Source organism: Streptomyces stoeckheimensis, assembly GCF_045822005.1.
GTDB lineage: Bacteria > Actinomycetota > Actinomycetes > Streptomycetales > Streptomycetaceae > Streptomyces > Streptomyces stoeckheimensis.
Map to the genome: position 1 here is coordinate 3,011,691 of NZ_CP169550.1, position 454,291 is coordinate 3,465,981.

Here is a 454,291-nt window from a genome sequence, read left to right on the forward strand (position 1 = left end):
CCGAGTTGCCGGATTCCTCAGCCTTCGAAAGACTTCCGGAATCCGGCAACTCGGTTACTGCGGTACTGCTGCTCGCGGCGGCCGGCGGTCCTTACCGGACGGCCGGCCCGCGGCTCCCGGTCAGACGAGACCGAGGCGGACGGCGGCGGCCTCGGCGTCGACCGGAATGGTGATCGGCTGCGGAGCGCCGGCGACCGCCCAGTCGGGGTCCTTCAGGCCGTTGCCGGTGACGGTGCACACGATCTTCTGGCCGGGGTCGACCAGGCCGAGGTCGACGGCCTTGAGGAGACCGGCCACGGACGCGGCCGAGGCGGGCTCGACGAAGACGCCCTCCTGGGCGGCCAACAGGCGGTAGGCGGACAGGATCTGGCGGTCCGTCACCTCGTCGATGAAGCCGCCCGACTCGTCCCGGGCCTGCAGGGCGTAGTCCCACGAGGCCGGGTTGCCGATGCGGATCGCGGTGGCGATGGTGTGCGGCTCCTTGACGATCTCCCCGCGCACGATGGGCGCGGAACCGGAGGCCTGGAAACCCCACACACGGGGCGTACGGGAGGCCAGGCCATCGGCCTTGTACTCCTTGAAGCCCTTCCAGTACGCGGTAATGTTGCCGGCGTTGCCGACGGGCAGCACGTGGATGTCGGGGGCGTCGCCGAGCGCGTCCACGATCTCGAAGGCCGCCGTCTTCTGGCCCTCGATGCGTACCGGGTTGACCGAATTGACCAACGCCACCGGGTAGTTGTCGGACAGCGCGCGGGCCAGGTCCAGGCAGTCGTCGAAGTTGCCGTCGACCTGAAGGATCTTGGCGCCGTGGATCAGGGCCTGGCCCATCTTGCCGAGCGCGATCTTGCCGCGGGGCACGAGGACGGCGGAGACCATCCCGGCGCGCACCGCGTAGGCGGCGGCGGAGGCCGAGGTGTTGCCCGTGGAGGCGCAGATGACGGCCTTGGCGCCGTCCTCCTTGGCCTTGGTGATCGCCATGGTCATGCCGCGGTCCTTGAAGGACCCGGTGGGGTTGGCCCCCTCGACCTTGAGGTGTACCTCGCAGCCGGTGCGCTCGGAGAGCACCTGGGCGGGGACGAGGGGAGTGCCGCCCTCGCGGAGCGTGACCACCGGAGTCGTGGCCGTGACCGGCAGGCGGTCCCGGTACTCCTCGATGATGCCGCGCCACTGGTGGGTGCGATTGCTGCTCATGGGTCCTTACTCCCCTTCAACGCGCATGATGCTGGCGACACCGCGGACGGTGTCCAGCTTCCGCAGCGCCTCGACGGTCCCGGAGAGGGCGGCGTCGGGCGCACGGTGAGTGACGACGACGAGGGAGGCCTCGCCGTCCTTTCCCTGCTGACGGACGGTGTCGATCGACACTCCGTGCTCCGCGAAGGTGGTCGCCACCTGGGCGAGGACGCCCGGCTTGTCCGCCACATCGAGGCTGATGTGGTAGCGGGTGACGACATCCCCCATGGGGCTGACCGGCAGCTGGGTGTACGCCGACTCGCCCGGCCCCTTTGCCTCGGCGAGCTTGTTGCGGCAGACGGCGACGAGGTCGCCGAGGACCGCGGACGCGGTCGGCGCGCCGCCCGCGCCGGGCCCGTAGAACATGAGCCGCCCGGCGGCCTCCGCCTCGACGAACACCGCGTTGTACGCCTCGCGGACGGAGGCGAGCGGGTGGGTCAGCGGGATCATCGCCGGGTGGACGCGGGCCGTGACGGACTCGCCGTCGGCGGCGCGCTCCAGGATGGCGAGGAGCTTGATGGTGCAGCCCATGCGCTTGGCGGACGCGAAGTCCGCGGCGCTGACCTCCGTCATGCCCTCGCGGTAGACGTCGTCGAGGCGGACCCGGGTGTGGAAGGCGATGCCGGCCAGGATCGCGGCCTTGGCGGCGGCGTCGTAGCCCTCCACGTCGGCGGTGGGGTCGGCCTCGGCGTACCCGAGGGCGGTGGCCTCGTCGAGGGCCTCCTGGTACCCGGCGCCGGTGGAGTCCATCTTGTCGAGGATGAAGTTCGTCGTGCCGTTGACGATGCCCATCACCCGGTTGATCTTGTCGCCGGCGAGGGACTCGCGCATGGGACGGACCAGCGGGATGGCGCCGGCGACGGCGGCCTCGTAGTACAGGTCCAGCCCGGCCGCCTCGGCCGCGGCGTGCAGCGCGGCGCCGTCCTGGGCGAGCAGCGCCTTGTTCGCCGAGACGACGGAGATGCCGTGCTCGAAGGCGGTGGTGATCAGGGTGCGGGCCGGCTCGATGCCGCCGATGACCTCGATCGCGACGTCGATGTCGCCGCGTTTGAGCAGCGCGGTCGCATCGGTGGTGACCAGCGCCGGGTCGATGCCGTCGCGCACCTTGGAGGGACGGCGCACGGCCACGCCCGCGAGCTCGACGGGCGCGCCGATCCTGGCCGTCAGGTCGTCGGCGTGCGTCGTCATGATGCGGGCAACTTCCGAGCCGACCACTCCACAGCCCAGCAGCGCCACCTTCAGCGGACGCGTACGCATCATTCGACCTACGCCTTTCGATCTTCACATCAGTACCTGTTGCGCGGTTTGCACCCCAGGTGTGAACCAGTCTCACTCAATGGACAACAGTTTCCACCCTCGGTCCATTGAGTGAGACACCTATTCCGAGGTCCCGGGGGGTGTCCCCCAGAAGAATGCGTATCAGCCGACGTCGAGACGCAGGAGATCTTCCTCCGTCTCCCGGCGGACGATGACACGCGCCTCTCCGTCACGCACGGCGACGACCGGCGGGCGGAGCACGTGGTTGTAGTTGCTCGCCATCGAACGGCAGTACGCGCCCGTGGCCGGGACCGCGAGGAGGTCCCCGGGGGCGATGTCGGCGGGCAGGAACGCGTCCTTGACCACGATGTCGCCGCTCTCGCAGTGCTTGCCCACGACGCGCACGAGCATGGGCTCGGCGTCGGAGGTCCGGGAGACGAGGCTGACCGAGTACTCGGCGTCGTAGAGGGCCGTCCGGATGTTGTCGGACATCCCGCCGTCGACGGAGACGTACGTCCGCAGGCCCTCCAGCGGCTTGACCGTGCCCACCTCGTACAGGGTGAAGGCGGTCGGGCCCACGATCGCCCGTCCGGGTTCCACGGAGATCCGCGGGGCGCGCAGGCCGGCCGCCTCGCACTCGCGGGCGACGATCTCGTGCAGGGCCTTGGCGATCTCGTGCGGCTCGCGCGGGTCGTCGGCGGAGGTGTAGGCGATGCCCAGTCCGCCGCCGAGGTCGATCTCGGGCAGCTCCACCCCGTGCTCGTCGCGCACGGCGGCGAGGAGCCGTACGACGCGCTTGGCGGAGACCTCGAAGCCGGCCATGTCGAAGATCTGCGAGCCGATGTGGGAGTGGACGCCGAGCAGCTCCAGGCTGTCGTGCCCCAGCGCGCGCCGTACGGCCTCGGCGGCCGACCCGTCGGCGACGGCGATCCCGAACTTCTGGTCCTCGTGCGCGGTGGCGATGAACTCGTGGGTGTGCGCCTCCACGCCCACGGTGACGCGGATCTGCACGGGCTGGCGCACGCCGAGCTCGCGGGCGATGTGCGCGACGCGGGCGATCTCCTGGAAGGAGTCGAGCACGATCCGGCCAACGCCTGCCTCGATGGCGCGGGTGATCTCGCTCGTCGACTTGTTGTTGCCGTGGAAGGCGATCCTGGCAGCCGGCATCTCCGCGGCGAGCGCGGTGGCGAGCTCCCCGCCGGAACACACGTCGAGGTTGAGCCCCTCCTCCTTGAGCCACTTCACGACGGCCTTGGAGAGGAACGCCTTGCCGGCGTAGAAGACGTCGGCGTCCGGACCGAAGGCGTGCGCCCAGGCGCGGCAGCGCGCCCGGAAGTCCTCCTCGTCCAGGAAGTAGGCGGGCGTCCCGAACTCCTCTGCGAGACGGGTCACTTCGATCCCGCCGACGGTGGCGACTCCCTCGGCGTTCCGGCCGACCGTCCGGGCCCAGACCTTCTCGTCGAGGACGTTGAGGTCGGCGGCCGGCGGGGAGTAGTGGCCCTCGGGCAGGACGTCGGCGTGGCGGGGCCCTGCGGGGTGTGCGGAACGGCTCATCTCAGCATTCTCTCTTCGCAAATCATCCGGATCGCAGGCGAATCACATCGGATCACATCGGATCACACGCGTTTCGCGGGCTTCACAGGTAGTGGTCGGGCGCGTCTATACCGAGCAGGGCCAGGCCGCCGGCCAGCACCGTCCCGGCGGCTTCGGCAAGGGCCAGCCGGGCGCGGTGGGCGGCCGAGGGTTTCTCGTCCCCCTGGGGCAGGACGTGGTACTGGAAGTCGAGCAGGGCGTCGGCGAGCACGACGAGCTGCCGGACGAGCCGCTCGGGCGCACGGTGGTGCGCGGCGGCTTCGAGTACGAGGGGGTGGTCGCGGAGCGCGCCGAGCAGCGCACCGGCGCCGTGCACCTCGCGCAGCTCCCCGGGCTCGCCCCGGAACCCCAACTGCCCGGCGTTGCGGGTCAGGGCCCGCGCCCTGTCGTGGGCGTACCGCACCCGGAAGAACTCGCTCGACTCGTCCTGGACGAGCAGCCACGCGGGAAACACGGGGGTCTCGTGCCCGGGAACGCAGAGCATCGCCCAGGCGGCGCCGTCGACCCCGTACCGGGCGCGGACATCCCCGTCCCGCTTGGCCACGGGGGCGATGCGGGCGGCGGCGACTCCCGTTCCCTCCACCCCTTGGCTGCTCACGATCCGCTGCACGGCGGCGTGCACGACGCGCTCGCGCAGGGCCGCGAGGGGCACGTCGAGGAACGCGTCGGCCCCGGGGGTTTCGCGCGCTCCGGGGGCGAACCCGTACGCCGTCCCGCGGGCGCGAATGCCCCGTACGACCTCTCCGGCCGAGCTCTCGGCGAGTACGAAGTTCAGGAACCCGGCGCCGGTGATCTCCACGCGCTCGATCCCGGCCAGACCGGCAAGCCGCGGGGCCAGCACCTCGGCCACTCCACGGGGCGCGACTCCGGCCCCCTTCGCCACCCCGAACGCGACGGGCGAGGCGTAGTCCCCCACTCCCCCGGGCCGGGTCCGCTCGACGACGACCCGCTCGGGTACGACCACACCGACGGGCAGCTCCCCGTCCTCGACGGCGCGGCGCAGGGCGCGCACGACGGAGCGGGAGAGGTCGACGGGGGTCACGTGTCCAGCCTAGGGGAGAAGCCCCGAGGTCACGCGAAGGGTTTCGCCATGTGAACAGCGGCCGCCACGGGGAGCCCCAACAAGGCCGCCAGGGGCAAGACGGAACGGGTCAGCGCACCCCAGCCGAGCCCAGCTCACCCCACCCCACCCGGCTCAGGGATTCATCCCCTGCCTCTACCCGCGGGAGCGCCCTTCCGCTCTCTCCGGTCGCGGCGCTCGATGAGCCGACGCACGACCCGCACCAGCTCCGCGGGCTCGAAGGGCTTGGCGAGGAAGGCGTCCACGCCGGCGGCGATCGCGGCCTCGACCTCGTTCTGCGTACAGGCACTCACGATCGCAACGGGCAGATGCCGCGTCCTCGGATCGGCCCGCAACTGCGCGGCGGCCCCGAACCCGTCCAGGCGAGGCATGACCACATCAAGGGTGATCACATCGGGCAGCACGTGATGGACGACGTCCAGGCACTCGGCACCATCGTTCGCGGTCACGACCTCGAAGCCCTCCAGCTCGAGATTGACCTTGATCAGCTGCCGGATGACCTTGTTGTCGTCGACAACAAGCACCCGGCCCGAGGCGCCCGACACAACTCGAGAGTAGGTCGACCCCGGCCCCCGCGTCCGGGTTTTTGCCACTTCCACCCCCTCCGGGCGACGCACGCCCCGCTCCCCCGGAATCCGTTCCTGATCACCGTCCGGAAGCTGGTAGTGTTCAACCCGTCGCCGCAACACCAGCGACAGCGCCCCCGTAGCTCAGGGGATAGAGCAACGGCCTCCGGAGCCGTGTGCGCAGGTTCGAATCCTGCCGGGGGCACTTCGCAGGAAGTGCCCAAAGACCCCGCCATCAGCGAGTTCGCTGAGACGGGGTCTTCGCGTTTGTGCAGCCAACTGCCGCCCTGCGCACCCGTATGTCAGACCCTGTGGACTGTTCGTGGACAGGATCTTGACCCATCGCCCCAGGTCGGCTCCTGCCGACCGTCGAGGCACTTCGCGTACCGACTGAGCAGCACCTCCACGCTGTTGCCCGCCCGCTCGGCGCCCTCGGTGGGGTCGACGCCGGCATTGAGCCACGTGGAGAGAGCCGAGTGCCTCAGGTCGTAGGGCCGGTGGGCGAGCGGCGAGGCGGCGACGGCCGGCGGTAGGGCCAGCGGCCTGACTTCCTGCCACCCCCGGTAGCCAGGCCGGGGAGGAGACCGCTCCCCCACCCTCACTCCGGAGCGTGGGGTGCTTCGGGAATTCCTGGAGGAGACCGGGATCCGCGTCGAGGTGGACCTCATGCACGAAGCCACGACGGGCGTCAACTCCTGCCGGTGCGGCGAGAGTTTCCCTACTTCATCAAGGGCGCTTCCGCCGGGTTGCAGGATTAGTTGCACAGCCGTTGAATGGGAAGAGGTAGATCCTCATACGCGCCCAGGTCAAGGCCGCGGCGTGTTCGGCATGATCTTCACAGGCGATCCCATTCCAGCGCCGAGCGCATCCGCTCGGCTGAGATCTCAGCCTGCCGCAGACGGGTCTCGGATATGGAATTCTTCCCGATAGTGACGCTCGTCATTGCAACGTTTCTCCTGCTCATCGGAATTGTTGGGCGTGGAGCAAGCATGGGGTCGTCCCAGTTCCATATCACCTTGGAAGGAAGCATTGGGCGTCTCCCAAGGGTTGCCATTCTGGCAGTCAGTGTCGCGACTTACGCGCTGGCCATCTTCGGGTTCTTTTATGTGGCGGAATCGAAGTCGAATTCAGGATCATCGCCGACAACCGCGACTTCGACAGAGGCGCAGTATTCCACCATTTCGGTGCATGTCAGCAGCACCCTGACGGACGGAGCCACCAGCGAGCATGACGAGATCACCCTCGCTGGAGCCGGCCCTCTCACTCTCGACATGGACACCAGCAATCGAAATGCATCCGGCAGCTTTGAATTGAGTGGTCGACTCTCCGGCCTGACGGTCAACTACTCCATCAAGGTTGTTATCACAAATTCAAACGGAGAAGAAGAGGAATTTTCCGGAGAAGGAGAAGTGCTTGTGGGTAGCGATTTGGCATACGTTGTCACGTTTGACGAGAACGGCGTGCTCATCTTGTCGTGAGCCTCAAGAGTCTCCAGCGGCCGGGGGCACTTCGCAGGAAGTGCCCGAAGACCCCGCCATCAGCGAGTTCGCTGATGGCGGGGTCTTCGCGCATGCGCAGCCGACTGTCGCCCTGGGGGCAGGGGCAGGAGGCCCGGATGGTGGTGGGTCAGCCGCGGAGGGCGTCGGCCGGTTGTACGGAGGCGGCGCGCCGGGCGGGGTAGATCCCGGCCACGACGCCGGTTGCCAGGCCGATGAGCGGGGCGGTGGCCAGGGTCACCGGGTGCATGACCGGTGTCCAGTCCCTGACCAGCGCGACCACCAGGACGGCCAGCGTGCCGAGGGACGTGCCGATGAGTCCGCCGAACGCGCCCAGCGTGCCCGACTCGGCGAGGAACTGGGCGGTGACGTGGCGCTTCTGGGCGCCGAGGGCGCGGCGCAGGCCGATCTCCCCTGTGCGTTCCAGGACCGCCACGAGGGTGGTGTTGGCGATTCCGACCGCTCCGATGACCAGGCACACTCCGGCGAGCAGCAGGAAGAGCTGTTCGAGGTCGGAGGTCACCGAGGTGCGCAGGCTCTTCGGGTCGGGCGGCGGAACCGCCTTGAGGTACTCCGGGTGGTCCGGGCGCAGTGCCGTGGGGGCTTCCGCCGCCACCTGACGGGCGGCGCCCAGGTCGGTGGCGATGAGCATCCTCGCGCCCTCGGCGGGCCGCCCCCACATCTCGACCGCGGTGGTCTGCGGTACGAGGACCGAGAGCAGTACGTCCGGCTGGCGCTGGACGTCCTCGACGATGCCGATGACCGTGAACGGCTGCCCCCCGATGAAGATCGCCGGTTCGGTCTCCAGCGTGGTGATCCCCAGACGGGCGGCGATGCCCGAACTGATCACGGTGACGCGCTGGCGGGCACCGGCGTGGAAGTCGTCGTAGAGCCTGCCCTGGGAGAGCCGGGGTTCGGCCGCGCGCAGGGCGGCCGGAGCGGCGGCCACCACGCTGAGGGCTTCCCCTCCGGCGCCGCCCACCGGGGCCGCGGTGACGGCGAGTTCGGCGGCGCTGCGCCGGGGCTTGACCATCCACAGCACACCGGCGTGCCGCACCCCGTTGAGCCGCTCGACACGGTCCGTGGCGTCGTCCGGGAACCCCTCGCCCGCGAACTTGTCCTGTTCGTGGGCGACGTCCTCGACCGTCACCTCGGTCGCGGAGAGCACGTTGAAGCGGTCGTCGATCTGCGAGGAGGCGGTGGCGGTCAGGCCGAGCACCGCGACGAAGGCTCCGACGCCCAGGACCGTGCCGAGCATGGTGAGCGCGGAACGCGCGGGGCGCTGCAGCATCCCGGCCAGTGCCTCGGCCAGCAGGTCCCGTGGCGCGAACAGGGAGCGTCCGATGTCGGCCTGGGGGAAGGCGTCGTCCGGTGCGTCGTCCGGTGCTCTTCGGAGCCGGCTCAGCATGCGGCCACCTGCTCGTTCTCGCTCATCGTGCCGTCCCGGATGGTGATGGTCCGCCGTCCACGGGCGGCCACGGCCAGGTCGTGGGTGATGAGGACGACCGTGATGCCCTCGGCGTTGAGGGTTTCCAGGAGCTGGAGCACCGCCTCGGCGTTGCCGGAGTCGAGGTTTCCCGTCGGCTCGTCGCACAGGAGCAACGAGGGCCGGGCGGCCAGGGCCCGTGCGATGGCCACGCGCTGGCGTTCGCCGCCGGACATCCGGGTGGGCAGCGCGTCCGTCCGGTGGCCGAGGCGGACCCGGGCCAGCGCTTCGCGGGCCCTCTCGGGGCGCTCGCGGCGCGGGACATCGCCGTAGACCATGGCGAGTTCGACGTTCTCACGGGCGCTGCGGTGCGGCAGCAGGTGGAACGCCTGGAAGACGAATCCGATGCGGCGGCCGCGCAACGTGGTGCGCTGGGTGTCCTTGAGCCGGCCGGTGTCGATGCCGTCGAGCAGGAAGCTGCCCGTGGTGGGGGTGTCAAGCAGTCCGGCGATGTTCAGGAAGGTGGACTTGCCCGATCCGGAGGGGCCGACGACGGTGATGAACTCGCCCTTGCGGACCACGAGGTCGCCGGGGCGGAACGCCTCCACGGGCGGCGGCCCCGGATAGGTGAGGCCGACCTGCCGGAATTCGATGACGGGCGGCACGGACGGGGACGGGGACGGAGCCAGGTCCGGAGACGGGGCCGGAGACGCGGTCATCCGGCGCCTCCCGGTGCGGCGTCGCCGGCCCGGACCCCGGTCACCACCCGGGCGCCCTCGCGGAGGGCCTCTCCGTCCAAGGGGGTGACCTCGACATGGCCGTCGCCGGTGGTGCCGGGCTTCACCCGGACCCGGCGCTGCTTGCCGTCGTCCTCGAGCACGGTCACCACGGTGGCACCGTCGGCGCCCGCCGACACCGCCGAGACGGGGACGACGAGGACCTTGCCGCCGGTCGTGGCGGCCAGGACGGTCAGGCGGACGTTCTGCCCGGTCCATTGGGCCTCCAGCGGCCGGCCGGGTGTCACCACCATCAGATAGCCGTCCGCGTCGGCCTGCCCACCGGCCTGCCCGGCCGCCGGCTGCCCGTTCTGCGCGCCGGCATCGGTACGCGGCGTCGTGCGTGCGGTCGCGATGGACCGTACGGAGGCGTCGGTGGTGGCCCCGTCGGCCTCCGAGAGGAGCTCCGCCTTCTGGTCCGCCCTGATCAGGCCCTTCTGGTGGTCGGGCACATAGGCGTGCACCACCAGGGGGCCTGCGGCGACGGTCATCACGGCTCCCTGCACCTTCCCGCCGAGTCGCACGGGAAGGTCCTGCACCCGGGCGGGGAAGCTCTCCAGGAACGTCACCTCGCCGGACGGGACCATGGGGCCGGAGGCCGCCTTCGCGGCGACGAGACCCTCGCGCGCGGTGGCCAGGTCCTCCCGGGCGCGGGCGACCGACTTGCGCAACGGCGCCAGATCGCGAGCACCGGCATCGGCCTTCCCGGACGTTCCGGTGGCCGAGCCCGTACGGGAGTCCGAGCCGGAGCCCGATCCGGAGCCGGAGCCGGAGCCGGAGCCCGAGCCCGACTCTGCGGACTTCAGTGCGTCCTTGGCGTCGTCCAGGGCCCGTTCGGAGGAGGTCACCTGTGCCTCGGCCGCGATGACGGCGGCCGAGCCCTCGGCGCCGCCGACCGGGACGGGTTCGTACCCGGCCGCCTCGTACAGCTTGGTGACCGCCGCCTTCGTGCCCTCGCCGAAACGTCCGCGGTTGTCGGGGGAGGTGGAGTGGCCGAGCTGCTGGAGCGCGTCCTGGAGCTGGCCCACATCGCTGCCCTGGGCGCCGGGCTTGAGGTCGCGGTAGAGCGGAACGGTGCCCTGGAGCGCGATCACCGGACGGCCGGAGACCTCGACCAGCAGCCGGCCCGCGCGTACCTCGTCCCCTGCCTTCAGCGGCAGCTTGGAGACCGTGGGACTGCCTCCATCGGCCGAGCCCCCACCGGGGGTGATCTCCACGCTCTGGCCGGCGACCACGGTGCCGCGGAGGACCAACGAGGAGGCCAGCGCCCGGTACTCGACCGGAGTGGTGATCACGGACGGCGCGGGAGGCCGGGAGTCCGCCGCTGCCTGGGCGGGCGACTTGATCAGCAGGGAGGCTCCGAAGCCCGCACCGGTGAGCGCGACCGCGCCCACCGCGATCAGGGCGAGCGAGCGGCGCCGGATCCGTACGCCGTCACCGCCGTTGCCCGTGCTGCCGTGGGCCGCGTCGGCCGCGTCGGCCGCGTCGGCCGCGTCGGCCGCGTCGACGGAAGGTTGTTCGTCGTTCTGCATTCAGTTCGCCAATGCCTCGTTCGCCGACTTGATGACCGCGCCCTGATCCCTCTTGATTTCGGCGAAACCGGCGGCATTCTGCTCGATGTACTCGCTCTGGATCTTCGTTTCGGCGCGGACCAGGACGGTGGCGAGCTTCGTTTCCTGCTTGCACTTCACATCGGCCGTGGCCACGGCCTTCTCCTCCGGTGATGCGGAGGTCCCCTGGGCCGCGTACTTCTCGGCGGGCTGGAGGAAAGTGGTGTGCTGATAGCCGGACTTCTTCATGCAGGCCACCCATTCGTCCTGCGCCTTCTTGAACTCCGGCGTCGCCTGGGCCTTCCCGAAGGAGGAGTAGTCGATGCTGAGCAGTCCGATCTTGCCCTTCGCGGGGTCCTGCACCTTGTCGAGCCCCAGCTTGCGGCTCGCCTCTCCGATGCAGCCGCCCGGGGGGATGTCCTTGCCTTCGTAACTGCCGCCCGCGCCGGCCTTGCCGCCCTTGGCGCCGTAGACCATGTAGGCCTCGGGCGGGAGCTTGGCCCCGCTGGGCGCCGCGCCTTCGGCGTGCTCCTTGTCGCCCGGCAACGGGATCACGTGATAGCCGTGCTCGGCGGCGATCTTCTCGCCGACCACTCCGTACCGACGGCTCACGACCTTGGTCGGCTCGGCCCTTCTGACGGGCCAGTCGAAACCGAACCGCTTCATGCAGTCGGAAGCCAGGGTGGAATGAGCAGTGTCGACCTGCGCCTGCTGCTCGGGGGTGAAGAGGTAGGCCGACACCGGGAGGACGATGTCTGCCTCCGTGACGACATCCCGGACAGCGGAACCGCCACCGCCGGCGCCGCCTCGTTCCTGGCTGCCCTCCGAGCAGCCGGTAAGCAGCAGCGTGCCGACCCCGGCGGCGATAACGAGACGCGTGTAACGCAAGGGAACCCCTGGATAGAGTGGATGTGCGCGGTGGGGCGGAATTGGCCTCCGCCCCACCGTGGTCATGAGCAGGCGATCAGAAGTTGTACGTGGCGCCGTTGCACCAGTCACCGAACCTGTGCGAGTTCATGACGTCGTTGGCGTTCTTGCCGTTGCTGAGGGTGATGCCACTCATATCGCTCACCCACCCGTAGGCGGCGACCCTGAAGCAGGGGCCGGCGTATCCGGAGTTGTAGTAGACCGAGACCTTGGTGTCCGGGTCCCAGTTGTCGATGGTGCTGACGTTCGAAATGACGTTGTCACCGCGGTAGAGCGGGAGGCTGGTTCCGTCGTAGGTGATGTTGGCCCAGCTGGTACGGGAGTTGAAGTCGTCCCGCTTCTCTCCCTTGAAGCCGCCGTCCGACCAGAGGCAGACGTTCTCGGGGGTGCAGACGTCGGCCTGCGCGGGCGCGGCCATGACGATCCCCGTGCCGAACAGGGAGGCCGCGGCCAGCAGCATCGCCGAAGTGCGTCGAATCATGAGCTGTTTCCTCGTTATCGTTCCGTGCCGAACAAACGGCACATCTCATGTGCGGTGGGGCGGAATTGGCCTCCGCCCCACCGCGGTCACGGGCGGCGGTCAGAAGTTGTACGTGGTGCCCGCGCAATTGTTGGTGAAGTTGTGCGAGTTCATGTTGTCGTTGGCGGTCTTGCCGGAGCTGAGGGTGATGCTCGCCATGTTGCTCACGCTGCCGTACGCAGCGACCTTGAAGCAGGGGCCTGCGAATCCGGAGTTGTAGTAGACCGAGACCCTGGTGTCCGGGTCCCAGTTGTCGATGGAGCTGACGTTGGCGGGGACGCCGTCGCCCGCGTAGAGCCGCCAGCCGGCGTATTCGTACGAGATGATGGACCAGTTGTCACGGGACTGGTAGTCGTCCCGCAGGTATCCGGTGTAGCCGCTGTCCGACCAGAGACAAACGTTGTCCTCGGTGCATTCCGCTGCCTGTGCGGGCGCAGCCATGGCAACTACCGCGCCGAACAGGGATGCCGTGGCGAGCAGCATCGCCGAAGTGCGTCGAATCATGAGCTTCTCCTCGTCTTGGATTCATGCCGAAAGAGCGGCCGATGCATATCGGCAGCAGGTCGATCAGAAGATGTTGTACGTGTTCCCCGCGCAGTTGTTGCTGAAGTTGTGCGAGTTCATCCGGTCGTTGGCGGTCGAACCGGAACTGAGGGTGATCTTCGCGAAGTCGTCCACCAGGCCGTAAGCCGCGACCTTGAAGCAGGGGCCGGCGTATCCGGAGTTGTAGTAGATCGAGATCTTGGTGTCCGGGTCCATGCTGTTGATGGAGCTGACGTTGTCGACGACGCCGTCGCCCGCGTAGAGCTTCCTGGTCGGGGCGTAGTCGTAGGTGAGGGTGGACCAGTTGGGACGGGAGCTGTAGTCGTCCCGCTCGAATCCCGTGAAGTACGCGTCCGAATAGAGACAGGCGTTGTCGGGGGTGCAGGCCGGGACGGCCTGAGCGGGGGCGCCCATGGCGAATCCCGCGCCGACCAGGGATGCCGTGGCAAGCAGCATTGCCGAAGTGCGTCGAAGCATGGGTGGTTCCTCGAATTCGATCCGTGCCGAGCGAGCGGCCGATAAGGGCGAGAGGCGTCGGGAAAGGCGGCGCCGAGGCGCCCTCCGCATGCGCATACGCATATGGCTCTCGTCAGAGGCGAGTTGCACAGCGGCCGATCTCCCTGACACCCAGCCGGTGCCAACGTCGCACCTGCTCGGAGCCCGTGAATTGTGTTCGCCCGGGCCCGTGTCGCCGGAGGTGAATCTAGGCCGGAGCGGCGTGCGGTGGTGTGCGCTGAGTGCCGCGTTTGTGTGCTCTCAGTGCCCCGGGGCGGCCGGGGCGGCCGGGGCGAGCGCGCGGTGTTCGGTGGGGGTGATGCCATAGGTCTCGCGGAATGCCCGGCTGAACGCGGTGGCGGTGGGGAAGCCCCAGCGAGCGGCGATCGCCTGGACCGGCCGGCCCCTCAGTTCCCGGCACACGAGGTCGGTGCGGGCGCGCTCCAGGCGGCGTTGGCGAATGTGTGCCGCGACGGTCAGGGGCTGGTCGCCGAAGAGGGCGTGGAGACGGCGCAGGGAGAGGTTGTGCCGATCGGCGACCGTCCGGAGAGTCAGGTCCGGGTCGCCGAGATTGTTCTCGATGAAGCGGTAGATCCGCTGCAGGATCTCCTGCGCACGGGCCTCGGCAGGCGCCTGGCCGGGGTCACCGAGCTGCCGCGCGAGGAACGCGGTGGTCAAGTCCAGGGTGACGGCCCCCATCGCCCGCAGCTCCTCGGGGTGACAGTGCGGGGCGCGTGCGACCAGCGTCTTGAGGAAGTCGGCGAGGATCGCCCCGGACCCCACGTCTGCGGCCAAGGGCCGTGCCAGGAGGCGGTCCACCCGGTCCGATCCCAGCGCCAGGGATTGACGGGGGATCTGCAGGACGACCGTCCCGGTCTGCTCGCCTATGCATGCGCCCTCACTCGGCCGTGAGGTGTCCGTGAGCATGAGACCCCCCGCGACCAGGGATTCGTTGCTTCGCTGCGAGATCCTGACGGTGCCCTGTGTGATGAGCGCCAGCTGCAGGTGTTCGGGATCGCCGCGCCGGACGTGGGCCGAGGTGCGCCGCGAGGTAACCGGCGAGCAGGTCAGGGAGGACAGGTGCGCAACGCCGAGGTCCACGTACATGAGGCTCGCCCGGAAGTCGGCCCGGTGCCGGCTGTCGAGCGTGACGGGCATCACATCGCTGGACACCGTCTCGCAGAACCAATCAAACCTGTCCTCGCGCTCGAGAGCGTCCGACGTAACCAGCGGCACCATGCGATCCCTCATCTCAACGTGACGGCGATCCAGTCCCCTGCCGGTTGCCGCACAGCTGCACTCCACCCCCCGCCGCCACATGATCGGTCATCAGGCACGGGCCGTGCGGCGGTGCGGCGATGGTGGTCCGTACGAAGGACGTGGGGGTGGGTCTGTGGGTTTTGGGGGGTGAGGGGCGGGGGTTGGCGTGCGTAGGTTGGGAGCGAGGCCACTTTGTGTCGTCGACCTGGTGCTCTGTGGCGTGCTCTGACGGTGAGGATGGGGCGGCGCAGATGCGTGACTTGGTGGAGACGGCGCGGCAGTGGGTGGCCGAGGGGCGGGTCGGGTTTCTGGCGCGGCCCGTGACCGAGCAGGGGTTCGGGCCCCGGGATCCGGCCGGGGCCGTGCTCGTGGATGTGAAGGGCGAGTGCGTCGGGGCCCTGTACCGGGGGGTGTTCGACGCCGAGCTCGTGGCGGAGGCCGCCTCCATGGGGGCCGGGGAGACCGCACGGGTGTGCGAGGTCTCGGTCGGCGGCGGCGAGGCCGTCGAGGCGAAGCTGACGTGTGGCGGGCAGGCCGAGGTGCTGTTGCAGCCGCTGGCCGCGATTCCCCGCGAGTGGTGGGAGCTGCTCGGGCAGGGGGTCGGCGTCGCGCTCGTGACCCAGCTGAACGAGCGGGCGGATCAGGCCGTCAGTGTCGTCGTACGGGGGGCCGACCAGCCGTCCGGCGACGCCGAGCGGCGGGCCGGGGAGCTGCTGAGGACGCGGCGGCCGGGCCGGGACGCGCTGTACGCCGGGTCCGGGCTGGTGCTCGTGGAGGCGTACCCGTCGGCTCCGTACGTGGTGATCGGCGGGGCCGGGGAGCTGGCCGAGGTCATCGAGGCGCAGGCCCGGCTCCTCGGGTGGGAGGTCAGCGTCGTCACCGCCGTCGGTGAGGCCGAGAAGCTGCTCGACGTGCGGCGGGACGCCGCCTGTCTGGCGATGCTGAGCCATGATCCGGACTTCGACGTGCCGACGCTGCGGACCGCGCTCGCGCTCGGGATTCCGTACGTCGGTGCGCTCGGCTCCCGCAAGACCACCGCGCGGCGCCGCGAGGGGCTGCTCGCGGCGGGGGTGAGCGAGGAGCGGCTGCGGACGGTGCACGGGCCGATCGGGCTGGACCTGGGCGGGCAGACCCCGGCGGAGACGGCGCTGGCCATCTGCGCGGAGATCCTGGCGGTGCTCGGGGGCCGGGAGGTCCGTGGGGTGCGGGACGCGGAAGGGCCGCTCAAGGGCTGAGCCGGTCCGCGGGCCGTACCGGGCCGTACCGGGCCGTCGGGTGGAAAAGTCACCGATGCGGGAAAATGGGTTGTATGGACACGACTCTGACGTTCCTCGCGGTGGACAGGACACTGACCAACATCGCGTGGTTCCTGGTCGTCGGGCTCATCGTGGTCGGCTTCCTGCTCGGCGGCTTCTTGCTGGGCAAGCGGGTCCGGGCACAAGAACCCGCACCCCCCACTCCCGAGAGCCAGCCGCACCTGCCCGACGGCGGTGCGGTGTACGAGGTGCGCGAGGAGCGGGACTACGTGGAATTCCCCGAGAACGGACTGCGCCCGCACGAGATGCAGGGGTACGGGAACTTCGGCTCCACCACCTCGCTCCACCCGGAAGAGGTCAGGGCCCGGCGGGAAGCGGCCCACCAGCACGTCGAAGGGCCGGGCCCGCACCCGCAGCCCGGTTCTCCGCCCAACTCGGGGCGGGGCGCGCACGACTGATCCGCTGCCCCACCGACGCACTGACCCACTGATCCACTGATCCACTGCCCCCCCTGACCCACTGACCCCCTGATCCGGCAGCCGGCCCTCTGCGCCGCCCGTGACCCGGGGCGGACCCCGCCCCGGGTCACAGGTCTGTGCGCAGGCGCAGGACCTCCGGTGGCGGGTGGCGGGTCGAGGTGTGGCGGACCTCGGCCGTCAGCGGCGGGTCCAGGGGGTGGAAGGGGACCTCGCCGAGGCCGATGGCCGTGATGGTGGCGCCCCGGGACGTGCGCGGGGCTCCCCCGGCCGCCTCCGGGTCGCGGGCGGCCACCGCAGCCGCCACCTCCGCGCGGAGCGGCGCCGTCAGGGGGCTCGAGACCAGCGGGGTCTCGTCTCCGACCGGGAGGACCAGGACGAGGGCGAGCGGGCGGCGAGCGGTGCCCGTGTAGCCGACCACCGCCGCGTCGCGGACGTTGGTGTGCCGGAGCTTTTGCCAGCCGCGCCGGCCGGCGGGGTAGGGCTGGTCCATCCGCTTGACGACCAGTCCCTCGATGCCGCTGGCGGGCAGGGTCTCGTACCAGGTCTCCGCCAGCTCCGGGTCCGTGGTCATGGGCACCGGCTGGAGCGGTGGGCCCAGGGGCAGGAGGAGGTCGACGAGGAGGGCGCGCCGGCGTTCGTAGGGGCGGGCGCGCAGGTCCAGGCCGGCGAGTTCCAGTACGTCGAAGGCCGCGTACGAGGCCGGCAGCGTCTGGGCCAGCACGGCGGCCCGGGCGGCCGAGGCGGCGGCCGCCCGGCGCTGTACGAGCGCGAAGTCGGTGCGGCCCGCGTGCCAGACCACCACCTCCCCGTCGAGGACGGTCCCGGCGGGGAGGTGGTGGGCGGCCGCCGCGAGGTCGGGGAAGGCCGCGGTGACGATGCGGCCGGAGCGGGCCTGGAGGACCACCCCGTCAACGGCGCGGTCGGTGCGGATGATGACGAGGCGGTGGCCGTCGAACTTGGGCTCGTACGCGAGACCGGGCGCGCGCGGCAGGGTCCGTACGGCCACGGCGAGCGCGACGGTGATCACGGGAGCCGTCCGGCCAGGGCGGGGTCGAGGAGGGGGGCGAAGAGGTCTCCGTCACGGGCCAGCCGCGGGGCGATGTCGTCGGCGAGGAACACCAGGTCGGAGAGGGTCCGGCAGGCCTCGACCTCCGCCCAGGAGACGGGTGCGGAGACGGTGGGCAGGGTGCGGGCCCGCAGGGTGTAGGGGGCCGCCGTGGTCTTGGCGGCGGCGTTCTGGCTGTGGTCGACGAAGACCTTCCCGGGGCGCAGTGCCTTGGTCATCCGGTGCACGACGAGGTCCGGGAGCTCGCGCTCGGCCTCCTGGGCGAGGGCCTTCGCGTACGCCGACACGTGCTCGGAGGGGGTCGGTTCGAGGGGTACCGCCAGGTGGAGGCCCTTGGAGCCGGAGGTCTTCGCGCAGGCGTGGAGGCCGTCCGCGGTGAGGCGGTCGCGGAGCCACAGGGCGGCGGCCGCGCATTCGACGACGGTGGCCGGGGAACCGGGGTCGAGGTCGAGGATCAGGCGGTCGGCGAGGGCGGGGGCGCCGGCCGGCCACTGGGGGGTGTGGAACTCGACGACGAGGTTGGCGGCCCACATGAGGGTGGGCAGGTCGGCGATGACCACCTGTTCGGCCCGGAGGTCCTCGGAACGCGGGACCGGGGTGGTCTTCACCCAGCCGGGGGTACCGGGCGGCGGGTTCTTCGTGAAGAAGAGCTGTCCGTCCGGGCCGTCGGGATAGCGCAGGAAGGACACCGGGCGGTCGTGGATGTGGGCGAGCAGGTGGCCCGCGACCGTGGCGTAGTAGTGGAGGACCTCGCCCTTGGTGAAGCCGGTCTCCGGGTAGAGGACCTTGTCGAGGTTGCTGAGCGAAATGCGACGGCCCTCCACCAGGGTGATCGGCGTCATACGATGAGACTGCCACGAAACAGGAGGAACCGTGCGATCCATATGGAACGGGGCGATCTCCTTCGGCTTGGTCAGCATTCCGATCAAGCTCGTGAACGCCACCGAGAGCCACTCGATCTCCTTCCGCCAGATCCACATCGGCGACGGCGGGCGCGTCCGCTACCGCAAGGTCTGCGAGCTGGACGGGGAGGAGGTGCCGACCGCCGAGATCGGCAAGGGCTACGAGGAGGCGGACGGGTCGATCATTCCGATTACGGACGAGGATCTGGCGCAGCTGCCGATCGCCACCGCCAAGACGATCGAGATCGTTTCGTTTGTTCCCGCTGATCAGATCGATCCGCTGCAGATGGACGCGGCGTATTACCTCGCGGCGAGCGGGGCTACGGCGGCCAAGCCGTACACGCTGCTGCGGGAGGCGCTGAAGCGGAGCCGGAAGGTCGCGATCGCGAAGTACGCGCTGCGGGGGCGGGAGCGGCTGGGCATGCTGCGGGTCGTCGACGACGTGATCGCGATGCACGGGCTGCTGTGGCCGGACGAGATCCGGGTTCCGGAAGGGGTGGCGCCCGAGGGTGCGGTGTCGGTGCGGGAGGCCGAGCTGGACCTGGCGGACGCGCTGATGGCGACGTTGGGGGAGGTGGAGATGGACTCGCTGCGCGACGACTACCGGGAGGCGGTCGAGGCGATGATCGCGGCGAAGGCGGACGGGGGTGAACCGGCGGTGGCGGCGGGGCCGCCGGTGGAGGGGGCCGGTGGGCAGGTCATCGACCTGATGGCGGCGTTGGAGAACAGTGTGCGGGCGGCGAAGGCGTCGCGGGCGGGGGCGGGGGCGCCTGCGGCGGAGGGGGCGGAGGCGGAGGTTACGCCGATTCGGCGGAAGAAGGCTGCGGGGGCGGCTGCGCCGAAGGCGGTGGGCGGGAAGAAGTCGACTGCGTCGGCGGGTGGTGGTGGTGGTGCTGCCGGTGCCGGTGCTGCGAAGAAGTCGACTGCTGCCGCTGCTGCGAAGAAGAAGGCCGCTGCTGCGGCTGTGAAGAAGACGGCCTCGGCCAAGGCTGCGGAGGCGAAGCCTGCGCGGGGTGCCGCGAAGAAGGCGGTGACGCCGCGCAAGCGGAGCTCCGCTTGAGGGGTACCGGGCCTGGGATCCGGGCCCTGCGGGGCGGAGTCCCCTACCCGCCCTTCCACCGTTCCCCGGGCGCTGCCCGGACCCGCGCCTCAAACGCCGGCGGGGCTGGAGGGGGCCCCGGGCGCTACCCGGACCCTGTCCTCAGGCGCCGGACGGCTGAGGGTGCCAGGTTCGGCGGTCTCTGGCTGTGGTGTAGAGGGCTTCTACGTCCGGGGGTTTGAGGGTGGTGGGGGTGTTGGTCAGGAAGGTCGATGTGGTGGCGGGGGTGAGGGTGCGGACGTCGCGGAGGGTGGGGGCGATCTCCAGGCGGGTCGCGTCGACCACGGCCAGGACCGGGGTCACCGGGGTGGAGAGGACGCGGGTCGCGAGGCCCGCCGCGCGGCGGGCCGCACGGGGGTCCGGGGTGGGGTCGGTGCGGCCCACCGTGAGGAGGAGGTCGCCGATCACCACGCGCTGGCGGCGGCCCTGGACCGTGCGGATGCAGAAGACGCCGGGCGGCCCGATGAGGAGGTGGTCCGCGACACCGTGGATCGAGTGCAGGACCTGCCAGTCCTCCGTCTCCGCCAGGGCGTCCAGCACCTCGCCCATCCGCTGCCTCACGGTGAGCTCCTGACGGAGCCGGTGCCGGGCGCGGGTGCCCGCGGTGCCGTACGTGAGAGCTCCGAGCAGGGCCTCGCCCGGGCGGTTCGGGGCCAGGTCCTCGTCGGGCGGGAGGGACAGGCGGAGCAGGTCCCCGGCCGTGGGGACGGGGGGCGGGCCGATGGCCACGGTTCCGGTGAGGTAGGGGCGTAACGCCGTCAGGATCTCCTCGCGGCGCTCGTCCGCCAGCACGCTGATCCGGTTGGCCCGCCGGTCGTACCAGGCCACGGCCCTGCCGTCGGGCAGGTTCACATACAGCCGGCCGCGGCCGGGCCGGCCGCTCGGCAGTACCTTCAGGCCCCTCGAACCCATCGAAGACATGCCCTCACCCCCGGCGTCCATGGGAGCAGCCCCGGCGCCCCGCGGCAATCCCCCGGTCGGGTCCGGCCTGCGGCGTGCGTCGTGCGGCCCGTGGCGTGTAACGACTCCGCCGGGTCGCTGAGGCATGGCTGTTACAGAAGCAACGGGTTACCGCAACGGCCGGTGCATACGTTTATCCCACCTGGACAGACCAGGGCCCGACCTGCACCGAAGGACGTCCCGTGAACACCGTGAGCCGCAGCCGCCGCAGTCTCGTAAGCGCCGCCGCCGTGGCTGTGGGTGCCGGCACCCTGCTGGCGTTCCCCGCGGCCGCCGCGTTCGCCGACGGGGTGCCGTCGGCTTCCTCCGCGCAGGGCGTGACCGCCCCGCGGACCCTGGTCAAGACCGTGTCGCTCGCCGACGGCGTCTCCACGGCGCACGTGTACCGCGTGGCCAAGGGCGCCTATCAGGCCGATGTCCTCAACCCCGACGGCTCCACCGCCGTCACCCTGACCAGCCGTGACGGCAGCACCGGCTTCGGTGCCGCCGGGGAGATGCACCTCGCGCTGCGGTCCGACGGCCGGCTCAGTTCCTGGGCCGGGCCCGGCAGCGATGCGCAGGCCGCAGACGGCGCTTCCGGCGCCGGAAGCACGGACGGGCACAAGACCGCGAGCCGCGACGGCCGGGTCGTCCCCGTCTCCGCGCCCCCGCGCTCGGGTACGGGGACGGGGACCGTCGAGGCTTTGGGCCTGCACACACTGGCCGACGGCCCGGGTGACGGCATGCTGCTGCTCGCCGCGGGCGGCGGCATCGCGGCGATCGGCGCCGCCGGGCTGGGCTTCGCGATGCTGCGCCGCGGGCGTACGGAAGCGTAGGACGCCGCTTCCCCGCCCCGCGGGTGCCGCGGCCGGCCCGTCGGTCCTCCGGCCCGGGCTCACGGGCAGAAACGATGCGGCTCTGCCTACTGTGGACAGGCACATGCTCATGGGAGAGGAGGGTCGACGGGTGATCGGATCCGGATCCGTTCCCTCCCCCGGTCCCGGACACCGGGGCCGGCGCCGGCGTGTCCGGGCCGGTCTGCTGACCGCCCTGCTGCTGCCGCTGGCGAGCGCCTGCGATGACACCGGCGGGCTGGCCGGTGCCGGGGCGACCCCGACCGCGAGCGGGCCCGTACATCTGTGGCCCGGGCGCGCGGGGGCCGTCGTACCGCCCGCCGATCCGGGGGGCGCGCCGCCCGAGTACGTACCCGGGATCGCGCCCGTGCAGGACCAGAACGTGCACGTGATCGACCCGGCGACCCTGGTGCAGGCCGAGCTGCGGGCTCACCCGAACGCGCGGACCGGCCCCGACGGGATGCCGCCCGAGACCGTCGCCGCGATCGAGGAGTGCGGGGCGGACGGGGCCGATCCGAAGAAGTGTCCGGTGCTGACGCCGTACTACCGGGACCTCACCGGCAACGGCAAGGACGAGCTGATCGTCGGCATCGAGTACCCGGATCAGCAGATGTCCGTACGCGTGTACACGGCGGACGCGGAGGGCCGGCTCAACCGGATCATGGCCACGACCGACACCGTCATCAGCGTGGAGCTCGCCGGACGGGACGTGATCCTGCGCGTCCCCAGCGGCAACGCCGGCTACGAGGTGAACACCACCTGGTCCTGGGACGAGACGCAGCGCTCGATGCTGCCGGCCTGGGAGCAGATCGTCCGGGTGCCCGGCAGCACCGGCCCGGGCCGGACCCCGGGCACGTCCCCCTCCCCGAGCCCCGGCTCGGCGGGAGCGTCGCGGTGAGGCTCCGGCTGCCCTCGTGGACGGCGACGCTGACCTGGAAGTCGGCGTGCTTCATCGTGCTGATGTGCTGCTCGCTCGCGGCGGTGCTGGGTGTGCTCGTACACGTGGAGGTGACCCGGCAGACCGTCGCGACGGCCCGCGAGAAGGCCCTCGGCAAGCTGACCGAGGCCTCGCGCGCCTACGAGGCCGGCGAGATGCTGCCGCCGGAGACCGGGCTGGACCCGCCCGGGCTGCCGGACCGGCTGCGCGCGCTGGCCCTCTCCGGACAGCGGGGGACGCTCGTGGCGCAGGACGGGGGCCGGCAGCTGATGTGGGCGGCGGCCCCGGCGGACGGCAAGGCGCTGGCCACGGCCGTCGACTACGGGCAGAGCGCGCGCACGATCACCGGGCTGGACAACGCGATCATCGGCTCGTCGGTGCTGGCCATCGGCGGGACGCTGCTGGTGGGCGCCTTCGCCGTGACGCGGGTGACGCGGCGGCTGCACCAGACGGCGACGGTGGCCCGCAGGATCACCCAGGGCGACCTGGACGCACGGGTCGGGGATCCACGGACGAAGGACCCCTCGCGGCACCAGGACGAGGTGGCGACCGTGGCGGCGGCCCTGGACACGATGGCGGGCAGTCTGCAGACGAAGCTCCAGCGGGAGCAGCGGTTCACGGCGGACGTCGCGCACGAGCTGCGGACCCCGCTGACCGGTCTGCAGGCGGCGTCGGAGCTGCTGCCCGAGGGGCGGGCGACGGAGCTGGTGCAGGAGCGGGTGCGCACGATGCGGCAGCTGACGGAGGACCTGCTGGAGATCTCCCGGCTCGACTCGGGCAGCGAGGTGGTGGAGACGGACCTGCACCAGCTCGGGCGCCTCGCGCGGCGGGTGGTGCGGGCGTCGGGGACCGACACCGAGGTCGTCGTGGTGCGGGACGCGCACGTGGAGACGGACCGGCGGCGGCTGGAGCGGGTGCTGGGGAACCTGGTCGCCAATGCCCACAAGCACGGGCGGGCGCCGGTGGTGGTGACGGTGGACGGGCCGGTGGTGACCGTACGGGACCACGGAGACGGCTATCCCGAGTACCTCGTGTCCCACGGGCCCCAGCGGTTCCGTACCGGGGGCGGGAGCAAGGGGCACGGGCTGGGGCTGACGATCGCGGTGGGACAGGCGGAGGTCATCGGGGCCGATCTGGTGTTCCGGCAGGCGGGCCCCGACGAGGACGGGGCGGGCGGGGCGGAGGCCGTACTGACCCTGGTCGAGGCCCGGCTATCGTCGGGCGACGGCACCCTCCCGTGAGGTGACGGCCGCCTGCCGTGAGGTGACCCCGGCCGTCACTCCCCCGGCGGGGCCGGCGGGGTCGGCTTCGTCCAGGGCCAGCGGAGCTTCGGCTTCTGGCCGCCCGGGGCGTAGACGTACTTCCAGCCCCGCTGGAGGCCGAGGCGCTTGGAGTACCCCGCCGGGACCCTCTCGTAGAGCAGCACCGTGGGGGCGCCGCCGTCCGGGGCCGGGACCGGGATCTCGTACCACCTCGACGGGTGGCCGGTCGGGCCGAGGAGGATCGGGAGGGTCCGGCCGTCCATCGGGCCGCCCTCGAAGGGGGTGGGTTGGCTTCTCACCCCTCCAGTCTCACAGCAATCCGGAAATCACAGCCGTTCAGGGGTCACAGCCGTTCAGGGGTCACAGCAGGTGCGCCGCCTCGGAGACCACGGGGATCACCCGGCGGGCCAGTACCCCCACCGGTCCGTCCGCCGATTCGAGCGCGAGCGCGGCGCGGGCCGCCGCGGCCGTCTCCGGGTCGGTCGCGGCCGTGGCCGTGAGGAGGGCGATGAACTGGTCCACCAGCCAGTCCCGGAGCGAGTCGATCTCCGGCTGCTTGCCCTCGTCGATCCAGATCAGCGAGGCGGCCTCGACCGCCGTGATCCAGGTGCGCACCATCATGCGCAGGCGCGGGCCGGGGGCCGGCACCCCGAGGTGGAAGAGGATCGCCTCGGCGGCCGCCCGGCGGATGCCGTCGACGGTCGCGGTGGTGCGGGAGGTTTCGACCACGCTGCCGCCCTGGAGGAGGGCGGAGAAGCCGGCGTCGTGTTCGTCGACGAAGGCGAGGTACCGGTCCAGGGCCCGGGAGAGCCGCTGGGTCAGGGGGCCGGCCTGGGGTTCGGCGAAGCAGAGCCGCAGGACGTCGGCGGCGGAGCGCAGGGCGGCCTCGTAGAGCTGCTGTTTCCCGCCGGGGAAGTAGCGGTAGACGAGGGGGCGCGAGACACCGGCGGCCTCGGCCACGTCGTCCAGCGAGACCTCCTCCGGCGCCCGGTGTGCGAACAACGTCAGGGCCGCGTCGAGGAGCTGGGCCCGGCGCTCCTCGACGCTCATCCTGCGGTACGCCCGTACGGCTGTCATGTCCGCAGGGTAGCCGCACCCCGTGGCCCTGGGGCCTGTCGTCAAACTCCCGTCGTCGCCCGAAGTCGCGAGGCAGGCGCGAGTTTGACGACAGGCCCCGAGGTGAGGAGTGTTCAGGCGAGGAGCCCCGAGCTCTTCCAGAGCTTGCGGCCGACTCCGCGCATCACGCCTATGTCGTCCAGGAAGTCGGTGAGCCGCTTGGCTCCGGTCTGCATGACCTCCCGGCGGTGGCCGCTCGCCTTGACCTGGGCGAGCGCCTCGCGCCGGTCGAGGCCGATGTTGTCGTAGACCTGGGGGTTCACGAAGGCCTGCGAGAAGACGCGGGCGGCCTGGCCGCAGCTCACGCGGGTGAGTTCCTGCTCCCAGCGCGGGGCGGTGAGCATCTGGCGGCGCAGTTCCTCGCGGGCGTAGCGGACGTGGCGCGCCTCTTCGATGACGTGGATGCGGGTGACGCCGCGGACGAGGGGCTGGATGCGCTCGTCCGGGAAGGTCAGGCGCTGCATCCAGTCGAGGACCTCCTCGCCGAGCAGGGTGCAGGCGAAGGATCCGGGGGTGGTGGAGACCGTCTTCAGGACGCGGGCGAGGTTGTGGTTGGCGCGGGAGACCGGGTACTCGGGGGCGCCGCCCGTTTTGATCATGCGGGCGAACATCATCGAGTGCCGGCACTCGTCGGCGATCTCGGTGAGCGCGTACCGGACGTGGTTGCTGGTCAGGGACTTGTCGTAGACGTGCCGGACCAGGAGCTGCATGAGGATGATCTCGAACCAGATGCCGAGCGAGCCGAGCGCCGCCGCCTCGTGGCGGGAGAGTTCGATGCGCTGCTCCTCGCCCATCTTCTTCCAGAGCGGGGTGTCGAAGAGGGAGAGCAGCTCGGGCGGCCAGTAGTACTTGCCGTCGATGGGCGGGGCGTCCCAGTCGAGTTCCTTGTCCGGGTCGAAGGAGTGCTTCGCCGAGGATTCGAGCAGCCGCTCGGCGATCTGCTCGCGGTCCTTGAGCAGGCCGAGGGCGTCGCGCAGCTCGGCTCGTTCGGTCACGGTGGTCATGGCTTCGGACACCTCTGCGTCGAGTTACCGGCGGTCACTTCTTATGAGACTGCCTGTCAGCAAGACCGTCAATCCCTCGCGCACGACTTGTTGACCGCGCGTCTACCAACGTGTGACGCTGCCAACTGTCCGGCCCTGTACGGAAGTACGCGGCTACGTGAGGCGAGGGGGCGTCAGTGTCGACGCACGAGCTCTACACCAACGATCCGGGCGAGACCGTCTGGCCGGTCCCCGCATCCGGGAATGCCCGTTTCAGCTGGGAGTACGACGGCGGCCGCGAGCGGCTGCTGGCCCTGTACCAGAAGGGCAAGGACAAACAGTGGGACGGCGCCAAGCGCATCGACTGGGACATCGAGGTGGATCCGTACGATCCCCTGGGCACCCCGGACGAGGCGCTTCCGCTGCACGGCACCCGGCACTGGGCCAAGCTCACGGAACGGGACCGGGGCGAGCTGCGCCGGCACTACAGCGCATGGAACTTCAGCCAGTTCCTGCACGGCGAGCAGGGCGCGATGGTGTGCGCGGCGCGCATCGTCGAGTCGGTGCCGGACCTCGACGCGAAGTTCTACTCCGCCACGCAGACCATGGACGAGGCCCGGCACGCGGAGATCTTCGGACGGTTCCTGCACGAGAAGATCGGGATGCTCTACCCGATCAACGACAGCCTTCAAGGGCTGCTCGGCGACACCCTGCGCGACTCCCGCTGGGACATGCCCTACCTGGGCATGCAGGTGCTCATCGAGGGGCTGGCGCTGGCCGCCTTCGGGATGATCCGCGACACCACGAACAAGCCGCTGCCCAAGCAGATCCTGGCCTACGTGATGCAGGACGAGGCCCGGCACGTGGCCTTCGGGCGGATGGCCCTGCGCGACTACTACAAGCAGTTGTCGGACGCCGAGCTGCGCGAGCGCGAGGAGTTCGTGATCGAGGGCTGCTACCTGATGCGGGACCGGCTGCGCGGGGTGGAGGTGCTGGAGAACTTCGGCATCTCGCGCGTCGAGGCGGAGGAGTTCAGCGAGCGGTCGGAGTTCCTGGCGCTCTTCCGCAAGCTGCTCTTCAGCCGGATCGTGCCGTGCGTGAAGGACATCGGGCTGTGGGGCGAGCGGCTGCAGAAGGCGTACCTGGACATGGGCGTCTTCGAGATGGGGAACTCCAACCTGGACCTGCTGATGAGCCAGGACGAGGAGATCGCCGAGGCCCTCGACCGGGAGCGGTTCGCGGCCGAGGAGGAGCAGCGGGTGGCGGAGGTCGCGGAGGCCATCACGGAGGGCGCGGGCGCGTAGGGGGTGTCCGGAACCGCTCGGGCGGGATCCCGTCGGGCGGGAGCGCCGGCCCGGGCGGCGCGGCTCCCGCGATGCGGCTCCTACGACGCGCCCTCCGGCGGGAATCCCGTGCGCAGGGTGAACGTCATCGGGCCGACAGTGCCGCCTCCATCACCGCCCGGGCGATCGGCGCGGCCGCGCCGTTGCCGCTGATGTCCCCGCGGACGGCCGACGCGTCCTCGACGACCACCGCGACCGCCACGGCCGGCGGCCGTCCGCCCTCCGGCTTGGCCCAGGAGATGAACCAGGCGTACGGGGTACCCGCGTTGCCGACGCCGTGCTGGGCCGTGCCGGTCTTGCCGCCCACCACGGCGCCGGGGATCGCAGCGTTGCGGCCGGTGCCGTGCTCCACCACCTTCACCATGAGCTCCTGCATCCGCATCGCGGTCAGCGGGGTCATGGCCCGGCCCAGACTGCGCTGGTCGGCGCGGCGGACCGGGTCGCCGTCGTCCTGGGTCGTGCGGTCCACCAGATAGGGGGCCTTGAGCTCCCCGCCGTTGGCGACGGCCGCCGCCACCATCGCCATCTGCAGCGGGGTGGCCTTGGTGTTGAACTGGCCGATCGAGGACAGGGCCAGCTGGTCGGGGCTCATGTCGGTGTCGAAGTTGGACCGCGACACCCAGGCCGGCACCCGCAGCCCCGCGTCGTTGAAGCCGAACCGCCGCGCCGCCTCCGTCATCCCGCGCAGCCCGACCTGTACGCCGATCTTCGCCATCACCGTGTTGCACGACCACTGCACCGCGTCCGCCATCGAGGCGTCGGCGCAGCCCGTGCCGGCGTTCGGCAGCAGGGTGCTGGTGCCCGGCAGCGGGTACGGGTCCGGGGTCTCGGTCGGCGCGTCCACGTCGGTGACCACTCCCGCGTCGAGGGCGGCGGCCGCCGTCACGATCTTGAACGTGGAGCCGGGCGGGTACGTCTCGCGCAGTGCGCGGTTGAGCATCGGCTTGGCGGGGTCCGCATTGAGCTTCTCCCAGGCCTCCTTGACCTTCGGCCCGGTGCCGGAGAGCACCGCCGGGTCGTAGGAGGGGCTGCTGACCAGCGCGAGGATCTTGCCCGTGGCCGGCTCCACGGCGGCGACCGCGCCCCGCTTGCCCGCGAGCCCGGTGTACGCGGCCAGCTGCATGTTCGCCCGGATGGTGGTGGCGGCGTCGCCGCCGCCGGGGCGGCCGCGCGAGAGCTCGTACCAGAGCGGGAAGGCGGACAGCCCGGGGTCGGTGCCGGAGAGGACCGGGTCCTCGGCGCGTTCCAGGAAGCTGGTCCCGTAGGTCTGCGAGGCGAAGCCGGTGACGGGCGCGTAGAGCGGTCCGTTCTTGTACGTGCGCTCGTAGCGCAGCAGTTGGCGGCTGTCCCGGGAGCCGGTGACGGGACGGCCGTCGACGGTGATGTCCCCGCGCGGTTCCGCGTACCGCTCGATGGCGGGGCGTTTGTTGGCCGGGTTCGCGCCGTAGCCCGCGGCCTCCCAGACCTGTACGCGGCCGACGTTGACCAGCAGGGCGACGAGCAGCAGGGCGCAGAAGTACGCGCACCAGCGGATGTAGCGGATCACGCGTCGGCCTCCTCGGCCGGTCCGGGCCTGCGGGCGCTGTCGCTGAGCCGGATGAGCAGGGCGACGATGATCCAGTTGGTGACCACGGAGGAACCGCCCTGGGCGAGGAAGGGCATGGCCATGCCGGTCAGCGGGATCAGGCCGGTGACTCCGCCGGCGATGACGAACACCTGGAGCGCGACGATCGAGGCGAGTCCGGTGGCGAGGAGCCGCCCGAAGGGGTCGCGCAGCGCCAGCCCGGCGCGGAAACCGCGGGCGACGAGGAGTCCGTAGAGGAGCAGGATCGCGGTGAGGCCGACGAGGCCGAGCTCCTCCCCGGCGGTGGCGAGGATGAAGTCGGATTTGGCGGCGAAGCCGATGAGGAAGGACTGGCCGTGGCCGAGCCCGGCGCCGAGCAGCCCACCGGCCCCGAAGGCGAAGAGCGACTGGGCGAGCTGGCCGGGGCCGTCGCCGCGCTCGATGGAGGCGAAAGGATTCAGCCAGTCGTCCACACGGCTGTTCACGTGCGGCTCGAACGTCCCGACGGCGTACGCACCCACGGCCGCGAGCAGCAGCCCGATGGCGATCCAGCCGATCCGGCCGGTGGCCGTGAACAGCATGATCACGAAGAGGCCGAAGAACAGCAGCGAGGTCCCGAGGTCACGCTCCAGGACGAGCACGCCGACCGAGAGCAGCCAGATGGCCAGGATCGGGCCGAGGACCCGGCCGGGAAGCAGCCTCAGCTTCCAGAAGAGGGTGCGCCCGGTGAGGGCCAGGGCGGTGCGGTTCGCGGCGAGGTAGGAGGCGAAGAACACGGCGAGCAGGATCTTGGCGAACTCCCCCGGCTGGAAGGAGAGCCCGGCGAACCGGATCCAGATGTGCGCACCGTTCACGGCCGGGAAGAAGACGGGCACCAGCATCAGGGCGAGGGCGACGGCGACGGACAGGTAGGCGTACTTCTGCAGCACCCGGTGGTCGCGCAGCAGCGCGACGGCGAGCACGAAGAGCACCACCCCGAGGGCTGACCAGCGCAGTTGCTCACCGGCGGTGGCACGGCCGGGGGTGGTGACGTCGAGGCGCTGGATGAGGACGAGGCCGAGGCCGTTGAGCAGGACGGCGATCGGGAGCAGCAGCGGATCGGCGTACGGGGCGAACAGGCGGACGGCGAGGTGGGCGACGAGCGCGGCCACGGCGAGGCCGGCGGCGTAGTGGGCGGCGGGTGCGGGGATGTGGCCGGTGGTGGCGAGCCCCACGTAGAGGTGGCCGAGGACGGCGATCAGGACGGCGCCGAAGAGCAGCGACAGCTCGACTCCACGACGCTTGGGCGCACGGGCGTCGGGTGGCGGTGGCGGGGCGGGTTCCGTCACCTTCGCCGTCAGAGCGGTCATACGGGGAAACGTAGCAAGGAGCAGGGCCGTATGTCCGCTTATGTCATAGTGTGCCGAAGAGTCGTCAGAACCGGTCGGAAGCGAAGTAGCGCATCAGCGGATCAGGAGTCTCCTTCCATGGGACCTGCGGAGTTCATCGTCCTGGCCTTTCCGGAAGAACAGCTGCGGGTCGCGGCGGTCGAGGCGGTGATGGGGCTGCGCAAGGCCGGGGTCGTGCGGCTCATCGACGGGCTGGTGGCCACCAAGACCGCCGGTGGCGAGGTGCTGTCGGCGGAGTTCGACGAGTTCGTCGAACTCCGGGGCCTGCTCGCCCACCGGGAGGCGGCCCCGCTGATCGGCCCCGAGGACGTCAGGGAATCGGCCGAACTGATGGACCGCGGCAGCTGCGCCCTCCTGCTGGTCGTCGAGCACGTATGGGCCGAGGATGCCGCCATCGCCGTCCGCGCGGCGGGCGGCCGGATCGCGGGAGCCGTCCGCCTCCCGGCCGACCGGCTGGGGGCGGCCTGATGTTCATCCGCCCCATCGGCTCCGTCGTGAACCCCTCCCAGCGCCCCTCGGGCCACCCCCTGCTGCGCGGAATCCTGGCGCGCGGGGCCTACGTCTGGGACGCGGCCCAGCACCCGGCGGCGGTTGCGGCCCCCCAGCCCCAGGACGGCACGGCCCCGTCCGCAGCCCCGGCCACGTCCACCGACGCGACCCCGACCACGCGTCCCGGCCAGGCCCCCTCGCCCCCGGCGGCCCCCTCCGCCCGCCGGGAGCCCGCAGCCGACCGCCCCGCTCCGCACGCCGGCCCGGCGGCCCCCGGACCGGTCTCCCCCGGAGCCGATCTGACGGACCGCCTGACCCAGCTGGCCGCCCTGGCCCGCGAAGGCCTGCTGACCCCGGAGGAGTTCTCGGCGGCCAAGGCCCGCCTGCTGGCCGGCTGACCCGGACCGGGAGCCGCCCCTGTCTGCTACTTCGCGGAGTCCGCGTTCGCCCCCGTCCGGGTGTCGCCCTCCTCCCAGCTCCATGTCATCGGCGGCCCTTGAGGTACGACGACGGGTCCGGTCGGGGCCTCCTCATCACCGCCGGGGTACATGGCTATGCAGGACGGCACCCGCTCCGGGGCTATCGAGGCGGCGCTCACCCACTTGAGGAGGGGCTTGATGGGTTTCATGAGCAGAACGACGTGCCCTGCGGGGAGCGTCCTCTCATTGACCGTCAGCACGAGCTCCCCGTCCCTGGTGAAGCCGAAGAGCTGCTCGTCGGATACGGACACGGTCACGCCGTTCTCGTCAACGACGTGACCCACTGGCCCATCGGCTCCACCGCCCGGCTCGGAGCACTCCGCCACCGGCTTCTGGGGAACCACCGCGACGGGAACGCCCAACTCACGGAGTTCCCGCTCCACACCACTGATTCCCTCGGGGTTGAACAGACGGACGACGATGGTGCCGTCATCGCTCTTGCTCAGCGCGTACGCGGCGGACGTGCCTCCCTGGTCCCCCACCACCGGGAGGGCGATCAGGCCGGCGGCCGCCGTCGCCGCCAGCCCGATGGCGAGGGGTATCCGCAACCGCCGGGCAGGCGAGCGGACGGCGAAGTCGGCGCGGCCGTCGAGCTGTGCCCGGTCGGCGGCTATCGCCACGAGCTCCGCCTTCAGGCGCTCCTCGAACGCGGTCGGTCTGGTGCTCATCGCGCTACCTCCAACTGCTGCGCCGGGGCGGGGACGGAAGCGGCGGAATCCGCCGGGGTCCGCAGCGCGCGCCGGGCGCGGTGCAGGCGGACCCGGATGGTGGCCTGGGTGACTCCGAGGGCCTGGGCGGCCTCGGCCGGGGTGAGGCCGTCGACCACCACCAGGTCGAGCGCGGCCCGCAGCGGCTCCGACAGGGCGGCATGCCGCTCGGCCAGGTCGCGGAAGGCCCGCTGTGCGTCTATCCGCTCCTCCAGGGCCGCCACGTCCTGGTCGTCGAGCAGCCTCCGGCCGCTGAGCCGCTGCAGCGCTCCGCGCTCGCGGGCGCCCGCACGGGCGTGGCTCGCCAGAACGTTGCGGGCGATGCCGTAGAGCCAGGCGATCGGCACTCCCCTGTCGGGCCGATAGCCGGCCGCGTCCTTCAGCGCGGCGAGGAAGATGTCGGCCGTGAGGTCCGCCGCCACGTGCGGGTCGGTGACCCGCCGTGTGACGAACCCGAGCACGGCGTCGATGTGCTCCTCGTAGAACGCGCCGAACCCCTCCGGCGTCCGGAGGTCCGGTGGCCCGGCCCCCGCCCATCCGGAGTCCTTCCCCCTGCTCCCCGCCCGCGCGCCGCGCGCCCCCGCGCCGTCCTCGTGTGCGCTGTTCACCCCGGTCCCTCCCCTGGTAGGCGGGGCCCCGTCGGCCCCTCACCCCGTACTTGGCGAAAGCCGCATCAAGCGTTTCATCGGGTCCGGCCGGCGGACGTACGCCGACCGGGTGAGCGGAGCGGCACGGCCGCCCCGGGTGGGCGATTTGTCATACCGCACATGGCAGCATCGGCCGCCAGGAGGTGACCCCATGTCACGACGACGCAGACGTCGGCTGCTTCGCGCCGCATGCCTCGCCGCAGCCCTCGTCACGGCCGGCCCGCTCCCCGTCACCCACGCCGAGCCCGCCGCCCCCGCAGCACCGGAGACACCCGCGGCGCCGGACGCCCCCGCGGCCCCCACGGCCCCCGGCACCCCCGGCACCCCCGCCGCCCCCACCGAACCCGTCGGTGTCCTCCTCACCCGCCTCCAGGGCCTCTACCAGCGCGCCGAGCAGGCCACCGAGGCCTACAACGCCGCCGAGGCCGCCCTCACCGCCCGGAAGCGCGAGGAGAGCCGGCTCAGCACCGAGCTCGGCAGGGCCCGTACCGCCGTCACCGACGCCCAGACCACCACGGGCCGGCTGGCGCGCGAGCAGTACAAGGGGGGCCGCGGGTTCTCCCCGTACGCCCGGATGCTGTTCGCCGGGGACCCCCAAGGGGCCCTGGAGCAGCGCCGGGTCGCGGAGCGCGAGGGTGCCCGGCGGGCCGCCGCGCTGGAGCGGCTCGCCCGGGGCGAGAAGCACGCCGACAGCCTCGCCACCGCCGCCCGCAAGGCCCTGGACTCCGAGCTGAAGCTCGCCGCCGACACCAAGGAGCGCAAGGAGGAGGCCGCCACTCAGCTCAAGGAGGTCGAGCGGCTGCTGGCCTCGCTCAGCCCCGCCCAGCTCACCGAGCTCGATGCGCGGGAAGCCGAGGACACCGCCACGGCGCAGCGGGAGCTGATCGGTTCGGGGAAGCTGGGGAGCCCCGGCGCGCAGCTCCGCAACCCCACCGCGGCCGGCGGCACGGCCCTCACGTACGCGGCCGCCCAGATCGGGAAGCCGTACGTGTGGGGCGCCGAGGGTCCGGCCTCCTTCGACTGCTCCGGGCTGACCTCGCAGGCCTGGGCGCACGCGGGCCGCGAGATCCCCCGGACCAGCCAGGAGCAGTGGGCCCGGCTGCCCCGGGTGCCGCTCGACGAACTGCGCCCGGGCGACCTGGTGGTGTACTTCCCGACCGCCACCCACGTGGCCCTGTACGTCGGCGACGGCAAGGTCATCCAGGCGCCCCGCCCGGGCGCGAAGGTGAAGGTCTCGCCGATCGCCGCGAATCCGCTGCTCGGCGCGGTACGGCCGGACCCCGACGGGGCGCCGCTGCGCGCCTTCGCCCCGCCGCCGCTGCCCGAGGCCGCGTCGGCGGGGGACGATGCGGGTTACTCGGAGGCCGAGGCTCCCGCCACGTCCGCCAGGTAGTCCGCCGCGTCCTCGGGGTCGTAGAAGTACGCGTCGAAGTCGGCCGGGTTGTCGAAGCCGTTGGCGAATCGATCCGCCACCGGCTGGAGCTGCCCGGCCGCACCGATCAGGTTCAGCACGTGCTCCGGCGGGACGCCGAGCATGGCGTTCGTCCACTGGGTCGCGGGCTTGCCGCTGGTGAACCAGTACTTGTCGAAGGTCGCCTTCATCCACGCCTCGTCGAACGGGTTGTCCCCGTGCATGAGGATCGAGGAGAGGTACGAGGCCGCGCACTTGGCCGCCGAGTTGGAACCCTGCCCGGTGATCGGGTCGTTGGCGACGACCACGTCCGCCACGCCCAGCACCAGCCCGCCGCCGGGCAGCCGGCCGATGGGGTTGCGGACCACGGGGGCGTACCGCCCGGCGAGCGTGGCGCCCGCGTCCGTGAGCTCCACCTTCGTCGCCCGCGCGTACTCCCAGGGAGTGAACTTCTCCATCAGCTCCAGCGTCAGGGCGAGGTGGTCCGCCGGGTCCTTCACCCCGCCGAAGACGTCCAGCGGTCCGCCCGGGATCCCCTCCCAGAACAGGATGTCGGCCCGCCCGGAGGTGGTCAGCGTCGGCATCACGAACAGCTCGCCGGCACCCGGGACCAGGTTGCAGCGCACGGCCTCCGTCTCCGGGTGCTCGGGGCGCGGCGCCAGCCCGTGGACGTACGACACGGCGAGCGCGCGCTGCGGGGCGTCGTACGGGGAACGGGCCGCGTCCCGACCGAACAGCGAGACCAGCTCGCCCTTGCCGGCCGCGACCAGCACCAGGTCGTACGTGCGGGAGAAGAAGTCCAGGTCGGAGACGGACGCGCCGTGGATGACCAGCTGCCCGCCGCGCTGCGCGAAGGTGTCGAGCCAGCCGGCCATCTTCACGCGCTGGTCGACGGACTGGGCGAAGCCCTTGAGCTTGCCGAGCCAGTCGACGGCGCGGCTGCCGTCGGGGGCGGAGACCGAGACGCCCAGGCCCTCGATCTTCGGCGCCTGCTGCTCCCAGAAGTTCAGCTGGAGGTCCCGCTCGTACTGGAGCGCCGTGTCGAACATGCACTGGGTGGACATGACCCGCCCGGTGCGGATCTCGTCCGCCGTCCGGTTGGACATGAGGGTGACCTCGTACCCCTTCGCCTGGAGTCCGAGGGCGAGCTGGAGACCGGACTGGCCGGCGCCGACGACGAGTATCTTGCGCATCTGGACGTTCTCTATTCGGGGGTCGTGTCGAGGGCGTGGCCCACGAGGGTCATCAGGGATTCCAGTACCGTCACCCGGCGCCGCGCGTCCATGATCACGACGGGTACCTGCGCCGGTATGGTCAGCGCCTCCCGCACGTCCTCCGGTTCGTACGAAGGCGTGCCCTCGAAGTGGTTGACGGCCACGGCGTACGGCAGCCCGCAGCTCTCGAAGTAGTCGAGGGCGGGGAAGCAGTCGCGCAGCCGCCGCGTGTCCGCGAGGACGATCCCGCCGACGGCGCCGCGCACCAGGTCGTCCCACATGAACCAGAAGCGTTCCTGGCCGGGGGTCCCGTACACGTACAGGACGAGGTCGTCGTCGAGCGTGACGCGCCCGAAGTCCATGGCGACGGTGGTGGTGTGCTTGTCCGGGGTCCCGGACAGGTCGTCGGTCGGAGCGGCGGCCTCGGTCATCACCGCTTCGGTGCGCAGCGGCCGGATCTCGGAGACGGAACCGACGAAGGTGGTCTTGCCCACCCCAAAACCGCCCGCCACCAGCACCTTCACGGCGACGGGGGCGCGCGAGCGGTCGTACTGCCAGGGCTGTACGGGCTCGTCCGGATCGGCGTCCGGGTTCGCGGAGGAGGAGAAGAGGCCGGTTTCAGAGACGGCGGAGCCCACTGAGCACCCTTTCGAGCAGAGCGCGGTCGGGACGGCCGCTGCCGTGGCCGGTCCCGTAGACACGGATCCTGCCCTGGTCGGCGAGGTCGCTGACCAGGACGCGGACCACGCCGAGCGGCAGCTTCAGCAATGCGGCGATCTCGGCGATCGTCCGCATGCGGCGGCAGACCTCGACGATCGCCGGCATCTCCGGCATCCGGTCGGGCTTGCGCGGCTCGGACACCTTGGTGTCCAGGGCCGCGACGAAGGTCTCGACGTGCAGGATCTGGGTGAAGCGGGTGCGGCCGCCCGTCAGGGAGTACGGGCGTACACGGGCGGGACGGCGGTCGGCGCCGCGTATCGGCAGCCGGTCGGAGGCCGGACTCCTCACGGGGTGTTCTCCATCGACTGGCGCAGCTCACTGCGGACTTCGGGGGTCAGGACGTGGCCGGCGCGGCCCACGAACAAGGCCATGTGGTAGGCGACGACGCTCATGTCGCAGTCCGGCGTGGCGTGCACGCCGAGGAGCGATCCGTCGCTGATGGACATGACGAACACGGAACCGTGCTCCATGGCCACCATCGTCTGCTTGACCGAGCCGCCGTCCATCAGGGCGGCGGCGCCCGTGGTGAGCGAGCCGAGGCCGGAGACGATGGTCGCGAGATCGGCGGACGCGCCGCGGGGGCCGCGGGGGCGGGCGGGGGCGGCGGCCGGTGTGTCGGGCGCCACCGGATCGGAGGACAGCAGGAGGAGCCCGTCCGAGGACACGACGGCCACCGAGTTGACCCCGGGCACCTCCTCGACGAGGTCGGTCAGCAGCCACTGAAGGTTGCGGGCCTGGGAGCTCAGTCCGTACGTACTGGACGCGTTCATGTGCGTGCCTCCTGTGCGGTGTCCCCCCGGTCGGTCTGCCCCTGGTCCTGCGGCGGGCCCTGTCGGGGGTCCAGCCGGGGATCCTGCGCGAGCTCGGCCTCCACGACGCGTCGCCCGTCCTGGGCTCCGCGGTAGAACCCGCCGAGCCGGCGGCGCAGCTCGTCGGCGTCCACCCGGCCCGGCGCCGGGCGCACCTCTTCCTCGCGACCGGCGCTCACCACGCGGGGGCTCCGCTTGGGAAGCCCCTTGTCGGTGAGGACCTCCTCCGGCTCGGCCTCGTACGCGGCGGGCGCCTCGGCCTGCGGCGGTACGCGGAACACCTGCTCGGCGGGCACGTCCGCGGGAGCCTCCGGCTGCTCTACGGGCACCTCGGCGGCGGCCTGGGCGTGCGGCCGTACGCGGAACACCTGCTCGGCGGGCACCTCGACCGGCGCCGGGACCCGGAACACCTGCTCCGTGGGCGGCAGCTGCCCGGCCGGAGGCGCGAACCCCGCCGGAGCGGGCTCCGGAGCCACCCGCGCGGGCGGCTCCGCGGCGGAGGCCTGCGCGGTCTCGTGCGCGGGCTCCGGCTCGGGGAAGGCCGCGGGGGCGGGCTCGAAGGCGGGCTCCGGCTCCGGGAAGGACTCCGGGGCGGGCGCGGCCTGGGCCTGGGCCTCCGGCTCCGGGAACGACGCGGGTTCCGGGTCCACGGCCGGTGCCGCGGCCGCGGCCTGGGGCTCGGGCGCCGCCGGAGCCTCGGGAACGGCCGGCTCTCCGGGCTCCGCCGGGGCCTCGGGCGGGAGGGCGGCAAGGCCCCGTACGCGCGCGGGGAGGGTGTTCTCGTTGGCCTCCGCGATCACCCCGGGCAGGTGCAGCGCGGGTGCGCCCGGTGCGCCCGGTGCGCCCAGGGTGTGGACCGGCGAGGCCGGCGGGGTGGCGGGCAGCAGCGCCGCCGGTACGACGACCAGCGCCTCCGTACCGCCGTGCCGCTGCGTGCGCAGCTCCGCGCTCACTCCGTGCCGGGCCGCGAGCCGGCCGGCCACGTACAGGCCGAGGCCCAGGCCGTGTTCCGACTCGGGCTCCTCGTCGTAGGCGTCCGGCGTGGCCAGCCGCTCGTTCAGGGTCGTCAGCCGGTCCCCGGTGATCCCGATGCCCTCGTCGACGACGGAGAGCACCACGTCGCCGGAGTCCAGCAGCCAGCCGGACACCTTGACCTTGGCGTCGGGCGGCGAGAAGGTCGTCGCGTTCTCCAGCAACTCGGCCAGTACGTGCGAGATGTCGTCGGCGGCGTGCCCGGCGACCTGCGTGTACGAGGGCAGCACCCCGAGGTCGACGCGCTCGTAGCGCTCGATCTCGCTGACCGCCGCCCGCATGACGTCGACCAGCGGCACCGGCAGGCCCTGCCCGTGGCCGTGTTCCTGGCCGGCGAGGACGAGCAGGTTCTCGTTGTGGCGGCGCATCACGGTCGCCAGGTGGTCGAGCTTGAAGAGGGTGGAGAGGCGGTCCGGATCCGGCTCCTCGGACTCCAGCTCCTCGATGACGGCGAGTTGGCGCTCGACGAGCCCCAGGGTCCGCAGGGACAGGGACACGGACGTGGTCGACATGATGCGGCGGTGCTCTTCCAGCCCCGCCCGCAGCTGCGCGAGCTCTTCCTCCAGCGCCTCCCGGCCGGCCGAGAGCGCCTCGTTGCGGCCGATGAGGCGGCGCCGGTCGGCGTCGAGTCCGGCGATCCGGGTGTGCAGGGAGACCGTCTGGTCGCGTACCGCGTTGAGGTGGCGCACCACCTCGGCGAACTCGTCGTTGCGGCCCGTGAACCGGACCGGTTCCACCGAGCCCTCCGGCGTGGCCAGCCGCGCCGCGCCGCGCCGCAGGACCGACAGCGGCCGGGTGAGGGAGCGCGCGATGGCGGTGGAGATGCCGACGGTGAGCAGGAAGAGGACGCCGAGGAAGGCGACCATGACCTCCAGCGCGGTCACGTCGTCGTCGCGCAGCGCGGCGAGCGCGGTGGCGCGCTGGCCGGCGAGGGTGGCCTCGACCGAGCGCATCCGGTCGACGCGGGCGGTGAGGGCCGGTCCGACGGTGCCGGGGTCGAGCTTGCGGTCGGCGGGCGACAGGGCGGGCCGGTCGGTGAGCCGCTTGAGGTAGTCGTCGGCCGTCTTGACCTCGGGTCCCGTGACGGTGGCGGTGAGGCTCTGGCGCACGTCGGGACGCGCGGCCCGGGCGAAGTCGTCGAGCGCGCCCTGCTCCCGTACGCGGGCCCGCTGGGCGGCGGCGGTGAGTTCGTCCACGAAGGCGGTGCCCGGCTGCTTGTCGCCGCCGGGCACGGACAGCGCGGCGAGGAGCAGTCCGCGGGTGGCGGAGGCCTGCTCCACGGCCTGGCCGAGGGCGGCAAGGGGCCGGGCGGTGACGAGGGCGTCGGCGGCCCGCGGCGGGGTCAGCTCGGCGAGCCGGCCGCTCGGTGCGAGGAGTTCCGCGATGACGCCGGAGTAGGCCTGGTGGGCGGCGAGGGCGCTGCCCTTGCCCTCGATGGCCTCGGTGCGGACGGCGCCCACCCGGCCGAGGGCCTGGGCGAGTTCCTCGTCCGCGTCGGCCTGGACCTCGGCGAGCTGGCGGTCGGTGCCCGCGGTGCGTTCCTGGACCGCGGCGGCCTGCGCGCCCCGCGCGCCGCCGGGGCGGCCCTTGGCCACGTACGCGGTGACGGCGTCGCGCTCGTCCCCGAGCAGGTGGGCGAGGGTGAGGGTCTGCCGGCTCTGGTCGGCGAGGGTGACCAGTTCCTGGGAGTCCTTCAGGTCCGCCGAGGCGGACAGGACGGCGGGCGCTCCCGCCACGAGCACGGCGAGCCCGGCCACGGCGACCCCGATGACCAGCCGACGGCGCACGCGGACGCGGCGCCCTGCGGGTGCGGTCGCGGCGACCGGGCCGTCGGGGGCTCGTCGGTCGGGTGCGGTGCCGTCGGGTGCGGTGCCGTTCGCGACGGTGCCGTTCTTCCGAGGCCGCTTCTTCTGCACCGGTGCTCGCAATCCTGTTTACGTGTGCTGCTCGTGCTCGTTGTCTGGTGCCTGGTACGTGCTGCTCGGTACGCGCCGCTTGCGCGCGCCTGCCGCCGTACCGCCTCAGACCCTCGCAGTGAGTTGGGAAGAGGGCCGCACATCGCCCGCCCGGCCACACGAAGGAGTGAACAGCACGGAGGAGTTGGCGACCAACTCGGCGATCGGCTGTCAGGGCCCCGCCGTGGACGGGTGGTTGAAAGATCGATGCGGCTTTTGGCAGGATGCCCGCCCACATCGCCGAGAGCCACCCCGCGGACCCCAGGAGTCCCTTCCCTACCCACCCGCCCCACTTTGGTCCGGACCTTCCGCGGCTCCTCCAGCCCGTTCGGAGCCCCGCGCGGGCAGAATGTCCGCATGCGCATCGATCTCTCCTCCGCACCCGGCAACCCGGAACGCCCCAACGAGGACTGGCTGTCGGCCGCGATCCCCGCCTCGGGAGGCGGAGTTCTGGTGGCCCTCGACGGGGTCACCCCGCCTCCGGGCGAGGTCGGATGCGCGCACGGAGTGCCGTGGTTCGCGGCCAGGCTGGGCGGCCGATTGACCGAACTGTCCGGATCGCGCCGGGACATGCCCCTCGACCAGGTCCTGGCGGAGGCCATCCGCGTCACCGCGGACGCCCACCGCGACACCTGTGACCTTTCTCACGTCCGGACGCCTCAGGCGACGGTGGTCGTGGTCCGCTGGGACGCGTCCTGCGTCGAACACCTGGTGCTCTCGGATTCCGTACTCCTCCTCCAGGCGCCGGGAGGAGAGGTGCGCGCGGTCCTCGACGACCGGCTGGACCGGATCCCGCGCGAGCGGCTGCGCACGGAGGCCTCCGCCGACGAGCTGCGCAACGCGGAGGGCGGCTTCTTCACCGCCGCCGCCGACCCGGAGGTGGCGGCCCGGGCGGTGACCGGGCGGACGCCGCGCGCGCAGGTGCGGGCGGTGGCGGCGCTCACGGACGGGGCCAGCCGGTGGACGGACACGTTCGGGGAGGGCGACTGGGCCGAATGCCTGGCGGTGCTGCGCAAGGAGGGCGCGCAGTCGCTGATCGACCGGGTGCGCGCGCTGGAATCGGACCCGGGCCGGGCGCACCGCCGCGACAAGCGCCACGACGACGCTTCGGCGGCTTACGTGGAGCTGTAGGGACACGGGGCCCGGAGGCCCGGAGGCCCGGGCGGCACCGCCGGACCACAGGCGGGCCCGCGCCCGGTCCCCGCTGTTACTCCCCGCCCGCGTTCAACTGGTTCAGGAGCCGCGCCAGTTCCGCCACTTCTCCGCGGTCCCAGTCCGCGAGCTTGCGCATGTACTGCTCGCGCCGGGCGCCCCGGACCCGCAGGAACCGCTCCCGGCCCTCCTCCGTGAGCCCGACCAGGAAGGCCCGCCCGTCCGCCGGGTCCGGCTCGCGGGCCAGCAGGCCCAGCACCTCCAGGGCCCGCAGCTGCCGGCTCATGGTGGCCTTGCCGACCCCGAAGTACGCGGCGAGCTCGGTCGCCCGCTGCCGCCCGGCGGCCTCCAGCCGTACGAGGAGCCCGTACGCGGCCGGTTCCAGCTCGGGGTGCAGCTCGCGCGCCATCTCCCCGGAGGAGGCGCGGGCCCGTCGGAGGAAGACGGACAGCTCCCGCTCCAGGGCAAGGAACTCCTGGTCTTCGGTCCCGTGCACGGCCCGCTCCTTCGCTGGTGTGTGGGCCACCAGTATTTCGCAGCGGGTGCGCCGGGGGCCCGGGGCCCCGCCGGAGCGGGGAACCCCGGGCCCCCGGCCCGGCCGGACGACCAGCGGCCGGCTGCCCGGCCGCCCGGCTGCCCGGATCACGCCGCCGCGGCCACCGCGACCTCGTCCGCGGCCAGGGCCAGCTCCAGGACCTGCCGTACGTCCGTCACCGGGTGCACCGACAGCCCTGCCAGCACCTCGGCGGGAACGTCGTCCAGGTCGGCCTCGTTCCGCTTCGGGATGATGACGGTGGTCAGCCCGGCCCGGTGCGCGGCCAGCAGCTTCTGCTTGACCCCGCCGATCGGCAGCACCCGCCCGGTCAGCGAGACCTCGCCGGTCATGGCCACGTCCGTGCGGACCTGCCGGCCCGACAGCAGCGAGGCCAGCGCCGTCGTCATCGTGACGCCCGCGCTCGGACCGTCCTTGGGCACCGCGCCCGCCGGGAAGTGGATGTGCACGCCCCGGTCCTTCAGGTCGGCGACCGGGAGTTCCAGCTCGGCGCCGTGCGAGCGCAGGAAGCTGAGCGCGATCTGCGCCGACTCCTTCATGACGTCTCCGAGCTGGCCCGTCAGCGTGAGCCCGGCCGCGCCCGTCTCGGGATCGGCCAGCGAGGCCTCGACGAACAGGACGTCACCGCCCGCCCCGGTCACGGCGAGGCCGGTGGCCACGCCCGGTACCGCGGTGCGCCGCTCGGCCGGGTCCTGCGCGGACTCCGGTACGTGGTGCGGCCGCCCGATGAGCGCGCGCAGGTCGTCGGCGCCGATCCGCAGCGGCAGCTCCCGCTCCCCCAGCTCGTGCTGGGAGGCCACCTTGCGCAGCAGCCGGGCGAGGGAACGCTCCAGGGTGCGCACGCCCGCCTCGCGGGTGTACTCCCCCGCCAGCTTGCGCAGGGCGTCCTCCTCCAGGACCACTTCCTCCTCGGCCAGGCCGGCGCGCTCCAGCTGCCGGGGCAGCAGGTGGTCGCGGGCGATGACGACCTTCTCGTCCTCGGTGTAGCCGTCGAGGCGGACCAGTTCCATGCGGTCGGCGAGGGCCTCGGGAATGGCCTCCAGGACGTTGGCGGTGGCCAGGAACACGACGTCGCTCAGGTCCAGTTCCACCTCCAGGTAGTGGTCCCGGAAGGTGTGGTTCTGGGCGGGGTCGAGGACTTCGAGCAGCGCCGCCGCCGGGTCTCCCCGGAAGTCGGAGCCGACCTTGTCGATCTCGTCGAGCAGGACGACCGGGTTCATGGACCCGGCTTCCTTGATCGCCCGTACGATCCGGCCGGGCAGCGCGCCCACGTACGTACGCCGGTGCCCGCGGATCTCGGTCTCGTCGCGGACTCCGCCGAGGGCCACGCGGACGAACTTGCGGCCCATGGCGTGGGCCACGGACTCGCCGAGGGAGGTCTTTCCGACGCCGGGAGGGCCCACGAGCGCCAGCACGGCCCCGCCCCTGCGCCCGCCGACGACGCCCATCCCGCGCTCGGAGCGGCGCTTGCGCACCGCCAGGTATTCGGTGATCCGGTCCTTCACGTCGCTCAGCCCGGCGTGCTCCGCGTCCAGGACGGCGCGGGCTCCCCGGATGTCGTACTCGTCCTCGGTCCGCTCGTTCCAGGGCAGTTCGAGCACGGTGTCCAGCCAGGTGCGGATCCAGGACCCTTCCGGGGACTGGTCGCTGGAGCGCTCCAGCTTGTCGACTTCCTTGAGCGCGGCCTCCCGTACCTTCTCGGGCAGGTCGGCGGCCTCGACGCGGGCCCGGTAGTCGTCGGACTCCTCGCCCTCCTTCTCCCCGCTGAGCTCGCGCAGTTCCTTGCGCACGGCGTCGAGCTGCCGCTTGAGCAGGAACTCGCGCTGGACCTTGTCGACGCCGTCCTGGACGTCCTTGGCGATGGACTCGGCGACGTCCTGCTCGGCGAGGTGGTCGCTGAGGGCCTTGACGGCGAGCCGCAGCCGGGCGACGGGGTCGGCCGTCTCCAGCAGCTCCACCTTCTGCTCGACGGTCAGGAACGGGGAGTAGCCGGAGTTGTCCGCGAGGGCCCCGACCCCCTCGATCTGCTGCACCCGGTCCACGACCTGCCAGGCCCCGCGCTTCTTGAGCCAGCTCGTGGCGAGCGCCTTGTACTCCTTGACGAGCTCGGCGACGGCGCCGGGCAGCGGATCGGGGACGGCCTCGTCCACCGTCTCGCCCTCGACCCAGAGCGCGGCCCCCGGCCCCGTGGTCCCGGCCCCGATACGGACCCGGCCGCGCCCGCGGATCAGCGCCCCGGGATCTCCGTCGGACAGCCGCCCCACCTGCTCCACGGTCCCGAGCACCCCGGTGCCGGTGTACTTCCCGTCGACCCGGGGCACGAGCAGCACCTTCGGCTTGCCACCTGCGGCAGCAGCCTGCGCGGCCTCGACGGCACCCCTCACCTCGGCGTCGGACAGGTCCAGCGGGACGACCATCCCGGGCAGCACGACCTCGTCGTCGAGCGGCAGCACGGGCAGGGTGAGCGTTACGGACGTCGAAGCCATGATGTTCCCTCCGGCAGTGAAGTTGAGCTATGCCGACTCAATGCACGTGAGGGTCCCAATGTTCCCCAACGCCCGTTCGCCCGGGGCGAACAGGGTCGGGCGCATCCCCGCCCAGGCAGTGCCATCGCTGGAAATACCCAGGTCGTCACGGTGAGGGCGAGGCGTGGCTCAGGCCGCCGAGATGTGGATGTCGCCCGAGGAGGTCGTCACCGCGAGGCGGGCGGCGGCGGAGGGGGTCGCGGGGAGGGTGATGTCGCGTGCGCCGGAGTCGGTGGCGACGTCGAGTGCGTACGGGGCCGCGGGGACCTTCAGCTTCGCCTCGCCCGAGCTGGTCCGCACGGCGATCGAGGCCGGGGCCGTCGTGAAGGCGAGGCGGACGTCGCCGGAGTCGGAACGGGCCTCCGCGCCCGTTCCGGACAGTTCCCCGGCGGTGATCGAGCCCGAGGACGTACGGACCTTCAGCGGGCCGGCGATCCGGTCCGCCCGGACCGGGCCGGAGGCGGTACCGACCTCCAGCGCGCCGGCGATCCGGTCCACGCGCACCCCGCCCGAGGACGTCACGACTTTGGCGGCGGCCACCCCCGACACCGCGACGCGGCCGCTGCTGCTCTTGGCCCGGACCGTGGCGGAGGCCGGTACCTCCAGCCGGTAGTCGACGGAACAGCGCCCGGAGCAATCTCCGTTGGTGAGGGTCAGCACTCCGCCGGAGAGCCGCTGGGCGGGCTCGGGCACGGTGTCGCCGTGGTAGTGGACGGTGCGGCCGACGACGACGCCGGGGCCGGATCCGACGACCACCTCGATGGATCCGCTTCCGGAGTCCGACACCTCGACCGCGGTGACGGCCTCGGCCACCGTGGCGTCCGCGCTCCCCGACTTCTCCGGTCCGCCGCGGGAGACGAGCGAGCCGAAGGAACAGCCGGTGAGCAGCAGCCCGGCGGCGAGCGCCGTGGCGGTGAGGGTGACGGTGGCCTTGGTGCCGCGCGGGCGCGTCTTCGTGGTCATGGTGTCGATCGTGCCCGCGCGGTGGCCGCGGGGGCATGGTGCGTGTGCCCGGATCCGGGGTGGGGTTAACCCCCGGGGCCCGAGCTCCCAGCCGGTTGACGGGATGCGGAAGGGGGGCGGAAAGGGGTCGGGCTAACTCCCCTGCACGACCGGCCGGTCCGGGGACGGCACGCCCCACTCGCTCCAGGAGCCGTCGTACACCGCGAGGTCCTCGTACCCGGCGAGGTCGGCGCCGAGGGCGAGCACGCAGGCGGTGACCCCCGATCCGCAGCTGAAGTACAGCCGCTCCCGCTCTCCGACCGCCGCCCCGAAGGCCGCGCGGAGCTCCGTGGCGGGGCGCATCAGGCCGTCGGGGCGCTGCAGTTCGCCGAAGGGGAGGCTGACGGCGCCCGGCATGTGGCCCCCGCGCAGGCCCGGGCGGGGTTCGGGGGCGGTCCCGGCGAAGCGTTCGCGGGTCCGGGCGTCGAGCACGGCGGCGGCCGGATCGGCCAGGGCCGCCGAGACGGTTCCGGCGTCCACCAGCAGTCCGGCGCGGGGCCGGGCCGTGAAGGAGCCGCGCGGGCCCTCGTAACCCGGCCGGCGCTCCTCCACCGGCCGCCCGGCGGCGACCCACGCGGGCAGCCCGCCGTCGAGGACGGCGACCCGGTCGAAGCCCATGCTGCGCAGCATCCACCAGGCGCGGGCGCTGGAGTAGATGCCGGCGCCGTCGTACACGACGACCGTGCTGCCGTCGTCCACGCCCAGGGCGCGCATCTCCTCGGCGAAGGCGGCGGGGCCGGGCATGGTGTGCGGGGCGGCGGCGGTGTGATCGGACAGCGCGCCGTCGAGGTCGAAGGGACGGGCTCCCGCGATCCGCCGATCCGTGTCGCGGTGCGCCCCGACCGAGGCGTCGAAGACGACGAGTCCGGGTGCACCGAGCCGCTCCGCGAGCCAGTCCCCGCCGACGAGCGGACCGGGCGGCACGAGGGAGTGGGGGCGAGTTGTGTCTGCGTCCATAAGGCACCTCCGACGGATTCCAACGGGCCCCGGCACGGTGGGCGCCCCACGGCCCATCCTGCCTCCTCCCCTCCGGCCCCAGGCCTTTCGGGTCCGGGCCGGCCCGTGGAACGGTGCGGCCGGGCGACCCGCCCGCCGGACCGGGGGGCGGGCGCGACCGGTAGGGCACAGGTCCCCCGGGGGCCGGACGGTGGGCCGGGAGCGGCCCGCAGACCCACCGGGAGCTACGGGCAGCCGCCCGGCCTGGCGAAGAGGGCCACGCGGGCACCGCGCACGTCCGTCACGGAGCACAGGTCGAAGTGGGAGACCAGCGTCTGGCGTTTCACCGCCTCCTCCGGATAGCCGTCCAACGGCTGCCCCACCGGGTCCAGCAGGGCGATCACCCGGTCCACCGCCGGGTCCAGCAGGGCCGCCCGGATCTCCTCCGGAGTCCGCTCCACGCCCTGGAGGCTCCGCGAAGCCGCCGGGGTGCGGGACAGGGCGAGGTCGCGCAGGGAACCGTAGGCCTCCGGCGAGGACAGCAGCCATTCGCGCCGCCGCGCAGGGAGGAACAGCACCGCGTCGCCCGGGCGCGCGAGTTCCCGTACGGCCGCCGCCACGGCCCGCGCGTCGTCCTTGCGGCTCTCGGGAGTGCGCAGCCACGCGGACCAGAGCCCGACGGGGACGAGCAGGACCCCGACCAGCGGCCACACCCACCACCCCCGCGCCGTGGCGAGCCGCGCCCCCGCGAGGAGGGCGAGGCCGGCGAGCGCGTAGAGGACGTACCGGTCCACGTACCAGGGGTGCACCAGCGAGACCGCGAGCAGCAGTCCGGGCGGCAGCAACGCCAGCGGCAGGGCGACCCGTACGAGTTCCCGCGCGGCCCCCCGGGCCAGGAGCAGCGAGGCGGCCGCGAGGACCCCGTACGCCGCCCAGTCCTGCCAGCTCGGCCGCCCGAGCCAGCCCAGTTGCTGCTGCGCCTGCCGCGCGCTGATCAGCGCGAGCGGCAGCAGCGCGGCCGGCACGGCCCCGGCGGCGAGCCGCCAGCCGCGCGAGCGCCGGGCGGCGAACGCGTGCGCCGGCAGCGCCAGTACGGCGAACTCGTGCAGCCAGCACCCGAGCACCATCACCACGGCGTAGGCGACCCACCGCTCGCGCAGCATCAGGTACGTGGCCCAGACGACGGCCGCGGCGACGAGCGCGTACGAGCGCCCCTCCTGGGCGTACATCTGCACGGGCGGCAGCAGCGCGTACCCGACCCCGGCCAACAGGGCGGCCCGTCCCGCGAGGTCGCCCCGCCCACCCTGACCGGGCTCCCGGCCGGGCCGCGCACCCGCCAGGTGGTGGGCCACCGCGGCCACGCCCGCCGCGGCGAGCGCGGTGGCCGCCACCGAAGGGAGGCGCAGGATCCAGAGGCCGGAGTCGCCAGTGGCGGTGGCGGTGGTGCCCGTCGCCGCGAAGACCGCGTGCATCAGGAGGTAGTAGAGGCCGTGGACGGCGTCCACCTGGCCGAGCAGTTCCCAGAGCTGCCCGAGCGGGCGGTGCGCGACCTGCCACGTGACGGACTCGTCGCGCCACAGGGAGCCGCCGCGCGAGAGGCCCCAGAGGCCGAGTGCGACGGCGGTGAGCGGCGGCAGCCAGCGCCAAAGGGCGAAGCGGCGGATGTCGGCCTCCGAGTGCTATCCGTGCGGGTGGTGCTGACTCCATACTCGGGGTTCGAGCCGGATACCTGCGGGGGTGGGGCGTGCGAGCACGTGGTGGGCGAGTGGGCTTGGCGACGGCGGCCGTGGCGCTGGCCGTGATGGCGGCCTTGGGCGGGTGCTCCTCCGGCGACTCCGAGGACGGGGCCTCACCGAAGCCGAACGCGAGCACGGGCACGGGCACCGGCCCCGCCACGAGCGCTCCGTCCGGGACGGCGACGGACGCTTCGGGGACGCCGTCCCCCGGTCAGAGCGCCGGCCAGAGCCCGGACCCGGGCACCGGTACGACCGGTCCCGCCCCGCAGCCCGCGCCGAGCACCTCCGCCCCCGCACCCGGTGCCTCGCCGCCCGGCGCCGACGAGACGCTCGTCGCGGTCACCCGCAGCGGCGGAATCAGCGGAAAGACCAGCACCTTGATCATCAAGGGGGACGGATCGTTCCTCCGGCTCAACGCGAAGGCCGAGACGGTCGACCACGACAAGCTCTCGGCGGCCGCCCTCGCGAAACTGCGCACCGCGCTCCAGGAGGCGGACTTCCCCCGCCTGCCCCGGATCTCGATGCCCAAGGAGCCGGTCTTCGACGCGTTCACGTACGCCTTCCGGCACGGAGGCTACGAGGTCGCCGCCGCCCAGACCGCGCTGCCCCGGCCCCTGGAGGGGGTCCTGGGGGCCCTGCCGGCCTTCGAGCCGCGCTGAGGAGAAGCAGGGGAGCCAGGAGGCCAAAGGAGTCAGGGGAGTCGGCGGAGCCAGGGCGCCGCCGCTGTCGGCCGGCCCCTCACAGTCCCGTTCCCGCCACCGTGATCTCCCGCAGCCGCCGGTCCAGGTACGCGCGGAGCAGGAGCGCCATGTCCACGCCCTGCGGGTCCAGCACCCACTGGATCTGGAACCCGTCCATCACCGCGATGATCTCGCGGCCGACGGCCTCGCAGTCCGCGTCCGGCCGCATCTCGCCGCGCGCGACGCCCGCCCGGAGCAGGTCGACGGTGTAGCCGAGGACCCGGTCGTAGCGCTGCCGGAAGTAGGCGTGCGCGGGGTGGCCCGGGTTCCCGGACTCGCCGACCAGCGTGTTGTACATCCGTACGAGCCCGGGCCTGCGGGCGTTCTCCTCGGCGAGGGCGACCACGGCGGCGAAGTGCGCGGCGACCGAGGGGACCTCCTCCGCGGGCCCGCTGAAGAGCCGTTCGACGTCGTGCTGCTCGCTCTGCGCCAGCACGGACAGCAGCAGGTCCTCCTTGCCGCGGAAGTGGTGGAGCAGGCCGCCCTGGGTGATCCCGCAGTCGTTGGCGATCCGGGCGAGCGAGGAGGCGTGGAAACCCCACTGCGCGAAGTGCTCGACGGCGGTGTCGAGGATCTTCTGGCGACGGGCGTCGCCCACCGCGTAGCCGCCCCGGGCGGTCGCCGCCTTGGGGGCCGCTTTGGGGGCCGCCTTGGGGGCCGTTCGGCCCTTGTCCTGTGCCATGCGGACCACCCTAAACCGGACCGTTTCCGGCCACTCCGAGGGAGTGATCCAGCTCACTCCACGAAAACCTAGTGGGTGCATGGTTTTCGCGCCTACGGTGAAACCGCCCGGTCGGCGACGAGGCCGACGCGGAGACGCTGGAGCCCTCATGCCGCTCACGCAGGACCCCGGAAGTGCCCTCGCCGCCACCGACCGACCCGATCCGGCCACCCCGGCCGACGCCCCGGCCGACGCCCCCGCCAAGCTGATCTTCGGCCTGGTCGCCGCCCAGCTCGGCGTCTGCATCGCCGTCTTCACCCCGATCGTGGTGACCCTGGCCCTGCGCGTGGCCCAGATCGTCCCGGAGGCCGAGCGCGGCGCCGCCCTCGGCAAGGTGCTCTCCGTCGGAGCGCTCCTCGCCCTCGTCGGCAACCCGCTCTTCGGCGCCCTCTCCGACCGCACGACCAGCCGGTTCGGCCGCCGCCGCCCCTGGCTCGTGGGCGGCATGGCGGTCGCCGCCGTCGGCCTGACCGTCGTCGGCCTCGGCTCCAGCGTCACCACGCTGCTCGTCGGCTGGGCCATCGCGCAGCTCGGCTGCAACGCGGCCCTGTGCATGGTCACCGCCTGCATCCCGGACCTGATCCCGGAGCACCAGCGCGGCCGCGTCTCCGGCATGGTCGGCATGATGCTGTCCGTCTCGATGGTGGCGGGCAGCTTCCTCGCGCAGCTGTTCACGGAGAACATGGCGCTGGCGTTCGTCGTCCCGGCCGTCGTCGGCGTCCTCGGGGTGTGCGTGCTGGCCGCCGTGATGCCCGACCGGCCGGCCCGCGCCGAGTCCGTGGCCTCGTACGGCCTGCGGGAGTTCCTGCACAGCTTCTGGGTGAATCCGCGCAAGAACCCCGATTACTCGTGGAACTTCGCGAGCCGCTTCCTGGTCTTCATCGGCATCGCCTGCGTGACCAGCTACCAGGTGTACTTCCTGATGGACCGCCTCGGCGTCGCCGAGGGCGAGGTCGCCTCGAAGATGTTCACCACCACCCTCGTCACCGTCGGCGGCGTCGTGGTCGGCTCCCTCGCCGGCGGCTGGCTGTCCGACGCCACCGGCCGCCGCAAGCCCTTCGTGCTCGCGTCCGCCTTCGTCATCGGCATCGGACTGCTGCTGATCGCCACCGCGGGCACCTTCGGGATGTTCCTCTTCGCCGTGGCCGTCTTCGGCTTCGGCGAGGGCCTCTACCTCGCGGTCGACGTGGCGCTCGCCGCCGCCGTCCTGCCGGATCCGGAGACCGCCGCGAAGGACATGGGCGTGCTGAACATCGCCAACGCCCTCCCGCAGTCCCTGGTCCCGATGCTCGCGCCGTTCGTCCTCGCCATCGGCGGAGGGGGCAACTACGGCGCCCTCTTCCTCGTCGGCGGCATCGCGGCGGCCGTCGGCGCCGCCCTCGTCCAGTTGATCCGCTCGGTCAGGTGACGGCCCGCCCGACCGTGCCCGCCACCGCCCAAGCACCCGGCCCTGACGACCCCGGCCCCGGCCCCGGCCAGCCGTCCGGCCCCACACCCGCCCCGACGCACGCCCCCACGCACGCTCCCGCTCCCGCACCCGCCTCCGCGACCTCCCGCGCGACCGACCTCCTCAGGAGCCCCGCCATGAACGCCACCCCGACGCCCCCGACCAACCCCGCCACCCCCCTCCCCTACCGCGACGCCTCCCTCCCCGTGGACCGGCGCGTCGAGGACCTGCTCTCCCGCATGACCCTGGAGGAGAAGGCCGGCCAGCTCTTCCACTCGATGCTGATGATGAACGCGGACGGCACCCCGGTCACCGAGACCGACGGCTCGATCCTCCCGTTCACCACCCCCGAGCTGATCGAGGGCCGCCACCTCACGCACTTCAACCTCCTCGGCAGCTACGGCGCCCGCGCGATGGCGACCTGGCAGAACGCCGTCCAGGAAATGGCCGCCGGCACCCGCCTCGGCATCCCGGTGACCCTGTCGACCGACCCCCGGCACTCCTTCACCGACAACGTCGGCGCCTCCTTCAACGCCGGCGCCTTCTCCGCCTGGCCCGAGGCCATCGGCCTGGCCGCGATCGGCGACCCGGAGCTGGTCTTCGAGTTCGCCGACATCATGCGGCGCGAGTACCTCTCCGTCGGTTTCCGCGTCGCCCTGCACCCGCAGATCGACCTGGCCACGGAGCCGCGCTGGGCCCGCCAGTCGGGCACCTTCGGCTCGGACGCGAAGCTGACGGGCGAGCTCGTCCAGGCGTACGTACGCGGCCTGCAGGGCGAGACCCTCGGCGCGGCCTCGGTCTCCGCGATGGTCAAGCACTTCCCCGGCGGCGGCCCGCAGAAGGACGGCGAGGACCCGCACTTCGCGCACGGCAAGGAACAGATCTACCCGGGCGGGATGCGCGAGCACCACCTGGAGCCGTTCAAGGCGGCCATCGCGGCCGGCTGCTCGCAGATGATGCCGTACTACGGCCAGCCCATCGGCACCGACTGGGATGAGGTCGGCTTCGGCTTCAACAAGGGCGTCGTCACCGGCCTGCTCCGCGAGCAGCTCGGCTTCCAGGGCATCGTCTGCACCGACTGGGGCCTGATCACGGACTCGGTGATCTTCGGCGAGCCGCACCCGGCCCGCGCCTGGGGCGTGGAGCACCTGAGCGTCGCCGAGCGGGCGGCCCTGGCGCTGGAGGCGGGCTCGGACCAGTTCGGCGGCGAGCAGTGCCCCGAAGTCGTCGTGGAGCTGGTCCGCTCGGGCCGGATCTCCGAGGCCCGGATCGACGCGTCCGTGCGCCGGCTGCTGCGCGAGAAGTTCGTCCTCGGCCTCTTCGAGAACCCGTACGTGGACCCGGACGCGGCGGCCGAGACCGTCGGCCGCGCCGACTTCGCGGCGGCCGGCGCCGCGGCCCAGCGGCGCTCCCTGACGGTGCTCACCAACACCGGGAAGACCCTGCCGGTCTCCGGCCGGCCGAAGCTGTACGTCAAGGACGTGGACGCGGACGTCGCGGCGGCGTACGGCGAACTCGTGTCCGACCCGGCCGAGGCGGACCTGGCGGTGCTGCGGCTGCGCACCCCGCACGAGCCCCGCACGAACATCTTCGAGTCCTTCTTCCACTCGGGTTCGCTGGCCTTCCCCGAGCCGGAGCTCACCGGGATCCTGTCCTTCCTGGACGCCGTCCCGACCCTGGTCTGCATCAACCTGGAGCGGGCCGCGGTGATCCCCGAGATCGCGGAGCGGGCGGCCGCACTGATCGCGGACTACGGGGCTTCGGACGCCGCCCTCCTGGACGTGGCCTTCGGCCGGGCGGCCGCCGGGGGGCGGCTGCCCTTCGAACTCCCGCGCTCCATGGAGGCGGTGGCCGCCTCCCGCCCGGACGTCCCGAACGACACCGAGAACCCGGTGTTCCCGCACGGCCACGGCCTGACCCTGTAGCCCTGCGGGGCCCGCAGGCCCCTGGGGCTCCGCCCCAGACCCCGCGCCTCAAACGCCGGCGAGGCTGGATTTTCCAGCCCGCCGGCGTTCTCATGCGGGCCGGCGCCGGCCAAATCCAGTCCGCCCGGCGTTTGAACCGCAGGTCCGGGGGCAGAGGCCCCGGCAACGAACCCGCGCAGCGAACCCGTCATAGCCGGAGCTCAGCCGCTCCTCTACGCTGCACCCCTACCACGCGGGATCTTCAGGGGCGGGACATGGAACAGACGCACACCACCACCCACAACGGCGCCGCGGCCACCCCCGGCGCGCAGCGGCGGGTACTCGTCGTCGAGGACGACCACACCATCGCGGAGGCCATCGCGGCCCGGCTCCGCGCCGAGGGCTTCCAGGTCCAGACGGCCGCGGACGGGCCGGCGGCCGTGGCCGCGGCCGAGGGCTGGCTGCCGGACCTCCTGGTCCTGGACGTCATGCTGCCGGGCTTCGACGGCCTGGAGGTCTGCCGCCGGGTCCAGGCCCAGCGGCCCGTCCCGGTGCTCATGCTCACCGCCCGGGACGACGAGACCGACATGCTCGTCGGCCTCGGGGTCGGCGCCGACGACTACATGACGAAGCCCTTCTCGATGCGCGAGCTGGCCGCGCGGGTCCACGTACTCCTGCGGCGGGTGGAGCGGGCCAACGTGGCCGCGCACGCCCCGCGCGGAGCCACCCTGCGCCTCGGCGATCTGGAGATCGACCACGCGCAGCGCCGGGTCCGCGTGCACACCGAGGACGTGCACCTGACGCCGACGGAGTTCGACCTGCTGGTGTGCCTGGCCGGGACCCCGCGGGCGGTGCTCTCGCGGGAGCAGCTGCTCGCCGAGGTGTGGGACTGGGCCGACGCGTCCGGGACCCGTACGGTCGACAGCCACATCAAGGCGCTGCGCCGGAAGATCGGCGCCGAGCGGATCCGTACGGTCCACGGCGTCGGGTACGCCCTGGAGACCCCGGCGCAGCCGTGAGCGGCTACCGGCCGCCGGGGCAGCGGCCGACCGGGGGGCTGCGGCCCTTCTCACCGTTCTCGATCAAGACCAAGCTGGGCACGCTCGTGGTGGTGTCGGTCTTCATCACCACGGGCCTGCTGATGGTGGCCTTGCGCACGGCCACCGAGGTGCGCTTCATCACGGTGTTCTCGGTGATCGCCTCGATGCTGATCACCCAGTTCGTGGCGCACAGCCTGACGGCGCCGCTGGACGACATGACCACCGTGGCCCGGGCGATATCCCACGGGGACTACACGCGCCGGGTGCGCGGGGCGGGCCGCCGCGACGAGCTGGGCGACCTGGCCTCCACCATCAATCTGATGGCGGACGACCTGGAGGCGGTGGACCGGCACCGCAAGGAGCTCGTCGCCAACGTCTCGCACGAGCTGCGCACCCCGATCGCGGCCCTGCGGGCGGTACTGGAGAACGTGGTGGACGGGGTCTCCGCCGCCGACCCCGAGACCATGCGCACGGCCCTGAAGCAGACCGAGCGGCTCGGCCGGCTGGTGGAGACCCTGCTGGACCTCTCCCGCGTGGACAACGGGGTGGTGCCGCTGCGGGCCCGCCGCTTCGAGGTGTGGCCCTACCTGTCGGGGGTGCTGAAGGAGTCGGGCCTGGCGGCCGCCGGCCGGCCGGGGCTGTCCTCCGGCTCGGGCGGGCACACCCGCAACGACGTCCACCTCCACCTGGACGTGTCCCCGCCGGACCTGACGGCGTACGCGGACGCCGAGCGGCTGCACCAGGTGGTGGCGAACCTGATCGACAACGCGGTCAAGCACAGCCCGCCGCACGGCCGGGTCACGGTCCACGCCCGGGCGGGCGACGCGCCCGGAGGTCTGGTGCTCGAAGTCCGGGACGAAGGTCCCGGAATTCCGGAGGCGGAGCGCCACCGGGTCTTCGAGCGGTTCAACCGGGGCAGCGCGAGGGGCGGCGACGGCGGCACGGGCCTGGGCCTGGCCATCGCCCGCTGGGCGGTCGGCCTGCACGGGGGCGACATCGGAGTGGCCGAATCGTCACGGGGCTGCCGGATCCTTGTCACACTTCCGGGCAGCTCGCAGGCATCGAGTTGACGTAGGGTTCGAGTGGGAAGGACATGATCTCGGCCACACAAGCCGGGGTCCGTCAGGGGTGCGAAGCCAGGGGGCCGCAACCGCGGTGCCTCCTGCCCGAACCACGCTTGTTTCCCGCCATTCCTGGTGGTGAAACCCGCCGTTCGATGTGACCTACGCGACGTAAGTCCCGCCCGGTCTGCATCTCACGGCCCGGGAGGCGTAGCCTTTATTCCCGCTGTCCATACCTTGTGAAGCGGAAGAGGGCGGTTGCCGCCGTGTCGCCACAGTCCCCCAGTAACTCGAGCACCACGACCGAAGCAGGAGAAGGCGGGAAGAACCCCGCCCCAGGCTTCGGCGCGAATGAGTGGCTCGTCGACGAGATCTATCAGCAGTACCTCCAGGACCCGAACTCGGTCGACCGGGCCTGGTGGGACTTCTTCGCCGACTACAAGCCGGGGGGCGCTGTCGCTCCGGTGAAGGCGGATAAGCCCACGGACCGGCCCGCTCCCCCCGCCGCGACGACGACGGACGGCGCCTCCGCACAGGCCGCCCCCGTCACCGCCGCGACTCCGCAGGCTTCCGACGCCGCCGCCACAGGGACGGCGAGCCTCGCGCCCGCCACCCCGGTCGCCGCGCCCACGACGCCCGTGTCAGCACCTGCCCCTGTACCTGCCACCCCCTCTGGTGCCCCTGCTGTGACTGTCACCTCCCAGGCCCCGGCCGCCGCCGCACCGGCTGCCGCTGCCCCTCAGGCCCCGGCTCCCGCCGCCGCCCCCGCCTCCGTAGCCCCCCAGAAGGCCGCGCCCGCCACCGAGGCCCCTGCCGGCCCCGAACTGGTGACGCTCCGCGGCCCGGCGGCTGCCGTGGTCAAGAACATGAACGCCTCCCTGGAAGTGCCGACGGCCACGTCCGTCCGAGCCGTCCCGGTGAAGCTGCTGTTCGACAACCGCATCGTCATCAACAACCACCTGAAGCGCGCCCGGGGCGGGAAGATCTCCTTCACCCACCTCATCGGCTACGCGATGGTGCAGGCCATCAAGGCCATGCCGTCGATGAACTACTCCTTCGCGGAGAAGGACGGCAAGCCGACCCTGGTCAAGCCGGAGCACATCAACTTCGGCCTCGCGATCGACCTGGTGAAGCCCAACGGCGACCGCCAGCTCGTCGTCGCCGGCATCAAGAAGGCCGAGACCCTCAACTTCTTCGAGTTCTGGCAGGCCTACGAGGACATCGTCCGCCGGGCCCGCATCGGCAAGCTGACGATGGACGACTTCACCGGGGTGACGGTCTCCCTCACCAACCCCGGCGGCCTGGGCACCGTCCATTCCGTGCCCCGCCTGATGCCCGGACAGTCGGTCATCATGGGCGTCGGCTCCATGGACTACCCCGCCGAGTTCCAGGGCACCTCGCAGGACACCCTGAACAAGCTGGGCATCTCCAAGGTCATGACCCTGACCTCGACCTACGACCACCGGGTCATCCAGGGCGCGGCCTCCGGCGAGTTCCTGCGCATCGTCGCGAACATGCTGCTCGGCGAGAGCGGCTTCTACGACGACGTCTTCGAGGCGCTGCGCATCCCGTACGAGCCGGTCCGCTGGCTCCGGGACATCGACGCCTCGCACGACGACGACGTCACGAAGGCCGCCCGCGTCTTCGAGCTGATCCACTCCTACCGGGTCCGCGGCCACGTCATGGCCGACACCGACCCGCTGGAGTACAAGCAGCGCAAGCACCCCGACCTCGACATCACCGAGCACGGCCTCACCCTGTGGGACCTGGAGCGCGAGTTCGCGGTCGGCGGCTTCTCCGGCAAGTCGATGATGAAGCTCCGCGACATCCTCGGCGTGCTGCGCGACTCGTACTGCCGCACCACCGGCGTCGAGTTCATGCACATCCAGGACCCGAAGCAGCGCCGCTGGATCCAGGACCGCATCGAGCGCCCGCACTCCAAGCCGGAGCGCGAGGAGCAGCTGCGGATCCTGCGCCGGCTGAACGCGGCGGAGGCCTTCGAGACCTTCCTGCAGACGAAGTACGTCGGCCAGAAGCGCTTCTCCCTGGAGGGCGGCGAGTCCGTCATCCCGCTGCTCGACGCCGTCATCGACTCGGCCGCCGAGGCCCGCCTCGAAGAGGTCGCGATCGGCATGGCCCACCGCGGCCGCCTGAACGTCCTGGCGAACATCGTCGGCAAGTCGTACGCGCAGATCTTCCGCGAGTTCGAGGGCAACCTCGACCCGAAGTCCATGCACGGCTCCGGCGACGTCAAGTACCACCTGGGCGCCAACGGCACCTTCACGGGCCTGGACGGGGAGCAGATCAAGGTCTCGCTCGTCGCCAACCCCTCGCACCTGGAGGCGGTGGACCCGGTCCTGGAGGGCGTGGTCCGCGCCAAGCAGGACATCATCAACAAGGGCGGCACGGACTTCACGGTCCTGCCCGTCGCCCTGCACGGCGACGCGGCCTTCGCGGGCCAGGGCGTCGTCGCCGAGACGCTGAACATGTCGCAGCTGCGCGGTTACCGCACCGGCGGCACCGTGCACGTGGTCATCAACAACCAGGTCGGCTTCACCGCCGCCCCGGAGTCCTCGCGTTCCTCGATGTACGCGACCGACGTGGCCCGCATGATCGAGGCGCCGATCTTCCACGTGAACGGCGACGACCCGGAGGCGGTGGTCCGCATCGCGCGGCTCGCCTTCGAGTTCCGTCAGGCGTTCAACAAGGACGTGGTCATCGACCTCATCTGCTACCGCCGCCGCGGTCACAACGAGTCGGACAACCCGGCGTTCACGCAGCCGCTGATGTACGACCTGATCGACAAGAAGCGCTCGGTGCGCAAGCTGTACACCGAGTCCCTCATCGGTCGCGGCGACATCACCCTGGAAGAGGCGGAGCAGGCGCTCCAGGACTTCCAGGGCCAGCTGGAGAAGGTCTTCGCGGAGGTCCGCGAGGCCGCCACGCAGCCCGCGGTCACCACGGTGGCGCCCGCCCAGGTCGCGCAGGAGTTCCCGGTCGCCGTGAACACCGCGATCTCCCAGGAGGTCGTCAAGCGGATCGCCGAGGCCCAGGTCAACATCCCCGACGGCCACACGGTCCACCCGCGCCTGCTGCCGCAGCTGCAGCGCCGCGCGGCGATGATCGACGACGGCACCATCGACTGGGGCATGGGCGAGACCCTGGCCTTCGGCTCGCTGCTGATGGAGGGCACCCCGGTCCGGCTGTCCGGCCAGGACTCCCGCCGCGGCACCTTCGGTCAGCGCCACGCGGTCCTCATCGACCGGGAGACGGGCGAGGACTACACCCCGCTGCTCTACCTGTCGGACGACCAGGCCCGCTACAACGTCTACGACTCGCTGCTCTCCGAGTACGCGGCCATGGGCTTCGAGTACGGCTACTCGCTGGCCCGCCCGGACGCGCTGGTCCTCTGGGAGGCCCAGTTCGGCGACTTCGTCAACGGCGCGCAGACCGTCGTCGACGAGTTCATCTCCTCCGCCGAGCAGAAGTGGGGCCAGACGTCCGGCGTCACGCTCCTCCTGCCGCACGGCTACGAGGGCCAGGGCCCGGACCACTCGTCCGCCCGCCCGGAGCGCTTCCTGCAGATGTGCGCGCAGGACAACATGACGGTGGCCATGCCCACGCTCCCGTCGAACTACTTCCACCTGCTGCGCTGGCAGGTCCACAACCCGCACCACAAGCCGCTCATCGTCTTCACCCCGAAGTCGATGCTGCGTCTGAAGGCGGCGGCGTCGAAGGCGGAGGAGTTCACGACCGGTTCGTTCCGTCCGGTCATCGGCGACACCCGGATCTCCTCCGGAGCGGGTGACCCGAACGAGATCCGCAAGGTCGTCTTCTGCGCGGGCAAGGTCTACTACGACCTGGAGGCCGAGCGCGAGAAGCGCGGCATCACCGACACGGCGATCATCCGCATCGAGCGCCTCTACCCCCTCCCGGGTGCCGAACTCCAGGCAGAGATCGCCAAGTTCCCGAACGCGGCGAAGTACATCTGGGCCCAGGAGGAGCCGGCGAACCAGGGCGCGTGGCCCTTCATCGCGCTCAACCTGATCGACCACCTCGACCTGGCGGTCGGCGCGGACGTCCCGGCCGGCGAGCGCCTGCGCCGCATCTCCCGCCCGCACGGCTCGTCCCCGGCGGTCGGCTCGGCCAAGCGCCACCAGGCGGAGCAGCAGCTCCTCCTCAACGAGGTCTTCGAGGCGTAAGCCTCACACCTCCCGGAAGGCCCGGCCCCCCTGCGGGGGCCGGGCCTTCCGGCGCTTCCAGCCCGTCCGGCGTTCGCGGACCGGGTCCGGGCAGAGCCCGGGGAACGGTGGAAGGGCGGGTAGGGGACGGCCCCGCGCAGCGGCCCACCCCGTCAGCCGGACGCGTACGGGGCCAGGTTCGGGTGCGCCTCGCACCAGGCGGCCCGGTCCCGCTCCACCACCCCGCGGGCCACCGCGTACCGAGACCCCGGCGCCGGCACCCCGTCCATGGCCCGCTCCGCAGCAGCCATCGCCTCGGCGAACACCCGACCCCCCGGGGTGAGTTCCGGGCACGACACCAGAACGGGCAGCACCGCCGCCACCTGCGCCCGCACCCGCGCGTGCTGCGCCCACGCCCCCCTGGCCCCGTAGAGCGCCGCGCGCTGCCAGTAGCCCGCCAGTCCGAGATGCGCGTACGCGCCCCGCAGGAGCCCCTCCAGCGGCCGCGGATCGGTCCTCCAGGGTGCCCAGTACCGTGCGGCACGGTCGGCGGTGTGCAGCGGGAGCACCTCCGCGAGGGCCGCCAGCTTCCCGTGCTGCACTTCGAACACGAGGGTCGCGGCCAGCGCGGGCGGCGGCTGGGCCCGCGCCAGGACGGAGCCCGCCGCGGCGGGCAGGGTCGCGCCGTAGGACCGGGAGCTGCCGGACAGCGGGACCAGGCAGCGCAGCAGCCTGCCGGCCTCCTCCGCGCGGGCGGTGTCGTAGCGCCGCAGCAGGCTGAGGGCCCCGGACCACTGGGTGTCCCAGCGCTTGTGCCCCTTGGGGGTGAGCCGCCGGGCGGCGGGCACCGTCCCGGGGGCGCGGTACGGGTCCAGGTCGTCCAGGGCGGTCCGCCCGTCGGGCAGCGCGTGCAGGGCCAGCGCCTCCGGGTTGCCGGGGTCCCAGGAGCCCTCGGTGAGGGCGAGCGGGCCCGGCCGGTCCGGGCGCAGCAGTCCGAGGGTGGGCAGGGCGAGGCGTCCGTGCGCGGGCCGCAGCGTGATCTTGAAGCCGATCCCGGCGCGCAGCGCCGCGGCGGCGGCGAGCGCCCCGAGGTGTCCGAGGTCCGCGGGCGGCCCGTGCCGCGTGCGCAGCCGGCGCAGCGTCTCCTCGGCCCACACCCCGGTGGCCGGATAGTGCACCACGTCGGCCACCGCGCCGGGGTCGCGGCGCCCGGCCTCCGCCAGCAGGGCCCAGCGCTCGGCGGCCTCCCCGGCGCGGGCGCCGGGCAGTTCCCCGAGCTCGCGCAGCAGCCGCAGCCGCCGGGCCCGCCGTACGCCGCACACCAGCGCGGTCCCCTCGGCGGACGGCTCGGTGGAACCGAGGGCCCGCAGCACGCCGTCGCTCGGCTCGGGGTGATCCATGCATACCTCCCGCCGCGGACCCTTCATCCCTGCCCTGGGGAGGGGCTCCGCGAACGGCGGAAAGCGGTCAGGTCCGGGCCCGGCGGGGCGGCGGATTATCCTGACGGGACACACCCGAACACCCGACCACCGCACGGAGCCCGACTTGTACTTCACCGATCGCGGCATCGAGGAGCTGGAGAAGCGGCGCGGCGAGGAGGAGGTCACCTTCGAGTGGCTCGCCGAGCAGCTGCGCACCTTCGTCGACCTGAACCCGGACTTCGAGGTCCCGGTGGAACGCCTCGCCACCTGGCTGGCCCGCCTGGACGACGAGGACGAGGACGAGGACTAGAGCGAGTAGCCGGCAGCACGACGAACGGCATGACGAAGGGGCCCGACCGCAGTGCGGTCGGGCCCCTTCGTCATCGTCCTCGGGACAAGGCCGATCAGGCGCGGAGCCTGATCAGGCGGCCTTGGTCTCCCAGAAGATGCGGTCGATCTCGGCGATGAGCTCCAGCGCCTTGGCGCCGGTCGCCGGGTCGTTCGACGCCTTGGCGGCCGAGAGGGCCTTCAGGGTGTCGTTGACCAGGGTGTGCAGCTGCGGGTACTTCTCGAAGTGCGGCGGCTTGAAGTAGTCGCTCCACAGCACGGAGACGTGGTGCTTCGCGAGCTCGGCGCGCTGCTCCTTGATGGTGATGGCGCGCGCGCGGAAGTCGGCGTCGTCGTTGGCCTGGTACTTCTCCTGCACGGCCTTGACGGACTCGGCCTCGATGCGGGCCTGGGCAGGGTCGTACACGCCGCACGGAAGATCGCAGTGGGCGGAGACCTTCGCCTTGGGGGCGAAGAGGCGGGAAAGCATGGAGTTTGTCCTCCTCGTGATCGTCTTCTCAAGGGGGAGATTACTCCGTGAGAAAGACGATTTCGCGGCCGCCCCCGTGGGGTTGGGACAAAAGTCCAGGGGTGTGCCCGGGCCGGTGACCGAATGTACGGAAGAGTGCGGCAGCATGCGGGGGGCACGAAGAGTGGACCAGAGCGGTTACGGAGGTCACGGATGACGGGGAGCACGCGCTCGCGCGGCCGGTCGCGGGAGTGGGAGTCGCCGTTGAAAAGGATCGGGACCGTGGAGGTGAGCGGCCCCTCGATGGCGCCGACCCTGGAGAACGGGGACCAGCTGCTGGTCCGCTACGGGGCCCCCGTGCGGCCGGGCCACGTGGTGGTGCTGCGCCACCCGTTCCAGCAGGACCTGCTGGTCGTGAAGCGGGCGGCGGAGCGGCGGCCGGGCGGCTGGTGGGTGCTGGGCGACAACCCGTACAACGAGACGGGCGACAGCACGGACTACGGCGCGGTCCCCGACGAGCTGGTGCTGGCGACGGCGGTGGTCCGCTTCCGGCCGCGCCCCCGGCCGGAACACGCGGCGGAGGGTCAGCGCTCGCTGAGGGCGTGGCTCTCCTGGGCTTCCTCGGCGCTGCGCCCGCTGTGGGCGGACTCCTCGGCCTCCAGCCGCTTGCGGGCGCGATAGGCGGCGACGTTGGCGCGCGTGGCGCACCGGTCGGAGCAGTACCGCCGGGAGCGGTTGGTGGAGGTGTCGAGGTAGGCGTTGCGGCAGGGCGGGGCCTGGCAGAGGCCGAGCCGGTCCGGGCCGTGCTCGGTGAGGTGGAAGGCCAGCCCGAAGCACGCGATCGCGGCGTAGCCGGCGGAGGCGTTGGAGGGGTGGTCGGCCAGGTGGATGTGCCAGTTCGGGCCGCCGTGCTCGCCGATCGTCTCGTGCCCCGAGACCTGCGGGCTGACCGGGAACTCCATGAGCAGTGAGTTCAGCAGGTCGACGGCGAGGACGTGGTCCCCGCCGTCGGCGGCCTCGAAGACGGTGCGCAGCCGGCCGCGGACGTTGCGGAAGCGGGTGACGTCACCGTCCGTGACCCGGCGGGCCATCTGGACGCTGGCACCGAAGAGCGCACGGACGGCGTCCACGGAGGTCAGCGAGTCCTTGTTGCGGGCCGGCTCCTCGGTGTTGACCAGGCGCACGGCGTAGTCCGAGTAATGGGCCAGTTCCACTTGTAGTCCTTACGGCTGCAGATTAGTGTCTCCGGTAACGGCTGAGACATGTTCGAGGGTATTACGCGTGGAGGATTTCGTGGCGGATACGGCACGCTTCGATACGGCAGCACCGACCGACTGGCAGGCCTGGCAGGACAGCTGGGACCGGCAGCAGGAGTGGTACATGCCGGACCGCGAGGAGCGGTTCCGGGTGATGCTGGACATGGTGGAGGCTCTGGTCGGCACAGCCCCCCGGGTGCTCGATCTCGCGTGCGGTACGGGAAGTATCACGGACCGCGTCTTCAAGAGGTTCCCGGAATCCACCAGTACGGGAGTCGATCTCGACCCCGCGCTGTTGACGATCGCCCGCGGCCACTTCGCCGGCGACCCCCGCGTCACTTTCGTGACCGCCGACCTCAAGGACCCCGACTGGCGCGCGGCCCTCCCCCACGGCTCCTACGACGCCATCCTGACGGCCACCGCCCTGCACTGGCTGCCCAGCGAGGACCTCGCCGTCCTCTACGGGCAGCTCGCGCCCCTGCTGCGCACCGGCGGGGTGTTCATGAACGCCGACCACATGCCCGACCCCGCCACCCCCCGGATCAACGCCGCCGAGCGCGCACACCGGCACGGCGGAATGGACCGGGCGAAGGCGGCCGGGGCGCTGGACTGGCGCGAGTGGTGGGAGCTCGCGGCCGCCGACCCCGTGCTCGCCGAGCCGACGAAGGCCCGTTTCGAGATCTACGGCGAGCACGCCGACGGGGACACCCCGCCGGAGTCCTGGCACGCGGCCACGCTGCGCGACGCCGGCTTCTCGGAGGCCCGTACGGTCTGGCGCTCGCCCTCCGACGGGCTGGTGCTGGCCCTGAAGTAGGCCCCGGCCCGCAGTGCGGGCCGGACGTGCCTGAGGGGCGGTACGGATGTCCGTACCGCCCCTCACGCGTGGAACGCCGCCGGCCTACAGGACCTTCGAGAGGAAGGCCTTCGTCCGGTCGTGCTGCGGGTTGCCCAGGACCTCGCGGGGGTGGCCGGATTCGACCACCACACCGCCGTCCATGAAGACGAGGTTGTCGCCGACCTCGCGGGCGAAACCCATCTCGTGGGTGACCACGATCATGGTCATGCCCGACTCGGCCAGGTCCCGCATGACGTCGAGGACGTCACCGACGAGCTCCGGGTCGAGCGCCGAGGTGGGCTCGTCGAAGAGCATCAGCTTCGGCTCCATCGCCAGCGCACGGGCGATCGCCACACGCTGCTGCTGACCACCGGAGAGCTGGGTGGGATAGTTCCCGCCCTTGTCGCCGAGACCGACCCGGTCCAGGAGCTTGACCGCACGCGCCCGCGCGACGGCCTTGCTCTCGCCCTTGACCATGACCGGGGCTTCCATGACGTTCTCTATGGCCGTCATGTGCGGGAAGAGGTTGAACCGCTGGAAGACCATGCCGATGTCCCGGCGCTGCGCCGCGACCTCGCTGTCCTTCAGCTCGTAGAGCTTCCCGGCCTTCTCCTTGTAGCCGACCAGCTGGCCGTCCACCGAGAGCCGCCCGGCATTGATGCGCTCCAGGTGGTTGATGCAGCGCAGGAACGTCGACTTGCCGGAGCCCGACGGGCCGACCAGGCAGAACACCTCGCGGGGAGCGACTTCGAGGTCGATGCCCCGCAGGATGTGGGCGGCGCCGTACGACTTGTGGACGGCCTCGGCCTTGACCATCGGCTGGGCGGTCACTTCGCCACCTCCGTACGGCGGAACATGTTCAGGTTGGCCTTGAGCCGCTGGAGCGGCGTGGGCGGCAGGGAACGCAGCGAACCACGCGCGTAACGGCGCTCCAGGTAGTACTGCCCGACGCTGAACACACTGGTCAGAGCCAGGTACCAGATGGAGGCGACGAACAGCATCTCCATGATCGCACCGGCCGTGGACCCGATGTTCGACGAGGCCCGCAAAAGCTCGGTGTACTGCACCGCCGACACCAGGGACGAGGTCTTCAGCATGTTGATGAACTCGTTGCCCGACGGCGGGATGATCACGCGCATCGCCTGCGGGAGGACCACACGGCGCATGGTCTGCGTCTGGGTCATGCCCAGCGCGTGCGAGGCCTCGCCCTGGCCCTCGTCGACGGACTGGATGCCCGCACGGACGATCTCCGCCATGTACGCGCCCTCGTTCAGGCCCAGCCCCAGCAGGGCGACCATGAACGGGGTCATCAGCTCGACGGTCTCCTGCTTGTAGATCGGGCCGAGGTTCACGTACTGGAAGATCAACGACAGGTTGAACCACACCAGCAGCTGCACGTAGACCGGAGTACCGCGGAAGAACCAGATGTAGAGCCAGGCGACCGTGTTGGTCACCGGGTTCTTCGAAAGCCGCATGACCGCGAAGAGGATGCCGAGCACCAGGCCCAGCGCCATCGCGGACACACTGATGATCACGGTGTTGCCGAGGCCGGCGATGATCGAGGGATCGAAGAGCTTGTCCCCGACCGTCTTCCAGATCACATTGCCCTGCGAGAAGGCGTAGACCAGCCAGCCCAGCAGGACGATGACCACGACACCGCTGACCCAGCGGCCGTAATGCCGCACGGGGATTGCCTTGATGGCCTCGTACGGGGTACCCGAGGCGCCGGGCCCGGCCGGCGGGGTCGCCGCCGGATCCTTGTCGATCTTGTCAGTCACAACGACTGCCCTTCAGTGGAGCTCAGGAACCAGGGTCCGGGGGCGCGGGCGCCCCCGGACCGCACGGGTCACTTGCCTGCGTTGACCGTCGCGGACTGAACGGCGCTGTCCTTGACGTTCCACTTCTCCAGGACCTTGGCGTAGGAGCCGTCCTTGATGATCGCGTCGAGGGCCTGCTTCAGCGCGTCGCGCAGCTGGGTGTTTTCCTTGCTGACGCCGATGCCGAAGAGGCCGACGTCGGCCTGCGCGCCGCCGACCTCGAAGTCGTTGCCGCCGCCCGAGGTCTTCGCGATGTACGCGGCGACCGGGAAGTCGTTCAGGTCGGCCACGGCGCCGCCGGCCTTGACGCGGGTCTGGGCCTCGGCGTCGGTGTCGAAGGCCTCGATGGTGAGCTTCTTGTCACCGCACTTCGTGGCCTGCGCCTTGAAGGTGTCCTCGTAGATCGTGCCGCGCTGGACGGCGACGGTCTTGCCGCAGAGGTCGTCCAGGGACTTGATGTTCTGCGGGTTGCCCTTCTTGACGAGGAGCGAGACGCCGGAGGAGAAGTAGTCGACGAAGTCGATCCCCTTGCCGATCTGCTTGCCCTCGTCGTCGAGGCCCTTCTGGCGCTTCTCGTTGTCCGTGACCGAGGACATGATCACGTCCTGGCGGCCGGAGTAGATCGAGGTGATCAGACCGTCGAAGCTGCCCGAGGTGAACTCGAACTTCACGCCGAGCTGCTTGCCCAGGGCCTCGGCGATGTCGGGGTCGACACCGACGATCTTGCCGCCCTCGGTGAACTCCATCGGCGCGTACGCCGCGTCCGTGCCGACCTTGATGACACCCGCGTCCTGGATCTTCTTCGGCAGGGCGGAGAAGAGGGGGGCGGAGTTGGACTTCGTCGCGTCCCCGGACCCCTTCTTCTCGGTCTGGTCTCCACAGCCGGTGAGGATCAGGGCGCCGGCGACCGCGATCGCGCCGACCGCGGCGATCCGGGACCGGGCGGCGGTCGTACGGCGGGTGGTGCTAGCGGTCATGAGCTGGTTCCTCCGGCAGGTGGAAAGCATCGAAAAGCGGTCGGGCACGCCCCATCGAGTGTCGCGACCTTGTGTGATTAGGGGCATCTTGCCATTCGGACTGAGTCATTCAGGCAGCCCGTCAGGTCAAAATCGGATAACGGCAGCCGCTTCGTACCCAACAGGACTGCGGACAAGGGGCCTCAGAACCGCACGAACGGCCGTGACCTGGTCCTTTTGCCGCACTATTTGCGGCGCGTCTCGCCCATCGGACAGAGAGGTTTGGACTTTTCGCCAAAACCGGGACAAGGAGCTTATGGTCGAGCGGGAATCGACTCGTCTGGGTGAGCGTTCTTCGGGTAGAACAGATCCTTACACCCCTCATCCGGGGCTCAGGGCGCGCGTGCGGCGCGCCCGCGCGTACGAACCTCCCCTCCGCGGAGACGGACCCAAACCCGTCGACGCGGAGACGGACGCGGTGCCCGCCCACCCCTTAACCAGGAGTGGCCACCCTCAACGATTCAAAGACTTAAGGGGTTAAGACAGTGGCAGCGGAGATCGTCAATCCTCGCAGCGACAGCGTGACGGACAACAACCCGGATGCGGTGTTCGCGCTGCACCGGGGCGGAAAGATGGCCATCGTGGCCACCGTGCCCGTCAACGACAAGGACGACCTGTCCCTGGCGTACACGCCCGGCGTTGCGAAGGTGTGCAGCGCCATTGCCGAGCAGCCCGAGCTCGTGAACGAGTACACCTGGAAGTCCAACGTGGTCGCCGTCGTCACCGACGGTACGGCCGTGCTCGGACTCGGTGACATCGGGCCCGAGGCCTCCCTCCCCGTGATGGAGGGCAAGGCCATTCTCTTCAAGCAGTTCGGTGGTGTCGACGCGGTTCCGATCGCGCTCGCCACCAAGGACACGGACGAGATCATCGAGACCGTGATCCGCCTCGCGCCGTCCTTCGGCGGGGTGAACCTGGAGGACATCTCGGCGCCCCGCTGCTTCGAGATCGAGCGCCGCCTCCAGGAGGCGCTGGACATCCCGATCTTCCACGACGACCAGCACGGCACGGCCATCGTGACGCTGGCCGCCATGCGCAACGCCGCGAAGCTCACGGGTCGCACCCTCGCCGACCTGCGCGCCGTGATCTCGGGCGCCGGTGCCGCCGGCATCGCGATCGCCAAGATCCTCGTGGACGCGGGCATCGGCGACGTCTGCGTCACCGACCGCAAGGGCGTCGTCTCCGCCGACCGCTCCGACCTGACGGACGTCAAGGCGGAGATCGCGGGCCTGACGAACAAGACCGGCCAGACCGGTTCCCTGGAGTCCGCCCTCGCGGGCGCGGACGTCTTCATCGGCGTCTCCGGCGGTACGGTCCCCGAGGCCGCGGTGGCGACGATGGCGAAGGACTGCTTCGTCTTCGCCATGGCCAACCCGAACCCGGAGGTCCACCCCGACGTCGCGCACAAGTACGCGGCGGTCGTGGCCACGGGCCGCTCGGACTTCCCGAACCAGATCAACAACGTGCTCGCGTTCCCGGGCATCTTCGCGGGTGCGCTGAAGGTCCGCGCGACCCGGATCACCGAGGGCATGAAGATCGCCGCCGCCGACGCCATCGCCGGCGTCGTGGGTGACGAGCTCGCCGCCGACTACGTGATCCCCTCACCGTTCGACACCCGCGTCGCCGAGGCCGTCACGGCCGCGGTCGCCGCGGCGGCGAAGGCCGACGGCGTGGCCCGCCTGGTCTGAGCACTGCGCCGAGCTGCACGAAGCGGGGCCCGTCCGATCGATTCGGACGGGCCCCGTCGTGCGTTTCCGGCCCACCGACGTGCACGTGCCGACCGACGCCGGCCACATCCAGCCCCGCCGGCGTTTGAGGCGCGGGTCTGGGAGGAGCCCAGGGAACGGTGGAAGGGCGGGTAGGGGACAGCCCCGCAGGGCCCGGGCACACACGGCCGACCGCCCGGCGGCAGGGCAGGCCCTGGATCCCCGGGCTACCGACCGGTAGCCTCGCGGCCATGTTCGCTGCCTACGCTGCCCGAATCGACCGTGCCCAGCCGCTGAGCGGCCTCGAGCTGGGCGACCGCCCCGCCCCGCAGGCCCGCCCCGGCTGGGTGACCGTGAACGTCAAGGCCGCCTCCCTCAACCACCACGACCTCTGGTCGCTGCGCGGGGTCGGCCTGTCCGGGGACAAGCTCCCCATGATCCTCGGCTGTGACGCCGCCGGGATCGACCAGGACGGCAACGAGGTCGTCCTGCACTCCGTCATCGGCCAGACCGGCCACGGGGTCGGCCCCGACGAGCCCCGCTCGATCCTGACCGAGCGCTACCAGGGCACCTTCGCCGAGCAGGTCACCGTCCCCGCCTGGAACGTGCTGCGCAAGCCCGCCGAGCTCTCCTTCGAAGAGGCCGCCTGCCTGCCCACGGCGTGGCTGACCGCGTACCGCATGCTCTTCACCAACGCCGGCGTCCGCCCGGGCGACTCGGTCCTGGTCCAGGGCGCGGGCGGCGGGGTCGCCACCGCCGCCATCGCCCTCGGCAAGGCGGCCGGACTGCGGGTCTTCGCCACCAGCCGCGACGAGGCCAAGCGCAAGCGCGCGGTCGAGCTGGGCGCCGTGGAGGCCTACGAACCCGGCGCGCGGCTCCCCCAGCGGGTCGACGCGGTCATCGAAACGGTCGGTGCCGCCACCTGGTCGCACTCGGTCAAATCACTGCGCCCCGGCGGCACCCTGGTCATCTCGGGAGCCACGAGCGGGGACCGCCCGGCGCACGCCGAGCTGACCCGGATCTTCTTCCTGGAGCTCAAGGTGGTCGGCTCGACGATGGGCTCGAAGGACGAGCTGGAGGACCTGCTGTCCTTCTGCGCGGCGACCGGCGTCCGCCCGGTGATCGACGAGACCCTGCCGCTGGACCGGGCCCGCGAGGGCTTCGAGAAGCTGGAGTCGGGCGACGTGTTCGGCAAGATCGTCCTCACCGTCTAGCCACCGCCCCGCCCCCGCCCCCGGAGCCCCGGCACCACCCGCGGGCGTCAATGTGGGTTGACACCCTCCCGCGCGTCAACCTACATTGACACCCATGACGGAAGCTACCGATCTGGCCGAGCGCGCCGGTGACCGTGACCCTCGGGTGGGCCTGCGCGCCGTGGCCGCCCTCCGGCGACTGCTGGAGCAGCTGGAGGCCGTACAGGTGCGCGGGGCCCGCGCGCAGGGCTGGTCCTGGCAGGAGATCGCGGCCGAGCTGGGCGTCAGCCGGCAGGCCGTACACAAGAAGCACGGGAGGCTCTGATGTTCGAACGATTCACCCAGGACGCCCGCTCCACCGTGACGGGCGCGGTCGCCGAGGCCGAGCGGACCGGGGCGCAGCGGGTCGGCGAGGAGCACCTGCTCCTCGCCCTGCTCACCCTGGGCGCCCTCGACCCGCTGGCCGTGGACCGGGCCGCGATCTCCGCCGACCTTGCGGCGGCCCGTCGCCGGGGCGGCATGTCCAAGGCGGACGAGGAAGCCCTCGCGGGCCTCGGCATCGACCTCACGGAGATCGTCTCCCGCATCGAGGAGACCCACGGCGAGGGCGCCCTGTCGGACCCCGCTCCGCGCGGCCGCTCCGGCCGCACCCGGTTCACCCCGGGCGCCAAGAAGGTCCTGGAGCAGTCCCTGCGCATCGCCCTGGGCCGCAAGGATCGCCACATCTCCACCCTCCACCTGCTCCTCGCCCTCCTCTCCCGCCCGGGCACGTCCGCCGAGGTCCTCAACGACCACGGGGTCACCTACGCGGGAGCCGAGGCGGCCCTGACGGGCTGAACAGCGATCACGCCCCCCTTCACTTTCTTTGCTGTCGCGTACAACCATCTGTGCGGCCGGTGGGTCTTCTCCTGCGAAAGAACGTTCTCTCCTGGGGGTTTTGCCGTGAAGTTGTCCCGGATCGCCGTGGCGGTCACCGTTTCCGCGCTGGCCCCAGCCGTGTTCCTCTCGTCCCCGGCCTTCGCCACCGGCGAGGAAACCGGTGCGCCCGCCAGTCCCACGGCTCCGACCGCGCCCGACCGTCCCGCGGCCGAGCAGCCGGGCGACAGCCAGGCCGAGCAGGACCGCAAGACGATCCTCGCGATCATCGCCGACCCGATGGCCAGCGAGCACATGAAGGAAGCGGGCCGCAAGGCCATCGCCGACGGCCCTGCGGCCATGCGCAAGTTCATCGAGACCGACCAGCACAAGATCCGCATCGACGACTACCGGATCCTGATCCTCCGCCTCCTGAACGGTGCCGGCCCCGGCCTGAAGGAGGGCATCAACGCGGTCCTCAGCAACGACGGTTCGAACATCGAGAAGCTGCGCCACTTCTACGAGGTCACCCAGCACGAGCTGCGCGACCAGGACAACCGGGTCGACATCGCCCGACTGATCGGTACCGGCGGACCCGTACTGCGCGAAGAGGGCAAGAAGGCCCTGCAGGGGACGCCCGCCGACCGCATCGAGTTCCTGAAGACGGGGCGGTACCTCGCTCAGGCCGAAGACGACCGGGTCGAGCTGGCCCGCATCGACCAGGGCTGGGACGGCCCCATCCTGAGCGAGGCGATCGGCAAGCTCCTGAACGGTTCCCCGACCCCGGCCGAGCTGCGCCACTTCCTCGAAGTGACCCAGTACGAGCTGCGCGATCAGGACAACCGGGTCTCGATCGCGAAGATCATCGACGCGGGGGGCCCGGAGGTGGTCAAGGCCGGCCGCACCGCGCTGGCGGGTACCGCTGCCGACCGCACCGAGTTCCTGAAGACGGGCCAGCACGAGGCCCGCGCCAAGGACAAGAAGGCCCAGGAGGAGAAGGAAAAGGAGAAGGGGCAGAAGGGGGAGCAGCAGAAGCCGACCCCGGCCCCCTCCACTCCCGGCTCCGGCAGCAGCTCCGGGAACACCGCCGTCACCCCCCAGGGCGGCAACAACAGCGGCCCCCTCGCCACCACCGGCGCCGGTGACACCGCCTGGATCGCGGGCGGCGCGGGCACCGCGCTCGTCGCCGGCGCGGGGCTCCTGCTCGCCGCGCGGATGCGTCGCGCGGGCTCCGGACGCTGAACCGCCTCGCCGCGGCCGTACAGGGGTCGGCCGCGGCGAACACCCGCAAGAGACTGCCTAAGGGCTGTCCCGTAACTGTGGTCGCGGACAGCCGCAGCCATGTCAGGCGGTCGGCTTCCTCCAGAGATGCCGCTCGTCGAGGGTCCCGAACCGTACGTCTCCGCGATCAAGGTCGACGAGGATGGGCCAGCAGTCCAGCAGCATGTGCCTGTCGTTCCGCGATGCCAGGTACTGCACGGAGTTGTAGGGAACGATCAGCAGCCGGCCACTCTCGCGGACTCGCTCTGGGTCGACGGCAAGGGGCGGCTCGTCATCCCGCTGGCTGCGCGCGAGGAACGCCACAGCGAGTTGCAGGGCTTCGTCCTGCTGCATCATGCATCTCCAGTTCGTTGACTCAATGAAACGCACCCTATTGGTCCTGGGATGATCTTCGCGTGGCTTGTGTGATCACGGCGTCGGAGCCGTCCTGGATAGCCCCGTTCACCGGGCTGAGCCCGCGGCAGTTCGGGCAGCTGGTGACCGTCCTGCGGCGCGAGGGTGCCGACACGGTCCGCAAGGGCCGGCCGTGGAGTCTTTCGCTGGAGGACCGGGCCCTGCTGGTCGCGGCGTACTGGCGCACAAATCTCACGATGCGGCAGATCGCTCCGCTGTTCGGTGTCTCGAAGTCCGCTGCCGACCGCATCATCGACCACCTCGGGCCGATGCTCGCGCTCCAGCCACGCAAGCGGTTCGCCAAGGACACCGTCCTCATCGTGGACGGCACCCTCGTGCCCACCCGCGACCACGCCATCGCCGCGCAATCGAAGAACTACCGGTACTCCACCAACCACCAGGTCATCATCGACGCCGACACCCGTCTGGTCGTTGTGGTCGGCCGGCCACTGCCCGGGAACCGCAACGACTGCAAGGCGTGGGAGGAGTCCGGCGCCAAGGCCGCCGTCGGCAAGACCCGGACGATCGCCGACGGCGGCTACCCGGGCACTGGACTCGTGATGCCGCACCGCCGACGCAGGGGCGAAGACCTGCCTGAGTGGAAGGAGGCGCACAACAAGTCCCACAAGCAGGTCCGAGCCCGAGTCGAGCATGCCTTCGCCCGCATGAAGACCTGGAAGATCCTCCGCGACTGCCGCCTCCGAGGCGACGGAGTCCACCACGCCATGCTCGGCATCGCCCGCCTGCACAACCTCGCCCTCGCCGGATAGACGACCGGACCCGACCACGACCGCCCGGCCCCCGGCGACTCAGAGATCATTTACGGGACAAGCCTTAGTCCTGCGGACCCAGGGCCGAAGCGATGCGGGCGGCCGCGTCCGCCAGGTGGGTACGGGCCTGCGCCAGCTGGTCGTCGCTGATCCCCCGGTCGCGGGCCGCGTCGCGGATGTCGTCGCGGAAGCGGTCCAGCAGCCGGTCCAGGTCGCGGGCCGGGTCCCCCGTCGACGGCACGTCACGCGCCCAGTCCGCGTCGGCACCGGGTGCCGGGGCGGCCGGGCGGGCGGAGGACTCAGAGCGCTCGGAGGGCTCGGAGGGCGCGGACTGCGCCGTCGTCGCGCCGGAGCCGCCGAGCCAGGCTCCCGCCAGGCTGCCCAGGACTCCGCCCGACTTCGCGAACTGCTCCTGCAGCTGACCCGCGATGCGCTGGACCTCCTCACGCGCCCGCTCCTGCGCCTCCTTGGCCTGCCGGCGCGCCTGCTGGGCCTCCTCGCGGGCCCGGCGGCTCTCGTCCTTCGCGCGGCGCGCCTGTTCCTTCCACTCGGCCTTCGCCTTGCGGAGCTCCTCCTTGGCCGCCTTCCAGGACTCGTCCTCCACCTGCGTGGCCGACGCGCTGGCCGCGGCCCGCAGTTCGCGCCGCAGATCACCCGCCGCGCCGCTCACGTCGGCGCGGATCTCGGCGGCCAGCTCGGAGACCGAGTCGCGGATCTCCAGTTCCAGGTCGGCCAGTTCACCGCCGCGGTCGGCCAGTTCGGCGCGGCCCGCGTCGGTGATCGAGTACACCTTGCGCCCGCCTTCGGTCGCGTGCGTGACCAGACCCTCGGTCTCCAGCTTGGCCAGGCGGGGGTACACCGTGCCCGCGGAGGGCGCGTACAGCCCCTGGAAACGCTCCTCCAGCAGCCGGATCACCTCGTACCCGTGGCGCGGGGCCTCGTCGAGCAGCTTGAGGAGGTAGAGGCGGAGGCGGCCGTGGGCGAAGACGGGCGGCATGTCAGAGCACCTTCTTGTCGAGCGCGAGCGGGGTGGCCGGGGCGCCCGGCCCGGTCGGTTCAGTCGGGGGAGTTGCGGGCGGGCGGCGCAGCAGCGCGATGGAGCCGGAAACGGTGGTGGCGCGGAGGGTTCCGGTGCCGGCGCCCAGGGTGCCGGTGATCCTCTTGGCGCCCATCTGGCCCGAGACCCGCAGGTCCTCGAAGGCGTTGGAGACGCCGCCGGTGGCGGTGTTGGCCTCGACCCGGGCGTCGGCCGGGTGCGGGAGGCGGATGGCCACCTGCCCGGAAACGGAGTTGAGGGAGATGTCGACCGGCCGGGGCGCGGGCGGCTCCTCGAGGGCCAGGTCGATCAGCATGTCGCCGCTGACCGAGTCGGCCCGTACGCTGCCCACCGCGCCGTCGACGACCGTCAGGCCGCCGGACACGGAGTGGAATCCGAGCTCGCCGGTCACGGACTGGGCCTCGACCCCGCCGGAGACCGTGTGCGCCTTGACCCGGCCGGACAGGCCGACGAGCGTGGTGTCGCCGGAGACTCCGTGGATGTCGGTGCCGCCGTCGATGCCGGAGACGAAGACGGTGGCGCTGACGGTGGCCAGCTGCACCCGGGTGGCGGCCGGGACCGTGAGGGTCACGGTCGCGCTGCGCTCCCAGGCCTTGCGGCCGGAGTCGGAGGCGGACCAGGCCTTCCAGGGCTTGCTCTCGAACCACTGCTTGAGCCCCTGGGAACCGTTCCAGGGAAGGTCCTCGTAGGAAACGGTGAGGGTCCCGCCCTCCTGCACCACGTGCAGGGGCGGCCCGTCCACCTCGGACACCTCGAGGCGGGCCAGGCCCCCCTCGGCGTCGTCGGCGACGACGTTGACCGTGCCGCCGGCCATCCGGACGCGGACCTCGGTCACCGGCTCCTCGAAGGCGAGCTTCTGCGGTGCGGCGACCGACCATACCTTCGGCGGACTCTGCGGATTCCGCGCTGCCTCTGCCATGGTGCTGATCCTCCTCGGCGTACGTGCACGCAACATATCGCGTCTTCTGGCTAACACGATATATCGCGGTTGCCGGAAGTCAAGCGCGTCAGGATGATCCAAAATCATCATTTTGGGCCGTTTTGGCTTAGCGTGTGGGCATGCCGATCTCCCAGACCACGGCGGGCGGACTGCTGCTCTGCCGCGCCGAGCCCCTCGCCGCCCGACCGGCCGCGCACATCCTGCGCGAACGCCTGCTCCTGGCCCCCGCCGGCGAGTGGAGCGTGCTGGTGCCCGAGGCCGAGCCCTGGCTCGCTGGCGCGGAATCCGTGGCCGAAGTCCTGGCGGGCTGGGGTGCCGCGGTCGCGCTGAGCTCCAACTGGCCGGTGCTGAGCCTGTGGTGGGAGGAGGGCCGGACCGGCTTCGTGCTGTCCTCCGGGTTCCGCCGGTCCGCGGCCTACGAGTGGGACGCGGCGGGCCGTCCGCACGGCGAGCGGGACGCCCCATACGCCGCGGACACGGACGCCATGCGGGTGCTGGCGGCGCGGCTCGGCCTGGACCCGGTCCTGGACCTGGAGGAACTGGAGCGCCTCACCCGCCCCGACGAGGCGGCGGACGGCGCGTCCCGACTGCTCGGCGTCATCGCGCTGCTGGCCCGCGCGGGGCTGGCGCTCCCGGCGGGCCTGAACCCGGGCGAACCGGCCGACCGGCTGCGGGAGGCGGCCCGGGTCGCACCGGGGGCGGAGCGGGTGGAGTGGGCGGGCTGGCGCGACACGGTGCGGGCGGAGCTCGCGGTGGTCGAGGACAGCCCCCTGGGCCCGTGGCTCCGGGGCCCCAAGGCCCGCCTGGCGGGTGCGGCCCAACTGGCCGCCGGAGCCCCCCTGATGATGTGGGCGGCCCGCCGCCGCAGCCCGGGCTGGCTGGCCGCGGGCACGGTCCTGGTGACCCACGGCGCGGCCGCCCTGGCCTACGACCGGGCCCGCCGCCGCGCCTAGGGCCTGCCTTCCGCCCCCCTACGCCGCCAGCAGCGGGCTCGCGTTGCGGCGCAGCCAGGCCCGGTAGGGCGGAGTCTCCAGCGCGGCTTCGCGGTAGGCCGCGCGGAGGTCCTCGTACACCCCGTCGAACACCTGCGCGTGCACCCCGGGGCGCGTCGCGAGGAGGAGGCGTACGGCGAGCGGATCGCCGGAGAGCGGCCTGATCGCCATGTCCTCGCGCAGTCCGGAGGTGGGCTGGCAGGGGGCGACGGCCTCGCCGGAGGCGATCAGCGAGGCGGCCGTGTGGTAGTCGGCGTGCAGCAGGGGCGGGTCGAGGCCGGCGCCCGCGAGGACCCGGCGCAGGCCGTCCCATTCGCCGTCCACCGACGGGTCCACGGTCCACCGGTCGGCGGCGAGGTCGCGCAGCTCCACCACGGCCCGCGCCGCCGCAGGATGGTCCCGGGACATGGACACGAACTGCGGTTCCCGCTCCACCAGCACCCGTAGCTCCAGCCCGGCCGGCACGCGCAGCGGGCTGCCCTCCACCTCGTGCACGAACGCCACGTCGAGCCGGCCCGAAGCCGTCATCCGCAGCAGCGCGTTGGCGGACACGTCGACCATCAGGTCGGTCTCGGTGTCGGGCAGCCGCCGGTGCAGCCGCCGCAGCCAGCCGGGCAGGGCGCGGCTGGCCGTCGAGCCGATCCGCAGCCGGGGCCCCTGCGACAGCGCCCGGGCCTCCGCGACGAGGGCGGCCATCTCGGCCAGGAGCGGTCGCGCCCGCCCGAGGATGGTGCGCCCGAAGGGAGTCGGCCGGCATCCGGTGCGCTCGCGCAGGAACAGCTCCCCGTCCAGGGCGCGTTCGATGCGGCGCAACTGGGTCGTCAGGGAGGGCTGGCTCACGCCGAGTTGCCGGGCGGCCTTGTGCAGGCTGCCGGCGTCGGCGATGGCGCACAGGGCGCGCAGGTGCCTGACCTCAAGCTCCATGCCCCGAGAGTAGGCCGGGCCGAGCCGACCGCACCAGTAACCGGTATCCCCTCGAATCCCGCCATTCTCACGGGAGTTGGGCTTCCGAAACCCTCCCGATAGCCCGGCGCTATCGGGGTCTGACATCATCCGCCGGCCCCTCCCGCTCCCGCAGACTCCGGTACCGAACGCCCCCCCCACCGCACCGGATGAGCAGGAGTCCCCCACATGCGCCACTCCCGCAAGACCACTCTGTCCGCCGTCGGCCTCGGCATCGCCGCCGTCCTCGGCGCCGTCGTCCCGGGCGCCACCGCCTCGGCCTCCCCGGGCGCCGGCAGCCCGGCCACGTACGCCGCGTACGAGCAGTCGAAGGAGAACCAGGCCGCCAACCGCGCCTTCTTCGAGGCCGTACAGCGCGCGGTGGCCGAACAGCGCGCCGCGGCCCCGGGCCTGGCGGCCGTCACCGTCACGTACAACACCCGCAACGCGCCGAGCTTCCGCACCCAGATATCCCGCTCCACGCAGATCTGGAACAGCTCGGTGACCAACGTCAAACTGCAGGAGGTGTCCTCGGGCGGGAACTTCTCGTACTACGAGGGCAACGACTCGCGCGGTTCCTACGCGAGCACGGACGGCCACGGCCGGGGCTACATCTTCCTGGACTACCGGCAGAACCAGCAGTACAACTCCACCCGCGTGACCGCGCACGAGACCGGCCACGTGCTCGGTCTGCCGGACCACTACTCGGGTCCGTGCAGCGAGCTGATGTCCGGCGGCGGCCCCGGCACCTCCTGCACGAACGCCACCCCGAACTCCGCCGAGCGTTCGCGCGTCAACCAGCTGTGGGCGAACGGGCTCGTCGCGTCCGGCCTGGACGCGAAGGGCTAAGCCCCTCCGGCCCCGGGCTCCTCCGGCCCGGGCACCTCCGGCCTGGGCTCCCCGGGCCCCTGCTCCTCGGGCCCGGGCTCCTCGTACCCCGGCTCGTACGCCGTGCACTCCCGGTTCCGACAGGGACCGGGGGTCCACTCCGGGACGAAGATCCCCAGCGATTTGCGCCGTCCGACCATCGTGTCGACGGGGCTCCCGCAGACCGGGCACGACTGCTGGTCGTGCCCGGCCCGCGGGGCGACCGTCCCGTGTGCCTGCTGTTCCCGCTGTTGACCGGCCATACCTCCACGGTAGGCCGGTTTCGCCGCTTCGGCGGGTCAGCGCTTGACGGCGTACGAGGTGATGACCTGACCGCCGCCGAGCGCCTGGAAGCCGGTCAGCTCCAGGGGGCGCGCCCCGAACCCGGCGCGCGACATCGGCATGCCGGTGCCGACGAAGACCGGGTACGTCTTGACGACGAACGCGTCGATCTCGTCGATCAGCTGCCCCGCGAGGTCCGCTCCGCCGCACAGCCAGATGCCGAGCCCGTCCCGGGCCTTCAGCTCACGGACCGCTCCCACCAGGTCGCCCTCGATCAGCCGGACCGCCGGGTCCGGCGCCTCGGTGAGCGAGCGCGAGACCACGTACTGCTCGCGCATGTGCCCGTACGGGCTGGTCAGGCCCTGCTTGAGGCCGGGCTCGTACGTACCGCGTCCCATGAGCACCGTGTCGAAGTGCTTGGGTGCGGCGTCCGCGATCCCGAGCTGGGCGCGCCCCGGGGTGGAGATGGTCTCCGGGTACTCGGCCTTGAGGTGCTCGATGAACTCGCCGTCGAGGTAGTCGTAGATGAAATCGGCGTCGCCGTCCGGGGCTCCGATGAAGCCGTCGACCGTCGTGGCGATGAAGTACGTGAGCTTGCGCAAGCGATTCTCTTCCGTTCGACAGTGCACCCCCATCGAGGCACGTCGATCAAAGTACTTCAGCCGAAGTGGTCTCGCAAGGGATTACTGCGGCTTGCGCCACATCGGCCACATCAGCGGCCCGTCGGGCAGCCGCACCGCCTCGCCCGTGAACTGCCAGCCCAGCCGCTCGTACAGCCCCTTGCTGCGCTCGCTGCTCGCCTCCAGGTACGCCGGCACGCCCTCGCGGTCGCAGCGCTCCAGCACCGGCCGGATCAGCTCCGTGCCCAGCCCCTCGCCCTGCCGCCCGGGGGCGACCGCGATCATCAGCAGGTACTCGTGCTCCTCCGCCGTCGGGTGCACCGCGCCCGTGAGCCGGCCCACCAGCTCGCACCGCTCGTTGTCCGGGTCGGCCACGGCCCGCATCTTCGCCGGGATCTCGTCCTCGACGTGCTCGCCCTCCGGATCGGCCGCCGGGATCCGCAGCCACAGCGCCGCCGCCGAACCGTCCACCGCGTAGTCGATCCGGCCCTCGGCCAGCGCCACGTCCACGAAGACGCCCAGGAACTTCCCGTGCACCGCGGCCCGGTGCTCCGGGTCCGGGAACACCCAACTGCTCACGGGATCGGTACGGAAGGCCTCGTCGAGCAGCCGCGCCACGGCATCCCGGTCCGACGGCCCGGCTTGACGTATCTCCAGCCCCATGGGTCACACCCTTCACATCACTCACGCGTCAACAACCGTCAGTGATCCTAGAGTTGACCCACCGGTGCAGAAAGGCCCGTTCCGGCACCGTGCGGTGCCGGAACAGGCCTCCGGGGGTCCTGCGGGGGTCCCCCTCGCCCCTACGCGGTCACTTCGTACGCCGTGTCACGAACTCCGCCAGCGCCAGCAGCCCGCCCGCCGCACCGAGGTCCGGGACGGCCCGCGACAGCTGCTGCACCGCCCGCCCCATCCGGTCGGCGGCATGGGCCTGCGCCCAGTCCCGCCCGCCGGCCCGCTCCACCGCCGCGGCAGCCCTGCCCACGTCGTCCCCGTTCATGGGACCCGCGTACAGCGCGGCCAGCTCCTCCCCCGCCGCGGTGCCCGAGGTGAGGGCGGCCACGACCGGGAGGGACTTCTTGCGGGCCAGCAGATCGGCCCCGGCGGGCTTGCCCGTGTGGCCGGGGTCCCCCCAGATGCCGATCAGGTCGTCGATGAGCTGGAAGGCCAGCCCGGCCTCCCTGCCAAAGGCGTCCATGGCGTCGACCTCGTCCGGGCCGGCCCCCGCGTACAGCGCGCCGAGCGCGCACGCGCAGCCCAGCAGGGCTCCGGTCTTGGCCGTCGCCATGGTCAGGCACTCGTCGAGGGAGACGCTGGGGCGCTGCTCGAAGGCGCAGTCCGCCTGCTGGCCCGCGCACAGCTCGACGATGCAGGCGGCGAGCCGCGCCGAAGCCGCCGCCGAGGCCGGATGCGGGTCCTCGGCGAGCAGCCGCAGCGCGAGCGCCATCATGGCGTCGCCCGTGATGATCGCGTCCGGCGTGCCGAAGACCGTCCAGGCCGTCGGCCGGCCGCGCCTGCGCACGTCCTTGTCGATGACGTCGTCGTGCAGCAGCGTGAAGTTGTGCGCCAGCTCCACGGCCACCGCCGCCCGTACGGCGTCCCCGGCCGCCCCTTCACCGGCCACTCCGTCCCGGGCCGCCCCGTCCCCGCGCAGGGCCTGCGCGGCGGCGAGCACCAGGGCGGGCCGGATGGCCTTGCCGGTGCTGCCCGCCGCCGGGGAGCCGTCCTCGCGCTCCCAGCCGAAGTGGTACATCGCCACGCGCCGCATCGAGCCGGGCAGGCTCTCCACGGCCCGCCGCAGTTCGGGGTGGACCGTTTCTCTCGTCCGCTCCAGCAGGACGGCGGCTTCCTGCCCCTCGCTGGTGGTCATCGCCTCAGTGGTCGACATGGCGTGTGCGCTCCGTCCCGTCCGGTCCCGTCCTGCCTCGTGGCCCTCGCTCCCGCGCCGGCCGGGTCAGCGCCAGCGGGCGATCTCCACGTTCTCCAGGACACCGAGCGCGTCCGGCACCAGCACCGCGGCGGAGAAGTAGGTGGTGACCAGGTACGAGATGATCGCCTGCTCGCTGATCCCCATGAACCGCACGGAGGTGCTCGGCTCGATCTCGTCCGGGATCCCGGGCTGGTGCAGGCCGATCACGCCCGACTCCTCCTCGCCGGTGCGCATGCAGAGGATGGAGGTCGTGCGGGCGTCGCTGATCGGGATCTTGTTGGACGGGAACATCGGGACCCCGCGCCAGGCCGGCACCCGGTGCCCGCCGATCTCGACCGACTCCGGGTACAGGCCGCGCTTGTTGCACTCGCGCCCGAAGGCGGCGATGGCCTTGGGGTGGGCCAGGAAGAACTTGGATCCGCGCCGCATGCTGAGCAGCTGGTCCATGTCGTCGGGGCTGGGCGCTCCGTCGTGGGACTGGATGCGCTGGTCGTAGTCGGCGTTGTGCAGGAGGCCGAAGTCGCGGTTGTTGAGCATCTCGTGCTCCTGGCGCTCGCGCAGCGCCTCGACCGTGAGCCGCAACTGCTGCTCGGTCTGGTTCATCGGCTGGTTGTACAGGTCGGCGACGCGGGTGTGCACGCGCAGGACCGTTTGCGCAATGGAGAGTTCGTACTCGCGCGGGCGGGCCTCGTAGTCCACGAAGGTGCCCGGCAGCACGGCTTCGCCCTGGTGGCCGGCGGAGAGGTCGATCGCGGCCTCGCCGAACTTGTTGGTGCGCTGCTCGGGCAGGTCCCGTACGGAGTCCAGGTGGGCCCGCAGCGAGTCGACGCGGTCGGCGAGGATCTGGAAGTCCTGGCGGGAGAGGGCGAGCACGGTGCCGGCGGTGGCCGCGCGGGCGGTGTACTCCCAGATGGCCTCCTCGTCGACGAGGGAGTCCTCGCCGAAGAAGGCCCCGTCTGCGACGGTCTGCAGGACGGCGTCGTCACCGTAGGGGCCGGGGCCGATCTGGTCGATGCGTCCGTGGGCGAGCAGGAACACCTTGTCGGCGGGGCTGCCGAAGGAGGTCAGCTCCTGGCCCGGCTCGAAGTCGATCTGGTGGCAGCGGGCGGCGAGTTCGGCCAGCGCGTCGGGGTCGTCGTAGTCGCGCAGCACGGGGAGCTCCCCCAGCTCCGCAGGAATCACCTGCACCTGCGTGCCGGTCTTGATGAACTCCACGACGCCGTTGCCGACCGAGTAGCTCAGCCGCCGGTTGACCCGGTACGTGCCGCCCTGGACGGACACCCAGGGGAGCATCTTCAGGAGCCACCGCGAGGTGATCTCCTGCATCTGCGGAGCGGACTTGGTCGTGGTTGCCAAGTTCCGCGCGGCCGATGTTCCCAGACTGCGCTGCGGTGCCTGGGTCTCGGATTCGGAACCTGCCTGGACCGACATGAATTTCCCCTTCGATCACTCCATGAATCTGCGGGAGGAGCTTGTCAGCACGCAGCGTGGTGGGACCATTACACAAAAGGGTGGGACTACTCCGTTCGTGGCTGGGCACCCTGTTGAGTTCAACTCCCGACCCATGAGCCACGTGGACCCCATCCGTTTCAGCCATCTCACGCGATGACCCCTCGTTAATTTGCACGGTGGATGCAAGTTTTCTACGCTGGACCCATGCGGCTGACCCGATTCACCGACCTCGCCCTGCGCGTCCTGATGCGCCTGGCCGTCGCGGAGGAGGACCTCCCCACCACCCGCGACGTGGCGGCGACGATGGAGGTCCCCTACACCCACACCGCCAAAGTGGTCGCCAAGCTGCAGCATCTCGGCCTGATCGAGGCCCGCCGCGGACGCGGCGGCGGCCTCACCCTGACCCCCGCCGGGCGCGCCGCCTCGGTGGGCGGGGTGGTCCGCGAGCTGGAGGGCGCTGGCGACGTCGTGGACTGCGACGGCACCGTCGCGTGTCCGCTGCGGAGCGCGTGCATCCTGCGCGGGGCGCTGCGCCGGGCCCAGGAGGCCTTCTTCGCCTCCCTGGACCCACTGACGGTGAACGACCTGGTCGCAGCCCCGACCGGTCCGCTCCTGCTGGGCATTTCGGGCGGATCGACAGGGGCCGGAAGACCCTGACAACGGGGGCCGAATGGCTGATTCACACCGGCACCGGCCCCGCATAGCCTGATGTCCGCCGACGCTTCGAACAGAGATCCGTATCACCGTAGACGCCCGCACCGCTTTGTCCATTAATACGCATCTCACATTCCAGTTCTGCGATCCATCCCCGACTCGAGGAGTCACCCGATGCTTTCCGAGAAGTCCACCGCGACCGTACGAGCCACCCTGCCCGCCGTGGGCGCGGCCATCGGCGACATCACGGAGCTCTTCTACGGGAAGCTCTTCGCGGCCCACCCCGAGCTGATCCGCGACCTGTTCAACCGCGGCAACCAGAACGCCGGGCTCCAGAAGCAGGCCCTCGCCGGCTCCATCGCCGCCTTCGCCACGCACCTGGTCGAGCACCCGGACGTCCGCCCCGACGTGATGCTGAACCGCATAGCCCACAAGCACGCCTCCCTCGGCGTCACCCGCGAGCAGTACCCGATCGTCCACCAGCACCTCTTCGAAGCGATCGCGGAGATCCTCGGCGAGGCCGTCACCCCCGAGGTCGCCGAGGCCTGGGACGAGGTCTACTGGCTCATGGCGAACGCCCTCATCACCATCGAGGAGCGCCTCTACGCCGAGCAGCAGGTCCTCGCCGGCGACGTCTGGCGCGACTGGACGGTCGCCGCCCGCGTCGAGGAGACCGCGGACTGCACCACCTTCCACCTGACCCTGGCCGACGGCTCCCCGGCGCCCGGGTTCAAGCCCGGCCAGTACGTCTCCGTCCAGGTCGAACTCCCCGACGGCGCCCGCCAGATCCGCCAGTACAGCCTCTCCAGCGCCCCTGGCTCCCCGGTCCGCTCGATCACCGTCAAGCGGGTCCACGGCCCGGCCGCCTCCGGCCCCGACGGCGAGGTCTCCAACCACCTGCACGCCGAGGTGCGCACCGGCGACACCCTGCGCATCTCGGCCCCCTACGGCGACCTGGTCCTCCGGGACTCCGCCGCGCCGGTGATCCTGGCCTCGGCCGGCATCGGCTGCACCCCGATGCTCTCGATGCTGGAGCACCTGGCCGACACCGCGCACACGGCCCCGGTCACCGTCCTGCACGCCGACCGCTCCCCCGCCGACCACGCCCTGCGCACCGACCACCGGGCGCTGACCGGCAAGCTCCCCGACGCCTCGGCGCACTTCTGGTACGAGGCCGACGCCGAGCCCGGCGACCACGCGGGCCGCCTCGACCTCACCGCCGTCCCGGTCCCCCCGGGCACGCAGGCCTACCTCTGCGGCCCGCTCCCCTTCATGCGGGCGGCGCGCGAGCAGCTGATCGCCAAGGGCGTGGCCCCCGCGGACATCGCCTACGAGGTCTTCGGCCCCGACCTGTGGCTCGCCTCGGCGTGATCCGTGCGCCGGGTGCGCGCCCTTGCGGCGGAATGACCGCCTCCACTAAGCGTTGAGTAATCACCCGACTACTCAACGCAAAGGAGGCGGTCATGTCCGTACCCCTGTCCGCAGACCGGTTCATCGGCGTCCTGCGAGCCGAGGGCCTGACGGTCGTCGAAGTCGGCGACTGGCGCACCCACAACCGCAACCACAAGGGCCCCTGGGGGCCGGTGCACGGGGTGATGCTCCACCACACCGTCACCCACGGGACCGCGTACACCGTCCAGCTCTGCCGCGACGGCCACGCGGATCTGCCCGGCCCGCTCTGCCACGGCGTGATCACCAAGGACGGCCGGGTCCACCTGGTCGGCCACGGCCGCGCCAACCACGCCGGCGCGGGCGACTCCGACGTCCTGGCGGCGGTGATCGCGGAGAAGCGCCTCCCGCCCGACCAGCACGCGAACACCGACGGCAACCGCCACTTCTACGGATTCGAGTGCGAGAACCTCGGCGACGGCGAGGACCCCTGGCCGGCCGCCCAACTCGATGCGATGGCCCGCGCGTCGGCCGCCCTGTGCCGCGCTCACGGCTGGTCCGCCCGCTCGGTCGTCGGCCACCTGGAATGGCGCCCGGGCAAGGTCGACCCGAAGGGCTTCACCATGGCCTCGATGCGCACCCGCGTCGAGGAGCGCCTGAAGTAGCCGCCTGGGCGGCCGTCCGGGGCGGACCCGCTCTGACGTGCGACGGAACGGGCGGGTGCGGCACACAATGGGCGGGTGGAACGTTCAGTCGACCCCGCCCCCGACCCCGACCCCGACCTGATCCTGCGCCCCCGCCCGGCCTCGCCGCTGCGGGAGGTCCGTGACGAGCGGTTCGCCGCGCACGGGGTGCGCCTGCTGCTCAAGCGGGACGACCTGGTCCACCCGGAGCTGCCCGGCAACAAGTGGCGCAAGCTCGCGCCGAACCTGCGGGCCGCCGTCGCGGGCGGGTACCCGGAGCTCGTGACCTTCGGTGGGGCCTACTCCAACCACCTGCGGGCCACCGCCGCGGCCGGCCGGCTGCTGGGGCTGGCGACGGTCGGGATCGTACGGGGGGACGAGCTCGCGGGGCGGCCGCTGAACGACTCGCTGGCCCGGTGCGCGGCGGACGGCATGAGGCTGCACTTCGTGACCCGGTCGGCCTACCGGGACAAGGCCGGGCTGCCCGCACTGGCGGGCGCCGAGGGGGCCTACGTGATCCCCGAGGGCGGCAGCAACGCACTCGCACTGCACGGCTGCGCCGAGCTGGGCCGCGAGCTGAGCGGCGCCTGCGACGTGGCCGCCGTGGCCTGCGGGACCGGGGGCACCCTGGCCGGGCTGGCGGCGGGACTCGGCGCGGGCCAGCGGGCGGTGGGGGTGCCGGTGGTCGGGGGCGGCTTCCTGGAGGCGGAGATACGTTCCCTCCAGACGGCCGCTTTCGGCGGCCCGGCGGGCGACTGGTCGCTGGCCGAGGGCTACGCCCACGGGGGCTACGCCCGGGTCCCCGCCGAGCTGGCGCGGTTCGCGGCGGACTTCGAGTCCCGCCACGGCCTGCCGGTGGAGCGGATCTACGTGGCGAAGCTCCTGTGGGCCCTGCTCGACCTGACCCGCGGGGGCGCCTTCCCTCGCGGCACCACCCTGGCAGCGGTCGTCACGGGCCGCCCGTAGCCGGGGGGCCGCCCCGCGGGGCGGCCCCCTACCCGCCCTTCCACCGTTCCCCGGGCGCTGCCCGGACCCGCAGAGACCCTGGGGCTCCGCCCCAGACCCCGCGCCTCAAAGGCCGACGAGGCTGAATTCGCTACGCCGACTCCTCCCGGTACGCCGCCGCCTCCTCCAGGTCCAGGCGGCGCAGCAGGGCGCGGAGCATTTCGTCGTCGATGCGGCGGGCGTCGCGCAGGGAGACGAAGACCTCGCGTTCCGCTTCGATCATCTCCCCCGCCAGGCGGCGGTAGACGTCGTCCGCGGACTCGCCCGTCACCGCGTTGACCTCGCCCAGCCGCTCCCACACCGCGTTGCGGCGCCGCTCCAGGACCGTGCGCAGCCGGTCCGCCAGCGGGGTGGGGAGGGCGTTCGCCGGGGAGGCCAGGAGTTCCGTCAGGCGGTCCTCCGCCGCCCGCGAGGCCTCGCTCTGGGCCTGGGCCTCCGCGAGGGTCTCGGCGTGGGTGTCCTTGGGCGGCAGCCGCAGCAACCGGATCAGCGGCGGCAGGGTCAGGCCCTGGACCACCAGCGTGCCGATCACCGTCGTGAAGGTCAGGAACAGGATCAGGTTCCGGTGCGGCACGCTCATGGGCACGGAGAAGGCGATCGCCAGCGAGACCACGCCGCGCATGCCCGCCCAGCCCACGATGACCGGAGCCTTCCAGGTCGTCTCCGGCTCGCGCGCCCGGATCCGCTGCGAGAGCCTCGGCAGGAACGTCGCCGGGAAGACCCACGCGAAGCGGGCCGCCACCACGACGAGGAACACCACCACCGCGTAGCCCGCCGCGGCCGCGCCCTCGTACTCCCCCAGCCCCTTCAGCACGACCGGCAGCTGGAGCCCGATCAGCGCGAAGACCACCGATTCGAGGATGAAGGCGACCATCTTCCAGACCGCCTCTTCCTGGAGCCGGGTCGCGAAGTCGACCTGCCAGTTGCGGTGCCCGAGGTACAGCGCGACCACCACCACCGCCAGTACTCCTGACGCGTGCACCCGCTCGGCGGCCGCGTAGGCCACGAAGGGGATCAGCAGCGACAGGGTGTTCTGCAGGAGCGGTTCGCGCATCTTCTTGCGCAGGACGTGGATCGGGACCATCAGCAGCAGGCCGACCGCGACCCCGCCCACCGAGGCCAGCAGGAACTCCCGGATCCCGTCCGTCCAGCCGGCGCTCGTCCCGACCGCCGCCGCCAGCGCGACCTTGAACGCGGTGATCGCGGTGGCGTCGTTGACCAGGGACTCACCCTGGAGGATGGTCGTGATCCGGTTCGGCAGCCCGAGCTTGCGCGCGATGGCCGTCGCCGCGACCGCGTCGGGCGGGGCGATGACCGCCCCCAGCACCAGCGCCACCGGCAGCGAGAGCCCGGGCACCAGCAGGTACGCGACGTACCCGACGGCGACGGTCGCGAAGAGCACGTACCCCACCGAGAGCAGCGCCACGGGCCTGATGTTCGCCCGCAGGTCCAGGTACGAACTGTCCACCGCGGCCGTGTAGAGCAGCGGCGGGAGCAGCAGCGGCAGCACGATGTGCGGATCCAGGTCGTACTCGGGCACGCCCGGCACGTAGGCCGCGGCCAGTCCGGCCGCGACCAGCAGCAGCGGCGCCGGCACCGGTGTGCGGCGGGCCAGGCCCGCGACGACCGCACAGCCGGCGACCAGCGCCACCAGCGGCAATACCTCCATCGAAGATCATCCTCGCTTGAGTCATGTCATCCCGGCGCCCGCACCTCAGTACGCTGGCCATCATGAGCGAGTGCACCCACGTTCCCGAACTGCCGCGCCCCGAGCCGGTCCCGCTTGCCCAGACCTGCACCGAATGTCTGGCGCTCGGCAGCCATCCCGTCCAGCTCCGGCTGTGCCTGGGGTGCGGGCACGTCGGCTGCTGCGACTCCTCGCCCCACCGGCACGCCACGGCGCACCACCGGGAGACCGGACATCCCGTGATGCGCAGCTTCGAACCGGGCGAGACCTGGCGATGGTGTTTTGTCGACGGTTCGATCGTCTGAACCGGGGTAGATCAACCCTCCGCCGGTTCCCCTGATTTGGGCCCGCAGACCCCTAGCCACTGTGCGTCCCCATGGGCTTACCATCAGTCACTGGTCGCAGGTACGGCCTCTCGGCCGGCTATGTGCAGCTAAGTTCAAAGGGGTTCTGCACCCTCCGACAGGGGTGCCGCGACACGATCGCCCGGATCGCGATAGCGTCACCGGCGAACAGAGCTCGTACCACCTTGGAGGTGAGGGTGTCCCAGATCGCAGGCGAGCCCGGGACCCAGGACTTCGTGGAAGTCCGGCTGCCCGCTGCGGGTGCCTACCTGTCTGTGCTGCGGACGGCCACGGCCGGCCTCGCGGCACGTTTGGACTTCACCCTCGACGAGATCGAGGACCTCCGCATCGCGGTGGACGAGGCCTGCGCGATCCTGCTCCAGCAGGCCGTGCCCGGCTCCGTCCTCAGCTGCGTCTTCCGGTTGGTGGACGATTCGCTGGAGGTGACCGTCTCCGCCCCGACCACCGACGGCCGGGCGCCGGAGCGCGACACGTTCGCGTGGACGGTCCTCTCGGCTCTCGCCGGGAAGGTCGAGGCCACGGTCGAGGAGAACAAGACGGTGAGCATCAGCCTCTACAAACAGCGCGGCGCGGGACCAGGCCCGGCGTGAGCGGCGGGGAGGTCCCGGTGCGGGGCGGGGATCGGCCCCGGGTAGGACACGAGGTCGACGGCGGCATTCCGGAGCAGCAGCACGCCCGGCCGCACCCGGCTGACACGGATGCGGAAAACGGCTTTTTGGACTCGGCGGAGCGACGGGCGGGCCCTGTGAGCGAGAACCAGCACGACCAAACACTGCCGGTCCAGCCACCGGGGGCCGCTGCCACGGCCCCGCCGGCGGCCCCGGCCGCGGACGCGACGACGGCCGCGGACGCCACCGGAGCCCTCGTGGCTCCGGTGTTCACGGCGCCGGTACCCCTGCCGGATCCGCGCGACCGCAGCGGCGCGCGGGCCCTCTTCATCGAGCTCCGGGCGCTGCCCGACGGCTCGCCGGAGAAGGCGGAGCTGCGCAACCGGCTCGTACGGATGCACCTGCCGCTGGTCGAACACCTGGCCCGGCGCTTCCGCAACCGCGGCGAGCCGCTGGACGACCTGACCCAGGTCGCCACCATCGGCCTGATCAAGTCGGTGGACCGCTTCGACCCGGACCGCGGGGTCGAGTTCTCCACGTACGCCACGCCCACGGTGGTCGGCGAGATCAAGCGCCACTTCCGCGACAAGGGCTGGGCGGTACGGGTTCCCCGGCGCCTGCAGGAGCTGCGGCTCTCGCTGACCACGGCGACGGCGGAACTGTCCCAGCAGCACGGCCGCTCCCCCACGGTGCACGAACTGGCCGAACGGCTGGGGATCTCCGAGGAGGAGGTGCTGGAGGGCCTGGAATCGGCCAACGCCTACAGCACGCTCTCGCTGGACGTCCCGGACACCGACGACGAGTCGCCGGCGGTCGCGGACACCCTGGGCTCGGAGGACGAGGCGCTGGAGGGCGTCGAGTACCGCGAGTCCCTCAAGCCGCTGCTCGAAGGGCTGCCGCCGCGGGAGAAGCGGATCCTCCTCCTGCGGTTCTTCGGGAACATGACCCAGTCGCAGATCGCCCAGGAGGTCGGCATCTCCCAGATGCACGTCTCCCGGCTGCTGGCCCGCACCCTGGCCCAGCTCCGCGAAAAGCTCCTGGTCGAGGAGTAGGAGAAAGAGCCGGTCGTACGGGCTATCGGGCCTGTTCCGCAGGCCCGATACCCAGTGCCCCGGTGGCCTTCTGGTTCACCAGGAGGGCCGTGACGGCCACCGCGGCCAGGGCCAGCGCCACGCCGGCGGCCTTCATCGCCCCGCCCGCGGTCCACAGCATCCAGGCGACCGGCAGCGACATCAGCTGGGTGATCAGCGCCGGGCCACGGCTCCAGCGGCGGCCCAGGAGCAGCCCGCGCGCCGCGACCAGCGGCAGCGCGGCCAGGACGAGCAGGGTGACCCCGCCGGTCGCGGCCTGCAGGGAGTCGCCGTCGCCGAAGACGGCCGTGTAGAGGTCGGCGACGCCTGGCCCGGCCACGGCCAGCCCCTCCAGCGCGGTCAGCGCTGCGGCCGCGGTCAGCCGGCGGGGCAGCGGGACGGGGACGGCGGACTCGGTGGGGGTGGGCTTCGTACTCACCCCAGCAGGGTAGCCGCGCCCCTCCCGCACCCGGAGGGGACGGCCAGTATGGGCGGCGCCGGAAGGGGTCGGTAGGCTGACGCCCATGCGTGCACTCCTCGTGGCCAACCCAGCAGCGACGACCACCAGTGCGCGCACGCGCGACGTCCTGACCCACGCGCTCGCCAGCGAGATGAAGCTGGAGGCGGTCACCACCGAATACCGCGGCCACGCCCGGGACCTGGGCCGCAGGGCGGCCGAGACCGGCATGGACCTGGTGGTGGCCCTGGGCGGTGACGGCACCGTCAACGAAGTGGTCAACGGACTGCTGCACGAGGGACCCGATCCGGACCGGCTGCCCGGACTCGCGGTGGTCCCCGGCGGCTCCACCAACGTCTTCGCCCGCGCACTCGGCCTGCCCAACGACGCGGTCGAGGCGACCGGCGCCCTGCTGGACGCACTGCGGGAGCGGCGCGAACGAACGGTCGGCCTGGGGCTCGCCGCCGGCACCCCGGGCACGGAGGACGAGTCGGTTCCGGCGCGCTGGTTCACCTTCTGCGCGGGCTTCGGCTTCGACGCGGGCGTGGTGGGCCGCGTCGAACAGCAGCGGGAACGGGGCAAGCGTTCGACCCATGCCCTGTACGTGCGACAGCTGATGCGCCAGTTCTGGGAAGAGCCCAACCGCCGGCACGGCACGGTGACGCTCGAACGGCCCGGCGCGGATCCGGTGACGGACCTGGTGCTGTCGATAGTGTGCAACACGTCACCCTGGACATACCTGGGCAACCGGCCGCTCTACGCCTCCCCGGAGGCGTCGTTCGATACTGCGCTTGACGTATTGGCACTGGACCGTTTGTCAACTCCGGCGGTCGCCCGCTACGCGACACAGCTCCTGACCTCGACTCCTGAGCGCGGTCCGCACGGCAAGCACGCGGTGTCTCTGCACGATCTGACGGACTTCACCTTGCATTCGAAGGTGCCGCTTCCGTTCCAGATGGACGGAGACCACCTCGGGTTGCGCACCAGCGTTCGGTTCACAGGCGTACGCCGGGCACTGCGTGTGATTGTGTGAGTGGAAGGGCCGAAAGTCCTTCCACTCGAACGTTTACACGCCGGTCCACCCCTAGGAAGTAGGGCTGTGACCTAGTAGACACCGACGAATCAAAAAAAACTTTCCGGAAGGGGTTGTATCCCCGTCCGAGGTTTGCGAATCTCTACATGGCGATCGGGACAGCCCGCAGAACCCGGCACCCACACAGACCGCCAGAACCCCTCCACGAATCTCCGGCAGCCCAGGGCGAGTTTTTCCCCAAACTGGGCGGTCTCCCTTCCCTCACGAAGGGATTCGTGAAAGCGTTCACATTCACAAGCAACCTGCCCGCAATACAAGGAGATGGAGCAGCCATGGACTGGCGTCACAACGCCGTTTGCCGCGAGGAAGACCCGGAACTCTTCTTCCCCATCGGCAACACCGGTCCTGCGCTGCTGCAGATCGAGGAAGCCAAGGCCGTCTGCCGCCGTTGCCCCGTCATGGAGCAGTGCCTGCAGTGGGCGCTCGAGTCCGGTCAGGACTCCGGTGTCTGGGGCGGTCTCAGCGAGGACGAGCGCCGCGCGATGAAGCGCCGCGCCGCTCGCAATCGGGCGCGCAACGCAACCGCCTGACATCGACTTTCGAGCCTCGAGCCGCAGCGCGTAGTACCCATATAAGCGCTCAGCAACGTGCTCTTGAACCCCGTACCGAAAACCATTCGGTCCGGGGTTCAGTGCTGTCCGGAGCCTGCGAGCAGCCCCTGACGTCACCCTGAGTGACCGGCACGCTGCGCTACTTCTGCGGGCTGGCCGGTATGTCGAGGACGACCTTGGTGCCGCGCGGCTCGGACGCGACCATGTCGAAGGTGCCGCCGAGCTCGCCCTCCACCAGGGTCCGTACGATCTGCAGCCCGAGGTTGCCGGCCCGCTGGGGGTCGAACCCCTCGGGCAGACCGCAGCCGTCGTCGACCACCGAGATCAGCAGCCGGGCGTCGTCGCGGCCGCTGCCCGAGCGGGCCGCGGAGACCTCCACGGTGCCGCCCTCCCCCTGGGTGAAGGCGTGCTCCAGGGCGTTCTGGAGGATCTCCGTCAGCACCATCGACAGCGGGGTGGCGACCTCCGCGTCCAGGATTCCGAAGCGGCCGGTGCGCCGGCAGGCGACCTTGCCCGGGGAGATCTCGGAGACCATCGCGATCACGCGGTCCGCGATCTCGTCGAACTCGACCCGCTCGTCCAGGTTCTGAGAGAGCGTCTCGTGCACGATCGCGATCGAACCGACGCGGCGGACGGCTTCGTTCAGCGCCTCGCGCCCCTGCGGCGAATCCATGCGACGGGCCTGCAGCCGCAAGAGCGCGGCCACCGTCTGGAGGTTGTTCTTGACCCGGTGGTGGATCTCCCGGATGGTCGCGTCCTTGGTGATCAATTCACGTTCGCGACGGCGCAGTTCCGTGACGTCGCGGCACAGGACGAGCGAGCCGATCCGGGTGCCCTTGGGCTTGAGCGGGATGGCCCGCAGCTGGATGACCCCGCCGCTGCCCTCGGCCTCGGTCTCGCGCGGGGCCCAGCCGCTCGCGAGTTTGACCAGGGCCTCGTCCACCGGGCCGCGGGAGGGCGCGAGTTCGGAGGTGATGCTGCCCAGGTGCTGGCCGACCAGGTCGGAGGCGAGGCCGAGCCGGTGGTAGGCGGAGAGCGCGTTCGGGGACGCGTACGTCACCACGCCCTCGGCGTCGAGCCGGATCAGGCCGTCGCCGACGCGCGGGGAGGCGTCCATGTCGACCTGCTGGCCGGGGAACGGGAAGGAGCCCGCCGCGATCATCTGGGCCAGGTCGGAGGCGGACTGGAGGTAGGTGAGCTCCAGCCGGCTGGGTGTACGCACAGTGAGCAGGTTGGTATTGCGTGCGATCACGCCGAGGACCCGGCCCTCGCGGCGCACGGGGATCGACTCGACCCGGACCGGCACCTCCTCGCGCCACTCCGGGTCCCCCTCGCGCACGATGCGGCCCTCGTCGAGCGCGGCGTCGAGCAGCGGGCGCCGGCCGCGCGGGACCAGGTGGCCGACCATGTCGTCCTGGTACGAGGTGGGGCCGGTGTTCGGGCGCATCTGCGCGACCGAGACGTACCGGCTGCCGTCGAGCGTGGGAACCCACAGCACCAGGTCGGCGAAGGAGAGGTCGGAGAGCAGCTGCCACTCCGAGACCAGCAGATGGAGCCACTCCAGGTCGGTTTCACTGAGAGCGGTGTGCTGGCGTACGAGGTCGTTCATGGAGGGCACCCGGCGAGCGTACCCCGGGTACGGGCCATGACTTTCCTCAGCGCGATACTCCGGAGTATCCAGGAGACCCCGCTTCCGCGTAGGGTTGGAGGAAGTGACGGTAATCAGGGTTCCGTCATTGGATGGACAGAACAGATTGGTCTAGTCCACAATTACATCAAGCTTCCGCCCTCCCCGCACAGGAGGACGGATCGAGGTAAGCCGCGCGATCTGCCCTGACCGCGCGTCACCTCCCACCGGCTGTCGGGCACCGCACACCCGTCGGCCGTAAGTACTCCGGGCTACGGTGCCGGGCGGGCTGAGGGTCCCGTTCGGCACCGTGGCCCAGAGGAATCGGGCCCAGCGGAATCGGGCCCAGCGGAACGTGCCCCCGAGCGACAGACTCGACCCCTCCCCCTACTGCGGCCAGGCCCCCATGGCCAGCTCCGCCACCGCCTCCAGCTCCTCCCGGCCCGCGCCGTCGCGCGACTGCTGGGACATCCCCTGCAGCACCGCCCCCGCGTAGCGCGCCAGCGCCCACGTGTCCGTGCCGGCCGGCAGGATCCCCGCGGCGACATCGGCCCGGATGCGGCTCTCGAACGCCACCAGATTGGCCTCGCGCCGCACGCGCAGCGCCTCCGCGACCTCGTCCGAGGTGGTGTTGACCGCCGCACTGATCACCATGCAGCCCGGCGGGTGGGCGGGGTCGGTGTAGACCTCCGCCGCCTCGTGCAGGACGCGCCCCACCGCCGCGCGGGCGGTGGGCTCCTCGGCGAGGGCCACGGCCGCGAAGTCCCCGTAGCGGCCGCCGTAGACCACCACCACCTCGTCGAAGAGCTTGCGCTTGTCGCCGAAGGCCGCGTACAGGCTCGGGGCGCTGATCCCGAGCGAGGCCGTCAGGTCGGAGATCGACGTCGCCTCGTAGCCGCGCTCCCAGAAGGCGAGCATCGCCTTGTCGAGGGCCTCGTCGCGGTCGAAGGAGCGGGGCCTGCCACGTTGTCCGGTCACCATGAACTCATTCTATAGCGGGCGCTACGGAATCTGATACGGTCCTTTCTGTAGCGACCGTTATCGAAAGGGGGGCGCGCCGTGGGCGTACTCAAGGGGAAGACGGCACTGGTCACGGGCGGCAGCCGGGGCATCGGGCGGGCCGTCGCGGAGCGCCTCGCCCGCGACGGGGCGCTGGTCGCGGTGGCCTACGGGCACAACGAGGCGGCGGCCAAGGAGACCGTGGGGGCCATCGAGGCGGCCGGGGGTCGCGCCTTCGCGGTCGGGGCCGAGCTCGGGGTCCCGGGCGGCGCGGAGGCCCTCTGGGCGGCGTACGCGGCCCATCCGCTGGCCACCGAGGGGGTGGACGTACTGGTGAACAACGCGGGCGCCGCCTCCCGCTCCGTCTTCGGCCGGCTCGGCACCCCGCAGGAGGTCGCGGACGTGGTCGCCTTCCTCGCCTCCCCGGACTCCCGCTGGGTCACGGGCCAGCACCTCGCCGTGACGGGCGGGCTCCAGCTCTCGCTGCTCTGAGGGGCGTCTCCCGGATCGGGCGGGGCCCGATCCGGGAGGCCGGAGCGGCGGATCCGGCCCACCATGGAGTGTGCGCGAAGACCCGACAACGGGGCATCGCCTCTGCTAGATTGGTCTATACCACATTCGCCACACTCCAGATCGGCAGGCCCCGCGTGGAAGTTGTCATCGTCCCGGACGCCAAGGCAGGCGGCGAGCTCATCGCGGAGGCCATGGCCGCCCTGGTCCGCCGCAAGCCCGACGCCCTGCTCGGCGTGGCGACCGGCTCTACCCCGCTGCCCATCTATGAGGCGCTCGCCGCCAAGGTCAAGGCCGGACTGGTCGACGCCTCCAAGGCCCGCGTCTGCCAGCTCGACGAGTACGTCGGCCTGCCGGCCGGGCACCCGGAGTCCTACCGCGCCGTCGTCCTGCGCGAGGTCGTGGAGCCGCTGGGCCTGTCCGAGGCCTCCTTCATGGGCCCGGACGGCTCGGCCGAGGACATCGTCGCTGCCTGCGACGCCTACGACCGCGCCCTCGCCGCGGCCGGCGGAGTGGACCTCCAGCTCCTCGGAATCGGCACGGACGGGCACATCGGCTTCAACGAGCCCTGCTCCTCGCTCGCCTCCCGCACCCGCATCAAGACGCTGACGGAGCAGACCCGCGTGGACAACGCGCGCTTCTTCGACAACGACATAGAGCAGGTGCCCCACCACGTCATCACCCAGGGCATCGGCACCATCCTCGACGCCCGCCACCTGGTCCTGCTGGCCACCGGCGAGGGCAAGGCGGAGGCCGTCGCGCAGACCGTCGAGGGCCCGCTGTCCGCCCTCGTGCCGGCCTCCGCGCTCCAGCTGCACCGCCACGCCACGGTGATCGTGGACGAGGCCGCCGCCTCCAAGCTGAAGCTCGCGGACTACTTCCGCCACACCTACGCCAACAAGCCCGCCTGGCAGGGTCTGTAAGCCGTAGGTACGGCGAAGGCCGGGTCCTCCCCCAGGGGAAGGCCCGGCCTTCGCCGTATCCGCGTACCCGGCGGCAGCACCGGGCGGACCGGACGCCCGGCCCGGACGCGGCGGAGCCGGGCACCCCCGTGACGGGTGCCCGGCTCCGGTCCGTGTCCTGCGCTAGACGCCCGCGATGATCTCCGCGGCGGCCCGCCCGCAGACCCGGGCGGCGCCGTGCGTCGCGATGTGCAGCGCGCCGCGCGGCTCGGCCTGCGGGACGCCCATCTCGACCACGATCGTCTCCGGCCGCGCCGCGACGAGCGCGTCCAGGGCCTCGGTCATCCACGGGTGGCGGTGCGCGTCGCGGACCACCGCGACGACGGTGCGGTTCCCCGCGGCGGCCAGGACGTCAGCGGCCGTCGACCCCTCCGGGTACACGCCCGAGTCGGTGCCCGGGACCAGCGCGGACACTTCCGCGGCCACGCCCCACGGGGTCTCGTCGCCGACCGCGAAGTTCGCCACCGGGGTGAGCGTGGCGATGTACGGGGCGTTGACCGGGGCCGCCGCCTTGGGCGAACCCGTCACGACCACCGCACGCCGGGCCGCCGCCAGTCCGATGCCGGGCGCGCTGCTCCCCTCCGGCCGCGCGCCCCTGCGGACCTGGCGGGTCCACTCCGCCAGCGAACGGACCCGGGCGGCGGCCTCGGCGAGGCGCTCCTCCGGAAGCGCACCCTCGCGCACGGCCGAGACCAGCGCGTCGCGCAGCCTCAGCACGGTGCCCTCGTCGGCGAGCCCGCCGCCGACGCAGATGGCGTCGGCGCCGGCCGCGATGGCCAGCACCGAGCCGCGCTCGATGCCGTACGTCCCGGCGATGGCCTTCATCTCCATGCCGTCGGTGACGATGAGGCCCTCGTAGCCGAGCTCCTTGCGCAGCAGACCGGTCAGGATCTGCGGGCTGAGCGTGGCCGGGCGGGTCGGGTCCAGGGCCGGCACCAGGATGTGGGCGCTCATGACGGCCTTGGTGCCGGCCTCGATGGCGGCCCGGAACGGTACGAGTTCCCGCACGGCCAGGGTCTCGAGGTCCACGTCGATGCGCGGCAGCGCGTGGTGCGAGTCGACGTTGGTGTCGCCGTGGCCCGGGAAGTGCTTGGTGCAGGCGGCGACGCCGGCGGCCTGCAGGCCTTCGACGTACGCGGCGGTGTGCCGGGCGGTGAGGTGGGTGTCGGCGCCGAAGGACCGTACGCCGATGACCGGGTTGTCCGGGTTGGAGTTGACGTCGGCGGACGGGGCCCAGTTGAGGTTGACCCCGCACTCGGCGAGCCGGCGGCCCAGCTCGCGGGCGACGTCGCGGGTCAGGTCCACGTCGTCCACGGCGCCGAGGGCCAGGTTGCCCGGGAAGGAGGAGCCGCCCCGGACCTCCAGGCGGGTGACGTCGCCACCCTCCTCGTCGATGGCGACGAGGACGTCGTCCCGCTCGGTACGAAGCTGCGCGGTCAGCGCGGCGAGCTGCTCGGGCGAGGTGATGTTGCGGCCGAAGAGACCGACGGCGGTGAGGCCTTCGGCGACCTGGCGCAGCAGCCAGGCGGGCGCGGTGGTGCCCTCGAAGCCGGGCTGCAGGACCGCCAGGGCGTCCCGGGTCACCCCATCATTCGAATCAGGCGCAGTCGTGCGGTGCGCAAGGACAGTCATGGGCCGTTATCCCTTCACGGCGCCGGCGGTCATGCCGCCGACGGCCTTGCGCTGGAGGAAGACGAAGATGAGCAGCACCGGGACCGCGAAGAGCGAGGAAGCGGCCATGGTGGCGCCCCAGTCGTTGCCGAAGGCGGTCTGGAACTGGGTCAGCCACAGCGGCAGGGTCTGCGCGGTCTTGTCCTTGTTCAGGATCAGGACCATCGCGAACTCGTTCCAGGCCGTGATGAAGCCGAAGAGCGAGGTGGACATCAGGCCGGGGGCGAGCAGCGGGAAGATCACCTTGCGGAAGGCCTGGCCGCGGGTGCAGCCGTCGATCTGGGCGGCTTCCTCCAGCGTCACCGGGACGGCGGCGATGAAGCCGCGCAGGGTCCAGATGGTGAAGGGGAGGACCATCACGAAGTAGATCGCGGTGAGCAGCGGGAGGCTGTTCAGCATCTCGGAGTCGCGGGCGATCATGTACATCGCGATGACCATGACCTCCCAGGGCGCCATCTGGGCCATCATCACCGCGAGGACCAGGCCCTTGCGGCCCTTGAACTTCATGCGGGCGATGGCGAAGCTCGCGGCGAGGGCGACGAGCAGGGCCAGGCCGACGGCGCCGACGGTGACGATGAAGCTGTTCGTGACGTAGGTCCAGAACAGGTCGACACCGGTGGCCTTGGTGAAGTTCTCCGTCGTCGGGGTGAAGACGAAGACGGGGTCCTTGGAGAGGATCTCGCTGGACGGCTTCAGGGCCGAGGAGAACATCCAGTAGACCGGGAAGACGAAGAGGACGGCCAGCAGCAGGGCGCCGACGTTCTTGGCGACCGCTGCGGGACGGATCGGCCGGCGGTTGCGCAGCTGCTGGGGCTTCGCGGACGGCGCGGACGGCGCGGGCTTCGGGGCGGTGGTGGTGCTCACTGCTCCTCCTCCTGCTTCAGGATCAGACGGAAGTAGAAGGACATGACGATCACGAGCATCACGATCGTCAGGACGGAGATCGCGGCGGCCAGGCCGTAGTGGCCCTGGCTCTGGCCCTCCACGTACGCGTAGATCGTCAGGGTCTCCGAGGCGCGGTCGGGGCCGCCCTTGTTCATCGCGTAGACCTGGGTGAAGGCCTTGAAGACCCAGATGACCTCGAGGAAGGTCGTGACCAGGAAGAACGACTTGAGGTTCGGGAAGACGACCTGCCAGAAGGTCTGCCAGCCGTTGGCGCCGTCCATGCGGGCGGCCTCGTACATCTCGGTACTGACCGTGGTCAGGGCCGCGTACATGTTGAGGGCGACGAACGGGATCGAGCCCCAGGCCACCAGCACGGTGATGATCACCATGGTGGACAGGCCGGTCTCGAACCAGTTGTGCTGCTCGTAGCCGCTGAAGCCGAGCGTGCGCATCAGCCAGTTCATGACGCCGTACTGCTCGTCGAACAGCCACTGGAAGACGGTCACGGAGGCGACGATCGGCATGGCCCAGGCCATCACCAGCGCCATCGACAGGACCAGGCGCATCCACTTGCCGAGCCGGTTCAGCAGGAGCCCGATGAGGCTGCCGAGCACCATGATCAGGAAGACGTTGCCCGCGGTGAAGAGGAAGCTGCGGACGACCACGGTCCAGAACTGCGAGTCGCCCAGCAGCTCGGTGTAGTTGTCCACGCCGTTGAACGGCGCCTTCCGCTGGATGAACTCGATCTTGTCGACCTTCTGGAACGACAGGATGATGTTCTTGATCAGCGGGTAGAGCAGCAGGGTCGCCATGCTGAGCACGGCGGGCCCGATCAGGAGGTACGGCAACCACCCTGAGGGGAGCGACTTTCTGCCCCCGCGAGGAGACTGGGACGCTGCCTTGGCTCCGGTGGGCGGCGGCGTCTGGGCCGGCCCCGCGGACTCGTGTGGTGCGTCCTGTGGAGCGGCAGTGGCCGCTCCCTGGGAGTGCACGGTCATGTCTGGGCTTCCTCGCGGTTGACTGTGGCGACTGGCACCCGCTTCCCCGCTCGGAGCAGGCGGCGCTTACGTCTGTCAATGCGCGACCGGGGGCGCGGTGGGCGCTCTGGGCGCCCACCGCGCCCCCGGTGCGTTCAGTACGGGTACTTCGGGGTGTTACTTGTTGATGCGGCTCGCGATTTCCTTGTCCGCGTCCGCGCCCGCCTTGGCGGCGTCGTCACCCTTCAGGACCTTCGTCATGAACTCCTTGATGGGGTTCGGCTCGGTCTCGACGTTCGCCCAGCCCGGGGTCACCGGGGTGATGTTGCCGTTGACGCCGGCCTTGGCCATCGCCTCGGCGAAGGAGCCCGCGGCCGGGGTGAAGTTCGCGCCGGCCTGGTTCGGGAGCAGCGCGCCCTTGGTCTCGGCGGCGTACTTGGTCATCTGGTCCTTGCCTGCGGCGAGGGCCAGCCACTCCTTGGCGAGGTCCTTGTTCTTGGAGCGCTCGGCGATCGCCAGGTTCGAGCCACCGAGGAAGACGGTGCCCGGCTTGTCGGCGGTCTTGCCCGGGATCGGGAAGTAACCGAAGTCGGCTTCCTTGCCCGCGTCCTTCAGCGCCTTCTCGGCACCGCCGGCCTCCCAGCCGAGACCGATCCAGGAGGCGACGCCACCCTTGGGAACGACGTCGGTGGACTGCTGCGGGTTCGCCTCGTCCTTGTCCTTCGGGGCGGTGGAGAAGGACTGGAGCTTCTTGTAGAACTCCATCGCGGAAGCGGCCTGGGGGGTGCCGAGACCACCCTTCCACTTGTCGCCGTCCTTGACGGCGAGGTCGCCGCCCTCGTCCCAGATGAGACCGGCGAGGACGTACCAGCTCTGGCCGGGCAGGTAGATCGGCTGCGAGGCCGGGTCGGCCGCCTTCAGCTTCTCCAGGCCGGCGACCCACTCGTCGCGGGTCTTGGGCGCCGTGACGCCCGCCTTCTCGAAGGCCTTCTTGTCGTAGATCACGACGCGGTTGGCCGCGTACCACGGAGCGGAGTAGAGCTTGCCGTCGATCTCGGCCGAGGCCAGACCGCTCTTCGCCCAGGCGTCCGCGCCGAGCTTCGCCTTGTCCTTGGTCAGGTCGGCGAGGCCACCGGTGACCGCGTAACCGGCGGTCTGGGTGTTGCCGAGCTCCAGGACGTCCGGCGGGGTGTTCTCGGAGAGGGCCGTGGTGACCTTCTCCTGGATGCCCTTCCAGGGCTGAACCTCTACCTTGACCGTGACACCGGGGTGCTTGGCGGAGAACTCCGCGTTGACCGCGTCGATCCAGGTCTTCGGTGCGGAGCCGTCCATCACCCAGACGGTGATCTCCTTGGCGCCACCCGCGTCGGCCTTCGGCTTGTCGTCGCCGCCGTTGCCGCACGCCGCGACTCCGACCATCATGCCCGCGACACTGACCGCCGCGATGAGCTTGCGCTTCACGCCACCCTCCTCAGGGATGCTGCCTGCAACTTCCCTTGCCCGCCGCGGTGACTCAAAAAGCACCAAGTACTGCCCGTGGGGCCGGGATCTGATCCATATTGGTGTAGACCAGTAGCTGGAGCTTGGCCTAGACCTTTAGGGGTGTCAAGGGTCTAATGAGCGGGTGCTCGGTCCGTTATCGGACCGACACCTGGGGGAGGGAGGAGGCCCGCCCTCCCTCCCGTGTCACGATGTGACCGCACATATCGGAGGAGCCGGTGACGGCAACGAAACTGGAGTCGGGAAGGCGGGCGGCGATGGCCACCGAAGGGGCGATCACGGAGCCGGACAGCGGGGCGGCCACCCGCACGGCACGCGTGCCCAAGTACTACCGACTCAAGCGCCACTTGCTCGATATGACCGAAACCCTTCCACCGGGCACCCCCGTGCCGCCCGAGCGCACGCTCGCGGCCGAGTTCGACACCTCCCGCACCACGGTGCGACAGGCCCTCCAGGAGCTCGTCGTCGAGGGGCGCCTCGAGCGGATCCAGGGGAAGGGCACCTTCGTCGCCAAGCCGAAGGTCTCCCAGCCGCTCCAACTCTCCTCGTACACCGAGGACATGAGGGCCCAGGGTCTGGAACCCACCTCCCAGCTCCTGGACATCGGCTACGTGACGGCCGACGACACCCTGGCCGGCCTCCTCAAGATCGCCACCGGCGGGCGGGTCCTGCGCATCGAACGACTCCGCCTGGCCAGCGGCGAACCGATGGCGATCGAGACCACGCACCTGTCGGCCAAGCGCTTCCCCGCGCTGCGCCGATCGCTGGTCAAGTACACCTCCCTCTACACCGCCCTCGCCGAGGTGTACGACGTGCGCCTCGCCGAAGCGGAGGAGACCATCGAGACCTCGCTGGCCACCCCGCGGGAGGCCGGACTGCTCGGCACCGACGTCGGACTGCCGATGCTGATGCTTTCCCGCCATTCGCTGGACGCCGACGGGGAGCCCGTCGAGTGGGTGCGTTCCGTATACCGCGGCGATCGTTACAAGTTCGTCGCCCGACTCCAGCGTCCCGCCGTCTGATTCGTAGTTGACTCTCGTTCCGCTATACGGACGGGGGCTTACGTCTAGCGGGCGGTCCCCCGTAGATTCCCTGCGCTTACGCAGATGATCGACGAGGGGACGACGGATCATGACGGAACCAGGCCCGGAAGCAACACGGGCGGCACGGGACGCGGCGAGTCCGGGCACCACGCCGGACTCGCCTCCTCCATCAGGCGCCATGTCCCCCAAGGCAGTGGCCCTGTGGGTGCTGGTCGGCCTCGTGGGGGCCATCGGCTGGGGCGTACTGGCGCTCTCGCGCGGCGAGGAGATCTCGGCCGCCTGGCTGCTCGCCGCCGCGCTCGGCTCGTACGCGATCGGCTACCGCTTCTACGCGCGTTTCGTCGCGAACCGCGTACTGAAGGTGGACAAGACCCGCGCCACCCCCGCCGAACGCCTTGACAACGGTGTCGACTTCCACCCGACCGACCGACGGGTGCTTTTCGGCCACCACTTCGCCGCCATCGCCGGCGCCGGACCGCTCGTGGGTCCCGTACTCGCCTCGCAGATGGGCTACCTGCCCGGCACCATCTGGATCGTCGTGGGCGTGATCTTCGCGGGCGCCGTCCAGGACATGGTCACGCTCTTCTTCTCCACCCGGCGCAACGGCCGGTCGCTCGGCCAGATGGCCCGGGACGAGATCGGCCCGGTCGGCGGCGCCGCCGCGCTGATCGGCGTCTTCGCCATCATGATCATCCTGCTGGCCGTGCTGGCCCTGGTCATCGTCAACGCGCTGGCGCACTCCCCGTGGGGCGTCTTCTCCATCGGCATGACCATCCCGATCGCCCTCTTCATGGGCTTCTACCTGCGCGTCCTGCGCCCGGGCCGGGTCACCGAGGTCTCCGTCGTCGGTGTGGCGCTGCTGCTGCTCGCCATCGTCGCGGGCGGCTGGGTCGCCGAGTCCTCGCTGGCGGACACCTTCACGCTGGAGAAGGAGACGCTGGTCCTCTGGATGGTCGCCTACGGGTTCGTGGCGTCCGTCCTGCCGGTGTGGATGCTGCTCGCCCCGCGCGACTACCTCTCCACCTTCATGAAGGTGGGCACCATCGGGCTGCTCGCCGCGGGCGTGGTCATCGCCATGCCGACGCTGAAGATGCCCGCGGTCACCGACTTCGCCTCGCGCGGAGACGGCCCGGTATTCGCCGGCTCGATGTTCCCGTTCGTCTTCATCACCATCGCCTGCGGAGCCCTGTCCGGCTTCCACTCGCTGGTCTCCTCGGGCACCACCCCGAAGATGATCCAGAAGGAGACCCAGGTCAGGGTCATCGGCTACGGCGCGATGCTGACCGAGTCCTTCGTCGCCATCATGGCGATCATCACGGCCTGCATCATCGACCCGGGCCTGTACTTCGCCATCAACTCCCCCGCCGGGGTCGTCGGCGCCACCGTCGAGACGGCCTCGCAGGCCGTGACGAACTTCGGCTTCGCCATCTCCCCCGCGGACCTCGCGCGCGCCGCGCAGGACGTCGAGGAGACCAGCCTGCTGTCCCGTACGGGCGGCGCTCCGACCTTCGCACTCGGAATGTCGGAGATCTTCTCGGCCGTGATCGGCGGCGCCTCGATGAAGGCGTTCTGGTACCACTTCGCGATCATGTTCGAGGCCCTGTTCATCCTGACGACCGTGGACGCCGGCACCCGCGTGGGCCGCTTCATGCTCCAGGACACCCTCGGCAACGTGCACAAGTCCTTCAAGGACGTCAGCTGGAAGCCGGGCGTCTGGTTCGCCAGCGCGGTCGTCGTCGGCGGCTGGGGCTACTTCCTGTGGGTCGGCGTCAAGGACCCGCTGGGCGGCATCAACCAGCTCTTCCCGCTGTTCGGCATCGCGAACCAGCTGCTCGCGGCGGTCGCCCTGGCCGTCTGCACCACCCTGCTGATCAAGTCCGGCCGGCTCAAGTGGGCCTGGGTGACGGGCGTTCCGCTGGCCTGGGACCTGGCCGTCACGCTCACCGCCAGCTACCAGAAGATCTTCTCTGACAACCCGAAGATCGGCTTCTTCGCGCAGCGGGACGTCTACCAGGACGGGATCGAGGCGGGCAAGGTCCTCAAGCCCGCCAAGAACATGGACGAGATGCACACCGTGGTCACCAACGCCACGGTGGACGGCGTCCTGTCGGTGTTCTTCGCCCTGCTGATCATCATCGTGCTCGTGGACGCCGCCCGCACCTGCCTGGCGGCCATCCGCAAGCCCGAGTCGGTCACGCTCGTCGAGATCCCGTGGACCGAGTCCAAGCTCGTCGCCCCGGCCGGTCTGATCCCGACCGCCGAGGAGCGGGCGGAACTCGCCGCCGCCGGCCTCGACTCGGGCGGCGGCCGCGTGAAGGACTCCGTGCGGGAACCCGCGTGACGCGCCTGCGCCACGCGCTGGGCCGGGCCCGGTACTTCGTAAGGGAGTTCTCGGGCGAGGCGGCCTACGACCGCTACGTGGCCCACGCCCGTACGCACGACCCGGACGCGGTGGTCCAGTCGCGCCGGGCCTTCGAACGGGCCCGCACGGACGCCCGCGAGGGAGACCCGCGCGAAGGGTTCCGCTGCTGCTGAACCGGCGGGATCCCCAGAGGCCGCCGCTGCTCCGTCCACCCGACGGAAACGCGGCGGCCTCTTTCCTTGCCCTGGCGCACACTCGATGCCATGGACATCATCATCCGGACGGCGGCGGCCGCCGAATACGAAGAGCTCGGCGAGATCACCGCAAGGGCGTACCTCGACGACGGACTGCTCGACTTCGCCGAGGACGACCCCTACCTGAGCCGGCTGCGCGACGTCGCCGGCCGGGCACCCGACGGCGAGGTGCTCGTCGCGGAGTACGAGGGCACGCTGCTCGGCGGTGTGACCTTCGCCCCTCCCGGCAGCCCGCTGTGCGACATCGCGGGCCCCGGCGAGGCGGAGTTCCGGATGCTGGCCGTCTCCCCGGCGGCCCGCGGACGCGGCGCGGGCGAGGCCCTCGTACGGGCCTGCGTGAACCGCGCCCGGGAGCTGGAGGGCGTGGGCCACCTGGTGCTGTCGACCACGGAGAAGATGCTCGGGGCGCACCGGATCTACGACCGGCTGGGCTTCGTACGGACGCCCGAGCGGGACTGGTACCCGGTTCCGGGGCTGCCCCTGCTCACCTACCGCCTGGAGCTCTAGCGGCGCACCGTCCGCAAGGAGCGACACAACATGTGGGGGCTACCGCAAGCACCGGCCCCCACATGTATGCTCATGCTCGCTGTCGTCGCAGGGGAATCCGGTGAGAATCCGGAACTGTCCCGCAACGGTATGAAATGCACCGACCCGCTCGGTGCATCCGCAAGTCCGAGGACCTGTCGACAGTGCGCCCGGCTCGACCGAACCGGGTGCAGACACGTCCGGGCCTCGCGGTTGGGCCGGTGGACGCCACGTGGCGCACGCGCATTGCCCTGCCAAGCATGCGCTCCCCCACGTGCGCCCCCTCGCGCCCCGCACCAACGGTGACCCCGGAGCCGAGCGAGGGAGAGCTCCCCCCGTGACCATCGCGCCTTCCGCACCGCGCGCCGAGTCCGACCCGTCCGCCTATGAGGGTCCGGGGGCCGCGCTCCTGCGCACGCTCACCGAGCTGACCGCCGACCTGCCCGACACCGACCCCGGCCGGGTCGCCGCCGCCGCGCTGCGCGGCCGCAGCGCCGCCGCCGACGAGGCGGAGCTCCGTACGCTCGCCACCGAGGCGGCCGCCGGGCTGATCTCCGAGGACCCGGCGTACTCCCGGCTCGCCGCCCGCCTGCTGACGCTGGCCGTCCGCGACGAGGCCGCCGGCCAGGGCTCCACCTCCTTCTCCGGCTCCGTCGAGGTCGGCCACCGCGAGGGGCTCATCGCCGACCGCACCGCAGACTTCGTACGCCTGCACGCGAACCGGCTCGACGCGCTGGTCGAGCACGCGCTCGCCGAGGGCGCCGACGACCGCTTCGGCTTCTTCGGCCTGCGCACCCTGCACAGCCGCTACCTGCTGCGGCACCCGATCACCCGCCAGGTCATCGAGACCCCCCAGTACTTCATGCTGCGCGTGGCCTGCGGCCTCGCGGAGAACGAGTCCGTCCAGGCCGTCGAGGAAGTCGCCTCCCTCTACCGGCTGATGAGCCGCCTGGACTACCTGCCGTCCTCGCCCACGCTCTTCAACTCCGGCACCCGCCACCCGCAGATGTCCTCCTGCTACCTCCTGGACTCCCCGCTGGACGAGCTGGACTCGATCTACGACCGCTACCACCAGGTCGCGCGCCTCTCCAAGCACGCCGGCGGCATCGGCCTCTCGTACTCCCGCATCCGCGCCCGCGGTTCGCTGATCCGCGGTACGAACGGCCACTCCAACGGCATCGTGCCGTTCCTGAAGACGCTGGACGCCTCCGTCGCCGCCGTGAACCAGGGCGGTCGCCGCAAGGGCGCCGCCGCGGTCTACCTGGAGACCTGGCACGCGGACATCGAGGAGTTCCTGGAGCTCCGCGACAACACCGGCGAGGACCAGCGCCGCACCCACAACCTGAACCTGGCCCACTGGGTGCCGGACGAGTTCATGCGCCGCGTGAACGCCGACGCCGACTGGTCGCTGTTCTCCCCCGCCGACGTCCCCGAGCTGGTCGACCTGTGGGGCGACGAGTTCGACGCCGCCTACCGCAAGGCCGAGGAGTCGGGCCTGGCCCGCAAGAGCATGCCCGCCCGCGACCTGTACGGCCGGATGATGCGCACCCTCGCGCAGACCGGCCAGGGCTGGATGACCTTCAAGGACGCCTCCAACCGCACGGCGAACCAGACCGCCGAGCCGGGCACCGTCGTCCACTCCTCGAACCTCTGCACCGAGATCATCGAGGTCACCAACGACGGCGAGACGGCCGTCTGCAACCTCGGCTCGGTCAACCTCGGTGCCTTCGTCCTGGCCGGGACGGGCGACGTCACCGGCGACATCGACTGGGAGCGCCTGGACGAGACCGTCCGCACCGCGGTCACCTTCCTCGACCGCGTCGTGGACATCAACTTCTACCCGACCGAGCAGGCCGGCCGCTCCAACGCCCGCTGGCGTCCGGTGGGCCTGGGCGCGATGGGCCTCCAGGACGTCTTCTTCCAGCTGAAGCTGCCCTTCGACTCCCCCGAGGCGAAGGCCCTGTCCACGAAGCTCTCCGAGCGCATCATGCTCGCGGCGTACGAGGCCTCCTGCGACCTGGCCGAGCGCAACGGCCCGCTCCCCGCGTGGGAGCAGACCCGCACGGCCCGCGGCGTCCTGCACCCGGATCACTACGACAGCGCTGTCGTCGAGCTGAACTGGCCGGAGCGCTGGGACGCACTGCGCGCCCGCGTCGCGAAGTCCGGGATGCGCAACTCGCTCCTCCTGGCCATCGCCCCGACGGCGACCATCGCCTCCATCGCGGGCGTGTACGAGTGCATCGAGCCGCAGGTCTCCAACCTCTTCAAGCGCGAGACCCTGAGCGGGGAGTTCCTCCAGGTCAACGGCTACCTGGTGCAGGAGCTCAAGCGGCTCGGCGTCTGGGACGCCCAGACCCGCGAGGCGCTGCGCGAATCCTCCGGCTCGGTCCAGGGCTTCGGCTGGATCCCGGCGGAGGTGCGCGACCTGTACCGCACGGCGTGGGAGATCCCGCAGCGCGGCCTGATCGACATGGCGGCGGCGCGCACCCCGTTCCTCGACCAGTCCCAGTCGCTGAACCTGTTCCTGGAGACGCCCACCATCGGCAAGCTCAGCTCGATGTACGCGTACGCCTGGAAGCAGGGCCTGAAGACCACGTACTACCTGCGCTCGCGCCCGGCGACGAAGATCGCCCGCGCCGCGTCCGGCTCCGCCGTCCCGGCCGCAGCCACCCCGCTCCCGCAGGCCGTCGACGCCGACGCGCTGGCCTGCTCCCTTGAGAACCCCGAGTCCTGCGAGGCCTGCCAGTAATGAGCACCACCGACACCACGAAGAACCTCCTCGACCCGGGCTTCGAACTGACCCTGCGCCCCATGCGCTACCCGGACTTCTACGAGCGCTACCGGGACGCGATCAAGAACACCTGGACCGTCGAGGAGGTCGACCTCCACTCGGACGTCGCGGACCTCGCGAAGCTGACGCCCTCCGAGCAGCACATGATCGGCCGTCTGGTCGCGTTCTTCGCGACGGGCGACTCGATCGTCTCGAACAACCTCGTGCTGACCCTGTACAAGCACATCAACTCCCCGGAGGCGCGCCTGTACCTGTCGCGCCAGCTCTTCGAGGAGGCCGTGCACGTCCAGTTCTACCTGACGCTGCTCGACACCTACCTGCCCGACCCGGACGACCGCGCGGCCGCCTTCGACGCGGTCGAGGAGATCCCGTCGATCCGCGAGAAGGCGCAGTTCTGCTTCCGCTGGATGGACTCGGTGGAGAAGATCGACCGCCTGGAGACGGCCGCCGACCGCCGCCGCTTCCTGCTGAACCTGATCTGCTTCGCCGCGTGCATCGAGGGCCTGTTCTTCTACGGCGCCTTCGCGTACGTGTACTGGTTCCGCTCCCGCGGCCTGCTCCACGGCCTGGCGACGGGCACCAACTGGGTGTTCCGGGACGAGACCTGTCACATGAACTTCGCGTTCGAGGTCGTGGACACGGTCCGCAAGGAGGAGCCGGAGCTCTTCGACGACGCCCTCCAGCAGCAGGTCGTCGACATGCTGAAGGAGGCCGTGGAGGCGGAGCTGCAGTTCGGCCGCGACCTGTGCGGTGACGGCCTGCCGGGCATGAACACCGAGTCGATGCGCGAGTACCTGGAGTGCGTCGCGGACCAGCGTCTGGTCCGCCTCGGCTTCGCGCCCGTCTACGGCTCGCAGAACCCGTTCACCTTCATGGAGCTCCAGGGTGTCCAGGAGCTGACGAACTTCTTCGAGCGCCGCCCGTCGGCCTACCAGGTCGCGGTCGAGGGCACGGTCGACCTGGACGAGGACTTCTAAGCCCGGGGCGATCCGCACCCCTTCACGCGCCCGGCCGGGTCACCGGCCGGGCGCGTGGCGTACGGCGACGCGGGGTGCGCGGGAGCGGGTCCGCTCGGGGCGGGTCCGGGTCCGGGTCCGCGGGGTGCCGGGCTGCCGCTGGGCCGCCCGGATCTGCCGGTCGGTGCGGTGCTCCCGCAGGGCGCCGTGGAGGGCGGGGCCCGCCAGGAGGGCTGCGACGGCGAGGACGAGGAGGTAGTCGAGGAACGTGTTCATGACTCCACTCTCGCCAGTGCGGCAGAAACCGGACAGTGGCAGGACTGTCATGAAAGAGCGAATTACTGCCACACTGGGGTCATGCTGAAGCCTTCCCCCCTCAAGAACGTGGCCGTGGCCGTCGTGAACGGCGTCACCCCCTTCGAGATGGGCATCTTCTGCGAGGTCTTCGGGATCGACCGGAGCGCGATGGGGCTGCCCACCTACGACTTCGCCGTCTGCGCGATGGAGGGGAACCCGGTCACCGTCGGAGACGGCCATTACAGCCTCACCCTCCCCTACGGACCCGACCGACTGGAGGAGGCGGACCTGATCTGCCTGCCCGCCGACCGCCAGGCACCGACCCGCGAGTATCCGGAGCCGCTGCTCGAGGCGTTGCGGCGGGCCGTGGACCGGGGTGCGCGGGTGCTGAGCGTGTGCAGCGGGGCCTTCATGCTCGGCGCGGCCGGGCTGCTGGACGACCGCCGCTGCACCACGCACTGGATGCACGCCCCGGCCCTGGCCCGCCGCTTCCCGCGGGCCAAGGTCGACCCGGACGTGCTCTACGTGGACGAGGGCCGGGTGATCACCTCGGCCGGCACCGCCTCCGGGATCGATGCCTGCCTGCACCTGGTCCGGCAGGAGCAGGGCGCCGAGGTGGCCAACACCATCGCCCGGCGGATGGTCGTACCGCCGCACCGGGACGGCGGGCAGGCGCAGTACATCCAGCGTCCGCTGCCCCGCACCTCCTGCGACACGGTGGGCGAGGTGATCGGCTGGATGGGCCGCCACCTGGAGGAGGAGATCACGGTCGAGCAGCTCGCGGAGCGGGCGCACATGTCCCCGCGGACCTTCGCCCGGCGCTTCCTCCAGGAGACCGGGACCACCCCGTACCAGTGGGTGCTGCGCCAGCGGGTCCTGCTGGCCCAGGAGCTGCTGGAGGCCACCGACGAGACGGTGGACGCGATCGCGGGCCGCAGCGGCTTCGGTACCGCGGCCGCCCTGCGCCACCACTTCCTGCGGACGCTGAACACCACTCCGAACGCCTTCCGCCGCACGTTCCGGGGCCCGTCCGCGGCCTGATCTCCGGCCGGCTCCGTCAGCTGATCGAGAACTTCCCCCGTCTTGATCGTTTTCGCCCCTACGGTTTGGTGGTCCACATACGACAGGGGGTTCCCATGACTCGCACCATCCGGACCGTCGACCTCGGCTGGGACTAGGCCGCGCCGTGCCAAGCGATAGGCGCCCCGCTCCTGACCGGAGCGGGGCGCCTATCGCGTACGGGAGGGTGCGGCTACGCGTTCGGAACCGTCTCGTAGCGCGGGGTGCCCTCTTCCATCTGCCGCAGCGCGTCCTTGCGGTCCCGCTTCGAGAGCCGGTCGATGTACAGGTAGCCGTACAGGTGGTCGGTCTCGTGCTGGAGGCAGCGCGCGAAGTAGCCGGTGCCCCGCACCTTGATCGGGTTGCCCTGCGCGTCCTGGCCGGTCACCTCGGCGTAGTCCGGGCGGGCCAGCGAGGCGTAGGCGGTCGGGACCGACAGGCAGCCCTCGTTCGAGTCGTCCAGGACGCGGGCGCCGGCCGGCAGCTCGACGAGCTTCGGGTTGATCACCACGCCCGTGTGACGGTTGCCGTCGTCGTCCGGGCAGTCGTAGACGAAGACCTTGGCGTCCACGCCGATCTGGTTCGCGGCGAGGCCCACGCCCTCGGCGGCCTTCTGGCTGGCGAACATGTCGTCGATCAGCTGCGCCAGCTCGTCGCCGAACTCGGTGACGTCCTTGCACTCCCGGTGCAGGACCGGGTTGCCGACCACCGTGATCGGGCGGGCGGTGCCGCGCTCGCGGTGGGCGAGCTCGCGCGCCTCACAGTCCTCGGTGTCGACGACGTACCCGTCGTTCACGCTCTCGACAACGTCGTTCTCCTGCTGCGCCATGTCCGCCGTACGCCTTCCGTAAAGTCCACCAGTCACCGATGTGCCGGTACAGACTACGGCCCCGGCTCAGCAGACCTCTTCGAGATCCCGCCACTCCCGGCTGTCCGGACTGTCCGCGACCCAGCCGTCGAGCAGCCCGCGCACCAGGCCCGCCGGCGCCGCGATCCCGCACTCCCGCTCGGGCACCCAGAGGGATCCGGAGCCGGCCGTACGGTGGCCCAGCGGGCCGGGGTGGCCCGGTTCGCTGTGGTCGTGCGGGTCCAGGTGCTCGCCGTCGCCCTCGCCGCTCGGCATGGCGCTCTCCGAGCAGGTCCGGCACAGCAGCCGCACCGAGGAGGACCAGTCCTCGGCGGCGAAGCCGGCATCGGAGGCCAGCTGCTCCAGGGCGTTGCGGTCGGCCTCGGTGGCCGCTTCCAGGAGCACCACCCAGGTCGGCACCGGGGAGGGCGCCCACAGCTCGATCTCGTCGAAGACGGGGTACGAGGGCCCGGCCGCGGTGATGCGCTCGCCGTGCGGGACCCCGTCGTGCAGGACGACCTCGCCCCAGCGCCGCCCCGAGGAGGGCAGCGGGATCGACAGGACCTCCATGCGGGCCGGGTCCAGCCGGCGGCCCCAGACCACCTCGGCCTCTCCCTCGGGCGACAGCCGCACGGCCGCGCTCCCGAGCTCCATGCCGACCGGTTCGCCGTGGGCCTGACCGCTCCCGCTCACGGCGTGCGGGTCTCCGGGCACCTTCAGCCCGTACGCCTGCCAGGCGCGGCGGGCCAGCGGCCAGTCCTGCAGGGCGGTCGCGGCGATGCCGACGTTCCACCAGTCCGGGGCGCCGGTCTCCCGGTCGAGCAGGGCCACGGCGCGCAGCCCGGCGGCCCGCGCCTGCTCCCAGTCGTGGCGGAACTTGTGGAGCAGCGCCAGGTTGAACCAGGACTCGGACAGCCAGGGTTCCAGGTCCGCCGCTCTGGTCAGCAGCGCGCCCGCGTCCTCGTACCGACCGTCGCCGATCAGCGTGAACGCGCGGTCGGTGGCCTGCCGCCACGAGGCGGAGGGCCGATGCCGTACCTTCCCGAAGATCCTCACGATTCCCGCCTGCCGGACACTCTTGCTCGGGACACTCCTGCTGCGAACACTCCTGCTGGGAACACTCTCACTGGCATCCAACCATGCCCACTCCGACGGCCGCTCATTACCCATGGGTTACCCAGGCGGGACGGGTACGACTCTGGCACGTCCGCCCCGGGCGAGCACCCTGGCGAGACACTCCACGACTTCCGGCTGGTAGTCGTGCCCGGTCCCCAGGCGCAGCCGCTCCAGGGCCTCCAATGAGCCGCCCGGGTGACGGGCCCCGCCGGCGAGATCGTCGTACGCGTTGACCGCGCGCACGATCCGGGCGGCGACGGGCTGGTCGCGGTACGGATCCGCCTGCAGCTCCACGACCACCGCGACCTCGTGCGGGACCCCCGTCTGGCGGGCCACCTCGCCGCCGAGCCCGGCGATCCGGCGGGCCTCGGCCTCGGGCAGCTCGGCGGTGGCCCCGTCCGGGACCGGGTCGACGAGGGAGAGCTGCCCGATGTCGTGCATGAGGGCGGCGTACTCCAGCACCGTGATCTCCCGCTCCGAGAGGCCCAGCTCCCGGCCCACGGCGCAGCTGAGCGCGGCGACCCGGCGGGAGTGGCCGGGCCGGGTGTAGCCGGCGATCTCGGTGGCGCGGGCGAGGGAGGTGATGGTCTGGCGGTAGGTGGTGCGGATGGCGGTGATCCGGTGGAAGGACATCTGGGTCAGGAGCAGCGGCACGCTGAAGACGGGCACCGCCCACAGGCCGGCGACGGCGACCCCGAGGGCCATGACCACACCCGTGGCACAGATCGCGGAGCCGATGCCCAGCTGGGCGCGGAGCTCGTCGCGGAGCAGCGGGGCGAACGGCCAGCCGGTCCGTGCCCCGGCGAGGGCGGCGCCGAGGACCGCGTCGCACAGGGCCGTGAGCCCGAGGAGGCAGATCAGGAAGAGCACGAGGTACGGGCCCTGGCCGACCCAGTGCTCCAGTTGCCCGGAGTTGTAGAGCGGCTGGAAGCAGACGGCGGCGAAGGTGACGGTGAGGACGCGGCGGGCCAGGTGGTCGAGGGCGGGTCCGCGGCCCCGGGCGATGTGCGGGACGATCCCGAGGAGCGCGGCCGTGACCACCACGGCGACGATCTGCAGGACCCCGTGGTGGGTGGGGGCTCCGGCGTTCTGCCCGAGCAGGGCGTACGCGAGCGCCCCGGCCGATCCGAGCGGCGCGGGCCGCTGACGGGCGGCGTCGCCGCTGTCCCGGCGGGCGAGCTCGCCGATGGTGATCAGGGCGCCGAAGGCGAGGGCGATGCCCGGCTCGGTCAGGCCGGTCCAGACGGTGTGCCCGAGCGCGGCCACGGTCAGCACCCCGGCGGCCCCGCGGACGACGCCGACGGCCCAGCCCCTCACGCGTTGGCTCCCGCGGCGGGGGCGGACGGGGAGCCGGGGGTTCCCGGTGCCTCCGTGGCGGCCGCTCCGGGCTCGGCGGCGGGCCCCGGCACGCAGTGGCAGGGGTCCCCGGCCTCGGCGCCCTGGAGCGGGCCGCTCCCGGCCGCGCGGGCCTGGGACGCGGATCCGGCCGGGGCGGCCTGGGCGGGCAGTCCGGTCAGCGGGGCGCCGGCGGGCACGGCCTCGCGCACCGCCCCCTGCGCCCCGGCGGCGGCCCCCTCCCGGAGCTGTGGCTCGCCGGCGCCGGCCGGGATCACCTGGAGGTCGTCGTCCGAGGTCACCTTCGGATGCCAGCCCTGCCGGTCGATGGCGTCGACCAGCGCCCGCACCATGTCCGGGTCGAACTGGGCCCCCGCGCAGCGTTCCAGCTCGGCGAGGGCGACCCGGACCGGCCGGGCCCTGCTGTACGACCGGGTCGAGGTCATCGCGTCGAAGGCGTCGGCGACCGCCACGACCCGGGCGAGCACCGGGATCTGTTCCCCGGTCAGCCCGTACGGGTAGCCGGAGCCGTCCACCCGCTCGTGGTGGTGCAGGATCGCCGCCCGGGCCTCTCCCAGGAAGCCGATGCCGCGCACCATCTCGTGTCCGTATTCGGGGTGAAGTTCGATGATCCTGCGCTCTTCGGGAGTCAGTGGGCCGTCCTTGCGCAGCAGCCGGGTCGGGACGCCGAGCTTGCCCACGTCGTGGAGGATGCCGGCGATGCGGACGACTTCGAGTCGTTCCTCGCCCATGCCCAGCTCGCGGGCGATCATCGCCGAGGCCTGCCCGACCCGCTCGCTGTGGCCGCGCGTGTAGCGGTCCTTGATGTCGACGGCCTGGACCAGCGCCCTGATGGTGGCCTGGTGGGCGGCGCGCTCGCGGTGGTACTGGGCGAAGACCCAGCAGGAGATGTACATCGGCAGCATGACGAGCAGTGCGGCCGGGAGTCCGTACGGGCTGCGCCACATGACGGCCATCATCAGTCCGGCGAGCCCGTGCACGCAGTGCGGGGCGAGGGACCGGGTCGCGAGGCCCCGCCAGGCGGTGGTGGCGGGGCGGCGTTCGGCGGCGGCCAGGATGCAGCCGTCGAGGGCGGTCAGCACCAGGCAGAAGGCGACGGCCGCTGCGGCGGCGGGGAGCATCACGTACGGGAAGTCGGCGACCCAGGCGGCCGGGCCCACCGGGCCCGCGGGCGCTTCCGGGCCGGACGGCCCGGTCCCGCCGAAGGAGCCCGTGCCCAGCGCCCCCGGCCCGCCCAGCAGCCCGTAGACCTGCCCGGCGGTCCAGGCGGCTATGGACTGCTGCGCCCCGTGCCAGATGCGCCGCACCCGTGCGGGCCGCGCCGTCACGGTCCCGGCGAGTCCGCCGGGCAGTGCGACGAGGGCGGCGGCGGCCGGCGGCAGGAGGAACACGGCGGCCAGCACCACCGGGAAGAAGGAGCCGAGGCCCTCGGGCACCCGGCGGCCCACGAGCGGGCACACCTTGACGAGTTCGCAGCCGAGGTAGAGCACGGAGAGCAGGCCGATGGAGGGCCACGGGGTGGCGGAACCGGTGACGGCCGGGGCGACGCACGCGAGGGCGGCCAGGACGGCGCACAGGACGTAGGCGCGCGCCAACGGCGGAAGTACCCGCATGGCGCTCTCCTCCCCCTGAGCCGTGCAAGTCAGGTACGAATCAAACCAGTACCGAATGGGGAGAATAAGTGGGCCCGGGAGCGAGGTGGGCCACATTTTCGCATTGCGCCATGCGGACGCCCCCGGATTACCACCTTCGAGTGAAGGAAGTGCCCTTCCGGGGGCGGCTGTTCGGGATTGTTCAATCGGGCACTACTTCACCGGCGAACATGGCCGGTTTTCAACTTTTTCAGCCCGCCGCTGATCCCGGCATCGGCTCGACGACGGCCGGTTCGGGCGGGGCGGCCGTAATGTCATGATCCGGCACGGCCTGCCCCGAACGGATGAGCTCGATCCGTCCCATCACCTTCGAGCGCAGGTCGGTCGGCACGTCGTCCGATCCGCAGCAGCGCTTGACCAGCTTCTTCACGGCCTGTTCCAGGCCGTACTTCTCCAGACAGGGATTGCACTCGCCGAAGTGCGCCTCGAACTTCGTGCAGTCACTGTCGGGCATCTCCTGGTCCAGGAACTCATAAAGGTGGTCCAGGACCTCGGAGCACTCCGTCTCGTGCGCATCTCCGCAGCTCATGAGCCCGAGCCTTTCAGGTCGTTCGACTCTCCCGCGCCGGCCGGGACGAGCCCGCGCTCACGGGCGTAGTCCTCAAGCATTCCACGGAGTTGACGGCGGCCACGGTGCAGTCGCGACATGACCGTACCGATGGGTGTACCCATGATGTCCGCGATCTCCTTGTACGCAAAGCCCTCTACGTCGGCAAGATAGACCGCGATGCGGAACTCTTCCGGAATGGCCTGGAGCGCTTCCTTCACGTCGGAATCGGGCAGGTGATCGAGAGCCTGCGACTCGGCGGAACGCAAGCCCGTCGACATGTGCGACTCGGCGCGCGCAAGCTGCCAGTCCTCGATCTCCTCCGCCGCACTGCGCTGGGGTTCGCGCTGCTTCTTGCGGTACGAGTTGATGAAGGTGTTGGTCAGAATGCGGTACAGCCACGCCTTCAGGTTGGTGCCCTCGCGGAACTGGTGGAAGGACGCGTATGCCTTCGCGTACGTCTCCTGGACCAGGTCCTCGGCGTCGGCCGGATTGCGCGTCATGCGCAGGGCGGCCGAGTACATCTGGTCGAGGTAGCCGAGGGCGTCCCTCTCGAAGCGCGCATTGCGCTCCGGGGTCGTCTCCTCCGCGTGGCCTTCGTCGGTCCCGGCGACAGGACCCACCTCCTCCGACTGCGTGGCGACTCCGAAAGCGGACCCGCTCGAATCGGAGAATAGTCGACCATCCCGGTCGCCCGCCGCCCGAACCGAGCCGCGCTTGGGCGCGGGCAGCACTGTCCAGTCCAGGTCAGCGGCCTGCGGACGGTTCTGGCTGATGACCTGGGTCATGCGTTGCCTCTCCTCCGACGTGTTCCTGTGCGTACCGACATCCGGGACAACAGACGGCCTGGGTGACGCATTCCCCGGCAGGGCGCGGTTTCCGGACCAAAGTCACCCCGGGACCCGGTCGTACGTCACACCGCGAGCCGCCCGAGCCACTCGGCCACCGCCCCGGTGATCACCGCCAGGGCCTCCTCCTGCGTGGGACCGGCCTTCTTCGGAACGGCGAAGCCGTGGTCCCCGCCCTCCACTTCCACCAGCTCGTACGAGGCTGCGCGCGCTCCCCGCGCCGGGAACTCCTCCGGCCGCCCGAAGGCGTCGCGTCCCCCCTGGACCACCAGCGCCGGCCGCCCGGCGCCCAGCAGCTCCTCGGCCCGGGACTTCTCCGGCCGGCCCGGCGGGTGCAGCGGGAAGGCCAGCGCGAGCACCCCGGCGGCGCCCAGCTCCGCGGCGGTCCGGCAGGCCACCCGGGCCCCGGCGCTGCGGCCGCCCGCGACGACGGGCAGCCCGGGCTCCGCGAAGGCGGGCCACAGGGCGTTCCAGCCCACGTCCAGCACCTTGGGCGCGGCGGCGACCTTCTTCCCGGCGACCCGCCAGGGCTGTTCGGCGAGCGCCACGGTGATCCCCAGGGCGGGCAGGGCCGCGGCCAGGGCCTGGAGGTCCCGGGCGTCGATCCCGCCGCCGGCTCCGTGGCCCAGGGCGAGCACCAGACGGGCCTTGCCCGCCGGGGCCGGGTGCCAGGTGATGCGGGCCTCGCCCGCCGGGGTGTCGATCATCTCGGTGCGCTCGGTGCGCGTGCTGCTCATGCCCCGATCATGCCGTCGGCGGCGGCCGTAGGAGTGACGCCGGGGCCGTGCGGAGCGCCGGGGCCGTACGGAACGCCGGGCCCGTCAGAAGAGCGTGCCCTCCTCCGGCCCCTCCAGTTCCTCCAGCAGTTCGGGCCCGTTGTTGCGGACGTTGCTCGCGGCCGTGGACACCGGATAGGCGCGCATCAGCCCGCCGGGCGGAGGGGCCAGCAGGGCCTGGAGCTCGTCGGGGTCGGTCCGCGCCGGGTCCAGCCAGGCGTCCCACCGGTCCGGGGTGAGCATCAGAGGCATCCGGGGGTGGATGTCGGCGAGCGAGCGCGGACCCTCGGCGGGGGCGACGCCGAGCGGGCCGGTCTCCGCCTCGGCGGTGATCACCGAGCAGGTCGCCCACCAGGCGAGCGGGTGCTCGTCGGGCAGGGTCCGGTCGCGCCAGAACTCGTATATCCCGGCCATGGCGAAGACGGAGCCGTCGGAGGGGAGGACGAAGTAGGGCTGCTTGCGCGTCCGCTTCTTCTTGCCCTCGACCTCGAGCTGCCGCTCGTCGTGGGCGGTGACCCACTCGTAGTAACCGTCCGCCGGGATGATGCAGCGGCGCTGCGCGAAGGGGCGGCGGAAGGACGGCTTCTCGGCGATGGTCTCGGACCGGGCGTTGATCATCCGGGCGGCGCCGTCGGGGTTCTGGGCCCAGGACGGGACGAGCCCCCATTTCAGGACCCTCAGCTGGCGAACCGGACGCCGGCTCGGAGCGTCTTTCAGGGGACGGTCGAGGACGACGTGGACCTCTTTCGTCGGAGCCACGTTCCAGTCGGGCGCCAGCGTCTCCTCAGGCTCCCACCGCTCCACCCCGAAGACCTCGGCCAGCTCCTCCGGCCCCCGACTCGCTGCATACCTTCCGCACATGGCTGCCACACTGCCATGTCACCCGATCGCCACCACAAGGAGTCCGCCACCTCATGAACACCAGCACCACGGCCGGCCTGTGGGACCGGCTCACCGGCATACAGGCGGCGCCCGACCAGTGGCTGGTGATCGCGACGGGGCTGGCGGCGCTCGTCGCGGTGGGCCCCCGGCCGGTGTGGCGGCTGTCGCGCAACGCGATCACCATCGCGCACGAGGGCGGTCACGGACTGCTGGCGCTGCTGACGGGCCGCAGCCTGGACGGGATCCGGCTGCACTCGGACACCAGCGGGGTCACCGTCAGCCGCGGCAAGCCCACCGGCCTCGGCATGGTCCTCACCGCCGCCGCCGGGTACACGGCGCCCTCCCTGCTCGGCCTCGGCGGGGCGGCCCTGCTGTCGGCGCACCGGATCACCCTGCTGCTGTGGGTGGCGACCGCCCTGCTGCTGGCGGTCCTGGTGATGATCCGCAACGCGTACGGGCTGCTGACGGTGCTGGTCACGGGCGCCACCTTCGTCCTGGTCTCCTGGCTGGCCCCGGCAGACGTGCAGGCGGTCTTCGCGTACGCCGTGGTGTGGTTCCTGCTCCTCGGCGGTGTCCGGCCGGTCTTCGAGCTGGGAGCGAAGCGCCGTGGCGGCGGGGCGCCCGACTCCGACGCGGACCAGCTCGGACGGCTCACCCATGTGCACCCGGTGGTGTGGCTGCTGCTCTTCCACGTGGTGGCGCTGTGCTCGCTCATCGGCGGCGGCCGCTGGCTGCTGGTCCTCTGATCCGATCCGGGCCGGCGCGCGTCCGCCCGCCGAGACGCCCCCCGTGATCAAGATCTGCGGCCGTGGGAAGCCACTAAAGTGGTGGCCATGACCGAGACCCCCGCGCTCCCCGCCCTCTGGCCCGCCCCGCTCGCCGACACCGCCGTCCAGGCCACCGTCACCGTGCCCGGGTCGAAGTCGGTCACCAACCGCGCCCTCGTGCTCGCCGCGCTCGCCTCCGAGCCGGGCTGGGTGCGCCGCCCGCTGCGTTCGCGCGACTCGCAGCTGATGTCCGACGCGCTGCGCGCCCTGGGCGTCGGCATCGAGGAGACGGTCTCCTCCAGCTCCGCAGGCGACGGCCAGGCCGGCGAGGCCTGGCGGATCATCCCGACCGCGCTGCACGGCCCGGCCACGGTCGACGTCGGCAATGCGGGCACGGTCATGCGCTTCCTGCCGCCCGTCGCCACCCTCGCCTCCGGCGACATCCGCTTCGACGGGGACCCGCGCTCCTACGAGCGCCCCCTGGGCCAGGTCATCACGGCGCTGCGCACGCTCGGCGCCCGCATCGACGACGACGGCCGCGGGGCGCTGCCGCTGACCGTCCAGGGCGGCGGGGCCCTGGAGGGCGGGACCGTGGAGATCGACGCGAGCAACTCCTCGCAGTTCGTCTCCGCGCTGCTGCTCTCCGCCCCGCGCTTCAACCAGGGCGTCGAGGTCCGGCACGTGGGCACCAACCTGCCGTCCATGCCGCACATCCGGATGACGGTGGAGATGCTGCGCGCGGCGGGCGCGCAGGTCGACACCCCCGAGTCCGGCGGCGAGAAGAACGTCTGGCGGGTCGCCCCCGGCGCCCTCCTCGGCCGCGACCTGGTCGTGGAGCCGGACCTCTCCAACGCGCAGCCCTTCATGGCGGCCGCCCTGATCACCGGCGGCACGGTCACCATCCCGGACTGGCCGCGCCGCACCACGCAGCCCGGTGACGCGCTGCGCCGGATCTTCACCGAGATGGGCGGCTCCTGCGAGCTGACCGACGCGGGCCTGGTCTTCACCGGCACCGGCAAGATCCACGGCATCGACGTGGACCTGCGCGAGGTCGGCGAGCTCACCCCGGGCATCGCGGCGGTCGCGGCCCTGGCCGACTCGGAGTCCGTGCTGCGCGGGGTCGCGCACCTGCGGCTGCACGAGACGGACCGGCTGGCGGCGCTCACCAAGGAGATCAACGGCCTGGGCGGCGATGTCACGGAGACCGCGGACGGTCTGCGGATCCGGCCGCGCGCCCTGCACGGCGGCACGTTCCACACGTACGACGACCACCGGATGGCCACGGCCGGCGCGGTGATCGGCCTGGCGGTGGAGGGCGTGCTCATCGAGAACGTGGCGACGACCGCGAAGACCCTGCCGGACTTCCCGAAGATGTGGGCGGACATGCTCGCCCGGGCCGAAGCGGCTCCGGCAGGCGTGGGAGCGTAGGGCCGGCCATGCGCAGGTACGGGAAGCACACCGACGAGGACGACATCCGCCAGCGGCCCAACCCCAAGGGCAACCGGCCGCGTACGACCATCCGCCCCAAGCACGAGGACGCGGCCGAGGGCTTCGTCCTCACCGTGGACCGCGGCCGGCTCACCTGCCTGGTCGAGGACCGGCCCGTGCACGCGATGAAGGCCCGCGAGCTGGGCCGCAAGGCGGCGGTGGTCGGGGACCGGGTCTGGATCGTCGGTGACCTGTCCGGCAAGAAGGACACCCTGGCCCGCATCGTGCGGATCGAGGCGCGCAAGTCCGTCCTGCGGCGCACCGCCGACGACGACGACCCGTACGAGCGCGTCGTCGTCGCCAACGCCGACCAGCTCGCCATCGTGACGGCGCTGGCCGATCCGGAACCGCGCCCCCGGATGATCGACCGCTGCCTGGTGGCCGCGTACGACGCCGGGCTGGAACCGCTGCTGGTCCTCACGAAGTCCGACCTGACCTCCGCGGACAAGATCCTGGAGATCTACTCGACCTTCGGCCTGAACTACGTGGTCACCAACCGCGAGGAGCTGGCGACGGGCGACGCGGCCGACCGGGTGCGCGAGCACCTGAACGGCCGGATCACCGCCTTCGTAGGCCACTCGGGCGTCGGCAAGACCACCCTGGTGAACTCGCTGGTCGCCGAGGACCGCCAGCGCGCGACCGGCGTGGTCAACGCGGTGACCGGCCGGGGCCGGCACACCACCACCTCGGCGCTGGCGCTGCCGCTGCCCGGCGGGGACGGCTGGGTCATCGACACCCCGGGCGTACGGTCCTTCGGCCTGCACCACGTCGACCCGTCCCGGGTCATCCTGGCCTTCCCGGAGCTGGTGCCGGGGACGGAGGGGTGCCCGCGCGCGTGCAGCCACGACGAGCCGGACTGCGCGCTCGACAAGTGGGTGGAGGACGGCCACGCGGATCCGGCGCGGCTGTACTCGCTGCGACGGCTGCTGCAGACGCGGGAGCGCCGCGAGGGCGACTGATCGGGCGGGCAACTGATCGAAGGGTGAAGGACCGGCGGGGTTTGCCGTCCCCGATGTCTGGTAAATGCATAATCGCACCAAGTGACGCCCGGGCCGGGCCCGTGAGCGCGCCACATGACGCGGGGAGGCATACGCCATGGCGTGGCTGCTGGTCGTGGTCGCCGGGATCCTGGAAACGGGGTTCGCGGTCTGCCTCAAGCTGTCCCACGGCTTCACCCGGCTGTGGCCGACCATCGCCTTCGCGTGCTTCGCGCTCGGCAGCTTCGGTCTGCTGACGCTGGCCCTGAAGAAGCTGGACGTGGGACCGGCCTACGCGGTGTGGACCGGCATCGGGGCGGCCGGTACCGCGATCTACGGAATGGTCTTCCTCGGGGATCTGGTCTCCACCCTCAAGCTCGTCTCGATCTCGCTGGTGATCCTCGGCGTCATCGGGCTCCAGCTCTCGGGCTCGTCCCACTGAGCAGCCCGAGCAGCCCGGCCCGGCCGGACCCCGGCGGCTCGGCCGGGGCGACCAGGTAGGACAGCGCGAGCCGCACGGCGAGCTCGCACCGCTGCGCCCCCTCCTGCGCCCCGAACGCGGCGTGGGCCCGCTCGCGGACGGCGCGGATCAGCTCGGCGGGCCCCAGCGCGGGCAGCCCCGGCCGGACCCCGCGGCCGGCCGGGACGGGTAAGTTGCCGTTCCAGCACCCCGTCAGCAGGGCCCGTACGAGGGCGCGCTCACGGCCCGCGCGGACGGTCCACTCCACGACCGCCGCCAGCCGCTCGGCGGGAGCGCCCGAGGAGGACAGGGCCCGGTCCACCCCGTCGAGGTACCAGGCCGCGTCGCGCCGGACCAGCGCGTGGCCCAGGCCCGTCTTGCCCGCGAACTCGTTGTAGAGGGTCTGCCGCGAGACTCCGGCGGCGGCCGCCACGTCGATCATCCGCACGGCCGGCCACGGGCGCGCCGCGAGCGCCGCTCCCGCCGCTTCGAGCAAGGACTCCCGGGCCGTGGGCACCGTCGCCTCCCCTTCGACGCCTCCGGTCGACGTCTCCGCCAGAGTTGACGGACCGACAGATCCTGTCAAGGGTGCCCGTGCCGGACCGTGGACGCCCGACCCGTCGGCCCGGCCGTCTCGGTAGGGTTCTGGCATGCCCGAGTATGACGATGACCTGCGCCTTGCCCTCGAACTCGCCGACGCGGCGGACGCCGCCACGATGGAGCGGTTCCGCGCCCTCGACCTCAAGGTCGAGACCAAGCCCGACATGACCCCGGTGAGCGAGGCCGACACCGCCACCGAGGAGATCATCCGGGCCGGGATCTCCGCCGCGCGGCCCGACGACGCCATCCTGGGCGAGGAGTACGGACTCAAGGGCGACGGCCCGCGCCGCTGGGTCGTGGACCCGATCGACGGTACGAAGAACTACGTGCGCGGCGTTCCGGTGTGGGCGACGCTGATCTCGCTCATGGAGGAGCAGGCCGACGGCGCCTTCCGTCCCGTCGTCGGCGTGGTGTCGGCGCCGGCCCTGGGCCGCCGCTGGTGGGCGGCGCGCGGTCGGGGTGCCTACACGGGGGGCGCGCTCGGCGGGACCACCGCGCTCGGCGTCTCCAAGGTCGCGACCCTGGGCGACGCCTCCTTCGCGTACTCCTCGCTGAGCGGCTGGGAGGAGCAGGGGCGGCTGCCCGGCTTCCTGGATCTGACCCGCGCGTGCTGGCGTACGCGGGGCTACGGCGATTTCTGGCCGTACATGATGGTGGCCGAGGGCTCGCTCGACCTGTGCGCCGAGCCGGAGCTGAACCTGTGGGACATGGCGGCCCTGGCGGTCGTGGTGGAGGAGGCCGGAGGCCGTTTCACCGGCCTGGACGGGGTGGACGGCGTACACGGCGGCAATGCGGCGGCCTCTAACGGGCTGCTGCACGCGGAGATGCTGGACCTGCTGCGCCCGCGCGACTGACGCCCGCGGGACGGGCGCGCGCCGCCACTGCGGTGGCCTGCGCCCGTGGGTGCCGAATGTGCCCCTTACGCGCCTCCTTGCTGACACTCCGCGTGCGTGGGAATCTGAAACTCCTCCGCTTGTGCGCTTGTGAAGGGTTTCTCTAAGTGCGGCCGTTCACGCGCACCTCACCCAAGCGGAGGGACTCACCAGGAGGTGGCTCTCTTCATGCTCGTCCGCGACGCCATGAGCACCGTGATCCTCACCCTCGGACCCACTCACACCCTGCGCCAGGCGGCCTGCCTGATGTCCGGCCGGCGCGTGGGCGCCGCCGTCGTCCTCGACCCCGAACACAGCGGCATCGGCATCCTGACCGAGCGCGACATCCTCAACTCGATCGGCGCGGGCCACGATCCCGACCGGGAGTCCGTGGGCGCGCACACCACCAACAACGTGGTCTTCTGCACCCCGGACGCCACCGTGCAGGAAGCCGCCGAGGCGATGGCCCACGGCGGCTTCCGTCATCTGATCGTCCTGGAACACGGCGGCCCGGTGGGCATCGTGTCCGTGCGCGACGTGATCCGCTGCTGGGCCCCGGCGCGGCGCACCACCGTGCCCGCCTCCGTCCCCGCGTAGGAACGGCCGACGGGCCGGCGCCCCCTCGCGGGGAGCACCGGCCCGTCGGCCTGCTACGACAAGGTCCCGATCAGGCGCGGAGGGCCTGGACCGCGGCCTCGAGACGCTTGCCGAAGTCACCGTCCGCCTGACGGAAGTTGTTGATCGCACGCTCGACGATGTCGTCGCGGGAGACCTTGGCGATGAAGCCGGAGAGGTTCTCGACCAGGCGGGTCTTCTCGTCCTCCGAGTACAGGCGGTAGAGGTTGCCCGCCTGGACGAAGTCGTTGTCCTCGGAGTGCGAGGGCGCGGCGTGGTTGCCCGTGCCGCCGGTGACGGCGGAGGAGACCCACAGCGGACGGTCCGTCTGGTGCGGGCCGCCGAAGCTGTTCGGCTCGTAGTTCTTCGCACCCTTGTGGCGGCCGTCGTACAGGTAGCCGTCGCGGGAGTTGGTGCGCGCCTCGGTGGCGTGCGGGCGGTTCACCGGCAGGTGGTCGGCGTTGATGCCGACGCGGTAGCGGTGGGCGTCGCCGTAGCCGAAGAGACGGCCCTGGAGCATCTTGTCCGGGGACGGACCGATGCCGGGGACGAAGTGCGCCGGGGAGAAGATCGACTGCTCGACCTCGGCGAAGACGTTCTCCGGGTTGCGGTTGAGCTCCAGCTTGCCGATCTCGATCGGCGGGTAGTCCTCGTGCGGCCACACCTTGGTGAGGTCGAACGGGTTGAAGCGGTACTCGGCCGCCTCGGCCGCCGGCATGATCTGGACCTGCACGGTCCAGGACGGGAACTCGCCGCGCTCGATGGACTCGCGCAGGTCGCGCTGGTGCGAGTCGGGGTCCTCACCGGCGAGCTGGTTGGCCTCGGCCTGGGTGAGGTTCTTGATGCCCTGGTCGGTCTTGAAGTGGTACTTGACCCAGAAGACCTCGCCGGCCTCGTTGTTCCACTGGAACGTGTGCGAGCCGTAGCCGTTCATGTGGCGGTAGGTCGCGGGGATGCCGCGGTCACCGAACAGCCAGGTCACCTGGTGGGTGGACTCGGGCGACAGACCCCAGAAGTCCCAGACGTTGTCCGCCTCCTGCGAGCCCGTGTACGGGTCGCGCTTCTGGGTGTGGATGAAGTCGGGGAACTTGATGGCGTCCTTGATGAAGAACACCGGGGTGTTGTTGCCGACGAGGTCGTAGTTGCCCTCTTCGGTGTAGAACTTCAGCGCCCAGCCGCGGGGGTCGCGCACGGCGTCGGCGGAGCCGAGGTTGCCGGCGACGGTGGAGAAGCGCAGGAAGGTCTCGGTCTCCTTGCCGACCTCGGACAGGAACTTCGCCCGGGTCCACTGCGAGACGTCACGGGTCAGCGTGAACGTGCCGTAGGCACCGGCGCCACGGGCGTGCACCACGCGCTCCGGGATGCGCTCGCGGTTGAAGTGGGCGAGCTTCTCCAGCAGCAGCTGGTCCTGAACCAGAACGGGGCCGCCGATGCCGGCGGTCTCGCTGTTCTGGTTGTCAGCGACCGGAGCTCCGGCCTCCGTGGTGAGCGGTCCCTGCGTCACGTGCGCCTCCTGCGTAAATTTGCTGCAAACCTGTCCTGCGCCCTAACGTAACCGATCCTACGATGGACTTTGTCTAAGTCAAGTAAGCATCCAAGTCGACACTCATTCGGGAGTTACACCGAATCCCCTCGCTGTTAGGCTGGCGGTATGAGTGACCTGCTGGAACGACTTCGCGGACGCGGATGGCGCATGACCGCACAGCGGCGCGTCGTGGCCGAGGTGCTCGACGGTGACCACGTTCACCTGACGGCCGACGAGGTGCACGCGCGTGCCGTGGACAGGCTGCCGGAGATCTCCCGCGCGACCGTCTACAACACCCTGGGCGAGCTCGTCACCCTGGGCGAGGTCCTGGAAGTGTCCACGGACCGGCGCGCCAAGCGGTACGACCCGAACGCCCACCGCCCCCACCAGCACCTGGTGTGCGCCCAGTGCGGGGCGATCCGCGACGTGCACCCGGCGGGCAACCCGCTGGCCGACCTGCCGGACACCGAACGCTTCGGCTTCGTGGTGTCGGCGGTCGAGGTCACGTACCGCGGGGTGTGCCCGAACTGCGCCGGAGCCTGACGGACCGAGGCAAGGGAGGAGGCCGGGAGCTCATCGAGCTCCCGGCCTCCTCCGTTCCCGGCCCCCGGCGTTTCCCGTTCGCCTTCAGGAACGACCGAAGGCCCGGATCCAGGGGATCCGGGCCTTCGGTTCTTCAGTAGCGGGGACAGGATTTGAACCTGCGACCTCTGGGTTATGAGCCCAGCGAGCTACCGAGCTGCTCCACCCCGCGTCGGTAAACCTGACTGTACGCGAGCGTGGCGAGCACATGCAAATCGGTTAACCGACGGGGTCCCGCGGGCCCCGGAGGCCGCTCCCTGGCGGCGGCCACCAGCTCCGGATCCCCCGGGAGCTCCCGGGGGATCCGGCGGCCCGGTGGGCGCCGGGCAGGGCGCGTCGATGGCCCTGCCGCCCCTGTTCCTCCGCTACGCGCACCCCCGCGCGACGGCATGGCTGTACGAGCCCCACGGCCTGAGCCGCGAAGCCGCCGGGGGCCGCGGGGGCGGCCAGGCCGTCGGGGTCGGCGGCGGGCCCGGCGGTGCGGGTCAGACCGAGAGCTCCTCCGCCAGCGCGTCGCGCAGTCGGGCAGCCCGTTCGGAGACCTCCGCGGGGCCCAGTTCCATGGCGCGCACGCACCATTTCTGGCCCTCCGTCAGGTCTCCCTGCCGGGCCGCGAGCAGTCCCAGCCGCAGCGCCGCCCGCCCGTGTCCGGCCACCGCCGCCCGGGTCCACCACAGCGCCGCCTCGGGCTCGTTGCCCTCGCGCGCCAGCAGCAGACCCAGGTTGAAGGCGCCGTTGCGGGAGCCGGCCTCCGCCGCCTCCCGGTACCACCGCGCCGCGGCCCCCAGCTCTCCCCGCGCGGCGGCCAGCATGCCGACCCGGACCTGCGCACGCCGGTGCCCCAGCTCTGCGGCCCGCTCGTACCACTCCTCGCTCTCGGTGCGCGCGGCTCCGCCCACCGGCTCGCCCAGCGCCACCGGCTCCGGCGGCGGGGCCAGCGACTCCAGCAGCGCGGCCAGCCGGAAGGCTGCCTCCGCGCTGCCGCCGCCGGCCGCGCAGCGCAGGTGCCGTTCCGCCGCCCGCTCCTCGCCGTCGCGGACCAGCGCGATGCCGACCTGGAGCGCGGCGTCGGTGTGACCCGCCGAGGCCGCCCGCTCGTACCACTTCAGGGCCGTGCGGTCCTCGTCCCGGCTGGCGAAGAGAATGCCGAGGTTGAAGGCGGCGTCCACGCTTCCCGCCTCCGCCGCCTTCGAGAACCACGGCTCCGCGCCCTCCGCGTCACCGCCCTGGAGCAGCAGGATCGCCAGTGCGTTGGCCGCCTCGCGGTGTCCCGCGTACGCGGCGCGGCGGTACCACTGCTCGGCCGGTCCGGTCCGCTCCTGCGCGGCGCAGAGCAGCGCGAGGTTGTACGCCCCGTTCTGGTCGCCCGCGTCCATCGCGGCCCGGTACCACTTCTCCGCCGTCTGGGTCTCGCCGCGCGCGGCGTGCAGTGCTCCGAGCGCGTTCGCCGCGTTGCCGTCGCCGTCCTGCGCGGCGCGCAGCCACCAGGTGGCCGCGTTCTCCTCGTCGCCGGCGTCGCGCAGCAGGAAGCCGAGGGCGCAGGCCGCCCGCGCCTCGCCCTGCTTGGCGGAGGTGAGGTACCAGCGCCCGGCCTCCTTCAGCTCCCCGCGCGCCTCCAGCAGCGCGCCCAGGTGCAGCCCGGCGCGCCGGTGGCCGCGCGCGGCGGCCTGCCGGTACCACTGCTCGGCCTCGGTCGGGTCGCCCTTGCGCAGGTGCCGGGCCAGCCGGTACGCGGCCTCGCGGTGCCCCTGCTCCGCGGCAGCGCGGAACCACCGCTCGACACCCTTGTCCCCGCGGTGCTCCAGCAGGTCGGCGAGGCCGTAGGCCCCCAGGGCATGGCCGGATTCCGCCGCCTGGCGCATCCAGTACTCGGCGGCGGGCTCGTCGCCGCGCTCGCGGTAGTGGCGGCCCAGGGCGTGCGCGGCGGGAGCGGATCCGGCCACGGCGGCCACGCGCCACCAGCCGGCGGCCTCCTCGGGGTAGCCGCGCTGGTGCAGCAGGACGCCCAGGTTGTTCGCGGCCGCGCGGTCGCCCTCCCCGGTCGCTCCGCGCAGGTAGGGCTCGGCTCCCGCGAGGTCGCCGCGGCGCAGCAGGAGGGCGCCCAGTACGCTCATCGCGCCCGGGTCCCCCCTGTCGGCGGCGACCCGGTGCCGGGCCTCCAGCGCGGCGTCGCTGGCCGCGTCGGTCAGCGCGAAGACCGCGTCGTCGAACAACTCGTCGACTGACACGTCTGATACGTCCGACACGACCGAAACGTCCGGCGTGGTCGGCGCCGCGGCCGTGGTCCGTACCGCCCGCGTGGTCATCGCGGTCCGCACGTCAACGGCCTGAGCCGCCCCATCGGCCTCCGCATCCGATTCGGAGTCCGCCCTCACAAACCGCCCTGTCTCCAGCAGAGTTGACCTGTCCCCCATAAATCCCATCGTCGCATCACCTGCTACCCGCGTACACCTGGTATGTCGCAGTCAGTGAGGTCACTACAGCGTTTTGTCGACATGCCCACAGAGAGACAAGTCAAACACGCTCACACCCCAACTCACCCACCTCAGTGACCCCGCGTCGGCGAAAAACTCGATGGGGCATGACGAAGGCCCGGATCCATCGGATCCGGGCCTTCGTCTTCAGTAGCGGGGACAGGATTTGAACCTGCGACCTCTGGGTTATGAGCCCAGCGAGCTACCGAGCTGCTCCACCCCGCGTCGGTAAACCAACAGTAGCACGACGCGGGGTGGAACCATTACCGCTATCCGCTGGGCGTCGGCGTGGGCGTCGCGGTGGCCGTCGCCGTGGGCGTCGTCACCTTCGCCTCGGCTTCGATCGCCCGCTTCAGCGCGGCCTGCAGATCGCTCTGGGCCTTGCCGTACGCCGCCCAGTCGCCGGCCTTGAGCGCCTTGTCGGCGTCGTCGACCGCCTTCTGCGCATCGGCCAGGGCCGCCTTGACCGTCGGGTCCTGGCTGGTCGGCGGCGGGGTGGTGGTCCCGTCGCCCGGCGGGGTGGTGGTCCCGTCACCCGGGGGCGGGGTCGCCGACTCTGCACCGAACACCACGTTCAGCGCCTTCTCCAGCGTGTCCTCGAAGGCCGTCTGGTCCCCGTAGGTCACCAGGACCTTCTTCAGCAGCGGGTACTTGAGGCCGCCGCCGCGCACGTACACCGGCTCGACGTAGAGCATTCCCTTGTCGAGCGGGACCGTGAGCAGGTTGCCGTACTCCACCTGGGAATCGCCCCGGCTCAGGATGTTGATCTCCTGGGCGATCTCCGGCTTGGAGTTGAATCTCGCCTGGACGAGCTTCGGTCCGTCCACCGGGTTCTGGGTGGGCAGCTTCAGCAGCTGGATCTTCCCGTAGTCCGCGGTGGTGGGATCGGCGTTGACCGCCATGAAGGCGCTCAGGTTGTCCCTGCCGTTCGGCGTGAGCGTCGTGGTGAGCGAGAAGGCCTGGTTGGGGTCCTTCTGGCCCGGCATCTTCATGGAGAGGTAGTACGGCGGGACCGCCGTCCCCGCCTTGGTGGTCGGGTCGTCCGGCACCGCCCAGACCTCGCTGCCGCTGAGGAAGGTCTGCGGGTCCGTGACGTGGTAGCGGGTCAGCAGCTCACGCTGGACCTTGAAGAGGTCCTGCGGGTAGCGCAGGTGCTCCATCAGGGTCGGCGAGATCTCCTTCTTGGCCTTCACCGTGCCGGGGAAGGCCTTCATCCACGTCTTGAGGACCGGGTCCTTGGTGTCCCACTGGTACAGCTTCACCGTGCCGTCGTAGGCGTCGACGGTGGCCTTCACCGAGTTCCGGATGTAGTTGACCTGGTTCTCCTGCGCGACCACGGCGCGCTGGGAGTTGGTCAGCGAGTCCGCCGTCGTGTCCCCGAGCTGGGTGCGGGACGCGTAGGGGTAGCCGTTGGTGGTGGTGTAGGCGTCCACGATCCACTGGACCCGGCCGTCGATCACCGCCGGGTAGACGGCTCCGTCGATCGTCAGCCACGGGGCGACCGCCTCGACCCGGGCCTTGGGGGTCCGGTTGTAGAGGATCTTCGACTTGTCGTCGATGGCCCCCGAGTAGAGGATCTGCGGCTCGCTGAAGGCCAGGGCGTACGCGGCGCGGTTCACCGGGTTGCCCAGGCTCACCCCGCTGTCGCCCTGGTAGGTGGTCTCCTTCTCGCCCGCGTCGTTGGCGTAGTCGAGCTCCTTCTGCGGTCCGCCGACGATCGAGTACTGCTTCGTCTGCTCGCCGTAGTAGATCCGCTGCTCGTACTCGCCGAGGTCGCCCCGCGCGGGCAGGCCCGACTCGGTGAACACCGGCTCTCCGTTGGCGGTCACCTCGGTGCCCTTGGCCGCGACCACGCCGTATCCGTGGGTGTAACGGAAGTGGTCGTTGATCCAGTTGTTCTTCGGGATGCCCGCGAGGTTGATCTCACGGAGCCCGATGACCGTGTCCTGGCCCTTGTACCGGTCGACCGCCAGCGTGGCCGGGAAACCGTAGTAGCCCTTGTTCTGCTGGAGCTGCTGGAAGGCCGGGGACACGATGTTCGGGTCGAGCAGGCGGATGCTCGCCGTGGTGTTGGCGTCCTGGCGGAGCTTCTTCTTGTCCGCCTTGGGGTCCGGCAGGCCCGCGTAGTCCGTGACCGAGGCATCGGCGACGCCGTAGGCGTCGCGCGTCGCCTTGATGTTCTTCTGGACGTACGGGGATTCCTTGGCCTGCTCGTTCGGCTGGACCTGGAACTTCTGCACGATCGCCGGGTACAGCCCGCCGATCAGGATCGCCGAGAGCACCATCAGACCGAAGCCGATGACCGGGAGCTGCCAGGTGCGGCGCCACAGCGTCGCGAAGAACAGCACCGCGCAGATCGCCGCGATGGCGACGAGGATCGTCTTGGCCGGCAGGTACGCGTTGGCGTCGACGTAGCGCAGGCCGGTCCAGTTGTCCGCGGCCTTGAAGTCGCTGGACTTCACGGCGAGGCCGTACCGGTCGAGCCAGTACGCGACCGCCTTGAGCGTGACGAAGAGGCCGAGCAGCACCGACAGGTGGCCGGTGGCCGCTGCGGTGGCCCGAGCACCGGGGCTGGTGACGCGCAGTCCCCCGTACAGGTAGTGCACGACGGCGGCGGCGATCACCGAGAGCACGACGGCGGCGAAGCCGAAGCCGAGCAGGAAGCGGTACCAGGGCAGGTCGAAGGTGTAGAACGACACGTCCAGGTTGAACTGGGGGTCCTTCGTGCCGAAGGGCACCCCGTTCACGTACATCAGCCAGGTCTTCCACTGGCCCGCCGCCGAGGCGCCCGCGATCAGGCCGACCAGTGCGGAGATGCCGAGCAGTAGCCACTTGCGGTACGGCGCGACGGTCATCCGGTAGCGGTCGAGGCTCTGCTGCTCCATCGACATCGCGCTGAGCGGCGGCCGCAGCCGGTGGGCCAGCCAGATGTTCAGCCCGACGGCACCGGCCATCACGAGGCCGAAGACGGCGAAGAGGCCGACCTTGGTCCACAGGGTGGTGGTGAAGACGGTGGAGTAGTCGACGGAACGGAACCAGAGCCAGTCCGTCCAGAAGCCGGCGAACATGATGAACGCCATGGCCAGCACGGCCAGCACGCCCAAGGTCATCAGAAGAGTCCGGGCGCGCCGGGACGGGCGGCCGACTCTCATCCGTGGCCCGGAGGGGCCTCCGCCGCGGTCCGGCATCTGGAAAGCCAAGGTGCGCACCTCGAAAGTCGCTGTGTGTAAGTGATGCTGAGATTTTTCAAAGCATGGGCCCCCGATCGTAGAGCCCACTCATGCAACTTACTGAGGCTTTAGTCAGTTCCCGGTATCCGGTGGAAAGGAGGCAGGATGTTGCCCATGTCCAACCTTTCGCCGTCCCCCGGCACCCCTATGGCGGCAAGCCCGCTGACCCGTGCCGTCCTCGAAATCGACGAGTACGCCTCCACCCTCGGCTGGGACAAGCCCGCCCGGCTCTTCGCCCTGGTCGACACGGCCAGGCTGCGCAAGGAGGCTCCGGGCGTCGCCCGCCAGCTCGGCCTCGACCAGGACGACACGGGCAAGAACCAGCTCACCCCGATCGAGCAGGACGAAGTACCGGCCGGAACCCCGCTGGACAAGTTCCTGGGAACCATCGCCTGGCCCGCCTCGATCCTCGGCTGCGCACTGACCGTGGAGCGGCTGATGCTGCCGCCGTCCGCCGAGTCCTCCGTACCGGAGGGGCTCACCGACAAGCAGCTCACCAAGTGGGTCGCCACCCACCCGGAGCGCCAGGAGGTACGGCTGACCGTGGGCGTCCTGCGCGACGGGTCGCGGGAGTCGGCCGTACGGCTGCGGGACAAGGACTCGGCGAACGAGGTGCTGACCGGCGCGACGCTGGTGCCGGGGCTCGCCGAGGCGCTGGCCGCGACCTTCCTCGACTAGCCGGCGACGGGCTCGGGCGGCGGGGCCACCGCGGACACGGTCAGGACTTGGCGCACTGCGTCAGCCCGGCCGTGTCCCCCTTGCTGATCTTCTCCAGCGCCTTCACGGCGTCGTCGATGGTGGAGACCTTCACGAGCGTCAGCCCGTCGGGCACGTCGCCCGCGGCGGCGGCGCAGTTCTCGGCGGGCGTCAGGAAGTACTGGGCACCGGCCTGGCGGGCGCCGATGGTCTTCATCTGGATGCCGCCGATCGGGCCGACCTTGCCCGCGTCGTCGATGGTGCCGGTGCCGGCGATGAACTTGCCGCCGGTCAGGTTCTCCGGGGTGAGCTTGTCGACGATGCCGAGCGCGAACATCAGCCCGGCGCTGGGGCCGCCGACGTCGGCGAGCTTGATGTCGATGGTGAACGGGAACGTGTGGTCGGTACCGGCCCGGATGCCGACGACGGCGTGACCGTCGCCCTCCGCCTTGCCCGCGATGATCGAGACCTTCGTCGTGCCGGTGGGCTCGCGGTGCGCCTTCTCGGCCTCGGCGGCCTCGGCCGCGGGCACGATGGTGAACTCGACCGGCTCGCCGGGCTTGTGCTTGGTGACCAGCTTGGCCACGTCCTCGGGAGCGTTGACGGGCGTCCCGTCCACGGCCTTGATGACGTCTCCGGCATGCAGCTTGCCCTCGGAGGGGCTGCCCTTGACCACGGAGGCGACGATCACGCGGGCGGCGACCGGGATGCCGAGCTGCTTGAGGGCGGCCACCTTGGCGCTCTCCTGCGACTGGCTGAACTCCTCGGCGTTCTCCTGCGTGGACTCCTGCTCCGTCTTGCCGTCCGGGTACAGGTTCTCGTGCGGGACGACGATGTTGTCGCCCGCCGCCCAGCCGTAGACGGCCTCCAGCAGGTTCATGTCGTAGTCCGCGCCGGTGACGCGGACCGTCGTCATGTTCAGGTGCCCTGTGGTCGGGTACGTCTTGTGCCCCGAGATGTTCAGGACGGGCTCGCCGTGCGAGTCCCCGAGCGTGTTCACGGTCGGGCCCGGGCTCATCTCGGAGTACGGGGCCTTCATGAACACTCCCGCACAGAGCAGCGCGAACAGCATGAGGGTGGAGGCGAGCATCGTCGCAGTGCGGCGTGGCATGGATCGACAGTACGTGACGGCCCTGACGAGCGGCCCCCGGGGCCGGTCCGTACGGGGGCCCGGCGCCGCGTCAGACGGAGTCCACGGTGTCCTTCTTGCGCTGCGCGTCCGCGTCCGCCTTCGCCGCGCCCGGTTCGCTCTGGCCCATGGCCTCACGGAACCGCGCGTAGCCCGCGAGCTCGGATATGTCACCGGTCGTGCGGTCGCGTGCCGCCCAGCTGCCCCATATCGCCGCTCCGATCGCGGCGAACAGCGGAATCAGCAACCACGCCAAAGACGCCATGGGCGTGTCTCCCTACCCCGAAGTACGTGTTGTTGGTGGCTTCAACGCTGCTGCCCGGGAGGGGGTTACGCAAATCGAGGGCGTGTTGCGCGTCCGAACGGGGCAACCGGCGGCCCCCGGCCCCTGCCTCAGCAGGCGCCGACCCACTCTTCCGTGCCATCGGAGAAGGTCTGGTGCTTCCAGATCGGGACCTCGTGCTTGAGGTCGTCGATCAGCATGCGGGCGGCCTCGAAGGCCTCGCCGCGGTGCGGGCAGGAGACGGCGACGATCACCGCGAGGTCGCCGACGGCCAGGTCGCCGATGCGGTGGACGGCCGCGAGGGCGCGGACCGGGTACTTCTCCACGACGCGCTCGGCGACGCGGCGCATCTCCGCCTCCGCCGAGGGGTGGCAGGAGTAGCCGAGCTGGTCGACGTCCGCCCCGCTGTCGTGGTTGCGCACCGTGCCGACGAAGAGCGTCGTACCGCCCGTCGCATCGTCGCCGACGGCCTGGAAGACCTCGTCGATCGAGAGCGGGGTCTCACGGATCTCGAGCAGCCGGATCGGGTCCGGAGCGGCGTTCTCGCCGGGGTGGTCGAAGTGCGGTGCCATACCTTCCATCGTGCCCTAGCCGCCGACCCGGCGGAATAGCAGTTTCACCAGGGCCCCACCGGCCCCCTTGGGAGCCTCCTACAGAAACGGCCTGGTGGCGGGGCAGGCCGGGCCTGCCCCGCCCGGGGTCAGATGCCCCGGCGGCGGCGCGCGGCGCGGATCGCGGCGGCGGCGCCGAGCAGTGCGACCGTCGCGCCCGCGGCCCCCGCCGCCGTGGCGTCCTTGCGGCCCAGCCGGCGCCCCGCGACGGTGTGCCGGCCCGCGACCTCCTGGAGGAGCTCCGCCAGCACCTCCTCGTTGGTCCAGCGCGGCCGCCACCCGGCCGCGTGCAGCCTGCTGACGCTGACCACCCACGGGTGCATCGTGTACGCGAGGTCCCCGGCCGGGGACGGCGTGAGGCCGATCCGGTGCAGCCGGGCCGCCGCGCCCAGGGCCACGGCCGAAGGGAGCTCCATGCGGCGGATGCCGCTCAGCTCCTCGACCTCCTCCTGTTCGAGCCAGCCCTCGCAGCCGACCGCGAGCTCTCCTTCGACCTTCTCCAGGGCCGCGTACTCCAGCGCGCTGACGAGGTCCTCGACGTGGCAGAACTGCCACGTCGGGCGGGAGCCGGCCACCACCAGCAGGCGGGGGGACTCGAAGTACCGGGTCAGCGCGGTGTCCGTGCCGCCGACCAGTACGGCCGGGCGGACCACGGTGACGTTCAGGCCGGGGTGCGCGCGCGGAGCCCGGCGGCCCAGCCGCTCGATCTCCAGCAGGTCGCCGACCCCGGTCGCCTCGGCGGTGGCCCGCAGCTCGGCGTCCTCGGAGAGCGGGATGTCGTTGTCCGGCAGGGCCCCGTAGACCATCGTCGAGGTGCAGAGCACGACCCGGTGCACTCCGGCCGCCGCGGCGGCGGTGAGCACGGTCTGGGTCCCGCGCACGTTGTACGCCGTACGGGCCGCCGGGTCCGTTTCCAGGTCGAGGTCGAGGGCCAGGTGCACCACGACGTCCGTGCCGCGCAGCTTCTCGGCGATCGCCGGGTCCCGTACGTCCAGGAGGTGCCACTGCGCGTCCGCGCACTCCCCGCGCCGCTCGTCGATGGCGACGACCTGCTTGACCTCCTCGGACGCGGCCAGCCTGGCCACCAGGGCCGCCCCCACCCCCGAGGCGGCGCCGGTCACGGCGATCACGGGGCCTCGGCGCGCGGAACCGCCCGGGTTTCGCGTCCGGCGAACGCCCTGGGCGTCCTCGCCGTGCTCAGGGCGGTTTTCCGGGCCCTGCTCGTCCAAAGCGTGCGGATCTGGGGAACTCACCAGGCGTCTCCAGCGGTTGTCTTCAGTAGGGACGCACCGTGACGCGCACCCACCAGTCGATGTCCATCCTGCCGCAGCCCAGGAGTCAGCGGAGCACCGAGCCCGGAAGCGGGTCTGGTGTCTACGCTGGGTGGTGTTGTCGAACCCAATGCCCGTCGGCTCCCGCCGGCGGCCCTACGAGCCGAGGAAACCCGTGAGCGACACCCCATTCGGATTCGGCCTTCCGCCCGAGGAGCCGGACAACGGCGACGAGGGCAAGAAGAAGGGCAACCAGGGCGGTCAGAGCGGCCCGACTCCGTTCGGGTTCGGCACGGGCCTGCCCGGCGGCTCCGGCGGGCCGGGCGACGCCGACAACCCCTTCGCGGCCATGTTCGGTTCCATGAACCCGAACGACCTCGGCGCCGCCTTTCAGCAGATCGGCCAGATGCTGAGCTACGAGGGCGGTCCGGTCAACTGGGACATGGCCAAGGACATCGCCCGCCAGACCGTGGCCCAGGGCACCCCGGACGGGGTCAAGGACGCCAGCGTGGGCCTCGCCGAGAAGTCGGCGGTCGAGGAGGCCGTGCGCCTCGCCGACCACTGGCTCGACGGCGTCACCTCGCTGCCGTCGGGTGCCGCCACGGCCGTGGCGTGGAGCCGCGCCGAATGGGTCGAGGCGACCCTGCCGGTGTGGAAGGAGCTCGTGGACCCGGTCGCCGAGCGCGTCGGCGCGGCCATGGGCGGCGTCCTGCCCGAGGAGATGCAGGCCATGGCGGGCCCGCTGCTCGGCATGATGCGTTCCATGGGCGGGGCCATGTTCGGCCAGCAGATCGGCCAGGCGGTGGGCACCCTCGCGGGCGAGGTCGTGGGCTCGACCGACGTCGGGCTCCCGCTGGGCCCGGCCGGCAAGGCCGCCCTGCTGCCGCTGAACATCGAGAGCTTCGGCAAGGACCTGGGCGTCTCCTCCGACGAGGTCCGGCTGTACCTGGCGCTGCGCGAGGCCGCCCACGCGCGGCTCTTCGCGCACGTGCCGTGGCTGCGCTCGCACCTCTTCGGCGCGGTCGAGGGGTACGCGCGGGGCATCAAGGTCGACACCTCGAAGCTGGAGGACGTGGTCGGCCAGCTCGACCCGACGAACCCGGAGCAGCTGCAGGAAGCCCTCCAGGGCGGCATGTTCCAGCCGCAGGACACCCCCGAGCAGAAGGCCGCGCTGGCCCGTCTGGAGACGGCGCTCGCGCTGGTCGAGGGCTGGGTGGACGCGGTCGTGCACGAGGCCGCCAAGCCGCGGCTGACCTCGGCGGACGCCATGCGCGAGACCATGCGCCGGCGGCGCGCCTCGGGCGGTCCGGCGGAGCAGACCTTCGCGACGCTGATCGGGCTGGAGCTGCGGCCGCGCCGGCTGCGCGACGCCTCGCGGCTGTGGGCCTCGCTCACCGACGCGCGCGGCGTGGACGGGCGCGACGGGCTCTGGGAGCACCCGGACATGCTGCCGACCGCTTCCGACCTGGACGACCCGGACGGGTTCGTGCACCGCGAGCAGCTGGACTTCTCCGAGATCGACAAGATGCTGGGCGAGGCCGCCCAGAAGCGCGAGCAGGACGGCGACGACACCAAGTGAGCTTGCACGAAGACGCCGTCCTGGTCCTCAAGGGCTACGAGGGCCAGCCGGAACTGCGCGACGTCTACCTGGAGCACCTCGCGGCCCATCCCGACGGGGTCTACAAGCCCTGCCAGGCGGGCCACGTCACCGGCAGCGCGCTGGTGATCGACCCGGAGCGCGAGCGCGTCCTGCTGACCCTGCACAAGAAGCTGGGCATGTGGCTCCAGATGGGCGGCCACTGCGAGCCGGGTGATGCCACCCTGGCCGACGCCGCCCTGCGCGAGGCCCGCGAGGAGTCCGGCATCGGCTCGGGGCTGACCCTGCTGCCCGGCGGTCCGGTGCGCCTGGACCGGCATCCGATCCCGGCTCCGTGCAACTGGCACCTGGACGTGCAGTACGCGGTGATGGCGCCCTCGGGGGCGGTCGAAGCGATCAGCGACGAATCGCTGGACCTGCGCTGGTTCTCGTACGCCGAGGTGGCGGAGGTGGCCGACACCTCGGTGGTGCGGCTGCTGGAGGCGACGCTGGCGCGGCTCTGAGCCGGCAGGAACAGCAGGAAGGGGCGGCCCCGCCGATGCGGGGCCGCCCCTTCCGTCCGTCGTCCGTCCGTGTCCGGATCAGTTCCAGGCGTTGTTCTGGTTCTGCGCGTGGGCGCCGTGCTGGCCCATGCCGAACTGCGCGGCCGCGCCCTGCCCGATCTGGGCGTTCTGCGGCGGGAGCGCCTCGCTGGGCTGGACCAGGGCGAAGCCGGTGCCGAGGAAGCTCAGCTCCCAGCCCTCGCCGGTGTTGCCGCGCCGCCGCCAGACGCCGGTGGAGTGCGTCTGGGCCTGCATCTGCACGCGCAGCGAGGTGGACCAGGCGACGATGGCGTCCGCGTCGGCGTTGACGTACTTGTCGGGCGTGACCTGCATCATCAGCGGCTGCCCGGAGGTCATCAGCGCGACCTTGCCGCGGCCGGTGATGTTGAGCTGGTACTTGCCGGAGCCGGAGATCCCGTACTGGCTGTCCACCGCGATGGCCTCGGTGTGCAGGGTGGAGTCCAGGGCCAGCACGTAGCTGCTGTCGACCGTGAGGCCGTCCTGGTCCACGTCCACGACGTGGACGTACTGCGCCAGGTTGGCCAGGTAGACCGTGCCCTGTCCGGAGCAGCGCATCAGGTCGAGGCCCTCGCCGGTGCGGGCGCGGGCATTGCGCTGGGTGGTGCTCTGGTACTCGCCGTCGAAGTCGATGATCCCCTGGTAGGCGACCATCGCGCCCTTGCGGGCGAGCACGTCGTCGGAGCCGCTCAGCGATACCCGCAGAAGCTGCGGGTTCTGGACGGCGTACCGCTCCTGGGTCTGCGCCTCGGCGTGGGCGAAAAGTGAGCTCTGCATGGTGTGTCTTCTCCCCCTCAGCCCCGGGCCCGGAGCCGGTCGGTGCTGTCCTCGCTGGGCTGTACGACGACGATGCCCTGGCCGGAGAAGGCCATCTGGTAGGCCTCCCCGCTGCCCCGGCCGATCATCGACGAGGCCTTGAAGCTGCGCTTGCCCTTGACCTTGAGGTTCGGGGACCAGGCGACGAGCGCGTCGGGGTCGACGTACGTCTCGTCCTCGCCGCGGCCGCAGTCGACCACGATCGGCGTGCCGCGCGAGGTGATCGCGACCCAGCCGGTGCCGGCGACCGACACGTTGAACAGGCCCTGGCCGGCGAACTTGGCCATGCCCTTGACCCGCTCGACGCCCCACTGGAGGTGGGCGTCGAAGGCGAGCAGGTTGGTGCCGTTGACGGAGAGCGAGTCGTTGTTGAGGTTGATCACGACGACGTCCGCGCCGTAGTCGGCGAGGTAGAGCAGGCCGTCGCCGGAGGCCTTCATCAGCGGGGCGCCTTCGCCGGTGAGCCACTGCGAGGCCATCTGGCGGACGGCCGGCGGGTTGGGCTCGTACTGCACGAAGCCCTCGTAGGCGACCATCGATCCGGTGCGCGCGAAGAGGTCCTGGCCGCTCTGCATGGCGACCTTGAGCATCGCGCGGCCGTGGTTCTCCATGCGGGCCGTGACGGGGGTCGGGGCGTAGCCCGCGAGCTGCTGGTTCATTGCGTTCATGGCATTCATGTGGGGCTCCCTCAGACCTCGTACGGCTGGACGACGATGAAGTTGCCGGGAGCGCCGCGGAACTGGAGGTTCACGGTCTCCCCGCTGTGACCGGGGTAGGCGTTGCGGCGCAGCCGGACCTGGCTGGAAATGATCACCTGGGCGGCCGAGGACCACGCGACGATGGCGTTGCTGTCCGCGAAGGTGGTCGGGGTGACGGGCAGGACGACGGGCACGCCGTGCGTCTTGACGATCACCGTGCCGGTGCCCTGGAACTGCATGGTGAACAGGGCGCCGCCCGGGATGCCGTGGCCCTCGATGCGGCGGATCTCGTGCTGGAGCGACTCGTCGAAGGCGAGGACGTTCTCGGCGGAGACGCAGATGCCGTCGCCCTGGAGCTCGATGGCGTGCAGGTGGGCGCCGTTCTCCGCGAGGAAGATCTGCCCGCGGCCCGAGCAGCGCATCAGCTGCATCTCCTGGCCGGTGGCGTTGCCGACGACGCGGCCGGCGAAGCCCGCGCCCTTGTAGCTGAAGTCGACCTTGCCCTGGTAGAGCACCATGCTGCCCTGGCGGGCGAGGACGGCCTGGCCGCCCATGGCCAGGTCGACGCGCATGAGCTGCTGGTTCTGCGGGGTCCAGCGGGCGCCGGTGGGGGCTTCCTTGTACGGCTGGAGCGCGGCGGCGAGTCCGGCGCCGGCGGCGGGCACCGCCTGCGGGGGCTGGCCGTAGCCCTGGGGCTGCTGGCCGTAGCCGGGCTGCTGGCCGTACGGGGGCTGCTGCTGGCCGGGTACCTGACCGTACGAGGGCTGCGGCTGCTGCCCGTACGGCGCGGGGGCCGGGGCGGGCGGCGGAACCTGCCCGTAGGGCGCGGGGGCGGGGGCGGACGGGGCCAGGGGTGCGCCCATCGGTGCGGCCATGGTGGGGGCCGCGTGGACGGGCTGCTGGTACGGCGCGGGTGCCGGGGCCTGCGCCGGGGCGGGGGCCTGGGCGGGCGCCGGGGCCTGGGGCGGCGCGCCGAAGGAGGGCGCCGGGGCCGGGGGCTGCGCCTGGACGGGAGCGCCGAAGGAGGGCGCCGGGGCGGCGGCCTGCGGGGGCGGGGCGAAGCCGGGCGCACCGGCCGGGGCCTGCGCCTGCGGCGCGGGCTGCTCCTCCTCGGCGACCTCGCCGCCGAAGTTCTGGAGCAGCGCGGCGAGTCCGCCGTCGAAGCCCTGGCCGACGGCGGCGAAGCGCCATACGTCCTTGAGGTAGAAGTCGCCGATCATCAGCGCGCGCTCGGTGCTGAACTCCGAGCCCGAGAAGGAGTACCGGACGACCTCCTCGCCACCCGCCACGACGCGGATGTAGCCGGGGCCGATCTGCGACATCTGCCCGGCGCCGTCGATCGAGGCGGCGAAGGAGAGCTTGTGGATGTTGGCCGGAATGCGGTCCAGGGTCACCCGGAAGGATTCCGTGTCGCCGGCCTGTGCGCCGAGCTGCTGGATGGACTCCTCCGGCGACTTCGGCTGGTTGAAGAAGACGAAGTAGCGGTCGTCCGAGAGCTGTTCGTTGGCGTCGAGGCCGAAGCAGCTGATGTCGATGGCGAGCCCGGGCCCGGCGATCTGGACACCCACGTAGAGGTCCGTGCCCGCCGTCAGATCACTGATTTTGGCCTTGTGACCGCGTTGGAATTCCCTGGCCATACGTAAGACCGTCCCCCATCCCGACTGTGAATGCGTGCCGCTCAGGCTAACGCCAACCTCGGACATCCGGCCAAGTCGGTACCGACCCGGTACATATCACGAGGTGTGACATGGCGGGGTTATAGCGGACAAATGCGGATCATTCCTCGCGGGCGGCGGGGACCTTCGGAAGGCGCTCGGCGGCGACGACTCCTTCGAGGTACCCGCGCGCCCGCTCGGTGCGCGGATACGCCTCCAGCAATTCCCAGAAATCGGGGCCGTGCCCGGGCACGAGGAGGTGCGCCAGCTCGTGCAGCAGCACGTAGTCCACGACGTACTCCGGCATCCCCTGGATGCGGTGCGAGAGCCGGATGCTGCCTTCGGCCGGGGTGCAGGAGCCCCAGCGGGTGTTCTGGTTGGTGACCCAGCGGACCGTGCGGGGGCGGGCGCGGCCGCTGAAGTACTGCTCGGACAGACGCTCGGCGCGCTCGGCGAGTTCCGCATCACCGAAGGTGCGCTTGCTCTCTTGCGCCGCGAGCTTGTCGAGCATGACGCCCACCCAGCGCTGCTCCTCCGCCTCGGACATCCGGGCAGGGATGAGGACGACCGTACGATCACCCTCGCGGTAGGCGGATACGGTCCTGCGGCGGCGCGCGCTCCGGCGGACTTCGACGGCGCGCTTCGGTGGATCGGCGGACACGCCATGACGGTACCCGGTCGCCGCGGCGGAAGTCCCGCCCTCCCGGGGTCGAACACGAACCGTTGCGCAGTCGGCGGCACGGGCGCCCGAAAGAACGCTCGTCATTCATTTCATATACCTAATACCCCTCACCTGTGGACAAATTTGAGCAGGTCTCTCTCCGGCCGGGCAATCTTGCGGAAAGCGACGCGGCCCCAGGGAATGCGGCGCGTGAATCGAACCGCGAATCGAGGGAGGACCGCGATGTATCCGAAGGTGAAGCCGGCGCTGGCACGGGCCTGGCGGGATCTGCAGACGGTGCAATTCGGTGTGACGCCCGCCCACGCGGTGGTGCTCGGGCCCGTGGACACGGCGACGGGCTCGCTCCTCGACCTGATCGACGGGACGCGGGGCATGGAGCTGCTCCGGTCGGAGGGCAAGGCGATGGGGCTCCCGGACGGCCGGGTCGACGAGGTGGTGCGGAGGCTGGCGGCGGCCGGGCTGCTCGACGACGCCACCGCGGGCGGCCCCCGCGCCCAAGCGGTGCGGGACCGGCCGGAGGCCCTCGAGCGGCTCGGCCCGGACCTGGGGTCGCTGTCCTTGGTCCGCCCCCGGCCGGGCGGGGACTTACAGGGTGTCGCCGCCCGGCGGGTGCTACGGGTTCAGGTGCGCGGGAGCGGCAGGGTGGGCGCGGTGATCGCCTCGGTCCTGGCGGGAGCGGGCATCGGCCGGGTCGAGGTGCTCGACGGGGGCCGCACGCAGCCCGCGGACGTGGCGCCCGGCGGTCTGGGCCCCGGCAGCGTGGGACGGCTGCGCGCCGAGGCCGCGCGGACGGCGGTCCGCGATGCGGCCCCCGGACGCGGGCCGCGGACCGGGGAGAGCGAGGGCCCGGAGCCGGGGCTCGCCCTGGTGGTGGTCGCACCCCGCGACGGCCTGCAGTCCTGGGCCCCCGATCCGCAGACGGCTGCCGACTGGGTCACCACCGGCACCCCGCACCTCTACGCGGGGGTCCTGGAGGGCACCGGGCTGGTGGGGCCGCTGGTCCTGCCCGGAGCCACCGCGTGCGCCGGCTGCATGGAGCGCGACCGGATCGACCGGGACCCGGCCTGGCCGCGCATGCTGGTCCAGTGGCGCTCGGCCCACCGCCGCCGCACCGCAGCCGCCTGCGACCTGGGCCTGTCCACCGCAGTGGCCGGCCTGGCCGCGGCCCACGCCCTGTCCTTCCTCGACGGCGAACTCCCCGCCTCCACCGCCACCCGCTGGGAGGCCGCGCTCCCGTCCCTCCACTGGGAGTCCACCCCGGTGCAGCCGCATCCGGACTGCCCGTGCGAGGCGGCGAAGGTCCCGGCGGCTCAGGGGGTGGGGGCGTGAGGGGGCTAGGGGGTGTCCGCAAAGTCCCGCCTGCCCCGCGGCGCCTGGCACGCGCTCTCGGCGCACCGGGCGAAATCCCGAGTACGTCCAGTACGCAGGCTTCCGCCCGGCACACCGAGAGCACGCACCAGACCCCGCGGGGCCGCCCTTCGGGCGGCCGGCAGGACATTGCGGACACCCCCTAGGCCGTCCCTTCGACGATCTGGCAGAACCGCTCGATGCGGGGCCCGGCCGAGGGGACCACGGGGGCGAGGCTGCGGAGGTTGACTATCAGCGCGCTCAGCTGCCCGGGGGCCGGAGCTTCCGCGAGAAACTCCGCGAGGCGCTGCTCGGCCTGCTCCCAATGCGACCACAGGCAGTGGGCGAGCAGGAGGCTGTCCGCTTCGAGGACGCTGGGGACTTCGGCGTCCGGAGAGCTCCGCAGTTCCACCACGCGCGTCAGGTGGTGGTCACGGTCCGGGTGCCGGAGTGCGGTCTTGACCACGGCCATCTCGTAGTGCGTCCACGCGTCATCGGGATCGAGCTCGATGGAACGGGCGAGGTCCTCGAGCGCCTCGTCGTAGTGGCTGAGCAGTCGGTGGAGCAGGCCGCGGGCGGTGAGTGTGGAGGCGCTGGCGGGAAGGAGCTCGACCGCACGGTCGTAGTCGGCCAGGGCTTCGCCGTACGCGCCGAGCATGCGGTGGCAGTCCCCTCTCCGTCTGATGCCCCAGCCCCGCTCACGGCTGGTCTCTTGAAGGCGGTCGTAATCCGCGAGAGCCAACTCGAACCGACCGAGCCTCACCCACGTCATCGCGCGCGCGAGGAACGTCAACGGCAGGTCCGGCTCATGGGCGATGGCGTGCCCGAATTCGTTCAGGGCCTCGTCGTACCGCTCCAGCGACAGGAAGACCTCGCCACGGCCGGTGTGGGCCCAGCCAGAGCCCGGATCGAGCTCGACCGCCCTGGTGTAGTCCGCGAGCGCATCCTCGTGCTGCCCCAGTTTGCGGTGCGTGTCGGCCTTCAAAGTGACGGTCCAGGCGTCGCCGGGCCTCAGTTGGACCGCCCGCGTGAGGTCGGCCAGGGCCTCTTCGTGCCGCTCCAGCTCCCTCAGCGCGATCCCGCGGCGGATGAAGACCCAGCCGTCGTCAGGAGAAAGCTCAATGGCCTGCCGGTAATCGTCGAACGCCTCCTCGTGGCGCCCCATCGACTCCAGGGTGACCGCTCGCTCGCTCAAGATCGATGCTCTGTCTGCGGGTTGACCGGCGAGCGCCCGCGTGAAGTCGGCCAGAGATTCCTCGTAGCGGGCCATGGACTGACAGGTGATTCCGCGGCGGCGGAGCACCGTCGGATCGTCCGGGAGGAGCGCGAGCGCGAGGTCGAAGTCGGCGAGGGCTGCCTCGAAGCTGTCGGCCCAGTGGTGCAGCATCCCCCGGTTGACCAGGCTGGAGACCCGGCTCGGATCGAGCTCGATGGCCCGGGTGTAGTCCACGATCGCCGCATCGCCGCTCGATGTGAGCATGTGGGTAAGGGCCCGTCCGAAGTAGGCGCGCTCAGCCTGGGGGTTCACCGTGATGGCATCGGTGTAGTCGGTCAGGGCCTGTGCGTACTCCTCGGCGCGGCGGTGGTCCCGGCCGCGCAGGGTCAGGGCCAAGGCCCGGCCTTCGGGGGCGAGCCCGGCCCGGGTCAGGAGCAGCGTCAACGCCGCGTTGGCCGGGGCCGGCTGGTCCAGGGCCGTGCCGAGGTCCTGGGACCAGCGGGTCAGGGTCGGGGAGTCCGTGTCGCGGGCCGCTGCGGCCAGGGTCGTCGTCCAGCGGTGGAGGGTGGTGATGCCGTGGTCGTAGGCGTCGACCAGGTCACGGAGGAGGGGCGGGAGGGCCGTGCGGGGATCCGCGCAGAGGCGGTGGTAGGCCTCTTGCAGGCGGTGGCCGCGCCAGGTTTCGTCCGACCACCACCCCTCCGACGGGGTCGGGGCCGACTCCAAGCGCTCGCGGCGCCGCCGGAAGGCGTCGGCCAGCCGGGTGTGGAGCTGTTCCCAGCGGATCGGGGACTGCCTGCGCTGCAGGCGCAGCATCGCGCCGCGGACCACCTCGTGATAGCGGCAGTGGCCGGAGCGGTCGGTGACGAAGGGCATCGACCGGAGCCAGCCGAAGAGTTCGACCGCCTCCTCCTCGACGGCCGCCCGGTAGACGTCCTCGTCCAGTTCCTGCGGGAACGCGCAGGCCAGGGCGGCAGCGCGGTGGGCGGGGTCGGGCACCCACTTCAGGAACCGCTCGACGGCGGTGCCGCTCGGGTCCCCGATCTCCTCCAGCTCCTCCACCGTGCCCGGCTGCGTCTCGGCCAGGGTGGAGACCAGGACCGGGAGCCGGCCCGACAGGCGCAGGATCACCTCGACGACCCGCTCGTCGGTGACTCCCTTTCCGGTGAGGAGGCGGCGCGCCTCGGTCTCGGTGAAGACCTCCAGGGGCCAGTCGGTGACCAGGTCGTGCCAGTCTTCCCAGGTGCGGGCGGCCAGCTTCGACTGGCCGGCCAGGACGACCAGGACGTTCGCGGGGAACTCCCCGTAGCGTTCGCTGCCGAGCACGTCGCGGAGCCAGGTGTCCAGCATGGGTCCGGTGCGCTCGTAGGTGTCGAAGAAGAGCACGATCCACGGGTGCTTGCGGGCCACCTCGGCGAGCTCTTCGAGGAACACCGGGGTCAGCGTGTCCAGCGGAGAGAGGACCAGCTCGACGTCGCCGTGGTTGCGCAGGCGGGTGCTGAGGAGGGCCTTGACCCGGTCCGCACCGGCGGCGATCTGGTTCGGGTCAACGGCTCCGGTGAAGGCGCCGACTCCCGGGATCATCCCGAGTCCGGCCAGGCCCAGCTGCGAGGCGACCACGCTGGACGGGGACGGCGGCGGGGCACCTCCCGCCGCCGGGTCGGCCCCCGACACGGCCGTGAGGACTCCCGCGTCGGCCTCGTGCCGGCGCTGGCGGTAGGTGGCCAGCAGCTTGTCGAAGCTCTTCATGGGCAGGCCGCGCTGGGCGAACTGAGCGCTGACCGCTTCCATGGTCTCGACGACGTCGGCGACCGACTCGTCCGCGTACGCGGTGACCGCCCCGCCTTCGCGGGCGATGGTCTCCAGGTGCCGGATCAGGGTCGACTTGCCGACTCCCGCCGGGCCCCGGACGTGGAAGAGGAACTGCGCCGCCTCCTCCGGGGGCTGGCGGAGGGCGTCGCGGAAGGCGTTCACCTCGCTCTGTCTGCCGATGAAGCCGCCGGAACGGTGTCGCCGGATCAGCTCCTGCCTCGAAGGTCCCCGTCCCGCCATCCCCCAGCACCTCCACCACCCGAACGCGGCCCGCCGTCCGTCCATGCTGGCCCACCGGGGCGGCCGCCGTCCGCCGACCGGTGGATTCCCCCCTCGCGCCGGACTGGAGCGGCAGGGCATGCGGAGGGGGCGAGGGCCGGGGGTCATGACAGGATGCTTTTGGCCGGGAAGGCCTTCGGGGGACTCCCCCGGACCGCCGCTTGCGGCTCAGCTGTCTGGGAATTGGAGGGGCGCATGTCTGATCTTCCCCGGAAGGCGGTCACTCGTACCGTCAAGCTGGCCGCGCTGCCGCTCGGCATAGCGGGCCGGGCCACCTGGGGGCTCGGCAAGCGGATCGGCGGCAAGTCGGCGGAGATAGTGGCGCGCGAGCTCCAGCAGCGCACCGCCGAGCAGCTGTTCCGTGTGCTGGGAGAGCTGAAGGGGGGCGCCATGAAGTTCGGCCAGGCGCTCTCGGTCTTCGAGTCGGCGCTGCCCGAGGAGGTCGCCGGGCCCTACCGCGCCGCGCTGACGAAGCTTCAGGAGGCGGCCCCGCCGCTGCCCGCGGCCACCGTGCACCAGGTGTTGTCGGAGCGGCTCGGCGCGGACTGGCGGGAGCTGTTCGAGGAGTTCGAGGACAAGCCCGCGGCGGCTGCCTCGATCGGGCAGGTGCACCGGGCGGTGTGGCACGACGGCCGGCCGGTGGCGGTCAAGGTCCAGTACCCGGGGGCCGGCGAGGCCCTGCTGTCGGACCTGAAGCAGCTGAGCCGGTTCGCGGGACTGCTGGGGCCGCTGATCCCGGGCATGGACATCAAGCCCTTGATCAAGGAGCTGCGCGACCGGGTCTCGGAGGAGCTGGACTACGAGCTGGAGGCCGAGGCCCAGCGGACGCACGCGGACGCCTTCGACGGCGACGAGGACGTGGTCGTCCCCGACGTGGTGCACCAGGGCGACCAGGTGCTGGTGACCGACTGGATCGAGGGGACCCCGCTGTCGGAGGTGATAGCCGACGGCACCCCGGAGGAGCGCGACCGCGCAGGACAGCTCCTGGCCCGGTTCCTCTTCTCCGGCCCCGCGCGCACCGGGCTGCTGCACGCCGATCCGCACCCGGGCAACTTCCGGCTGATCTCCGGGGCGGACGGCCGGACGCGGCTGGGCGTACTGGACTTCGGGACGGTGGACCGGCTGCCGGGCGGCTGGCCCAAGCCCATCGGCCGGTCGCTGCGGATGGCGCTGGACGGTGATGCCGAGGGCGTCTACGGGCACCTGCGCACGGAGGGGTTCGTACGCGAGTCCATCGAGCTGGAAGCGGACGCGGTGCTCGACTACTTGCGGCCGATGCTCGAACCGGCGGAGGCCGAGGAGTTCACCTTCACCCGGACCTGGCTGCGCGGCCAGGCCGCACGGATCGCCGACCCCCGCTCCCCCGCGCACCAGTTGGGCCGGCAGATCAATCTGCCGCCCTCCTACCTGCTGATCCACCGGGTGACGCTGAGCACCATAGGGGTGCTGTGTCAGCTGGGCGCGACGGTCAGGCTCCGCGAGGAACTCGACTCCTGGCTGCCCGGGTTCCTGCCCGAAAAGGGCTGAGCCGGAGGGCGGCGGGCGGCGGCCCCGGGCGGGAGCTCACCACCAGGCGGAGTCGAGGCGGCCTTCGATGGCGCGGAGGTTCGCACGCGCGCAGTCGACGCAGAAGTACTGTCTGGTCCCGTTCTCCACGGAGCAGGTCCAGGTGGGCGGGGCGCCGGCCGGTGACTGGGCGCCGCAGCGCGCGCAGACGACGGACGGGGCCTCGGTTCCCGGCGGTGCCGGGCGGGGAGTCGGCTGGTCCACCTCCAGACGATATCCCCGCGGGGCCGGTGGGCGGTCCGCAACGCACCGGAGGGACCGGCCCGTTCGGGCCGGTCCCTCCGGTGGTTTCTTCCGAGCCGTCTCCAGCTCTCTCTTAGTGCATGACGGCCATGGCCAGCGCGCGCCGGGCGCGCAGCGAGACGCGCTCGGCTCGACGCTGCATGCGCCGCGCGGCGACCAGGCGTACGGCGCGACGCTCGGCGTCGACCTCACGCATGCGGTCGTCCATATGGGCACGAGCCATGGCTTCTGGGATGAGTTGCATTTCGCGGGTCCTGTTCTGACGCGAGGTGATCGCGCCGGCGGTGATGAAGTCTGCGGTGGCGGAGCCGTGCGGCTGCTCGCTCGTGGTGGCGTGGGGGGACATGAGGGCCTGCTTCAGGGGGTCGTGCGTCAGGGGGCGGTCGATGGTTCCGTTGGCGGTCATGCCGCGACAACCGGGTTCTTGCGCGGACGGCCACGGGGACGCTTCCGGGCGACGACGACACCCTGGACGAAGAGCTCGCCTCCCCAGACACCCCAGGGCTCGCGGCGCTCCAGCGCACCGGCGAGGCAGGCCTCGACCAGCGGGCAGGTGCCGCAGAGGGACTTCGCGTACTCGACGTCGGCCGGGGACTCGGCGAAGAAGACCTCGGGGTCGTAGGTGCGACAGGCGACGGGCACGCCGAGGTTCTCGATGGCGTCGTCGAGCGCGGTCAGCGCGGTGAGGGGAGTCAAGGTGGAGTCCTCCGGGACTGCGGGCGGGGAGAGGGTCTGGGTCTTCGGTACGGACGGGGCGTGCGCTTCGAGTTGCACGGTGGTTTCTTCCTCGTCTTGTTCGTCTAGTCGTTCCGGCCGGTCGGCCGGGGGCGGCTGGGGTACCTCGCCCCTTCGGTCCGTCGTCCCCGTTCGGGGACAAACAGAAGGGCCGCGGATCCCGGGTGGGGTTCCGCGGCCCTGAAGGCGCCGGTCTGATCGTCAGATCAGACTGGATCACTCCAGGGTTCGAGCCCGCGGTAGGCCCACATCAGGTGGTGCTGCTTCTTCGTCTGCGTCTTCTGGGATCCGGCACCGGCTGCGGCCGCAAAGGCATAGGCGCCATGCGCCTGGGCTTCTGCTGCCAGTACTGCCACCGGTGCCTTGGTCCGTCGCTCATTGCGCTCACTGACCGGCTGCGCAATGAGCGCGGCGGGCAGGACGGGGCTGTCAGCGCAGATGGCGGACAGACCGGTACCCGGGAGACCGGTACCCGTGAGGGCGAGGAGCGTGGAGGAGCCGAGCGTGCAGGAAGCGGCGACCGAGCGATCGGTCATTTTGGTGGTGGTGATGAAGCTGGTCACTGATCTCGCCTCCTCTCGGCGTCTCGGGGACTTCGGCCCGGAGGCCTGATCCCATGCGTATTCGGATAAGTACAGCACGGATCAGGGGCTTCGGAGAAGCCACCGTTTCCGTTGCTAAGAACCTATGGGGCCGTGCTGGACATGTGCAAACTATTTTTCCGACGAGTTTCTACGCGTCGTCAGGATCTTCCGTCCCGGGCTCCCCACCTGCACAGATGGCCAGCACGTCGGCTCCGTACCGCTCGAGCTTCCGGGCGCCCACGCCGGAGATCATCGAGAGCTCTCCCTCCTGCGAGGGTGCGGCCTCCGCGATGGCCATCAGCGTCTTGTCCGTGAAGACGCAGTAGCCGGGCATCCCCTGCTCCTTCGCCTGGACGGCGCGCCAGTCGCGCAGTCGCTCGTAGAGCCCTTCGTCCATGTCCGAAGGGCAGTCCTCGCAGCGCATCAGTTTCAGCTCGCCGGCGTCGGTCAGCGTCTTGCGGCAGACCCGGCACACGGCCGGGCCGCGGCGGCCCCGCTTGCGGGCCCCGGGCTCGACGGGACCGCCCGGCCTGCTTCCCGGCGCCAGGGAGCCCGGCCTCAGGCCGTTCAGGAAGCGGCTGGGGCGTCGGGACCCCCGGCCGCCCGGAGTCCGGGAGAGGGCCCAGGAAAGCGTCAGGTGGTGCCGGGCGCGGGTGACGCCGACATAGAGCAGCCGGCGCTCCTCCTCGACCTGCTCGTCGGTCTTCGCATAGGTGATCGGGATCATGCCGTCGGTCAGGCCCACGAGGAACACCGCGTCCCACTCCAGACCCTTCGCCGCGTGCAGCGAGGCGAGGGTGACGCCCTGGACGGTCGGGGCGTGCTGGGCGGCCTTGCGCTCGTCCAGCTCGACCGTCAGGTCGGCGAGGGTCGCGGACGGCCGGCTGCGGGCGAAGTCCTCGGCGAGCCGGACCAGCGCGGCCAGCGATTCCCACTGGTCGCGGACGGCTCCGGAGCCGGCGGGCGGTTCGCTGCTCCAGCCGGTGGAGCTGAGCACGGCGCGGACCTGGGATCCGAGCTCCACGACGTCGTCGAGCAGCCGGTCATTGCCGCCGGAACGGGCGGCTCCGCGCAGGGCGAGGATCGCCTTCTGGACCTCGGCGCGCTCGAAGAAGCGCTCGGCTCCGCGCAGCTGGTAGGGGACTCCGGCGTCGGCGAGGGCCTGCTCGTAGACCTCGGACTGGGCGTTGATCCGGTAGAGGACGGCGATCTCCCCCGCCGGGACGCCGGCCGCGACGAGGTCGCGGACCCGGTGGGCGATGCCCTCGGCCTCGGCGGGCTCGTCGGTGTACTCGGCGTAGACCGGGTCGGGGCCGGTCTCGCGCTGGGAGACCAGCTCCAGGCGGTGCTCGGCGGCGCGGCCCTTGGCCTGGGCGAGGAGCCCGTTGGCGAGGTGGACCACCTGGGGGGTGGAGCGGTAGTCGCGGACCAGCTTGACCAGGGTGGCCTGCGGGTACTTGGTGCGGAAGTTCAGCAGGTGGTCGGGGGTGGCGCCGGTGAAGGAGTAGATCGTCTGGCTGGCGTCGCCGACCACGCAGAGGGTGTCGCGCTCGCCGAGCCAGAGGTCCAGCAGCCGCTGCTGGAGCGGGCTGACGTCCTGGTACTCGTCGACGACGAAGTGCTGGTACTGGGTGCGGATCTGTTCGGCGATGTCGTGGCGGTCCTGCAGGATGCCGACGGTGAGGAGCAGCACGTCCTCGAAGTCGATCATGCCGCGGTCGCGCTTCAGCTGCTCGTACGTCCCGTAGATCTGGGCGATCTCGGCGAGGTCCCGGGGGGCCTCCCGGCCGGCCTTGCGGGCGGCCGCCGGGTAGTCGGCGGGGACCGTCTGCGTGACCTTCGCCCACTCGATCTCGCCGGTGACGTCGCGCAGCTCGCCCCGGTCGAGGCGGATGCGGCAGCGCGCGCCCGCCTCGGCGACGAACTGGATCTTGCGCTCCAGCAGCCGGGGCACGTCGCCGCCGACCGCCTTGGGCCAGAAGTACTGGAGCTGGCGCAGGGCGGCGGAGTGGAAGGTGCGCGCCTGCACCCCGCCCGCGCCCAGCTCGCGCAGGCGGCCGCGCATCTCGCCCGCGGCGCGGTTGGTGAACGTGACGGCCAGCACGCTCGCCGGCATCAGCTGGCCGGAACGGACCCCGTAGGCGATGCGGTGGGTGATCGCCCGGGTCTTGCCCGTGCCGGCGCCCGCGAGCACGCACACCGGCCCGCGCAGGGTCGTCGCTACCTCGCGCTGCTCCGGGTCGAGGCCCAGGAGCACCGCGTCGGCCGAGTCCGCGCCGGGCGTGAGGGATGAGGAGTGCGTTGCTGATGTCACCCTGCCATGCTGCCAGGTCTCGTGAGGGGGGCGGGAAACTTGTCCACAGGCCCGCCCCGCCGGTCGTACCGGCGCGAAAAGCGGGGCCCGGGAATGGCCGCGCGGTCCCGTACGTTCGAGTACTCGGACCAACGAGCCTTCACAGAGGAGAGCGCAGCATGCAGGACACGGGCACCGTCACGATGTACAGCACGACCTGGTGCGGCTACTGCAACCGGCTGAAGAAGCAGCTGGACCGGGAGGGCATCGCCTACACCGAGATCAACATCGAGCTCGACCCCGAGTCCGCGGCGTTCGTGGAGAAGGCGAACGGCGGAAACCAGACGGTTCCCACCGTCCTCGTCACCTCCTCCGCGGGCAGCGAGTCGGTCATGACGAACCCGAGCCTGGCCCAGGTCAAGCAGGCCCTCGCCGTCTGATGTGCTGAGCCCCACGCACGGAAAGCCCCCGCCCCGGCGGGGGCTTCTGCGTTGCGGGGAGCCGCCAACTGGCCTGTTAGCGTGGCCCCTTGATCACATTGATCAAGGGGGAGGAACCAACACGTGAGTACGACCGTGTTCCGCATCGGCGGGGATCTGGAAGTGCGCAGGCTCGGTTTCGGGGCCATGCGCTTGCCCACGGACCCCGGCCCGGACCGTGAGAATGCTCTCGCGGTGGCCCGGCGGGCCGTCGAGCTGGGCATCACGCTGATCGACACCGCCTACATGTACGGCTGGGGCGCCAACGAGGAGCTGCTGGCCGAGGCCCTGCACCCGTACCCGGACGGGGTCCACGTCACCACCAAGGTCGGGATCGGCCGCTCGGTCCCGTCGGGCGAGTGGATGCAGGACGCGCGGCCGGCCGCGCTGCGCGAGCAGGTCGAGCAGGCGCTGCGCCGGCTGCGCGTCGAGCGGATCGAGCTGCTCCAGCTGCACCGCCTCGACCCGCAGACGCCCCTCGCCGACCAGATCGGCACGCTGCGGGACCTGCGCACCGAGGGCAAGATCGGCCGGATCGGGCTGTCGGAGGTCACCGTCGGCGAACTCGCCGCCGCCCGGGAGATCGTCGACATCGCGAGCGTGCAGAACCGCTACAACCTGCTCGACCGGGAGCACGAGCCCGTGCTCGCCGCCTGCGAGGCGGCCGGCATCGCGTTCCTGCCCTGGGCCACCGTGGCCTGGGGACGGTCCGGGGCGACCGCCGAGATCGCCGCCGTGGCCGCCGAGGCCGGAGCCACCCCCACGCAGGTCGCGCTCGCCTGGCTCCTGGGCCACTCGCCGGTGGTCCTCCCGATCCCGGGCACGACGCGGATCGCGCACCTGGAGGAGAACCTCGCCGCGGAAGGCCTCCGGCTGACCGAAGCCCAGCGCCTGCGCCTCGACCGGCTGACCGGCGGCGGCAGCGCGCTCCGGGGGGAGCAGGCATGAGCCAGTACAACGTGCCCGTGGGGGAGGCAGCCGTACGCGGGCCCCGCCACCTGTTCCGCAACCCGGCCGGACCGGCCCTCGTCGCCCAGTCGCTGATCGCCACCTCGGCCCTGACCGACGTCTACGTCATCGCGACCGGCGGCAAGGACTCGCCCTGGCTCGCCGAGGACATGGTCCCCTTCCCGGCCGTGCTCCAGGTGGCGTGCTGGATCTCGTTCCTCTTCTGGTTCCGCCGCGTCCGCGGCAACGCCGAGGTGCTCGCACCGGGCAGCCACAAGTACGCCCCCGGCTTCGCCCTCGGCGCCTGGATCATTCCGCTCGCCATGTGGTGGGTGCCGCGTCGCATCACCCTCGACATCCACCGGGCCGGCGGCCCGCCCCGCGACGCCTGGCTGATCAACGCCTGGTGGTTCGTCTGGCTCCTCGACGGCCCGCTCTCCGTCGTCTTCCACCTCCTGGTGCTCCACCAGACGGACTACCGCAACCCGGTCGACGAGGGCCTCAACATCCTGTGCGCGCTCCTCGCGCTCGCGGTCATCCGCCGGGTGACCGCCGCGCAGCCGGCCGGTCCCCTGCCGTACCTGAACATGACCTGACGGACGGACGACCGACGGACGAAGGCCCCCGCCGGAGCGGGGGCCTTCGTCGGTGCGGCCGATGGACGGGCGGGGCCGGTCAGCCGGTCGTGACCGGCTTCGGGAGGGGCTTGCCGTACCAGAGCTCGACCAGGCGGGCCGCGATGGAGATGCCCGCCGGCGGGAGGACCTCGCCGGCCTCGATCGCCGTGCGCAGGTCGTCGCGGGAGAACCAGCGGGCCTCCTGGATCTCGTCGCCGTCGACCGTGATGTCGAAGGTGACGGCGCGCGCCGTGAAGCCCAGCATCAGGCTGTACGGGAACGGCCAGGGCTGGCTGGCGATGTAGTCGACCTCGCCGACCTTGACGCCCGCCTCCTCCCAGACCTCCCGGATGACGGACTGCTCGATCGACTCGCCCGGTTCGACGAACCCCGCGAGGGTGGAGAAGCGGCCCTCCGGCCAGTGCACCTGGCGGCCCAGCAGCGCGCGGTCCTGGTCGTCCGTGACCAGCATGATCACCGCCGGGTCGGTCCGCGGGTAGTGCTCGGCCCCGCAGCCCGGGCAGCGGCGGATGTGCCCGGCCGCGGCGACCACCGTGCGCTCGCCGCAGCGGGAGCAGAAGCGGTGCATGCGCTGCCAGTTCTCCAGCGCCACCGCGTGCACCATCAGCCCCGCGTCCCGCGCGGAGAGCAGCATTCCGGCCTCGCGCAGACCGGCCGGGCGGGCCGACTGGTCCATGCGGCCGGGCAGCGAGTCCTTCTGCAGCGCGAAGTACCGTACGCCGTCCTCGTCGGTCCCCAGGAAGTACCGGTGGGTCTCGGTGACCGGGGCCTCGAAGGCCGGGGTCATCACGATCGCGGTGCCGCCGTCGGGGGTGTCGTCGATCAGGACCTGGCCGCCCGAGACGACGAAGACGCGGGTGCTGGGGTGGCTCCAGGCCGCGGCGAGCCACGCCTCGTCGAGGCGGTGGTGCGCGGCGCGGTCGATTCCGCTGGGCGCGGCCAGCGAGATCGGACGCTCGGACTCGGTATGGGTGCTCACAGGTACTTCCAACTCCCCCGGTGGTGGGACACAGGCAGGCTCAGCAGGACGGACGGGTGTGCGGTGGCGTGTGGGGCGGGTGGGGCTTGTGTGGCGTCCTCAAGCGGACGCCGGCTTCCAGTGGGCGGCCAGGTCGCCCCAGAGGTAGGCGGCCGTCTCGACCCCCTTGGTGAGCAGGTCGAGCTCGACCTTCTCGTTCGGCGAGTGCCAGCCGTCGGAGGGTACGGAGATCCCGAGGAAGAGGACGGGGGCGTTCAGCACGTCCTGGAGGTCGGCCGCCGGACCCGAACCGCCTTCGCGGGTGAAGCGGACCTTCTGGCCGAAGGCCCGGCTCATGGCGCGGACGACCGACTGCAGCGCCGGGTGGTCCAGCGGGGTCAGGCACGGCCGGGTCGGGGCGCCGAAGGTGATGGAATGCCGGATTCCGGCCGGGACGCGCTCCGCGACCCAGGCCGTGACGGCCGTCTCGACCTCGTACGGGTCCTGCCCGGAGACCAGGCGGAACGACAGCTTCAGGTGCGCCGAGGCGGGCACGATGGTCTTGCCGCCGGGCCCCTGGTAGCCGCCGCCGATGCCGTTGACCTCGGCGGTCGGGCGGGCCCAGACGCGCTCCAGCGTGGAGTAGCCGGCCTCGCCCGAAGCCGCGTACGACTTGGCCGTACGGAGCCACTCGGCCTCGTCGAAGGGGAGCTCGGCGATCAGCTCGCGCTCCGCGTCCGTGAGCTCGGCGATGTTGTCGTAGAAGCCGGGGATCGTGACCCGCTCGTCCGCGTCGTGCAGGGCCGCGACGAGGCGGGCGGCGACGGTGGCCGGATTCGGCACGGCACCGCCGAAGGCACCGGAGTGGATGTCCTGATCGGGTCCGAACAGGTCGATCTCGCAGTCGGCGACGCCGCGCATGCCGGTGCAGACGGTGGGAGTGGTCTCGGACCACATGCCGGTGTCGGAGACGATCACGACATCGGCGGCAAGGCGGGCCGCCTCGCGCTCCACGAGGGCGCGGAAGTGCGGGGAACCGGACTCCTCCTCGCCCTCGACGATCAGCTTGAGGTGCACGGCGGGGGCGGACGCCCCGGTCGCGGCGAGGTGGGCCCGGACGCCGAGGGTGTGGAAGAAGACCTGCCCCTTGTCGTCGGCGGCGCCGCGCCCGTACATCCGGCCGTCCTTGATCACCGGCTCGAACGGGTCGGTGTGCCAGCCGTCGGCGACGGCGGCGGGCTGCACGTCGTGGTGCCCGTAGACGAGGACGGTGGGGGCCGCGGGGTCCTCGCTCGGCCATTCGGCGAAGACTGCGGGGGCGCCGGCCGTCTGCCAGACCTCGGTGACCGGGAAACCGGTCTCCTTGAGCTTCGCGGCCAGCCAGTCGGCGCTGCGCCGTACGTCGTCCGCATGCTCGGGCTGGGCCGAGACGGAGGGGATGCGGAGCCAGTCGGCGAGGTCGTCGAGGAAGGCCGCGCGGTGGGTGTCGATGTACGTACGGACGACGCTGTCCGCCGGGATGTCGCTCATGGCCACGAGCCTAGCCGTCCGTTCGATGGTCGCTTTCCGTGTCCGTTTTGCCTTGGAGGATCTGCTCAAGACGAGCGCGGTCGGGGAGGTTGCGGGGGCGGATGACGCGGCCGCTGCGGACGTGCAGGAACACGGCCGTGACCCGGTCGAGGGGGGTGTTCGTGGCTTCCGCCCAGGCCAGGCGATAGACGGCCAGCTGGAGGGGGTCGGCCTCGGTGGTGCGGCCGGTCTTCCAGTCGACGATCTCGTAGCCCCCGCCGTCGCCGTCGCCCGCCTCGTCCGGGGTCCGGTAGACGGCGTCGATCCGGCCGCGGATCACCCGGCCCGCGAGGGTCAGCTGGACCGGGACCTCCATGCGGTACGGGGTCCGGTCGGCGTACGGGCTGCGCTCGAAGGCGGCCTTGAGGGAGTCGAGGTCGGCCTCGTCGGCGATGTCCTGGTCGGAGCCGTCGCCTCCCGGGGGCTGGGCTCCGGGGAGGTCCGTGAGGGGGTCGAGGACGTCGAGGTGGGGCAGCGGAAGCTCGTCGAAGCGGGACTCCACCCAGGCGTGGAACCGGGTGCCCTGGCGGGCGGCGGGCTGCGGGGGCTTGGGCATGGGGCGGGCGAGGTCGCGTACGAAGCCCTGCTCGTCGGAGGCGAGGCGCAGCAGCTGGCTGGCGGAGAGCGCGGACGGGAGCTCCACGTCGCGGACGGCCTCGCGGGCGCGGCGGAGCTCGCCCTCCAGGGCGTCGAGGTCGCGGTCCCAGGAGGCGATGGCCCGTGCGTCCTCGGGGGTGAGGGGGCCGGGGTTGGGGCCGGCCTCCGACCACGGGTCGCCGGGGCGGCCTGGCGGCGCGGGGCGGCGTCGGGGCTGGGCCGCGGCCCAGCCGCCGTCCCCGGCCCCTGCCTCGTCCTCCGGCCACAGGTCGTCGGCGGGCGCGGCGGGGCGCGGGCGGGGCCTGGCCCGGGCCAGGTCCTCGTCCTCCGGCCACAGGTCATCAGCGGGCGCGGACGGGTACGGGCGGGCTTCGTCCTCCAGCCACAGGTCGTCGCCGTCGGGCGCGGGCGCGGCGGGGCGCGGGCGGGGAGCGGGCCCGTCGTCGCCCCCAGGTCCGTCCCCGGGCCACAGGTCGTCTTCGCCACCGGGCGCGGTGGCGCGCGGGCGGGGTTTGGGCTCGGCTCCGTTGCCGTCCTCGGGCCACAGGGCGTCGGCGGGCTCGGTCGGGTGCGGCCCGGGCGCGGCCCGGTACTCGGCCTCCGGCCACAGGTCGTCCGGGGTCGGGGGGGCTTCTTCTTCCCCCACCCCGCCCCTTCCCGAAACCGGGGCTGTGCCCCGGACCCCCTGCGGGGTTCCGCCTGCGGCGGCGGGCACGGCCCTGCCCCGGCCTGCCCCGGCCTCCGGCCGGGCGGCCTCCGCGGCGGCCGGTTCATCAGCCGGGTCCGCCACTGCGGCTCCGTCGGCCGGGTTCGGCCACGGGAGGGGCGTAGCCGCAGGCTCGTCGGCCGGGTTCGGCCACGGGAGGGGCGTGGGCGCCGGTTCGTCGGCCGGGTCCGGCCAGGGGGCCGGGGGCTCCTCGTCGTAGGCGGGGTCTTCGCAGTGCGGGGGCCAGAGGTAGGGGTCCTCCGGGGAGGTCCGGTGGTTCTCGGAGGCCCGGTACTCCGGGTCGTCCGGGGTCCCCTGGTAGCCCGCGGCGCCCCCGTGGCCCGGAGTTCCCGGATAGCCCGCGGCGCCCCCGCGGCCCCGGTGGCCCGGAGTTCCCGGATGGCCCGCGGCGGCCGGGTCGCCCGCGGGGCTCGGGGGGTGGAGGTAGGACTCGACCAGGGTGGCTGCCTGGCGGCGGAGGGTGAGGGAGGTGGGGTCCAGGGGGAGGGGCCAGGAGTGGTCCGGGGTGGTGTCCGTGGAGAGGGCCGGGTTCTCGGCGTCCGGTGCCGGGGTGTCGGCCCAGGCCTCGATCTCGCCGTGGCCCGCGGCGCAGTGCTCGTACAGGGAGGTCAGGAACGTGGACGGGCCGCGCCGCTTCTTCTGCGTCGGGCCCCACCAGTGGCCCGAGGCCAGGAGGAGGGAGCGCGGGCGGGTGAAGGTGACGTAGCCGAGGCGGAGTTCCTCGACGGCCTTGTGGGACTTGAGGGCCGACTTGAAGGCGCGCAGGCCCGGCGAGGTCCATTCCGGGGTGGGCGGGAGGGTCGGCGCGTCCCCGCGCAGGGCGTACGGGAGGACCTTCGGGTACGAGGTCCAGGCCTCCGGGGCCTTCTCCTTCGGGAAGGAGCCGGCCGAGAGGTCGGGGACCACGACCACGTCCCATTCCAGGCCCTTGGACTTGTGGGCCGTGAGGACCTTGACCGTGTTCTCGCCGCCGGGGAGGGCGTGGTCCAGGCCCTTCTCGTACTGGGCCGCCGTGCGCAGGAAGGCGAGGAAGGCGAGGAGGGAGGCCTCGCCGTCCAGGGAGGCGAAGCCGGCCGCCACGTCCATGAAGCTCGACAGGGTCTCCCGGCGGCGGGCCGCCAGCGCGTGCGGGGACGAGGCCAGCTCCACGTCGAGGCCGGTCGTCGACAGGACCCGGTGCAGGACGTCCATCAGCGGGTCCGAGAGGGAACGGCGCAGGTCGCGCAGTTCCTGGGCGAGGTGCGCGAAGCGGACCCGGGCGGCTGCGGAGAAGGGCAGCTGGTCGGGGGCGGACTGGCCCGCGCCGTCCAGGAAGGTTTCGAGGGCGTCGGCCAGCGACACGATCTCCGCCGGGTCCACGCCCTCCACGGCTGCCGCGAGGCGGTCGTCGTCGGAGGAGGACGGGGCGCGGGAGATCAGGGTGCGCGCGCGGCGGCCCAGCAGGGCCAGGTCGCGGGCGCCGATCCGCCAGCGCGGCCCGATGAGCAGCCGGACGAGCGCGGCATTGGCGCCCGGGTCCTGGAGGACCTCGCAGACGGAGACGAGGTCCGCGACCTCCGGGAGGTGGAGCAGCCCGGACAGGCCGACCACCTCGACCGGGACGTCCCGCTCGACGAGGACCGCCTGGATCCGCGCGAAGTCCCCGCCCGAGCGGCACAGTACGGCGATCTCGCGCGGCTCGGTTCCCGTACGGACCAGGTGGGCGATGGAGTCGCCGATCCAGTCGAGCTCCTGGGCATGGGTCTCCAGCAGCGCGCACCGGACGGAGCCGTCGCGCTCCGCGCCCGGTGCGGGGCGCAGGGCCTCGACCCCCTCGTGCATGGCGCGCAGCGGGGCGGCGAGGTCGTTGGCCAGGTCCAGGAGACGGCCGCCGCTGCGCCGGTTCTCGCTGAGGGAGAAGCGGGTGGCGGGGCGGCCGTCGGCGTAGGGGAAGTGCTCGGGGAAATCGTCGAGGTTGGCCACCGAGGCGCCGCGCCAGCCGTAGATGGCCTGGCAGGGGTCGCCGACGGCGGTCACGGCGTGCCCGGTGCCCGCGCCGAACAGCCCGGACAGCAGCAGTCGCTGCGCGACCGAGGTGTCCTGGTACTCGTCGAGCAGGACGACGCGGAACTCCTCGCGCAGCAGGGCGCCCACCTCGGGGCGGGTGGTGGCGAGCTGCGCGGAGAGGGCTATCTGGTCGCCGAAGTCGAGCAGGTCGCGGGAGCGTTTGGCGGCGCGGTAGCGGGAGACCAGCTCGAGGAGTTCGAGCCGGCCGCGGACGGTTTCCGGGACCTTGCGGAGATCCTCGTTGCTGAGCTTCACGTCCGCGAGGGCGGAGAGGAGCTCCGTGTCGTACGCGCGCAGCCGCTCCGGCGGTACGAGGTGCTCGGAGAGCTCCCCGTCGAGCGCGAGCAGATCGCTGACCAGGTCCGGAACGGATTTGGTGAGGGCCGGGTAGGGGCCGGGGGCCTCGCGGAGCACGCGGGCGGCGAGCTGGAAGCGGGTGGCGTCGGCGAGCAGCCGGGAGCTGGGTTCCAGGCCGATGCGCAGGCCGTGGTCCTTGAGGAGCTGTCCGGCGAAGGCGTGGTACGTGGAGATGCGCGGCTCGCCGCCCGCGGCGTCGGCCTCGGCCGGGGAGGGGTCCGGATCGCTGATCCCGGCCCGCGCGAGGGCGGTCCGTACGCGCTCGGCCAGCTCGCCGGCGGCCTTGTTGGTGAAGGTCAGGCCGAGGACCTGCTCGGGCGCGACCGCGCCCGTGCCGACCAGCCAGACCACGCGGGCGGCCATGACGGTGGTCTTGCCGGAGCCGGCTCCGGCCACGATGACCTGCGGGGCGGGCGGAGCGGTGACGCAGGCCATCTGTTCGGGCGTGAAGGGGATCCCCAGGAGCTCCTTGAGCTGCTCGGGATCGGTGAGGACCGCTGCTGCCGGTGCCTGCGGCGCTTTTGCGGGCGGCGAGGGCGGCAGGGCCGGGGGGACGGACGGACGCGCGGACACGTGAAAAGGCTAGCCGCCCGCTCTGACACTCCCCGCCGCGCGAGCCCCGGGCGGGGGGGATTGACCTGCCCGCCCTTCCACCGTTCCCCGGGCTCCGCCCGGACCCCGGTCCTCGTACGCCGGACGGGCTGGAGGGGGTCGGTCCGGCGGGCGCCGAGGGGCCTACTCCACCGTCTGGCGGCCCTCCGGGCGGGCGCTGCACGAGGCGCGGAAGGAGCAGTGGTCGCAGTGCTTGCCGAGGACGGGTGCGAAGCGCTCGTCGAGGACCCGGCCGGCGGCGGTCGCGAGCAGGTCGCCGACCCATTCGCCGGAGGCGCCGCCCTCCAGGGCCTGCTGCGCCTGGATCTTGGGCACCGTGTCGCCGCCCTCGCGCTGGGCGGCGCCCTGGCGCAGCTGCACGAGTTCGGCGCCGCCCGGTGCGGGGCGCAGGCCGTCGAAGACCTCGTCGACGGCGCCCTCGCGCACGGCGAGCTGGTACACGGCGAGCTGCGGGTGGCGTTCGACCTCCTTGGCGGTCGGCGCGGACTTGCCGGTCTTGAAGTCGACGACGTACGCGCGCCCCTGCGGGTCCGCCTCGACCCGGTCCATGGAGCCGCGTACCCGGACGGCGTACTCCCCCGCGTCGAGGGTGACGTCGAAGTCGTGCTCGGTGGCCACGGTCGCCCGGCCCCCGCGGTCGGTGGTGTGCCAGCGCAGGAAGCGTTCCAGGGCGGCGCGGGCGTTGTCCTTCTCCTGGCGGGACTTCCAGGGGGCGTCGAAGGCGAGCGAGTCCCAGACGGAGTCGAGGCGCTCCATCAGGACGGCGAGGTCGGCGGGGGTGCGGCCGGAGGCGACCTCGTCGGCGAGGACGTGGACGACGTTGCCGAAGCCCTGGGCGGCGGTGGAGGGGGCGTCGGCCTTGACCTCGCGGCCCAGGAACCACTGGAGGGAGCAGGTGTTGGCGAGCTGCTCCAGGGCGGAGCCGGACAGGGCGACGGGATGGTCGCGGTCGCGCAGCGGGACGCTGCTGCGGGTGGGCTCGTACAGCCCCCACCAGCGCTGCGGGTGCGCGGCGGGGACCAGCGGGCGGTCCTCGTCGTCGGTGAGCACGGCGAGCCGGGCGAGGCGCTGGGCAGCAGCGTCGCGCAGGGCGGGCGAGGCGTCGGGGTCGACGGTGGTGGCGCGGAGTTCCGCGACGAGCGCGGGGACGGCGAGGGGGCGGCGGGGGCGGCCGGTGACGTCCTTGACGGGGACGCCGAGCTCGGCGAGGAGGCGGGAGGGCTGGTCGCCGTCCTCGGCGGGGGCCTTGACGGCGGTGACGACGAGGCGGTCGCGGGCGCGGGTGGCGGCGACGTAGAAGAGGCGGCGTTCCTCGGAGAGGAGCGCCCCGGGGGTGAGGGGCTCGGCGAGGCCGTCGCGGCCGATGCGGTCGGCTTCGAGGAGGGAGCCGCGGCGGCGCAGGTCGGGCCAGAGCCCTTCCTGTACGCCCGCGACGACGACGAGCCCCCACTCCAGGCCCTTGGAACGGTGCGCGGTCATGAGGCGGACGGCTTCGCGGCGGACGGCGCGGGGGGTGAGGGTGTCTCCGGCGATGTCCTCGGCTTCGAGCTGTTCGAGGAAGTTGAGGGCGCCGCGGCCGCCGGTACGTTCCTCCGCGCGGGCGGCGGTGTCGAAGAGCGCGCAGACGGCGTCGAGGTCGCGGTCGGCGTTGCGGCCGGCGGGGCCGCCGCGGCGGGCGCTGCGTTCGAGGCGCTGCGGCCAGGGGGTGCCGTCCCAGAGGGTCCACAGGACCTCCTCGGCGGTGCCGCCGCCTTCGAGCAGCTCGCGGGCCTTGCGCAGCAGCAGGCCGAGGCGCCCGGCTCCGCGGGCGTAGGCAGGGTCGTGGGCGACGAGCCGCTCGGGCTCTGCGAGGGCGCGGGCGAGGAGCACGTCGGAGGGCGCGGGCGTCCTGATCCCGGCGGCCCGCTCCTCGTCGCGCAGTGCGCGGCCGAGGCGGCGGAGGTCGGCGGCGTCCATCCCGCCCAGCGGCGAGGACAGCAGCACGAGCGCGGCCTCGACCCCGATCCACCCTTCGCCTGCGGCGGGCTCGCCGCCTCCGTCGGCCTGCGCACCCTCCCCTGCGGCGGGCACGCCGGCGGAGCCGGGCACGGTCTCGTGGCCGGGCTCCTCGGCGCCCACGGCGCCCGAAGCGGCCCCGGCTTCGTCGGGCAGCTCGGCCTCCGGGGGCGGGGTCTCCGTGGAGGCGGCGGCTGGCGCCGGGGTCGGGGGGAGGGCGGATTCCGCGAGGGTGCGGAGGGCCGTGAGGAGGGGGGCTATCGCCGGCTCGTGGCGGAGGGGGGAGTCCGTGCCGTCCGTTTCGGCCGGGACTCCCGCCGCGATCAGGGCGCGGCGCATGTGGGGGAGGGTGCGGCCGCCCGCTCGGACCAGGACGGCCATGTCCTGCCACGGCACGCCCTCCTCCAGGTGGGCCCGGCGCAGGATGTCGGCGATGTTGTCCAGTTCCGCGCCGGCCGTGGGGTAGGTGAACACCTCGACCCGGCCGCCCTCGCGGGTCGACGCGAGCGCGCGGTGGGCCCGTACCGCCGCCGAGGGCAGGCGCGGCACCGCCATGCGGGTGGTCAGGTGGCGAGTCGCGGTGAGGAGGGCGGATGACGAGCGGCGGGAGGTGGTGAGGGCGCGGACCTGCGCTCCGGGGAAGGAGGTCTCGAAGTCCAGGATGTTGTTGATGTCCGCGCCGCGGAAGGCGTAGATCGACTGGTCGGGGTCGCCGAAGGCGGTCAGCCGTCCGGCAGGGCCGGCCAGTGCGCGCAGCAGGCGCAGCTGCGAGGCGTCCGTGTCCTGGTACTCGTCCACGTAGATCACGTCGTACAGGGAAGAGAGCGACGGGGTGCGCTCCGCCAGGAGGACCGCGCGGTGGAGGAGTTCCGCGTAGTCCAGGGTGCCCTGGAGGTCCAGGACGTCCAGGTACTCGGCGAGGAAGGCCGCCGCCGCCTTCCAGTCCGGCCGGCCGAGGCGGGACGCGAAGTCGGAGAGGGCGGACGGGCCGAGGCCCAGCTCGCGGGCGCGGGCCAGCACCGCGCGGACCTCGTCCGCGAAGCCCCGCGTGGTCAGCGCGGCCCGCAGGTCGTCCGGCCAGCGGATCGAGCGGATCCGGCGCTGGCCTTCGAGGAGGGTGCGGACCATGACGTCCTGCTCGGGGCCGGAGAGGAGGCGCAGCGGGTCCGCGAAGAGTTCGGTGTCCTGGTGGGAGCGGACCAGTCCGTAACAGAAGGAGTGGAAGGTGGTGGCCTGCGGGGCGCGCGCCCCGCCGAGCCGCAGGGCGGTCCGGTCGCGCAGTTCCACCGCGGCCTTGCGGCTGAAGGTGAGGATCAGGATGCGCGCGGGGTCGGTCCCGGACTCCACGCGGGCCGCGACCGCCTCGACCAGGGTGGTCGTCTTTCCGGTGCCCGGTCCGGCCAGGACCAGCAGCGGACCGCCGGTGTGCTCAACCACCGCCCGCTGCGCTGCGTCCAGCACAGGGGGATCCACCCGCTCCGCACCGGTACGCACCAGGCGGTACGCGTCCGGGTTCCGCGTACGCCGCCGCTCGGTGCGGTGGCCGTCGGAGGAAGAGGTGTTCACGTGGGGTGCCGGTCCTGGTGGGTCTGCCGTTGCGGCGGTCGCTGCCGCAGCGGTTGCTGCTGCTGTGGTGACGGCCCGGGCGGTGCCCGTGACCGTGGCCGAAGCCTCGGCCGAAGCGGTGCCCGGAGCAGTGGCCGAAACCGAAGCCGAAGAGGCAACGCTACGGCACGGCGCGCGGCGGGCGCAGTTTCCCCGGGACTCCGGTCCTCACTGCCATCCGGTCCCACGCGTCCCCCGTACGGGGCTTCGCACGTCCCTTCGACCACCCCTCCGGGCCGCACATGGCCGAAGCTGTCACATGTGACCTTCGTCCCGCGCTGTGTCCCCGCCGTCGCCGTCCCAGCGCGCCCGCCGCATGTCGAGCCGGGGTTCGCCGTCGCCGGTGAGCCGCAGCGGGGTGGCCTCGGCCCGGTAGTTCTCCAGCGCCCTGCGCTCGCTGCCGGGCAGCGGACGGCCGTCCGCCCGCACCACCCGCCACCAGGGCACGGCTCCCCCGTACAGGGCCATGACGCGGCCCACTTGACGGGGTCCGCCCTCGCCGAGCCACTCCGCGACGTCGCCGTACGTCATCACCCGGCCGGGCGGAATCCGCTCGGCCGCCTCCAGCACCCGCTCCGCGTACGCCGGCAGCTCTTCGCTCATTCGGCCCATGGTGCCGCAAAGGACCGACAAGGGAGCGCGAAGAACGTGGAAGCCCGTGTTCCGGACCGGCTCGCACCCTGCTGCCCCGCGCGGCCGCCGGTCCGTGCCACCATCTTCCGGGCGGTGACGCGTGATACGTGATCAAGAAGAGACGGAAGTGACGGGAAAGGAGCAGGGTGTGAGTCCTCCGGACGGCGCGGCGACGAACGACGGCGCGCGCCCAGACGAAGGCCCGCCACCGGGTCGCGAGGACGCCATGCACCCAGACCTGCCCCTGCCCCTGTCCCCGCCTCAGGCGCCGGTCCCGGACCCGGTCCCGGTCCCGGTCCCGGACCCGGTCCCGGACCCGGCTCGCGAGGACGTCGAGACCCCGCACGGCCACGCCCCCACGGCCGCCGACCAGGTCGAGGTCGACGAGCCGCTGCTCGCCGCCCGCGTGCACCGCCCCTCCGACCTCGTACGCCTCCTCGTCGGGGTCCTCGGCATCGCCGTCGTCCTCGCCATCGCCGCCTTCGCCCACGGCACCACCGCGGGCCTGGAAGCCGACATCAACAACAGCACCGGGCAGGCGCCCGACGTGCTGATCAAGGTCGCCGGTCTGGTGTCGAGCATCGCGGTGCTCCTCGTCCCGGTCGCCTTCGCCATCGAGCGGCTGATCAAACGCGACGGACTGCGCATCGCCGACGGCGTGCTCGCGGCCGTCCTCGCGCACGGTGTCACCCTCGCCACCGACCTGTGGGTCTCCCAGGGGGCACCCGAGACCATCCAGGAAGCCCTGACCCGCCCCACCTCGGCCGGCGGGGCCCTCACGGATCCGGTGCACGGCTACCTCGCGCCCGTGATCGCGTACATGACCGCCGTCGGGATGACCCGGCGCCCGCGCTGGCGCGTCGCGCTGTGGGTGGTCCTGCTGCTGGACGCCTTCGCGATGCTGGTCGGCGGTTACACCACCCCCTTCTCGATCATCCTGACCGTGCTGATCGGCTGGAGCGTCGCGTACGGAACCCTGTACGCCGTCGGCTCGCCGAACGTCCGCCCCACCGGGCAGAACCTCCTCGCGGGCCTGCGCCGGGTCGGCTTCCAGCCGGTCAGCGCGATGCGCGCCGAGTCCCCGGAGGGTCCCGACAGCACCGAGGTCAGCGACCGCGGGCGGCGCTACCACGTCACCCTGGAAGACGGCCCGCCGCTCGACGTCACCGTCGTGGACCGGGAGCAGCAGGCCCAGGGCTTCTACTACCGGGTCTGGCGCCGCCTCACGCTGCGCGGGATCACCACCCGGCGCAGTCTGCAGTCCCTGCGCCAGGCGCTGGAGCAGGAGGCGCTGCTCGCGTACGCGGCCATCGCCGCCGGGGCCAACGCGCCCAAGCTCATCGCCACCTCCGAGCTGGGTCCGGACGCCGTGATGCTCGTCTACGAGCACCTGGGCGGCCGGAGCCTGGACTCGCTGGCCGACGAGGAGATCACCGACGAGCTGAGCCGCAACGCGTGGCAGCAGGTACGGGCCCTGCAGTCCCGGCGGATCGCGCACCGGCGGCTCACCGGGGACGCCCTCGTGGTGGATCGTTCCGCCAATGGCGCCACGGCGGGCACCGTCACCCTGACCGACCTGCGCGGCGGCGAGATCGCGGCCGGCGACCTCGTGCTGCGCATGGACATCGCGCAGCTCCTCACCACCCTCGGCCTGCGGGTCGGCGCCGAGCGCTCGGTCGCCTCCGCGGTGTCGGTGCTCGGCCCGGACGCGGTGGCGGACTGTCTGCCGCTGCTCCAGCCGATCGCGCTGAGCCGCTCCACGCGGGCGACGCTGCGCAAGCTGGCGCGGGAGCGGGCGGACCGGGAGCGGGAAGCCGTACTGGAGTCCTCGCGGGCGGCGAAGGCCTTGCGCGAGGCGGGCTCCGCTTCGCCCGCCACCCGCTCCGCAGGCGAGAAGAAGGCCGAGAAGAAGGCCCTGGACGACGCGCTCGACGGGGCCCGCGAGGAGGATCTGCTGAGTCAGATCCGCCAGCAGGTGCTGCTGATCCGCCCGCAGGCGCCGGTGGAGCCGGCCCGCCTGGAGCGGATCCGGCCGCGCACGCTGGTGTCGTTCATCGCGGGCGCGTTCGGCGCGTACTTCCTGGTCACGCAGATCGCGCACGTCGACTTCGGCACCACCATCTCCGAGGCGCGCTGGGGCTGGGTCGGGGTGGCGCTCGCCTTCTCGGCGCTCAGCTATTTCGCGGCGGCGATGAGCCTGCTGGGCTTCGTGCCCGAGCGGGTGTCGTTCCTGCGGACCGTAGTGGCCCAGGTCGCCGGATCCTTCGTGAAGCTGGTGGCTCCGGCTGCCGTCGGCGGGGTCGCGCTGAACACCCGCTTCCTCCAGCGGGCCGGCATCCGGCCCGGGCTGGCGGTGGCCAGTGTGGGCGCCTCGCAGCTCTTCGGGCTGGCGAGCCACATCCTGCTGCTGCTGTCCTTCGGCTATCTGACGGGGACCGAGAAGACCCCCGAGATGACCCCGTCGAGGACGGTCATCGCCGGTCTGCTGACGGTGGCCGTGCTGGTGCTCGTGGTCACGGCCGTGCCCTTCCTGCGGAAGTTCGTGGCGACCCGGGTGCGGGCCCTGTTCGCGGGAGTGGTCCCGCGCATGCTGGACGTGCTCCAGCGGCCGCAGAAGCTGCTGACCGGCATCGGCGGAATGCTGCTGCTGACGGGCTGCTTCGTGATGTGCCTGGACGCCTCGATCCGCGCCTTCGGCGGCGGCGAGGCCATCAGCTACGCGAGCATCGCCGTGGTCTTCCTGGCCGGCAACGCCCTGGGTTCGGCGGCTCCGACACCGGGCGGCATCGGAGCGGTGGAGACCACGCTGACCCTGGGCCTGGTCGCCGCGGGGCTGGACAGCCAGGTGGCGGTCTCGTCGGTGCTGCTGTTCCGCGTGATGACGTTCTGGCTGCCGGTGCTGCCGGGGTGGGTCTCCTTCAACTTCCTGACGCGCAAGGAAGCGATCTAAACCGCTGGAGACCGGTCGGCGGCCCTGCCTAGGCTGGCCGGATGAACGGAATACGGGTCATGCCCGACCAAGACGAGTGGCGGGCCGGCTTCGAGGAGCGGGTGCTCGCCGGGTACCGGGCCGCGGGTTGCTCGGAGCCCCTCTCCCGGGCCCTGCTGGAGCGGGCGCTGAAGGGGGTCGACGGCTGGACGGTGGCCACGGACGGCGCCGGATGGATCGCGGTCGGGGTGGCCGAGGACAACGGGGCGACCGTGGGCCGGATCCACGACCTGACGGCGGCGGAACCGGACGCGGCGACCGCGGCCCGCACGTGGGCCGAGCGGTGGTGCGCCGAGCGGGGCGCAGAGCGGGTGGAGGTCCGCCTCACCGGCGGGGCGGGAGCGGGAGCGGGATCCGAACCGGGACCCGCAGCCGCGGCCACGGGCACAGCCACAGCCACACTGTTCGCCGGCTATCGCGTGCGGGGCCAGAACCGGCTGCGGGCCGCCGCCGAGCACCCGGCCCTGCCGCCGGGCCTCACCGTCCGCCCGCTCACCGCGGAGGAGTACCCCGGCTGGTACGCCGGCGAGCAGGCCGCGTACGTGGCGGACATCGTCCGGGCCGGGGCCCTGACCCCGGAGCAGGCCAAGGCCAAGTCCGACGAGGACTTCGCCCGCCACCTCCCGCAGGGCCACGCGACCCCCGGGCACGCCTTCTACGCGCTGGAGGCCGACGCGCAGGTGGTCGGCACGGGCTGGGTGAACCACGGCTACCTGCCGGGCGTCACCTTCGGCTTCTCGCTGGAGGTGTACGAGGAGCACCGCGGCAAGGGCTACGGCCGGGCCGCGATGTCCGTCGGCGAGTGGGCCGCGCGGCAGGGCGGCGACGGGGCGCTGATGTTCAACGTCTTCGGCGGCAACGAGGTGGCGATGAGCCTGTACGACCGCACGGGCTTCGCCGTCCTGGACGAGTTCCGCTCGCTGCCCCTCTGAAGCCCCCGGCTCCCCGCCCTCAGAAGATCAGCAGCAGCGAAGCCAGCAGCGCCGCCGACCCCACGACTTCCACGGCGCCGACCACCCCCACCTTCAGCCCGCGGCCGGGGAGGGCCGCGGCGCGGGCCAGGTAGCCCGCGAAGGGGATCGCCAGCCACGGGGACAGGAGGGACGCCAGGGCGACCGCCACCCCGTGATAGGCGACCGAACTACGGTAGTACGTACGGGAGTTGCGCTCCCTGATCATCGTCTTCACGTACGGGACCGTGCCCGCGAAGTACAGCAGGCAGGCGGCGGCGGGCGCCCAGGGCAGCCCTCCCCCGCCCAGCCGTGCGGCCACCAGCAGCATCCCGCAGGCCGGGACCACCGCGGCCAGTCCGTTGGCCAGGGCCCGCTCGCGGTTGTTCCGCGCGAACCAGGAGTTCACGGCGACGAAGGGCGCCGCCGCCGCGGCCGCGAGCAGCAGCCAGGGGCGGAGCACCGCGAGCGGGATCCCCGCCAGTGCGGTCGCCGCGCCGAGGACCAGCGCCGGGCGGACGTGCCGCCGGGCCACCGCCGGGCGCCGGGCTGCGACCCGGCGCAGGCGCAGCCACTGCTGGGCGTGGAAGACCGCGGCGTAGCCGAGGAGCCAGGCCGCCAGGAGGAGGGCGTGCCGCCCTCCGGGCCGCGGCGACAGGAACGTGCCCGCGAGGAAGGGCACGGTGAGCATCGCCCACGCCCCGTGCTGGTCCGGGATCCAGGAGGCCTTCTTCGGCGGCACGCTCCCCAGCCTTCCGCTAATTGGTATTCGGACTCGTAATTTTCCGGCCGTGCACCGGAGTTGACCCTTTCCAGCGTGGCATCCACTCGGCCTGTGAAAGACCGGAATTAGGTCACGCCCGTACGGGACCTTTGTCATCGGATTCGCCTTCGCGCCGGGCGTAGCGTCGTGTCTGGGTCATCTTGCCCGGACCCCACGCACCGCCTTTTATTCCGGCCTGGAGGGTCGCCTTGCACGAGCGCCACGCACGCGATGGACGCGGACACCAGGACGCCGCCGAATCGCTGATCAAGGCAGGCAGCTTCTTCAGGTCCGCCGAGGTCTCCGACGACCTGCGGACCGTCCACCACACCGGCGGCCGCGCCGCGGAGGCCTTCTACCGGGACCGGTGGAGCCACGACAAGGTCGTGTACTCCACCCACGGCGTGAACTGCACCGGCTCCTGCCGGTGGAAGGTCTACGTCAAGGACGGGATCATCACCTGGGAGACCCAGTCCACCGACTACCCCTCGGTCGGCCCCGACAGTCCCGAGTACGAGCCCCGCGGCTGCCCGCGCGGCGCCTCGTTCTCCTGGTACTCCTACTCCCCCACCCGGGTGCGCTACCCGTACGTGCGCGGCGCCCTGCTGGAGATGTACCGCGAGGCCAAGGCGCGCCTCGGCGACCCGGTCGAGGCCTGGGCCGACATCCAGTCCGACCCGGTCCGCCGGCGTACGTACCAGCAGGCGCGCGGCAAGGGCGGGCTGGTGCGGGCGACGTGGGAGGAGGCGACGGAGATCGTCGCGGCCGCGCACGTGCACACGATCAAGGAGCACGGCCCGGACCGGGTCGCCGGCTTCTCGCCGATCCCGGCGATGTCGATGGCCTCGCACGCGGCCGGTGCCCGGTTCCACTCGCTCATCGGCGCGCCGATGCTCTCCTTCTACGACTGGTACGCCGACCTCCCGGTCGCCTCCCCGCAGGTGTTCGGGGACCAGACGGACGTCCCGGAGTCGGGCGACTGGTGGGACGCCGCGTACCTGATGATGTGGGGCTCGAACGTCCCCGTCACCCGCACCCCGGACGCCCACTGGATGGCCGAGGCCCGCTACCGCGGGCAGAAGGTCGTCACCGTTTCCCCGGATTACGCGGACAACACCAAATTCGCCGACGAATGGATGCACCCGCACCCCGGTACGGACGGTGCGCTGGCCCTCGCGATGGGCCACGTCATCCTCAAGGAATTCTTCGTCGACCAGCAGACCCCGTTCTTCACGGACTACGTCAGGAAGTACACGGACCTGCCTTTCCTGGTTTCCCTCAAGGAGACCGATCAGGGTCTGGTTCCCGGGAAATTCGTCACCGCCGCCGATCTGGGCCGGGAGACGGAGAACGCGCAGTGGAAGACCGTGCTGATCGACGACGCGACCGGCGAGGCCGTCGTACCGAACGGATCGCTCGGCCACCGCTGGGGCGAGAACGAGAAGCCCGAGTGGAACCTCGACCTCGGTGACACCGTTCCGCGGCTGACCCTGCACGGCACCGCCGACGACTCCGTCGAGATCACCCTGCCCCGCTTCGAGGACGACGAGCGGGGCGGCACGATCCGCCGCGGCGTGCCCGTACGGCGACTGGGCGACAAGCTCGTCACCACCGTCTTCGACCTGATGCTCGCCCAGTACGGGGTGGGCCGCGAGGGCCTGCCCGGCGCGTGGCCCACCGGTTACGAGGACGCGAGCGCCCCGGGCACCCCCGGCTGGCAGGAGTCACTGACCTCCGTCCCGGCGGCCCAGGCGGCGCGCGTGGCACGGGAGTTCGCGAAGACCGCCGAGGACTCGCAGGGCCGCTGCATGATCCTGATGGGCGCCGGCACGAACCACTGGTTCCACTCGGAGACCATCTACCGCTCCTTCCTGGCCCTGCTCACCCTCACCGGCTGCCAGGGCCGCAACGGCGGCGGCTGGGGCCACTACGTCGGCCAGGAGAAGTGCCGTCCGGTCACGGGCTGGGCGACGCTGGCCGCGGCCTCCGACTGGTCGCGCCCGCCGCGCCAGATGATCGGCGCGGCCTGGTTCTACCTGCACACCGACCAGTGGCGCTACGACACCCTGCCGGCCGAGGCCCTGGCCTCCCCGCTCGCCACCGGCGCCTTCGAGGGCATGACCGGCTCGGACTGCCTGGCGGCGAGCGCCCGGATGGGCTGGATGCCCTCGTACCCGACCTTCGACCGCAACTCCCTGGAGCTGGGCGAGGCCGAGGACCCGGTCGCCGAGACGGTCCGGCAGCTCAAGAGCGGCGAGCTCGGCTTCGCCGGCGAGGACCCGGACGCCCCGCACAACTGGCCGCGCGTGCTCAACGTGTGGCGGGCCAACCTGCTGGGCTCCAGCTCCAAGGGCAACGAGTACTTCCTCAAGCACCTGCTGGGCACCCACTCCAACCTGCCCGAGGACGGGCCGCGCTGCACGCCCAAGGACGTCACGTACCGGGAGGAGGACGTGGAGGGCAAGCTCGACCTGCTCATGTCCATGGACTTCCGGATGACGTCCACGACGCTGCTGTCCGACGTGGTGTTCCCGGCGGCCACCTGGTACGAGAAGCACGACCTGTCCTCCACGGACATGCACCCCTTCCTGCACGCCTTCACCCCGGCGGTGGACCCGCCGTGGCAGGCGAAGTCCGACTACGACGCCTTCAAGGGCCTGGCCGAGCGCTTCGGCGAGCTCGCCGGGACCCACCTGGGCGTGCGCAAGGACCTGGTCGCCTCGGCCCTCCAGCACGACACCCCGGGCGGCGAGATGGCCCAGCCCGGCGGCGTCGCGCTGGACTGGTCGAAGGGCGAGTGCGAGCCCGTCCCCGGCAAGACCATGTACAACCTGACGGTCGTGGAGCGGGACTACGGCGCGGTCGGCGAGAAGTTCGCCGCGCTCGGCCCGCTCGTCGACGAGCTGGGCGTGACCACGAAGGCCATCACCTTCGACGTCGCGGAGGAGATCGCCTACCTCGGTGCGAAGAACGGCACGGTCCGCGGCGGCGTCGCCGCCGGCCGCCCGCGCCTGGAGACCGCCCAGCAGGCCTGCGAGGCGATCCTCTCCCTGTCGGGCACCAGCAACGGCCGCTTGGCCACGCAGGGGTTCGAGACGCTGGAGAAGAAGGTCGGCACGCACATGGCCCACCTGGCCGCCGAGGCCGAGGGCAAGCGGATCACCTTCGCCGACACCCAGGCCCGCCCGGTCCCGGTGATCACCTCGCCCGAGTGGTCGGGCTCCGAGTCCGGCGGGCGCCGGTACACGGCCTTCACGATCAACACCGAGCACCTCAAGCCCTGGCACACCCTCACCGGCCGCCAGCACTTCTTCATCGACCACGACTGGCTGCACGAGGTCGGGGAGTCCCTCCCCGTCTACAAGCCGCCGCTGAACATGCACACGCTGTACGGGGAGCCCGAGCTCGGCACGGTCGACGAGAAGACGAAGTCGGTGGCGGTCCGGTACCTGACCCCGCACAACAAGTGGGCGATCCACAGCCAGTACCAGGACAACCTCTACATGATGACCCTGGGCCGCGGCGGCCAGACGGTGTGGATGTCCCCGCAGGACGCCGAGGCGATCGGGGTCGCGGACAACGACTGGATCGAGGCGGTCAACCGCAACGGCGTGATCACCGCCCGCGCGATCGTCTCCCACAAGATGCCGCCCGGCACGGTCTACATGAACCACGCGCAGGAGCGCACGGTCGGCGTCCCCAAGACGGAGAAGACCGGCCGCCGCGGCGGCATCCACAACTCGCTGACCCGGGTGATGCTCAAGCCCACCCACCTCATCGGCGGTTACGCCCAGCTCACCTGGGCCTTCAACTACCTCGGCCCGACCGGCAACCAGCGCGACGAGGTGACGGTCATCCGCCGCCGCGACCAGAAGGTGGAGTTCTAACAGATGCGCGTGATGGCCCAAGTAGCCATGGTCATGAACCTCGACAAGTGCATCGGCTGCCACACCTGTTCGGTCACCTGCAAGCAGGCGTGGACCAACCGGCAGGGCACCGAGTACGTCTGGTTCAACAACGTCGAAACCCTCCCCGGCCAGGGCTACCCGCGCCGCTGGGAGGACCAGGAGAAGTGGAAGGGCGGCTGGGAGCGCACCCGCTCCGGCAAGCTCCGCCTGCGGGCGGGTGGCCGGCTCGCCAAGCTGGGCAAGATCTTCGCGAATCCGGACCTGCCGGAGATCGAGGACTACTACCAGCCCTGGACGTACGAGTACAAGAACCTCACCGAGGCCCCGGCGGGCGACGACATGCCCACCGCGCGGCCCGTATCCCAGGTCACCGGCGAACCCATCGACAAGATCGAGTGGGGTCCGAACTGGGACGACAACCTCGGCGGCGCCCCGCAGAACGCCCCGAAGGACCCGATCATCGAGAAGATCCGCGACGAGGTCGGCGAGAAGATCCGCTTCGAGTTCGAGCAGAGCTTCATGTTCTACCTGCCGCGCGTCTGCGAGCACTGCCTCAACCCCGCGTGCGTCTCCTCCTGCCCCTCGGGCGCGATGTACAAGCGCGAGGAGGACGGCATCGTCCTGGTCGACCAGGACCAGTGCCGCGGCTGGCGCATGTGCGTGTCCGGGTGCCCGTACAAGAAGGTGTACTTCAACCACCAGACCGGCAAGGCCGAGAAGTGCACGTTCTGCTTCCCGCGCATCGAGGTCGGCATGCCGACGGTGTGCTCGGAGACCTGCGTGGGCCGCATGCGCTACCTCGGCGTCATGCTCTACGACGCCGACAAGGTGACCGAGGCCGCCGCGGTCGAGGACGAGCACGACCTGTACCCCTCCCAGGTGGAGTGCTTCCTGGACCCGTCCGACCCGGCCGTGATCGCCGCCGCCCGCGCGGCCGGCATCACCGACGAGTGGATCGACGCGGCGCAGCACTCGCCCGTCTACGACCTGATCGCCACCTACCAGGTCGCCCTGCCGCTGCACCCGGAGTACCGGACGATGCCGATGGTCTGGTACGTCCCGCCGCTCTCCCCCGTCGTCGACGCCGTCGCCGCCACCGGCAGTGACGGCGAGGACGCCGGCAACCTCTTCGGCGCCATCGACGCGATGCGCATCCCCGTCGAGTACCTCGCCGCGATCCTCACCGCGGGCGACACCGTGCCGGTGGAGGCGGTGCTGCGCCGGATGGCCGCGATGCGCGCCTACATGCGCCGCGTCAACCTGGGCGAGGCGAAGGACGAGTCGATCGCCGAGGCCGTCGGGCTGACCGGGCAGGAGATGGAGGACATGTTCCGCCTGCTGGCCATCGCCAAGATCGAGGACCGCTTCGTGATCCCGACCGCGGCCCGCTCCGATGCCGAGGCGCTCGCCGAGTCGCATCCTCTGGCCGGCGCGAACGCCGTCGACCAGGGCTGCCCGGTCGGCGCGCTGCCCGAGCCCCGGGTGATGCTCAATCTCGGCACGACGAGGAGGAGTTCGTGAGCAGATACACGCTGAGCGGTGATGCCCTGCTGCGCCTGGTCGCGGGCTGTGTCCTGCAGTACCCCGGCGACCACTTCCACGACGAACTCCCGCGGCTCCGTGCGGCCCTCGCCGGGGCGCCCGCCGAACCGGCCGCACTGCTCGGCGCGTTCCTCGACGAGGCCGAGCGGCAGACCCCGATCGAGCTGTGCTCCCAGTACACCTCGACCTTCGACACCCGCAACCGGCGCTGCCTCTACCTCACCTGGTGGATCGACGGGGACACCCGCCGGCGCGGGCTGTCCCTGGTCCGGCTGAAGCGGATCTACCGGGACTTCGGGCTGGAGTTCGCGGGCGAGGAGCTGCCCGACTTCCTCCCGGTGGCCCTGGAGTTCGCCGCCCGCCAGGAGGAGGCCGGCACCGAGCTGCTCCAGGAGCACCGGGCCGGGCTGGAGCTGCTGCGCCTGGCGCTCACCGAGTCCGGGTCCCCGTACGCCCGGGTGCTGGAGGCCGTCTGCGCGACGCTGCCCGGGCCCTCCCCCGAGACCAAGGCGGAGGCGAAGGCCCTCGCGAAGAACGGGCCGCCGCAGGAGCTGGTGGGTGCGGGCTCGGCGCTCGAACCGTTCGGGCCGGGCCTCGACATGCCGGCCGACCTGCCGTTCTCGGCTCCGACCGACCTTCCCTGGCCCACGACACCCGAAAGGATGCCCGCCTGATGGACCTCCTCCTGTGGGGCGTTCTCCCGTACGTCTCGATCGCCCTGCTGATCGCGGGAACGGTGTGGCGGGGCCGGTTCGACAAGTTCGGCTGGACCACGCACTCGTCGCAGCTGCACGAGTCGCGGCTGCTGCGCATCGGTTCGCCGCTCTTCCACTTCGGCATGCTCTTCGTGGTCCTGGGTCACGTGGTGGGTCTGCTGATCCCGAAGAGCTGGACCGACGCGGTGGGCGTCAGCGACCACGCCTACCACCTGATCGCGCTCGGCACCGGCACGCTCGCGGGCGTCGCGGCCGCCGCGGGCATCGGGATCCTCGTCTACCGGCGCTTCAAGGTCCCGGCCGTGCGCCGGGCGACGCTGCGCAGCGACCACGCGATGTACGCGTGCCTGCTCGGCGCGATGGCCCTCGGGCTGACGGCCACGATGCTCAACTCGGCCGGAATGATGGACGGGTACAACTACCGCGACGGCATCTCGCTCTGGTTCCGGAGCCTGTTCACCTTCACCCCGGACTACCACCTGATGGCGGCGGCCCCGCTCGCCTTCAAGATCCACATCATCTTCGGCTTCGTCCTGTTCGCGCTGATCCCGTACTCGCGCCTGGTGCACATGTTCTCCGTGCCGCTGAAGTACCTGTTCCGGCCGTACGTGGTCTACCGCAAGCGGGACCCCGAGCAGCTCGCCAACCGCCCGAGCAAGCGCGGCTGGGAGCGGGTCTCGTGAACCGCCGCCCCGGTCCGGCGGCCCCCCGCCCCGCCCACTCGGTCGTCCGCAGCCCCCGCCACGCGGTGTCCGACCGGCCCTTCATCGTCATCTGGGAGGCCACCCGGGCCTGTCCGCTGGCCTGTCTGCACTGCCGGGCCGAGGCGCAGACCCTGCGCCACCCCGAGGAGCTCGACGGGGCGGACGCCCGCCGGGTGATGGACCAGATCGCCGCCTTCGGCAAGCCCAGCCCGCTCTTCGTGATCACCGGCGGGGACCCCTTCCAGCGCGCCGACCTCACCGACCTGGTCGCGTACGGGACCTCGCTCGGCCTGCGCGTCGCGGTGTCCCCGTCGGGGACGCCGACCCTGACCCGGGAGAACCTCGTGGCGGTGCGGGAAGCGGGGGCCATCGCGCTCTCGCTCTCCCTGGACGGTTCCACGGCCGAGCGGCACGACGCCTTCCGCGGGGTGCCCGGGGTCTACGACTGGACGCTGGAGGGCTGGCGGGCCGCCCGGGAGCTCGGGCTCAAGGTCCAGATCAACACCACGGTCACCCGCGACAGCCTGGAGGACCTGGCCGACATCGCGGCACTGGTCAAGCGCGAGGGCGCGATGCTGTGGTCGGGCTTCGTGCTGGTCCCGACCGGACGCGGGGAACAGCTGGACTCCCTGACCGCCGCCGAGATCGAGGACGTCCTGCACTTCCTGTACGACTGCGGGGCGGTGATGGCCACCAAGACCACGGAGGGCCACCACTTCCGGCGGGTCGTGATGCAGCGCACCGTCCTGGACGCGCGCGGCGAGAAGCCCGTCCTGGGTCCGCTCCACGAGCGCCTCTCGGCCCGCGCCCGCGAGCTGGGGGTCTTCGGCGGGGAGCAGCGGGCCGTGCGCCGGCCGCCCATGGACGTCTCCTCGGGCCGCGGCTTCGTCTTCATCTCGCACACGGGCGAGGTGCACCCCAGCGGCTTCCTGCCGCTCTCCGCGGGCAACGTGAAGAACCACCCGCTGACCGAGATCTACCGTGGTTCGGCGCTCTTCACCAAGCTCCGCGACCCCTCGCTGCTGCGCGGGAAGTGCGGGGCGTGCGAGTTCAAGACGGTGTGCGGGGGCTCGCGCTCGCGGGCGTACGGCTTCACGCGCGACGTGCTGGAAGCGGACCCGTACTGCGCGTACGAGCCCGGCAGCTTCCCCTATCAGGAGGACCTCAGGGTTCTGGCCGAAAGCATGAAGCGCTGACCCACCCCGTTCCCATACGTTTCATACGGGAACATATCGACCACGGCCTCGGCCACGGGAGAACACAATGCGTTCAGTGATCGTCATCGGTGGCGGAATCAGCGGTCTGGCCGCCGCATGGCAGTTGCGCGGCCAGGCCGATGTGACCGTCCTGGAGAGCCACGCCAAGGTCGGCGGGAAGCTCCGGACCGGCACCGTCGCCGGCATCACCGTCGACGAGGGCGCCGAATCCCTCATGGCCCTGCGCCCGGAGGCCGTGGAACTGGCCGCCGCCGTCGGACTCGGCGAGGCACTCTGCGATCCCGCGAAGGCCCCCACCACCATCTGGACCAACGGCGCCCTGCGCCCGCTGCCCGCCGGACACGTGATGGGCGTCCCCACCGACCCCTCCGCCCTGATCGGCACCGGGCTGCTCTCCCCCGAGGGCGTCGCACGCGTCGCCGCCGAGGAGACCCTCCCGGCCACCCCGCTCACCGAGGACTGCTCGGTCACCGAGTACCTGGGCGGCCGCTTCGGCCAGGAGGCCGTGGACCGCCTCATCGAACCCATGCTGGGCGGGGTCTACGCCGGCCTCGCCGAGCGGCTCTCGCTGCGCGCGGCCATGCCCCGGATCGCCGCCCTCGCGGAACAGGGCACCCCGCTCCTCCCGGCCCTGCGCCGGATGCGCGCGGCGGGCGCCCCCCGCTCGGGTGCCGTGGCCGTCCAGGGCGTCGTCGGCGGCACCGGGCGCTTCCCGGCCGCCGTCGCCGAAGCCTGCGGAGCCCGCATCCTCACCGGGACGACGGCCCGCTCGCTCCAGCAGGTCGGCGACGGCCGCTGGCGCGTCCAGGCCATGACCGGCGACGGCGCGCTGACGATGGAGGCCGACGCGGTGATCCTCGCCCTGCCCGCCTTCGCGGCGGCGGAGCTGCTGCGCCCCCACTCCCCGCTCGCCGAGGCCGAGCTCTCCTCGATCCCGCACGCATCGACGGCCGTCATCACCATGGCCTTCTCCCGCGCCCAGGCCCACTTCCTCCCCCAGGGCAACGGCTTCCTGGTCCCGCCGGTCGACGGCCACACCCTGAAGGCCGCCTCCTTCCTCTCCAACAAGTGGTCCTGGCTGCACGACTCGGCCCCCGAGACCTTCGTGCTGCGCGCCTCCATCGGCCGCATCGGCGAGGACGCGCTGCTCGGCCGCCCCGACCGCCACCTGGTCCGCTCGGCCATCGCCGAACTCCACCACGCGGTGGGCCCCATGGGAGAACCCCTGGCCACCCGCGTCACCCGCTGGGACCGGGGCCTGCCCCAGTACGGCGTCGGGCACCGCGAGCGCGTCGCCCGCATCCGCGAGGCCGCCGGCAAGCTCCCCGGCATCGCCCTGTGCGGAGCGGCGTACGAGGGCGTGGGCGTGGCCGCCTGCGTCGCGACGGGGCGCGCGGCGGCGAAGCAGGTCCTGGCGCAGCCGTAGGGCGCGGCCCCCGTTCGTATCGGGCGGGTATCAGAGGACGCTCGGCTCCTCATCCGTTCGGCCCCCGGGGCCGTGGCCAGCGCGTTCACGGCTGCCGCGGCCCTATCGTTCTCACAGGTACCCGTCCGCCGAACAGGAGTCGTCCTCCGTGTCCACCCCCACCCCGGCTCCCGCCGCTCCGCGACCGGTCCGCGTGCTGCTGGTGGAGGACGACGAGCTGATGCGCCGCTCGTTCACCGTCTCCCTGGAGCGCTACGGGTACACGGTGCGGGCCGCCGCCGACGGACTCACCGGCCTCGAATCCTTCCGCGACGAGGACTTCGACCTGCTGATCCTCGACGTGATGCTGCCCGGCCTCGACGGGATCGGCCTGTGCCGCAAGGTCCGGGAGACCAGCCTGGTCCCGGTCCTGATGATGTCGGCGCGCGGCGACGGGCTGGACATCGTGTCGGGTCTGGAGGCCGGGGCGGACGACTACGTCGTCAAGCCCGTGGACACCAACGTGCTCGTGGCCCGCATCCGCTCCCTGCTGCGGCGCGCCACCTACGCCCCCGCCCCCGCCCCCGCCCCGGCGGCGGGGCAGGCCGCGGAGGAAGGGGCGGGACCTTCCGAGGGGGAGCTGCTGACCTTCGGGGACCTGACCATCCACACCGGCGGCCTGGACGTGGCCGTCGCCGGAACCCCGGTGGCGCTGACCCCGACCGAGCTGAAACTGCTGCTGGAGTTCGCCGCCCACCCGGGCGTCGTGCTGGAGCGGCACACCCTGCTGCGCAACGTCTGGGACTACGGCTGGGACGGCGACAGCCGGGTCGTGGACCTGTGCGTGCAGCGGCTGCGCGGCAAGCTCGGCCGCGACCGGATCGAAACGGTCCGCGGCTTCGGCTACAAGCTCAGGCGTTGAGACCGGTGGCCCCCTTCGAACGGCCGCGGCCGGGCCGCGTCCCCCTGCGCTGGAAGATCGCCGCCCTGGCCGCGGGCACGGCCTGCCTGGTCGCGGCGGCGGTGGGCGTGCTCGTACACCTCTGGACCGCGTCGGACATCCGCTCCCGGGCCGAGATGCAGGCCTTCAACACCGTGTACACGGCCATGGACACCTACCGGCGCACCGGAACCCTGATCGAGGGCGCCGAGCTCGATCCGCCCGGACTGCCCGCCTCGCTGCGCAACCCGGACGACGGCGACCGGCACGTGGGCTACGACGGGCACCTCGACGGGAACAGCGGGCCGACCGTCTGGGCCGCTCAGCGCGTGGGCGGACCGGGCAGCCCGGTGCTGGCCTACTCCGTCAACACGAACGCGCAGCGCTACGACCTGCGCCGGCTCGACGCCACCATGGCGGTGGCCTCCCTGCTCGCCCTCGCCGCGGCCACCCCGCTGGCGGTGTACGGAGCCGGGCTGCTCGGCCGCCGGCTGAGCCGGGTCTCCGAGACCGCGAGCCGGATCTCCGCTGGGGACCTGGACGCCCGTACCGGACCCACGCAGGGCCGCGACGAGGTCGACGACATCGCCGCCACCGTCGACCTGATGGCCGACACCCTCGGCCGGAAGCTGCGCGACGAGCGCCGGTTCACCGCCGACGTGGCCCACGAACTGCGCACGCCCGTCGGCGGTCTGCTGGCCGCGGCGGACCTGCTGCCGCCCGGGGAGACGGAGGACCTGCTCCGGGCCCGGGTGCGCGATCTGCGCGGGCTCGTCGAGGACCTCCTGGAGATCTCCCGGCTCGACGCGGGCGCCGAACTCCCGGTCCGCGACCGGGTTCCGCTCGGCGCGGTCGTCTCCGAGGCCGTGACGCGCACCGGCCTCACCACCGAGGTCGAGGTCTCCCCGTCGGCCGGGAGCGCGGAGACCGACCCGCGCCGCCTGGAGCGGATCGTCGGCAACCTCGTCGTCAACGCCCACCGGCACGGGCAGGCCCCGGTCCGGGTCACCGTCGAGGGCTCCACCGTCGTCGTACGGGACCACGGCCCCGGCTTCCCCGCCGACCTGCTGCGCGACGGCCCGCGCCGCTTCCAGACGGGCGCGGCCGAGCGCGGCTCGGGCCACGGCCTGGGCCTGACCATCGCCGTGGGCCAGGCCCGGGTGCTGGGCGCCGAACTCCGCTTCGCCAACGCCCCGGACGGCGGCGCGATCGCGACGCTGCACCTGCCGACCTGACCCCCGCCGCGCAGCGGAAAATCCAGCCCCTCCGGCGTTTGAGGAGCGGGGTCCGGGGCGGAGCCCCAGGGGGGGTCCGGGCGCAGCCCGGGGAACGGGCGAAGGGCGGGGAGGGGACCTCGCCCCGCGCAGCGGCAGCCCGCCCGCTACCGCACCGATACACACCGGAGCGGCCCCCGATACCCGGCGGCCCAAGCCCCGATACGTCCCCCGGACACCCTTCGAAGTGCAGCTTCCCGCGCCGAAGAGGAGTCCCCGTGACCGCCGCCCCCCTTGCCCCGCATCCGCACCCCGCGCCGACCGGCATCGCGGCCGCCACCACCGACCTCTCGAAGGTCTACGGCAGTGGCGACACCCGGGTCGTGGCCCTGGACCGCGTCAGCATCTCCTTCCACGAGGGCCGGTTCACCGCGATCATGGGCCCCTCCGGCTGCGGCAAGTCCACCCTGATGCACTGCGCCGCCGGGCTCGACTCCTTCAGCTCCGGCTCCGCCCGGATCGGCACCACCGAGCTGGGCTCCCTGAACGACGAGCAGCTCACCCGGCTGCGCCGGGACCGGATCGGGTTCATCTTCCAGGCGTTCAACCTGATGCCGACGCTGACCGCGCTGGAGAACATCACCCTGCCGCTGACCATCGCCGGCCGTAAGCCCGACCGGCAGTGGCTGGACCACGTGGTCTCCCTGACCGGCCTCTCTCAGCGCCTCGGCCACCGTCCCGGGCAGCTCTCCGGCGGGCAGCAGCAGCGCGTGGCGGTGGCCCGGGCCCTGATCGCCCGTCCCTCGATCATCTTCGGCGACGAGCCCACCGGAAACCTCGACTCCCGGGCCGGGGCCGAGGTCCTCGGCTTCCTGCGCGACTCCGTGCGCGAGCTGGGCCGGACCGTGGTCATGGTCACCCACGATCCCGTCGCCGCCGCGTACGCCGACCGCGTGGTCTTCCTCTCCGACGGACGGCTGGTCGACGAGATGGTGCAGCCCACCGCGGACCGGGTCCTGGACCGGATGAAGGCCTTCGACGCGCGCTCCCGCACGAGCTGACCCCTCCGCGCTCCCGCACCGAACCAGCCGCCCGCCCGCTCCCCGGGCCAGCCTCCCAGGATCCGCATCCCATGTTCCGTACCGCCCTGCGCAACGTGCTCGCGCACAAGGCCCGCCTGCTGATGACCGTGTTCGCGGTCATGCTCGGGGTCACCTTCGTCACCGGCAGCCTCGTCTACGGCGACAGCCAGAAGCAGGCCGCCGTCGACCGGGCGAGCGCCGGCTACGACCGCATCTCCCTCAACGTCTCGCCCAACTCCGTGCCCGGCGCCCCGCCCGCCACCCTCGACGCCCGCACCGCCACCTCCCTGGCCGAGGTCCCCGGCGTCGCCGCCGCCGCGGGCCGGGTCAACGGCTTCGCCGCCGTCGCCGACCGCGAGGGCCGGCTGCTGGGCAGCGCCGACTTCCGCAAGGGCGGCAACTTCGCCCCGGGCAAGGACGGAAAGGACCCGGCCTACGCCTTCACGGAGGGCTCCGGCCCGGTCGACGGCAAGGCCGTCGCCCTCGACGAGGCCTCCGCCGCCAAGGGCGGCTACCGCGTCGGTGACACCGTGCGCGTCGGCACGAGCACCGGAGCCGAGTCCTACCGGCTCAGCGGCGTCTTCCGCACCGACGCCTCGAAGCTGTCCTCCGGGGGCAGCCTCGTGCTGTTCGACGACGCCACCGCCCAGCGGCTGTACCTCGAGCCCGGCCGGTACACGGACATCGAGATCACGGCCGCCCCCGGCACCGACACGACGCAGCTCCTCGCCCGGGTCGAAGCGGTGATCCCCAAGGACTCCACCGCGGTCACCGGTGCCTTCCTCGCCCGGCTCCAGGCGAACCGCGCCTCCAGCGGCAGCGACACCATGAGCCAGATCATGGTGGGCTTCGCCGCGGTCGCCCTGTTCGTGGCCACCTTCCTCATCTCCAACACCTTCACCATGCTGGTCTCCCGGCGCACCCGGGAACTGGCCCTGATGCGGGCCGTCGGCGCCACCCGCAAGCAGGTCCGCCGGATCCTGCTGACCGAGTCCGTGCTCGTCGGCCTGGTCGCCTCCGTGGCCGGCATCCTGGCCGGCACCGGGGTCGCCGCCCTGCTCCAGGCCCTCTTCTCCTCCGCCGACAGCCCGGACGCTCCGCTGACCCTGCTCCCCTCCACGGTGATCATCGCGCTCGTGGTCGGCACCGTCCTGCCCGTGATCGCCGCCTGGGTGCCGGTCCGCCGGGCCATGGCCATCCCGCCCGTCGCCGCGCTCGGCGCCGCCGAACCCGCCGCGCCCGCACACGCCGGCTCCCTGCGCACCCGGATCGGCGCCGCCCTGCTCCTCACCGGAGCGGCCGCCACCCTGTACGGAGCCCTCGCGGCCGACGGCGACGCCCGGACCGTCATCGGGCTCGGCGCGGCCCTCACCCTGACCGGCGCGATCGGCCTCATCCCGCTGCTGTCCCAGCCGTTCACCGCCCTGCTCCGGCCGCTGCTGCTCCGCTACAGCCCGGTGCACGGCGACCTCGCCGCCCGCAACACCGTGCGCGACCCGCGGCGTACCGGCGCCACCGCCGCGGCGCTCGCCATCGCCCTCGCGCTCGCCTCGGGCCTGTCCGTCCTCGGTGCCTCCGCCACCCAGTACCTCGACGGCGCGACCACCCGCGACATCACCGCCGACTACCTGGTGCAGGCCCCCTCGGGCGGGCAGCGGATGACCCCCGCCACCGCCGAACCCCTCAAGAAGCTGACCGGCGCCACCTACAGCCCGCTCAACCAGTCCACCGAGTACCAGATCGGCGGCGTCCGCTCGGTCCTGACCGGCGTCGACCCCGCCGCCATCGGCCGCCTCCTGCGCTACGAGGTGACCGCGGGCTCCCTCGACAGCCTCGCCCAGGGCAAGGTCGCCGTCGCCGACTACAAGGCCCGGGCCAACGGATGGAAGGTCGGCCAGAGCCTCCCCGTGAAGCGACTGGACCAGCAGGGCGAGCTCACCATCGGCGCGATCTACCGCGCGGACGAACAGAGCAAGGTGCTGCCCAGCATCACCGCACCCGACTCCCTGGTCGCCCGCTTCGACTCCACCCCGCACACCGACTCGATCGTCGTGGCCACCGCGGGCGGCCCCGGCCGGGCCCAGCACGCGAGCGTCGTCAAGGCGCTCGGCGACAACCCCGCCCTGTCCGTCCTGGACAAGGAGGCCATCCGGTCCGAGGACACCAGCGGCATCGGCAACCAGCTCAACATCTTCTACGCGCTGCTCAGCATGGCCCTGATGATCGCCGCCCTCGGCATCGCCAACACCCTCGCGATGTCGGTGCTCGAACGCCGCAAAGAGATCGGCACGCTGCGCGCCCTCGGCCTGGACCGCGCCGGAGTGACCCGGATGATCCGCATCGAGGCCCTGCTCGTCGGCGCCCTCGGCGCGGCCGTCGGCACGGTCATGGGCGTCTTCACGGGCTGGGCCCTCGGCAACACCCTCCAGGAGAGCGTCGCCGGATACGCCCTGGTCATCCCTTGGGGACGGCTCGCCCTCGGGGTGCTGCTCGCCCTGGCCGGCGCCCTCCTCGCCTCCCTCTGGCCGGCCCGCCGGGCCGCCGGCGTCGACATCCCCGCGGCGACCGCCGCGCAGTGACCGGTCACCCCGCGCGCCCCGCCCCCGTAACCCGGACGGGTCAGCGCGGGGGCGGGGCGCGCGGGGCGCGCACAGGATGAAGACATGCCCACACACGCCCTGCGGGTCGCCGCTGCCGCCGCCGCTGCCGCCGCGCTGCTCGCCACCAGTGCCTGTTCCGACGGCGGAGGCAAGGAGAAGAGGGGCAAGGACGGCGCCGCCCAGGGCATCAAGAAACCGAAGTGGGGCGACTGCCAGGCTCCCACCGCCGCCGAGGGCGGCGGGCAGGTCCCCGGCAAGGACTGGCAGTGCGCCGTCCTCGACGTGCCCCTGGACTACGCCGAGCCCGAGGGGGAGACGATCCCGCTGGCGTTGATCCGGGCCAAGGCACGCGACAAGGACAAGCGGATCGGTTCCCTCGTCTTCAACTTCGGCGGCCCCGGCGGCTCCGGCATCACCACCCTGCCCGGCGCGGCCAAGGAGTACGCGGCCCTGCGCGAGCGCTACGACCTCGTCAGCTTCGACCCGCGCGGGGTGGGCCGCAGCGCGCCCGTGCTGTGCGAGGACGACAAGCAGCTGGACGCGTACTACGCCACCGACTCCAGCCCCTCGACGCCGGAGGAGGAGAAGCAGTTCCTCGCCACCTCCAAGCAGTACAAGGAGGCCTGCGAGGCGAAGTCCGGCAAGGTGCTGCCCCACGTCGGCACCGAGAACGCGGCCCGCGACCTGGACCGGATCCGCCAGGCCCTCGGCGACGAGAAGCTGTACTACTTCGGCATCTCCTACGGCACCGAGCTCGGCGGGGTCTACGCCCACCTCTTCCCGAAGAACGTGGGGCGGGCCGTCTTCGACGCCGTGGTCGACCCGACCAAGAACTCCGAGGAGGGCGCCCTCGGCCAGGCCAAGGGCTTCCAGCTCGCGCTCGGCAACTTCGCCCAGGACTGCGTGAACCGCGGCGACTCGTGCCAACTGCAGGGCAGCACCGCCAAGGAGATCGAGGCGAACATCATCAAGCTCCAGAAGGAGCTGGCGGCCAAGCCCATCCCCGGCTCCGGCGACCGGCTGCTCACGGATGACGCCGCGACCAACGGCATCGCCTTCGCCCTGTACTCCAAGGAGGCCTGGCCCCTGCTGGAACAGGGCCTGGACGAGGCCGAGGGCGGCCAGGGGCAGCTGCTGCTCGCCATGTCGGACGCCCTCAACGGCCGGGACCCGAAGGGCACGTACAGCAACATCGGGTCGGCCAACACCGCCATCAGCTGTGCCGACTCCAAGGACCGCTACACGCTCGCGCAGACCAAGGCGAAGCTGCCCGAGTTCCGCGCCGCCTCTCCCGTCTTCGGGGACTTCCTCGGCTGGGCCATGATGGGCTGCACCGACTGGCCCGTCGCCGGCGCCTGGAACACCCCGGACGTCTCCGCCCCGGGCTCGGCGCCCATCCTGGTGATCGGCAACACCGGTGACCCGGCGACCCCGTACGAGGGCGCCCGCAAGATGGTGGAGCGGCTCGGCCCCGGCGTCGGTGTGGAGCTCACCTTCAAGGGCGAGGGGCACGGCGCCTACAACAGCGGCGACCCCTGCGTGCAGCAGGCCGTCGACTCCTACCTGCTCGACGGAAAGGTGCCCGGCACGGGCACGGTGTGCACGGCGTCGAAGTCACCGGCGCCGACCTCGCCCGTCTAGGCACCCGGAGCACGACGGAGGGGCCGTACGTCGCTCGCGCGAGGTACGGCCCCTCCGGTGCCCGCTGTGGGGACCAACTGCTGGTGGGACTAGTAGACCGGCTTCTCGGGCTCGATCTGGTGGACCCAGCCGATGACGCCGCCGCCGACGTGGACCGCGTCCGCGAAGCCCGCGGACTTCAGGACCGCGAGGACTTCCGCACTGCGGACACCCGTCTTGCAGTGCAAGACGATGCGCTTGTCCTGCGGCAGGTCCTGGAGGGCGGTGCCCATCAGGAACTCGCCCTTGGGGATCAGCTTCGCGCCGGGGATCGAGACGATCTCGTACTCGTTGATCTCACGGACGTCGATGATCTCGATCGGCTCGTCGTTGTCGATCCACTCCTTGAGCTGCTTGGGAGTGATCGTCGAGCCGAGCGCGGCCTCCTGGGCCTCCTCCGACACGACGCCGCAGAAGGCCTCGTAGTCGATGAGCTCGGTGACGGTCGCGTTCGGGCCGCAGACCGCGCAGTCGGGGTCCTTGCGGACCTTGACCTGGCGGTACTGCATCTCCAGGGCGTCGTAGATCATCAGACGGCCGACCAGCGGCTCGCCGACGCCGGTGAGGACCTTGATGGCCTCGGTGACCTGGATGGACCCGATGGACGCGCAGAGCACGCCCAGCACGCCGCCCTCGGCGCAGCTCGGGACCATGCCCGGCGGGGGCGGCTCCGGGTAGAGGCAGCGGTAGCACGGGCCGTGCTCGGACCAGAAGACCGAGGCCTGGCCGTCGAAGCGGTAGATCGAGCCCCAGACGTACGGCTTGTTCAGCAGCACGCAGGCGTCGTTCACGAGGTAGCGCGTGGCGAAGTTGTCCGTGCCGTCGACGATGAGGTCGTACTGGCTGAAGATCTCCATCACGTTGTCGGCTTCGAGCCGCTCTTCGTGGAGGACCACGTTCACGTACGGGTTGATGCCCAGCACGCTGTCGCGGGCCGACTCGGCCTTGGAACGGCCGATGTCCGCCTGGCTGTGGATGATCTGGCGCTGCAGGTTCGACTCGTCGACCTCGTCGAACTCCACGATGCCCAGCGTGCCCACGCCGGCCGCGGCCAGGTACATGAGGGCGGGCGAGCCGAGGCCGCCCGCGCCCACGGCCAGCACCTTGGCGTTCTTCAGGCGCTTCTGGCCGTCCATCCCCACGTCGGGGATGATCAGGTGGCGGGAGTACCGACGGACCTCGTCAACGGTGAGCTCAGCAGCTGGCTCTACCAGGGGTGGCAGCGACACGGGGACTCCGTAGATGATTAAGTCTTAACGGTGGTTCTTCCCGTAACACTGCCACGCCCTCCTTCATTCCGAGACACCCGGTCCGATCCGCGAGACGATTTCGTCCCAGTACCCGGGCATCGACGCCCAGGGGTCCCGGTCGGCAGCCCCGCGCCGGTCGGTGAACCAGATGGTCCCCGCACCCTGCCAGCGGGCGATCCGGAGCGCTTCCTCCAAGTGCGTGCGCGGCACTCCGTGCACGAGGTGGCAGAAGGTCTCGGGCGGATGGTCCGCCGTCCACTCCGCCACCTGCGACCAGCGGTAGTCGGCCCAGGTTCCGGCGAAGGTGACCAGCTGATCTGCGGTTTCCGTGTACCCCTCGTAGGGGTGGGTGCCGTGTCCGAGGACGATCCGCAGGCCCTCGCCGAGCCCCCGCAGGGCGTCCGCGACCCGGCGCACGGAAGCCAGCTCCGCCTTCCCGGCCGGGGCGTCCGCGAGGTAGAAGCCGTCGGCTCCGTACCAGTCCCGGAAGCGGTGGGCGTCGGAGAGGAGCTCCCCGAAGGACCGCTCCCCGTCCCGCATGGCGAGATGCCCGAGGATCGCACCGCCCGCCCTACGGAGCTTCGCGGCCGCCTCCGTGCAGTGCGGGTCGGGCCGGCCGCCCGGCCCGTCCGTGACGTTGAGGACGGCCCAGTGCAGCGGCGTCCCGGGCCGGGTGAGCTCGGCCCACTCCACCGGGGCCAGCAGTGGATGCGCGTACCCCGGGACTCCTAAGCCGAGCCGGCCCGCCTCCGTGGCGGCCTGGCCGGCCGCCGGCGGGGTGGTCAGATGCGGCACGCCGCCTCCATCCAGATGTCCGCGAGGGACTCCTCCAGGTTGATCCGCGGCCGCCAGCCGAGCCGGTCGCGGGCGGTGCGGACGTCCGCCTGCTGCCAGGCTCCGCACCCGTCCGGGTAGGGGTACGGCGGCTGCGCCGTCGCGGCGGCGAGCTGCTCCGCCGTGGCCTCGGAGCGCGGGGAGCCGATGGCGGCGAGCCCGGAGGGCCGGCCGGGGTGCCCGTGCGCCTGCGGGTGCTGGGCGTGCTGTCCGTGCTGCGGTACGTCGATCTCGTGCAGCGAGCCTCCGTACCCGGCGACCCGTGCCAGCACGGCGGCCGCGTCGCGCAGCCGGACCGCCCGGCCGGTGCCGATGTTGACGACGCCCTGGGCCGCCGACAGCGAGGCGGCGTGCACCGCCCGCGCCACGTCCCGGACGTCGACGAAGTCGCGCTGGACCCCGAGCCCGCTGAGCTTCAGCTCGCCGTCCCCGGACTGCATCGCGCGCCGCATGGCTTCGGCGAGCCGGCCGAGAGGGGATCCGGCGGGGGTGCCGGGGCCGACGGGCGAGAAGACCCGCAGGACCACGGCGTCCAGCCCGGAGCCGAGCACGAGCTCGGTGGCGGCCAGTTTGCTGACTCCGTACGGCCCTCCCGGTCTGGGGACGGCGTCCTCGGCCGTGGAGGACCCGGGCTGGCTGGGCCCGTACTCGGCGGCGCAGCCGAGCTGGACGAGCCGGGCGCCGCAGCCGCTGCGGCGCAGCGATTCGCAGATCGTGGCGACGGCGACCGTGTTGTGCCGGGTGAGCTCGCGGGCACCGCCTCGGGTGGCTCCCGCGCAGTTGATGACGACGCCCGGGTGGACGGCGTCGAGGAACCGGGTGAGCGCGCCGGGGCTGCCGGTGGCGAGGTCGAAGCGGACGTCGGCGTCGTCGCCGCGGCCGAGCGCGGTGAGCTGGACCGCGGGGTCGGCGAGCAGCCGGTCCGCGACGTAGCGCCCGAGGTATCCGTTGGCTCCGATCAGCAACACCCTCATCGCGCGGCCCCTTGGTTGGTTGGCTGGCCGGTCATGTCCTGTTTCTCCTTGCTGGTGGATGGGTGGATCGGGGTGGGGGGTACGGCGCTTCGGTGTCTGCTTCCGAAGGTTCAGGGGCGCTGCGCGTGCGCGGAGGCCCGCGACAGCGCGAGGACGGCGGGTACGAGGACTCCCGCTGCGGCGGCGAACGGCGCCGCCGGGACCGGGAGCAGGGCGAGTACGAGGGCCAGGGCCGCCGCGAGGGCTCCGCGGGGGGCTCCGTGGCCGAGCAGCAGCCGGGTCAGGAGGAGGAGCACCGCGAGCGGTACGGCCACCGCCGGGGTGGTCCCGGCGAGCACGGCCGCCCCCGCGGCGGCCGCGGCGTACAGCGCGAGCGTCCCGAGGAGCAGCGGTCTCACCCCGTCCGCGAAGTCCTCCAGGGCCCGGCTCCCGGCGAGCCTGCGCCGGGCGCGGGCCGCGAAGACGGCGCCGGCCAGGTGCCCGGGGGCGACGGCCACGGCCAGGGCGGTCCCGAGCGGGGTCCCGTGGCGGTGGACGGCCCAGCCGAGGGCGGCGGCGGCCAGCAGGTACACGGCGGCGGGGAACCGGCCCCCGGCGGCCCGGCCGGGCCGTCCGAGCGCGGCGACGGTGACGAGCACCGCCAGGGCTCCGGCCCAGGGCACGCCGGCGGCGGCCGCACCGAGGGCCAGGGCCCCGGGCAGCAGCGCGTAGCCGAAGCCCCGTACGGCCTTGGCGTGGACCGGGATGCCGGCCGGCGGGGCGGGCGGGGTCCCGTCGCGGGGGGTCCGGGCGTAGAGCTCCTCCGCGAGGGAGAAGACGTCCCGGTGGCGGAACCGTGCGGCGGTGCGGTCGGTGATGCCGTGCGCCTCCAGCCCGGCGGCGATCTCCAGCGGGTCCACGGCGTGTTCGCAGAGCTCCCGGTGGCGGTGGAGCAGCGCCTTGACGGGGTCCCCGGCGGAGCGGGCCCGGCGGGGCGGGGACGGGGGCGGGTCCATGGGGGGGACGGCTTCGTCCAGGGGCAGGGTCATGCGGAGGCCTCCGGACTCGCGGCGCGCTCGGCACGCGCGGCGGGCACCATGAGCCCCGGATGCGCCTCGGGGTCGTCCCCCCGGGTCGGGGGTCCGGCCGGGTCGGCGGCGGGCGGGGCGGCGGGTACGGGGTGCGGGGTGGCCCAGGTGGGGGTGGCCCAGTGGCCCGGGACGCGGGCCTCGGGCGGCTGCTCGAAGGGCACCCCGGTGCCGTCGGGGCGGGCCGGGCCGCGGGCCAGCAGCCTCAGGTAGGACTCCTGGAAGGCGGCGACGTTCTGCTCGACGGTGAAGAGTTCGAGGGCCCGCGCCCGGGCGGCCGACCCGAGCCGCTGGGCCCGCTCGGGGTCCTGCAGCAGCGTGACGCAGGCCTCGGCGAGCGCCCGCGGGTTGCGCGGCGGCACCACGAGCCCGGTGCCGCCGATCACCTCGACGACGGCGCCGACGTCGGTGGAGACCGTGGCCCGGCCGCAGAACATCGCCTCGGCCAGGGTGATGGGGAAGCCCTCGATGACGGAGGAGAGCACCACCACCCGCCCGGAGCCGTACGCGTGGGCCGGGGACGGCACGTCGGGTCCGCCGATCTCCTCGAAGGTGACCGGGTTCTCGCCGACCGCGTGCGCGTCCGCGGCCTCGTCGGGGAAGAGCTGCGCGGCGAGCGAGCGGCAGTCGGCCAGGTAGCCGTGCCCGACCGCGTGCCCGACCTCGTGGTTGCCCGCCCCGGCAGGGCCGCCGGGGCCCGCGGTGGCGGAGCCCGCGGCGCCGGAGCCCGTCCCGACGGAGGTCGCGAAGATCCGCAGCCGGGCGCGCGGTTCGGCCCGGCGCACCTCGGCGAAGGCGTGCAGCAGGGCGATCAGGTCCTTGGCGGGGTCCACCCGGCCGACCCAGACCAGCGTGTGCGGGTCCCCGCACCCCGGGTCCTCGCCCACGGCGGCGAATCGGTCCGCCTCCATCCCGGGGTAGATCGTGCGCAGCCGCTCGCGGGAGGCCCCGCAGCGTTCCTGCCAGCGCCGGGCGTGCGCGTTGCCCGGGGTGAGCAGGTCGGCCTGGGAGTAGATCTCGCCGGCCAGCCGGGTGTGGAAGGCCGCGAGCAGGGCCCGTACGGCCGGCCGCTCGTCCCGTGCGGAGGTCTCCAGGTAGTGGGCCCGGAGCTGGACCCCGTACTCGGTGACCAGGAGCGGCACTCCGAAGAAGCGTTTGGCCAGGAGCCCGGGGAGCGCCGCCACCCCGCCCGCGGCCGCGTGGCAGACGTCGACCTCGCGCAGGTCCTCGTACCAGTCCAGGGACAACGGCCGGAGCATCCGCTCCAGTTCGTCCACGAATTCCAGCAGGTCCGCGACCTGCGCCCGCTGTACGGCCCTGCTCGCCTCGGGGGCGCGACAGGCGGACTCCACCGCCCGTACGGCCGTCTCCGAGCGCAGTGCCGCGTACAGCCCGCCCTCTTCCCAGGCGAGCGCGGCCAGCCCGTACAGCCCGTCCGCGAACCGTGCGGGGTCGGCTCCGCAGATCCCGCGGACCAGTTCCGTGAAGGCGGCGGCGAAGCGGCGGCGCTCGCGGCGGCGGTGGCTGCGCCCGTCATCGGCCGGCGCCCACAGCGGGGCGGTCCGCACCCGGGTGACGTGGGAGGGCAGCGGCACCCGGCCGCGCTCCTCCTGTTCGGCGCTGCGGCTCAGGGCGTAGAGCTCGAACTCGTGCTGGGGAAGCCCGCGCACGAGCCGGTCGCACCACAGCCTCGCTTCCCCCGTCGCATACGGATAACCACCTTCCGTGAGCAGTCCGATCCGCACGAGTGGCACCCCCGATCTCCCGTTTCAGGCGGTCTCCGTCGGTCCGGCGACCCGCCGGATACGAACTCAAGCGGATATGCCGAAGGCGCGACGGACGGTTGTCCGTCGCGCCACCGGAAGGGGTGAAGAGTCGTAACTTTCCCGTACGGTTCGCGTTCGAGCACGCTAAGAACTACTGAGGACCGGTCTACGAGGCCCCTGCGAGCACTCCCCCGGAACGGCGCCGGCCGAGCCGGCGGGCGGCGGCCAGGGCCGGGTCGAGGGACGGGACGGCGGCCAGCAGCTCCCGGGTGTAGGCGTGGGACGGCCGGTCGTAGACCTCGTCGACGGGGCCCTCCTCCACGATCACCCCGCCCCGCATGACCGCGACCCGGTCGCTGACCTGACGCACCACGGCGAGGTCGTGCGCGATGAACACCAGCGCGATGCCGAGCTCCCGCTGGAGCTCGGCCAGCAGGGCGGTGACCTGCGCTTGCGTGGTCACGTCGAGGGCCGAGACGGGCTCGTCGCAGACGATCAGCCGCGGCCGGGGCGCGAGGGCCCGGGCGATGCCGACGCGCTGGCGCTGGCCTCCGCTGAACTCGTGCGGGTACCGGTCGTAGTGGGCCTCCTCCAGCCCCACCCGGACCAGCAGTTCGCCGACCCGGTGCCGGATCGCCCGCCGGTCCGTCTCGCCCGCCGCGCGCAGCGGGTCCGCGATGGACTCGCCGATCGAGCGGCGCGGGTTGAGCGAGGACACCGGGTCCTGGAACACCATCTGCACCCCGGGGACCACCCCGACGCTCTCCGCTCCGTCCCGCCGGACCTGTCCGGAGGTGGGCTCCAGCAGCCCCACGAGCATCCGCCCGAGGGTGCTCTTGCCGCTGCCGCTCTCCCCGACGATCCCGAGCGTCTCCCCACCCCGCACGGCCACCGAAACCCCACCCACGGCCTCCACCCGCCGCTTTCCCCGCCCGAACTCCTTCCGCAACGAGAAGGCCTCGACGACGGGCACATCCGCCGGGTCCCGATCCAGCTCAGCCACATCCAGCCCCGCCGGCGTTTGAGGCGCGGGGCCCGGGGCAGAGCCCCGATCCTTGACCCGCACGGACCCACCCGGCCGGGTCACCACCCGCACGGCGTCAAGCCTCGGCACAGCCGCCAGCAGCGCGGCGGTGTACGGATCGGCCGGAGCCGACAGCACGGACTCCACCGGGCCCCGCTCGACCACCACACCGTCCCTCATCACCAGCACCGCGTCCACGCTCGAAGCCGCCACGCCCACGTCGTGCGTGACCAGCAGCAGCCCGAGCCCCCGCTCCTCCCGCAGCCCGTGCAGCAGGTCGAGGATCTGCGCCTGGACGGTGACGTCCAGCGCCGTGGTCGGCTCGTCCGCGATCAGCAGCTTCGGCTCGCAGGCCAACGCCATGGCGATCAGGGCCCGTTGGCGCATGCCACCGCTGAACTCGTGCGGCCGCGCCCGGGAGCGGCGCACCGCGTCGGGTATGCCCACCCGGTCCAGCACCTCCACGGCCCGGGCCCGCGCCGCGCGCCGCGTCACGGCGGCGTGCACCCGGTACACCTCGGCGATCTGGTCGCCGATGGCGTAGTACGGGTCCAGGGAGCTCAGCGGGTCCTGGAAGACCATCGCGGCGACGGCCCCGCGCAGCTCCCGGAGCTGGGCCGGGGAGGCCGCGCCCACGTCGGTGCCGCCGACCCGGACGGTGCCGCCGAGCCGCGCACCGGTCCCGTGGTGCAGCCCCAACAGGGCTGCCGCGACGGTTGACTTGCCGCTCCCGGACTCCCCCACGATGCCCAGGGCGCGGCCGGGCTCCAGGGTGAAGGACACCCCGTCCACGGCCCGTACGTACTCCCCCGGCCGCCCGACCGGGAACTCGACGGTGAGGCCGGTGACGTCCACCAGCGCAGCCTGCGTCATGCCAGAACCACCCTTCGGTCCGCGACGGCGTACAGCACGTCGGCGACGACGCCGGCGAGTACGACGGCCGCGCCGATGGCGAGCACCACGCCCACCACCACGGGCAGGTCCACGACCCGTACGCCGTCGATGAGGGTCTTGCCGAGCCCGGGGATCCCGAACAGCGACTCGGTCAGCACGGCGCCGCCGATCATCGTGCCGAAGTCCACGGCACTGAGCGCGATCACCGGCGCCACGGCGCCCCGCACGGCGTGCCGGGTCACGATGGCCCGCTCCCCGACCCCGTAGGCGCGGAAGGTGCGGATGTGGTCCTCGGCGAGCGTCTCCAGGGTGGAACTGCGGCTCAGCCGGGCGTACTTGGCGCTCTCGAAGAAGCCGAGGGTCACCCAGGGCAGCAGCATGTTCCACGCCCACTGCTCGGGATCGTCGCCGAGCGGTACGTACGTGGGGAAGGGCAGCCACTGGAGGTAGGCGCAGACGGCCATGAGCAGCAGCAGCCCGAGGATGAAGACGGGGGTGCCGGTGGCGGCGAGGGTGAGCACGGTCAGGGCCCGTTCGGTGAGCCCGCCCCGGCGCAGCGCGGAGAGCAGTCCGGTGCCGACGCCGATCACGAGCCAGATCACCAGCGCGCCCAGCGCCAGCGACAGGGTCGCGGGGAGCCGCTCCAGCAGCAGCGCGGTGACCTGCTGGTCGTTCTGGTACGAGAATCCGAGGCAGGGCGCGTCGCAGTGCAGGACGAGCCCGGCTCCGCCGGAGGAGTCCCGGCCCACCAGCAGTCCCTGGAGGAAGTGCAGGTACTGCGCGACCACCGACTCGTTCAGCCCGAGCTGTTCGCGCACCTGGGCGATCTGCGCCGGGTTGCAGCGCTCCCCGCAGGCGAGGCGGGCGGGGTCGCCGGGGACCAGGTAGAAGAGGGCGTAGATCACGACGGACAGCGCGAGCAGCACGAGCAGTGCGCCGCCGGTCCGTTTGAGCACGAAGCGGGTCACGCCGTGCGCTCCTTTCTGGTGCCGACCCTCAGCCGCGAGTCCTCGCGCGGGTCGAGGGCCGTGCGGACGGCGTCGCCGAGCACCGTGAAGGCGAGCACGGTGACGAAGAGCAGCCCGGCGGGGAGCAGGACGTAGGCGGGGTCGGCGCGGAACCAGGTCTGGGCGCTGGAGAGCATCTGCCCCCACGAGGGGGTGGGCGGCTTCACGCCGACCCCGAGGAAGGACAGCGAGGCCTCGACCACCATGGCGGTGGGCACCTTGATCGCGGCGAGGGTGATGACGGGCGCGGCCAGCGAGGGCAGCAGCTCCCGGCGGGCGATCCGCAGGGTGCCGTTGCCGGAGAGCCGGGCGGCGTCCACGAAGTCCAGCTCCTTGAGGGAGAGGGTCTGGGCGCGCACCATCCGGGCGAGGCCGCCCCAGTCGAGCAGTCCGATGACCAGGATCAGCAGCAGCGGCCGCGGGAACCCGGCCGGGACGACGGCGGTGAGGGCGATGGCGATCACCAGCATGGGCAGGGCGATCATCACGTCGGTGACGCGGCTGACGAGCTGGCCGGCGAACCGGCCGCCGAGCGCGGCGGCGAGCCCGACGGCCACTCCGACGAGGACCTGGACGAGGGTGGCGCCGAGCGCGACCAGCAGGGAGATCCGGGCTCCGTAGAGCAGCCGGGTGAACAGGTCGCGGCCGGTGCCCGGTTCGACGCCGAGCCAGTGCTCGCCGGAGATCCCGCCGAAGGAGCCGAGCGGGACGCCGCCGCGCGCGGAGTCGACGAGCTCGTCGTGGTAGGCGTTCGGGTCCTGGCCGGTGAGGTGCGCGAACAGCGGTGCGGCGAGGGCGAGGAGGACGAGGAGAGCCAGGACGGCGGCCGCCGCCACGGCCGAGGGCCGGGCGCGCAGCCGCCGCAGGATCTGCCGCCCGACGCCCGGCCCCGGGGCGGTGACCCCGGGGCCGGACGCCGACTGCTGGGCGAGGAGCGTCACCGGACTTCTCCGAGTAGACCCCGGCCTTCAGGCCGGGAGGGGATGGACCCTCGGACCGGAGTCGCGAATTGGCGGAGGTCTCTGCACATCTGTCCTGACCTGTACTTTCGGCTGTTGTCAGTGGTCGTGGATAGGTTCTTGGGATGGTGACGACACCGATGGCGAGGGATGCCGGGCACGCCCGGTGGACCTTCCGCGTGCGCGCGTCGTCCACCGCGCTCGCCGCCCTGATGGGCGAGTGGGACCGGTGCCGCTGGATCTGGAACGAGTGCTGCGCGAAGTCGAAGCAGACACACCTGTGGAACAAGGACCGGCCCGAGGGTTCGGACAAACGGACCTGTGGTCCGGCCCAGCTCGACAAGATGCTGACCGAAGCCCGCACCAAGAACACCTGGCTTCGCGAGGGGTCCTCGGTTCCACAGCAGCAGTTGGTCCGGGATTTCGGGAAGTCCCGCTCCAAGGCTCAGAAGGACATGAGGGACCGGCTGCCGATGCGGCAGCGGGCCGGGATGCCGAAGTGGAAGAAGGACAGCCTCGGGCACTGGTACTGCTCGTTCGTCGTCCCCGCAGAGGTCGAGCCACTTTCGGAGACCGGCGCGGTGATCGGTATCGACTGGGGTGTGAAGGAGACCGCGACCACCACCAGCGACGCCCACGACCTGCCCCATGCCGAGCATGGGAAGAAGGCGCAGACGAAATTGACCCGTTACCAGCGGATGATGGCCCGCCGGAAACCGGCGAAAGGCAAACCCGGGTCTAAGGGCTACCGGTGGGCGAAGAAGCGAGTCGCGGAGCTGCACAAGAAGGTGGCCCGGCAACGCCAGGACACCGGCCGTAAGTGGGCCAAATCCGTCGTCCGCGACCACGACTCCCTGGCGGTGGAGGACTTCCGTCCGAAGTTCCTCGCCAACTCCACCATGGCCAGGAAGGCGGCCGACGCGGCGATCTCCGCCACGAAGACGGCCCTGATCGAGATGGGCCGAAAGCACAACCGGACTGTGCACCTTGTCCATCCCGCGCACACCACCATGGACTGCGCCCAGTGCGGAGCGAGAACCAAGCACGCGCTACCTCTCTCGGAACGAACGTATGCCTGCACCGTGTGCGGAGTCGTGTCCCCCAGGGACAAGAACTCCGCACACGTCATGCTGGTCCGGGCTGGTCTCAACCCGGCTGGTGCTGATCGCGGAAGACCGGACCAGGCGCTGCCTGGCCTGGCAGCGTGAGCTAGAAATCCCCGATCAGCCCTGGAGGGTGAGGAATTACTCGCCCTCCAGGGCGGGGAGGATTCAATTGACCGAGACCTGCGAGATGTCGAGGACGCCGGTCCAGTCGCTGATGACGACGTTCTTGACGTCCTTGCCGACGAGCCGCTTGTAGACCGGGTGGAAGAGCGGGACGTCGAGGGCCTGCTCACCGATCTTCTTGTCGAGGGCGCCCCAGCGCTTGCCGGCCGCCGCGAGGTCGGTCAGCTTGGCGATCTCGTCGATCTCGGTGTTGACCGCCGGGTCGTTGAGCTGGGCGTGGTTGTAGTTGCTGCCGTTGGTGACGATCTGCCGCCCGTCGTAGATCGGGGCGAGGAAGGGAGCGCCGGACGGCCAGTCGGCGCCCCAGCGGGAGAGGAAGAAGCCGGGGGTGTTCTTGACGTCCCAGCGCTTCTCGTTGAAGGCGTTGTTCTCCAGCCCCTCCAGCTTGACGGTGATTCCGGCGGCGGCGAGGCCCTGCTGCACGGCGGTGGCGACTTCGGGGCTGGTCTGCCGGTTCTGGGCGTTGGAGTGGGTGAGCGTGATGGTCAGCCCGTCCTTGTAGCCCGCCTCGGCCAGCAGTTCCTTGGCCTTGGCCGGGTCTCCGGTCTTGCCGGCCGGGAAGTGGTCGTACGGGGTGAAGCCGAAGGCCTCCTGCTCGGGCAGGAAGGTGGTGGCGGGTTCGGCGAGGGCGGAGCCGCCGGCGGCGTTGATGACGCTGGTGCGGTTGATCGCGTAGGAGATCGCCTGGCGGACCTTCGGGTTGTCGAAGGGGGCGACCTTCGGGTTGAAGGCCAGGTAGTTGACGTAGCCGAAGTGCCCGGTGCCGACCCGCCCGCTCAGCTCCTTGTTGTCACCGATCTGGGCCAGCTCGGCGGGGCCGAGGTTGGTGTCGGTGGTGACGGCTGCCGCGTCGGCGCCGGAGCTGGTGGACAGGCGCTGGTTGATGACCGCCGCGTCGAGCCCGGAGCGGACGTCGATCTTGTCCGGGTAGGCCTTGCGCTCCTCGTCGGTCTTCTCGTCCCAGTTCTCGTTGCGCTCCAGGCTGAGGTGCTCGCCGTCGTTCTCGTTCTTGACGACCTTGTACGGTCCGGAGGAGACCGGGTGCTCCTCGTACTTGACCCCGGTGTCCTTGGCCTTGGGCACGGGTGCGAACTGCGTCTGCGTGGCGAGGAAGGGGAACTCCCCCTCGGGCTTGCGGAGTTTGAAGACGATCGTCTTCGCGTCGGGCACGACGATCGAGTCGAGCCCCTTGCCGCCGTCCTTGTACGGGCCCTCGTACGTCTCCCCGCCGACGAGCCAGTCGCGCAGGTACGGGGCTCCGCCCGACAGCTCGGCGGCGAAGGACCGCTCGATGCCGTACTTGATGTCGGCGGTGGTGATCGGCGAGCCGTCCTCGTACTTCAGCCCGTCCTTGAGCGTGTACGTCCACTCGGTGGCGTCGGCGTTGGGCTTGCCGAGGTCGGTGGCCAGGTCGGGCACCACCTTGGCGCCGGCGGGGCCGGCCTCGCGGTTGCGGGTGGTGAGCGTGCGGAACACGAGCGAGGGGACGTTGCCGCCGCCGGAGGTGTACAGGCGGGCCGGGTCGAAGTCGCTCTGCGGCTCGTTGTTGAGGACGGTCAGGGTGCCGCCCTTCTGCAGGGCGGCCCCGGTGGCGCCCGCCTTGTCGCCGGCGGAGGCCTTGTCCGTGCCGTCCGTGGGCCCGCAGGCGGCGGCGCCCCCGGCCAGAACGACGCTGACGGCGACCGCGGCCACGCGGCGCGATATGAGGGACTGACGGGCCATGGGAAAAGGGACCTCTCGGCGTGAAGGGAGATGCGGAAAAGGCCACGCGAGGGGCAGCGGTCCACGTCGGAGCGGTCGGCGGCGTGCCGACGGCGGGGACGGAAGAACGGAAGACGCCGCACCTGCGGGCAAAGAGCCCCGGGCGCGGCGGAACGATGAAGAAAAGAGGACGTCGCGCGCTCAGGGAGGCGTCAGCGACAGAAGATGTCGGCCACGCTGTGCGCGGTCACACCAAGCAGCGCCAGCTCAATGGCGGCGCTCGCGGTGGTGGTGTGCAGCTGCGACATGCGGAGAACAATGACCGACCATCGAACACTTTGTCAAAGCCCCAGATCAACTCCCGGGATACACCCAGGGGTTGGGCTTGCACTGGATTCCGTTGATGTCCAGGGACTTCGTCTGCTGCTGCATGATCGGGGCGAGTGCGCCCGGCGTCTGACAGCTCACGTGGCCGTGGCCGAGCCGGTGGCCGACCTCGTGGTTGATGAGCATCTGGCGGTAGGCGAACATTTGGTCCGGGCCGAACGTCGCCGAACCCTGCGCCCAGCGGTACGCGTTGATCATCACGCGGTTGGTCGACGCGGAGTCGCAGGAGACGTTGTCGATGGTGGTGTCGAGTCCGGACTTCTTGCACCAGACGCCGGTGGTCCCGGGGCTGGCGAGCGTGATCACGAAATCGGCCTCGCCGCCCGGCACCCGCTCGAAGGTCTTCGTACCGCCGTGGCCCCAGCTCCGGTCGTCGTTCAGCGTGCGGTGCACGGCCTCGGCGAACAGCTGCGGATCCAGGCCGAGCCCCTGCTCCACGTCGACGCGGTAGCGGACCACCTTCCCCTTGCCGGGAGCCTGCGCCACACCGGGCACGGTGTCGAAGGCGCCGGGGCCCTTCAGCTTCTCGTCGATCGGGAACTGCTGCGCCATCTTCTGGTCGTACGAGAGCTCCGGCGCGGCCTTGATGGCCGCGGAGGCGTCCGGGGTGGGCCGGCCGTCGGAACGGGAGACGGCGGAGTTGCCCTGGGCGGTATGGCTGTTGCCCTCGTCGGCGGCGCGCACGGGGTTCTTGCCGCTGTCGTTCTCGGAGGCGGCCTGGCCCGCGACGATGACGGCGAGCGCGACGGTGACGGCCGCGGCGGCCATCCCGGCGTACGTACGGCTCTTGCCGCTCCGTCCGCCGGCGGACGGAGCCTCCTTCGGCTCTTCCGCGGGGGTGGCGACCGGCGCGCGCGGCGCGGGGATCCGGCGGTGCGATCCGGTGGCGGTGAAGGCGTCCCCGGAGAAGGCGTCCCCGCCGACGGTGACTCCGCGGTGAGACCCCGTCTCGGTGAAGACGTCCTCGGCCGCGGGGACTCCGCGGAAGGAGCCCGTCGTGGCGAAGACGTCCTCGTGGACCGGGACCCGGCGGTGCGAACCCGTCGCTGTGAAGGCGTCCTCGGCGACCGGGACCCCGCGGTGCGAGCCCGTCGAGGTCATCGGCGAGTCGAGGGTGACCTGCGGGAAGCCGACCGCGGGGGTGCCGAAGGCCGGGGTGTCGTAGACCGGGGCGTCATAGACCGGCGTGCCGAAGGCCGAGCTGTCGTAGACCGGGGTGCCGGAGGCAGGGCTGTCGTAGACGGGAGCGTCGAAGGCGGGGCCGTCGTGGACCGGAGTGCCGAAGGCAGGGCTGTCGTCGTAGACCGGGGTGCCGAAGGCGGGGCTGTCGTAGGCCGGGGCTGCCGGACGGGTGCGCGGGGCCCCGCGCCAGTCCCCGTACGTCGCACCGGTGCCGGCGGCCGCACCCCAGGCTCCGCCGGGCTCGTGCTGTTCCGGGTGTCCGCCGCGCGCGGCGGACACCGGCTCGCGGCGCGGCGGGGCCGCGTACCCGCGGGGGGCGGCGGCCGGCTCGGCCCACCCGGCCGGGGCCGGGGCCGCGGCCCGGGCGCCGGCCTGTTCGGCCGGCTGCGGATGGCCTGAGCCGGGGCCGGGAGCCTGGCCCGACTCCTTGCGACTATGTCGTCCCACGTCTTCAGACCTTGCCGTCCTCGTCGGTGTTCACGGTGTGCTCCGCCGCGGCCGGATCCGCTGCGCCCGGGTCCGGCTCGGCGCCGTGCCCGTCGGTGGAGGCGGCGGCGTCCAGCAGCTCCCGGAAGGCGGCCGCGACCACCTCGGGGTACTCCATCATCGCCACGTGCCCCGCCTCGGGCAGGGACAGCAGACGCGAACCCCGGTAGGCCGCGGCGGCCTTGCGCGCCATACGGTACGAGACGAGCTGGTCCCGGCCACCGTAGACCAGCAGGGTCGGTGCGAGCACCCGCTGTGCCTGGCGCCACAGTCCGTGCTGGCCACCGAGGGTGTAGGCATCGACGATGCCGCGCGAGGACCGGGTCATCGCGTCCCAGAAGTACGGCAGTGCGAGCCGCCGTTCCATTTCCTCGACGGCCAGCTCGAACGCCTCGGGCGTCACTCGCGAGGGGTCCCCGTAGCAGAGGTCCGTCACCCCCCGGGTGCGCTGCTCTGCGCTCAGGCCCCGGGTGAGGCGGCCGAAGAGCCCGGCCACGCCGGGCACGGCGAGCAGCGCGGTCGGCACGGCCGACTTCTGCACGCGCAGTTCCGGCAGGGCCGGGGAGACCAGCGTCAGCGTGCGCACCAAGTCGGGCCGGACGGCCGCGACCCGGGTGGAGACGGCGCCGCCGAGGGAGTTGCCGAACAGGTGCACCGGTCCGCGTCCGGCGGCGTCGAGGTGCCGGATGACGGCGCGCGCGAGGCCGGTGACGGAGTAGTCCCGGTCGGCGGGCGGCGGGGACCAGCCGAAGCCGGGCAGGTCCAGGGCCTCGCCGTCGACGGAATCGGCCAGCCGCGCCATGAGCGCGGACCAGTTCGCCGAGGATCCGCCGAGCCCGTGGACGAACAGCGCGGGCGGCAATCCGGCCCGGACCGGCGGGCGGACCCGTACGGCCATTTCCAGCCCGGGCAGCCGGTCGGTGCGCAGCTGCTCACCTTCGGCCACGCGCACGGCCCCCACCTGGGAAGACTGGCCGGAAGACGAGGGGTCGGTGGACCGTACGCCCGGCAGCTCGGTCGAAGACATGGGGCAATGTTACGAGACGATCACGCGGGTCCTCTTGTGTTCGCCGTCACAGATGCTTGCGGAACCGCCTAGCGGGGTATGCGCGATCCTCCTAGGCTCGTAAGTGGAAAGGGGTGCTCCATGACTGTCGACCCTGCGGAACCGGACACCTTCCAGTCAGAGCTGCGGGACAACCTCGATGCGGAAGCCCCCGAGGCGGATGCGGCGGAGCAGAACACGGAGTTGAACCCGACCGAGGACGATCCGCTCACCCCTGTCGGCCAGCGCGAAGCCTCCGAGGGGGACGCCGCGGAGCAGACCCGGGTGGTGCCCCTGGACGATGACGACTACCGCTGAGCCAGCGCTGACCAGCATCTCCGGTGGGTGACCGGCGGTCCGTACCGCGAGAAAACTCGGCTTGAACCCTCCAGATTCGGTTACCGAAAAGTACGATGGCCGCGCGGCGCAAGGCGCACTGTGTTCTAGAGAAAGTGGGAGGCGGCGTGACAGCCATCGAGCAGACCGAGGCAGCGCGTCCGCGGGGCACGCGACTTCCGCGCCGGGCCCGGCGCAACCAGCTCCTGGGTGCCGCCCAGGAGGTCTTCGTCGCGCAGGGTTACCACGCAGCGGCCATGGACGACATCGCGGAGCGTGCCGGCGTCAGCAAGCCGGTGCTCTACCAGCACTTTCCCGGCAAGCTCGACCTCTACCTGGCGCTCCTGGACCAGCACTGCGAGTCCCTGCTGCTCGCCGTGCGCACCGCGCTGGCGTCGACGAACGACAACAAGATGCGCGTCGCCGCGACGATGGACGCCTATTTCGCGTACGTGGAGGACGAGGGCGGCGCCTTCCGGCTCGTCTTCGAGTCCGACCTGACCAACGAGCCGGCCGTGCGCGAGCGCGTCGACCGCGTCTCGCTGCAGTGCGCCGAGGCCATCTCGGACGTCATCGCCGAGGACACCGGCCTGTCCAAGGACGAGTCGATGCTGCTGGCCGTGGCCCTGGGCGGGGTCTCGCAGGTCGTGGCCCGGTACTGGCTGTCGAGCGAGAGCCCGGTCGCCCGTGACACCGCGGTGGGGTTGCTGACCTCCCTCGCCTGGCGCGGAATCGCCGGCTTCCCGCTGCACCCGACGGACGCCTGAGCTGCGCCGGCCCGGCTTTCCGGGCCGGCCCCGGCGGTCCCCGCCGGTCTGACCGGCGGCTGTTCGCTGCGAGCGTTTTCGCCGCGCGGCGGACACGTCCCCTCTCCGGGCTAATGTGGACCGGGTAACGGCGCGGCTGATCGCGCGAACCGGACCGTCGGAGGGACAAGGCCGTGGAGGTCAAGATCGGCGTGCAGCACGCACCCCGGGAGATCGTGCTCGAGAGCGACCTGAGTGCCGAGGAGCTGGAGAGCATCGTCACCGCCGCCCTGTCCGGCTCGGCGCCGCTGCTGAGCCTCACGGACATCAAGGGCCGCAAGGTCCTGGTGCCGTCCGAGCGCCTGTCGTACGTCGACCTGGGCGAGCCCAGCGTGCGCAAGGTCGGCTTCGGCGCTCTCTGAGCACCCTGAAGTACCGAGAACGGCCCGGTGGAGGACTCCGCCGGGCCGTTTCCGTTTCCTCCGCTTCGGGTAGGACCGCTGTAAGACACGCTCCCGGTACGCCCCGGTACGTCCGCCGCTCGAGAGGATCTTCCATGCTGCTGATCGAGGCGCTCGGCTCCGCTCTCCTGGGCCTCGCCCTGGCCGGGGCTGCCGTGCGTGTGCTCGGCCCGCGGCTGCCGTCCTCGCGGGTGGTCCTGGCGAGCGGAGTGGCGGGCGCCCTCTTCGGGGCCTATCTGACGCACACCGCGCTGGGCCCCGGGCACAACACCTTGTTCGCGACCCTCATCGGCGGCGCCCTCGTCTCGGCGGTGGTCCTGTCCCTGCTGCTGCGGCCCGCGGGCCGGGCGGGGAGGCCGCCCCGCCGGGCTCCGTTTTCGGTTCCGACGCGGGGCTAGACGGCCCCACCGACCCATGACGCCTGATGCATGACCTCGGCCCCCGCACGGAAGCTTCCGTGCGGGGGCCGAGGTATGTCCGTCTTCGGGGCCGGGACTACGCCGCCAGTCCCAGGGCCGCCATGCGCTTGGTGTGCGCCTTGGTGATCCGGGTGAACATCTCGCCGACGGCCGCCAGGTCGAAGCCGGCCGCCATTCCGTCCACCCCGCCGACCAGCATGGTGGAGAGCGCGTCGCGCTCGGCGACGACGCGCTGCGCCTGCGAGAGCGCCTCGCCCATCAGCCGGCGGGCCCACAGCGCGAGCCGGCCGCCGCAGCGCGGGTCGGCCTCGATGGCGGCGCGCACCTTCTCGACGGCGAAACCGCCGTGGCCGGTGTCGTCGAGCACGCTCACGACGAGCCCGCGGGTGTCGGTGTCGAGGTGGGTGGCCACCTCGCGGTAGAAGTCGCTGGCGATGGAGTCGCCGACGTACGCCTTGACCAGGCCCTCCAGCCAGTCCGACGGGGCGGTCTGGCGGTGGAAGTCGTCGACGCCCTTCGCGAAGGGCTCCATCGCGGCGGTGGCGTCCTCGTCGATCGCGGCGAGCCGGTCGCGCAGGCGCTCGAAGTGGTGGAACTCGGCGGAGGCCATCTTCGCGAGCTCGGCCTTGTCCCCGAGGGTGGGCGCGAGCTTGGCGTCCTCCGCGAGGCGTTCGAAGGCCGCGAGCTCGCCGTACGCGAGCGCCCCGAGGAGGTCCACCACGGCGGCGCGGTACTGCGGCGACGTGGAGGCCGTGGCCCAGTCCTGGGCGGCGATGCCGGCTGCCTCGGCGGGGGCGCCTTCGTCGGCGGGCGATGCGTTTTCAACGGTCGACATGCTCCGCACAATAGCTCGCCGAAACGCACCACGAACCACCTGCTCAGTCCACGTAAACGCGCCTACCTGGTGAATTCACCCGACACGGCTGCGAGATTCCGGGGTACAGTGGTAATGCGCCTGCCGAACACTCGGCGGGCCATCCGAATGAGGATGCCCGGTCGGTGGCCCGATCGGCTCCACCCGACCGCCCTCGGCGTGATGCGTGCGTTCATACGTACCGTCCCACGAGGGGCCCCCTCAGCGGCATAAAGCGCCTGAGCGATGGCTCGTGGTCCCGCGCAGCTTCGTACGTACGTAGTAGTACTGCAAGCCCGGCACGGTACGACCCCCTTCGCCGCCTCGCGCCGCGTCTCACAGAAGAGGCAGCACCCTGACTACGTTCCGAGACCTCGGGATCTTTCCCGAGACGGCCGAAGCCCTTGAGGCCGTCGGCATTGTGTCCCCCTTCCCGATCCAGGAGATGACCCTCCCCGTCGCCATGTCCGGCACGGACGTCATCGGCCAGGCCAAGACCGGTACCGGCAAGACGCTCGGTTTCGGCCTCCCCCTGCTGGAGCGCGTCGTCGTCCCCGCGGACGTCGAGGCGGGCCGTTCCACGCCGGATCAGCTCACCGACGCCCCGCAGGCCCTCGTGGTGGTTCCGACCCGCGAGCTCTGCACCCAGGTCACCAACGACCTCCTCACCGCGGGCAAGGTCCGCAACGTCCGCGTCCTCGCCATATACGGCGGCCGCGCGTACGAGCCTCAGGTCGAGGCGCTCAAGAAGGGCGTCGACGTCATCGTCGGCACCCCGGGCCGCCTGCTCGACCTGGCCGGACAGAAGAAGCTCGACCTCTCCAAGGTCAAGGCCCTCGTCCTGGACGAGGCCGACGAAATGCTCGACCTGGGCTTCCTGCCCGACGTCGAGAGGATCATGAGCTACCTGCCGGCCAAGCGTCAGACGATGCTGTTCTCGGCGACCATGCCGGGTGCGGTCATCGGCCTGGCCCGCCGGTACATGACCCAGCCGACGCACATCCGCGCCGTCTCGGAAGACGGTGAGGGCGCGACCGTCGCCAACACCACGCAGCACGTCTTCCGTGCGCACAACATGGACAAGCCGGAGCTCGTCTCCCGCATCCTGCAGGCCGAAGGCCGCGGGCTCGCCATGATCTTCTGCCGCACCAAGCGCACCGCGGCCGACATCGCCGAGCAGCTCGAGAAGCGCGGCTTCGCGTCCGGCGCCGTCCACGGCGACCTGGGCCAGGGCGCCCGCGAGCAGGCGCTGCGCGCCTTCCGCAACGGCAAGGTCGACGTGCTGGTCTGCACCGACGTCGCCGCGCGCGGTATCGATGTCGAGGGTGTCACCCACGTCATCAACTACCAGACGCCCGAGGACGAGAAGACCTTCCTGCACCGCGTGGGCCGCACCGGCCGCGCGGGCAAGAAGGGCATCGCCGTCACCCTGGTCGACTGGGACGACATCCCGCGCTGGCAGCTGATCAACAAGGCGCTGGAGCTGGACTTCCACGACCCGGTGGAGACGTACTCCACGTCCCCGCACCTGTACGAGCAGATGAACATCCCGGCCGGCACCAAGGGCGTCCTGCCGCGCGCCGAGCGCACGCGGGCCGGCCTGAAGGCCGAGAACCTGGAAGACCTGGGCGAGACCGGCGGCCGCGGTGGCCGTGGCGGCCGCGACGGTGGCCGTGACAGCGGCCGCGACGGTGGCCGTGACCGTGGACGCGATGCCGGCCGCGACGGTGGACGTGACGGTGGCCGCAGTGCCGCCGCCCCGGTCGCCGAGGAGCGTCCCGCCCGTGCCCCGCGCCAGCGCCGCCGCACCCGTGGCGGCTCGGACCAGGGCGCCGAGCTCCTGACCCCGGTGACCGTCGAGGCCACCCCGGTCGCCGCCGCGGCCCCGGTCGCCCCGGCGGTCCAGGCGGTCCAGGCGGTCCAGGCGGTCCAGGCGGTCCAGGCCCCGGAGGCTCCGGCCGCCGACGAGGCGCGCAAGCCGCGCCGTCGCCGGACCCGGTCGGCCGCTCCGGCCGCCACCTTCGTGTCCCCCGCGGCGAAGCTGGAGCCCCTGGCCCCGTTCGTCAGGGAGCCGGAGCCGGACTTCCAGATCGCCCCGCCGGTCGAGCCGGTCCGGGAGCGCCGTACCAGCGCCCCCCGGAGCAGCGCCCCGCGTGTCCGTGCCCCCCGCAAGGCAGCGGCCGCTCCGGCCGCCGCCCCGGTGGCCGAGGTCGTCGCCCAGGCCGCCGTGGTCGAGGCTCCGGCCGTCGTCGCGGTCGCGGTAGCCGAGGAGGCCCCGGTCAAGCCGAAGCGCACGCGGACCCGCAAGGTCGCGGCTGCCGCCCCGGCCGCCGAGGTCGTCGCCGAAGCTGCCGCTCCGGTGGCGGAGGAGGCTCCGGTCAAGCCGAAGCGCACCCGCACCCGCAAGGTCGCGGCTGCCGCCCCGGAGGCTCCGGCCGCCGAGGCCGCCGCTCCGGTCGCCGACGAGGCTCCGGTCAAGCCGAAGCGCACGCGGACCCGCAAGGCCGCCTCCGCGGTGGAGACCCCGGAGGCGTAACGCCTTGCCGATGGCCCCGGTCCCCTTTCGAGGGGGCCGGGGCCATCGGCGTACCCGGTCCGCGCGGAGCTCCCGTACGGACGTACGGGGCTCCCGTACAGGCGTACGGGCCGGTAACCTCGGGCCATGAGCAAGCCCCCGACCCTCACGCTCCCGCCCGCGGCCCGTGCGCACCGCCTGGCCACGGCCCGCGGCGAGTTCGCCGTGCACGAGGCCGTGCCCGCGGGGCCGGCCCGCGGTACCGCCCTGCTGGTGCCCGGTTACACCGGCAGCAAGGAGGACTTCATCGGCCTCCTCGGGCCGCTGGCCGACGCCGGGTACCGAGTGGTCGCCGTCGACGGCCGCGGCCAGCACGAGAGCGGCGGCCCGCGCACGCAGGCCCCGTACGCCCTGGCGGAACTGGCGCGGGACGTCCTCGCGCAGACCGCCGCCCTGGGCGCGGCCGGTCCGGTGCACCTGCTGGGGCATTCGCTGGGCGGGCTGATCGTCCGGGCGGCCGTGGTCCGCGATCCGGCCCCGTACGCCAGCCTCACGCTGCTGAGCAGCGGCCCGGGCGCGGTCTGCGCGGACCAGCAGGGCCGTACGAAGCTCCTGGTCTCGGCGCTGGAGGCGATGGGCGACGACATGCCGGGCATCTGGGCGGCCATGCGCGCCATGGATCCGCGCGACGCACCCGCCGAGGAACCGGCCCTCGCGGACTTCCTGCGCGCCCGCTGGCTGGGCACCCTCCCCGAGCAGCTGATGGTCACCGGCCGGGCGCTGATCGAGGAGCCGGACCGGATCGACGAGCTCGCCGCCGCGGCGCCCGGACTGGCGAAACTGGTGCTGTCCGGGGAGTCGGACCCGGTGTGGCCGGTGTCGGAGATGGACGCGATGGCGCACCGGCTGGGCGCGGCGCGGGTGGTGGTCCCGGGGACGGAACACTCTCCGAACGCCGAGGATCCGGCGGCCACGGCGGCGGCGCTGGAGGCGTTCTGGAAGGCCTCCGAGGAGTCCTCCGCGTAGCCCTGCGAGGGTCCTCTGACGTCTCCGACACCCGTTAGTAGTTAGACAAGGAAAAAATTTCCTTAGCGTAGGGAATGTTTGCGGCTTACACTTCGTTAACCCTGTACAAGGAGAAACACTGACGAAGGGAGAAGCCCCATGCGCTTCGAGATTCTGCGCCTGGACGACGTCGACGGATCTGCCGTGGACAGCACCGTCGTGGACGCGGCCTCCGTCAACCGGATCGTGCAGCAGGCCGCGGCCGTCGGCCAGCGCATCCTGATCCGACCGGCTGAGACCGTGTCCAACTGACCGCGTCCACCTATTCGCCGAACGCCCCCGCACCGATCCCGGTGCGGGGGCGTTCGCATGCGCGCGTCCGGCGCTACGAGCTCTCGATCACCTGGAGCACGCCGTTGATGATCTGCTGGACCGCGATCGCGGACAGCATCATGCCCGCCAGGCGCGTCACGAGGACCACGCCGCCGTCCTTGATCACGCGGATGATGACGAGCGAGTAGCGCATCACCACCCACAGCACGATGTGCATCGCGACGATCGCAGCCCACACCGAGAACTGGCCGGTGACCCCGTCGGCCTTCTGCACGGCCAGGATCACCGAGACGATCGCGCCGGGCCCGGCGAGCAGCGGCATCCCGAGCGGGACGAGCGCGACGTTCACGTCCTTGGTCTGCTTCGGCTCGTCGGTCTTGCCGGTGAGCAGGTCGAGCGCGATGAGCAGGAGCAGCAGCCCGCCCGCGATCATCAGGGCCGGCACGGAGACGTGCAGGTAGTCGAGGATCTGCTGGCCGCAGAGGCCGAAGACGGCGATGACGCCGAAGGCGACGCAGACGGCCTGCCAGGCCATGCGGCGCTGCACCTTGGCGGGGCGGCCGGAGGTCAGCGCGAGGAAGATGGGCGTGATCCCCGGAGGGTCCATAATCACAAAAAGCGTGAGAAAGAGGGATCCGAAGACGGCGAAATCGAGCACAGTGATGCCTTGCAGGAGAGGGGTGTCACGAAAAAGAGGGGGAAGGGCGGGAGGGGCGGCGACAGAGGTCAGCCGCGTACGCGTCCACCGGCGCCGGGAACCGGGAACGCCCCGGTGGCACGGCGGGTGATCTCGCCGTAGATCTCGGGGTCGGTCGTGTACTCCCCGAGGCGGCAGGTCTTGCGGCTGCCGTGGTAATCGCTGGATCCGGTGGTCAGCAGACCGAGATCGGCGGCCAGGCCGCGCAGGCGCGCGCGGGTGGCCTCGTCGTGGTCCATGTGGTCGACCTCGATGCCGTCGAGGCCGGCCGAGGCGAGAGCGGCTATCGCACTCTCGGGCACGCAGGTGCCGCGCTTGACGGCGGCGGGGTGCGCGAAGACGGTGACCCCGCCGGCCGCCTTGACCAGGCGGATCGCGTCGAAGGGGTCGAGCTCGTGCTTCTCGGCGTACGCGCGGCCCCCGTCGGCGAGCCAGTCCGCGGTGAACGCGTCCGACACGGTGCGCACGACGCCCAGCTCGACGAGCGCGGCGGCGATGTGCGGGCGGCCCACGGAGCCGTCACCGGCGATCCGGGCCACCTGCTCCCAGGTGATGTCCACCCCGAGGCCCTGCAGCTTGCCGATCATGGCCTGCGCGCGCGGGACGCGGTCGTCGCGTACGAGCTCCCGCTCGCGGTGGAGCTCGGGCTCTTCGGGGTCGAAGAGGTACGCCAGCATGTGCATGCCGATGCCGTCGAGCCGGCAGCTCAGCTCGGCGCCGGTCACCAGGGTCAGCCCCTGGGGCAGTGCGGCGATGGCCTCGCGGTATCCGGCGACGGTGTCGTGGTCGGTCAGCGCCACCACGTCGAGCCCCGCACCGGCGGCGTTGCGGACCAGCTCGGCCGGGGTGTCCGTACCGTCCGAGGCCGTGGAGTGGGCGTGCAGATCGATGCGCACAGCCGAACTCCAGGGTTCACACGCGGACGGGGGACACTCCAGGATACCGTCCGCTTTTCCCGGTAAGGGCCCCACAGGCCCGGCCGCGCCGGGGACCGCAGGACGGCCCGCGCCGGGCGGCCGCCGGACGGAGTCCGGCGCAGCGCCGCGAAACCGGGGAGGCGCCCCCGGCGCCGAGCCGCGCGAGCGGCGCGTCAGGAGGACAGAATGCGGGGGCTCAGGGCGCCGCAGGGCAGCAGCTCGACCTCGGCTCCCGCGTCGCGCAGGTCGGTCAGGACCAGCTCGTCGTACATCAGCAGGCCCGACTGCTCCGGCCAGACGATCGCCCACAGCCACAGCCCGCGCGCCTCTCCGGCGAAGACGGCCCGGTCCTCGGGGACGCCGGTGACGTGCCAGAGCGGCGTCGGGCGCCCGGCGGCGACCACCTTGGCGTGCGGCGGGGCGGAGACGTTCATGTAGCGGCCCGGGTCGGGGGCGTCGAGGCCGGCGAAGCGCGCGCCCAGGCCGACGCCCAGCTCCTCGGCGATCAGCAGCAGCTCGCCGATGCCGCCGAGCGGGCCGGGCCCCGAGCAGGCCACGGCGGTGGCCCGGCCGCCGCTGCGGTCGTCACCGGCGGAGGCGATCCCGGTGAACAGCCAGCCGACGGGCAGCGGCCAGGGCATCCAGACCGGCACCTGCGCCCGGTTCACCACCACGCCCAGGCCTTCGACGCTCGGCGGGATCACGGGCTGCAGGGGATGGACCGTGCCGTGTATCGCGCACTGCCAGGAGTCGGCGAAAAGACCGGGCGCCCTGACCCGGCCACCACACTTCGGGCAACTCGGTTCGCCCCTCATAAGAAGCCACGCTCCTCCCCGCCGCGCGCCCCGTCAAGATGCGATCACCCGTCCGGGCGGCCGGGCGGCGGCCCGATGCTCAGTCCAGTGGGACTGCCGTACGCAGAGGGTCCCGCAGATCCGTGCCGCGCGCGAGCCAGCGTTCCTGCAGGGCGGCCGCTCCGTGGACCCGTTTCCACGCCGCCTCGTTCGCCGTCATCGGCAGGAGGGGGAAGAAGGAGACGGGGTCCATCGGGTCGTCCAGGACGAGGTCCTCCACCAGCCCGCCGGGCTCCGCGACGAGCACGGAGGTGAACGGGGCCCCCTCCCACAGGGGTTCGCCCACGTCCAGTGAGGCTCCGGGCGTCACGATGAGCCCTTCCACCTGGGGCGAGGCCGCCAGTACGGCCAGCGGCCGCAGCAGCCTGTCGGTGGGCGCGAGCCCGCCCCGTACGGTCAGCACGAGCTCCGCGCGCGGGCCGCGGACCGGGTCGGAGACCACCGCCGTGGGGTCGGTCATGGGCTGGGCGGACATGCCGAGGGTCGCGTACCGCACCAGGTCGCCCTCGGTGAAGCGGAGGACTTCGAAGCGGTCGGTGCCCAGGAAGGTGACGGCGGCGCGGGCGTCGGGTTCGCCGAGCGCGGCGCGCAGCCGGGCTTCCACAAGGGCCAGAATTTCTGCCATGGAGCGAGCATAGAACTCGTATCAGCCGGGTAAAGAGCGGCTCTTGACCATCCGTCGGCTGATATCGTTGACCGCTGGTCGGGGACGCTCTCAGAAGAGAAGTTTCAGTGCCCCGGCGACAGGACGTCCCTTACGGGGGACCGGCCGGAGGAGGTGGGGCTGCGGTGCATCGAAGTCGATCGCACAGTACGTGCGGTACCTCTCGCTCTTCCACTTCGCCGACGGGCGCGCCGCGCCCCCTTTGATCCGCGCGTCTTTGAATCCAGACGCCGGATCGGTCGAAGAGCGACGGAAGCACTGTGTCCTCCCGTCCTGATCCTTCCGCCTGCCCGCCCGGACTGCCGACCGGGTGAGGGTGCCGTCCGGAAGGACCTCCCACCCGTACGGTCCGCAGCCGTGCGCGCGAAGGAGCCTGCCATGTCGATGCTGCCCTACCTCCGTGCCGCCGTCCGCCCCGCACTGCGCAGGTCCACGCCGGCGCAGCCGGGCTACGACACCACCCGCGACCCGTCCGCGAACAGCGCGGTGGTCGACTGCGCCGTCTACCGCGACGGGCGGCGCGCCGTGCGCGCGCCGGGAGCCCCCTGCCTGACGCCCCGTGAGGCGCTGCGCGAGGTCCGCGCGGACGGCGGATTCGCGTGGATCGGCCTGCACGAGCCGACCGAGGCCGAGTTCGCCGGGATCGCCGCCGTGTTCGGACTGCACCCGCTCGCGGTGGAGGACGCGGTGCACGCGCACCAGCGGCCGAAGCTGGAGCGCTACGACGACACCCTCTTCACCGTCTTCAAGACGATCCACTACGTCGAGCACGCCGAACTCACCGCCACCAGCGAGGTGGTGGAGACCGGCGAGGTGATGTGCTTCACCGGCCCCGACTTCGTCATCACCGTCCGGCACGGCGGCCACGGCTCCCTCAAGGGCCTGCGCCACCGCCTCCAGGACGATCCGGCGCTCCTCGCCAAGGGCCCGTCGGCCGTCCTGCACTCCCTCGCCGACCACGTGGTCGACGGGTACATCGCCGTCGCCGCGGCCGTCCAGGACGACATCGACGAGGTGGAGAGCGAGGTCTTCGCCGCCCCCGCCAAGGGCAGTGCGCGCGGCGGCGACGCGGGCCGCATCTACCAGCTCAAGCGCGAGGTGCTGGAGTTCAAGCGGGCCGTCTCCCCGCTGCTGCGCCCCATGGAGCTGCTCAGCGAGCGCCCGATGCGGCTGGTGGAGCCCGACATCCAGAAGTACTTCCGCGACGTCGCCGACCATCTGGCCCGCGTGCACGAGCAGGTCGTCGGCTTCGACGAGCTGCTGAACTCCATCCTCCAGGCCAACCTGGCGCAGGCGACCGTCGCGCAGAACGAGGACATGCGCAAGATCACCTCCTGGGCGGCGATCATCGCCGTGCCCACGATGATCTGCGGCGTGTACGGAATGAACTTCGAGCACATGCCTGAGCTCCAGTGGCGCTACGGCTATCCGATGGTGATGGCCACCATCGCCGGGACCTGTTTCACCATCCACCGGGCCCTGCGGCGCCACGGCTGGCTGTGAGGGCGCTGGCTGTGAGGGCGCCGGGGGCGCTGGCTACCCTGTGCGCATGACTCTCAGCGCGCTCGATCTGGCCCTCGTCGAGGAGGCCACCAAGAAGTCCGGCCTCATCTGGGTCCGCGGCTCCGGGGCGGACCGCGGCCTGTGGCACGCCTGGGTGGACGGCGCGGCGCACGTGCTCGGCGACGGGCCCGGGGAGCAGCCGTTCCCGGGGCTCGCGGACGGGGCCGCGGCCGAGGTGACCGTGCGCAGCAAGGACAAGGGCGGCCGGCTCGTCGCGTGGACGGCGACCGTACGCGAGCTCGTGCCCGGCAGCGAGCCGTGGGAGGCCGCGGTGGCCGAGCTCAAGGGCAAGCGGCTCAACGCGCCCGACTCCGCCGAGATGACCGCCCGCTGGGCGCGGGAGTGCCGGCTGCTGCGCCTGGAGCCGGAGTCGGTCCGGGCCGCCCTCCCCGAGGGTTCGCTGGCGGCGGCTCCGCTGGGCTCCCCGGCGACGACCCGGCAGCCCGTCCCGGCCGGTCTGCCGAAGCTGCTGCTGAAGCGGAAGAAGAAGGCCTCCCGCTAGGCGGAGCGGGCCAGGCGAGATCCGAAAGAGACGGCCTAGCCCTGCGGGTTGGCGCCCTGGCCCGAGCCCTGGCCGGAGCCGCCCTCCTGGTCCTTGGTCGTGGGCAGCTCGGATCCGTAGTCCACGGTCTGGTCGGGCGCGGGCGCGGTGAGCTCGACCGGCTTGCCCCATTCCGCGAGGGTCACCCGGCCGGCGCCGCCCGCGCGTTCCATGAGGAGCGGGTACGGCGTGCCCTCCAGGGAGACCGAGAGCTTGCCGCCCTTGCCCTGGTCCGCCGAGACCTGGACGGCGCGGGTGGGGCCGACCTTGGTGTAGTCCTCGCCCTTGGTGAGCTTCCCGTCGAGCCCGAGCAGCCCGTCGAGCATGACCTGCATGTCGGTGAACCCGCGGAACTGCTTGTAGGAGGGGTCGCCCTCGGGCACCTTGACGAACTTGTCGCCGAGCTTGCCGGCCGCCTCGGACTGGCCCCAGAAGGCGGCGCCCGCCTTGAGGTAGAGCTGCTCGCCGACCCGCAGCAGCTGGAAGGTGGTGTCGTCCTGGGACTTCACCTCGCCGGAGCCGCCGTCCGCCCCGAGCCGCATGTCCAGGGTGAAGGACTTGCCGCCGCTGACGAGCGTGCCGGACAGGTGGACCGACTGTGCCCCGGTGACGGCCGTCTTCGCCTTGTCCTCGATCTGGTCGGCGGACAGCTTCCCGACCCCGTTCGTTCCCTCGTCGGGATCCGCTCCGCACCCCGTGCCGACGACGGCCAGGCCCGCGCACAGGGCACTGACGAAGGCGGCCCGGCGCAGCCGCGGGGCGGGGAAATAGGCGGTCACGGGCAGGTGCCCCTCTCGTTGCGTGGCGAGCAGCTGGCAGCGTACCCGCCCGTACGCGGGCCCCTGCGCGGCGCCCGCGCACAGCCCGTGGGGACGCACGTGCGGGGGTCGCGGGGGCGCCGCGCGGACGCTGCGCCGATGCCGGGGGCGGGCCCGGCCGGACGGCCCCATCAGGAGGTTGCGTGCGGTACGGGCTAACCTGAGGGCGGCAGTACCGGTGATCGACGGATGACGCAGCTCGTAGGAGGCGCTCGGATGGCGGCAGGCGCCCCACGGATCTTCGTCTCACATCTGTCGGGTGTGCCCGTCTTCGACCCCAACGGCGACCAGGTGGGCCGGGTACGCGACCTCGTCGCGATGCTCCGCGTGGGCGGCCGGCCGCCCCGGCTGCTGGGCCTGGTGGTCGAGGTCGTCAGCCGGCGCCGGATCTTCCTGCCCATGACCCGGGTGACGGGCGTCGAGTCCGGCCAGGTGATCACCACCGGCGTGGTCAACATGCGGCGCTTCGAGCAGCGCCCCACCGAGCGGCTGATCCTCGGCGAACTGCTGGACCGGCGGGTGCGCCTGGTCGCGGACGGCGAGGAGGTCACCGTCCTGGACGTGGCCATCCAGCAGCTGCCGGCCCGCCGCGACTGGGAGATCGACCGGATCTTCGTACGGAAGGGCAAGTCGGGCGCGCTGCGGCGGCGCGGCGAGACCCTGACCGTGGAGTGGTCGGCGGTGACGGGCTTCTCGCTGGAGGAGCACGGGCAGGGCGCCGAGAACCTGGTCGCCACCTTCGAGCAGATGCGCCCCGCGGACGTGGCGAACGTCCTGCACCACCTGACGCCGAAGCGGCGTGCCGAGGTGGCGAGCGCGCTGGACGACGACCGGCTCGCGGACGTCATGGAGGAGCTGCCCGAGGACGAGCAGGTGGAGATCCTCGGGAAGCTGAAGGAGGAGCGCGCGGCCGACGTCCTGGAGGCGATGGACCCGGACGACGCGGCCGACCTGCTCTCGGAGCTGCCGGAGGACGACAAGGAACGGCTGCTGACGCTGATGCGGCCGGACGACGCCGCCGACGTGCGGCGCCTGCTGTCGTACGAGGAGAACACCGCGGGCGGTCTGATGACCACGGAGCCGATCGTGCTGCGCCCCGACGCGACGGTCGCCGACGCGCTGGCCCGCGTACGGCAGTCGGACCTGTCGCCGGCGCTGGCCGCCCAGGTGTACGTGTGCCGGCCGCCGGACGAGACGCCGACGGGCAAGTACCTGGGTACGGTGCACTTCCAGCGGCTGCTGCGCGATCCGCCGTTCACCCTGGTCAGCTCGATCGTGGACACGGGCCTGGCGCCGCTGCGGCCGGACGCCTCGCTGCCGGTGGTGACCAGCTACCTGGCCGCGTACAACATGGTCGCGGTCCCGGTCGTCGACGAGAGCGGCTCGCTGCTGGGCGCGGTCACCGTGGACGACGTACTGGACCACCTGCTCCCGGACGACTGGCGGGAGACGGACTTCCATTCGGAGGGCGCAGGCGGGCCCGAGGACTCCGAGCGTGCGGAAGGAGCCCTGCGTGGGAACTGACCGGGGGCGCGGCGAGCGCGAGCAGGCACGCGAGCGGCGCAAGGAGCAGATCCGGGAGCGGCGCGAGCACGCCCGGGCGCAGGCGCGCGAGAACGGGCTGGCGGAGGCCGCCGCGGAGCGGGCGGAACGTTCCTCTTTCGAGCGCGGCGAGCGGGCTAAGGCCGGTCAGTCGACCGGGTCGAGCGCGCTGTCGCGCTCGCGCACCCGGCTCGACCTGCCGCGACCGGCCCGCCGCCGGCTGCTGCCGGAGTACGACCCGGAGGCCTTCGGGCGGCTGTCGGAGCGGGTCGCGCGGTTCCTCGGCACGGGCCGGTTCATCGTCTGGATGACGGTCGTCATCATCATCTGGGTGCTCTGGAACATCTTTGCGCCGGAGAGCGTGCGCTTCGACCAGTACCCCTTCATCTTCCTGACCCTGATGCTGTCGCTCCAGGCCTCCTACGCGGCCCCGCTGATCCTCCTGGCGCAGAACCGCCAGGACGACCGGGACCGGGTCAACCTGGAGCAGGACCGCAAGCAGAACGAACGCTCGCTGGCCGACACCGAGTACCTGACCCGGGAAATCGCGGCCCTGCGGATGGGTCTGGGGGAGGTCGCCACGCGCGACTGGATCCGGTCCGAGTTCCAGGATCTGATCAAGGAGATGGACGAGCGGCGGCTATTCCCCGCGGAGAGTGACGAAGGCGACCGCTAGCAGCCTTTCCTGAGGCCCGCCACCGCGCCGTACCATCGGGGGCATGGCTACCGACACAAGCTCCGCCTCCGCCGCTGCCGTGCCCGAACAGGACGCGATCCTGGACGCGCTGGCGACGGTGAACGACCCCGAGATCCACCGGCCGATCACCGAGCTGGGCATGGTCAAATCGGTGGAGATCGGTGACGGCGGCGAGGTCGCCGTCACCGTGTTCCTGACCGTGTCGGGCTGCCCCATGCGCGAGACCATCACCAACCTGGTCACCGAGGCCGTGCAGAAGGTCCCCGGCGTCACCTCGGTCGCCGTCACGCTGGACGTGATGAGCGACGAGCAGCGCAAGGACCTCGCGGCGACCCTGCGCGGCGGCACCGCCGAGCGCGAGGTCCCCTTCGCCCAGCCCGGCTCGCTGACCCGCGTCTACGCGGTCGCCTCCGGCAAGGGCGGCGTCGGCAAGTCCTCGGTCACCGTGAACCTGGCGGCGGCGATGGCGGCCGACGGCCTCAAGGTCGGTGTCGTCGACGCCGACATCTACGGCCACAGCGTGCCGCGCATGCTCGGCGTGGAGGGCCGCCCCACCCAGGTCGAGAACATGATCATGCCGCCGTCGGCGCACGGCGTGAAGGTCATCTCCATCGGCATGTTCACCCCGGGCAACGCGCCCGTGGTGTGGCGCGGTCCGATGCTGCACCGGGCCCTCCAGCAGTTCCTGGCCGACGTGTTCTGGGGCGACCTGGACGTCCTGCTGCTCGACCTGCCGCCGGGCACGGGCGACATCGCGATCTCCGTGGCCCAGCTCGTGCCCAACGCCGAGATCCTCGTCGTGACCACCCCGCAGCAGGCGGCGGCCGAGGTCGCGGAGCGGGCCGGCTCGATCGCCGTGCAGACCCACCAGAAGATCGTCGGCGTCGTCGAGAACATGTCCGGGCTGCCCTGCCCGCACTGCGACGAGATGGTCGACGTGTTCGGCTCCGGCGGTGGCCAGAAGGTCGCCGACGGCCTGACCAAGACGATCGGCGCGACCGTGCCGGTGCTGGGCTCGATCCCGATCGACGTCCGCCTGCGCGAGGGCGGCGACGACGGCACGCCGGTCGTCCTGTCCGACCCCGACTCCCCCGCCGGTGCGGCCCTGCGCGCGATCGCCGGCAAGCTCGGCGGCCGTGCCCGCGGCCTGGCCGGCATGTCCCTGGGCATCACCCCGCGCAACAAGTTCTGACGTAGAACGGGAGAGGGGCCCGGCGAGGAGATTTCCTCGCCGGGCCCCTCTTTTTCCACGTGTGCGTCCTACTCGTACGCCGCCAGGTCCCCGATCACCGAGAACCCGAGCCCGTACGCGCTCATCCCCCGCCCGTAGGCACCGAGATGGACCCCGCTCCCGGTCGATCCGGCCAGAACCCAGCCGAACTCCGACTCGCGGTAGTGGAACGGCGTCGGCTCCCCGTCCACGGGCAGCGACAGCGTCGACCAGTCCGACCCCGCGAGGTCGTCCGCGAGCTCCCACGCGGCCTCGGTCTGCTGGTCGAGCCAGTCGTCGCGCAGGCTGTGGTCCATCTGCCCCGGCCAGCTGTAGGCCAGCAGCCCCGAGCCGGCCAGCCAGGCCGCCGAGGAGACCGAGGTGGCCTCCAGGACGCCGGTGCCGTCGGCGGTGCGGCGCAGCGGGTTGCTGGCCACCGTGACGACCACCGCGAAGCGCTCCTTCTCCCCGGTGGCGATCTCGCCGCGGGCGGAGGGCTCGTCACCGTGGCCGGTCGAGCCGTGCTCCACGCTGCCGTCGGCGCCCGCCGCGACCTGCATCAGCCAGCGGGGGCCGGTGAAGGCTCCGTCCAGCCCGTACCAGGGGAAGTCGGCCCGCAGGTACCCCTCGGCCGCCCGGCGGGCGGCAGGGACGGGCGGGGCGGCCGCGTCCGGGGGCTGCGGATGGTCTGCTGCTGGTGCGGGGGCGGGCGTCTGCGCCTCGGCGGGCTGCGTGCCTACCCGGCTACTGCTCGTCGTCTCCATCTGAGCGGCCTCTCGTTCCGTGGGATCCGGAACGGCCCACCCCCCTCGGGCGTCCTGGGTCCGGACTCAAAGGAGGATAGCCATCCGACCGCGGTTCGCCGGGCAGGCGGGCGCGTGCGTGGTCCCGGGTGGCGTCAGGTCGCGTCGGCGTCGTAGCGCGAGCGCTGCTCCTGCGCCGGGGTCGCGGGCTTCTTGACCATGTCCGGTCCGGCGCCCGGCGCGGCGGCGGGGAGGGCTCCGCCAGCGGCCGCGGCCGCGTCGGACTCCTTGCCGTTGACCGCGTCGGTGACGTCGTTGAGTTCCTTGCGGAGATCGAAGCTGCTCCGGATCTCCTTGAGGTCCTCGTTCTCGGTCAGCTGCTTGCGGATGAAGTTCTTCGGGTTCAGGTCCTCGAACTCGAAGTCCTTGAATTCCGGCCCGAGCTCGGAGCGGATGTCCTGCTTCGCGCTGTCGGAGAAGGCGCGGATCTTCCGGATGACGCCCGTGACGTCCTGGATGACCTTGGGCAGCTTGTCCGGGCCGAAGATGAGAATGGCGAGCACCACGATCGTGACCAGCTCGAGTGCGCCTATGTCGTTGAACACCTTGCCCCGCTCCTCGGCTCTCTTCACGTCAGGCCTGTCACACGGTACCCGGCCAGGTCCGCAGGCCAATACACCAGGACCGGCTGATTACCCGACCGGTTCTGCTTTCACCCGCCCGTCACGAACCGTTCGCCGACCCGAGGACCACTTCCAGCGTGCGCTCCCGGCCCTCGCGCAGCACGGTGAGGGTGAGCCGGTCGCCCGGCCGGTGGGCCCGGATCTTGATCACCAGCTCGTCGCCGCCGTGCACCCGTACCCCGTCCACCTTGGTGATCACGTCGCCCGGCCTGATGCCCGCACGGGCCCCGGGCCCGCCGGCGGTCACGGCGGGCTTCCCGCCCTCGCCCTTCTCCCCCACCCGGGCTCCGTCGCCGGAGTAGTCCATGTCCAGGGTGACCCCGATGACGGGGTGGGTGGCGCGGCCGGTGCGGATCAGTTCCTCGGCCACCCGCTTGCCCTGGTTCACCGGGATGGCGAACCCGAGGCCGATGCTGCCGCGCTGCTGTCCGGAGCTGTCCTTGCCGTCGCCCCCGCGGATGGCGCTGTTGATGCCGATGACCTGGGCCCTGGCGTCGAGGAGCGGTCCACCGGAGTTGCCGGGGTTGATGGGGGCGTCGGTCTGGAGGGCGTCGACGTAGCTGACGTCGCTGCCGTCGCCCTTGTCGCCGCCGGCGGTGATGGGGCGGCCGGTGGCGCTGATGATGCCGGCGGTGACGGTGTTGGAGAGGTCGAAGGGGGCGCCGATGGCCACCACCGGGTCGCCCACCTTGACGTTCTCGGAGTTGCCGAGCGCGAGCGGCCGCAGGCCCCGTACCCCGTCGACCTTGACGACGGCCAGGTCGTAGCCGGTGTCGCCGCCGACCAGCTCGGCGGCGACGCTCTCGCCGGTGCTGAAGGTGACCGTTATGGTCCGGGCCCCGTGGACCACGTGGTTGTTGGTGAGGATGTGGCCCTGGCCGTCGAGGACGAAGCCGGTGCCGGTCGAGCTGCCCTCCGCGGCGTTGACGTGCAGGGTGACCACGCCGGGCAGCGCGGTGGCGGCGATCCCGGCCACGCTGTCGGGAGCCCGGCCGCCGTCGGCGGGGGCCGCCTGCGGGAGTTCGAGGCGGGTGCCGGCCTGCCGCTCGGCGAGGACGCCGGCGTAACCGCCGATGCCGCCGGCCAGGAGGGCGGCGCCGAGGCCGAGGACGATGCCCTGGCGCAGCCGGAACCGGCGCGAGCCCGCCCTGCCGTGGTCCACCGTCTGGAGCGGCCGCACACCCCACGGGTCGTACCGCGGCTCCGGGTCCTGGGCCGCGTGCGCATCCGGGTCAGCGACCGGCTCCGGCGCGGTCCGCGGGGGCGGTACGGATCCCTCGTGCCCAGCAAGCGGCTGCGCGGGGCGGCTCCACCACTGGGGCACCGGGGCGGGGGCCGGGGCGGGCTCCGTCACCGGGGCAGGGTCAGGGCCCGGGTCCGCGTGCTCGGCGGCCCGAGGGGGCGGTACGGCACCCTCGTGCGCGCCGACGGGCTCCGCGGGGCGGCTCCACCACCGGGGCAGGGGGGCCGGGACCGGATCCGCCGCCGGATCGGTCTGCTGACTGTCGGACATGGGTGCTCCCCGCCTGCCTGTCGGTCTCCGCCGGCCGCCCGGGGCGGCGCATCTGGCGGAGATTCAACCAGGTTGCCCGTGCCGCCCGCCCCGGCGGGCCGCACGGGCGAGCCGGACGGGCGTGACGGAGCCACACCCGGACCGGTCAGCGGTACAGGGACACCGGGCGTGCGGAGGCGGTCGGCCGGGAGGGCGCCGGGGAAGCCGCCAGCGGGGAGACCGGGCGGAGCGTCGGAACGGTGCCCGGCTTCGGCAGCCGGTTCTCCCGGACCACCGCGTCGACCACCGGGACCACGGGTCCCGTGCGCGCGGCCGGAGCCTCGCCCCGGGCATTGGGCTCGACCGCTTCCATCGGCAGCGAGCCGCCCAGCGCGATCGCGGCGAGCGACACCGCCCCGGCGGCCACGAACGCGAAGCGGCGCCGCTGCCGGCCCACCTCGTGTATCCGGAAACCCTGCTGCTGCTGGGGCGCGGCGGCGGACGCGGGCGGCGCGTAGCCGAAGGACCCGAACGGGTCGGCTCCCAGCGGCGGACCGAAGGGGCCGGAAGGTCCCGAGGGGCCCTCGGGGCCGCTCCCCGGCAGCCCCTGCAACCGCGCCAGCAGCCCGGCCGACAGCGGAGGGGGCGCGCTCTCCACGAACATGGTCTTCAGGCGGCGCTGCGCATCGGCCTCGGCCTTGCACTTGGCACACGTCGCCAGGTGCGCCAGTACCCGCTCGCGCGCGTCGTGGCTCAACTCCCCGTCCACGAGGGCGGCGAGCCGGTCGCCCAGGTGGTGCTCCGCGGAGGAAGCCTGCTCGGCGGGCGACGGAGACGGACTGATCCCGCTCACTCGGCTCCGCCCTCTCCCCCGGTGCCGGGGGCGCCCACGGCCACACCGGCCAGCGCGCGCTGCTCCGCACGGGCCTCGGGAGAGCGGTGCTTGAGCGCCTTGCGCAGGTGCGAACGGCCGCGGTGGATGCGGCTGCGCACGGTGCCGAGCTTCACGCCGAGCGTGGCGGCGATCTCCTCGTACGACAGGCCCTCGATGTCACAGAGCACCACGGCCGCACGGAACTCGGGCGCGAGGGTGTCCAGCGCCTGCTGTACGTCCGCGTCGAAGTGGGTGTCGTGCAGCACCTGCTGCGGGGACGGCTCACGGCTCGGCAGCCGCTCGGCGGCGTCGTCGGCGAGGGCGTCGAAGCGGATCCGCTGCTTGCGGCGGACCATGTCGAGGAAGAGGTTCGTGGTGATCCGGTGCAGCCAGCCCTCGAAGGTGCCGGGCGTGTACGTGGACAGCGAGCGGAAGACGCGGACGAAGACTTCCTGCGTCAGGTCCTCGGCGTCGTGCTGGTTGCCCGTCAGCCTGTAGGCGAGACGGTAGACCCGCGCACTGTGCGTGCTGACGATCTCCTCCCACGAGGGAGGGGTCCACGCCTGGGAGCCCGCATCGGCGGCGAAGGTCGCGGTGGTTGCGGTGTCTACGGTGCGGAAACGGTCAGCAATGTTGGTCACGGATTTCGGCTCACCGGCCGACCAGAAGAGGCGTCGGAGGACACCCCCACGATCCACAGGCGCAGCCGCACCTCCCCTGTCGGCTCTGGTGGTGTCCAGCGGAGTCCCTACCATAGCCACCCCTCCCGTCAGCTCTGGATAAGCCTTTTTGCAGTAACTTTGCACGGGCTCCGGGCCCCAGGCCGCTCTTGCGTCTCTACTGCTCTCAACGCCCGGTCCCATCTGCGGGTTCCCGACTCCAGCGGATACAGTCACCGTTGCGCCAACTATGGGGACAGGAGAGGGTCATTACCGGCAACCGGCAGACGAGCTGGGCGTTCGCCGACGCGTTTGTCGCCGAAGACGACGCTCTGCGATGGGCCCGCGACCGGTCCAGGGAAGCGGGACTTCGCTCCGTCTCCCCCGGCACCGGGGCCGCGCTGCGCCTGCTCGCCGCCACCGCGGACGCGAAGGCGGTCGCCGAGATCGGCACCGGAACCGGCGTGTCCGGCATCCACCTCCTGCACGGAATGCGCGCCGACGGGGTCCTGACCACGGTGGATCCCGAAGCGGACCGGCAGGCCTTCGCCCGCCAGGCCTTCCGCGCCGCCGGCTTCGCGGGCAACCGCGCCCGCTTCATCCCGGGCCGCGCCCTGGACGTACTGCCCCGGCTGGCCGACGGCGGATACGACCTCGTCTTCTGCGACGGAGACCCGTCCGAGTCCCTCGACTACCTCGCTGAATCGTTGCGCCTGCTCCGCCCCGGCGGCCTCGTCTGCTTCGAGGGAGTCTTCTCGGACGGCCGTACGGTCGACTCCGCGGCCCAGCCGGTCGAGGTGCTCCGGGTCCGCGAACTGCTGCGCACCGTCCGCGAGACCCCGGCCCTGGAGGCCGCCCTGCTCCCGGTGGGCGACGGCCTGCTGTGCGCGGTCCGGCGCTGAGCGCGGCGGCTCAGCGCAGCAGAGCGAAGGTCAGCGCGGCCGTACCGCCCAGCGCGGCGCCGGCGAGGAGCTGCGCCGTGGTGTGCGCCTTCAGGACCAGCCGGGACCATCCCACGCCGGCGGCGACCAGCACCGCGGGGAGCAGCGCCGGTCCGAAGACAGCAGCAGGACCATCACGGTGCCGCCGGCCACCGACATGTGGATGGATATCTGCCAGCCGACCGTCACCAGCAGGGACGAGACGAGGCCGACGAGCATCGCGACGACGAGCGCGAAGACGTCGGCCGGGGCGCCGAGCACGCGCAGGAGGGTGATCCCGGCGACGACCGAGACCAGGCTCAGCCCCATCGGGACGACCCGCTGGCGCCGTACCCGTATGTGCTGGTCGGTCAGCGCCCCGCGCCGGACCCCGAGCAGGATGATGCCGATCGGAAGCACGCCGCAGAACAGGGCGCCGAGCAGGCCCCAGCCGAGACCGGCCCACGACCCCGTGCTGTGCCAGCCGATCAGCAGGAGCTGGGCCACCACCAGGTTCGCCGGCGCCAGGACCTCCGTGAGGACCCGGGCCGCCTTCTCGCGGGGCGTGCAGTCGGCGAAGACCGGCGGGGCGGGCGGGGAAAAGGTCACGGTGCGGCTCCGGCGATCACGGTCTGGTGCTCGGCCCGGGCCCGGCCCGGGTACACAACACTGCCCCGACCGCTTGGTGCGGCCGGGGCAGTGCAGAGAATGCAGCGAAAGTACTATCAGCGTCCCTGGGGGATCAGCCGACGACCTTCTTCAGGGCGTCACCCAGGGCGTCCGCCTCGTCCGGAGTCAGCTCGACGACGAGCCGACCGCCGCCCTCGAGCGGTACGCGCATGACGATGCCCCGCCCCTCCTTGGTGACCTCGAGCGGGCCGTCGCCCGTCCGCGGCTTCATGGCCGCCATGCTCGTTCCCCTTCCTGAAACCAGTTCATCGTCAGCCGACGGCCCCATTCAGGCGCCTAGTACCCGGCATCGAACACATTGCTTCCAGGCCATTATCCCGCATGTCAGGACCCGATGACCAACATCGGCTGGGAACGCTTGTGCAACGCGCTTGACCAAAACCACTCATTTCGGGGACACGCCTGCGATACTTCGCCGCCGCGGCACGAGTCTGCCCTTCCGTTTATTTGACGCACATCACATGCCCGACCCCCGTCCGGTCCGCCATGCTGACCTTTGCACCGGCCGGTACCGGCCGGTAGCCAGCCCGCGACGAAGGGGGACCCCCGCCATGGCCGACAGCGTGCTCTACGAAGTGACCGACGGACTCGCGACCATCACGATCAACCGTCCCGAGGCCATGAACGCCATGAACACCGAGGCCAAGGTCGCCCTGCGCGACGCGGCCCGGGCGGCGGCCGCGGATCCGGCCGTACGGGCGGTCCTGCTCACCGCGGCGGGCAACCGGGCGTTCTGCGTGGGCCAGGACCTCAAGGAGCACGTCGGGTTCCTGGCGGCCGACCGGGAGCACGGCTCCTCGCTGACCATGAACACCGTCGCGGAGCACTACAACCCGATCGTCCGGGCGCTGACGGAGATGCCGAAGCCGGTGGTCGCGGGCGTGAACGGCGTCGCGGCGGGCGCGGGCTTCGGCTTCGCCCTGGCGGCGGACTTCCGCGTGGTCGCGGACACCGCCTCCTTCAACACCTCCTTCGCGGGGGTCGCCCTGACGGCCGACTCGGGCGTCTCCTGGACGCTGCCCCGCCTGATCGGCGGCTCGCGCGCCTCCGACCTGCTGCTCTTCCCCCGGTCCGTGAAGGCCCAGGAGGCGCTGGAGCTCGGCATCGCGAACCGCGTCGTCCCCTCGGACGAGCTGGCGGCCGCGGCGCTGGCCGTGGCCCGGCGGCTGGCCGAGGGCCCGACGGTCGCCTACGCGGCGCTGAAGGAGTCCCTGGCGTACGGGGCCTCCCGGTCGCTCTCCGACGCGCTGGACCACGAGGACGTGCTCCAGGGCCGTGCGGGGGCCTCTGAGGACCACGGGATCGCCGTCGCGGCCTTCCTCGCGAAGGAGGCTCCGCGCTACCTGGGCCGCTAGCGGCTCCGCCGGGGGGGGGGGGGGTGCCGCTGCGCGGGGCGGAGTCCCCTACCCGCCCTTCGCCCGTTCCCCGGGCTGCGCCCGGACCCCTCCTGGGGCTCCGCCCCAGACCCCGGTCCTCAAACGCCGGACGGCTGAAAAAATCCGGCGCGGTCAGGTCAGGTCGCGGGCCACGCAGCGGGACAGGTGGTCGTTGACCAGGCCGCAGGCCTGCATCAGGGCGTAGGCCGTCGTGGGGCCCACGAAGCGGATGCCGGCCTTCTTCAGGGCCTTGGCCAGGGCCGTGGACTCCGGGGTGACCGCCGGGATCTCGGTGGTGCTCTTCGGGGCCCGCCCCGGCGCCGGGGCGTGGGACCAGATCAGGGCGTCCAGTTCGCCCTCGCCCCACCCGGCCAGGGTCTTCGCGTTGGCGAGGGTCGCCTCGATCTTGGCCCGGTTCCGGATGATCCCCTCGTCGGCGAGGAGCCGTTCCGCGTCCGCCGCCCCGAACTCCGCCACCTTGGCGATCTCGAAGCCCGCGAAGGCCGCCCGGAACCCCTCGCGCCGGCGCAGGATCGTCAGCCAGGACAGCCCCGACTGGAAGGCCTCCAGGCACAGCCGCTCGTACAGCGCGTCGTCCCCGTGGACCGGCCGGCCCCACTCCGTGTCGTGGTACGCGATGTAGTCCTCGGTGGCCAGCCCCCAGGGACACCGCAGGCCCCCGTCGGGACCGGCGAGCACCCCGCTCACTGCTCGGCGGCCTTGGTCAGGTCCACGGAGCCGTCGGCGGGCCCGGCCGCGGGCGCCGGCCCGGTCGCGGCGGTGAGCTCGGCGATCCGCGCGTCGCGCTCCGCCAGCTCCGCCGCCAGCCGCTCCAGTACGTCGTCCACGTCGGACATCCGGTAGCCGCGCGGGGCCACCGGCAGGCGCAGCTCGTCGATGTCCGCCCGTACGACGGGACGGTTCTCCGGCAGGGCGTCGGACAGCCGGTCGGGCTCGGCCTCGGGCAGCACCGCCTCGGACCCCCCGCCGGCCACCGCGAGGGTGACTCCCGCGACGACCACGACCAGCGCGATGAGCAAGAACGCGAACACGATCAACTCCCCTGAGAGACTCCGGCCACCAGGTTAAGGTCGCAGGCGAGGCGCGAGGGTCGCCGAAGGAGGAAAGAGCAGGATGCTGCGACTGGGCAGGCGCGAGTTCGAGGACCACGAGCCGGTGATCATGGCCATCGTGAACCGGACCCCTGACTCCTTCTACGACCAGGGAGCGACCTTCCGCGACGAGCCGGCCCTGGACCGGGTCGAGCAGGCGGTGGCCGAGGGTGCCGCGATCATCGACATCGGCGGGGTGAAGGCCGGTCCCGGCGAGCACGTGGACGCGGCGGAGGAGGCCCGGCGCACGGTCGGCTTCGTCGCCGAGGTCCGCCGCCGCCACCCCGACGTGGTGATCAGCGTCGACACGTGGCGGCACGAGGTCGGCGAGGCCGTCTGCGAGGCCGGGGCCGATCTGCTCAACGACGCGTGGGGCGGCGTCGACCCGAAGCTCGCGGAGGTCGCCGCGCGCCACGGCGCGGGCATCGTCTGCACCCACGCGGGCGGCGTCGAGCCGCGGACCCGGCCGCACCGGACCGAGTACGAGGACGTGATGGCCGACATCCTCCGCGTCACGGTCGGCCTGGCCGAGCGCGCGGCGGCCCTGGGCGTACCCCGTGAGTCGATCATGATCGACCCCGGCCACGACTTCGGGAAGAACACCCGCCACTCGCTGGAGGCCACCCGGCGCCTCTCCGAGATGACGGAGACGGGCTGGCCGGTCCTGGTCTCCCTCTCCAACAAGGACTTCGTCGGCGAGACCCTCGACAAGCCGGTCAAGGAACGCCTGCTGGGCACCCTGGCCACGACGGCCGTCTCGGCCTGGCTGGGCGCCCAGGTCTACCGCGTCCACGAAGTCGCGGAAACCAAGCAGATCCTGGACATGGTCCGCTCGATCCAGGGCCACCGACCCCCGGCCGTCGCCCGCCGGGGCCTCGCCTGAGCCGACGGCCGGAGGCCGGCGCAGCCGCTCGAAGCCGGTGAGGCGCCCCGGCGCCGAACCGCGCGCGAGAGCGGCGTGAAAAAGGAGCTCCTGGACATGGTCCGCTCGATCCAGGGCCACCGACCCCCGGCCGTCGCCCGCCGGGGCCTCGCCTGAGCCGACGGCCGGAGGCCGGCGCAGCCGCGCGATCCAGGCCCACCGGCCCCCGGCGGTCGCCCGCCGGGGGCCGGCGTAGCGGTCGGCGGCCGGTCCTACCTGGCGACTTCCTTCGTCACGAGCGCGATCGCCTCGTCCACGTCGTCGGTGACGTGGAACAGGTAGAGGTCCTTCTCCGAGGCCTTGCCCTGGGCGATGACCGTGCCCTTCAGCCAGTCGATGAGCCCGCTCCAGTACGCCGTGCCGAACAGCACGATCGGGAAGCGGGTGATCTTCTGCGTCTGGACCAGGGTCAGGGCCTCGAACAGCTCGTCGAGGGTGCCGAGCCCGCCCGGCAGGACCACGAAGCCCTGGCTGTACTTCACGAACATCGTCTTGCGGACGAAGAAGTAGCGGAAGTTCAGCCCGAGGTCGACGTGCTGGTTGAGCCCCTGCTCGAAGGGGAGCTCGATGCCCAGGCCCACCGAGATGCCGTTGGCCTCCCGCGCGCCCTTGTTGGCCGCCTCCATCGCGCCCGGGCCGCCGCCCGTGATCACCGCGAACCCGGCCTCCACGAGCGCACCGCCGATCCGCACGCCCGCCTCGTACTCCGGCGAACCCGCCGGCGTCCGGGCGGAGCCGAACACGCTGATCGCCGGCGGCAGCTCCGCCAGGGTGCCGAAGCCCTCGATGAACTCCGACTGGATGCGCAGGACCCGCCACGGATCGGTGTGCACCCACTCGGAGGGCCCGGCCGAATCCAGCAGCCGCTGGTCCGTCGTACTGCCGGCCTGCACCTGGCCCCGCCTCCTCAGCACCGGCCCGAGCTGCTGCTCCTCGGGCCGACGACGAGCGGACCCTTCAGGGTTGCCCATGATGTGCTCCCTCCTGCTGATCGTTGGATCAGGTTAGGCGCACAAAGGTGACGAGAAGCGGAATTCAGGAGGTCAGCCAGGCGCGGAGTCGTTCCTCGCAGTGGAGGATCGCCTTCGTTTCCACGCGCTCGTCGGCCTTGTGGGCCAGGAGGGCGTCGCCCGGGCCGTAGTTGACCGCCGGGACGCCCAGGGCGCTGAAGCGGGAGACGTCCGTCCAGCCGAACTTCGGCATGGCGTGTCCTCCGACGGCCTCCATGAAGGCCGCGGCGGCCGGGTGGGAGAGGCCGGGGAGGGCGCCCGGGGAGAGGTCGTCGATGACGAACTCGTCGATGTCGCAGTCCGCGAAGACCTCGCGGACGTGGGCGATGGCCTCGTCCGTGCTGCGGTCCGGGGCGAAGCGGAAGTTGACCGTCACGGTGCAGGCGTGGGGGATGACGTTGTTGGCGACGCCGCCGTCGATGCGGACGGCGTTGAGGCCCTCGCGGTACTCCAGGCCGTCGATCACGGGCTTGCGGGGCTCGTACGCCGCCAGCGTGGCCAGGATCGGGCTCGCCGCGTGGATGGCGTTGGACCCCATCCAGCTGCGCGCGGAGTGGGCGCGCTCGCCGGAGGTGCGGAGCAGGACGCGCAGGGTGCCCTGGCAGCCGCCCTCGACCTCGGCGTTGGAGGGTTCGAGGAGGACGGCGAAATCGCCGGTCAGCCAGTCCGGGTGGGCTTCGGCGACCTTGCCGAGGCCGTTGAGGTCGGCGGCGACCTCTTCCTGGTCGTAGAAGACGAAGGTGAGGTCCCGGTTCGGCTCGGGGACCGTGGCCGCGATGCGCAGCTGTACGGCGACGCCGGACTTCATGTCGGTGGTGCCGCATCCCCACAGGACGTCGTTCTCGTCGAGGCGGGAGGGCACGTTGTCGGCGATCGGCACCGTGTCGAGGTGCCCGGCGAGTACGACGCGTTCGGCGCGGCCCAGGTGGGTGCGCGCGACCACGTTGTTGCCGAAGCGGTCCACGGTCAGGTGCGGCAGGCCGCGCAAGGCGTGTTCCACGAGGTCGGCGAGTACCTTCTCGTCGCCGCTCACGGAGGGGATGTCGACGAGCCGGGCGGTCAGCTCGGCGGCGTCCAGGGTGAGGTCCAGCTCGGATTCGGACATGGAGCTGACCCTAACCCGCCGGACTGCGGCGAAGCCTTGTCCGTCCGGCCGATGGACGCGTCATATGGCTCAAGTACGGTGGGCGGCGTGCCGCAGACCGATCACCCCCGCCCTCGCCGCCGCCGTCGCCCGCTCCGCTGGGCCGCGGGCTTCCTGGTGCTGGTGGCGGTGGCCGGGTACTTCGTCGTGCAGCGCGCGTCGAACGACAACGGCGGCGTGCCCTACTGCACGGCTTCGGCCGACGGGAAGAACGGCGCGAAGGGCGGGGGCCAGTTCGACGAGGTGTCCCCCGAGCAGGCGGCGAACGCGGCGACGATAGCCGCCGTCGGGGTCTCCAAGGGGATGCCCGACCGGGCCGTGACGATCGCGCTGGCGACCGCGATGCAGGAGTCGGCCCTGCGCAACCTGGACCACGGCGACCGCGATTCGCTGGGCCTGTTCCAGCAGCGGCCCTCGCAGGGCTGGGGCACGCCGGACCAGATCATGGACCCCGTGTACTCGGCCGGGATCTTCTACGACCGGCTGGCCGAGATCAAGGGGTACTCGCGGCTCCCGCTGACGGTGGCGGCGCAGAAGGTGCAGCTGAGCGGTTTCCCGCAGGCCTACGCGAAGCACGAGCCGGAGGCCACCGTGCTGACCGCGGCCTTCACCGGAGCCGGCCACCTGACCTGTACCGGGCCCGCGCCCGTCAGGGCCGGCGATCCGGCGAAGGTCCGGGCGCAGCTGACCCGGCTGCTCGGCAAGAACCCCCTGTACACGCTGCCCGCGGAGGCGGCCGGCCGGGCCGGGGAGAACGCCGGGGCGGCGAACGAGTCCGAGGTGACCCTGGTGGCGAAGCCCGGCGGCGCGGAACAGGCGGCGCGGACCGGGCAGGTGCTCGCGCAGTGGGCGGTGGCCGGCTCCCGCGAGCTGGGGATCACCCGGGTCTCGTACGGGGGCAGGTCCTGGGTGGCGGGCAAGGACGGCGACCGGTGGCGGGAGCTGGGCGCCGCGGGTGCCGGGAACGGCGCCGGGGATCCCGGCGCTGCGGCTCCGGGCCAGGTACGGATCTTCGTGCGCGGCTGAACCGCCGGTGGACGGGCGTACGACCCGTCCCCCGTACGGGGGTGACCCGTACGGCGGACACGGAGGCCGCTGCGGGCACGCAACCGCAGGTCGGCACGTGTTCCGAGCGGTCGGCCCGGAAGCCGATTAAACGATCCGTTACTGATCCTTTACCCACCGGCTCCGCAACTCGCGCCCCCCTCCGAGCGGTTGTCACGGCGTACTCAGCCGCTACCGCTTAGGAGCAACATGTCCCTCCCCCTGACCCGTCGGATCGCCCGTGCCGCGCTGCTCCTCGCAGCCGGGGCAGCGCCCGTGGTCGGTGCGGCCGGCGCGGCCAGCGCCGCGGGCCTGGAGTCCGTGCCGCAGCTGGGCGCGCTCACCGCGCCGGACGCGACGGTCGCCGCCGCGGGCGACACCGCCACCGAGGCCGTGCCCGCCTCGACCCTGCCGGCGCCCGCGCCCGCCGACGAGGTGACCGGCGCCGCGGGCAGCCTGCTGGCGGGGCTGCCGCTCGCCGGCGGCGGGCTGCCGGGCGGCCTTCCCGGTGGTCTCCCGGGCGGACTGCCCGGCCTCGGCTAGGCACCACCCGCAGAAACGCCGAGGGGCCCGGGAGCACGAACTCCCGGGCCCCTCGGGCTGTCCTGCGGCCACGTCCTGCGGCTACGGCGCCAGCCGCTTGACCGCCGCCGCGACGCGTTCGTCCGTGGCCGTGAAGGCGACGCGGACGAAGTGCGCGCCCGCCTCGCCGTAGAAGTCGCCCGGCGCGACCAGGACGCCGAGCTCGGCCAGGTGAGCGACCGTGTCCCAGCAGGGCTCGTCCCGGGTCACCCACAGGTACAGGCTGGCCTCGCTGTGCTCGACGCGGAAGCCGTGCGCCTCCAGGGCCGTGCGCAGGGCCGCGCGGCGGGCCGCGTAACGCACCCGCTGCTCCTCGACGTGTACGTCGTCGCCCAGGGCCGCCACCGTGGCCGCCTGCACGGGGGCCGGGGTCATCATGCCGCCGTGCTTGCGGATCTGGAGCAGCTCGCCCAGGACTTCGGCGTCACCGGCGACGAAGGCCGCCCGGTAGCCGGCCAGGTTGGACCGCTTGGAGAGCGAGTGGACGGCGACGATGCCCTCGTACGAGCCGCCGCAGACCTCGTCTTGCAGGACGGAGACGGGCTCGGCTTCCCAGCCCAGTTCCAGGTAGCACTCGTCGCTGAAGATCAGGATCCCGTGCTCGCGCGCCCAGGCCACGATCCGTACGAGCTCCTCCTTGGGGAGGACCTTGCCGGTGGGGTTGGACGGGGAGTTGAGCCACAGCAGCTTCACGCGCGCCGGGTCGAGATCGGTGGTGGGGTCGTCATAGACCACCGGTTCGGCGCCGCACAGCCGCGCGCCGACCTCGTACGTCGGGTAGGCCAGACGGGGGTACGCCACCTGGTCGCCGGCACCGAGGCCCAGCTGGGTGGGCAGCCAGGCCACCAGTTCCTTGGAGCCGACGACCGGCAGGACGTTGCGGTGCCCGGCCGCGCTCGCGCCGAGGCGGCCGCGCACCCAGCCGGTGATCGCGTCGCGCAGGGCCGGGGTGCCCCACACCGTGGGGTAGCCCGGGGAGTCGGCGGCATCGATCAGGGCGCGCTGGATCAGCTCCGGCACCGGGTCGACGGGGGTGCCGACGGAGAGGTCGACGATCCCGTCCGGGTGGGCCGCCGCCGTCGCCTTGTACGGCTCCAGCTTGTCCCAGGGGAAGACGGGGAGACGGGCTGAGACTGCGGCCACGTGGTGCTCTCGCTTTCCGGATGTTCCGTGGATTCCAGGAGTTTCGTCGTGAAAACACCTCGGTCCCGTGCGGCTGTGAGCCGTACGGGACCGAGGGACGCGCGTGGGGCGGTACCCGACCGTCAGTGGCTCGGGTTGATGTCCGCCGGAAGCGCTGCGATGAAGGGGTGGTCGCGCTCGATCAGGCCGAGCTTGGAAGCACCACCGGGCGAACCGAGCTCGTCGAAGAACTCGACGTTCGCCTTGTAGTAGTCCTTCCACTCCTCCGGAGTGTCGTCCTCGTAGAAGATGGCCTCGACCGGGCAGACCGGCTCACAGGCACCACAGTCGACGCACTCGTCCGGGTGGATGTACAAGGACCGCTGGCCCTCGTAGATGCAGTCGACGGGGCACTCTTCGATGCATGCCTTGTCTTTGACGTCGACACAAGGCTCCGCGATGACGTAGGTCACGCTCTCGTTCCTCCTCATAAGGGCTTTCCATATCGCGCGGGAGCGCGGCGTCGTCGATGCCCGCCTCTAGTATCTCCGTTCCCGGGCACGATCCGAACAGGAGGGGCGGACAGAGCTGTGGAAATCACTGCCGGTGGACGGCTGGAGATCCGGATTACACCCGCTGACGTGGGTAAACGTGTCTCTGTGCGACGGGTGGAGCACAGCTCGACCGGGACCCCCTCCTTCACGGACACCGTAGGGGTTCTCACATCCTGGAACGCGGGTGTGGTGACGATCACACGAAAGACCGGCGAGTCCGTCCGCATCGCGGAATCCTCGCTGGTGGCGGGCAAGGTCGTACCGGCCGCTCCGGCCCGCCGCAGGGGCCCCGCGGCCTCCTTCGAGGAGCTCTCACGGGTCTGCGCACGGTCCTGGGTGCCGCTGGAGAGCGAGCCGCTCGGCGAGTGGACGCTGCGCGCGGCCGGCGGATTCACCCGCCGGGCCAACTCCGTGCTGCCGCTCGGCGATCCCGGTGTCCCGCTGGACGATGCACTCGCGCGGGTGACCTCCTGGTACGCGGGGAGGGATCTTCCGGCCTACGTCCAGACCGCCACGGGGGCCGCCGGCACGCAGGAGCTGCTGTGCGCGGAGCTGGAGGACCGGGGCTGGGTCCGCGAGGTGTCGGCGCTGGTGCAGGTCGGCGGGCTGGCGGCGGTGGGCGACCTGGACGTGGACGATTCCGTGGTCGCGGGCGTACGGCTGACCCGAACTCCGGACGAGGACTGGCTCTCCCGCTACGGGCGGGTGAAGGATCCCGGGACCGCCCGCCGGGTGCTGACCGCGGGGCCTTCGGTGTGGTTCGCGGCGGTGCCCGGCCGGGCGATCGGGCGGCTCGTGGTGGACGGCCGGTGGGCCGGGTTCGGTGCCGTCGAGGTCGACCCGGAGCACCGGCGCCGCGGCCTCGCCTCGGCCGTGATGGCGGCGCTGGCGCGGCGCGCGCTGGAGGAGGGCGCGTCGGCGGCCTGGCTCCAGGTGGAGAGCGACAACGCCGGGGCGCGGGCCCTGTACGAGGGGATGGGCTTCGGGACGCACCACTCCTACCACCACTACCGCCGGGCGGCGGTGTGACCTCGCCCTGGCGGGAGCGGTTCGCCGCCGAGGCGCGGGCTGAGCGGCCCGACCTGGCCGCGCTGTGCCTGCTGCTGGCCGCGGAGGGGGACCCGGAGCTCGACGAACGGGCCATGGACTGGGCGCAGATCGAGCTGGACCGGCTGGCGGGGATGCTGCCGTACGGGCTGCGGGGCGCTCGCGCATGGGCTTCGGCGGTGTCCGAACTGCTGGGCGAGCGGCTGGGTTTCCACGGCACGCCGGCCGACTACGACCGGCTCTCGTCCTCGATGCTGCACGAGGTGCTGCGGCGGCGCCGGGGGCTGCCCATCCTGCTGTCCGTGGTCTGGCTGGAGGTCGCCCGGCGGGCCGGGGCTCCGGTGTACGGGCTGGCCCTGCCGGGGCACTTCGTGGTCGGTTTCGGAGATCCGGAGGAGGGTGTGGTCGTCGACCCCTTCGCGGGGGGCGCCTCGCTGGGCGCGGGTCCGGCGGAGCTGGCGGCGGGGCCGCGGACCGCGGCGCGCACGATGGACATCGTCCTGCGGATCCTGAACAACATCCGGGCGTGGGCCTCGACGCGGCCCGAGCACTCGGGGGTGGCGCTGTGGGCTCTGGACCTGGCGCTGCTGCTGCCTTCGCATCCCGCGGCGTTGCGGTACGAGCGGGCGAAGTTGCTGGTGGAGCGGGGGGAGTTCGCGGCGGGGGCGGCGGAGATGGAGTCGTACGCGGTGGTCGTGGACGTGATCGATCCGCCGGCCGCGGTGCGGATCCGTGCCGAGGCGATGGCGGCGCGGGCCCTGCTGAACTAGCCCGGCTGTGGACTGGCCGCCCGGACCCCGCGCCGGAAATGACAGCGGAGCCCCTCCCCCGTGTTCGGGGAGGGGCTCCGCTGTGCTCGTGGTCAGCTCGGGTTGGTGGGGATGACCCCGGTCCGCTCGGCGGTCGTCTTGCCGCGCAGCGCCTTGCCGAGGACTCCGGCGACGTCCTGCGGGGTGACGGCGGTCTTCTCGCCGGTGCCGCGCATGATGAGGACGCCGTCGAAGGTGTTCCCGTAGGCCGTCTTGAGGGCCTCCAGGTCGTACTTCTCGACGAGGTGGCCGTCGACGACCTGCATGCTCAGGATCTTCGGCAGGGACTTGGCGCCCAGCGGGATGGACTTGGCGCCCGCCTTGACGACGACCGGCGCCGACATCGCGGGCTGGGCGAAGTCCTTCATGGCCCGGTCCAGTTCGGCCTGGTCGACGACCGGGTCCTTGGTGGCGACCGGGAGGGTGACCGGGGCGGCCTTGCCGCTTTCGACCATGTCGTGGAAGGCCTTCGTGACCAGGCCCACGGAGCCGTCCACGTCGAGCGTGGAACCGGCCTTGCCGGGGACCGCGACGGCCTTGCCGGTGTCGAAGGTGATGGTGCCCTCGGTGGCGGAACCGGCGGTGCCGGCCAGCTCCTGGAGGGCGACCCGCAGCTTCTCGTCGTCGACGGGCAGGACGGCCTCGGCCTTGCGCTCGCTGCCGAAGAGCGAGCCGATGACCGTGACGGGGTTGTAGTCGCTGCCCGCGGCGTTGCGGACGGTGGTCTGGCTGTCCAGGCTCAGGCCGGCCTTCTCGGGCTTCAGCTCGACCGTCTTGCCGCCCACGGTGAGCTGGAGCGGGGCGGCGGCACGGTTGCCGAAGGACGTCTGGAGCTTGGCGACGGCCTCGTCGCGGCTGCCGCTGATGTCGACGCCCATGACGGTGGTGCCCTTGGGGACGTCGGAGTGGTTGAGGAGCAGACCGGCTCCGTAGGCCACGCCGCACAGCACGAAGACGCCTCCGCCGAGGAGGACCACCTTGTTGCGGCCCTTCTTGGCGGGCCGGGCCGGGGCGGGCGCGGCTGCCTTGGGCTTGGGCTTGTTCGCGGCCGCCGGGGCGGGCGCGGGCTGCGGGTATCCGGCCGCGTCCAGCTCGGGGCCGGGCCAGCTCGGCTCCTGCGCCCCTCCCACCGGTACGGAGCCCAGCGCGGGCCCGCCGGTCGGCCCGTCGGGACCGCGGCCGCTGCCGGGCCAGGCGGGGGCGGGCGGAACGGGGGCGATCAGGGCCTTGGCGACGGGACCGGTGGTGGGGCCGGAGCCGTAGTCGACGCCGGCCTGCGGCGCGGACGGTCCGGCGGGACCGGGTCCCTGCGCGGGGCCCGCGGGGGCGCCCGTACCGGGGCCGCCGGGCGGTGCGGGGTAACCGGCGCCCGGGCCGCCGCCGACGCCGGGGCCGCCCGGGCCGGGGCCCATCGGAGCACCGGGGCGCGGCCCTGCCGGGCCCTGGGCGAAGCCCTGCTGCGCGGGCCCGTCGAAGCGCGGGCCGCCGGCCTGGACGGGGGCGGGACCGGGACCACCGGGACCGGGACCCATCGGAGCACCCGGACCGGGACCCATCGGAGCACCGCGGCCGGGGCCCATGGGCGCGCCGGGACCGGGGCCCATGGGAGCACCGGGACCCGGGCCCGTGGGCGCACCCTGGCCGGGAGCCATCGGAGCACCGGGACCGGGGCCCATCGGAGCACCCGGGCCGGGGCCCATCGGAGCCCCCGGGCGCGGCCCTGCCGGGCCCTGGGCGAAGCCCTGCTGCGGGGGCCCGTCGAAGCGCGGGCCGCCGGCCGGAGCCGGAGCCGGTCCGCGCCCCGGGACCGGGGCGGGAGGCTGCCCCGGGGCGGGCGGGGAGCCCGCCTTGCGCGGTGCGAACCAGTTGCTGGGCACGCCCTCGCCCGGACCCGGCTCGGGCGCGGCCGGCGGGGCGACGGCCTCGGGCGCTTGCCCGGCCTCGGCTTCGGGCATGGTCTGGCGTACGACCACGGGCGGAATCGGCCGCGAACCCGGGATGTTGATCCGGATCCGGGTCGTCAGCTGGGTCTCCGTCTTCGGCCCGTCGGAATCGGGCGCGGACGGCTTCGCGGGCGGTGCGGTCACTGAACTCTCCTCCGGAATGGTCGCCGCGCCCGGACGGGGGGCACTGTCGTGGTCGAATGCTGGCCTGATCCGTACGGAGCCGCGCCCGAGGGGTGGGCGGCTCCGCCGGGCCCGTTGGGCCCGGAGGACGGACTGTCAGTATCACGACTCAAAACAGGTTCTCCCGATCGGCTCCGCCGCCCGTCATAGGGTGCGCGGGCAGCTCGGCGGCCGGTCCACCATACTGGCCACCGCCCGCGCACACCCGGCCGCCGGGAACGAAGGGTTCCCCTTGACCTCCTGTGCGCCCCCTCCGCACCCCTCCTGAGCACCTGTCGCCCGGCCGCGGCGGGTCCGTGGACGCGGCGGCCGAGCCGCTCGTCAAGGCGTCGGGCGCGGCCGACGCCGCGTCACCTGGCGTTCCTGGCGGCCGAAAGAGGCCGGTCCTCCGGGAGGCTCATCGTGGCGCACATCACAGCGAGCACCACTCCACCCAAAAGGTAGACGTACATGCTGATTCCGGACGAACCGAGCAGGAAGTCTCCCTCCGGCCGGGGCACGCCGAGGATCACGTAGGAGAGGAACCAGCCACCCGTGGCCGCTCCGACGCCGATGCCGGTGCCCAGGGCGAGCCGGCCGCCGAGGAACAGGCCGAAGAGCGCGAGGAGCGCGAGGACCAGTCCGCCCGGGAACCACAGGTCGACGACGAGCCAGCCGGCGACGCCGACCACCACCCCCGCCGCCAACAGGCCCAGCAGGGCCCCGATCCGCCCCGCGTTCCACGCGCCGGTCATGCCCGTACCCCCGCGAAGAGGTCGCGCTCGCGCTCGCCCGCCGGGACGCCCGGCGTGCCCACGGCCAGCTCGTAGTACTCGTGGGTGAACAGCGGTTGCGCCAGGTCGTTGGAGAGCGCGAAGAAGGGCCCGTCCACGGCGATCTGGGTGGCATGGGCGCGCATCGCGGCGGTCTTGGCGGCCACGAACGCCTGCTCGGCTGCCTCGTCCCCGCCGATCTCGGCGGTGATCCGCTCGTCGGCCACCACGCCCGGCACGTCGTCCGGCGTGGCCGGCTCCGGGAAGGGCACCTCGCTCCCGGCCTCGTGCAGCCGGGCGAAGCCCTCCTCGACGACCGTGCGCGGGACGCGGTTCCAGTAGAGCTTCTCGATGACGTGCGGTGCGCCGAGGTCCCGGCGGTAGGCGGGTTCCGCGGCCAGTTCGGCGGCGCGGGTGGCGACGCGGTGGGCCTGGATGTGGTCGGGGTGGCCGTAGCCGCCGTTCGGGTCGTAGGTGACGAGGACCTGGGGGCGCAGTTCGCGGATCACCTCTACGAGGTACCCCGCGGCCTCGTCCACGTCGGCGGACCAGAAGGCACCGGGCCGGTGGTTCTGTTCGGCGCCCATCATCCCGGAGTCCCGGAAGCGGCCGGGGCCGCCGAGGAACCGGTGGTCGGCGACGCCCAGTTCCTTCATGGCCTCGGCGAGCTCGCCGATGCGGTGGGCGCCGAGGGCGTCCTCGCGGTCGGCCGTCAGGTGGGCGAGGTCGGGCGGGATGACCTCGCCCTCCTCGCCGAGCGTGCAGGTCACCAAGGCGACATGGACGCCCTCGGCCGCGTACTTGGCCATGGTGACGCCGTTGTTGATCGACTCGTCGTCCGGGTGCGCGTGCACGAGCAGGAGCCGACGGGCGGGAAGACCGTTCATGGCACCAGCCTACGAGGACCCGCCGCCCGGAACCCCACGCGGCGACCCCTGCGGCACCTAGAACTTGAGGCCGCTGATCATGCTCGCCACGTTGTTGGTCAGCTGGGAGAGCGTCGGAGCCACGGTCGAGCTCGCCAGATAGAAGCCGAGCAGTACACAGACCACTGCGTGACCCGCCTTCAGGCCCGAACGCCGGACCAGCAGGAAGACGACGACTGCCAGCAGCACCACGGCCGAGATCGATAGTGCCACGGCGTTTCACCTCCACGTCGAGCGGACATCGGGTTCGCGTACTCGCAACTCGGTGCTCGGCAGAGTCATACCCACCGTGCGCTACGGATCATAACTATCCGTACCCCGACATCGATCGATTCCGGCAGCACGAGGGGCGCATGCCGCGCACGTCCGGGGTCACAGGAGTGCCGGCCGGGGAAGCTGTACGCCTCCCCGGCCGGCTGTCGGCACCCGCACGGCCGCACGGGATCAGGCTGCCCGGCCCAGATCTCGGGACAGAAACGGTCAAGTTGCCTACGTGTAAACCGAGTTGCCGGTCCACCGGGTGCCGTTCACAGCTGTGGCGAGAAATGAGCGGTCGCGAGGGCCCGTGGCTCACTCCTTGGTCGGCGGTCCCGCCTGTGATCCCGGCTGCGGTCCCGAAGGCGGTCCCGGCTGCGGTCCCGGCGGAAGGACGGCCCGCTCGGATGCGAAATGGCACGCCGAGGGGTGGGCCGTCGGGCCGCCCGGGAGGAAGGCCGGGATCTCCAGCAGCGGGACCTCCGAAGCGCAGCGCGCCTCGGCCTTCCAGCAGCGGGTGCGGAAGCGGCAGCCCGAGGGCGGGTTCGCCGGGGAGGGCACGTCGCCGGAGAGGATGATCCGCTCGCGGCCCGCGCGGGCCTCCGGGTCGGGAACCGGAACGGCGGAGAGCAGCGCCTGGGTGTACGGGTGGGTGGGGTGGTCGTAGATCTGGGTGTCGGTGCCGATCTCGACGATCCGGCCCAGGTACATGACGCCGACCCGGTCGGAGATGTGGCGGACGATCGAGAGGTCGTGCGCGATGAACACGTAGGAGAGGTTGAACTCGTCCTGGAGGCGCTCCAGGAGGTTGACCACCTGGGCCTGGACGGAGACGTCGAGGGCGGAGACGGGCTCGTCGGCGACGATGATCTCGGGCTGGAGGGCGAGGCCGCGGGCGATGCCGATGCGCTGGCGCTGGCCGCCGGAGAACTGGTGCGGGTACCGGTTGATGTACTCCGGGTTGAGACCGACCACGTCCAGGAGCTCTTGGACCTTGCGGCGGCGGTCGCCCTTGGGGGCCACCTCGGGGTGGATCTCGTAGGGTTCGCCGATGATGTCGCCGACCGTCATGCGCGGGTTCAGCGAGGTGTACGGGTCCTGGAACACCATCTGGATGTTGCGGCGGACGGCCTTCAGGGCGCGGCCGGACAGCTTGGCGAGGTCCTCGCCCTTGTACGTGATCGCGCCCGCCGTCGGGCGTTCGAGGTTGACCAGCATCTTGGCGACGGTGGACTTGCCGCAGCCCGACTCCCCGACGATGCCGAGGGTTTCGCCGGCCCGCAGGTCGAAGGAGACCCCGTCGACGGCCTTGACGGCGCCGACCTGCTTCTTGAAGAGGATGCCCTGGGTCAGCGGGTAGTGCTTGACCAGGTCCTCCACCACGAGGATGGACTCAGCCACCGAGGCACTCCTTCCAGAAGAAGCACGCACTGGCGCGGTCCGGTCCGACCTCGGCCAGCGGCGGTACGTCGGTGCGGCAGACGGCCCGGGCCATCGGGCAGCGCGGGTTGAAGGCGCAGCCGGGCGGGATGGCGAGCAGGTTGGGCGGCAGGCCCTTGATGGCGTAGAGCTCCTGGCCCTTCTGGTCCAAGCGCGGGATGGAGTCCAGCAGGCCGCGGGTGTACGGGTGCGCGGGGTTCTTGTAGATCTCGTGGACGGGGGCCGCCTCGACGATCCGGCCGGCGTACATGACGGCGATCTTGTCGGCCACGTCGGCGACGACGCCGAGGTCGTGGGTGATCAGGATCAGGCCCATGTTCAACTCGCGCTGCAGCTCGGCGAGGAGGTCCATGACCTGGGCCTGGACGGTGACGTCCAGGGCGGTGGTCGGCTCGTCCGCGATGATGAGCGAGGGTTCGAGGGCCATCGCCATGGCGATCATGATGCGCTGGCGCATGCCCCCGGAGAACTGGTGCGGGTAGTCCCCCACCCGCTCCCGCGCCGCCGGGATCTTCACCCGGTCCATCAGCTCGACCGCCTTGGCCCGGGCGTCCTTGCGGGACATCCCGCGGTGGACCTCGTACATCTCGCCGAGCTGCGCGCCGACGCTCAGGACCGGGTTGAGGGAGGACAGGGCGTCCTGGAAGATCATGGCCATCTCGGCGCCGCGGACCTTCCTGCGCTCCTCCTCCTTCATCTTCAGCAGGTCCCGGCCCTTGAAGAGGATCTCGCCGCCCGCGATGCGGCCCGGGGGCATGTCGAGGATGCCCATGACGGCCTGGGCGGTGACCGACTTGCCGGAACCGGACTCGCCGAGCACGGCGAGGGTCTCGCCCTCGGCCACGGAGTAGTTGACCCCGTTGACGGCTTTGGCGACTCCGTCCCGCGTCTTGAATTCCACGTGCAGGTCGCGCACTTCGAGCAGCATGTGCGGGGCTCCTCAGCGCAGCTTGGGGTCGAGGGCGTCGCGCACCGCGTCGCCGAGCATGATGAACGCGAGCACGGTGATGCTCAGCGCGCCCGCCGGGTAGAGCAGCATGTGCGGGGCGTTGCGGATCTGGGAGGCGGCGTTGGAGATGTCGATGCCCCAGGAGACCGTCGGGGGACGCAGGCCGACGCCGAGGAAGGACAGGGTGGCTTCCAGGGCGATGTAGGTGCCGAGCGCGATGGTGGCGACGACGATGACGGGGGCGATGGCGTTGGGCGCCACGTGCCGCAGCAGCATCCGCCCGTTGCCGGCGCCGAGTGCCCGCGCGGCCTGGACGTAGTCGTTCTGTTTGGCGGTGATGACCGAGCCGCGGGCGATGCGGGCCAGTTGGGGCCAGCCGAGCAGCACGATGAAGCCGACGACGGGCCAGACGGTGGTGCTGGTGACCACGGACAGGAAGACCAGGCCGCCGAGGACCACGGGGATGCCGAAGAAGATGTCGGCGACCCGGGAGAGCAGTGAGTCGCCCCAGCCGCCGAAGAACCCGGCGAGCCCGCCGAGCGCGGAGCCGAGGAGGGCGGCGCCGAGGGTGGCGCAGATGCCCACGGTGATGGAGGCGCGGGCCCCGTAGACGGTACGGGTGTACACGTCGCAGCCCTGGGTGTCGTATCCGAAGGGGTGGCCCGGTGAGGAGCCCTGCTGCGACTTGGAGAGGTCGCACTGGAGCGGGTCGCCGCTCGCGATGAGCTGGGGCCAGATGGAGATGACCACGAGGAAGAGGATCAGGAGCGTGGAGACGAGGAAGACGGGGTTGCGGCGCAGCTGGTGCCAGGCGTCGGACCAGAGGGAGCGGGCCTTCTCCTGGGGGCCCACGGGGGCTCCCCCGAGCTCCTTCTCCAGCGACTCCCCCTCTTCCAGGGCGAGATCCATGGCCCCTCCCTGGCCGGTGGGGGCGATGGACTCGTGGGGGCCGGGTCCCAGCGGATCGTAGGCGGCGCGCTCGGGGTCGGGCTCAGGCATAACGGATCCTCGGGTCCAGGACCGCGTAGAGCAGGTCGACGAGCAGGTTCGCCAGCAGGAAGACGATCACGAGGATGGTCACGAAGCCGACCACCGTCGGGGAGTTGTTGCGCAGGATGCCCTGGTAGAGCTGGTAGCCGACCCCGTGGATGTTGAAGATCCGCTCGGTGACGATGGCTCCGCCCATCAGGGCGCCGATGTCGGTGCCGATGAAGGTGACCACGGGGATCAGCGAGTTGCGCAGCAGGTGGCGGGTGACGACCCGGCGCCGGGGCAGGCCCTTGGCCACGGCGGTGCGGACGTAGTCGGCCTTGACGTTCTCGGCGATGGAGGTCCGGGTGAGCCGGGTGACGTAGGCGAGGGAGACCAGCGCGAGCACGATGCCGGGCAGGATCAGCTCGTTGAAGGGGGCGTCCGGGGAGACCGTGGGCCGCACCCAGCCCCATTTGACGCCGAAGAGGAACTGGAGGAGGTAGCCCGTCACGAAGGTGGGCACCGAGATCACCACGAGGGTGAGGACGAGCACGCTGGTGTCGATGGACCTGCCGCGCTTGAGGCCGCTGATCACGCCGAGGGTGATGCCGACGACGATCTCGATGGCGATCGCGACGACGGTCAGGCGCAGGGTCACCGGGAAGGCCGAGGCCATGAGTTCGGTGACCTTCTGGCCGTTGAAGGCGGTGCCGAAGTCGCCCTGGAAGATCTGGCCCATGTAGTGCAGGTACTGCTTCCACAGGGGCTGGTCGAGGTAGAGGTCCTTGCGGATGCGCGCGGCGGTGGCGGGGTCGGGGGCCTTGTCGCCGAAGAGGGCGGCGACCGGGTCACCGAGCGCGTACACCATGAAGAAGATCAGGAACGTGCTGCCGATGAACACGGGGATCATCTGGAGCAGTCGCCGGATCACATAACGTCCCATGGACTGCTCCAGGATCGATCCGCGAGAAGGGTCAGCTGACCTTGATCTGGTCGTACACGGGGACGCTGAACTGGTTGAGCGCCACGTCCGAGATCCGCTCCGAGTGGCCGGCGCTGCCGTTCTGGTACCAGAGCGGGATGGACGGCATCTGGGCGGCGAGGATCTTCTCCGCCTCCTGGAACTTGGCCGTCGCCTTGGCGGTGTCGCTCTCCCGGTTGGCCTCGTCGACGAGCTTGTCGAAGTCCGCGTTGCTGAACTTGCCGTAGTTCGAGGAGGCGCCGGTGTAGTACAGCGGCTCCAGGAAGTTCTGGATCAGCGGGTAGTCGGCCTGCCAGCCGGAGCGGAAGGGGCCGGTCAGCTTGAAGCTGCTCTGCTGGTTGCGGAAGTCGGCGAAGGTGCCGACGGGGTTGACGGTGCAGACCGGGCCCTCGCCCAGGGCGTTGTTGATGCTGTTGCAGACGGCGTCCATCCAGTCGCGGTGCGAGCCGGTGTCCACGTTGGAGGTCAGCGTGACCTTGCCGCCGGGCAGTCCGCCGGCCTCCTGGATGAGCTTCTTGGCCTCGGTGGGGTTGAAGGAGCAGGCCTCGCCGCAGGCGGTGGCGGAGAAGCCGCCCTTGTCGCCGAGGGCCGGTGAGGTCCAGTCCTTGGCCGGGGTGCGGGTCTCGCGGAAGATCTGCTTGGTGATCTCGTCACGGTTGATCGCCATCGAGATGCCGCGGCGGACCTTGTCCATGCCCTCCTTGCTCCACTGCGGGTCGTACAGCGGGAAGGTGAGGGTCTGGATGATCAGGGCGGGCTGGTTGATGTAGCGGTCGCCGAGGTCGTTCGCGACGTTCTTCAGCTGCTGCGCCGGGATGTCGTCGACGAGGTCGAGGTTGCCGGAGATCAGGTCGGTGTAGGCGGTGTTGTTGTCGGTGTAGACCTTCAGGTCCACTCCGCCGTTGACCGCCTTGTCCTCGCCCGTGTAGGCGTCCCACTTGCGCAGCTTCATGCCGGTGCCCTTGGTGTACGAGTCCACCGTGTAGGGGCCGTTGCCGACCGGCTTCTTCAGCCAGCCCTCGTGGTCGGTGAAGAAGGACTTGGGCAGGGGGGAGAACGCCTGGTAGCCGAGGGTCTCGGGCCAGGTGGAGAACTTCTCCTTGAGGGCCACCGTGAAGGTCTTGGGGTCCTTGACGACGAGGCCGGACATGGTCTTGGCCTTGGGGTCGCCCTTCTCGGGGTGGACGTCCGCGTAGCCGACGATGTCGGAGAAGAAGGGCGAGTTGTTCTGCTTCTTGGTGACGTCCGCGCCGTAGTTCCAGGCGTCCACGAAGGACTGCGCGGTGACGGGCTCGTCGTTGCTGAACTTCCAGCCGTCCTTCAGCGTGATCGTGAAGTTCTGGCTGTCGGTGGTCTCGATCTTCTCCGCGAGGAAGTTCTTCGCCTCGCCGGTCTTGGGGTCGTACCGCTTGAGCCCCCGGAAGATCATGTCGAGGACCTTGCCACCCTGGACCTCGTTGGTGTTGGCGGGCTCCAGCGGGTTCTGCGGGTCACCCCACGAAGAGCTGACGATTCCCGCCTCGCCGCCTCCGCCGCTGTCGCTTCCGCCGCCGCAGGCGGTCGCCGCGAGGGCGACGGCCGCCGCACATGCGGCCCACTTGGCGTGGGTGGCTCCGCGCATGGAGTGCCTCCTCATGGATCCCAAGACTCACTTAGGGGCCAATGTCACCCTATGTGGGGTCCCGCACACTCCTGGTTGGACCGATTGCACCCTCGCGCCGCCCGGCTGTCACCCCTGCGAGTGCACGGTGAGGGTCACAGCGCCAGCTCCCAGGTGACCACGGCGTAGTGCATCTCCATGCCGTGCGCCTCGTACAGCGCGAGCGCGCGGGTTTCGTTGGCGGTGTCCACGCCGAGGCCCACCGTGGAGCGGCCGCGCGCCGCGTAGGCGGCGAACCCGTGGCGCAGCAGGAAGCCGCCGACTCCCCGGCCGCGTGCGGCCTTGGCGACGCCGAGGTGGCCGATCCAGCCCATGCTGGTGCGGTCGTCGCGGGTCAGCATGACGCCTACGTCGCCCAGCTCGGGCAGGCTCGCGATCCACACCAGCGACCAGTCGAGGCCCCGGCCGTCGATGTGGTCCAGCCAGGGCTCGTACGGGCGGTCCACGTGGCCGAAGTGCTCGGCGAAGGTCTCCTCGATCAGGGCGTGGGCGCGCCGGCGCTCCGCCTCGTCCCCGTCGCAGGGGCGCAGGGTGAGTCCCGCGGGAGGGGCCGGGGGCAGCTCGGCCCGGTCCACGGCGCGGGTCATCACGTGGTAGCGGCGCACGGTGCGGTAGCCGCGTCCCGGCAGCAGGTCGGCGTCGAGGGTGGGCGCGACGTTGAGCTGGAGCCGCAGGCAGGCGCCGGGGGCGCCCGCGGCGAGTTCGCGGGCCCGGACCTCCATCAGCTCCAGCAACCGGACGGCGGCGGCGCGGTGGCCCGGCAGGACGTAGTGCTCGGCGTCGACGCGGCCGGGGCCCGAGTCCGCCCACACCAGGGCGTAGGCGACGAGCCCGCCGCCCTCGAAGGCGAGCCAGGAGTCCCTCGCGAGATCGACGTCGGGGTGGTTCAAGTCTGCCTCGACGGCGGCGAGGTCGGTTTCCGGGCGGCCGATCTCGATCAGGTCGACGGCGTTGAGGAGGCCGCAGATGTCCTCGGCGTCCGAGGGCCCGGCGGGCCGCACGGTCAGCAGGTCGCTCATCGGACCACTCTCGGACCGGCGGGGGCGGGACCGCAACCGGCTTTACCCGCTCGGCGACTGCGCGGGTGCGCAGGAGCCCGTACGCACACCGCCCGCGGACGCGCAGGCGCCCGGTACCGGAGAGATCCGGTACCGGGCGCCTGCGGTGCTTCTCGCGCGCGGGAGGTCAGACGGCCAGGACGGCCTTCTCCTCGGCGAAGTGGCAGGCCGACTCGTGCGCGGCCAGCGACTTGGAGCCCTTGAAGCGCTCCGGGACGGCGAGCAGCGGCTCCTCCGTGGAGCACTTCTCCTCGGCCTTCCAGCAGCGGGTGCGGAAGCGGCAGCCCGACGGCGGGTTGGCCGGCGAGGGGACGTCACCGGTGAGGATGATGCGCTCGCGGCCCTCGCGGGCGGCCGGGTCCGGCACCGGCACCGCGGAGAGCAGCGCCTGGGTGTACGGGTGGGTCGGGTGCTCGTAGATCTGCTCGTCGGTGCCGATCTCGGCCATCTTGCCGAGGTACATGACGCCGACGCGGTCCGAGATGTGCCGGACGATCGACAGGTCGTGCGCGATGAAGATGTAGGAGAGGTTGAACTCCTCCTGCAGCTTCTCCATCAGGTTGATGACCTGGGCCTGCACCGAAACGTCGAGCGCGGAGACCGGCTCGTCGCAGATGATGATCTCCGGGTTGAGCGCGAGGCCGCGGGCGATGCCGATGCGCTGGCGCTGGCCGCCGGAGAACTGGTGCGGGTACCGGTTGATGTACTCCGGGTTGAGACCGACGACGTCCAGGAGCTCCTGCACCTTGCGGCGCCGGTCGCCCTTGGGGGCCACCTCGGGGTGGATGTCGTAGGTCTCGCCGATGATGTCGCCGACCGTCATGCGCGGGTTCAGCGAGGTGTACGGGTCCTGGAACACCATCTGGATGTTGCGGCGGACGGCCTTCAGGGCGCGGCCGGACAGCTTGGTGATGTCCTGGCCCTTGTAGAAGACCTCGCCGGCGGTGGCGCGTTCCAGGTTCATCAGCAGCTTGGCGACGGTGGACTTGCCACAGCCGGACTCGCCGACGATGCCCAGGGTCTCGCCCTGGTACAGGTCGAACGAGATGCCGTCGACGGCCTTGACGGCGCCGACCTGCTTCTTGAACAGGATTCCCTGGGTCAGCGGGAAGTGCTTGACGAGGCCCCGGACCTGGAGGATCGGCTCGCGCGCGGGGGCGTTGGTGAGCTCAGCCATGGAGCTGCTCCTTCCAGAAGTGGCAGGCGCTGTGACGGCCGGCCAGCTCGCTGCCGTCCTGCTCGCTGACGGGCTGCAGGGCGGGGATCTCGGACCGGCAGATGTCCTGCGCGGCGATGCAGCGCGGGCTGAACGAGCAGCCGGTGGGCAGGCGCAGCAGGTTCGGCGGCAGGCCCTTGATCGCGAAGAGCTCCTGGCCCTTCTGGTCCAGGCGCGGGATCGAGTCCAGCAGACCGCGGGTGTACGGGTGCGCCGGGCGCTTGTAGATCTCGTGGACCGGAGCGGTCTCGACGATCCGGCCCGCGTACATGACGGCGATCTTGTCCGCGACGTCGGCGACGACGCCGAGGTCGTGGGTGATCAGGATCAGGCCCATGTTGAGCTCGCGCTGGAGCTCGGCGAGGAGGTCCATGACCTGGGCCTGGACGGTGACGTCCAGGGCCGTGGTCGGCTCGTCCGCGATGATCAGGTCGGGCTCCAGCGCGATCGCCATGGCGATCATGATGCGCTGGCGCATACCGCCGGAGAAGTGGTGCGGGTAGTCGTCGACCCGCTGCTTCGCCGCCGGGATCTTGACCTTCTCCATCAGTTCGATGGCCTTGAGCCGGGCGTCCTTCTTCGACATGCCCTCGTGGACGCGGAACATCTCGCCCAGCTGGTAGCCGACGGTGAGCACCGGGTTCAGGGAGGACAGGGCGTCCTGGAAGATCATGGCGATCTTCCGGCCGCGCAGCTTGCGCCGCTCCTCGAAGCTCATCTTGAGCATGTCCTGGCCGCGGAAGAGGATCTCGCCCTGCGGGATCTTGCCGGGGGGCATGTCGAGGATGCCCATGATGGCCTGGGCCGTCACGGACTTGCCGGAGCCGGACTCGCCGAGGACGGCGAGGGTCTCGCCGGCGCTCACCGAGTAGTTGACGCCGTTGACTGCCTTGGCGACGCCGTCGCGGGTGTGGAACTCGACGTGCAGGTCGCGCACTTCGAGGAGCGGCGTCTGCGGGTCCCCGTCACGCGGGGAGGGAAGGCTGGAGGTGTTGTCCATGGTGATCACTTACGCCCTCCTCAGCGCAGCTTGGGGTCGAGGGCGTTGCGGACCGCTTCGCCGAGCATGATGAAGGCGAGGACGGTGATGCTGAGCATGATCGAGGGGTACAGCAGGATGTGCTGGGCCACTCGGATCTGCGAGGCACCGGCGGAGATGTCCACGCCCCACGAGATGGTCGGCGAGGCGAGGCCCAGACCCAGGTAGGACAGGGTGGCCTCGGCCGCGATGTAACCGCCGAGCGCGATCGTGGAGACCACGATGACCGGGGCCATGGCGTTCGGCAGGATGTGCCGGAACAGGATCCGGGAGGTGCCCGCGCCCAGCGCCTTCGCGGCGTGCACGTAGTCCGCCTGCTTCACGGTGATGACCGCTCCGCGCATGACGCGGTTGATCTGCGTCCAGCCGAGGAAGGCCAGGGCGAAGACGACCGTCCACACGGTGCGGTTGGTGAAGGCCTGGAGGACGACCATCGCGCCGAGCAGGAAGGGGATGCCGAAGAAGATGTCGGTGATGCGCGACATGATCGCGTCGGTCACGCCGCCGAAGTAGCCGGCGATCATGCCGGTGATGCCGCCGAGCACGGTGACGATCGCGGTGACGGCGATCGCGACGATGACCGAGGCGCGGGTGCCGTAGATGAGGCGCGCGTAGACGCTGCGTCCCTGGCCGTCCCAGCCGAGCCACTCGGGAGAGCCGACCTTGGCCAGTTCCGGCTTGCCGAGGAAGTGGTTGACCAGGTCGCCCTTGGTGGGGTCGATGCTGGTGAACCAGCCCGGGAAGGCGGCGATCACGAGGAGTACGAAGATCAGCGCCGAGGAGACGACGAAGTACGGGTTGCGACGGAGGTCGGCCCAGGCGTCGCCCCAGAGGCTGCGGGCCTTCTCGGCCTTCACCGGCTCCACCGGGGCGCCGGGCGCCGCGGAGGTCTCGGCCGCCACGGTGTCGGTCTTGGTCAGATCAGGCATACCGGATCCTCGGGTCCATGACCGCGTAGAGGAGGTCGACGAGCAGGCTGGCTATCAGGTAGACCACGACGAGGACGGTGACGACACCGACCACGGTCTGGCCTTCACGGCGGACGACCGATTCGTAGATCAGACCGCCGACGCCGTGGACGTTGAAGATGCCTTCGGTGACGAGGGCACCACCCATCAGGGCGCCGATGTCGGTGCCGAGGAAGGTGACGACGGGGATCATCGAGTTGCGCATGAGGTGCACACCGATGACGCGGCGCTTGGGCAGGCCCTTGGCCACGGCGGTGCGGACGTAGTCCGCGCGCAGGTTCTCGGCCATCGAGGTACGGGTCAGGCGGGCCACGTAGGCGAGCGAGAGCGAACCCAGAACGATGGCCGGCGCGAGCAGTTCGCCCCAGGTCTCGTCGTTGCTGACGTTCGGTTCGATCCAGCCGAGCTGGAAGGCGAACACCGACTTGACGATGAAGCCGAGCACGAAGACCGGCATCGAGATGATCAGCAGCGTGAGGATCAGGATCACGTTGTCGGCCAGCTTGCCGGCCTTGAGGCCGGCGACGATGCCGAGGGACAGGCCCAGGACGATCTCGATCGCGAACGCCAGGAAGGCCAGGCGCAGGGTGACCGGGAAGGCGGCCCCGACGACCTCGGTGATCTCACGTCCACTGCGGATCTGGGACCCGAAGTCGAAGTGGAACAGGATGCCGGTGATGTAGTTCCAGTACTGCTGCCACAGCGGCAGGTCCAGGCCGTGCTGGTGGCGCAGGGCGGCCAGCGTTGCGGGGTCGGTGCCCTTGTCCCCGAAGAGTCCGGCCACGGGATCGCCGGGCAGGCTGTACACCATCAAAAAGATGAGCAGGGTCGTCCCGAAGAAGACCGGGATCATCTGGAGCAGTCGTCGTGCGACATAGCGCCCCATCATGCCTCCGTAGAAGATGCGGCAGGCGCAGCCGGACGGGCCCTTTCGCCACGCACGCGCGTGACGGTTCCGTCACTGCGTCGCGAAAGGGCCCCCCGGGGCGCTGCATGTTAGGCCCGGATGTGGGCCGGCTCCCCGCCGGCCCACATCCGTCGAAAGGAATTACGCGGTAGGACTTACTTCTTGACCTCGACCTGGTCGAGGATCGGGTCGCCGTCCTGGGCGTACTTCACGTTCTGGACCTTCTCGGAGTAGCCCGCGTTGACCTTGTAGTACCAGAGCGGGATGGAAGGCATGTAGTTGACGAGGTCCTTCTCGATGGCCTGGTAGGCCTTCACGGACTCGTCGAGCGTCGCGGCGCTGTCGGCCGCGGCGATCTTGGCGTCGAGCTCGGGGCTGGTGAAGCCACCCTGGTTGCCGCCGGCGCCCGTACGGAACAGGTCGCTGATGAAGTTGGCGTTCACCGGGTAGTCGAGGACCCAGCCGGAGCGGTAGATCGACTTGACCTGCTTGGACTTGCGGGCCTGGAGGTCGGCCTGGAAGTCCGGCTTGGCGTCGCCGGTGCACTTGACGCCGGTGGCCTGGGTGATGCTGCCGCAGACGGCCTCGACCCATTCCTTGTGACCGCCATCCGAGTTGAACTGGATGAAGATCTCGTTGTTCGGGACGCCGCCGCCCTCGGCGATGAGGGCCTTGGCCTTCGCCGGGTCGAACTTGGTGACGTCACCGGAGCCGGTCGGCGTGTAGCCGAGGACGCCCTTGGCGACCCAGCCGGTCGCCGGCTCACGGGTGCCCTGGAGCACCGTCTTGGTGATGGTGTCGCGGTCGATCGCCATCGACAGGCCCTGGATGACCTTCGGGGAGACCTGCTTCGGGGTCTTCCACTGGTCGGCGTAGTACGCGATGGCCAGCGTCTGGACGGCGGAGTACGCCTGGTCCACGGCGCGGTCACCGAGTCGGCGCGGTAGACCGGGAGGTCCTTCGGGCTGATCTGACGCAGGACGTCGACGTTGCCCGACTTCAGGTCCTCGTAGGCGGTCTCGAGGGTGGTGTAGTTCTTGAGAATCACACCGCCGTTCTTCGCCTTGTCTTCGCCCTTGTAGTCGTCGAAGCGCGTGAGCTCGATCTGCTTCTTGTGCTCCCACGCCTTGAACTTGTACGGGCCGTTGCCGACCGGCTTCTCACCGGCGGCCGCGGGGTCCGCGTAGAACGAGGCGGGCAGCGGGGAGAAGACCTCGTAGCCGAGCTTGTACGCGAAGTACGGCACCGCGTTGGCGAGCTCGATGGTGAAGGTGTTCTCGTCGACGATCTTCAGACCCTCGAGAGCGTCGCCGGTGGGCTTGGCACCCTCGGCCTCGGGGTGCAGGGCCTCGAAGCCCTTGATGTCGGCGAACCAGGACGCGTTGCCCTGCTTGTTGTTGATGTTCGCGGCCCAGTTCCACGCCTTGACGTAGGACTCGGCGGTCACCTTGGTGCCGTCGTGGAAGGTCCAGCCCGGCTTCAGCTTGACGGTCCAGAGCTTGCTGTCCGTGCTGGTGACCGACTCGGCGTTGACGTTGACGATCTTGCCGTCGGCGTCGTAGTCGACCAGCTGGGAGAACAGACCGGACATCGCGATCGAGCCGTTCGACTCCATCGTGTCGGCCGGCTGGAGAAGCTTCTCCGGCTCGCCCACCTCGATCGAGTAGATGCCGTTCGGGTCAACTTCGCCCTTGGCGCCGGCGTCCTTGCCACCACCGCCGCCACAGGCAGTCGCTGCCAGGGCGACGACAATCGCGCCCGCTACCCACTTGGCGCTCTTGGCACCGCGCATGGGTTTCCTCCTCATGAGTCCACTGTCTGATGTGAAGGACACAGGTGTGCTTCGCCGACACCCCTGACGGCGATAGGACCGGTGTCCCGAGTGTGCTCGTGAGTCGACGCTCCCCACAGCGTGTGACCCATTGACCCGAGCTCAATGGAGCCATCCTCAGGGACTGCTTGACCGTAAACCACACTTAAGTGGTCTCGTTTTCACAACATCGCACTACGGCTAAAACCCGAAATCCGGACAAACTGATAGGAGACAGACATGAACGAAACGGACTGTTAGCTCTTCTTCCGGAGTGTCACGGTCGGTATGCGGACACCGGACCGAAATAATCCGCTTGACAAAAGCGAACAGCCCCCTCCGTCACGGTGTACGTGACGGAGGGGGCTGTTCACAAAAGCCCGTACCGGGCAGGACCCAGGTGTGACCTAGGTCCTACGCGACTACTTGCCGGACTTGGCGCGCGACGCGGTGCGCGAACGGTCCTTCTGGTCCAGGACGACCTTGCGGATGCGGACGGCCTCCGGGGTCACCTCGACGCATTCGTCGTCGCGGCAGAACTCCAGGGACTGCTCCAGGGAGAGCTTGCGCGGGGGCACCACGTTCTCGGTGTTGTCCGCCGAAGCCGCACGCATGTTGGTGAGCTTCTTCTCCTTGGTGATGTTCACGTCCATGTCGTCGGCGCGCGAGTTCTCGCCGACGATCATGCCCTCGTACACCTCGGTGCCGGGCTCGGTGAACAGGACACCGCGCTCCTGCAGGTTGATCATCGCGAACGGCGTGACCGAACCGGCGCGGTCGGCGACCAGCGAACCGTTGTTACGGGTCACCAGCTGGCCGAACCACGGCTCCAGGCCCTCGTGGATCGAGTGCGCGATGCCGGTGCCGCGCGTACCGGTCAGGAACTCGGTACGGAAGCCGATGAGGCCGCGGGACGGGACGACGAACTCCATGCGGACCCAGCCGGAGCCGTGGTTCGACATGTTGTCCATGCGGCCCTTGCGGACGCCCATGAGCTGCGTGACCGCACCCATGTGCTCCTCGGGGACGTCGACCGTCATGCGCTCGACCGGCTCGTGCACCTTGCCGTCGATGACCTGCGTGACGACCTGCGGCTTGCCGATGGTCAGCTCGAAGCCCTCGCGGCGCATCTGCTCGACCAGGATGGCGAGCGCGAGCTCACCACGGCCCTGGACCTCCCAGGCGTCGGGACGCTCGGTGTCGAGGACGCGGAGCGAGACGTTACCGACCAGCTCGCGGTCCAGACGGTCCTTGACCTGGCGGGCGGTGACCTTGCGGTCCTTGACCGCGGACTTGGCGTCCGCGCCCTTGCCGCTGCCGCCGCGGCCGACCATCGGGGAGGTGTTCGTACCGATGGTCATCGAGATCGCCGGCTCGTCGACCGAGATCAGCGGGAGCGCGATCGGGTTCTCCGGGTCGGCCAGGGTCTCGCCGATCATGATGTCGGGGAAACCGGCGACCGCGCAGATGTCACCCGGGCCCGCCACCTCGGCCGGCTTGCGGGTGAGCGCCTCGGTCATCATCAGCTCGGTGATGCGGACGTTGGAGATGGTGCCGTCACGCTTGATCCACGCGACGGTCTGGCCCTTGCGGAGCTCGCCCTGCTCGACGCGCACCAGCGCGATGCGGCCGAGGAAGTTGTCCGCGTCCAGGTTGGTGACGTGGGCCTGGAGGGGGGCCTCCTCGTCGTACACCGGGGCCGGGACGTGGGCCAGGATGGTGGAGAAGAAGGGCTCCAGGCTGTCGCTGTCCGCGGGGACGGTGCCGTCCTCCGGCTTGGTCAGCGAGGCGACGCCGTCACGGCCACAGGCGTAGACGATCGGGAACTCGATCTGGTCCTCGTCGGCGTCCAGGTCGAGGAAGAGGTCGTACGTCTCGTTGACGACCTCGTCGATCCGGGAGTCCGGACGGTCCGTCTTGTTGATGCAGAGGATGACCGGCATCTTCGCCTGCAGGGCCTTGCGCAGGACGAAACGGGTCTGCGGCAGGGGACCCTCGGAGGCGTCCACCAGCAGGACGACGGCGTCCACCATCGACAGACCGCGCTCGACCTCACCACCGAAGTCGGCGTGGCCGGGGGTGTCGATGATGTTGATCGTGATCGGGGCCGACCCGTCCTTCGGGTGGTACTTCACCGCCGTGTTCTTGGCGAGGATCGTGATGCCCTTCTCACGCTCCAGGTCGTTCGAGTCCATCATGCGGTCGTCGAGGTGCTGGTGGGCGGCGAAGGCACCGGCCTGCTTGAGCATGGCATCGACGATGGTCGTCTTGCCATGGTCGACGTGGGCGACGATGGCGACGTTACGGATGTCGTGGCGCGTGGGCACTTCGGCGCTTCTCCCGGGATCGTGGATGGCGACGCGTACGGTCCGGCACGCGCGCCTCGACCGGGCGGAAAACCTGCCACGGCCTTACCCCATCGTACGTCGGCTGGCGGGAACCGCCTGCCGGGGGGTCTGTCAAGAGGCCGGACGACTGAGCAGGACCGGGTCCTGGGTGGGGGGACCCGGTCATGGGTGGTACCGGTAAACACGCGGGTCAACGGGTATCTACGACCTTGCCCGCCGGGTGATCCGGCGGGCAAGGGACTTGAGTCACATCTGAGCTTGAGACCTTCGAATCAACCCCGGATGCACCCGTTCGTCATCACTTCTTCGCGTTCTTGTCCTTGGCCGGGACCGGCTTCTTCCAGCCGATGTCCTGATACCGCGGGGCTCCGAGGCCGAAGGCTCCGGCATTGACGAGACCCGGCTTCACGGCCACCAGCTCGGGGCGCTGGTAGAGCGGGATGGACCCGGCCGTCGCCCAGATCCGGGCGTCGGCCTTGCGCATCAGATCGCGGGAGGCCGCCTCGTCCAGCTCGCCGAGCGCCTGGTCGAAGAGCTGGTCGATGTGGTCGGTGCCGACCCGGGTGTAGTTCTGTTCGACCAGCAGCGAGCCGTCCGCGGCCGGCTCCGGCTTGGCGAAGATGGGCCGGGCGTCGGTGGCCGGGTAGGCGGTCGCGGGCCACGAGTAGAGCGCCAGGTCGTACTGGCCCGAGGCGATGTGGTCCTTGAAGAAGCTCTCGTCCGCCACCTTCGTCAGCTCGGTCTGCACGCCGACCTTCTGGAGCATCTGCGCGATCCGCTCCCCGACCGTGCGCAGCGCCTCCGAACCGGGACCGGCCGGCAGGACGAAGCGCAGGGCGAGGGGCTTGCCGTCCTTGGCGAGCATGTTGCCGGAGGTGCGTACGGCCTGCTTGGCGGGGGCCGGGGCGGTGCTCGCCTTGGCCGGGTCCGCCGGTTCGGCGGCGGCCTCGGCGTCGAGGGCCGGGCTGCGCTTGCCGTCGTCCACGGCGTCGGCCTGGGCCTCGGCCTGGGCGCGCAGGTGCTGCTCCTGGAGGTCCGCGAACGGCTCCGGGGCGAGCACCGGGGAGGGGCGGTTCTGCGCGCCCCGGCCGCCCTGCCCGCTCGCGGCGAAGGCGTCCGCGTCGACGATCTCGCCGTCGTGGGCGGAGCGGTACCGGCCTTCGGGCAGGTCCGCGCCCGCCGGGTCCTCGGGGCCTTCGGGGCGGTCGTCGGGGTGCGTGTCGCGCAGGGCGGCCAGGGCTCGGGCGGCGTCCCCGGGCTTGCCGTCGTCCTGGCCGACGATGTAGAGGCCGTCGTTCCCGGTGCCCGGGCCCGCGGCGGGGCCCGCGGGAGTCTTGGAGTCGTCCGTCTCCTTCGCGGCCTCCGCGCCGGCCTTCGCGCCCGCCGGCTCGGTGATCTTGCCGCCCCGGCGCCAGCCGGCGTCCGCGAGCAGGGCCTGCGAGGCCTGGGTGTCCTGGCCGCCGAGGGCGTCGCTGTTGTCGGCGTACGCCTGCTGCCCGGCCAGCGCGAGGTGGCTGCCCACCGGCTTCGCGGGCAGGCCGAGCGGCTTCAGGACGATGTCGGCGAGCGCCTGGCGGTCCAGGGCGCGGGCCACGGCTCGGCGCACCCGTTCGTCGGCGAGCGGGCCGCTCGCCCCGTTCATGGCGAGCTGGGTGTAGGCGGGCTCCAGGGACTTGCGGACCGTGAAGCCGCGCAGGGCGCTCTGCTCCTCGGCGTACCGCTTCACCGCCTCCGCGTGCTTCTGGCGGGTGGCCTGCGCCTCCTTGGCCTTGTCCTCGTCCAGTCCGAAGGCGAGCGCCCACGACAGGGTGGCCTGCGCGGCCGTCACCGAGGCGGCCGGGCCGTGCGCCCCGTCGGCCTTGGCGGCGTCGCGGCGGGCCAGGGCGATCCGGTCGGCCCCGGTGCGGTCGATCTCCGCGAGGTCGAGCTTGCCGGCGGCCAGCGCGGCCGGGCGCTCGGAGCGGGGCACCGCGGTGAGGACCAGGGTGTCGAGCTTGGCGGGGCTGCCCCACCAGCGCGGGTTGCGGGTCAGCGAGGCCGTACCTGTCTTCTTGTCGATGGCGCCCAGGCCGAAGGGGCCCGCGGTGACCTTCAGGGCGCCCCGGGCTCCCTCGTTGAAGCTCTCCGGGGTGCCGGTGACCTGCTTGGGATAAAGGGGGCTGAAGAGGGAGCGCCAGTCGGCGTACGGCCTGACGAAGGTGACCTTGACCTCTAGGTCCGTCTTGCCGCGCTCGATCTTCTCGATCCGGTCGTAGCCGGCGTTGCGCGCCGTCCAGTACGCGGAGTCCTTGCCGTTCAGGGCCCGCCACTGGGCGACGAAGTCGGCGGCGCCGATCTCGCGGCCGTCGCTCCAGACCGCCTGCTGGTTGAGCTTGTACAGGACGACCTGCTTGGGCTCCCGCTCGACGACCTCGGCCTTCTCCAGGTAGTCGGGATTGGCCACCGGCCGCCCCTTGCCGTCCAGCACGAACAGCTGGGGCAGTACCGCCCCCGCGATCCGGTTGGTGGTGGTGTCCGCATCGGCCTGGAAGGCGTTGAGGGTGCCCGGCATCGAGTCCACGGCCCACCGCAGCACCCCGCCGTCCTTGACCTTGTCGCGGGTGGCGGCCGCGACGTCCTGCCCGGCGGCGGCCGGGCCGCCCTCGTCTTCACCCGCGCCGCAGCCCGCGAGCAGCGGCAGTGCAAGAACTCCCGAGGTCAGGAGCGCCAAGGACCTGCGCCTTCTCTGGGACATGGGTGGTACCTCCGGGACGGGGCGTGGGGGGGGGAGCCGTGAAAGGGGATGTTTTGATCACGTTCGGCGGTATATGGAGCTGATCACACTGGGTGCCGAAACCCACTGAAATCGACACCCCGCCGTACCCGTCGCAGCCGACCCCCGCCACGCCGCGAACCCCACCCGTGCGGACCAATCCGGCTTGCGTTCCGGGCGGGCGTTACTCCGTAAGAGGGATGAAAATGGGGGCAGTGAGGGGCGCACGGTTCGCGCCTGCGCGCCCGCAATCGCTGCACGTCCCTTCACAACGGGGGACGGGAGGCGCGACACTCGCAGGCGCACATGAGCGTTGCCACCGCACTCAAGCGGAAGTGAGGGCAAATCATGTCCCTGCAAGACGATTTGACCGCCGTACGGCGCAACCTGAACGAGCTGGTCCGCTCCGTGGAGCAGCTCGAGAGGGATGTCGCACGGCAGGCGCCGGCCGCCTCCCGGCCTCCCGGCGCGGGCGCGATGGTCAGCGTCCCGGACACCCCGTACGACAGCACGCTGTGGACGGACGCCGACGACGAAGGTCTCGGCGCCCGCGACCGCCGCGCTCCCTGACCCACCCGCTCCCGCACACCCCGCGACCCCACCGGACCCGGTCACCCGCAGCGACGGCGGCCGGGTCCCCGGGGCACCCCTCATCACTCCACCCGGAGTCCCTCTTGGCCACAGGCACCCAACCATCCCCACAGCGGCCCGGCGGCGTCCACGACGCCTCGCGGGCCGCGATCGCGGCCCGGCACCTGCGGACCGACCGGTGGTGGCTCTCCCCCGCCGGCACCGCGGCCGGGCTGCTCGCCTTCATCGTCTACTCGACCTGGCGGGCCTTCGCCAACGCCGACTACTACGCGGCGCCGTACGTCTCCCCGTTCTACTCCCCGTGCCTCGCGGAGAACTGCGTCCCGATGAAGGACGGGCCGAACCTCGACCTCTTCGGCAGCTGGTGGGGCCTGTCCCCCGCGCTGCTGATCCTGGTCTTCCCGCTCGGCTTCCGGCTGACCTGCTACTACTACCGCAAGGCCTACTACCGGGGCTTCTGGGCCTCGCCGCCGGCCTGCGCGGTGGCCGAGCCGCACGCCTCGTACAGCGGTGAGACCCGCTTCCCGCTGATCTTCCAGAACATGCACCGGTACTTCTTCTACGCGGCGCTGCCGGTCGCGGGCATCCTCACCTACGACACGGTGCTGACCTTCCGCGACGAGCACTACGCGTGGGGCCACATGGGCCTGGGAACCGTGCTGTTCCTGCTCAACATCGGGCTGATCTGGGCGTACACGCTGTCCTGCCACTCCTGCCGGCACATCATGGGCGGCCGCCTGAAGCACTTCTCCAAACACCCGGTCCGCTACCGGCTGTGGGGCTGGATCAGCCGCCTCAACACCCGTCACATGCAGCTGGCGTGGGCCTCGCTGATCAGCGTGGCCCTGTGCGACTTCTACGTGTACCTGCTGGCCAGCGGCGCCTTCACCGACCCGAGGATCTTCTAGTGACCCAAGTGGAACGGCAGCAGTGGGACGTGGTCGTCGTCGGGGCCGGCGGCGCCGGGCTGCGGGCCGCGATCGAGGCGCGCGAGCGGGGCGCCCGTACGGCCGTGATCTGCAAATCCCTCTTCGGCAAGGCCCACACCGTCATGGCGGAGGGCGGCATCGCCGCCTCCATGGGCAACGTCAACGAGGGCGACAACTGGCAGGTCCACTTCCGCGACACGATGCGCGGCGGCAAGTTCCTGAACCAGTGGCGGATGGCGGAGCTGCACGCCAAGGAGGCCCCGGACCGGGTCTGGGAGCTGGAGACCTGGGGCGCGCTCTTCGACCGCACGCCCGACGGGAAGATCTCGCAGCGCAACTTCGGCGGGCACGAGTACCCGCGGCTCGCGCACGTCGGCGACCGGACCGGGCTGGAGCTGATCCGCACCCTCCAGCAGAAGATCGTCCAGCTCCAGCAGGAGGACTTCAAGGAGCACGGGGACTACGAGGCCCGGCTCAAGGTCTTCCAGGAGTGCACGGTCACCAGGGTCCTCAAGGACGGGGAGCGGGTGTCCGGGACCTTCTGCTACGAGCGCGAGACCGGCCGGTTCTTCGTCCTGGAGGCCCCCGCGGTGGTGCTGGCCACGGGCGGGATCGGGAAGTCCTTCAAGACCACGTCCAACTCGTGGGAGTACACCGGCGACGGCCACGCGCTGGCGCTGCTCGCCGGGGCTCCGCTGCTGAACATGGAGTTCGTGCAGTTCCACCCGACCGGCATGGTCTGGCCGCCCTCGGTGAAGGGCATCCTCGTCACCGAGTCGGTGCGCGGCGACGGCGGGGTGCTGCGCAACAGCGAGGGCAAGCGGTTCATGTTCGATTACATCCCGGACGTGTTCAAGGAGAAGTACGCGCAGTCCGAGGAGGAGGGCGACCGCTGGTACGAGGACCCGGACCACAACCGGCGCCCCCCCGAGCTGCTCCCCCGCGACGAGGTGGCCCGCGCCATCAACTCCGAGGTCAAGGCCGGGCGCGGGTCCCCGCACGGCGGGGTGTTCCTCGACGTGTCCACCCGGATGCCGGCCGAGAAGATCAAGCGGCGGCTCCCGTCGATGTACCACCAGTTCAAGGAGCTGGCGGACGTGGACATCACCGCCGAGGCGATGGAGGTCGGCCCGACCTGCCACTACGTGATGGGCGGCATCGCGGTCGAGTCCGATACGGCCGCCACCCTCGGGGTGCCGGGCCTGTTCGCCGCCGGTGAGGTCGCGGGCGGGATGCACGGCTCCAACCGGCTCGGCGGGAACTCCCTCTCCGACCTGCTGGTCTTCGGCCGCCGCGCCGGGCTGCACGCGGCCGAGTACGCGGCGCGCGACGCCCCGGCCGTCGGCGGGCGGCCCGAGGTGTCCCAGGCGCAGATCGACGCGGCCGCCGCGGAGGCGCTGGCCCCGTTCCACGCCGCCGAGGGCGCGGAGAACCCGTACACCCTCCACCAGGAACTCCAGACGGCCATGAACGACCTCGTCGGGATCATCCGCCGCGAGGGCGAGATGGCCCAGGCCCTGGAGAAGCTCGCGGGCCTGCGCGTACGGGCCGCACGGGCCGGGGTCGAGGGGCACCGGCAGTTCAACCCGGGCTGGCACCTGGCCCTGGACCTGCGCAACATGCTGCTGGTCAGCGAGTGCGTGGCCCGCGCGGCCCTGGAACGCACCGAGAGCCGGGGCGGGCACACCCGCGAGGACTGCCCGGCGATGGAGCGGTCCTGGCGGCCGGTGAACCTGCTGTGCCGGCCCGTCGACCCGGCCCCCTCGGATCCGGCCGCGGACCGGATCGAGCTGACCCGGGTGCGCACCGATCCCATCCGATCCGACCTGCTCGCGCTCTTCGAGAAGGAAGAGCTGGTCAAGTACCTCGCCGAAGAGGAGCTCTACGATTGACGCCCTCCCCGCCCCAAGGGGCGGGGATTCCTGGCTCACGCCGGCTGTGGACCTGCGGTCCGTCAGCTCTTACACGATCGACACCAGCCGGGTTGAGACCAGCCCGGACCAGCATCACGTGTGCGGAGTTCTTGTCCCTGGGAGACACGGCTCCGCACGCGGTGCAGGTATAGGTACGTTCCGAAAGAGGTAGCGCGTGCTTGGTTCTCGCTCCGCACTGCGCGCAATCCATGGTGGTGTGCGCGGGATGGACAAGGTGCACGATGCGCCCGTGTTTGCGGCCCATCTCGACCAGGGCTCTTTTGGTTGCACCGATGGCCGCATCGGACGCCTTGCGGGCCATGGTGGATTTGGCGAGGAACTTCGGGCGGAAGTCCTCCGCCGCGAGACCGTCGTGGTCGCGGACGACGGTCTTGGCCCACTTGCGGGCGGTGTCCTGGCGCTGCCGGGCCACCTTCTTGTGCAGCTTCGCCGTCAACCCTTTCGCCGTTCGGTAGCCCTTCGATCCGGGCCTGCCCTTCGACGGTTTCCGGCGGGCCATCATCCGCTGATAGCGGGCGAGCCCGGCGGCGGCCTCCCGCCCGTGCCCGGCATGCGGGAGGTCGTAGGCGTCACTGGTGGTGGTCGCGGTTTCCTTCACACCCCAGTCGATCCCGATCACCGCACCCATCTCCGGGAGGGGCTGGGATTCGGCGGGAACGACGAAGGACGCGTACCAGTGCCCAAGGCTGTCACGGTGGATTCGTACCGACGACGGGGCCGCCGGAAGGTCGCGGGACCACACCACGGTCAGGCCGATTCCACCCGCGAGATGCAGCTGGCGGTCCTTGATCCGGAAACCGCGCCGGGTGTAATTGAGGCTCGGATCCGCCTTGGCCTTCTTCTTGTACTTGGGCATCCCTGCTCGCTGCCGCATCGGCAACCGGGCCTTGATGTCCTTCAAGGCTTTGGCACGGGACTTCCCGAAGTCCCGTACAAGCTGTTGCTGCGGAACCGAGGAACCCTCTCGAAGCCACGCATTCGCCGTGCGCGCCTCGGTCAGCATCCTGTCCAGCCGGGCCGGGCCGCACGTCTCGCCCTCAGCGCCGGCCTTCTTCGATCGGGCGCAGCACTCATTCCATGTCCATCGGCACCGCGCCCACTCACCCAACAGCTTGGCGCGGGCAGTGGACGACACGCGAAGCCGGTAGGTGAACCGGGCGTACCCGGCACCCTCCGTCTCCTGAAGTGCCGTCATGCGATCAACCTAGACCAGGCCACTGACAACGCAAGAAAGTGCAGGTCACCACAGATGCGACCAGACTTCCGGCGCTCCGCGGCCGCGATGGCGGGGCCCACTCCCACTCGAGCGGAAGCTCGTGGCCCCCGAGGAGAGACTCAATGACTACCTACGATGCCGCGTTCCGGATCTGGCGGGGTAACGCGGAGGGCGGTGAGCTGCGCGACTTCACCGTGGAGGTGCACGACGGGGAGGTGGTCCTGGACATCGTCCACCGGCTCCAGGCCACCCAGGCGTCCGACCTGGCGGTGCGGTGGAACTGCAAGGCGGGCAAGTGCGGTTCGTGCAGTGCGGAGGTCAACGGGCGGCCGCGGCTGATGTGCATGACGCGGATGTCGACCTTCTCCCGCGAGGAGACGATCACCGTGACCCCGCTGCGGGCCTTCCCGGTAGTCCGCGACCTGGTGACGGACGTGTCCTTCAACTACCAGAAGGCGCGCGAGGTGCCCGCGTTCGTGCCGCCCGCGGGAGTGGCGCCGGGCGAGTACCGGATGCAGCAGATCGACGTGGAGCGCTCGCAGGAGTTCAGGAAGTGCATCGAGTGCTTCCTGTGCCAGGACACCTGTCACGTGGTGCGTGACCACGAGGAGAACAAGGGGGCCTTCGCCGGTCCGCGCTTCCTGATGAGGGTGGCGGAGCTGGACATGCACCCGCTGGACGCGGCGGCCGAAGCGGGCCTGGACCGCAAGCGCACGGCGCAGGAGGAACACGGGCTCGGCTACTGCAACATCACCAAGTGCTGCACGGAGGTCTGCCCCGAGGGGATCAAGATCACCGACAACGCCCTGATCCCGCTGAAGGAGCGGGCCGTGGACCGCAAGTACGACCCGCTGGTGTGGCTGGGGAACAAGATCGGGCGGCGCTCCGGCCAATAGCCGCCCCCAATCGTTCACTTGGCAGGACAGAATGCCCCCTGAGCAACGTCGTTGACGTGAAGTCAGGGGGCTTTCGCGGTGCGGGTGGGGGATCAGCTGGCGGGCCGGTACCGCCTCGAACAGCGTCTCGGCAAAGGCGGCTTCGGCGAGGTGTGGCGGGCGCACGACGCGGCGCTGGACCGGGCCGTGGCGGTGAAGGTGCTCCTGGAGACGGCCATGGCCGACGAGGCCGTCGCCCGCTTCCGGCGCGAGGCCACCATCGGGGCGCGGCTCCAGCATCCCGGCATCACCGTCGTGCACGACGTGGGCCAGGAGGAGGGCCGGCTCTTCATCGTGATGGAACTGCTCGAAGGCGAGGACCTGCGCAGCACGCTGTCCCGGGTACCGGGCGGGCTGCCGGTGCCGGTGGCGCTGGAGCTGGCCGCCCAGGCCGCGGAGGCGCTGGCCGCCGCGCACGAACGCTCGGTGATCCACCGGGACTTGAAGCCGGCCAACCTCTTCCTGATGCCCGGCGGGCGGGTCAAGATCTGCGACTTCGGCATCGCGCACTCCTCGGACGCCACGGCCGGCTGGACGGTCACCGGCCGGATCTTCGGGAGCCCGCCGTACATGGCCCCCGAGCAGTGGCGGGGCGAGCGGGTGGACGCCCGGTGCGATCTGTACGCGCTGGGGTGCGTGCTGTACGCGCTGCTGAGCGGGGAGCCGCCCTTCGGGGAGGGCGAGGTCCCCTACGTCCTGATGCGCCGGCACATCGAGGACCCGCCGCGCTCGCTGCGGGAGACCGGTGCGGTGGTCGCGCCGGAGGTGGAGCGGCTGGTGCGGCAGCTACTGGAGAAGGACCCGGCGGACCGCCCCGGCTCGGCGCAGGCCGTGGCCACGGCGATACGGGCCCTGGCGGAGGGCGGACCCCTCGCCGGGGGCGGGGCGCGGGGCGGCAGCCTCGCCGGGGGTGGGGCACGGGACGGCGGCGGCAGCCTGGCCGGGGGCGGGGCGCGGGACGGGTATGGCGCGGATGACCAGGCCGGGGTCGGGGTCCGGACCAGGTCAGGGGCCGAAGGCGGGCCGGAGGCAGGGGACTGGTACGGCGCGGATGGCCGGGCCGAGGTCCGGGTCCGGCCCGGGGCAGGCGTCGGGAACGGGGGCGGGGGCGGGACTGAGTCAGGGGACCGGGACGGATCTGGCGCGGATGACCGGGCCAGGGCCGGGAACGGGTTCGGCCGCGGGGGCGGAACGGAAGTAGTGGCCCGGGACGGGGATGGGGTCGCCGGAATCCGGCCTGGGGCCCGGGACGGGGAGGAGTCCGCCGGAATCCGGCCTGGGGCCCGGGACGGGGAGGAGTCCGCCGGAATCCGGCCTGGGGCCCGGGACGGGGAGGAGTCCGCCGGAATCCGGCCTGGGGCCCGGGACGGGGAGGAGTCCGCCGGAATCCGGCCTGGGGCCCGGGACGGGGAGGAGTCCGCCGGAATCCGGCCTGGGGCCCGGGACGGGGAGGAGTCCGCCGGAATCCGGCCTGGGGCCCGGGACGGGGAGGAGGGCATCGGGGAGGTGCCCGCGGATGTGCAGGCCTTCGTGCGGGAGCTGCTGTTGGAGGCCGAGGTCGGGCTGCGGGGGCTGGAGCCCGGGGACGAGGCGCGCATCGACGTGCTGACGGTGGCCGCCGACGCCGCGGCGCGCTTCGACGCGGAGCTCGCGGGGCGGCTGCTCGGCGACGCCGAGATCGCGGCGTGGGAGGGCGGCCGGGGCGACGGGGCGCGGGTGGCCCGGCTGCTGACCCGGCTGGCCAGGGCCACGTCCACGCGTGCCCCGGCGCGGGCCCGGCGGCTGCTGACCGACGCGCAGCAGGCGCTGTTCACGGTGTTCGGCTCCGACCGGGAGGGCCCGCTGTGCGAGGTGGCGGAGGAGCTGGCCGTGGTCGCCCCCGGGCAGGCCGCCCGGATCGCCGCGGACCACTTCGCGGACGCCCGGACGGACAAGCGACTGCGGGCCCGCGTCGCCACGGCCGTCGCGGCGGCCGATCCCGCCGAGGCCGAGCTGCAGTTGGCGCTGATCACGGACGCCGGGCAGCGCGGGGCCGCCACCTACGACATGGTGGTGGCCGTCGCCCCGCACGACGTGGCGGCGGCCCTGCGGCTCAGCGAGCGCATCGGCTCCGCCGGGGGACGGCTGCTGGCGCTGTGCCAGGTGGCGCGCGAGCGCTTCGCGGCCGGGGACCCGGCGGGCGGGGCCCGGGCGCTGCAGCAGGCCGAGGAGGAGCTGCCGCGGTTCCTGGAGGAGCGGGCGGCCTGGCTCCGCGAGGAGGCGGCGCAGCACGCCGGTGAGGGCCGCTCCGACCGGGCGGAGCGGCTACGGAAGCAGGCCGACGCCCTGCTGGGGGGCCGCCCCGGGGAGGCCGCCGACGCGAAGACCGACCACGCGCTGTCCTCGCTGGCCACGGCCCGGGCCTACCGGGACCAGGACGCCCGGACTCCGCTGGACGCGGCGGCGGCGCGGGAGTGGGCCGGCCTGGCACGGAACCGGCCGGACCCGGCGCAGCGGTCCCTGCAACTGGCCCTCGGCGCCCGGCTGTCCGTGGGGACGGGCCGGGTGCCCTGGCTGGCGGAGGCCGCCGCCGACGCGGGGAGCCCGCCGCCGTCCGGGATCAGGGCCCTGGGCGGCCCGGACACGGACGCCGGGTCGCGCCCGCCGGGGCCCGGGCCGAAGCGGCGTACCGAACCCGGCGCCCGCTCCTGGCACACGGATGCCCGGCCGGACGCCGCGTACGCGGCCGGCGCGCACGTGGTGTGGCGCTCGGGGTCCGAGGTGGGCTGCGTACGGGCCGCAGAGGGTACGACCCGCTGGACGGCCCGCTCCGACGAAGGCGTGGGTCCGGCCGCACCCCCGCTGCCCGGGACGGGGCCGCTCCTGGTGGCCTGCACGGCGGACGCGGCCACGGTGTACGTCGAGGTCCGGCGCGCCGGCGCGCCCGGGGTACGGCTGCTGGCGCGCGAGCCGCGCGACGGGCGGGTGCGGTGGTGGCGGGACCTGCCCGGCACGGAGCCGCTGTCCGGCACCGCAGGCGCCCACCTCCCCGGGCCGCGGCCGCTGCGCGCCGTGGGTCCGGTGCTGGTGCACGGGGCTCCGGGGGACCTGACCGCGCTGCGGGCGGCGACGGGAGAGGTCCTGTGGCAGCGCCCGGTTCCCGACCCGGCGACGCGCTCCCCCGCCGCGGTGGGCGACTGCCTGGTCCTCGCGGACGATCTGCGGCTGCGGGCACTGCACCTGCCGACCGGCCGCCCGGTGTGGTCCTTCCAGCGGTCCCGCCCCACGGCGCGGACGCTGCACGATCCGCGGCTCGCCGGGAGCGGCCTCGTTCACCTCCTGGACGAAGGCGCGGTGCTGGCCCTGGACCAGGGCTCCGGCCGGGAGGTGTGGCGCAGCGCGCCGGGCGTCCCGGCGGAGGGCCTGCTCGTCGAGCGCGGCACGGTGTACGCGGTCTCGCACGCGCCGGAGGGCCGGGACGGCCGGGAGAGCCGGGACGGCCACGACACGGTCCACGCGCTCGACGCGGTGACGGGCGCACTGCGCTGGATGCGCCAGGCGGCCCGGTGCGGCGGGGCGGGGTGCGGGTTCGAACTGCTGGGGCTGCGTCCGGGCGGTCTGTACGTCAAGGTCCCCCAGGGCGGCCGGCGCGGTCTCTTCGGCCGTTCGCCGGACCCGTACGTGGCGGTCCTGGACCCGGCCTCGGGCCGACCGCGCCGGTACTGGGACCACCCGCCGCTGGCCGCGGTCGGCGCCCTGCTGGTCGGCGACCACCTCGTCCTCTCCCGCCCCGAGCTGACGGCGTACGGCTTGCCGTAGCGGGTGTCGGCTCCGGGTGCGGGAGGGGGAAACCGCCCATACTCTCCCAAATGTGACTCCGCCGAGAAGCTGCACGAAGAGACGCACCACCGCCGAGATATCCGTCCGGTCCGGGCTCGCCCTCGCCGCCGCGCTGCTCGCGCTCACCGGCTGGGCGACGGCCGCCGCTCCGGCCGCCCGGGCCGACGACCCCGTCACCCTGTCCCAGCAGGGGCAGATCACCGACCGTGTGGGCGCCCTGGGCGACCGCAAGCCCGAGGTCACCGCCGCGCTGGACAAGCTGTACGCCGACCGGAAGGTCCAGCTGTTCGTCACGTACGTGCGCGACTTCTCCGACCGGTCCGCGCAGAGCTGGGCCGACGCCACCGCCCAGAAGAACGGCCTCGGCCAGAACGACGTCCTGCTGGCCATCGCCACCGGGGCCCGGCAGTACGCCTATTCGGCCGATGTCGACTCCGGATTCACCAAGGAGCAGCTCGCGGCGGTCGCGCAGACCGCCATCGAGCCGGCCCTCAAGCAGAACGACTGGGCGGGCGCCGCGATCGGCGCCGCGGGCGGCTACGACGCGGTCCTGGGCGGACGGCCCGTGCCGGTCCCGGCCATCGTCCCCGGCGAGGCCGACCCCGGAGGCGCCGCGGCGAGCGGCGGCGAGAGCGGCGCCGGGGACTTCGTCCTCCCGGTGGTCGCGGTCGGCGCGGCCGGCGCCCTCGGGGCGTACGCGTACACCCGCCGCAAGCGCAAGCAGGCGGACGGCGGCAGCGGCGGCTCGAAGACCACCGGCTGGTCCGGACAGGGGCCCGGCCCCGTTCCCCTGCCGGAACTGGACGCCAAGGCCAAGGCCCTGCTGGTGGAGACCGACGACGCGATCCGCACCAGCACCGAGGAACTCGGCTTCGCCACCGCACAGTTCGGCGAGGAGGCGGTGTCGGCCTTCACGCAGGCGGTGGAGTTCGGAAAGGGTGAGCTGACGGCCTCCTTCCGGCTGCGCCAGCAGCTCGACGACGCGTACCCGGAGGACGACGCCACCCGCCGCCGGATGCTGGACGAGATCGTGGCCCGCTGTACGGAGGCGAGCCGGCGGCTCGACGCCGAGTCGGACGACTTCGACCGGCTGCGGGACCTGGAGAAGAACGCCCCGCAGGCGCTCGCGACCGTGGAGGCCCACTTCCGCGACCTGACGGGCCGTACGACCACGGCGGAGGCGACCCTCACGGCGCTCGGCCGCCAGTACGCGGACTCCGCGGCGGCGCCGGTGGCCTCCAACCCCGAACAGGCCAAGGACCGGCTGCTGTTCGCGACGACCAGCCTCGGCGAGGCCCGCGCCGCGATCGACACCGGCGACAACGGCAAGGCCGCCGTGCACGTCCGGGCGGCCGAGGGCGCCGTGGACCAGGCGGCGACCCTGGTCGACGCGGTGGAGCGGCGCGCGCAGGAGCTGGCGGAGGCGGCCGGGAAACTGCCCGGCGCGCTCAACGAGACGGACACGGACCTCGCCGACGCGAGCGGGCTGCTGTCCGGCACCGCCGAGGGCACCTCGACCGCCGATCTGCGCGGCCGGATCAGCCGGGCGCAGGCCGTACTGGCCGACGTACGGCAGGAGCAGGCCGCCGGCCGGTACGACCCGCTGGACGCGCTGCGCCGCGTGGAGGAGGCCGACGCGGCCCTCGACGAGGCGCTGGCCGGGGCCCGCGAGCGGGAGTCGGGCCGGCAGCGGGCGGCGGCCCTGCTCGATCAGGCCCTGCTCACGGCCCGCAGCGCGATCGGCGCGGCCACGGACTACATCACCACCAGCCGGGGCGCGATCGGCAGCCAGGCCCGTACCCGGCTGGCGGAGGCGCAGCGCCACCTGGAGCGGTCCACGTCCCTGGCGGGCTCGGACCCGGCGGGCGCGCTAGCCGAGGCCCAGCAGGCGGACTCGCTCGCGCGCCAGGCGCAGCAACTGGCCGAACAGGACGTACGGGGGTACCAGAACCCGTACGGCGGTGGCGGCCGGCAGCAGGGCGGCGGGATGGGCGGCGCGGTGCTCGGCGGGATCATCCTCGGCGAGATCCTGGGCGGCGGCCGCGGCGGAGGCGGCTTCGGCGGCGGGGGCGGGGGCTTCGGCGGCGGCTTCGGCGGGGGCGGCGGACGCGGCCCCGGCTCCTTCGGCGGCGGCGGCACCCGCGGCCGCATGGGCGGCGGCGGCCGCTTCTGACGCACTCTCCCTACCCCCTTTTCCCCCTCTTTCGTCCCCAAGGAGACAGAGAACATGAGCAAGCAGAGCATCCTCGGCCGCGTCACCCAGCTCGCCAAGGCCAACATCAACTCCCTGCTGGACCAGGCGGAGGACCCGCAGAAGATGCTGGACCAGCTCATCCGCGACTACACGAACAACATCTCCGAAGCGGAGCAGGCCGTCGCCACCACCATCGGCAACCTGCGGATGCTGGAGGCGGACCACAAGGAGGACGTGGACGCCGCCGCGGAGTGGGGCGGAAAGGCCCTCGCGGCGAGCAAGAAGGCCGACGAGCTGCGGACGTCCGGGTCGGCCGCCGACGCCGACAAGTTCGACAACCTCGCGAAGGTCGCGCTCGGCCGCCAGATGCAGTCGGAGAAGGAGGCGAAGACGGCCGCGCCGACGATCGCCGCCCAGACCGAGGTGGTCGACAAGCTGAAGTCGGGCCTGGACTCGATGAAGACCAAGCTGACGGAGCTGACGGCGAAGCGCGACGAGCTGGTCTCGCGGGCCAAGACCGCGCAGGCCCAGAACACGATGATGGACGCGGTCAAGAACATCGACGTGATGGACCCGACCAGCGACATCACCCGCTTCGAGGAGAAGGTCCGCCGCGAGGAGGCCATGGCCCTGGGCAAGCAGGAGCTGGCCGCCTCCTCCCTGGACGCGCAGTTCGAGTCCCTGGACGACCTCGGCAAAACCTCGGAAATCGAAGCCCGCCTGGCCGCCCTGAAGACGGGCCAGGCCGCCTGACGCCCGCCCCTTCCCGACAGCCCGCGGCGCTCAGGTCCCGAAAGAGGGGACCTGAGCGCCGCGCGCACTGCTGATTGCTCCAAGACCAAACGCCGGACGTGGACCCACCCACGCTTACGAACTGCGACGTTACACAGCAGCCGTCCGCCGCGTTGCCGTCAACTACTGCGGTCACCACACGCTGAAGCCCCGCCAGGTTGCACCTGGCGGGGCTTCTACTCGCTGCCGTTACACGGCAAAGCGGTTGCGACGATGCTCTGCGCCGTCAAGGTCAAGGGTAGGCGACCTTTGGGGTTTTATCGCATCGGCTTTCACCAGGCCGTCGGATTAAATTTCCTCTGCCTTAAGGTCCCATGGGAGACGATCCGCTGCCGCAGCCTGAACTGCGCGTAGTCTCTTTTTGTCCTGCTCGATGAGTATGAGCGATTCGAAGCCGTATGCCGTTCCTGCTGGTGACGTGCCATACACGACTTCCGCATACAAGAGCCATTTCCCCTGCCGTGCGGCGTCAATGCATTCGGCAGCGAAAGCACTCTCTGACCCACCGATCGATTCCACGGAAGTCGCAGACCCAAGGACTCGCAGAATCATACCAAGGGTCTCGCGTCTGGCAGGTTCGGAAAGCTTCCCCGTGAGGGCGGCCATGGCAACCGCAAGGAACGCTGAAGATACCGCCACGAGGCCGTCGGCTCCGGTCAAGACGTGACCGTGAAGTGAGGTACTGAACGCCTCGCCGTGGCCATGGTCCTGCTCAAGTGCCATCAGTTCGGCGATCATGCCTGGGAGGTGCCCGGCACTCTCGCCGCAGCCGCATTCCATCTGCGGCCAATCAAACTTTCGCAGCTCAATCTCGAACATATTAATGGCAGTGCTCTCTTCTCTCATCCCCATGGCCCGCCTGGCTCGGCCGTAATGCCGGGCACGAAGTTACTGCGACTCGGATAGTCCGCTTGGCAGCGGACGCAGACTGACTTGCGAACAGCCGACCAGCGCCCACCAGCATCCCGAGCCAGGGTGACCGCGTGAGTGAAGATAACCTCAGCCGGATTTCCGCCTATCGCAAGCAGCGCGTTTCCTTCGGCGCAGTACCCACAACCGGAGGAAGCGAGGGCCGTGTCTCCCGTGCGAGTATTCAGGGCGCCAACATAAGTACGACCCCTAGTCTTGGAACTCGAGGCGAACAGCGCGAACGTTGCGACTCGTTGCGATACCTGTTCGAGACGCTCAGCCTGTGACCAGTTTGCCGGAGCCGTATCCACATCCACGTCTGCGGCGCGACCGCCTACGTCGCCCCGGGTGCTGGGCACATTGCAGTTATGAACCAGGACGGGGCTCGCGCCTGCAAGCACATAGTACGTGTGGACGTCAGAGATCGTCAGGTCGTGGGTGCGCTGGCGCTTGGTGTACTTGTTGAGGGCGGTGATCTCTACGTGCTTGCCTGCGCTGGTGCGCAGGGTGGTGCCCACCTGGAGGTCGCCGGCGTTGACCCATTCGGCGAGTTCCGGAACCCAGAAGGGGTGGGTGTCCGTGGTGACGATGGCAGCCGGGCCGTCCTCGGTGGCCACGGTGAGCTCGGTGAAGTCCTTGTCGTCCTCGGTGCGAATGGTTTCGAGAACGGTCTTCTTGTAACTCTCACCAGTTTGCGGGTCCGTGGCGAAGACCACGTCCCCGACCTCAATGTCCTGGATTTCCTTGCGGGAACCGTCCGCCATGAGGACTTCGGTGCCCGGCAGGAAGGAGTGGCACAGCTTCCTCGCGAACGACTTTCCGGCGCCACCGAAGGCGAGGGTGGCCATTTCGACCAGGCCTTCGCCGTCTTCGTAGGCCGGGTCGGAGGTGTCGACCCCCATCCCCTCCATCAGGCTGTCATATCCGCCTGCTGCGCTTATTCCGTAGGATGTGAGCGGGTTGAAGAAGTCGAGCGATGAGGCGAAAAAGCGCCCGATCCCGGGGATCGTGTTACGGCTGAAGGTCAACCGGCGCGGCGTGAGGTCGTACCAGTCGCCATAGCCTATGCCGCCGTAAACCTTGTCCTTCTTGCCCTTCTTCGTCTGGGTTATCCATGACGACCACTTCCAGCCGCCGTTCCCCTTGTACTCCCAGCTCTCGTGATAGTCGGTCGTCGCCCCGCTGCGGTCATGGTCGGATGCGCACCTGCTGCTGTTTCCGCCGCAGACTCCTTCAGGTCGCAGGCCCGACGGGTCCGAGAGGCTGAAGGGGTTGTTGTTCGCGTACGTGTACCCGTGTATCTGCTGGGCATCCTTGAGGTCCATGATCGGGTCCACCGAGATGAAGCGGCCGATCGTGGGGTCGTACTCGCGGGCACCGAGGTGGGTGAGGCCTGTTTCCGCGTCCTTTGTTCCGCCTACGAAGCCCTTTTCGCCTGCCCAGTTGGCCGGCTGGGTTCCGCGGTCGTCGCCGAAGAGGCCTGTCTTGCGTCGGGTCACCGTCTGCGCGGCGTCGGCGGTCACCTGCGTGGTGCCGGTCTTGTGGTGGTCGGCGACGGTGAAGTTGAGCTTGCCGCCGGTGCGCATGGCGACATCGCCGTAGTAGCGGGTGCCGGTGACCTTGCCGGCCTTGTCGAGCTTGAGCTCGTTTCCTCCGGGGAGGTAGAGGGTCGTGCCCGTCGAGTCCTTGCGTAGGAGCCGCTGGCCGCCGCTGTCGTAGAGGTAGGAGCTGGTGGACGTCCCCTGCTTGACCGTCTTGAGGTGGCCTTCGACGTCCCAGTCGAGGTACTGGGTTTCACCTGTCCCGCTCTTGCGGGTTTTCGTGTTGCCCTCGGCGTCGTAGGTGAAGGTTTCGTCGTGCGGGTCGGTGCCGGTCTGGGTGACCTTCAGCAGGTCGTGCTTGCCGGCAGTCGGGGCCTGGTACGTGCGGATGGTGTCAGCCGTCGGGCCGGAGGCCGTCTTGTGCTGGGTCTCCGTCTTGCGGTTGCCGACCGCGTCGTAGGTGTACGTGGTCCAGTACTGGTCCGTCCCGCCGATGACCGTGGCCGACGGAGAGGCTGCACAGGTCTCGCCCTTGTTGGTCCAGGCCTGGGTGATGCGGCGCAGCGCGTCGAGGTCGACGCACTGGGTGTCGGTGGTGCGAAGGGCGTCCTGGCCGTACGCCGTGGCGATCGAGGTCAGGTTGCCCGCGGGGTCGTTCGTGTACTTGGTGTCCTCGATCCGCTGGGGTGCGACGTCACGGTCGGTGTACACGCGGCTGACCGCGCCTGTGTGCTCGTCGTACTCCGTGGACCGGTACAGGCGCTGGCCGGCCGAGCCGAGTTCCTGACGGATGGCGCGCCCGTAGTGGTCGTACGTCATCGCCGTGACGAGGCGGCTGTTGCCCGCGGCCATGCTGTTGAGCAGGCCGGAGACCGTCTTGTACGTGCTGCCGACCGTTTCTGCCGGGAGGTCGCCCAGGGCCGGCTGCTTGGTCGTCAGGACCTGACCGCTGATGTTGTAGCTGTTCGTCCAGCTGTAGGTACCCGCAAGGGCCCCCGTGTCGGGGGTGGACGGGATGGTCACCTCAGTGGTGAGGGGCTGGTACAGGTCGTTGTAGGTGAGGGTTTCCGACTCGTACGCCTTGCCTCCCACGTACCGAGTGGACTTCGTCGGCTGGCCCTTGGCGACCGTGTCGTAGACCTGGGAGGTCAGAGTCGTGGAGCCATGCTTGGTGCTGACCACTCGGCTGAGGGCGTCGTAGTCGGTGTGCAGGGTGACACCGGCGGCATCCGTCACGTCCGTGACGCGGTTGCCCTGGTCATAGACCGTCTTGGTCAGGCCCTTGTCCGGGTCGTCCGTCTCGACCTGGCGGCCCCGGACGTCATAGGTGTAGGTCCACTTGACGTTGGCCGGATCGGTGACCTGTTCCAACTGGCCGAGCTTGTTGTAGCTGTACTTGGTCGACTGGGAGGTCGTCCGAGCGGCGTTGGTGTACTGCTTTTGTTCAATGGTCCGTCCGAGCCCGTCGGTGACCGTGGTCGTGGCGATGCCACCCAGGGGCGGGACGACCGTGGTGGTGTCCCCGGTGTAGCTCGTGGTGGTGCGCTTGGTCTCGGTGCCGAACTTCTTCGAGATGACAGTGGTGGTTCGGCCGGCACCGTCGAAGAGGGTGTCCGTGGAAGCGGGGTAGGCGGTTTCCGCCCCTGTGACCAGCTCAGCGGACGGAGCACCAGCCGCGTAGTAGACCCCCGAGTTGCGCCAAGCCAGGCCACGGGTGTCGTAGAACGTCTCCGTCACCAGGCGACCGGAGAGGTCCGGCGACTGTGTCTGCGTCTGACGCTCGCGCAGCAGGCCGTCGTAGATGGAGTAGACCGTGGAGTACTGGTAGTCGTGCGTCAGGGTCTTCGAAGTGACGACGTTGGGTGCGTCATTGCCGATCGCGTACTCGAACACGCGGCTGGGCTTGCCGGGGTTGTCGGCCGCAGTCCAGTTCGGCAGCCAGACCTTCGTCGCGCGGCCGAGGGGGTCGTACTCCGTTGTGGTCAGCTTGCCGTTGGCGTCGGTGACCTTCGTGGGCTGCGAGCGCAGCGGGTCGATCTCCGAAGTGACGGTGTGTCCCAGCGGGTTCGTCACCACCATCGAGGTCATGAGACCGCCGGTCGCCGGCGTGTAGGCGATCTTCGTGACCTTGCCGAACGTGTCGGCAGTGGCGAGCTGACGGCCGTAGACGTCGTAGCAGAGCTCGTTCTTGGCAGCGCCGCATGTGGTCGGAACGGTCGCCTGGACGTCGTAGCCGTCGCCCTTGCCGTTGATGGTCTCGGTCTTGCTGACCAGGCCCGCGCCGGGGACCGTGCCGAGCGTGCCGTTGTCGAAGTAGGTGCGGGTGTCACTGATGACATCCGCAGGCTTGCTCTCGGCCGTACCGCAGGGCACCGCGACCGTCTCGACGCGGCTGTGCCGGTCCAGGATCCACGTCGCGGTGTTGCGCGCGTAGGTGTTCGTGGTGCAGGTCTCGTCCCCGGCGATGGCGGTGTCGCCGGTTGCCGATTCCGTGGCGACCATGCCGTAGGCGTCGAATTCACGGCTCGTCTCGGTCGTGCGGGTTCCACCCGTGACCGTGGTGCGGGTCGCCTCCTTTTCGGTGCCCGTCTTGTAGGAGACGAGATTGGGCAGACCGGCGCGGGTCCGAGTTGCGGTGGCGGTCAGCGCACGCCACGGAGTGCTGGCTGTGGCGCTCACCAGCTTCGACGTGTCGTCGCCTTCGTAGACGGCCGTTTCCCGCATCATTCCGGCGAACTCGGGCCGGTCGACGACCGGCGCCCCGGTGCCGTCCACGACGTTCTTGCCGTCGAGGCCACGGAAGTACCGGTGCACGGTGAGGGTTTTCGGGTCACTGGCCGCGCCCGTTCGGGTCTGGATGAGACCGTAGCCGCGGAACACCGAGTGGACACGGTCCTCGGCCTTGATGAACTCGTCTTCGGCCTTGGCCCAGGCCGCCGTTCCCACGTACCTGTACGCGGTCACCTTGTCGGGGCTGCTGGCGAGGTTGTCCCCCTCCACGACCTGCGTGACGACGTAGCTGTTGAACCAGTCGATCTTGGTCGTCTCGCCCTCCCATGCCCACTTCACCGGGTAGCAGCGCGTCGTGTTCGTCGCGTCTGCGGGCGGCAGGGTGGCGCTGGTGCAATCCGGCTGGGAGTACGTGACGCCGATGGTGCCGCCCGTCTCCGTGTTCACCTGGCTCATGCGCAGTCGTACGTAGGGCGCCAGGCCGTCGCCGGTCTTGTCGACACGGTTGGGCCTCTGCTCACCGGTGAAGGTGACCGGTGCGAGGGGTATGTCCGTGGCGGCGCCGGCCTTCGCGGTGCGGGTGATGGACTTCAGCCACAGGGGCGTGGTGATGCTCGCGCTCGCGCTCGGCAAGCTCTCCTGGATCCGTGGAAAGTGGCTCACCGTGGCCGGCGCCACCACGTACCCGCTCTACCTCCTCCACGAGCACATCGGCTGGACCGGAATCCGCCTGCTGCGGCACGACCTCTCCCCCTGGGTACTGGTCGCCGTGATGACGGTGGGCATGCTCGCCGCCGCCTGGCTGGTCCACCGCTTCGTCGAACGCCCACTTGCAGCTGTCCTCAAGCGCGGCCTCGCTCGCGGCCTCGAGCCCCTGCGCCGCCCACCGGGGACAGGAGCCTGACGGTCCGGCAAGGCCGTCTGACGGTCGGCGGGGCGCCCCCTCGGGGGCGGCCCCCACCCGGTTCTCACCAGGGGCTGCGGACCCTGATGCCGAGGGCCCGGACCTGCTCGCGGTCCTGCTCGGGGAGTCTCAGCAGCAGGTCCTCGCCGACGACCCCGTCCCGCCGCCAGATCCCGTAGAGGGTCTCCAGTGCGGCCTCGGCGACCTCCGGGTCGCGGTCCACGGCTGCGCCCATCAGGGCCTCGACGACGGGCCTGGTGCGCAGCGTGCCGACCGCCCGCGCGATCGCGGCGCGTCGCTCCGCCGGGACCTCCGGGTCGGCGAGCGAGCGCAGGACGTCCTCCGTGGCGCGGGCGTCCTGGCAGGGCAGCACGCAGGTCGCGTAGACGAGCTGGGTGGCCAGCAGGATCAGGAACAGGTGCGGGGCGATCAGGAGCAGCGGCAGCGCCGGTACCAGGACGAGCAGCACCATCCAGCCGCCCCGGATCTTCATCGGGCCGCCGCTCGGCGGCTCGTACCGGCGCCCGGCGAGCGGGACGATGACGAGCATGGTCCCGACGGTCAGGAGCGGCACCGCGACCAGCACCACCCGCATCCCCAGCGAGAACACCCCGTCGGCGAACCCTTCCGTGGCGCCCAGCACCCCCGCCAGGGCCCCGACCCCGACGGCCGCGGTCAGGACGTACCGCCACAGCGCGGTCCACAGCCACTCGCCCGTGCTCACCCGTACATGCTCAGCAGTTGTTCCGCCGACAGTTCCGCCACCGACTCCGCCACCGCCCCCGGGAGCGGGAGCTCGAACCAGACCGTCTTGCCGCGGTGGGTGCGGCGGGTGCCCCAGCCCGCGGAGAGCAGGCCGACCAGCTGGAGGCCGCGGCCGCCCTCGTCGGTGTCGCGGGCCCGGCGGCGGCGGGGCTGGACCAGGTTGGCGTCCCAGACCTCGCAGACGAGGGTCCGGTCCAGCAGGAGGCGCAGCCGGATCTCGCCCTCGCCGTAGCGCAGGGCGTTGGTGACGAGCTCGCTCACGAGGAGCTCCGTGGTGTCGAGCAGTCCCTCCAGGCCCCACGCGGGCAGCTTCGCCCGGGCCAGTTCGCGGGCCCGGCCCACCGAGCGGGCCTCGCGCGGGAGCTGCCAGTCGCCGACGGCGTCCACCGGAAGGCCCTGGACCCGGGCCATCAGCAGCGCGATGTCGTCCTCGCCGTGCCGGGTGTCCAGCGTGTTCAGGACGTGGTCGCAGACCTCCTCCAGCGGGCGCGCGGGGTCGGCCAGCGCGTCGCGCAGGCCCCGTAGGCCCTCCTCCAGGGGGTGGGTCCGGGATTCGACGAGGCCGTCGGTGTAGAGCGCGAGCAGTGCGCCCTCGGGGAGTTCGACCTCGACCTCCTCGAAGGGTTCCCCGCCGACGCCCAGGGGCATTCCGGTGGGGATCTCCAGCAGCAGTCCGGGGCGGGGGGTGCCGCCCTCCTCCACCGGTTCCACCAGCACCGGCGGCATGTGGCCGGCGTTGGCGATGGTGCAGCGGCGGGTGACCGGGTCGTAGACGGCGTAGACGCACGTCGCGAGGTACACCTCCGAGCGGTCGGCATCCCGCGAGTGCAGCGCGGCCCGGGAGGCCTGCTGGGAGCCGCCGGGCGCGCCGAGGCCCCGGGCGATCTCGTCCAGCGCGGTCAGCACCTCGGCCGGTTCCAGGTCGAGCAGCGCGAGGGTCCGTACGGCGGTGCGCAGTTCGCCCATGGCCACGGCCGCCCGCAGTCCGCGGCCCATGACGTCGCCGACGACCAGCGCCGTGCGGTGCCCGGGCAGCTCGATGACGTCGAACCAGTCGCCGCCGACCTCGGTGGCGGCGTTCCCCGGCAGGTAGCGGCAGGCGATGTCGAGTCCTGCGGCCTCCGGGTCGCCGGGGGGCAGCAGGCTGCGCTGGAGTATCAGCGCGCGTTCGTGTTCGCGCCGGTAGAGCCGGGCGTTGTCTATGCAGACGGCGGCCCGCGCGGCGAGCTCCACCGCGACCGCCCGGTCGCGTTCGCCGAAGGGCTCGCTGCCCTTGGTGCGGGAGAACTGCGCGAGTCCGACCACCGTGTCGTGGGCGACCAGCGGGACGACGAGCGTGGACTGCACGAGGTCCCCGGACTCGGGTCCTCCGCCCTCCACCAGCCGCGGCCGCGCCGTGCGCAGGGCGAGCGCCCCCGGCGAGCCGGCCGGGTAGCGGTGCACCTCCCCTACGGAGACCAGCGCGCCCGGACCGGACAGCGGAGCGTCCGACACGGCCGAGGAGAAGGCCACCCGCCGCAGCGGCGCCGAGGGCGCCCGCCCCGGGCCCTGGCCGGGCAGGCTGGGCACGCCGGGGCCCTGCGGGCGGGCGGGGCGGTCGTCGTCGCCGAGCAGCAGCCCCTGGTAGAGGTCGACGGCGGCCAGGTCGCAGAAGCCCGGGACGGTGACGTCGAGGAGTTCGCGGGCGGTGGTCTCCAGGTCGAGGGAGTTGCCGATGCGGTGTCCGGCCTCGTTCAGCAGGGCCAGGTTGCGCCGGACCCCGGCGGCCTCGCGGGCGGCGAGGTGGCGGCGGGTCACGTCGATGCCGATGCCGGCGACCCCGATGGGGCGGCCGGTGCCGCCGTGGACCCGGTAGAGGTTGATGGACCAGTGGCGGTTGTCCCGGCTGCCGGGGGCGGCTCCGGTGATCTGGAGGTCGTTGACGGAGTCCCCGGTCTCCAGGACCCTGCGCAGCGCTTCGGCCATCCGGTCGGCCTCGTGCGCGGGCAGGTAGTCGTGGACGGTGCGGCCGCGGTGCTCCTCGGCGGCGCCGCCGAAGACGGTGGCGAAGCGGCGGTTGGCCCGCTGCACGGTGAGGTCCGTGCCGAAGAGCAGGAATCCGAAGGGAGATTGGCCGAATATCGCCTGCGAGGCGGCCAGATCGGATTCGATCCGGCGCAGCGCACGGACGTCGACCACCACGCAGAGCGCGGCCCGCTCGGCGGTTTCGGTCTGGGTCGGCATCACATAGATCTCGGCCACCCCGTGCGCACCATCGCCGCCGGGGATCCGGAACGGGATCAGGCCCGTCCACTCCTTGCCGTCGAGAATCTCGGCCACCCTGCGGTGTGCGCCGGCGCGCAGCTCCGGGGGCATGAAGGCGTCGACGGGGTCGCGGCCGACGGCCTCGGCCGCGGTCAGCCCGAAGAGTTCCTCGGCGCGCAGACTCCACTGGTCGATCAGCCCGTCGGGCCCGATCGAGAAGGAAGCGACCTTTATGTAGTCATATATCGAGCCAGGCGGGCTGCTGTGCCACAGGGAGTCGCGCCAGGTCTCCCCAGACGCTTCCCCGGGCACACGGGCCTGATGTGCCTGTACAGGTATCTCGCTCACGCGACCGTCCCCTCCAGCTCACCGCAACCGGACCGGCCATGACCGAAGTATTCAGCACCACGGCGCTCTACGACACGGCCTTCGCGATCACAAAAAGATCCCGTTGTTTTCAAGCCAAGCCGTGTGATCGTCGGCTGCCCCTCACCTTGTTACTCACCAGGAAGAGCCAATTCGAACCACACGGTCTTCCCCGACTTCCCGTGCCGGGTCCCCCAGCGCTGTGCCGACACGGCCACCAGGTGGAGTCCGCGACCCCCCTCGTCATCGGGTTCGGCAACACGTTCGCGGGGTGGATCCGGAAGCGGATCCGAAACCTCCACGAGAAGTGCCGGACCTGAGGGAGCGTCGGCGACGGCCGGATTGCGCCGTACGAGACGCACCCCGATGGGGCCGGAAGCGTACCTCAGGGAGTTGGTGACCAGCTCGCTGACCAGCAGGACGGTGACGTCGCCGACGGCGTCGAGCCCCCAGTCGCGAAGGGTGCCGCGCACCGCGTGGCGAGCGGTGCGGACGGCACCCGGTTCGGCGGGAAAGGCCCATTCGGCGCATTCACCGTCAGTGTCGATCACGCCGATCACTTCCCGGGCCGGCTGGCGACCCCAGTCCGGTTCGAGGGGGAACAGAACCTCGGGTACACGTACGAGATAGGGATTAATAGCGACATACCCGATATTCACGGCGTCGTACCACTCGGTCCCCCACGGACCGGCGCACTGTGGCGCAGACGGCCTAGCGCGTGCGCGTCACGCGCCCCCGCGAACTCCGGGAACGCCGCGCATTCCCTGCACGCCCTCGGCCGCGCTCAGCCGGCGGCCCGCCTCGGCGACGGCCGGGCGGTCCTGGTCGAGCCAGTCCACCGAGTCCAGCTCCTCGGGCCGGAGCCAGCGCAGCTCGTCGTGGTCCTCCAGCGGGAGCGGATCGCCCGAGAGCAGCCGGGCCGTCCACACGTGCAGGACGAGGCCGGGCTTCAGCGGCCACTCCCCCGGGATCCGCTCCAGCGCCTCGGTCTCCACGCCGAGCTCCTCGCGCAGCTCGCGCACGAGCGCCTCGGGTACGGATTCACCCGGCTCGGCCTTGCCGCCGGGGAGCTCCCAGCGGCCGGCGAGCTCCGGGGGCGCGCTCCGGCGGGCGGCCAGCAGGCGCCCCTCATGACAAAGGGCTCCGCCCACGACCACTCGTACAGTCATGGGCGGAGCCTATGGCAGCGGCGACGGGTGCGCCGCCCCGCTCAGTTCCTCGTGCCGGTCCGGCCTGCGGTGCTGTCCTGGCCGAGCCGCTCGATCCAGTAGAGCTGCTTGTGCCCTCTGCTTTCGAGGCTGTCGGCGACCTTCTGGGCCTCGGCCCGGGTGGAGTACCGGCCCACCCGGTAGCGGTTGCCGTTGTCGTCCTCACGTATGACCAGCCACGGGAGCAGGGCACCGCTGTCGTTCATCGCGTTTCACCCTCCGCCGACGTACCTGCCCGGGAAACCGCATTGCGCATATGCCCGAGCCTACGCCCGACCTTTACTCAGCGGATACGGTTTTTCACGAAGAGGTACCTCGCAGGCGTACGCATCCGGCCATGCGTACGAGCGGGCCGTGCGCGCCGGTTCAGAGCCCGCGCACGGTCGGCAGTGGCAGGATCACTGCGCCGCCGGGGCTCCCCTTCCGGCAGACGTCCCCGCAGGTGGCGTCGAGGGAACAACAGAGCGAGCAGATCGGGCCGGAGACGACGGGGCAGTCGGCGATGTCCGGGAGCTCGTATGCGGACTCGCAGACGGCGCAGAGGTGTGTGGCGGTGACGTCCTCGACGACCACGTCCGGGCCGTTGACCGTGTTCGGCCTGGCCAGGTAGTACTTCCCCTTCGTCGCCCAGGCGATCAACGGGCAGAGGACGAGCGCGAGTCCGGCCGCGATGAAGGTGGAGAAGGCCTCCGCGTATGTCCCGAAAAGGCCGAAGAAGGCGAGGATCGAGACGGTGGAAGCGATCACCATCGCGCCGAAACCGGCCGGATTGACCGAGTAGAGGTAGGCCCGCTTGAACTCGATGTACGGCGGGCTGAGCCCGAGCCGCTTGTTGATCACGAGGTCGGCGGCGACGGCGACGATCCAGGCGATGCCGACGTTGGAGTAGAAGCCCAGCAGCTTGCCGAGCATCGCGAACATGTTGAGCTCCATCAGCGTCAGCGCGATGCCGAGGTTGAGGAAGATGTACCAGACGCGGCCGGGGTGGCGGTGGGTGACCCGGGAGAAGAAGTTCGACCAGGACAGCGAGCCGCTGTAGGCGTTCGTGACGTTGATCTTGATCTGGGACACGATGACGAACACGGCGGCGACGGGCAGCGCGAGACCGCCGAGCCAGGGGCGCAGCGCCTCCAGTTGCGGGGCGATCGGCTCCAGCGCGTGGGTCTTGCCGACGGCCTCCAGGGCGACGAAGGCGAGGAAGGCGCCGCCGAGCTGCTTGGCGGCGCCGATGATCACCCAGCCGGGGCCGGCGGCGAGCACGGCGAGGTTCCAGCGGCGGCTGTTGGCCGGGGTCTTGGCGGGCATGAACCGCAGGTAGTCGGCCTGCTCGCCGATCTGCGCGATGAGCGAGAGCGCGATGCCGGTGCCGAAGCCGAAGCCGATCCAGGAGAAGCCGGAGCCGGCTCCTTCCGTCCCGCCGAAGTGCGCGAAGGCGCCCCAGGCGTCGGGGGCCTCGAAGGCGAGCACGAGGAAGGGCAGCACCAGCCCGATCAGCCAGATCGGCTGGGTCCAGGCCTGCACCTTGGCGAGGGCGCCCATCCCCTTGAAGACGATCGGGATGACGATGAGCGTGGTGATCAGGTACCCGATCTCCACGGGCAGTCCGACGGCCTGGTGCATGGCCTGGGCCATGATCGAGCCTTCGAGCGCGAAGAAGATGAAGGTGAACGAGGCGTAGATGAGCGAGGTGAGGGTGGAGCCGAAGTACCCGAAGCCCGCTCCCCGGGTGACCAGGTCCATGTCGAGGCCGTACTTCGCGCAGGCGCGGGCGATGGGGATGCCGGTCAGGAAGATGACGACGGCGGCCGCCAGGATCGCGGCGGCCCCGCTGGTGAATCCGTAGGCGAAGACGATGGAGGCGCCGATGGCGAAGTCGGCGAGGTAGGCGATGCCGCCGAGGGCGGTGCCGGCGACGGTGCCGGGGCCCCAGCGGCGGAAGGAGTGGGGCGCGTACCTGAGCGAGTAGTCCTCGCGGCTCTCGTCGGCGGCGAGTTTGGCGTAGCTCCGGCGGGGTGGCTGCGCCGCGGGGGCCGTGGCCGGGGTGGCGGTATCGGTCATACCGCCGGACGGTAGGACCGCTGCGTGACGGCCCGTAACTCTCGGGCATTGCCCGGGGGTTACACCCCCGGGCCCGGCGTGACAGCGGGGTTACACCTCCCGCGACCCCGTGTCCGCGTTCCGGTGCGGCGCCGTGGCCAGGGGCTCCGCCCCGGACCCCCGCTCCTCAAACGCCGGAGGGGCTGGATTCTGGCCGGCGTTTGAGGCGCGGGGGTCCCGGGGCTGGTCCCCGGCAGCGGTGCCGCACAGGGCACAGGTCGGCGCATCGGGCCCCGGCACGCCCCCGGGCTCACCGCACCGGCAAGTGGTACGCCAGGCGGTAGCGGTCGGCCGGGATGACGACGTCTGCCGTTTCCACGGCGCGGCCGGACGCGAAGTACGTGCGCCCGATCACCAGCACCACGTGCCCCGGCACCCCGCCGAGCTGCATGTTCTCCTCCGCCAGGCCCGGCCGCGCGCCGACCTCCTCGACCACGTTGTCCACGACCACGTCGATCGCGGCCATCCGGTCCACCACCCCGGACCCGCCCAGTGGGCCCTCCTCCGGCAGCATCACCGGGCTCCGGCCGGTCACGGCGAGCGGCTCCCAGGAGGTCGACAGCATCATCGCCTCGCCCGCGTCGCGGTAGACGTACCGCGTCCGCATGACCCGCTCGCCCGGCTCGATGCCGAGCCGCTGGGCGATGTCGGCCGGGGCGGCGGCCTGTTCGCTGCTGGAGTCCCAGGTGCCGCGCGCGCCCGCATCCGCCTGCTCCTGCCGGAAGGGGGTCGAGACCCCGCCGGTGCGGTAGCCGGAGCGGGCGACGCGCCGCGGGACGGGTTGTTCGCGCACGTAGGTGCCGGATCCGGACCGGCCCTCGACCAGTCCCTCCGCCATGAGGACCTTGCGCGCCTCCAGGGCCACCGTGTCGGAGACCCCGTACTCCTCACGGATCCGGGCCTGCGAAGGGAGCCGGGCGTGCGGAGGCAGGGACCCATCGACGATCTTCCGTCGCAGATCCCCGGCGACGCGCAGATAGGCCGGCTGCTCGCCGAAAGTCACAGGGCCACTCCCATCAGGTTGACAGACAGCTACACCCTGGCAACCGACGGTTGTCCATCGCAAGCAAGGGCCAGAGTTTCACCCGAAGTGATGAAGCCAGGTCACTCAAACCCACGCGTCACACGCGTTACGCGGACTCCCGGGAAGGACTCCGCCCCGGACCCGGCGAGGTGCCCGGCGGACCGGACCCTCCCCCCTCGCGCCCCATGTCCCCCTCGGATCCCTCCAGCCACTCGGGAACCGTCGTCGACAGTCCGTACGCCCCGCGCAGCGCCTTCTCCAGCTCCACCGGCAGCGCGGCGGTCGCCCGGTCCCACGCGTCCAGGAACGCGTCCTCGGTCTTCGCCCGCTCCGCCTGCTGCCACGCGAGCCGTGCGACCTCCAGCCGCTCCCGCTGCACCCCGGCCGGACCGGCCAGTTCGGGCCGCCCCTTCACCGTGTCCAGGAACCGCGACTCGGCGCCCAGCGCCGCATCCATCGTCCACGCCCAGCCGTTGTAGGCCTGCAGCGCGTCGCCCACCTCTTCGTCCGGCTGCTCCGCCAGCGCCTCGTCCACCTCCTTCATGACCTTCAGGAAGGCCACCTGCTCGGGCGTCAGCATGCCCGCATCGTTGCGCAGGCTGCCGCGGTGCTCCCGGTCCGGGGTGCCGATCACGCACACGATCCGCCGGTCCCCGTCGCTCCAGCTGCGGCGCGAGGGGGCGAAGTAGTACAGCTCGGCGTACGCGGGCAGGGCCCAGGTGTCCATCGCGTACGCGTCCTGCGCGCTCCAGCAGTCCTCCGAGGCGGTGTTCCTCATCCGCTCCGCCCCGGGGAACCCCTGCTCGCTCATCGAGGTCGCGGAGGTGACCTCCGCGTCGTGGACCTCGGCGCAGTCGATCCGGAACACGAGGGGCGCCTCGGCGAGCAGGTCACCGCCGGCGACGTTGAAGCAGTGCCCGACGCGCAGTTCGGAGGCGTCGACGAGCGTGCCCTCCACGTCCTCGCGGAGCTGCGCCGCGCGCCGGGAGCCGCTCCGTTCGTCGAGGGTGTCCAGGGCCCGTCCGAGCACGGGGACGGCGACGGCGACGGCGAGGCTCGTCACCAGCGACACCACCAGCCCCCAGACGGCGAGCGCCTTGCCCCGTTCACCGCTCTTCCCGATCTGCACGAGGGCCACGATCGCGAAGACGATGCCGAGCGGCGGGAAGCAGAGCAGCCCGACGAGCAGGGAGGCGAGCGCGAAGCCGTTGAGCGGGCGCGGCCCGTACGCGTACCCCTGCGGGGGCGGGGCGGGCCAGTGGTGCGGGGGCTGGGTGGTCACGGGGCTCCAGGAGGGAGGCGAACGAATGCGCGAATGGTACGCAGCGGGGGCGGCCGTCGAAACGGCCGCCCCCGCCGGGTTCATCGCGTCCCTACCGCGCCCGGGTCAGAACGTGGGGCTCAGAACTGGAGCGCCCAGGAGTCGATCTTTCCGGTGTCGATGTTCGCGTTGTCGTTGACCCGGAGCTTCCACACTCCGTTGGCCACCTCGGAGGAGGCGTTGACCGTGACGGACTTGATGATGTTGTCCGCGCTGCCGCCGGAGCGGTTGTGCAGGTTGTACAGGGTGCCGTCGGGGGCGACCAGGTCGACCTTCAGGTCACCGATGTAGGTGTGCTTGATGTCGACCGAAACGCTCAGCGTGGCCGGGGCGTTGCCGGAGATCCCGCTGACGGTGATCGGCGAGTCGACGGTGGAGTTGTCGGCGATCGCGTAGTCGGCGGTGTTCTCGAAGCGGGTGCCCGGGTTCGGCGGGGTGGTGGAGCCCCCGACGCGGAGCAGGCGGTTCGGGGAGCCGGTGCCGGGGCTGGTCACCACGTTCGGGGTCGCGGCGGCGACGAGGCCCGCGGAGATCTGGGCCGGGGTGCTGCCCGGGTTGTCCGCGAGGTAGAGGGCGGCCGCGCCCGCGACGTGCGGGGAGGCCATCGACGTGCCCGAGATGGTGTTGGTGGCCGTGTCGCCCGTGCCCCACGTGGAGGTGATCGAGGAGCCCGGCGCGAAGAGGTCCAGGACGGTGCCGAAGTTGGAGTAGCTGGCCTTGGCGTCCGTGTTGGTGGTGGCGCCCACCGTGATCGCCTCGGCGACGCGTGCCGGGGACTTGGTGGAGGCGTTGGCCGTCTCGTTGCCCGCCGCGACGGCGTAGGTGATGCCGCTGGCTATGGAGTTGCGCACGGCGGTGTCGAGCGCGGAGTCCGCGCCGCCGCCGAGCGACATGTTCGCCACGGCCGGCTTGACGGCGTTCTGGGTCACCCAGTCGATGCCGGCCACGACCTGGGCCGTGGTGCCCGAGCCCTGGTTGTTGAGCACGCGCACGCCGACGATCTTGGCCTTCTTGGCCACGCCGTACGAGGTGCCCGCGACGGTGCCGGCGACGTGCGTGCCGTGGCCGTGGCCGTCCTGGGCGGTGTTGTCGTTGTCGATGGCGTCGAAGCCGTCGGAGGCGCGGCCGCCGAAGTCCTGGTGGGTCTTCCGGACGCCCGTGTCGATGATGTACGCCGTCACGCCCTCGCCGGCCTTGTCCGGGTAGGTGTAGCTCTGGTTCAGCGGCAGGGCCGCCTGGTCGATCCGGTCCAGGCCCCAGGACGGCGGGTTCGGCTGGGTGGCGTCGACGGTGAACACCCGGTTCTGCACGACCGACTTGACGGCTGGGTCGGCCGCGAGCTTCTTGGCCTGCGCCTCGGAGACCTCGATGGAGTAGCCGTTGAGGGCCGCGCTGTAGGTCCGGTCGATCCTCGCGCCGTACCGCTTGGCCACGGCCTTGCCGCTGTCGGCCGTGGAGCGGGCGGCGGAGTCGTTCAGGGTCACGATGTAGCTGCCGGAGATGGTGCCCTCCGCGCCGGCGTTCTCGATGACGCCCTGCGGGGCGAGCGGGGCCGCCGAGGCGGGTAACGCGAGTGCGGCTCCGAGGGCGAGGGCCAGTGTGGCGGTCGCTCCGATGCCGGTGATCTTCCGGCGGGTGTGACGCGTCGCGGACATGTGAGGGGTCCTCCTCATAGGTGGTGCGCTGCGGGGGGTGCGCGGCCGTCGAGCCCGTCGCCAGGGCATGACTTTTAGCCATGCTCATGACAAACAATTCGGCCCAACGATGCGCCGCTGACGAAAGGTTGACCCACGGAGTCGCTCCACCACAAGAGGACAACGAACGCGTAACATCCGTGCCATACCTCGGCCATGAACGAGCAAAGGCTCACCGCACATGACGCACGCACTACCCGGCTACGTCTGCGCCGAGGACGGCGCCCGCGCCGACGCCCGGACGGCTCCGTGGTGCTGCCCGCTCTGTGGCGGCCCGTGGGACCTCGACTTCGCCCCCGACCCGGCCGCCGTGCTGGACCCCGCGGCCGGGCCCCACTCGCTGTGGCGCTACGGCTCCGCACTGCCGCTGACGGGGGCCTTCGCCGTCACGCTGGCTGAGGGCAACACCCCGCTGGTGCCCCTGTCGGAGCGGGTGCACGCCAAGCTCGACTTCCTGATGCCCACGCTGTCCTTCAAGGACCGCGGCGCGGTGATGCTCGCGGAGGTCGCGCGCCGGCTGGGGCCCGAGCGGGTGGTGGCCGACAGCAGCGGCAATGCCGGTACGGCCTTCGCGGCCTACTGCGCGCGGGCCGGTCTGAGCTGCGAGGTCTTCGTGCCGGAGGGCACCTCGGCGAAGAAGACGGAGCAGATGCGCGCGCACGGCGCGACGGTGACGGTGGTGCCGGGCGGACGCGAGGCGGCGGCGGTGGCGGCCCGCGGAGCGGCCGACCTGCCGGGGGTGTTCTACGCCAGCCACGTCTTCAACCCGTACTTCCTGCACGGCACCAAGACGTACGTCTACGAGATCTGGGAGGCGCTCGGCGGCCACCTGCCCGAGGTGATCGTCGTCCCGGTCGGCAACGGCACGCTGCTGCTCGGGGCCGCGCTGGCCGTGGAGGAGCTGGCCCGTCGCGGGGTCCGCCCGCCGACGCTGATCGCCGTCCAGTCGGCGGCCGTCGCCCCGCTGGCCTCCGCCTTCCACGCGGGCGCCGAGGACGCCGGAGCCGTCCCCCAACTCCCCACCCTGGCCGAGGGGATCGCGATCCCGGCTCCGCCGCGGGCCCGCCAGATCCTGGCGGCCGTCCGCAAGGCCGGCGGTACCTTCCTGACCGTCACCGACGAGCAGGTCCGCGCGGCCCAGCTCGACCTGGCCCGGCGCGGGCTCTTCGTGGAGCCCACGGCCGCCGCCTGCTGGGCCGCGGTCGGGCCCACCGCACCCGACGACCCCCTCCGGGGCCGCACCGCGGTCGTCCCGCTCTGCGGCGCGGGCGCCAAGACGGGACTGGCGGCGCCCGCGGCCTGACCGGCGCGACCCGACCGGGCGGCGGCCGACCGCGGAGCGGCCCGACCCGGCGGCCACCGACCGCGGTGCGACCGGAGCGCCCGGGTCCGGGGACCCCTCGATGGGTGCAAGGGCCAACGACATAGGCTCCGCGTCATGCGCACCCCAACGGCCCGTGTCTGGATCGCCCTCGCCCTCGTCTACGTCGTCTGGGGTTCGACCTACCTCGGCATCCGGATCGTCGTCGAGACCATGCCCCCGTTCCTCTCCGCCGGAGCCCGCTTCATCACCGCCGGGCTCCTCCTGGCCGGCCTCGTCGCCTGGCGCGCCGGCCCGGCCGCCCTCAAGGCCACCGGCGCCCAGGTGCGCGCGGCCGTCCTGGTCGGGCTGCTGCTGGTGCTCGGCGGCAACGGCCTCGTCGTCCTCGCCGAGACCTCGATCCCCTCCGGACTCGCCGCCCTCCTGGTCGCCGCCGTCCCGATGTGGCTGGTCGTCCTGCGCGCCGGCTCCGGCGACCGCCCCTCCGCCCGCACCGTGGCCGGGGTGCTGCTGGGCCTCGGCGGGCTCGCCGTCCTGACCAGCCCGGGGCTCGGCGGGGAGATCGCGCTCGGCGGGGTGCTCCTGGTGCTGGCCGGCTCGGTGTGCTGGTCGCTCGGCTCCTTCTCGGCGGCGAAGCTGACCCTGCCCGCGAACCCCTTCACCGGCAGCGCGTACCAGATGCTCGCGGGCGGGATCGGCGGGATCGTCGTCGGCCTGTGCCGCGGCGAACAGCACGGGCTGGACCTCACCTCGTACTCCACCGCGTCCTGGCTGGCCCTCGGCTACCTCGTGCTGTTCGGCTCCCTCGTCGGCTTCACCGCGTACGTGTGGCTGCTGCGCGCGGCTCCGCTCTCGCTCGTGGCCACGTACGCCTACGTGAACCCGGTCGTGGCCGTCGCCCTGGGCTGGCTCATCCTCGACGAGGCCCTGACCTGGCCGATCCTGCTCGGCGGCGCGATCGTCGTGGCGGCGGTGTGCGTGATCGTCAGCACCGAGCGCCGCGCCTGACACCCCCTAGGAGGTGGGCTTCGCCGCCCGCTCGTACAGGGCCTTCGCGCGGTCGTCGAACAGGGCGGCCGTGGAGTCCACGTCCGTGTCCCCGCCGCTCAGCACCCCGATGAGCTGGCCCGGCCGCCCCGGCCCGCCGCGGTCGGCGATCCACGGGCTGCCGCTCGTCCCCGTCCAGAACCCCGAGCAGTTGATGTAGAGCATCGCGGGGTCGTCCTCGTCGTGCCGGCTCTGCGTCGTACAGGCGACGGGCTTGTTCTCGGGGTTGTGCTCGGACTGCGGATAGCCGACGACGGTCACCTCCCGCTCGTAGCCGGAGGTCCACACGGGCTTCGGGGCCTCGCCCCGTCCGACGACCTCTTGCAGGCTGCGCCCGTCCGCGTCCGGTTCGACGGTGAGGAAGGCGAAGTCGGCGGTGTCCTCGCCCCACTTCGTCCAGCGCTCGTCGACCTGGATGGAGCGCACCTTCCACACGCCGAGCGGCCGCTGCCCGGAACCCTCCCCGGAGAAGGCGGGGGCGAAGGCGAGCTCTCCGATGGCCAGCCCGTCGTGCGCGGCCTCGCCCGGCCGCCCGTCCTCGCCGGCGGGGGCCACGCAGTGCGCGGCGGTGGCGACGACGTTGCCCTGCGGGCTGTCCACGACGCTGGCCGTGCACCAGTGCTCGCCGTTGGCCATGAGGACGCCGACGGTGGGGAACGGGAGCGCGCCGCGTTCCTCGTAGCCGCCGGAGTCCCTGACGAACACCACGGCGACCAGCGCGACGGCCCCCGCGAGGGCGGCCGAGACGATCCCCTTGAGCCCGGGGCTCACCGCGGGGCGGCGCCGCTCGCGCCGCCGCTCGGGGCCGGCCGGGGCTTCGGGGTGGGTGCGGACATCACCTTGCTGATCCACTCCAGTGCGCCCTCCCTCATCCCGCGTACGTAGGACTTCCCGTTGTGCTCACCATCCTGGATCACCTGCAGCGTGGTGTGCACGGGACCCTTGCCGTAGTCCTTCATGAACCGCTCGGCCTTGTCCCGGCCGGACTCCTTGGTGCCGATCTGGAAGTTCACGTAGACGTCCGGGCCGCCCGCCGCGATCAGCTTCGCGGCGAGCTTCTCGGGGTTGTTCTCGTCCATGGCCTGCGTGTTTCCCTTCCACAGCGGGGAATCGGGGACGATGTCGACCCCGCTCGCGATGGCCGCCTTGAAGCGGTCGGGGTACTTCAGGACGTGCTTGAAGGCGCCGAATCCGCCCGCCGAGGAGCCCATGAAGGCCCACCCGTCGCGGGAGGTGAAGGTCCGGAAATTGGCCTTCGTGAAATCCGGGACGTCTTCGACCATCCAGGTGCCCATCTTGGGCTCTCCGGGGATGTCCGAGGCGTCGAAGTGGTGCTTGGTGTCGGCGTTGTGCACCGGCATGACCAGGATGAAGGGCAGGCTCTTCCCGGACTTCACCCCGTCGCTCACGGCCTGCTGGAGGCCGAGGCCGGGGCCCGTCCCCCAGTAGTTCGTGGGGTAGCCGCGGCCGCCGGGCAGGGAGATCAGGACCGGGAAGGCGCTGTCGGCGTACGCCGGGTCGTCGTACTCCTTCGGCACCCACACCCATACGTCGCCCGTGAATCCGGACTTCTTGCCCGTCAGGGTGGTCTTGGCGATCTGGGTGCCGTCCGGCAGCCGGGAGGTCCGGACGAAATCGGCCTTCGGCCCGGTGGGCATGCGTACGCCGGGTGCGGACCCGGTGTCGGCGGCGGTGGAGACTGCGGAGTCGGCGGACGGGGTCTTCCCGAAGGAGACGGGATCGCCTATGTCCGAGAAGAGGCCGTAGTGGTACGCGGCCGCCCCGCCGCCCGCCAGGAGGGTGAGCCCGAGCCCCCCGCTGATCAGCATCAGGCGCAGCCGGCGCTTGGGGCGGCCGGCCCCGGGACCGGCGGCGCGCTCGGCCGTGGACGCGCCCTCGGCCGTGGACGCGCCCTCGGCCGTGGACGCGCGCTCGGCCGTGGACGCGCCCTCGGCCGTGGTCGCGCCGTCCCCGGTGGTGGCGGCCCTGTCACCCTGCAGGTCTTGGTGCACGGATCGTTCCCGTTCCTTCTCCGGCGCTCCCTGGGAGCGCGGGTTGGACCGTTTGGTCCCCCTTACATCCATAACAGAGGTATGAACGACCGGATGGGTTGCCTGGGACGGGTGGACGTGTCGAGGACCACGCGGCTCAGCCGGTTTCGGGCTTCGGACCCTTCAGGACCTTGCTGACCCATTCCAGTGAGCCTTCCTTCATGCCGCGCACGTAGTGCCAGCCGTTGTGCTCGCCGTTCTGGATGTCCCGGATGGTCATCTTGACCGGGCCCTTGGCGTACTTCTGCTGGAACTGCGTCATGCGCTCCTTGCCGCTCTCCTTGGTCCCGATCTGGAAGTTGATGTAGACCTCGGGACCGCCCGTGTCGATCAGCTTCTGGGCGAGCTTCTCGGGGTTGTTCGCGTCCATCTCCGCCTGGTGGCCCTTCCAGAACGGGGAGTCGGGGACGATCTCGCCGCCGCTCGCGATCACGGCCTTGAACCTGTCCGGGTGCTGGAGGACCTGCTTCATGCCGACGAAGGCGCCGGAGGAGGAGCCCATGAAGGCCCAGCCGTCGCGGGACTTGTACGTACGGAAGTTGGCGCGGGTGAAGTCCGGGACGTCCTCGGCGATCCAGGTGCCCATCTTGGGCTGTCCGGGGATGTCGGAGCCGTCGTAGTAGTACTTCGCGTCCGGGTTGAGCACCGGCATGATCACGATGAACGGGAGGCTGGTGCCGGCCTGGACGCCCTCGCTGATGGCCTTCTGGAGGCCGAGGCTGCGGTCGGCCCAGTAGTTGCTCGGGAAGCCGTTGCCGCCGGGGAGCGCGATGAGCACCGGGAAGCCGCTCTTGGCGTACTTCGGGTCCGCGTACTCCTTCGGCGTCCACACCCAGACGTCGCCCTCGAAGCCGGACTTGGCTCCCTTGAGGCGGGTCTTGGCGATGATCGTGCCGTCGTCGAGCTTGGTGGTCTGCTTGAACTCGGAGCTCGGGCCCGTCGCCGGCTGTACGTCCGGGTCGCCGGTCGGCGCGGGCGGGCTCGCAGGGGTCCGGCCCGGGTTCCCCTGCGCCGTCCCCGCGTCGGCGGGGGGCGGGGTCTTGCCGAAGCTCACCGAGGAGCCGTTGCCGGAGAACCAGTCCAGCTTCCAGGCGGCGAAGCCACCGCCGCCGAGGACGAGCGCGAACGCGACGGCCGCGCTGGTCCACAGCACGCGGCGGGACCGGGTGCGGCGGGAGCGCCGCGGGGGCTCGGGTATGTGCGGGGGGACGTACGGCTGCTCCTGCCGGTACGACGGGTCCTGCGAGTACGGCGGGTAGGGCTGGTACGGCTGGTCATCGGGCCGCGGGCGCTGCGGGTCCTGGTGCACGAACTTCGCTCCGAACGGTCATGACTGCCCCCCGGTGGGACAGAAGGGACTGGGATCCCCCTAGTCCTGATGTGTGATTCCCCCGGAAAGTTCCAAATCAGCGCAAAATCATGATCCGGATCCCGCACACCTCGTCCCGGCTCACCTCAGCCTCGGCCGGTTCCGTCAGCCGCGCAGGTAGGCCAGGACGGCGAGGACCCTGCGGTGGGATTCCTGCGCCGGGGGCAGGTCGAGCTTCATCAGGATGTTCCCGATGTGCTTGCCGACCGCCGCCTCCGAGACGGTGAGCCGGCGGGACACCTCGGCGTTGGAGTGCCCCTCGGCGACCAGGGCGAGGACCTCCCGCTCGCGGGCCGTCAGCCGTTCCAGGGGGTCGCGGCGGCGGCTGATGAGCCGGCGCACCACCTCGGGGTCGACCACGGTCCCGCCGGCCGCCACCCGCGCGATCGCGTCGAGGAACTCCTCGACCTGCCCGACGCGGTCCTTGAGCAGGTACCCGACGGCCGTCCCGTCGCCGGAATCGAGCAACTCGGCGGCGTACGAACGCTGCACGTACTGGGAGAGGACCAGGACGGGCAGGTCCGGCCGGGTCTCGCGCAGCCGCACGGCCGCCTTCAGCCCCTCGTCGGTGTGGTCCGGGGGCATCCGCACGTCGGTAACGACGATGTCCGGCCGGTGCTCGGCGACGGCCGCTTCGAGCGCGACCGCGTCGCCGACGGCGGCCACCGTGCGGTGGCCGAAGCGGGCGAGCAGGCCGACGAGGCCCTCGCGGAGCAGCACGGAGTCCTCGGCTAGGACCACGCGCAGGCCCGCCGGGACGTTTACCGGATCTTCGGTGTCTTCGGAACGCAAGGGATCTCCACACGCAGCAGGGTCGGACCTCCGGGAGGACTGGTCAGGGTCAGTCTGCCGTCCACGACGGACACCCGGTCGGCGAGTCCCGTGAGTCCGCTCCCCCGCGCCGCGTCCGCGCCGCCGCGGCCGTCGTCGGCCACCTCCACGGTGAGCCGGGTTCCGTCGTGCCGGCCGGTGACCGTGATGCGGCCTGCCCCGCTGTGCTTGGCCGCGTTGGCCAAGGCCTCGCTGACGAAGAAGTACCCGGCGGACTCGGCCTGTTCGGGCAGCCTGCCGGGGAGGTCGAAGTCGGTGTCGACCGGGATCGGCGAACGGTCGGCGATGTCGGCGACGGCGTCGGGCAGGCCCCGGTCGCTGAGCACCTGCGGGTGGATGCCGTGGACGAGCTCGCGCAGCGAGGTCAGCGCCAGCCCGGCCTCGGCGTGCGCGGCGGCCAGTTGCGCGGCGAGCGGGCTGCCGGGCGGGGCGTCGAGCCGGGCCAGGCCCAGGGTCATGGACAGTGCGACGAGCCGCTGCTGCGCGCCGTCGTGCAAGTCCCGTTCGATGCGCCGCCGTTCGGCGTCGAAGGCGGCCGCCAGCCGGGCCCGGGAGCTGGTCAGTTCGGTGACCTTGACGGCCAGGTCGCCGGGGCCGGGGCCGAGCATCAGCCGGGCCAGGGCCGCGCGGGCGGCCGCCACCGCGCCGAGCGCGTAGAGGAAGAGCGGCAGGAGGAGCAGGCCGACGGCGGCGCACAGCAGGGCCTCGGGGTAGCCGGTGATGCCGTGGATCTTGAGGGGGTTGACCTGTTCCCCGTCGAGGGCGAGCAGGACCGGCGTCGCCATGAGGTCGGCGGGCAGGAAGAGCGCGGTGCCGACGGCAACCAGTTCCAGCGGCCACAGCAGGGTGGCGGCGAGCACCGCGTAGCCCAGTTCCCGCCAGGTCGCCTGCTCGCGGAAGCGGGTGCGGGCCCACGCCGCGAGCCCCGTACGGTCCGGATCGCGGTGCGGGTCGGGCAGCGGCGCGGAGCCCGAGTCCCACAGCCGCAGCCGGCGGCGCTCGACGGCCGCGAACGGTACGCCGGCCAGCGCGAGCGCGGCGAGCAGCGGAAGCCCCACGAGGACGACTGCGAGCACCGCCCCGGACACGGCGAGCAGGGTCAGCACGGTGAAGGCGAGCGCGCCGGTGATGCCGCCGGTGAGCAGGTAGGCGGCGGCGCGCCACGGCCGGGCGGTGCGCAGGTACCGGCCCGGGGCGGGGAGGGAGAGCGGCATGCGTCCACCGTAGGCGGCGGGCGCGGTCGGCGCGGTAGGGCTGGCCATACCCCTGGGACTCGCCCCTGCCCCGCTGACCGGGGGCCGCGCGGCCGGTTGGCTGGGAACCATGCTGAAGATCGCGTTGAGGTCGCTGCGGCGGCGCTGGATGACACAGGTGGGAACGTTCGTGGCGGTGGCCCTGGGGGTCGCGCTGATGACCGTCATGGGGCTGGGGCTCGCCGCTTCGGCGGCGCTGCCGACGGGGGCCGAGGTCGTGGGCCTCAATTCGATGCTGGGCACCGCGGGCGGGGTGAGCTCGTTCGTGGCGGCCTTCGTGGTGGCGTCGACCTTCTCCTACGCCGTGGCCGCGCGGCGGCGGGAGCTGGGGCTGCTGCGGCTGGCCGGGTCGACGCCGGGACAGCTGCGGCGCCTCGTGATGACGGAGGCGGCGGCCGTCGGGCTGGCCGGGTCGGCGGCCGGGATCGTCCTGGGCCGGGCGGGTGCGCCGCTGATGGCCCGCTGGACGGTGGCTCAGGGACTGGCGCCCGCCGGGTACGCGATCGGGGACCAGACCTGGCCGCTGCACACGGCGTTCTGGACCGGGCTGCTGGTCGCGCTGTCCGGGGCGTACGCCGCTTCCCGGCGGGCGGGCCGGGTCGGTCCGCTGGAGGCGCTGCGCGAGGCCGTGACCGACGAGCGGCCCATGACCCCGGGGCGCTGGGTGACCGGGGGCGGGCTGCTGCTGTGCGCGGCCGCCTTCGTGGCGTGGCGGCTCGGGTCGGACCCGGGCTCGCTGCTCAAGCGCAAGACGTACACCTGGCAGCCGATGCTGCTGATCTCCGCGTGCGGGATGCTGGCGCCGGTGCTCGTACGGCCCGTCGTGCGGCTGCTGATGTGGGTCCCGGTCCGGCTGACCTCCTACGCGGGCCGGGTGGTGCGGGCGAACGCCGCCGCCGGGATCCGCCGGACGGCCGCGGTGGCGGCGCCGGTGCTGGTGATGGTCGCGCTGACCGGATCACTGCTGGGCGCGGCCTGGACGCTGACCGAGGCGAAGACGGTGGAGGCCCGTGCCCGGACCGGCGCGGACTACGTGCTGACCGGCGGGCGGCTGCCGGACTCCGCCGAGATCGCCGGCGTCCCGGCGGGGAGCGTCCTCGCGGTGGCCGACACCCGTCTGACGGTGCTGGAGGAGGGGTTCGTGAAGGTGCCGACGGAGGCCTCGGCGGTCGATCCGGCGGCGCTGGCGGTGGTCTCCCGGCTGCCGGTGGTGGCGGGCTCGGTCGCGGACCTGGACGACGGCGGCATCATCGTCACGGAGGAGTGGTGGCAGCACCGGGTGGGCGACTCGGTACCGCTGTGGCGGGCGGACGGCACCGCCGCCCGGCTGCGGATCGTGGCCGTGATGCGGACGGGCACCGGCAACAACGGGGCCTACGTCACCCCGCGCAACGCGCCCGGCGCCGAGGTCTCGCGCATCGAGGTGCGGGCACCCGCCTCCGCGGCCCCCGCGGTCCGCACGGCGGCGGCCCGTTACGGGGCCACGGCCCACACCAAGGAGGAGTGGCTGACGGCGACGCACCCGCGCACGAACCGCTTCACGGTGCTCGGCTACGTCCTGGTCCTGGGCATCGCCCTGCTCTACACGGCGATCGCGCTGGCCAACACCCTGCTGATGGCCACCTCCGACCGGGCCGACGACCTGCGCCTGCTCCGGCTGGCCGGGGCCACCCGGGGCCAGGTCCTCGCGGTGACGACGGCCGAATCCCTGCTCGCGGTCGCGGTCGGCACCGTCCTCGGGACGGCGGTCACCGCGGTCAACCTGGCGGCCGTGCGCGCCGCCCTCGCGGTCCTCGGGGTCGACTCGCCGGTGGTGGTCCCCTGGCTCGCGATGGGTGCGGTCGCCGGTGTCTGCGCCGCGCTCGCGGCCCTGTGCACCCTGCTGCCGGCGGCCCGCACCCTGCGCCGCCGGACAGGACGGCGCAGGGTGCGGTCGGGTGAAACACCCAGTATCGGTGCCGAGTTGGCCGAGTCGGCCGCGGGATGAGGCCGGTCTCCTCCGGCCTCGGTCTGAGGCCGGTCCGCCCCGGCTCAGTCCAGGGTCGGGGCCTGGCGCAGGATCTCGACCTCGAGGCGCTGGAGCGCGGGGCTCGAGGAGATGCCCAGGTCCTCGGCCATGCGCCGCTGGTGCATCCGCAGCACCGAGAGCGCGTCGGCCTGACGTCCGGCCCGGTAGAGGGCCAGGCTGAAGAGTTCACAGCCGTACTCGCGCAGCGGATGGGACTGGGTGAAGCCCGCCAGTTCCGAGACGGCCACTTCGTGGGCGCCCACGGCGATCAGTGCCGCGCAGCGGCCCTCGACCACCGAGAGGCGCAGTTCCTCCAGGCGCACCACCTCGGGCGACACGTGGGTGGCGTCGGAGACTTCCGCGTACGCCTCCCCGCGCCACAGGGCGAGCCCGGCCTCGAACTCGTCGAGGGCCCGCTGCGGGTCGCACCGGTCCAGTGCCTGCCAGCCGGCGGTCGCGCACGTGCCGAACCGGTGGGCGTCCACGTCCACGACGCTGCTGTCCAGTAAGTAGCCGCGGCCCCGGGTGCGCAGCACCTTCGCGGGCTTGCGCGGTGCGCGGTCCGGCTCCAGCACCCGGCGCAGGTTGGCGATGTAGGCGTGCAGCGAGGAGATCGCCGACTGCGGGGGCTGACCGTCCCACAGCGCTTCCACGAGCACGTCCACCGATACGGGCTGGCCCACCTGGCTGACCAGCAGGGTGAGCGCCGCCCGCTGTTTCGTGGCCCCGAGGTCCACGTAGCGTCCGCCGATGGTCGCCTCGATCGGACCCAGGACCCGGAACTCCACCTTGGTCGGCGGTACGTCCCCGGCCTCCGCCGGATCCTCCTGCGCCCACCGGACGCCGCCGTGCGGCCGCGGAGCGGGGGGCTGGGGCGCTACGGCGTGCGCGCCAGCCCGCTCGCGGGCCATCTCGAAGACGGCGGCGGGAGGCGGGGACTGGAGGTCGAGCTCCAGCGCCATCGTGAAGTACATCTTCAGTGTCTCGTTGGCCTGGCGGAGTTCCCGTACTTCCCGCTCCAGCTCGGCGACGCTCCGCGTGCTCCTGCTACTGCCTCCCAAACGCTGTCCGACGACAATGTCCGTACCTCGCCTACCGCCGCCCCTGAGGTCTGCGGTCAACACACCGAAATCAATTTCTTCGTTCACTGCCTCTGTACTCATCAAGCTCCCCCGAAAGATGCGTACGTCCCGGCCTCGGCCGGATGACGAGAGTCGTCACCTCTGCACCAGGAAGGATCCTGCATGGCGATCAAGAATGACAACCCCCGTTGAAAATCTGGTGAGTTGAACTTTAGCCAGCCGGATGGCATATGCCCGAACCGGTAGATCCGGGCAACGTTCGGAATCCCGCACTCCCTCGCGCGATGACGTTCTGCTCGTCACTGATCATGCTCGGAGCGCCGGGGTGGGGATCATTCCGCTTCCCCTCCGACCGGCGCTCCGCATTAGGGCCCCCGACTACCGCGCGAAGATCAACGTGGTCGGCGAAGGGGTGCTCTGGAAGGTGATTTCACCGAAGCCGGCCTTCGTGAGCCAGGCGTGGTAATCCGCCCGGCGCCAGGTGCCGCCGTGCCGGCTCTTGAGCAGCATTTCCGAGGCGAAGGTGAGCGCGAAGGGAGGGCCGCTGCGGTCGTCCTCGACGATGTAGTCGGAGACGATCAGCGTACCGCCGGGCTTCAGGGCGCTGCGCGCCTTGGCGAAGATCGCGACGTTGTCCTCCGCCCCTTCCTGGTGGGCGATGTTGGAGTACATCACGATGTCGTGCGCGGCATCGCCGAACCCGGTGGTGTGGAAGTCCCCGTCGATGTAGCTCACGCGATCGGCCACGCCCCGCTCGGTGAGCAGCCGGCGGGCGATCGAGTTGATCGGCTCCCAGTCGAGCTGGGTCGCGCGTGCGTCGGGGTTCAGTTCCAGCCAGATGCCGGAGCAGATGCCCGAGCCGCCGCCGATGTCGAGGATCGAGATCTCCCCGGCCTCCGACAGCCGCAGCGTCTCGGCGGCGATCTTCGCGACGGGAACCGACTGCGCGGCGATGGCCTGGACGAGCTGCTCCCAGTGCGGGTTGTCGGCCACCTCCACCACGGCGTCCGTCAGCGGGCCGCCGGTGCGGACGACCTCGGGAAGCACCGAAAGGCTGCCCATGTGGCCCATCTTGAGCTTGGCGAACCCGCTCAGCGATTCGGCGCGGCCCTCCACCAGGAAGGCGGACGCCTCGGCGGTGTTGCGGTAGTCGCCGCCGTCCAGCTCGACCAGGCCGATGCTGACCAGGCCGTCGAGGAGGGCTTGCGCGCCCCGCTCGGAGATCCCGGCGCGGTCGGCCAGGTGGGCGGCCGAGGTCGCGCCGTCCTCCAGGTGCGTGAACAGGGAGTGGCTCGCCGCCGTGCCCAGGATGCCGGTCGCCCAGTACCCGGTGATGAGCCGCATGATCCGATCCGACGTCGGCTGGCCGTTGCTCATGCCGTCCCCACCATGCTTCCCGAGAGCTGACGCGGCACCGACCGGGCGGCCGGCTTCGCTTCCACGTGCTGCGGGGCGGCCGGAACCCAGCTCCCCAGCACCATTTCGGCCGTGATTCCGGGACCGAATCCGGCAATCACGCCGGTGGATCCCGCCGACAGCCGCTCGGCCTCTTCGAACTGCCGGCGAAGGGCGTCGAACACGACCGCGCTGGCGATGTTCCCGTATTCCGTCAGCGTGGACCAGCTGTGACGGAAGACCGTCCGGTCCACGTTGAGGAACTTGGCGAGGTCGTCCAGAATGCGGGGGCCGCCGGCGTGAATGATGTAGAAGTCCAGACCTCCGATGTCCCAGCCGTGGAGCGTGGCCAGGTCGCCCAGCACCGGAGCGATCGGTTCCATCGTTCCGGGCACGCGGCGGTCGAGCTGGAAGTGGAATCCGGTGTCGCGGACGGAGTACGAGATCCAGTCCTCGGTGTTCGGAATGAGGTACGAGGCGTTGCGCTCCAGCAGGACGCCGGCGCCGCCGCTGCCCCGCACCACCGCGGCCGCGACCGCGTCACCGAACAGCCCGTCCGACAGCAGCGAACCGACGTCGTCGGCATCGGGCTGGTAGCACAGCGAGCACAGCTCGCAGGAGACGATCAGGACGTTGCTCTCGGGGTGCGCCACGCAGAAGTCGTGCGCACGGTTGATCGCCGCACCACCCGCGGCACAGCCGAGCTGCGCGATGGGGAGCTGCCGCGTGTCGTAGCGGAACCCCATCTCGTTGATCAGCCACGCGGTGAGCGAGGGCATCATGAACCCGGTGCACGACACGTAGATGATCGCGTCGATGTCCGTCGCCACCAGGCCCGCGTTCTCCAGGGCCTTTTCTATGACTTCCGGGCACCGCTTCTTCGATTCGATCTCGTAGATGCGATTGCGTTCCTGGAAACCGGGGTGGCGCAGCGTCTTTTCGATCGGCTGGACCAGGTGACGCTTGCGCACCCCCGTGTTCTCTATCAGTCGAAGGGCCAGCGGAAGCTGCGGCTTGCCCGCGTGCGCTTCCCTGGCGAATGCCAGAGTGTCTTCCATCGTGATGATGTGTTCCGGCACGCTCACCGAAGGCTTACATAGAATTGGCATACCTGGCATCTATCTCTCTGATGTAGAGAATTTCTGCTGCCCTCACAGCGTGTACGTTCCCCAACATCGCGTATGGCGCTTGCTACTGGCTTGGCGATGACTTGCCTTCCCGCCTTCCCGCCTTCCCGCCGGACCTATCGATCGGACCTTTCGACCCGACCATTCGCCGGGGTCTTTCGCCTGGCCTTTAGCCGTGCCGATAGAGGTGGGTCCCCTAGGGAGCCCGAGGGAGCCTGCGGCAGGCACATTGGCCGAAACTCGCGCCCGCGGCCTCCGGGAACGACGGAGCCCCGGCCGCGGACGGCGACCCCGGAGGTCGTCCGCCCCCAGCCGGGGCTTCTCCGCTCGCCGGGAGGACCCGGCGCAGCCCTGCCTACTCCGCCCGCGCCCGCGGGAGACGGCCGGCGCGGGCCAGCTCCTGGTCCACCAGGGCGGGTGCGGCGCCGGTGTATCCCTCCGGATCCAGCAGCCGGACGATCTGGGCGTCCGTCAGGTGCCGCTTCACCTTGGGCAGTGCTCCCAGGATCTCGGCCAGCGAGCCGCCGGTGCGGTCCGCCTCGGCCGAGGCCCGGGTCAGCAGTTCCTTCGCCTCGGCCTTCCCGATCCGGGGCGCCAGGACGGCGGACACCCTTTCCGACACCACTTGGCTTCCCGTCAGCATCAGGTTCTCCCGCATCCGTTCGGGCCGTACGACCAGTCCCTCGGCCAGTTCCACGGCGGTGTGCGCGGCGCCGCCGGCCAGGCGCAGGCACTCGCGCAGCAGCTGCCACTCGGCGTGCCACACCCCGGCCGACCGCTCGTCCTCACAGACCAGACACTGCGTCACCCCGGCCGCGAGCAACGGCACTTGGAGTGCAGCGCTGCGGATCAGGGTGGCCAGGACCGGGTTGCGCTTGTGCGGCATCGCCGAGGACGCGCCGCGCCCTTCCACCGCCGGTTCGCAGACCTCTCCGACCTCGGTCCGGGTCAGCGACTGCACGTCCACGGCGATCTTGCCGAGGGCGCCCGTGACGAACGCCAGTGCGCCTGCGAGATCGGCTATCGGGGTGCGCAGCGCGTGCCACGGCAGCGGCGGGCGGGCCAGGCCGGTCTCGGCGGCGTAGGCGTCCAGGAGCCGGTCTGCGTAGTCGCCGTAGTCGCCGTTGTCGCCGTACTCCCCGTACTCGCCGTGGCTGCCGCCCTCTCCGGGCGGGGCGAACTCCAGGTATCCGGCGAGGGTGCCGGCGGCTCCGCCCAGGGATACGGGCAGGCCTCCGTCGAGTACGGCGGCCACCCGGTCCCGGGCGTCCAGCAGCAGCCTGCGCCAGCCGGCCGCCTTCAGGCCGAAGGTGGTGGGTACGGCGTGCAGGGCGAGGGTGCGGCCCGCCATGGCGGTGTCGCGGTGCCGGGCGGCGAGGTCCGCCAGGGCTTCGGCGGCCCGTTCCAGGTCCGCGCGGATCAGCCGCAGCGTGCGGTCGGCGACCAGCATGGCGCCGGTGTCGAAGACGTCCTGGCTGGTGGAGCCGTGGTGGACGAACTCGGCGGCTTCCGGCGACTCGGCGGCGACCAGCCGGGTGAGCTCCCGGACCAGTCCGACCACCGGGTTCGCGGTCTCGCGCGCGACCAGCGCGAGTGCGCGGACGTCCAGCCGTTCGGCCCGCGCCGCGCGGCTGATGACGGCGGCCGCCTCCGCGGGCACGCTGCCGACCTTCGCCTGGGCACGGGCGAGGGCCGCCTCCGCGTCGAGCATGGCCTGCAGCCAGGCCGAGTCGGTAGTGACGGCCTCGGCGGGCGTGCCGGCCCGGACCGGGGACAGCAGCCCGGAGTCGGGGCCGTACCCGGCCGGCTCCGTGCCGGACGTGCTCGCTCGGTTGTCGGCTGTCATGCGTTCACCTCGACGGGATCGATGGGCGAGTGCCGGTACCGTCCGGGCGGACGGGCCGTCCCGGGGGCGCCGGGCAGTGCGAGCAGGGCGCAGGCGATGGCGTCCGCGTCGCCGAGCGTCTGGGAGTTGACCCCGGGGCGGCTTCCGGCGGCGGTCACCCAGTGCACCGCCTCGGTGGGCACGCCGTAGGCGAACCGGCGCGGGTGGGCCCGGCCTTCGGCGTCGACGAGCCGGTAGGGGCGCTCGGTCACGGCCAGGCCCTTGGTCTCGTACGCGATCCCGCAGCTGCCCTCGATGCGGTGGCGGGCGGCCTGCCCGCTCTCCAGCAGGTCCCGCAGCAGCGGCTCCGCGGTCCGCGGCAGGTCCGGCTCGGGCAGCCGGGCCTCGATGAGCGCCGTGGCCTCCACCGGGGGGCCGGGGACGGCGTCGGAGGTGACCGTGAACACCGCCGGAGCCGCGCCTGCACCGGCACCGGACTCGACGTCCGTGCCCGTGCCCGTGCCCGTGCCCGTGCCCGTGGGCGGGGCCTGCACCTGCACGCCGGGGCCCATGACCTCCACGACTCCGGCCTCGATCAGCGCGATCAGTTCCTCGATGCGCGAGGCGGGCGGCCCGATGGACAGGAACGCGTTGAGCGGGGTGTACCAGCTCTGCAGGTCGTCGCGGTAGGAGGCGCCCTCCAGCTTTCCGTGGTCGACCGCCAGGCGTATCTCGTTGCGCAGGTCGCGCAGGACGTCCAGGGCCGCCTTCAGCGGGCCGCGGACGTTGCCGGACCTGGCCTGGCGCACGTCCTCGGCCAGGTGGCCGAGGAGCCAGGCGCGGTGGTCGGCGCGGTCGCGCAGGACGCGGCTCCGGTACGGCCGGGCCAGCGTCTCCCAGTCCCAGCGGTCCTCCGGGGCGATGCCGGCGGCGTCCAGGAGCCGTCCCTCGGACTCGGGGTCCGGCGCCGCCAGGTAGTGCTCGACGAAGGATGCGCGCTGCCGCTCCCGTCCCCGGGCGGCCAGCAGGGCGCCGTAGTAGACGGCCTCCACCTCCTTGGCGATCAGCGGCCACAGGTCCGTGAGGAAGTGCAGCCGCTCGCCGTCCGCCGCTCGCCGGTGCATCCGGTCGATGGCCTGCGGGGTGAGCAGCCGCGGCTCGTGGCGCTCGTACGGGCCCTTCTGGTTCTCGCCGCGCGCGTGGTACGGCACGCCGCGCCGGGAGCCGGCGACGATCCTCGGCTCGCGGCCCGAGGGCAGGTAGCGCAGCGCCTCCCCCTCGCGTGCGAAGGCGCCGCCGCGGCCCTCGGTGAGCAGCGCGAGCACGTCGAAGCAGTTGAGGCCCAGGCCGCGGACGAAGACCGTCTCGCCCGGCGCCACCACGGACAGGTCCACGTCCGCGGGGTTCGAGGGGCCGATGTACGTCAGCCCGTGTGCGGCGGCGGCCCGCGCGAGGGCGCTCTCGCCCCGGGTGGGCCTGGCCGGTACGTGGCCCAGCGCGAGGACCACCGCGTCCAGGCCGGTGAGCCGCGTGCCGTCCGCCAGCTCCAGGGTCTGCGGACCGCCGTACCCGGCCCCGTCGGTCAGGGACACGGCGCGGGTGCGGTGCTCGACGATGGTGACGTGCTCGGGCGCGGCCGCGGTCACCGTGCGGAAGGCGTCCTCGAGGTAGGCCCCGTAGAACGCGCGGGTGGGGTAGTCGTCCGGGCCCAGCCGGCGGGCCTCGGCCAGCGCCTCGGCGGGGAACCGGGCCCGCACTGCGGGCTCTTCGGCGGTGCGGGCGAGCTCGGCCGCCCACTCGTACAGGCTGGGGCCCTCCTCGACGGGGCCGTCCATCAGCACGCTGTGGTCGGTGTAGACGGTGACCTGCGAGGCCACGGTGTTCATCAGCAGCTGGCGCGGCTGCTCGGTGCGCCACACCCGTCCGGGGCCCGGTGCGTGCGGCTCGACTACGTGCACGGTCACCGCTCGGTGGGACGGGGACTTGCGCTCGTTGGCACAGAGCCGCTCCAGGACCGCGAAACCGCGCGGCCCCGCGCCGACAAGGGAGACCGTAAGCACCAACACTCCTCACACACAGGGTCGCCGACGAGGGGGACGGCGCTTCGGGAGACGGCGCGGCAGCAGCCGGGTCCTGCTGCCGCGCCGGGGGTTCAGCGGCTGCGCGCGTGGGTGCGCAGCTCGGTCCGCAGGACGCTCACGACCCGCTCGACCTGTGCCTCGGTCAGTTCGGCGTGCATCGGGATGGCCAGGTTGCGCGCGAAGAGGTCGGCGGAGACCGGGCACTTGCGCTTGGACTGGTACACCGGCTGCACGTGGGTCGCCCACGTGCCGTGCCCGCAGCCGATGTCCTGGGCGCGGAGCGCGGCGGCGAGCCCGGCGCGGTCCACCCGCGGGTCCAGGGTCACCATGTAGGACTGCCAGGCGTGGGTGCGGTCCTCGGGCACGTGGGGAACCGTCAGGAGATCTTCGTCAGCGAGGAGTTCGCCGTACTGGGCGGCGATGGCGCTCCGGCGGACCAGCAGTTCGTCGATCCGGCCCATCTGCACCCGCAGGATCGCGGCCGCGATGTCGGACATCTTGTAGTTGTAGCCGATGTCGGTGAATTCGGGGATCGGCAGCCCGACGACCTGCGACTGGTCGAAGATGCTGCCGATGCCGAAGGAGGACCGCAGTCGCGCGTCCTGCCCGATCACGGGGTCGGCGGAGAGCAGTGCGCCGCCCTCGCCGCTGCTGGCGCCCTTGCGTCCGTGGAAGGACAGGCAGGCCACCGGTGCCAGCGTGCCGGCCTGGCGCCCCTGGTAGGTGGCGCCGACCGAGCAGGCGGCGTCCTCGACCACGAACAGGCCGTGGCGGTCCGCGATCGCGTTGAGCTCGGCGTAGTCGGCGGGCAGGCCGACCGTGTCCACCGCGATGATGCCGACGGTCCGCGGCCCGATCAGGCTCTCCACCGCCTGCGGGTCCACGGTGCCGGTGTCGGCGCGCACGTCGGCGAAGACGGGGACGGCGTCGACGTAGCGCACCGCGTGGGCGGGGGCCGGGAAGGTGTAGTCGGCGACGATCACTTCGTCGCCCGGTTCGACGCCGAGGGCGAGCATCGCCAGGTGGAGCGCGGCGCCGCAGTTGCTGAGCGAGACGGCGTCGCCGACTCCGTAGCGCTCGACGAGCTGGGCCTCGAGCGCCTTGCCCTGGGGACCCTGGCCGGCCGGCCAGCCCGAGGAGAACACCTCGGCGACGGCGGCCAGTTCCTTCTCTCCCAGACTCGCGTGAACGAGGGGAATCCTGTCCATGGTGGTCACCTCTCGTTACGCCGTACGGTCGGTCGCGGACCGAAGATTCGGAAGGACGGGCGGTTCGAAGCGCAGGGGCGTGATCTGGTTGACGTCATAGCGTTCGCGCATCTGCCGGACGGCCTCGGCGTCCACCGAGGGGCCGGCGGAGAAGATCTCGACGATCTCGTCGAAATAGTGCTCGTGATCGGGCGAGGGATAGCTCTGGAAGAGCATGCGCGCCGGTTCGTCCGAGGCGTTGCGGAATGCGTGCGGGGTGCCCGGGGGGACGAACATGCAGCTGCCCGCGGTCGCACGGACGGCCTTGTCCCCGGCGGCCGATTCCCAGTTTCGCCATGTGTCCGTCGTGCGTTCGGCGGGCTCGAACGCCAGGAGTTCCAACTCCCCTTCCAGGACGTAGAAGAACTCCTGCGACTTGGTGTGCGTGTGCGCTCCGACGTCGAAGCCCGGCGGCACGATCACTTCGAAGACCGAGATGGAAGAACCGTCCGCCGCGGTGACCTTGAAGGTCACGTCCTGCGCCTTCGTGACCAGTTTGCGCCCCTGGCCTGGGGGAACGATAAGCCCGCTCATGTGATTGATTTCCTCGTAGTCTGTGCGAATTTCCGCTCAAGAGCGAGCGGCCCGACGGCCCCGCGAGGGCCGCGCCGCACGCCGGACGGACGGAAGTGCGGTGCGAGTGAATCCAGGAGGAATAACCCTCCGGAGTTCCGATTAATGGGTTGCACCAAGAGAATCACCGAGCCGGGAGGGATTCGTCAAGGACCCCTTTCCGCTCGCCTAGAATTCCCCAAGCCGAATGGGCCCACTCCGACTTGATTGCCGAATCGGGTGATCGAGAAGCGACCGAGCACGGAGGGCCGCCGGACGGCCGGCGGACGGCCGGCGGCCCGGCCCGGGGCCGCACCACGCATTACAGCGGATGGCGCGCGCGTCCGGCAACCGGCGACTTGGCTGCGACTGTTTCCCGGATTGGAATCGGCTTGCGCCAAGCCAACACCAATCCAACCCTCAGTCCCCGGCAAGTCATTTGGCCGAAGATGACCGTCGCAGCTCGGAAAGCCAGAAATCCTGCGGCCTGAATTCACGAGTTCCCGGTGGCCGGATCGGTGACGGCTGCCGCCCGACGAAGTGACTGCCAAGGAGAACGTCTTGTTGAAACTTCCCGCGGAACCAGACCGGCGTGCGCCGCAGGCCCCCACCGGGAGCGCCGACGTGGACCGCGACGCCTGTGCCGGGCTGCTGGCCCGGGTCGGCGTCGCGATCGACGACCTCCTGAAGGCCGAGAGCGAGCACTGGGGGGCCGTGGACGCCCGCGTGGCGGTACCGGTCGAAGCGGTCGCCGACATCGTCAGGGCGGGCGGGAAGCGGCTGCGCCCCGCCTTCTGCGTGAGCGGCTACCTGGCCGCCGGCGGTACGGCGGACGAGCAGGACGCAGCGGACACGGAGACGGTGGTCGCGGCGGCCGCCGCGCTGGAGCTCCTGCACGTGTTCGCCCTCATCCACGACGACATCATGGACAACTCCGATACCCGGCGCGGGACTCCCACCGTGCACGCCAAGCACGCCGCCCTCCACGCGGAGCGCGGCTGGGCCGGCGAGCACCGCCGGTTCGGAGAGGGCATCGGCATCCTCGCCGGGGACCTGGCGCTCAGCTACGCCAACCGGCTCGCCAGCGGGCTGACCGGCCCGGCCCTGCGGATCTGGAACGACCTGGTCACCGAGGTGATCATCGGGCAGCAGCTGGACATCGCCCTCGCCGCCGAGCTGACGGCCGACCCGGCGCTGTCCCGCTGGGTGGCCGTCTGCAAGTCCGGCCGCTACACCATCCACCGGCCCCTCGCCCTCGGGGCGGCCATCGCCGGGCGGCCCGAACTCCAGGTCCCGTTCGAGGAGTACGGGGTCGCGGCCGGCGAGGCCTTCCAGCTCCGCGACGACCTGCTCGACGCCTTCGGCGACGGGGTGGCGACCGGCAAGCCCGCCGGACTGGACCTCGTGGAGCACAAGATGACCCTGCTGCTGGCCCTGGCGGCCACCAAGGACGAGCGGGTGGCCCGGCTGGTGGAGGACGGCAGGAACGGCGGCTGGGACCCGGCCGAGCTGAGCGACGCGTTGCTCGCCTCCGGCGTCCGCCAGGAGGTGGAGGAGCAGATCGACCAGCTCGTCAGGGCGGCCTGCGCGGCGCTCGACGACGCGCCGCTGGCGGAGGACTGGGACAAGCGCCTGGTCAAGATGGCCGAGCAGGTGGCCTACCGAGACCGCTGAGCCGAACGGCTCACCACCGCGAAGGGCCTCCCGGCGGGTGCCGGGAGGCCCTTCGCGCGTCCGCGGTGTCGTCACTTGCCGCCGAGAGCGGGCTCCAGGTCGGGGGTCTCCACCAGGGGCTCGCGGTCGTCCTCCCGCAGGAACAGCTTGCTGGGCCACCACATCCAGCGGCCCACGTCCAAGGTCAGCGCCGTGACCAGCACCGAGCGGACGATCATCGTGTCCAGCAGGACGCCGAACGCCACCGCGAAGCCCAGCTCGGCCGCGAACACCAGCGGCAGCGAGGCCATCGCCCCGAAGGTGCCGGCCAGCACCAGACCCGCCGAGGTGATCACACCACCGGTGGTGGACAGGCCCAGCAGCGCACCGCGCCGGGTGCCCTGCTCCACCGACACTTCGCGCACCCGGGTGACCAGGAAGATGTTGTAGTCGATGCCCAGCGCGACCAGGAAGACGAAGGTCAGCAGCGGGAAGGAGGCTTCCGCACCCGCGAAGCCGAAGACGTGGTTGAACACCAGGCTGCTCACACCGATGGCAGCGCCGAAGGACAGCACCACCGTGCCCATGAGCAGCACTGGCGCGACGACCGAGCGCAGCAGCAGCATGAGGATCAGCAGCACCACGACCAGCACGATCGGGATGATCACCTTCGAGTCGCGGGCGGCGGCCGTCTGCGTGTCGAGCATGACCGCCGAGCTGCCGCCGACCTGGGCGTCGGCGCCCTCGACCGCGTGGACGGCGTCCCTGGCGTCCTTGACGGTGCCCATCGCCGACGTGCTGCTGGGGTCGTCCTCGAGCTCCCCGAGCATGACGGCCTCGCCGTCCTTGGCCGTCGGGGGCGTGACGCTCGCGATGCCGGGGACGGCGAGCAGCGCGGTCCGCACCTGCTCCGCCGAGGCGGCCTTGCTCACGACGAAGATGGGGTCGCCGGAGCCGGCCGGGAAGTGTTCCGACCGGATCTTCTCGCCGACGGCCATCTGCGGGGTGTTGGTGAACTGATCCTTGTTCGCGAGCCCGTCGGCCTTGAGGCCGAGCACGCCCAGCGCCATGACGGCGAGCGCGAGCGCGGTGCCGATCCACACGAGCCGCGGCCGGCCGGAGACGGCGGTGCCGACCCGGGCCCAGATTCCGCTTTCGGCGGTGGCGGGCGCTCCGTAGGTGGGCTTCACCGGCCAGAAGATCCAGCGGCCGCAGGCCACGAGCAGGGCCGGCATCAGGGTGATCATGGCGAGCAGGCCGACGAGGACGCCGACGGCGCAGGCCGGGCCGAGTCCCTGGGTGGAGTTCAGGGTGGCGAGCATCAGCAGCATCAGGCTGACCGCGACGGTCGCGGCGCTGGCGATGATCGCGGGGCTGGAGCGGTACAGGGCCTCCGCCATCGCATCGTGCCGGTCCTCGTGCCGGAGCAGCTCTTCCCGGTAACGGGAGATGAGCAGGAGCGCGTAGTCGGTGGCGGCGCCGAAGACCAGGACGGTGAGGATGAAGCTCGTCTGCTTGTTGACGACCAGGCCGGCGTTCTTCGCCAGTACGTAGATCACCGCCTCCGAGGTGACCAGGGCGACGCCCACGGTCAGCAGCGGCAGCAGCGGCAGCAGCGGGCTCCGGTACGTCAGCAGCAGGATCGCGACCACCACGAGCGCGGTGATCGTCGTCAGGGCCCCGCCCCCGCTGAACGCCTTGATGGAGTCGGCCGCGTAGCCGCTCGGGCCGGCGACGTGGAAGCCGAGCCCGTCGGCGTTCTTCTTGCCGACCTCGGTCATCGCGTCGACGACCGTGCCGATGCCCTCCCAGCCCGACTTGTCCTTCTTGACCTGGACCACCGTCTGGATGGCCTTGCCGTCATCGGACTTCACCGGGCCCTGGGCCGGCCCGACGATGTTCTCGATGCCCTTGAAGGCCTCGACGTCGGCCTTCGCCTTGGCCAGGTCGGCCTCGGTGACTCCCGCGGACCGGTCGTAGATCACGACCGCGGGGATGGTGTCGGCGGACATGAACTTCTCGGCCCGCTCCACGACCGCGGTCGATTCCGCGTTGCCGGGCAGCCAGGCCGAATTGTCGTTCTCTTCGACGTCGCCGAGCTTTCCGGCCAGCATGAGGGCCGGAACGAGCAGGGCCGCCCAGAGTGCGATGACGACCCATTTACCCAGCCTTCCACTGGGCAGGGCCGCTATCTTGCGCATCATGTCAATTCCTCGGTCTTCCGTCGAAGGGTAAAGAGCGCGAAGGTGCTTCTGAGTCGTTAACGGTCAAGAGGCTAGGGCACGTTGACCCCGCACGAAGGGAGGAGGAGGTCCAAGACCTCCTCCTCCCCGGGTGCTTTCAGCGGCCGTGGTGACATTGAGTGGGCGATTCCTCAAATACGGCGTGAACGGTCAAGCCCTGAGCCTCAGTTGGCTCCCTGGAGCACGGCCGCCGTGTCCCAGATCCGGGAGCGGACGTGACCGAAGGCGAGCAGCACGGGAGCGTCGGTCAGGATGGGGAAGCTGTACGGGAACGGGCGCGGGCCGACCATGTCGGGCGGGCCGCTGTAGCCGCCGTCCGCGTTCTGGTGCGCGAGCAGCCAGGACAGCGCGCGCCCGATGGGCCGGTGGTCGGTCCCGTAGCACAGGGTGATCAACCCGTAGGCGGTGCTGATGTCGTCGCTGGGGTCGCCCGGCTGCATCCCCCAGCCGCCGTCCTCGTTCTGCGTCTCGAGGACCGTGCGCTCGATCCGCTCGGCCATCCGGGCCACGTGATGGTCCTGCGGGCCCGCGGTGCACGCGGCGAGGCGCGCACGGAAGATCGTGTGCAGCCGGCTGCGGCTCCAGCCCGGCTCGAAACCGCCGTCGTCGAGCTGGCTCTCGGTGAGGAAGGTCAGGGCGCGCTGCCGGGCGGCCAGCGTGTCCGGGTGCGGGGCGAGCCCGCAGATGGCCGCGGCCGTCATGCACGGTTCGGAGGAGGCACCGGCGACGTACGTGGGGAACCCGCCGTCGGCGCCCTGGACCGCCAGCAGCCCTTCCACCCCGCGCCGCACGGAGTCCCCGTAGGCGATCGGGTCGATGGCCTGGAGGAACTCCAGGGCGCACGAGGTGTCGTCCACGTCGTTCTGCGCCACGATCTCCGACATCGACCAGCCGTCGGTGAGCGTCGCACCGCGGGAGAGCGAGGCGGGCGCGGCGCCGCCCTGGTGCTCGACGAGCATCCCCGCCATCCGGCGCAGCAGCTCCGTCGGGGCGCCCGCCGCGACCAGGGCCGTGCCGGCGGTCGAGGTGCACCAGTTGTGCATCTCCAGGACGAACGGGAAGCCGCCGTCGGCGCGCTGGTGGCGCAGCAGCGTCTCCAGGCCGCTGCGCACGGTCTCCTCGTTCCCCGGGAAGCCGGCGAGCCCGTGCAGCACCAGCAGGTGCATCAGGGCGTAGCCCTCCCACACCGTCGTCGCGGGGTCCGTGGCGGCCAGGGTCTCCAGCGCGGCGGCGGTGACCTTGTTGTCCACCCCCGCGGCGGCGGCGAGGATCAGGGTCACCGAGGCCTGCTGCACGGCGGCCCAGGAGTGCAGGGGGTCGGAGGGGACCTCGTCGGCGACCGCGTCCAGGACCTCGGGCGGCAGCGGGCAGCCGAGCACGGACAGCACCGCGCACACCATCATGCGGCGGCGGGCGGAGATGAACCCCGGGGCGTCGCCGAGCACGCCCTCGGTCAGCTTGGCGACCAGCTCGGTGCCGCCGGCGGACTCCCGGCCGGTGGCCCGTGCGACGGCGAGGGCGGCGAGGACGCGCTCGAGCTTGTCGGGGGTGTCCTGGTTCGCCCGGAGGAAGTCGAGCAGGCGGTCCCGGGCGGGCGAGTCCGTACCGGTGCGCGTCATCAGCGACAGGGCGAGCGCCGATTCCAGCACCCTGCTCTGGCACTCCTCGCGCAGTGCGCCGTCGGCATCGACCCTGCCGGCGACGTGGGCGATCAGCCGGTCCGTGGCCTCACGCACGTGATCGGGGTCGACTTCGGCGGGCCACGGCATCGGGGCCGCGTACTCCAGATCCGCTATGTACACGGAATGCTCCTTTCTGAACGGCCGGGGAGCGGGATCAGCGGACGCTCTGGGCGAACTGGAAGAACTTGTACGGGTCGTACTTGGCCTTGACCGTGCGCAGCCGCTGGTAGTTCTCCGCGTAGTACGAGCGCTCCCAGTCGGGCAGCCGCGCGTCGATGAAGTTCTGGTAGGTCTCGCCGTTCGAGTAGGGGTCGATGGCGGCGAAGCCCGCGTCGACCCAGCGGTTCGCCGAGGCCTTGGCCTCGTCGGCGACGGGCGCGACGGCGTTCGCGGTGAGGAAGCTGACCGAGAAGAGCGTGTCGCGGTGCACGTACGCGGTGGCGGTGCGCGCCACCTTGTTGGCCTCGCCGCCCAGGGCGGAGATCTGCAGCTGGCGCATCTGGCCGGGCATCCGGTCGCTCTCGAAGACCTCCAGGGCCTTCGCCCAGCCCTCGCGCGGCATCGTCTGCTTGAACAGACGGCTGCGCCAGGCGCCGAACGCGGCGCGCGGGACCTTGCCGCCCGGGCTGGTGTCGTCGCGGTGGCACTCGTCGACGGTGAGCTCGGCGCAGCGGTAGAGCTGCATCATCACGTTCTTGTACGGGGCGGTGAACTTCTGCTTGAACACCGGGGGCACGCCGACGATCGAGAGGAGGCGGGCGATCTCCTCGTCGAAGGCGGGACCGGTGTCCACGGAGCCGAGGAAGATCGACGCGGTCGGGACGGTGCCGGGGGCGGCGTCCGTGAGCGTGACGTTCATGCCGCTGCCGATCGAGTGCGGCGCGTCGACCAGCCACTTCGCCCAGCCGTCGAGCATCTCCAGCGCCTGCGCGTAGGGCCAGACGATATTGATGGCCGCCACGTTGGTGAGGGGCGAGGGGGTGACGTCGTAGTGGGTCACGATGCCGAAGTTGCCGCCGCCGCCGCCGCGCAGGGCCCAGAAGAGGTCCCGGTGCTGCTCGGCCGAGGCGGTCACGATGCGGCCGTCGGCGAGGACCACCTTCGCCGCGGTCACCTTGTCCGAGGCCATGCCGATGTGCCGGGTGAACAGGCCCATGCCGCCACCCTGGAAGAACCCGCCCGCCGCGACGGTCGGGCAGTAGCCGCCGGAAATGCCCAGCCCGGCCGGCGCGAGGGTGTTCGCGATGTCGACCAGCTGCGCGCCGGTGCCGATCCGCGCGGTGCCGTTGCCCGCGCCGAGGGTGACCTCGTTGAGCCCGGACACGTCGATGACGAGGCCCTGGGTCGTGGAGTAGCCGGCGGCGCTGTGGCCACCGCTGCGCGCCGCGACCTCGATGTCGTGGTGCTGGGCGAAGGTCAGACACTTCGCCACGTCGGAGGGGGTCTTGCAGTAGGCGACCGCGCGGGGGTTGGCGGCGTCGAACTGGACCTGGTAGAGCTGCTTGGCGCGCTGGTAGTCCGCGTCGGACGGCAGGACCAGGTGTCCGCTGAGCCGCTCGTCCAGCCGGCCCCACCGGATCCCGGACCGGGTCCGGGCGCCCACGGACGCGGAGGCGGAAGCGGGGAAGACGGCGGACGCGCCGGTCGCGGCGAGGGCGGCTCCGCCGGCGCCGACAAGGAACTTTCTGCGATCGATCATGTGCTGCACTGCCTCTTCTACCAGGAGTTCTTGCGTGCCGGATGGGTGAGTGCCGGGGCACTCGGGAGGGCGCTGACCGCGCCCTCCCTGATGCGGGCTCTGCTCTTACGGGGCTCTGCGCTTACGGGGCCTTCTGCTCCAGGACTTGCGCGAGCGCGGCGGCCAGGGCCTCGGCCGGGTTCTCCTCGCCGCCCGCGCTGCGCCAGGCGACGTGGTTGTCGGGCCGGACCAGCACGGCGCCGTCGGCGGCCGTCTGGCGGACCGCCTCCCACGCACCGTCGACGTCGGCGTACTCCGCGCCTTCACCGATGGCCGCCACGACGACCGGGACCGAGAACGTCTCCGACGCCCGGGCGGCCGCCTCGGACCAGGCCGTCCCCTCGGGGCCGGTGATCAGGACGAAGCCGGTGCGGGCACCGGTCAGGTCGTGCGTGGACAGGCGACGGCCGTCCTGCTCGATCCACGCGTGGGGCAGTCGGTGTCCCGGGCGGGTGGTGGGCTCGTACACGTCGCCCAGAGCCGCGCGGGCCGGCGGCCGGCTGCCGTCGGGGACGACGGCGCCCGCCTCGTAGGCGAAGCCGATCTCCACGTCGTGGGCCCGGCACTCGCCGCGGTGGGTCGCGAAGATCTCCGCGGCCCGCTGACGCTGGGCGGCGCCGACCGGGGTCGGGGCGAAGTAGCCGAAGAACACCGGCGTACGGCGCTCCGGCGGGATGTGCTGGCCGAGGCCGATGGCCCCGTCGATGACGACCTGGTGGTGGGAGGCCGCGGACATGGCCCAGCCCAGGTTGAACTGGCCGACCGGCTTGCGCTCCGCCTCGTAGGTGTCGAGCAGGCTGTCGGGAGCGTTGCCGGCGACGACCGCCGCCAGCTTCCAGGCGAGGTTGTGCGCGTCCTGGATGCCGGTGTTCAGGCCGAGTCCGACGGCGGGCGGCTGGCGGTGCGCGGCGTCACCGGCGAGGAAGACCCGTCCGTAGCGGTAGTGCTCGGCGAGCACCGCCTCCACGGTCCAGCTCGTCACGTCGTGCAGGGTCACGTCCAGCTCGGGCAGACCGAGGACCTCGCGGATCCGGGCGGTCACCGCCTGCGGGTCGGTGCGGTCCACTCCGACGAGGTGGAGGTGCATGCCCCACTCCTCGCAGTTCTTCCCCCAGGTCGGGCCCATCTCGATGAGGGCGCTGGAGAGGTCCTGGCGGTAGGGGTTGAGGAACCAGGTGATGAGCGAGCCCTCGTTCCACACCTCCGACAGGTCCGCGGAGAAGTAGACCGTCGTGGCGTCGAACAGGGAGGGCAGGCCCTGCATGTTCACGCCGAGGGCCGCGCCGACCGTGCGGCCGCCGTCGGCCGCGATGGCGTACCGGGCCACGATCGTGGTGGTCTCGCCGGTCTCCACGTCGCGGATCTCGGCGGTGACGTGGTCGCCCTCCTCGGAGATCGAGGTGAGCTCGTGGCCGAACAGGACGCGTCCGGGATTGCGGCGCTCGGCGTGCTCGCGCAGGATCGGCTCCAGCCGGACCTGGGGCAGCTTCGCCGACAGGGCGGGCCCGGCCGCCGCGTACGTCTCGCTGAGCTCGCCGCCGCCGAAGCCGTCCATCTCGTGGATCAGCCGCGCGTCCAGCGGACCCGCGCCGGTCAGCGTGGTCTGGTAGCGGACCTTGCCGAACTTCTCGAGGGGCGCGCCCTGTTCGAGCACCTCCGCGTCCAGGCCGTGCTGGCGGAAGACCTCCATCGTGCGCTGGTTGATGTAGTGCGCCTTCGGCAGCCGCGAGGTGTCCGCGCGGCGCTCCACCAGCACGTGGCCGACCCCGTGGTCGGACAGGAAGGCGGAGGCCGACAGGCCGGTCCCGCCCCCGCCCACGATCAGGACCGGAACTTCGATGGTTCCCATGTTCGTCTTCGTCCTTCCAGAAAATGACAGCCCGAAATGAGCAATGCGCAGGTGGGAGAGGGTCGTTAAACGGGGTTGTCCAGCGCCCCGTCTTCCAATTGCATGATGTCGAGCACGCCGGACTGCCACCGGTAATAGGACTGGAGCTTGTAGTACTCGCCGTCGGGCTGGGAGGCGACGGCGTACACGAACTTCGTGGTGGGATCCGCCGCGAGCACGTGCTTCACGAACCGCTCGACCTTCGGGTCCAGTTGGACGGAGAGCGAGGTCGGGTCCTCGGTGGCCACGGCAAAGCAGATCCGCTCGACCTTCGGGGAGTCCCAGTTCAGGGTCACGTAGATGCCGAAGGCCTGCCGGCCGAGTTCGAGCATCTGGTCGCTCGGCTCCGCCTGGTCGACCTCGCGGAGCATCGACCGCACGGCATCCGGTGCGAAGCCGCCCGTGGGGGGCTCGCCGAAGTACACGTTGACGGTCTTGTGCTTGTAGTCGATCCCGAGCAGGCCGACCGTTTCGCCCATGCCGTACCGGTCGAAGAACTCGATGCTCTTTCCGAGGCTGGGCGGCATCGACGGAATTGCGGCGAGCTTGGAAATCGCCTGCAGGTCGTTCCGGGGAAAGACCAGCCAGATCTTCTTGAAACCGCGGACGACCCCGAAGTCGATTCCGTAGCTGTCGATCGGGCAGGCGTCCCGGATGTCCGAGAGCAGGGCGCCGACGGGGTGGTCCGTCCGCGGGGTCAGGCCGTGTTCCACGGCGAGCGCGTACGGGTCCACGTCCAGCGGGGTCGTGAACCGGCAGTCGAGCTCGCCCTCGTGCTTCCGGCCGGTCCCGAGCCGGAACGCGACCACGGCCTGCGCGAGGGCGTCGCCGTACATGTCCAGGATGGGCAGGACCTTGTCCCGCGCGCACTCCACGTCCAGCAGGCCGGCCGCTTCCTCGATGGCCGCGTAGAGAACGTGCACCGGGCTTTCTTCGGTGCTCCCGGCCGCCTCACTCATGGCTGTCATCATCTTGGCGCTTCATGTGGGCAAGACTCGGACACCGATCTTGCCGTCCACTGTTCCGCGACTTGACGCCGACTTGGCGGTGATCCCGCAGGCCGGGGCGGGCCCGCCCGCGGGCATGCCTAGCTCCCGGCGGACCGGGGGCTCTCGTTCGAGCCCCGTCCGCCGGGAGCGTGGTGTGCTGCCGGGTCAGCCCTGCCGCAGGGGCTTCTCCTCCAGCCGGCGGGACAGTTCCACCCGGCGCGTCTTCATCGTGGCCGTACGGGGCAGTTCGGCCAGCGGGATCTGGATCGGATCGGCCAGCTGGGGATAGGCGGCGACGGCCGTGCGCCAGCGATCCCGGTCGAGCGGCTCGTCGCCGTGGGTGCAGACGATCGGGACGCCCCGGGAATCGGGGCCCAGTACGACGACGAGCTCGACCAGTTCCTCCAGCTTGTCCAGCACGAGGTCCTCGATCTCCAGGCTGCTGCCCACCCCGGGGATCATGTCGATCTCCCGGTCGAGCATGTGCAGGCAGCCGAACTTGCTGCGGTAGCCGACGTCCCCGGTCCGCCACCAGCCGTCGTGCACGTTGGCGTCGTAGCGCTCCTGCTCACCGTGGTACGTCTTGGCGATGCCGTCCCAACGGGCGTCGATGAGACCGGGGTTCTGTGCGGAGGGCCGCTTGCCGTTCTGGCTCACCAGCCGCACCCGCGCGCTGCCCGGCAGCGGGTAACCCACGCAGCGTCCGTCCATCCGGTGCGCGGACCAGCGGTAGTACGGGCGGCCGACGGCCGGGCCGACCTCGCTCTGCCCGTAGATCTGGAAGAACTGCGCCCTGCGCGCGGAGGCCCCGAGGAGCCGGCGGACCGTCCTCGGGTGGATCGCGTCGAAGGTGCTGCTGAAGTACTTCACCGAGGCGAAGGGCTTGCGGGGATCGTCGGCCAGGTTCTCCCACGCCAGGAAGGAGTTGGGGAGCGCCTCGATCAGGCCGGGCCGGTGCTTCAGGAAGAACTCGGCGACGTCCTCGGGGGCGCCGCGGTTGACCAGCAGCACCGGCATGCCCTTGGTGAGGCACAGGGCCATCGCCGCGAACATCCGGGAGTGGCCGAAGGCGATGTGGATCGCGACCGTCTCCCGCTTGCGCATCAGCGCGAGCAGGACCAGCTGCGGTCGCAGCCGGGCTCGCATCGTCCGCGGGGTGTGCACCACGAGTTTGGGTATCCCGGTGGTGCCGGACGTGTGCGTGATCACCGCCGGCTCGTCCAGTCCCTGGAGGCTGGGACGTACGCCCGGAGAGCCCGCGAGCTCGGCGAGCGAGATCGCTCCGGGGGCGGACTCGCCCACGCTGATCACGCTCCGGGTGAGCTCGGCGAGCGGCAGCTCGGCCAGCGCCTCCAGCTTGGGGCCGTCCGTGAGCAGGTGCGGCTTGTCGAGCCGCTCCATGAGGGCGGCGAGGGTCGGGCCGTCCAGCGTGTGCGACAGCATGACCGGGACCGCGCCCGTGCGCGCCACCGCGGTGGCCAGCAGCCAGACGTCGAAGTTGGCCGCCTTGTGGACCACCACGTGCTCGCCGGCCTTCACCCCGGCGGCCGAGATCCGGCCCGCGAGGTCCTCCACGTGCCCGGCGAGTTCGGCCACCGTCAGGTGCCGGCCCGCCCCGGGCAGGACGTCGAGGTCGTGATCGAGGGTCAGCGGCGTCGACCCGTTGGCCACCGCGGCCCGTTCCGGCACGGACCCGAGATAGAGACCCTGCTTGTGTATCGAATTCCGCCTCATGAGACCTCCGTCCAGACCCGCGTCGCTCCCGGTGTTCGCTGGACAACGGCGGTCTGTATAACGACACTTCGGAGTCCCAGCATCCGCCGAAGGACTTGGGCGGAACTGACCCGCGAGTTGGCCGCCACTTGGCGCGGCGGCGCTCCGCGGGGCGGTCGTGCCGAAGGGCCGGCCCCTGGTGGAGCCGGCCCTTGGTGACCTGCGTCAGGATCCGGTGAGGTGCTCCGGCCGGACCGGGGTCTTGTTCAGCTCCAGCCCGGTCGCGGCGCGGATCGCCGCGAGGACGGCCGGGGTGGACGACAGGGTCGGGGCCTCGCCGATGCCCCGGACCCCGTACGGGGAGTGCGGGTCGCCCATTTCGAGGTAGTCGACCGGGAGCGTCGGCGTGTCGAGGATGGTCGGGAGCAGGTAGTCCGTGAAGGAGGGGTTCTTCACCTTCGCGGTCTTCGGGTCCACGATGATCTCCTCCATGATCGCGACGCCCAGGCCCTGGACGGTGCCGCCCTGGATCTGGCCGACCACGGACAGCGGGTTGAGCGCCTTGCCCACGTCCTGGGCGGTGGCGAGCTCCACGACCTTGACGAGGCCGAGCTCGGTGTCCACCTCCACGACCGCGCGGTGCGCGGCGAAGGAGTACTGGACGTGGCCGTTGCCCTGGCCGGTCCGCAGGTCGAAGGCTTCGGTGGGGCGGTGGCGCCACTCCGCCTCGATCTCCACGACCTCGTCCTCCAGGACGTCCACGAGGGCGACGAGGACCTCTCCCCCGTCGGTGACCACCTTCCCGTCCTCCAGGAGGAGTTCGGCGTCGGCCCACGCCGCGTGCCGGTCGCCGAACTTGCGCCGGCCGATCTCCAGGACCTTCTCGCGGACGAGCCCGCAGGAGTTCTTGATGGATCCGCCGGTCATGTACGTCTGGCGGCCCGCCGAGGTCGAACCGGCCGAGCCCACCTGGGTGTCGGCCGGGTGGATGGTGACCTGCTGGACACCGAGCTCGGTACGGGCGATCTGCGCGTGGATGGTGATGCCGCCCTGGCCGACCTCCGCCATGGCCGTGTGGACCAGCGCGACGGCTTCGCCGTTGACGACCTCCAGGCGCACCTTGGCCGTGGAGTAGTCGTCGAAGCCCTCGGAGAAGCCGACGTTCTTGATGCCGACGGCGTAGCCGACGCCGCGGACGACTCCCTCGCCGTGCGTGGTGTTCGACAGGCCGCCCGGCAGCGCGCGCACGTCGGCCGCGCCGTCGGCGCTCTCCCACTGGCGCTCGGGGGGCAGCGGGCGGGCCTTGACCCGGCGCAGCAGCTCGGCGACCGGGGCCGCGCCTTCCACGACCTGGCCGGTGGGCATGATCGTGCCCTGCTCCATGGCGTTGAGCCGGCGGAACTCCACCGGGTCCATGCCGAGCTTCGCCGCGAGCTTGTCCATCTGGGCCTCGTACGCGAAGCAGGCCTGGACGGCGCCGAAACCGCGCATCGCACCGCACGGCGGGTTGTTCGTGTAGAGGCCGACCGCTTCGATGTCCACGTCGTCGATGACGTACGGGCCGACCGAGAGGGAGGCCGCGTTGCCGACGACCGAGGCCGTGGACGAGGCGTAGGCCCCGCCGTCGAGCACGATCTTGCACTTCATGTGCGTGAGCTTGCCGTCCCGGGTGGCGCCGTGCTCGTAGTACAGCTTCGCCGGGTGGCGGTGCACGTGGCCGAAGAAGGACTCGAAGCGGTTGTAGACCATCTTCACCGGCTTGCCCGTGCGCAGCGCGAGGACGCTGGCGAGGATCTGCATCGAGATGTCCTCGCGGCCGCCGAAGGCGCCGCCGACGCCGGCCATCGTCATGCGGACCTTCTCCTCGGGCAGGCCGAGGACCGGGGCGATCTGCTTGAGGTCCGAGTGCAGCCACTGGGTGGCCACGTACAGGTCGACTCCCCCGTCCTCGCAGGGCACCGCGAGGCCGGACTCGGGGCCGAGGAAGGCCTGGTCCTGCATGCCGAAGGTGTACTCGCCGGTGACGATGACGTCGGCACGCTCCCGGGCCGCCGCCGCGTCTCCGCGGAGGATGGGCTGGCGGTGCACGATGTTCGGGTGCGGGACGTGACCGGCGTGGTGGTCCTCGCGGTTCTCGTGGACGAGTACGGCGTCGGGTGCCAGGGCGGAGGCCGCGTCGGTGACGAGGGGCAGTTCCCGGTACTCGATCTTGATCTTGGCGGCGGCGCGGCGGGCCGTCTCCGGGTGGTCCGCCGCCACCAGGGCGACCGGTTCGCCGTGGTGGCGGACCTTGCCGTGCGCCAGGACCGGAGCGTCCTGGAACTCCATCCCGTAGTACTTGACCGGGGTCGGCAGGTCCTCGTAGGTCATGACCGCGTGGACGCCGGGCACGGTCAGGGCCTCGGAGACGTCGATGGACAGGATCTCGGCGTGCGCCACGGTGCTGCGGAGCGTCTGGCCCCACAGCATCTCCTCGTGCCACATGTCCGAGGAGTACGCGAACTCGCCGGTCACCTTCAGGGTGCCGTCCGGGCGCAGCGTCGACTCGCCTATGCCGCCCTTGGTGCGGGCGCCCTGGGTGCCCTGGGTGACCTCGGTGGGAATGCCGGTGGTGGTGCCAGCCATGATCAGACCGTCTCTTCCTGGAGTCCTTCGTGTTCCCGGCGGGCAGCGGCCAGGCGCACCGCGTCCAGGATCTTCTCGTAGCCCGTGCAGCGGCAGAGGTTGCCGGACAGGGCCTCGCGGATGTCCGCGTCGGACGGCTCGCCGACCCGCTCCAGGAGCTCGTCGGCGGCGACCAGCAGACCGGGGGTGCAGAACCCGCACTGGACGGCGCCGCAGTCGATGAACGCCTGCTGGACGGTGGAGAGTTCGCCACCTTCGGCGGCTGCGGTGTCAACGGCGCCGCTCTCGCTCTCGCCCACGACCGTGCTCGTGTCGCGACCCCCGTGCGCGACACGCTGCCCGGCGTAGGCGGCCAGTCCCTCGACCGTCACCACGTCCCTGCCCTCCGCCTGACCGGCCGCGACCAGACAGGAACAGACCGGCACGCCGTCGAGACGGACGGTGCAGGAACCGCATTCCCCCTGCTCGCAGGCGTTCTTGGAGCCGGGCAGACCCAGCCGCTCGCGCAGCAGGTAGAGGAGGGACTCCCCCTCCCAGACGTCATCCGCCTCTCTCGGACGGCCGTTGACCGTGAGGTTCACGCGCATGTCACGCAACTCCTTCCGCGCCGAGGCTCGTTCCGCGGCGGTACGACTCCCAGGTCCAGCCGAGCGCGCGCCGGGCCTTCGCGGCGAGCGCCTCCCCCCAGTCGGCGGGGCGAAGAAATTCCATGAGCGGCTCTCCTCAATTCATGCGCATGTGGCCAGAAGTCGTCGTCGGCCGCATGCGCAGAAGTAGACCGCGGTCCCCACGGAGCGAGGCAGTCACCGATCGCTCAGAACCGGCTTCGCCGACGGCTGTGGACGAGCATGCTTTCGTACGGCCACATGTCTGTGGCCTGCGACGATCTGCCCCCCGCACACCCCGCGCCGTGCGAAAGTAGCGATCATGCGGCTGCGTGAACTCCTGGACGACACCGAGCTCGGACTGCTCCTGCTCGTCGGCCATGCCACCGACGAGACCGACTCCCCGGCCGACGGCCTGCTCGACCGAGCCATTTCCGCCGTCGCGACCAACGACCTGGCCGACCCCGGCCGCTTCCTCACCGGCGGCGAGCTCGTCCTGACGGGGCTCGCCTGGTGGCGCGCGGACGGGGACGCCGAGTCGTTCGTACGCGTCCTGCGCCGGGCGGGCGTCACGGCCCTCGCGGCCGGCGAGGTCGAGCACGGACTCGTCCCGCACGACCTCGTGCGGGCCTGCCGGCGCCACGGGCTCCCACTGATCGCCGTACGGCCGGAGACCTCGTTCGCCGCGGTCACCGAGCACGTCCTGCGCCGGCTGCACCGGCGGGACCCCGGCAGCCCGGCCTCCACGGCCTCCCTGGCCGCCCTGGTCGAACGCCACCGCCGGCTCCTCGCCGACCGGGCCGCGCCGGACTCCGTACTGGAGCTGCTGCGGCACACCCTCGGCCTCGACGTGCGCGTCCTGTCCGCGACCGGACGCCAGATCGCCGGAGCCCGGCCGCCGCTGCGCGCCAAGACCGCGGCGGCACTGGCCGCCCGCCACCTCGCAGCCCGCCGCGCGGGCGAGACGGCCCCGCACACCGTCACGGTCGGCGCCCGCCTCTACTCCCTCGTACCGGTGCCGGGACCGGGGCCGGGGCCGGGACCCGCTCCCGACGCCGCCGAACTGGGCGACTGGCTGCTCGTCATGGAGTCCGACAGCTCGCTCTGGCCCGCTCCCGACCGGGAACTCCTCGACCGCACCGCCGAACTGGTCGCCGACGCCCGCGCCGCCCACGAGCAGTCCAAGACGGCCCGCAACGACCTGGCCGACCGGTCCCTCGCCCTGCTGCACGACAGCAGCGTCCCGGCCGAGGAGATCCCCATCCGCCTGCGCAGCACCGCGCAGGCCGTGGTCAGCGGGGTCGGCCACTGGCCGCGCTGCCAGTTCGTGGTCGCCTCGGGCGAGCGGCGCGGAGCCGGCCCCGTCCCCGCCGCGGCCCTGCGCGTCCTCCTGGAGGAGGCCCTGGTCCAGGAGGACGGCCCGGTGCCGGTCTCCTCGGAGGACATCGCCGCCACCGTCGACGGCGACCGGGCCGTACTCCTCGTCCTGGTCCCCGAGCCCTCGGACACCCGTCCCGACCCGGCCCTCGACCACGCCGCGCTCCAGCGCAGGCTCTCCGCGGCGCTCGCCCGCTGGCTCGGCCCGGGGGACGGCGTCTCCATCGGCGTCAGCTCCCCGGTGGCCGAGCCGGGCAACGCCCGCCGGTCACTGGAGCAGGCCCGCAACGCCCTGCGGATCGCCCACGCCGCCCCCGAGCAGGTGACCGTCCGCGGCCCGGAGGACCTCACCTCGCACATCCTGACCCTGCTCCCCCTCATCCCGGCCGAAGCCCGCCGGGCCTTCGCCGCCCGCCTCCTGGGCCCCCTGCGCGATCACGACGCCCGCCACCGGACCGAGCTCCTGGCCACCCTGGAGGCCTTCCTCGACTGCGACGCCTCCTGGACCGCCTGCGCGGCCCGCCTCCACCTCCACGTGAACTCGCTGCGTCAGCGGATCGCCCGCATCGAACAGCTCACGCACCGCGACCTGTCCCGCCTGGAAACCCGACTGGACTTCCTGGCGGCCCTGAAATCCGGCTGACCGGCCCCCCTCCGGGCGGCCGCAGTCGCTAGGGTTGACCCATGACCGGACTGCCCGACTGGATGCGCCCGCCGCGCGAGGAAGGCTGGTTCGCGGAGGACCTCGACCGCCTCCCCGAGGCGCCTCGCCACACAGAGCTCATCGATGGAGCCCTCATCTTCATGATGTCGCCCCAGCGGTCCTGGCATGGCCGCCTTGTCACCACGCTGACCACCACGCTGATGGCACAGGTACCCGCCGGCTTCGAGGTCGAGCGGGAGATGACCATCCGCCTCGATGCCCGCAACCGACCCGAGCCGGACCTCCTGCTGACGGACCTGTCCTATGACCCCGACCGCACCTGGTACGCCCCGGAAGCCGTGAAGCTCGTCGTCGAGGTCGTCTCACCCGAATCCGCCCACCGCGACCGCATCGTCAAGCTGCGCAAGTACGCGGAGGCCGGCATCCCGCACTACTGGCGCATCGAGAACGAGGACGGGGCCCCCGCCGTGCACGTCTTCGAGCTCGAAGAACCGGCAGGCGCCTACGCTCCTGCCGGGATCTTCCGGGGCACCCTCCGACGCCCGGTGCCCTTCGAGATCAGCCTGGACCTCGACAAGCTCACGCCGCCCCGCCGCAGCTGAAGAGCCGGCACGCGGAAGGGGCCGGACTCCTCGGAGTCCGGCCCCTTCTGTACTGCACCGCTACGAGCCCGCGGTCAGAGCCGCTTCGCGCTGCGCAGGGTCGCCGCGTAGTAGCCGTTGCCGTCGAGGCGGGAGGTGCCGCCCTTGTCGCCGATGGTCGGGCCGTTGGCCTCTTCACGGCTGGAGATGAAGATCTGGTGGCCGTCGGTGTCGGTGCCGAGGAACATGCCGGTGTGGTCCAGCCGGTCTCCGGTGCGCCCGTCCAGCTTGAAGAACAGCAGGTCGCCGGGTTGCAGGACGTCGATGGAGGTGGGCCGGCCATCGGCGCCGACGCCCTTGAGCGGGATGACGTCCACGCCGGCCTTGGAGCGGGCCATGCCGTTCGCGGTGCGCGGCAGGCCGTCGCCGGCGGTGTCCGAGGCCATCAGCGGGAAGCGCGCCCGGTAGCCGAACACGGTCCGGATGAAGCCGGAGCAGTCCATCGAGCGGGCGCGCATCGCTTCGGGCTTCGCGGTGGTCCCGCTGCGGAAGGTGTACGGGATGCCGAGGTAGTCGTAGAAGTCCGACTCCTCCAGGCGGTAGTCGTTGCCGACCGAGCCCTTGGGGTTGATCGGGCCGAAGCTCGCGTCGCCCGCGTACGCGACGCCCTCCGCGTCCTTCTTCACCGGGGCCTGGTCTCCGTACTGGAAGGCGATCGCGAAGAGGTCGTCCTCCTCGCTCCCCTGGTACTTCTTGAACCACTCCTGGAACCACTGCTCCTTCTCGGCCCCGCCGCGCCAGGTCTCCGGCATCAGCCGCACCCAGTTCTCGGTGACCACCCGGGTCTTGGTGGTGGCCGGTTCGGTGAAGGTACGGCTGGGGCCGGTGAGGGTGGCGGTGCGGGCGCCGTCCGTGAAGGTGGCGAGGATCCCGCCCTTGCCGTCGCGCAGCACGGACCGCTCGGGGTTCTTCAGCCGCTCCCACTTCTGGGCGCCCTCGTCGCCCCCCTTGGCCGCTACGGGGGCGTCGACGAGCGACTGGATGGCGGGCGCCTTGGCCTGCTCCTCCTTGCGCAGCTCGATGGTGAAGTAGACGCTGCCGGCCAGCAGGGCGATCACGGTGGCCGCGTGCAGGACGGGACGTGTGCGGCGCTTGGACGTGGCGGTCATCGGTTACTCCGGGCGAGGTCGGTCGGGCGGAAGCAAGGGCGGAAGCAAGGGCGGGCAGCGCCGCGGACGGGGGCGGAGGGCCGGGCCGGGATCACGCGTGCGGCATGACGCCGAGCAGGATGCCGGCGGTCAGGACGACGTACGTCATGAGCGTCGCGGAGCCGGTGGCCAGCAGCGTGGCCCCCTTGGGCTGGCGGACCAGCTGGTAGGCGATCAGGCCGGGCACGATGAAGCCGAGGGTCTGGTTCGCGTACAGCAGCGGGAACTTCATCTGCAGCAGGATCACCACACCGCCCTGGAGCAGCACGCCGATGAGCACGACGGTCGCGAACAGCCGCTTGCCGTAGAGGATCACGTAGCGCTGCGCGACGAGCGTGAGCGCGTACGTCAGGACGGTGACGCCGAGGACGATCGCGGCGCGCTGGAGGTCCTCGATGAGGGTGAGGGCGAGCCAGCCCGGGGTGATCATGCCGCCGGGGGAAAGGTTGGTCGTCAGGTAGCAGACGAGGGAGAACAGCAGGCCCAGGGCGATGCCGATCGCGGCGATCTCGGGGGTGAGGACGGCGGGGATCAACGGGGTTCTCCTGGGTTGGACCACTGTGGGGACTGCGGGTGCTCGGGCTGGGGCCGCCGGGGCGGCGGCGGGAGCTGCGGCTGCTGCTGCAGGGGCACCGGCTGCGGCTGCGGCTGCTGGAGCTGCGGCCACTGCGCCGCCTGGTACTGGTGCTCCGCGGGCGAGAGGTGCTCGTACGAGGGCTCGTACGGCTGGTGGTGCTGCGCGAACTGCTGCTGCGGGAACTGCTGGCTCGCGTAAGGCTGGACCGCGTACTGCTGGCCCGCGTACCGCTGGCCCGCGCCGCGCGGCACCGGGATGTGCGGGGTGCGCATCCGGCGCTCCTCCTCGGCCGCGGGCAGGTTCGCGTACGGGTCGAGGTGCTTGACGTACAGCGCCATGGTCTGGTCGTGCCGTACGTGCCCGGCCGGCGTTCCCGGCGTTCCCGACGCGGACGGGGCCTCGCCGTCCTCCTCGAAGGAGGGCAGCTCGGCGAGGTGTTCCAGCAAGATCTCGCCCTGGCCGTGGATGTTGCCGATGGCCACGAGCGAGGACTCCTGGCCGAGGTGGTCGAGGAGCTCGTGCATGAACTCCTCGCCGTCACGGTCACCGCCGAGGTCGACGGCTCGGCCGCGCCACTCGGCGGGGATCGCGTCGACGGCGCTCTTCGCCGGGTGGCCGATGACGAACACCTTGTCGGGCTGGAGGTCGGGCACGATCTGGCCCATCTGGCCGTTGCGCTCGACCCGGTCGGGCCGACAGTTGATGACCACGTTCAGCGGGCGGCTGATCGCACCGAGGTCGAGGAGCTGGTTGATGTTCATCAGCGTGGACTCGGGGTCGTTGGCCGCGAACACGTTGGCGAAGCGCAGCCGCTTGCCGCCGGGGCCGATGTAGCGCTCGACGGAGAGCACGCCCGGGTCCGGCGGGGCGTCGTACATGCCCTGCAGTGCGGTCTCCCGGTCGATGCCGAGGAGCTCGGCCACGACGAGCGCGATGGCCACGTTCTCCTTGAAGGTGAACCAGCTGAAGCCGCGCAGCTCCTCGTCGCTGACGATCTCCGGGTCTGCGTAGACGAGTTGGCAGTTCCGCGCGTCCGCCTCCTCCTGGAGGACGTGGAAGCGGTCCTTCTCGGCGGTGACGCAGATGCCGCCGTGCGGCATGGAGCGGGACAGCGAGCGGCCGATGTCGTCGAGGGTCGGGCCCATCTCGGCCACGTGGTCCTCGCGGACGTTGCACAGCACGCCGATGGTGGACTGGATCAGCTTTTCCTGGTTGAGCTCCTGGAGCGGGGGCATGACGGCCATGCACTCCATGACCAGCGCGTCGGGCTTGTAGGCCGCCGCGCGGCGCACGATGCCGATCTGCTCGACGACGTTGGCGATGCCGAACTTGCGGTAGACCGGCTCCTCGGTGGCGTCGGGGTGGATGAAGCGGGCCGCGGTGCCGGTGGTCTTGGCGACCGTGACCAGCCCGCCGCCGCGCAGCGCGCCCGCGACGAGCCGGGTGATGGAGCTCTTGCCGCGGATGCCGTTGACCAGCACCCGGGTGGGTATGTCCGCCAGGTTCGCGAAGTGGCGCCGCTGCTCGACGATGCCGGCGATCAGCATCACCACGCAGCACACGACCAGCACGCTGAAGAGAAAGAGCACGGGTCAGTTCCTTCCGGCCTTGGCAGCCTGGCCGGTCCGGCCGGCGGTGGCGCTGGCTTCCCGCTTGCGCAGCTCCTGGAGCTGCTGCCTGACGACTTCCAGGCTGCGGGTGACGGCGCCGACCTCGTCGTGGTGGCGCGGGTAGAGGACGGTACGGCGGTCGCCGTCCGCCAGGGCTTCGGCGCGCTTCGCGAGGTCGCGCAGGGCCCGGATCACCACGATGTGGAGCCAGCCGAGGCAGACCAGGGCGGCCGTGAGGCCGAGCAGGCCCGCCAGCACCGTGCGGTTCTGCAGGTTGTACTCGGGGATGGCCAGGCCCTTGGCCGGCTGCCAGCTCACCACGGTCCAGGCGAGCGGCTTCGCGGCGCCGCCTCCCGCCATGGGGACCGCGGCGGCAATCGTGATGTCGGTGATGTCATCGCGCTTGCCGCGCAGCAGGACGCTGCTGGGTCGCGGACCCTTGCCGACCTTCTGGTTGGCGCCGGCCGCCAGCGCCCGCATGCTCTCGTTGGGCAGCTGCTGGAAGGCCAGGTAGCCGTTGTTGCCGGCGATGACGCGCTGCTTCTCGTCGATCACCCGGATCTCGCCCAAACCGGGCCGCTTGAGCAGGGAGTTGAGGAAGTCGATGCGCAGCTCGCCGACCACGGACGCGCCCTTGAGGCCGGGGGCCGCGGCGAACTCGATGATGACCGGCGCGTTGCCGGACTCGAGCAGCACCACGGGCTCGTCGACTGGGGGCTTGGCGTTCGGGCGCCGGGGCTCGGCCCCGACCTTGGCGGTGATGGTGCCGTTCTCCTGGAGCACGTACAGCGACTCGTAGCGCTGGTGCTGCCTGAGGGTGCGCTCCAGGATGCCGGTCATCTCGGCGGGGGTGGTGGCCGGGCCGATCAGCGAGCCCACGGAGGTGAGGTCGGCGTGCCCCTCGTTGAGGGCGCGGCGGACCCGGTCGGCCATGGTGTCGGTGCGTTCGCGCTGGTCGTGTACGAGCGTCTGCGGTACGGGGACGGATTCGCCGGCCCGGTTGAGCAGCAGCACCAGGGGCGCGGACCACAGCAGCAGGAGCGCGCCGCAGGTGGCGAGCAGGGCGCGGGCGCCGATCCGGCCGCGGCCGCGGCCGGGGTCGTGGGCCTTCTGGGCCTCGGCGGACTCGCCGAGCAGCTGGCGGCGCAGCCGCTCCAGGGCGGTGCCGATGCGGGCGGCCTCGCCGTACTTGGGTCGGTTGACCGGACGGTTCAGGTCGCCGCGGCTGAGCCGGCGGCTCTCCAGGAAGAGCCGGAGCAGCGGCCTCTGCACGGTGCCGATGAGGAGGGAGACCGCGAGGAGGCCGATGACGAGCAGGACGGCCGCGGCGGCGATCCCGAAGAACGGGTCGACGACGGCGGTGGGGTCCTCGGTGACGCCGACGAGCGAGATGACGGTCAGTCCGAGGGCGGTGGCGGCGGTGCCCTTGCCCGCCTCGGGGCCGATCAGGCTCGCGTAGCCGACGACGGTCCGCTCACCGCCGGCGGAGGGGCCGAGCAGGCTGCCGCTGACACCGCGGAAACCGCCCCCGCCGGGCTCCTTGGTGGTCAGCGGGTTGGCCTTCGTCTTCCGCGCGGCGGTCTTGGCGTACTTCTTGAGCTGCTTGCGGGCCCGCTCGGTCTCTTCCTTGACGTCGTCCGACTGGATCTGCTCGTCGTTGGCGAGGCCGTCGCTGCTGAGGATCTGACCGGTGGAGTCGGCGACCGCGATGGCCCGGAACTTGCCGAGGCTGACGCCGGGGAACCGCAGGCTGCTCGAAGCGACGAGCAGCTTCTGGGCTGGCCGGGCCAGGACAGTACGGCGAAGGTGAGCAGACGGGTCTCGCCGTTCTCTAGCCGCACCATGCGCGGGACGAGGCCGCCCGCCTCGGTGAGCTTGGTGTGGTCGAGGGCGGTCAGCGGCACGTTCTCGCCGCGCTGGGCCTCCAGCCGACCCGACTTGACCTCGAGGACGGCCGTGCCGCGCCACTTCTGGTAGACGTTGCCGAGCTTGTCGAGCACCGTGTCGGCGGAGACCGGGCTGCCCGCGTTGAAGAGGGTGGCGGTGCGGGAGATGTCAGTGATCGACTCGTCCAGCGAGGCCCGCATCGCGATGGCGCCGTCCTCGGCGAAGTACTGCTCGGACGTGCGGACCGCCTCGGGGACGGACTCGTCGCCCACCTTGCCGAGGTGGAAGGCGGTGAGCGCGGCCAGGGCGAGCAGCAGCGCGGACAGCGCGGCGATGGGCGGCCGGATGCCGCCCAGCAGCGACATGTCCGCCCTGCGGCGGACCTTCTGCCGCCGCTTCGTGCGCGACGCGGACAACGGGACTCCTGTGGGATGTGGGTAAAGGTGCGGGTGCGGGTGCGGGGCGGTTCGCTGTACGGCGCTCCGTCAGCGGGTCGTCAGGGGAGCCAGTCCGTCCTTCCCACCACCCCGGTTGAGCAGGGTGCCCTGAGTGCGGTCGTACGCGAGCCGGTAGCGGGCGCGCCGCTCGGGCGTCAGCCCGCCGCCGTCCTTCAGCGCGGCGGCGAGGTCGATCAGCCGGTGGTCCGTGACCTGTCCGGTGTCGGGCACCTTGACCGCGGGGTCGGCCGCCTCCAGGTCCGGGGGCAGCTCCACGAAGGTGGGGACGTACCGGGCCCGGACATCCCACGTGCCGTTCTTCTCCGCGAACTCGAACCAGCCGATGACGCCTTCCTCGGACAGTCCGCTGGGCACCTCGTGCCGGGCGAGCTGGTTGCCCAGCCCGTACGCGACCCAGATGTCGCCGACCTTCTCCACGGGCTGGACGACATGGGCGTGGTGGCCGATGACCAGGTTGATGCCGGTCTTCTCGGCGATCTTCTCGGCGAGGCGCAGCTGGACCGCGTTCGGGGCGGGCTGGTGTTCCGTGCCCCAGTGGATGCTGAGGATGACGACCTCGGCGCCGGCGGCCCGGGCGGCCTTCTCGGCGGCCGAGATGGCGTCCAGCGAGGTCTTGTTCACCAGCCAGGGCTTGTCGGCGGGGACCTCGCGGCCGTTGAACCCGCCGGCGAAGGAGATCTGTGCGACCTTGACGCCCTTGACGTCCATGATCAGCGGCGTGCCGCCCTCTTGCGGGGTGCGGGCGGAGCCGGTGTGCTTGAGGCCCGCCTTGTCGAGGGCGTCGAGGGTGCTCTTGACGCCGCCCTCGCCGTGGTCGAGCGCGTGGTTCGACGCGGTCGAGCAGGTGTCGTACCCGATGTCCTTGAGGGTCGTGGCGATCTGCGGCGGCGCGAGGAAGTCGGGGAAGCTCTGGAACGGCCCCTCGGGCTTGCCCAGCACCGGCTCCATGTGGCAGATCGCCAGGTCGGCCTTGCCGATGACCGGCTTCACCGAAGCCATCATCGGGCCGAAGTCCATGCCGCCCTTGCCCGCGGCCTTGCCGTCCTGCTCGGCCTGGGCGGTCAGCTCGGGGTGGATGAGGACGTCGCCGGCCGCGGCCACGGTGAAGGAACGGCCCTTGGCTCCCACAGCCAGACGGCCCTTGGCGTCACCACCGGATTCCCCGTCTCCGAGAAGTCCACAGCCGGCGAGGGCGGTGGACAGAAGAAGGGCGAGAACTCCGGACCGGAGCGCGACGAGAGAGGCGGATATCTTCACTCGGTCTATCTTTATCCGACCATGACTCCGTTCCTTGCGAAACGTATAACGATTAAGGCAACTCTGTGCACGGCGATGGCCCTGGCCGCGATTATGGCGTATTTCGCAATCTCATCCTGTCGACCATCAGGTGAAGTGCAGGTGAATTCCGAACCCTCGTCACCTCCGACGGCTCCGGGGGTCGATCTGGAGAGCCGGATCACGGAATTCACCCAGGGGTTCGGCGAGCGAGGGGGCTACCGGATCCCCACGACCAACGAGCGCCGGACGGTCACCCGGGGCGTCGCCCTGCTCCTGGACGGCGACCGAGAGGGGGCGCGCAAGCGCCTGGCCGACGTCGACTTCACCGTGCAGTCGTTCACGGACACCGCGAGCGGCCGCCACTTCGCCGAGGTCGCGGACGCGGCGGGCAATTCCGGCCCGGGGAACCGGGGCTGGGGCCGGGTGTACGTGGACCTGGGCGCGAAGCCGAGCTGGAGCGTGCAGGTCCCGCACCCGATCGCCGACCAGGAGACCGAGCGGCTCGGCGCCCGGGTGCTGCGCGGGGCCCCCGGCGGAGTGATGGTCCTGGCCGGCGCCCACCGCACGGCCGGCGAGGGCGACTCCGCCGACGTGGCCCACCGTACGGATTCGGTATTCCACCAGGTCATCGAGGAACTCACGAAGCGCCGCCTGCCCGGGGTACAGCTGCACGGGTTCGCCAACGAGTCCTTCCCCGAATTCGACGCCGTCGTCTCGACGGGCGCCGGAGACCGCGCAATATCCGAGGCCAGGACCCTGTCGACGGCACTGACCGAAGAGGGCTTGGAGGTCTGCCGAGCCTATGCCCGCAAATGCAAACTGGCCGGCACATCAAACGAACAAGGCCAAGTGGCAGCCGACGAAAACCTCCGATTCCTCCACGTCGAGCTAGCCCGCGCCATAAGAACGGACAACAACCACATCACAGCCGTAACCAAGGCAATATCGGCCCTCACCCGGCACTGGTCACAACCCTGACCTTCGCCGCGTGGGGCAACTGGCATGGCAGGTCACGCAATTCGGGCTTGGCTGTCAGTGCGGTCCGGCATGCTGAGGGGCGAGCCGAGGCCGAGGGGGATGCGCCACGTGGGTGGAGTCGACACGGCACGGGGCATGGGGTTCCAAACCGCCTGCGCCATGCTGCAGCTCATCCGCACCCCGGAGGAGTACCCGGAGGCCAAGACCTTCCGCGTGGAGGGCGCAGACGAGGCCATCGACTTCGAGGTGCGCGACGCGCGAGGACGGCCGCTGCTGCTCGCGCAGGCGAAGACGCGCGTCGAGCCGGGCTCGTGGTCGGGGCTGGAACTGGTACGACTGGCCCGCCGCTGGGGCACTGCGGATCCTGGAGGCACGGCGGTGCTGCGCTTCCTCTCGGATGCCCCCGTCCACCCAACTGGACATGCGCTACGGAAGGCGGCGGCGCGCGCCCGGGCCGTACCAGCCCCTGACCGATGGCTGGCGGAGTGCAAAGACGAGGTGCCGGCCTCGATCGGGCTCACGGCAGACGATCACGGGTTGCTGCGACGGCTGGAGATCGACACCCGGATCGGACCGTGGGAGCAGATCCTCGACCAGGCCCGGCTGGAGCTCCTGCGGCTCTCCCCCGTCGCCATGGCCGCGGGAGACGTCGACAGCACGGTTGATGCGCTGTTCGTGAAGATGTTCCAGTGGTCCGGGGACCACCTGCTCGCGCGGCGCACGGTCCGGTTGGATGAGCTTCCGGGGCTCCTGCGCGGACGTGGTGGGGCGCCTGAGGCTGAGGCGATCGAGCGGCCCGGGCCGGGTCGCGCGCTCTTCCGCGAGGTCCCCTCGGCCGCCGGTGTGCGCGGCCGGGACCTGGAGCTGGCGGCGCTCAGGAAGCGATTCGACAGCGAGCCCGATGCAGGCTCGGTTCGGATGGTGATGTCCGGGCTCGGCGGAATCGGCAAATCGAGCATCGCCCGCTTGTACGCCCACCGGAACCGCGAAAGGTACGACTTCGTCTGGTGGATCCCGTCCGACACCCGGGAAGACCTCATCGCCGCATATCGGCGGATGGTCGCCGAAGAGCGGCAGGAGACCGAGCCGGCCACCGACGTGGAGATCGTCACTCAGGTAGGCCTCCGCCTCACGCATCTGGGCAGCAAGCTGCTGCTCATCTACGACAACGCCCCGGCTCGGGAACAGATCCAAGGCCTGCTGCCGGCCTGCGAGGGCGCGCACGTACTGGTCACCACCCGGGACTCGGCCTGGGCCGTGGCAGACGGTGGGCTGGTCGTCGTACGGATGAGCACTGAGGAGGCCACTGCCTGGACCGGAGAGCGACTGCCGGATTACTCCGAGTCCGAGGTGTCCGCATTGGTCGACGCAGTGGAGGGCATTCCACTCGGCATCGCCCAGGCCACCGGCTACATCGCTGCGACCCAGTGCCCACTCGGCGCCTACCTGACCGAACTCGCCGACTGTCGCGCCAAGTTGCTCGACGACACCGGATTCGTTCCGCTCGACTACCGGGAGGGCGCGACACTGACCGCGGCGGTAGCCCTCAGCGTGGGGAAGGTGCTCGATCAGGCACTGAAGTCTCCCGAGGGTTCGGGACGGTATCTCGCCGCCGGGCTGCTCGCACGGTGCGCGCTGCTCGCCCCGGACTTCATCCCGCTGCGTCTCGCAGCGCTCGACCTTCCCACCGGATCGGCCGTCTACGGTGCCGTGGCGGAGCTGCGCAGATTCTCTCTGGTCGACCCCCGGGACGGCTTGCTCGCAATCCACCGCATCGTCCAGGAAGTCGTTCACGCGATGCTGGACAGCGAGGCCGTCAGCATGATGCAGGGACGTTTCCAGGACGAGCTGTTGAAGCGGCTGGTGGACTGCCAGAAACAGCAAACGTGGGCTGAGGCCGCCACACTGATTGAGCATGCGGTTCATGTGGCACATCGCGTGACCAGTAGTGGCTACGCGGATGGCAACACCGTGGCCCTGCTGGCCAATGTCGCGGGAGCAATCTCGAACATCCACGGTGATCTGCTGCGCAGCGAAGGCCTGTTGCGCGAAGCGCTGGAGATCGTGGAGTGCGCCGGTGAAGGGACGCTGGACGATCCCGTCTACCGGCGAGCCGCGACAACGACCACCCTGGCCCACTGCCTGCTCGGTCAGTCGCGGTTCGATGAGGCCGCGCAAGCGGCACGAATCGCTTGGAACCTGTTGGAGGGCATGGGCACGCTCGACGCTGAGGGCGTGGAGCACCTGCGGCTGGCGCACGCCGCCGACATGCTCGCGGCGGTGGCGACAGACCGTTTCGCTGACAGCGCCCGCGCCGGCGTCAGGCTTGAGGCGGTTTTGCAGCGTGAGGACGTAACGCCGTCAGCGGCCTTGGGAATCCGGCTGGAACGGGTGCAGTCGTTCGTGTGGTCCCAGGACTGGGACGCCGCGGCCGTGACCATCGATCAGGCCAAAGCCGTAGCCCCGGCCGAGGCGGAGGCGAGCAGGGATCTGCGCTTCCTGGAAGCCACCGTGAAAGCGTCCACGGGCCGGCTGGAAGAGGCCCTCGCCATTATCGCGGGCATCCCCGAACCGGCAGAGCTGGTAGCCGTGACCCTCGTGCGCCACCACGCAGACAAGCTGGTGGACGTGGCCCATGCCCTGATGGTTGGAAGTCTTCACAGGCAGAACGAGGGGCTGACCACGGACGTCTGGATCCTGCAATGCGCAGGGTCGTTGATCGACCGGGCTGAAGCGCTGCTCGTAGAGCACACCGAAGCAGGGCCCGAAGCAATTGCGCATGTCACGCACCGACGCGCCGTGCTCGCCTGGACGCGACACCTGGTGGGAGATCCCGACGGAGACCCTGACCTGTGCCGCACCCTGATACGGGAGAGCCTCGAGTTGTTCGAGGCGGCGGGACAGAGCCACGTGCCACTCGCAGTGAATGCGCGCCGGTTCCTGGAGCTGCATGAAGGCAACTCCCCTGACGAACCCTTCGAAGAGCTAAGCCTGGACGGGCCTGACCACGTTCCTCTGGCACCGTCAGGCGGCAGAGGAACACATCTGATCTCCGAATTTCCCTGGGCCAGAGCCGCGGCTCTGGCTCGGGCTGTTCCGCCTGATGCGCGCTCGCTGTACGGCCTGCTCGGAGCCACGGCTTATCACCTGGGCAGGCAATCGGCGCCCTCCCCCACCTTCCTCGCACTGGCATTCGCCACGGCGCTGCGCTCCCTGGGTCTGGGGTGCCGATTGATCCCTACCACGTTGCGAGTCACCCGCGGTGACGCTGGATCTCTCGACCTACCCGACTGGCAGCTTCCACCGATGGCCATGCAGGACGGTGAGGTTCGAGGGCACGTAACCGTCTGGTGCGAGGAAGCCGCACGATTGGTGGACCCGGCCCTGCTGCTCGGTCAAGGCCGGTTCGCCCCCGACACCGTGGAGCGCGAGATCTTCCGGATCCCCGTTGTCATGCCGGCGCCCGACTTGAGCTCTCTCCTCGGCGTCAGCCCAGCCACCCATCGAGAGGGGCACCTGCTCGCGTACGAGTTCCGCCTCGACTGGGAGGAGCACCTCCACGAGGCAATCGAGCACCTGGACGCTGGGGCAGTGGCCGGCTTCGCCCGGGTGCTCTCCGCCTCCGCCACCCTGATAGCCGCTAGCGATCCGCCCGCCTGAGGCCTGCGGACTGCTGCGGACTGGCCGGGTGGCCGAGGCGCGGATATCCATGGCAGGCCGACCGGACCGTCGACGAGACTGCGCAGATGAGCCATCTGTACCCCTGTCCCTGCTGCGGGCACCGCGTGCTGGACGCCATGCCCGGCTCCTACGAGATCTGCCCCATCTGCTTCTGGGAGGACGACGGGGTCCAGTTCCGCTGGCCGGCCTCGTCCGTCGGAGCCAACAGGGTCTCCCTGATCGAGGCGCAGCAGAACTACCAGGACTTCGGCGCATGCGACCAGCACGGCAGCCAGTACGTCCGCCCTCCGGTAGCAGACGAGCCGCTCGACCCCGCCTGGCGCCCCATCGACCCGACACGCGACTCCTTCGAGGACTGGGACTCGGACGAACGCACCCCGTGGCCCGACGACCGCTCCGTGCTCTGCTGGTGGCTCCCCACCTTCTGGCGCCGCGACCACCCGGGAACGTCATGACGTCCCCCGTCGAGGCCCTCGCAACAGCTCGACGGCAAGGCGGACGAGTCCTACGACGCCCGCGCGGAACGGATCTGGCTCGGCTCCGCCGCCATCCCCCGCGTGCCGGACTCATCCAGCACGCTGCTGCGTCTGCGCGGACCGCAAAAGGCCGCCCAACCCGCTCCATCGCAGGTCAGACGGCCTTTCGCTAGATCGATCAGACGTTGAAGCGGAACTCCACCACGTCGCCGTCCTGCATGACGTAGTCCTTGCCTTCCATGCGGGCCTTGCCCTTGGCGCGGGCCTCGGCCACCGAGCCGCAGGCGACCAGGTCCTCGAAGGAGATGATCTCCGCCTTGATGAAGCCGCGCTGGAAGTCGGTGTGGATCACGCCGGCGGCCTCGGGGGCGGTGGCGCCCTTCTTGATGGTCCAGGCGCGGGTTTCCTTCGGGCCGGCCGTCAGGTAGGTCTGCAGGCCCAGGGTGGCGAAGCCGACGCGGCCGAGGGTGGCCATGCCGGGCTCCTCCTGGCCGACCGACTGGAGGAGCTCGAGGGCCTCGTCGTCGTCGAGCTCGATGAGCTCGGCCTCCAGCTTGGCATTCAGGAAGATCGCCTCGGCCGGGGCCACCAGCGCGCTCTGCTCGGCCTTGAAGGCGTCGTCCGTCAGCTCGTCCTCGTCCACGTTGAAGACGTACAGGAACGGCTTGACCGTGAGGAGGTGGAGCTCGTGCAGCAGGTCGCCCTGCTCCGTGCCCTTCGTGATGCCGTGCGAGAAGAGGGTGTCGCCCGCTTCGAGGATCTTCGTGGCCTTCTCGACGGCCGCCAGGACCGCGATCTTCTCCTTCTGGAGGCGGGACTCCTTCGTCAGGCGCGGCACCGCCTTCTCGATGGACTGGAGGTCCGCGAGGATCAGCTCGGTGTTGATCGTCTCGATGTCGTCCTTCGGCGAGACCTTGCCGTCGACGTGGACGACGTTCTCGTCCTTGAAGGCGCGGATGACCTGGCAGATCGCGTCCGACTCGCGGATGTTCGCGAGGAACTTGTTGCCGAGGCCCTCGCCCTCCGACGCGCCGCGGACGATGCCGGCGATGTCGACGAAGTCGACGGTGGCCGGGAGGAGCTTCTGCGAGCCGAAGATGCCGGCCAGGACGCCGAGGCGGGCGTCCGGAACGCCGACGACGCCGACGTTCGGCTCGATCGTGGCGAACGGGTAGTTGGCCGCCAGCACGTCGTTCTTGGTCAGGGCGTTGAACAGGGTCGACTTGCCGACATTCGGCAGGCCGACGATTCCGATCGTGAGCGACACGTTGGCGACTTCCCGTAGCTGGAGGGGGCGGCGGCCCGGAGTGGGCCACCGGACAGTTTACTTTCCGATGAGGGGGCCCCGATGTACGCGTGTCCGGGCACGCGATCGACGGCCTCCCGGCCTAGTTTTGGGGGGTGGAGCGATACAAGGCGCGTACGGTACGTCACCCAGCGGAGCGGACCCCCGGCCCCGGGCGGTCCCCGGTACGCCGGCTGCCCCGGCCCCGGCTGACCGGGCTCGGCGGCGGGCTCTTCGCCTGCGCCGCGATGTTCCTGATCGGCGGCCTCGACTGGCTGCTGTTCGACGCCTCGCTGTTCGTCTACGGCCTGCTGTTCCTGCCCGTGGCGGCCGCCACCGCCCTGTGGGTGCGGCCCGCCGACCTGATCACCGCGCCGATCACCGCCCCGATCGCCTTCGCCGCCGGAGTGTGGCCCGTGTCGGGCGGCTCCGGCGGCTTCGCGGGCGAGGTGATGGGGCTGGTGTCCGCGCTGTCCCTGCACGCCGGCTGGCTCTACGCCGGCACGCTCGTGGCCGCGCTGATCACGGTGGTGCGCAAGGCCGTCCTCATCGGCCGCCGCCGGATGCCCCGCCGCGTCGCCTGACGGCAGGAGGACTGCGGCAGCGCTACTGCCCCGCCGAGCGCGCCGCCATCGCCGCGCCCACGATGCCCGCGTTGTTCTGCAGTTCCGCCGGCACGATCCGGGCCCGGACGCCCTCGATCAGCGGCAGGAACTTCTCCGGCTTGCGGCTCACGCCCCCGCCGATGATGAAGAGGTCCGGGGAGAACAGCATCTCCACGTGCGCCAGGTACTTCCCGACCCGGCGCGCCCAGTGCTCCCAGGTCAGGCCCCCGTCGTCCTTCGCCTTCACCGAGGCCCGCGTCTCCGCGTCGTGGCCCTTCAGCTCCAGGTGGCCCAGCTCGCTGTTGGGCACCAGGTGCCCGTCCGTGAAGAGCGCGCTGCCGATCCCGGTGCCCAGCGTGAGCAGGATGACGGTGCCGTCGACCCCGCGCCCCGCCCCGTAGGCCATCTCCGCGACCCCGGCCGCGTCCGCGTCGTTCAGCACCGTCACCGGACGGCCGTCCAGGCGCGAGGAGAGCAGGGCCGCCGTGTCCACGCCGACCCAGGCCTTGTCCATGTTGGCCGCCGACCGGGTCACCCCGCTGGTGACCACCCCGGGGAAGGTCACCCCCACCGGGCCGTCCCAGTCGAAGTGGCGCACCACCTCGACGACGCAGCCGGCCACCCCGTCGGGGGTGGCCGGCTGCGGTGTCAGTACCTTGTGGCGCTCCTGCGCCAGGTCGCCACGGTTCAGGTCCACGGGAGCGCCCTTGATCCCGGAACCGCCGATGTCCACGCCGAAGATCTCCATGGACCCACCGTAGAGAAGGACCCGCCGGAGCGCCCTGCCGTGGACGGTCCTACTTCTGTGCGCCCGGCGCCGAGCCCGGCGTGGCGACGAGCTCCGCCGCCTCCGCGCGCAGGTCGCGGCGCAGTTCCTTGGGTAGGGAGAAGACGATGGACTCCTCGGCCGTCTTGACGATCTCCACGTCCCCATACCCGCGCGCGGCCAGCCACTCGAGCACCTCGTCGACGAGCACCTCCGGCACCGAGGCGCCCGAGGTCAGACCGACGGTGGTGACGCCCTGGAGCCAGGCCTCGTCGATCTCGCTCGCGAAGTCCACCAGGTACGAGGCCTTCGCGCCCGCGTCGAGGGCGACCTCGACGAGGCGGATGGAGTTCGAGGAGTTCTTGGAGCCGACGACGATGACCAGGTCGCAGTCCTTGCCCATGACCTTGACCGCCTCCTGGCGGTTCGAGGTGGCGTAGCAGATGTCGTCGCTCGGCGGCGAGACGAGCAGCGGGAACTTGGTCTTCAGGGCGTCGACCGTCTCCATCGTCTCGTCGACGGAGAGGGTGGTCTGCGACAGCCAGACGACCTTCGACTCGTCGCGGACGGTGACCTTCTCCACGTCGTGCGGGCCGTCCACGATGGTGATGTGGTCCGGGGCCTCGCCGGAGGTGCCGATGACCTCCTCGTGGCCCTCGTGGCCGATGAGGAGGATGTCGAAGTCCTCGTTCGCGTAGCGGATCGCTTCCTTGTGCACCTTGGTGACCAGCGGGCAGGTGGCGTCGATCGTCGCGAGCTTGCCGCGGGCCGCCTCCTCGTGCACCACCGGGGCCACGCCGTGCGCGGAGAACATCACGATGGAGCCCTCGGGGACCTCCTCCGTCCGCTCGACGAAGATGGCGCCCTTGTTCTCCAGCGTCTTCACGACGTACTTGTTGTGCACGATCTCGTGCCGCACGTAGACCGGTGCGCCGTACTGTTCGAGAGCCTTCTCGACGGCGATCACGGCTCGGTCCACGCCCGCGCAGTAGCCGCGCGGGGCGGCGAGCAGAACGCGGCGGGATGCGGGAGCGGGGGCGTCAGCAGTCATGGGCTCCATCGTACGGGGGTGTCCAGCAGGCCGGGGATCGCCCGTTCGGCAGAAACTGGGTCGAACATCCACACAGGCCACACCCCCGGAGGAACGATGGCGTCCGCGACGGATCCCAGTACGCCGCCCGGCCCGTCCGGCCCCCCCGGCCCGCCCGGCGGCCCGTCCCCCGCGCCCGGCACCTCGCTGCGCCGCAGTCTCGGCTTCCGGGACCTGGTGGTCTACGGGCTGCTCTTCATCGCCCCCATGGCCCCGGTCGGGGTCTTCGGCACCCTCGACGCGAAGTCACACGGCGCCGTCGCCCTCGTCTACCTCTTCGCGACCGTCGCGATGGCCTTCACCGCCTTCTCCTACGCGCAGATGGTGCGCGTGGCCCCGCAGGCCGGCTCCGTCTTCACGTACGCCCGCAAGGGCCTCGGCGAGGGTCCCGGGCTGATCGCCGGCTGGATGGCGATGCTCGACTACCTGCTGATCCCGGCGGTCGCGTACCTCTTCTCCGGGATCGCCATGAACGCCCTGGTCCCGGAGGTCTCCCGGTGGGTGTGGACGGCCCTGGCGGTGGTCGTGACCACCCTGCTGAACCTGTGGGGCGTACGGGCCGCCGCGCGGGTGGGCTTCGCCGTGCTGGCCATGGAGATCGCGGTGCTGCTGGTGTTCCTGGTCTCGGCGGTGACCGTACTGGCCCGGGGCACGGAGCACCGCGGCTGGCTCTCCCCCTTCACCGGGGACGGCTCGCTCGGCGGCTTCTCCATGGCAGCCGTGCTCGGCGCGGTCTCGGTGGCGGTCCTGTCCTACCTGGGCTTCGACGCCATCGCCTCCTTCGCCGAGGAGGTGACGGGGGGCAGCGCGAAGGTGGCGCGGGCGGTGCTGTTCTGCCTGGCGCTGACCGGGGTGCTGTTCATCGCCCAGACGTACCTGGCGGCGCTCCTCTCCCCCCTGTCGGCGGCGGAGCTGGCGGCCGAGCCGGGGAAGCAGGGCTCGGCCTTCTACACCACGGTCGAGGCCTCCGTGGGGATGTGGCTGCACGACCTGGTCGCCGTCAGCAAGGCCATCGGGGCCGCCTTCGCGGCCCTGGCCGGGCAGGCCGCGGCGGGCCGGCTGCTCTTCGCGATGGCCCGCGAGCGGCGGCTGCCGCGCGCCCTGGCGCACACCTCGCACGGGACCCCCCGCCCGGCCCTGCTGGTGGCGGCGACGGTCACGCTGATCGCGGCCGTGTGGGCGGCCCGGCGCGACGACGGGCTGGACCACCTGGTGTCGGTGGTCGACATCGGGGCGCTGGTGGCGTTCACGCTGCTGCACGCCTCGGTGGTCGGCTGGTTCGTGGTCAAGCGCCGCGAGGGGGCTCCGAACTGGTTCAAGCACCTGGTGATCCCGGTCCTCGGCGCCGCCGTGACCATCGCGGTGATCGTCGAGGCCTCGTGGACGGCGCAACTGGTGGGGGCGGTGTGGCTGCTGGTGGGCCTGGGCGTCCTGGTGGCCCAGCGCGGGCGACGCGGAGGGGATCAAGGCTCCCGGCCCGACGCCGGTGTCAGTTCTGGCGGTTAGCCTGCGTGCATGGGTCTGAATTCGTCGGCTGACGCGCCGCTGCCGGTCGGTCAGGTGTCCCGGCTCATCGGGGGCTGGATCGACAAGCTCGGCCAGGTGTGGGTGGAAGGGCAGATCACGCAGCTCTCGCGGCGGCCGGGAGCGGGGGTGGTCTTCCTGACGCTGCGCGATCCCTCGCACGACATCTCCCTCAGCGTGACCTGCTTCCGGCAGGTCTTCGACGAGGTCGCGGACTCCGTGACGGAGGGCGCGCGCGTCGTCGTCCTGGCCAAGCCCGAGTGGTACGCCCCGCGCGGGCAGCTGTCCCTGCGGGCCACCGAGATACGGCCCGTGGGCATCGGCGAGCTCCTCGCCCGGCTGGAGCGGCTCAAGCGCTCCCTCGCCTCCGAGGGGCTCTTCGCGCTGGACCGCAAGAAGCCGCTGCCGTTCCTGCCGCAGCTGATCGGGCTGGTGGTGGGGCGGGCCTCGGCGGCCGAGCGGGACGTGCTGGAGAACGCCCGGCGCAGGTGGCCGGCGGTCCGCTTCGAGGTCCGCAACGTCGCCGTCCAAGGGGTGCACGCGGTGCCCCAGGTGGTCCAGGCGGTCAAGGAGCTGGACTCCATGCCCGAGGTCGACGTGATCATCGTGGCCCGCGGCGGCGGCAGCGTGGAGGACCTGCTGCCCTTCTCCGACGAGGAGGTCGTACGGACCGTCGCGGCGGCCCGTACCCCCGTGGTCTCGGCGATCGGGCACGAGCCGGACTCCCCGCTGCTCGACCTGGTCGCGGACCTGCGGGCGTCCACGCCCACGGACGCGGCGAAGAAGGTGGTCCCGGACGTCGGCGAGGAGCTGGAGCGGGTGCGCCAGCTGCAGGGCCGGGGGCTGCGCGCCGTGCGCGGGCTGCTCGACCGGGAGGAGCGGGGGCTCGCCCACGCGCTCGCGCGGCCGGTCTTCGTCCACCCCCAGCGGATGGTGGAGACCCGGGAGGCGGAGGTGGACGCACTGCTGGCGCGCGGCCGCCGGACCCTGGGGCACTTGCTGGACCGGGCCGATTCGGAGCTGGCGCACACCCTCGCCCGCGTGGTGGCGCTGTCCCCGGCCGCCACCCTGGAGCGCGGGTACGCGGTGCTCCAGCGGGCCGACGGGCACGTGGTGCGCTCGCCCGAGGACGTGTCGGCGGGCGACGTGCTGCGGGCGCGGGTGGCGGAGGGGGAGTTCCCGGTGGAGGTCGCGGGGGACCACGCGTAGGCCGTACAGGGCCGCGCAAGGCCTCGTAGGCGCAGGGGGCCTGAAACGCGACACACTGTCGCAACAATTTGTTGATCTTCACAGTTAAGGTGGGAGAGGGAATGGCCGAGACCGATACGGCGCTGGGGTACGAGCAGGCCCGGGACGAACTGATCGAGGTCGTCCGCAAGCTGGAGGCCGGCGGCACCTCGCTGGAGGACTCCCTCGCGCTCTGGGAGCGCGGCGAGGAGCTCGCGAAGGTGTGCCGCCACTGGCTGGAGGGGGCCCGCGCCCGGCTCGACTCGGCGCTGGCGGCGCGCGAGGCGGCGGAGCGGGCCGGCGGGGAGTGATCCCGCTCACCCGCTCCGAGATTTAGTTGAATTTTCACCTATCTCCGTCGTAGTCTCAGGACATCGCTTCAGCATTCCCGCACAGAAGAAGGCTTTTCGATGTCTCTCGTTCTCGACGCCGCCGCTCAGGACCTCCTCTTCCGCGAGGCCCGCACCGCCAACACGTTCTCCGACGAGCCGGTCACCGAGGAGCAGGTCCAGGCGATCTACGACCTGGTGAAGTTCGGCCCGACCGCCTTCAACCAGACGCCGTTGCGCATCACCCTGGTCCGCTCCCCCGAGGCCCGCGAGCGCCTCGTCAAGCACATGGCCGAGGGCAACCAGGCCAAGACCGCCGCCGCCCCGCTGGTCGCGATCCTGTCCGCGGACAACGAGTTCCACGAGGAGCTCCCGCAGCTGCTCCCGCACTTCCCGCAGGCCAAGGACGCCTTCTTCTCCGAGCGCCCGGTCCGCGAGCAGTCCGCGCTGGTCAACTCCGCGCTGCAGGCCGCGTACTTCATCATCGGCGTCCGCGCCGCCGGCCTGGCCGCCGGCCCGATGACCGGTCTGGACTTCGCCGGCCTCCAGAAGGAGTTCCTGGACGGCGACCACACCCCGCTGATGGTCATCAACATCGGCAAGCCGGGCGAGGACGCCTGGTTCCCGCGCTCCCCGCGCCTGGAGTTCGACCAGGTCATCACGACCGTCTGAGCCCAGCCCCACAGGCAGTGAACGCAAAAGGCCGCGCTCCCCGAATCCCGGGGAGCGCGGCCTTTTCACGTCGGACCACGCACTGCTTCACGTCGGACCACGCACTACGAGCCCTGCGCTACGAGCCCTGCTTGAACTCCAGCGCCGCCGCCATCGCGCCGAGCTGCTCGAAGGAGGCCGTCCCGGTCACCACCGTGACGTAGCCCTGCTCGTGCCGCACGAGGGCGTCGTACTTCTCGCCGTCCCAGCGCTCCCAGACCTGGTCGCCGACCTGCTGGGTCTCCCCGGTGGCCGTCGCCTTCCGGGTGACCTTCGCGATGTACTTGTCCGTGACGTCCGCGGACTGCTCCACCGCCACGTACTGCTGCGCCGGGTCCAGGAAGCCCAGGTGCCAGGCGCTGGCCTCCTTGCGCGTGTATCCCACCGAGGTCGCCCGCCACTCCGGCGGCAGCCCGACGGGCACCGCCACGGGGTACGGGGCCGCGCGCCGGGCCGTGAGGCTTTCGACGCGGTAGTCGACCACCTTCGTCGGATCGGCCTTCTCGTCATGTGGGATGACCAAATAGATCCCCCCGACCACGAGCCCGATCACCGCGAGGGACCGGATCATGTCCACGACCGTCTGCTTGCCCTTCATACCTGCCACGACACCATCGTCCCGCATGCCCCCGGGCGATCACCGCCGGGGTCGCAAAGGCGCGCCACGGGCGGCGCAAGATGTCCGCTCAGGACAATCAGCTGACCGATATGGCGCTCATACGTGACCCGGTCTGCTCAATATGTCGACGTACCGATAGAGTCCAGGGACCCTCACTCCCGGCCGTCGCCGTACAGAAAGGTGCGCTCCGATGACCGAGCACAACCTGCCGCCCCAGCTCGAAGTCTCTCCGGAGGCACCCGACCGCAACCTCGCCCTGGAACTCGTACGGGTGACCGAGGCCGCCGCCATGGCCGCGGGCCGCTGGGTCGGACGCGGTGACAAGCTCGGCGCCGACGGCGCCGCCGTCAACGCGATGCGGACCCTGATCTCCACCGTTTCGATGAACGGCGTCGTCGTCATCGGCGAGGGCGAGAAGGACGAAGCCCCGATGCTCTTCAACGGCGAGCGGGTCGGCGACGGCACCGGTGCCGAGGTCGACATCGCCGTGGACCCCATCGACGGCACCACCCTGAACGCCAAGGGCATGCCGAACGCCATCGCCGTGCTGGCCGCCGCCGACCGCGGCACCATGTTCGACCCGTCCGCGGTGTTCTACATGGAGAAGCTGGTCACCGGTCCCGAGGCCGCCGACTTCGTCGACATCAACGCCCCGGTCTCCGTCAACATCCGCCGCGTCGCCAAGGCCAAGAACATGGCCGTGGAAGACGTCACGGTGATCATCCTGGACCGCCCCCGCCACGAGGGCATCGTCAAGGAGATCCGCGAGACCGGCGCGCGCATCAAGTTCATCTCCGACGGAGACGTCGCCGGCTCGGTCCTGGCCGTCACGGAGGACAGCGGCATCGACCTGCTGCTCGGCATCGGCGGCACCCCCGAGGGCATCATCTCGGCCTGCGCGATCAAGTGCATGGGCGGCACCATCCAGGGCAAGCTGTGGCCCAAGGACGACGCCGAGCGCCAGAAGGCGATCGACGCGGGCCACGACCTGGACCGCGTCCTGTTCACGAACGACCTGGTCTCCGGCGACAACGTGTTCTTCGTCGCCACGGGCATCACGGACGGCGAGCTGCTGCGCGGCGTCCACTACCGCTCGGAGACCGCGACGACCTCCTCGCTGGTCATGCGCTCGAAGTCGGGCACGATCCGGCAGATCGACTCGACCCACCGCCTCTCGAAGCTCCGCGCGTACAGCGCGATCGACTTCGACCGCGCCAAGTAGACCGCCGAGCAGGACGCCGACGGCACGGCATCACGGAAGGGGCGCTCCCGCGTGCGGCGGGGGCGCCCCTTCCGTATGTCCTCTGGCGGGACGGCTCGCTACGAGGCTACGAAGCTGCGGCCCTACGAGGCTTCGCGCAGCTCCCCCGCCCGGCGCCGCCTGCGGGCCAGCACCACCCGGCGCTCGGCGGCCGTCAGCCCGCCCCAGACTCCGTAGGGCTCGGGCTGGATCAGTGCGTGCTCCCGGCAGGCGACCATGACGGGACAACGGGCGCAGAGCCGCTTGGCGGCGTCCTCGCGGGACAGCCGGGCGGCGGTCGGCTCCTTGGACGGGGCGAAGAACAGTCCGGCCTCGTCGCGCCGGCACACCGCGTCCGCGTGCCATGGGCCGTCCTCTTCCCTGGCCGGCACCCGCGGCTTCGGCACGACCGCCGCCGGGCGCCCCTGAAGACTCTGGACGGCGGCTACCTGCAGGGACTGGCGCGGCGGATGCGGCACGGTCTACTCCTGACGACGTATACGCGAGCGAGAGAGGCGACGCACCTGTCCCTACCCGCTGTGCGCGCCCCTATGCACCGAGTGCCGCCGATCCGGCCGGTTCGACCGAAAGGTGCTCCCGCTCGCGCCGCCCCCCGGCCCGCTCCCGGCCCGCCCCGTGCGACCCCTCCCGGCCCCGCGCCCGTCACCCGGACGTCACGCGCCGGGCGGCGTCCAGTCGCTGCGGCGGCCCAGGAAGGCGAGCAGCGCGCCGACCGGATCGGCGTCCGGATCGGGCGCGGGAGCGAGCGCCGGGGCGTACGCGAACCCGCGCAGCGGCTCGGCGAGCAGCCGGGCGGCCGGGCTCAGCGCCGCCGCGAGGGCGGGGGTGAGCGGGGAGGTCTGGCCGGTGGCGACCGCGAGGTCCCAGGCGTGGACGGCGGCGTCGAGGGCGGCCGCGGCGACCGCGGCGACCGCGGTCTCGGCGTCGAGGGTGAACGGGGGCAGCGGCACGGCCACCTCGGCGGTGCCCGGCAGGACCCCGGCGAAGGCCTCGGCGCCGGCGGCGAGGGCGGGCTCCAGCAGCTCCACAGGGCTGCCGGCCAGGGTGCCGGTGGGCGCGAAGGGGTCCTCGGCGGGTCCCGGCCCGCCGGTGAGGCGGCCCGCGTAGGCGAGCTGGTCGCCGGCGGCGTGCTGGAGCACTTGGCCGACATTCCACTGTTCGCACGGCGTCGGTGCGCCGAGGGCGGCGGCCGGTACGGCGGCGGCGACGGAGCGCAGCGCCTCGTATGCCTGGTCGAGAAGGTCCCACTTGGATGCGGTCATGGGTCGGACTCTAAGGTCGCCTACCGGCCAAAGGGGCTGATTTCAGAGCCAGTTGTCCACGTGTCGACCTTACGGCGCGCCCTACCGGCCCTTGCGGAGCCGGTTCGCCAGGTCCACCAGGCGGGCTCCGAGCTTGGGGCGGGCCTCGATGTTGCCCAGCAGCGCGAAGCCGCGGACGATCACGACCGGGGCCTGCGGGTCGGTCTCGCCGCGCCCCTCGCCCCGCACCTCGAAGTTGCCGAGGACGCCGCTGCCGTAGCCGCGCAGGGTGACGTTCTCCGGGACCAGGATCTCGACGTTGCCGAGGATGCTGGTCACGTTGATCTCGGTGACCTGCTGCTCGAAGACGGCCTGGGTCAGGTCGATGCTGATGTCGCCCAGGACGGAGACCGCGCGGGTGTGCGCGCCCGGGCGCCAGCGGCCCTTGCGGGAGGAGCTGCTGCACACGGCCACGACCGTCTCGACCGGGGCTCCCGCCGGGGCGCCGACGGCCCGGTACACCGCCTCCTGGCGGGTGTCGGCGCCGGGCGCGGGCAGGTCCCGTACGAGCACGTCCAGCTCGCCGACCGTCTTCACCGCGTACAGCGAGTCGAGCCGGTCGGAGTGCTCCTCGGCGGTCAGCCGGCCCTCCGCGACGGCGTCGGCGAGGATCTGCGCGATCCGGTCCCGGTCCGCGTCGGAGGCGCGCAGCCCGGGGGCGGGCGCGGGGGCCGGGGCCGGCGCGGGGGCCGGCGCGGATGAGGGCTGCTTTTCCAGGTCCACGCGCCCAGCATACCGAGACACGATAGATCGCGATACTGGGCAGTGAGCCTTACCTCACAACAAAAGCCGCCGGAAGAGGTTCTACGCTGGAGACCGCGCTGCCAAACGGTCGTCAGCGCCGTCTGCCGAGTGAGGGAATGACTGCCGTCATGCCAGAGTTTGCGTACACCGACCTGCTGCCCCTGGGCGAGGACTCCACCCCGTACCGGCTGGTGACCTCCGAAGGCGTCTCGACCTTCGAGGCCGACGGCCGTACGTTCCTCAAGGTGGAGCCGGAGGCGCTGCGCAAGCTCGCCGAAGAGGCCATCCACGACATCCAGCACTTCCTGCGCCCGGCGCACCTCGCGCAGCTGCGCCGCATCATCGACGACCCCGAGGCCTCGGCGAACGACAAGTTCGTCGCCCTCGACCTCCTGAAGAACGCGAACATCGCCGCGGCCGGCGTCCTGCCGATGTGCCAGGACACGGGCACGGCGATCGTGATGGGCAAGCGCGGCCAGAACGTCCTGACCTCCCGCGGCGACGAGGAAGCCCTCTCCCGCGGCATCTACGACGCCTACACCCGCCTGAACCTGCGCTACTCGCAGATGGCCCCGGTCACCATGTGGGAGGAGAAGAACACCGGCTCGAACCTGCCCGCGCAGATCGAGCTGTACGCGACCGACGGCGGCGCGTACAAGTTCCTCTTCATGGCCAAGGGCGGCGGCTCCGCCAACAAGTCCTTCCTCTACCAGGAGACCAAGGCGGTCCTCAACGAGGCCTCCATGATGAAGTTCCTGGAAGAGAAGATCCGCTCGCTCGGCACGGCGGCCTGCCCGCCCTACCACCTGGCGATCGTGGTCGGCGGCACCTCGGCGGAGCACGCCCTGAAGACCGCGAAGTACGCCTCCGCGCACTACCTGGACGAGCTCCCCACCGAGGGCTCCCCCCTGGGCCACGGCTTCCGCGACGAGGCCCTGGAGCAGCAGGTCTTCGAGCTCACCCAGAAGATCGGCATCGGCGCGCAGTTCGGCGGCAAGTACTTCTGCCACGACGTCCGCGTCGTCCGCCTCCCCCGCCACGGCGCGTCCCTCCCGATCGCGATCGCCGTCTCCTGCTCCGCGGACCGCCAGGCCACCGCGAAGATCACTGCCGAGGGCGTCTTCCTGGAGCAGCTGGAGCGGGACCCGGCGCGCTTCCTCCCGGAGACGACGGAGGAGCACCTCTCCGACGCCACGGCGGACGTGGTCTCGATCGACCTGAACCAGCCGATGGAAACGATCCTCGCGACCCTCACCCAGCACCCGGTGAAGACCCGCCTCTCCCTCACCGGCCCGCTGGTCGTGGCCCGCGACATCGCCCACGCCAAGATCAAGGAACTCCTCGACTCGGGCGCGGAGATGCCGCAGTACCTGAAGGACCACCCGGTCTACTACGCGGGCCCCGCGAAGACCCCCGAGGGCTACGCGTCCGGCTCCTTCGGCCCGACCACGGCCGGCCGCATGGACTCCTACGTCGAGCAGTTCCAGGCGGCGGGCGGCTCCAAGGTCATGCTGGCCAAGGGCAACCGCTCCCAGCAGGTCACCGACGCGTGCGGCGAGCACGGCGGCTTCTACCTCGGCTCCATCGGCGGCCCGGCGGCCCGCCTCGCCCAGGACTGCATCAAGAAGGTCGAGGTCCTGGAGTACGAGGAGCTCGGCATGGAAGCCGTCTGGAAGATCGAGGTCGAAGACTTCCCGGCCTTCATCGTGGTCGACGACAAGGGCAACGACTTCTTCCAGAACCCGGCCCCGGAACCCACCTTCACCCACATCCCGGTCCGCGGCCCGGGCCTGTAACCCACACCGAGGGCCCCTCCGCCGAAGACGGAGGGGCCCTCGGCCGTGCCGGACGGGTCGGGGGCGGGGGTGGTCACCCCCGGGGCCCGCTCCGTATCCCGCGCAGCAGTTCCGCCTCCACCGGGGTCGCCTCCAGGCCGTGCGCCCGCGCCTCGCGCAGCTGCGGGAGTGTGGGTCCGTACAACTCGCGGACGACCTTCAGCGGCACACCGTCCGGCCCGCCGACGGCGAGGCGCACGGTGCCCTCCGCGGCGACGATCCGCTCGCGGATCCACGGCGGGGGCACCCCCCGGCCCTCGTCGCACGCATGGACTTCGTACTCGGCGCAGTAGTAGTTGTCGTACCAGCACAGGCGGCCGTCGACGATCCGCTGCCACGTCTCGTACCGGCAGGAGGCGCAGGGCTCGCAGTGCAGCGTCCCGAACTGTTCGGACATCGGTGCAGCATGCTGCACCGGCCCGTTCGGTGCATCCGGATAACGTCTGCGGTATGACTGAGCAGCCCTTCTCCCCGGCCCGCGGCACGCGGGTCATCGCGCATCGCGGAGCCTCCCACGAGCACCCCGAGCACACCATCGAGGCCTACCGGCAGGCCATCGCCGACGGGGCCGACGCGCTCGAATGCGATGTCCGGCTCACCGCCGACCACCGGCTTGTCTGTGTGCACGACCGGCGGGTCGAGCGGACCTCCGACGGGCGCGGGGTCGTCTCCGAGATGACGTACGAGGAGCTGCGCGCCCTCGACTTCGGGGCGTGGAGGGGGTCCGGACACGCCGGGGCCCGGGTGCTGCTCTTCGAGGACCTGCTCAAGGAGGCGCTGGCCGCGCCCTACCCGGTCGGGCTGGCCGTGGAGACCAAGCACCCCACCCGTGCGGGCGGCCGGCTGGAGGCCGAGCTCGTGCGGCTGCTCGGGGAGTACGGGCTCGCAGACGGCGCGAGCGGCCGCGTCGAGGTGATGAGCTTCTCCCGGAACGCGCTGACCCGGATGCACCGGCTGGCACCGGGGCTGCCCGCGGTCTACCTGATCGAGCACCCGGTCCGGCCGCCGCGCCCCCCGTTCGCCACCCACGCGGGCCCCGGCATCGATCTGGTCCGCAAGGACCCGGGTCTGGTGGGCCGGCTGAAGGCGAAGGGGCTCCGGGTGCGCGTGTGGACCGTGGACGAGCCCGAGGACGTGGAGCTCTGCGTCCGCCTGGGCGTGGACACGCTCATCACCAACCGGCCCCGGGACGTGCGCAAGCTGCTGCTGGACATGTGAGCACCCGGCCGGGGTGCGCCGGCCGGGTGTGGGGGGTCGTACGGAGCGTCGGACCCACGGGGGTACGGGTCCGCGGGCGGTTACGCGAAGCGCTGGTTGGCCGAGCCGTTGCAGGGCTGGAGGCGCAGCGGCTCGTGGGCCGCGGCCACGGTCAGGCACTGGCCCGGGGCGGCGGCGGGCCGGTAGGTGGCTCCGTCGCGGACGAACTGCTGGTTGGCTCCGCCGTGGCAGTTCCAGATGATCATCGCGGTGCCGTTGCCGTAGGTGGCGCCGGGCGCGTCCAGGCAGCGGTCGTGGGTGAGTTCGATGTGGAGGGACTTCTTCGCGGAGTCGTACCACCAGCCCTGGTTGCGGCCGCCGTGGCAGTCCCAGCCGAGGACCTTGGTGTTGTTGGCGCTGGAGCCACCGTCGGAGTCGACGCAGTTGCCCGTCGCCTCGTTCTTCAGCGGCTTGAACAGGTCGTCCCAGGCCCCGGCCTGCAGGACGGGGGTGCCGGTGCTCGCCGGGTCGGCGCAGGAGGCCTCGCGCAGGCCGGAGGCGTAGAGCTGGGTCAGACAGGACGCGAAGGCGCCGTGGCCGCGGTAGTTGGGATGGAAGGACTGGCGGGCGGTGTTCTCGTCCCACGGGAAGTGGTCCCCGAGGTCGAGGTAGAGGCCGCGGGCCCAGGTGTCCTCCATGCAGACCTCGTGGCCCTGGAAGAGCCGCGAGTTGTCGAGGTAGGTCGCGCCCGCGGCGAGGGCGGCCGCGCGCATGCCCTTCTCGAAGGTGGGCACCGCGTAGTTGCGGCCCCACGAGGCGTCGGAGTCGTAGCCGGCGCAGCCTCCGGGGAGCTTGCCGGGGAAGTTCGGGTTGTCGTTGAAGTCGGGGCCGATCGGGCTGGGGTAGCCCATCACGACCAGCTTGTAGTCGGAGTCGGCGTAACCGGCGTCGCGCATGACAGACTTGAGGTCGCCGATCGTCGACTGCACCTTGGGCTTCAGCCCGTCGACGCGTGCCTGCCAGCCCGGACCGTACTTCGGCTCGCAGGTGCCCTGGCTGAGCACCCAGCGGGTGACGCAGTCGGTCATGACCGGGCCGAACTGCAGGTCGTCGTTGGCCCCGGCGACCAGCAGCACCATCTTGATCTTCGTGTTGCGGGCCTTGATGGCCAGGCTGTCGCTCTGCACCAGCTCGTCGGCGTACTGCTTGCTGCCGCCGATCTTGATGTTGCCCGTGTAGCCGCCGGAGCAGGCCACGTTGAAGGTGTAGTCGGCCGCGATGCCGGTGCGGTGGATCGCCGTGTCCGGCGAGCGGTGGCACTGGTTGGACGGGGTGTTGGTGGCGGGGTCGTAGTTGCCGACGCCCTCGCCCGAGATCTCGCTGTCGCCGAGCGAGATCAGGCCGGTCTTGCGGTCCGCGAGCGGGCGGATCGCGGAGTCGCCGTAGATCTTGACGGCCTCGGCGGCCCGGATGGCCTCCAGTTCGGGCGTGAGGGGGGTGACCGCAGCGGTCGCCGCGTGGGCCATGGGGGTGATGGCGGTGACGCCCCCGAGGGCGGCCGCCGCCGCCGCGACGGCGGCGAAGGTAGATCTGAGCCTGATCCTTGATTGTGTACGGGCACGTGCCATGAACGCCTCCCCGATCTCGGTGTTACCCACGGTATTTACTGGCCGGTAGGCGAGTTGGGAACAGTCCGAACAAGACAATTGCTCAAGTTTTTGAGGAGGCACCACAGATGACCGACGACCAGCAGACCGGCGAGGCCCCTGAAGGGTTCCGCATCGAGCACGACTCCATGGGCGACGTACGCGTCCCCGCCCACGCCAAATGGCGAGCTCAGACCCAGCGCGCCGTGGAGAACTTCCCCATCTCCGGACAGCGCCTGGAGCGCGCCCACATCGAGGCGCTGGCCCGGATCAAGGCCGCGGCCGCGACCGTCAACGCCCGGCTCGGCGTGATCGACGCGGACATCGCCGACGCCATCGTCTCGGCGGCCGCCGAGGTCGCCGAGGGCCGCTGGGACGAGCACTTCCCCGTCGACGTGTTTCAGACGGGTTCCGGCACCTCGTCCAACATGAACGCCAACGAGGTGATCGCCACCCTGGCCACCGAGCGCCTCGGCCGCGCCGTCCACCCCAACGACCACGTCAACGCCTCGCAGAGCTCCAACGACGTCTTCCCGTCCTCCATCCACATCGCCGCCACCGCCGCCGTCACCGGCACGCTCATCCCCGCCCTGGAGCACCTGGCCGGCGCGATGGAGCGCAAGTCCGCCGAGTTCGCGCAGGTGGTCAAGGCCGGCCGGACGCACCTGATGGACGCCACCCCGGTCACCCTGGGCCAGGAGTTCGGCGGGTACGCCGTACAGCTCCGCTACGGCGTCGAGCGGCTGCGCGCGGCGCTGCCCCGGCTGGCCGAGCTGCCGCTGGGCGGGACCGCCGTGGGCACCGGGATCAACACCCCGCCCGGGTTCTCCGCGGCCGTGATCGCCGAGGTGGCCGCGGCGACGGGGCTGCCGCTGACCGAGGCCCGGGACCATTTCGAGGCCCAGGGGGCGCGGGACGCCCTCGTCGAGACGTCCGGAATGCTCCGTACGGTCGCCGTCTCGCTCACCAAGATCTGCAACGACCTGCGCTGGATGGCCTCGGGCCCGCGCACCGGATTGGCCGAAATCAACCTCCCGGATCTCCAGCCGGGGTCCTCGATCATGCCCGGAAAGGTCAATCCGGTCGTCCCGGAGGCCGCGCTGATGGTCGCCGCCCAGGTGATGGGCAACGACGCGGCGGTCGCCGTGGCGGGCGCCGCGGGCAACTTCGAGCTCAACGTGATGCTCCCCGTGATGGCCCGCAACCTCCTGGAGTCCATCCGGCTGCTGGGCTCCGTGAGCCGCCTGCTGGCCGACCGCACCGTGGACGGAATCACCGCCAACACGGCCCGGGCCAGGGAGTACGCCGAGTCCTCGCCCTCCGTGGTGACCCCGCTGAACCGGTACATCGGCTACGAGGAGGCCGCCAAGGTCGCCAAGAAGTCCCTCGCGGAACGCAAGACGATCCGCGAGGTCGTCCTGGAGTCGGGCTACGTGGACCGCGGCGACCTCACCCTGGAGCAGCTCGACGAAGCACTGGACGTGCTGCGGATGACCCACCCCTGACCCCGGCCGGGCCGTTCCCTCCCGGGGTCCGGATCCGGTCGTTTCCCGCCCTCGGACACCTCGGTGACCTGCAGCGCAGCGATCCTCCGGACCCCCGCCCTAAGATCTGCCCATGACAGGTACCGGAGGCCGCGGGGGCGGCATGGCCCAGGGCGCGGCACAGAGCTCGGCACGGGGCTCGGCCCGGCGTGCGGAACGGGGCGCCGCGGAGGGCGTCCGCTGGGCGCCCGGGGAGCAGATCCTCTGGCGCTACCGGGACCACGCGCCCGACGCGAAGGGCGCCGTCCACATCTGCCGGCCCGTGACCGTGGTGACCGACACCGACGAGCTGCTCGCGGTGTGGATGGCCCCCGGGACCGAGTGCGTCAAGCCGGTGCTCGCCGACGGGACCCCGGTCCACGAGGAGCCGCTCGCCACCCGGTACACCGCGCCGCGGACCACCGTACGGTCACGCTGGTTCGGGGCGGGGGTGCTGAAGCTGGCACGGCCCGGGGACCCCTGGTCGGTGTGGCTGTTCTGGGACCACGGCTGGGAGTTCAAGAGCTGGTACGTGAATCTGGAGGAGCCGCGGACCCGGTGGTCCGGCGGCATCGACTCCGAGGACCACTTCCTGGACATCTCCGTCTACCCGGACCGCACCTGGAAGTGGCGGGACGAGGACGAGTTCGCACAGGCCCAGCGGTCCGGTCTGATGGACCCGGAACAGGCCCGGCGGGTGCGCGCCGCCGGCAGCGCGGCGGTGGACCTGATCAGGGCCTGGGGCCCGCCGTTCTCCGAAGGCTGGCAGGATTGGCGACCGGACCCGGCCTGGGGCGTACCGGCCCTGCCGGAGGACTGGGACCGCACTCCGGCGCATATGACCTCATGAGACCCTTGATGCGCCCCCGGGGGGCAATCGTAGGATCGCCCTCCGCCGGAGCGTCGGCGGTCAAATGTCGCCAGCAGCACAGCATTTGACCTAGGCCGACGCGATAACGAGAGGTAACGAGCGGGACGCGGAAACGCGGGGTGATGGTGTCCCCGCCGCTGAGCGGGTATACCGCGACTGACCGAGTTGAGTGCAGCGCACATCGAGCGCAAACGGACGGAATGCCACGCGTGACGGAGTACCCCACCTCTCAGGAGGGCCCCCAGCCGGTTGCCTCCGGCGGTCGGACGGACGAGCCCGGCCACGGCACGGAGGAACTGGGCCACGGCAAGGCCCCGCTCCCGGCGGCCGAGGCCGTGCGCACGCATGCGCAGCCCCGGGCGGCGGACCTGCCCCGTCCCCGCGCCACGGCGGAGGCACCGTCCGCCTCCGACGGGGCCGGGGACCCCGACGAAGGCACGGACTCCCCCGCCGCGCCAGGCCGGGGCGACGCCCGGGTCCGGGCCGGCCGTGACGAGGCCGCGGCCGCGCAGGCCGGCAGTGCGCGCACCCGCGACGGCGAAGCCGCCCGCGGGGCGGCGGGGCGGCCCGGCACGCCCGGACAGACCGGCGCAGGACAGACCGGCGCAGGACAGACGGCCGCCGGACAGACCGGCGCCGGACAGACCGCCACCCCCGCGCAGGTCAGCGGCATCGGGGCCGACGCGACCATCGCCCGGCGGGAGGGCGACCGGCTGCGCTTCGTCGGAGCCGCCACCCGGCGGATCGCGCGCGGGATCGACCTCGACGAGATCGTGCTCGGCCTGTGCCGGGCCACCGTGCCCACCTTCTCCGACGCCATCCTCGTCTACCTGCGCGATCCGCTGCCGGTCGGCGACGAGCGGCCCGTCGGACCGGTCGTTTTAAGGCTGCGCCGAACCGACCGGCTCCGGCCGATCGACGAGTTCACCGGAGCCGGCACCGCCGGCGCGGCGACCACCGCGGACGGCGAGCTCGACTTCAGCCAGCTCGCCCTGGTCGGCCCGCAGGGTGACCTGCCCGCGGCCGAGCTGTGCGAGATCCGCCCCGGCGGGGCGCTCGCCGAGGTGCTGCGCGGCGTACGGCCCGTCTTCGGGTCCTCCGCCGCCGCCCGCGCCGCCCTGCCGGAGCTGCTGGGCGCCGACCACCCGGTCCCGCGCGGTCAGCGGGCCATCCTCGCGCCGCTGCGGGGCCGCCGCCGCGTCATCGGCGCGGCGGTGTTCCTGCGCACCCCCGAGCGGCCCGCCTTCGAGACGAACGACCTGCTCGTCGCCGCGCAGCTGGCCACCCACACCGCGCTGGGCATCGACAAGGCCGTGCTCTACGGCCGCGAGGCCTACATCGCCGACGAGCTCCAGCGCACGATGCTGCCCGACAGCCTCCCCCAGCCCACTGGGGTCCGCCTCGCCAGCCGCTACCTGCCCGCCGCCGAGACGGCCCGGGTCGGCGGCGACTGGTACGACGCCATACCCCTGCCCGGCAGCCGGGTCGCACTCGTCGTCGGCGACGTCATGGGCCACTCCATGACCTCCGCCGCGATCATGGGGCAGCTCCGCACGACGGCCCAGACGCTGGCGCAGCTCGACCTGCCGCCCGCCGAGGTCCTGCACCACCTGGACGAGCAGGCGCAGCGGCTCGGCTCCGACCGCATGGCCACCTGCCTCTACGCCGTCTACGACCCGGTCTCGCACCGGATCACCATCGCCAACGCCGGCCACCCGCCGCCGGTCCTGCTCCACCTGGGCGGCCGCGCCGAGGTGCTGCGCGTACCCCCCGGCGCCCCCATCGGCGTCGGCGGCGTGGACTTCGAGGCCGTGGAGCTGGACGCCCCGGCCGGGGCCACGCTCGTGCTGTACACCGACGGCCTCGTCGAGTCCCGGCTGCGCGACGTGTGGACCGGCATCGAGCAGCTCCGCGAACGCCTCGCCACCACCGCGCAGCTGACGGGCCTGGACCACCCGCCGCCGCTGGAGGCCCTGTGCGACGACATCCTGGACATGCTCGGCCCCGGTGACCGGGACGACGACATCGCCCTGCTCGCGGCCCGGTTCGACGGGATCGCGCCCAGCGACGTGGCGTACTGGTTCCTGGACCCGGAGGAGACCGCTCCGGGCCGGGCCCGCCGGTTCGCCCGCCGCGCGCTGGCGCGCTGGGGTCTGGAAGAGCTGGAGGACTCGCTGGAGCTGCTGGTCAGCGAGGTCGTCACGAATGCCGTGCGGTACGCCGAGCGGCCCGTGACCCTGCGCCTCCTGCGGACGGACGTACTGCGCTGCGAGGTCGGCGACGACTCCCCGCAGCTGCCGCGCCAGCGCCGGGCCCGGGACGACGACGAGGGCGGCCGCGGCCTGTTCCTGGTCAACCGGATGGCCCGCCGCTGGGGTGCCACCCGGCTGAGCAGCGGCAAGGTCGTCTGGTTCGAGCTCGCACTGCCGGCCGCGCCGGGGGCCCCGGAGCGCCGCTGACCGGAGCGCCACCCGAACCCGTACGCACCACTGCCCCGCGGCTTCGAGCCTGCGGGGCAGTGGTGCGTACGGGTCTACGGGCCCCGTTCCTGCGGTGCCTACGGTTCGGGCACCCGGTTCGGCGGCGAGGGCTTCCCCGAGCCCGACTTCGTCGGGCTCGGCGTCGTACTGGGCGTCGTACTGGGCGTCGTACTCGGCGTCGAGCTCGGCGTCCGGCTCGGCGTCTGGCTCGGCGTCCGGCTCGGGGTGTTGCTCGGCGGCTGCGAGCTCGCGGACTGGCTCGGCGAGGTCGACGCAGAGGTGCTGGGACTCGACGACTGGGCCTTGCCCATGTCCGCCTCGTCCAGGTCGAAGGAGCCCGTCTTGCCGCCCTTGAGCGCGTCGAGGGTGTACTGCTTCCAGATCGCGGCCGGGAAGCTGGAGCCGCCCGCGCGTCCGCCGCCGGCCGTGCCGGTCAGGCTGGTCTGGGTGTGGGTGCCGGGCTCGTCACCGAACATCGCGACGACGGTGACCAGTTCCGGGGTGAACCCGGTGAACCAGGCGGCCACGTTCTTCTCGGTGGTGCCGGTCTTGCCCGCGGCCTCGTAGGCCGAGCTCTTCACCGCCTTGCCGGAGCCGTCCTCGACGACGCCGGTGAGCACCTTGGTGACGGTGTCGGCGGTCCTGCGGCTGATGGCCGTGTCGCCGACGGCGCGGACCGGCTTGTACTCGCGGTCCGCGTGCTTGGCGGACTTGATGATGCTCGGCGTGACCTTCTTGCCGTGGTTGTCGAAGGTGGCGTAGACGCCGGCCATCTCCAGGGTGTCGGCGCTCATGGTGCCGAGCGACATGGCGGGCTTGTCCTCGGGCCAGCCGTCGCGGTCCTGCATGCCCAGCTGCAGGGCGGTCTTCTTCACGTTCTTCGGCCCGACGTCCACGATCATCTGGGCGTACACGGAGTTCACCGAGGAGTTGGTGGCGGACTGCACCGTCATCATCGGGTCGCCGTAGTCGCGGTCGTCCTGGTTCTGCGGGTTGAACGGGATGTCGCTGCCGACCACGGGGCGCTTGCTCGTGCCGTCGTAGAGGGTGTTGGGCGTGATCGGCTTACCGTCCTGTGTGCTCGCCTTGCCCTCCATGGCGGAGGCGAGCACGATCGGCTTGAAGGTCGAGCCCGGCTGGAAGTCCTTGCGCAGGGCGTTGCTGGCCCACTGCTCGCTCTGCCCGGTGCCGCCGTACATCGCGACGATCGCGCCGGTCTTCGGGTCCACGGAGGTGGCACCCGCCTGGACGGCGGCGTCGACGGGGCGGCCCTTGCGGTCGAGCTTGGATTCCAGCTCGTCCTGGACGGCCTTCTCCAGCGCCGCCTGCTTCTTCGGGTCGATGGAGAGGGTGATCTCCCAGCCGCCGGCCTTGAGCTGACCGTCGGACATGCCGGTCTGGCGCTTGAGCTCCTCGTCGGCGGCCTGGATCAGGTAGCCCTTCTGGCCCTCCGAACCGGTGGGCGGCTTGGGCTTGATCGGCTCCTGGAACTTCATTTCCTTGCGCTTGGCCGGGTCCAGCTTGCCCATCTCGACCATGTTGTCGAGCACGCCGTTGAAGCGGATCATGACGAGCTCTTTGCCGTTCGGCCCGGCGGTCGCCCAGTCGTACTGGCTGGGCGCCTGGAGGACGGCTGCGAGGTACGCGCCCTGCTCCAGGGTCAGCTTGTCGGCGTCGACCCCGTAGTAGGCCTGGGCCGCGGCCTGGATGCCGTAGGCGTTGCGGCCGTAGAAGTTGGTGTTCAGGTAGCCCGCGAGGATCTGGGGCTTCTCCATCTCCTGGTCGACCTTGAGGGAGATGATCAGCTCCTTCAGCTTGCGGGTCGCCGTCTGGTCCTGCGTCAGGTAGAAGTTCTTGACGTACTGCTGGGTGATCGTCGAACCGCCGGCCTTGCCCTTGCCGGTGACGGTGTTGAACACGCCTCGGGCGATGCCCTTGAGGTCGACGCCCCGGTCACTGTAGAAGGACTTGTTCTCGATGGCGATGAAGGCCGTCTGCACGTCCGCCGGGATCTTGTCGATCGACACGATCTGGCGGTTCATGGAGCCGACGCGGGCCATGACCGTGCCGTCGGACAGCTTGTAGACGTTGCTCTGCTTCAGCGCATCGTCGTTGGGGTTCGGCGGTTCCACGTAGAAGTAGAGGCCGACGAGGGCCGCCATGCCGAGCAGCACCATCCCGAAGAAGGTGCCGAGCAGCTTCCTCCAGGTGAAGAAGCGGCGTATGCCGGTGGGCTTCTTGCCGCCCGACGCCCCGCCCTTGCCCTTGACGCGCCCGCGCGGCGCGCGTCGCGCACCGCGTTGCTGCTGCGCCCTTCGCGCTTCTGCTCGGCCCATCGCTCCCGCTCCGCTCGATAACCCCCCGACGTCAGCTCAGAAAGCTAACACCGCAGGCTGTGACAAAAACCGGCCAACGGGCTCTCATACCGGGCAATTCGGACGTGACAATGAGCACCCATCCCACAGGAACCGACGCAGACGGAGCCCCGGAGGTTGCCACACTCCCGCCCTGTCAAAAAAAGTGATATCACTTTGCTAAGCGGCCCGACCGGCCGCCACTGAACGAAACGGGGCGCATCATGACGAACACCACGGGTGGTACCGAGGCCGGCGTACGGGAGTTCCCCGCGCGGAGCGTGGGCGGCGGGCTCGCGCTGCTGCTCGGCCTGGCGGGGGTGGCGGCCGGGGCGGGCCTGATCGCGCTCGGCGCGGTGTCCGGGAACGGCGGAGCCAAGGCGGGCCTGATCACGGCCGGCTTCCTCCTGATCATCGCCGCCGTCGTCGCCATGAGCGGCCTGAACACGGTCGCGCCGGGCGAGGCCCGCGTGGTCCAGCTGTTCGGCCGCTACCGCGGCACCGTCCGCACCGACGGACTGCGCTGGGTCAACCCGCTGGCCACCCGCCGACGCCTGTCCACCCGTGTCCGGAACCACGAGACGGCCGTCATGAAGGTCAACGACGCCTACGGCAACCCGATCGAGCTGGCGGCCGTGGTGGTGTGGCGGGTCGAGGACACCGCCCGGGCCGTCTTCGAGGTCGAGGACTTCACCGAGTTCGTCGAGACCCAGACCGAGGCGGCCGTCCGGCACATCGCGATCGAGTACCCCTACGACGCCCACGAGGACGGCGGCCTGTCGCTGCGCGGCAACGCCGAGGAGATCACCGAGAAGCTCGCCGTCGAACTGTCCACCCGCGTCGAGGCGGCCGGCGTCCACATCATCGAGTCCCGCTTCACCCACCTCGCGTACGCCCCGGAAATCGCCTCCGCGATGCTCCAGCGGCAGCAGGCGGGTGCGATCGTCGCGGCGCGCAAGCTGATCGTCGAGGGCGCGGTCGGTATGGTCGAGCTCGCCCTGACCCGCCTCGCGGAGCAGGAGATCGTGGACCTCGACCCGGAACGGAAGGCGGCGATGGTGTCCAACCTGATGGTGGTCCTGTGCGGCGACCGCGCGGCCCAGCCGGTCATCAACGCGGGCACCCTCTACCAGTGAGCCCCGACGAAGGCACGGACTCCCCCGCCGACCCGGCCGAGGGCCGGGCGGCGGCCCCCAAGGCCGCGCGGCAGGCCCGCAAGCAGGTGCTGCTGCGGCTCGACCCGCAGGTGCACGACGCGCTCGCGCGGTGGGCCGGGGAGGAACTCCGCAGCGCCAACGCGCAGATCGAGTTCCTGCTCCGCCGTGCCCTGTCCGAAGCCGGCCGCCTTCCCGGCGGGGCGGGCCCCATCCCGCCCCGGGGCCGCCCCCGTAACGCACCGGATTCCTGAGGGGCTTCAGCCCGAATTCCACGGCGTGTGCCGCCCGCCCGCATCCGTACGACTGGATACGCTCACCGCGTCATATACGGCCGCTCACCGAATTCGAGGCTCGTATGAATCTGACCAGTGGGGCGAGATCCGGCGGACGACGGGCGGTCCGGAAAGCGGCCATCGCGATCGCGGCGGTCGCCACGTGTTCCGGACTCACGTGGACGGCGCTCTCCCTCACCGGCGGCGTCACGGATTCCAAACCGCCCGTCACCTGCGCCTACACACCCTCCGACGGCGGAAGCAAGGCCGCCGTCCCGGGCTTCGACGCCGCGGCGGCGGCCCGGCCGTACACGGTGAGAATCGACACCGGGGAAGGCCCCGTCACCATCGAGGCCCTCACCAAGGACGCGCCGTGCACGACCAACTCGTTCTCCTTCCTGGCCGGAAAGAAATACTTCGACGGCAGCACATGCCACCGGGTCACCACTCGAGGGATTTTCGTATTGGAATGCGGCGACCCCGCCGGGGAGGGTAATTCCGACCCCGGGTACTGGTTCAAGGACGAAAATCTGGCCGGAGCCTCCTATCCCGCGGGCACCGTCGCCATGTCCAAGGCCCTGCCGGGGAAGAACGGCAGCCAGTTCTTCATCAGTTACGCCGATCCCACCTTCCGCATGCCGCCCAGCTGGACCCCCTTCGGGAAGGTCGTCGGCGGGCTGGACGCGGTGGCGAAGATCGCCGCCAAGGGGACGGCGGACGGATCGACCGACGGAAAGCCCAAGGAGCCCGTCGTCATCAAGTCGGTCACGGTGCAGCGCCCGGCCAAGTGACAGCGGGCCGCTGAGCTCCGCGGACACGTGTGTGGGGCGCCGGCCGGGCCGGCGCCCCACACACGCATCCGGAGCCGAGGGCTATCCCGTGCGGCTCAGCAGGACGAAGCCGTCCCTGTCGTCCACCGTGTGGTACCCCCGGCCCCGGGCCTCGTCCAGGGAGATCTGCTCCTGGATGACCGACATCGGCCACCGCAGATGCGGCTGCACCTGGGTGTCGACCATGATCCACTCGGGGTTGGGGCGGCTGTCCCCCCATCCGTAGAGGCTGACGCTGGTGCGGTCGGCGAGGTGGGGCACGAGGTAGTGGGACGCCTGGACCGTGGCGTCGTCCGGGATCTCGTCCATCACGCTGTGGGCCACCGCGATGCGGGGATCCTTCACCCAGGTCTCCGGCTGCGCCAGCTGCCAGAGCGGATAGTGCGGCAGCAGCAGCAAGGTGACCGCCGCGGAGCCCGCCAGGTAGCGGTACAGGCTGCGGCCGCTCGCCCCGCGCCGCTGCAGGGCGTCGACGAAGGCCGCGAAGACGACCGGCATGACCAGCAGCGAGTAGTGGTAGCCGGTGCCCCAGTGGGGCGGGTAGTTCGAGGCGAGGCGCCACAGCACGGACGGCAGCGCGATCAGCACGAGGGGCGAGCGCACGGCCAGGAAGAGGGTGGGGGCCAGGATGAGGACGAGGGTGGTGACCTTCTCCTGCGGGGTGATCAGACCGAGCGTCAGCTGGTGGAGGAGTTCCAGCACGCCGCCCTGCGTTTCCCCCACCAACGCGCCGCCCGAGCCGCCCGCCCCGCCACCGGGGTTGTGGGAGACGAGGTAGCCGTCGAACCCGCCGGGATGGAAGGAGGCCAGCACCAGCAGGGCCAGCCCGGTCCCGGCCACACCGGCCGCTGCCGTGAGGAGCCCCAGCCTGCGCCCGCCGCGCCCGCCCCGCCAGGCGATGACCAGGCCGATCGCGGCCACCGTGAGACCGAGGTCCTCCTTCACCAGCAGGAGCGGCAGCGCCCAGTACGCGGCGGCGCGCAGCCGGCCGCCGCCGAGGGCCGTCAAGGAGAGGGTGAGCAGCGGAAGGGCGAAGGCCCACTCGTGGAAGTCGGAGGAGACCCCGCTCGCGATGCCCCACGAGAGGCCGTAGCAGGTGCCGATGACCGCGGCGGCCGCGGAGCCCAGCGTCCGACGGGCCCAGAAGGCCAGCGGGAGCACGCTCCCGGCGACCAGCGCGGCCTGCGCCACGAGCAGCACCTTCACCGACGGCCACAGCCAGTACAGCGGCGCCAGCAGGGCCAGGATCGGGGAGAAGTGGTCGCCCAGGACCGGGAAGTCGGGCCCCTTGACCTCGGAAACGGGCAGGTGCCCCGACGCGTAGGAACGCACGACCTGGACGAAGATCCCCAGATCGAAGCTGCGGGAGAGCAGGCGTTCGTGGATCCGCAGGGACAGGGCCATGTAGGCGAAGAACAGCGCCCCCGCCATGACCCAGATCCACCAGTCGGCTTCGGGGCGGCTTTCCGCGGACGGCGTCGGCGCCTCCCGCTCCTCGGCGCCCGTCTGCTGCGGTGGGAGTGCGGCGGTATTGCCGGTGGGTGCTCGCATGAACCTGCAAGATGCCAGCAACGTCCCGGCCGGGCCCGGAGCCGCCTGCGACGTGGGCGGATTCCCTTCGAATGGCGGACCTCGCCGACTATGCACCGCACGTATACATCGAGCGTATACACCGCGTGTATAGTCGTCGGCATGTCCATCAGTCACGCACTCCTCGGTCTCCTGGAGGCCGGCCCCCGTCACGGCTACGACCTCAAGCGGACCTTCGACGAGAGATTCGGCCACGACAAGCCCCTCGCCTACGGCCAGGTCTACTCGACCATGTCCCGGCTGCTGAAGAACGGCCTGGTCGAGGTCGACGGGGTGGAGAGCGGCGGCGGCCCCGAGCGGAAGCGCTACGCGATCACCGACGCCGGGATAACGGACGTCGAGGGCTGGCTCGCCCAGCCCGAGAAGCCCGAGCCGTACCTCCAGTCGACCCTCTACACGAAGGTCGTGCTCGCCCTCCTGACCGGCCGCAGCGCCCAGGAGCTGCTGGACACCCAGCGCGCCGAGCACCTGCGCCTGATGCGCATCCTCACGCAGCGCAAGCGCAAGGGGGACCTCGCCGACCAGCTGGTCTGCGACCACGCCCTGTTCCACCTCGAAGCGGACCTGCGGTGGCTCGAACTGACCGCCGCCCGCCTCGACCAGCTCGCCCAGGAGATACAGCGATGACCCCGGCCGGCACGCTCCTCAGCGCCACGGACCTCCGCAAGACCTACGGCACCACCCACGCCCTCGACGGCGCCGAATTCTCCATCCACGCCGGTGAGGTCGTCGCCATCATGGGCCCCTCCGGGTCCGGCAAGTCGACCCTGCTGCACTGCCTCGCCGGAATCGTCACCCCCGACTCCGGCACCATCACCTACGCCGGCCGCGAGCTCTCCGCCATGAACGACGGCGAGCGCAGCGCCCTGCGCCGCGGCGAGTTCGGCTTCGTCTTCCAGTTCGGCCAGCTCGTCCCCGAGCTCACCTGCGTCGAGAACGTCGCCCTGCCGCTCCGCCTCACCGGCGTGAAGCGCAAGCAGGCCGAACGGACCGCCCTGGAATGGATGGAGCGGCTCCAGGTCGACGACCTCGGCGGCAAGCGCCCCGGCGAGGTCTCCGGCGGCCAGGGCCAGCGCGTCGCCGTCGCCCGCTCCCTCGTCACCAACCCCCGGCTGATCTTCGCCGACGAGCCCACCGGCGCCCTCGACTCCCTCAACGGCGAGCTCGTCATGCAGCTGCTCACCGAGGCCGCCCGGTCCACGAACGCCGCCGTCGTCCTCGTCACGCACGAGACCCGCGTGGCCGCGTACTCCGACCGCGAGATCGTCGTGCGCGACGGCAAGTCCCGCGACATGGAGCGCGCGGTATGAGTCACGGGAACCACAGCAAACACAGCAGCCCCGCCGGACCCAACAGCCCCGGCACACAGGGTCGGCTCGCCGTATGGCTCCGCGACCTCGGCCTCGGCGCCCGCTTCGCCTTCGGCGGCGGCCGCCAGGGCTGGACCCGTACCCTCCTCACCGGCCTGGGCGTCGGCCTCGGCGTCGCCCTGCTGCTCGTCACCAGCGCGGTCCCCAGCGCCCTGGCCGCCCGCGACGCGCGCGCCGCCGCCCGCCAGACCTTCACCTCGCCCACCGCCGAGCAGCCCGGGCGCGACACGCTGCTGATCACCGACGTGAACCAGACGTACCGCGCCTACGGGGTCGACGGCCGGCTCGTGCAGCCCGAGGGCCCGGACGCCCCGCTGCCCCCGGGCGTGAAGAAGTTCCCCGGCGCCGGCGAACTGGTCGTCTCCCCCGCCCTCGACAGGCTGATGAAGACCGGCGAGGGCAAGCTGCTGCGCGACCGCCTCGACGGGAAGATCGTCGGGACCATCGGCGACGCGGGCCTGGTGGGCCCCGGCGACCTCTACTTCTACGCGGGCAGCGACCGGCTCACCGAGCTCCGCAAGGACGCACCCAACTACATCCAGCGGGTCACCGCCTTCGAGAACACCCAGGAGAAGGAGCCCCTCGACCCGGTCCTCACCCTCCTCGTGGTGCTCACCTTCGTCGCCCTGCTGATGCCGGTCGCCGTGTTCATCGGCGCAGCCGTCCGCTTCGGCGGCGACCGCCGCGACCGCCGGCTCGCCGCACTGCGCCTGGTCGGCGCCGACGGCCGGATGGTCCGCCGGATCGCCGCCGGCGAAGCCGCCGCCGGATCGCTGATCGGTCTGGCCCTGGGCACCGGCTTCTTCCTGGCCGCCCGCCAACTGGCCCCGGCCATGGACCTCTACCAGCGCAGCGTCTTCCCCTCCGACCTCAACCCGACGCCCTGGCTGGCCGTGCTCATCGCCGTCGCCGTGCCGGCCGCGGCCGTCGCCGTGACCCTCTTCGCCCTGCGCGGCGTGGTCATCGAGCCGCTCGGCGTGGTCCGTACGACGACCCCGACCAAGCGCCGGATCTGGTGGCGGCTGCTGCTCCCGCTGGCCGGACTGGGCCTGCTGGCCCCGCTGATCGGCAAGGGCAACGACAGCGGGCAGTTCAACCAGTGGCAGGTCTCGGGCGGCGTGGTCCTGCTCCTCGTCGGCATCACCGTCCTGCTCCCCTGGGTGCTGGAACGGGTCGTCGGCCGGATCGGCGGCGCGGGCCCGGTCTCCTGGCAGCTGGCCGCCCGCCGGCTCCAGCTCACCAGCGGCAGCTCCGCACGGCTGGTCAACGGCATCGCCGTCGCGGTCGCCGGAGCCATCGCCCTGCAGATGCTCTTCGCCTCCACCGAGGACTCGTACACCCGCGAGACGGGCCACGACCCCTCGCGGGCCTCGATCTCCGTCATGCAGCGCACCCGCAGCGGGGGCGAGGCCGTCGCCCAGGCCCTGGCCGGGACCAAGGGCGTCACCCAGGCCGTCGCGGAGTCCTCGGCCAATGCCGGGCGCAGCCCGGACATGTCCTACGAGGACACGGCGATCTCGGTGACGACCGGCACCTGCGCCACCCTCAAGGAGTTCGCGGAGCTGCCCTCCTGCAAGGACGGCGACGCCTTCGTCATCACCGGCGGCGGCGAACCGCGCGGCATGACCGGCGACACCGCGAAGCCGGGCGAGAAGCTGTTTGTGGGGAACATCTTCAAGGAGAACGAAGACGACGGTACGAAGGCGGTCGCCTGGACCGTGCCCGCAGACGCCCGCACCGTCCAGGCCCGCAAGGGCCCCATGGGCAACCTGCTGAGCGGACTGCTGGTCACCCCGGCCGCCGCCCCGAAGGGCATGGGCAACTACCAGTCCTCCCAGGTCTACGTGAAGCTGGACCCGAACGTGCCCGACGCGGTGGAGCTGGCCCGCAACGCGGTCTTCAAGGCCGACCCGCTGTCGGTCCCCATGACGATCCAGGCCACCGAGGTCAGCGACCGCTTCGCCTCCATCCGGACCGGCCTGTTCGTGGGCGCCGCCCTCGTGCTGATGCTGATCGGCGCCAGCCTGCTGGTCTCCCAGCTGGAGCAGCTGCGCGAGCGCAAGAAGCTGCTGTCGGCGCTGGTCGCCTTCGGCACCAAGCGCTCCACGCTCAGCCTCTCCGTGCTGTGGCAGACCGCCATCCCGATCGGCCTGGGCCTGGCCCTGGCCACGGTGGTCGGCCTCACGCTCGGCCTGGTGCTGCTGCAGATGACGGGCTCGACGATCGCGGTCAACTGGACCGCGGTCCTGGGGATGGTCGGCATCGGCGCGGGCGTGGCCGTCCTGGTGACCCTGCTCAGCCTGCCGCCGCTGATCCGCCTGATGCGCCCGGACGGACTGCGCACGGAGTAACCCGGGCCTCGCACGGCCCGCGCACGCGGTCCCGTACGCCCGCTCCTAGTCCGTCAGCCAGACGGGGAGCGGGCGTACGGCTTCGCGCAGTGCGTCGGCGACGGCCCGGAACTCCTCCTCGCGGGCCGTACCCGTCCGCATGGCCAGCGCGATCCGCCGCGAGGGCGCCGGTTCGGCGAAGTACCCGGTGGCCAGGTGCTCGTTGCGGGCGGTCTCCAGGCGCAGCGCGGTGCGCGGCAGCAGCGTGACGCCGAGCCCGCCGGCGACCAGTTGGACGAGGGTGGACAGCCCGGCGGCGGTCGTGGTGACGTCCGCCCCGGCGGTGCGTCCCGCGTCGTGGCAGATGTCGAGGGCCTGGTCGCGCAGGCAGTGCCCCTCGTCGAGCAGGAGCAGCCGCAGCCCGCGCAGTTCCTCGCGGGGGATGTCCCTGCGGCCGGCGAGCGGGTGGTCGCGCGGGGCGAGCAGGACGAAGTCCTCGTCGAAGAGCGGCAGTTCGGTGACCCCGGGCACCCCGAGCGGTACGGCGAGCAGCAGCAGGTCGAGCCGCCCGCCGGCCAGCCCTTCCAGCAGCGAGGCCGTCTGCTCCTCGTGCACCTGGAGGTCGAGCCGGGGGTAGCGCCGGTGGAAGAGTCCGAGCACGGTCGGCAGCAGGTACGGGGCCACGGTGGGGATCACCCCGAAGCGCAGCGCCCCGGTGAAGGGGGCCCGTACCGCCTCGGCCTCCTCCAGCAGCCCGTCCATGGCGTCGAGCACGGCCCGCGCGCGGCCCGCGATCCGTTCCCCGGCGGGCGTGAGCAGCACCTTGCGCGTGGTCCGCTCCAGCAGCCGCACCCCGAGCGCCTCTTCCAGCGCGGACACGGATCCGGAGAGCGCGGGCTGGCTCATCCCGATCGCGGCGGCCGCGTCCCGGAAGTGAAGCTGTTCGGCGACGGCGGCGAAGGCCCGCAGCTGCGCGAGCGTCGCCTGTTTCGGTCCTCTGGGACCCCTATGAACCACAGTCACTGATAGGTACCTCCGATCACTGGGCACCAGGCTAGCTATTTCTGCAATCAATGCCGCTGTGTCAGCATGTGAGATACGTCCAACCCCCCGGAAAGCCCCCAAAAGGGTCACTTTCCTCTGCGCAAGGAGAGCACGTGCTCACTGTCGGCGACCAGTTCCCCACCTACGACCTGACCGCTTGCGTCTCGCTGGAGGCCGGAGCCGAGTTCGCGCAGATCGACCACAAGACCTACGAGGGCAAGTGGAAGATCATGTTCTCCTGGCCGCTCGACTTCACCTTCGTGTGCCCGACCGAGATCGCCGCCTTCGGCAAGCTGAACGAGGAGTTCGCCGACCGCGACGCCCAGATCCTCGGCTTCTCGCTCGACTCCGAGTACGTGCACCACGCCTGGCGCAAGGACCACGCCGACCTGCGCGACCTGCCCTTCCCGATGATGTCCGACATCAAGCGCGAGCTCTGCGCCGACCTCGGCATCCTCGGTTCGGACGGTCTCCCCATGCGCGCCGTCTTCATCGTGGACCCGAACAACGAGATCCAGTTCTCCATGGTGACCGCCGGTTCCGTCGGCCGGAACCCCAAGGAGGTCCTGCGGGTGCTCGACGCCCTGCAGACCGACGAGCTGTGCCCCTGCAACTGGAACAAGGGCGACAGCACCATCGACGCCGGCGCGCTGCTGGCCGGTGAGTGACGGATGTCCCTCGACTCCCTCAAGTCCGCCGTACCGGACTTCGCCAAGGACCTGAAGCTGAACCTCGGCTCGGTCATCGGCAACCAGGACACCCTGACGCAGCAGCAGCTGTGGGGCACCGTCCTGTCCTGCGCCATCGCCGCCCGTTCCCCGCGCGTCCTGCGCGAGCTGGAGCCGGAGGCCAAGGCCGCCCTGTCGCCGGAGGCGTACACCGCCGCCAAGGCGGCCGCCGCGATCATGGCGATGAACAACGTCTTCTACCGCACCCGCCACCTGCTCTCCGACCCGGAGTACGGCACCCTGCGCGCGGGCCTGCGGATGAACGTCATCGGCAACCCCGGCGTGGAGAAGGTCGACTTCGAGCTGTGGTCGCTCGCCGTCTCCGCGATCAACGGCTGCGGCCAGTGCCTGGACTCGCACGAGCAGGTCCTGCGCAAGGCCGGCGTGGACCGCGAGACGGTCCAGGAGGCCTTCAAGATCGCCTCGGTGATCCAGGCCGTCGCCGTCACCCTCGACTCCGAGGCCGCGCTCGCGGGCGAGTGATACCCCGTACGCGGCCGAAGGGGCCCCGCGACTCCGGTCGCGGGGCCCCTTCGCGCGTCTGCGGCTACCGCTTCAGCTTGGCCATCAGCGCCCGCATCTCCTCGATCATCGCCGCCTCGATCGCGTCCTCGTCTACGCCTCGGGCCCCTTCGGCCACGGGGGCCCCGTCGGCGACCTCGGAATGCCACTGCACCGTGAGCGTGAAGACCGCCCCTCCGTCGAGCACCATGAGCCGCGATCCGGCGTGCGCGTAGTACGGGTCGAGCACCGCGCGGTCGCCGAGGCCCGGCACCTCGCGGCGTTCCCCGATGTCCAGCCGGGTCCCCGGGTCCGTCCCCGCACCGGTGGCGAACTCCGGCCCCGGGTCGACCTTCTTGTGCAGTTCGACCAGCACCTGGGCCCCGTAGAGGACGGCCCCCTTCGCGTACTGCGTGCCGACCGAGCAGTACGCCCAGTCCCGCGCGAGGAACATGGCCTCGCCACTCTGGTGTCCCTCGAACTCCCGGCCGACGGTCTGGCCGAGCACCTTGAGGTCGAACTCCTTGCACAGGTCGACGGAGTGCCGGTAGTCGAGGCGCGGGATGCTGGAGGAACGGTCCTGCACGGCCAGGGTGCCCGCCCACACCGCCGAGGCCGCCACCACCCCGCCCAGCGCCCACAGCCACGGTCTCCGCGCGCCGCCGCGTACGCGCTCCCGCCCGGGCTCGCCCGGAAGGGCCTCCGCGGCCGCCTCCGCCCCGCTCGCCGTGTGCCAGTCCCCGTCGATCTCGGGCTCGCCGATCATCCCCGTGTCCCCCGTCCCCCGTGCCACCGCGCCTACCTGCGCAGCGCCTTCATCAGGCCGTGCATGTCGTCGATCATCGCAGCCTGGACCGCGTCGGAATCGGGCTTCGGCGGTTCTTCCGGGGCGGGCTCGTCCGGGCTCGGCTCGCCCTCGCCGCCCGACCACACCGACACGTCCATGGTGAACACCGCGCCCCCGTCGAGCACGGTCAGCCGCCACTCGCTCCCGTACTCCGTCTCCGAGATCAGCGCCCGTTCCCCGAGGCCCGGTACGGACCGGAAGTCCGGTTTGCCGAGGCCGATCCAGCCCACCGCACCGGGATCCGCCCCGAACTCCGGCGCGGGGTCGACGCGCTTGTGCAGCTCCATCGAGACCTGGGCCTCGTACGCGAGCCAGCGCGTGGGCACCTCCGAGTCGATCGGCGGCGTGCGCAGCATGCACATCGCGCGGTCCACGCCCGGGTGCTCCCACAGCCTCGGGGTGTAGTCCCACGCGATGCGCTCCGCCAGCCGGGCCGTCGCGGGCAGCTTCGCCGAGTCGCACAGGCTCAGGGGCAGCGCGTACCGCAGCGGCGGGCTGTGGTCCTGCGGGGTCGCGGCCCACCAGGCGCCCGCCCACAGCGCGGAGGCCAGGAGGGCCCCGCCGAGGGCCCACCGCCAGGGCCGGCGGCCGGACCGCGGGGACCCTGCGTAGCCCTGCCGCCCCTGCGAGCCCTCCAGCGCCTCCGGGCCCTCCGGCCCAGGCAGGCCGGACGAGCCGCCGTCGAACTCAGGCTCGGTTATCACCCGTACGTGTCTCCTCCGCCTCGGAAGCCGTCTGGCCAAGGGCCGTCGCACCGTGCGGCCCGGGGCCGACCGGGGAGAGCCCGTGGTGGAGCTGTTCGCGCGAGTAGGCCCGCAGGTAGCCGACCACGGTGTTGGTGACGGCGACCAGCGGAACGGCGACCACCGCTCCGCCGATGCCGGCGACGAGGCCGCCGGCCGCCACCGAGAGCACCACCGCGAGCGGGTGGACCCGTACCGCCCGGCCCAGGATGAAGGGCTGGAGCACGTGGCCCTCGATCTGCTGCACGGCCAGCACCACCAGCAGCACCATCAGCGCGGTGAACGGCCCCTGGGTCACCAGGGCCACGACCACGGCGAGGGCGCCGGAGATCACGGCGCCGACGAGCGGGATGAAGGCGAACAGGAAGATGAAGACGGCGAGCGGCACGGCCATCGTCACGTCGAGGAAGTAGAGGCCGAGGCCGATGAACACGGCGTCGATGAGGGCCACGAGGACCGTGCCCCGCACGTACGCGGTGAGGGTGCGCCAGGCGCGCGGGCCGGCGCCGGCGACGCCGGGGCGGGCGGCGGCCGGGAGGAGGCCCGTCGTCCAGGTCCAGATGCGCTTGCCGTCGTAGAGCAGGAAGAGCGTGGAGAACATCGCGAGCAGTATGCCCGTCAGCACTTCGACGAGGACGGTGACGCCCTGCAGGCCGGCGGAGGTGATCTGCTCGGTGTTGGTGCCGATGGTCTCGCTGAGGTTCTTGGCGATCTCGTTGATCTGCTTCTCGGTCACGTGGAACGGACTGTCCAGCGCGGCGAGTTTGAGGTCGTTGATGCCTTCGCGCAGTCGGGCGGAGAGGTCGTCGAGGTTGTCCATGACCTGCCAGACCACGAACCAGCCGACCAGCCCGATCACCACGAACCCGAGGATCGCGGTGACGGCCGTGGCAAGTCCCCGGGGCATCCCGAGCCGGCGCAGCCGGACCACGAAGGGCTGGAGCATCGCGGTGACCAGGAGGGCGGCGGCGAAGGCGAGGACGACCAGGCGGACTTCGCTGATCACCCGCATCAGGACCCAGAGCATCCCGGCGAGCAGCAGCAGCCGCCAGCTCGCCTCGGCGGCGACGCGGACGCCCCACGGGATGACGGACACCGGGTCGGGGCGCAGGGGGGCGGCGTAGACGGCGTGTTCGGCGCCGGGATGAGCCGAGGGCGCAGAGGGCGCGGCGGGGGTGGAGGGGGGTGCCGGGGAGGCGGAAGCCGGGGCCGCCGGAGACGCGGCGGTGCCGGACCCGGGGACCGGCCGGTCGCCGGAGGTCTCGGCCTCGACCTCGGCGCGCCGCTCCGCGAGCCGGGCCTCCACGTCGCTGAGGCTCTTGCCGAGCCGGCCGAGCCAGCCTGTCTTCGCCATGTCGTTCCCTTCCCCCCGCTCCGGACCGCGCGCCGGGGCACGCCTCGAAAGACCGTACACGCGAGGAGCCCCGCACCGTAGGACGGTGCGGGGCTCTTCGGGGTTGAGGCGCGCGGGCGCGCTCTCGTCCCGGGGGCCGGGTGGGCCTAGTACCAGTTGTTGGCCTGGTGGAAGTTCCATGCTCCGCACGGGCTGCCGTAGCGGGAGTTCATGTAGTTCAGACCCCACTCGATCTGGGTGGCGGGGTTGGTGCGCCAGTCGGCGCCCGCCGAGGCCATCTTCGAACCGGGCAGGGCCTGGACGAGGCCGTAGGCGCCCGAGGACTTGTTCACGGCCTGGTAGTTCCAGGTGGATTCCTGGTTGATGATCTTGGAGAAGCACTGGAACTGCCCCGCCGGGACCATCTGCTGGGCGATCGCCTTGACCTGGGCCACCGTGTAGGAGGCCTGGGGAGCGAAGGAGGAACCGTCGCGGGAGGCGGACCGGCTGGCGGCCTGCTCCTTCTCGTCGCGCTCCTGCTTCGCCTTGTCGTCGGCGGCCTTCTGCGCTTCGGCCTTCTTCGACTTGGCGTCCTGGGCGGCCTGGATGCGGGCCGCCTCCTCCGCCGAGCGCTTGGCGTCGGTGTCGGCGGCGTGCGCGATGGAGTCGGCCTGCTGCGTCAGGGACGCGTTCTGGACCTCCGCCTGCTGGCCGACCGGGATGTCAGCAAGGAGCGTCATCCCGGACGCGGTCGTCTCGAGATCGTTCGAGGCGGGGTCGCCAGTGGCAACACCCACGACGGCGCCGACGGTGGTGACGGCGGTGGCCGAAGCCACCGCGAATCCCCGAACCGAGATCCGGCTCACACGGTTTCCTTCCAGCAGCGTCCGCAGTGACTGCGCGGGCGCAATAGTGCCCTTGACGCTGGCCTCCATGATGATGCGGTCACTGGAGGCGCGGGCCCGTGGGCAACTCCCTTGCGGGAGTGCCGCGTGATGCTCCGGGCGGCATACGGCGAACGGTTGTGGAGTTAGCGGTACTGCGCGCATCTCACGGGAGATACAGGTGTGCCGTATGCGGGGCCTGACGGAAAACAGACTCTGCCGGACCTCGACGCCGCAGGGCAATTCTCCGTTGCGTGGGAAAGGTCACACCTGGCATGTCGCCACTGCTTCCGGCAAACCCCTGTGCGTGAGGGCGCCGCCCGGCTAGGCTCTCTGGCCTTTGCCGGGCGGCGCCAACTCACTTTCCCGCTATGTGCGTTTTACCTGTTTTGCGGCCCGTACGGACCGTCGGCCGGGCCCTACAGGTTCTCCAGCATCTCGGTGACCAGCGCGGCGATCGGGGAGCGCTCGGAACGGGTCAGCGTGACGTGCGCGAAGAGCGGATGGCCCTTCAGCTTCTCGACCACGGCGACGACTCCGTCGTACCGGCCGACCCGCAGGTTGTCGCGCTGGGCCACGTCGTGGGTGAGAACCACCCGCGAATTGGCCCCGATACGGGACAGAACGGTCAGCAGGACATTGCGCTCCAGTGACTGCGCCTCGTCCACGATCACGAACGCGTCGTGCAGCGAGCGGCCGCGGATGTGCGTGAGCGGCAGGACCTCCAGCATCCCGCGGTTCAGCACCTCCTCGATGACCGCCCGCCCGGCGACCGCCGAGAGGGTGTCGAACACCGCCTGGGCCCAGGGGCTCATCTTCTCGTTGGCGTCCCCGGGCAGGTAGCCGAGGTCCTGGCCGCCGACCGCGTACAACGGCCGGAAGACCATCACCTTCTGATGCTGCCTCCGCTCCAGCACGGCCTCCAGCCCCGCGCACAGCGCCAGCGCCGACTTTCCGGTGCCGGCCCGGCCGCCCATCGAGATGATCCCGATCTCGGGGTCGAGCAGGAGGTCCAGCGCGATCCGCTGCTCGGCGCTGCGGCCGTGCAGCCCGAAGGCCTCGCGGTCGCCCCGTACGAGCTTCACGTTGCCGTCGGCCGTGACCCGGCCGAGTGCCTTGCCGCGCTCCGACTGGAGGACCAGCCCGGTGTGCACGGGAAGTTCCGCGGCCTCCGGTACGTAGAGCCGATCCTCGGAGAAGAGCAGGTCCACCTGTTCCCCGGAGAGCGCCAGCTCCGTCATGCCGGTCCAGCCGGCATCGGTGATGGCGAGCTCGGCGCGGTACTCCTCGGCGATCAGCCCCACGGAGGAGGCTTTGATGCGCAGTGGGAGATCCTTCGAGACGACCGTGACGTCGTAGCCCTCGGCCTGGAGGTTGCGCGCGACCGCGAGGATCCGCGAATCGTTGTCCCCCAGCCGGAAGCCCGCGGGCAGGACGCTCTGGTCGGAGTGGTTGAGCTCGACGCGCAGGGTGCCGCCCAGATCGCCCAGCGGGATGGGTGCGTCGAGGCGTCCGTAGCGAACCCGGAAGTCGTCGAGCAGGCGGAGGGCCTGACGGGCGAAGTAGCCGAGTTCGGGATGGTGCCTCTTTGCCTCCAGCTCGGTGATCACCACGATCGGGAGCACGACCTCGTGCTCGTCGAATCGGGAGATCGCGTTGGGGTCTGCCAGCAGGACGCTGGTGTCGAGGACGTAGGTCCGCCTGTCGGGCAGGCGGCTCTTTGTGCTGGTCACCACGGAAGGACGTACCCCCTCGGAAGAGGTCGGGCCATGAAGACCGGACCGGTCATCGGCACCCCTGCGCGGGCCGACTTCCGGCCCTCCCGTCCGTCCGTGCGAACCGCACGTGCGTCCTGGTGCAAAGGGCCTCCCGGGCGGACGACCCCATGCCGTCCGCTGAGACTCGACACCCGTGGATCGGGCGTCGACCTGCAAGGGATATTCCCCGAATGGGTCCAGCCATGCCATGGCATATGACGGACGCTCGGTGAATCCCTGGTGAAGGCCTCGCGCGGAGGGTCCCGGGGGACGGACAGGGCGTACGGGAACACGGGTACGGCGCGCCACGGAGGAGTCCGGGCGCGCCGTGAGGTGCCGAGGGGGCGTCAGACAACCGCAGGTCAGGGGCCGTAAGGGGACCTGCCGAGCGGAGTCAGCTGCCGTAGCGCCGGTGGCGGGCGGCGTAGTCGCGCAGGGCGCGCAGGAAGTCGACCTTGCGGAAGGCCGGCCAGAAGACCTCGCAGAAGTAGTACTCGGAGTGCGCGCTCTGCCACAGCATGAATCCGGACAGCCGCTGTTCTCCGCTGGTGCGGATCACCAGGTCCGGGTCGGGCTGGCCGCGCGTGTAGAGGTGCTCCGCGATGTGCTCGATGTCGAGGATCTCGGCGAGCTCCTCGAAGGAGGTGCCCTTCGAGGCGTGCTCCAGCAGGAGCGAGCGGACCGCGTCGGCGATCTCCTGGCGGCCGCCGTAGCCGACGGCGACGTTGACGAGTATCCCGTCGACGTCGCGGGTGGCCTCTTCGGCCTCCTTCAGGACGCTCTGGGTCCCGGCGGGCAGGATGTCGAGGTTGCCGACGTGGTGGACGCGCCAGCGGCCGTCGGCGGCGAGGCCCCGGACGGTGTTCTCGATGATGTTGAGCAACGGGCGGAGCTCGACCTCGGGCCGGTCCAGGTTGTCCGTGGAGAGCATCCACAGGGTGACGACCTCGACGTCCGTCTCGGTGCACCAGCCCAGCATCTCGGAGATCTTGTCGGCGCCGGCCTGGTGGCCCTGCACCGTCGTACCTCCGGAGGCCTTGGCCCAGCGCCGGTTCCCGTCGAGGATCACACCGATGTGCTTGGGCGTCTCGTCATGGTCGATGCGGCCTTCCACCCGGCGTGCGTAGAGCCTGTACACAGGACGGCGTACCAGGTCGCGCAGCTTCACGATCTTCCAGCCCCTCCGAGCGATACCCCCGTGCGGAATGCGGTGGTCCCCCCACGTCCTCCACAGACCGCCACATTACTGCGCGACGGGATCCTGCATCCAACTCGGTCCTGTCACAAGTCCGTGATAGGGAGGACAACGTGACTGAAAACAATCCCTATCGGGCAGAGCCCTCGCGCTACGACTCCATGGAGTACCGGCGCACCGGCCGCAGCGGACTCAAGCTCCCCGCGATCTCCCTCGGCCTCTGGCACAACTTCGGCGACGACGCGTCCCTCGGGTCCCAGCGGGCGATCCTGCGCCGGGCCTTCGACCTCGGCGTCACCCACTTCGACCTGGCGAACAACTACGGCCCGCCCCCCGGCTCGGCCGAGCTGAACTTCGGCAAGATCTTCGCGCAGGACTTCGCATCCCACCGCGAGGAGCTGGTCCTCTCCACCAAGGCCGGCTACCTCATGCACGCGGGTCCGTACGGCGAGTGGGGCAGCCGCAAGTACCTGCTCGGCTCGCTGGACGCCTCGCTGAAGCGGATGGGCGTCGACTACGTCGACATCTTCTACTCGCACCGCTTCGATCCGGACACCCCGCTCGAGGAGACCATGGGCGCGCTGGCGTCCGCGGTCCAGCAGGGCAAGGCGCTCTACGTCGGCGTGTCCTCGTACACCGCCGAGCAGACGGCCGAGGCGGCCCGGCTGCTGCGGGAGATGGGCGTGCGCCCCCTCATCCACCAGCCCTCGTACTCCATGATCAACCGCTGGACGGAGGACGACGGCCTGCTCGACACCCTGGAGGAGGCCGGCATGGGCTGCATCTCCTTCGTGCCGCTCGCACAGGGGCTGCTGACCGGGAAGTACCTCAAGGGCATCCCGGAGGGCTCACGGGCCACCCAGGGCAAGTCCCTCAACCCGGACCTGCTGTCGGAGGAGGTCGTGCGCCGGCTGAACGGGCTGAACGAGATCGCCGCGCGGCGCGGGCAGACGCTGGCCCAGCTCGCGCTGAACTGGGTGCTGCGGGACGAGCGGATGACCTCGGCGCTGATCGGCGCGTCGAGCGTGAAGCAGCTCGAGGAAAACGTGGCCTCCCTGTCCGGAGCGCCGCTCTCGGAGCAGGAGTTGAAGGAGATCGACTCCTTCGCGGTGTCCACCCCCGGCGCCAACATCTGGGCCCAGCGGGGCTGACCTGCGCCTTTGCCCGGCAGTGCCGCGACACTGCCCGGAGACGAAAAACGGGCCGGTCCGTGGGGGGGATACGGACCGGCCCGAGGGGGGGGTTCCACCATAACCCTTCGTAAAGCGTGCTGCGCGCATCACCGCGACACGATTACCCTCCGGAGTCGGCCGGGAGCACTGAGCAGAGCCGAAAGGGGCCCTACAGCCCTTGCGGGGCCCGGCGGAAGCCCGTACGGACCAACCTTCCGGCGTCCCTCCCCAGGGGGACCCCACCGGGTGCGCCGGCTTGACGCCGAAGCCCGGACCGGGGGGCGGGTCGGACCCTAGGGTGGGCCGCATGGGGAACAGGGAACGGTGGCAGGACGGCGCGGCCACGCTCTACGTCGAGCGCGTCGAACGGGGGCCGGCGCCCCTGGAGGAGCCCGTCGAGGTGCCCCTGGAGGTGGCCGCCTCCTACCGGGCCCGCACGCGGGGCCTGCTCGGGCGGGACGGGATCGAGGGGGCGATGCTCCTGACCCCGGCTTCGAGCGTGCACACCTTCCGGATGCGCTTCGCCATCGACGTGGCCCATCTCGACCGCCGGCTCACCGTCATCGCGCTGACCACCATGGTCCCCGGCCGGCTGGGCCTCCCCCGGCTGCGCGCCCGTCACGTCCTGGAGGCCGAGGCCGGAGCCATGGCCGCCTGGGGCCTGCGCGTCGGCTCCCGGCTCGGTGTCCGTCTCACCACCCGCTAGGCGCCACCCTGCACCGGCGGTAGGTTGGGGCGGTTGAGCTGGGGTGGCAGGGGAGCGGCATGACCGAGAACGCGCGCATCAAAGCGCTGGAGCAGATCATGCCGGCGACCCACGGAGCCGACGAGGACATCGACTGGCAGGCGGCCGAGGCCGTCTGGGGCAGCCGCTTCCCCGCCGATTACATCGCCTTCATGGGCCGCTACGGCGCGGGCTCGATCAACGGCGAGGCGAGCGTGCTGCTGCCGCTGCCCAAGCCCGGGCTCCAGTGGGACCCGGCCCAGATGGCGGAGGAGACGGCCAACGCCCGCCAGGTCTGGGAGGCGGAGGGCGGCCGGGCCGCCTTCGACGTGGACCCGGAGTCGATCCTCGCCTGGGGCGTCACCGGCGGCTCCGACATCCTCTGCTGGCTGACGAACGACCCCGACCCCGACCGCTGGCCCGTTCTGGTGGTCGGCCGGCACACCGCCGACTCCTTCGCGGTGTATCCGTACGGCATGGCCGAGTTCCTCTACCTGCTGTGCAACGACGAGTTCGACGTGAGCCCGGTCGGCATCACCTTCTGGGACGGCGGCCACCTCAGCTTCGTGCACTGGCAGAAGGCCCAGCGCCGCTGGCAGGAGGGGCGCAACCCCGAAACGGGCGAGCCCGATCCGTACGCGGGCGACTTCGCGGACTGAGACCGTCCCGCCCCTCCCTTCCACCCCCTCCCACCCGTTCTGCCGCGCTCCGTGGCCGGAAACGGGCGTTTCGGCATGTCTACGCGCGTCCGAATTGCTGATCACATATCGGAAAACACCATTCCGAAATGCCGCAGTTGGAGCATTGAACACAAGTGCCGCCCCAATGGAACCGACCGCCCTCCCTCAGGAGAGAATTCCGGCCAACGGGCCACTGAGGGACACCACAGCCCGGAGTAACTCATAAGTAATAACGGGACTCAAAAGAAAATCAGGGGAATCCAACCGTGCGACGAAGAATCTTCAGCGCGGCCGCCACCACGGTCGTGCTCGGTCTGCTGATACCGCTGGCCGGCTGCGGCAGCTCCGGCGGAAGCGCTGGTGACGGCGGTGCCCTCCGCCTCGTCGCCGCCGAATACGGGGACAACCCGGCCACCAGTTCCAAGGCTTTCTGGGACAAGGTGACGGCTGATTTCACCGCCGCGAACCCCGGCATCAAGGTGCAGGTCCAGCTCCTGCCGTGGGCCGACATCGACCGCGAAGTCTCCCGCATGGTCAAGGCCGGCAACGCCCCGGACATGGCGCTCATGGGCGGTTACTCGGACTTCGCGGCGCAGGGCAAGCTCTATTCCGCGCCCGAGCTCCTCTCGGTCACCGCCGAGGCGAACTTCCTCCAGCCCCTCTCCGACGCCGGTTCCGTCCGCAACACCCTCTACGGCCTGCCCTTCGTGGCGAGCAGCCGCCTCCTCTTCTACAACGAGAAGCTGCTCACCGACGCCGGGGTCATCCCGAAGGACTCCAAGAACGGCTGGCAGCCCAAGACCTGGATGGACCTGAAGGCCGCGGCCACGGCGCTCAAGGCCAAGGGCGTGAAGACCCCGCTCGCCATGCCCCTGGGCCCGGAAGAGGCGCACGCCGAGGCGATGATCTGGGAGCTCAGCAACGGCGGCGGGTACGCCGACAGCAGCGGCAACTACAGCCTGGCCTCCGACCAGAACATCGCGACCTTCAAGTGGATCAAGCAGCACCTGGTCGAACCCGGTCTGCTCGGTCCCACTCCCCCGTCGCAGCTCAACCGCGCCGACGCCTTCGCCGCCTTCACGCGCGGCGAGGTCGGCATGCTCAACGGCTACCCCCAGCTCGCGCACGAAGCGCGCGCCAAGGGGATCACGGTCGGCGCCGTCGCGATGCCCGTCTCGGACATGCTGGGCTCCGGGGAGGTCCCGCCGAACGTGGGCGTGGCCGACTGGATGATGGCCTTCAAGCAGAACGGCCACCGCGACGAGATCGGCAAGTTCCTGGAGTTCGTCTACCGGGACAAGAACCTGGCGGACTTCGCCGGCCGCTACCACCTGCTGCCGTCCACCGTCTCGGCGTCCCGCACGCTGGCCGGATCCTCGGGCATGGACAAGAACGACCAGCAGTTCCTGAACGCCCTGCGCGGCGCTCAGCTGTATCCGGTCAACGACCCGTCCTGGGTGGTGATCAGCGACACCATCAAGCGCAACATCGGCCGCGCCGTGGATCCTTCCGGCGACCCGAAGGCCGTCCTGGAGGAGATCGCCACCAAGGCGAACGACGCCAGGAAGGGGCGCTGACCCGGCGCCCTGCCGGCATCGCTCCCGCTGTCGAGGAAGAACCCCCGAACGCCCCTGCCGAAAGGGACCTTCGCCCCGTGCCGCACCCCATCCCGGGCGGCATGATGGCTGGTACGGCTTTGATCCAAGGCCGAGGCCCAGTCGCCCGCAAGCGCCCACAAGGCGCGCGGGGCGGCCGGCCCACCCCTCCCCGCCCCACCCCTCCCCGCCCCACCGCTCTCCGTCCTAGCTGGCGCCCTGGTTCTTCGGCGTGAAGGCCGTGCGGTACTGCTCGCAGCTGGAGTCCCACGGCAGGGACCCGGTGAGGGTGCCGTAGCCGGTGCGGGTGACCGACCATTCCACCGTGTACACGCCGGTGTCGCACGTGATGCGCTTGCCGCCCGGGACCTTCGTACGCCCGGTCGCCGGCCTGTTCTGAAGCTCCTGGTGCACCCGCGCCACTTCGGCGCGCCGGGCATCGCGCAGGACGGCGTGCAGGACGAGCGCCTGCTTGCCGTCCTTCGTCGTCAGCACCTTCTTGACCCCCTGCGAATCCGCCACCGACCACGCGAACTCGTACACCGGCGCCCAGGCCAGCGTCTTGGGGTCGCCGACCTTGCGCTCGTACTCCTCGGCCCCCTTGGGGCCGGGGCGGGTGATCGTCTTGTACTGGATGGTGGGGTGGAAGCGGAACTGCGCCTCCACCTTGTGCATGTCGTCCTTGGTCCACATCGACTTCATCGACTTCTCCCCTCCGCTCGGATCCTGGAGGTACGCCGTACCGTCCGCGGCGGTGGCCGCGCCCGAGAGGGCCGGGGCGAGGGCCGCCGCGGCGGCGGCGAGGACGAGGACGGCGGTGCGGGTGCGGTTCATGCCCGGACCAACGGGACCCTCCGGCGGGCCGGAACGACGCCGGGCGCCCTTTCACCCGTACGGGATCCGGCCGGGCGGTGGTGGACGGGCGCAGGACGGCCGCTACGCCTGACCGGTCTCGAAGCGGCTGATGCGGCCGCCGCCGGGGGCGATGACGAACCGCCAGGAGGTGCGCATCTCTCCCCAGGTGTCGTTGCGGTAGCCGACGGTCAGGGTGCGGCCGCCGTCGGACTCGGACTGGACGTCCATATGGCCACCGGAGTCGAAGATCTCCCGGTCGATCCACTCGTGGAGGTCGCGCTCCGTTCCGTCGTCGGACATGGTCGCGTCGGCGGTCAGGAGCGCGAGGAAGGCGTCCTTGTCGTGCGCGTTGACCGCGCTGACGAGGGCGCCGACGACGGGGTCGGACAGCTTCCCGGGGGCGATGGCCACGGAGACCTCCTGGTCGGGCGTACGGACTTGCGTGCGCGACCAGGGAACACCCCGGGCGGCGGCGGGGCGTCGACCCTCACCCGTTCGCCGCCGGACGGCGTGTCAGGCGCTGGGGCCGGTGACCACCGGGAAGCCGGTCGGCCGGCCCTGTTCCTTCAACCAGGCGAGGACCTGGTCGAGGGCTTCGACGCTCTGGGTGCGGTCGCCGCCGCCGTCGTGGAAGAGGATGGTCGGGCCGTTGCCCATCTCGGCCTTGACCGTGCCCACGATCGCGGCCACTCCGGGCTTGCTGAAGTCCTTGGTGTCGATGTTCCAGCCGAGCGGGCGCATGCCGTTGGCGGCGGCCAGGGCCCGGCTCTCGGGGGTGAACGCGCCGCCGGGCGCCCGGTAGTACTCCACCTTGGCCCCGCCGCCCGCGGCGTCCTCGATCTGCTTCTTCGCGTCGAGGATCTGCTGCTGCTGGTAGGGGAAGGGCTTCTTGTCCATCCCGGTGTTGTGGTCCATGGTGTGGTCGCAGAGCCGGTGGCCGCCGGCGACGACCTTCTTGACCAGGTCGGGGTGGTCCTTGGCCTGCGGTCCGATCATGCAGAAGACCGCCTTCACGTCGTACTTCTTCAGGACTTCCAGCACCTTCGGGGTCCACTTGGGGTCGGGCCCGTCGTCGATGGTGATGTTGACCGTGTTCCCGCCGCTCTCCGACGCGTGGGCTATGCCGTCCGGGACCTGCCCGCCCGGCTTCCCGGGCGCCTGCGGGTCGCCGGCGCCCTGCGCGGGGTCGTCGGTCTGCCGGGAGACGTTCTGGTGGTTGGTGTCCTGGCCCGGGTCGACGAGCGCCGTCACCCCCCACGCGGTCGCGGCCACCGCCACCACCGCTCCGGCGACGGCGATCCGCGCCTTCGTACCCCGCATCTGCGTGCGCGTCATGAACCCCATGTGCTGTCTCAACTCCCCATATTCACGTCCGCCGTGTGACCTCGCACTGGTCAGGACGTCGGGCGCGGATGCGGGGTTCCAGCCGAATGGCCCATAAATTCCGGGTTGTAGGACTTTGGTCCTTGATCGTCCCGAATTCCGTCCCGACTGAAACCGAGGACGATCGGACCGGCCTCATACCGGACATCCCGGTCCAAGACCCGGGCTCTAGCCGGAGGTTCACCTACCCATGCGCAAGGCAGCCATCACATCCTCCTTCACGCTGCTCACCCTGATCGCGCTGTCGGTGACGGCATGCGGGGGCGACGGGGACGGGGGCGGGGGCGGGGACGTCGCGGGGGCCTCGCGGCCGGCCGCCGAGGTGAGCGTCGTACCGGCTGACGGGGCGAAGGACGTCAAGCCGAACGAGCCGCTCACGGCGCGGGTGAACAACGGCACCCTGACGGCGCTGACCGTGACGGGGCCGGACGGGAAGCCGGCCGAGGGCACGCTCAAGGACGGGGCGTTCACGCCGAAGGACGGTCTGGCGGTGGACACGGAGTACAAGGTGAGGGCGACGGCCGCCTCGGAGGACGGCAAGGAGACGGCGTCGGAGTCGACCTTCCGCACCCTCGCCCCGTCGAAGGAGCAGACGGAGACGGTGACCGTACTGCCCGCGGGCGGGACGACGGTCGGCGTGGGCCAGCCCCTCTCCCTCACCTTCGACCACAAGATAACGAACAAGGCCGAGATCGAGCGGCGGCTGAAGGTGACCACGAACAACGGCACCGAGGGCTCGTGGGGCTGGCTGACGGAGACCCTCACCGGCAAGGACCGCGTGGACTGGCGGCCGAAGGAGTACTGGAAGCCGGGCACGCGGGTGACGCTGGAAGCTCCCCTTTCGGGGGTCGACACGGGCACCGGCCGCTACCTGACGAAGTCGTACGCGACCTCCGCCACCATCGGCAGCAGCCAGCTGGCCAAGGTCGACATCCCCGGCCACCGGCTGACCCTGGAGCGCGACGGCCGAACGGTGAAGTCGATCCCGATCACGGCGGGCGATCCGGCGAAGACGCCGACGTGGAGCGGGAAGATGCCCCTCATGGCGAAGGAGGGGCGGATCAAGATGACGGCCGCTTCGGTCGGCCTGACCGGCTACGACCAGTGGGTCGACAAGTCGATGCGCATGACGGTCTCGGGCACGTTCGCGCACCAGGCGGAATGGGCGGAGAGCTACATCGGCTCGGCGAACAGGAGCCACGGCTGCATCGGCATGAAGACGGCGGACGCCACGTGGTTCTACGACCAGGCCCAGGTCGGCGACGTCTTCGAGGTCACGGGCGGCAAGGAAACGGTGGCCGCCGGCAACGGCTTCGGCGAGTGGAACCTGTCGTGGGAAAACTGGCAGAACCTCTCGAGCCTCACCGGCGTTTGAGCCACTACAGCCTCGCCGGCGTTTGAGCCTTTCCAGCCTCGCCGGCGTTTGAGGCGCGGGGGTCCGGGGGCGGAGCCCCCGACGGGTCCGGGCGGAGCCCGGTTTCGGGAAGGGGCGGGGTGGGGGAAGGCCCCGCGCAGCGGCCCCACGACCCGGCCGCGCCACCCGACCGCAGCCGACCGGCCCGGCCCGGGACGCGGGTCCCGCCCCGGGCACGCAGATGGGCCCGGCCCGGAGGATCCGTAGATCCACCGAGCCGGGCCCACCCCGAACCCACGCGGGAGCAACTCAGTGCATGACGGCCGCCTCCGGCGCCACCTCTGACTTCGCCGAGCCACCGCCACCGGACGCACCCGCCGGCCCGGCGCCCCGGAGGGGGACCTCCTTGACGAACCAGGCGGCCGCGAAGCCCAGTACCGCGATCCCCGCACCCAGCAGGAACGCCGAGTGCGTACCGGCGGCCACCGCGTGCTGGTAGGCGTCCCGGACGACCTCCGGAAGCTTCGCCAGACTCGCCGCGTCCAACTGCGCGGAGCCCGCCTTGGCCGCCGCCTCCGGACCGAGCCGGTCGGTCATGGTGCTGGTGACCTGACTGGTGAACAGGGAGCCCATCAGGGCCACGCCGAAGGAGCCGCCGAGCGTACGGAACAGGGTCGCCGAGGAGGACGCGACGCCCATGTCCTTCATCTCGACGCTGTTCTGGGCGACCAGCATCGTGATCTGCATCAGGAAGCCGAGACCGGCGCCGAGGACGGCCATGTACACGCCGGACATCAGGCGCGTCGTCCCGGTGTCCATGGTGGCGAGCAGGAAGAGCCCGACGACCATGAGCGCACCGCCGACGATCGGGAAGATCTTGTACTTGCCGCTGCTGGTGGTGATCCGGCCCGCGATCAGCGAGACGACCATCATCGAGAGCAGCATCGGGAGGAGCAGCAGGCCGGAGTTGGTGGCCGAGGCGCCCTGGACCGACTGCTGGAAGAGCGGCAGGTAGAGCACGCCGCCGAACATCGCGAAGCCGACCAGGAAGCCGATCACGGACATGAGGGTGAAGTTGCGGCTGCGGAAGATGTGCAGCGGCATGACCGGGTCGGCGGCCTTGGTTTCGGCGTAGAGGAAGCCGGCGGTGGAGGCGATGCCGACGGCGATCAGGCCGATGATCTCGGCGGAGCCCCAGGCGTACTCGGTGCCGCCCCAGGTGGTGACCAGGACGGTGGAGGTGATGGCGATGGTCAGCAGGGCCGCGCCGAGGTAGTCGATCTTGGGGCGCTCCGCCCCGTGCGTCTTCTTCGGAAGGTGCAGCACCGCGGTGACCATGGCCAGGGCCACGGCGCCGAGCGGCAGGTTGATGTAGAAGGACCAGCGCCAGCCCATGTGGTCGGTGATGGTGCCGCCGACCAGCGGTCCGCCGATCATGGCGAGGGCCATCACGCCGGCCATCATGCCCTGGTACTTGCCGCGCTCGCGGGGCGGGATCAGGTCGCCGATGATCGCCATGACGCCGACCATCAGACCGCCGGCGCCGAGGCCCTGGATCGCGCGGAAGCCGATGAGCTGGCCCATGTCCTGGGCCATGCCGCTGAGCGCGGAGCCGACCAGGAAGATGACGATCGAGGTGAGGAAGGAGCCCTTCCTCCCGTACATGTCGCCGATCTTGCCCCAGATGGGAGTGGAGGCGGCGGTGGCCAGGGTGTAGGCGGTGACGACCCACGAGAGGTGTTCCAGGCCGCCGAGCTCGCCGACGATCGTGGGCATGGCCGTACCGATGATCATGTTGTCGAGCATGGCCAGCAGCATCGCGATCATGAGCGCCATCAGGACGACCCGCACGCTGCGCGGCTTCACCTCCTCCGAGGTGTCCGACTTGATCTTGTTTTCCACCATGTTCCACTCCCCTGGCGCATACGCACCGGCCCCTGGGACTTACTTGCCGACCGGCTAGTTGACTACACTGGGGAAGGTAGACCCGCAACTAGCCGGGCGTCAAGTAAGTAATCGAGCGAGTAGTACAGGGGAGAGTCATGTCCAGCAGCAGTCCGCAGCAGCGCCGCGGCGATACGCGGCAGCGCATCCAGGACGTCGCACTGGAACTCTTCGCCGAGCAGGGGTACGAGAAGACGTCGCTGCGGGAGATCGCGGAGCGGCTGGGGGTCACGAAGGCGGCGCTGTACTACCACTTCAAGACCAAGGAAGACATCATCATCAGCCTGTTCGAGGACCTGACGCGGCCCATCGACGAGTTGATCCGGTGGGCGGAGGAGCAGCCGCGCACGCTGGAGATGAAGCGGGAGGTCCTGCGCCGCTACAGCGAGGCGATGGCCGGCGGCGCCTCGCTGTACCGCTTCATGCAGGAGAACCAGGCCTCGCTGCGGGAACTGACCATCGGCGAGACGGTGAAGAAGCGGCTCTTCGCCCTGGTGGACTTGCTCCGGACCGGCCAGGAGGACGCCCCGCTGGTCGATCAAGTGCGGTGCGTGAGCGCCCTGTTCACCCTGCACGCGGGAATGATGTTCCTCCAGCACGTGGAGGGCGACCCGGAGGAGACCCGCCAGGCCGCCCTGCAGGTCGCGACGGACCTGATCACCCAGGCCCACGGACAGGCGTAGCCCCCCCTTCGCCCACCCGATCATTCACTCGATCGAACGAACAAGACCCCAAATAATTACTCTCCGTAGTCAAAGCGGCTACTTTTGGTGAGGTGCGCTGCGGAAAGGCTGCGGCGCCGCCCGAGCCAAAGGCACCGCCGTCATGATGCGTCTCGCCCTCACCACCGTCGCTGCCGCGGCAGCCGTCTTCGCCGCCGCGCTCGCGCCGCAGGCGCCCGCCCCGGCCGGCCCCCTCTCCTACGTCGCCCTCGGGGACTCGTACAGCGCCGCCTCCTTCGTGCGCCCCTGGAACGCCGACGGCTGCGGCCGCTCCGAGCAGGACTATCCGCACCAGGCCGCGCGGCGGCTGAAGGTCAAGCTCACCGATGTCACCTGCTCCGCCGCCGAGGTCAGAGCGGGGCTGCTGGGTCCGCAGTCCGAGCTGAAGGGGCCGCCGTCCGTGCCGCCACCGGGTGGATGGGCCGCCAAACCGGCGCAGATCAAGGCCGTTACGGCAGCCGCCGATCTCGTCACGGTCGGCGCCGGCGGCAACTCCGTGGGCTTCGCCGAGATCGTCGAGGCCTGCGTGAAGCGGGGCATGGCCTCTTTCGGCACGGGCTCCCCGTGCACCGATCACTACGCGCGGGGCAGGGGCGCCGCGGGGCTCGACGCCCGGTTCACCGCACTGGAAGCCGATTTCGCGGCCCTGCTGAAGGAGATCCGCACGCGTGCACCGCGCGCCGGGGTGGCGGTCGTCGGCTATCCGGCCGTCGTGGACAGTTCCGCGGGCTGCACCTGGGGGTCCTGGCGCCAGTTCGGAACCGTCGCCAAGGGCGACATGCCCTGGCTCGACTCCGTGGAGCGCCGGCTCAACACCCTCCTGCGGGAGCAGGCCCGCAGGAGCGGCGCGGTGTACGTGGACACGTACTCCTCCAGCATCGGGCACGGGGTGTGCGCGGCCGCCGAGCAGCGCTGGATGTACGGGATCAAGGACAGCCTGACCGGGCCGGGCGACCAGAGCGACCCGCCCTCCGAGCTGTGCCGCTCCATCCCGGCCCGGGGCGAGGCCTGCACCGTGCTCCACCCGAACCTCCGCGGCGCCACCCACCAGGCGGACCGCGTCACCGAGGCCCTGACCGCGCTGGGGGCGACCAGATCCTGACCTTGGTCGGTGACGCGGGCGTGGCGGCGTACTGCGCCTCCAAGGGCGGGGTGATCCAGCTGACCAAGGCGACGGCCATCGACCACGCGAAGGCCGGCATCCGCATCAACGCCCTCTGCTCGGGCCCGATTTCGACCGAGCTGCTGGAGGGGGTCTTCCTCGCCAGTCCGGACCCGGAGGCCATGCGCGCGGACTTCGAGGCACGCACCCTCCTCGGACGGCTCGGCCGTCCGGACGAGGTGGCTTCGGCGGCCCTGTTCCTGGCCTCGGACATGTCCTCCAACATGACCGGCGCCAACCTCATCCTCGACGGCGGCTGGACCACCCGCTGACGGCGGGCCGGACAGGTCTCAGGAACCCGCCGCGGCCGCGGCGGCCTTTCCTTCCAGCTCGTCCGCCTGGAGCGTCAGCGCATCGGCATCGGCGTCCCAGGTCGGTCCGTACGCGTAAAGACTCAGGGCCGCTTCTCTCAACAGGGCCACGTCCTCGGGCCGCTGGAGGGTGATGAGCCGGTAGGCGAGGTTGCGCACCCAGACCGGCAGCAGCCCGTCCAGCCCTCGGCCTGGCAGATGATCGCGGCCGGTGCGGCTCCTCTCGCTCCTGGCCCCGGGCGAGAACCTGGCCGGAGCGGAGGACTCCGGCCGGCAGCGGCGCATCGACGTCTGGTCACTCCGCTGCGGGCGGCTTCTTGAACCGGTCGCGGAGTGTGCGGTGGACGGCTGAGCCGATGAGCAGGACGACGGCGGTGCCGAGGCCACCCAGCAGTTCGGGCAGAGCGGCGTGCAGGACTTCGTTCACCGCGTCACCGCCGCGGCGGCACGCTCTGCCTGGCGGGCGCCCAGGCGGTGGAGCTTGCGGCGTACCCGCTCGCCGTACGTCGCCGGCTGCGCGCTGTCGAGGGCGGCCGCCGCCCAGGAGTCGGCGCCGGCTGCCCAGGTGCGGGCCACCTTCTCCTCCGGCTCGGCGAGCTGCCGCAGTACGACGCCGACCCGCTGGTCGTGGAACTCGTCGTCCACGAGCAGCGACTCGGGGCAGCGCCGGTCGGTCACCACGTCGGCGAGGGTGAGGCCGTCGCCGACGGGTCGGCTCAGCAGGGTGACGCGTTGGCCGCGGGTCCGGTGTTCCCACAGCGGCAGCATCTGGTGGTGCGCTTCGTCGGCCTCCCGGCGCAGCAGGTGTCTGAGTGCCGGGTCGTCGGCCGCGCGGTCGCGGAGCCGGTCCACCCAGTCGCCCAGCAGGGCCATCTCCACGGCCGCCCGCCACCGTGCGGGATGCGCCAGCCCCAGCCAGGTACGGCTGAACTCGTCGACCGTGACGTGGTCACCCTCGATGGCCGCGTTGCGGGCGACCAGCGCGTTCTGCAGCAACAGCCGCTCGGAGCGGGTCAGTTGCCACGGGAAGGCGGCGGCCAGAGCCAACAGCACGCTGGAGACGGCGCGGTAGAGGTTCGGCATGAGGTCCCTCCGACCCTCCTCGGACATATGAGGGAGGAGTGCCAGGAGCCTCATGGCCGCATGGGTGACCCCGTGCAGGATCTCGGGGTAGTGGCCGGAAGCCCGTTCCGCGCCGATGGCGGCCCGTTCTTCCGCCGTGCCCGGATGCTGGGTTTCGGCGACGCACGCCGGGCAGACGCTGACGGACTCCAAGGTGATCATGGGCCTTCCTTCAGGGTGAGGTTCTCGAGGTTCTCTCCCCCTGGGCGCGGGAGCCGGCCCAATCGGCAAAGAATCTTCTGAGCGCCGCCTGTGGCCTCCGTCACGTCCCGTGCCCCGCAGTCGAAGATCGGGAAGACTCGGAGCATGGTTTCGGTAGTGCAGAACGTGGCGATCGACTGTGCGGACGCCTACGAGTTGGCCCTGTTCTGGAGCCGGGTCACCGGCTCCCCGCTCTCTCCGGAGGACCGGCCGGGTGCCCGGGAGACTCAGGTGCTGTTGGCGGAGGGGCCGGTGCTGTACTTCAACCAGGTTCCCGAGGCCAAGACGGTCAAGAACCGGATCCACCTGTGCCTGCGCCCCGAGACCTCGCGGGACCGGGAAGTGGACCGGCTCCTGAGTCTCGGAGCCACCTTCGTCGGCGACCACCGGGAGCAGGACGGTTCGGGGTGGGCGGTCCTCGCCGACCCCGAGGGCAACGAGTTCTGCGTCCTGCGCAGCGACTCCGACCGCACCGCCGCGCACACGCCCTGACGGCAGACTGGGCCCATGGACTCAGGACTTGCCGCACTGCTGGGCGCTGCCGTCGGTTCCGCCACCACCCTGGGGGCCGCATTCGTCAACGGCCGTGCCCAGGCACGGTCCCAGCACGCCCAATGGCGCCGCCAGCATCGCCGCGACGCGTACGCGGGCTACCTCGGCGCTCTCCATGACCGCGACATCGCCATGGACGCCGTCCTCGACGCGCTGCGTTCGGACCGACCGGACCTCGCCGATGTGGACGAGAAGATAGGCCGCTTCATCGCTCTGGCCCGCGAGGTCCATCGGGTGGGCGAAGTCGTCATCCTCGAAGGGCCGGCGTCTCTCGCGGACGTCGCGGACCGCGTTGCCAAGGCCTCCGGCGATCTCTCACACGTCATGCGACGCATGGCCGACAACGCCCACGCCGGAATCACGGCCCACCGGGCCGAAGACACCGCCCTTGCCGCCGAACGCGAGCGAGCCCTCTACCAAGCGGTCAAGGATTTCCGCCTCGCGGCCCGCAACGTCATCGGCAAAGCCGCGTGACCGCGTCGCCGTTCGTGCCGGCCCGGCGCTACTGAAATCTGGGTGGATGAGTGAGCCCTACCAGGCCGGGCGTGGATCCTGCCGCTCGGTGGAGAAGCCGGGCGGAGCGGTCGTCTCCGTTCGCCACAGCAGGCCCGGCTCGGGTGGGCACTCCTCAGTGGTCGGCGCGGGAGGGTGTAGACGCCTATGGCCAGGAAGTGACACCTCGGTCAGCACGCCGTCTTGGATCATCCACAGCCCGAAGCAGTCGTCTTCCTCGTCATGGATGAGTACCTGCACGCTCGCCGGGTTCGGCCACGCCAGGGACTCCAGGTGTCGAAACAGGCCGGATCGCCTTCGGTTGAACTCGCTCACCCACCCGTCGACATGGTAGAGCGGCTCGAAGCGGCCTCCCCAGTCGCGCGAGTCGTCCGGCCGTGTCAGGGGTTCCATCACCTCGCCCGCGAACGGTGCCAGCACGATGACCTCAGCGAGTCTGCTCATGCCGAAGTATCTGCGCACTCGATGGGCCGGCGGCAATCGAATTCCAAGGTACGGCCAAGGGCACCGGCGAGACCACAGGGCGGCGGCGGGCGAACAGCTCCGACATCACCCGATCAAGTTCAGTAGCGGGACTCTCGGGACTCGCGCCACCGGGTGAGTTCGGCTTCCACGTCGAATTCCTTGAGGTTCAGCGGGGGGCCGGGCGGGGGCCTGCGCAGGGCCGTGCGGATCTTGTCGTTGATCTCCGTGAGGAGGGCGCGGGCCTGGCGTTCGGTGCGGGCGGCCTTGAGCGCCTCCCGGGCGTCCTCCGCCTCCTTGCGCAGCGCGAGCGCCGGCGGGAGGACCGCGAAGCCCTCGCGGTGCAGTTTGCCCTTGATCCACCACAGCTCGTCGTACGGGGCGTCGAGCGAGGCCAGCGGTTTGCCGAAGCCGGGCAGGTCCGCGAAGTCCCCGCGTTCACCGGCCTGTCTGATCTGGCGGTCCACGAAGGATTCGAAGCTGACACCAGGTGGTTTGCGCTCGGTCACGTTGCCTCCCAAGGGTCCCCGCCAGCATAACTCCGGCGTGCCGACGGCCTCAGAGGCGGCGGTCCGACTCCTTGATCGGGATGTCGTTGATGCTGGCCTCGCGGCGGCGCATCAGGCCCGCGGCGTCGAACTCCCACTGCTCGTTGCCGTGGCTGCGCCACCACTGGCCGCTCGCGTCGTGCCATTCGTACTCGAAGCGCACGGAGATGCGGTTGTCGGTGTACGCCCACAGTTCCTTGCGCAGCCGGTACTCCAGCTCGCGCTCCCACTTGTCGGCGAGGAAGGCGCGGATCTCGGCGCGCCCGTTCAGGAAGCGGTCGCGGTTCCGCCAGGCGGAGTCCTCGGTGTAGGCGAGGGCGACGCGCTCGGGGTCGCGGCTGTTCCAGGCGTCCTCGGCGGCCTGCACCTTGGCGCGGGCGGACTCCTCGGTGAAGGGCGGCAGCGGCGGTCGCACGGAGGGAGAGGAAGGAGTGGCGGTCACGGTGGGACACCTCTCGGCTGGGGAGAGTGGAGAACGGTCGTTCTCGGCTCTGTCCCGAGAGTAGAGAACGGGCGTTCTCCGCGCAAGCGATTCTGGTCTACGCTGCTTTCATGCCTTCAGCCCCCGCCCCGATGAACGACGAAGAGGCCCGCACCCGCCTGCTGGACGCCGCGGAGGCGCTGTTCTACGCCGAAGGCATCCAGGCCGTGGGCATGGACCGCATCCGCACGGAGTCGGGCATCCCCCTCAAGCGGCTCTACCGGCTCTACCCGGCCAAGGAAGCGCTGGTCACCGCCTATCTGGAGCGCCGCGACCGCCGCTGGATGGCGAGCCTGAGCGCAGCGACCAGAGGACAGGCCGACCCCGTCGGGGCGGTCTTCGAGTGGCTCGCGGAGTGGTTCTCGGAGCCGGACTTCCGCGGCTGCGCGTTCCTGAACGCGTACGGGGAGCTGGGCGCGGGTCCCGCCGGGGTGCTGGACGTCGTACGCCGCCACAAGGCGGAGCTACGGGCGCTGCTGGCCGGCATCGCCGGTCCGGGCCGGGAGGGTCTGGCGGAGCAGCTGCTGCTGCTGGTCGAGGGGGCGACGGTGGTCGCGGCCCTGGAACCGGGCCCGGGGGCGGCGGTGCGGGCGCGCGAGGCGGCGTACGTCCTGGTCCGGGCGGACGGGACGGGCTGACGGAAGGACTGGCGGAGGGACTGGCGGAGGGACTGGCGAAGGGACCGACCGAGGGATTCACGCGGCTGCCGAGTGAGCGGTTACGCGTCGTACACAAGCGCGTCGCATTGTCAGCTTTTAACTGGTGTTGGGACCTTTGTCCACCGGAAGACCGCATTCGGCGGTCACCCTCCGGTTCCGTCGCTTTTCCTCGCGGAGGAAACACCCTTGTCTGCTTCCCGCTGCACGTCGGCCGCCCTGGTCGTCGCGGCCGTCACCGCGACCTGCCTGATGCCGGCGATGCCGGCTTTCGCCGCCGGCTCGCCGCACATCCGGTTCTCCCAGCCGTACGTCCCCTCGATCGCCGCCGGAAAGACCGGCCGTGTGGTGATCGTGGCGGAGACCAGCGGCGATCCGGCCCACAGCAGCAGCTTCCGGATCACCGCGCCGGAGCGGACGACCTTCCCCGAGGCCCGCTTCTACTGGAACGGCGACCGTGCGGGCGCGCCCTGCACCCTGTCGGGCAACGCCCGCCAGCTGACCTGCGACGCAGGGACCCGGGCGGGCTTCGCCTTCCCGGCGCAGAGCGACACCCGGCTGGGGGTACTCGTACGGGTGGACGCGGATGCTCCCGAGGGAACGACCCTGGACGGCGGCGAGTGGGCTGCGGAGGGCGCCTCGCCCGGTCTCTACGCGGTGTCCACCCCGGTGACGGGGCCCAAGGGCGACGACGGGCACGACGGGCACGACGGGAAGCCGGGCCACGACGGAAAGCCCGGTCAGCACGGCCGCCCCGGCCCCAAGGGCGACAAGGGTGACCAGGGCGAGCGCGGCGAGAAGGGCGAGCGCGGGGACCGCGGCGACCGCGGCGAGAAGGGGGACCGCGGCGAGAAGGGCGACCACGGGCCGAAGGGGCCGCAGGGGCCCAAGGGCCACAAGGGTCCGAAGGGCGACACCGGCCCCGCGGGACCGAAGGGCGACCAGGGGCCGGCCGGAGGCCCCCAGGGCCCCAAGGGCGACACCGGCGCACCCGGCCCGAAGGGCGACACGGGCCCGGCGGGCGGCCCGAAGGGCGACACCGGCCCCGCGGGACCGAAGGGCGACCAGGGCAACGAGGGCCCGACGGGACCGGCCGGCGTACCCGGACCGGGCGGACCCCAGGGCCCCAAGGGCGACACCGGCCCGGCCGGCGGCCCCAAGGGCGACAAGGGCGACAAGGGTGACAAGGGCGACCGCGGGGACACCGGACCGGGTGGACCGAAGGGCGACCGAGGCCCCAAGGGCGAGCAGGGCCCGAAGGGCAAGCCGGGCCACCCCGGACCCAAGGGCGAGCAAGGCCCGAAGGGCAAGCCCGGCCTCCCCGGACCCAAGGGAGACCAGGGTCCGAGGGGTCCCAAGGGCCCGAAGGGCGACCAGGGCAAGCCCGGAACGTGCAAGTGCGGCAAGGACCACGGCGGCAAGGACCACGGCGGTAAGGACCACGGGGGCAAGGGCGACCAGCCCGGCAAGCCGAAGGCCCGCATCGTCAGCGACAAGCTGCACGTCCGCACCGGCCCCGGCACCCACTACAAGAAGACCGGCGGCGTGATCAAGTACGGCGCCGAGGTCCAGGTGCAGTGCAAGACCAACGGCACCACGGTCGACGGCAACGCCATTTGGTACAAGCTCGCCGACGGCCGCGGCTGGATCGCCGCCCGCTACGCCGCGAACCTGAACCGCATCCCCACCTGCTGACGCAGCGCCACCTGCTGACGCACACCCGCCCTTCGGTGCGCATCGAGGCCCCCGAGCCCCGGTGCGCACCGAAGGCGTTTTCCGCCCCGTGGAAGACACCCGCACGGACAACGAAATCCGCAGTAGCCCTCCACCCAGACCGCTAATCCCCACCTTCAACAGGTAGCTGAACAAAAGAAACCGAAGAGTAGCCCTTGTGCCCCACCGCCACCGCGGGCAAGATCTAGCCCTTGTACGCGGCTCAGAAGGGCGCAGCCAGTGGTGAGCAGAAGGCCCGGCACCCACGGAGGCGGCCTGCGCGCCGGCACTCTGGGGACGTTCGACTCCATCGTCATGGCGGTCGCGGGCTGCGGGCCGGCGTACACCGTCGCCGCGACGATCCCGGCGCTCATCGCCACCGTCGGGGTCGCGAGTCCCGCCGTGCTCCTCTACTGCGCGATACCGATGACCGGCATCGCGCTGGCCTTCCGTCATCTGGGCCGTCTCGACGTCAACGCCGGGGCCAGTTATGCCTGGGTGGCCCGCACCCTGCATCCCTTCCTCGGTTTCCTCAGCGGCTGGGCCCTGGTCGTCGCGGCGACGGCCTTCCTCGTGTCGGCCACCCTCCCGGCCGGCAGTGCCACGCTCGCCCTCGTCAGCCCGGACCTGGCCGCGCACACCGGCCTGGCCACGGCCGTCGGCGCCGGCTGGTTCCTGCTCATGGCGGGCGTGGTGGCGCTGGGCGCCCGGATCAGCCCGTACACCCGCCGCGTCCTCACCGGCGTGCAGCTCGTGCTGCTCCTGGCCTTCGCCGTCGCGGCCCTGGCCAAGGACGGGAACGCGGCGGAGTTCTCGCTCTCCTGGTTCGGCTTCGGCCACTTCGACGCGTCGCACAGCTTCGTCGCCGGTGCGCTGATCGCGGTCTTCACCTACTGGGGCTGGGACGTCGCCAGCAATCTCAACGAGGAGACCCGGACCAGTCGCCGTTCCTTCGGCCTCGGCGGACTGATCGGAGTCGCGGTGTCGTTCGCGGTCTTCGTCGTCTTCACCCTCGCCACCATCATCCTCATCGGCACGGACGCGGTACGGGAGAACCCCGACGGCTTCCTCTCCGTGCTCGGCGACGCAGTCTGGCCGGGCTGGGGCGGCCGGCTGCTCGTCCTCGCCGTCGTGCTGTCCATGGTCGCCACCCTGGAGACGGCCCTCCTGCAGGCGACCCGCACGCTCTTCGCCATGGGCCGCGACCGCACCGTGCCCGCCGCGTTCGGCCGCATCCACCGGGACTGGCAGACGCCCTCCGTCGCCACCGCCACCGTGGCGGCCGTGGCTCTCCTCCTCTTCGTCGTCTCAGCAACGGCCGGCTCCGGCACGCAGTTCGTCCGGGACGCCCTCAGCGGCGTCGGACTGCACATCGCCTTCTACTACGCCCTCGCCGGGCTGGCGGCCGTGGTCGCCCATCGCAAGGTGCTGTTCCGGTCCGTGGGCACCTTCGTCTTCGTCGGGCTGTGGCCGCTCGGCGGATCCCTGTTCATGGTCTGGATCTTCGCCATGTCGGTTCCGGAACTGACCGGCAGCGCCCTCGCCATCGGCCTCGGGGCGCTCGCGCTGGGGCTGGTCCCGATGGCCTTCTCCCGGCTGCAGGGGGTCTCGTACTTCCGGCCCAGGCCGCTGGATCCGGCACAGGACGCCTTCTACGAGGAGCAGGGCTCGGGACCGGTTCCCGGACCGGGCCTCGCGGCGGCCGAACGGCGGGACGACGTACTCACCGACTTCTGACGCCAAGCCGAGCACGCGCGTCGCCCCCTCCCACCGATCCGAGGACAGTCCATGGCACCCTGGCCGCGCCGCCGCCGTTCCGGCGCAGGAGCACCGGTCTACGACCAGGCGTTCGGCGACCGAAGCCTGGAGCAGTGCCGCCAGGACATGGTGATGGGCCGCTGGGAAGGGGCCCGCGACCTCCTGGCCGAGCACCCCCGCACCGACTGGGACCGGCGCGCGCACCGCATCCGGCTGCTCGCGGACGCGGCGGCGAGCCGGCGCACCGTGGACGTCTGGTACGCCGCCGACCCCACCGATCCGGACGCGGCGGTCCTGCGCGCGGAGACCGAGGTGATGCGGACGTTCGCCGCGGCGCGCAGCGGGGCGATGCCCGCGAACGACAGCCTGGACCAGGTGGCCGGTCTCTGTCTGCGGGCCGCCGAGCTGGCACCCGAGGACCCGTACCCGTACGTCTCCCTCGTGACGATCGCCAGGCTGTACGACCGCGGCGACCCGAACATGGGCCACTGGTGGAAGGAGCTCCGCGCCCGCGACCCCTACCACCGGGAAGGCCACCATCAGGCGCTGCGCTACTTGTCCCCGCGCTGGCACGGATCGAACGGCGAGGCCAACAACTTCGCCTGGGACGTGGCCGTCTACGCCCCGCCCGGCTCGCCGCTCGTGGTGCTGCCGCAGGTGGCGCGGGCGGAGCAGTACCGGCACCAGACGGAGGCGGAGGGGCGCACGGCGATCGGCCTGGCCTACCACTGGAGCGGGGACCGGGCGCGCTGGGACCTGCGCAACGCGCTCGACAACTGGGTCGCCCACCGCACGGTCGCGTACGCCCAGGACGTCGCCGACCTGAACTACCTCGCCCACGGTCTGGTCCACGCGGGCATGGAGGACCGGGCACCGGCCGTCTTCGCCCTGCTGGACAACCGGGCCACGCGGGTCCCGTGGTCGTACAGCGGCGACGCGGAGAGCCTCTTCGTCCGCTGGCGGGACAAGGCCCTGGCCCTGCCGGAGCAGCGCCCGGAAAAATCTTGAAAGTTCTCGTCGGGGGATGTCGAGAACCCGTGCCCTGCTCCGTCTCCTCAGTGGAAGCGGCCAGAATGGGCCGCACGGCACGGAGGAGACCATCATGGCCAAGTACCTGCTTCTCAAGCACTACCGCGGCGCCCCGGCTTGCGCCAACGACGTCCCCATGAGCGAGTGGACGCCGGAGGAGATCACGGCCCACATCCAGTACATGCGCGACTTCGCGGACCGGCTGGAGGGCACCGGCGAGTTCGTCGACGGCCAGGCGCTCGCCCCCGAGGGGACCTGGGTCCGCTACGACGGCGAGGGCCGCCCGCCGGTCACCGACGGCCCCTTCGCCGAGACCAAGGACCTGATCGCCGGCTGGATGGTGATCGACGTGGACAGCTACGAGCGCGCCCTCGAGCTGGCCGGGGAGCTGTCGGCGGCCCCCGGTGCGGGCGGCAAGCCGATCCACGAGTGGCTGGAGCTGCGCCCCTTCCTGGCCGCGCCGCCGACCGTCCCCGAGTGCCACTGACGTGGACGAGCCCCTGGACGAGGCCTTGGACGAGGCCCTGCTCCGGAGCCTCACCCCGCAGGTCCTCGGAATCCTCGTCCGCCGCGGAGCAGACTTCGCGGCGGCCGAGGACGCCGTCCAGGAGGCGCTGCTCGAAGCGGTGCGCGTCTGGCCCGAGGACCCTCCCCGGGATCCGAAGGCCTGGCTGGTCACCGTGGCCTGGCGCCGGTTCCTCGACGCGACGCGGGCGGACACCGCCCGCCGCCGGCGCGAGGACCGGGTGGAGGAGGAACCGGCGCCGGGCCCCGCGCCCGCGGTGGACGACACGCTCCAGCTCTACTTCCTGTGCGCCCACCCCTCCCTGACCCCCTCCTCCGCCGTCGCGCTCACCCTGCGCGCGGTCGGCGGACTCACGACGCGCCAGATCGCCGCGGCCTACCTCGTCCCCGAGGCGACGATGGCGCAGCGCATCAGCCGCGCCAAGCGCACCGTCGCCGACGTCCGCTTCGATCGCCCCGGTGACGTCGGCACCGTCCTGCGCGTCCTCTACCTGGTCTTCAACGAGGGCTACTCCGGCGACGTGGACCTCGCCGCCGAGGCCATCCGCCTCACCCGCGGTCTGGCGGCCTCGATCGACCACCCCGAGGTGTCGGGGCTCCTCGCCCTGATGCTGATCCACCATGCCCGGCGTGCCACGCGCACCACCCCCGACGGCACGCTGGTCCCGCTCGCCGAGCAGGACCGCACCCGCTGGGACAAGGCGCTGATCGCCGAGGGCATCGGCATCCTGCATCCCGCCCTCGCCCGCGACCGGCTGGGGGAGTTCCAGGCGCAGGCCGCCATCGCCGCCCTCCATGCCGACGCGCAGACCACCGAGGAGACCGACTGGGTGCAGATCGTGGAGTGGTACGACGAGCTCGTCCGCCTGACCGACAGCCCGATCGCCCGCCTCAACCGCGCCGTGGCGGTCGGCGAGGCCGACGGCCCGCGCGCCGGCCTGGCGGCGCTGGCGCAGCTCGACCCGACGCTCCCCCGGCACACCGCGGTCGCGGCCTACCTCCACGAGCGCGACGGCGACCCGACCACGGCGGCCCGCCTGTACGCCGAGGCCGCCCACCAGGCCCCCAACCTCGCGGAACGCGACCACCTGACCCGTCAGGCGGCCCGCCTGAACTCGGCCCGCCGCGCCTGATCTCCGCCTCAGTCGGCGGCGTCGCACTTCTCCTGGTCGTAGCCGCCGCGGTGGGTGAGGACCTCCGTCATGTGGCCCTCCGCCCAGGCCTTGATCCCCTTCATGAGCCCCTGGAGCGAGCGGCCGAGGTCGGTCAGCTCGTAGCTGACCGTGACGGGCACCGTGGGGGTCACGGTCCTGGTCACCATCCCGTCGCGCTCCAGTGAGCGCAGCGTCTGCGTCAGCATCTTCTGGCTCACGCCGGAGATCCGGCGCTGCAACTCGGAGAAGCGCATGGGCTGCGGCTCGTCGCCGGGGGTGGTCCCCGGGCCGTCCCCGCCCAGGGCGGCGAGCACGAGGGCGACCCATTTGTCGGAGATGCGCTCCAGGAGCTGGCGGCTGGGACATTGCGCGAAGAACGCGTCGTACTCCGCCTTGGCTGCGGCCCGCCGCTGGGATGCGGTCGTGGTCGGCATGGCTCATCTCCCCGCTCGGTCACTTAGGCACCTTGAGGTGCCTCCTTCCCGCCGGTCAGCAGGTGCCTCCATGGTGGTGACACGCCCAAGCGATGGCAAGGCCATCCACCTCACCGGGCCTTCACGAAGGAGCAGTTGACGATGCAGCACACCACTTCCCGCCGCGCCGTGGTCCGCGTCCCGTCCGGGCCCCGGTCGATCGAGACCGTCACCGTCCCCCTGGCCGAGCCGGGGCCGGCGCAGATCCGGGTCAAGGTCGCCGCCGCGGCGGTCAACCCGGTGGACCTGGGGGTGGCCGGGGGCGTCTTCCACCGGCTCGGCCTGGTCGACCAGCCCCAGCACACCGGGCTCGGCTGGGACTTCGCCGGCACGGTCGACGCCGCCGGACCGGGCGTCGAACTCCGGGTCGGCACGCGGGTCGCCGGGTTCCTCGACGGCTTCAACCGCGACCACGGATCCCATGCCGAACACCTCCTGGTCTCCGCCGCGAAGGTCGCCGTCGTACCGGACACCCTGGACCTGTTCGGGGCGGCCGTGGTGCCGCTCAACGCCACCGCCGCGGCCCAGCTCGTCGACCTCCTCGGCGAGGCACCGGCGGGGGCCGGGCGCCTGCTGGTGACGGGCGCGGCCGGCGCGGTGGGCGCGTACGTCGCCGTACTCGCCCAGGACAGCGGCTGGCAGGTGACCGGGACGGCCCGAGCGGCCGACGAGCCGTTCGTACGGAGCCTCGGCGCCGACTTCGCCACCGGGGTCGGGCAGGGCTGGGACGCCGTCGCCGACGCCGGAGCCCTTCAGGAGGACGCCCTGCGGGCGGTGCGCGACGGCGGCCGCTTCGTGGGCGTGCAGCCCGCGTCCCGACTCCCCGAGGAGCGCGGCATCACCGTCGAGGTCCTCTTCGCCCGTCCCGACGGCCCGCTCCTCGCCCGACTGCTCGAACGGGCGGCGACGGGGGAACTCCCGGCCCGCGTGCACGCCGTCACCCCGCTCGCCGAAGCGGCCGACGCCTACGAGGCGATGGCCAAGGGCGGCGTCCGCGGCCGGATCGTCCTCGTCCCCTGACAGCCCCCGATTCCACCAACTCCACCGCCGACCACATCAACGAACAGGACAGCCGATGCTCACCACCCTTGCCACCGTTCTCGCCGGCCTGCTCGGCGCAGCCCTCATCGCCATGGGCGCGATGGTCTTCGCGAAGCCGCAGAACGCCGCCGGCTTCGGCATCCCCGACACACCGGTCGCCGACCCCGCCTTCCGGTCCTGGCTGCACGTGAAGGGGGCGCGCGAGATCGTGTGCGGGATCTTCATGTTCGTGCTCATCCTCGTCGCGCCGACGTCGGTGCTGGGCTGGTACGTGCTGACCTTCGCGGTGATGCCGATCGCAGACGCGGTGATCGTGCTGCGCAGCGGCGGGCCGAAGGCCACCGCCTACGGCGTCCACGCCGCGACGGCGGCGGTCATGGTGGCGACCGCCATCGGCCTCCTGCTCTGACCCGGTCAGGACGCGGACGCCCCCTGCGACGATTACCGCTACGGCTACGGCTTCCGCCTCACATCGGCCACGCTCACGCCCTCCTCCTCCGAGGCCCCGAACGCTTCGACGCTCACGCCGCTACCGGTTCCCGTGACCTCCAGGGCCAACCGGCTTCCCATCAAGCGCAGGTCGACCCGGGCCCGGGGCGCGCCCGCGTGGTCGGGCATCCGGTGGACGTACGCAGCCGGGTAGCCGAGCTCCGTCAGCTTCTTCTGCATCACCTGGTAGTCGGCCGTCTTCGTGTTCTTGAAGACCTCGCCGATGCGCCGGACGTGGTCGCCGCCGAAGCACTCCTCCGCGGAGTTGAGCGTCACCTCCTCGTAGGGGTCGGCCGGGGTGACGTCGGGGTCCGGCTCCGGCGGCGGGGGAGCATCCGACGGCAGGGGTACCGGGCCGCCCTCCCCGCCCGGCAGCTCCTCCGGCTCGGGCGGGACTCCCCTGGTCTTCAGCTCCCTCGGCTTCTCCAGTTCCTCGACGGAGACGCCCTTCGCGTCCGCGACCTCCTGATCGCAGCTCGACGGCGTGTTGTTCATCAGCTCCAGGAACTTCAGGAACTCCTCCTCGCTCGGCTCGGCATCCCGCGCACTCGCCGCCGAGACCGCACTGCCCGCGAGGGCCTGATCGGTGGCGGCCTTGCCGGTACCGCAGCCGGACAGGACGACGCAGCCGAGTACGGCCAGCAGCAGGGACTTCGGGAGGAGGTGTGATCGCATGCCCGCAGCTTGCCGGGACCCGTCCACCGGCCACATGAGTACGCCTACTCACCCACCCTGAGCAGGTCACGCGGCACGACCGCACATCGGACCATCCGGCTCGATGCCGGGAAGGCAACCAACCGCGCACGGACCGCTGTTAGCCTCGCCAGACCTTGATCGAAAACGGGGAAGCGGGAAACATGCGTACGGCGAGAACAATGGCAGGCGTCGTCCTGTCGGTCACCTTGGCGGCCGGCTGCAGCGGCGCGGGGGGCACGGACGGCAAAGGCACGGGCGGCGCCTTCGGCGAGCAGCTCGAAGCGGCCAAGCCGGCGGTCAAGCTGAGCGTGCCGCCGCAGTACGACGGGGCCAAGGGCTGGGACGAGACCCTCGGCTGGGTGCCCGATTCGGTGAGCACCCTGCCGGTGACGGACGTACCGCGCACCGACCTGGTCGCGATGCTCTACGGGTCTTCCGACGGATACACCGTGCAGGCCAAGGCCGCCGCCGGCGGGAAGGTCGGCTGGAGCTCCGCCCCGTGGAAGGTCCCGACGCCCATCGGAGCCGCCGAGGGCGAGGCCTCGCCCGAGGACGAGGTGGAGATCCCCGACCTGATGGGCTTCGAGCAGGACGGCCGGGGCTATGTCGTCGCGTGGGCCCATGGAATGAGCGGCAAGGACGCGCTGCACGAGGGTACCGAGGTGGTGCGGCTGGCAGTGTTCCCGTCCGACGCCTCGGGCTCGGGGGTCAAGCCCTTGCGGGAGGTGGACGTACCGGTTGAGGCGTCACCGCACGAGGTCCGGGTCGGCGCGCACGGCGGGCGGCTGCTCGTCGCGTACGGGGACCGCGGGCCGTACCCGCGCTCGGGGGCCGCCGTGGACGTGACCACCGGGGCGGTCACCCCCTACAAGGACCTGAACAAGCTCCTGCCCCAGTGCGTTCAGGCCTCCTGCACGACGAGCCGGGTGATGGCGGTGACCCCCGACGGACCACTGGTCTCGATGGGCGGGTCAGGCTTCGGCGTGCCGGGACGCTGGTTCAGCGACACGGTCCGCCCCGACGGGGTTCAGCCGAAGGCCGGCGTCCTCAAGCAGTGGAACGGCAGGGCGTACGGGGTGGCGGCCGGCCGCCTCCTCGCCTCGTGGAAGAACGGAGAAACCTTCGACAAGCCGCGTCCCGACACGTGGTCGGTGCACGACGTCCGGACCGGCGCTCTTCTCGCCCGCATGGAGTGCGCGTCCGGCGAGACCGAGGACATCCTCTCCGAGACCCCCGACCACCGGACCTTCGCCTCCCCCTCGGGCCGCTACCTCGCGGCCGGCCCGGTCACCTTCGACCTGGAGCGCAAGCAGGGCATCTGCCTGGCGGGTGACGGTAACCGCAAGACGATCAACCTCGACTCGGTCCGCGACGACGGGACTGCCTACGGAGAGGTCGAGGAGGAAATGGGATCGACCTCCGACGCGTCCGTCGTCCAGGTCGATCTCAACTCCGCCTCCGGCGAGGCGAAGGTACTGGGCGTGGGAGTCAACGTCCCGCTCGTCACCGGCCTGGGCGGCAGTGGACTCTTCATCACCCGCGACGAAAACAAGCGCATCCTGATCTCACTGCGCCGGGACGCCTGACCCGGTCGAGGTGGCGGGCGTGCAGCACGGGGCTCGAGGCTGCGCACTCGGGCGTGTACCCGTATCCGGTACCAGCCGGGACGTTCACGCGTCCGGTGTGGATACCGGTGAGGATGTAGGGGTTTCCCGCGGCCGGGTCGGCGGCGATGATGAAGGCCATGATCGTCGCAGCCACCCAGTTCGCCCCGGTTGCCGGGGACATCGACGCCAACGTCCGTACCATCGCCGGGCTGATCCGGGCCGCCGGGGCCGACGGCGCCCGTGTGATCGTCTTCGCCGAGCTCGCCGTGACCGGCTACGAGCCGACGCTGATCCGGGACACCCCCGGCCTCGTCCTCACCGAGGACGACGCCCGCCTCGAACCCGTACGGGAGGCGCGCCGTGCCGTCTCGGCGGCGGCGGTCGTCAACGGTCCCGTGCACACGGCGGAGGGCCGGCCCGCGGTCACCTCGCTCGTCATCGGTCCGGATGGCGGCCTCCTCGCCCGGTACGACAAGCAGCACCTGTACGGCATCGAGCAGGAGGTCTTCGCAGCGGGCCGCCGGGACGGCCGCTTTGAGCTGGAGGGCACCCGGTTCGCGCTGGCCACGTGCTACGACAACCGCTTCCCCGGGCTCGCCGAGCGGGCCGCCGCCGACGGCTGCACCGTCTATCTGGCGAGCTCGGTGCTCTCCGCCGACAACGACTCGTTCGAGAAGGTCTATCCGGTGCGGGCCCGGGAGTTCGCTCTCCACGTGGTGCTCGGCAACGTCCTCGGCACCAACGAGGACGGCGTGGGCTGCGGCGCCGCCGGCGCCTGGGGAGCGGACGGCGAACGGACCGCCCACGCGGGCACCGAGGTACCGGGCCACGTGCTCGCCGAGGTCGGCTGAACCGGCGGTCGGGCCAACGGAACATCCCTGAGTCCCTGGGCTAGATCAGGTCGATGCGTTCCTGGGCGATGGGGTAGCCGGCCCTCGCGAAGTGGGCGGCCATCGGAACGTTGGTCTGGTCGGTCCCGGCGACGATGCGGTCCACGCCCTCGTCGGCGAGCTTGTGCGTGGCCTCGACGAGCAGGTCATAGGCGTATCCGTGGCCGCGGTGCTCGGGCACGACGCCGATGTAGCCGATGAGAGGGTCTCCGTAGTGGCGGGCGGGGACGCTCAGGCCGACGAGTTCCCCGGCAGGGTCGTAGGCAAGGCGCCACCACTCGCGCGGGCTCGGCAACCAGCGCAGGTAGTCCAGTTGTTCCTGGGCGGCCGCCTCCAGCCCGGATGCGGCAACGGTGCGGCGCACATGGGCGTCGAGACTGCCCTGGTGAATGCGGCGGAAGACGTCGAGGACCGCCGCGTCGTCGGGCTCGGGACGGAATGCGAGGCGGCCCGGGCGCACGGGCAGGCCGCAGTCCGGCGTCCAGCGGTAGCGGAAGCGCTCGACCAGAGGAGACATGCCTGCGGCGACGGCCGCGTCGATCCGGGCCTGCGCCTGCTCCCGGACTGCGGGGACGTCGCGCCAGCCGGGCGGCAGCTTGAGCGAGTACTCGGCGTGCAGCGGCGAAGCGCGGAGCAGGTCTACGGCCGCGCTGGCGTCCGTGAAGTCGAACCAGTCCAGAGCAAGCGGCTTGTCGTCCTTGGGTCCGGCCCACCAAGCTGCTCGCGCGACGACGACGCCGTCGCGCAGGGCCACCCAGGTCCACTCGGGGCGGTACTCACCGGCGGCGGCCATCCCGCTGTAGGTGTCGCCGAAGGCGGCGAAGCCGACCAGGCCGGGATCGGGCAGGGATTCGAAAAGTGCTTCCTCGCCCGTGGCGAGGGAACGGATGACCAGATCGGTCACGTGAAGGTCCTTCCGGGGAGCGGCGCGCTCCCCTTCAGATCCCCGGCGTCCTCGGAACGGGGTGGGAGCACATGAGAGTCAGCTGGCTCACGGTTCCCACCTCCTTCTTTTCTGCCGTCGAGGACGCGGGCCGAGCGTAACAACGTGATCGAATGACCGACAACGCGATTTTGCCTGCCGCACGCACCCCCTCTCGACCCGCCGCGAGGTACTCGACGTTCTCGCCCCCTCAGACCGGCACCCGGGCCGTGCGTGGAAGCAGGGACCATCGCTCGCCGCGATGCCCGCACCCCGCGCCCCACGCCCCGCACCGAGCGGCCGGTCCACATCGGGTCCGCCCGGACATCGACCGCCAGGCAAACTCGACCGCTCCCGCCCGGACCGCCGACAGCGGCGGCTGACGATCCCTCCCCTGGAACCGGGACCCCGCGGGGAATCGACGATGGTGGCTGCCCCCTCTCGCCCACAGTCGGCGCGAAGCCGAGCCGCCCCTTTGCCATCGACGCAGAGCAGGTCCGCGAGCGCAACGGGCGCCGGCTCGTGCCTACAACTCCGCGCAGTCCTTGACGCTCCGGTGTCGGGGACGCCGCACGGCGGGCGCCCTGATCAGGATGCCGGGCTCGGGCACGCCACCAGGTACCCGGCGGCCCCGGCGACCGGCAGGCTGGCCCAGGTCCGGGTCCCGCCGCCGGGTTCACGGGACTCCCCGAAGCCCCAGGCCCCGCCGCAGTCCCGCACGACGGCGGCCATGACCCGTAGGGCGGTCCTGCGGCGGGCTTCGCAGTGGGCGGCGAGGCGGGGGTGGGTGTGGGGAGCGTGGCCGTCGTACACGGTGAGGCGGAGCGCGTCTTCGCGGTGGCGGAGGGCGAGGTACAGGCTCCGGCCCGGGTCCAAGTACCAGGCTGCGGCGATGAGTTCCCCCACCACCTGTACCGCGGCGGGCACGACCCGGTCGAGGTGATGCGCGTGGAGCACGGACCGTACGGTGCTGCGCGCGATCTGGGCGCTGTACGGCTCCCCGGGCACGGTCAGGCTGCACGAGAGCCCATCGGGCGACGGCGGCTCATCGCTTGGCGGGCAGGCGTCGAAGCAGCCGGGGCTGGGGGGCATGAAGGGGCTGAGCATCACGGACTCCCTGTCATGAGCGGGTTGCTCGCGCGGGTGGGGGCAGTGGCTCGTCGCCGAAGCCGAGGCCCAGGCATGCTGCGGCGATGCACTTCCAACTCCCTTGCGTGAGCGGTGCATTACCGAATGTAGCGCGAGCGGGCCTTTTTTGGCCCACCGTCCGGCAGAAGTCAGCCGTTCGTGCACGAGGGGCGGGCGACGCGTAAGACTGCACCCCATGACCGCGAGGACAGCTCCCACCGAGCGCCAGAAGCGACTGGGTTACGAACTGCGCCGAATGCGCACGTCAGCAGGGATGTCGGCCGAGTTCGCAGCGAGCCTCCTCGCTGTGGACCGGGGCGCGATCTCCGCCATGGAGTCGGGCACACGCGCCATCTCGACCGAACGGATCCGAACACTGGCAGCCAACTGCCAAGTGGACGACGAGCGGTACATCGCCGGGCTGACGGACATGGCTCTGCCCGCCGGCCCACGCTGGTGGGACCGCTACCGGGGTCAGGTACCGCAAGGCTTTCTGGACATCGCCGAGTTGGAGTCCCGCAGCATCCGCATGCGGGTTGCGTACCCGCTCCACATGCCGGGGCTGCTCCAGACCTCGGACCACGCCCTCGCCGTGTTCCGCATGGTCATCCCCGCACTCCCCGAGCACGAGGTCGCACTACGGCTGGCCCTGCGCATCGAGCGCCAGAAGGTCCTGGACGGCGAGAACGCTCCCGCGTTCGTGGCCGTCGTACACGAGGCCGCCCTGCGGATGCGGTTCGGCAGCGCCGACGTCCTGCGGGCACAGCTGAACCACTTGATCCAGCGCTCCGAACAGGAGAATGTGACGTTGCTCGTCCTCCCGTTCGAGGCGGGCGGCTTTCCTGGAGCGGGACAGACGGTGCTCTACGCGGAGGGGCCGACGGCGCAACTCGACACCGTGCAGATCGACAACTCGCACGGGCCCGATTTCCTCCACGCCGAGGCCCAACTTGCGAAGTACCGAGGCCATTTCGAGCTGATGGAGCGGCTGTCGCTACCTCCGGGGCCCTCCCGGGACTTCATCCGCACCATCGCGAGCGAACTGTGAGAGGGACACCGTGACTGACGTGACCTGGGAGGACCCCTTCTGCGGCGAGGGGAACTCCTGCTACCGGATCGGCGTGGACGGGGAGGGCAACAGCTACATAGCCCTGTCCGGCCAGGAGGACATGTACCTCACGGACAGCCGCGAGGCCCTGCAACAGCTGATCAGAGACATCAAGGCCGGCAAGGCCGACCACCTGCTGACGGACTGACCCCGCCCCCCGCCGGAGCGGGTGACGGGGTCAGTCGCCGCTACTTGCTGCTGCGCGGGAAGGTGATCTCCACGCGGCGGTTCTTCTTGCGGCCTTCCTCGGTGCCGTTGTCGGCGATCGGGTAGTCCTCGCTGTAACCGCGGACGTCGAACTTGACCGCCGGGTTGGTGACGGTCTTCGCCAGCTCGGCCTGGACGGCGTCGGCGCGCTTCTTGGAGAGCTCCTTGCCGTGCTCGTAGCTGCCCTGGTCGTCGGTGAAACCGAAGACCCGGACGGTGGTGGCCTTCTGGGAGTTGATCTCCTGCGCGATGGCCTGGATTCGGGCGGCGGCCTGGGCGTTGAAGATGGCACTGTCCTCGGGGAACATCACCTCGGATTGCAGCGCCATCATGACGGTCTGGTTCGTCTCCTGGCGCCGTTCCTCGCCGCCGATGTCCTCGACGACCTCCACCATGTCCAGCACCTTGGGGGCCGCCAGGATGCCTCCCTGGGGGAGCTTCAGCCCTGGAGAGTCGGTCTTGATGGGTGTGGGCGCAGAGGCCGAGGGCTCCGTGCCCGGGGGTACAGACGGCGTGACATCGTCCGCGTAGGCACTTGTCGCGCCGATGAAGTGTGCACCGGCGATGACGAGACCGGCGACGGCCGTGGCAGCGGGAAAGCGATGGCGTTTGGTCATGGGGTCACCCGGATATTTTGATGGTGGCCGCGGCAAAGGTCGGCAGACCGAATACGACCTCGGTGGTGGTGGCTGGTGGTGCGGGGAACTGAGCGAAGAAGCCAGCACTCTCCCCGCTCTTGATGAACGCGAGACCCGTAGTGCATGCACACCGCCCCTCTGTGTCACGCAGCACGAGGTAACGCTTCTTGCCCACGGAGTCGACCAAACTCGCGCCGGCAACCGACGCGGGACTGGCAGTCTTCTCATCACCGCGCAAGGGCCCGATGTTGGAGAACGTCGCGGAACCTGTGTTCTTGATCTGACCGCTGACGGTGACGTACCCATCTTGGTCGCGTACAGCCGAATTCAGCTCCAAAACGACGCCGGACGGCCCTTGCGCCGTAGCAATCACCTCGAGAGGCCCCGACCCTTTGCTGGCGGTGGGTGCAGGCTGCTGAGGGCTACTTCCCTGACTCTGGGGAGTCTCGGACTTCGTCGGCTCCTTCGCCTTCTCGCCACCTCCGCCGCACCCGGCCAACGCGAGGGCCAAGACCGCCGCAACCGCAACGGCCGCTCCCCCGCGGACCTTCGCCTTCTGCCGCATGCTCATGTACGCCGTTTCCTTGTCTCTCGTTCGATGTCAGTCGGCCAGTCGCACAGTGAAGAGTTTCCTCGCCAGCCTGTACAAGGAGCCGGGGTTCGACGGATCCACGGTGATCAGCGATCCGTCCCGGCACTCAATGTCGACAGGACCGCCACCCCCGGGTGGTGGCGGGGTGGTCGCGGGCTGCAGGAAGCACCGTGGTTCGATCAAGGCCGTTGCCCTGGCACGGGCATGCACGTTCTCGGTCCCCGGGATGACCGAGTCCCCGACCGTTCCGTTGGTCGTCACCGAGACGGTGAACTCCGGGACGTCGAAAGCACATTCCGCCGTGGCATCGTTCGAGCCGGCGAAGGCATTCGCCTGGGCGCAGGCCCCCGCGGTATCGAAGCGACGGCCCCTGATGATCTCGTCCCAGTCCTCCGGTGTGAGGGTGAGGAGATTCTTGCCCCGGAACGCGTTGTCCCTGACCTTCTGGGCTGCCGCGAGCGCCGCCGCGTCGGCAGCACCCTGCGCATCGCTGCGCGTGGCCCCCGCCATCCCGACGGCGACGAAGGCCAACGCGGCGAAGAGCATCAATGCCATCATCACGGCATAGAACGGGAGGACCTGACCCTGATCACGCCGGCCCGCACCAGCCATCAGGTCGTGATGTCCGCCAAGACCGCCGAGATGGCGGCCGCGATGTTGGCCGCAAGTCCGCTCCCGATGATCGCCGCGATGATCAACCCGATGATCACGATGATCCCCAGGTACTCGAAGACCGTCTGCCCCTCGTCCGCCCCCCGCCGCAGGCGGTTCTTCCGCTCGACGATCGCCTTGAGCAGCTTGAGGTTCTGCATGGGAGTCCTCTCCAGAGCCGGCGCCGTTATCGGTTCGCGGACGGTACTTCGACGCACCAGCAGTTGCAAAGGGTCCCGGGACCCAATTACGGACCCACTGCGCACTCCGTCTACCCATGGCCAGCCACCCCCGGACGGGCGGTTCCCAGCCAACGGGCTATCGCCTCGCTCCTGGTGGCGGTCTGGAGCTTCGCGAAGATCCGGTTGATGTGGTTCTTGACCGTCTTCTCGCTGATAAAGCAACTGGCTGCGATCTGCTGGTTACTCATGCCGGAAGCGATGAGATCCATGACCTCCTCCTCACGCGAACTCAGCCCGTACACAGCATGGTTGGGAAGACGCTCCGAAGACTGTCCCACAGTTCGTTGCGGATGCGAAGAGGTCCGGAGTTCCGCGAGCACCGCGCTCGCCGCCGTCGGACTGAAATGGGCGCGGCCCGCGCGCACGTCGCGGACGGCTTCGACGAGGTGATCCGGCGTGAATTCGCCGTGCACCAAGTAGCCCCCCGCGCCCAGCAGCAGCGCCTCGCGGACGATCTCCGACTCCTGGCTGTACGTCAGCATCAGGATGGGAGCGAGCTGTACCAGGTGAGGTAGCGCCGAGATGCCGTCCACCCCCGGCATCCGCACGTCCAGCAGAACCACATCAGGGGCATGGAGCCGTGTCAGGTGCAGCGCCCCGCGGCCGTCCGCCGCTTCGGCCGCCACCTCGATGCCCTCCGCGGTGCCCAGGAGGGCCGCCAGCCCGGCCCGTACGACCGGGTTGTCGTCGGCGATGAGCACACGCAGCGGCGCCATCACGCACCCCTCCCCGCGGCGAGGGCCGACAGGGGAAGGGCCAGCCGGACCTGAGTCCCCGGCTGCCCGCCCGGGCGGGGTCCTATGCGGAGGCGGGCGCCCATCTCGGCCGCGCGTTCCGTCATGCCCAGCAGGCCGAATCGGCCCGCGCCGTGCAACGACGCGAGGTCGACGCCGTTCGGGAGGCCGCGGCCGTCGTCCTCGATCACCAGCAGCAGGTCGGAGGCAGCGACGGCCGCCTCGACCGTGATCCGTGCGGCTCCCGCATGGCGACGGGCGTTCTCCAGGGCCTCACCCGCCACCGCCAGCAGGTGCCGGGCCACCGGAGCGGGCACCAAGGGCAGGGTGCCGGTCACGCGCAGCTCCGCGATGTCGGAGTCGATCCGGGCCCGGAGTTCGGCGGCCAGGGACACCCCCGGCTCGTCCGGGTCCCGGCGCAGGTCCGCCAGTACGTCACGGGACTCCGCCGCCGCGCGGCGGGCCGCCCCGGCCACCAGGGCGGCCTGGCGGCGGAGGGTCGCCGGGTCGGTGGTGCGGGTCAGGGAGTCGGCGGCGAGGGCGAGGCCGTGCAGGGTCTTGGCGACGGAGTCGTGCAGCTCGCGGGCCAGGTGGTCCCGTTCGGCCTGTACCGCCTCCGCCACGGCCAGGCGGGCCCTGGCCTCCAGCAGGGCCTGGCCGGCCGTCCCGAACCGGAGGAGCAGGCCGCGCAGGCTCGCCCCGGCCGCGCCCGCGAGGACGCAGAGCACCGCCAGCGTCAGCGCCTCGGCGACCACCGCCACCACGGCCGCCTGGACCACCGCGTAGACCGCCGCACCGGGGCGGCCGTAGACGATCCCGGCCAGCAGCGGGGTGCACACCGAGGCGAGGAGGAGCGGGGAGCCGGGGGTGGCCGTCAGGAACAGGAGTCCGCCGAAGAGCGCCCAGTCGACCGCCAGCGGCCAGCGGTGGCGCAGGAGCAGCGGGCCGAAGCGCTCCCAGTCGCGGAACAGGACGTAGGACAGCAGGAAGGTGAGCAGCACCGCGCCGCCCGCCAGGTGCGTCGGCGTCCCGGGTGCCGTGCGGCTCAGCACCACCGGTGTCCCGAGGGCGATCATCACGAGGCGGAACGCGAAGACCTGACGGCACAGCGCCTGCAGGGCGTTGACCTGGAGGGCGATCGGCAGCTTCACCGCGGGGCGGGCGGAGGGCCGGTCCCGGGCGGCGGCGTACGCCGTGACGTCCAGCGAGGTGGCAGCCATGGCTCAGCCGCCTCCGAACAGGCCGCTGAAGTCGACGTCAGCTCCGTACACGAACCCGCCGATCAGCAGGATCATCGTCCCGGGCAGCATGAACGTCGTGACGGCGAAGGTCGCCCTCGGGACGGCCCTGGCAGCCCGGCGGCGGGCGTTCTGGGCGTCGGTGCGGCGCATGTCCTCGGCGATGGCGATCAAGGTGTCGACGATCGGGGAGCCCAGTTCCTCGCCCTGCTGGAGGGCGGTGACGAACTGCGCGACCTGCTCGGAGTCGTTGCGGCGGCGCAGCTCGTCGAAGGCCTGGCGGCGGCTGACGCCCATGGTCATCTGCTGCAGGGTGATCCGGATCTCGTCGGACCAGGGGCCCTCGTACTTGTCCGCCACCCGCTCCAGGGCCGGGCGGAAGCCGATCCCGGCGCTGACGACCACCGCCAGTACGTCCAGGAAGTCGGGCAGGGTCCGCTCGATGTGGTCGCGGCGGATCCGGATCGCCGACCAGAGGCCGGCCTCGATCCAGAACACCCCGAAGGCGACCATGACCAGCGCCAGGACCAGCTGCCCGTTGATCAGCATGGCGAAGGCACCCACGCCACCGAGGAGGGCGTACACGGCACGACGCGCGGCGTAGCGGTCGATGGTCAGGCCGGACGGGTTGCCGGCGCGGTCGATCTGGCGGCGTTTGCGCGCCACCCGGTCCGGGCCCATCAGGCGCAGTATCAGCGGCGCGTAGCGGATGCCCATGCGGTCGATGAGGGAGCCGACGGCGGTCGTGCGGGTGGCGCCGACCTCCAGGGCCAGCATCAGGTCGCTCGGGAGTTGGGTGTCGGCGCGGTAGAGGCGGATGCCGTGGAAGACGCCGAATACCGACAGGGCCACGGCCAGGGCCAGGAGCAGCGCGATCATTCCGGCCTCCTCAGACGGCGATCTTGGTCAGGCGGCGGATGAAGACGAAGCCGAGCGCGAAGAGCCCGAGGGCGACGAGTACGGCGCTCTGCCCGACGACGGACCCCGTCATGCGGTCCAGCGCGCCGGGCATCATCGCGTCCACCAGGAGCAGGGAGCCGACGCCCATGACCGGTACCAGGTACGCCGTGACCGTCACCTGGGACAGCTGCGTACGGACTTCGCGGCGGGTTTCCTTGCGCTGTTCCAGCGTCACCGTCAGGTTGCGCAGGCTGCCCACGATGGCGCCGCCCGCGCGGGCGGACAGGACGAGGGTGGAGACCAGGACGACCAGTTCCCGCGAGGGAAGCCGTTCCTCGATCTCGCCCAGGGCCTCCTCCATGGAGTGCCCCACCGCGAGCCGGGCGGCGACCCGGGCCAGTTCCTCGCCGGCCGGTGCCTCCAGTTCCTCGGCGGCCATGCCGATGGCCGTGCGCAGGGCCAGGCCCGCCTGGGTGGCGTTGGCGAGGATCCGGGCCACGTCGGGGAGCTGGTTGATGAACCGCTCGGTGCGGCGCGACCGCTGCCAGTTGAGGAAGGCGTTGGCCCCCCACAGGGCGATCAGTCCGGCCACCGGGCCGAAGAACGGGGCCAGGAAGGAGGCCGCGACCAGCCAGATCCCGGCGACCGTGGCCAGCATGTAGACGAAGTACTCGCCGGCGGTGAGGTCCAGGCCGGTCACCGCGAGCTTGCGCTCGATGCCGCGGCCCAGCTTGGTCGTGCGCAGGCGCCGGTCCACGCCCGGGAAGCGGCGCCTGCGGCCGAGGGGGGCCGGGAGGCCGCTCGCCGAGAGGCGCTCGATGAGCGCGGCGCGCTGGGCACGGCCGGTGGCGTAGGCGTGGATGCCGAGGACCGCCAGCACGCAGGTCAGCAGCGTGGCGCCGAGGGTGAGGGAGATCAGTGGGTTCACAGGGCGGTCCGGGTGATGCGGGCGGGGAGGGGTCCGGCCAGCGGATCGGTCAGCGGGTCGTGGAAGGGGGCTTGGCGCGGGTCGTGGAGGGGTGCGTCCGCCGGGGCGACCCCGAAGGCCTGCGGGATCGGCTGGTTGTTCATGTAGAGCCGGTCGGCGAGCCAGCGGGGCAGCGGGTAGTACTCGAAGCGGCCGTGGACGCGGCCGTCGGAGCTCATGGGCATCGCGGCGAAGCGGCAGACCGTGGTGATCCGGAAGGGCTCGCGGCCGTGCGAGTCGAGGAGGGAGATCTCCGTGATGCGGCGGGTGCCGTCGCCGAAGCGGGTCAGCTGGACGATGATGTTGACGGCGCTGTTGATCTGGTCCTGGAGCGCCTCGAAGGGGACCTCCACCTCGGACATGGAGGCCAGGGTCTGCAGGCGCATCAGGGCGTCGATCGCACTGTTCGCGTGCACGGTGGCGAGCGAGCCGTCGTGACCGGTGGACATCGCCTGGAGCATGTCGAGCGTCTCGCCGCCGCGGACCTCGCCGACGATGATGCGGTCGGGGCGCATGCGCAGGGAGTTGCGGACGAGGTCGCGGATGGTGATCTGGCCCTTGCCCTCCACGTTCGGCGGGCGGGATTCGAGCCGGATGACGTGCGCCTGCTGGAGCTGGAGCTCGGCGGAGTCCTCGATGGTGATGATGCGCTCGCCCTCCGGGATCAGTCCGGAGAGGGCGTTGAGGAGGGTGGTCTTGCCGGTGCCGGTGGCGCCGGAGACGATCACGTTCAGCTTGGCCGTCACCAGGCCCGACAGGAGCAGGAGCATCTGCTCGTCCAGCGAGCCGAGGCTGATCATCTCGTGCAGGGTGAAGGCGCGGGGGAAGCGGCGGATCGTGAGGGTGGCGCCGGTCAGGGAGAGCGGCGGGATGATCACGTTGACGCGCTCGCCGCTGGGCAGGCGGGCGTCGACCATCGGATTCGCCTCGTCCACCCGGCGGTTGACCGTGGAGACGATGCGCTCGATGGTCTGCATCAGCTGCTCGTGCGAGGCGAAGCGGAGCGGGAGCTGCTCCACGCGGCCGGAGCGCTCCACGAAGATCTGGTCCGGGCCGTTGACCATGATCTCGGAGATGGTGGGGTCTTCGAGGAGCGGTTCGAGCACGCCGAGGCCGAGGGCCTCGTCCACGACGCGGCGGATGAGCTGGTCGCGCTCGACGGTGGAGAGGACCGGGCCCTCGCGGCTGATGATGTGGCCGAGCACGCGCTCCAGGCGCGCGCGGCGCTCCGCGGGCGCGAGCGCGGACATCTCGGCGAGGTCGATCTCCTCCAGCAGTTTGGCGCGGTACGAGGAGACCAGACGGCCGTCCTCGCGCGGGTTGTGACGGTCGTCGGGGGTGTTCACCCTGGAACGCAGGCTCATGGTCCGGTCACCTCGGGATCGTCGTTGGGCATGACGGCGCTCCCGGTGACCTGGAGGTCGCCGATTCCGGGCACGACGGATTCGATCGTGAGGGTCACCGTCATCCTGACCGCGTCCCGGGTCGTGGTCCGTTCGATCTGCGCTCCCTGAGCGAGGTTCGCCGAGATCGCCGCACGGCCGGCGGCCGCTCCCGCACCCGGCTCTCGCGCCTCCACGCGGGCGGCCGTACGGGCGGCGGTCTGGGCCTGCTGGGTCACGTAGGCGGACCAGCCGAGCTGTATGCCGCCGAGCCCGACCAGAAGGAGGATGGGGAGGAAGCCGATGTACTCCAGGGAGATCGCGCCCCGGTCGCGCTGGGCCTCATCGCGCTGGCCCCGGCGGATGCCGATCCGGATCCGGTTCATCTCAGTCCTCCTGCTCGTTCGGAGAGCCGCCCGTGCCGATGATGGGGACGCCGATGTTGAACCCGGGGAACAGGATGGGGAGGTTGAGGCGGACCTCGGCCTTGTAGAGGTTCCCCGAATCCGTGCAGGTCGCGGGGGGCATGGTCCAGGCGTTGCCGATGTGCTCGCCCGCGGCCTCCTGGCACGCGCCGGCTCCGTGGACCGCCCCGGCCCGCGCCGCCTCGTCCGCCGCGTTCCCGGCCAGGGAGAAGGCGTAGCCGATCAGCACCATCTCCCAGACCGCCACCACGGCCAGCAGGATGTACGGCAGCATGCCGACGAACTCGATCACGAGCTGCCCGTCGTCCCCGCGCTCCCGCCACCGGAACCGTCTGCGACCCGCCACCCCTCAGCCCTCCCGCCCGCGCCGCGTCCACGATCCGAGTGCGCCCCGGTCGCCACGCAGCCGCGCCACCGGCCCGGAGCCCCGTACGGCCAGGGCCGCTCCGGGCTCGGCCGCCGCCGGGGCGTCCGGAGCGTCCGGGGCGGTCAGCAGTCCCAGCTCCCCCGCCACCGTCCACAGGGCCTGCTTGACCGTCGAGCGGTTGTCGAGGTCCTGTACGCGGCCCGCGTCGACGACGGCCTGGAGTTCCTTGAAGTTGGCCGGCACGGGGGTGCGTACCGACCGGGTCTTGGTGATCTTCTCGATCAGGGCGGGCTGGATCTCGGTCTGCTTGGACCAGCGGTTGACGACCATGGTGGTCTCCTCCGCCTTCCTGACCTGGAGCCGCTCCCACATCCGGACCATCCGCTTGGCCGCTCGTACCGCGACCACGTCCGGGGTGGTGATCAGGACGGCCACGTCCGCCAGTTCCACGGCCGCCGCGTTGGCTCCGGTCACCTGGGTGCCGCAGTCGATGACGACCAGCTCGTAGCGGGCGCGCAGGGCGGCGATCACGTGCCGGGCGGCCCGGTCGTCGACCTCCTCGCCCCGTTCGCCGTCGGCCGGGGCCAGGAGCAGCGCGAGGCCGGTGCGGTCGTCGTAGACCGCGTCCTGCAGGACCCGCGGGGAGATGTCCTGGATGCCGGCGAGGTCGGCGATGGAGCGGCGGAACTGCACGTCGAGGTACGAGCCGACGTCGCCGGCCTGGAGGTCCAGGTCGACCAGGGCCGTACGCCGCCCGGCCGCGACCGCCGCCAGTGCGAACTGCACGGCCGCGAAGGTGGTGCCGACCCCACCCTTGGCCCCGGTGACCGTGACCACCTTGCCGCCCGGGCCGCTGGGCAGTTCCGGTCCCCGGCCCAGGTGGCGGCGTACGCCCACGGACCACTGGGAGGCGGCCTGGACGCGGGCGGCGAGCTCCTCGTAGGCGAGGGGCAGGCCGATCAGGCCGCGGGCGCCGGAGTCCATGGCGGCGGAGAAGAGGGCGGGGCTCGCATCGGAGGTGAGGAGGACGACGCCGACCGCGGGGAAGCGCAGGGCGACCTCGCGGATCAGCTCCAGGACGGGGAGCGGACCGATCCGCTCGTGTACGAGGACCACCTCGGGCAGTTCGTCGATCGAATCGCTCGCGAGCCGGGCGAGGGTGTCGAGGAGGGAGGTGGAGTCGGGGACGGGGGCGGCCGGCTCGGCGCCCGGGAGCTGGCTGAGCAGCGTGGCGATGACGCGGGCGGACTCCGCGTCGCCGACCGCGGGGAGGATTCGGGTGGTCATCGGCACCTCACCGGTCCCCTTCGAGGGTGTAGAAGTGGTCGCCCGGGTTGGGCGCCGAGTCGGTGCCGGGTGCCACCAGGGCCAGGCGTACGTGCACCGCGAAGGACTCGGCGTAGGCGACGCGCTGGGTGTCCTTGGTGGACAGGGCGAAGGTGATCGGGACGGCGTCGACGGGGCTCTTCTTGTCGGCGTCCTTGCTGTCGATGGGGGTGAGCTTGCCGACGTTGATGACGCGGGCGTTGGCCACCATGAGCACGGACTGGTCGGGGTCGGTCGGCTTCTTCCCCTTGTAGGTGCCGATGATGTTGACCTTGGCGCCGGGGGTGACCTTTCCGGCCACGCCCGTGGAGGCGTCGATCATGATCGCGATCTCCTGCTCCCCGGCCTGGAGCTTCGGCTTGTCGACGAACATGTCGTTCTGGAGCAGCGAGCCCTTCTTCAGGGAGGTGAGCGCCAGCTTGTCCTTGAGCACGCCCAGGTCGGTGACGGCGGTCTCGGACAGCCACCGCTTGGGGACCGTGACCTCCTCGAACTGGCCGGCCGCCAGCGGGGTGTACGGGGCTATGTCGCCCTTCACCCGGTAGGCGACGACCTCGTTGCCGACCTTGGAGTTGACGTCTCCCATCACCACGAGGACTCCGCCGAAGGCGGCGAGGGCGCACAGGACCGACAGGATCAGCAGGATGACGCCGCGGCGCTGGCGTGAGTTCATGGCCGTCTTACCTCGCCGTTCTTCATTCGTTCGGGCCGGTCAGTGTCTGGATCTGGATCTGGGGCGGAGCCGGTCCGCGGAGGTTCCCGCGGCCGCCCCGGAGGGCGGCGGGGCCGGTGCGAGGAGCGGGGCGGCGCAGAAGCCGCAGCGGTCGCCGATGAGTTCGAAGCCGCACCAGCGGCATTCCTCGCGGCGGACCGAGGCGACGAGCTGGTAGAGCACGGAGGGGTCCGGGATGGCGGCCGCGAACTCCACCAGCTTCGGCGTGGCCCACCAGGCGGGCGAGTCGGCGGGCAGCGGGTTCTCCATGACGCCCTGGACCCGCCAGGCGGGGGCCAGGTCGGAGGCCACCCAGTCGGAGGTGAGCTGGCCGCGGGCGAAGGTGAGGTGGGTGGCGAAGTCGGGGCCCGGGGGGAGCGTGGCGCCGCCGCCGTGGGTCCCCCCGGAGCCCGAGCCCAGTTTGACCAGGTGCGGGGTCGGATGGGCCAGTACGGCGAACTGGGCGTTCGGGGACCAGGACTTGGCGTGCGCCTTCAGCCCGACCGGCACCCGGTCCAGCTTGGAGACCGAGCCGAGCAGCGCGCCCGCGTAGACGTAGTGCGCGAGTAACCGGGCGGCGGAGGCGAGGACCCCGGGGCTGAAGTCGCAGACGCTGAGCTGGCGCAGCTGACGCACCAGCAGGGCGGTGCCCAGCGGCGGGAGATCGACGTCGACGAGGGCGATCCGGTCGGATTCCAAGATGGCCCGGACGGCGTGCAGGCGGCGGACGGCGGAGGCACGGAGCCAGGACGGCACGAGGACCACCAGGTGGCCGTGGCGCTCCAGCAGGCCGGCCGTCTGGGCGAGCGCGCCGTCGAGGTCGAGCTCCTCGGGCGGCGGCAGTACGGCGGCGGCCGGGGTGTGCCGGTCCGGGGCCGGCAGCACCAGATCGGCGCTGGTGACAGCAATGGCGATCGGCACGCGCATCCCCCCGTTCACCCGGTCATCCACGGGCGTTCCCCTGACCGCGGCGGGTGCGCGCATGCTGCGCGACCGCAAACGATCAACACCCTTCCCCCTTGCCCCAGCACCATATCCACGTCCTTCCTGACAGGGCAGGGCCTTGCACATTCCCGTGCCACCGGCACGTGTCACGGGGGGCGGGAAAATCCGGACAACAAGGATCGCGAGTCGGCGGGCAGGTCGATCAGTTCAAGCCATATTGCAAACAGTCTTGACATGGACATTGGACTAGACCAACTTGGCTGCGGGGCACCCCACTTGCCCCAGAGCTCCTCCTGACGCGTTCTCACTTCCCCCCTCCCCCCACCGGAGCCCACGTGAACCGCATACGCTCCCTCGCCATCCCGCTCGCCGTCACCCTCGCCGCCGCCGGCCTCACCGCCCTGGCCACCGGCACCGCCCAGGCCGCCGACGTCAACGTCGTCCGCAACGGCGGCTTCGAGTCCGGCCTCGCCAACTGGACGTGCACCTCCGGCAGCGGCGTCGTCGTCTCCTCCCCCGTCTTCGCGGGGGCCGGCGCCCTCAAGGCCACCCCGGCGGGCCAGGACAACGCCCGGTGCAGCCAGGTCGTCACCGTCAAGCCCGGCTCGACCTACACGCTCAGCCAGCAGGTCAACGGCTCGTACGTGTACCTCGGCGCGACCGGGACCGGCACGCAGGACGTCTCCACCTGGACCCCCGGCACCGGCGGCGGCTTCCAGAAGCTGTCCACCACCTTCACCACCGGCCCGAGCACCACCCAGGTCACCGTCTACACCCACGGCTGGTACGGCCAGCCCGGCTTCGTGGTCGACGAGTTCAGCGTCTTCGGCCCCGACGGCGGAGGCGGCACCGACCCGGGGCCGACCATCCCCGGCGCGCCGTCCGGCAGCTCCGTTTCCGGCCAGAGCTCCAGCGGGCTCACCCTTTCGTGGAACACGGTCAGCGGGGCCGCCGGGTATTACGTGTATCAGGACGGCGTCCGCGTCCAGACCGTGACCTCGGGCACCTCCGCGCAGATCACCGGGCTCGCCGCGTCGACCACGTACTCCTTCCAGGTGAGCGCGTACAACGCGGCCGGCGAGGGCGTGAAGGGTGCGGCCGTCCCCGGCACCACCACGAGCGGCGGGGGCGGCAATCCGAACCCGTCGGTGCCCAAGCACGCGGTGACCGGCTACTGGCAGAACTTCAACAACGGCGCGACCGTCCAGAAGATCTCCGACGTCTCCGCGCAGTACGACATCATCGCCGTCTCCTTCGCCGACGCCACCAGCACGCCCGGCGCCATCACCTTCAACCTCGACTCGGCCGGCCTCGGCGGCTACACGGTCCCCCAGTTCAAGGCGGACATCGCCGCCAAGAAGGCGGCCGGCAAGTCCGTCATCCTGTCCATCGGCGGCGAGAAGGGCACCATCTCGGTCAACGACTCGGCGTCCGCGACCAACCTCGCGAACTCCGCGTACGCGCTGATGCAGGAGTACGGCTTCACCGGGATCGACATCGACCTGGAGAACGGCCTGAACCCGACCTACATGACCCAGGCGCTGAAGGCGCTGGCGGCGAAGGCCGGCCCCTCGCTCGTCCTCACCATGGCCCCGCAGACCATCGACATGCAGTCGACGCAGGGCGGCTACTTCAAGACGGCCCTCGCCGTGAAGGACATCCTCACCGTCGTCAACATGCAGTACTACAACAGCGGCGCGATGCTCGGCTGCGACGGCAAGGTCTACTCCCAGGGCTCGGTGGACTTCCTCACCGCGCTGGCCTGCATCCAGCTGGAGGGCGGGCTCGACCCCTCGCAGGTGGGCATCGGGGTCCCGGCCTCCCCCAGCGGCGCGGGCAGCGGCTACGTCTCGCCGACCATCGTGAACAACGCTCTGGACTGCCTGGCCAGGGGCACGAGCTGCGGCAGCTTCAAGCCCTCGAAGACCTACCCGGGGCTGCGCGGCGCGATGACCTGGTCGACCAACTGGGACGCCAAAGCGGGTAGCGCTTGGTCCAACGCGGTGGGTCCCAAGGTCCACGGCCTGCCGTAGCAGGTAGGTGTGTGGGGGTGGCCGATTCGAGTTCTTGACCCGGACATGCCACGAGAGCACGCTGTGCGCGTCCGCACGGCTACCCCCACACTCCCACCCAGGAGAAACGCATGCGGCTCCACCACCGCCGAAGGGCCGCCGTCACGGCGGCCCTTCTCGCGCTCGCGCTCGGCGCACCCGCCTACGGCCTGAGCGCGACGGCAGCCCCTCCGCCCACACCGTCGACCGCCACCCAGGACGAGTCGATCGTCCAGTACGAGATCCAGGGCCCGGCCACGGCCGTCGAACGCACCGCCCTGCTCCGTACCGGCGCCTCCATCGACGAGGTGGACACCAACTCGGTCGTCGTCAGCGCCGACACGATGCAGGCCAGGAAGCTGCGCGCCCTCGGCTACGAGCTGACCGCGCTGCCCGGACCCCCGGACCGCTCCGACGGGCGCGACATCGCCGCCGGGATCAACGACTTCCCGTCGAAGGACGCGCTCTACCACAACTACGCCGAGGCGAGCGCGGAGATCGACCAGCGCATCGCCCAGTACCCCTCGATCATCAGCAAGCGGGTCATCGGAAAGTCCTACCAGGGCCGGGACCTCGTCGCGATCAAGATCAGCGACAACGTCGCGACCGACGAGGCCGAGCCCGAGGTGCTCTTCACCGCGCACCAGCACGCCCGCGAGCACCTGACCGTCGAGATGGCCCTCTACCTGATCAAGGAGTTCGGCTCCAAGTACGGCACCGACTCCCGGATCACCAACGCCGTCAACGGCCGCGAGATCTGGATCGTCCCGGACCTGAACCCGGACGGCGGCGAGTACGACATCGCCACCGGCTCGTACCGGTCCTGGCGCAAGAACCGGCAGCCCAACGCCGGCTCCTCCTACGTCGGCACGGACGAGAACCGCAACTGGAACTACAAGTGGGGCTGCTGCGGCGGCTCCAGCGGCAGCAAGAGCTCCGAGACCTACCGGGGCCCGGCCGCCGAGTCGGCGCCCGAGGTGAAGGCGGTCTCCGACTTCGTGCGCAGCCGCGTGATCGGCGGCAAGCAGCAGATCACGGCCGCCATCGACTTCCACACGTACAGCGAGCTCGTGCTGTGGCCGTACGGGTGGACGTACAACGACACGGCACCCGGGCTGAGCGCCGACGACCTGGCCGTGTTCAAGAAGATCGGCACCAGCATGGCGGCCAGCAACGGCTACACGCCGGAGCAGTCGAGCGACCTGTACATCACCGACGGGACGATCGACGACTGGCTGTGGGGCAACCAGAAGATCTTCGGCTACACCTTCGAGATGTACCCGGCCGGCTCGAGCGGCGGCGGCTTCTACCCGCCGGACGAGGTCATCGACCGCGAGACGGCGCGCAACAAGGACGCGGTGCTGCAGCTCCTGGAGAACGCGGACTGCATGTACCGGTCGATCGGCAAGGAGGCGCAGTACTGCCCGTAGTGCACGTCGTCACGTGATCCGGGGCGCCCCACCGCCAGGGGGGCGCCCCTTCGCGCGTGCCGTCCCGGCTAGTCCTTCTTCGCCGCCTCGGCGTTGCGCCAGATCGTGAGGTCGACGGTGATGTACTGGCTCGACTCCTTCGCCCCCGACTTGCCGCGGTAGGTCGCCACCGCGATGTGTCCGGCGTCGCTCAGGACGCAGACCTCGGATCCGTTCGTGAGCTGGTCGAGGGTGATCTTCTCGGTGAAGCGGGTCACCTTGCGGCAGGTGTCCAGCGAGCCCTTCTCCGAGTTGTTCAGCAGGACCAGCTTCCCGTTCGCGGTGCCGAACTCGTCGTTGCCGAAGGTCGTGTCCCGGTAGTAGTAGAGGTCGCCCTTCCCGTAGCGCACGCCCCCGCTGCTCGGCTCCGCCGGACGCGGCGGATTGTCGGCGAGCAGCAGCTGGTGGGACCCGGGGATGTCGATGCCCTTGTACGAGACCGGCTGCGGGTCGACGGGCTTCTGGGAGCCGCCCGGGGAGGCGCTGGAGCTCCCCCCGCCGGCCTTGCTGCCCGACGCCCCGTCCGTACCGCCCTTGTCGCCCTTGTCGCCGTCCGGCAGCAGGGACCCGAGGACGGCCAGTCCGATGACCGCGCCCACGACGGACAGGGTGACGATCAGCCCGGTCCGCTTGGGCTTGGTCGGGGCGGGCGGATACGTGGGCTGCCCCCACCCGGGCTGCTGCTGCGTGTAGGTGGGCTGGGAGTAGGTGGGCTGGGCGTACGTGGGCTGCGCGTACGAAGGCTGCGGGCGCGGAGGCTGCGCGTACGGCTGCGGCGTCCCGTAGCCGGTCGGCACGGTCGCCTGCCCTGGCTGCGCCGGTGCGGGCCGCGGCGGGCCCGGCTGCGCCGGGGCGGCCTGCGTCGGCGCGGCATGCGTCGGCGCGGCGGCGGAGGCCGGCGGCGCGCTCGGCGCCGGAGGCTGCGCGGAGACCTCGGTCGGAATCGGCGTGACCGGCCGCGGCGGCGGGGTGGGCGCCGGGGCGGGCAGCAGGTGCACCCGCTCGGTGATGGAACCGGCGACCGCGCGGGGCAGCCAGTCCTCACCCTGGCGCAGCGGCTCGGCGCCCGCGGCCTCGTTGCACAGCGCGATGACCTCGGTCAGGGCCGGGCGGTCGGCCGGGTCGCGGCTGAGGCAACGGGTCACCAGGGGCCGCAGCTCCTCGGGCAGCCCGCCGAGCTCGGGGTCCTCGTGCACGATCCGGTAGAGCACCGCGTGCGAGGGCCCGTCGCCGTAGACGGAGGACCCGATGGCCGCGAAGGCGGCGATCTGGCCGAGGGCGAAGACGTCGGTGGCCGGGGTGATCGTGCCGGCCGAGGCCTGTTCGGGCGCCATGAACGCCGGGGTGCCGATGCTGACGCCCGTGCTGGTCAGGGCGGTGGTGTCGGCCGCGCGGGCGATGCCGAAGTCGATGACGCGCGGGCCGTCGGAGGCGAGGAGGACGTTGGCGGGCTTCAGGTCGCGGTGGACGATGCCCGCGCCGTGGATGACGGTCAGGGCCTCGGCGACCCCGACGGCCAGCAGCAGCACGCTGCGCGGCGGCAGTGCGCCGTGGTGGGCCACGGCGTGCGCGAGGGAGGGGCCGGGCACGTAGGCCGTGGCCAGCCAGGGCTGGGCGCCCTCGGTGTCCGAGTCGATGACGGGGGCGGTGTAGAGCCCCTGGACCCGCTCCGCAGACCGCACTTCCTGCTGGAAGCGCCGCCGGAACTCCGGGTCCTCGCCGAACTCGGACCGGATCACCTTGATGGCGATGGGCCGGCCGCCCGGCGTGTACGAGAGGTAGACCTTGCCCATGCCGCCCGCGCCGAGCACCGCCGCGAGCCGGTAGCCGCCCACGACCTCCGGGTCGTCGGCCTTGAGCGGTTGGAAGATTCCTGCCGAAGGTGCGCTGCTCATTGAGGACCCATCCCTGCTAGCGGCGTTCCGGCCCCCGCCGGCGCCCCGAAGTCATCCGTGAGGGTACCCAATGGGCGCTCGGCGTCCGGCCCCGGACCGCGGGACCGGCGCCGGGAGTTGGCGGCAGGTGCTGCCGAATCCCGCCGCCGACTCCCGCCGCCGGGCTGCGCCCGTCAGCCGTGGAAGGTGACGTACCCGTTGCCGTCGGCGTCGGACCCGCTCTTGGTGTAGGAGTGGGAGTCCGCGATCGCGCCGGACGGGGTCTTCAGGTAGATCGTGTCGCGGTCGTTGTTCCAGATGAAGTTGCAGCTGCCGCGGTAGGCCACGTTGGACGCGTCCGACTCGGTGCCCTTGCCGCCGCGGAGCTTCACGAAGTCACCGGGCTGCAGGTAGTGGTTGTTGGTGAAGGTGAAGCTGTTGCCGACGGCGTCCCTGACGACGTACCCCTTGAGGTTGACCGTCGCCGTCGTGGAGTAGTTCTTGATCGTCAGGTACTCCGCGGCGGTGTTGCCCGTGGTGCAGCTGTTGGAGTCCGAGCCGGGGGCGTCGTACTGGACTCCGCGGACCTTCAGGGCGGAGCCGGACTCGGCGGCCTGGGCCGGGGTGACGGCGAGGGCGGCGAGCGTGCCCGTGGCGAGGGCCGCGGCTATAACGGAGAGCTTGCGCAAGAGAGTTACCCCCACATGATGTGTACTTGAACGGCGATCAAGATACACAGAATGTTGAAAGTCCTCGCCACGCTGCACACACGGTGAGACGCGCCCCGAAAACCCCCGCCGGCCGCCCGTCCTAGCCGAGCACCGCGAGCGCGTCGATCTCGATCAGCAGGTCGCCGGGGAGGCCCACGTACACCGTGGTGCGGGCGGAGGGGACCTCCTTGAGGTTCTGCTCCTCGAAGTAGGCGTTGTAGATCTCGTTCATCTCTTCGAAGTGCGTGGTGTCGGTGAGGTAGACGCGCAGCATCATCACGTCGTCCCAGGTCGCGCCGCCCGCCTCCAGTACGGAGCGGACGTTCTCCAGCGTCTGGAGGGTCTGCTCGCGCAGGGTGGGTCCGGCCGGCGTGGGCTCCTGCCCGTCCACGTGCGGCAGGAAGCCGACCTGGCCGGCGACCTGGAGGATGTTGCCCTTGCGGACGCCGTGCGAGAACTTCGCGGGCGGGTCGGTGTGGGTGGCGGGGGTGATCGCGATCTTGTCGGTCATGGCCTGTGTTCTTCCTGTTCCTGTACGGGGCCCGAGCCTGAGTACTCGCGGCCGATGGCGTCGGCGGTCTGCCGTACGAGCGGGAGGAGTTCGAGCAGCCTCACGGCGGAGAGGACCACGCCGGGGGCGGAGACGGACATCGCGGCGACCACGCGGCCGTCGGGTCCGCGGACGGGGGCGGCCAGGCAGTTCAAGGACTCCTCGTGGCCGCCGATGTCGGTGGCCCACCCCTGGGCGCGTACGAGGTCCAGCTCGCGCAGGTACGCGGCGGCGTCGGGGGTGGAGCGGGGGGTGTACGCCGGGTACTCGATGCGCGCGGCCAGGGCCCGGCGCTCAGGCTCCGGCAGGTCGGCGATGAGCAGCTTGGCCACGGCGGCGACCGTGAGGGGGACGGGCCGGCCGATGCGCGAGTACATCCGGACCGCGTAGCGGCTGTCGACCTTGTCCACGTAGACGACCTCGTCGTCCTGGTGGAGGGCGAGGTGCACCGTGTGGCCGGTGATGCGGTTCAGTTCCAGCAAGTGCGGGTGCGCGATGTCGCGGACGTCGAGGTTCTCGATGGACTCGGCGGCCAGTGCGAAGAGGGAGGCCCCGAGCCGGTAGCGCCCGTCGCCCTGCCGGTAGACGAAGCCGTGCTCCTGGAGGGTCCGCAGCAGCCGCAGGGCCGTGCTCTTGTGCACGTCGAGCACTTCGGCGACCTCGCCGAGCCCGGCGGGACCCTTGGCCAGGGCAGGCAGGATCCGGAGCGCCCGCTCCACCGACTGGCTCACGCCGTTACCTCCGTACGGAACCGGGACCGAGACCGGGACGCGGACCCGTTGCCCCGTTGACCCGTCGTCACCCGGGATGTTAGACAGCATGCAGCGGTGCACGCAACGACTGTTGCACTGTACGCAACAACCGCAATACCCCGGGAGGCACACACACATGCCCAGCGACCCCGTCCAGGCACTCGCCCAGGAGCCGGTGGACCACCGGTTCAAGGGGCTCCCCCCGGACGCCGGACAGGCGGGCCTCACCGTGGGAGAGCTGACCGCCCAGCGGCGGAGCCTCTACACCGGCGGGTTCACGACGCCCGTGCTCACCCTCGACGCCGAGGCGCTGAGCCACAACCTCGCCGCCCTCGGCACCTACGCCGAGCGGCACGGCCTGGCCTTCGCCCCGCACGGCAAGACCTGCATGGCCCCGCAGCTGTTCCGGCGTCAGCTGGAGCACGGGGCCTGGGGCATCACCGCCGCCGTGCCCCACCAGGCGCGCGTCTACCGGGCGTTCGGCATCCAGCGGATCTTCCTCGCCAACGAGCTCGTCGACGCCGCCGCCCTGCGCTGGGTGGCCGCCGAACTCGCCGCGGACCCCGATTTCCGGTTCGTCTGCTACGTGGACTCCGTGCGCGGGGTCCAGCTCATGGACCGGGCCCTCCAGGGGCAGCCCCAGCGGGTCGACGTGGTCGTCGAGCTCGGCGCCGGGGAGGGCGCCCGCACGGGGGCCCGCACCGACGAGGACTGCCGGGCCGTCGCCGACGCGGTGGCGGGTACGGACACCCTGCGCCTGGTCGGCATCGCCGGGTACGAGGCGGAGGTGCCCGGCGCCGACCCGGACTCCGTGCACGCCTACCTGCGCCGGCTCACCGCTCTGGCGGCCGAGTTCGACAAGGCGGGACGGTTCCAGGGGGTCGGGGAGATCGTCGTCAGCGCGGGCGGCTCCGCCTGGTTCGACGCCGTCGCCGACGTGTTCGCCGAGCTGCCGGAGCTCTCGCGGCCGGTCCTGAAGTTGCTGCGCTCCGGTGCGTACGTCTCCCACGACCACGGCTGGTACACCCGCCTCACCCCCTTCAACCGGGTCCCCGAGGAGGGCGGCCTGCGGCCCGCCTTCCGGCTCTGGGCGCAGGTGGTCTCCCGCCCCTCCCCCACCCAGGCGTTCGTCAACGCCGGCAAGCGGGACATCGCCTACGACCTGGGGCTGCCCGAGGCGGAGCTGGTCCGCGACCCCCTCACCGGCGCCGAGCGCCCGGCGACGGGGATCCGCGTCCTCAAGCTCTCCGACCAGCACGCCTGGCTGGAAACGGACTCCGCCGAGGACGTGCAGGTCGGCGACTGGGTGGCGCTGGGCATGTCCCACCCGTGCACGATCTTCGAGAAGTGGCCGCTGATCCCGGTGGTGGAGGCCGACGGCACGGTCACGGAGTACGTCCGGACGTTCTTCTAAGCCCATGGACCTGGTCATCCGCGGGGCCCGCGTCGTCGACGGCACGGGCGGGCCCTCCTACACCGCCGACGTGGCCGTCCACGAGGGCCGCATCGCCGAGGTGGGCAGCAGGATCGCGGGCGGCGGGCGGCACACGCTCGACGCCCGCGGCCTCGCCCTGGCCCCCGGTTTCATCGACATGCACGCCCACAGCGACCTGGCCCTGCTGCGCGATCCGGACCACGGCGCGAAGGCCGCCCAGGGCGTGACCCTCGAAGTCCTCGGCCAGGACGGCCTGTCGTACGCCCCCGTCGACGACCGCACGCTGGCCGGGGTGCGTGCCGCCATCGCCGGCTGGAACGGCACGGGCGAGGACATCGACTTCGACTGGCGCACGGTCGGCGGGTACCTGGACCGGCTGGACCGGGCCCACGGCGGGCAGGGCATCGCCGTCAACGCCGCCTACCTGGTCCCCCAGGGCACCGTCCGCGCCCACGTCGTCGGCTGGGGCGACCGCCCCGCCACCCCCGCAGAGCTCGACCGGATGCGGGCCCTGGTCGCGGAGGGGCTCGCGCAGGGCGCCGTCGGCATGTCCTCCGGGCTCACCTACACCCCGGGCATGTACGCCTCCGGCGCCGAACTGAGCGAGCTGTGCCGGGTGGTGGCCCGGTACGGCGGCTACTACTGCCCGCACCACCGCTCGTACGGCCGCGGCGCCCTGGCCGCCTACGCCGAGATGGTCGAGCTGACCCGCGAGGCCGGCTGCGCCCTGCACCTGGCGCACGCCACGATGAACTTCGGGGAGAACGCGGGCCGGGCGGGCGAACTGCTCGCCCTGCTCGACGGAGCACTGGCCGACGGCGCCGACATCACCCTCGACAGCTACCCGTACACCCCCGGCTGCACCACCCTGGTGGCCCTGCTGCCCAGTTGGGCGAACGAGGGCGGTCCCGAGGCGGTCCTCGCCCGGCTGCGCGACGACGCCGAGGCCGAGCGGATCCGGTACGCGCTGGAGGTGGAGGGCGCCGACGGCTGCCACGGGGTCCCGGTCGACTGGTCGACGATCGAGATCGCCGGGACCACGGACCCGGCCTACGGGGCGTACGTCGGCACGCGCGTCCCCGACTGGGACACGGCCCGGGCGCTGCTGCTGGGCGACCGGCTCGGACCGAGCATCCTCCAGCACGTCGGGCACGAGGAGAACGTACGGGCGATCATGCGCCACCCGGTCCACACGGGCGGCTCGGACGGCATCCTGCAGGGCGCGAAACCGCATCCGCGGGCCTACGGCACCTTCCCGCACTACCTGGGGCACTACGTGCGCGAGCTGGGCGTCCTGTCCCTGGAGGAGTGCGTCGCCCACCTCTCCGGCCGTCCCGCCGCGCGGCTGCGGCTGCCGGACCGGGGGCTGGTGCGCGTCGGGCACCGGGCGGACCTCGTCCTCTTCGATCCGCTGACGGTCGCGGCCGGATCGACGTACGAGCGGCCGCGCGCGCTGCCGTCCGGGATCCCGTACGTCCTGATCGACGGGCGTTTCGTCGTACGGGACGGGCGCAGGACGGACGTCCTGGCCGGGCGGTCCGTACGCCGGACCCCGCACGGCGGCCGCTGATCCGGCCGCAGCACAGCCACCGACGGGACGGATGCCGCACATACGATGAGCGGCATGTACGCCTTTGTTCCTGCCGCTCTCTTCCTCGTCCTCTTCGGCGTGAGCGTCCGGGAGGACCGCCGGCGCTTCCGCAACGCGGTCTATCTGGGCCTCACCCTCATATTCCTGTCCGTCGGCCTGCTCACCCTGGTCCCGTACCTGCCCGCCGGTCTCGACACGGCCGTCGTCGCGCTGGTCTTCCTGGTCCCGGCGCTCGGCACGATCGCGCTCGGGTTCTTCCTGATCGGCAACGCCGTGACGGTGATCCGCAAGGAGGGCCGCCGCCCGGCCCTCCTCTCCTTCACGGCCGGGGTGGGGATCTTCGCCCTGATCGCGTTCGTCCTGACCCTGGGCAACCGGGGCTCCCAGGCCTGGGACGCGGTGGTGGTGGGCGTGGTCCTCCTGGCCGGGTACGTCTCCTTCCTCTTCCTCTGCTTCCTCGCCTACGCCTTCCTCTACGGCCGGATCAAGGTGCACGGGGACGTCGACTTCGTGGTGATGCTCGGCTCCGGCCTCATCGGCGGCGACCGGGTCCCGCCGCTGCTGGCCTCGCGGCTGCGCAAGGGCCGGGAGATCCACGACGCGCAGATCGCCCGCGGCGGCCGGGTGCCGCTGCTGCTGACCTCGGGCGGCAAGGGGAGCGACGAGAAGCTCGCGGAGGCGCGGGCGATGGCCGACTGGCTGATCGCCGAGGGCGTGCCGCAGGACCACGTGCGGCTGGAGGACCGGTCCCGCACGACGGAGGAGAACCTCCTGTACAGCCGGACGATCATGGAGGCGGAGGACCCGGCCTACCGCTGCGTGGTGGTCACCAACAACTTCCACGCCTTCCGCGCCGCGATGATGGCCCGCAAGGCCGGGGTGAACGGCCAGGTGCTGGGATCACCGACGGCGAAGTACTTCTGGCCGAGCGCGACGATCCGCGAGTTCGTGGCGGTGTTCTGGGAGCACAAGACCGTGAACCTGGGCATCTGCGGGGCGGTCGTCGCGCTGACGGCCGCACTGGCGGCCGTCACCGCCTGAGCCGCAGCCGGGCGCGGTCCCGAGGTGTCCGCCCCGAGGTGCGTTCATGGGGGCGCGGCCGGAGGATGGGGGCCAGGGGGACACAGCAGGAGGTAGCCATGGACAGCGAATCGGACCAGCAGCCCCAGCGCCCCGCCCACCTCTACACGGGGTCGGAGCACCCGTTCGACCCTGAGGACCTCGTCATGGCACGCGGCCAGGACCCGACGCCGGAACGGGTCGAGAAGGCACGCAAGCTGATCGAGAAGGAGGGCGCGAGGGCGCTCGAACGCTACCTCCCGTAGGTGGGCCCGGAGCGGGGCGGACCGGTCGCCCCGGTCCGCCCCGAGGTGCGGGTGGGCCGATGCGCATCCAGAATCGATGGATGCTCGTTAGCCCGCGCGGGGGCCGATTCCGAAGGGACGACAACGATGGCGATCGACTCCCCCACGACCGTCGACTGGGACCACCCGGCCGACCCGCCGGCGGGCCAGCTCTCCACGCACGTGCGCGCGTACGTGGACACGTCCGGCGCCGACGGGCACCTGTGGCACGGGGTTCCGACCCTGCTCCTGACCACCCTCGACCGGTTCTCCGGCCGGCCCGTCCGCACGCCGCTGATCTACGCGAAGGACGACGGCCGCCACATCGTCCTGGCCACCGCGGCCGACGGCACGCCCGGCGTCCCCTCCTGGTACCGCAACCTCACCGCCCACCCGGAGGTCCGCCTCCAGGTCGGCGCCCTGACCGCGCAGGCCCGCGCGCGGACGGCGACCCCGGCGGAGCGGGAGACGTACTGGGAGGCCGTGACCGCCCTGTGGCCCGCCTACGAGGACCACCAGGCGGCGGCCGCACCCCGCGAGATCCCCCTGGTGATCATCGAGCGCTGACCCTCGGGCGGTCCCGGGCGGCTCAGCCGGTGACCGCGATGCGGCCCTCCAGCCCGGTCGAGACGAGGTGCGCGGCGTCGGCGTCCACGAAGCGGATGCGCCAGTAGCCGCTGGCCTGCGCGGTGAACTTCTTGCTCACGGCTCCGTTGGCCCCGGAGACGGAGGTGCCCATCTCCTTCCACACGGTGGCGCCGTCGGGCCGGAAGTAGTAGCGGACCTTCTGGCCGGCGTACGGCACGAAGCCCTCGGTGGGGGTGTACTGGTCCAGGACCGCGGCGACGTACAGCTGCTGCCCCTTGACCACCGGACGCGGTCCGAAGCGCTCACCGGTGATCTGCGTCTGTGCGCGGGTCTGGCGGAGCACCTTGGCGCCCGTGCTGGGGCCGATGTTGGAGGTGCCCGGCGTGTACACCCGCCACCCGTCGGACGGGTACTTGCTGCTCGGTGTGGTCACCTTCACGGTGAACGTCTTGTTGTAGGGCACGGTGAAGGACTGACGGGTGACCCACTTGCCCGGCGCGATCTGGAACTGGATCTGGATCGGCGCCTGCTGGCTGGTGATGCCGTCGACGAGGACCTTGCCGCTGAAGGTGAGCCCGCCGTACTTGTCGGTCGCGATGAGCTTCTCCTCGACGACCTTCGTCGTGTGGGTGATCTTCGCGACGGTCGCGGTGCGCGTGTCGCCTCCCACCACCCAATTGCCGATGTTGCTGGGGACGTAAACGTGCACGGAACCGGTCGTGACGACGCGGGGCAGGAGGGTGTAAGTGCCGTCGGGGCCGGTGGTGGCCTCCGCCCGGGCGATTCCGCCGGCAGCCACGCGCTGGCCGGCGGCGGGCTTGACCGTGCCGTCGTCCGCGAGACGGCTGAGCTTGCCGAGCACGGGCACGCCGGTCCCGTAGCGGGCGGTGAGGGGAGCCGTCGAGGTCAGCGTGAGGATGGCCTTCTGGACCCGGATCTTCGCCGGGGCCGTCCCGGTCACCTCGGTGTGCCCGCTCACCAGTCTCACGGTGAGGTACAGAGCGGTCTCGTTGCCGAGGGCGGCGACGGAGAGGGAAAACCTCCCCTGCGCGTCGGACACTCCGTCGGTCCGGCCCTCTCCGAGGCCGGCACGGAGCCTGGCGCCCGTCAGCGGCAGCCGCTCTCCGGTGCGCGGGTGGACCGCGGTGACCGTGCCGGTGACCTGGGTGTCGAGGGCGTCCAACGAGAACTCCTGCCGGCTGGACTTCACCTCGAACCGGGCCGCCTCCGCATAGGTGGACCGTCCGGCGCTGCGGTGGATGCCACCGCTCCTGGTGTACACGTCGAGTTCGTAGTCCCCCATCTCATCGAGGACGAGCGGCTGGTCGTCGCCCTGGTACCACGACCTGTCGTCCCATCTCTCGGAGGTCCCCCGGTTGTCGTAGTACGAGGTGAAGCGGTCGACCACGGCGACGACCTTGTCGGTGCCCGCCCGGCGCACCTCGACCCGGGCCAGGGTCTGGTTCGCGCTGCTGTCCTCGTGGTCGACCTCGACGAGGAACCGGCCGTTCGCATGCTGCCGGATGGTGGCGCCCTTCCCCGCGACCGGAACGGACTTCGTTTCCGGGTCGGAGGTCAGGGCCGCCTGCCGCGCCGCCGGCGCCGACCCGGGCGCGGCGTGCGCGGCGGGAGCCGCCAGCGCGCCCACGGCCGCGATGACGACCGCCGTACCGACGGCCGTCATGGCCCTCTTGAAACTGTTCACCGGAATCCCCCGTGCGTCACATGTGATCGACTGCACGGGTTGGACGGCCCACCGGCCGCGAGGTTGTACGGGCTCCGGCACCGGCGGGCGGGGTGCGAGTGTGTTCTGCGGGGTGTGCTCAAATCTCCGGATGCTCCGGATGATCACCCGCCCCGACAAGGGCCACAGCGGCACCGCACGTCTCTGGACGGCGAGCGCGCTGTCCTCGGGGTCGACCTGGGTCATGCAGATCAGCCTGTTCATCCAGGTGCTGCAAGAGTCCACCCCCGCCACGCTCGCGGCCGTGGAGCTCATCGGGACCGTGCCCGCGCTGGCGTTCATGATGGTGGCCGGCGCCCTCGCGGACCGGTTCGACGTGCGGCGCCTGGCCGTCGGCTCGATGGTCGCGCAGGCGCTCTGCGTCCTCGGCATGGCGCTCTTCCTCGACCACGGCATCTGGATCACCGCCGCGTTCTACGGGCTCCAGGGCCTCGGCAACACCCTCTGGCCGCCGGCCCGTCAACAGTGGCTGTACGGGGTGGTGGCACCGGAGGCCCGGCCCGCCGCCAACGCCCGGCTGGGCTCCGTCTCGGGCACCATGACCGTCGTCGGCGCCTCGCTCGGCGGTGCGCTGGCCGGCTGGAGCCCCGTCGGTGCGATGGCCGTCGCGTGCGCGCTGCAAGTGCTGGCCGTCGTACCGCTGCTGGCACAGGCCCGGCGGCCGATGCCGTACGCGGAGCCCGGGGTGGCGGGGGCGCCGGGGGCGTCGGCCCGGGCGCCGATGCGCAAGGAGCTGACCGCGGGTCTGCGGGTGCTGCGCGAGCTGCCGCTGGCGCGCTCCGTCGTCTGGATCGGCATCGCATGGGGCTGCATCGGCGGGGCGTACGACATCCTGCTCGCCGCCTACGCCACGGGCCATCTCGGCGGTGGCGGCGCGGTGTTGGGCTCGCTGTACGTGGCGGACGGGGTCGCCGTCATCCTCGGCACGGTCCTGGCCGCGCGGTTCGCGGTCCGCCGCCACCTGGCGGCGTACACCGCGGCCTACGTGTTCCAGGGGCTGGCCTGGGGGGCCTTCTTCCTCGCGGGGCATCCGGTCCTGGCGGTGGCGCTGCTGGGCGTGATGCGGCTGGCCAGCGGCGTCATCATCGCCCTGGACACCACCGTGCTGCTGGCCACCGTCCCCGCGGCCGTGCGCGGGCGGGTCTCCAGCCTCCACATGACCACGTACGGCGCGATGGCCCGTGTCTCCCTGGCCCTCTTCGGCGGCCTCCTCACCGTCTGCGACGTCCGCACCGTCGGCATCTGCACCGGCGCGGCCTCGGTGGTCCTCGGCATCCTCTGGTGGTGCCTGCGCGACCGCGAGGCCCAGCGCGGCTACCCGGCGGCGGTCGCCGAGCGCGAACCGGCCGCCGTGGCTGCGTAGTTCGCCTCGCCTAGGACCTGGAGGTCCAGCCCCGGCGGCGGAGGCCTTCGAAGCCGTCCAGGAGGAGGTCCAGGGCGAACTCGAACTCGAACTGGTCGTCGCAGCCGCCTCCACCGCTGCCGCCGCCGACCGTGGAGGCGTCGTCGTGCGCGGCCGTCGCGGCCAGTTCCGCGATGTGCGGGTAGTGCGCCGCCAGCGCCGGGTCCGGCGGGCCGGAGGGGCCCGAGGTGTCGAACAGCTCCTGGCTGAAGCCGAGCAGGCGGCTGCCCATCGCGTGCATGACGTGGTGCGTGAGGTCGGCGGAGAGGCCGCCCTCCCGGAAGATCCCGGCCATCGCGTCCAGGTACGCCAGGACGGCCGGGGTGGGGCCGGTCCGCGATTCGATGACCCGGGCCGCCCAGGGGTGGCGGAGCAGGACCCGGCGGGCCGAGAGGATCCGCCCGCGGACCACGGGCTGCCAGTCGGGGCCCGCGGCCGGCGGGTCGATCTCGCCGACGACGGCGTCGACCATGCCGTCGAGCAGTTCCTCCTTGTTGGCCACGTGCTTGTAGAGGGCCATCGGTACGACGTCCAGCTCCTGCGCGAGCCTGCGCATGCTGAGCGCGTCGATGCCGATGGCGTCGGCGAGCGCGACGGCGGCGCGCAGGACGCGGTCCCTGCTCAGGGGGGTCCGTTGCGTGCCGTTGGCTTCCTGCCGGTTCGTCCTCACCTTGACGAGTGTACGCCGTACACCTATGGTCGCTGCAAGGTGTACGGCGTACACCTCCATCGAGCGAGGGGTACCGAGAAGATGAGTCCGGACCGGAGAACCGCAGTGGCCGCCGGGCTACTGTTCCTGCTGACCGAGGTCTCCGCGATAGCCGGGGCGGCCCTCTACCGCCCCCTGCTGGGCGCGGCGGACGGCCGGCTCGCGCAGGGCGCCGACACGCAGGCCCTGCTCGGCGCGCTCTGCGAGGTGGTGCTGGTGGTGGCGGTGGCCGGCACCGGGGCGGCCCTGTTCCCCGTCCTGCGGCGCCACGGCGAGGGGCTCGCGCTCGGGTACGCCTTCGGACGGCTGCTGGAGGCGGCCGTCATCGCCGTCGGCATCGCCTCCGTCCTGGCGCTCGTCACCCTGCGGCGGGAGCCGGGGGCGCCGGACGGCGCCGACGCCGCGCTGGTGGCCTTGCACGACTGGACGTTCCTGCTCGGCCCCAACGTCGCCCTCGGCCTGAACACCGTCCTGCTCGCGTACCTGGCCTACCGCTCGCGACTGGTCCCGCGCCCCATCGCCGTACTGGGCCTGATCGGCGGTCCCCTGATCTGCGCCTCGGCCGCAGCCGTGATGTTCGGCGCCTACGACCAGCTCTCCGCGGCGGGGGCAGCCGCCGCCCTCCCGGTCTTCGCCTGGGAACTGGCCTTGGCCGCCTGGCTGCTCGCCAAGGGCTTCAAACCGCCGGTCAACCCGGCTGGCTAGCCGACGAGCCGCCGAGCCGCCGCTGCACCAGTCGCATGACCGGCCGTCAGGACCCGGCGGCTCGTCGGCCGACAGGGCGATCTAGGGTGTGGTCGTGAAGCCCTTCCCACCACCGCAGATACCGGCGAACGCACTCCGGCCCGGCCGTCACTGGTACGCCACGGCAGGCGCGATCGCCGTCGCGCTCATCGCGATCGGCGCGGTGATCGGCGCTCTCCGGTTCAACCATGCGATCGACGCGGTGGACACCGGCCAGCAGTTCGCCAACGGCGACGTCGTCACCCTCCGGCTCGAGCCGGGGAGCGGGAAGACCATCTGGATCAGGGACGAGGAATTCGGCCCGTCCGACGCCCCGAAGTGCAGCATCACCGGGCCGGGCGACCCCGCTCTCACCGATCCGGGAGTCGACGTGTTCCTCACGCGTGACGAGACCTGGAATCCGCTCTACGCCCTCGACGTGCCCCGAGCAGGCGACTATCAGGTCACCTGCTCGTCCCCCGCATCCTCCACGTACGCCGTCGGGGACTCCGGAGGCCTTTTCGCGCTGGCGGGCTGGCTGGTACTGGCCATCGCCCTCCCCGTCCTCGGAATCACCATCGGCGCCGTCATCGTCCTCGTCACCGCCCTCCGCCGCAGCCGTCATCGCAAGCAGCTGCTCGCCGAACGCGACGGCTCCGGTGGGGGCAACCCCGCGCACGCCAGACCGGGCCCGCCGAACACGCCCTAGGAGCGTGGGTCAGTGACGAGGAAGAGGCCCCGCGGGCGGTGATCGATGGATCGGTCGCGGGCGCCCCGCCAGCACCTGTGAGACTTTGGCGGGACCGCGCTGCCATCGGTGTCTGGCCGGTAGGAGCCGTGGCGGGCCGGGAGGCCCGGCTGGTCAGCCCGCCAGGGCGGCGAGCCCGGTGGTTCCGGCGTGTCGGAAGATCTTGCGGAGGTTGTAGCAGGCGGCCAGCAGTCGCCACTCGCCGCGGGCGCCGTCCTCTCCGCGTAGGAGGAGCTGGCGGCCGTTCTGGCAGGTCATGATCTGGCCGAAGACGGGTTCGACGATGGCTTTGCGGCGGCTGTAGGCGGCGCGTCCGGGTTTGGTCCGCAGCTTGCGGGCCATGCGTTCCTTGAGGGTGTCGTTCGCCGGGATCCGTCCGCGTGGTGCGGGCGGGACCTGCTCGTCGTGGCCGAGTCGGCCGGTGGCCATGAACGTATCGGTGCCGCAGGCAAGTTGGCGCCCTCGTGCGGCTTCAAGATTGCTCTCGGAGCAGTAGCCGGCGTCGACCAGGGCCTCTTTGGGGTGGACGCCGGTGTTCTGGGCGGACTGGTCGAGCATGGTGGTGTAGTTCAGCGCGTCGGAGGCGTTGCAGGTCAGGTCGGCGGCGGTGATGACCTGGTTCTGCTCGTCGACGACGGCCTGGGCCTTGGGCTTGGGTCGGGCCTTCGCGGCGGCCTTCTGCCCGGCGTCGGTGACGGCCTGCTCATCGCTGGTGCCGACGCGTTCCTGTCGGCGGCGTTCCTTGCCCTCCGTGTGGGCGCGTGCCTTGGCGGCGGCTTCGGCCTCGATCTGCGCGCGGGCGGCCTGCAACCGCGCGAGGCGTTTCTCGCGCCGGTCCAGCTCGGCGGGCAGGTCGGCGTCCTTGCCGTCGGCGCCTCAATGAGCCGGCCGTAGCTCATCGCCTTGTGCCTGGAGGCGTTCGCCTCCAGCTTCGTGCCGTCCAGGGCGACGCGGCCCATAGATCGGCCAGCACATCCAGGTGACGGCGACGGAACCGGGCAATCGAGCGGTAGTCCGGAGCCTGGTCGGCGGCCAGGAACCGGAACGCGACGTCGTCCACGCACTTGCGCTCGATCGCCCGGGAGGAACGGGTGCCGGTGGTGGAGCCGTAGATCAGTAGGCGGACCATCAGCCGTGGGTCGTAGGGAGGGAAGCCTCGCTTCTCGGTGTAGCCGGCCAGGACCGGTGACAGGTCGAGCACCTCATCGACCAGGTCGACGACGAACCGGGCCAGGTGGTCCTCGGGCAGCCAGTCGTCCAGCGACGGCGGTAGCAGCAACACCTGGTGCGGATCGAACGCCCGGAACCGCTTGTCCACCGCCGCCGCACGAGCCTGCGGCCGAGGTGCTACGGGAACCACGTCGAAGAGGCCATCCTCGTCAAGGGACACAGCTCATCTTCTCGCGCCCGGGAATCAGTTCGTCGGGCACGGGTGGCCGCGGCGCGCGGCCCACTCGTCGGCCAGGATGGCCATCGTGTGCCCATCGATCCACTCGCCGTCCCAGTGCAGTGCATCACGCCTGGTTCCCTCGTGGACGAAGCCGAGCTTCTCGTAGACATGGCGGGCCCGCGGGTTGAAGGCGAAGACCAACAACTCGATCCGGTGCACGCCGACGGTTCCAAAGGCGTGCCCCAGGATCAGTCGGCTCGCCTCAGTGCCCAGCCCCTGGCCGAAGGACCGGCGGTCGAACAGGCTGATCCGAAACGAGCAGTAACGGTTGCGGACATCAAGGTCCGACAACACGACCTCACCGACGCATACACCGGTGGGTCGGTCGACGATAGCCAGGTCCAGCCGATCGGAGTGCTCGGCCCGGGAGCCGTACCAACGTTCCAACGCTTCGAGGCTGAAAGTCTCGTGGGTACCGGTAAGTCGGTCCGCTTCCGGGTCGACCGCCACCGCGGCCAGCGCGTCGGCCACACTGACCGGACGCAAGACCACGCGCTCGCCAGTGAGCGTCGGCTTCTCAGCGAAGGAAATCTCGGTAGGCATGGCAGCGATCATGACCGGTACCCGCCTGCCGCCGTCAACACGTTTTACTGACCCACGCTCCTAGCCGAAGTCGTACACCGTGACGGGTACGCCCTTCGTGCACAGCTCGTCCCGGATCAGCGGCTCGATGCGGGACCACGTGCCGCCGGCGAGCCCGCAGCCGATGCGGGGCATGTGGACGGAGGCATCCAGTTCCGCGGCGTGGGCCGCCAGGCGGGCGAGGCAGCGTTGGATCGCCTCGTAGCGGACGGGCGGGCCGCCACTGCCGGTGCGTATGCCGTGCTGGCCGATCATGTTCGCGACCCGGATGTCCGGGCGGACCTGGACGAGCTGCACCGCGCCGAGCCCGAAGTCGTTCCCGCTGCGGCCCCTGTGCCAGGCGCGGTACGCGGCCTCCGGCTCGCTCCAGCGCTTCGAGAGCGCGAGGACGAAGCCCTTGCCCCAGCCTCCGAGGTCGTTGCAGACGTGCGCGATGATCTTCGGCCCCCGGGCCTGCGGACTGCTCGCGTCCCCCCGGATGATCGTCGGCTGCTGCTGCATGCAGATCCCCCCTTTCCCCTGCCCGGAAGGTACCCGGACCCTCTGACATCGCCGGAAGGCACGTGGCTCGGGGGGCTTGGGGCCTCAGCCTTCGGGTCGTAGGTCCGCAGTCTTTACGACCATGGGTTTATGCGGTTTTAACCGTGTTACAACTGGAACATCGCGCTGCAAATGGCGCATTTTCCTTCGCTGTTGCCCAGCCCACACAAGCGCTGCCTGCCTTGGCAACACACCCCGTTTCCTCTGGAGGAAGCAACCGTGAGTACAGCCGAGCAGACGGCCCCGTCTGCCAAGAAGAACTCCGCCGCCATGGCGGTCATGCAGCGCCTCGGCCGCAGCCTCATGCTGCCGATCGCCGTGCTGCCGGCCGCCGCGCTGCTGATGCGCTTCGGCCAGGAGGACATGCTGGGCAGCAAGTCGCTGCCGGGCTGGTGCAACGACATCGCCTCGTACATGGCGGCCGGCGGCAACGCGATCTTCAGCAACCTGGCGCTGCTCTTCGCCGTGGGCATCGCGGTCGGTTACGCGAAGAAAGCCGACGGTTCCACCGGCCTCGCGGCCGTGGCGGGTTACCTCGTCTTCTCCAACGTGCTCGGCACCTTCACCGACAGCAGCCTGCCGCAGGTGGAGAAGGTCGTCGACCACCAGGTCGCCCTGGTCGATGCGCCCGTCAACGCCGGTGTCCTCGGCGGTGTCGTGATGGGCATCGTCGTCGCCCTGCTGTACCAGAAGTTCTACCGGACCAAGCTGCCGGACTGGGCGGGCTTCTTCGGCGGCCGCCGCCTCGTCCCGATCATGTCCTCCCTCGCGGGCCTGGTCATCGGCATCGTCATGGGCCTGATCTGGCCCGTCCTCGGCAAGGGCATCCACGGGCTCGGCGAGTGGCTGGTCAACTCCGGCGCCGTCGGTGCGGGCATCTTCGGTGTCTTCAACCGCGCGCTCCTGCCCATCGGCATGCACCACCTGCTGAACTCCTTCCCGTGGTTCCAGGCCGGCTCCTTCGACACCCCGACCGGCGCCGTCCACGGCGACATCGCCCGGTTCCTCGCCGGTGACCCGACCGCCGGACAGTTCATGACCGGCTTCTTCCCGATCATGATGTTCGCCCTCCCGGCCGCCTGCCTCGCGATCGTCCACTGCGCCCGCCCCGAGCGCCGCAAGGTCGTCGGCGGCATGATGTTCTCCCTCGCGCTCACCGCCTTCATCACGGGCATCACCGAGCCGATCGAGTTCACCTTCATGTTCATCGCCCCGGTGCTGTACGCGATCCACGCGGTCCTGACCGGTGTCTCCATGGCGCTGACCTGGGCGCTCGGAATGAAGGACGGCTTCGGCTTCTCGGCCGGCGCGATCGACTTCGTCCTCAACCTCGGCATCGCGTCGAACCCGTGGGGTCTGGCCGGCATCGGGCTCTGCTTCGCGGTGCTGTACTACTTCATCTTCCGCTTCGCGATCACCAAGTGGAACCTGCCGACCCCGGGCCGCGAATCCGACGAGGAGCTCGCCGAGATCCTCAAGGCCGAGGCGAAGTAGCCGTGCCCGCGGCGCAGCGCACCCCCGGACGGGGAATGCCTTGCGAGGAGCGGCGCGAGCTGATCGCCGGAGCGGTACGGGCCAACGGCCGCGTACGGGTCGCCGATCTCGTACGGGAACTGGGCGTCAGCCGGATGACCATCCACCGGGACCTCCAGCACCTGGACGCCGAGGGCCGGGTACGCCGGATCCGCTCCGGGGCAACCGTGACGAGCACGGCCGCCACGGCCTGAGCGCCACCCGAAAGCGGGGCGGGGCACCACCGACCGACCGGTGGTGCCCCGCCCCTTTCGGTGTCCTCAGGCCCGCGCCGTCGCCACCAGCAGCCCGCGCCACCGGGTGCGCCCGGCGACCAGGCAGGCCCCCGGACCGGGCAGGGTGACGAGCGCAACACCGGTCCGGCCCCCTCCGTCGGACCCACCCATTCCGCAGGCCGGAACGGGACCGCGGCCCCGGTTTCCAAGGGTTCGCGGCGCCCGCACCCAAGCTTTGCGCGAAAGGGGACATATCGGTCTGCCGCCCACCCCTCCGCTCCGGGTCAAATAGCGGAGCGCGCCCGCATCGGGACCCGTAAGCTCCCGTCATGCAGGTGATCCAGTCAACGAAACTCGCCAATGTCTGCTACGAGATCCGCGGCCCCGTCCTCGAAGAGGCGATGCGGCTCGAAGCAGCAGGTCATCGCATCCTCAAGCTCAACACCGGCAACCCCGCGGCCTTCGGCTTCGACTGCCCGCCGGAGATCCTTGAGGACATGCTCCGCAACCTGGGCAACGCCCACGGCTACGGGGACGCGAAGGGCCTGCTCTCGGCGCGCCGTGCGGTCATGCAGCACTACCAGACCAAGGGCATCGACCTGGACGTCGAGGACATCTACATCGGCAACGGGGTCTCCGAGCTGATCCAGATGTCGATGCAGGCGCTGCTCGACGACGGCGACGAGGTGCTCGTCCCGGCGCCGGACTACCCGCTGTGGACCGCCTCCGTCAGCCTGGCCGGCGGCACCGCCGTGCACTACCGCTGCGACGAGCAGTCCGACTGGATGCCGGACCTCGCCGACATCGAGCGCAAGGTCACCGACCGGACCCGCGCGATCGTGATCATCAACCCGAACAACCCGACCGGCGCCGTCTACGACGACGAGATGCTGCGCGGGCTGACGGACATCGCCCGCCGCCACAACCTGATCGTCTGCTCGGACGAGATCTACGACCGGATCCTCTACGACGGCGCCACGCACACGAACACCGCCGCCATCGCGCCGGACCTGCTGACGCTCACCTTCAACGGGCTCTCCAAGAACTACCGCGTCGCCGGCTACCGGTCCGGGTGGATGGCGGTGTGCGGGCCCAAGAAGCACGCCTCGTCCTACATCGAGGGCCTGACGATCCTGGCCAACATGCGGCTCTGCGCCAACATGCCCTCCCAGCACGCCATCGCCACCGCCCTCGGCGGACGGCAGTCGATCAACGACCTGGTGCTGCCCGGCGGGCGGATCCTGGAGCAGCGCGACACGGCGTACGACCTGCTGACGCAGATCCCCGGCATCACCTGCGTGAAGCCCAAGGGCGCGCTGTACCTGTTCCCGAAGCTGGACCCGTCCGTCTACAAGATCAAGGACGACCGGCAGATGGTCCTCGACCTGCTCCGCGAGGAGAAGATCATGGTCGTGCACGGGACGGGCTTCAACTGGCCCGAGCCCGACCACTTCCGGATCGTGACCCTGCCCAACGCGAAGGACCTCGCCGACGCGGTCACCCGGATCGGCAACTTCCTCGACGGGTACAGCCAGCCGTAGCTACGGGGCGTCGACGAGTCCGGTGGACAGGGCCACGGAGATCGCGGCGACGTGGTGGTAGGCCCGCCCAGCGGCTGCGAGCACCCGGTCCTCCTCGCCGGGGCCGGGGAGCGCCGCGTTCAAGCGCGCCGTGAAGCGGGCCCAGCACTCGCGGTCACCGCTGGCGTAGTACGTCACGCCGTCCGTGTCGGGCAGCCCGTAGGCCTCGGCGACGTACCGGCGCAGGATCGCGCCGCCGAGCGTGGAGCCCTCCAGCACGTAGAGGAACCCGAGCAGGGCCGGCGGGTCCGAGGCCGCGGCGGCGCGGATCTCCCGCGCGAGGGCGTCCGCCGGTGCGGCCGCGGTGGACGCCGGGAACACCCCGTCCTCGGCGAAGTGCATCAGGTCGCGGTCTATGCAGGGGAGCTTGACCAGGTCCGCCGACCACACCGAGGTCACGCACGGGTCCGTGGCGCGGGAGAGTTCGCCCTCCAGCGCCTCCAGGACCCGGCGGTAGGCGGCGAGCTGGTCGACGTACCGGTCGAGCGGGAGCGTCCCGGCGAGCATCGCGACGGAGAAGGGCGTGCCCTCCAGGTCCTGGTGCCGGCCGCGGGTGCTCGCCCGGATGCGGTCGACGACCGTGTCGCAGTCCGTGGGGCTCATGCGCCTTCCCCCTTCAGGAGCGTCGCGTGCAGCCGGTCGAGGAGGTGACCCTTGCGTTCGATCGTCACGTCGAAGTAGCGGGCGCTCTGCTCGGAACGGCACACGCCGCGCACCGCCTCCATCGCCGAGCGCTTCAGCTCCACCGCCTCCGCCGCGAGGAGGAGCAGCGTGCGGCGCAGCTCCGGATGACCGAGCACGAACTCCTTCAGCCGCGCCCCCACCAGCTCGCCCGACACACGCAGGCCGGCGGGCGCGGAGTCGAGCAGTTCGAGGAGGACCCGGTTGCTGAGCTGGCCGAAGTCCTCGTGAGTGGCGCGGCCGCCGAACTCGGGCACGAAGTCGGTCAGGTCGTTGAAGAGCTGGCTGGCCAGTCCGAGGTTGCGCATGGCCTCGTCCAGGACCCGCCGCTCGTCCTCCACGACGCCCAGGGCCGCCACCGCCGCGTCCAGCGGCATCCGGAAGAGCGTGCCCGTCTTGAGCGCGGCCATCGACTCCCAGAAGGCGACCCGCTCGCCGCGGGGCGCGGCCACCAGTTCGGCGCGGGTGAGCGCGGTGCGCGTGGAGACGTCGACGGCCTGGCCCGTGAGGCCCCGGCCGACCGACTGCAGCAGGCTCCGTACGACGGCCGGGTCGGCCGCGTGCTCCAGCGCCGCGGTGATCAGCAGGGAGCCCGTGTTGAGGGCGAGCGGGATGCCGTGGGTGACGTGGAGGGCGGGCTCGCCGTAGCGGATGCCGCTGCCGTCCTGGATGTCGTCGAGGGCGACCGCGGCCTTCAGCAGGACGCGCACCGCCACGGCCGCGCGGCGGACCGCGGCCAGGTCCGCCGCGGAGTCGGCTTCCCCGGCCCGGCCGGGGAAGCCCCGGTAGTTGCGGTAGGCCCAGAACACCATCGAGGGCCGCAGCGGGGCCCGGCCCGCGGGGGCTCCGGCGGTGGGGGCCAGGGCCTGCTGGCCCGCCTTCGAGCCGACGGCGTCGGCGACCGGGGCGTACAGGGAACGCCCCAGCACCGCCTCGTACACCGATTCCGGTGCGGACGGGCCCTGCCGCGCGGGCGCGGTGGTCAAGGAGGCCAGGAAGGCCGCCAGGTCGTCCTCCAGGAGCGCCGCATCGCTCCGCACCACTGCCTCTACGCCCGATGTATCCGATGCGTCCAGCGCATGCGACGCGCCTGACGCGTCTCCGGCCCCAGCCATTCCGTCCCCCGAGCATCACACCAGCCGGCCCGCACGTTCCGTACACACGTGCACCGAAAGGAGAAGAGTGGGCGTTGCCCCCCGGCCATTGCAAGGCACATTCAAGCCGACACATGGGACCAAGATTCAGCTCAACTTTAGAACGGATCCAATGTAGGATGGTCCTCTGACCACGCAGGAGGCCCCCATGTACGAGCCGATTCGCACCAAGGCGGTCGACCCCCGCATAGGCGTCCACCGCGGCGACTACCCCCGCAGCAGCCGCGCCGAAGCCCTGGACATCCAGCTCGCCGGGCACCTCGCCGCGCTGCTCACCGTGACCGACGAGCTCGGCCTCGACGAGGCCGCCGTCGTCGTCGCCGCCCAGGTGACCCGCCTGCGCGGGGCCGAGCCCGCCCGCGCATCCCAGCGGCCCGGCCGGGAGCCCGACGCCGAGGCCGCCGCCGCGCTGCACCAGCGCGCCCACGATCTTGCCGCCCGCGCCCTGCTCGTCGCCGCGTCCCGCGCCGACACCACGGTCGCGATCCTCGCCGCCGAGCGCATGGACGCGCACGCCGCCGCGCTCGACCTCGTCGGCGCCCACTGACGGCCCCGGTCCGGGGCCGCGGAGGCTCCGGACCGGGCGCCATGCCCTGCGGGGCTTGAACGTGCAACCCCCTTCGCCGCCGCCGGGCTGGGTTCATCCAGCCTCGCCGGCGTTTGAGGCGTGGGCTCTGGGGCGGAGCCCCAGGGAACGGGCGAAGGGTGGGTCCGGGGCGAAATCCGCCGCCGCGATGCCGCACCAGGGGGTCGCGGCCGGGGGCCAGACCGGGCCGACCGCCTCGGCTCGCTCCGTCGCGGCCGGGCCGACTCCCGGGATCTTCACCAGCACCTGTGGACCCCGGTCGGCGGGACCCGGCACCGGCTGTTCGCGGAACTCCACGGTGACCACGTAAGCCCCCTGCTCCGGGAAGCCGTTCACCGCCTCGACCGAGGCCACCACGCGTCGGCTCGTCGGGTCGATCCGGCAGTCGGTGATCCGTACGTCGTCCGGCGCGGCCCCCGCCGGACGCACCGCCGGACGCCCGCCCGCCCACACGTACAGCCCCAGCGGGGCGAAGACCAGCAGTCCCGCCACGAACACCAGGGCGACCAACCAGCCCTGCCACTTCAACGCGCTCACGCCCATGGCACGATCCTCCCGGCCGCCCGCCCCGGTCACCAGCACCCGCGGGCCCACACAGCATTTCGAAGTGGGACCGCCTGGTCACCTCTCGTTCACTCAACTCCGCGCGGAATGTGGGTTTCCGCGAGCACTCTCCTCCCGTGAGACGCATCCTAGGAATCGCCCTGGCGGTCCTCCTGGTCGGCGGCGTGATAGCCGTCATCGCCATCGGAGGACAGAAGCCGGAGGGCACGGCAACGAAGACCGTGCGTGGCGTCATCGGTTCGGAGAAGTCCGAGTTCTTCCGCGACCCCGACGTCGTCAAGGCCCTTGCAGACAAGGGCTACACCGTGAAGACCGAAACCTCGGGTTCTTGGGCGATGGACCAACTCGCCCTCAAGGAATTCGACTTCGCCTTCCCCAGCAGCACGGAGCCGACCGAGGGGATCGAGGAGAAGGCGGGCGTGAAGGGCGCCCAGAGCACCAAGCCCTTCTTCTCCCCGCTCGTCGTCCTCGCCCGCTCCAACGCGGCCAAGGTGCTCAGCGAGCACGGCCTCGCGAAGACGAACGGCAAGAACACCGGCACGCTCCTCCTCGGCCCCTTCCTCAAGGCCGCCGCCGAGGACAAGAAGTGGCAGGAGCTTCAGGGCGGGACCAGCGCCTACCCGGAGCTGGCCGGCACGGTGTTCATCAAGACCACCGACCCCACCACCTCCAACTCGGGCGCGCTCTTCCTCGCCACCACCTCGAACGTCGCCAACGGCACGACCGTCGTCGCCAACGACGCCGACATCGACCGGACCGCCCCCCTGATAAAGAAGCTCATCTCCGTCCAGGGCGCCATGGAACAGAGCACGGACGGCCCCTTCCGCGCCTTCATCAGCGGCAGCGGCGAACCGCTCGTCCTCGCCTACGAGTCCCAGGTGACCAGCCTGCTCCAGCAGAAGCAGGATCCGGGCGACATGGTGGTCCTCTATCCCGACACCACCGTCAACTCCCCGCACACCTTCGTACCGATCAGCGAGAAGGCCACGGAGCTCGGCTCCCTGCTGGCCACCGACCCGAAGCTGCGCTCGCTCGTGGTCCGCCACGGGTTCCGGCCGACGGAGGGGGTGGCCGAGTTCACCACGGCCGCCGCGCCGCACACCGGGTACCTCAACTCGGGGCTGACCGGCCTCCGCCAGGTCAGCGCACCGACCGTCAAGGTCCTGATGGCGCTGGCCGCGCGCGCCAAGGAATAGGGGGAGCAGAAGAGCATGACATTGACACCGCCCGAAGACAGTCCGCTCGTCCTCACCGCCCCCGAGCCCGTGGCCCCCGTCCGGCGGGAGCAGGCCTCCGGCCTGGTACCGCTCCAGGACGGGGTGCGCGAGGAGATGGCCCGCCGGGCCGGGGAGTACGTCGGCTCGTTGGCCGGCATCGACAGCCGCTCCCCCGAGTTCGCGAACCGCATCGGGGAGATCGCCGGCCTCGGCGCCGCCGACATCCGCGGCGCCGCCCAGCAGTCCAACCGCATGCTGGACCGGGCCGTACGCTCCCTCGGCACGGACGGCGGCGGCGACGCCCAGGCCCGCGTCGCGGGCTCACTGGTCGAACTGCGCCGCACGGTGGAGGACCTGGACCCCAGCGACAGTTCGGGCAGCTCTGCGAAGGGCGTGCGCAAGCTGCTCTCCAAGCTGCCCGGCGGCAACAAGTTCCGCGACCACGTGGCCAAGTACGCCTCCTCGCAGGCCACCCTCAACCGGATCGTCGGCGCGCTGCGCGGAGGCCAGGACGAGCTGCGCCGCGACAACGCCGCCCTGCACACCGAGCGCGCCCGCCTGTGGGAGACCATGGGCAAGCTCCAGGAGTACGCGGTGCTCACCGAGGCCCTGGACACGGCCGTCGAGCAGCGGATCGCCGACCAGACCGACCCGCAGCAGGCCGACGCGCTGCGCGTGGACGTGCTCTTCCCCGTACGGCAGAAGCACCAGGACCTGCTGACCCAGCTGGCCGTCTGCGCGCAGGGGTACCTGGCGATGGACGTGGTCCGGCGCAACAACGAAGAGCTGATCAAGGGCGTCGACCGGGCCGCGACCACGACGGTGTCCGCGCTGCGGATCGCCGTGATGCTGGCGCAGGCGCTGAACACGCAGGGCGAGGTCATCAAGCAGATCGACACCCTGCGCGACACCACGGAGGGCCTGATCCGCGGCAACGCGGAGATGCTGTCCACGCAGAGCGGGGAGATCCAGCGGATCGCCGCCGACCCGGCCGTCGGTGCGGAGACGCTGCGGACGGCCTTCGCCCAGATCTACAAGACGCTCGACACCATCGACACCTTCAAGGTGCAGGCGACCGAGAACATGGCCGCCACCGTGGAGTCCCTGACCGGCGAACTCCGACACGCTTCCGCGTACCTGGCGCGCACCCGCACCGCGAGCGCCCTGGAAGGCGGCAACGACCGATGAACGCCATGAGCATCCGCAGCGCCGTGATGCGCAGACGACTCGCCGCGGCGGTGGCGCTCGCCGCCACCCTGCTCGGGGCGAGCGCGTGCGCGGAGAACTCCGACCACCCGAAGCCGAAGCAGACCGAGTACCAGGAGGGCAAGCTGCGCGTCCTGGCCTCCAGCGAGCTGTCCGACATGGACGAGGTGCTGAAGGCGGCGAAGGCCGCCACCGGGGTGGGCGTGGAGCTGACCATGTCGGGCACCCTCGACGCGGTCGAGCAGATCGCCTCCGGCAAGGCGGACGGCAAGTACGACGCCGTCTGGCTCTCCTCCAACGACTACCTGAGGCTGCGGCCCGAGGCCGCGGGCAAGCTGTCGAGCGAGACCCCGGTGATGTCCTCGCCCGTCGCCCTCGGCGTGAAGCCCGAGGCACTGGCCCGGCTCGGCTGGAAGCCCGAGTCGGTGACCTGGTCGGCGGTCCACGAGGCCGTGGCCGGCGGGAAGCTGACGTACGGGATGACCGACCCGGTGCGCTCCAACTCCGGTTACTCCGCGCTGATTTCGGTGGCCTCGGGGCTGTCCGGCGCACAGGCGGCGCTGACCGACGCCGACGTGGCGAAGGCGCAGCCGATGCTGAAGGGGTTCTTCACCGGGCAGAAGCTGACGTCCGGCTCCTCGGGCTGGCTGGCCACCGCTTACGCCCAGCGCGGGGACGTGGACGCGCTGGTGAACTACGAGTCGGTGCTGCTGTCCATGAACCGGGACGCGAAGACGAACCTGACGGTGATCCGGCCGCTCGACGGCGTGGTCACCGCCCACTACCCGCTGACCCTGCTGACCTCGGCCCCGGCCGGGGCCCGCGAGTCGGGGCGGGTGCTGACCGAGTACCTGAGCGGCGGCGAGGCGCAGAAGGCGATCACCGAGAAGACCTTCCGGCGGCCCGTCGCGGCCGGGGTGACCCCGGCGGCCGGGCTGAACCCGGACAAGCGGCGCGAGCTCCCCTTCCCCGGCACCCGGTCGGTGGCGGACGGACTGCTGGCCAGCTACGAGAACGAACTGCGCCGGCCCTCGCGGACGGTGTACGTGCTGGACACCTCGGGTTCGATGAGCGAGGAGGACCGGATCGGCCGGCTGAAGGCGGCGCTCACCGACCTGACGGGGACGGGGAGTTCGGGCACCGGGGAGCGGTTCCGGGACCGCGAGGAGGTCACGCTGCTGCCCTTCGGCGACAAGGTCAAGAAGGTTCTGACGCACACGGTCGAGCCCGGCAATCCCGGACCCGCCCTGGACGCGATCCGGGGGGACGTGAAGTCGCTGCAGCCCGACGGGGGCACGGCCATCTACAGCAGTCTCCAGGCGGCGTACCAGCAGCTCGGCAAGGGCAACGCGGACGCCTTCACCTCGATCGTGCTGATGACGGACGGCGAGAACACCGCGGGCGCCGGGGCCAAGCAGTTCGACGCCTTCTACGCGGGGCTGCCCGAGGCGCAGAAGCACACCCCTGTCTTCGCGGTGCTGTTCGGCGACTCCGACCGCAAGGAACTCGCCCACATCACCGAACTGACCGGCGGGCGGCTCTTCGACGCCACCGACGGCAACGGTTCGCTGGACGGAGCCTTCGAGGAGATCCGTGGCTATCAGTAGGCCGCTCGGCGCGCGGCTCCTGTCCTTCCTGGAGTCGAAGAAGAACCTGGCCGGCAGCGCCTGCGGGCTGGTCGGGGTGGGCCTGACCCTCACCGGGGTAGCCGGCACGTACTGGCCGGTGGTGGTCGCCGGGCTGTACGGGGCGGGCGCGCTCGTCGCCCCGCCGGACGTGGCGGCGCCGCCGGTCCCGCCGGAGCCCGCCGAGCAACTGGGCTTCGTACGGGAGGACTTCGCGCGGCTGCAGGAGTACGTCGGCGAGGTGGACCTGCCGGCGGAGCCCGCGGAGGTGCTGACCGGGCTGCTGGAGCTGTACGCGGCGATGCTGGAGCCGGGCTGGGTGGCGGGCGTCCTGGCCGCCGACCCGGAGGCGGTGCACTCGCTGACCCGGGCCATCCGCACGGACGTGCCGGAGTGCGTGGACACCTACAACCGGACCCGCTGGTGGACCCGGCTCACGGCGGGCGGCGAATCGCCCGAGCGTCACCTGGAGCGGCAGCTGACGCTGCTGCGGGAGGAAGCGGAACGCATGACGGCGGACCTCCGTGAAACGGAGGCCCGCCGTCAGCAGACGCACACGACCTATTTGGAAGGTCGCAGGGAATCCTGAGTCGGGGAATCCCGCGTCAACCCGTGGCCGGGGACAGCCGGCCGCAGGAGTTCGGTGGGGCAAGGGCCCTCGGGCCCGGCAGGATCAGCCCAGGCGCTCGACGAGCGCTTCGTACTGGTCCCACAGCTCCTTCGGCGTGTGGTCGCCGTAGGTGTTCAGGTGCGCCGGGACCAGCGAGGCCTCGTCGCGCCAGACCTCCTTGTCGACCGTGAGCAGGAACTCCAGGTCGGCGGCGGGCAGGTCCAGGCCGTCGGTGTCCAGGGAGGCGACGGTCGGCAGGATGCCGATCGGGGTCTCCACACCCTCGGCGGTGCCGTCGAGGCGCTCGACGATCCACTTCAGGACGCGGCTGTTCTCGCCGAAGCCGGGCCACACGAACTTGCCCGCGTCGTTCTTGCGGAACCAGTTCACGTAGTAGATCTTCGGAAGCTTGGACTGGTCCTTGTCCTTGGCGACGTCGACCCAGTGACCCATGTAGTCGCCCATGTTGTAGCCGCAGAACGGCAGCATGGCGAAGGGGTCGCGGCGCAGCTCGCCGACCTTGCCCTCGGCGGCGGCGGTCTTCTCGGAGGCGATGTTCGAGCCGATGAAGACGCCGTGGTTCCAGTCGAAGGACTCGGTGACCAGCGGCACGGCGGAGGCGCGGCGGCCGCCGAAGAGGATCGCGGAGATCGGGACGCCCTTGGGGTCCTCCCACTCGGCGGCGATCGTCGGGCACTGCGAGGCCGGGACGGCGAAGCGGGCGTTGGGGTGGGCCGCCGGGGTCTCAGACTCCGGGGTCCAGGCGTTGCCCTTCCAGTCGATGAGCTGGGCGGGGGCTTCCTCGGTCATGCCCTCCCACCAGACGTCGGAGCCGTCCGGGGTGAGCGCGACGTTGGTGAAGACGGTGTTCGCGTACATGGTCTTCATGGCGTTGGCGTTGGTGTGCTCGCCGGTGCCGGGGGCGACGCCGAAGAAGCCGGCCTCGGGGTTGATCGCGTAGAGGCGGCCGTCCTCGCCGAAGCGCATCCAGGCGATGTCGTCGCCGACGGTCTCCACGGTCCAGCCGGGGATCGTGGGCTCCAGCATGGCGAGGTTCGTCTTGCCGCAGGCGGAGGGGAAGGCGGCGGCGATGTACTTCGCCTCGCCGGCCGGCGGGGTGAGCTTGAGGATCAGCATGTGCTCGGCGAGCCAGCCCTCGTCGCGGGCCATGACGGACGCGATGCGCAGGGCGTAGCACTTCTTGCCGAGCAGGGCGTTGCCGCCGTAGCCCGATCCGTAGGACCAGATCTCGCGGGTCTCGGGGAAGTGCGAGATGTACTTGGTGGTGTTGCACGGCCACGGCACGTCGTCCTGGCCCTCGGCGAGCGGAGCGCCGAGGGTGTGGACGGCCTTGACGAAGAACCCGTCGGTGCCGAGCTCGTCGAGGACGGCCTGTCCCATCCGGGTCATGGTGCGCATGGCGACCGCGACGTAGGCGGAGTCGGTGATCTCGACGCCGATCGCGGAGAGCTCCGAGCCGAGGGGGCCCATGCAGAAGGGGACGACGTACATCGTGCGGCCCTTCATGGAGCCGCGGAAGATGCCGCCCTCTTCGCCCTTGCCGGCGAAGAGCTCCTTCATCTCGGAAGGGGCCTTCCAGTGGTTGGTCGGGCCCGCGTCCTCCTCCTTCTCGGAGCAGATGAAGGTCCGGTCCTCGACGCGCGCGACGTCGGAGGGGTCGGAAGCGGCGTAGTACGAGTTCGGGCGCTTGGCCGGGTCCAGCTTCTTGAAGGTGCCCTTGGAGACGAGCTCCTCGCAGAGGGCCTCGTACTCGGCCTCCGAGCCGTCACACCAGACGATGCGGTCAGGCTGGGTGAGGGCCGCAATGTCACCGACCCAGGAGATGAGCTCCTGGTGCTTGGTGGGGACGTCGGAAGTGGTGCCAGCCGCGATGTCGCGCGCCACGATCGCTCCTTGTTGAGGGGTTTGATTTGTGATTGCCCCGTGGGGGCCGCGACCCGGACGCTTCGCGCTCCGCTCATCCGGTGTCGACCGCACTCATCTGATCATCCGGTGCGTGTGCGCATATGTCCAGGGGGCCTCTCACGTGAGCATCGCCACTCCGGTCAATCTTCCGTAAAGCGCACTAACGGAAACCTACGCAACCGTAGGTAGCATGGCGGGCATGACTTCCGACGCCGCTGCCGTGGCCGCTCCGATGGTCGAAACCGCCGATCAGGAGACCAAGCCGCTCATGCGCGGCTGGCTCCACACCGGCATGTTCCCCGCCGTGGTGATCGCCGGCCTCGCCCTGATGGCCTTCACGGACTCGACCCGGGCCCGGGTCGCGTGCGGGGTGTACATCCTCACCGCGTGCCTGCTCTTCGGAGTCAGCGCCGTGTACCACCGCGGTACGTGGGGCCCGCGCGGCGAGGCGATCCTGCGGCGGCTCGACCACGCCAACATCTTCCTGATCATCGCCGGCACCTACACCCCGCTGACCGTCCTGCTGCTGCCCGACTCCACCGGGCGGACCCTGCTGTGGGCGGTCTGGATCGCGGCCGCGGCCGGCATCGCCTTCCGCGTCTTCTGGGTCGGCGCCCCGCGCTGGCTGTACACCCCCTGCTACATCGCCATGGGCTGGGCGGCGGTCTTCTTCCTCCCCGATTTCATGCGCACCGGCGGCATCGCCGTCCTGGTGCTGGTCATCGTCGGCGGCCTGCTCTACAGCGTCGGCGGCGTCATCTACGGCATGAAGCGCCCGAACCCCTCCCCGCGCTTCTTCGGCTTCCACGAGGTCTTCCACTCGCTGACCCTGGCCGCCTTCGTCGCCCACTACGTGGGCATCTCGATCGCCGCCTACCAGCACTGAGCGGTCTCCTCCGGACCGTACGGGGCAGCCGCACGGTCCGAAAGGGACGGCTCAGGGCTTGCCGTGGCCGTGGCCGTGGCCGTGGCCGTGGCCGACCGTCACGCGCCCGACCTTGTTGCCGACCAGCTCCGTGAACCACATGTTCCCGTCGGGACCCTTGGCGATGTGGAACAGCGTGTTGTCCAGGTTCGGGGTGGGCAGCGGGAACTCCGTGAGCTCGCCCCGCGGGGTGATGCGGCCGATCCGGTTGCGGTTGGACTCGGTGAACCAGATGTTTCCGTCCGGGCCCGCCGCGATGCCGAGCGGGCCGCTGTTGACGTCCGGCAGCGGGAAGCGCCGGACGTCGCCGCGCGGAGTGATCCGGCCGATCTCGTTGGCGGCGCCGCCGCCGTCGGTGAACCAGAGGTTCCCGTCCGGGCCGGCGGCGATGTTGAACGGGGCGCCGTCGGGATTCGGCAGGGAGAACTCCTTCACCTCACCGTGCGGCGTGATCCGCCCGATCTTGTTGGTGCCGATCAGGGTGAACCACAGGTTCCCGTCCGGGCCGCTGGTGATCCGGTACGGCTGGCTGTCGGGCGTCGGGAGCGGGAACTCCGTGATCCTGCCGCGGGGCGTGATGCGGCCGATCTTGTTGGCGCCGTTCTCGGTGAACCACACGCTCCCGTCCGGCCCCTTGGTGATGCCAAGGGGGAAGCTGTCCGCCTGCGGCAGCGGGAACTCGGTGACCTTGCCCTCCGGGGTGATCCGGGCGACGTGGTTGTAGCCGGGCTCGGTGAACCACAGGTTGCCGTCGGCGCCGGAGGTGATGTCGTCCGGGAACTGCTCGGGGTGGGGCAGCGGGAATTCCTTGATCTTGCCGTCCGGCGTGATCCGGCCGATCTTGTTGACCGGCGCCTGGATGGTGAACCAGACGTTCCCGTCGGGGCCGCCGGTGATGCCCACCGGGTTGGCACCCTCGGTCGGCACCGCGAACTCGACGATTCTCCCGACGGGATCGGCGTCGCCCCCACCCGTCCCGTGCTGCCCGGCGAAGGCCGGGCCGGGCACGCTGAGCAGGGTGCAGGCGAACAGGACGGCGAGGCGCCGCCACCGAACCGGAGCTCGGTGGCGGCGCGGGCGGGGCAGGGTGGTCTCGGGCATGGGCCCAAGGTAGAAGGAACGTCCTATTCCGGATGGCTTTGACGGGCTGTCAAACGGGTGCTCCTATCCCCCCTGCCCCTGCCCCTCCCCGGGTGCTCAGCAGGCGTATCCGTCACCGTCCGGGTCCAGGCGGAGCGGATCGCTGCCGTTGACCTTCAGGCGCGCCGGGTACTTGTGGGAGGCCAGCCAGTCGCAGCGGGCCTTCGTCGTCGCCTTCACCTCCGCCGGGAACCGCGTGGGCACGCACACGTTGGCCGTGCCGTAGTGCCGGTCGCAGCCGGCCACGTTCGGGGCCACCGGGGCCGAGTCCCGCTTCGCGGGGTTCTGCTTCGGGGCCGCCAGCTCGCTCGCGAAGGTGTGCTCGTGCGCGGACGGAGGCTCGGCGGTGGCCGCCAGGGCCGACGGGCCGCCCAGGTGCACCCACTTCGCGATCGACGGGATGCCGTTCGCGTCGACCGCGAAGAGCATGTACCAGCCGGGCGGGGCCAGGTTCGGGTTGCTGGTGACGTTCAGGTCGATGGTGGTGCCGTTGACGACCGTCAGCGGAAGGTCCACGAACCGCTGGTTCGGGTCCGAGGAGTGGGTGACCGCCGCCGGACGGATCAGCTCCGCCTTGGCGACCGCCCGGTTGACGGTGATCCGCTGGGTGTCCCCGTACACCCACTGGTTGTCGATCACCGAGGTGATCTGCGGGCGCGCCCCCTTGAAGAGGTACGGCGGGGTGTAGATCGACACGTTGTGGTTGTACGTGCCGTTGCCCGGGTTGTCCCCGACCGACATGACGCGGCCGTCCGGCATCAGGAACGACGCCGAGTGGTACGTCCGCGGGATCGGGTCGGTGGCCAGGCCGGCCTGGTAGGTGTTGGTGGTCGGGTCGAAGAACGAGGCCTCGTACACCGGGTCGGCCCGGTCGTGCAGCCCGCCGCCGGTCTCCAGCACCTTGCCGTCCGGCAGCAGCACCGCGGACACGAACATCTTGCCCTCGGCGCCGGTCTGCGGCCGCTTGCCCTGGCCCTGGTCGACCAGGCCCTGGGGGATGTCCGGGCCGGCCGTGTAGGCGGGGCTCGGCTTCTTCAGGTCGATGATGTCGGTGAGCCGGTTCGCGGCCGGGTTGCGCTCGTTGTTGCCGCCGCCGATGGTCAGGACCCGCTGGTCCTGTGCCGGGGGCAGCAGCACGCTCGCCGACTCGTCGCGCTCGTCCTTGTTCCGCAGGCCGGGGACGTCGGTGATGGTGTTGGCGTCGTAGTCGTAGACGGAGGCGCCGGTGCCCGGGGTGCCGTTGCCGAAGGTGTGGCTGCCCGAGTAGAAGAGCCGCCCGTCCTGCATGAGGATCATCGACGGGTACAGGCCCCAGTACGACCAGGTCTGGTTGACCTCGTTCATCGGCAGCCACTTGTTCTGCGCCGCCGAGAACTTCTCCGCGGTCACGTTGCCCGTGGAGTCCTCCTTCAGCCCGCCGAAGGAGATCACGTCACCGTTGCCGAGGATCGTCGCGGACGGGTACCAGTGCCCGCCGTTCATGTCGTTCGTCTTCGTGTACTTCTCGGTCGCCGGGTCGAAGGTGTACGAGTCCTTCAGCCCCTGGTAGCCGATCGTGCCGTCCGCCGAGGGATAGCCCTTGTTGCCGCTCATCACCAGCACCCGGCCGTCGGCCAGCTGGACGTGGCCGGAGCAGAACATGTCCACGGGCGTCGGGATCGTCTTGAACGAGCCGTTCGCCGGGTCGTAGACGGCGGAGGTGAAGGTGCCCGCGTTGAACTGGGCGATGTCGTTGCCCGAACCGGCGATCAGCAGCACCTTGCCGTTCTTCAGCACGACGGCGTGCATGGAGCGCACCGGGTTCTTGGCGGCGATCACCTCCCACTTGCCCTTCGCGCACTCCGTGGCCGTGCCCGTGCAGGTGGGCTGCGGCGGGGTGACGCCCACCTCCTCCAGCGCGTAGTCGTCGGTGGTGAGCGTGCCCACCCCGTAGACGGACAAGCCCCACACGATCTTGTCGGTGTTGGGCGGGACGGCCGGCGTACGGACCGAGGTGCGCGCCCACGCGGCACTGACCGGGGGATTCTGCAGGTCGGTCCAGTACTGCCAGCCGGCCACCGTGTCGTGGCGGAACACCGTCACGGACACGTCCGGGGTGTTCGACTTGTACCAGGCCGAGAGGTCGTACTGCTTGCCCGGCACGACCGTCGGGGCGCAGGTGCCGTTCTCGGTGACCAGGGCCTTGCGGTCGCCGTCCACC

Annotated in this window: 407 protein-coding genes, 3 tRNA genes, 4 pseudogenes and 1 riboswitch (1 of these 415 running past the window's edge); of the genes and pseudogenes, 174 read left to right on the top strand and 240 right to left on the bottom strand. The window is 71.5% G+C overall.

The genetic code is table 11. The annotated features are described in order from the left end of the window. Positions 1-120 precede the first annotated feature (120 nt). The 5 genes from thrC to ACE1OC_RS13465 form a co-directional block, all read right to left on the bottom strand. A complete protein-coding gene (gene thrC / locus ACE1OC_RS13445; RefSeq protein WP_407837208.1) occupies positions 121-1,191 on the bottom strand; it encodes a threonine synthase in 1,071 nt (356 codons plus the stop codon). 6 nt (positions 1,192-1,197) lie between these two features. Beyond that, positions 1,198-2,487, bottom strand: coding sequence for a homoserine dehydrogenase (locus ACE1OC_RS13450; RefSeq protein ID WP_266882218.1), 1,290 nt, complete (start codon positions 2,485-2,487; stop codon positions 1,198-1,200). Between the two features lie 162 nt (positions 2,488-2,649). After that, complete coding sequence (lysA, locus tag ACE1OC_RS13455; RefSeq protein WP_250750444.1) at positions 2,650-4,041, bottom strand: diaminopimelate decarboxylase; 1,392 nt, start codon at positions 4,039-4,041, stop codon at positions 2,650-2,652. Between the two features lie 82 nt (positions 4,042-4,123). Further along, the gene (gene nrtL, locus ACE1OC_RS13460) at positions 4,124-5,122 is read right to left on the bottom strand and encodes an ArgS-related anticodon-binding protein NrtL (protein ID WP_407837209.1); all 999 of its coding nucleotides are present in this window, start codon (positions 5,120-5,122) and stop codon (positions 4,124-4,126) included. Positions 5,123-5,283: 161 nt separating this feature from the next. Next, entirely contained in the window at positions 5,284-5,760 is a 477-nt protein-coding gene (locus ACE1OC_RS13465) for a response regulator (RefSeq protein ID WP_407841552.1), read from the bottom strand. A gap of 100 nt (positions 5,761-5,860) precedes the next feature. On the opposite strand from ACE1OC_RS13465, the gene ACE1OC_RS13470 reads away from it, so the two are divergent. Continuing rightward, a tRNA-Arg gene (locus tag ACE1OC_RS13470) sits at positions 5,861-5,932 on the top strand. Positions 5,933-6,029: 97 nt separating this feature from the next. On the opposite strand, the pseudogene ACE1OC_RS13475 reads toward ACE1OC_RS13470, so the two are convergent. After that, positions 6,030-6,293, bottom strand: a pseudogene (locus tag ACE1OC_RS13475) (hypothetical protein); the annotation flags it as partial. Between the two features lie 345 nt (positions 6,294-6,638). Between ACE1OC_RS13475 and ACE1OC_RS13480 the strand changes: the two are divergent. Next, positions 6,639-7,205 carry a hypothetical protein gene (locus ACE1OC_RS13480; protein WP_407837210.1) on the top strand — a complete coding sequence of 189 codons (567 nt, stop codon included), beginning with the start codon at positions 6,639-6,641 and terminating at the stop codon, positions 7,203-7,205. A gap of 148 nt (positions 7,206-7,353) precedes the next feature. Here ACE1OC_RS13480 and ACE1OC_RS13485 read toward each other — a convergent pair whose 3' ends face one another. From ACE1OC_RS13485 to ACE1OC_RS13520, 8 genes are all read right to left on the bottom strand, one after another. Further along, complete coding sequence (locus tag ACE1OC_RS13485) at positions 7,354-8,631, bottom strand: ABC transporter permease (RefSeq protein ID WP_407837211.1); 1,278 nt, start codon at positions 8,629-8,631, stop codon at positions 7,354-7,356. Beyond that, positions 8,625-9,368 carry an ABC transporter ATP-binding protein gene (locus tag ACE1OC_RS13490; protein ID WP_407837212.1) on the bottom strand — a complete coding sequence of 248 codons (744 nt, stop codon included), beginning with the start codon at positions 9,366-9,368 and terminating at the stop codon, positions 8,625-8,627. The genes ACE1OC_RS13485 and ACE1OC_RS13490 overlap by 7 nt, the downstream gene beginning before the upstream one ends. Next, on the bottom strand, positions 9,365-10,957 hold the full coding sequence (locus ACE1OC_RS13495) for a peptidoglycan-binding protein (protein WP_407837213.1): 1,593 nt from the start codon (positions 10,955-10,957) through the stop codon (positions 9,365-9,367). The genes ACE1OC_RS13490 and ACE1OC_RS13495 overlap by 4 nt, the downstream gene beginning before the upstream one ends. Beyond that, on the bottom strand, positions 10,958-11,863 hold the full coding sequence (locus ACE1OC_RS13500; RefSeq protein WP_407837214.1) for a hypothetical protein: 906 nt from the start codon (positions 11,861-11,863) through the stop codon (positions 10,958-10,960). It lies immediately after the preceding gene. 76 nt (positions 11,864-11,939) lie between these two features. Next, positions 11,940-12,383 carry a peptidase inhibitor family I36 protein gene (locus tag ACE1OC_RS13505; protein ID WP_407837215.1) on the bottom strand — a complete coding sequence of 148 codons (444 nt, stop codon included), beginning with the start codon at positions 12,381-12,383 and terminating at the stop codon, positions 11,940-11,942. Between the two features lie 99 nt (positions 12,384-12,482). Beyond that, complete coding sequence (locus ACE1OC_RS13510; RefSeq protein ID WP_407837216.1) at positions 12,483-12,926, bottom strand: peptidase inhibitor family I36 protein; 444 nt, start codon at positions 12,924-12,926, stop codon at positions 12,483-12,485. Positions 12,927-12,989: 63 nt separating this feature from the next. Next, positions 12,990-13,442 (bottom strand): hypothetical protein, encoded by a 453-nt coding sequence (locus ACE1OC_RS13515; RefSeq protein ID WP_407837217.1) that lies wholly within the window; start codon positions 13,440-13,442, stop codon positions 12,990-12,992. A 279-nt stretch (positions 13,443-13,721) separates the two neighbouring features. Continuing rightward, positions 13,722-14,699: a helix-turn-helix domain-containing protein gene (locus tag ACE1OC_RS13520; protein WP_407837218.1), complete on the bottom strand. Its 978-nt coding sequence runs from the start codon at positions 14,697-14,699 to the stop codon at positions 13,722-13,724. A gap of 272 nt (positions 14,700-14,971) precedes the next feature. Here ACE1OC_RS13520 and ACE1OC_RS13525 point away from each other — a divergent pair, with 272 nt between their 5' ends. Next, complete coding sequence (locus tag ACE1OC_RS13525) at positions 14,972-15,955, top strand: XdhC family protein (RefSeq protein ID WP_407837219.1); 984 nt, start codon at positions 14,972-14,974, stop codon at positions 15,953-15,955. A gap of 74 nt (positions 15,956-16,029) precedes the next feature. Next, complete coding sequence (locus tag ACE1OC_RS13530; RefSeq protein WP_407837220.1) at positions 16,030-16,434, top strand: DUF6479 family protein; 405 nt, start codon at positions 16,030-16,032, stop codon at positions 16,432-16,434. A gap of 127 nt (positions 16,435-16,561) precedes the next feature. Here ACE1OC_RS13530 and ACE1OC_RS13535 read toward each other — a convergent pair whose 3' ends face one another. Continuing rightward, a complete protein-coding gene (locus tag ACE1OC_RS13535; protein WP_407841553.1) occupies positions 16,562-17,479 on the bottom strand; it encodes an ATP-dependent DNA ligase in 918 nt (305 codons plus the stop codon). Beyond that, positions 17,479-18,363, bottom strand: coding sequence for a non-homologous end-joining DNA ligase (ligD, locus tag ACE1OC_RS13540; protein WP_407837221.1), 885 nt, complete (start codon positions 18,361-18,363; stop codon positions 17,479-17,481). The genes ACE1OC_RS13535 and ligD overlap by 1 nt, the downstream gene beginning before the upstream one ends. 31 nt (positions 18,364-18,394) lie before the next feature. Between ligD and ACE1OC_RS13545 the strand changes: the two genes are divergently transcribed. Next, the gene (locus ACE1OC_RS13545) at positions 18,395-19,483 is read left to right on the top strand and encodes a Ku protein (RefSeq protein ID WP_407837222.1); all 1,089 of its coding nucleotides are present in this window, start codon (positions 18,395-18,397) and stop codon (positions 19,481-19,483) included. A gap of 141 nt (positions 19,484-19,624) precedes the next feature. Here ACE1OC_RS13545 and ACE1OC_RS13550 read toward each other — a convergent pair whose 3' ends face one another. Continuing rightward, positions 19,625-20,443, bottom strand: coding sequence for a nuclease-related domain-containing protein (locus tag ACE1OC_RS13550; protein WP_407837223.1), 819 nt, complete (start codon positions 20,441-20,443; stop codon positions 19,625-19,627). Between the two features lie 221 nt (positions 20,444-20,664). Here ACE1OC_RS13550 and ACE1OC_RS13555 point away from each other — a divergent pair, with 221 nt between their 5' ends. The 3 genes from ACE1OC_RS13555 (at position 20,665) to ACE1OC_RS13565 (ending at position 23,493) form a co-directional block, all read left to right on the top strand. Then, positions 20,665-21,297 (top strand): hypothetical protein, encoded by a 633-nt coding sequence (locus ACE1OC_RS13555; protein ID WP_407837224.1) that lies wholly within the window; start codon positions 20,665-20,667, stop codon positions 21,295-21,297. A 130-nt stretch (positions 21,298-21,427) separates the two neighbouring features. Next, a complete protein-coding gene (locus ACE1OC_RS13560; protein ID WP_407837225.1) occupies positions 21,428-22,213 on the top strand; it encodes a hypothetical protein in 786 nt (261 codons plus the stop codon). After that, a complete protein-coding gene (locus ACE1OC_RS13565; RefSeq protein WP_407837226.1) occupies positions 22,210-23,493 on the top strand; it encodes a histidine kinase dimerization/phospho-acceptor domain-containing protein in 1,284 nt (427 codons plus the stop codon). The genes ACE1OC_RS13560 and ACE1OC_RS13565 overlap by 4 nt, the downstream gene beginning before the upstream one ends. A gap of 35 nt (positions 23,494-23,528) precedes the next feature. On the opposite strand, the gene ACE1OC_RS13570 is transcribed toward ACE1OC_RS13565, so the two are convergent. From ACE1OC_RS13570 to ACE1OC_RS13580, 3 genes are all read right to left on the bottom strand, one after another. Next, positions 23,529-23,813, bottom strand: coding sequence for a hypothetical protein (locus tag ACE1OC_RS13570; protein WP_407837227.1), 285 nt, complete (start codon positions 23,811-23,813; stop codon positions 23,529-23,531). Positions 23,814-23,874: 61 nt separating this feature from the next. Then, positions 23,875-24,591, bottom strand: coding sequence for a TetR/AcrR family transcriptional regulator (locus ACE1OC_RS13575; RefSeq protein ID WP_382970522.1), 717 nt, complete (start codon positions 24,589-24,591; stop codon positions 23,875-23,877). Positions 24,592-24,704: 113 nt separating this feature from the next. Further along, entirely contained in the window at positions 24,705-25,634 is a 930-nt protein-coding gene (locus ACE1OC_RS13580) for an AurF N-oxygenase family protein (protein ID WP_266955211.1), read from the bottom strand. Between the two features lie 176 nt (positions 25,635-25,810). Here ACE1OC_RS13580 and ACE1OC_RS13585 point away from each other — a divergent pair, with 176 nt between their 5' ends. After that, positions 25,811-26,917 carry a ferritin-like domain-containing protein gene (locus ACE1OC_RS13585; RefSeq protein ID WP_407837228.1) on the top strand — a complete coding sequence of 369 codons (1,107 nt, stop codon included), beginning with the start codon at positions 25,811-25,813 and terminating at the stop codon, positions 26,915-26,917. Between the two features lie 124 nt (positions 26,918-27,041). Here the strand turns inward: ACE1OC_RS13585 and ACE1OC_RS13590 are convergent, their stop codons facing one another. Together ACE1OC_RS13590 and ACE1OC_RS13595 are read right to left on the bottom strand one after the other, a co-directional pair. After that, positions 27,042-28,502 carry a penicillin-binding transpeptidase domain-containing protein gene (locus ACE1OC_RS13590; protein WP_407837229.1) on the bottom strand — a complete coding sequence of 487 codons (1,461 nt, stop codon included), beginning with the start codon at positions 28,500-28,502 and terminating at the stop codon, positions 27,042-27,044. Next, positions 28,499-29,869, bottom strand: a complete 1,371-nt coding sequence (locus ACE1OC_RS13595) for an FtsW/RodA/SpoVE family cell cycle protein (protein ID WP_407837230.1) — start codon at positions 29,867-29,869, stop codon at positions 28,499-28,501. The genes ACE1OC_RS13590 and ACE1OC_RS13595 overlap by 4 nt, the downstream gene beginning before the upstream one ends. 117 nt (positions 29,870-29,986) lie before the next feature. On the opposite strand from ACE1OC_RS13595, the gene ACE1OC_RS13600 reads away from it, so the two are divergent. Further along, positions 29,987-30,376 (top strand): DUF6325 family protein, encoded by a 390-nt coding sequence (locus tag ACE1OC_RS13600; RefSeq protein ID WP_407837231.1) that lies wholly within the window; start codon positions 29,987-29,989, stop codon positions 30,374-30,376. Beyond that, on the top strand, positions 30,376-30,795 hold the full coding sequence (locus ACE1OC_RS13605) for an SHOCT domain-containing protein (protein ID WP_407837232.1): 420 nt from the start codon (positions 30,376-30,378) through the stop codon (positions 30,793-30,795). The genes ACE1OC_RS13600 and ACE1OC_RS13605 overlap by 1 nt, the downstream gene beginning before the upstream one ends. A 26-nt stretch (positions 30,796-30,821) precedes the next feature. On the opposite strand, the gene ACE1OC_RS13610 is transcribed toward ACE1OC_RS13605, so the two are convergent. Together ACE1OC_RS13610 and ACE1OC_RS13615 are read right to left on the bottom strand one after the other, a co-directional pair. Beyond that, positions 30,822-31,544, bottom strand: a complete 723-nt coding sequence (locus tag ACE1OC_RS13610) for a hypothetical protein (protein WP_407837233.1) — start codon at positions 31,542-31,544, stop codon at positions 30,822-30,824. Next, complete coding sequence (locus ACE1OC_RS13615; RefSeq protein ID WP_407837234.1) at positions 31,541-32,191, bottom strand: RNA polymerase sigma factor; 651 nt, start codon at positions 32,189-32,191, stop codon at positions 31,541-31,543. Before ACE1OC_RS13615 ends, ACE1OC_RS13610 begins: the two co-directional genes overlap by 4 nt. Before the next feature lie 190 nt (positions 32,192-32,381). Between ACE1OC_RS13615 and ACE1OC_RS13620 the strand changes: the two genes are divergently transcribed. Continuing rightward, positions 32,382-33,623 carry a C40 family peptidase gene (locus tag ACE1OC_RS13620; protein ID WP_407837235.1) on the top strand — a complete coding sequence of 414 codons (1,242 nt, stop codon included), beginning with the start codon at positions 32,382-32,384 and terminating at the stop codon, positions 33,621-33,623. Here ACE1OC_RS13620 and ACE1OC_RS13625 read toward each other — a convergent pair. Genes ACE1OC_RS13625 through ACE1OC_RS13645 form a run of 5 tightly spaced genes read right to left on the bottom strand, consistent with a single transcriptional unit; the run spans position 33,584 to position 39,332 of the window. Next, positions 33,584-34,834, bottom strand: a complete 1,251-nt coding sequence (locus tag ACE1OC_RS13625; protein WP_407837236.1) for a styrene monooxygenase/indole monooxygenase family protein — start codon at positions 34,832-34,834, stop codon at positions 33,584-33,586. The genes ACE1OC_RS13620 and ACE1OC_RS13625 overlap by 40 nt on opposite strands. 11 nt (positions 34,835-34,845) lie before the next feature. After that, a complete protein-coding gene (locus ACE1OC_RS13630; RefSeq protein WP_407837237.1) occupies positions 34,846-35,493 on the bottom strand; it encodes a GTP-binding protein in 648 nt (215 codons plus the stop codon). After that, positions 35,474-35,863, bottom strand: a complete 390-nt coding sequence (locus tag ACE1OC_RS13635) for a DUF742 domain-containing protein (RefSeq protein ID WP_243336179.1) — start codon at positions 35,861-35,863, stop codon at positions 35,474-35,476. The genes ACE1OC_RS13630 and ACE1OC_RS13635 overlap by 20 nt, the downstream gene beginning before the upstream one ends. After that, positions 35,860-36,345 carry a roadblock/LC7 domain-containing protein gene (locus ACE1OC_RS13640; protein ID WP_407837238.1) on the bottom strand — a complete coding sequence of 162 codons (486 nt, stop codon included), beginning with the start codon at positions 36,343-36,345 and terminating at the stop codon, positions 35,860-35,862. Before ACE1OC_RS13640 ends, ACE1OC_RS13635 begins: the two co-directional genes overlap by 4 nt. After that, positions 36,342-39,332 (bottom strand): nitrate- and nitrite sensing domain-containing protein, encoded by a 2,991-nt coding sequence (locus ACE1OC_RS13645; RefSeq protein ID WP_407837239.1) that lies wholly within the window; start codon positions 39,330-39,332, stop codon positions 36,342-36,344. The genes ACE1OC_RS13640 and ACE1OC_RS13645 overlap by 4 nt, the downstream gene beginning before the upstream one ends. Positions 39,333-39,728: 396 nt before the next feature. Between ACE1OC_RS13645 and ACE1OC_RS13650 the strand changes: the two genes are divergently transcribed. Next, positions 39,729-40,502: a hypothetical protein gene (locus ACE1OC_RS13650; RefSeq protein ID WP_407837240.1), complete on the top strand. Its 774-nt coding sequence runs from the start codon at positions 39,729-39,731 to the stop codon at positions 40,500-40,502. Between the two features lie 76 nt (positions 40,503-40,578). Here the strand turns inward: ACE1OC_RS13650 and ACE1OC_RS13655 are convergent, their stop codons facing one another. From ACE1OC_RS13655 to ACE1OC_RS13675, 5 genes are all read right to left on the bottom strand, one after another. Beyond that, complete coding sequence (locus tag ACE1OC_RS13655; protein WP_243336175.1) at positions 40,579-41,019, bottom strand: MarR family winged helix-turn-helix transcriptional regulator; 441 nt, start codon at positions 41,017-41,019, stop codon at positions 40,579-40,581. Positions 41,020-41,165: 146 nt separating this feature from the next. Then, positions 41,166-43,562, bottom strand: coding sequence for an endopeptidase La (gene lon / locus ACE1OC_RS13660; protein ID WP_407837241.1), 2,397 nt, complete (start codon positions 43,560-43,562; stop codon positions 41,166-41,168). Between the two features lie 168 nt (positions 43,563-43,730). Beyond that, entirely contained in the window at positions 43,731-44,564 is an 834-nt protein-coding gene (locus ACE1OC_RS13665; RefSeq protein WP_407837242.1) for a DUF4097 family beta strand repeat-containing protein, read from the bottom strand. A 132-nt stretch (positions 44,565-44,696) separates the two neighbouring features. Further along, complete coding sequence (locus tag ACE1OC_RS13670; RefSeq protein ID WP_407837243.1) at positions 44,697-45,560, bottom strand: sulfurtransferase; 864 nt, start codon at positions 45,558-45,560, stop codon at positions 44,697-44,699. Between the two features lie 224 nt (positions 45,561-45,784). Next, entirely contained in the window at positions 45,785-47,044 is a 1,260-nt protein-coding gene (locus ACE1OC_RS13675; protein WP_407837244.1) for a hypothetical protein, read from the bottom strand. 260 nt (positions 47,045-47,304) lie between these two features. Between ACE1OC_RS13675 and ACE1OC_RS13680 the strand changes: the two genes are divergently transcribed. Beyond that, positions 47,305-47,934 (top strand): hypothetical protein, encoded by a 630-nt coding sequence (locus ACE1OC_RS13680; protein WP_407837245.1) that lies wholly within the window; start codon positions 47,305-47,307, stop codon positions 47,932-47,934. A gap of 79 nt (positions 47,935-48,013) precedes the next feature. On the opposite strand, the gene ACE1OC_RS13685 is transcribed toward ACE1OC_RS13680, so the two are convergent. Continuing rightward, entirely contained in the window at positions 48,014-48,697 is a 684-nt protein-coding gene (locus ACE1OC_RS13685) for a TetR/AcrR family transcriptional regulator (RefSeq protein ID WP_407837246.1), read from the bottom strand. A 148-nt stretch (positions 48,698-48,845) separates the two neighbouring features. On the opposite strand from ACE1OC_RS13685, the gene ACE1OC_RS13690 reads away from it, so the two are divergent. The 5 genes from ACE1OC_RS13690 (at position 48,846) to ACE1OC_RS13710 (ending at position 58,390) form a co-directional block, all read left to right on the top strand. Then, positions 48,846-50,144 (top strand): MFS transporter, encoded by a 1,299-nt coding sequence (locus ACE1OC_RS13690; protein ID WP_407837247.1) that lies wholly within the window; start codon positions 48,846-48,848, stop codon positions 50,142-50,144. Between the two features lie 176 nt (positions 50,145-50,320). Then, complete coding sequence (locus ACE1OC_RS13695) at positions 50,321-52,108, top strand: glycoside hydrolase family 3 protein (protein ID WP_407837248.1); 1,788 nt, start codon at positions 50,321-50,323, stop codon at positions 52,106-52,108. A 254-nt stretch (positions 52,109-52,362) separates the two neighbouring features. Beyond that, entirely contained in the window at positions 52,363-53,106 is a 744-nt protein-coding gene (locus ACE1OC_RS13700; RefSeq protein ID WP_266881101.1) for a response regulator transcription factor, read from the top strand. Next, positions 53,103-54,197: a HAMP domain-containing sensor histidine kinase gene (locus ACE1OC_RS13705; RefSeq protein ID WP_407837249.1), complete on the top strand. Its 1,095-nt coding sequence runs from the start codon at positions 53,103-53,105 to the stop codon at positions 54,195-54,197. Before ACE1OC_RS13700 ends, ACE1OC_RS13705 begins: the two co-directional genes overlap by 4 nt. Positions 54,198-54,454: 257 nt before the next feature. Continuing rightward, the gene (locus tag ACE1OC_RS13710; RefSeq protein WP_407837250.1) at positions 54,455-58,390 is read left to right on the top strand and encodes a multifunctional oxoglutarate decarboxylase/oxoglutarate dehydrogenase thiamine pyrophosphate-binding subunit/dihydrolipoyllysine-residue succinyltransferase subunit; all 3,936 of its coding nucleotides are present in this window, start codon (positions 54,455-54,457) and stop codon (positions 58,388-58,390) included. Between the two features lie 152 nt (positions 58,391-58,542). Here the strand turns inward: ACE1OC_RS13710 and ACE1OC_RS13715 are convergent, their stop codons facing one another. After that, the gene (locus ACE1OC_RS13715; protein ID WP_407837251.1) at positions 58,543-59,769 is read right to left on the bottom strand and encodes an aKG-HExxH-type peptide beta-hydroxylase; all 1,227 of its coding nucleotides are present in this window, start codon (positions 59,767-59,769) and stop codon (positions 58,543-58,545) included. A gap of 145 nt (positions 59,770-59,914) precedes the next feature. Here ACE1OC_RS13715 and ACE1OC_RS13720 point away from each other — a divergent pair, with 145 nt between their 5' ends. Continuing rightward, positions 59,915-60,100 carry a DUF6104 family protein gene (locus ACE1OC_RS13720; RefSeq protein ID WP_064729792.1) on the top strand — a complete coding sequence of 62 codons (186 nt, stop codon included), beginning with the start codon at positions 59,915-59,917 and terminating at the stop codon, positions 60,098-60,100. 111 nt (positions 60,101-60,211) lie between these two features. Here ACE1OC_RS13720 and sodN read toward each other — a convergent pair whose 3' ends face one another. Continuing rightward, positions 60,212-60,607, bottom strand: coding sequence for a superoxide dismutase, Ni (gene sodN, locus ACE1OC_RS13725; RefSeq protein WP_030709803.1), 396 nt, complete (start codon positions 60,605-60,607; stop codon positions 60,212-60,214). Positions 60,608-60,730: 123 nt separating this feature from the next. On the opposite strand from sodN, the gene sodX reads away from it, so the two are divergent. Beyond that, positions 60,731-61,267, top strand: a complete 537-nt coding sequence (gene sodX / locus ACE1OC_RS13730) for a nickel-type superoxide dismutase maturation protease (protein WP_375958012.1) — start codon at positions 60,731-60,733, stop codon at positions 61,265-61,267. On the opposite strand, the gene ACE1OC_RS13735 is transcribed toward sodX, so the two are convergent. Continuing rightward, positions 61,171-61,800 (bottom strand): CGNR zinc finger domain-containing protein, encoded by a 630-nt coding sequence (locus ACE1OC_RS13735; RefSeq protein ID WP_266955249.1) that lies wholly within the window; start codon positions 61,798-61,800, stop codon positions 61,171-61,173. The two genes, sodX and ACE1OC_RS13735, sit on opposite strands and share 97 nt — an antisense overlap. Positions 61,801-61,879: 79 nt before the next feature. Here ACE1OC_RS13735 and ACE1OC_RS13740 point away from each other — a divergent pair, with 79 nt between their 5' ends. Then, positions 61,880-62,656 carry a class I SAM-dependent methyltransferase gene (locus ACE1OC_RS13740; protein ID WP_407837252.1) on the top strand — a complete coding sequence of 259 codons (777 nt, stop codon included), beginning with the start codon at positions 61,880-61,882 and terminating at the stop codon, positions 62,654-62,656. An 84-nt stretch (positions 62,657-62,740) separates the two neighbouring features. Here ACE1OC_RS13740 and ACE1OC_RS13745 read toward each other — a convergent pair whose 3' ends face one another. The 3 genes from ACE1OC_RS13745 to ACE1OC_RS13755 all read right to left on the bottom strand — a co-directional run bounded on the left by ACE1OC_RS13745 (position 62,741) and on the right by ACE1OC_RS13755 (position 65,471). Continuing rightward, positions 62,741-63,493 carry an amino acid ABC transporter ATP-binding protein gene (locus tag ACE1OC_RS13745; RefSeq protein WP_407841451.1) on the bottom strand — a complete coding sequence of 251 codons (753 nt, stop codon included), beginning with the start codon at positions 63,491-63,493 and terminating at the stop codon, positions 62,741-62,743. Positions 63,494-63,504: 11 nt separating this feature from the next. Further along, a complete protein-coding gene (locus tag ACE1OC_RS13750) occupies positions 63,505-64,455 on the bottom strand; it encodes an amino acid ABC transporter permease (RefSeq protein WP_407835349.1) in 951 nt (316 codons plus the stop codon). 68 nt (positions 64,456-64,523) lie between these two features. Then, positions 64,524-65,471, bottom strand: a complete 948-nt coding sequence (locus ACE1OC_RS13755) for an ABC transporter substrate-binding protein (RefSeq protein ID WP_407837253.1) — start codon at positions 65,469-65,471, stop codon at positions 64,524-64,526. Positions 65,472-65,995: 524 nt separating this feature from the next. Here ACE1OC_RS13755 and ACE1OC_RS13760 point away from each other — a divergent pair. The 5 genes from ACE1OC_RS13760 to ACE1OC_RS13780 all read left to right on the top strand — a co-directional run bounded on the left by ACE1OC_RS13760 (position 65,996) and on the right by ACE1OC_RS13780 (position 70,506). Further along, positions 65,996-67,198 (top strand): NAD(P)-dependent malic enzyme, encoded by a 1,203-nt coding sequence (locus ACE1OC_RS13760; protein ID WP_407837254.1) that lies wholly within the window; start codon positions 65,996-65,998, stop codon positions 67,196-67,198. A gap of 269 nt (positions 67,199-67,467) precedes the next feature. Next, the gene (locus tag ACE1OC_RS13765; protein WP_407837255.1) at positions 67,468-68,430 is read left to right on the top strand and encodes a zinc-binding dehydrogenase; all 963 of its coding nucleotides are present in this window, start codon (positions 67,468-67,470) and stop codon (positions 68,428-68,430) included. Between the two features lie 94 nt (positions 68,431-68,524). Continuing rightward, complete coding sequence (locus ACE1OC_RS13770; protein WP_243336126.1) at positions 68,525-68,734, top strand: helix-turn-helix domain-containing protein; 210 nt, start codon at positions 68,525-68,527, stop codon at positions 68,732-68,734. Beyond that, a complete protein-coding gene (locus tag ACE1OC_RS13775; RefSeq protein WP_407837256.1) occupies positions 68,734-69,246 on the top strand; it encodes a Clp protease N-terminal domain-containing protein in 513 nt (170 codons plus the stop codon). Before ACE1OC_RS13770 ends, ACE1OC_RS13775 begins: the two co-directional genes overlap by 1 nt. 105 nt (positions 69,247-69,351) lie before the next feature. After that, positions 69,352-70,506, top strand: coding sequence for an ALF repeat-containing protein (locus tag ACE1OC_RS13780; protein ID WP_407837257.1), 1,155 nt, complete (start codon positions 69,352-69,354; stop codon positions 70,504-70,506). 102 nt (positions 70,507-70,608) lie between these two features. Here ACE1OC_RS13780 and ACE1OC_RS13785 read toward each other — a convergent pair whose 3' ends face one another. After that, the gene (locus tag ACE1OC_RS13785) at positions 70,609-70,881 is read right to left on the bottom strand and encodes a YrhB domain-containing protein (protein WP_407837258.1); all 273 of its coding nucleotides are present in this window, start codon (positions 70,879-70,881) and stop codon (positions 70,609-70,611) included. Between the two features lie 59 nt (positions 70,882-70,940). On the opposite strand from ACE1OC_RS13785, the gene ACE1OC_RS13790 reads away from it, so the two are divergent. Then, positions 70,941-71,708, top strand: coding sequence for a transposase (locus tag ACE1OC_RS13790; RefSeq protein WP_407837259.1), 768 nt, complete (start codon positions 70,941-70,943; stop codon positions 71,706-71,708). A gap of 64 nt (positions 71,709-71,772) precedes the next feature. On the opposite strand, the gene ACE1OC_RS13795 is transcribed toward ACE1OC_RS13790, so the two are convergent. After that, positions 71,773-72,705, bottom strand: coding sequence for a PadR family transcriptional regulator (locus tag ACE1OC_RS13795; RefSeq protein ID WP_407837260.1), 933 nt, complete (start codon positions 72,703-72,705; stop codon positions 71,773-71,775). A gap of 1 nt (position 72,706) precedes the next feature. Further along, positions 72,707-73,684, bottom strand: a complete 978-nt coding sequence (locus tag ACE1OC_RS13800; RefSeq protein ID WP_407837261.1) for a DUF4097 family beta strand repeat-containing protein — start codon at positions 73,682-73,684, stop codon at positions 72,707-72,709. 140 nt (positions 73,685-73,824) lie between these two features. Here ACE1OC_RS13800 and ACE1OC_RS13805 point away from each other — a divergent pair, with 140 nt between their 5' ends. Continuing rightward, entirely contained in the window at positions 73,825-74,658 is an 834-nt protein-coding gene (locus tag ACE1OC_RS13805; protein WP_407837262.1) for a hypothetical protein, read from the top strand. An 18-nt stretch (positions 74,659-74,676) separates the two neighbouring features. Here ACE1OC_RS13805 and ACE1OC_RS13810 read toward each other — a convergent pair whose 3' ends face one another. Beyond that, positions 74,677-75,621, bottom strand: coding sequence for a LysR family transcriptional regulator (locus tag ACE1OC_RS13810; RefSeq protein WP_274549512.1), 945 nt, complete (start codon positions 75,619-75,621; stop codon positions 74,677-74,679). A 207-nt stretch (positions 75,622-75,828) separates the two neighbouring features. Between ACE1OC_RS13810 and snpA the strand changes: the two genes are divergently transcribed. Next, a complete protein-coding gene (gene snpA, locus ACE1OC_RS13815; RefSeq protein ID WP_407837263.1) occupies positions 75,829-76,488 on the top strand; it encodes a snapalysin in 660 nt (219 codons plus the stop codon). On the opposite strand, the gene ACE1OC_RS13820 is transcribed toward snpA, so the two are convergent. The 5 genes from ACE1OC_RS13820 to ACE1OC_RS13840 form a co-directional block, all read right to left on the bottom strand. Then, a complete protein-coding gene (locus ACE1OC_RS13820) occupies positions 76,485-76,769 on the bottom strand; it encodes a hypothetical protein (protein ID WP_407837264.1) in 285 nt (94 codons plus the stop codon). The genes snpA and ACE1OC_RS13820 overlap by 4 nt on opposite strands. Positions 76,770-76,805: 36 nt before the next feature. Next, entirely contained in the window at positions 76,806-77,390 is a 585-nt protein-coding gene (locus ACE1OC_RS13825; RefSeq protein ID WP_407837265.1) for a dihydrofolate reductase family protein, read from the bottom strand. 81 nt (positions 77,391-77,471) lie between these two features. Further along, complete coding sequence (locus tag ACE1OC_RS13830; RefSeq protein WP_407837266.1) at positions 77,472-78,071, bottom strand: GNAT family N-acetyltransferase; 600 nt, start codon at positions 78,069-78,071, stop codon at positions 77,472-77,474. A gap of 148 nt (positions 78,072-78,219) precedes the next feature. Then, positions 78,220-79,296, bottom strand: a complete 1,077-nt coding sequence (locus ACE1OC_RS13835) for a family 2 encapsulin nanocompartment cargo protein polyprenyl transferase (RefSeq protein WP_407837267.1) — start codon at positions 79,294-79,296, stop codon at positions 78,220-78,222. Positions 79,297-79,362: 66 nt separating this feature from the next. Further along, positions 79,363-80,769, bottom strand: a complete 1,407-nt coding sequence (locus tag ACE1OC_RS13840) for a family 2B encapsulin nanocompartment shell protein (RefSeq protein ID WP_407837268.1) — start codon at positions 80,767-80,769, stop codon at positions 79,363-79,365. Between the two features lie 225 nt (positions 80,770-80,994). On the opposite strand from ACE1OC_RS13840, the gene ACE1OC_RS13845 reads away from it, so the two are divergent. The 4 genes from ACE1OC_RS13845 to ACE1OC_RS13860 all read left to right on the top strand — a co-directional run bounded on the left by ACE1OC_RS13845 (position 80,995) and on the right by ACE1OC_RS13860 (position 84,482). After that, complete coding sequence (locus ACE1OC_RS13845; protein ID WP_407837269.1) at positions 80,995-81,447, top strand: RrF2 family transcriptional regulator; 453 nt, start codon at positions 80,995-80,997, stop codon at positions 81,445-81,447. 171 nt (positions 81,448-81,618) lie between these two features. Further along, positions 81,619-82,815, top strand: a complete 1,197-nt coding sequence (locus ACE1OC_RS13850; RefSeq protein ID WP_407837270.1) for a globin domain-containing protein — start codon at positions 81,619-81,621, stop codon at positions 82,813-82,815. A gap of 92 nt (positions 82,816-82,907) precedes the next feature. After that, on the top strand, positions 82,908-83,498 hold the full coding sequence (locus ACE1OC_RS13855) for an N-acetylmuramoyl-L-alanine amidase (RefSeq protein ID WP_407837271.1): 591 nt from the start codon (positions 82,908-82,910) through the stop codon (positions 83,496-83,498). Between the two features lie 75 nt (positions 83,499-83,573). Continuing rightward, positions 83,574-84,482, top strand: coding sequence for a 1-aminocyclopropane-1-carboxylate deaminase/D-cysteine desulfhydrase (locus ACE1OC_RS13860; RefSeq protein WP_407837272.1), 909 nt, complete (start codon positions 83,574-83,576; stop codon positions 84,480-84,482). 130 nt (positions 84,483-84,612) lie between these two features. Here the strand turns inward: ACE1OC_RS13860 and ACE1OC_RS13865 are convergent, their stop codons facing one another. Beyond that, positions 84,613-86,190 carry a Na+/H+ antiporter gene (locus ACE1OC_RS13865; protein WP_407837273.1) on the bottom strand — a complete coding sequence of 526 codons (1,578 nt, stop codon included), beginning with the start codon at positions 86,188-86,190 and terminating at the stop codon, positions 84,613-84,615. A gap of 62 nt (positions 86,191-86,252) precedes the next feature. Between ACE1OC_RS13865 and ACE1OC_RS13870 the strand changes: the two genes are divergently transcribed. The 3 genes from ACE1OC_RS13870 (at position 86,253) to ACE1OC_RS13880 (ending at position 88,233) form a co-directional block, all read left to right on the top strand. After that, positions 86,253-86,513 (top strand): UBP-type zinc finger domain-containing protein, encoded by a 261-nt coding sequence (locus tag ACE1OC_RS13870; RefSeq protein WP_407837274.1) that lies wholly within the window; start codon positions 86,253-86,255, stop codon positions 86,511-86,513. Between the two features lie 236 nt (positions 86,514-86,749). After that, complete coding sequence (locus ACE1OC_RS13875; protein WP_214949331.1) at positions 86,750-87,163, top strand: anti-sigma regulatory factor; 414 nt, start codon at positions 86,750-86,752, stop codon at positions 87,161-87,163. Continuing rightward, positions 87,160-88,233, top strand: a complete 1,074-nt coding sequence (locus tag ACE1OC_RS13880; RefSeq protein ID WP_407837275.1) for an RNA polymerase sigma factor SigF — start codon at positions 87,160-87,162, stop codon at positions 88,231-88,233. The genes ACE1OC_RS13875 and ACE1OC_RS13880 overlap by 4 nt, the downstream gene beginning before the upstream one ends. Before the next feature lie 22 nt (positions 88,234-88,255). Here the strand turns inward: ACE1OC_RS13880 and ACE1OC_RS13885 are convergent, their stop codons facing one another. Then, complete coding sequence (locus ACE1OC_RS13885) at positions 88,256-88,690, bottom strand: hypothetical protein (protein ID WP_407837276.1); 435 nt, start codon at positions 88,688-88,690, stop codon at positions 88,256-88,258. Positions 88,691-88,775: 85 nt separating this feature from the next. Here ACE1OC_RS13885 and ACE1OC_RS13890 point away from each other — a divergent pair, with 85 nt between their 5' ends. Both ACE1OC_RS13890 and ACE1OC_RS13895 read left to right on the top strand, forming a co-directional pair. Then, a complete protein-coding gene (locus tag ACE1OC_RS13890) occupies positions 88,776-89,741 on the top strand; it encodes a diacylglycerol/lipid kinase family protein (protein WP_250750363.1) in 966 nt (321 codons plus the stop codon). Positions 89,742-90,073: 332 nt separating this feature from the next. Continuing rightward, a complete protein-coding gene (locus tag ACE1OC_RS13895; protein ID WP_004937597.1) occupies positions 90,074-90,331 on the top strand; it encodes a WhiB family transcriptional regulator in 258 nt (85 codons plus the stop codon). Between the two features lie 160 nt (positions 90,332-90,491). Here ACE1OC_RS13895 and ACE1OC_RS13900 read toward each other — a convergent pair whose 3' ends face one another. Together ACE1OC_RS13900 and ACE1OC_RS13905 are read right to left on the bottom strand one after the other, a co-directional pair. Beyond that, positions 90,492-91,961, bottom strand: coding sequence for a sensor histidine kinase (locus tag ACE1OC_RS13900; protein WP_407841554.1), 1,470 nt, complete (start codon positions 91,959-91,961; stop codon positions 90,492-90,494). 405 nt (positions 91,962-92,366) lie between these two features. Continuing rightward, positions 92,367-92,960, bottom strand: coding sequence for a TetR/AcrR family transcriptional regulator (locus ACE1OC_RS13905; RefSeq protein ID WP_407837277.1), 594 nt, complete (start codon positions 92,958-92,960; stop codon positions 92,367-92,369). 78 nt (positions 92,961-93,038) lie between these two features. On the opposite strand from ACE1OC_RS13905, the gene ACE1OC_RS13910 reads away from it, so the two are divergent. Together ACE1OC_RS13910 and nagB are read left to right on the top strand one after the other, a co-directional pair. Beyond that, entirely contained in the window at positions 93,039-93,470 is a 432-nt protein-coding gene (locus ACE1OC_RS13910; RefSeq protein WP_407837278.1) for an SDR family oxidoreductase, read from the top strand. A gap of 155 nt (positions 93,471-93,625) precedes the next feature. Then, positions 93,626-94,411, top strand: a complete 786-nt coding sequence (nagB, locus tag ACE1OC_RS13915; protein ID WP_407837279.1) for a glucosamine-6-phosphate deaminase — start codon at positions 93,626-93,628, stop codon at positions 94,409-94,411. 162 nt (positions 94,412-94,573) lie between these two features. Here nagB and ACE1OC_RS13920 read toward each other — a convergent pair whose 3' ends face one another. The 4 genes from ACE1OC_RS13920 to ACE1OC_RS13935 form a co-directional block, all read right to left on the bottom strand. Next, positions 94,574-96,082, bottom strand: coding sequence for a glycoside hydrolase family 3 protein (locus ACE1OC_RS13920; protein WP_407837280.1), 1,509 nt, complete (start codon positions 96,080-96,082; stop codon positions 94,574-94,576). Positions 96,083-96,088: 6 nt separating this feature from the next. Next, positions 96,089-96,925, bottom strand: a complete 837-nt coding sequence (locus ACE1OC_RS13925) for a carbohydrate ABC transporter permease (protein WP_274551826.1) — start codon at positions 96,923-96,925, stop codon at positions 96,089-96,091. 56 nt (positions 96,926-96,981) lie between these two features. Beyond that, a complete protein-coding gene (locus tag ACE1OC_RS13930) occupies positions 96,982-98,004 on the bottom strand; it encodes a carbohydrate ABC transporter permease (protein ID WP_407837281.1) in 1,023 nt (340 codons plus the stop codon). Positions 98,005-98,160: 156 nt separating this feature from the next. Continuing rightward, positions 98,161-99,444, bottom strand: a complete 1,284-nt coding sequence (locus ACE1OC_RS13935) for an extracellular solute-binding protein (RefSeq protein ID WP_407837282.1) — start codon at positions 99,442-99,444, stop codon at positions 98,161-98,163. A gap of 296 nt (positions 99,445-99,740) precedes the next feature. Between ACE1OC_RS13935 and ACE1OC_RS13940 the strand changes: the two genes are divergently transcribed. The 6 genes from ACE1OC_RS13940 to ACE1OC_RS13965 all read left to right on the top strand — a co-directional run bounded on the left by ACE1OC_RS13940 (position 99,741) and on the right by ACE1OC_RS13965 (position 107,435). Next, entirely contained in the window at positions 99,741-100,505 is a 765-nt protein-coding gene (locus ACE1OC_RS13940) for a GntR family transcriptional regulator (protein WP_250750353.1), read from the top strand. Positions 100,506-100,704: 199 nt separating this feature from the next. After that, positions 100,705-102,867 (top strand): carbon starvation CstA family protein, encoded by a 2,163-nt coding sequence (locus tag ACE1OC_RS13945; protein WP_407837283.1) that lies wholly within the window; start codon positions 100,705-100,707, stop codon positions 102,865-102,867. Next, positions 102,864-103,061: a CstA-like transporter-associated (seleno)protein gene (locus ACE1OC_RS13950; RefSeq protein WP_407837284.1), complete on the top strand. Its 198-nt coding sequence runs from the start codon at positions 102,864-102,866 to the stop codon at positions 103,059-103,061. The genes ACE1OC_RS13945 and ACE1OC_RS13950 overlap by 4 nt, the downstream gene beginning before the upstream one ends. Positions 103,062-103,151: 90 nt before the next feature. After that, complete coding sequence (locus ACE1OC_RS13955; RefSeq protein ID WP_407837285.1) at positions 103,152-103,649, top strand: GNAT family N-acetyltransferase; 498 nt, start codon at positions 103,152-103,154, stop codon at positions 103,647-103,649. Between the two features lie 91 nt (positions 103,650-103,740). After that, positions 103,741-103,823: riboswitch (cobalamin riboswitch) on the top strand. Between the two features lie 181 nt (positions 103,824-104,004). Further along, positions 104,005-106,416, top strand: a complete 2,412-nt coding sequence (locus tag ACE1OC_RS13960; protein WP_407837286.1) for a ribonucleoside-diphosphate reductase subunit alpha — start codon at positions 104,005-104,007, stop codon at positions 106,414-106,416. Beyond that, positions 106,416-107,435 (top strand): ribonucleotide-diphosphate reductase subunit beta, encoded by a 1,020-nt coding sequence (locus ACE1OC_RS13965; RefSeq protein WP_407837287.1) that lies wholly within the window; start codon positions 106,416-106,418, stop codon positions 107,433-107,435. The genes ACE1OC_RS13960 and ACE1OC_RS13965 overlap by 1 nt, the downstream gene beginning before the upstream one ends. Positions 107,436-107,474: 39 nt before the next feature. Here the strand turns inward: ACE1OC_RS13965 and ACE1OC_RS13970 are convergent, their stop codons facing one another. Beyond that, complete coding sequence (locus tag ACE1OC_RS13970) at positions 107,475-107,690, bottom strand: hypothetical protein (RefSeq protein WP_407837288.1); 216 nt, start codon at positions 107,688-107,690, stop codon at positions 107,475-107,477. Between the two features lie 81 nt (positions 107,691-107,771). On the opposite strand from ACE1OC_RS13970, the gene ACE1OC_RS13975 reads away from it, so the two are divergent. Further along, entirely contained in the window at positions 107,772-108,752 is a 981-nt protein-coding gene (locus ACE1OC_RS13975; protein ID WP_407837289.1) for a helix-turn-helix domain-containing protein, read from the top strand. A gap of 211 nt (positions 108,753-108,963) precedes the next feature. On the opposite strand, the gene def is transcribed toward ACE1OC_RS13975, so the two are convergent. The 8 genes from def to ACE1OC_RS14015 form a co-directional block, all read right to left on the bottom strand. After that, the gene (gene def, locus ACE1OC_RS13980; RefSeq protein WP_250750340.1) at positions 108,964-109,599 is read right to left on the bottom strand and encodes a peptide deformylase; all 636 of its coding nucleotides are present in this window, start codon (positions 109,597-109,599) and stop codon (positions 108,964-108,966) included. Positions 109,600-109,665: 66 nt separating this feature from the next. Then, positions 109,666-110,673, bottom strand: a complete 1,008-nt coding sequence (locus ACE1OC_RS13985) for a tetratricopeptide repeat protein (RefSeq protein WP_407837290.1) — start codon at positions 110,671-110,673, stop codon at positions 109,666-109,668. Between the two features lie 117 nt (positions 110,674-110,790). Then, on the bottom strand, positions 110,791-112,050 hold the full coding sequence (locus tag ACE1OC_RS13990) for an HD-GYP domain-containing protein (RefSeq protein WP_407837291.1): 1,260 nt from the start codon (positions 112,048-112,050) through the stop codon (positions 110,791-110,793). After that, positions 112,047-113,702, bottom strand: a complete 1,656-nt coding sequence (locus ACE1OC_RS13995) for an HD-GYP domain-containing protein (protein WP_407837292.1) — start codon at positions 113,700-113,702, stop codon at positions 112,047-112,049. Before ACE1OC_RS13995 ends, ACE1OC_RS13990 begins: the two co-directional genes overlap by 4 nt. Before the next feature lie 229 nt (positions 113,703-113,931). Further along, positions 113,932-114,270 carry a mycothiol system anti-sigma-R factor gene (rsrA, locus tag ACE1OC_RS14000; protein WP_389691492.1) on the bottom strand — a complete coding sequence of 113 codons (339 nt, stop codon included), beginning with the start codon at positions 114,268-114,270 and terminating at the stop codon, positions 113,932-113,934. Continuing rightward, positions 114,267-114,911 carry a sigma-70 family RNA polymerase sigma factor gene (locus tag ACE1OC_RS14005; RefSeq protein WP_008741505.1) on the bottom strand — a complete coding sequence of 215 codons (645 nt, stop codon included), beginning with the start codon at positions 114,909-114,911 and terminating at the stop codon, positions 114,267-114,269. Before ACE1OC_RS14005 ends, rsrA begins: the two co-directional genes overlap by 4 nt. A 290-nt stretch (positions 114,912-115,201) precedes the next feature. Further along, positions 115,202-115,873 (bottom strand): alpha/beta family hydrolase, encoded by a 672-nt coding sequence (locus ACE1OC_RS14010; protein WP_407837293.1) that lies wholly within the window; start codon positions 115,871-115,873, stop codon positions 115,202-115,204. An 84-nt stretch (positions 115,874-115,957) separates the two neighbouring features. Then, complete coding sequence (locus tag ACE1OC_RS14015; RefSeq protein WP_274549482.1) at positions 115,958-116,773, bottom strand: SOS response-associated peptidase; 816 nt, start codon at positions 116,771-116,773, stop codon at positions 115,958-115,960. A 53-nt stretch (positions 116,774-116,826) separates the two neighbouring features. Here ACE1OC_RS14015 and ACE1OC_RS14020 point away from each other — a divergent pair, with 53 nt between their 5' ends. From ACE1OC_RS14020 to ACE1OC_RS14035, 4 genes are all read left to right on the top strand, one after another. Beyond that, positions 116,827-117,540 (top strand): M50 family metallopeptidase, encoded by a 714-nt coding sequence (locus ACE1OC_RS14020; protein WP_250750330.1) that lies wholly within the window; start codon positions 116,827-116,829, stop codon positions 117,538-117,540. An 87-nt stretch (positions 117,541-117,627) separates the two neighbouring features. Beyond that, the gene (aroA, locus tag ACE1OC_RS14025; protein ID WP_407837294.1) at positions 117,628-118,989 is read left to right on the top strand and encodes a 3-phosphoshikimate 1-carboxyvinyltransferase; all 1,362 of its coding nucleotides are present in this window, start codon (positions 117,628-117,630) and stop codon (positions 118,987-118,989) included. Positions 118,990-118,997: 8 nt separating this feature from the next. Continuing rightward, positions 118,998-120,008 (top strand): ribosome small subunit-dependent GTPase A, encoded by a 1,011-nt coding sequence (gene rsgA, locus ACE1OC_RS14030; RefSeq protein ID WP_407837295.1) that lies wholly within the window; start codon positions 118,998-119,000, stop codon positions 120,006-120,008. A 136-nt stretch (positions 120,009-120,144) separates the two neighbouring features. Then, a complete protein-coding gene (locus ACE1OC_RS14035; protein WP_112447780.1) occupies positions 120,145-120,468 on the top strand; it encodes a DMT family transporter in 324 nt (107 codons plus the stop codon). Here ACE1OC_RS14035 and ACE1OC_RS14040 read toward each other — a convergent pair. Then, complete coding sequence (locus ACE1OC_RS14040; RefSeq protein ID WP_407837296.1) at positions 120,434-121,003, bottom strand: TetR/AcrR family transcriptional regulator; 570 nt, start codon at positions 121,001-121,003, stop codon at positions 120,434-120,436. The two genes, ACE1OC_RS14035 and ACE1OC_RS14040, sit on opposite strands and share 35 nt — an antisense overlap. Before the next feature lie 133 nt (positions 121,004-121,136). On the opposite strand from ACE1OC_RS14040, the gene hisN reads away from it, so the two are divergent. Continuing rightward, positions 121,137-121,940 (top strand): histidinol-phosphatase, encoded by an 804-nt coding sequence (gene hisN, locus ACE1OC_RS14045; RefSeq protein WP_407837297.1) that lies wholly within the window; start codon positions 121,137-121,139, stop codon positions 121,938-121,940. A gap of 207 nt (positions 121,941-122,147) precedes the next feature. Beyond that, complete coding sequence (locus ACE1OC_RS14050; protein WP_250750305.1) at positions 122,148-122,555, top strand: cyclic nucleotide-binding/CBS domain-containing protein; 408 nt, start codon at positions 122,148-122,150, stop codon at positions 122,553-122,555. A gap of 70 nt (positions 122,556-122,625) precedes the next feature. Here the strand turns inward: ACE1OC_RS14050 and ACE1OC_RS14055 are convergent, their stop codons facing one another. Then, a complete protein-coding gene (locus ACE1OC_RS14055) occupies positions 122,626-124,077 on the bottom strand; it encodes a catalase (RefSeq protein WP_266955311.1) in 1,452 nt (483 codons plus the stop codon). Between the two features lie 147 nt (positions 124,078-124,224). Between ACE1OC_RS14055 and ACE1OC_RS14060 the strand changes: the two genes are divergently transcribed. Continuing rightward, positions 124,225-124,641, top strand: a complete 417-nt coding sequence (locus ACE1OC_RS14060; RefSeq protein ID WP_243336077.1) for a Fur family transcriptional regulator — start codon at positions 124,225-124,227, stop codon at positions 124,639-124,641. Positions 124,642-124,778: 137 nt separating this feature from the next. Here the strand turns inward: ACE1OC_RS14060 and ACE1OC_RS14065 are convergent. The 4 genes from ACE1OC_RS14065 to ACE1OC_RS14080 all read right to left on the bottom strand — a co-directional run bounded on the left by ACE1OC_RS14065 (position 124,779) and on the right by ACE1OC_RS14080 (position 130,363). Beyond that, positions 124,779-124,852, bottom strand: a tRNA-Met gene (locus ACE1OC_RS14065). A gap of 313 nt (positions 124,853-125,165) precedes the next feature. Next, positions 125,166-127,103 carry a tetratricopeptide repeat protein gene (locus ACE1OC_RS14070; RefSeq protein WP_407837298.1) on the bottom strand — a complete coding sequence of 646 codons (1,938 nt, stop codon included), beginning with the start codon at positions 127,101-127,103 and terminating at the stop codon, positions 125,166-125,168. 202 nt (positions 127,104-127,305) lie between these two features. Further along, positions 127,306-127,379: transfer RNA gene (locus ACE1OC_RS14075), tRNA-Met, on the bottom strand. A 44-nt stretch (positions 127,380-127,423) separates the two neighbouring features. Further along, positions 127,424-130,363 carry a UPF0182 family protein gene (locus ACE1OC_RS14080; RefSeq protein WP_407837299.1) on the bottom strand — a complete coding sequence of 980 codons (2,940 nt, stop codon included), beginning with the start codon at positions 130,361-130,363 and terminating at the stop codon, positions 127,424-127,426. 126 nt (positions 130,364-130,489) lie between these two features. On the opposite strand from ACE1OC_RS14080, the gene ACE1OC_RS14085 reads away from it, so the two are divergent. Then, on the top strand, positions 130,490-131,062 hold the full coding sequence (locus tag ACE1OC_RS14085; protein ID WP_407837300.1) for a PPA1309 family protein: 573 nt from the start codon (positions 130,490-130,492) through the stop codon (positions 131,060-131,062). Positions 131,063-131,102: 40 nt separating this feature from the next. Here the strand turns inward: ACE1OC_RS14085 and ACE1OC_RS14090 are convergent, their stop codons facing one another. The 4 genes from ACE1OC_RS14090 to ACE1OC_RS14105 form a co-directional block, all read right to left on the bottom strand. Next, positions 131,103-132,191, bottom strand: coding sequence for a PDZ domain-containing protein (locus ACE1OC_RS14090; protein ID WP_407837301.1), 1,089 nt, complete (start codon positions 132,189-132,191; stop codon positions 131,103-131,105). Between the two features lie 70 nt (positions 132,192-132,261). After that, positions 132,262-132,474: a hypothetical protein gene (locus tag ACE1OC_RS14095; protein ID WP_274549473.1), complete on the bottom strand. Its 213-nt coding sequence runs from the start codon at positions 132,472-132,474 to the stop codon at positions 132,262-132,264. Between the two features lie 128 nt (positions 132,475-132,602). Beyond that, a complete protein-coding gene (locus ACE1OC_RS14100) occupies positions 132,603-133,064 on the bottom strand; it encodes a molybdenum cofactor biosynthesis protein MoaE (RefSeq protein WP_407837302.1) in 462 nt (153 codons plus the stop codon). 128 nt (positions 133,065-133,192) lie between these two features. After that, positions 133,193-134,356, bottom strand: a complete 1,164-nt coding sequence (locus tag ACE1OC_RS14105; RefSeq protein WP_407837303.1) for an SDR family oxidoreductase — start codon at positions 134,354-134,356, stop codon at positions 133,193-133,195. 193 nt (positions 134,357-134,549) lie between these two features. Here ACE1OC_RS14105 and ACE1OC_RS14110 point away from each other — a divergent pair, with 193 nt between their 5' ends. Continuing rightward, positions 134,550-135,953 carry a zinc-dependent metalloprotease gene (locus tag ACE1OC_RS14110; RefSeq protein ID WP_407837304.1) on the top strand — a complete coding sequence of 468 codons (1,404 nt, stop codon included), beginning with the start codon at positions 134,550-134,552 and terminating at the stop codon, positions 135,951-135,953. Next, positions 135,950-136,474: an NUDIX hydrolase gene (locus ACE1OC_RS14115; protein WP_407837305.1), complete on the top strand. Its 525-nt coding sequence runs from the start codon at positions 135,950-135,952 to the stop codon at positions 136,472-136,474. The genes ACE1OC_RS14110 and ACE1OC_RS14115 overlap by 4 nt, the downstream gene beginning before the upstream one ends. A 78-nt stretch (positions 136,475-136,552) precedes the next feature. Here ACE1OC_RS14115 and ACE1OC_RS14120 read toward each other — a convergent pair whose 3' ends face one another. The 4 genes from ACE1OC_RS14120 to ACE1OC_RS14135 form a co-directional block, all read right to left on the bottom strand. Continuing rightward, entirely contained in the window at positions 136,553-137,308 is a 756-nt protein-coding gene (locus ACE1OC_RS14120; protein ID WP_250741811.1) for an AIM24 family protein, read from the bottom strand. Positions 137,309-137,325: 17 nt separating this feature from the next. Beyond that, on the bottom strand, positions 137,326-138,006 hold the full coding sequence (locus ACE1OC_RS14125; RefSeq protein ID WP_250741833.1) for an AIM24 family protein: 681 nt from the start codon (positions 138,004-138,006) through the stop codon (positions 137,326-137,328). A 29-nt stretch (positions 138,007-138,035) separates the two neighbouring features. Further along, positions 138,036-139,682: a TerD family protein gene (locus ACE1OC_RS14130; protein WP_407837306.1), complete on the bottom strand. Its 1,647-nt coding sequence runs from the start codon at positions 139,680-139,682 to the stop codon at positions 138,036-138,038. 139 nt (positions 139,683-139,821) lie between these two features. Further along, positions 139,822-140,361 carry a M48 family metallopeptidase gene (locus ACE1OC_RS14135; protein WP_407837307.1) on the bottom strand — a complete coding sequence of 180 codons (540 nt, stop codon included), beginning with the start codon at positions 140,359-140,361 and terminating at the stop codon, positions 139,822-139,824. A 243-nt stretch (positions 140,362-140,604) separates the two neighbouring features. On the opposite strand from ACE1OC_RS14135, the gene ACE1OC_RS14140 reads away from it, so the two are divergent. Then, the gene (locus ACE1OC_RS14140) at positions 140,605-141,711 is read left to right on the top strand and encodes a ThiF family adenylyltransferase (RefSeq protein ID WP_407837309.1); all 1,107 of its coding nucleotides are present in this window, start codon (positions 140,605-140,607) and stop codon (positions 141,709-141,711) included. A gap of 181 nt (positions 141,712-141,892) precedes the next feature. Here ACE1OC_RS14140 and ACE1OC_RS14145 read toward each other — a convergent pair whose 3' ends face one another. Continuing rightward, on the bottom strand, positions 141,893-144,997 hold the full coding sequence (locus ACE1OC_RS14145) for a tetratricopeptide repeat protein (protein ID WP_407837310.1): 3,105 nt from the start codon (positions 144,995-144,997) through the stop codon (positions 141,893-141,895). Positions 144,998-145,231: 234 nt separating this feature from the next. Between ACE1OC_RS14145 and ACE1OC_RS14150 the strand changes: the two genes are divergently transcribed. Further along, positions 145,232-146,563, top strand: a complete 1,332-nt coding sequence (locus tag ACE1OC_RS14150; protein WP_407837311.1) for an ABC1 kinase family protein — start codon at positions 145,232-145,234, stop codon at positions 146,561-146,563. A gap of 36 nt (positions 146,564-146,599) precedes the next feature. Here ACE1OC_RS14150 and ACE1OC_RS14155 read toward each other — a convergent pair whose 3' ends face one another. The 5 genes from ACE1OC_RS14155 to ACE1OC_RS14175 all read right to left on the bottom strand — a co-directional run bounded on the left by ACE1OC_RS14155 (position 146,600) and on the right by ACE1OC_RS14175 (position 150,478). Further along, entirely contained in the window at positions 146,600-146,806 is a 207-nt protein-coding gene (locus ACE1OC_RS14155; protein ID WP_250741805.1) for a hypothetical protein, read from the bottom strand. Positions 146,807-146,918: 112 nt separating this feature from the next. Beyond that, complete coding sequence (locus ACE1OC_RS14160; RefSeq protein WP_254384046.1) at positions 146,919-147,251, bottom strand: hypothetical protein; 333 nt, start codon at positions 147,249-147,251, stop codon at positions 146,919-146,921. Further along, complete coding sequence (locus tag ACE1OC_RS14165) at positions 147,248-147,619, bottom strand: WhiB family transcriptional regulator (RefSeq protein WP_214949242.1); 372 nt, start codon at positions 147,617-147,619, stop codon at positions 147,248-147,250. The genes ACE1OC_RS14160 and ACE1OC_RS14165 overlap by 4 nt, the downstream gene beginning before the upstream one ends. Before the next feature lie 167 nt (positions 147,620-147,786). Then, positions 147,787-148,143 carry a hypothetical protein gene (locus ACE1OC_RS14170; RefSeq protein ID WP_250741803.1) on the bottom strand — a complete coding sequence of 119 codons (357 nt, stop codon included), beginning with the start codon at positions 148,141-148,143 and terminating at the stop codon, positions 147,787-147,789. 169 nt (positions 148,144-148,312) lie between these two features. Next, positions 148,313-150,478, bottom strand: a complete 2,166-nt coding sequence (locus tag ACE1OC_RS14175; RefSeq protein WP_407837312.1) for an ATP-dependent DNA helicase UvrD2 — start codon at positions 150,476-150,478, stop codon at positions 148,313-148,315. A 158-nt stretch (positions 150,479-150,636) separates the two neighbouring features. Here ACE1OC_RS14175 and ACE1OC_RS14180 point away from each other — a divergent pair, with 158 nt between their 5' ends. The 3 genes from ACE1OC_RS14180 (at position 150,637) to ACE1OC_RS14190 (ending at position 152,480) form a co-directional block, all read left to right on the top strand. Further along, positions 150,637-150,897, top strand: a complete 261-nt coding sequence (locus tag ACE1OC_RS14180; protein WP_250741801.1) for a mycoredoxin — start codon at positions 150,637-150,639, stop codon at positions 150,895-150,897. A gap of 123 nt (positions 150,898-151,020) precedes the next feature. After that, complete coding sequence (locus ACE1OC_RS14185) at positions 151,021-151,884, top strand: aldo/keto reductase (RefSeq protein ID WP_407837313.1); 864 nt, start codon at positions 151,021-151,023, stop codon at positions 151,882-151,884. Then, positions 151,881-152,480: a DUF4328 domain-containing protein gene (locus ACE1OC_RS14190; protein WP_407837314.1), complete on the top strand. Its 600-nt coding sequence runs from the start codon at positions 151,881-151,883 to the stop codon at positions 152,478-152,480. Before ACE1OC_RS14185 ends, ACE1OC_RS14190 begins: the two co-directional genes overlap by 4 nt. A 79-nt stretch (positions 152,481-152,559) precedes the next feature. Here the strand turns inward: ACE1OC_RS14190 and nudC are convergent, their stop codons facing one another. From nudC to ACE1OC_RS14215, 5 genes are all read right to left on the bottom strand, one after another. Next, complete coding sequence (gene nudC, locus ACE1OC_RS14195) at positions 152,560-153,513, bottom strand: NAD(+) diphosphatase (RefSeq protein ID WP_284716293.1); 954 nt, start codon at positions 153,511-153,513, stop codon at positions 152,560-152,562. An 87-nt stretch (positions 153,514-153,600) separates the two neighbouring features. Further along, on the bottom strand, positions 153,601-155,010 hold the full coding sequence (locus tag ACE1OC_RS14200) for a dipeptidase (protein ID WP_407837315.1): 1,410 nt from the start codon (positions 155,008-155,010) through the stop codon (positions 153,601-153,603). A 10-nt stretch (positions 155,011-155,020) separates the two neighbouring features. After that, positions 155,021-159,319, bottom strand: coding sequence for a UvrD-helicase domain-containing protein (locus ACE1OC_RS14205; RefSeq protein WP_407841555.1), 4,299 nt, complete (start codon positions 159,317-159,319; stop codon positions 155,021-155,023). Between the two features lie 192 nt (positions 159,320-159,511). Beyond that, entirely contained in the window at positions 159,512-162,949 is a 3,438-nt protein-coding gene (locus tag ACE1OC_RS14210) for an ATP-dependent helicase (RefSeq protein ID WP_407837316.1), read from the bottom strand. Between the two features lie 294 nt (positions 162,950-163,243). Next, positions 163,244-163,591 carry an MGMT family protein gene (locus ACE1OC_RS14215; protein WP_407837317.1) on the bottom strand — a complete coding sequence of 116 codons (348 nt, stop codon included), beginning with the start codon at positions 163,589-163,591 and terminating at the stop codon, positions 163,244-163,246. Between the two features lie 178 nt (positions 163,592-163,769). Between ACE1OC_RS14215 and ACE1OC_RS14220 the strand changes: the two genes are divergently transcribed. Together ACE1OC_RS14220 and ACE1OC_RS14225 are read left to right on the top strand one after the other, a co-directional pair. Then, on the top strand, positions 163,770-166,571 hold the full coding sequence (locus tag ACE1OC_RS14220; RefSeq protein WP_407837318.1) for a lysylphosphatidylglycerol synthase domain-containing protein: 2,802 nt from the start codon (positions 163,770-163,772) through the stop codon (positions 166,569-166,571). Positions 166,572-166,612: 41 nt separating this feature from the next. Then, positions 166,613-167,542, top strand: coding sequence for a GNAT family N-acetyltransferase (locus ACE1OC_RS14225; protein WP_407837319.1), 930 nt, complete (start codon positions 166,613-166,615; stop codon positions 167,540-167,542). Between the two features lie 19 nt (positions 167,543-167,561). Here the strand turns inward: ACE1OC_RS14225 and ACE1OC_RS14230 are convergent, their stop codons facing one another. Next, the gene (locus ACE1OC_RS14230) at positions 167,562-168,302 is read right to left on the bottom strand and encodes a YwiC-like family protein (RefSeq protein WP_407837320.1); all 741 of its coding nucleotides are present in this window, start codon (positions 168,300-168,302) and stop codon (positions 167,562-167,564) included. A gap of 230 nt (positions 168,303-168,532) precedes the next feature. Between ACE1OC_RS14230 and ACE1OC_RS14235 the strand changes: the two genes are divergently transcribed. The 11 genes from ACE1OC_RS14235 to ACE1OC_RS14285 all read left to right on the top strand — a co-directional run bounded on the left by ACE1OC_RS14235 (position 168,533) and on the right by ACE1OC_RS14285 (position 185,292). After that, the gene (locus ACE1OC_RS14235) at positions 168,533-172,210 is read left to right on the top strand and encodes a nitrate reductase subunit alpha (protein ID WP_407837321.1); all 3,678 of its coding nucleotides are present in this window, start codon (positions 168,533-168,535) and stop codon (positions 172,208-172,210) included. Positions 172,211-172,213: 3 nt separating this feature from the next. After that, on the top strand, positions 172,214-173,752 hold the full coding sequence (gene narH, locus ACE1OC_RS14240; protein ID WP_407837322.1) for a nitrate reductase subunit beta: 1,539 nt from the start codon (positions 172,214-172,216) through the stop codon (positions 173,750-173,752). Further along, complete coding sequence (narJ, locus tag ACE1OC_RS14245; RefSeq protein WP_407837323.1) at positions 173,749-174,447, top strand: nitrate reductase molybdenum cofactor assembly chaperone; 699 nt, start codon at positions 173,749-173,751, stop codon at positions 174,445-174,447. The genes narH and narJ overlap by 4 nt, the downstream gene beginning before the upstream one ends. Next, entirely contained in the window at positions 174,447-175,172 is a 726-nt protein-coding gene (narI, locus tag ACE1OC_RS14250) for a respiratory nitrate reductase subunit gamma (RefSeq protein ID WP_407837324.1), read from the top strand. Before narJ ends, narI begins: the two co-directional genes overlap by 1 nt. After that, the gene (locus ACE1OC_RS14255) at positions 175,169-176,389 is read left to right on the top strand and encodes a TIGR04053 family radical SAM/SPASM domain-containing protein (protein ID WP_407837325.1); all 1,221 of its coding nucleotides are present in this window, start codon (positions 175,169-175,171) and stop codon (positions 176,387-176,389) included. The genes narI and ACE1OC_RS14255 overlap by 4 nt, the downstream gene beginning before the upstream one ends. Positions 176,390-176,456: 67 nt before the next feature. After that, positions 176,457-177,836 carry a protoporphyrinogen oxidase gene (hemG, locus tag ACE1OC_RS14260; protein WP_407837326.1) on the top strand — a complete coding sequence of 460 codons (1,380 nt, stop codon included), beginning with the start codon at positions 176,457-176,459 and terminating at the stop codon, positions 177,834-177,836. A 148-nt stretch (positions 177,837-177,984) separates the two neighbouring features. Continuing rightward, positions 177,985-178,737, top strand: a complete 753-nt coding sequence (cseB, locus tag ACE1OC_RS14265; RefSeq protein ID WP_407837327.1) for a two-component system response regulator CseB — start codon at positions 177,985-177,987, stop codon at positions 178,735-178,737. Between the two features lie 5 nt (positions 178,738-178,742). Then, complete coding sequence (locus ACE1OC_RS14270) at positions 178,743-179,990, top strand: sensor histidine kinase (RefSeq protein ID WP_407837328.1); 1,248 nt, start codon at positions 178,743-178,745, stop codon at positions 179,988-179,990. 257 nt (positions 179,991-180,247) lie between these two features. Next, entirely contained in the window at positions 180,248-181,030 is a 783-nt protein-coding gene (locus ACE1OC_RS14275) for an ABC transporter ATP-binding protein (protein ID WP_407837329.1), read from the top strand. Positions 181,031-181,101: 71 nt separating this feature from the next. Then, entirely contained in the window at positions 181,102-183,630 is a 2,529-nt protein-coding gene (locus ACE1OC_RS14280; RefSeq protein WP_407837330.1) for an ABC transporter permease, read from the top strand. A gap of 84 nt (positions 183,631-183,714) precedes the next feature. Next, entirely contained in the window at positions 183,715-185,292 is a 1,578-nt protein-coding gene (locus tag ACE1OC_RS14285) for an alpha/beta hydrolase (RefSeq protein ID WP_407837331.1), read from the top strand. Positions 185,293-185,381: 89 nt separating this feature from the next. On the opposite strand, the gene moeZ is transcribed toward ACE1OC_RS14285, so the two are convergent. From moeZ to ACE1OC_RS14325, 8 genes are all read right to left on the bottom strand, one after another. Then, the gene (moeZ, locus tag ACE1OC_RS14290) at positions 185,382-186,560 is read right to left on the bottom strand and encodes an adenylyltransferase/sulfurtransferase MoeZ (protein ID WP_254384022.1); all 1,179 of its coding nucleotides are present in this window, start codon (positions 186,558-186,560) and stop codon (positions 185,382-185,384) included. A gap of 63 nt (positions 186,561-186,623) precedes the next feature. Next, positions 186,624-187,376 carry a spherulation-specific family 4 protein gene (locus ACE1OC_RS14295; protein ID WP_407837332.1) on the bottom strand — a complete coding sequence of 251 codons (753 nt, stop codon included), beginning with the start codon at positions 187,374-187,376 and terminating at the stop codon, positions 186,624-186,626. Beyond that, positions 187,364-188,389, bottom strand: coding sequence for an NAD-dependent epimerase/dehydratase (locus tag ACE1OC_RS14300; protein ID WP_274549447.1), 1,026 nt, complete (start codon positions 188,387-188,389; stop codon positions 187,364-187,366). The genes ACE1OC_RS14295 and ACE1OC_RS14300 overlap by 13 nt, the downstream gene beginning before the upstream one ends. A gap of 110 nt (positions 188,390-188,499) precedes the next feature. Next, on the bottom strand, positions 188,500-189,417 hold the full coding sequence (locus tag ACE1OC_RS14305; protein ID WP_407837333.1) for a hypothetical protein: 918 nt from the start codon (positions 189,415-189,417) through the stop codon (positions 188,500-188,502). Then, a complete protein-coding gene (locus ACE1OC_RS14310; RefSeq protein ID WP_407837334.1) occupies positions 189,414-191,201 on the bottom strand; it encodes a DUF3492 domain-containing protein in 1,788 nt (595 codons plus the stop codon). Before ACE1OC_RS14310 ends, ACE1OC_RS14305 begins: the two co-directional genes overlap by 4 nt. A gap of 187 nt (positions 191,202-191,388) precedes the next feature. Beyond that, a complete protein-coding gene (locus ACE1OC_RS14315; protein WP_407837335.1) occupies positions 191,389-193,119 on the bottom strand; it encodes a dipeptide ABC transporter ATP-binding protein in 1,731 nt (576 codons plus the stop codon). Continuing rightward, positions 193,116-194,108, bottom strand: a complete 993-nt coding sequence (locus tag ACE1OC_RS14320) for an ABC transporter permease (RefSeq protein ID WP_407837336.1) — start codon at positions 194,106-194,108, stop codon at positions 193,116-193,118. The genes ACE1OC_RS14315 and ACE1OC_RS14320 overlap by 4 nt, the downstream gene beginning before the upstream one ends. After that, positions 194,105-195,088 (bottom strand): ABC transporter permease, encoded by a 984-nt coding sequence (locus ACE1OC_RS14325; protein WP_407837337.1) that lies wholly within the window; start codon positions 195,086-195,088, stop codon positions 194,105-194,107. Before ACE1OC_RS14325 ends, ACE1OC_RS14320 begins: the two co-directional genes overlap by 4 nt. Positions 195,089-195,231: 143 nt before the next feature. Between ACE1OC_RS14325 and ACE1OC_RS14330 the strand changes: the two genes are divergently transcribed. Next, the gene (locus ACE1OC_RS14330; protein WP_407837338.1) at positions 195,232-196,314 is read left to right on the top strand and encodes an RNA-guided endonuclease InsQ/TnpB family protein; all 1,083 of its coding nucleotides are present in this window, start codon (positions 195,232-195,234) and stop codon (positions 196,312-196,314) included. Between the two features lie 63 nt (positions 196,315-196,377). On the opposite strand, the gene ACE1OC_RS14335 is transcribed toward ACE1OC_RS14330, so the two are convergent. The 4 genes from ACE1OC_RS14335 to ACE1OC_RS14350 all read right to left on the bottom strand — a co-directional run bounded on the left by ACE1OC_RS14335 (position 196,378) and on the right by ACE1OC_RS14350 (position 201,178). Next, positions 196,378-198,117 (bottom strand): ABC transporter substrate-binding protein, encoded by a 1,740-nt coding sequence (locus ACE1OC_RS14335; RefSeq protein WP_407837339.1) that lies wholly within the window; start codon positions 198,115-198,117, stop codon positions 196,378-196,380. A gap of 191 nt (positions 198,118-198,308) precedes the next feature. After that, complete coding sequence (locus tag ACE1OC_RS14340; protein ID WP_374683980.1) at positions 198,309-198,404, bottom strand: Ms4533A family Cys-rich leader peptide; 96 nt, start codon at positions 198,402-198,404, stop codon at positions 198,309-198,311. A gap of 46 nt (positions 198,405-198,450) precedes the next feature. Further along, positions 198,451-200,112 carry a DUF3152 domain-containing protein gene (locus ACE1OC_RS14345; RefSeq protein WP_407837340.1) on the bottom strand — a complete coding sequence of 554 codons (1,662 nt, stop codon included), beginning with the start codon at positions 200,110-200,112 and terminating at the stop codon, positions 198,451-198,453. Between the two features lie 4 nt (positions 200,113-200,116). Next, entirely contained in the window at positions 200,117-201,178 is a 1,062-nt protein-coding gene (locus ACE1OC_RS14350; protein ID WP_407837341.1) for an alpha/beta fold hydrolase, read from the bottom strand. A gap of 120 nt (positions 201,179-201,298) precedes the next feature. Between ACE1OC_RS14350 and ACE1OC_RS14355 the strand changes: the two genes are divergently transcribed. The 4 genes from ACE1OC_RS14355 (at position 201,299) to ACE1OC_RS14370 (ending at position 203,137) form a co-directional block, all read left to right on the top strand. After that, the gene (locus ACE1OC_RS14355) at positions 201,299-201,514 is read left to right on the top strand and encodes a hypothetical protein (RefSeq protein ID WP_407837342.1); all 216 of its coding nucleotides are present in this window, start codon (positions 201,299-201,301) and stop codon (positions 201,512-201,514) included. A 146-nt stretch (positions 201,515-201,660) separates the two neighbouring features. After that, positions 201,661-202,299, top strand: coding sequence for a TetR family transcriptional regulator (locus ACE1OC_RS14360; protein WP_407837343.1), 639 nt, complete (start codon positions 201,661-201,663; stop codon positions 202,297-202,299). A 173-nt stretch (positions 202,300-202,472) separates the two neighbouring features. Continuing rightward, on the top strand, positions 202,473-202,700 hold the full coding sequence (locus ACE1OC_RS14365; RefSeq protein WP_250741766.1) for a DUF3107 domain-containing protein: 228 nt from the start codon (positions 202,473-202,475) through the stop codon (positions 202,698-202,700). A gap of 134 nt (positions 202,701-202,834) precedes the next feature. Beyond that, on the top strand, positions 202,835-203,137 hold the full coding sequence (locus ACE1OC_RS14370) for a hypothetical protein (protein WP_274549439.1): 303 nt from the start codon (positions 202,835-202,837) through the stop codon (positions 203,135-203,137). Between the two features lie 97 nt (positions 203,138-203,234). Here ACE1OC_RS14370 and ACE1OC_RS14375 read toward each other — a convergent pair whose 3' ends face one another. Next, complete coding sequence (locus ACE1OC_RS14375) at positions 203,235-203,993, bottom strand: ferritin-like fold-containing protein (RefSeq protein WP_407837344.1); 759 nt, start codon at positions 203,991-203,993, stop codon at positions 203,235-203,237. 463 nt (positions 203,994-204,456) lie between these two features. Here ACE1OC_RS14375 and ACE1OC_RS14380 point away from each other — a divergent pair, with 463 nt between their 5' ends. The 3 genes from ACE1OC_RS14380 (at position 204,457) to ACE1OC_RS14390 (ending at position 207,843) form a co-directional block, all read left to right on the top strand. Continuing rightward, on the top strand, positions 204,457-206,547 hold the full coding sequence (locus ACE1OC_RS14380; RefSeq protein ID WP_407837345.1) for a DEAD/DEAH box helicase: 2,091 nt from the start codon (positions 204,457-204,459) through the stop codon (positions 206,545-206,547). Positions 206,548-206,673: 126 nt separating this feature from the next. Then, positions 206,674-207,552: an alpha/beta fold hydrolase gene (locus ACE1OC_RS14385; protein ID WP_407837346.1), complete on the top strand. Its 879-nt coding sequence runs from the start codon at positions 206,674-206,676 to the stop codon at positions 207,550-207,552. 138 nt (positions 207,553-207,690) lie between these two features. Continuing rightward, positions 207,691-207,843 carry a hypothetical protein gene (locus tag ACE1OC_RS14390; RefSeq protein ID WP_243335969.1) on the top strand — a complete coding sequence of 51 codons (153 nt, stop codon included), beginning with the start codon at positions 207,691-207,693 and terminating at the stop codon, positions 207,841-207,843. A 73-nt stretch (positions 207,844-207,916) separates the two neighbouring features. Here ACE1OC_RS14390 and ACE1OC_RS14395 read toward each other — a convergent pair whose 3' ends face one another. The 4 genes from ACE1OC_RS14395 to ACE1OC_RS14410 all read right to left on the bottom strand — a co-directional run bounded on the left by ACE1OC_RS14395 (position 207,917) and on the right by ACE1OC_RS14410 (position 210,957). Then, on the bottom strand, positions 207,917-208,522 hold the full coding sequence (locus tag ACE1OC_RS14395) for a MarC family protein (RefSeq protein ID WP_351384538.1): 606 nt from the start codon (positions 208,520-208,522) through the stop codon (positions 207,917-207,919). 68 nt (positions 208,523-208,590) lie between these two features. After that, positions 208,591-209,457 (bottom strand): PHP domain-containing protein, encoded by an 867-nt coding sequence (locus tag ACE1OC_RS14400; RefSeq protein WP_407837347.1) that lies wholly within the window; start codon positions 209,455-209,457, stop codon positions 208,591-208,593. Between the two features lie 194 nt (positions 209,458-209,651). Then, complete coding sequence (locus ACE1OC_RS14405; protein WP_250741759.1) at positions 209,652-210,293, bottom strand: DUF6758 family protein; 642 nt, start codon at positions 210,291-210,293, stop codon at positions 209,652-209,654. Between the two features lie 79 nt (positions 210,294-210,372). Beyond that, positions 210,373-210,957, bottom strand: coding sequence for a suppressor of fused domain protein (locus ACE1OC_RS14410; protein WP_250741758.1), 585 nt, complete (start codon positions 210,955-210,957; stop codon positions 210,373-210,375). A gap of 417 nt (positions 210,958-211,374) precedes the next feature. Here ACE1OC_RS14410 and ACE1OC_RS14415 point away from each other — a divergent pair, with 417 nt between their 5' ends. Both ACE1OC_RS14415 and ACE1OC_RS14420 read left to right on the top strand, forming a co-directional pair. Then, complete coding sequence (locus ACE1OC_RS14415; protein WP_407837349.1) at positions 211,375-212,499, top strand: magnesium and cobalt transport protein CorA; 1,125 nt, start codon at positions 211,375-211,377, stop codon at positions 212,497-212,499. Positions 212,500-212,545: 46 nt separating this feature from the next. After that, on the top strand, positions 212,546-213,061 hold the full coding sequence (locus ACE1OC_RS14420; RefSeq protein WP_407837351.1) for a hypothetical protein: 516 nt from the start codon (positions 212,546-212,548) through the stop codon (positions 213,059-213,061). 35 nt (positions 213,062-213,096) lie between these two features. Here the strand turns inward: ACE1OC_RS14420 and ACE1OC_RS14425 are convergent, their stop codons facing one another. After that, a complete protein-coding gene (locus ACE1OC_RS14425) occupies positions 213,097-213,879 on the bottom strand; it encodes a hypothetical protein (protein WP_407837352.1) in 783 nt (260 codons plus the stop codon). Positions 213,880-214,134: 255 nt separating this feature from the next. Here ACE1OC_RS14425 and ACE1OC_RS14430 point away from each other — a divergent pair, with 255 nt between their 5' ends. The 3 genes from ACE1OC_RS14430 to ACE1OC_RS14440 all read left to right on the top strand — a co-directional run bounded on the left by ACE1OC_RS14430 (position 214,135) and on the right by ACE1OC_RS14440 (position 217,349). Next, positions 214,135-215,442, top strand: coding sequence for a magnesium transporter MgtE N-terminal domain-containing protein (locus ACE1OC_RS14430; RefSeq protein WP_407837354.1), 1,308 nt, complete (start codon positions 214,135-214,137; stop codon positions 215,440-215,442). Positions 215,443-215,539: 97 nt separating this feature from the next. Continuing rightward, positions 215,540-216,136, top strand: coding sequence for a DUF1003 domain-containing protein (locus ACE1OC_RS14435; protein WP_374213410.1), 597 nt, complete (start codon positions 215,540-215,542; stop codon positions 216,134-216,136). Between the two features lie 43 nt (positions 216,137-216,179). Continuing rightward, positions 216,180-217,349 carry an Mrp/NBP35 family ATP-binding protein gene (locus tag ACE1OC_RS14440; protein WP_407837355.1) on the top strand — a complete coding sequence of 390 codons (1,170 nt, stop codon included), beginning with the start codon at positions 216,180-216,182 and terminating at the stop codon, positions 217,347-217,349. A 68-nt stretch (positions 217,350-217,417) separates the two neighbouring features. On the opposite strand, the gene ACE1OC_RS14445 is transcribed toward ACE1OC_RS14440, so the two are convergent. The 5 genes from ACE1OC_RS14445 to sigE all read right to left on the bottom strand — a co-directional run bounded on the left by ACE1OC_RS14445 (position 217,418) and on the right by sigE (position 221,914). After that, positions 217,418-218,131, bottom strand: a complete 714-nt coding sequence (locus ACE1OC_RS14445; RefSeq protein ID WP_407837356.1) for a hypothetical protein — start codon at positions 218,129-218,131, stop codon at positions 217,418-217,420. A 134-nt stretch (positions 218,132-218,265) separates the two neighbouring features. Further along, positions 218,266-218,715, bottom strand: coding sequence for a sec-independent translocase (locus tag ACE1OC_RS14450; RefSeq protein ID WP_382981447.1), 450 nt, complete (start codon positions 218,713-218,715; stop codon positions 218,266-218,268). Positions 218,716-218,833: 118 nt separating this feature from the next. After that, complete coding sequence (locus ACE1OC_RS14455; RefSeq protein WP_407837357.1) at positions 218,834-220,306, bottom strand: trypsin-like peptidase domain-containing protein; 1,473 nt, start codon at positions 220,304-220,306, stop codon at positions 218,834-218,836. Positions 220,307-220,451: 145 nt separating this feature from the next. Continuing rightward, positions 220,452-221,138: an anti-sigma factor family protein gene (locus tag ACE1OC_RS14460; RefSeq protein WP_407837358.1), complete on the bottom strand. Its 687-nt coding sequence runs from the start codon at positions 221,136-221,138 to the stop codon at positions 220,452-220,454. Further along, positions 221,135-221,914, bottom strand: a complete 780-nt coding sequence (gene sigE / locus ACE1OC_RS14465; RefSeq protein ID WP_407837359.1) for an RNA polymerase sigma factor SigE — start codon at positions 221,912-221,914, stop codon at positions 221,135-221,137. The genes ACE1OC_RS14460 and sigE overlap by 4 nt, the downstream gene beginning before the upstream one ends. Before the next feature lie 143 nt (positions 221,915-222,057). Here sigE and ACE1OC_RS14470 point away from each other — a divergent pair, with 143 nt between their 5' ends. After that, positions 222,058-222,720, top strand: coding sequence for an O-methyltransferase (locus ACE1OC_RS14470; RefSeq protein WP_250741749.1), 663 nt, complete (start codon positions 222,058-222,060; stop codon positions 222,718-222,720). A gap of 90 nt (positions 222,721-222,810) precedes the next feature. Here ACE1OC_RS14470 and ACE1OC_RS14475 read toward each other — a convergent pair whose 3' ends face one another. Then, positions 222,811-223,347: a hypothetical protein gene (locus tag ACE1OC_RS14475; RefSeq protein WP_407837360.1), complete on the bottom strand. Its 537-nt coding sequence runs from the start codon at positions 223,345-223,347 to the stop codon at positions 222,811-222,813. Between the two features lie 133 nt (positions 223,348-223,480). After that, positions 223,481-223,648, bottom strand: coding sequence for a DUF3117 domain-containing protein (locus ACE1OC_RS14480; RefSeq protein ID WP_003966491.1), 168 nt, complete (start codon positions 223,646-223,648; stop codon positions 223,481-223,483). A 331-nt stretch (positions 223,649-223,979) separates the two neighbouring features. Here ACE1OC_RS14480 and ACE1OC_RS14485 point away from each other — a divergent pair, with 331 nt between their 5' ends. After that, positions 223,980-224,783, top strand: a complete 804-nt coding sequence (locus ACE1OC_RS14485; RefSeq protein WP_407837361.1) for an enoyl-CoA hydratase/isomerase family protein — start codon at positions 223,980-223,982, stop codon at positions 224,781-224,783. Between the two features lie 153 nt (positions 224,784-224,936). Here the strand turns inward: ACE1OC_RS14485 and ACE1OC_RS14490 are convergent, their stop codons facing one another. After that, positions 224,937-225,512 carry a DNA-3-methyladenine glycosylase I gene (locus tag ACE1OC_RS14490; RefSeq protein WP_407837362.1) on the bottom strand — a complete coding sequence of 192 codons (576 nt, stop codon included), beginning with the start codon at positions 225,510-225,512 and terminating at the stop codon, positions 224,937-224,939. Beyond that, positions 225,509-225,862 carry a DivIVA domain-containing protein gene (locus tag ACE1OC_RS14495; RefSeq protein ID WP_250741746.1) on the bottom strand — a complete coding sequence of 118 codons (354 nt, stop codon included), beginning with the start codon at positions 225,860-225,862 and terminating at the stop codon, positions 225,509-225,511. Before ACE1OC_RS14495 ends, ACE1OC_RS14490 begins: the two co-directional genes overlap by 4 nt. A 76-nt stretch (positions 225,863-225,938) precedes the next feature. On the opposite strand from ACE1OC_RS14495, the gene folP reads away from it, so the two are divergent. Continuing rightward, a complete protein-coding gene (gene folP, locus ACE1OC_RS14500) occupies positions 225,939-226,799 on the top strand; it encodes a dihydropteroate synthase (protein WP_407837363.1) in 861 nt (286 codons plus the stop codon). Positions 226,800-227,050: 251 nt separating this feature from the next. Here folP and ACE1OC_RS14505 read toward each other — a convergent pair whose 3' ends face one another. Both ACE1OC_RS14505 and dapE read right to left on the bottom strand, forming a co-directional pair. After that, complete coding sequence (locus tag ACE1OC_RS14505) at positions 227,051-227,809, bottom strand: TIGR00730 family Rossman fold protein (protein WP_274549422.1); 759 nt, start codon at positions 227,807-227,809, stop codon at positions 227,051-227,053. Between the two features lie 64 nt (positions 227,810-227,873). Continuing rightward, positions 227,874-228,953: a succinyl-diaminopimelate desuccinylase gene (dapE, locus tag ACE1OC_RS14510; protein ID WP_407837364.1), complete on the bottom strand. Its 1,080-nt coding sequence runs from the start codon at positions 228,951-228,953 to the stop codon at positions 227,874-227,876. Positions 228,954-229,004: 51 nt separating this feature from the next. Between dapE and ACE1OC_RS14515 the strand changes: the two genes are divergently transcribed. Both ACE1OC_RS14515 and ACE1OC_RS14520 read left to right on the top strand, forming a co-directional pair. Beyond that, positions 229,005-230,018 (top strand): hypothetical protein, encoded by a 1,014-nt coding sequence (locus ACE1OC_RS14515; protein ID WP_420497895.1) that lies wholly within the window; start codon positions 229,005-229,007, stop codon positions 230,016-230,018. Positions 230,019-230,246: 228 nt separating this feature from the next. Further along, the gene (locus ACE1OC_RS14520) at positions 230,247-230,579 is read left to right on the top strand and encodes an ATP-binding protein (protein WP_407837366.1); all 333 of its coding nucleotides are present in this window, start codon (positions 230,247-230,249) and stop codon (positions 230,577-230,579) included. Positions 230,580-230,660: 81 nt separating this feature from the next. On the opposite strand, the gene dapC is transcribed toward ACE1OC_RS14520, so the two are convergent. Together dapC and fdxA are read right to left on the bottom strand one after the other, a co-directional pair. Continuing rightward, positions 230,661-231,761 carry a succinyldiaminopimelate transaminase gene (gene dapC, locus ACE1OC_RS14525; RefSeq protein WP_407837367.1) on the bottom strand — a complete coding sequence of 367 codons (1,101 nt, stop codon included), beginning with the start codon at positions 231,759-231,761 and terminating at the stop codon, positions 230,661-230,663. A 122-nt stretch (positions 231,762-231,883) separates the two neighbouring features. Further along, positions 231,884-232,213, bottom strand: a complete 330-nt coding sequence (gene fdxA / locus ACE1OC_RS14530) for a ferredoxin (protein ID WP_030868357.1) — start codon at positions 232,211-232,213, stop codon at positions 231,884-231,886. Between the two features lie 117 nt (positions 232,214-232,330). On the opposite strand from fdxA, the gene ACE1OC_RS14535 reads away from it, so the two are divergent. Together ACE1OC_RS14535 and ACE1OC_RS14540 are read left to right on the top strand one after the other, a co-directional pair. Then, positions 232,331-233,323 carry a GNAT family N-acetyltransferase gene (locus ACE1OC_RS14535; protein WP_407837368.1) on the top strand — a complete coding sequence of 331 codons (993 nt, stop codon included), beginning with the start codon at positions 232,331-232,333 and terminating at the stop codon, positions 233,321-233,323. After that, positions 233,320-234,111, top strand: a complete 792-nt coding sequence (locus ACE1OC_RS14540; RefSeq protein ID WP_407837369.1) for a tetratricopeptide repeat protein — start codon at positions 233,320-233,322, stop codon at positions 234,109-234,111. Before ACE1OC_RS14535 ends, ACE1OC_RS14540 begins: the two co-directional genes overlap by 4 nt. A 92-nt stretch (positions 234,112-234,203) precedes the next feature. Here the strand turns inward: ACE1OC_RS14540 and ACE1OC_RS14545 are convergent. The 17 genes and pseudogenes from ACE1OC_RS14545 to ACE1OC_RS14625 form a co-directional block, all read right to left on the bottom strand. Next, positions 234,204-236,389, bottom strand: a pseudogene (locus tag ACE1OC_RS14545) (hypothetical protein). A gap of 237 nt (positions 236,390-236,626) precedes the next feature. Next, the gene (locus tag ACE1OC_RS14550) at positions 236,627-237,010 is read right to left on the bottom strand and encodes a DUF6113 family protein (protein ID WP_407837371.1); all 384 of its coding nucleotides are present in this window, start codon (positions 237,008-237,010) and stop codon (positions 236,627-236,629) included. After that, complete coding sequence (gene mshB, locus ACE1OC_RS14555; RefSeq protein WP_407837372.1) at positions 237,007-237,915, bottom strand: N-acetyl-1-D-myo-inositol-2-amino-2-deoxy-alpha-D-glucopyranoside deacetylase; 909 nt, start codon at positions 237,913-237,915, stop codon at positions 237,007-237,009. Before mshB ends, ACE1OC_RS14550 begins: the two co-directional genes overlap by 4 nt. A gap of 57 nt (positions 237,916-237,972) precedes the next feature. Beyond that, complete coding sequence (locus tag ACE1OC_RS14560; RefSeq protein WP_250741735.1) at positions 237,973-238,167, bottom strand: hypothetical protein; 195 nt, start codon at positions 238,165-238,167, stop codon at positions 237,973-237,975. A 357-nt stretch (positions 238,168-238,524) separates the two neighbouring features. Next, positions 238,525-239,610, bottom strand: a complete 1,086-nt coding sequence (locus tag ACE1OC_RS14565; RefSeq protein WP_407837373.1) for an ABC transporter ATP-binding protein — start codon at positions 239,608-239,610, stop codon at positions 238,525-238,527. After that, the gene (locus ACE1OC_RS14570; RefSeq protein WP_407837374.1) at positions 239,603-240,577 is read right to left on the bottom strand and encodes an ABC transporter ATP-binding protein; all 975 of its coding nucleotides are present in this window, start codon (positions 240,575-240,577) and stop codon (positions 239,603-239,605) included. Before ACE1OC_RS14570 ends, ACE1OC_RS14565 begins: the two co-directional genes overlap by 8 nt. A 12-nt stretch (positions 240,578-240,589) precedes the next feature. After that, positions 240,590-241,597 carry an ABC transporter permease gene (locus tag ACE1OC_RS14575; RefSeq protein ID WP_274549411.1) on the bottom strand — a complete coding sequence of 336 codons (1,008 nt, stop codon included), beginning with the start codon at positions 241,595-241,597 and terminating at the stop codon, positions 240,590-240,592. Continuing rightward, on the bottom strand, positions 241,590-242,513 hold the full coding sequence (locus tag ACE1OC_RS14580) for an ABC transporter permease (RefSeq protein ID WP_407837375.1): 924 nt from the start codon (positions 242,511-242,513) through the stop codon (positions 241,590-241,592). Before ACE1OC_RS14580 ends, ACE1OC_RS14575 begins: the two co-directional genes overlap by 8 nt. 31 nt (positions 242,514-242,544) lie before the next feature. Continuing rightward, complete coding sequence (locus ACE1OC_RS14585) at positions 242,545-244,173, bottom strand: peptide ABC transporter substrate-binding protein (protein WP_407837376.1); 1,629 nt, start codon at positions 244,171-244,173, stop codon at positions 242,545-242,547. Between the two features lie 134 nt (positions 244,174-244,307). Further along, entirely contained in the window at positions 244,308-245,231 is a 924-nt protein-coding gene (locus ACE1OC_RS14590; RefSeq protein WP_407837377.1) for a GNAT family N-acetyltransferase, read from the bottom strand. A 166-nt stretch (positions 245,232-245,397) separates the two neighbouring features. Next, entirely contained in the window at positions 245,398-246,447 is a 1,050-nt protein-coding gene (locus ACE1OC_RS14595) for an ABC transporter ATP-binding protein (protein WP_407837378.1), read from the bottom strand. Then, positions 246,440-247,486, bottom strand: a complete 1,047-nt coding sequence (locus ACE1OC_RS14600) for an ABC transporter ATP-binding protein (protein WP_407841556.1) — start codon at positions 247,484-247,486, stop codon at positions 246,440-246,442. The genes ACE1OC_RS14595 and ACE1OC_RS14600 overlap by 8 nt, the downstream gene beginning before the upstream one ends. A 20-nt stretch (positions 247,487-247,506) precedes the next feature. Further along, positions 247,507-248,454: an ABC transporter permease gene (locus ACE1OC_RS14605; protein ID WP_407837379.1), complete on the bottom strand. Its 948-nt coding sequence runs from the start codon at positions 248,452-248,454 to the stop codon at positions 247,507-247,509. Beyond that, positions 248,447-249,379 carry an ABC transporter permease gene (locus ACE1OC_RS14610; protein ID WP_407841557.1) on the bottom strand — a complete coding sequence of 311 codons (933 nt, stop codon included), beginning with the start codon at positions 249,377-249,379 and terminating at the stop codon, positions 248,447-248,449. Before ACE1OC_RS14610 ends, ACE1OC_RS14605 begins: the two co-directional genes overlap by 8 nt. Before the next feature lie 176 nt (positions 249,380-249,555). Beyond that, positions 249,556-251,192 (bottom strand): annotated as a pseudogene (locus ACE1OC_RS14615) (peptide ABC transporter substrate-binding protein). Positions 251,193-251,632: 440 nt separating this feature from the next. Continuing rightward, the gene (gene typA / locus ACE1OC_RS14620) at positions 251,633-253,537 is read right to left on the bottom strand and encodes a translational GTPase TypA (protein ID WP_274549404.1); all 1,905 of its coding nucleotides are present in this window, start codon (positions 253,535-253,537) and stop codon (positions 251,633-251,635) included. Positions 253,538-253,856: 319 nt separating this feature from the next. Then, positions 253,857-256,292 (bottom strand): ABC transporter family substrate-binding protein, encoded by a 2,436-nt coding sequence (locus ACE1OC_RS14625; protein ID WP_407837380.1) that lies wholly within the window; start codon positions 256,290-256,292, stop codon positions 253,857-253,859. 366 nt (positions 256,293-256,658) lie between these two features. Here ACE1OC_RS14625 and ACE1OC_RS14630 point away from each other — a divergent pair, with 366 nt between their 5' ends. From ACE1OC_RS14630 to ACE1OC_RS14640, 3 genes are all read left to right on the top strand, one after another. After that, complete coding sequence (locus tag ACE1OC_RS14630) at positions 256,659-256,880, top strand: hypothetical protein (RefSeq protein WP_407837381.1); 222 nt, start codon at positions 256,659-256,661, stop codon at positions 256,878-256,880. Positions 256,881-256,984: 104 nt separating this feature from the next. Further along, positions 256,985-257,809, top strand: a complete 825-nt coding sequence (locus ACE1OC_RS14635) for a hypothetical protein (protein WP_407837382.1) — start codon at positions 256,985-256,987, stop codon at positions 257,807-257,809. Continuing rightward, the gene (locus tag ACE1OC_RS14640) at positions 257,809-259,722 is read left to right on the top strand and encodes a fumarate reductase/succinate dehydrogenase flavoprotein subunit (protein ID WP_407837383.1); all 1,914 of its coding nucleotides are present in this window, start codon (positions 257,809-257,811) and stop codon (positions 259,720-259,722) included. Before ACE1OC_RS14635 ends, ACE1OC_RS14640 begins: the two co-directional genes overlap by 1 nt. Here the strand turns inward: ACE1OC_RS14640 and ACE1OC_RS14645 are convergent. Continuing rightward, the gene (locus ACE1OC_RS14645) at positions 259,688-260,959 is read right to left on the bottom strand and encodes an RNA-guided endonuclease InsQ/TnpB family protein (protein WP_407837384.1); all 1,272 of its coding nucleotides are present in this window, start codon (positions 260,957-260,959) and stop codon (positions 259,688-259,690) included. The genes ACE1OC_RS14640 and ACE1OC_RS14645 overlap by 35 nt on opposite strands. A gap of 143 nt (positions 260,960-261,102) precedes the next feature. Here ACE1OC_RS14645 and ACE1OC_RS14650 point away from each other — a divergent pair, with 143 nt between their 5' ends. The 4 genes from ACE1OC_RS14650 (at position 261,103) to ACE1OC_RS14665 (ending at position 268,681) form a co-directional block, all read left to right on the top strand. Then, on the top strand, positions 261,103-261,876 hold the full coding sequence (locus ACE1OC_RS14650; protein ID WP_407837385.1) for a succinate dehydrogenase/fumarate reductase iron-sulfur subunit: 774 nt from the start codon (positions 261,103-261,105) through the stop codon (positions 261,874-261,876). 84 nt (positions 261,877-261,960) lie between these two features. Continuing rightward, complete coding sequence (locus ACE1OC_RS14655) at positions 261,961-265,713, top strand: protein kinase domain-containing protein (RefSeq protein WP_407837386.1); 3,753 nt, start codon at positions 261,961-261,963, stop codon at positions 265,711-265,713. 97 nt (positions 265,714-265,810) lie between these two features. Further along, positions 265,811-267,907, top strand: coding sequence for a TPM domain-containing protein (locus ACE1OC_RS14660; RefSeq protein WP_407841558.1), 2,097 nt, complete (start codon positions 265,811-265,813; stop codon positions 267,905-267,907). Between the two features lie 54 nt (positions 267,908-267,961). Continuing rightward, positions 267,962-268,681 (top strand): PspA/IM30 family protein, encoded by a 720-nt coding sequence (locus ACE1OC_RS14665; protein ID WP_407837387.1) that lies wholly within the window; start codon positions 267,962-267,964, stop codon positions 268,679-268,681. A 327-nt stretch (positions 268,682-269,008) separates the two neighbouring features. Here ACE1OC_RS14665 and ACE1OC_RS14670 read toward each other — a convergent pair whose 3' ends face one another. After that, positions 269,009-269,539, bottom strand: coding sequence for a hypothetical protein (locus ACE1OC_RS14670; protein ID WP_407837388.1), 531 nt, complete (start codon positions 269,537-269,539; stop codon positions 269,009-269,011). Positions 269,540-269,562: 23 nt separating this feature from the next. Further along, positions 269,563-274,533 carry a polymorphic toxin-type HINT domain-containing protein gene (locus ACE1OC_RS14675; protein ID WP_407837389.1) on the bottom strand — a complete coding sequence of 1,657 codons (4,971 nt, stop codon included), beginning with the start codon at positions 274,531-274,533 and terminating at the stop codon, positions 269,563-269,565. Between ACE1OC_RS14675 and ACE1OC_RS14680 the strand changes: the two genes are divergently transcribed. Next, positions 274,511-274,804: a hypothetical protein gene (locus ACE1OC_RS14680; protein WP_407837390.1), complete on the top strand. Its 294-nt coding sequence runs from the start codon at positions 274,511-274,513 to the stop codon at positions 274,802-274,804. The genes ACE1OC_RS14675 and ACE1OC_RS14680 overlap by 23 nt on opposite strands. A 64-nt stretch (positions 274,805-274,868) precedes the next feature. On the opposite strand, the gene ACE1OC_RS14685 is transcribed toward ACE1OC_RS14680, so the two are convergent. The 9 genes from ACE1OC_RS14685 to ACE1OC_RS14725 all read right to left on the bottom strand — a co-directional run bounded on the left by ACE1OC_RS14685 (position 274,869) and on the right by ACE1OC_RS14725 (position 285,484). Further along, positions 274,869-275,528, bottom strand: a complete 660-nt coding sequence (locus ACE1OC_RS14685; protein WP_407837391.1) for a hypothetical protein — start codon at positions 275,526-275,528, stop codon at positions 274,869-274,871. Further along, positions 275,525-278,086, bottom strand: a complete 2,562-nt coding sequence (locus ACE1OC_RS14690) for a SpoIIE family protein phosphatase (protein WP_407841559.1) — start codon at positions 278,084-278,086, stop codon at positions 275,525-275,527. The genes ACE1OC_RS14685 and ACE1OC_RS14690 overlap by 4 nt, the downstream gene beginning before the upstream one ends. Before the next feature lie 224 nt (positions 278,087-278,310). Further along, a complete protein-coding gene (locus ACE1OC_RS14695) occupies positions 278,311-278,739 on the bottom strand; it encodes an ATP-binding protein (RefSeq protein ID WP_250741823.1) in 429 nt (142 codons plus the stop codon). Positions 278,740-278,904: 165 nt separating this feature from the next. Beyond that, positions 278,905-279,348 (bottom strand): (deoxy)nucleoside triphosphate pyrophosphohydrolase, encoded by a 444-nt coding sequence (locus ACE1OC_RS14700; RefSeq protein WP_407837392.1) that lies wholly within the window; start codon positions 279,346-279,348, stop codon positions 278,905-278,907. A 41-nt stretch (positions 279,349-279,389) separates the two neighbouring features. Beyond that, positions 279,390-279,593 carry an SPOR domain-containing protein gene (locus ACE1OC_RS14705; protein WP_254382854.1) on the bottom strand — a complete coding sequence of 68 codons (204 nt, stop codon included), beginning with the start codon at positions 279,591-279,593 and terminating at the stop codon, positions 279,390-279,392. A gap of 160 nt (positions 279,594-279,753) precedes the next feature. Continuing rightward, entirely contained in the window at positions 279,754-281,445 is a 1,692-nt protein-coding gene (locus tag ACE1OC_RS14710; protein ID WP_407837393.1) for a purine-cytosine permease family protein, read from the bottom strand. A 289-nt stretch (positions 281,446-281,734) separates the two neighbouring features. Next, positions 281,735-282,487, bottom strand: coding sequence for a GntR family transcriptional regulator (locus ACE1OC_RS14715; protein WP_407837394.1), 753 nt, complete (start codon positions 282,485-282,487; stop codon positions 281,735-281,737). 127 nt (positions 282,488-282,614) lie between these two features. After that, on the bottom strand, positions 282,615-283,790 hold the full coding sequence (locus ACE1OC_RS14720) for a DUF4190 domain-containing protein (RefSeq protein WP_407837395.1): 1,176 nt from the start codon (positions 283,788-283,790) through the stop codon (positions 282,615-282,617). Between the two features lie 119 nt (positions 283,791-283,909). Next, positions 283,910-285,484 (bottom strand): S8 family peptidase, encoded by a 1,575-nt coding sequence (locus ACE1OC_RS14725; protein ID WP_407837396.1) that lies wholly within the window; start codon positions 285,482-285,484, stop codon positions 283,910-283,912. A gap of 220 nt (positions 285,485-285,704) precedes the next feature. Here ACE1OC_RS14725 and ACE1OC_RS14730 point away from each other — a divergent pair, with 220 nt between their 5' ends. Beyond that, positions 285,705-286,826 carry a threonine synthase gene (locus tag ACE1OC_RS14730; protein ID WP_407837397.1) on the top strand — a complete coding sequence of 374 codons (1,122 nt, stop codon included), beginning with the start codon at positions 285,705-285,707 and terminating at the stop codon, positions 286,824-286,826. 135 nt (positions 286,827-286,961) lie between these two features. Further along, a complete protein-coding gene (locus ACE1OC_RS14735; RefSeq protein ID WP_407837398.1) occupies positions 286,962-287,852 on the top strand; it encodes an EamA family transporter in 891 nt (296 codons plus the stop codon). Positions 287,853-287,858: 6 nt separating this feature from the next. Here ACE1OC_RS14735 and ACE1OC_RS14740 read toward each other — a convergent pair whose 3' ends face one another. From ACE1OC_RS14740 to ACE1OC_RS14760, 5 genes are all read right to left on the bottom strand, one after another. After that, entirely contained in the window at positions 287,859-288,743 is an 885-nt protein-coding gene (locus ACE1OC_RS14740) for a trypsin-like serine peptidase (RefSeq protein WP_407837399.1), read from the bottom strand. Next, positions 288,659-289,720, bottom strand: a complete 1,062-nt coding sequence (locus ACE1OC_RS14745) for an alpha/beta hydrolase (RefSeq protein ID WP_407841560.1) — start codon at positions 289,718-289,720, stop codon at positions 288,659-288,661. Before ACE1OC_RS14745 ends, ACE1OC_RS14740 begins: the two co-directional genes overlap by 85 nt. Before the next feature lie 319 nt (positions 289,721-290,039). Beyond that, positions 290,040-291,140 carry an alpha/beta hydrolase gene (locus tag ACE1OC_RS14750; RefSeq protein ID WP_407841561.1) on the bottom strand — a complete coding sequence of 367 codons (1,101 nt, stop codon included), beginning with the start codon at positions 291,138-291,140 and terminating at the stop codon, positions 290,040-290,042. 276 nt (positions 291,141-291,416) lie between these two features. After that, positions 291,417-292,103: a response regulator gene (locus tag ACE1OC_RS14755; protein ID WP_407837400.1), complete on the bottom strand. Its 687-nt coding sequence runs from the start codon at positions 292,101-292,103 to the stop codon at positions 291,417-291,419. Then, positions 292,073-293,356, bottom strand: coding sequence for a sensor histidine kinase (locus ACE1OC_RS14760; protein ID WP_407837401.1), 1,284 nt, complete (start codon positions 293,354-293,356; stop codon positions 292,073-292,075). Before ACE1OC_RS14760 ends, ACE1OC_RS14755 begins: the two co-directional genes overlap by 31 nt. Before the next feature lie 109 nt (positions 293,357-293,465). On the opposite strand from ACE1OC_RS14760, the gene ACE1OC_RS14765 reads away from it, so the two are divergent. Further along, on the top strand, positions 293,466-295,382 hold the full coding sequence (locus tag ACE1OC_RS14765) for an FtsX-like permease family protein (protein ID WP_407837402.1): 1,917 nt from the start codon (positions 293,466-293,468) through the stop codon (positions 295,380-295,382). A gap of 44 nt (positions 295,383-295,426) precedes the next feature. Here ACE1OC_RS14765 and ACE1OC_RS14770 read toward each other — a convergent pair whose 3' ends face one another. From ACE1OC_RS14770 to ACE1OC_RS14800, 7 genes are all read right to left on the bottom strand, one after another. Further along, entirely contained in the window at positions 295,427-296,464 is a 1,038-nt protein-coding gene (locus tag ACE1OC_RS14770; RefSeq protein ID WP_407837403.1) for an AfsR/SARP family transcriptional regulator, read from the bottom strand. Positions 296,465-296,863: 399 nt separating this feature from the next. After that, positions 296,864-297,862: a methyltransferase gene (locus tag ACE1OC_RS14775; protein ID WP_407837404.1), complete on the bottom strand. Its 999-nt coding sequence runs from the start codon at positions 297,860-297,862 to the stop codon at positions 296,864-296,866. Further along, positions 297,859-298,989, bottom strand: coding sequence for a type III polyketide synthase (locus ACE1OC_RS14780; RefSeq protein WP_407841562.1), 1,131 nt, complete (start codon positions 298,987-298,989; stop codon positions 297,859-297,861). The genes ACE1OC_RS14775 and ACE1OC_RS14780 overlap by 4 nt, the downstream gene beginning before the upstream one ends. A gap of 373 nt (positions 298,990-299,362) precedes the next feature. Continuing rightward, positions 299,363-300,853: a class-II fumarase/aspartase family protein gene (locus tag ACE1OC_RS14785; protein WP_407837405.1), complete on the bottom strand. Its 1,491-nt coding sequence runs from the start codon at positions 300,851-300,853 to the stop codon at positions 299,363-299,365. Then, positions 300,850-302,895 carry an FAD/NAD(P)-binding protein gene (locus ACE1OC_RS14790; protein WP_407837406.1) on the bottom strand — a complete coding sequence of 682 codons (2,046 nt, stop codon included), beginning with the start codon at positions 302,893-302,895 and terminating at the stop codon, positions 300,850-300,852. Before ACE1OC_RS14790 ends, ACE1OC_RS14785 begins: the two co-directional genes overlap by 4 nt. 89 nt (positions 302,896-302,984) lie before the next feature. Beyond that, positions 302,985-304,121, bottom strand: coding sequence for a DegT/DnrJ/EryC1/StrS family aminotransferase (locus ACE1OC_RS14795; protein ID WP_407837407.1), 1,137 nt, complete (start codon positions 304,119-304,121; stop codon positions 302,985-302,987). A gap of 15 nt (positions 304,122-304,136) precedes the next feature. Beyond that, positions 304,137-304,694: a cupin domain-containing protein gene (locus ACE1OC_RS14800; protein WP_407837408.1), complete on the bottom strand. Its 558-nt coding sequence runs from the start codon at positions 304,692-304,694 to the stop codon at positions 304,137-304,139. A 579-nt stretch (positions 304,695-305,273) separates the two neighbouring features. On the opposite strand from ACE1OC_RS14800, the gene ACE1OC_RS14805 reads away from it, so the two are divergent. Further along, positions 305,274-306,386 (top strand): polyprenyl synthetase family protein, encoded by a 1,113-nt coding sequence (locus tag ACE1OC_RS14805; RefSeq protein ID WP_407837409.1) that lies wholly within the window; start codon positions 305,274-305,276, stop codon positions 306,384-306,386. A gap of 71 nt (positions 306,387-306,457) precedes the next feature. Here ACE1OC_RS14805 and ACE1OC_RS14810 read toward each other — a convergent pair whose 3' ends face one another. From ACE1OC_RS14810 to ACE1OC_RS14850, 9 genes are all read right to left on the bottom strand, one after another. Continuing rightward, on the bottom strand, positions 306,458-308,569 hold the full coding sequence (locus ACE1OC_RS14810; protein ID WP_407837410.1) for an MMPL family transporter: 2,112 nt from the start codon (positions 308,567-308,569) through the stop codon (positions 306,458-306,460). Positions 308,570-308,772: 203 nt separating this feature from the next. Then, a complete protein-coding gene (locus ACE1OC_RS14815) occupies positions 308,773-310,410 on the bottom strand; it encodes a prenyltransferase/squalene oxidase repeat-containing protein (protein WP_407837411.1) in 1,638 nt (545 codons plus the stop codon). A 34-nt stretch (positions 310,411-310,444) separates the two neighbouring features. After that, the gene (locus tag ACE1OC_RS14820) at positions 310,445-311,989 is read right to left on the bottom strand and encodes an FAD-binding oxidoreductase (protein ID WP_407837412.1); all 1,545 of its coding nucleotides are present in this window, start codon (positions 311,987-311,989) and stop codon (positions 310,445-310,447) included. Positions 311,990-312,110: 121 nt separating this feature from the next. Further along, positions 312,111-313,877: an FAD-dependent monooxygenase gene (locus tag ACE1OC_RS14825; RefSeq protein ID WP_407837413.1), complete on the bottom strand. Its 1,767-nt coding sequence runs from the start codon at positions 313,875-313,877 to the stop codon at positions 312,111-312,113. Between the two features lie 65 nt (positions 313,878-313,942). Continuing rightward, positions 313,943-314,875 (bottom strand): aromatic prenyltransferase, encoded by a 933-nt coding sequence (locus ACE1OC_RS14830; RefSeq protein WP_407837414.1) that lies wholly within the window; start codon positions 314,873-314,875, stop codon positions 313,943-313,945. A gap of 195 nt (positions 314,876-315,070) precedes the next feature. Beyond that, complete coding sequence (locus tag ACE1OC_RS14835; protein WP_407837415.1) at positions 315,071-316,639, bottom strand: class I adenylate-forming enzyme family protein; 1,569 nt, start codon at positions 316,637-316,639, stop codon at positions 315,071-315,073. Positions 316,640-316,843: 204 nt separating this feature from the next. After that, positions 316,844-319,243 (bottom strand): xanthine dehydrogenase family protein molybdopterin-binding subunit, encoded by a 2,400-nt coding sequence (locus tag ACE1OC_RS14840; protein ID WP_407837416.1) that lies wholly within the window; start codon positions 319,241-319,243, stop codon positions 316,844-316,846. Positions 319,244-319,245: 2 nt separating this feature from the next. Further along, positions 319,246-319,830, bottom strand: coding sequence for a (2Fe-2S)-binding protein (locus ACE1OC_RS14845; protein ID WP_407837417.1), 585 nt, complete (start codon positions 319,828-319,830; stop codon positions 319,246-319,248). Position 319,831: 1 nt separating this feature from the next. Then, on the bottom strand, positions 319,832-319,954 hold the full coding sequence (locus ACE1OC_RS14850) for a hypothetical protein (RefSeq protein WP_407837418.1): 123 nt from the start codon (positions 319,952-319,954) through the stop codon (positions 319,832-319,834). A 216-nt stretch (positions 319,955-320,170) separates the two neighbouring features. Between ACE1OC_RS14850 and ACE1OC_RS14855 the strand changes: the two genes are divergently transcribed. Together ACE1OC_RS14855 and ACE1OC_RS14860 are read left to right on the top strand one after the other, a co-directional pair. Further along, positions 320,171-321,868: a PucR family transcriptional regulator gene (locus tag ACE1OC_RS14855; protein ID WP_407837419.1), complete on the top strand. Its 1,698-nt coding sequence runs from the start codon at positions 320,171-320,173 to the stop codon at positions 321,866-321,868. A gap of 41 nt (positions 321,869-321,909) precedes the next feature. Next, positions 321,910-322,491: a Uma2 family endonuclease gene (locus ACE1OC_RS14860; RefSeq protein WP_407837420.1), complete on the top strand. Its 582-nt coding sequence runs from the start codon at positions 321,910-321,912 to the stop codon at positions 322,489-322,491. Between the two features lie 74 nt (positions 322,492-322,565). Here ACE1OC_RS14860 and ACE1OC_RS14865 read toward each other — a convergent pair whose 3' ends face one another. From ACE1OC_RS14865 to ACE1OC_RS14880, 4 genes are all read right to left on the bottom strand, one after another. Further along, complete coding sequence (locus ACE1OC_RS14865) at positions 322,566-323,639, bottom strand: C40 family peptidase (protein WP_407837421.1); 1,074 nt, start codon at positions 323,637-323,639, stop codon at positions 322,566-322,568. Between the two features lie 91 nt (positions 323,640-323,730). Continuing rightward, positions 323,731-324,213, bottom strand: coding sequence for a poly-gamma-glutamate biosynthesis protein PgsC/CapC (locus tag ACE1OC_RS14870; protein ID WP_243335815.1), 483 nt, complete (start codon positions 324,211-324,213; stop codon positions 323,731-323,733). Then, the gene (pgsB, locus tag ACE1OC_RS14875) at positions 324,210-325,844 is read right to left on the bottom strand and encodes a poly-gamma-glutamate synthase PgsB (RefSeq protein WP_407837422.1); all 1,635 of its coding nucleotides are present in this window, start codon (positions 325,842-325,844) and stop codon (positions 324,210-324,212) included. The genes ACE1OC_RS14870 and pgsB overlap by 4 nt, the downstream gene beginning before the upstream one ends. A 3-nt stretch (positions 325,845-325,847) precedes the next feature. Then, complete coding sequence (locus ACE1OC_RS14880; protein WP_407837423.1) at positions 325,848-327,833, bottom strand: HAMP domain-containing protein; 1,986 nt, start codon at positions 327,831-327,833, stop codon at positions 325,848-325,850. 21 nt (positions 327,834-327,854) lie between these two features. Between ACE1OC_RS14880 and ACE1OC_RS14885 the strand changes: the two genes are divergently transcribed. Continuing rightward, positions 327,855-328,193 (top strand): hypothetical protein, encoded by a 339-nt coding sequence (locus ACE1OC_RS14885; RefSeq protein ID WP_407837424.1) that lies wholly within the window; start codon positions 327,855-327,857, stop codon positions 328,191-328,193. A gap of 44 nt (positions 328,194-328,237) precedes the next feature. On the opposite strand, the gene ACE1OC_RS14890 is transcribed toward ACE1OC_RS14885, so the two are convergent. Beyond that, positions 328,238-329,467: a CapA family protein gene (locus ACE1OC_RS14890; protein WP_407837425.1), complete on the bottom strand. Its 1,230-nt coding sequence runs from the start codon at positions 329,465-329,467 to the stop codon at positions 328,238-328,240. Between the two features lie 141 nt (positions 329,468-329,608). Here ACE1OC_RS14890 and ACE1OC_RS14895 point away from each other — a divergent pair, with 141 nt between their 5' ends. From ACE1OC_RS14895 to ACE1OC_RS14905, 3 genes are all read left to right on the top strand, one after another. After that, positions 329,609-330,466, top strand: coding sequence for a hypothetical protein (locus tag ACE1OC_RS14895; protein WP_407837426.1), 858 nt, complete (start codon positions 329,609-329,611; stop codon positions 330,464-330,466). A 159-nt stretch (positions 330,467-330,625) separates the two neighbouring features. Continuing rightward, positions 330,626-334,126 (top strand): ATP-binding protein, encoded by a 3,501-nt coding sequence (locus ACE1OC_RS14900; RefSeq protein WP_407837427.1) that lies wholly within the window; start codon positions 330,626-330,628, stop codon positions 334,124-334,126. 86 nt (positions 334,127-334,212) lie between these two features. Continuing rightward, positions 334,213-334,602, top strand: a complete 390-nt coding sequence (locus ACE1OC_RS14905) for a CPCC family cysteine-rich protein (protein WP_407837428.1) — start codon at positions 334,213-334,215, stop codon at positions 334,600-334,602. 199 nt (positions 334,603-334,801) lie between these two features. On the opposite strand, the gene ychF is transcribed toward ACE1OC_RS14905, so the two are convergent. Then, complete coding sequence (gene ychF, locus ACE1OC_RS14910; RefSeq protein WP_407837429.1) at positions 334,802-335,890, bottom strand: redox-regulated ATPase YchF; 1,089 nt, start codon at positions 335,888-335,890, stop codon at positions 334,802-334,804. A 134-nt stretch (positions 335,891-336,024) separates the two neighbouring features. Between ychF and ACE1OC_RS14915 the strand changes: the two genes are divergently transcribed. Then, complete coding sequence (locus ACE1OC_RS14915; RefSeq protein WP_374213443.1) at positions 336,025-336,492, top strand: DUF6542 domain-containing protein; 468 nt, start codon at positions 336,025-336,027, stop codon at positions 336,490-336,492. 22 nt (positions 336,493-336,514) lie between these two features. Here the strand turns inward: ACE1OC_RS14915 and ppgK are convergent, their stop codons facing one another. Then, positions 336,515-337,261 (bottom strand): polyphosphate--glucose phosphotransferase, encoded by a 747-nt coding sequence (gene ppgK, locus ACE1OC_RS14920; protein WP_407837430.1) that lies wholly within the window; start codon positions 337,259-337,261, stop codon positions 336,515-336,517. Positions 337,262-337,310: 49 nt separating this feature from the next. Further along, complete coding sequence (locus tag ACE1OC_RS14925) at positions 337,311-338,339, bottom strand: 4-hydroxy-3-methylbut-2-enyl diphosphate reductase (protein WP_407837431.1); 1,029 nt, start codon at positions 338,337-338,339, stop codon at positions 337,311-337,313. 87 nt (positions 338,340-338,426) lie between these two features. Between ACE1OC_RS14925 and ACE1OC_RS14930 the strand changes: the two genes are divergently transcribed. The 4 genes from ACE1OC_RS14930 (at position 338,427) to ACE1OC_RS14945 (ending at position 342,121) form a co-directional block, all read left to right on the top strand. Beyond that, the gene (locus ACE1OC_RS14930) at positions 338,427-339,875 is read left to right on the top strand and encodes an APC family permease (protein WP_407837432.1); all 1,449 of its coding nucleotides are present in this window, start codon (positions 338,427-338,429) and stop codon (positions 339,873-339,875) included. Positions 339,876-339,884: 9 nt separating this feature from the next. Further along, complete coding sequence (xseA, locus tag ACE1OC_RS14935; RefSeq protein WP_407837433.1) at positions 339,885-341,102, top strand: exodeoxyribonuclease VII large subunit; 1,218 nt, start codon at positions 339,885-339,887, stop codon at positions 341,100-341,102. A 101-nt stretch (positions 341,103-341,203) separates the two neighbouring features. Next, positions 341,204-341,431, top strand: a complete 228-nt coding sequence (locus ACE1OC_RS14940) for an exodeoxyribonuclease VII small subunit (protein ID WP_407837434.1) — start codon at positions 341,204-341,206, stop codon at positions 341,429-341,431. Between the two features lie 99 nt (positions 341,432-341,530). Further along, positions 341,531-342,121, top strand: a complete 591-nt coding sequence (locus tag ACE1OC_RS14945) for a malonic semialdehyde reductase (protein WP_274549356.1) — start codon at positions 341,531-341,533, stop codon at positions 342,119-342,121. Between the two features lie 118 nt (positions 342,122-342,239). Here ACE1OC_RS14945 and ACE1OC_RS14950 read toward each other — a convergent pair whose 3' ends face one another. Further along, on the bottom strand, positions 342,240-342,758 hold the full coding sequence (locus ACE1OC_RS14950) for a DUF4245 domain-containing protein (RefSeq protein WP_407841563.1): 519 nt from the start codon (positions 342,756-342,758) through the stop codon (positions 342,240-342,242). A gap of 211 nt (positions 342,759-342,969) precedes the next feature. Between ACE1OC_RS14950 and glpX the strand changes: the two genes are divergently transcribed. Further along, positions 342,970-344,001, top strand: coding sequence for a class II fructose-bisphosphatase (glpX, locus tag ACE1OC_RS14955; RefSeq protein WP_407837435.1), 1,032 nt, complete (start codon positions 342,970-342,972; stop codon positions 343,999-344,001). A gap of 122 nt (positions 344,002-344,123) precedes the next feature. On the opposite strand, the gene ACE1OC_RS14960 is transcribed toward glpX, so the two are convergent. From ACE1OC_RS14960 to ACE1OC_RS14970, 3 genes are all read right to left on the bottom strand, one after another. Continuing rightward, positions 344,124-344,498: a WhiB family transcriptional regulator gene (locus ACE1OC_RS14960; RefSeq protein ID WP_407837436.1), complete on the bottom strand. Its 375-nt coding sequence runs from the start codon at positions 344,496-344,498 to the stop codon at positions 344,124-344,126. Between the two features lie 195 nt (positions 344,499-344,693). Continuing rightward, positions 344,694-345,302, bottom strand: a complete 609-nt coding sequence (locus ACE1OC_RS14965) for a TIGR03086 family metal-binding protein (RefSeq protein WP_407837437.1) — start codon at positions 345,300-345,302, stop codon at positions 344,694-344,696. Between the two features lie 81 nt (positions 345,303-345,383). Next, positions 345,384-346,064 (bottom strand): DUF1707 SHOCT-like domain-containing protein, encoded by a 681-nt coding sequence (locus ACE1OC_RS14970; RefSeq protein WP_407837438.1) that lies wholly within the window; start codon positions 346,062-346,064, stop codon positions 345,384-345,386. A 149-nt stretch (positions 346,065-346,213) separates the two neighbouring features. On the opposite strand from ACE1OC_RS14970, the gene ACE1OC_RS14975 reads away from it, so the two are divergent. After that, positions 346,214-347,881, top strand: a complete 1,668-nt coding sequence (locus ACE1OC_RS14975; protein WP_407837439.1) for a fumarate hydratase — start codon at positions 346,214-346,216, stop codon at positions 347,879-347,881. A gap of 73 nt (positions 347,882-347,954) precedes the next feature. Here the strand turns inward: ACE1OC_RS14975 and ACE1OC_RS14980 are convergent, their stop codons facing one another. Next, positions 347,955-348,317, bottom strand: coding sequence for a hypothetical protein (locus ACE1OC_RS14980; RefSeq protein ID WP_407837440.1), 363 nt, complete (start codon positions 348,315-348,317; stop codon positions 347,955-347,957). 53 nt (positions 348,318-348,370) lie between these two features. Between ACE1OC_RS14980 and ACE1OC_RS14985 the strand changes: the two genes are divergently transcribed. Further along, complete coding sequence (locus tag ACE1OC_RS14985; RefSeq protein WP_407837441.1) at positions 348,371-349,138, top strand: glycerophosphodiester phosphodiesterase; 768 nt, start codon at positions 348,371-348,373, stop codon at positions 349,136-349,138. A gap of 80 nt (positions 349,139-349,218) precedes the next feature. On the opposite strand, the gene ACE1OC_RS14990 is transcribed toward ACE1OC_RS14985, so the two are convergent. Next, on the bottom strand, positions 349,219-350,745 hold the full coding sequence (locus ACE1OC_RS14990) for a ricin-type beta-trefoil lectin domain protein (RefSeq protein WP_407837442.1): 1,527 nt from the start codon (positions 350,743-350,745) through the stop codon (positions 349,219-349,221). Positions 350,746-350,852: 107 nt separating this feature from the next. On the opposite strand from ACE1OC_RS14990, the gene ACE1OC_RS14995 reads away from it, so the two are divergent. The 3 genes from ACE1OC_RS14995 to ACE1OC_RS15005 all read left to right on the top strand — a co-directional run bounded on the left by ACE1OC_RS14995 (position 350,853) and on the right by ACE1OC_RS15005 (position 355,616). Continuing rightward, positions 350,853-352,268, top strand: coding sequence for a class II fumarate hydratase (locus tag ACE1OC_RS14995; protein ID WP_407837443.1), 1,416 nt, complete (start codon positions 350,853-350,855; stop codon positions 352,266-352,268). Between the two features lie 142 nt (positions 352,269-352,410). After that, positions 352,411-353,136, top strand: a complete 726-nt coding sequence (locus ACE1OC_RS15000; protein WP_407841564.1) for a DUF402 domain-containing protein — start codon at positions 352,411-352,413, stop codon at positions 353,134-353,136. A 230-nt stretch (positions 353,137-353,366) separates the two neighbouring features. After that, entirely contained in the window at positions 353,367-355,616 is a 2,250-nt protein-coding gene (locus ACE1OC_RS15005; RefSeq protein WP_407837444.1) for a SpoIIE family protein phosphatase, read from the top strand. Positions 355,617-355,714: 98 nt separating this feature from the next. Here ACE1OC_RS15005 and ACE1OC_RS15010 read toward each other — a convergent pair whose 3' ends face one another. Further along, positions 355,715-357,973, bottom strand: coding sequence for a transglycosylase domain-containing protein (locus ACE1OC_RS15010; RefSeq protein ID WP_407837445.1), 2,259 nt, complete (start codon positions 357,971-357,973; stop codon positions 355,715-355,717). A gap of 242 nt (positions 357,974-358,215) precedes the next feature. Between ACE1OC_RS15010 and ACE1OC_RS15015 the strand changes: the two genes are divergently transcribed. The 3 genes from ACE1OC_RS15015 to ACE1OC_RS15025 all read left to right on the top strand — a co-directional run bounded on the left by ACE1OC_RS15015 (position 358,216) and on the right by ACE1OC_RS15025 (position 360,211). After that, positions 358,216-359,127 (top strand): SPFH domain-containing protein, encoded by a 912-nt coding sequence (locus tag ACE1OC_RS15015; RefSeq protein ID WP_407837446.1) that lies wholly within the window; start codon positions 358,216-358,218, stop codon positions 359,125-359,127. After that, the gene (locus tag ACE1OC_RS15020) at positions 359,124-359,399 is read left to right on the top strand and encodes a hypothetical protein (RefSeq protein ID WP_407837447.1); all 276 of its coding nucleotides are present in this window, start codon (positions 359,124-359,126) and stop codon (positions 359,397-359,399) included. Before ACE1OC_RS15015 ends, ACE1OC_RS15020 begins: the two co-directional genes overlap by 4 nt. Positions 359,400-359,503: 104 nt before the next feature. After that, a complete protein-coding gene (locus tag ACE1OC_RS15025; protein ID WP_407837448.1) occupies positions 359,504-360,211 on the top strand; it encodes a peptidylprolyl isomerase in 708 nt (235 codons plus the stop codon). Positions 360,212-360,292: 81 nt separating this feature from the next. Here the strand turns inward: ACE1OC_RS15025 and ACE1OC_RS15030 are convergent, their stop codons facing one another. Beyond that, positions 360,293-361,801, bottom strand: a complete 1,509-nt coding sequence (locus tag ACE1OC_RS15030) for a DUF2079 domain-containing protein (RefSeq protein WP_407837449.1) — start codon at positions 361,799-361,801, stop codon at positions 360,293-360,295. Between the two features lie 141 nt (positions 361,802-361,942). Between ACE1OC_RS15030 and ACE1OC_RS15035 the strand changes: the two genes are divergently transcribed. From ACE1OC_RS15035 to ACE1OC_RS15045, 3 genes are read left to right on the top strand one after another with little or no spacing between them, the layout of a single operon-like run. Further along, on the top strand, positions 361,943-362,467 hold the full coding sequence (locus ACE1OC_RS15035; protein WP_243335746.1) for a PadR family transcriptional regulator: 525 nt from the start codon (positions 361,943-361,945) through the stop codon (positions 362,465-362,467). Continuing rightward, entirely contained in the window at positions 362,464-363,150 is a 687-nt protein-coding gene (locus ACE1OC_RS15040; protein WP_375955093.1) for an ABC transporter ATP-binding protein, read from the top strand. The genes ACE1OC_RS15035 and ACE1OC_RS15040 overlap by 4 nt, the downstream gene beginning before the upstream one ends. Further along, complete coding sequence (locus ACE1OC_RS15045) at positions 363,147-365,561, top strand: ABC transporter permease (protein ID WP_407837450.1); 2,415 nt, start codon at positions 363,147-363,149, stop codon at positions 365,559-365,561. Before ACE1OC_RS15040 ends, ACE1OC_RS15045 begins: the two co-directional genes overlap by 4 nt. Positions 365,562-365,606: 45 nt before the next feature. Here the strand turns inward: ACE1OC_RS15045 and ACE1OC_RS15050 are convergent, their stop codons facing one another. Continuing rightward, positions 365,607-366,563 (bottom strand): hydrogen peroxide-inducible genes activator, encoded by a 957-nt coding sequence (locus ACE1OC_RS15050; protein ID WP_407837451.1) that lies wholly within the window; start codon positions 366,561-366,563, stop codon positions 365,607-365,609. A 134-nt stretch (positions 366,564-366,697) separates the two neighbouring features. Between ACE1OC_RS15050 and ACE1OC_RS15055 the strand changes: the two genes are divergently transcribed. Beyond that, entirely contained in the window at positions 366,698-367,252 is a 555-nt protein-coding gene (locus ACE1OC_RS15055) for a peroxiredoxin (protein ID WP_274549338.1), read from the top strand. Between the two features lie 3 nt (positions 367,253-367,255). Further along, positions 367,256-367,795, top strand: coding sequence for an alkyl hydroperoxide reductase (locus tag ACE1OC_RS15060; protein ID WP_407837452.1), 540 nt, complete (start codon positions 367,256-367,258; stop codon positions 367,793-367,795). Positions 367,796-367,859: 64 nt separating this feature from the next. Here ACE1OC_RS15060 and ACE1OC_RS15065 read toward each other — a convergent pair whose 3' ends face one another. The 6 genes from ACE1OC_RS15065 to ACE1OC_RS15090 all read right to left on the bottom strand — a co-directional run bounded on the left by ACE1OC_RS15065 (position 367,860) and on the right by ACE1OC_RS15090 (position 374,545). Beyond that, complete coding sequence (locus tag ACE1OC_RS15065; protein WP_407837453.1) at positions 367,860-368,579, bottom strand: hypothetical protein; 720 nt, start codon at positions 368,577-368,579, stop codon at positions 367,860-367,862. A gap of 32 nt (positions 368,580-368,611) precedes the next feature. Continuing rightward, entirely contained in the window at positions 368,612-369,364 is a 753-nt protein-coding gene (locus ACE1OC_RS15070; RefSeq protein ID WP_407837454.1) for a hypothetical protein, read from the bottom strand. Further along, positions 369,348-370,757, bottom strand: a complete 1,410-nt coding sequence (locus tag ACE1OC_RS15075; protein WP_407837455.1) for an AI-2E family transporter — start codon at positions 370,755-370,757, stop codon at positions 369,348-369,350. The genes ACE1OC_RS15070 and ACE1OC_RS15075 overlap by 17 nt, the downstream gene beginning before the upstream one ends. Positions 370,758-370,903: 146 nt before the next feature. After that, on the bottom strand, positions 370,904-371,671 hold the full coding sequence (locus tag ACE1OC_RS15080; protein ID WP_407837456.1) for a transglycosylase SLT domain-containing protein: 768 nt from the start codon (positions 371,669-371,671) through the stop codon (positions 370,904-370,906). A gap of 368 nt (positions 371,672-372,039) precedes the next feature. Further along, positions 372,040-373,356 carry a PhoH family protein gene (locus ACE1OC_RS15085; protein ID WP_407837457.1) on the bottom strand — a complete coding sequence of 439 codons (1,317 nt, stop codon included), beginning with the start codon at positions 373,354-373,356 and terminating at the stop codon, positions 372,040-372,042. Positions 373,357-373,771: 415 nt separating this feature from the next. Beyond that, the gene (locus ACE1OC_RS15090) at positions 373,772-374,545 is read right to left on the bottom strand and encodes an isoprenyl transferase (RefSeq protein ID WP_250742794.1); all 774 of its coding nucleotides are present in this window, start codon (positions 374,543-374,545) and stop codon (positions 373,772-373,774) included. Between the two features lie 140 nt (positions 374,546-374,685). On the opposite strand from ACE1OC_RS15090, the gene mgrA reads away from it, so the two are divergent. The 4 genes from mgrA (at position 374,686) to ACE1OC_RS15110 (ending at position 378,725) form a co-directional block, all read left to right on the top strand. After that, complete coding sequence (gene mgrA / locus ACE1OC_RS15095; protein ID WP_274549331.1) at positions 374,686-375,723, top strand: L-glyceraldehyde 3-phosphate reductase; 1,038 nt, start codon at positions 374,686-374,688, stop codon at positions 375,721-375,723. Between the two features lie 328 nt (positions 375,724-376,051). Continuing rightward, the gene (locus ACE1OC_RS15100) at positions 376,052-376,450 is read left to right on the top strand and encodes a DUF192 domain-containing protein (protein WP_407837458.1); all 399 of its coding nucleotides are present in this window, start codon (positions 376,052-376,054) and stop codon (positions 376,448-376,450) included. A 59-nt stretch (positions 376,451-376,509) separates the two neighbouring features. Further along, the gene (locus tag ACE1OC_RS15105) at positions 376,510-377,127 is read left to right on the top strand and encodes an SMI1/KNR4 family protein (protein WP_407837459.1); all 618 of its coding nucleotides are present in this window, start codon (positions 376,510-376,512) and stop codon (positions 377,125-377,127) included. A 287-nt stretch (positions 377,128-377,414) separates the two neighbouring features. Further along, on the top strand, positions 377,415-378,725 hold the full coding sequence (locus ACE1OC_RS15110; protein ID WP_407837460.1) for an extracellular solute-binding protein: 1,311 nt from the start codon (positions 377,415-377,417) through the stop codon (positions 378,723-378,725). Positions 378,726-378,950: 225 nt separating this feature from the next. On the opposite strand, the gene ACE1OC_RS15115 is transcribed toward ACE1OC_RS15110, so the two are convergent. The 3 genes from ACE1OC_RS15115 to ACE1OC_RS15125 all read right to left on the bottom strand — a co-directional run bounded on the left by ACE1OC_RS15115 (position 378,951) and on the right by ACE1OC_RS15125 (position 380,933). Then, positions 378,951-379,577, bottom strand: a complete 627-nt coding sequence (locus tag ACE1OC_RS15115; protein ID WP_407837461.1) for a hypothetical protein — start codon at positions 379,575-379,577, stop codon at positions 378,951-378,953. 102 nt (positions 379,578-379,679) lie between these two features. Then, positions 379,680-380,009, bottom strand: a complete 330-nt coding sequence (locus ACE1OC_RS15120; RefSeq protein WP_243335713.1) for a nuclear transport factor 2 family protein — start codon at positions 380,007-380,009, stop codon at positions 379,680-379,682. A gap of 102 nt (positions 380,010-380,111) precedes the next feature. Further along, positions 380,112-380,933: a polysaccharide deacetylase family protein gene (locus ACE1OC_RS15125; RefSeq protein WP_407837462.1), complete on the bottom strand. Its 822-nt coding sequence runs from the start codon at positions 380,931-380,933 to the stop codon at positions 380,112-380,114. Positions 380,934-381,171: 238 nt separating this feature from the next. Here ACE1OC_RS15125 and ACE1OC_RS15130 point away from each other — a divergent pair, with 238 nt between their 5' ends. Continuing rightward, positions 381,172-382,356 (top strand): L,D-transpeptidase, encoded by a 1,185-nt coding sequence (locus ACE1OC_RS15130; RefSeq protein ID WP_407837463.1) that lies wholly within the window; start codon positions 381,172-381,174, stop codon positions 382,354-382,356. A 288-nt stretch (positions 382,357-382,644) separates the two neighbouring features. On the opposite strand, the gene ACE1OC_RS15135 is transcribed toward ACE1OC_RS15130, so the two are convergent. Further along, positions 382,645-384,240 (bottom strand): MDR family MFS transporter, encoded by a 1,596-nt coding sequence (locus tag ACE1OC_RS15135; RefSeq protein ID WP_407837464.1) that lies wholly within the window; start codon positions 384,238-384,240, stop codon positions 382,645-382,647. A gap of 137 nt (positions 384,241-384,377) precedes the next feature. Here ACE1OC_RS15135 and ACE1OC_RS15140 point away from each other — a divergent pair, with 137 nt between their 5' ends. The 3 genes from ACE1OC_RS15140 to ACE1OC_RS15150 all read left to right on the top strand — a co-directional run bounded on the left by ACE1OC_RS15140 (position 384,378) and on the right by ACE1OC_RS15150 (position 386,435). Beyond that, positions 384,378-384,962, top strand: coding sequence for a TetR/AcrR family transcriptional regulator (locus ACE1OC_RS15140; RefSeq protein WP_407837465.1), 585 nt, complete (start codon positions 384,378-384,380; stop codon positions 384,960-384,962). A gap of 142 nt (positions 384,963-385,104) precedes the next feature. After that, positions 385,105-386,103 (top strand): SGNH/GDSL hydrolase family protein, encoded by a 999-nt coding sequence (locus ACE1OC_RS15145; RefSeq protein WP_407837466.1) that lies wholly within the window; start codon positions 385,105-385,107, stop codon positions 386,101-386,103. Between the two features lie 2 nt (positions 386,104-386,105). Next, positions 386,106-386,435, top strand: a complete 330-nt coding sequence (locus tag ACE1OC_RS15150) for an SDR family oxidoreductase (RefSeq protein ID WP_407837467.1) — start codon at positions 386,106-386,108, stop codon at positions 386,433-386,435. An 18-nt stretch (positions 386,436-386,453) separates the two neighbouring features. Here ACE1OC_RS15150 and ACE1OC_RS15155 read toward each other — a convergent pair whose 3' ends face one another. From ACE1OC_RS15155 to ACE1OC_RS15165, 3 genes are read right to left on the bottom strand one after another with little or no spacing between them, the layout of a single operon-like run. Continuing rightward, positions 386,454-386,759 carry a hypothetical protein gene (locus tag ACE1OC_RS15155; protein WP_407837468.1) on the bottom strand — a complete coding sequence of 102 codons (306 nt, stop codon included), beginning with the start codon at positions 386,757-386,759 and terminating at the stop codon, positions 386,454-386,456. A gap of 10 nt (positions 386,760-386,769) precedes the next feature. After that, complete coding sequence (locus tag ACE1OC_RS15160; RefSeq protein WP_407837469.1) at positions 386,770-386,901, bottom strand: hypothetical protein; 132 nt, start codon at positions 386,899-386,901, stop codon at positions 386,770-386,772. Next, positions 386,898-387,758, bottom strand: coding sequence for a hypothetical protein (locus tag ACE1OC_RS15165; RefSeq protein WP_407837470.1), 861 nt, complete (start codon positions 387,756-387,758; stop codon positions 386,898-386,900). Before ACE1OC_RS15165 ends, ACE1OC_RS15160 begins: the two co-directional genes overlap by 4 nt. Before the next feature lie 144 nt (positions 387,759-387,902). On the opposite strand from ACE1OC_RS15165, the gene ACE1OC_RS15170 reads away from it, so the two are divergent. Beyond that, the gene (locus ACE1OC_RS15170; protein ID WP_407837471.1) at positions 387,903-388,289 is read left to right on the top strand and encodes a VOC family protein; all 387 of its coding nucleotides are present in this window, start codon (positions 387,903-387,905) and stop codon (positions 388,287-388,289) included. Positions 388,290-388,304: 15 nt separating this feature from the next. Beyond that, the gene (locus tag ACE1OC_RS15175; RefSeq protein WP_407837472.1) at positions 388,305-388,823 is read left to right on the top strand and encodes a proline dehydrogenase; all 519 of its coding nucleotides are present in this window, start codon (positions 388,305-388,307) and stop codon (positions 388,821-388,823) included. 57 nt (positions 388,824-388,880) lie between these two features. Here ACE1OC_RS15175 and ACE1OC_RS15180 read toward each other — a convergent pair whose 3' ends face one another. From ACE1OC_RS15180 to ACE1OC_RS15190, 3 genes are all read right to left on the bottom strand, one after another. Next, on the bottom strand, positions 388,881-389,306 hold the full coding sequence (locus ACE1OC_RS15180) for a hypothetical protein (RefSeq protein ID WP_407837473.1): 426 nt from the start codon (positions 389,304-389,306) through the stop codon (positions 388,881-388,883). Positions 389,307-389,425: 119 nt separating this feature from the next. Further along, the gene (locus ACE1OC_RS15185) at positions 389,426-389,833 is read right to left on the bottom strand and encodes a DUF1992 domain-containing protein (protein ID WP_407837474.1); all 408 of its coding nucleotides are present in this window, start codon (positions 389,831-389,833) and stop codon (positions 389,426-389,428) included. 49 nt (positions 389,834-389,882) lie between these two features. After that, on the bottom strand, positions 389,883-390,314 hold the full coding sequence (locus ACE1OC_RS15190; RefSeq protein WP_351436860.1) for a nuclear transport factor 2 family protein: 432 nt from the start codon (positions 390,312-390,314) through the stop codon (positions 389,883-389,885). A 131-nt stretch (positions 390,315-390,445) separates the two neighbouring features. Between ACE1OC_RS15190 and ACE1OC_RS15195 the strand changes: the two genes are divergently transcribed. From ACE1OC_RS15195 to ACE1OC_RS15220, 6 genes are all read left to right on the top strand, one after another. Then, positions 390,446-390,991, top strand: a complete 546-nt coding sequence (locus ACE1OC_RS15195; RefSeq protein WP_407841565.1) for a TetR/AcrR family transcriptional regulator — start codon at positions 390,446-390,448, stop codon at positions 390,989-390,991. A 207-nt stretch (positions 390,992-391,198) separates the two neighbouring features. Further along, complete coding sequence (locus ACE1OC_RS15200) at positions 391,199-392,704, top strand: SH3 domain-containing protein (protein ID WP_407837475.1); 1,506 nt, start codon at positions 391,199-391,201, stop codon at positions 392,702-392,704. A gap of 261 nt (positions 392,705-392,965) precedes the next feature. Further along, complete coding sequence (locus ACE1OC_RS15205; protein ID WP_407837476.1) at positions 392,966-394,459, top strand: APC family permease; 1,494 nt, start codon at positions 392,966-392,968, stop codon at positions 394,457-394,459. 51 nt (positions 394,460-394,510) lie between these two features. Continuing rightward, a complete protein-coding gene (locus tag ACE1OC_RS15210; RefSeq protein ID WP_407837477.1) occupies positions 394,511-395,488 on the top strand; it encodes a hypothetical protein in 978 nt (325 codons plus the stop codon). A 94-nt stretch (positions 395,489-395,582) separates the two neighbouring features. Beyond that, a complete protein-coding gene (locus tag ACE1OC_RS15215) occupies positions 395,583-395,996 on the top strand; it encodes a YciI family protein (RefSeq protein WP_407837478.1) in 414 nt (137 codons plus the stop codon). Positions 395,997-396,021: 25 nt separating this feature from the next. Further along, positions 396,022-397,167 carry an RNA polymerase sigma factor gene (locus tag ACE1OC_RS15220; protein ID WP_407841566.1) on the top strand — a complete coding sequence of 382 codons (1,146 nt, stop codon included), beginning with the start codon at positions 396,022-396,024 and terminating at the stop codon, positions 397,165-397,167. A gap of 8 nt (positions 397,168-397,175) precedes the next feature. Here the strand turns inward: ACE1OC_RS15220 and ACE1OC_RS15225 are convergent, their stop codons facing one another. Further along, a complete protein-coding gene (locus ACE1OC_RS15225; RefSeq protein ID WP_407837479.1) occupies positions 397,176-397,622 on the bottom strand; it encodes a winged helix-turn-helix transcriptional regulator in 447 nt (148 codons plus the stop codon). Positions 397,623-397,763: 141 nt separating this feature from the next. Between ACE1OC_RS15225 and ACE1OC_RS15230 the strand changes: the two genes are divergently transcribed. Together ACE1OC_RS15230 and ACE1OC_RS15235 are read left to right on the top strand one after the other, a co-directional pair. Beyond that, entirely contained in the window at positions 397,764-398,681 is a 918-nt protein-coding gene (locus tag ACE1OC_RS15230) for an NADP-dependent oxidoreductase (RefSeq protein ID WP_407837480.1), read from the top strand. Positions 398,682-398,736: 55 nt separating this feature from the next. After that, on the top strand, positions 398,737-399,111 hold the full coding sequence (locus tag ACE1OC_RS15235) for a DUF4267 domain-containing protein (protein ID WP_407837481.1): 375 nt from the start codon (positions 398,737-398,739) through the stop codon (positions 399,109-399,111). Between the two features lie 44 nt (positions 399,112-399,155). Here the strand turns inward: ACE1OC_RS15235 and ACE1OC_RS15240 are convergent, their stop codons facing one another. Then, positions 399,156-399,866, bottom strand: a complete 711-nt coding sequence (locus ACE1OC_RS15240; protein WP_407837482.1) for a hypothetical protein — start codon at positions 399,864-399,866, stop codon at positions 399,156-399,158. A 200-nt stretch (positions 399,867-400,066) separates the two neighbouring features. Between ACE1OC_RS15240 and ACE1OC_RS15245 the strand changes: the two genes are divergently transcribed. Together ACE1OC_RS15245 and ACE1OC_RS15250 are read left to right on the top strand one after the other, a co-directional pair. Next, complete coding sequence (locus ACE1OC_RS15245) at positions 400,067-401,473, top strand: hypothetical protein (protein ID WP_407837483.1); 1,407 nt, start codon at positions 400,067-400,069, stop codon at positions 401,471-401,473. Positions 401,474-401,631: 158 nt separating this feature from the next. After that, positions 401,632-402,345: a carbon-nitrogen hydrolase family protein gene (locus ACE1OC_RS15250; protein WP_407837484.1), complete on the top strand. Its 714-nt coding sequence runs from the start codon at positions 401,632-401,634 to the stop codon at positions 402,343-402,345. A gap of 40 nt (positions 402,346-402,385) precedes the next feature. Here the strand turns inward: ACE1OC_RS15250 and ACE1OC_RS15255 are convergent, their stop codons facing one another. Both ACE1OC_RS15255 and ACE1OC_RS15260 read right to left on the bottom strand, forming a co-directional pair. Continuing rightward, positions 402,386-403,288: a GNAT family N-acetyltransferase gene (locus ACE1OC_RS15255; protein WP_407837485.1), complete on the bottom strand. Its 903-nt coding sequence runs from the start codon at positions 403,286-403,288 to the stop codon at positions 402,386-402,388. Positions 403,289-403,894: 606 nt separating this feature from the next. Further along, the gene (locus ACE1OC_RS15260; RefSeq protein ID WP_407837486.1) at positions 403,895-404,413 is read right to left on the bottom strand and encodes an ATP-binding protein; all 519 of its coding nucleotides are present in this window, start codon (positions 404,411-404,413) and stop codon (positions 403,895-403,897) included. A 217-nt stretch (positions 404,414-404,630) separates the two neighbouring features. Between ACE1OC_RS15260 and ACE1OC_RS15265 the strand changes: the two genes are divergently transcribed. Further along, on the top strand, positions 404,631-405,482 hold the full coding sequence (locus ACE1OC_RS15265; protein WP_274549303.1) for a helix-turn-helix domain-containing protein: 852 nt from the start codon (positions 404,631-404,633) through the stop codon (positions 405,480-405,482). A gap of 10 nt (positions 405,483-405,492) precedes the next feature. Next, positions 405,493-405,690, top strand: a complete 198-nt coding sequence (locus ACE1OC_RS15270) for a hypothetical protein (protein WP_407837487.1) — start codon at positions 405,493-405,495, stop codon at positions 405,688-405,690. 40 nt (positions 405,691-405,730) lie between these two features. Here ACE1OC_RS15270 and ACE1OC_RS15275 read toward each other — a convergent pair whose 3' ends face one another. The 14 genes from ACE1OC_RS15275 to ACE1OC_RS15340 form a co-directional block, all read right to left on the bottom strand. After that, the gene (locus tag ACE1OC_RS15275) at positions 405,731-406,366 is read right to left on the bottom strand and encodes an OmpA family protein (protein ID WP_407837488.1); all 636 of its coding nucleotides are present in this window, start codon (positions 406,364-406,366) and stop codon (positions 405,731-405,733) included. Between the two features lie 4 nt (positions 406,367-406,370). Further along, a complete protein-coding gene (locus ACE1OC_RS15280) occupies positions 406,371-406,958 on the bottom strand; it encodes a hypothetical protein (protein WP_407837489.1) in 588 nt (195 codons plus the stop codon). A gap of 30 nt (positions 406,959-406,988) precedes the next feature. Next, positions 406,989-407,591, bottom strand: coding sequence for a pilus assembly protein TadG-related protein (locus ACE1OC_RS15285; protein WP_407837490.1), 603 nt, complete (start codon positions 407,589-407,591; stop codon positions 406,989-406,991). Beyond that, positions 407,591-407,791 carry a hypothetical protein gene (locus tag ACE1OC_RS15290; protein ID WP_407837491.1) on the bottom strand — a complete coding sequence of 67 codons (201 nt, stop codon included), beginning with the start codon at positions 407,789-407,791 and terminating at the stop codon, positions 407,591-407,593. The genes ACE1OC_RS15285 and ACE1OC_RS15290 overlap by 1 nt, the downstream gene beginning before the upstream one ends. Positions 407,792-407,901: 110 nt before the next feature. After that, complete coding sequence (locus ACE1OC_RS15295; RefSeq protein ID WP_407841567.1) at positions 407,902-408,588, bottom strand: response regulator; 687 nt, start codon at positions 408,586-408,588, stop codon at positions 407,902-407,904. After that, positions 408,588-409,826, bottom strand: a complete 1,239-nt coding sequence (locus tag ACE1OC_RS15300; RefSeq protein ID WP_407837492.1) for a sensor histidine kinase — start codon at positions 409,824-409,826, stop codon at positions 408,588-408,590. The genes ACE1OC_RS15295 and ACE1OC_RS15300 overlap by 1 nt, the downstream gene beginning before the upstream one ends. Positions 409,827-409,829: 3 nt before the next feature. Next, entirely contained in the window at positions 409,830-410,720 is an 891-nt protein-coding gene (locus ACE1OC_RS15305) for a DUF5936 domain-containing protein (RefSeq protein WP_407841568.1), read from the bottom strand. Between the two features lie 13 nt (positions 410,721-410,733). Then, the gene (locus tag ACE1OC_RS15310) at positions 410,734-411,672 is read right to left on the bottom strand and encodes a type II secretion system F family protein (RefSeq protein ID WP_407837493.1); all 939 of its coding nucleotides are present in this window, start codon (positions 411,670-411,672) and stop codon (positions 410,734-410,736) included. After that, on the bottom strand, positions 411,669-413,075 hold the full coding sequence (locus ACE1OC_RS15315) for a CpaF family protein (protein ID WP_407837494.1): 1,407 nt from the start codon (positions 413,073-413,075) through the stop codon (positions 411,669-411,671). The genes ACE1OC_RS15310 and ACE1OC_RS15315 overlap by 4 nt, the downstream gene beginning before the upstream one ends. Then, positions 413,072-413,479 (bottom strand): TadE/TadG family type IV pilus assembly protein, encoded by a 408-nt coding sequence (locus ACE1OC_RS15320; RefSeq protein ID WP_407837495.1) that lies wholly within the window; start codon positions 413,477-413,479, stop codon positions 413,072-413,074. Before ACE1OC_RS15320 ends, ACE1OC_RS15315 begins: the two co-directional genes overlap by 4 nt. A gap of 1 nt (position 413,480) precedes the next feature. Further along, complete coding sequence (locus ACE1OC_RS15325) at positions 413,481-413,864, bottom strand: TadE/TadG family type IV pilus assembly protein (protein ID WP_407837496.1); 384 nt, start codon at positions 413,862-413,864, stop codon at positions 413,481-413,483. 3 nt (positions 413,865-413,867) lie between these two features. After that, a complete protein-coding gene (locus ACE1OC_RS15330) occupies positions 413,868-415,172 on the bottom strand; it encodes an AAA family ATPase (RefSeq protein WP_407837497.1) in 1,305 nt (434 codons plus the stop codon). A gap of 7 nt (positions 415,173-415,179) precedes the next feature. Next, positions 415,180-415,884: a Flp pilus assembly protein CpaB gene (cpaB, locus tag ACE1OC_RS15335; protein WP_407837498.1), complete on the bottom strand. Its 705-nt coding sequence runs from the start codon at positions 415,882-415,884 to the stop codon at positions 415,180-415,182. Positions 415,885-415,923: 39 nt separating this feature from the next. Then, positions 415,924-416,850 (bottom strand): hypothetical protein, encoded by a 927-nt coding sequence (locus tag ACE1OC_RS15340; protein ID WP_407837499.1) that lies wholly within the window; start codon positions 416,848-416,850, stop codon positions 415,924-415,926. 353 nt (positions 416,851-417,203) lie between these two features. Between ACE1OC_RS15340 and ACE1OC_RS15345 the strand changes: the two genes are divergently transcribed. Together ACE1OC_RS15345 and ACE1OC_RS15350 are read left to right on the top strand one after the other, a co-directional pair. After that, positions 417,204-418,901 carry a chitinase gene (locus tag ACE1OC_RS15345; protein WP_407837500.1) on the top strand — a complete coding sequence of 566 codons (1,698 nt, stop codon included), beginning with the start codon at positions 417,204-417,206 and terminating at the stop codon, positions 418,899-418,901. Positions 418,902-419,011: 110 nt separating this feature from the next. Then, entirely contained in the window at positions 419,012-420,349 is a 1,338-nt protein-coding gene (locus tag ACE1OC_RS15350) for a M14 family metallopeptidase (RefSeq protein ID WP_407837501.1), read from the top strand. A 68-nt stretch (positions 420,350-420,417) separates the two neighbouring features. On the opposite strand, the gene ACE1OC_RS15355 is transcribed toward ACE1OC_RS15350, so the two are convergent. The 4 genes from ACE1OC_RS15355 to ACE1OC_RS15370 all read right to left on the bottom strand — a co-directional run bounded on the left by ACE1OC_RS15355 (position 420,418) and on the right by ACE1OC_RS15370 (position 424,253). Then, complete coding sequence (locus ACE1OC_RS15355; RefSeq protein ID WP_407837502.1) at positions 420,418-422,283, bottom strand: serine/threonine protein kinase; 1,866 nt, start codon at positions 422,281-422,283, stop codon at positions 420,418-420,420. Positions 422,284-422,456: 173 nt separating this feature from the next. After that, entirely contained in the window at positions 422,457-422,951 is a 495-nt protein-coding gene (locus ACE1OC_RS15360; RefSeq protein ID WP_407837503.1) for a lamin tail domain-containing protein, read from the bottom strand. Positions 422,952-423,072: 121 nt separating this feature from the next. Further along, entirely contained in the window at positions 423,073-423,483 is a 411-nt protein-coding gene (locus ACE1OC_RS15365; protein WP_250742838.1) for a RidA family protein, read from the bottom strand. Then, positions 423,480-424,253 (bottom strand): IclR family transcriptional regulator, encoded by a 774-nt coding sequence (locus tag ACE1OC_RS15370; RefSeq protein ID WP_407837504.1) that lies wholly within the window; start codon positions 424,251-424,253, stop codon positions 423,480-423,482. The genes ACE1OC_RS15365 and ACE1OC_RS15370 overlap by 4 nt, the downstream gene beginning before the upstream one ends. Positions 424,254-424,410: 157 nt before the next feature. On the opposite strand from ACE1OC_RS15370, the gene ACE1OC_RS15375 reads away from it, so the two are divergent. From ACE1OC_RS15375 to ACE1OC_RS15395, 5 genes are all read left to right on the top strand, one after another. Next, positions 424,411-425,688 carry an amino acid deaminase gene (locus tag ACE1OC_RS15375; protein ID WP_407837505.1) on the top strand — a complete coding sequence of 426 codons (1,278 nt, stop codon included), beginning with the start codon at positions 424,411-424,413 and terminating at the stop codon, positions 425,686-425,688. A gap of 4 nt (positions 425,689-425,692) precedes the next feature. Continuing rightward, positions 425,693-427,279: an N-acyl-D-amino-acid deacylase family protein gene (locus tag ACE1OC_RS15380; RefSeq protein WP_407837506.1), complete on the top strand. Its 1,587-nt coding sequence runs from the start codon at positions 425,693-425,695 to the stop codon at positions 427,277-427,279. A gap of 54 nt (positions 427,280-427,333) precedes the next feature. Then, the gene (locus ACE1OC_RS15385) at positions 427,334-428,341 is read left to right on the top strand and encodes a YdcF family protein (protein WP_407837507.1); all 1,008 of its coding nucleotides are present in this window, start codon (positions 427,334-427,336) and stop codon (positions 428,339-428,341) included. A 98-nt stretch (positions 428,342-428,439) separates the two neighbouring features. After that, positions 428,440-428,625: a hypothetical protein gene (locus tag ACE1OC_RS15390; protein WP_274549281.1), complete on the top strand. Its 186-nt coding sequence runs from the start codon at positions 428,440-428,442 to the stop codon at positions 428,623-428,625. Positions 428,626-428,751: 126 nt separating this feature from the next. Continuing rightward, a complete protein-coding gene (locus tag ACE1OC_RS15395) occupies positions 428,752-429,210 on the top strand; it encodes a nitroreductase/quinone reductase family protein (RefSeq protein ID WP_407837508.1) in 459 nt (152 codons plus the stop codon). Between the two features lie 22 nt (positions 429,211-429,232). On the opposite strand, the gene ACE1OC_RS15400 is transcribed toward ACE1OC_RS15395, so the two are convergent. After that, complete coding sequence (locus tag ACE1OC_RS15400; RefSeq protein WP_407837509.1) at positions 429,233-430,936, bottom strand: hypothetical protein; 1,704 nt, start codon at positions 430,934-430,936, stop codon at positions 429,233-429,235. A gap of 130 nt (positions 430,937-431,066) precedes the next feature. Between ACE1OC_RS15400 and ACE1OC_RS15405 the strand changes: the two genes are divergently transcribed. After that, positions 431,067-432,338 (top strand): MFS transporter, encoded by a 1,272-nt coding sequence (locus tag ACE1OC_RS15405; protein ID WP_407837510.1) that lies wholly within the window; start codon positions 431,067-431,069, stop codon positions 432,336-432,338. A 10-nt stretch (positions 432,339-432,348) separates the two neighbouring features. Here the strand turns inward: ACE1OC_RS15405 and ACE1OC_RS15410 are convergent, their stop codons facing one another. Then, a complete protein-coding gene (locus ACE1OC_RS15410) occupies positions 432,349-433,047 on the bottom strand; it encodes a TetR/AcrR family transcriptional regulator (protein WP_407837511.1) in 699 nt (232 codons plus the stop codon). A 105-nt stretch (positions 433,048-433,152) separates the two neighbouring features. On the opposite strand from ACE1OC_RS15410, the gene ACE1OC_RS15415 reads away from it, so the two are divergent. After that, complete coding sequence (locus ACE1OC_RS15415; RefSeq protein WP_407837512.1) at positions 433,153-433,791, top strand: DUF4386 domain-containing protein; 639 nt, start codon at positions 433,153-433,155, stop codon at positions 433,789-433,791. Between the two features lie 94 nt (positions 433,792-433,885). Beyond that, entirely contained in the window at positions 433,886-434,518 is a 633-nt protein-coding gene (locus ACE1OC_RS15420) for a hypothetical protein (protein ID WP_407837513.1), read from the top strand. 153 nt (positions 434,519-434,671) lie between these two features. Here ACE1OC_RS15420 and ACE1OC_RS15425 read toward each other — a convergent pair. The 3 genes and pseudogenes from ACE1OC_RS15425 to ACE1OC_RS15435 all read right to left on the bottom strand — a co-directional run bounded on the left by ACE1OC_RS15425 (position 434,672) and on the right by ACE1OC_RS15435 (position 437,090). After that, positions 434,672-435,875, bottom strand: a pseudogene (locus ACE1OC_RS15425) (transposase). A gap of 96 nt (positions 435,876-435,971) precedes the next feature. Beyond that, complete coding sequence (locus ACE1OC_RS15430; protein WP_407837514.1) at positions 435,972-436,550, bottom strand: GNAT family N-acetyltransferase; 579 nt, start codon at positions 436,548-436,550, stop codon at positions 435,972-435,974. A 60-nt stretch (positions 436,551-436,610) separates the two neighbouring features. Further along, positions 436,611-437,090, bottom strand: a complete 480-nt coding sequence (locus tag ACE1OC_RS15435; RefSeq protein WP_407837515.1) for a macro domain-containing protein — start codon at positions 437,088-437,090, stop codon at positions 436,611-436,613. Between the two features lie 309 nt (positions 437,091-437,399). Here ACE1OC_RS15435 and ACE1OC_RS15440 point away from each other — a divergent pair, with 309 nt between their 5' ends. From ACE1OC_RS15440 to ACE1OC_RS15450, 3 genes are all read left to right on the top strand, one after another. Beyond that, a complete protein-coding gene (locus tag ACE1OC_RS15440) occupies positions 437,400-438,623 on the top strand; it encodes a PTS transporter subunit EIIC (protein WP_407841569.1) in 1,224 nt (407 codons plus the stop codon). A gap of 2 nt (positions 438,624-438,625) precedes the next feature. Further along, on the top strand, positions 438,626-438,856 hold the full coding sequence (locus ACE1OC_RS15445; protein WP_407837516.1) for a DeoR family transcriptional regulator: 231 nt from the start codon (positions 438,626-438,628) through the stop codon (positions 438,854-438,856). 350 nt (positions 438,857-439,206) lie between these two features. After that, on the top strand, positions 439,207-440,418 hold the full coding sequence (locus ACE1OC_RS15450; RefSeq protein ID WP_407837517.1) for a pyridoxal phosphate-dependent aminotransferase: 1,212 nt from the start codon (positions 439,207-439,209) through the stop codon (positions 440,416-440,418). Here ACE1OC_RS15450 and ACE1OC_RS15455 read toward each other — a convergent pair whose 3' ends face one another. Both ACE1OC_RS15455 and ACE1OC_RS15460 read right to left on the bottom strand, forming a co-directional pair. Next, positions 440,419-441,060 (bottom strand): biliverdin-producing heme oxygenase, encoded by a 642-nt coding sequence (locus ACE1OC_RS15455; protein WP_407837518.1) that lies wholly within the window; start codon positions 441,058-441,060, stop codon positions 440,419-440,421. Continuing rightward, positions 441,057-442,178 carry a polyprenyl synthetase family protein gene (locus ACE1OC_RS15460; RefSeq protein WP_407837519.1) on the bottom strand — a complete coding sequence of 374 codons (1,122 nt, stop codon included), beginning with the start codon at positions 442,176-442,178 and terminating at the stop codon, positions 441,057-441,059. The genes ACE1OC_RS15455 and ACE1OC_RS15460 overlap by 4 nt, the downstream gene beginning before the upstream one ends. 262 nt (positions 442,179-442,440) lie before the next feature. Here ACE1OC_RS15460 and ACE1OC_RS15465 point away from each other — a divergent pair, with 262 nt between their 5' ends. Beyond that, positions 442,441-442,839 (top strand): hypothetical protein, encoded by a 399-nt coding sequence (locus ACE1OC_RS15465; RefSeq protein ID WP_407837520.1) that lies wholly within the window; start codon positions 442,441-442,443, stop codon positions 442,837-442,839. Positions 442,840-442,932: 93 nt separating this feature from the next. Here ACE1OC_RS15465 and ACE1OC_RS15470 read toward each other — a convergent pair whose 3' ends face one another. Further along, positions 442,933-443,415: a hypothetical protein gene (locus ACE1OC_RS15470; protein WP_407837521.1), complete on the bottom strand. Its 483-nt coding sequence runs from the start codon at positions 443,413-443,415 to the stop codon at positions 442,933-442,935. A 143-nt stretch (positions 443,416-443,558) separates the two neighbouring features. Between ACE1OC_RS15470 and ACE1OC_RS15475 the strand changes: the two genes are divergently transcribed. Genes ACE1OC_RS15475 through ACE1OC_RS15490 form a run of 4 tightly spaced genes read left to right on the top strand, consistent with a single transcriptional unit; the run spans position 443,559 to position 448,079 of the window. Then, positions 443,559-444,638 carry a hypothetical protein gene (locus ACE1OC_RS15475; protein ID WP_407837522.1) on the top strand — a complete coding sequence of 360 codons (1,080 nt, stop codon included), beginning with the start codon at positions 443,559-443,561 and terminating at the stop codon, positions 444,636-444,638. Positions 444,639-444,653: 15 nt separating this feature from the next. After that, positions 444,654-445,847: a toxic anion resistance protein gene (locus ACE1OC_RS15480; RefSeq protein ID WP_407837523.1), complete on the top strand. Its 1,194-nt coding sequence runs from the start codon at positions 444,654-444,656 to the stop codon at positions 445,845-445,847. Between the two features lie 5 nt (positions 445,848-445,852). Further along, a complete protein-coding gene (locus tag ACE1OC_RS15485; protein ID WP_407841570.1) occupies positions 445,853-447,472 on the top strand; it encodes a substrate-binding and vWA domain-containing protein in 1,620 nt (539 codons plus the stop codon). Next, a complete protein-coding gene (locus tag ACE1OC_RS15490; RefSeq protein ID WP_407837524.1) occupies positions 447,459-448,079 on the top strand; it encodes a hypothetical protein in 621 nt (206 codons plus the stop codon). Before ACE1OC_RS15485 ends, ACE1OC_RS15490 begins: the two co-directional genes overlap by 14 nt. Positions 448,080-448,163: 84 nt before the next feature. Here the strand turns inward: ACE1OC_RS15490 and ACE1OC_RS15495 are convergent, their stop codons facing one another. Next, on the bottom strand, positions 448,164-450,005 hold the full coding sequence (locus ACE1OC_RS15495; RefSeq protein ID WP_351376901.1) for a phosphoenolpyruvate carboxykinase (GTP): 1,842 nt from the start codon (positions 450,003-450,005) through the stop codon (positions 448,164-448,166). A gap of 220 nt (positions 450,006-450,225) precedes the next feature. Here ACE1OC_RS15495 and trhA point away from each other — a divergent pair, with 220 nt between their 5' ends. Next, positions 450,226-450,912, top strand: coding sequence for a PAQR family membrane homeostasis protein TrhA (gene trhA, locus ACE1OC_RS15500; RefSeq protein WP_274549262.1), 687 nt, complete (start codon positions 450,226-450,228; stop codon positions 450,910-450,912). A 51-nt stretch (positions 450,913-450,963) separates the two neighbouring features. Here the strand turns inward: trhA and ACE1OC_RS15505 are convergent, their stop codons facing one another. Then, positions 450,964-452,052: a hypothetical protein gene (locus ACE1OC_RS15505; protein WP_407837525.1), complete on the bottom strand. Its 1,089-nt coding sequence runs from the start codon at positions 452,050-452,052 to the stop codon at positions 450,964-450,966. A 96-nt stretch (positions 452,053-452,148) separates the two neighbouring features. Beyond that, on the bottom strand, positions 452,149-454,291 hold the 3' portion of the coding sequence (locus ACE1OC_RS15510; RefSeq protein ID WP_407837526.1) for a galactose oxidase-like domain-containing protein. It continues 275 nt past the right edge of the window; 2,143 of the gene's 2,418 nt are visible here — the last part of the coding sequence; the start codon falls outside the window, past its right edge — the gene reads right to left on this strand; it ends in the stop codon at positions 452,149-452,151.

What these genes read in the sequence shown, in the direction of transcription:
- thrC (WP_407837208.1), bottom strand. Translation starts at nt 1,191, where the DNA reads ATGAGCAGCAATCGCACCCACCAGTGGCGCGGCATCATCGAGGAGTAC.
- ACE1OC_RS13450 (WP_266882218.1), bottom strand. Translation starts at nt 2,487, where the DNA reads ATGCGTACGCGTCCGCTGAAGGTGGCGCTGCTGGGCTGTGGAGTGGTC.
- lysA (WP_250750444.1), bottom strand. Translation starts at nt 4,041, where the DNA reads ATGAGCCGTTCCGCACACCCCGCAGGGCCCCGCCACGCCGACGTCCTG.
- ACE1OC_RS13480 (WP_407837210.1), top strand. Translation starts at nt 6,639, where the DNA reads ATGGAATTCTTCCCGATAGTGACGCTCGTCATTGCAACGTTTCTCCTG.
- ACE1OC_RS13485 (WP_407837211.1), bottom strand. Translation starts at nt 8,631, where the DNA reads ATGCTGAGCCGGCTCCGAAGAGCACCGGACGACGCACCGGACGACGCC.
- ACE1OC_RS13490 (WP_407837212.1), bottom strand. Translation starts at nt 9,368, where the DNA reads ATGACCGCGTCTCCGGCCCCGTCTCCGGACCTGGCTCCGTCCCCGTCC.
- ACE1OC_RS13495 (WP_407837213.1), bottom strand. Translation starts at nt 10,957, where the DNA reads ATGCAGAACGACGAACAACCTTCCGTCGACGCGGCCGACGCGGCCGAC.
- ACE1OC_RS13505 (WP_407837215.1), bottom strand. Translation starts at nt 12,383, where the DNA reads ATGATTCGACGCACTTCGGCGATGCTGCTGGCCGCGGCCTCCCTGTTC.
- ACE1OC_RS13510 (WP_407837216.1), bottom strand. Translation starts at nt 12,926, where the DNA reads ATGATTCGACGCACTTCGGCGATGCTGCTCGCCACGGCATCCCTGTTC.
- ACE1OC_RS13515 (WP_407837217.1), bottom strand. Translation starts at nt 13,442, where the DNA reads ATGCTTCGACGCACTTCGGCAATGCTGCTTGCCACGGCATCCCTGGTC.
- ACE1OC_RS13520 (WP_407837218.1), bottom strand. Translation starts at nt 14,699, where the DNA reads ATGGTGCCGCTGGTTACGTCGGACGCTCTCGAGCGCGAGGACAGGTTT.
- ACE1OC_RS13525 (WP_407837219.1), top strand. Translation starts at nt 14,972, where the DNA reads ATGCGTGACTTGGTGGAGACGGCGCGGCAGTGGGTGGCCGAGGGGCGG.
- ACE1OC_RS13530 (WP_407837220.1), top strand. Translation starts at nt 16,030, where the DNA reads ATGGACACGACTCTGACGTTCCTCGCGGTGGACAGGACACTGACCAAC.
- ligD (WP_407837221.1), bottom strand. Translation starts at nt 18,363, where the DNA reads ATGACGCCGATCACCCTGGTGGAGGGCCGTCGCATTTCGCTCAGCAAC.
- ACE1OC_RS13550 (WP_407837223.1), bottom strand. Translation starts at nt 20,443, where the DNA reads ATGTCTTCGATGGGTTCGAGGGGCCTGAAGGTACTGCCGAGCGGCCGG.
- ACE1OC_RS13575 (WP_382970522.1), bottom strand. Translation starts at nt 24,591, where the DNA reads ATGACAGCCGTACGGGCGTACCGCAGGATGAGCGTCGAGGAGCGCCGG.
- ACE1OC_RS13580 (WP_266955211.1), bottom strand. Translation starts at nt 25,634, where the DNA reads ATGACCACCGTGACCGAACGAGCCGAGCTGCGCGACGCCCTCGGCCTG.
- ACE1OC_RS13595 (WP_407837230.1), bottom strand. Translation starts at nt 29,869, where the DNA reads ATGACCGCTCTGACGGCGAAGGTGACGGAACCCGCCCCGCCACCGCCA.
- ACE1OC_RS13600 (WP_407837231.1), top strand. Translation starts at nt 29,987, where the DNA reads ATGGGACCTGCGGAGTTCATCGTCCTGGCCTTTCCGGAAGAACAGCTG.
- ACE1OC_RS13605 (WP_407837232.1), top strand. Translation starts at nt 30,376, where the DNA reads ATGTTCATCCGCCCCATCGGCTCCGTCGTGAACCCCTCCCAGCGCCCC.
- ACE1OC_RS13610 (WP_407837233.1), bottom strand. Translation starts at nt 31,544, where the DNA reads ATGAGCACCAGACCGACCGCGTTCGAGGAGCGCCTGAAGGCGGAGCTC.
- ACE1OC_RS13620 (WP_407837235.1), top strand. Translation starts at nt 32,382, where the DNA reads ATGTCACGACGACGCAGACGTCGGCTGCTTCGCGCCGCATGCCTCGCC.
- ACE1OC_RS13625 (WP_407837236.1), bottom strand. Translation starts at nt 34,834, where the DNA reads ATGCGCAAGATACTCGTCGTCGGCGCCGGCCAGTCCGGTCTCCAGCTC.
- ACE1OC_RS13640 (WP_407837238.1), bottom strand. Translation starts at nt 36,345, where the DNA reads ATGAACGCGTCCAGTACGTACGGACTGAGCTCCCAGGCCCGCAACCTT.
- ACE1OC_RS13650 (WP_407837240.1), top strand. Translation starts at nt 39,729, where the DNA reads ATGCGCATCGATCTCTCCTCCGCACCCGGCAACCCGGAACGCCCCAAC.
- lon (WP_407837241.1), bottom strand. Translation starts at nt 43,562, where the DNA reads ATGGCTTCGACGTCCGTAACGCTCACCCTGCCCGTGCTGCCGCTCGAC.
- ACE1OC_RS13665 (WP_407837242.1), bottom strand. Translation starts at nt 44,564, where the DNA reads ATGACCACGAAGACGCGCCCGCGCGGCACCAAGGCCACCGTCACCCTC.
- ACE1OC_RS13670 (WP_407837243.1), bottom strand. Translation starts at nt 45,560, where the DNA reads ATGGACGCAGACACAACTCGCCCCCACTCCCTCGTGCCGCCCGGTCCG.
- ACE1OC_RS13685 (WP_407837246.1), bottom strand. Translation starts at nt 48,697, where the DNA reads ATGGCACAGGACAAGGGCCGAACGGCCCCCAAGGCGGCCCCCAAAGCG.
- ACE1OC_RS13690 (WP_407837247.1), top strand. Translation starts at nt 48,846, where the DNA reads ATGCCGCTCACGCAGGACCCCGGAAGTGCCCTCGCCGCCACCGACCGA.
- ACE1OC_RS13695 (WP_407837248.1), top strand. Translation starts at nt 50,321, where the DNA reads ATGAACGCCACCCCGACGCCCCCGACCAACCCCGCCACCCCCCTCCCC.
- ACE1OC_RS13700 (WP_266881101.1), top strand. Translation starts at nt 52,363, where the DNA reads ATGGAACAGACGCACACCACCACCCACAACGGCGCCGCGGCCACCCCC.
- ACE1OC_RS13715 (WP_407837251.1), bottom strand. Translation starts at nt 59,769, where the DNA reads ATGGATCACCCCGAGCCGAGCGACGGCGTGCTGCGGGCCCTCGGTTCC.
- sodN (WP_030709803.1), bottom strand. Translation starts at nt 60,607, where the DNA reads ATGCTTTCCCGCCTCTTCGCCCCCAAGGCGAAGGTCTCCGCCCACTGC.
- sodX (WP_375958012.1), top strand. Translation starts at nt 60,731, where the DNA reads ATGTACGGAAGAGTGCGGCAGCATGCGGGGGGCACGAAGAGTGGACCA.
- ACE1OC_RS13745 (WP_407841451.1), bottom strand. Translation starts at nt 63,493, where the DNA reads ATGGTCAAGGCCGAGGCCGTCCACAAGTCGTACGGCGCCGCCCACATC.
- ACE1OC_RS13755 (WP_407837253.1), bottom strand. Translation starts at nt 65,471, where the DNA reads ATGACCGCTAGCACCACCCGCCGTACGACCGCCGCCCGGTCCCGGATC.
- ACE1OC_RS13765 (WP_407837255.1), top strand. Translation starts at nt 67,468, where the DNA reads ATGTTCGCTGCCTACGCTGCCCGAATCGACCGTGCCCAGCCGCTGAGC.
- ACE1OC_RS13770 (WP_243336126.1), top strand. Translation starts at nt 68,525, where the DNA reads ATGACGGAAGCTACCGATCTGGCCGAGCGCGCCGGTGACCGTGACCCT.
- ACE1OC_RS13775 (WP_407837256.1), top strand. Translation starts at nt 68,734, where the DNA reads ATGTTCGAACGATTCACCCAGGACGCCCGCTCCACCGTGACGGGCGCG.
- ACE1OC_RS13785 (WP_407837258.1), bottom strand. Translation starts at nt 70,881, where the DNA reads ATGATGCAGCAGGACGAAGCCCTGCAACTCGCTGTGGCGTTCCTCGCG.
- ACE1OC_RS13795 (WP_407837260.1), bottom strand. Translation starts at nt 72,705, where the DNA reads ATGCCGCCCGTCTTCGCCCACGGCCGCCTCCGCCTCTACCTCCTCAAG.
- ACE1OC_RS13800 (WP_407837261.1), bottom strand. Translation starts at nt 73,684, where the DNA reads ATGGCAGAGGCAGCGCGGAATCCGCAGAGTCCGCCGAAGGTATGGTCG.
- ACE1OC_RS13805 (WP_407837262.1), top strand. Translation starts at nt 73,825, where the DNA reads ATGCCGATCTCCCAGACCACGGCGGGCGGACTGCTGCTCTGCCGCGCC.
- ACE1OC_RS13810 (WP_274549512.1), bottom strand. Translation starts at nt 75,621, where the DNA reads ATGGAGCTTGAGGTCAGGCACCTGCGCGCCCTGTGCGCCATCGCCGAC.
- snpA (WP_407837263.1), top strand. Translation starts at nt 75,829, where the DNA reads ATGCGCCACTCCCGCAAGACCACTCTGTCCGCCGTCGGCCTCGGCATC.
- ACE1OC_RS13820 (WP_407837264.1), bottom strand. Translation starts at nt 76,769, where the DNA reads ATGGCCGGTCAACAGCGGGAACAGCAGGCACACGGGACGGTCGCCCCG.
- ACE1OC_RS13830 (WP_407837266.1), bottom strand. Translation starts at nt 78,071, where the DNA reads ATGGGGCTGGAGATACGTCAAGCCGGGCCGTCGGACCGGGATGCCGTG.
- ACE1OC_RS13835 (WP_407837267.1), bottom strand. Translation starts at nt 79,296, where the DNA reads ATGTCGACCACTGAGGCGATGACCACCAGCGAGGGGCAGGAAGCCGCC.
- ACE1OC_RS13840 (WP_407837268.1), bottom strand. Translation starts at nt 80,769, where the DNA reads ATGTCGGTCCAGGCAGGTTCCGAATCCGAGACCCAGGCACCGCAGCGC.
- ACE1OC_RS13845 (WP_407837269.1), top strand. Translation starts at nt 80,995, where the DNA reads ATGCGGCTGACCCGATTCACCGACCTCGCCCTGCGCGTCCTGATGCGC.
- ACE1OC_RS13850 (WP_407837270.1), top strand. Translation starts at nt 81,619, where the DNA reads ATGCTTTCCGAGAAGTCCACCGCGACCGTACGAGCCACCCTGCCCGCC.
- ACE1OC_RS13855 (WP_407837271.1), top strand. Translation starts at nt 82,908, where the DNA reads ATGTCCGTACCCCTGTCCGCAGACCGGTTCATCGGCGTCCTGCGAGCC.
- ACE1OC_RS13865 (WP_407837273.1), bottom strand. Translation starts at nt 86,190, where the DNA reads ATGGAGGTATTGCCGCTGGTGGCGCTGGTCGCCGGCTGTGCGGTCGTC.
- ACE1OC_RS13870 (WP_407837274.1), top strand. Translation starts at nt 86,253, where the DNA reads ATGAGCGAGTGCACCCACGTTCCCGAACTGCCGCGCCCCGAGCCGGTC.
- ACE1OC_RS13890 (WP_250750363.1), top strand. Translation starts at nt 88,776, where the DNA reads ATGCGTGCACTCCTCGTGGCCAACCCAGCAGCGACGACCACCAGTGCG.
- ACE1OC_RS13895 (WP_004937597.1), top strand. Translation starts at nt 90,074, where the DNA reads ATGGACTGGCGTCACAACGCCGTTTGCCGCGAGGAAGACCCGGAACTC.
- ACE1OC_RS13900 (WP_407841554.1), bottom strand. Translation starts at nt 91,961, where the DNA reads ATGAACGACCTCGTACGCCAGCACACCGCTCTCAGTGAAACCGACCTG.
- ACE1OC_RS13905 (WP_407837277.1), bottom strand. Translation starts at nt 92,960, where the DNA reads ATGGTGACCGGACAACGTGGCAGGCCCCGCTCCTTCGACCGCGACGAG.
- ACE1OC_RS13920 (WP_407837280.1), bottom strand. Translation starts at nt 96,082, where the DNA reads ATGACTGTCCTTGCGCACCGCACGACTGCGCCTGATTCGAATGATGGG.
- ACE1OC_RS13930 (WP_407837281.1), bottom strand. Translation starts at nt 98,004, where the DNA reads ATGACCGTGCACTCCCAGGGAGCGGCCACTGCCGCTCCACAGGACGCA.
- ACE1OC_RS13940 (WP_250750353.1), top strand. Translation starts at nt 99,741, where the DNA reads ATGGCCACCGAAGGGGCGATCACGGAGCCGGACAGCGGGGCGGCCACC.
- ACE1OC_RS13945 (WP_407837283.1), top strand. Translation starts at nt 100,705, where the DNA reads ATGTCCCCCAAGGCAGTGGCCCTGTGGGTGCTGGTCGGCCTCGTGGGG.
- ACE1OC_RS13955 (WP_407837285.1), top strand. Translation starts at nt 103,152, where the DNA reads ATGGACATCATCATCCGGACGGCGGCGGCCGCCGAATACGAAGAGCTC.
- ACE1OC_RS13965 (WP_407837287.1), top strand. Translation starts at nt 106,416, where the DNA reads ATGAGCACCACCGACACCACGAAGAACCTCCTCGACCCGGGCTTCGAA.
- ACE1OC_RS13970 (WP_407837288.1), bottom strand. Translation starts at nt 107,690, where the DNA reads ATGAACACGTTCCTCGACTACCTCCTCGTCCTCGCCGTCGCAGCCCTC.
- ACE1OC_RS13975 (WP_407837289.1), top strand. Translation starts at nt 107,772, where the DNA reads ATGCTGAAGCCTTCCCCCCTCAAGAACGTGGCCGTGGCCGTCGTGAAC.
- def (WP_250750340.1), bottom strand. Translation starts at nt 109,599, where the DNA reads ATGGCGCAGCAGGAGAACGACGTTGTCGAGAGCGTGAACGACGGGTAC.
- ACE1OC_RS13995 (WP_407837292.1), bottom strand. Translation starts at nt 113,702, where the DNA reads ATGCGGGTACTTCCGCCGTTGGCGCGCGCCTACGTCCTGTGCGCCGTC.
- rsrA (WP_389691492.1), bottom strand. Translation starts at nt 114,270, where the DNA reads ATGAGCTGCGGAGATGCGCACGAGACGGAGTGCTCCGAGGTCCTGGAC.
- ACE1OC_RS14010 (WP_407837293.1), bottom strand. Translation starts at nt 115,873, where the DNA reads ATGAGCAGCACGCGCACCGAGCGCACCGAGATGATCGACACCCCGGCG.
- ACE1OC_RS14015 (WP_274549482.1), bottom strand. Translation starts at nt 116,773, where the DNA reads ATGTGCGGAAGGTATGCAGCGAGTCGGGGGCCGGAGGAGCTGGCCGAG.
- ACE1OC_RS14020 (WP_250750330.1), top strand. Translation starts at nt 116,827, where the DNA reads ATGAACACCAGCACCACGGCCGGCCTGTGGGACCGGCTCACCGGCATA.
- aroA (WP_407837294.1), top strand. Translation starts at nt 117,628, where the DNA reads ATGACCGAGACCCCCGCGCTCCCCGCCCTCTGGCCCGCCCCGCTCGCC.
- rsgA (WP_407837295.1), top strand. Translation starts at nt 118,998, where the DNA reads ATGCGCAGGTACGGGAAGCACACCGACGAGGACGACATCCGCCAGCGG.
- ACE1OC_RS14035 (WP_112447780.1), top strand. Translation starts at nt 120,145, where the DNA reads ATGGCGTGGCTGCTGGTCGTGGTCGCCGGGATCCTGGAAACGGGGTTC.
- hisN (WP_407837297.1), top strand. Translation starts at nt 121,137, where the DNA reads ATGCCCGAGTATGACGATGACCTGCGCCTTGCCCTCGAACTCGCCGAC.
- ACE1OC_RS14050 (WP_250750305.1), top strand. Translation starts at nt 122,148, where the DNA reads ATGCTCGTCCGCGACGCCATGAGCACCGTGATCCTCACCCTCGGACCC.
- ACE1OC_RS14060 (WP_243336077.1), top strand. Translation starts at nt 124,225, where the DNA reads ATGAGTGACCTGCTGGAACGACTTCGCGGACGCGGATGGCGCATGACC.
- ACE1OC_RS14070 (WP_407837298.1), bottom strand. Translation starts at nt 127,103, where the DNA reads ATGGGATTTATGGGGGACAGGTCAACTCTGCTGGAGACAGGGCGGTTT.
- ACE1OC_RS14085 (WP_407837300.1), top strand. Translation starts at nt 130,490, where the DNA reads ATGTTGCCCATGTCCAACCTTTCGCCGTCCCCCGGCACCCCTATGGCG.
- ACE1OC_RS14090 (WP_407837301.1), bottom strand. Translation starts at nt 132,191, where the DNA reads ATGCCACGCCGCACTGCGACGATGCTCGCCTCCACCCTCATGCTGTTC.
- ACE1OC_RS14095 (WP_274549473.1), bottom strand. Translation starts at nt 132,474, where the DNA reads ATGGCGTCTTTGGCGTGGTTGCTGATTCCGCTGTTCGCCGCGATCGGA.
- ACE1OC_RS14100 (WP_407837302.1), bottom strand. Translation starts at nt 133,064, where the DNA reads ATGGCACCGCACTTCGACCACCCCGGCGAGAACGCCGCTCCGGACCCG.
- ACE1OC_RS14120 (WP_250741811.1), bottom strand. Translation starts at nt 137,308, where the DNA reads ATGCAGAGCTCACTTTTCGCCCACGCCGAGGCGCAGACCCAGGAGCGG.
- ACE1OC_RS14125 (WP_250741833.1), bottom strand. Translation starts at nt 138,006, where the DNA reads ATGAACCAGCAGCTCGCGGGCTACGCCCCGACCCCCGTCACGGCCCGC.
- ACE1OC_RS14130 (WP_407837306.1), bottom strand. Translation starts at nt 139,682, where the DNA reads ATGGCCAGGGAATTCCAACGCGGTCACAAGGCCAAAATCAGTGATCTG.
- ACE1OC_RS14140 (WP_407837309.1), top strand. Translation starts at nt 140,605, where the DNA reads ATGTATCCGAAGGTGAAGCCGGCGCTGGCACGGGCCTGGCGGGATCTG.
- ACE1OC_RS14145 (WP_407837310.1), bottom strand. Translation starts at nt 144,997, where the DNA reads ATGGCGGGACGGGGACCTTCGAGGCAGGAGCTGATCCGGCGACACCGT.
- ACE1OC_RS14150 (WP_407837311.1), top strand. Translation starts at nt 145,232, where the DNA reads ATGTCTGATCTTCCCCGGAAGGCGGTCACTCGTACCGTCAAGCTGGCC.
- ACE1OC_RS14160 (WP_254384046.1), bottom strand. Translation starts at nt 147,251, where the DNA reads ATGACCGCCAACGGAACCATCGACCGCCCCCTGACGCACGACCCCCTG.
- ACE1OC_RS14180 (WP_250741801.1), top strand. Translation starts at nt 150,637, where the DNA reads ATGCAGGACACGGGCACCGTCACGATGTACAGCACGACCTGGTGCGGC.
- ACE1OC_RS14190 (WP_407837314.1), top strand. Translation starts at nt 151,881, where the DNA reads ATGAGCCAGTACAACGTGCCCGTGGGGGAGGCAGCCGTACGCGGGCCC.
- ACE1OC_RS14200 (WP_407837315.1), bottom strand. Translation starts at nt 155,010, where the DNA reads ATGAGCGACATCCCGGCGGACAGCGTCGTCCGTACGTACATCGACACC.
- ACE1OC_RS14215 (WP_407837317.1), bottom strand. Translation starts at nt 163,591, where the DNA reads ATGAGCGAAGAGCTGCCGGCGTACGCGGAGCGGGTGCTGGAGGCGGCC.
- ACE1OC_RS14225 (WP_407837319.1), top strand. Translation starts at nt 166,613, where the DNA reads ATGAACGGAATACGGGTCATGCCCGACCAAGACGAGTGGCGGGCCGGC.
- narH (WP_407837322.1), top strand. Translation starts at nt 172,214, where the DNA reads ATGCGCGTGATGGCCCAAGTAGCCATGGTCATGAACCTCGACAAGTGC.
- narI (WP_407837324.1), top strand. Translation starts at nt 174,447, where the DNA reads ATGGACCTCCTCCTGTGGGGCGTTCTCCCGTACGTCTCGATCGCCCTG.
- hemG (WP_407837326.1), top strand. Translation starts at nt 176,457, where the DNA reads ATGCGTTCAGTGATCGTCATCGGTGGCGGAATCAGCGGTCTGGCCGCC.
- ACE1OC_RS14280 (WP_407837330.1), top strand. Translation starts at nt 181,102, where the DNA reads ATGTTCCGTACCGCCCTGCGCAACGTGCTCGCGCACAAGGCCCGCCTG.
- ACE1OC_RS14285 (WP_407837331.1), top strand. Translation starts at nt 183,715, where the DNA reads ATGCCCACACACGCCCTGCGGGTCGCCGCTGCCGCCGCCGCTGCCGCC.
- ACE1OC_RS14300 (WP_274549447.1), bottom strand. Translation starts at nt 188,389, where the DNA reads ATGAGGGTGTTGCTGATCGGAGCCAACGGATACCTCGGGCGCTACGTC.
- ACE1OC_RS14305 (WP_407837333.1), bottom strand. Translation starts at nt 189,417, where the DNA reads ATGACCCTGCCCCTGGACGAAGCCGTCCCCCCCATGGACCCGCCCCCG.
- ACE1OC_RS14315 (WP_407837335.1), bottom strand. Translation starts at nt 193,119, where the DNA reads ATGACGCAGGCTGCGCTGGTGGACGTCACCGGCCTCACCGTCGAGTTC.
- ACE1OC_RS14330 (WP_407837338.1), top strand. Translation starts at nt 195,232, where the DNA reads ATGGTGACGACACCGATGGCGAGGGATGCCGGGCACGCCCGGTGGACC.
- ACE1OC_RS14335 (WP_407837339.1), bottom strand. Translation starts at nt 198,117, where the DNA reads ATGGCCCGTCAGTCCCTCATATCGCGCCGCGTGGCCGCGGTCGCCGTC.
- ACE1OC_RS14340 (WP_374683980.1), bottom strand. Translation starts at nt 198,404, where the DNA reads ATGTCGCAGCTGCACACCACCACCGCGAGCGCCGCCATTGAGCTGGCG.
- ACE1OC_RS14350 (WP_407837341.1), bottom strand. Translation starts at nt 201,178, where the DNA reads ATGTCTTCGACCGAGCTGCCGGGCGTACGGTCCACCGACCCCTCGTCT.
- ACE1OC_RS14355 (WP_407837342.1), top strand. Translation starts at nt 201,299, where the DNA reads ATGACTGTCGACCCTGCGGAACCGGACACCTTCCAGTCAGAGCTGCGG.
- ACE1OC_RS14370 (WP_274549439.1), top strand. Translation starts at nt 202,835, where the DNA reads ATGCTGCTGATCGAGGCGCTCGGCTCCGCTCTCCTGGGCCTCGCCCTG.
- ACE1OC_RS14375 (WP_407837344.1), bottom strand. Translation starts at nt 203,993, where the DNA reads ATGTCGACCGTTGAAAACGCATCGCCCGCCGACGAAGGCGCCCCCGCC.
- ACE1OC_RS14380 (WP_407837345.1), top strand. Translation starts at nt 204,457, where the DNA reads ATGACCCTCCCCGTCGCCATGTCCGGCACGGACGTCATCGGCCAGGCC.
- ACE1OC_RS14385 (WP_407837346.1), top strand. Translation starts at nt 206,674, where the DNA reads ATGAGCAAGCCCCCGACCCTCACGCTCCCGCCCGCGGCCCGTGCGCAC.
- ACE1OC_RS14390 (WP_243335969.1), top strand. Translation starts at nt 207,691, where the DNA reads ATGCGCTTCGAGATTCTGCGCCTGGACGACGTCGACGGATCTGCCGTG.
- ACE1OC_RS14405 (WP_250741759.1), bottom strand. Translation starts at nt 210,293, where the DNA reads ATGAGGGGCGAACCGAGTTGCCCGAAGTGTGGTGGCCGGGTCAGGGCG.
- ACE1OC_RS14410 (WP_250741758.1), bottom strand. Translation starts at nt 210,957, where the DNA reads ATGGCAGAAATTCTGGCCCTTGTGGAAGCCCGGCTGCGCGCCGCGCTC.
- ACE1OC_RS14415 (WP_407837349.1), top strand. Translation starts at nt 211,375, where the DNA reads ATGTCGATGCTGCCCTACCTCCGTGCCGCCGTCCGCCCCGCACTGCGC.
- ACE1OC_RS14420 (WP_407837351.1), top strand. Translation starts at nt 212,546, where the DNA reads ATGACTCTCAGCGCGCTCGATCTGGCCCTCGTCGAGGAGGCCACCAAG.
- ACE1OC_RS14430 (WP_407837354.1), top strand. Translation starts at nt 214,135, where the DNA reads ATGGCGGCAGGCGCCCCACGGATCTTCGTCTCACATCTGTCGGGTGTG.
- ACE1OC_RS14440 (WP_407837355.1), top strand. Translation starts at nt 216,180, where the DNA reads ATGGCTACCGACACAAGCTCCGCCTCCGCCGCTGCCGTGCCCGAACAG.
- ACE1OC_RS14445 (WP_407837356.1), bottom strand. Translation starts at nt 218,131, where the DNA reads ATGGAGACGACGAGCAGTAGCCGGGTAGGCACGCAGCCCGCCGAGGCG.
- ACE1OC_RS14455 (WP_407837357.1), bottom strand. Translation starts at nt 220,306, where the DNA reads ATGTCCGACAGTCAGCAGACCGATCCGGCGGCGGATCCGGTCCCGGCC.
- sigE (WP_407837359.1), bottom strand. Translation starts at nt 221,914, where the DNA reads ATGGTAGGGACTCCGCTGGACACCACCAGAGCCGACAGGGGAGGTGCG.
- ACE1OC_RS14480 (WP_003966491.1), bottom strand. Translation starts at nt 223,648, where the DNA reads ATGGCGGCCATGAAGCCGCGGACGGGCGACGGCCCGCTCGAGGTCACC.
- ACE1OC_RS14485 (WP_407837361.1), top strand. Translation starts at nt 223,980, where the DNA reads ATGGCCGACAGCGTGCTCTACGAAGTGACCGACGGACTCGCGACCATC.
- folP (WP_407837363.1), top strand. Translation starts at nt 225,939, where the DNA reads ATGCTGCGACTGGGCAGGCGCGAGTTCGAGGACCACGAGCCGGTGATC.
- ACE1OC_RS14505 (WP_274549422.1), bottom strand. Translation starts at nt 227,809, where the DNA reads ATGGGCAACCCTGAAGGGTCCGCTCGTCGTCGGCCCGAGGAGCAGCAG.
- dapE (WP_407837364.1), bottom strand. Translation starts at nt 228,953, where the DNA reads ATGTCCGAATCCGAGCTGGACCTCACCCTGGACGCCGCCGAGCTGACC.
- ACE1OC_RS14515 (WP_420497895.1), top strand. Translation starts at nt 229,005, where the DNA reads ATGGACGCGTCATATGGCTCAAGTACGGTGGGCGGCGTGCCGCAGACC.
- ACE1OC_RS14520 (WP_407837366.1), top strand. Translation starts at nt 230,247, where the DNA reads ATGTCCCTCCCCCTGACCCGTCGGATCGCCCGTGCCGCGCTGCTCCTC.
- ACE1OC_RS14550 (WP_407837371.1), bottom strand. Translation starts at nt 237,010, where the DNA reads ATGACCGGCGCGTGGAACGCGGGGCGGATCGGGGCCCTGCTGGGCCTG.
- mshB (WP_407837372.1), bottom strand. Translation starts at nt 237,915, where the DNA reads ATGAACGGTCTTCCCGCCCGTCGGCTCCTGCTCGTGCACGCGCACCCG.
- ACE1OC_RS14570 (WP_407837374.1), bottom strand. Translation starts at nt 240,577, where the DNA reads ATGCTGCTCGAAGTGCGCGACCTGCACGTGGAATTCAAGACGCGGGAC.
- ACE1OC_RS14575 (WP_274549411.1), bottom strand. Translation starts at nt 241,597, where the DNA reads ATGCCTGAGCCCGACCCCGAGCGCGCCGCCTACGATCCGCTGGGACCC.
- ACE1OC_RS14580 (WP_407837375.1), bottom strand. Translation starts at nt 242,513, where the DNA reads ATGGGACGTTATGTGATCCGGCGACTGCTCCAGATGATCCCCGTGTTC.
- ACE1OC_RS14585 (WP_407837376.1), bottom strand. Translation starts at nt 244,173, where the DNA reads ATGCGCGGAGCCACCCACGCCAAGTGGGCCGCATGTGCGGCGGCCGTC.
- ACE1OC_RS14590 (WP_407837377.1), bottom strand. Translation starts at nt 245,231, where the DNA reads ATGAGCGACCTGCTGACCGTGCGGCCCGCCGGGCCCTCGGACGCCGAG.
- ACE1OC_RS14595 (WP_407837378.1), bottom strand. Translation starts at nt 246,447, where the DNA reads ATGGCTGAGCTCACCAACGCCCCCGCGCGCGAGCCGATCCTCCAGGTC.
- ACE1OC_RS14600 (WP_407841556.1), bottom strand. Translation starts at nt 247,486, where the DNA reads ATGGACAACACCTCCAGCCTTCCCTCCCCGCGTGACGGGGACCCGCAG.
- ACE1OC_RS14605 (WP_407837379.1), bottom strand. Translation starts at nt 248,454, where the DNA reads ATGCCTGATCTGACCAAGACCGACACCGTGGCGGCCGAGACCTCCGCG.
- ACE1OC_RS14610 (WP_407841557.1), bottom strand. Translation starts at nt 249,379, where the DNA reads ATGGGGCGCTATGTCGCACGACGACTGCTCCAGATGATCCCGGTCTTC.
- ACE1OC_RS14625 (WP_407837380.1), bottom strand. Translation starts at nt 256,292, where the DNA reads ATGTCCCAGAGAAGGCGCAGGTCCTTGGCGCTCCTGACCTCGGGAGTT.
- ACE1OC_RS14630 (WP_407837381.1), top strand. Translation starts at nt 256,659, where the DNA reads ATGTCCCTGCAAGACGATTTGACCGCCGTACGGCGCAACCTGAACGAG.
- ACE1OC_RS14645 (WP_407837384.1), bottom strand. Translation starts at nt 260,959, where the DNA reads ATGACGGCACTTCAGGAGACGGAGGGTGCCGGGTACGCCCGGTTCACC.
- ACE1OC_RS14650 (WP_407837385.1), top strand. Translation starts at nt 261,103, where the DNA reads ATGACTACCTACGATGCCGCGTTCCGGATCTGGCGGGGTAACGCGGAG.
- ACE1OC_RS14665 (WP_407837387.1), top strand. Translation starts at nt 267,962, where the DNA reads ATGAGCAAGCAGAGCATCCTCGGCCGCGTCACCCAGCTCGCCAAGGCC.
- ACE1OC_RS14670 (WP_407837388.1), bottom strand. Translation starts at nt 269,539, where the DNA reads ATGTTCGAGATTGAGCTGCGAAAGTTTGATTGGCCGCAGATGGAATGC.
- ACE1OC_RS14680 (WP_407837390.1), top strand. Translation starts at nt 274,511, where the DNA reads ATGCTCGCGCTCGCGCTCGGCAAGCTCTCCTGGATCCGTGGAAAGTGG.
- ACE1OC_RS14700 (WP_407837392.1), bottom strand. Translation starts at nt 279,348, where the DNA reads ATGACTGTACGAGTGGTCGTGGGCGGAGCCCTTTGTCATGAGGGGCGC.
- ACE1OC_RS14705 (WP_254382854.1), bottom strand. Translation starts at nt 279,593, where the DNA reads ATGAACGACAGCGGTGCCCTGCTCCCGTGGCTGGTCATACGTGAGGAC.
- ACE1OC_RS14710 (WP_407837393.1), bottom strand. Translation starts at nt 281,445, where the DNA reads ATGACCGATACCGCCACCCCGGCCACGGCCCCCGCGGCGCAGCCACCC.
- ACE1OC_RS14725 (WP_407837396.1), bottom strand. Translation starts at nt 285,484, where the DNA reads ATGTCCGCGACGCGTCACACCCGCCGGAAGATCACCGGCATCGGAGCG.
- ACE1OC_RS14730 (WP_407837397.1), top strand. Translation starts at nt 285,705, where the DNA reads ATGACGCACGCACTACCCGGCTACGTCTGCGCCGAGGACGGCGCCCGC.
- ACE1OC_RS14735 (WP_407837398.1), top strand. Translation starts at nt 286,962, where the DNA reads ATGCGCACCCCAACGGCCCGTGTCTGGATCGCCCTCGCCCTCGTCTAC.
- ACE1OC_RS14745 (WP_407841560.1), bottom strand. Translation starts at nt 289,720, where the DNA reads ATGCTGATCAGCGGGGGGCTCGGGCTCACCCTCCTGGCGGGCGGCGGG.
- ACE1OC_RS14760 (WP_407837401.1), bottom strand. Translation starts at nt 293,356, where the DNA reads ATGCCGCTCTCCCTCCCCGCCCCGGGCCGGTACCTGCGCACCGCCCGG.
- ACE1OC_RS14765 (WP_407837402.1), top strand. Translation starts at nt 293,466, where the DNA reads ATGCTGAAGATCGCGTTGAGGTCGCTGCGGCGGCGCTGGATGACACAG.
- ACE1OC_RS14775 (WP_407837404.1), bottom strand. Translation starts at nt 297,862, where the DNA reads ATGAGCAACGGCCAGCCGACGTCGGATCGGATCATGCGGCTCATCACC.
- ACE1OC_RS14780 (WP_407841562.1), bottom strand. Translation starts at nt 298,989, where the DNA reads ATGCCAATTCTATGTAAGCCTTCGGTGAGCGTGCCGGAACACATCATC.
- ACE1OC_RS14785 (WP_407837405.1), bottom strand. Translation starts at nt 300,853, where the DNA reads ATGACAGCCGACAACCGAGCGAGCACGTCCGGCACGGAGCCGGCCGGG.
- ACE1OC_RS14795 (WP_407837407.1), bottom strand. Translation starts at nt 304,121, where the DNA reads ATGGACAGGATTCCCCTCGTTCACGCGAGTCTGGGAGAGAAGGAACTG.
- ACE1OC_RS14800 (WP_407837408.1), bottom strand. Translation starts at nt 304,694, where the DNA reads ATGAGCGGGCTTATCGTTCCCCCAGGCCAGGGGCGCAAACTGGTCACG.
- ACE1OC_RS14810 (WP_407837410.1), bottom strand. Translation starts at nt 308,569, where the DNA reads ATGATGCGCAAGATAGCGGCCCTGCCCAGTGGAAGGCTGGGTAAATGG.
- ACE1OC_RS14820 (WP_407837412.1), bottom strand. Translation starts at nt 311,989, where the DNA reads ATGATCGATCGCAGAAAGTTCCTTGTCGGCGCCGGCGGAGCCGCCCTC.
- ACE1OC_RS14825 (WP_407837413.1), bottom strand. Translation starts at nt 313,877, where the DNA reads ATGGGAACCATCGAAGTTCCGGTCCTGATCGTGGGCGGGGGCGGGACC.
- ACE1OC_RS14830 (WP_407837414.1), bottom strand. Translation starts at nt 314,875, where the DNA reads ATGAGTGAGGCGGCCGGGAGCACCGAAGAAAGCCCGGTGCACGTTCTC.
- ACE1OC_RS14835 (WP_407837415.1), bottom strand. Translation starts at nt 316,639, where the DNA reads ATGAGGCGGAATTCGATACACAAGCAGGGTCTCTATCTCGGGTCCGTG.
- ACE1OC_RS14840 (WP_407837416.1), bottom strand. Translation starts at nt 319,243, where the DNA reads ATGGCTGGCACCACCACCGGCATTCCCACCGAGGTCACCCAGGGCACC.
- ACE1OC_RS14845 (WP_407837417.1), bottom strand. Translation starts at nt 319,830, where the DNA reads ATGCGCGTGAACCTCACGGTCAACGGCCGTCCGAGAGAGGCGGATGAC.
- ACE1OC_RS14850 (WP_407837418.1), bottom strand. Translation starts at nt 319,954, where the DNA reads ATGGAATTTCTTCGCCCCGCCGACTGGGGGGAGGCGCTCGCCGCGAAG.
- ACE1OC_RS14855 (WP_407837419.1), top strand. Translation starts at nt 320,171, where the DNA reads ATGCGGCTGCGTGAACTCCTGGACGACACCGAGCTCGGACTGCTCCTG.
- ACE1OC_RS14860 (WP_407837420.1), top strand. Translation starts at nt 321,910, where the DNA reads ATGACCGGACTGCCCGACTGGATGCGCCCGCCGCGCGAGGAAGGCTGG.
- ACE1OC_RS14865 (WP_407837421.1), bottom strand. Translation starts at nt 323,639, where the DNA reads ATGACCGCCACGTCCAAGCGCCGCACACGTCCCGTCCTGCACGCGGCC.
- ACE1OC_RS14900 (WP_407837427.1), top strand. Translation starts at nt 330,626, where the DNA reads ATGCTGCAGCTCATCCGCACCCCGGAGGAGTACCCGGAGGCCAAGACC.
- ACE1OC_RS14905 (WP_407837428.1), top strand. Translation starts at nt 334,213, where the DNA reads ATGAGCCATCTGTACCCCTGTCCCTGCTGCGGGCACCGCGTGCTGGAC.
- ppgK (WP_407837430.1), bottom strand. Translation starts at nt 337,261, where the DNA reads ATGGAGATCTTCGGCGTGGACATCGGCGGTTCCGGGATCAAGGGCGCT.
- ACE1OC_RS14925 (WP_407837431.1), bottom strand. Translation starts at nt 338,339, where the DNA reads ATGGAGCCCATGACTGCTGACGCCCCCGCTCCCGCATCCCGCCGCGTT.
- ACE1OC_RS14930 (WP_407837432.1), top strand. Translation starts at nt 338,427, where the DNA reads ATGGCGTCCGCGACGGATCCCAGTACGCCGCCCGGCCCGTCCGGCCCC.
- xseA (WP_407837433.1), top strand. Translation starts at nt 339,885, where the DNA reads ATGGGTCTGAATTCGTCGGCTGACGCGCCGCTGCCGGTCGGTCAGGTG.
- ACE1OC_RS14940 (WP_407837434.1), top strand. Translation starts at nt 341,204, where the DNA reads ATGGCCGAGACCGATACGGCGCTGGGGTACGAGCAGGCCCGGGACGAA.
- ACE1OC_RS14945 (WP_274549356.1), top strand. Translation starts at nt 341,531, where the DNA reads ATGTCTCTCGTTCTCGACGCCGCCGCTCAGGACCTCCTCTTCCGCGAG.
- ACE1OC_RS14950 (WP_407841563.1), bottom strand. Translation starts at nt 342,758, where the DNA reads ATGAAGGGCAAGCAGACGGTCGTGGACATGATCCGGTCCCTCGCGGTG.
- glpX (WP_407837435.1), top strand. Translation starts at nt 342,970, where the DNA reads ATGACCGAGCACAACCTGCCGCCCCAGCTCGAAGTCTCTCCGGAGGCA.
- ACE1OC_RS14965 (WP_407837437.1), bottom strand. Translation starts at nt 345,302, where the DNA reads ATGACCGCATCCAAGTGGGACCTTCTCGACCAGGCATACGAGGCGCTG.
- ACE1OC_RS14975 (WP_407837439.1), top strand. Translation starts at nt 346,214, where the DNA reads ATGCCAGAGTTTGCGTACACCGACCTGCTGCCCCTGGGCGAGGACTCC.
- ACE1OC_RS14980 (WP_407837440.1), bottom strand. Translation starts at nt 348,317, where the DNA reads ATGTCCGAACAGTTCGGGACGCTGCACTGCGAGCCCTGCGCCTCCTGC.
- ACE1OC_RS14985 (WP_407837441.1), top strand. Translation starts at nt 348,371, where the DNA reads ATGACTGAGCAGCCCTTCTCCCCGGCCCGCGGCACGCGGGTCATCGCG.
- ACE1OC_RS14990 (WP_407837442.1), bottom strand. Translation starts at nt 350,745, where the DNA reads ATGGCACGTGCCCGTACACAATCAAGGATCAGGCTCAGATCTACCTTC.
- ACE1OC_RS14995 (WP_407837443.1), top strand. Translation starts at nt 350,853, where the DNA reads ATGACCGACGACCAGCAGACCGGCGAGGCCCCTGAAGGGTTCCGCATC.
- ACE1OC_RS15000 (WP_407841564.1), top strand. Translation starts at nt 352,411, where the DNA reads ATGGCCCAGGGCGCGGCACAGAGCTCGGCACGGGGCTCGGCCCGGCGT.
- ACE1OC_RS15010 (WP_407837445.1), bottom strand. Translation starts at nt 357,973, where the DNA reads ATGGGCCGAGCAGAAGCGCGAAGGGCGCAGCAGCAACGCGGTGCGCGA.
- ACE1OC_RS15015 (WP_407837446.1), top strand. Translation starts at nt 358,216, where the DNA reads ATGACGAACACCACGGGTGGTACCGAGGCCGGCGTACGGGAGTTCCCC.
- ACE1OC_RS15025 (WP_407837448.1), top strand. Translation starts at nt 359,504, where the DNA reads ATGAATCTGACCAGTGGGGCGAGATCCGGCGGACGACGGGCGGTCCGG.
- ACE1OC_RS15030 (WP_407837449.1), bottom strand. Translation starts at nt 361,801, where the DNA reads ATGCGAGCACCCACCGGCAATACCGCCGCACTCCCACCGCAGCAGACG.
- ACE1OC_RS15035 (WP_243335746.1), top strand. Translation starts at nt 361,943, where the DNA reads ATGTCCATCAGTCACGCACTCCTCGGTCTCCTGGAGGCCGGCCCCCGT.
- ACE1OC_RS15040 (WP_375955093.1), top strand. Translation starts at nt 362,464, where the DNA reads ATGACCCCGGCCGGCACGCTCCTCAGCGCCACGGACCTCCGCAAGACC.
- ACE1OC_RS15045 (WP_407837450.1), top strand. Translation starts at nt 363,147, where the DNA reads ATGAGTCACGGGAACCACAGCAAACACAGCAGCCCCGCCGGACCCAAC.
- ACE1OC_RS15060 (WP_407837452.1), top strand. Translation starts at nt 367,256, where the DNA reads ATGTCCCTCGACTCCCTCAAGTCCGCCGTACCGGACTTCGCCAAGGAC.
- ACE1OC_RS15065 (WP_407837453.1), bottom strand. Translation starts at nt 368,579, where the DNA reads ATGATCGGCGAGCCCGAGATCGACGGGGACTGGCACACGGCGAGCGGG.
- ACE1OC_RS15075 (WP_407837455.1), bottom strand. Translation starts at nt 370,757, where the DNA reads ATGGCGAAGACAGGCTGGCTCGGCCGGCTCGGCAAGAGCCTCAGCGAC.
- ACE1OC_RS15080 (WP_407837456.1), bottom strand. Translation starts at nt 371,671, where the DNA reads ATGGAGGCCAGCGTCAAGGGCACTATTGCGCCCGCGCAGTCACTGCGG.
- ACE1OC_RS15100 (WP_407837458.1), top strand. Translation starts at nt 376,052, where the DNA reads ATGGGGAACAGGGAACGGTGGCAGGACGGCGCGGCCACGCTCTACGTC.
- ACE1OC_RS15105 (WP_407837459.1), top strand. Translation starts at nt 376,510, where the DNA reads ATGACCGAGAACGCGCGCATCAAAGCGCTGGAGCAGATCATGCCGGCG.
- ACE1OC_RS15115 (WP_407837461.1), bottom strand. Translation starts at nt 379,577, where the DNA reads ATGAACCGCACCCGCACCGCCGTCCTCGTCCTCGCCGCCGCCGCGGCG.
- ACE1OC_RS15125 (WP_407837462.1), bottom strand. Translation starts at nt 380,933, where the DNA reads ATGACGCGCACGCAGATGCGGGGTACGAAGGCGCGGATCGCCGTCGCC.
- ACE1OC_RS15130 (WP_407837463.1), top strand. Translation starts at nt 381,172, where the DNA reads ATGCGCAAGGCAGCCATCACATCCTCCTTCACGCTGCTCACCCTGATC.
- ACE1OC_RS15135 (WP_407837464.1), bottom strand. Translation starts at nt 384,240, where the DNA reads ATGGTGGAAAACAAGATCAAGTCGGACACCTCGGAGGAGGTGAAGCCG.
- ACE1OC_RS15140 (WP_407837465.1), top strand. Translation starts at nt 384,378, where the DNA reads ATGTCCAGCAGCAGTCCGCAGCAGCGCCGCGGCGATACGCGGCAGCGC.
- ACE1OC_RS15145 (WP_407837466.1), top strand. Translation starts at nt 385,105, where the DNA reads ATGATGCGTCTCGCCCTCACCACCGTCGCTGCCGCGGCAGCCGTCTTC.
- ACE1OC_RS15155 (WP_407837468.1), bottom strand. Translation starts at nt 386,759, where the DNA reads ATGCGCCGCTGCCGGCCGGAGTCCTCCGCTCCGGCCAGGTTCTCGCCC.
- ACE1OC_RS15165 (WP_407837470.1), bottom strand. Translation starts at nt 387,758, where the DNA reads ATGATCACCTTGGAGTCCGTCAGCGTCTGCCCGGCGTGCGTCGCCGAA.
- ACE1OC_RS15170 (WP_407837471.1), top strand. Translation starts at nt 387,903, where the DNA reads ATGGTTTCGGTAGTGCAGAACGTGGCGATCGACTGTGCGGACGCCTAC.
- ACE1OC_RS15175 (WP_407837472.1), top strand. Translation starts at nt 388,305, where the DNA reads ATGGACTCAGGACTTGCCGCACTGCTGGGCGCTGCCGTCGGTTCCGCC.
- ACE1OC_RS15180 (WP_407837473.1), bottom strand. Translation starts at nt 389,306, where the DNA reads ATGAGCAGACTCGCTGAGGTCATCGTGCTGGCACCGTTCGCGGGCGAG.
- ACE1OC_RS15195 (WP_407841565.1), top strand. Translation starts at nt 390,446, where the DNA reads ATGAACGACGAAGAGGCCCGCACCCGCCTGCTGGACGCCGCGGAGGCG.
- ACE1OC_RS15210 (WP_407837477.1), top strand. Translation starts at nt 394,511, where the DNA reads ATGGCACCCTGGCCGCGCCGCCGCCGTTCCGGCGCAGGAGCACCGGTC.
- ACE1OC_RS15215 (WP_407837478.1), top strand. Translation starts at nt 395,583, where the DNA reads ATGGCCAAGTACCTGCTTCTCAAGCACTACCGCGGCGCCCCGGCTTGC.
- ACE1OC_RS15225 (WP_407837479.1), bottom strand. Translation starts at nt 397,622, where the DNA reads ATGCCGACCACGACCGCATCCCAGCGGCGGGCCGCAGCCAAGGCGGAG.
- ACE1OC_RS15230 (WP_407837480.1), top strand. Translation starts at nt 397,764, where the DNA reads ATGCAGCACACCACTTCCCGCCGCGCCGTGGTCCGCGTCCCGTCCGGG.
- ACE1OC_RS15235 (WP_407837481.1), top strand. Translation starts at nt 398,737, where the DNA reads ATGCTCACCACCCTTGCCACCGTTCTCGCCGGCCTGCTCGGCGCAGCC.
- ACE1OC_RS15240 (WP_407837482.1), bottom strand. Translation starts at nt 399,866, where the DNA reads ATGCGATCACACCTCCTCCCGAAGTCCCTGCTGCTGGCCGTACTCGGC.
- ACE1OC_RS15245 (WP_407837483.1), top strand. Translation starts at nt 400,067, where the DNA reads ATGGCAGGCGTCGTCCTGTCGGTCACCTTGGCGGCCGGCTGCAGCGGC.
- ACE1OC_RS15250 (WP_407837484.1), top strand. Translation starts at nt 401,632, where the DNA reads ATGATCGTCGCAGCCACCCAGTTCGCCCCGGTTGCCGGGGACATCGAC.
- ACE1OC_RS15260 (WP_407837486.1), bottom strand. Translation starts at nt 404,413, where the DNA reads ATGCTCAGCCCCTTCATGCCCCCCAGCCCCGGCTGCTTCGACGCCTGC.
- ACE1OC_RS15265 (WP_274549303.1), top strand. Translation starts at nt 404,631, where the DNA reads ATGACCGCGAGGACAGCTCCCACCGAGCGCCAGAAGCGACTGGGTTAC.
- ACE1OC_RS15275 (WP_407837488.1), bottom strand. Translation starts at nt 406,366, where the DNA reads ATGACCAAACGCCATCGCTTTCCCGCTGCCACGGCCGTCGCCGGTCTC.
- ACE1OC_RS15280 (WP_407837489.1), bottom strand. Translation starts at nt 406,958, where the DNA reads ATGAGCATGCGGCAGAAGGCGAAGGTCCGCGGGGGAGCGGCCGTTGCG.
- ACE1OC_RS15285 (WP_407837490.1), bottom strand. Translation starts at nt 407,591, where the DNA reads ATGGCTGGTGCGGGCCGGCGTGATCAGGGTCAGGTCCTCCCGTTCTAT.
- ACE1OC_RS15290 (WP_407837491.1), bottom strand. Translation starts at nt 407,791, where the DNA reads ATGCAGAACCTCAAGCTGCTCAAGGCGATCGTCGAGCGGAAGAACCGC.
- ACE1OC_RS15295 (WP_407841567.1), bottom strand. Translation starts at nt 408,588, where the DNA reads ATGGCGCCGCTGCGTGTGCTCATCGCCGACGACAACCCGGTCGTACGG.
- ACE1OC_RS15300 (WP_407837492.1), bottom strand. Translation starts at nt 409,826, where the DNA reads ATGGCTGCCACCTCGCTGGACGTCACGGCGTACGCCGCCGCCCGGGAC.
- ACE1OC_RS15315 (WP_407837494.1), bottom strand. Translation starts at nt 413,075, where the DNA reads ATGAGCCTGCGTTCCAGGGTGAACACCCCCGACGACCGTCACAACCCG.
- ACE1OC_RS15320 (WP_407837495.1), bottom strand. Translation starts at nt 413,479, where the DNA reads ATGAACCGGATCCGGATCGGCATCCGCCGGGGCCAGCGCGATGAGGCC.
- ACE1OC_RS15330 (WP_407837497.1), bottom strand. Translation starts at nt 415,172, where the DNA reads ATGACCACCCGAATCCTCCCCGCGGTCGGCGACGCGGAGTCCGCCCGC.
- cpaB (WP_407837498.1), bottom strand. Translation starts at nt 415,884, where the DNA reads ATGAACTCACGCCAGCGCCGCGGCGTCATCCTGCTGATCCTGTCGGTC.
- ACE1OC_RS15340 (WP_407837499.1), bottom strand. Translation starts at nt 416,850, where the DNA reads ATGCGCGTGCCGATCGCCATTGCTGTCACCAGCGCCGATCTGGTGCTG.
- ACE1OC_RS15350 (WP_407837501.1), top strand. Translation starts at nt 419,012, where the DNA reads ATGCGGCTCCACCACCGCCGAAGGGCCGCCGTCACGGCGGCCCTTCTC.
- ACE1OC_RS15355 (WP_407837502.1), bottom strand. Translation starts at nt 422,283, where the DNA reads ATGAGCAGCGCACCTTCGGCAGGAATCTTCCAACCGCTCAAGGCCGAC.
- ACE1OC_RS15365 (WP_250742838.1), bottom strand. Translation starts at nt 423,483, where the DNA reads ATGACCGACAAGATCGCGATCACCCCCGCCACCCACACCGACCCGCCC.
- ACE1OC_RS15375 (WP_407837505.1), top strand. Translation starts at nt 424,411, where the DNA reads ATGCCCAGCGACCCCGTCCAGGCACTCGCCCAGGAGCCGGTGGACCAC.
- ACE1OC_RS15380 (WP_407837506.1), top strand. Translation starts at nt 425,693, where the DNA reads ATGGACCTGGTCATCCGCGGGGCCCGCGTCGTCGACGGCACGGGCGGG.
- ACE1OC_RS15385 (WP_407837507.1), top strand. Translation starts at nt 427,334, where the DNA reads ATGTACGCCTTTGTTCCTGCCGCTCTCTTCCTCGTCCTCTTCGGCGTG.
- ACE1OC_RS15390 (WP_274549281.1), top strand. Translation starts at nt 428,440, where the DNA reads ATGGACAGCGAATCGGACCAGCAGCCCCAGCGCCCCGCCCACCTCTAC.
- ACE1OC_RS15395 (WP_407837508.1), top strand. Translation starts at nt 428,752, where the DNA reads ATGGCGATCGACTCCCCCACGACCGTCGACTGGGACCACCCGGCCGAC.
- ACE1OC_RS15405 (WP_407837510.1), top strand. Translation starts at nt 431,067, where the DNA reads ATGCTCCGGATGATCACCCGCCCCGACAAGGGCCACAGCGGCACCGCA.
- ACE1OC_RS15430 (WP_407837514.1), bottom strand. Translation starts at nt 436,550, where the DNA reads ATGCCTACCGAGATTTCCTTCGCTGAGAAGCCGACGCTCACTGGCGAG.
- ACE1OC_RS15435 (WP_407837515.1), bottom strand. Translation starts at nt 437,090, where the DNA reads ATGCAGCAGCAGCCGACGATCATCCGGGGGGACGCGAGCAGTCCGCAG.
- ACE1OC_RS15440 (WP_407841569.1), top strand. Translation starts at nt 437,400, where the DNA reads ATGGCGGTCATGCAGCGCCTCGGCCGCAGCCTCATGCTGCCGATCGCC.
- ACE1OC_RS15450 (WP_407837517.1), top strand. Translation starts at nt 439,207, where the DNA reads ATGCAGGTGATCCAGTCAACGAAACTCGCCAATGTCTGCTACGAGATC.
- ACE1OC_RS15455 (WP_407837518.1), bottom strand. Translation starts at nt 441,060, where the DNA reads ATGAGCCCCACGGACTGCGACACGGTCGTCGACCGCATCCGGGCGAGC.
- ACE1OC_RS15465 (WP_407837520.1), top strand. Translation starts at nt 442,441, where the DNA reads ATGTACGAGCCGATTCGCACCAAGGCGGTCGACCCCCGCATAGGCGTC.
- ACE1OC_RS15480 (WP_407837523.1), top strand. Translation starts at nt 444,654, where the DNA reads ATGACATTGACACCGCCCGAAGACAGTCCGCTCGTCCTCACCGCCCCC.
- ACE1OC_RS15485 (WP_407841570.1), top strand. Translation starts at nt 445,853, where the DNA reads ATGAGCATCCGCAGCGCCGTGATGCGCAGACGACTCGCCGCGGCGGTG.
- trhA (WP_274549262.1), top strand. Translation starts at nt 450,226, where the DNA reads ATGACTTCCGACGCCGCTGCCGTGGCCGCTCCGATGGTCGAAACCGCC.
- ACE1OC_RS15505 (WP_407837525.1), bottom strand. Translation starts at nt 452,052, where the DNA reads ATGCCCGAGACCACCCTGCCCCGCCCGCGCCGCCACCGAGCTCCGGTT.